This is a genomic window from Streptomyces sp. NPDC043908, from assembly GCF_056435525.1.
This window is the reverse complement of sequence record NZ_JBWKEI010000002.1, coordinates 229748-691120: the sequence shown is the minus strand read 5'-3', so window position 1 is coordinate 691120 and position 461373 is coordinate 229748. Positions and strand designations below refer to the sequence as shown.

Below are 461373 nucleotides of genomic sequence, written 5' to 3'. Positions count from 1 at the left end.
GCGACGACCTCGCCCGCCGCGACCCTGCGGGTGAGCAGCGAGCCGAGCTCCGCGGTCTTGCGCGCGAGCAGTTGCTGCACGCGCGCGGCGGCCGTGATCCAGTTGGTGACCGCGGTGCGGTGCAGCATGGTGTCGCCCACCGCGATGGCCACGCCGAGCACGGCGATGATGCCGCCCGCGAGCGCGAGCCGCGCCCCCGAGCGGTCGATCACGGCCTGGACGGCGACGCCGACGCCGATCGGCAGCCCGGCGATGCCGCACTGGTGCAGCAGCCCCCAGGCCAGCGACTTGAGCTGCCCGGAGAGCTGGCCGAGGCCCAGCCACAGCAGGAAGCGGGGACCCGAGCGGACGTCCGGTTCGCCTGGATCCGTATACGGAAGATCGCGAATCTGCATGACGTCCCAAGGGTCGGAAAGAGTGGTTCAAACCGTGCAAGGTTCGCCTTCCGCGGGGCCCCGGGGCAATCGGTTTTCGCGCCCGGGCGACCGGAACGCGCCAAGGGCCGCGGCCCGCCCCTGGCGCCGCGGGCCCGCGCGCGCTTCACTCCTGACGCATGAGACGACTCAGGATCATGTCCATGATCGGCGGCACGGTGCTCGCCGCGGGCGCGCTGCTCGGAGCCGGCCCGGTCGCGGCGGCGGCCCCCGCGGCCGAGCCCCCGGCCGAGTTCGGCACCGACTGGCACGACCCGGTCACCGCCGCGCCGCCGGTCGCCGTCCCGCACACCCGCAGCTGCCGCGTCACCCTGGCGCAGGCGCAGTTCCGCGACTTCACGCCCTACAAGGGGAGTTACACGCCCCCCAAGGGATGCGGCGAGAAGTGGAGCAAGGTGGTGCTGCGGCTCGACGGGAAGGTGAAGGGCAGGCAGTACGACCGGCTCGGCTACCTCCACGTCGGCGGCGTCGAGGTGCTGCGGACGTCCACGCCCGAGCCCTCACCGGACGGCATCGCCTGGAACGTGGAGAAGGACGTCACCCGGTACAGCGACACCTTCCGCTCCCCGCGGCCCGTCGAGATGCTCATCGGCAACGTTGTCGACGAGACCTACACCGGCGTCATCGACGTCGACGTCACGCTGACGTTCTACGCCGCCGAGGGCGGAGTGAGGCCCGCCGCCGCGCCGGACCGGGTGCTGCCGCTGGACGGCACCTCCCTGACCACCCCGCGCAACTCGGAGCGGATCGTCGCCGAGGTGTACGCGACGGGCTCGGGAGGCGGCTGCGAGGAGTTCTGGTACCTGGCGGTGCCGGACCCCGCGCCCTACTCCTGCAAGGCGCCCGCCGGCCCCAACCGCGAGGTGCGGATCACGGTCGACGGCCAACTCGCCGGAATGACCTCGCCGTTCCCGAACGTGTGGACCGGCGGCTGGTCCAACCCCTTCCTCTGGTACGTCGTCCCGGCGCCCCACGCCTTCGACGTCCGGCCGCTGGAGTACGACCTGACGCCGTACGCGGCCCTGCTCAACGACGGCCGCGCGCACCGGGTGGAGGTGTCCGTCGCCGGAGTCCCCGAGGGGCAGTCCGGCTGGTCGACGCCGGTCAACGTGCTGGTGTGGCAGGACCGCGGCAGCCAGGTCGTCACCGGCGCCCTCACCCGCCACGAGGAGAGCGCCCCCACGGCCTCCACCGCCTACACGCCCGGCACCGAGGCGCGCCTCGACGCCCGGGCGGGCCACCGGCTGACCACGGCCGGCTACCTCGACACCTCGCACGGCCGGGTCACCACCACGGTCGAGCGCGGCGTCACCGCCGACAGCGTCCACCGCTGGACCGAGGGCGAGAACACCGACGCCCTCAAGGGGAGGTGGACCGACGACAGCGCGGTCACCACGGACGGGCGCGGCCCGGCCGTCACCGCGCGCGTGCACCGTACGTACACGATGGACGGCACCACCACCATCGGCGCGGACAACCGGCTGCGGACCGTGATCACCCTCGGGGACCTGGCGGACACCGCCACCCGGCGGGCCGGCCGGACGGCCTCCTGGTCGCACCTGGACGACACCTACCGGGGTGACGCCTCCTGGACCCTGAACGTCCCGCGCGAGCAGCGGCACGCGACGGGCACCTCGGCCGAGCGCTACCGCCTGGTCGGCTCCGAGGGCTGCTACGACCGCGGCATCAAGACCGCCCAGGGCGCCCTCGTCGAGGATCTGCGGCGCTGCTGACGAGGTCGCGGGGCCCGTGTCCGCCGCCGGGCACGGGCCCCGCAGGGGCTCTCAGGCCTCCGCGGGCTTCTCGGAGTCCATACCGGGGCGGGGCCGGTGCCACTCGCCCCGGGTGAAGTCGGGGATCCGCTGGGGCGCGCCGCCCGCCTTGAGGGAGAGGTGGCTCAGCGGCACCGGCGCCGACCAGGTGGCCGCGTCGTACACGTCGAAGTCCGGTACCAGGCCCAGGCGCATGCACTGCATCAGCCGGAACACCAGCATGTAGTCCATGCCGCCGTGCCCGCCGGGCGGGTTGGCGTGCTCCTTCCAGAGCCAGTGGTCCCACTCCGCGTACCGGGAGAAGTCGCCCCAGTTGTCGTCGTGCTGGTCCGGCTCCAGGTAGATCCGCTCCGGGTAGTCCTCGAAGAGGCCCTTGGTGCCGCCGAGGCTGTTGATCCGGCTGTAGGGGTGCGGCGTCGACACGTCGTGCTCCAGGCGGATCACCCGGCCCCTGGCCGTCTGCACCAGGGAGATCGTCCGGTCGCTCTCGACGTACGACTCCTTGAAGCTCGGGTCGCCCGGGGGCATATGGGCCTCGCGGTACTCCGCGAGGCCGAGCGCGGGCGTGCCCATGCTGACGATGGACACCACGCGGTCCCCGCGGTTGACGTCCATGTAGTTGGCGACCGGGCCGAAGCCGTGCGTGGGGTAGAGGTCGCCGCGCAGCCGGGTGTGCCACAGCCGCCGCCAGGGGCCCTCGTAGTACTTCGGGTCGAACATCAGGCCGCGCAGGTCGTGGATGTAGGCGCCCGCCCCGTGCAGCAGCTCGCCGAACTTGCCCGCGTGCGCCATCCGCAGCACCCGCATCTCGTTCCTGCCGTAGCAGCAGTTCTCCAGCTGCATGCAGTGGCGCCGGGTGCGCTCCGAGAGGTCGACCAGCTCCCACAGCTGGTCCAGGTGCATCGAGGCCGGGCACTCCACGCCCGCGTGCACACCGTTCAGCAGGGCCGCCCTGGTGATCTCGAAGTGGGAGTCCCAGGGCGTGGCGATGTGCACGAAGTCGATGTCGCCCCGCTTCAGGAGCTCTTCGTAGTCGTGGTCGCCGTTGACGTAGACGGCCGGCGCCGGCTGTCCCGCCGCGGTCACCTTGGCGGCGGCGCGCCGGGCCTTGGCCTTAACCGGGTCGCAGAGCGCCACGACCCGCACCCCGGGAACGGCGAGATAGAGGTCGATCATGCTGCCGCCGCGGTTGCCGAGGCCGATCAGCCCCACCCGGACCGTGGAGCGCCGCTGGAACGGCACCCCGATCATGCTCCGGCCCTGGCGCCGGGGCGCGGGCGCCTCCTGAGCGGCGGCCCGCACGGGCTGTCCGGTCCGCGCGGCCTCCTCGGCCGCGGCGCTGCCCGTGCCCAGGGCGCCCATGCCGACCCCCGCGCCCGCGGCCCCCGCCGTCCACAGGACGGAGCGTCTGCTGATGTCGTGGTTCTGCGGAGCTGCGTCGTTCATCGAGTCTCCTGGGAAGAGAGGGAGCTGATTCCTGCGCGGCGTTACACGAACCTCGGTAAGGAACATGGTTGTTGGGCCGCTGCCGCGCAAGGGGGCCTGCCGACGCCCGGGGCCGCCCCGGGGAGGCGCACCGGTGCACGACGTCACGGTACGTCCGGACACGTCCGGTTCGTGGGAGGCGCGGGAGGCGGCGGACCCTCAGCACGCGCGAGGCGGCGGGACCCCCTCGGCGCGCGGGAGGCGGCGGGCCCTCAGCAGCGGCGCTCGGGCACTCCGTCGACCAGGGCGGACAGCAGACCGCCGAGCACCTCGCGCTGGTCCGCGCTCAACGGCGCCAGGATCTCCTCCGCCGCGCCGCGTCGGGCACCGCGCAGCGAACGCAGCGTCGCCCGGCCCGTGTCGGTGAGCTCGATGCGCACCACGCGGCGGTTGGTCGGGTCGGGGACCCGGCGCACGTTCCCGCTCTCCTCCAGGGCGTCGACCAGGGTGGTCACGGCGCGCGGGACCACCTCCAGGTGGGCGGCGAGGTCGGCCATGCGGGGCGGGCTGTCGTAGTGCGCGACCGTCCGCAGCAGCCGGGACTGGGCAGGGGTGATGCCGACCGGCTCCAGGTGCTGCTTGTGGATGCGGTGGAGTCTGCGCGTGAGCCGGAGCAACTGCTCGGCCAGCACGCCGTCGGCGTCGGTGGTGCTCATGCGGGAACAATATCAGGACCATGTGCATTGTGAGTATAGGTAACAGTGAGCTATGCTCCACAAGTCTTGGCGGTGGCGTCGCCCCGAGGGTCCCGACGGATCCGCGACGGCGCCCCGCCGTCCCCGTGCCGTCCCACCCTGCGAAGGAGCCCATGCACCCCGAGGAATCCTCCTGGACGCCCCCGCCCCGTGGCCGCGAGGAGCCGCCCGCGCAGACGCGGCGCATCCTGCGGCTCTTCCGTCCCTACCGCGGCCGGCTGGCGGTCGTCGGCCTGCTGGTCGCCGCGTCCTCACTCGTCTCGGTCGCCTCGCCGTTCCTGCTGCGCGAGATCCTGGACGTCGCCATCCCGCAGGGCCGCACCGGGCTGCTCAGCCTGCTCGCCCTCGGCATGCTCGCGACCGCCGTCGTCACCGGCGTCTTCGGCGTCCTCCAGACGCTGATCTCCACCACCGTCGGCCAGCGCGTGATGCACGACCTGCGCACCGGGGTCTACGCACAGCTCCAGCGGATGCCGCTCGCCTTCTTCACCCGCACCCGGACCGGCGAGGTCCAGTCCCGCATCGCCAACGACATCGGCGGCATGCAGGCGACCGTCACCTCCACCGCCACCTCGCTCGTCTCCAACCTCACCGCCGTGGTCGCCACCGTGGTCGCCATGCTGGCCCTCGACTGGCGGCTGACCGCCGTCTCCCTGCTCCTGCTGCCGGTCTTCGTCTGGATCAGCCGCAAGGTCGGGCGCGAGCGCAAGAAGATCACCACCCAGCGCCAGAAGCAGATGGCCGCGATGGCCGCCGAGGTCACCGAGTCGCTGTCGGTCAGCGGCATCCTGCTCGGCCGCACCATGGGCCGCGCCGACTCGCTCACCCGGTCCTTCGCCGCCGAGTCCGAGCGCCTGGTCGACCTCGAAGTGCGCTCCAGCATGGCCGGACGGTGGCGGATGTCGACCATCGGCATCGTCATGGCCGCGATGCCCGCCGTCATCTACTGGGCCGCGGGCCTCACCCTCCAGGCGGGTGGCCCCTCGATCTCCCTCGGCACCCTCGTCGCCTTCGTCTCGCTCCAGCAGGGCCTGTTCCGGCCCGCCGTGAGCCTGCTCTCCACCGGCGTGCAGATGCAGACCTCGCTCGCCCTCTTCCAGCGCATCTTCGAATACCTCGACCTCCCGGTCGACATCACCGAGTCCGAGAACCCGGTCCGCCTGGACAAGGTCCGCGGCGAGATCCGCTTCGAGTCGGTCGACTTCGCCTACGACGAGAAGAGCGGCCCCACGCTCAGCGGCGTCGACGTGACCGTCCCGGCCGGCACCAGCCTCGCCGTCGTCGGTCCCACCGGCGCGGGCAAGTCCACGCTCAGCTACCTGGTGCCGCGGCTGTACGACGTGACGGGCGGCCGGGTCACCCTCGACGGCGTCGACGTGCGCGACCTGGACTTCGACACCCTCGCGCGCGCGGTCGGCGTGGTCTCCCAGGAGACGTACCTCTTCCACGCCTCCGTCGCCGACAACCTCCGCTTCGCCAAGCCCGACGCCACCGACGAGGAGCTGGAGGCCGCAGCCCGCACCGCCCAGATCCACGACCACATCGCCTCCCTGCCCGACGGGTACGACACGGTGGTCGGCGAGCGCGGCTACCGCTTCTCCGGCGGCGAGAAGCAGCGCCTCGCCATCGCCCGGACGATCCTGCGCGACCCGCCCGTCCTCATCCTCGACGAGGCCACGAGCGCGCTGGACACCCGCACGGAACACGCCGTCCAGCAGGCCATCGACGCGCTCTCGGCGGGCCGCACCACGCTCACCATCGCGCACCGCCTCTCCACCGTCCGGGACGCCAACCAGATCGTCGTCCTGGACGGCGGCCGGATCGCCGAGCGCGGGACCCATGAGCAACTGCTCGACCAGGGCGGCAAGTACGCCGCACTGGTGCGCCGCGACGCACGGCTGGCGCCGGTCGCCTCCTGACGGGGTTCGCAGGGCTCACGGGGTTAACGTGCCGGTATGACGGATTCCTCACGCGGGTCCGGACGCCGGACCGGGCTCACCCGGCGCGGCTGGATCCTTCTCGGCGCCCTCGCACTGGTGCTCCTGGCGGGAGCGGCGTTGCTCGTCCTGGTGCTGCGGGAGACCGGCGGGAAGGCGAAGCCCCTGCTGGTCCCGGAGGGCCGACGCGCGGAACAGGTGTACGCGGCCGTGGACAAGCGCCTCGGAGTCGCGCCGGGCACCACCCGCCGGGCGGCCTCCCGGACGCCGCTCGCCCTCCCGGCCGAGGCCCGGGGCAACCCCGAGGGCTACCTCTTCCCAGCCACCTATCCGGTGACCGGCAAGACTACTCCCGGCGGGCTGCTCGCCTATATGGTCGACACCGCCAACCGGCGCCTCGACCAGGACCGCATCGGGGAAGGCGCGCGGCGCATGCGGATGACGGCCTATCAGGCCGTGATCGTCGCCAGCATCGTGCAGGCCGAGGCCGACACCGCGGCCGACATGGGCAAGGTCTCCCGGGTCGTCCACAACCGGTTGGCCAAGGGCATGCCGCTACAGATGGACTCGACGCTCAACTACGCCCTCGACCGCTCGACGCTGACGACCACGCACGCCGACACCCGCACCGACAGCCCGTACAACACGTACGCGCGCGGTGGTCTGCCGCCGACCCCGATCGGCAACCCCGGCGGGCAGGCCCTGAAGGCGGCGATCGCGCCCCCGCCGGGGGACTGGCTCTACTTCGTCACGGTGGCCCCGGGGGACACCCGCTTCACGGCGGACTACGCGGAACAGCAGCGGAACGTGGAGGAGTTCAACAAGACCCGGGCCAGGACGCCCGGGTAGCCCGGCCTCGGCCGCCCCCATGCGGACGCGGGAACCCGCGCCCCCGGCCCCGCGCAAGCCCCCGCACGCGTCACGCCACCTTCACCGGGGCGTCCAGCAGCTTCCTGATCTCCCGGACGGCCGCGCGTCCGGCGCGGTTCGCCCCGATGGTGGAGGCGGACGGCCCGTACCCCACCAGATGCACCCGCTCGTCCCGGACGGCGCGTGTGCCCTCGACCTGTATGCCGCCCCCGGGCGTCCGCAGCCTCAGCGGCGCCAAGTGGTCGATCACGGGCCGGAACCCGGTGGCCCAGAGGATGACATCCGCGTCCACCACGCGCCCGTCGTCCCACGCCACCCCGTCCGCGGTGATCCGGTCGAACATCGGCAGCCGCTCCAGCACCCCGCTCGCGCGGGCCGCGCGGATCGCGTCGTTGAGCGGCAGCCCCGTCACCGACACCACGCTCCGGGGCGCCAGCCCCTGCCGGACGCGCTCCTCGACCATCGCGACCGCCGCCCGGCCCCACTCCTCGGTGAACGGGCCCTCCCGGAAGACGGGCGGGCGCCGGGTCACCCAGGTCGTGGCGGCCGCGTACTGCGCGATCTCCATCAGATGCTGGGTACCGGAGGCGCCACCGCCCACCACGACCACCCGCCGGCCTGCGAACTCCTCGGGTCCCGGGTAGTTCGCGGTGTGCAGCTGGCGGCCCCGGAACGTCTCCTGGCCCGGGTAGCGCGGCCAGAACGGCCGGTCCCAGGTGCCGGTGGCGTTGATCAGGGCGCGGGTGGCGTACCCGCCCTCGGACGTCTCGACGCGCAGCCGGCCGCCCTCGCCCTCCCGTACGGCGCTGACCTCCACCGGCCGGTGCACCCGCAGCCCGAAGGCGGCCTCGTAGTCGGCGAAGTACCGCGCGATCACCTCCGAGGAGGGCCGGTCCGGGTCCGCTCCGGTCAGCTCCATCCCGGGCAGCGCGTGCATCCCGTGCACCTTGCCGTACGTCAGCGAGGGCCAGCGGAACTGCCAGGCGCCGCCCGGCCGGGGCGCGTGGTCGAGGACCACGAAGTCGCGGTCCGGCTCAAGACCGGCCCGGCGCAGGTGGTAGGCGCCGGACAGGCCCGCCTGCCCGGCGCCGATGACCACCACGTCCACGTCCTGTGCCTCGAAGTCGTTCACGGCTCTGCCAACCAAGGGAGGCGCGGGGATCTTCCCGGGGCCACGCCGTGTCCGGCCGGAGGGGGCGTTCTCGCCGCGGGAGCGCGAGGATGGGGCCATGTCCGTCTTCACCACGCGCGTTCTGCGCCTCACCACCGGCACCGCCGAGACCGTCACCGACCTGACCCGGGAGTGCGAGCACTTCCTCCGCGAGGCCGCCGGCGGCGGCGACGGCCTCCTGAACGTCTTCGTGCCGCACGCCACGGCCGGGATCGCCGTCCTCGAGACCGGCGCGGGCAGCGACGACGACCTGCTGGCCGCGCTGCACACCCTGCTTCCGGCGGACGACCGCTGGCAGCACCGCCACGGCAGCCCCGGCCACGGCCGCGACCACGTGCTGCCCGCGCTGGTGCCCCCGCACGCCACGCTGCCGGTCGTCGCCGGGCGGCTGGAGCTGGGGACCTGGCAGTCGGTGTGCCTGGTCGACACGAACAAGGACAACCCCGACCGGCAGGTCCGGCTCAGCTTCCTCGGTTAGCGGCGTCGGCCGGGACCCGGTGCCCCCGCCCGCAGTCCGTCCATCACGAGGTCGAGGAGGCGGCGGGAGCGGGCCTGCCAGTCGCCGTGCGGGTCGAGTTGCCAGAGGCCGGCGATGGCGAGCAGGAAGTCGTCGGGGGTCACCCCCGGGCGGATGGTGCCCGCCTCCACGTTCGCGTCGAGGAGCAGCGTGACGGCCGCGGTGATCGGCCCGTGGCCGAGCCCGGCCGCGGTGCCGCTCGCGGTGGCCTTGCGCATCGCGTCGGCCAGGCCCGCCTTGGCCATCGCGTACTGGGCGAGGCGGTCCATCCACTCGCGCAGGGCCCGGTCCGGCGCGCGGGTCGCGAGGAGCTGCGCCGCGGTGTCGGCGACCTGCCGCACCTCGTACCGGTAGACCTCCAGGACGAGGGCCTCGCGGTGGGGGAAGTGGCGGTAGAACGTGCCCTGCCCGACCCCGGCCTTCTTGGCGATCGCGCTCAGCGGGACGTCGGCCGAGCGGGTCAGCTCGGCCAGCGCCACCTCCAGGATGCGCTCGCGGTTGCGTTGCGCGTCCGAGCGCAACGGCGTCTCCCGGACCACCGGAGTCTCCTTCTTCTGTCGCACCCGTCCTCCTTCCGCGTGCGCGTACGTGGGCGCCGGGTGGAGCGGCGGCCCGGCGGATGGTGCCCTTGTTGAACGGAGAGGTGTCCGTTAGGTTCGGAGGCTAGCGGACACCTGTCCGTTTAGGTCCACCTTGGCGGCGGACACGGCCGGAGTGGACGGCCGGCGCACGCCCGACCGGCCTCTCGCCGCCGCGCCCCGCAGGTTCCCGATGGACGGCGCTTCGCATCACTTACGCGAGAGAAGGCTGCTCATGACCCCATCGACGTCCAGCGTCATCACCTTGAGCGTCAACGGCGAGAAGTACCCGCTGCCCGTCGACCACCGCACCACGCTGCTCGACGCCCTGCGCGAGCGCCTCGACCTGACCGGCACCAAGAAGGGGTGCGACCAGGGGCAGTGCGGGGCGTGCACCGTCCTGGTCGACGGCCGCCGCGTCCTGTCCTGCCTCCAGCTCGCGGTCGCCGCCGAGGGGCGCGACATCACCACGATCGAGGGCGTGGCGGACGGCGACCGGCTCCACCCGGTCCAGCAGGCCTTCCTCGACCTCGACGGCTACCAGTGCGGCTACTGCACCCCCGGGCAGATCTGTTCGGCCCTCGCCGTGATCGAGGAGCACGCGGCGGGCTGGCCGAGCGCGGTGACCGCCGACGTGCGGCCCGAGGCCGGGATCCCGGAGCTGACCGCCGAGGAGATCCGCGAGCGCATGAGCGGCAACCTGTGCCGCTGCGGCGCCTATGTGCCGATCGTCGAAGCGGTGGCACGGGCCGCCGGGGCCGTCCGGGGCGGCCCGGCCGGGCCGGGGGAGGGGGCGTGAGGGAGTTCGCCTACCGGCGCGCGGCCGACGTTCCCGGCGCGGTGGCGCTGCTCGGCGCCGACCCCGAGGCGCGTTTCCTGGGCGGCGGCACCAACCTCGTCGACCTGATGAAGTCCGGCGTGGAGCGGCCCGCCCTCCTCGTCGACGTCACCGAACTGCCCCTCGACCGGATCGAGACCACACCGGACGGCGGGCTGCGCATCGGCGCGACCGTCACCAACAGCGACCTCGCCGCCCACCCCGAGGTGCGCCGCCGCTACCCGGCGCTGGCGCAGGCGGCCCTCGCCGGCGCCTCGGGCCAGCTGCGCAACATGGCCACCGTCGGCGGCAACCTCCTCCAGCGCACCCGCTGCGGCTACTTCACCGACCTCGCCGCCCCCTGCAACAAACGCGCCCCCGGCAGCGGCTGCTCCGCCGTCGAGGGCGAGCACCACAACCACGCGATCCTCGGCGCCTCCGCGCACTGCGTGGCCGTCCACCCCTCGGACCTGGGGGTGGCGCTCGCCGCCTTCGACGCGGTCGTCTCCTACGAGACGGCGGACGGGCCCGGCACGTTGCCGCTGGAGGCGTTCTACCTGCCGGTCGGCGACACCCCGCACCGGGAGACCGCGCTGCCGCCGGGCGCGCTGATCACGGCGGTGACGCTGCCCCCGGCGCCCGTCGCCGCCCTCTCGCGCTACCGCAAGGTGCGCGAACGCGCCTCGTACGCCTTCGCGATCGGCTCCGTCGCCGCCGCCCTCGACGTACGCGACGGCGCGGTCCACGACGTGCGGCTCGCGCTGGGGGCCGTGGCGTCCCGGCCGTGGCGGGCCCGTACCGCCGAGCGGGCGCTGACCGGTGGGCCGGCGGACGCCGACGCCTTCGCCTCGGCCGCCGACGCGGAGCTCGCGGCGGCGCGGGCGCTGCCCCACAACGGATACAAGGTGACGCTGACGCGCAATCTGATCGTGGCCGCGCTCACCGAACTCGCCGAGGAGACCGCCCGATGACCACGACCACCGGAACCGGCCGGGTCACCGGCGCGGTCGGCACCCCCCACACCCGTCTGGAGGGCCGCGCCAAGGTCACCGGCGCCGCCCGTTACGCGGGCGAGATCCCCTTCCCCGGCCTCGCCCACGGCTGGCTGGTGGTGTCCACCGTCGCGCGCGGCCGCGTCCGTTCCGTGGAGAGCGGCCCGGTCCTCGCCCTGCCGGGCGTCCTGGCCGTGCTGCACCACGGCAACGCGCCGCGCGTCGACGCCGACTACGTGGGCCTGCTGGGACGGCCCGACCCGGTCGTCGGCCTCTTCCGGAGCGACCGGGTGCCCTGCGCCGGCTGGCCGGTGGCGCTGGTCGTCGCCGAGACCTCCGAACAGGCCAGGGAGGCCGCCGAGGCGCTGGTCGTCCGGTACGAGACGGAGCCGCACGACGTCGCCTTCGTCCCCGACGGGCCCGGCGCCTACACCCCCGAGCCGCGCGGGACCAACGAGACGGACAAGGGGGACCTGGAGCGTGAACTCGCCGCGTCCGCCGTCGTCGTGGACGCGCGCTACACCACGCCGGAGGAGCACCACCACCCGATGGAGCCGCACGCGGCCACCGCTCGCTGGGACGGCGGCCGGCTGGAGGTGTACGACTCCAACCAGGGCAGCACCTGGGTGGCCGGCGAGCTGGCCAAGCTGTTCTCGCTCGACCCCGCCTCCGTACGGGTGCTGTCCGAGCACGTCGGCGGCGGCTTCGGCTCCAAGGGCGTGCGCCCGCACCAGGTGGCCGCCGCGATGGCGGCGACCGTGCTCCGGCGCCCGGTCCGCGTCGTCCTGACCCGCCGCCAGATGTTCTCGCTGATCGGCTACCGCAGCCCCACCGCCCACCGCGTCCGGCTCGGCGCCGACGCCGACGGACGGCTGCGCGCCTTCGGGCACGAGGCGCAGAACGCCACCTCGACCGTCCACGAGTTCGTCGAGTCGAGCGCCTCGTTCGGCCGGGTGATGTACGACGCCGACGCGCACCGCACCGCCAACCGGCTCGTCCGGCTCGATGTGCCGACCCCGACCTGGATGCGCGCGCCCGGCGAGGCGCCCGGCTCGTTCGCGGTGGAGTCCGCGCTCGACGAACTCGCCGAGCGGTGCGGCATCGACCCGATCGCGCTGCGGGCCCGCAACGAACCCGCTGTCGGGCCGGTCTCCGGTCTGCCGTTCGCCGGCCGCGGTCTGCTCGCCTGCTTCGAGGAGGGCGCGCGCCGGTTCGGCTGGGCGCGGCGCGACCCGCGCCCGGGAGTGCGGCGCGAGGGGCGCTGGCTCCTCGGCACCGGCACCGCGGCGGCCACCTTCCCGGCGGGCGCCCGCCCCTCCACCGCGGCCGTGACGGCCGAGGCGGACGGCACCTTCACCGTACGGATCAGCGCGGCCGACATCGGCACGGGCGCGCGCACCGCGCTGGCGCTGATCGCTGCGGACGCCCTGGAGGTCGAGCCCGGCCGCGTCCGGGTCAGGATCGGCGACAGCGACTTCGGGCCCGCGATGGTGGCCGGCGGCTCGGCGGGCACCCGCTCCTGGGCCTGGGCGATCATGGCCGCCGCGGCCGGACTCCGCGAGCGGCTGGCGCTCGGCGGCGACCTCCCGCCCGAGGGCGTCACGGTCCGCTCGGACACCTCCGCCGCGATCGCCGCGCTGCCCGAGAAGGAACGGCACTCCTACGGGGCGCAGTTCGCCGAGGTCGCCGTGGACCCCGCCACCGGCGAGGTCCGGGTCCGGCGGATGCTCGGGATCTTCGCGGCGGGCCGGATCGTCAACCCGCTCACCGCCCGCGGGCAGTTGACCGGGGGGATGGTGTGGGGCATCTCCATGGCGCTGCACGAGGAGGCGGTCCGCGACCGCGCCTCGGGCGCCCATGTCGGGCCGGACCTGGCGGGCTACCACTTCGCGGCGCACGCCGACGTCCCCAGGATCGAGGCCGACTGGGTGGACGATCCGGACGCGGACGACCCGGTGGGGATCAAGGGCATCGGGGAGATCGGGATCGTGGGGGCCGCGGCGGCGGTCGCCAACGCGGTCTGGCACGCGACCGGCGTCCGCCATCGCGCGCTGCCCATCCGCCCGGCCCGGATCCTCGCGGCCGGGACCGGCCCGGACGGGAACAGGGGGGCTTGACGCGGGACCGGGCGGGGCGGCGGGCGGGACCGGAGTCCTCTTGCGGGATCGCCCGCGCCCTTTCACCATGACCCGGACGAAAGGGGCACCGGCACATTTCCGCCCCACCCGTCCGAAGTGAACTCACGGCAATCTTATCCGTGTTGGGCGTATGGCATCATGGCCGCATTGTCCGCGGGGATCAGGGGCCCTGAATCACGGGCTCATGGAATCAGTGAGGGTCAATTCCGTGCTTCCTGACTCAGCGTTACCGTCAGCGGAGGGCCGTCGGCGCAGGCGCCGTCTCAAAGAGGTCCGTCATACCTGTGAGGCGCTGCTCGCGCAGTGGGGCATGGAGCACGGGTGTGGCATCGAGGAACTGCACCGCTATCTCAGTGCGCAGAACCGGCGGCCGATCCATCTCATTCCGATGCCGTTCCCCGAGCGTCATCTCTTCGGCCTTTGGCTGAAAATGGATGACTTCGATGTCATCGCTTACGAGAAGGCCGCATCGCAGTCACACAAAGAACACATCATCGCCCATGAGCTGGCGCATATCGCCTTCCAGCACCGGGGCTCGGTGAATTTCGACCGGAGCGACGCGGGGCGGCTGTTCGGGGACGTGGAGCCGGGAGTGGTCCAGAGCATGCTGATGCGCTCGCGCTACAGCGACGACGAGGAGCAGGAGGCCGAGACGATGGCCTCGCTGATCCTCGCCCGGGCCACCAAGCGATGGCTCGAACCCGCCTGGGGCGTCCCGGACGAGGCCGCCGAGGTCGTCGCCCGGATCGAGAGCGGCGTGGGAAAGCCGGACAACGGATGACGGGCGACCTGTGACTGGCAACGGATGACTGACAACGGATGAACACTGTCTACGGATTGCTGGCGTGGACCTGCGCCATCGGCGGCCTCGCGGCGTTCGCCTACCGGCTGCCGGATCTGCTGCGCAGAAGGCACGACACGGCCCTGTGGGCGCTGTGCACCTACTTCCTCTGTTCCGGGATCAGCTTCCTGGTCGACCTGGACGCCCTGCGGGTGCACATCTCGGCCCTCTTCGGACGCCCCAACGTCACCTCGCTCATCGTGCAGGTGGCGGTCGTCGTGCTCACCGCGGCGCAGCAGGTCGTCCTCGTGTACTGGTCGTGCCCCCCCGAGGAGGCCCGGCTCAGGGCCCGGCGCCGGGTGCTCTTCTTCGGCGTCGCGCTCGGGGTGCTGGTGGCCGCGTCCATCGCGGTCGGCCCCGTGACGAAGTCCACGACGGCCACCTCGACGATCCTGCTCAGCATCCAGCACGGCGAATACGCGCTGTACATGTCGTTCTACCTGGTGCTGTGCGCCATCGGGCAGTTCGAGACCGTCCGGCTCTCCGTGCGGTTCACCACCATGGCCAACCGCCAGTGGCTCAAGGTCGGCATGCGCACGGTGACGGTCGGCGCGAGCCTGATCCTGGTCTACTGCGTCACCCGGGGCATCCAGATCGCCGGCACCCGGTTCCACTTCGACGGCTCCGCCCTCGACCCCGTGCAGTGGTCGTGCGGCAGCGTCGGCGCCCTCCTCCAGATCACCGGCTGGACCATCCCGTCCTGGGGCATCCACATCACCCGTGCGCTCGGCTGGCTGCGCAGCTACCGCTCGTATCTGCGGCTGCGGCCGCTGTGGTGGGCGCTGTACCAGGCCTCGCCGGACATCGCGCTCGACCCGCCGCGCTGCTGGCCGCGCGACCTCATCCCGCCCCGCGACCTCCACTACAGCCTCTACCGGCGCGTCATCGAGATCCGCGACGGCCAGCTGACCCTGCGCACCTCGCTCTCCCTCGCCGAGTTCGCCCGCGAGGCGCGCTCGCTCGACCTGCCCGAGGACCCCACCTCCCCGCTGGGCGAGGCGCTCCAGGTACGGGCCGTGCTGAGCCGTCCGCCCGAGGAGCGGGCCGAGCAGGCCGACGCGTCCGACATCCCCGCCCGGCCGCCGTACGAGGACTTCCGCGACGAGGTGGAGTGGCTGACGGAGGTCGCCTCCTCCTTCACCGCCCTCGCCCAGCGCCGCCCCCGGCGCTCCGAGGACCGGGTCACCTCATGAGCGGGCGTACGGTCCGGGCCTCCTCGGCCCGTGCGCGGGCGTGCGCGGGGGACGCGGAAGTCCGCCGCCCCGAAGAGACCCAGGACGACCCGGCCGCCCTGGTCCCCGTGGCCCTCGGCGCGATCGCGGAGCTGGTCGCCCTCGACGCCTCACGCGGCGCCACGGCCGCCGTGCCCGCCGTGCGCCAGGTGCTGCGCCGCATCCCGCACCTGTCGGCCGACCCCGCCAGGACCGGCGTCCGCGACCGGGACCTGCTCGCCGCGCTCGCCGAGCTGAGCGAGGTGATCGGCTGGATCCTCTTCGACGCGGGCCGCTACCGCCGGGCCCGCCGGATGAACGCGCGCGCCCTCGCCCTCGCGGAGCTCTGCGGCGACCGGGGCACGGCCCGGCTGACGCTCCTCAACCACAGCATGCTCCAGACCCACACCGGCCGTCCGAGGGCCGCGCTGGAGACGGCCTCCCGGGTCGCCGGGCCCCGCCCGCTGCCCGCCCTGGTGGACAGCCTCGTCCTGGTCCGCCGGGCGCACGCGACCGCCCTGCTGGGCGGCGACCGGGAGGCCGTGGCCCTCGTCTCCCGCGCCCGCGACCGGTTCCTCGACGGCGCTTCCCCGAGCGACCCGCCCTGGGCGTGGTGGATCGACCGGACCGAACTCCTCGGCCACGAGGGCTGGGTGCACGCCCGGCTGGGCGCCTGGCGCCGGGCCGTCCCCCTGCTGTACGAGGCGACGACCGCGCCAGGACCCTCCTACCGCCACCTCTTCACCGCGGAGCTCCTGGCGGCGCTGGCCGGGGCGCGGGCCTGGCGCGAGGCGGAGGCGCTGATCGCGGAGCTCGCCCCCCGGGCCGCCGGGATCGGTTCCGTACGCACCACCGAGACCCTCGCGGCCACGGCCGACCGGCTGCTGGCGAGCCCGGGCGCCCCGCCGAACCTGCGGGACGCGGCGGCCTTCCTGCGGGAGTCGCTGCCCGGCCGGGCTTGCGGCCCGGACGCCCTGACCCCCCGGAACCACCCCGTCTGAGGACGGCCCCGTTCCGAGCACCGCCCTGTTCCGCGAACCACACGTTCCGAGCACGGCCCCACCATCCGTCGACAGACAGGACCCGCATGCTGCACCTTCGGATCTCCACGCCCGCGGCCGCCGCCCTGGTGGCGATCGCCCTCCTCTTCGCCACCGGGGGACCGGTGTCCGAGGTCGCCTACGGGACGGCCCCGTCCGCCACCGCGGCCGCCCCGGGCACAGGGCAGGGCAGCCCCCACATCGCCACGCACCTCTACTTCGGCACCGGCCGCCACCAGGGCAAACCGCCCATCACGGAGGCGGAGTTCATGAAGTTCGTCGCGGACGTCATCACCCCGCGCTTCCCGGCCGGTCTCACCCTCCAGGAGGGCCGCGGCCAGTGGCGGGACAAGGACGGCGACATCAACCGCGAGCGCAGTTACGAGCTGACGGTGCTGTATCCCGTCGCGCAGGCCCGCGCCCGTGACCGCGACATCGAGTACATCCGCCGGCTGTACTGCGCGACGTACGAGCTGGAGTCCGTCGGCCGTGCCGACGTCCGCGCCCAGGTGAGCTTCTGAGGGGTCCTCGGCCCGGGACTAGCGCAACTGCCGTCGCACCAGCTCGTGGAGCCGCCCGCCCGTGTCCGCCAGGAGCTCGGCGGGCGGCCCCTCCTGGACGACGCGCCCCTCGGACATCACGATCACGCGGTCCGCGTCCAGGACCGTGGAGAGCCGGTGGGCGATCACCACACGGGTGGCGTCCAGGGCGCGGGTGCTCTCGATGACCACCCGCTGGGTCTCGTTGTCGAGGGCGCTGGTCGCCTCGTCGAAGAAGAGGATGCGGGGCCGCCGCACCAGCGCCTGGGCGATCATCAGGCGTTGGCGCTGTCCGCCGGAGACCGCGCCGCCGTCGGCGATCATCGTGTGCAGGCCCATCGGCATCCGCTCGATGTCCTCGGCGAGCCCCGCCATGGCGACGGCCTCCGCCACCTCCTCCAGGGTGAACGCCTCCGCGCCGCACACGCACTCCAGGATCGACCCGCTGAGCGGCTGGGCGTTCTGCAGGACCACCCCGCACTGGCGCCGCACGGCCGCCCGGTCGAGCGCGGCGAGGTCCTGTCCGTCGTACAGGACGCTGCCCGCCACCGGCCGGTCGAAGCCGATCAGCAGCCGCAGCAGGGTGGACTTGCCGCAGCCGCTGGGACCGACGATCGCCACGAACTCGCCGGGCCGCACCTTCAAGGACACGTCGTCCAGGACCAGCGGGCCGTCGTCGGTGTAGCGGAACGACAGGCCTCGGGCCTCGATCTCCCCCGACAGCGCTCCGGGCTGCGTGCCGGCGCCGCGGGCCTCGGGGGCCTCGTCGAGCACCGGCTTGATCTGCTCGAACATCGGCAGGACGGCGGCGGCCGACAGGAACGCCCCGGTGAGCTGGGTGACCGAGGTCAGCACCATGGTCACGGAGGTGGTGAACGCCAGGAAGGCGCCCGCCGACAGCGACCCCCGCGCCGGGCCCGCGAGCAGGACGAACATCACCAGCGAACAGAGCGGCAGATAGACGGCGTTGAGCACCGTCGTCAGGTTCTTGACGCGGTCGGCGCGCTGCTGGAGCTCCCGGCTGCGGGCGAACTCCCGCGCCCACGCCCCGTACGCGAAGCTCTCGGCCGCCGCGACCCGCAGCTTGGGCAGTCCGCGCAGGGTCTGGAACGCCTGGTTGTTGAGCTTGTTGCCCAGCTCGACCAGCCGGCGCTGCCAGCGCAGCTCCCGCATGCCGAGGGCGAGGAAGACCGCCGCGATCACGGCGAGCATCCCGAGCGCGGTCAGGGCGAGCGGAACGCTGAAGCAGAGCAGCAGCGCCAGGTTCACCGCCCCGACCGTGCCCGCCTGGACCACCACCGGGGTCAGCCCCGACAGCACCCGGCGGATGGCGCTCACCCCCATCGCCGCGCTCGCCAGCTCACCGGTGGAGCGCTCGGTGAAGAAGCGCGTGGGCAGCCTCAGCAGCCGGTCCCACACGGCGGGTTGCAGGGTGCTCTCGATCCGCCCCTCCATGCGCAGCAGGGTCAGGTTCTGCATCAGGGAGAAGGCCGCCGCGACCACCCCGCCGACGATGATCGCCAGTGAGACCTGGGCGATCAGCGAGGTCCGCGCCTGCGGTACGTACACGCCGAGCACCTGGCCGGTGGCCAGCGGCACCAGGGCGCCGAGGCCCACCGTGACCAGTCCGGCCAGGACCAGGTTGCGCAGGTCCGCGCGGGCGCCGCGCAGCCCGAACCGCAGCAGCCCCCACAGGCTCAGCGGTGTCTCGGGCAGCGGCCGGTAGAACATGACGGCCCGCGCCTCGAACTCCCCGGCGTTGGCCGCGCCGACCCGGGTGCGCCGGCCCGTCGCCGGGTTCACCGCCTCGTATCCGCCGCGCCGCCACAGCAGGGCGACCGGCGTTCCGCTCGCCGCCCTGCGGCCCACCAGGGGGCCCGCGTCCTGGCGCCACCAGCTTCCGTCCAGGCGGACGGGGCGGCTGCGGACCCGGGAGGCGACCGCCACCTGCTCGACGGGGTCGATCCGCTCGCTCACCGCGCCGGCCAGGGACGGCTCGGTGAGGGTGATCCCGGCCGCGCGGGCGACGAGGGCGCACACCGCGTACGTGGCGTCGTCCCCCGCCCCGGCCGTGCGCGACGGCGCCCTGCCGGGGCGGCCGATCGAGGTGAGCAGGGCCCGGTCGGCCTCCTCGCGGACGGCCTCGCCCGCCTTGATGCCCGCCGCCGTGCGGTCCTCGTGGGCGCGCTCCACGCGCTCGATCCAGCGGTCGAGGGCGGACAGCAGCCGGTACTGCCGGTTGACCATGCCCTGCCACAACGCCCCGTCGACCAGCAGGTCCCCGGCCGCCTCGGCGCTGAACGCGGCGCCGTACTGGACGCTGCCGGGGGAGACCGGCAGCCACAGGACGTCGTCGTCGGCGGCCGGCTCCTCCGGAGTCGTCCGGCCGTCCAGCGGGGCCTCGAACAGCACGCGCTGACCGCGCCCGACGCCGAGCGAGAAGGCGTGCTCCAGGAGGCTGAGGGCGGTGTCCCCGGTGTCGTAGCTGCTGCCGTACCCGCCCTCGTACGCCATCGCGTCCGCCGACGCGCTCCGGTACAGCTCCCGCAGCGGGATCCGGCGCAGCACGCACGCGCGCAGCGGCCTGCCCACCAGGGTGTGCTGGGGGCCCTCGACCGGGCCCAGCAGCAGCGTGCCGGGCTCCAGACGGCCGAGGAAGTGCCAGTGGCCCTGCGCCGCCGCGTCCACCGCGAACAGGTCGAGGGCGCCGTCCACGACCAGCCACAGCACCTGCGGACCCTCCAGGGAGAAGCCGCGCAGCCCGGTGCAGTCGATGTCCCGGCCGAGGCCGCCGAGCGCCGCGAGGACGGGGTCGTGCGGGGGGCCGGCGAGGTCGTTCACGGAGGTCACCTCAGTGCTCCTTGACCAGCTCGGCGTACGGGCCGCCCGCCGCGAGCAGCTCCTCGTGGCGTCCGCGCTCCACGACCGACCCGTGGTCGAGGACCACGATCTCGTCGCTGTCGCGGACCGTGCTCAGCCGGTGGGCGATCACCACGCAGGCGCAGCCGCGGCGGCGCAGGTTGTCGATGATGATCTGCTCGGTCTCGGCGTCCAGGGCGCTGGTCACCTCGTCCAGCACCAGGACGCTGGGGCTGCGCACCAGGGCGCGGGCGATCTCCAGACGCTGGCGCTGCCCGCCGGAGAAGTTGCGGCCGTCCTGCTCGACCCGGGCGTGGATGCCGCCGGGCCGGCGGGCGACGACCTCGTGGAGCGCCGCGTCCCGCAGGGCGGCGACGACCGCCTCGTCCGGGATCGAGGGGTCCCACAGCGCCACGTTGTCCCGCACGGTGCCCTCGAAGAGGAAGACGTCCTGGTCGACGAAGGACACCGAGGCGGCGAGCGCGCCGCGGGGGATGTCCTCCAGGCGCTGCCCATCGATCCGGATCGTGCCCTCCCAGGGGGTGTACAGCCCCGAGACGAGCCTGGACACCGTGGACTTGCCGCTGCCGGAGCCGCCGACGAGCGCGACCTGCTGCCCCGGCCCCACCGACAGCGAGAAGCCGGAGAGCAGCGGCGCGTCCAGCGGGCTGTAGCCGAACGTGATGCCGTCGAGCGTCACATGGCCCCGGAGCCTGCGGGTGCGGTCCGGCCGCTCCTCGCGCGTGTACAGCGCGTCCACGGGGAAGTTCTCCACGTCCTTGAGCCGGGCGACGTCGGCCGCGAAGTCCTGGACGCGGCCCGCGACCGAGTTCAGCCGGGTGACCGGCGCGGTGAAGCGCGTCACCAGCGCCTGGAACGCCACCAGCAGCCCCACCGACAGCTGGCCCTCGACCGCCCGCAGCCCGCCGATCCACAGGATGAGCGCGCTGTTGAGCGTGGCGAGCAGCGGGGCGACGACCCCCAGCCAGGCACTGGGCACCCCGAGGCGCTGCTGCTCCTCCAGGGTGGTCGCGTGCTGCCCCGCCCAGCGCCGGAAGTAGCCGTCCTCGCCGCCGGTCGCCTTCATCGTCTCGATCAGCTGAAGGCCGGTGTACGAGGTGTTGGTCAGCCGGGCGCTGTCGGCCCGCAGCTTCTGCGTACGGGTGGCCCGCAGGCGTACCACCACGCGCATCGCGACCACGTTGAGCAGGGCGATGCCCACGCCGATGACGGTGAGCTGCGGGTCGTAGGTCCACAGCAGGACGGCGTAGAGCAGCACCACCACACCGTCGACGGCGGCCGCGGTGAGGTCGCGGGCCAGGGTCTCGGCGACCGCGTCGTTGGACTGGAGCCGCTGGACGAGGTCGGCGGGGCTGCGCTGGGCGAAGAAGGTGACCGGCAGCCGCAGCAGGTGCCGGAAGAAGCGGGCGCCGCCGAGGGTGGCGGAGATCATCTGCCCGCGCAGCAGGTTGGCCTGCTGGAGCCAGGTCAGCGCGGCGGTGAGCGCCACCGCCGCGCCCATGGCGGCGAACAGCGTGCCGAGCAGCGAGGTCTGCTCACCGATCAGGAAGGTGTCGATGTACGTACGGCTCAGCGCGGGCAGGGTCGCGCCGACCGCCACCAGCAGCAGACTGGCGAGCAGGGCGACCGGCATCGTGCCGGTGGTCCCGCGCAGCCGCGTCGGCAGCGCGCGCAGCACCCCGGGCCTGCGGCCGCCGCGGCGGAACCCGTCGCCGGGTTCGAGGACGAGGACCACGCCGGTGAAGCTGGTGTCGAAGTCCTCCGCGGGCACGAACCGGCGGCCCTTGTCGGGGTCGTTGATGTACACACCGCGCCGCCCGAGACGGCGGCCCATGCCGTCGTAGACGACGTAGTGGTTGAACTCCCAGAACAGGATGGCCGGGGCCGGCACCTCCGCCAGCGCGGCGGGCTCCATCTGCATGCCCTTGGCCGTGAGCCCGTAACTCCGGGCGGCCTTCAGGACGTTGCTGGCCCGCGAGCCGTCGCGCGAGACACCGCAGGCGATGCGCAGCTCCTCCAGCGGCACATGGCGGCCGTGGTGGGCGAGCACCATCGCCAGGGAGGCGGCGCCGCACTCCAGGGCCTCCATCTGCAGGACGGTGGGGGTGCGCACGGTCCTCGTCCGCCTCGCCCTCGGCGCCGGGCGGGCCCGGCGCCTGCCCGCCGGGGCGCTCTCGGGGCGGTGGCGGCCGCGGCCGGGGGGCGGGAGCCGCGGGGGCGCGGGGGAGGAGGGTGGTGCGGTCACGGGAGGAGCCAATCGAGGGGACGCCGGTCGGCGAGGTGGACGGAGCCGGTGGCCAGGGTCATGGAGTCGACCGGGTACGGCGGGCCCTGGGTCGAGGACCAGCGGTAGCCCGACTTCGTGGCCGCCGACCGGTCGAGGGCGACCAGGACCGCGACCGGCCTGCCCTGCCGCGAGAACTGCTCGCCGAGCTGGGCGTCGCCGAGGAAGGCGGCGATCCGCTCGGGGGTCTGGGCGCCGCGGCCGACGGCCGCCACCCTGCCCCGCAGCACACCGAACCGGCCGCTGGGAACGGACTCGACGGTGAGGTCGACCGCCGCGCCGACCCGGACCGAGGCGCCCGAGGCGCCCGGCACGTACAGCATCGCCATCAGCGGATCACCGGGGCCACCGGTCCGCTCGACGCTCGCCAGGTCCGCGCCGGTGGTGACGACCGCGCCGACGGCGGTCCGGAGCGTGGTGAGCCGGCCCGCCTCGACGGCGCGGACGGTCCGGTCGCCGTGCTCGGTGCGGACCCTGAGCAGCGGCGCCCCGGCGGCGAGTTGCCGGCCCTCCTCGGCGAGTACACCGGTGACCTGTCCGGCCACGGGGCTCTGGAGGACGTAACCGCCCCGGGCGTGGGTGAGGATGCCGGGCGCGCTCAGGGTGGAGGAGACGGTCCCGGTCACCGCCCAGAAGCAGGCGGCGGCCATGACGGCCACGGTGACGGCGAGGACGAGCCGCCCCTGCGGGCGCGCGAAACGCACCGGCAGGTCGAGTTCCTCCGGTGACTGGAGCTTGCTGAGGGCCTGTTGACGGAATTGCACGGAACGCTGCCCCTGCCTGCGGGACGGATGCGGGGAGCCCCGGAACCGAGCGGGTTCCGGGGCTCCCCGTGCCGTCTCAGAGACCGGCGACGAGGCCGGAGGCCAGGCCGGTGACCGGAGCGGTGTTCACACCGGTGGTCGCGTGGACGAGACCCGTGACCGAGCCCACGATGCCCGAGACCGGGAGGAGCGAGTCGGCGGTGCCGGTCACGTTGCCGAGCACGGTGCCGACGAGGCCGCCGGACACGTTGTCGAGGTCGGCGTCGGAGATCTCGCGGGTCTCGACCTGCGGGGTGTTGTTCATGGAGTAACTGCCCTTCGTACGGGGGGGAATGGTGTGGGGGGAATCCCTGCGGCGAGGGCCCTCGGGGGCCGCTCCGCATGGGCCTGGATCAAAGCACGTTGACGCGCCCCCCAGCCAATCCCACCGGGCCTGACCAGGCCTTGTCCCGTCGTGAACGGCCTTCTCGTGCACATCCGTCGAGGAATCGGTGGCAGCTTCTTCACGAGCTTCACTTCATGAATGCCGTTCGGCCGGGCTCCCTTTCTCGCAAGTGGGACACTCCGGCCTTTTCGGCCGCCCGGCCGTCGGGGGCGGATCCGCCCCCGACGGCCGGGCGTGACCGGTTCGGGCATGCGGTGTGCAGGTTTTCGGAAGGTGAGGTTCCGGAGTGGAGTAACACAATCAGCGCCCTTGCAGCGCCTTCACGTTGTTGCCGAAGGTCCAGTTCTTGGAGCCGTCCCAGTTGACCGACCAGGTCATCAGGCCCTTGAGCGCGCCGCCGTAGCGGTTCCACGCCTGGGCCACCAGGCTCGGCGCCAGGTAGCCGCCCCCGGCGCCCGGCTGCGCGGGCAGGCCCGGGACCTGTTTGTCGTAGGGGACCTTGATGGTGGTGCCCTGGACCGTGAGGCCCTTGGCGAGGCAGTCGGTCTGGGCGGTGAAGCCCTGGACGGTGCCGGCCGCGTACGAGTCGCCGGAGCAGCCGTACATGTTGCCGTTGTAGTACTGCATGTTCAGCCACCACAGCCGGCCGTTGTCCGCGTACTTCTTCACGATCGGCAGATACGCGCCCCAGATCGACCCGTACGTGACACTGCCGCCCGTCACATAGGCCGTCTCCGGCGCCATCGTCAGTCCGAAGTTCGACGGCATCCGCGCGAGGACCCCGTCGATGATGCGGATGAGATTCGCCTGGGAGGCCGACAGTTGGCCGATGTTCCCGCTGCCCACCAGACCGGTCTCGATGTCGATGTCGATGCCGTCGAAGTTGTACGTCTTGAGGATGGGCACGATCGTCGCGACGAACCGGTCGGCGACCGCGCCGGAGCTGAGGTCGATCCCGGCCGCCGCCCCGCCGATGGACAGCAGGACGGTCTGCCCGGCCGCCTTGGCCGCGCACATCTCCGCCGGCGTCGCGACCTTCACGGTCGCGTCCATCCCGTCCTCCCACAGCGCCGTGCCGTCGGAGCGGATGACGGGGAAGGCGGCGTTGAGCACGTTGTAACCGTGCGCGGCGATACGGGAGTCGGTGACCGGGGTCCAGCCGAACGGCGGATGGACGCCGTTGGAGGAGCCGTCCCAGTTCTCCCAGTAGCCCTGGAGCACCTTGCCCGCGGGCTTCGACTTGACCGCGCAGGTGTCGCCGAGGGGTGCGGCGGGCGCGGCGGCGGCGGGCAGTTGCGCGGCGAGCGCCAGCGCCAGGCCCGCTCCCGCGAGACGTAACATCCGACCGAGCATGGGGGTACCTCCTGGGCTGTGGGGAACCTGGAGACGTACGGGTCCGGTTGCGGCACGGGGTCCGGCTGCGCCACACCGTAAAGTGGTCCAGACCTTCCGTCAATAGGTCTGGACCAAGCAGGAACGGGTGCTTCTGCCGGTCCCGTCGGCGCATCCGGGTGGCGGACGGGGCGGCTGCCGCGTACCGATGGCACGGTGACCCGTCCTCCCGGCCCGTGGTGGGCCGAACTCCCCCCGGCGGCCGGCGCCGCCGTCATGGCGACCGGCATCGTCTCCATCGGTCTGCACCTCGTCGGCCACGAGACGCTCTCGCTCGCCGCGCTCGCGCTGGCCGGAGCGGTGTGGCTGGTACTCGCCGTCGATTTCTCGATCTGCTTCCTGCGCGACCGCCCGCGCTGGCGCGCCGAGGCCGACACCCCGGCCGCCCTGACGGCCGTCGCCGCCACGGCCGTGCTCGGCACCCGGCTCTCGGTGCTGGGCCGGCAGGACCTCGCCCTCACCCTGCTCGCCCTGGCCGCCGTGCTCTGGCCCTTCCTGCTCGCCTCCGTCCTGCGTCACCGCAGGCGCCGGATGCCCGGCGGCGCGTTCCTCGTCTGCGTCGCGACCCAGGGCCTGGCGGTCCTGGCGGCGACGCTCGCGGCGGCGGGCGAGGGCGACTGGCCGGCCCGGGCCGCCCTCGCCCTCTTCTGTCTCGGGGTGCTGCTCTACGGGGAGGCGCTCGTCCGGTTCGACTTCCGCCAGGTGTGGACCGGGGCGGGCGACCAGTGGATCGCGGGCGGCGCCCTGGCGATCTCGGCGCTGGCCTGCGCGAAACTGACCGCGTCCCCGCTGTGGACCGGCGGCGCCCACCACGCCCTGCGCGACACCACCCTGGTCCTGCTCGGCCTCGCTCTCGCCTGGTACGCCATCCTGCTGACCGCCGAGCTGGTCCGGCCCCGGCCGCACTACGACCTACGGCGCTGGGCGACCGTCTTCCCGCTCGGCATGACGGCCGTGGCCACCCTCTCCACCGGCACCTCCGCGCACGTCCGGGGGCTGCGCACGCTCGGCGAGGTGCTGCTGTGGGTCGCGGTGGCGGCGTGGGCGCTGACGCCGGCCGCCTTCCTGGTGACCCAGGCGACGGGGCGCGCGCGAACCGGTCCGGCGCCGCGGCCGGCCCCGGACCGCGTCACCCGCGAGAGGCCTACTCCACGGCGGTGACGGCCGTCAGCAGCACCACCGAGTCCTCCAGGGCGAGCAGGCCGTGGCGCTCCTTGGGCAGCTCGCAGAACTGGCCCGTGCGGAGCTCCTTGTTGCCGCTGTTGGAGGTGACCCGCACATGGCCGTGCAGCACCTGGAGGCTGGCCGCGAGCGGCGCGTTGTGCTCGTCGAGCTCGGAGTCCGATGCCAGCGCGATCACACTCTGCCGCAGCGGGCCGTCGTGCACGACGAGCTGGGCGCTGCGGCCGTGCGAGGCGACACGTGCCAGATCCAGATGCTCCTCGGTGAGCGCTACGAGATCCTGCATGGGCCGGTCCCCTTCCTCGGCCGGATGGCCGTGCTCCGATCGGGTACGGGCGTCGCCCTCCAGCCTTCCGCCTCCCCGGCGGTACGCAACTCGGGAGGCGGACGGGACGCCGGGACCGGCCGGCCGGGACGGCGGGGGGCGCGCCCCCCGTCTACGGGGCTCCGGCGGCCCGCCCCACCGACTCCACCAGCGGCAGCAGCCGGTGCGGCACCCGCTCGCGCAGCGCCACCTCGGTGCGGGTGCGCACCACCCCCGGGAGCTGGATCAGGCGTTGGATGACGTCTTCGAGATGACCGGCGTCGCGGGCCACGACCCGGGTCAGCAGGTCGCCGCCGCCGGTGATGGAGAACGCCTCGACGATCTCGGGCACGGCCGCGAGCGCGTCCCCCACCTCGTCGAGATGGCCCTGGGTGACCTCGACGTGGACGAAGGCGAGCACGGGGTGGCCGAGTGCCGCGGGGGAGAGGGAAGGTCCCGTTCCGGTGATCACGCCGTCCCGCTCCAGCCGGTCGAGCCGCGCCTGGAGCGTGCCGCGCGCGATGCCGAGGATCCGGGCGTACTCGCGGACGCTGGTGCGCGGCCGCTCGATGAGGAGCCGCAGGATCCGGGTGTCGAGCGCGTCCACCGCCATGGTCCGTCGGTCCCTTCCTGGTGCTGCCGTACGCGTTTCAACCGTACCAATGGCCCAGTGGGATGCGGACGGCGCGCCGCTGGGCATGGCGGGCGCCCCCGCGGGTACGACGCTGTAGGACTGTGACGGAAGTGACCTGAGAGCGAGGGGTGTCGGACGTGATTCGAAAGCTGCAGGCGGTCGCGCTGGACTGTGCCGACCCGGTACGGCTGGCGGAGTTCTACGCGGAGCTGCTCGGCGGCCGGGTGGTCGCGGACCCGGACGACTCCGACTGGATCGAGGTGCACGGCTTCGAGGGCACCAAGCTGGCCTTCCAGCGGGTGGACGGCTACCAAGCGCCCCAGTGGCCCGGCCAGGAGCACCCGCAGCAGATCCATCTGGACTTCGACGTGGACGACCTGGAAGGGGAGGAGAAGCGGGCGCTGGCCCTGGGCGCGACCGTGCTGGAGCGCACGGACCAGGTCCAGGAGGCCAACTGGCGTGTCTACGCGGACCCGGCGGGCCATCCGTTCTGCCTCTGCGAACACTGAGGAAGGCTGGACCGATGGACCTGCCTGGACGCGGAAGAGGATGACGAGGCGTACCAATGGCTCAGTCGGGTGAGGACCACTTGAGCCATTGGGCCCGGGAGTGATCTCATGGACGGGTCGATGGCGCTGCGGGTCTCCGCAGCGCCTTTCTCATGTCGTCCCGGGAGAGGAGCAGCAGGTCCGTGTTGAAGAGGGTGTTCGTGGCTCCGGACCCGGGGCGGATGCGGCTGCGCAGCGCGACCCGGGCCGTCGTGGGCATCGGTCTGGCGGTCGCGGTGTGCGGTCTGACCGGCCACTCGCTCGTCGCGGCCATCACCGGTGGTCTCGCGGCCCTGCTGGCTCTCTTCACGGTCACCGACCCGACGGTGCGCGGCCAGGCGGTCACCACCGCCCTGCTGCCGGCGGTCGGTCTGCCGGTCTTCGCCCTGGCCGCCGAGCTGCACGCCCACCCCCTGGCCCGGGACCTGGCCTTCCTCGCGATCGTCGGCGCCGGGGTCTACGCCCGGCGCTGGGGTCCACGCGGCCACTCCCTGGGCGTGTTCGCCTTCATGGCGTTCTTCATCACGCAGTTCCTGCACACGGTCCCGGGCCAGCTGCCCGAGCTGTACGCGGCCGTGCTCCTCTCCGTCCTGACGGCGGCGGCCGTACGGTTCGGCGCGTGGTGCTACGAGCGGCGCCTGCCGCCGCCGCCCCTGGTCTCGGCGCCCGCCCCGGGCAGGGGCCTGCGCCGGGCGACCACGCGGCAGGCGGTACAGGCCATGACCGGCGCCGCGTTCGCGCTGGCGATCGGGCAGCTGCTGTCGCAGGAGCGCTGGTACTGGGCGGTGGGCGCGACCTGGTGGATCTTCGTGAACACGACGTCCCGCGGCGAGACGCTGGTGCGCGGCTTCCGGCGGGTCCTGGGCACCGTCATCGGCATCGTCTGCGGGGTGGCGGTCGCGATCCCGCTGCACGGCGCCCCGGTGCCGTCGGCGGTGCTGATCGCGCTGTGCGTGTTCGGGATCTTCTACACGGCCGCCGTGTCGTACACCTGGATGATGCTCGCCGTCACCGTCATGGCCAGCCTGCTCTACGGGCTGCTGGGCGTCCTGAACACCGACCTGCTCGCCCTGCGGCTCTTCGAGACGGGCGTGGGCCTGGCCGGGTCCGCCCTGGCCGTCCTGCTCGTCCTGCCGGTCACCACGCACACCACGACGGACTCCTGGGTGCGGCACGCCCTGCACAGCGTGCGTGCCTCCGCCGCGGCCGCCGCCGCCCGCCTCGCCGGTGAGGACGCCGACCCGACGCCGCACATCACCGAGCTGGAGCACACCCTCGCCCGGGTCCGGCTGTCGCTGGCGCCGCTGGTCCACCCGCTCAACCCCCGGCGCGCCCGGAAGGCCAGGGCCCGGCAGATCCTGGGCTACCTCGACGACTGCGCCCGCGAGGCCCGCAACCTGGCCCTCGTGGCGGCCGACGCCGAGGCATCCCACGACCAGCGGCTCGCCGCCGCCTGCGAGCGCGTGGAGGCCGCCGTGGCGGCGCTGGTCGCCACCCCGGCCACCGAGGCGGCCGCGGCCCGTCCGCCGGCCGTCGAGCACAAGGCCGCAGCCGCGGAGCACCCGGCCCTGGCCCACCTGCACGAACTGGAGCGCGTCCTGGTGAGCCTCGGCAGGCCCCTGGAGGCCGCCCCCGGGTCACCGCTGGTCGACGCCTGATCCACGGCCCGCACCGGCTGCCGGGGCACCGGGGCGTCGCCCGCCGGTTGGTCTAGACCGCCTGCTACGGTCGCCGCAGTCGGCGCCGGGCCCAGCCCCGGCGCGCAGTCGCGAGAGGGGTGGCACGGTGGCCGAGAGCAGCGCCGGGCGGGCATTCATCGGGTCGTTCACCACGGCGGGCGGACAGGGCGTGACCGTCGCCGCCGTGGACCCGCTGACGGGCGCGCTCACCCCCGTGGGCACCACGGACGCCGTCCCCGACCCCTCGTTCCTGGCCCTGTCGGCCGACGCCACCGTCCTGTACACGGTGGGCGAGAGCGAGCACGGCACGGCCGCCGCCTTCGACGTACGGGGCGACCGCCCGGTCCTGCTCGGCGAGCCGGTACCGGTGGGGGGCGCCGCCCCGACCCACCTCGCCCTCACCGCCGGGCACCTGGTCACCGCCAACTACACCTCGGGCAGCGTCACCACCCTCCCGGTCCGCCCCGACGGCCGCCCGGGGCCCGCCGCGTACGTCCTGGAGCACCACGGCTCCGGACCCCACCCCGAGCGCCAGACCGGCCCGCACGCCCACCAGGTGCTGCCCGACCCCAGCGGGCGCTGGCTGCTGAGCGTCGACCTCGGCACCGACTCCGTCGAGGTCTGCGCCCTCGACCGGTCCAGCGGCGTCCTGCGCCCCCACGGCTCGACCGCGCTGCGCCCCGGCACCGGCCCGCGCCATCTGGCCTTCCACCCCGACGGACGCCACGCCTACGTCCTGAACGAGCTGGAACCCACCCTCGTCGTCTGCCGCTGGGACGCCGCCGAGGGCGCCCTGGAGCCGCTGGGGGAGACCCGGGTGATCCACGACGGCGTGACCACGCGGACGTACCCCTCCGAGGTCGTCGTGGCCCGCGACGGGCGGTTCCTCTGGGTCGCCAACCGGGGCCACGACTCGATCGCGACCCTCGCCCTCGATCCGGACGGCGAGCACGCCGTCCTGGTGGCCACCGTGGACTGCGGCGGGCGCTGGCCGCGCCATCTCGCCCTCGACCCCTCGGGCCGGCGCCTGTACGCGGCGAACGAGCGCTCCGGGGACGTCAGCTGGTTCGACCTCTACGAGGAGAGCGGCATCCCGCGCCTGGCGGGCTCGGTGCCCGCCCCCGCGGCCTCGTGCGTCGTCTTCGGCTGAACCCGACCGCCGTACGCCGAAGGGCCCGCGCCCGGCCGGGCGCGGGCCCTTCGGGCATCCGTACGTCAGTGCACCGGGGAGCCCTGCGGCTGCGGCGTGATGCCCAGCGCGGCGGCGTACTGCGACAGCACGAGCTTGCCGATCGCCGGGTAGGCGCCCAGCGGCTCGGCGGCCAGGCAGTCGGCCTCCTTGGCGGCGGCGTCCAGCAGCCCGTCCGCGACCTCGGGGCCGATCAGGTAGGGGGCGACCGCGAGCTGCACCGAGCCGGAGCCGCGCAGCTGCTCGGCCATGGCGGCGATCGAGCCCTCCTGGTCGAGCGCGGCGGCCATCACGGGCACGGCCAGACGGGCGGCCAGCAGCATGCCGGTGATCCCGGCGGCCTGCACGGCCTCCTCGCCGCCGACCGTCGCCAGGATGATGCCGTCGGCGGCGGTGGCCACCGTGAACAGCCGGGCGCGGTCGGCGCGGGCCAGACCGGCCTCGGAGAGGCGTACGTGCAGGGCCTCGGCGAGCAGCGGGTGCGGGCCGAGGACGTCGGTCAGCTCGGCGGCGGCACGGCTGTCCATCACGGCCTGGCGCACCCGGCGGATCAGGGCGCTGTCGGGGCCCGCGAGCAGCGGCACGACGACGGCGACGGGGCCGTCGGGCGCGGCGACGTCCTGACCGGCGGCACGGGCCCGCTCATAGCGGGCGGTGCGCTCGGCGGCGGTGTGCGCGAGCACGGCGTCCAGCGGGGGGAACTCCATGGCGGCGTCCTCGGCCGCGTCCAGGTAGCCGATCCGGGCGTCCAGGCCGGGCAGCTCCGAGCGCGCGATGCTGACGACTTCCTCCGCCAGGGCGCGCACGGCGGGGGAAGGGGTACCGGGAACGGCGAGGACGAGCGCGGGCGCGCCCTCGGGAGCGACCACCGGCTCCGGGCGGCGGTGCCGCCCTGGCTGGCGGGGTCGCGGCATTCGTACAGGCAGGCCGGATGCGGGCCCAGTGGGGGAGCTCATGGCGCCGCATGCTACTGGCTTTGCGGGCGCGGCTGTTCGGGTAGGGGTCAGGTGAGCGGTATCTGTCCGTATTTATCCCGCGAGTGACATTGCCCTCAAGTGTCCCGCTCTGTCGTCACCCGCAACATGCGCGGGTGGTGCGGCAGTCGCAGCTCGTCGCGGGCCAGCGCCGAGGCGATCAGCAGGGCTCCGGCGAGCGGATCTCCCGCCGCGGGCACCGTGCGTACGGACGGCAGCAGGGCGTCGAGTTCCTCCCGTACGGGGACGAGCAGCGGGTCGCCCATGCGGAACAGGCCGCCGGTGAGCGCCACTTCGCATTCGCTCACGCTTCCGGCCGCCCCGTCACCGGCCGTTCCGCGCGCGACCGTCGCACCGGCCGGACCGGACGCGGACCCTGCGGCACGGCCCCGGCCACCGCCGGACACCACGTCCGGGCAGACCGCCGCCGCCGACTCGGCGATGGCGCGGGCCGCCTCGCGCAGGACCGCCGCGGCGACCGGGTCGGACGCGGCGCAGCGCGCCACCTCCGGCGCGAACGACGCCAGCACGGCGGGCCGGTCGGTGCGCGGATACAGCAGCCCGGGCAGCTCCGCCACGGGCCCGAACAGGGCCTCGGCGCGCTCAAGGAGAGCCGCCGAGCCGCCGCGCCGGCCGTCGTGGGCGCGCAGCGCCGCCTCCAGGCCCGCGCGGCCGATCCAGGCGCCGCCGCCGCAGTCACCGAGCAGATGCCCCCAGCCGTCGGCCCGCCGCCACCGCGTCAGATCCGTGCCGACCGCGATCATCCCGGTGCCCGCGGCGACCACCGCGCCGGGCCGCTGGCCGAGCGCTCCCGCGTACGCGGTCACCGCGTCGGCGGCCAGTGCCAGGCGCCGCACCCCGAGCGCGCGGGCCAGCGCCGCGGGCACCCGGGCGCGCAGGTCGTCGCCGAGCGAGGCCATCCCGGCGGCGCCCACGGCCACCGCCGCCACCCGGTCCGCTCCGGTCCGGTCCAGCAACTCACCGGCGGCGGGTACCAGTTGGGCGAGCAGGTGCTCCGCGTCGATCCCGGCGCGGCCCGTGCGCACCGGCTCACCGGAGACCGACACCTCCGCCGGGCCCCCGCCTTCGGCGCGGCCGAGCGCGAACCGCACGCCGGACCCGCCGGAGTCGACCCCCAGCACCCAGGCGTCGCCGCTCCCGCCGCCGAGGGTCACGGCAGGCGCCAGTCGACCGGCTGCGCGCCCTGGCGGACCAGGAGCTCGTTGACCCGGCTGAACGGCCGCGACCCGAAGAAGCCCCGGTCCGCCGACATGGGCGAGGGGTGCGCGGACTCGATCGCCGGCAGCTCGCCGAGCAGCGGGCGCAGATTGCGCGCGTCGCGTCCCCACAGCACCGAGACCAGCGGGGTCCCGCGCGCGACCAGCGCGCGGATGGCCTGCTCGGTCACCTCCTCCCAGCCCTTGCCGCGGTGCGCGGCGGGCTTGCGGGGCGCTGTGGTCAGCGCCCTGTTCAGGAGCAGGACGCCCTGCTGGGTCCAGGGCGTCAGATCGCCGTTGGAGGGCCGGGGCAGCCCCAGGTCGGTGTGCATCTCGCGGAAGATGTTCTCCAGGCTGCCCGGCAGCGGGCGCACCTCGGGGGCGACCGAGAAGGAGAGCCCCACGGCGTGCCCCGGTGTCGGATACGGGTCCTGGCCCACGATCAGGACCCGTACGTCCTGGAACGGCTGCTGGAAGGCCCGCAGCACATGCTGTCCGGCCGGGAGGTAGGTGCGCCCCTGGGAGATCTCCTGACGGAGGAAGTCGCCCATGGAGGCGACCCTTCCGGCCACGGGCTCCAGAGCGTCCGCCCAGCCGGGCTCGACGATCTCTTTCAACGGTCGTGCTGCCACGGCCGTCACTCTACTGGCGGATCACCGCCGCCCGTACGCACAGCACATCGGGCAGATGCGAGGCGAGCAGGCTCCAGGTGTCCCCGTCGTCCGCGCTCGCGTACACCTCGCCGTTGCGGTTGCCGAAGTACACGCCGGCCGGGTCGGCGTCGTCGGTGCACAGGGCGTCGCGCAGCACCGTCCCGTAGTGCGCCTGTGAGGGCAGTCCGGCCGACAGCGGCTCCCAGGTGCGGCCGCCGTCCGAGGTGCGGAAGACCCGGCACCTGTTCCCGGCCGGGACCCGGTCGGAGTCGGCCGTGATCGGGAACACGTAGGCGGTGTGCGGGCGGTGGGGGTGGGTGGCGGCGGCGAACCCGAAGGTGGACGGCAGGCCCTCACCGATGTCCTGCCAGCGCTCGCCGCCGTCGTCGCTGCGGTAGACCCCCCAGTGGTTCTGGAGGAAGAGCCGGTCCGGGTCGGCCGCGTCCTGCGCGATCTTGTGGACGCACTGGCCGAACTCGGGGTGCTGGTCGGGCAGGAAGACCGCCGAGACGCCGTGGTTGGCGGGGGCCCAGCTCTCGCCGCCGTCCCGGGTGCGGAAGACCCCGGCCGTGGACACCGCGACGGTCACCGCACGGGCGTCGCGGGGATCGGTGAGGATGGTGTGCAGCCCCTCACCGCCGCCGCCCGGCACCCACTGCGAGCGCGTCGGGTGCTCCCACAGCGGGCGCACCAGCGTGAAGCTCTCGCCGCCGTCCTCGGAGCGGAAGAGCGCGGCCGGCTCCGTGCCCGCGTAGACCACGTCGGGCGCCTCGGGGCCCGCGGGGTGCAGCTGCCATACTCGCTCCAGCGATCTCCCGGTGAACTCGGGGAACTTCACGGCTGGTTGAGGTGGCTCCACCCAGGTCGCGCCCAGGTCGTCCGAGCGGAAGACGGAGGGTCCCCAGTGCGCGCTGTCGCCGCCGACGAGCAGCCGGGGAACCGGGCGCCGGGTGTCGATGCCGATCGAATAGACCGCCTGGGCGTTGAAGTGCGGTCCGTCGAACCGCCACGCGCCTCCCTGTCTGCGGCCGATGAACAGTCCCTTGCGCGTGCCCACAGTGAGCAGTACGTCGGTCATCGCTACCCCTCCAAAACGCCGTTGTCCCGGATATCCGCCAGTCTGCACCCGACCACTGACAGTGGCCCCCGCAGCGGGAGTCCGCGCAGGTCATCGGGCGTGGGAGGGCGATGTGGGGCGGCACGGGGGAGCGGCCGCGATTCACCCGGACGAGAACGGAGCGACCATGACCGAGCGCACCCCCGGACTCCCGAACGGGCCCGGCGGCGGGTTCCTCGCCGGCCGGGGCATCGCGGACATCACCGGGGAGGCCGCCGAGTGCGGCATGCTCGGTTACGGCAAGGCCGACCAGCTCAGCGCGGGCATCCACACCCGCCAGCGCGCCCGTGCCTTCGCCTTCTCCGACCGGGCGGGGCACGGCCGGGCGCTCCTGGTGGTGTGCGAGCTGCCGCTGATGGCCGACAGCGTCGTGCGGGAGGTGCTGCGGCGCCTGCCCCCGGGGTACGACGCGAGCAACGTCATGCTCACCGCCACCCACACCCACTGCGGCCCCGGCGGCTACTTCCACCACGCGCTCTACAACAGCAACACCGGCGGGTTCCGGGAGCGGACCTTCCGGGCGATCACCGACGGCATCACCGAGGCGGCCCTGGCAGCCGTCGCGGACCTGGCACCGACCGTGCTGCGCCTCGCGCACGGCGAGCTGACCGACGCCAGCGTCAACCGCTCCCGGCGGGCCTTCGACCGCAACCCGGCCGCCGACCGGGCGCACTTCCCCGGGGCCGTCGACCCGCAGACCACCCTCCTCACCCTGGAGCGGGACGGCGGCCTGGTGGGCGCGGTCAACTGGTTCGCCACCCACAACACCAGCATGACCAACCGCAACCGGCTGATCAGCGCCGACAACAAGGGCTACGCCGCCCACCACTGGGAGCGCCTCGCGGGCGTCGACCACCTGTCTCCCGCCCCTCCCGCGCTGGTGGCCGCGTTCGCCCAGACCAACGCCGGTGACATGTCGCCCAACCTGGGCCTGGCACCAGGCACGGGCCCGACCGGCGACCAGTTCGAGAACACCCGGATCATCGGCACCCGCCAGTACGAGGCCGCGGCGGCGCTAGAGGGTGAGGAAATCTCCGGCTCCATCGACTCCCGTACTACGTATGTGCACCTGTCCGCCGTGGAGGTGGGCCCGGAACACACCGGGGACGGCCGTACTCACCGGACCTCGCCCCCCGTGGGCGGCGCGGCGGCCTTCGCCGGCGCTTGGGCCGACGGCCCCGGCTTCAAGGGCTTCCGGCCGGGCGCCAACCCGCTGTGGGACGCGCTCTCCCGGCGGCTGGTCTACCCCTTCGCGCCCGCCCTGCGCGACGCCCAGTACCCGAAGGCGCTCGCCCTGCCCGCCGGGCCCGTCAACCGCGTCCTGCCGATGGTCCAGGAGCGCGCCCCCGTCCAACTGCTGCGGATAGGGCCGCTGTACCTGATCGGGATACCCGGCGAGGTGACGATCGTCGCCGGGCTGCGGCTGCGCCGCACGGCCGCCGCGATCCTGGGCGTACCGCTGGAGGACGTGCTGGTCGCCGGGTACAGCAACGGTTACCTCCACTACGTGACGACGCCCGAGGAGTACGACGCCCAGGAGTACGAGGGCGGCAGCACGCTCTTCGGGCGCTGGGAGCTGCCCGCGCTCTGCCAGACCGTGGCGCGCCTGGCCACCGCCCTGCGCGACGGCGCGCCCGTCCCCCGGGGCGTCCCGGAGCCTCCCGTGCCCGTACGCCGGCGGCACCGCCGCCGGGGCACCGACGTGCCCCACCCGGGGCACGCGTTCGGCGCGGTGCTGTCCTTCGCGCTCGTCGGGCGCCGGGCCGTGGCGTCCTTCGTGGGCGCGCATCCGGGCAACGACCTGCGCCGGGGCGGGAGTTATCTGTCGGTCGAGCGGTGGACGGGCGGGGCGTGGACGCGGGTCGCGGACGACGGCGACTGGTCGACGCTCTTCCGCTGGGCCCGCTCGGGCGGCCCGACCTCGGTGGCCACCGTCCTGTGGAACGTACCGCCCGGCACCCCGGCGGGCCGCTACCGGCTCGCGTACCACGGGGACACGGCGAAGGGCCCGTTCACCGGGGTGACCGAGCCCTTCGAGATCGCCTGAGTGCCTGCGGGGCCCGGGTCAGATCGCCCAGCCGTACTGGTCCGGCACCCGTACCTCACCGCCCAGCTCGCGGGCCGCCTGAAGGGCCCAGGACGGGTTGCGCAGCAGCTCCCGGCCGAGCAGGACCGCGTCCGCCTCGCCGTTGGCGAGGATCTTCTCGGCCTGGGCGGGCTCGGTGATCAGGCCGACGGCGGCGACGGGCAGCGCGCTCTCGCGGCGCACCCGGGCCGCGAACGGCACCTGGTAGCCGGGCCCCACGGGGATGCGCACCCCGGCGGCGTTCCCGCCGGTCGACACGTCGAGGAGGTCCACACCGCGCTCCTTGAGCAGCGCGGCCAGGCGGACGGTCTCGTCGGCGGTCCAGCCGCCCTCCTCCAGCCAGTCGGTGGCCGAGACCCGGAAGAACAGCGGCAGCTCCTCGGGCCACACCGCCCGCACGGCCTCGGTGACCTCCAGCGCGAGGCGCGTGCGGTTCTCGAACGAGCCGCCGTACGCGTCGGTGCGCCGGTTGGAGTGCGGGGAGAGGAACTCGCCGATCAGATAGCCGTGGGCGCCGTGGATCTCGACGACCTCGAACCCGGCGTCCCGCGCGCGCCGGGCCGCGTCCGCGAACTGCCCGACGATCTCCGTGATCCGATCGGTGGTCAGCTCGGTGGGGACGGTGTGGTCGGGGCCGAAGGGCACCGGGCTCGGTCCGACCGGCTGCCAGCCCTCCTCGGCGCCCGGAGCGATCGGCACACCGCCGCGCCAGGGGCGTTCGGTGGAGGCCTTCCGTCCGGCGTGCGCTATCTGGATGCCGGGCACCGTGCCCCGCGCCTTGAGGAAGCGCACGATCCGGCGCAGCCCCTCGACCTGGGTGTCGTTCCAGATGCCGAGGTCTCCGGGGGAGATCCGGCCGTCGGCGCCGACGGCGGTGGCCTCCACGAGGATCAGTCCGGTGCCGCCGGCCGCGCGGGCCGCGTAGTGGGCGAAGTGCCAGTCGTTCGCGACACCCGCGTCCGGACCGAACGCCTCGGCGCTGTACTGGCACATCGGCGCCATCCAGATCCGGTTGGGGATCGTCAGCGACCGCAGGGTGCGGGGCTCGAACAGGGCACTCGCAGCAGGCACGGCAGACTCCATTCAGGACGGCCGCGGCGCCACGGGGTCGGCGCCGGATCCGCTTCGTACGATACGCATCGTAGTACGGCAGATGTCAAACTACGATGGCTCTCGTACAATGCGTCTGTGTCCCCTGCAACGAGCAAGCGCGAACTCGACCACCCGGCGCGCCACGAGATCCGCCTGGAGGCGGTGCTGCACGCGCTCTCCGACCCCGTCCGGCTGCGGGTGGTCGGCGAGCTCGCGGCCGCCGACGGCGAGCTGTCCTGCTCGTACTTCGACCTGCCCGTCACCAAGTCCACGACCACGCACCACTTCCGGGTGCTGCGCGAGAGCGGCGTCATCCAGCAGACCTACCGGGGCACCGCCAAGATGAACGGGCTGCGCCGCGCCGACCTGGACGAGCTCTTCCCCGGCCTGTTCGACCGGATCCTGCAAGCGGCGGCGCTCCAGGGGGCGCGGCTCGGCCACTGAGCGCCCCGCGCCCGAAGGGCCGGCCCGATGCCGGGCCGTTCAGTCCTCGCGCGCGCCCAGCGCGGCCGCCAGCAGCCCCTCCCAGTCGGCGATCTTCACCGAGCCCCGGCCCAGCGAGCGGCCGAGTGCCGCCTCCGCCAGTTCGATGTCCTGCCAGCCCCGCCACTGCACCGGCCGCAGCCCCGACTCCCGCATGGCGTCCACGGGTTCGCCCTCCACGGGCCGCTGCGCCAGGGCCTCCGCGTCCTCCAGGAGCGAGGTCACCGTCTCCTTCGCGCACGGGCGGTTGGTGCCGATGACGCCGGTCGGGCCGCGCTTGATCCACCCCGCCACGTACTCCCCGGGCGAGGGGACGCCGTCGCGCAGCACGCGTCCGGCCGCGTGCGGGACCGTCCCCGTCGCCGGGTCGAACGGCAGTCCCGCCAGGGGCACGCCCAGATAGCCGACCGCCCGCAGCACCAGTTGCGCCTCGATCTCCTCGTACGTGCCGGTGCCGCGCACACCCCCGGCACCGTCCGGGACGGTGTGCTCGAAGCGGACGCCGCCCACCCGTCCGTCCCGCTCCAGGATCTCCACCGGGCGCAGGAAGAACCGCAGCCGCAGCGCGCGCTCCGCGCCGCGCGGCGCGCGGTCCGGGGCCGCCCAGCCGCGCAGCACCTCGATGTTGCGGCGGATGGCGGCGGGTAGCGCCGAAGGGTCCGAGCAGGCCGGGTCCAGGGCCAGTTCGGCGGCGTCCACGACGGCCTCGGCCCCCGGCAGCGCGCCGAGCTCACGCAGCTCCTTGGTGGTGAACTTCGCCTGCGAGGGGCCGCGCCGGGCGACCATGTGCACCTCGCGCACCCGGCTCGCCGCCAGCGCGTCCAGCGCCGTGTGCGGCACGTCGGTGGGGCGCAGTTCGTCGGCGCCGCGCGAGAGGATGCGGGCCACGTCCACCGCCACGTTGCCCGCGCCGATGACGACCGCCGAGCGGGCGCTGAGCCATTCGAGGCGGAAGCCGTTCGCCGAGGCGTCCGGGTGGGCGCTGTACCAGGCGACGAAGTCGGTGGCCGAGCAGCTTCCCGGCAGGTCCTCGCCGGGAATGCCGAGCCGGCGGTCGGCGGAGGCGCCCACGCAGTACACCACCGCGTGGTAGAGCCGCAGCAGCCGCTCCGGGGAGAGGCCCCCGGGCCCGATCTCGACGTGGCCGAGGAAGTTGATCCGCTCGTCCTCCAGGACCGTGCGGAGATTGGTCTGGAGGGACTTGATCTTCTCGTGGTCGGGCGCCACTCCGTACCGCACCAGACCGTACGGACAGGGCAGCCGGTCCAGGACGTCGACCCGCAGCCCCGGGACCGTGCTCTGGGTGACCAGGGACTGAGCGGTGTAGACCCCGCTCGGCCCGGAACCGATGACGGCTATGCGCAGCACGAAGGGTCTCCCTTCCCGCAGGCGGATCCCACCAGGGACTCCAGCATCGCACCGGGGGGCGCGCGGCGTCAGGGGACGGCGAGCGGTTTCCCCTGCGGCGGCGGGTTGCCGAGCTCCCAGTCGAGCCCGAAGCGCTGGAACAGCTCGGCCCGCAGCCGGGGCACCTCCATCGGGGCGCCGGGCAGCAGCGCCGCGAAGACGGCGCCCATCAGGAGCGCCCGCAGGATCGGGTACTCGCCGTCCACGTCCACCGAGCCGTACCGCTCCATCGTGTCCTTGAGCAGCCACGACAGGCGCTGCTGCTCGGGGCACTGCACGAACCCCTCGGCCTGGAGGATCCCGGCCATGTGGGCGCGCATCAGCACCGGGTGGACCGTGGTGAGGCCCAGGATCGCGTCGATGGCGCGGGCCAGCCGCTCCCGTCCGTCCTCGGTCCGCGGCTCCTGCTCCAGGCCCGCCTCCAGGGCCAGGTGCATGACCCGGTGGACGGCCGACTGGAGGAGCTGGCGCTTGCCCGGGAAGTAGTACGAGACCAGGCCGCGGGCCGAGCCGGCCCGGTCGGCGATGTCGCCGAGGGTGGTCGCCTCGTAGCCGCGCTCCGCCACCAGCTCGACTGTCGCCTGGAGCAGCCGCTCACGGGAACGCCGGCGCAACTCTTCATTGACCGATGCGCTGCGCGGGGACATGCTGTAACTCCTGCGTTGACTGGCTCTGAGCCAATATACTCAGGTGACCGTGTGCGGGAACCCCTGCCGGGGGTTCTGGCCTGCGGATCGGCTGTCCTTTCTGGGTGACGCGGGGGATCACCCAGGAGGGGCGGCCCTCTTCCGCCCCGCTCTGTCCGACCCGACGAGGTCCAGGGCGGGCCCCCTGCGGGGCGTTCCCTGACGGGTACATCCTCCTCAGCGCCTCGCCGTTCGCCGGAGCGCGGTGTGCAACCGCGGATCCGCCGATGTCACCCTCTTCCGCGAGCCCCCGGCCCACCGCCCGGAGCCCGGTACGGCACGGCGGTACGGCACGGCGACGCGGAGAAGCCGGTCGGCACACCCTTGATCGCCACGGCGGCGATCCTCGTGGGCGGCACCTGGCCGGTTCAAGCCCCGTCGGCCCCGCGCGGCCGGTTCGCGCCCCACCGCCCGTACGCCGCCACCGACAGGCACACCAGCGCCGCCCCGATCAGCCAGCCGCCGACCACGTCCGAGAGCCAGTGGACGCCGAGGTAGACGCGGGTGAAGCCCACCCCGAGCACCGAGACGGCGCCGGCCGCCGCCACCGCCCGCCGCACGGCCGGGCGCGCGCCCCGGGCCGCGGCCAGCCACAGCAGGAGGCCGAATGTCACCGTCACGGTGAGCGCGTGGCCGGACGGGAAGGCCGCGTACGAGGCGGAATCGACGGGATCGGGCCATCTGGGGCGCTCCCGCCCGAGCGCCGCCTTCATGCTCTGCTGGACCAACGTGCCCAGCGCGCTCGTCGCCGCCGCCCACAGTGCCGGGCGCCGGCCGCCGCGCACGAAGACGGCGACGACCACAGCGGCCAGCAGCGCGCGCATCGTCCAGGTGTCCCAGACCCAGTCGGTGAGCACCCGGTTGGCGTGGGTGAATCCCCGCTCGGTCACGGCCACCCTGTGGAGCCTGTCGGCGACCGTACGGTCCAGGGACACCAGCGGCCCCCACGAGGCCGCCACAAGGGCCAGCAGGAGGCCGGAGAGGGCCGCCAGGGCCGCGCAGGCACGGGCCGGGCCGAATACGGGGGCGGGGGCGCGGGCCGGCGGGGGTGCGACGGGCATGACTCGATCCTCGCTGAGACGCGCGCGGGCCGTGCGCGCGGGGGTGCGGGGCGGGCGTCTGGGGCGGGTGGCCATCGGGCGGCGGGACGGTGGTGACGGACCCTAGCCGAGGGCGCGCAGCCCCGGGACGAAGGCCACCAGCAGCGGGACGACCGGGACCAGGGCCGCCGACGCCGTCAGCCGGAGCCGGTGGCCCGCGGTGAGCCGGGGCGAGGCGGCCAGCAGGCGGTTGACGCGCTGCGGGACCTCGCCGTGCGGGGTGGGGCAGGGTCCGAACAGGCCCCGGTCCTCGTTGAGTTCGACCAGCGCGAGCGCGATCGTCAGCCGGCCGTAGCGCCGGGAGGCGACGTCGTCCGCGGCCAGCTCGACCAGCCGGTGCATCTCGTCCCGGAAGGCGGCGAACACCGGAATCCGGGGGAACCCGTTCGCCAGCGCGGCCGAGCAGTTCAGGAGCCAGTGGTGGCGGGCGCGCGCGTGGCCCTGCTCATGGGCGAGCACGGCGTCGAGCTGGCGGCCCTTCAGGCGGCGAAGCGCCGCGGTGGTGATGACCAGTTGGGGGCTGGGGCCGGGCAGCCACCAGGCGTCCGGACGCGGCCCCTCCAGGACCACCAGCGGCGCCCCGCCGGGCTCCTCGCCCGGCAGCAGCGGGGCGCGTACCAGCAGCTCCGAACGGCTCGCCCGGCGCCGGGCCCGGGCGTCGCGGATCTCCCGGGTGAGCATCGCGGCCGTCCAGGCGCCGCCGCAGAAGAGCAGGACCGCGAGCGCTGCCGACCACGGGCCGTACGGCCCCAGCCCGTACGCGTCGATCACCGCGCGCGGGGCGGTCGCGAACACCTGGCCCCGTACCGTCTGCCAGGCCGCCGCCGCGCTGAAGACCATCGCCAGCGTGAAGCACAGCAGCACCGCGCCCACCACGCACTGCCACACCCACAGCGCCACCACCGGCTCGCGCTCGGCCCAGTGGGCGCGCGCGAACAGACGCGGGGCCACCACGGCGGACACGACGCCGAGCGCGAGCAGCGCGAGGGAGACCATCATGGCCTCAGCCTATGAGCGGGGCCGTCCCCATAGGTATGACCTCGCGCGCCAAGTGACGCACGCCACGTTTTGATCACGCCCCCGAGGGCCTTCGCGGCAGGGCCGCCGCCCGGCGCGGGTCAGAGGGCCAGCAGCATCGCCAGCATGCCGATCCCCATCGACAACCGGCAGGCCAGCGTCAGTTCGGGCCGCGCGCCCCAGCCGGGCGCGGCGCCGTCGCCGGGCGGGCCGGCCGCGGGCAGCAGCCGCATCCCCGTCGTGAGGACGTAGCCGACGTAGTAGACGAGCAGGACGCCGGTGAGGAGGGGGACGCCGCCCGCGGGCCCGGTGTGGCCCTCGTGGGCCGTGTGGCCGCCCGGGGCGCTCATCGCCAGCGCCATGTAGACCATGGCGAGCGAGCCGACCGCGTGGTGCAGATGGTGGCCGCCGCCCGCCCCGCGCGCGTGGACGAGCCAGCCCGCCCGCAGCGCCGCGGCCCCGAAGACCGCCGCGTACCCGGCGAAGATCCAGGGCGGCGGGGTGGCGAACGCCGCCGGGACCGCCATCGCGGCCATGCCGAAGCCCATCAGCGCCTCGCCGCCGGCCGAGCTGCGCGCGCGGGGGCAGTCGCTGCGCAGTCGCAGGACGCAGTACGCGCCGGTGGCCGCGCACACCGCCACCAGCAGCCAGCCGGACAGCGCGGTTCCGTGCACGGCCCACCTCCCCGCTCGACCCGTCGCCCCCGCCCAGGGGTCGATGCCCGCGCAATCGGTCGCGCACGCGGGCGCAAGGACACACAAGGGGGCGCGCGAGGGGCTCGCGGGGCGCGGGACGGCTCTCCCGCCGGATCCCGTGCGGCCGGGCCGCCGGGGTCAGGGACGGAAGCGCAGCGGGTGGTCGGCGGGCACCTCGACGATCACGATGCGCACCCCGTCCGGGTCCTGGAGCCACATCTCCACCAGGCCCCACGGCTCGCGCACCGGGGGCCGCGTGATCTCCACCCCGCGCCCGGTCAGCTCCTCGTACGCCTCGGCCGCGTCCGCCACCTGGAGCCACAGCCGCAGACCGGGGGAGAGGGGCGTCTCGGCGCGCCCGGAGACCTCCAGGAAGCCGCCGCCGAGGAAGTAGACCGTGCCGCGCTCCGGCCCCGTACCGAACTCGCGGTGGACCGGGAGGCCCAACTGCCCTCCGTAGAAGGCGCGGGAGCGGTCCGGGTCGGTGGGGCGCAGAAGGGTCCTGCTGCTCAGCACATGCACCATGGGAGCAGGTTAAGACGCCCGCCGGGGCGGGGTTAGGCTCGGGGTGCGCCCGCCACGTCATGCTGTAGTTGGGAGAACGTTCGCCATGGACACCACCCGCGCCGGAGAGCTGAGCTACCGGGACGCCACCGAGGCCGATGTCGAGGAGCTGGTCCCGCTCATCGAGTCGGCGTACCGCGGGGACGCCAGCCGGGCGGGCTGGACCACCGAGGCGGACATCCTCCAGGGACAGCGCACCGACCCCGAGGGCGTGCGCCAGGTCATCACGACGCCCGGCAGTCGACTGCTCACGGTGGAGCGGGACGGCCGGATCGTCGCCTGCTGCCAGCTCGAACACCGCGGCCACGCCGCCTACTTCGGCATGTTCGCGGTCCGCCCCGAACTCCAGGGCGGCGGCCTCGGCAAGGAGATCATCGCCGCGGCGGAGCGCACCGCGCGCGAGACGTGGGGCGTCACCGAGATGCACATGACGGTGATCTCGGTACGGGACGAGCTGATCGCCTGGTACGAGCGGCGCGGCTACCGCCGTACGGGAAGGATGACGCCCTTCCCGTACGGCGACGAGCGCTTCGGCATACCCCAGCGCGCGGATCTGGCCTTCGAGCTGCTGGTGAAGGAGCTGGTGCGGTAACCGCCGGGGCGCTGCTCAGGCGGTGAAGCGGCCGGTGCGGCGGATCTCCGGGTAGTCGGTCGTCGCGCCGTCCAGGCCCAGCGCGCGCACCAGCCGCAGATGGTCCTGGGTGTTCACCACCCAGCCGATGACCTGCACGGACGCGGCGTGCGCCCGTTCGACGTCCGCCAGGGTCAGACGGCGGATGTCGAGCGAGAGGGCGTGCGCGCCCACCGCCGCGGCCCGGTCCACGATGTCGGCGTCCCAGCGGCTCGCGACCAGGACCGTCCGTACCCCCGGCACCAGCGAGGCCGTCCGCTCCAGCGCCTCCTCGTGGAACGAGGAGACCGTCACCCGGCCCACGACATCGCGCGCGTGGATGACGCGCGCGAGCTCGTCGGCGGCCCTGACGTCCTTGATCTCGGCCTGGAGCGGTGACCCGACCGCGTCCAGGACCTCCTCGAACAGCGGGATCCGCTCGCCCTGGCCGGCGTCCAGCTCCCTCAGCTCGGCGACCGTCTTGTCGGCCACCGGACCCTTCCCGTCCGTGGTGCGGTCCACGTCCGCGTCGTGCAGCACGACGAGCGCGCCGTCCTTGCTGAGGTGCAGATCCAGCTCGATGACGTCCATGCCCGAGCGTTCGGCGCGGACGAAGGAACGCAGGGTGTTCTCCGGCTCGACACCCATGACCCCGCGATGACCGATGGTGAGGAACGTCAAGACAGGCCTCGCTTCCGTCGACGGCGGTTTCCGCGCCGGCCATCCCGTGCCCGCGCGGCAGTGCCGCAGCCTAACGGCCTCGGCGCGCGATGGACCCCGGCTCGCGCGGGGCATTGGAGGTGCCCGCCCGGTCGCCACGGGGCATGCGCGGGCCTGCGGGATCACTCGCGGGTGGGCGAGTTGCCGCTCCCTTGACACGAGCGGGCACTACGTCTGCGCCGTGGCAGAACCGTGCGCGCCGGTGGAGCTTCGCAGGAAGAACAGCGGCGTGTGTGACGACGCACAGGATAATTTCCGGAGATCCCCCTTGAGCGGGGTAACCGAACACGGATACGGTGTCTTGACGCGAGGTTCTCCTGTGGAGGAAGTGACATGACGGAAATTCTTGTGCAGGACGTGGCTGTCGGGGGCGTTGCCACCGCCCGGCCCGTGGTCGAGCACCCTGCCTGGACCGTGCTCAAGAGTTCCGTCGAGGAGATCCGGCCCTGGCAGTCCAAGGACGGCTCCATCGACTTCGACGCCGAGGGCGCCCCGGCCCGCGCCACCGCCGAGGCCGCGGTCGAGCGCGTCGTGGGCGCGGTGGAGGAGCTCTCCCCGCTGCTGCCGCACGACGCCGCCTACCACCGCGCCCTCGTCGCCGACCTGCGCAAATGGGCCGACAGCGCCTTCGACGTGCCGGACTTCCTGGACTCGCTGCTCGCCTTCCACCCGGCCGCGGACCGCGCCGACGGGCTCCAGCGCCTGGTCGTCTTCCCCATGTACACGCAGAACGGCAACCCGGACCGCAACCTGGAGGCGGTCGTCCTGCGCATGGTGTGGCCCGACTGGCTGGCCGAGCTGGAGGCCACCCGCTACGACAACCCGCTCTTCTGCGGCATCGCCTTCGAGGACTTCACCGCCGGATACGACACCCACTCGGCCGTCCTCTTCCCGGAGACCATCGCCGTGCGCGAGGCGCCCGAGCGGTTCACCTGGGGCGGCATCTTCTGCGACCGCGAGGCCGCCCGCTTCCGCCGCGTCACCGAGGCGGCCGTCGACATCCTCGGCGTCGAACTGCCCGCGGACATCCGCGAGATGGTGGGCGACCAGGAGCGCTGCGAGAAGGCCTTCGTGCTCTGGGACATGGTCCACGACCGCACCCACAGCCACGGCGACCTGCCGTTCGACCCGTTCATGATCAAGCAGCGCCAGCCGTTCTGGATGTACGGCCTGGAGGAGCTGCGCTGCGACCTCACCGCCTTCAAGGAGGCCGTGAAGCTGGAGGCCGAGGGCAACCCGCACGGCCGCGACGTGCAGTACGCGGTGCTCTTCGACCGGATGTTCCGCTTCCCGGTCTCCGGTGACCGCAACCGCAACTACGACGGCCTCGGCGGCCAGCTGCTCTTCGCGTACCTGCACAAGCACGACGTGGTGCGCTGGACCGACAACAAGCTGCACATCGACTGGGAGCAGGCCCCCCGGGTCACCAACGAGCTCTGCGCCGAGATCGAGAAGCTCTACCGGGACGGCATCGACCGCCCCAAGCTGGTGCACTGGTTCGCCGCGTACGACCTGGTCTCCACCTACCTCGCGCCGCACCCGGGATCGCGCTGGGCCAAGGGTCCCGACGCCCTGGACCTCTCGCTGCCGCCGCGCAAGCTCGTCGACGACGTGCTGGCGGACGAGTTTCCCCTGAGCATGTTCTATGAGGCGCTCGCCAAGAAGCTCAAGGACGTGATTGCCTCCACCAAGGGGATCACCGCGGCGAGCCCCCAGGGAGCTGCCGCGTGAGCACGGGTGCGGAGGAGACGAACATGAACGTCAACAGCAATGGCAGCGGGCCGCTGAGCGGCGCCGTGGTCGCGGTGGCCGGTGCGGCGGGCCCGGCGGGCCGCGCCGCCCTGCTCAGGCTCGCCGAGGCGGGTGCCACCGTGGTGGCGTCCGACGCGGACCCGGCACGCCTCGCGGAGGCCGTGGACGCGGCGCGCTACGCCCATGGCGGCGCGACCGTCGTCGGCGACACCGTCGACCTGCTCGACCTGGACGCCACCCGCGAGTGGGCGGCCAGGACCGAGAAGGAGTTCGGCCGGATCGACGGCCTGGTCCACCTCGTGGGCGGCTGGCGCGGCAGCGCCTCCTTCCCGGAGACCGACCTCGCCGACTGGGAGCTCCTGGAGAAGCTGCTGGTCAAGACCGTGCAGCACACCTCGCTCGCCTTCCACGACGGGCTGCTGCGCAGCGACCGGGGACGCTTCGTGCTGGTCAGCCAGTCCGGGGCGCACAAGCCCACCGCGAACAACGCCGCGTACAACGCGGGCAAGGCCGCGGCCGAGGCCTGGACCCTGGCGCTCGCCGACGCCTTCCGCAAGGCGGGGGGCGAGGACGGGCCGAACGCCGCCGCGGCCATCCTGGTGATCAAGGCACTGGTGCACGACGCCATGCGCGCCGAGCGCCCGAACGCCAAGTTCGCGGGCTTCACCGACGTCAAGGAGCTGGCCGAAGCCATCACCGGAGTCTGGGACCGGCCCGCCGAGGAAGTGAACGGACAGCGCCTGTGGCTGACCCCCAAGCCGTGAGGACGGACGCGCGCCGGCACCACGACCCCGAGGTGCGCGGCTTCGCCAGCGACAACTACGCGGGCGCGCACCCCGAGATCCTCGCCGCCATCGCCCTCGCCAACGGCGGACACCAGGTCGCGTACGGCGAGGACGACTACACCGACCACCTCCAGCGCGTCATCCACAGCCACTTCGGCGCGAGCGCCGAGGCGTTCCCGGTCTTCAACGGGACGGGCGCCAACGTCGTCGCCCTCCAGGCGCTGACCGACCGCTGGGGTGCGGTGATCTGCGCCGAGTCCGCGCACATCAACGTGGACGAGGGCGGCGCGCCGGAGCGCATGGCGGGCCTGAAGCTGCTCACCGTGCCGACGCCGGACGGCAAGCTCACCCCCGAGCTCATCGACCGGCAGGCCTGGGGCTGGGAGGACGAGCACCGCGCGATGCCGCAGGTCGTCTCGATCACCCAGAACACCGAGCTCGGCACGGTCTACACGCCCGACGAGATCCGCGCGATCTGCGACCACGCGCACCAGCACGGGATGAAGGTGCACCTCGACGGTGCCCGCATAGCCAACGCGGCCGCGTCCCTGAACGTGCCCATGCGCGCGTTCACCAACGCCGCCGGCGTCGACGTGATCTCGTACGGCGGCACCAAGAACGGCATGCTCTTCGGTGAGGCCGTCGTGGTGCTCAACCCGGACGCGGTGCGCCGGATGAAGCACATCCGCAAGATGTCGATGCAGCTCGCCTCCAAGATGCGCTTCGTCTCCGTGCAGTTGGAGGCGCTCCTCGCCAAGGACCTGTGGCTGCGCAACGCGCGCCACGCCAACGCGATGGCGCACCGGCTCGCCGAGGGCGTCCGCTCGGTCGACGGGGTCGAGATCCTCTACCCGGTCCAGGCCAACGCGGTCTTCGCCCGGCTGCCCCACGACGTGAGTGAGCGGCTCCAGAAGCGCTACCGGTTCTACTTCTGGGACGAGGCGGCCGGTGACGTGCGCTGGATGTGCTCGTACGACACCACCGAGGAGGACGTGGACGGCTTCCTGGCGGCGCTGAAGGAAGAGCTGGCCCGCTGACGGCGTCCCCGCCCACCCCGGTGACCCGCCACCCCGGTGAACCGTCTCACTGTCTGAATACATATGCGGCCGACCGTAAAGTCATTGACTCGCGGTCGGCCGCTTCCGTACGCTCGCGTGCCATGCGACTCCATCAGCGCAACCCCGACCTCTCCGCCTATCTCGCGGCCGACGAGGTCATCGACCACAGTCATCCGGTAGTGCGCGAACTGGCGACGAAGCTGGCGTCTCGCGCGCCCGACGCATATACATACGCCGAGCTTGCCTACGAGCATGTCCGCGACACTGTCGCGCACTCCGAGGACGCGGGCGACGAGCGCGTCACCTGGCGCGCCTCCGACGTCCTGGAGCAGCGCACCGGCATCTGCTACGCCAAGTCCCACGCCTACGCCGCCCTGCTGCGCGCCGAGGGGATACCGGCCGCCCTCTGCTATCAGCGCCTCGCGGACGACGACGGCACGAACCCGGTGATCCACGGACTGGTCGCCCTGAAGCTGCCCGGAGAGAGCGCGTGGGCGCGCCAGGACGTACGCGGCAACAAGCCCGGCGTCGACGCGCGCTTCTCCCTCGGGCCGGAGCGGCTGGCCTGGACGGTACGCCAGGAGTTCAGCGAAATGGACTATCCGGTACTCTATGATGTACCGCATCCGGCGGTGCTGGCCACGCTGCGGGCCGCTCCCGACCGTTCGCACCTCTGGCGGACGCTCCCGACCGAACTGTGAGGCACGACCCACCATGACGCTCCCCGTGACCGTGTCCGACGAGGTGCGCGCGCTCGCGCCCGCTTTCACCCATCTCGCCGTCGAGGCCCGCGGGCTCGTCAACGGCCCCAGCGACGAGGTGACTTCGGCGCTGCTCGACGAGGCCGCCGAGCGGCTGCGGGCGCGGCTCGGCTCCCTCGCCCCGCACGAGGACCCGCACATGGCCGCCTGGCGGGAGACGTACACCGCGTTCGGCGCCAAGCCCTCGCGCACCCGCAACTCGGCCGAGGCGCTCGCCAGGCGCGCGCTCGCCGACGGCGGTCTGCCCCGGATCAACCGGCTCGTCGACGTCTACAACGCGGTCAGCGTGGCCCGTCTGGTCCCGGTCGGCGGCGAGGACACCGACCGCATCGCGGGATCCCTGCGGCTGGTCCGGGCCACCGGCCGGGAGCCGTTCGCCACCGTCGCGGGCGGCGAGCCGGCCACCGAGCACCCGGAGGCGGGCGAGGTGGTCTGGTGCGACGACGAGGGCGTGACCTGCCGGCGCTGGAACTGGCGGCAGGGTGTCCGCACCCGGCTCACCGAGGAGAGCGTCAACGCGCTCTTCCTGCTGGAGGGGATGGCTCCGCACGGCCGCCCGGAAGAGGCCGCTGCGGAGCTCGCCGAGCTCCTGGAGAAGGTGAGCCCAGGGGCGCGGGTCACCGTGCACGCCCCGGTCGCCGCCGGGACGTGACGTTTCGGCGGTGGCGCGGCCTCAGTGGCTGGCCTCGCGCTCACGCACCTCTTCGGGCGTGGGCGCGGTGCCGCCCAGGTGTGCCGGGATCCACCAGGTGTCCGCGGCGTCCTTGGGGCGTACGGGATAGGCGCGCTGGGCGGCTTCCAGGAGCTCCTGGCAGCGCTCGCGCAGCCGCCGGGTGATGGCGCCCGCGAACTGGTCGGCGGGCGCCTCGACGGGCTCGCCGACACGGATGGTGACGGGGATGTGGCTGCGCTTGAAGTTGCGCGGCCGGCCCTTGGTCCACACCCGCTGGGTGCCCCACAGCGCCATCGGGATCAGCGGGACCCCGGCCTCCTGGGCGAGCCGGGCGGCGCCCGACTTGAAGCTCTTCAGCGTGAACGACTGCGAGATGGTCGCCTCGGGGAAGACCCCGACGATCTCTCCCGAGCGCAGCGACTCCAGCGCGTGCGCGTACGCGTTCTCCCCCTGCTTGCGGTCGACCGGGATGTGCTTCATCCCGCGCATCAGCGGTCCCGAGATCCGGTGCCGGAAGACCGACTCCTTGGCCATGAAGCGCACCAGGCGCTTCTGCGGCAGGGCGGCGAGTCCGGTGAAGATGAAGTCCAGATAGCTGATGTGGTTGCTGACCAGCACCGCGCCGCCGGAGCGCGGGATGTTCTCCGAACCCTGGGTGTCGATCTTCAGGTCGAGCGCCTTGAACATCGTGAGAGCGGCGCCGACGACCGGCCGATAGACGAGTTCTGCCATCTGAGGGGAGACCCTTCTGTTTTCCCGGGGGAGGGTGCTTCCGGAGGAAGTTACGCAGCCGTAGGTTTTCGGCGTTGGGCAGATCGTGCCCGATACGCGCCGTGGTGGCCAGTCCTGCGGCCTTCGGACGGGGAGATTCTCGTCACGTACGCGCAGGTCGGGGGCGGGTGGGAATCTTTCGGGCGGCCCGCGGCGCTGAAGAGGCACGACGGCGGGACCGAGGAGAGGGAGCACGGTGCGCGAGGACGGGCCGGGGCTGGCCGCAGCCCAGTTGGGCACGGAGCTGGGCGAGCGGGCGACGCTGGTGCAGTTCTCCAGCGCGTTCTGCCAGCCCTGCCGGGCAACACGGCGCACCCTGGCGGAGGTTGCCGCCATGGTCGACGGGGTCGCGCACGTGGAGATCGACGCCGAGGAGCACCTGGCGCTGGTGCGGGCGCTGGAGATCCGCGTCACGCCCACCGTCCTGGTCCTGGACCGCGCCGGCCGGATCGTGCGGCGCGCGACGGGGCAGCCCCGCCGGGCCGACGTGATCGCGGCGCTGGGGCAGGCGGTGTGAGCGGGGCGGAGGGGGCCGTGATGGATCTCCCACATCGTAGAAGGCACTTGACTGCGTGTACCCGCAATCGTCAATCTGACGACGTGCCGAACAGACTCCTTCTCTCCGGGCTCTCCGGGCTCCCGGGACTCTCCGGGCGCGTCCCCGCGGACGCCGCCCGCACCGCACGTGCGCGCTGTCCGGGCTGCTGAGCAGTCCCCAGCTCCCCCGCACCGACCGCAGAAGGACAACTCCATGACGGCTTCGCCCGAACTCGGCACCGCACGCGCCGCCTCCTCCCAGCTGTTCCGCGCGGTCTTCCGTCAGCACGCCGCCGGTGTGGCGGTGGTCACCGCACAGCGTGACGGCCGGCCCGTCGGCTTCACCGCCACCTCCCTCAGCTCCGTGGCCGCCGAGCCCCCGCTGCTCTCCTTCGGCATCGGCACCGGCTCCTCCAGCTGGCCGGTGATCTCCGAGGCCGAGCACATAGGCGTCCACATACTCGGCGAGCACCAGGAAGACCTCGCCGCGACCTTCGCCCGCAGCGGCGCCGACCGCTTCGGCGGCGCCACCCGCTGGCAGCCGGGACCCGAGGGCGTGCCCGTCCTCGACGGCGTCCTGGCCTGGCTGGTGGGCCGGGTCGTCGCGCGCGTCCCGGCCGGCGACCACCGCATCGTGGTGGCCGAGGCGGTCTTCGGCGAGCCCGCGGGCCCGGGCCGTCCGCTCCTCTACCACCAGGGCCGCTTCAACGCGTTGCGCGACTGAATCGTCTCCGTACTCGCCGGTTACTCAGCGTTGGCAACGTCACAGTGCAAAGCGCTTGCTTACGGGGAACACAGTGGGTGTACTGACGAGTAATATTTCGATCGGAGCGTCGGTCGCCCCGACCGGAAACCGCCCCATCAGGCGCCTATGCTGCGTGCAACAAGGCAGCCCAGAAATGACGATGCAGTAGGAGAGCCGGCGTGAGCTTGAGGATCGTTGTCTGTGTGAAGTACGTGCCCGACGCCACCGGCGACCGGCACTTCGCCGATGACCTGACCGTCGACCGCGACGACGTCGACGGCCTCCTTTCGGAGCTCGACGAGTACGCGGTCGAGCAGGCACTGCAGATCGCCGACGAGGCGGACGACGCGGAGATCACCGTGCTGACCGTCGGCCCCGAGGACGCCAAGGACGCGCTGCGCAAGGCGCTCTCCATGGGCGCCGACAAGGCCGTCCACGTCGAGGACGACGACCTGCACGGCACCGACGTCGTCGGCACCTCGCTGGTGCTCGCCAAGGCGATCGAGAAGACCGGTTACGACCTGGTCGTCTGCGGCATGGCCTCGACCGACGGCACCATGGGCGTGCTGCCGGCGCTGCTCGCCGAGCGCCTGAACGTTCCGCAGGTCACGCTGCTCTCCGAGGTCTCGGTCGAGGACGGCGTGGTCAAGGGCCGCCGTGACGGCGACACCGCCTCGGAGCAGCTGGAGGCGTCCCTGCCGGCCGTCGTGTCCGTGACGGACCAGTCGGGCGAGGCCCGCTACCCGTCCTTCAAGGGCATCATGGCCGCCAAGAAGAAGCCGGTGGAGTCGCTGGACCTGGGCGACCTCGACCTCGACGCCGACGAGGTCGGCCTCGCGGGCGCCTGGACCGCGGTCGACTCCGCCGCCGAGCGTCCGGCCCGTACCGCCGGCACGATCGTCAAGGACGAGGGCGAGGGCGGCAAGCAGCTGGCCGAGTTCCTCGCGAGCCAGAAGTTCATCTAAGGCTCGCAGAGCCCCAACTGCCCCCAGATTCTTCGCACTCGCAGGAGATTGAGTCCCATGGCTGAAGTTCTCGTCTACGTCGACCACGTCGACGGCGCCGTCCGCAAGCCCACTCTGGAGCTGCTGACGCTGGCCCGCCGCATCGGCGAGCCGGTCGCGGTCGCCCTCGGCGCCGGCGCCGAGGCCACCGCGTCCGCGCTGGCCGAGCACGGTGCCACCCGTGTCCTGACCGCCGACGCCCCCGAGTTCGCCGACTACCTCGTCGTACCGAAGGTGGACGCCCTCCAGGCCGCGTACGAGGCCGTGTCCCCGGCCGCTGTGCTCGTCCCGTCCTCCGCCGAGGGCAAGGAGATCGCGGCCCGCCTCGCGGTCCGCATCGGCTCCGGCATCATCACCGACGCCGTCGACCTGGAGGCCGGCGACAACGGCCCGGTGGCCACCCAGTCGGCCTTCGCCGCCTCGTACACCACCAAGTCCCGTGTCTCCAAGGGCACCCCGGTCATCACGGTCAAGCCGAACTCGGCCGCCGTGGAGGCCGCCCCGGCCGCGGGCGCCGTCGAGGCCCTGTCGGTCACCTTCTCCGCGCAGGCCACCGGCACCAAGGTCGTCTCCCGCACCCCGCGCGAGTCGACCGGCCGCCCCGAGCTGACCGAGGCCGCGATCGTGGTCTCCGGCGGCCGCGGCGTCAACGGCGCCGAGAACTTCGCGATCATCGAGGCGCTGGCCGACTCGCTCGGTGCCGCCGTCGGCGCCTCCCGCGCCGCCGTCGACGCCGGCTGGTACCCGCACTCCAACCAGGTCGGCCAGACCGGCAAGTCGGTCTCGCCGCAGCTCTACATCGCCTCCGGCATCTCCGGCGCCATCCAGCACCGCGCCGGCATGCAGACCTCGAAGACGATCGTCGCGATCAACAAGGACGCCGAGGCGCCGATCTTCGACCTGGTCGACTACGGCGTGGTGGGCGACCTGTTCGACGTCGTTCCGCAGCTGACCGAGGCGGTTCGGGCGCGCAAGGGCTGAGCCGTTCGTCCGTAGCGCCCCGGGGGCCGCGTGGTGATCTTCACCGCGCGGCCCCCGGTCGTTTCGGGCAACCATTGACGCGACGGGTACCCCTCATTAAATTCTGCTATGCGGATCGACGATTCCGTTCAGTGGAAAACCGAAGGTGCGGAGGGTGCAGGATGGGTCAGCAGGAGAAGGTGGCGACGAGCCTCGCGGGCACGGTCAGCGAGGAGATCAGCGCCTCGCTCGTCGCCGTGGACGAGGAGCTCGCCCGCCGCTACCCGGGCGACCCCGGCACCCGCCAGCCCGTGCACACGGTCTACGTCCCCGGCGACCTCTTCGCGGCGGACACCCTGCGCTCCTGGGGTGACCGGGCGCTGGCCGCCCTCGACGAGCACGCCCCCGACGCCGCCTCCTTCGCGCGCGTCCTCGGCATCGCCGACGCTCTCGCCGGGCCCGTGTACGAGCGGGTGCGCGCCAAGCTGGAGCGGGAGCCGGTGGAGGACCTGCGCGTCGACTTCGAGGACGGCTACGGCCCGCGCCCGGACGCCGAGGAGGACGCCGCCGCCGCGCGCGCGGCCCGGCTGGTCGCCGAGGCGTACGCGAACGGCACGGCCGCCCCGTACATGGGCATCCGTATGAAGTGCATGGAGGCGGCGGTCCGCGACCGCGGCATCCGCACCACCGACGTCTTCCTCACCGGCCTGATGGAGCACGGCGGCCTGCCGGACGGGCTCGTCCTGACGCTGCCGAAGGTCACCTACCCCGAGCAGGTCTCCGCCTTCGTACGGCTCCTGGAGGCCTTCGAGGAGGCCCACGGCCTGGCCGCCGGGCGGCTCGGCTTCGAGATCCAGATCGAGACCAGCCAGTCGATCCTGGCCGCCGACGGCACCGCCGCCGTGGCCCGGATGATCGACGCCGCCGGGGGCCGCGCTACCGGCCTGCACTACGGCACCTTCGACTACAGCGCCTGCGTGGGCGTCTCCGCCGCCTACCAGGCCAGCGACCACCCGGCCGCCGACCACGCCAAGGCCGTGATGCAGGTCGCCGCCGCCGGCACCGGTGTACGGGTCTCCGACGGCTCCACCAACGTCCTGCCGGTCGGCCCGACGGCCCACGTCCACGAGGCGTGGCGGCTCCACTACGGCCTCACCCGCCGCGCCCTGGCCCGCGCCTACTACCAGGGCTGGGACATGCACCCCGGCCACCTGCCGACCCGGTACGCGGCGGTGTACGCCTTCTACCGCGAGGGCCTGGAGGCCGCCGCGGCACGGCTGGCGGCCTATGTCGCCAAGGCCGGCGGCGACGTCATGGACGAGCCCGCCACCGCCAAGGCGCTCAGCGGCTTCCTGCTGCGCGGCCTGGACTGCGGCGCCCTCGACACCGAGGAGGTCACCCGGCTGACCGGCCTGACCCGCGCCGACCTCGACGGCTTCTCCTCGCCGCGCCGGGCCGCCCTCACCGTCACCGCTCCGTAGTCACGGAACTGTCACCCGGGCCCCTTACCCTGGACGCGACCACATCCACCACAGGGAACGGGGCAGCGGTGTCTTCGGGGGAGAACGACCGGCTTGCGGGCCGCTACCGGCTGGTCGAGCAGCTGGGCCGGGGCGGCATGGGCGTCGTCTGGCGCGCCGTCGACGAGGTCCTCGGCCGCGAGGTCGCGGTCAAGGAACTGCGGACGTACACGGACATGTCCGGGCCCGAACTGGGCGATCTGCGGCTGCGCATGCAGCGCGAGGCGCGCGCCGCCGCGCGCGTGCGCCACCCCGGGGTGGTCGCCGTCCACGACGTCACCGAGCACGACGGCCGCCCGGTCATCGTGATGGAGCTCGTCGAGGGGCCCTCGCTCGACGGGGTGCTGACCGAGCGCGGCGCGCTGGACCCGCGCGAGGCGGCCGCGATCGGCGCCCGGGTCCTTGAGGCGCTCGCCGCCGCCCACCGCGCGGGCGTGCTGCACCGCGACGTCAAGCCCGGCAACATCCTGCTGGAGCGCGGCGGCCGGGTGGTGCTCACCGACTTCGGCATCGCCGCCATGGAGGACCCGGGCGACGGCGCGGCCACGCATCTGACCCGCAGCGGCGAGCTGGTCGGCTCCCTGGACTACCTGGCGCCCGAGCGCGCCCAGGGCCAGGACCCCGGCCCCGCCTCCGACGTCTGGGCGCTCGGCGCCACGCTGTACGCGGCGGTGGAGGGCGCCTCGCCGTTCCGCCGCACCTCCACCTGGTCCACGCTCTCCGCGATCGTGTCGGAGCCGCTGCCCGAGCCCGGCAGGGCGGGGCCGCTCGCGGCCGTCCTGCGCGAACTGATGCACAAGGACCCGGCCCGCCGCCCGGACGCGGACACGGCGGCCCGGATGCTGGCGGCGGTGGCCGAGGGCCGCGACGCGGCCTCCACGCACGCGATGGACGCCCCGCCGGTCCAGGCGCCCGCACCGGCCCCGCAGCCGGTGGCGCCGCCGCGCGAGGCGACCGTACGGGACGTGCTGCCGCACCGGCCGCGGGGGTTCGGGCCGCTGGTCACCCAGCAGCCCGCGCCCGAGCCCTCCCCGCGACGCGGGCGGGCACGCGGTCTGGTGGCGGCGGGTGTCGCGGCCGTCGTCCTCGCGGGCGCCGGTGTCACGTACGCCCTGGTCGGCACCGGGGACGACGACGGCACCCGGCAGCAGGCCGTCGGCTCGGCGTCCGGCGCGAGCCCGTCGGCGTCCGGCGCCCAGGACGGCACGGGCGGCGTGTGGGACGGCGGCGGGCCCGGTGCAGCGAGCCCCGGCCCGACCGGCGCCCACGGCCGCGCCTCCGCCTCACCCGGCACCCGCCCCGCCAAGGACGGCAAGGACGGCAAGGACGGGAAGCGACCCGGCGAGAAGGGCGGCAGCACCCCGGGCAGGACGCCCACCGGCGGCCACGCGAGCGCCACCCCGGGCGGCGCCGGGGGGACGTCCGGCGGCGGCACCGGCTCCACGCCCGCCCCGTCCTGCCACCCCGCGGGCGCGGGCAAGTTCGACTGCCAGGTGTGGCGCACCGCGAAGAGCTACCGCCAGGACGGCGGCGAGGCGGGCGTGCTCAACGCGGGCAACAACTACTTCTACTGCCAGGCCGACCTGGGCCGCCGTGAGACGTACGGGAAGTGGACCAACACCTACTGGGCGCGCACCGACGACGACAGCGGCAACACCAACGTCTACGTCAGCGTGGTCTACCTCAAGGGCGGCGCCAACAACGCCCCGGTCCCGGGGCTGCCGGTGTGCTGACCCGCGGCTAGTCGGCGGCGGGCGGGCGGATCTCGCCCGAACCCCGCGCGATGAGCGTGGTGGGCAGCACCACGCGCGCGGGGGCCTCGTCGACGCCGTCGAGGCGGCGGAAGAGGCGTTCGGCCGCCGTGCGGCCGAGGGTCGCGGAGTCCTGCGAGACGACGGTGATGCCGAGCAGGTCGGCCAGCTCGATGTCGTCGAAGCCGACCAGGGCGACCGGGTGCTCCCGGCCCGCCAGGACACGGACCACCGTCACGGTCACCCGGTTGTTGCCCGTGAAGACGGCGGTGACCGGCTCGGGGCCGCTCAGCATCGCCTCGGCGGCCCGGCGCACCCGCTCCGGTTCGGTGGAGCCGAGCGCGACCCATCCGTCCGCCACCGCGAGCCCCGCCTCCTCCATAGCCGCGCGGTAGCCGCGCAGGCGCTCGGTGGCGGTGTGGATGCGCGGCTGGTCGCCGATGAAGCCGATCCTGCGGTGGCCGTGCGCCACCAGGTGGGCGACGCCCTCGCGGGCGCCGCCGAAGCTGTCGGAGAGCACCGCGTCGGCGTCGATCCGCCCGGCCGGGCGGTCCACGAACACGGTCGCCACCCCGGCCTTTATCTCAGGCTCCAGATAGCGGTGGTCGCCCCCGGCCGGGATCACGATCAGCCCGTCGACGCGGCGGGCGCAGAAGGCCAGCACCAGCTCCTGCTCGCGATCGGCGTCCTCGGCGCTTGAGCCGTTGATGAGCAGCGCCCCGTGCGCCCGGGCCACCTCCTCGATCGCGCGGCTGAGCGGCCCGTAGAACGGGTCGGCCAGATCCTCCAGGACCAGCCCGATGGAGGCGGTCCGCCCCTTGCGCAGCACGCGCGCGCTGTCGTTGCGGCGGAACCCCAGCGCGTCGATCGCCTCCGTCACCCGGCGCTCGGTGTCCGGGGTGACCCCGGCCTCGCCGTTGACCACCCGGGAGACCGTCTTCAGCCCGACACCGGCGCGGGCGGCGACATCCTTCATGGTGGGCCGGATGCCGTAGCGGGGCTCATGGTGGCGTGCGGTCTCGGCCACGTGCGGTGTCCTGTCGTCGTCGGGGGCTCAGCGGGCCCGGGGCGCGGGGGCGGGTGTCCGGGGCGGATCCGGGCGGATCGGGGTGTGGCGTCGAGCATAGGCCCTGGACAACGTTGTCAGGTGAATGGAGACTGTTCATCCGACCGGCTCGACACCCTCGCCCACCAGGAGATCCGACACCGATGCAGACCGACCTCGTCGCCGCGCTCGACATCGGCGGCACCAAGATCGCCGGAGCGCTGGTGGACGCCGAAGGCCGACTGCTCGTACGGACCCGGCGGGCGACCCCCGCGCGGGAGGACGGCGAGACGGTGGCGCGGGCCGTGGACGAGGTCCTCGCGGAGCTGGCCGGATCCGCACTGTGGGGACAGGTGGGGGCGCTGGGGGTCGGCAGCGCGGGCCCGGTCGACGCGTCCGCGGGGACGGTCAGCCCGGTCAACATCCCCGGCTGGCGGGGGTTCCCGCTGGTGGAGCGGGTGCGGGCGGCGACCGGCGGGCTGCCCGTCGAGCTCGTCGGCGACGGGGTGGCGATGACCGCCGCCGAACACTGGCTGGGCGCGGCCCGCGGCTACGACAACGCCCTGTGCATGGTCGTCTCCACCGGGGTGGGCGGCGGTCTGGTCCTCGGCGGCCGGCTCCACGCGGGCCGCACCGGTAACGCCGGTCACATCGGTCACATCAGTGTCGAGCTCGACGGCGACCCCTGCCCGTGCGGGGCGCGCGGCTGTGTGGAGCGCATCGCCAGCGGCCCCAACATCGCGCGCCGGGCCCGGGAGAACGGCTGGACGCCGGGACCGGACGGCGACGCCTCGGCCGCCGCCGTGGCCGCCGCGGCGCGCGCCGGGCACCCGGTCGCGCTCGCCTCGTTCGAGCGGGCCGCCCAGGCGCTCGCGGCGGGCATCGCGGCGACCGCCACCCTGACGGAGATCGAGATCGCCGTGATCGGCGGGGGAGTCGCCGGGGCGGGCGACGTCCTCTTCGACCCGCTGCGCCGCGCCCTGCACGACTACGCCACGCTCTCCTTCGTCCAGGGCCTGAAGGTCGCCCCCGCCCTGATGGGCACGGACGCGGGTCTGGTCGGCGCGGCGGCTGCGGCTGCGGCTGCCGGGGCTTCGATGACCAGCGCTCCGACGACTGCTCGCCGGGCGGTGCGGGCGGGAAGGTGACTCCTCATCACCTTCCTCCGCTTCCAGGACGGATGACCCGATTCGCCGCCCCGTTCTTCGCTTCTGCTGACGCGCGCATTTGCGGTAGAGCTTGTTGGAGTCTGTTGGAACAGAACGCGTAACGGTTGTTCGAAATCCCGTCAGAACCCTTGACGTCCCCTTCGGTTGGGGGTGTGATCCAAGCCACGCGTTCGGTTGTGTTGGGTTACACCCCGGAGGAGGGGGACATGGCACAGTCATCGTTCAGAGGTCCTGCGGTGCCCGGGAGCGTGGCGGGACATCGGATGTCCCGGCGGAGTCTTCTCCGGAGCGCCGCGTTCGGCGCCGGGGCGGTCACCTTCCCCTCGCTGCTGTCCGCCTGCGACAGCGGGCCCGGGGGCGACGCCAAGACGATCCGGCTGGGCTCCAACTCCTCGGACGCGGTGCCGAAGAAGGCCTTCGGGGAGGCCTTCGCGGCGTATGCGAAGCAGTCCGGGGAAGGCCGCAAGGTCAAGGTCAACACCGTCGACCACAACAGCTTCCAGGAGAACATCAACCGCTATCTCCAGGGCAAGCCCGACGACGTGTTCATGTGGTTCGCGGGCAACCGCATGCAGTTCTTCGCCAAGAAGGGGCTGCTCCACGACATCAGCGACCTGTGGCAGGGCTTCCAGGGCTTCTCGCCCGCGCTGAAGGCGCAGTCGACGGGCGAGGACGGCAAGCAGTACCTCACTCCGTACTACTACTACCCGTGGGCCGTCTTCCACCGTAAGAGCGTGTTCCAGCAGCACGGCTACCAGGCGCCCCGGACCCTCGACGAGTACGTCGCGCTCGCCCGGCAGATGCGGAAGGACAAGCTCGTACCGATCGCGTTCTGCGACAAGGACGGCTGGCCCGTGATGGGCACCTTCGACTACCTCAACATGCGCACCAACGGGTACGACTTCCACCGCGATCTGATGGCCGGCAAGGAGGCGTGGACGGACAAGCGCGTCAAGGAGGTCTTCGACACCTGGCGCCGGATCCTGCCGTACTGCCAGAAGGGCGCCAACGGCCGCACCTGGCAGGAGGCCGCGCAGAGCCTCCAGAAGAAGGAGGCGGGGATGGCCGTGTTCGGACTGCCCCACGCGGGACAGCAGTTCCCGGTCTCCGAACAGGGCGACCTCGACTTCTTCCCCTTCCCGGTCATCAACCCCGAGCACGGTCTGGACGCGGTCGAGGCGCCCATCGACGGGTTCCTGCTCGCCAAGAACGCCAAGAGCCTCAAGAACGCCAAGAACATGGAGAGTGCCAAGGACCTCCTGAAGTGGCTGGCGACCCCCGCGGCGGAGAACGTCTACCTCGCCGGTGACCCCAACAACATCGCGGTCAACAGCGCGGCCGACACCTCCCAGTACAGCGCGCTCCAGAAGAAGTCGGTCGAGCTCATCTCCGGCGCCAAGCAGATCTCGCAGTTCATGGACCGCGACACCCGGCCGGACTTCTCCTCCACCGTGATGATTCCGGCGCTTCAGAGGTTCATCGGCAACCCCGGTGACGTGGACGGGCTGGTCAACGACATCGAGCGGCAGCGGAAGTCGATCTTCGCCGCGGACTGACGCCGGGCCCCCGGCCGTCCGGCCCGCTCGCCCGGCCGTCCGGCCCGTCCGGCCCGTCCGCCCGGCTCTCCCGCCTGCCAATCGGCCCGCCCCGCACCGACTTGGAGTACTCAGCCGTGTCGCTCACCTCCGCACGGCGCGCCGGACGACGAGGACCGCGGCGGTTCACCGCCCGCGACCTCGCCGTCCTCGGCGTGCTGCTGGGCATACCCGTCCTGCTCGACCTCGCCATCGTGTGGGGCCCGACCCTCGCCTCCGTCGTCCTCTCCTTCACCAGCTGGGACGGGATCGGCGACGTCAGATGGGTCGGTACGGACAACTACACCGACGTCTTCACCAACTACCCGCCGTTCTGGCCCGCCGTCCGCCACAACCTGATGTGGCTGGCCTTCCTCGGCTTCGTCGCCGTGCCGTTCGGGCTGCTGCTCGCGGTGCTGATCGACCGGGGCGTCCGCTTCAGCCGCTTCTACCAGTCGACGCTCTACATGCCGGTGGTGCTCTCGCTCGCCGTCGTCGGCTTCATCGCCCAACTGGTCTTCTCCCGCGACCAGGGCGCGCTCAACGCGCTCGTCGGCGACCGGCGGAACCCGACCGACTGGCTGGGCGACCCGGACCTCAACATCTGGATGATCCTGCTGGCGGCGGCCTGGCGGCACACCGGTTACGTCATGATCCTCTACCTGGCGGGCCTCAAGGCCGTCGACCCCACGCTCAAGGAGGCCGCGGCGATCGACGGGGCCGGCGAGGCCCAGACGTTCTTCCGGGTCGTGCTGCCGACCCTGCGCCCGGTCAACGTGATCGTCGGCGTGATCACCGTCATCGAGTCGCTGCGCGCCTTCGACATCGTGTACGCGGTCAACCACGGCCGCAACGGACTCGAAGTGCTCTCCGTGCTCGTCACCGACAACATCATCGGCGAGGCCGCCCGCATCGGCTTCGGCTCCGCCATCGCCGTCGTGCTGCTGACCGTCTCCCTCGGGTTCGTCGTGACGTACCTGGTGCAGGAGATCCGAGGGGAGAAGACCCGATGATTGTGGACACCGCGCCCCTCGCCCCCGCCACCGCCCCGCCCGCGCCGCCCCCGCCCCGGCGCCGTCGCGTCCGGCCCGGCCGCCTGGGCGTGCACGCCTTCCTGATGACCGTCTCGCTGGCCTTCCTCGCCCCGCTGCTGCTCGCGGTCTACGCCTCCCTGCGCCCCTACGACGAGACCTCGAAGTACGGCTACTTCTCCCTCCCCAAGCACCTCTCCTTCGCCTACTACACCCAGGCCTTCAGCGACTCCGGCATGACGAAGTACTTCGTCAACACACTGATCATCGCGGTGCCCGGGGTGCTGGTGACGCTGTTCCTGGCGTCGTTCGTGGCCTTCGCCGTCTCCCGCCTCAAGCTGCGCGGCGGCATCCTGCTCCTGATGCTGTTCACGGCGGGCAACCTGCTGCCCCAGCAGGTGATCGTCACCCCGCTGTACGTCCTGTTCAACCGCGTCCCGCTGCCGTACTGGATGTCCGACTCGATGACGATGTTCGACTCGTACTGGGCCGTCATCCTCGTCCACATCGGCTTCCAGATCGGCTTCTGCGTCTTCGTCCTGGCCAACTTCATGCGCACGCTCCCGCAGGAGATCCTGGAGGCGGCGATCGTCGACGGCGCGGGCGTGTGGACCCAGTACTGGCGCATCACCCTGCCCCTGTGCCGCCCGGCCCTGGCGGCCTTGGCCACGCTCCAGTTCACCTGGATGTACAACGACTTCCTCTGGGCCCTGGTGTTCATGTCCGACGGCGACAAACTCCCGGTCACCTCGGCCCTCAACAACCTGCGCGGCCAGTTCTTCACCGACTACAACCTGCTGGCGGCGGGCTCGGTCATCGTGGCCCTGCCGACCCTGCTGGTGTTCCTGCTGCTCCAGAGGCACTTCATCGCGGGCCTGACACTGGGATCCAGCAAGGGGTAGCCGACGGGTCCCCACAGAAGCGAACAAGTGTCGGCCAAGCGGCCGAAACCATGCGGTAACGAATACGCAACTACCCTCACCCGCGACTCTCCGTAGCGATGAGATGGCCTTCTCACCGCCCAGGGGGGCCACATGAAGCACGCACGTACCTCCACCCTCGCGGCCGCATGGGTCGCGGCCGCCGCGCTCGCGCTGACCGGCTGCGGAGGGAGTGACTCCGGGGACGGCAAGGCCGGTCGGACGGTCGTTCCCAGCCAGTCGTCGCAGTCCCCGACCCCCAGCGCCACCACCGAGAGCCCGACGCCCACCCCTACTCCGACGCCCACCCCCTCCGAGCCGGCCCCGCCGCTGTCGCTCGATGTGACACCGGGCAGTGACGGAACGGAGGGAGGGAGCGTGTCCGGCGGCTCCGGCGCCGGGATCGGCTCCGATCCGTCCGGCGGGTCCGGCACCTCCGGCAGCTCCGGCGGGTCGGACGACTCCGACGATTCCGGCGGTGACGGGGACAGCGGCGGGGGCGGTGACGACCACGGCGGTGCCACCGCTCTCTGCAACGACGGTACGTACTCGTTCGCGGCCCACCACCGGGGAGCCTGCTCCCACCACCGGGGCGTCGCGGTCTTCTACCGGTAGCCGCCCGGGCGGGCGGAGGTCAGTGGGCGGGCTCCGGGGTGTACTGGCGGACGACCACCAGGAACGTGTCCGTCTCCAGGTCCATCACGACCTCCGCCGGCACGCCCTCGTCGCGGCGGTCGCGCGCGAACTCCTCGGCGGGCCAGCTGCCGCGCGGGCCGCCCGCGGGAAAGCGCTCCAGCACAGTACGACGCATGTCCGCCGCACCCCCTCACTCTCTTCCGGCACTCGCACAACGAGGTTCTCGTCGGATGCGTTACGGCCCCCCGTGGCCGGTGCCCGGGGACAAGGACGCGGCGGGCGGCCGGAAAGGCTCGGGTGGATCTGCAACAAGGGCGCCACAGTTGTGTACAAGATCAGGACGCCCGGTTCCGCCCCGGCGATTCCGTGGCACTCTGTTGCGGGCAATCCACTGGGTGCTATGGAAGAGGGGGAAACCGTGATCGTCTGGATCAACGGTGCGTTCGGCGCGGGCAAGACCAGCACCGCGCGCGAACTGGTCGACCTGATCCCGAACAGCACGTTGTACGACCCCGAGGTGATCGGCGCCGTCCTGAAGCACCTTCTCCCGCAGAAGCGCCTCGCGGAGGTCGGTGACTACCAGGACCTGCCCAGCTGGCGGCGGCTGGTGGTGGACGGCGCGGCCGCGCTGCTCGCCGAGGTCGGCGGGGTGCTCGTGGTGCCCATGACGCTGCTGCGGCAGGAGTACCGCGACGAGATCTTCGGTGGCCTCGCCTCCCGTCGCATACCGGTGCGGCATGTGCTCCTGACACCCGAGGAAACGATCCTGCGCGGCCGGATCGCCGCCCGGGTCGACGTCCCCGACGACCCCGAGGCGAGCGAGCGCTGCCGCCAGTGGGCGTACGAACACATCGAGCCCTACCGGACGGCCCTCGGCTGGCTCGCCCGGGACGCCCACGCCGTCGACAACGGCGCCCTCACCCCGCGCGAGACCGCCGAGCGCGTCGCCGACGCCGTCCGCACGGACGCCGCGCCCGTCAACGAGATCGTCCAGACCCCGGAGCCGACCGCCGAGACGCTCGCCGCCGGGGTGCTGCTCTTCGACGAGAGCGACCGGGTGCTCCTGGTGGACCCGACGTACAAGCCGGGCTGGGAGTTCCCCGGCGGCGTCGTGGAACGCGGCGAGGCACCCGCGCGGGCGGGCATGCGCGAGGTCGAGGAGGAGATAGGGATACGGCTCGACCGGGTGCCCCGCCTCCTGGTCGTCGACTGGGAGCCGCCCGCCCCGCCGGGCTACGGAGGGCTGCGGCTGCTCTTCGACGGCGGCCGGCTCGACAGCGCCGGGGCCGGACAGGTCCTGCTGCCGGGCTCCGAACTGCGGGACTGGCGCTTCGTCGGCGAGGAGGAGGCGTCCCGGCTGCTGCCGCCCGCCCGCTACGAACGGCTGCGCTGGGCGCTGCGGGCCCGGGAGAAGTCCACCGTGCTCAACCTGGAGGCGGGGGTGCCGGTGGGCTGAGCGCCCGGGCCCTGGGCGCGGGCCGTCAGTCCTGGTCCGCCGTCTCGCGCAGCACCCTCGCCGCGTCCCGCGTCAGCGGGTCCCCGTGCCCGAAGCACGCCACCGACGGGGCGAGCGAGGCGAGACGGCGGAAGGAGTCCCGGGCGCGGGCCCGGTCCACGTTGAAGACGCCGAGCATCACCTGGCCGACCCCGGCCACGCAGTCACCCGTGAACAGCACGCCGTGGCGCGGCAGATGGACGCCGATCGAACCGTCGGTGTGGCCGGGGGAGTGGACCACCACGGCGCCGCCGCCGAAGTCGAGCACCTCACCGTCCTCGACCTCGCGGTCGACCCGCGTCGGCGGCGCCTCGGGAACCGTCAGCCCGTGCTCGTACAGGGGGAGTTCCCAGTCGAGCAGATCGGGCTCGGGCACCGGGACCTCCCCCCGGATCACCGGCGCGTCCAGCCGGTGCGCGATCACCTCGGCCCCGTACCGGACGGCCAGCTCCTCGGCCGCGCCGTAGTGGTCCCGGTGGCCGTGGGTGACCACGATCCGGCGGAGCGCCGCCGGATCGAGGCCGAGGCCGCGTATCGCCTTCTCCATGGGGGCCGCGGCGTTGATGTCGCCCGCGTCCACCAGCGTCAACTCGTCCCCGTCGGACCACAGGTAGGCCTGGCCGATGGGGAAGCGGAACATGTGCAGTTCGGGAGTGACCCGTACGAGATCCATGCCGCGACCGTACGGCGGCGCGGGCGTCCACCGGGCGGATGTACGCTCTGCGCGATTCCGCCCAGAGCGTCACGCCCCCGGCCGGGGGCGTGACGCCACGGATCGTCAGGACTGCTGGGAGCGGGCGTAGTTGAGCAGGAAGTGCGCCTCGGCGACCGAGAGCCGCTCCAGCTCCTGCGGGGAGACGCTCTCGTTCACCGCGTGGATCTGCGCCTCCGGCTCGCTCAGCCCGATCAGCAGGATCTCCGCCTTGGGGTAGAGCGCGGCCAGGGTGTTGCAGAGCGGGATCGAGCCGCCCATGCCCGAGGACTGCATCTCCTCGCCCGGGTACGCGATCCGCATCGCCTCGGCCATCGAGGTGTACGCCGGGCTGGTGACGTCCGCGCGGAACGGCTGGCCCTGGCCGACCTGCTCGAAGGAGACACGCGCGTTCCACGGCGTGTGCTTCTCGATGTGGGCGAACAGCAGCTGGGTCGCCTCCGCGGCGTCCACGCCCGGCGGCACCCGCAGGCTGATCTGCGCCCTCGCGCTCGCCGGGATCGACGGGGTCGCGCCCGCCACCGGGTGGCAGTCGATCCCGATCACCGTGACGGCCGGACGCGCCCAGACGCGGTCGGCCACCGTACCCGTACCGGGCAGCCCCACCCCGTCCAGGACCTTGGCGTCCTTGCGGAACTCCTCCTCCGGGTACTGGAGCCCCTCCCACGCGGCGTCGGACGGCAGCCCCTCGACGACCGTCTGCCCGTTCTCGTCCCGCAGCGAGTCCAGTACGCGGATGAGCGCGGCCAGCGCGTCGGGGGCCGCGCCGCCGAACTGGCCCGAGTGCAGGTTGCCTTCGAGCGTGTCGATCCGCACCCGGATCATCGTCATCCCGCGCAGCGTCGCGGTGACCGTCGGCAGGCCGACCCGGAAGTTGCCCGTGTCGCCGATGACGATCGCGTCGGCCGCCAGCAGCGCGGGGTGCGCCTCGGCGTACCGCTCCAGACCGCCGGTGCCCTGCTCCTCGGAGCCCTCGACGATCACCTTCACGGAGACCGGGACGCCGCCGTTCGCCTTCAGGGCGCGCAGCGCCAGCAGATGCATGATGAAGCCGCCCTTGCAGTCGGCGGCCCCGCGCCCGTACCAGCGGCCGTCGCGCTCGGTCAGCTCGAACGGCGGGCTCAGCCAGGCGGACTCGTCCAGCATCGGCTGGACGTCGTAGTGCGCGTACAGAAGGACGGTGGGCGCGCCCGCGGGACCGGGCAGGAAGCCGTAGACCGACTGGGAGCCGTCCGGGGTGTCGAGCAGGGCCACGTCCTGGAAGCCCTCGTCGCGCAGCGCCCCGGCCACCCACGCCGCGGCCGCGTCGCACTCGCTCCTGGGCGCCACCGCCTCGTCCGCCACCGACTGGAACGCCACCAGTTCCGTGAGCTCCGCCTGCGCGCGGGGCATCAGTGAGGCGACGGTCTCGGCGATCGGATTCGCGGTCATGGGCACGCTCCTCATGGGTGCGACGTTGAAATACGTGTACGCAAGTGCACGTGAATGTATGACGAAGGTAGAGCCGATCCTCCCACAGGGTGGACAGGCCCTACCGCGCCGTAGGATGCCGTCGTCAGCTTGACCACGGGTCGGATCAGGAGCAGAAGCCCATCGTGAGCAGCGAGAACGCAGATGCCGGGACACAGCCGGAGGAGCCGCAGGAGTCGTCCGTGTGGGATGTCGTCGTGGTCGGCGCCGGACCGGCGGGTGCCTCGGCGGCCTACGCGGCGGCGGTCGCGGGACGGCGGGTGCTCCTCCTGGAGAAGGCCGAGCTGCCCCGCTACAAGACATGCGGCGGCGGCATCATCGGACCGTCGCGGGACGCCCTGCCGCCCGGTTTCGAACTGCCCCTGAAGGAGCGGGTGCACGCGGTCACCTTCTCCCTGGGCGGCAGACTGACGCGCACCCGCCGCTCCCGGCAGATGCTCTTCGGCCTGATCAACCGGCCGGAGTTCGACGCCGCGCTGGTCGAGTCCGCCCAGAAGGCGGGCGCCGAGCTGCGGACGGGGGTGACCGTCCAGCGCGTCGAGCAGCACGGCCCGGCCGTGCCCGACCGGCGCACCGTGGCGGTCGTCCTGGCCGGCGGCGAGACCGTCCTGGCGCACGCGGTCGTCGGGGCCGACGGCAGCGCGAGCCGCATAGGAGCCCACGTCGGCGTCAAGCTCGACCAGGTCGACCTCGGCCTGGAGGCGGAGATCCCGGTGCCCGCGACGGTCGCCGAGGACTGGGCGGGGCGGGTGCTCATCGACTGGGGCCCGATGCCCGGGAGTTACGGCTGGGTGTTCCCCAAGGGCGACACCCTCACGGTCGGCGTGATCTCGGCCCGCGGCGAGGGCGCCGGGACCAAGCGGTATCTGGAGGACTTCATCGGCCGTCTCGGCCTGGCCGGCTTCGAGCCCGCGATCTCCTCGGGGCACCTGACGCGCTGCCGCAGCGACGACTCGCCGCTGTCGCGCGGGCGGGTGCTGGTGTGCGGGGACGCGGCGGGACTGCTGGAGCCGTGGACCCGCGAGGGCATCTCGTTCGCGCTGCGCTCGGGACGGCTCGCGGGGGAGTGGGCGGTCCGGATCGCGGAGGCGCAGGACGCGGTGGACGCCCGCCGCCAGGCGCTGAACTACGCCTTCGCCATCAAGGCGGGCCTCGGGGTCGAGATGGGCGTGGGCCGGCGGATGCTGGCGCTCTTCGAGAAGCGCCCGACGGCGTTCCACGCCGCGATCACCGGCTTCCGCCCGGCCTGGCGCGCGTTCGCGGACATCACCCGGGGCACGACGACCCTGGCGGGCCTGGTGCGTACGCACCCGATGGCCCGGCGCCTCCTGGACGCGGTGGACCGCCGCTCCCAGGGGCGAGCGGGAGCGGCGTCCCGGGAGCCCGTCGCCGAGGCGGAGGAGAAGGCCGTCACGTCCGAGGACAGGGTCTAGCGCGAGCCCGCCTCGTGAGGGGCGGGAGTCCGGGACGCGCCCGGCCGGTGGCCGGGTCCGGTCCGCGAGGGCCGGACTCGGGGCGCCCGTCCGGTTCCGGGGGACCGGGGCGGCCCGTTCAGGCCTCGACGGTGATACGGAAGACCGGGTGGTCGGGCGCGGCGGCGAGCAGCTCGTCGTCGCTCGACTTCGCGGTCACGCCCTGGAAGTACTGGTTCACCTCCCACCCCCAGCGCTCCAGATAGGTGCGCAGGACGGCGGTCTTCTCGCCGTCCTGGATCTCCACGGCGGTGAAGGCGCGGACCTCGCGGCCCACCCGCAGCTCACCGCCACCGGCCGCCCGCATGTTGCGCACCCACTGCGAGTGCCCGCGCGCCGAGATGAGGTACCGCTCGCCCTCGTACATGTGCGGGTTGACCGGTACGCGCTGCATCTGCCCGCTCTTGCGGCCGCGCACCGACAGCTCGGCTGTTCCGGCGAGGCTCATCCCGTGACGGGCCAGCCAGCCGATGGCGCTGTTCAGCCGCGTGGCGAAGCGACCGGCCTTCAGGTAGTACGGCTGCGGGCTGGACATCGACGACATCGGGACTCCTTGGGGTGGTGGACCTCGGGGGTGCGGTGGGGCGGCGACTGCGACTGCGGGTGGGGGTGCGGGTATGGGGTGGGTGCCGATTCGAGAGCACTGCTCTCGCTTGAGAGCAGTGTGCACGCAAGCGCCGCTCCAAAGCAAGAGCACTGCTCTCGAATGTGTGCGCCGCACCCCGGCCAGATCACCGCTCTCATTCCGGGGCGCCGCTCTCACACATGGCAGAATGACCCCCATGAGCACCGTCCAGGGCGCCCGAGCGCGCGCGCGTACCGAGATCACCGCCGCCATCAAGGACGAGGCCAGGAAGCAGCTCGCCGCCGAGGGCGCCGCCAAGCTGTCGCTGCGTGCCGTCGCCCGCGAGCTGGGCATGGCCTCCTCCGCCCTCTACCGCTACTTCCCGAGCCGCGACGACCTGCTCACCGCGTTGATCGTCGACGCCTACGACGCCGTGGGCGAGGCCGCCGAGCGGGCGTTCGCCCAGGCCGCGCCCACCGACGCCCCCGCCGAGCGCTGGGTCGCCGTCTGCCGTGCCGTACGGGCGTGGGCGTTGGCGCACCCGCACGAGTACGCGCTCATCTACGGCTCGCCCGTGCCCGGCTACACCGCGCCCCAGGCCACCGTCGGACCCGCCTCGCGCGTGGCGCTCGTGCTCATCGGGATCGTGCGCGACGCCCACCGGGGGCGGGGCATCGCCGTCCCCCGGCCCGCGCCCGGACTGCGGGCCGAGGGCGAGCGGATGGCGGCCGACTTCGCGCCCGGGCTGCCCCCGGCGGTCGGCCCCGCGCTGGTCGCCGCGTGGGCGCAGCTCTTCGGGCTGATCTCGTTCGAGGTGTTCGGCCAGTTCCACCGCGTCGTCGAGGAGCGGGACGCGTTCTTCGCGCACGCGGCCGCCGGGCTCGCCTCCTCGGTGGGGCTGGTACTCCCCGGGGAGTAGCCGCGACCACCCCGCCGGGCTGACGCCCGGGCTGCGTGCCCGGGGCTAGCGTGGCCGGTATGGAAGAGCAGCAGCCGCCCCGCCCGGCCGGGCCGGACGACCGCCCCTGGGCGGGGCACGGGCCGCCGCTCCCGCCCTGGGCGCGGAAGTGGGTCCTGGCGCAGGGCGGCGGAGTGGGCCCCCGGGGGCGTTCACGGCTGCCCTGGCCGTCCACCCTGCTCCTTACCGTTGTCGTGCTGGGCGGGTCCACCGTCGCCGCGCGCAACCAGAGCGGGCACGCCTCCCTCGACGTCTTCGCCCGGCTGCTGCTCGTGGCGACCTGCGCGGCGCTGCTCCCGCGCCGCCGCCACCCCGTGCCCGCCGTGTTCGGCGCGGCGGGCGGGGCCCTGGTCTACCTCGGCGCCGGCTACCCGTACGGGCCGGTCTTCCTCGCGGTGGCCGTCGGCTGCTTCGCGGCGATCGTGGCCGGACACCGCCGGGCCGCCTGGTCGGCGGTCGCGCTGCTCTGGCTCGGCCACGTCCTGGTCGCGCACTGGCTCTACCGATGGCTTCCCCCGAGCGGGGACCGCCCCGCGCCCTGGGAGCAGGAACTGGCCGTCGCCGCCTGGGTCCTGGCCGTCGTGGCGATCGCCGAGCTCACCCGCGTACGCCGGGAGCAGTGGGCCAGGGCGGGAGCCGAGCGGGCCGCTGCCGACCGGCGGCGCGCGGATGAGGAGCGGCTGCGGATCGCGCGCGAGCTGCACGACGTGCTGGCGCACAGCATCTCCGTCATCAACGTCCAGGCGGGCGTCGGCCTGGCGCTGCTCGACTCCGACCCGGAGCAGGCCCGCACCGCGCTGACCACCATCAAGTCCGCCAGCAAGGAGGCGCTGGGCGAGGTGCGCCAGGTCCTCGACACCCTGCGCGCCCCGGGCGAGGCCCCCCGCTCGCCCGCGCCGGGCCTCGACCGGCTGCCCGAGCTCGTCGAACAGGCGGCGGCGGCCGGGCTCGCCGTCGCGACCGCCACCAGCGGCGCGCCCCGGACCCTGCCGCCGGGGGCCGATCTCGCCGCTTTCCGTATCGTCCAGGAGGCGCTCACCAACGTGGTGCGCCACTCCGGCTCCCGCACCGCGCGCGTGGTGCTCGGATACGCGCCGGACGTGCTCGAACTACGGGTGGACGACGACGGACCGGCCGGTTCCGGCGACGCGGGCGGCAGCGGGAACGGGCTGATCGGCATGCGGGAGCGGGCCGCCGCGCTCGGTGGCACCATCGAGGCGGGCCCGCGCCCCGACGGTGGCTTCCGGGTGGTCGCCCGCCTCCCGCTGACCCCCACCGCACCTGCCCCACCCACCTCACCCGCCGCACCGAGGGAGACCCCGTGATCCGCGTACTGCTCGCCGACGACCAGTCTCTGGTCCGGGCCGGGTTCCGGGCGCTGCTCGCCGCCCAGCCGGACATCGAGGTCGCGGGCGAGGCCGCCGACGGCGAGGAGGCGGTGCGCCTGGTGCGCGAGGTGCGGCCGGACGTCGTCCTGATGGACATCCGCATGCCCTTGCTCGACGGGCTCGCCGCCACCCGCCGGATCACCGGCGACGCGGGGCTGGAGGGGGTGAGGGTGGTGATGCTGACGACGTTCGAGCTCGACGAGTACGTCTTCGAGGCGATCCGCGCCGGAGCCTCGGGCTTCCTGGTCAAGGACACCGAGCCGGAGGAACTGCTGCGGGCGGTGCGGGCGGTGGTGGACGGGGACGCGCTGCTCTCACCGGGCGTGACGCGGCGGCTCATCGCCGAGTTCGCCGCGCGCTCCAGGGAACCGGCCACGGCCGCGCGCCTGGGCGACCTGACCGAGCGGGAGCGGGAGGTGATGGCCCTGGTCGGGATCGGGCTCTCCAACGAGGAGATCGCGCGCCGCCTGGTCGTGAGCCCGCTCACCGCCAAGACCCACGTCAGCCGCACCATGGTCAAACTGGGCGCCCGCGACCGGGCGCAACTGGTGGTGCTGGCCTATGAGTCGGGCCTGGTCCGGCCGGGCTGGCTCGGCTGACGGCGGGCGCTGTCGCCCGCGTACGAGAAGCGCCACAGGACGTGCGCGGTCCTGGCGACGAAGCCGAGCACGGCGGCGGCCGCCCCGCCCAGCAGCAGCAATCCGCGTGCCGGATGGCCCAGGTCGAGGAGGAAGACGGGTCCGGCGACCACGCCGAACGCGAGCAGCGCGACCACGGAGGCGGTCACCACGGCATACATGATCTCGACAGTGATGGCGTCGCGTTCGCCCTGGCTGCGGTTGTTCATGGGAGCAGTCTTCGCACAGATGCGGCCGACGGGCAAGAAGCACCCGTCGGCCGCACCTCCCCCGTGGCGGCGTCAGTCGCCTACGGCGACCTTCGCGGGCTCCTGTGCGGCGGCCGGCTCCTGGGCCGATCCCGCCACGACCAGCGTCTGCCGGTCGGGCTTGGCGCGCAGTCCGGTCAGGGTGATGAGGAGGCCGGCGAGCGCGATGCCCGTCACCACCATCAGACCCGGCCGGAAACTGTCGAGCAGGTCCTGCGGCGAGTCGCCCCGGTCGCCCGCGGTGATCACGGCCGTCACCACGGCCAGGAAGATCGCGCCGCCCACCTGGATGGAGGTGTTGAGCAGACCCGAGACCATGCCCTGCTCGCTGTCGTCCACGCCGGTGGTGGCCTGGATGTTGAGCGAGGGGAAGACGAGCGCGCAGGCCGCGCCGAGCAGCAGCATCGACGGCAGGATGATCACCGCGTACTGCGGGTGGAGGCTGATGCGCAGGAACAGGGCGTACGCCAGGACCAGCGCCGCGAAGCCGATGGCGATGATGCGCGGGGTGCCGAAGCGGTCGACGATCGACCCGATCTTCGTCGAGGAGAGGGCGACCAGCACACCGGCGGGCAGGAACGCCAGCGCGGTCTGGAGCGCGGTCCACTGGAGCACCGACTGCATGTACTGGGTCACCATGAACTGGAAGCCGACGTAGGAGCCGAAGAAGGCGGCGGCGCCCAGCTGGGTGCGGACCTGGGTGCCGGAGCGCAGGACGCCGAGCCGGATCAGCGGGCTCGCGGTGCGCTGCTCGATCCGTACGAACGCGGTGAGCAGCACGGCGACGGCGAGGAAGGACAGCAGCGTACGGGCGGAGGCCCAGCCGGCCTCGGGCGCCTGGACGACGGTGTAGACGAGCAGCAGCATCGAGCCGGTGCCGGTGATGGCGCCGGGGATGTCGTAGTGGCGCTTGCCCTGGCCGCCGGGGCTGCGGGGGATGAGCTTGAGGCCCGCGATCAGAGCGATCACGGCGACCGGCGCCGGGAGCAGCATGGTCCAGCGCCAGCTCAGCTGGGTGAGCAGACCGGACAGGACCAGGCCCATCGAGAAGCCGGTGGCGGCGCAGGTGGTGTAGATGGAGAGCGCGCGGTTGCGCTGCGGACCCTCCTTGAACGTCGTGGTGATGATCGACAGGCCGGCCGGTGCGGTGAAGGCCGCGCTGAGGCCCTTGATGAAGCGGCTGGCGATGAGCAGCGGTCCCGAGTCGACGAGCCCGCCGAGCAGGGAGGCCAGTGCGAAGACGCCGAGCGCGATGAGGAACACCTGGCGGCGGCCGAGGAGGTCGGCCGCCCGGCCGCCGAGGAGCAGCAGGCCGCCGTAGCCGAGGATGTAGCCGCTGACGATCCACTGGAGCGTCGAGGTGGTGAGATCCAGGTCGGACGCGATCGAGGGCAGGGCGACGCCGACCATGGAGACATCGAGCGCGTCCAGGAACATCGCGGCGCAGAGCACCAGCAGGGTGCCCCACAGCCGCGGGCTCCAACGCTCTTGAGTGGACTGGACGTTGAGCGGAGAGGTCATGCGGAGCAGACTACATGCGCATGCATCGAATGCAAGTGCATTTAATTCCGGTGCAACAAAGAGCGTCGTTTCTGCTAACGTGCGGTCATGGCCGCCAAGAAGTCCGACCGCAGGCTCGTGGACGAGTGGCGCGGCATCCTCGCGGTGCACGCGCGTACGACGTGCGAGCTCGATCGCGAGCTGCATCCGTACGGGATCGGAGCGAGCGACTTCGAGGTGCTCGACGTGCTCGTGGAGGGGTGTACGGAGGACGGCGGTACGGCGTTCCGCGTCCAGGACCTCGCCTCGCGCGTCCATCTGAGCCAGAGCGCCCTGTCCCGCCTGATCGGCAGGCTGGAGAAGGAGGGCCTGGTCGCGCGCGGGATGTGCAGCGAGGACCGGCGGGGCGTCCGGGTCATGATCACGGACAAGGGCCGGGCGCGGCACACCGACGTACGGCCGCTCCAGCGCGCGGTGCTCGCCAAGATGCTGGCGGACCGGCTCACATAACACCCCGGGGGTGCGGCGACGGGGCCACGGCCGACGTCGCCGTGACCCCGTACCCGAAAGCTAGCCCCAGGTGACGGCGGACTTCTCCCGCCACAGTCCGGCGAGCGACGCGTCGCCCGCGACGGTGACGGCGGAGAGCGGCAGCCGGTTCCACAGGGTCAGATACAGGTCGTAGGCGGAGCCGCTGAGTTCGCAGTCGGCGGGGCCTTCGGCGCCCCGGACCGTACGCGGCACCCCGTCCGACAGGTGCACCGTCCACACGGCGTCCGCGTCCGTCGCCCGTATGCGCAGGGTGCGGGGCGTCGAGGTGCGCACCTGGCTCTTCTCCCGGCCGTGGAAGGCGAGCAGGAGCTCGTCGATGCCGTCCACGGCGAACTCCGGCTCGGGCGTGGTGAGGTCACCGGCCCGGGCCGACTCCGCGTCCGCCCGGTGGACGGCCGTCTCGTGCGCCTGGCGGCGGGCCCAGAACGCCAGCGGGGACGGGGCGGGCATGAACTGCCAGCACTCCAGGTCCTTCGGCGCCGCGCTCAGCGCGTCGACGAGCGCGCGGTGGCCCTCGGTGAACCAGTCGAGCAGTTCCCGGCCGTCGAGATCGGGCTCCGCGCCGCTGGGGTGGAAGTCGGTGTGGCCCTCGGTGATGTACGCGGTCGCCCAGCGGTGCACCGTCCCGGTGTGCCGCAGCAGATCCCGCACCTGCCAGTCGGGGCAGGTCGGCACGGGCGCGCCGGTGCCCGCCGCCTCGGCGGCCCGGGCCAGCAGCCGGCCCTCGCGGTCGAGGGTGTCGATGAAGTCAGGGGTGTCCATGGCGGAATTCTGCCAGGGAAGCGGTCTGATGAGCTGATCATTTCTTTGGGACCGGGGTGCCGGTGAGGGGGAGTTGACCGCCGGGCGCCGCAGCCTCGGGGCGGGGCCCTGCCGCCCTCCGCCCCGCTACTGCCGTCGGCCGCCCATGGCGAAGCCCCGCGCCGCCGGCCCTCACCCTCACGCGGTCGCGTGGCGTGAGCCGTATGCGATCAGGGCCGCCGCCGCCGACAGCGCGGCCACCGTCGTCAGGGCCACGGGCAGCGAGGACCACTGGGCCAGGAAGCCGATCGCGGGCGGCCCTAGCAGCATGCCGCCGTAGCCGAGGGTGGACGCGGCGGCGACCCCGCCGGGTCCGGCCAGCGCGCCCGCGCGCGCCACCGCGACCGGGAAGATGTTGGCCAGGCCCAGGCCCATCACCGCGAACCCGGCGAGCGCGAGCCACACCGTCGGCGCGAGCGCGCCGAGCAGCATCCCGGCCGTGGCCGTGAGGCCGCCCGCGACCAGCGCGCGGGTCTGGCCGAGACGTTCGAGCAGGAAGGTGCCGCTGAGCCGGCCCGCCGTCATGGCCAGGGCGAACAGGGAGTAGCCGAGGGCGGCGACGCCGGGGGCCGCGTCGAGGTCCTGCTCCAGGTGGAGCGCGCCCCAGTCGGCCATCGCCCCCTCCCCGTACGCCGTGCACAGCGCGATCACGCCGAACAGGAGCACCAGTCGGCGGGCCCGGCCGTCGGGCCGGCGGCCCCGCGCGTGCGGGGTCGCGGCGTGCGCGGGGGCCGGGTGGCGGAGCAGGACCGGTCCCGCGAGGGCGGTGACCAGGAGGCCGAAGCCGGTCAGGGCGAGCAGGTGCGCGGTGGGGGAGAGGCCGCCCGCGACGAGCGCGCCGATGCCCGCGCCCAGCATCCCGCCGAGGCTGAACGCGGCGTGGAAGCTGGGCATCACCGGGCGCCGCAGGGCGGCGACCAGGTCGACGGCCGCACTGTTCATGGCGACGTTGATCCCGCCGTACGCGGCGCCGAAGACCAGCAGGACCGCGCCCAGCGAGAGCGCGGAGTGCGTCTGTGCCGGAAGGGCGATGGCGAGCGCCATCAGCGCGGCGCAGGCCACGGTCACGGGGTGACTGCCGAAGCGGCGGCAGAGCCGGCCGGTGAGCACCATCGTCACCACGGCGCCCGCCGAGACGCCGAGCAGGGCGAGGCCGAGGTCACCGGCCGAGGCGCCGGTCTGCTGCTTGATGGCCGGGATACGGACCACCCAGCCGGCGAAGAGGAATCCGTCGAGGGCGAAAAACACGGTCAGGGCGGTGCGGAGGCGGGGCAGGGAGGGCGCGGGGGTGTGCGCGCCGGTTCCTGCCGGGAGGGCCGTCCGCACTTTGTTTAGTAGCGGCACAAACTCAGGATAGGGGGCGACGGTCCCTGCGGACAACCCGTTTCCCCCGCCGTCCCCGCCCCCGGGGCGGCCGGCGGGTGAGCGGGGGGTGAACGGGAGCCGGTGCCGGAGGGAAGGACTCCGTGCTGGATCATGGGAGACTCGCCCCCATGAACGGCAAGGCGACGCACACCAGGACGAGGCTGGACCGGGGCCGCGGGGCACTCGGACCCGCGCTCGAACTGGTCCATACCGGCCGCGCGCCCACCCGCGCCGTCCTCACCGCCGAGCTGGGCGTCACCCGGGCCACCGCCGGGGCGGTCGCCGCCGAACTCGAAGCGCTCGGCCTCATCCAGGTCGACTCCCGCCCCGGCGCCGCCGCCGGTTCCCAGGGCCGCCCCTCGCACCGGCTCACCGTCAACGACGCGGGCCCGGTGGCCCTCGCCGCCCAGGTGCACGCCGACGGATTCCGCGCCGCGCTCGTCGGCCTCGGCGGGCGGACGGTCGCCACCGCCCCCGGCTGCGTCACCGTCTCCGCCGACCCGGCGCAGGTGCTGGGCGAGGTCGTCGAGGCGGGCGCGGCACTCCTGCGCGGCAGCGGGCTGCGCTGCGTCGGGGCGGGCCTGGCCGTGCCCTCGGCCGTCGCCGAGCCCGACGGCACCGCGCTCAACCCGCTGCACCTGGCCTGGCCGGCCGGGTCGCCGGTGCGCGAGATCTTCGCCGAGCAGGTACGGGCGGCGGGCATCGAGGGGCCCGCGTTCACCGGCAACGACGTCAATCTCGCGGCCCTCGCCGAACACCGCCACGGCGCCGGGCGCGGCGCCCAGCACCTGCTGTGCGTGGCCACCGGGCACCGCGGCGTCGGCGGCGCGCTCGTCCTCGACGGCCGTCTGCACACCGGGAGTTCGGGCCTCGCCCTGGAGGTCGGCCACCTCACCGTCAACCCCGAGGGCCGCCCCTGCTACTGCGGCGGGCGCGGCTGCCTCGACGTGGAGACCGACCCGCTCGCGTTCCTGACGGCGGCCGGCCGCGACCCCGGCCCCGAGGTCTCGCTCCTGGCCCAGTCCCGCGAGCTGCTGCGCACGGAGTACGAGGACGTGTCCGTACGCGGGGCCGCCGAGGAGCTCGTCGACCGCCTGGGCCTTGGCCTCGCCGGGCTCGTCAACATCCTCAACCCCGACCGGATCATCCTCGGCGGGCTGCACAAGGCCCTGCTGGAGGCGGACCCGGACCGGCTGCGGGCGGTCGTGGCCGACCGCAGCCTGTGGGGCCGCAGCGGCGGTGTGCCGATCCTGGCGTGCTCGCTGGACCACAACAGCCTGGTGGGCGCGGCGGAGTTGGCATGGCAGCCGGTGCTGGACGATCCGCTGCGGGCGCTGGGCTGACACCGCCCCACCGCCGGCCGTGGTCGCGCCCCTACGGGGTCCGCAGCGCGAACGCCCTCGCCGGATTCCCCACCAGCACCCGCTCCACCAGCTCCCCGCCCAGGGCGAGTTCGAGCCGGGGACGCACCCGGCGCAGCAGATACGGCATGCCCGGCGTGTCCGGGGTCACCGTGTCCCCGCCGAGCAGCAGCCGGTCCGCGAACCCCGCGTCGGCGAGCGCCTCCAGCGCCTCGGGCATCCGCCAGTCCGTGGCGTGGTTGGCCCGCGACGGTCCGTCGAAGCCCCGATAGGCGCCCGCCGCGGCGGCCTGCCGGTGGACGGCGAAGTCGGGAGAGCGGTTGAGGTGACCGAGGACCACCCGGTCCGGCGCGACCCCGAACTCCCCGCAGAGCAGGTCGAGTACGTCCAGGGCGCCCGTGCCGAGCTCCAGGTGCACGGCGACGGCCGCGCCCGTGCGGTGCTGGGCCTCGGCGGCGGCGCGCAGGGTCAGCCGGGCGTGCGCGTCCAGTCCGTGGAACCCGCCCGCCACCTTGATCAGCCCGGCCCGCACGCCGTGCGCGCCCGCCACCCCCTCGGTGATCTCGCGCACGAACAGCTCGGCGAGCGAGTCGCGTACGGAGTCGAGCAGCTCGGGTGGGTAATGGACCGCCTGGTGCAGCCCGGTGGCGGCCACGACGTGGACCCCCGACCGTCGGGAGAGCTCCGCGAGCCGGTCCGCCCGGCGGCCCATTCCGTACGGCGTCCACTGCACCACCGTGCCGCCGCCGAGGTCGCGGAAGGCGGCGAGGCGGGCCGCCGCGTCCTCGGGGTCGTCGAGCTCCTGGCCGGGCAGCAGCGGACTGCGGATGAACAGGTGGTCGTGCGCGTCCACCACACCGAGCCGACCGGCCGGCACGTCGCCGAGCACGGTACGGACGACGCCGCTCACCAGTGCCGTCCCCGGGTCAGCCCGGCGCGCTCCGGCGCCGACAGGTGCAGCACCTCGAACCGGTCGCCCGGTGCCCGCGGGGCCTCCTGCTCCCAGAGGGTGAGGCGCAGCAGCTCCCAGCGGCGCGGGTCGACCGCCACCGCGCTCGCCACCGTCCCCTCCCCGGCCGTCCGTTCCAGGTGCCCGGCCACGAAGTCGGCGGGGCGTACGCCCTCCGGTATCGCGAGGCGCTCGCGCGTCGCGGAGCGGGGCACGGCCCCCGCCGCCGTCCCCTCCTCGTACGACAGGCCCATCCAGTGCTGGACCTCCGGGCGGCCGAAGTCGTCGACGACGCCCTGGAAGCCGGGGCCCCACAGGAAGGAGTTCATGCCCTCGGGGGTGTTCCAGAGGTAGAAGGGCGCGTAGGCGTTCACCGGGGAGTCGGCGCCGCGTTCGCGGATCAGATACGCCTTCAGGCCCAGGCCGGGGAAGGCGTCGAGGAGATGGCCCCGGGTGGCGATCCGGGTGCGGATGATGTCCATGTCGTAGTCGGCGGGCAGGGTGATCTCGTACTGGAGCGCGTGCACGGCGTCCTCCTCAGGACTCAGGACTCAGGAAGGGGTCGACGGGTAGGCGTCGGCGGCGACATGGCGGTCCCAGTCCACGGTGGTGCCGTCCGGCGCCGCCTCGACGACCGCGAGATGGGTCATGAACGTGTGCGGCGCGGCACCGTGCCAGTGCCACTCGTCCGGCTCGATCCAGACGGTGTCGCCCGCCCGGACCGGTTCGACGGGGCCGCCCCGGCGCCGCACCAGGCCCTCGCCCTCGGTGATGTGGAGGACCTGGCCGTGCGGATGGCGGTGCCAGGCGGTGTGGGCGCCCGGGGCGAAGTGGACGCTGAACATCCGCAGCCGTGACGGGGACGGCGGCGCCGCGATCTCGTCCAGCCAGACGGTGCCGGTGAAGTGCTCGGCCGGACCGCGCACACTGGCGGGACGCTGACGGGTGACCTGCATGGGGGCTCCTCGGCGGGGTACGGGCGGTCGGGCGTCAGGCGGTGCGGGGCGCGAGCAGGGCGAGCAGTCCGCGCACGCCCGCGTCGAAGGCGGCGGGCGAACCGGACGCGCGGGCCAGGACGTAGCCGCCCTGGACGGTGGCGACCACCGTCGCCGCGATCTCCTCGGGCACCAGGGGAGCGGCGAACTCGCCCGCGTCCAGGCCCTCCTGGACGATCGCGGCGAGCCGCCCGCGCAGCCAGTCGATCGTCTCGGTGACGGGCGCGCGCAGCTCCTCGCTCGCCAGGACGTCCGGGTCCATGGTCAGCCGCCCCACCGGGCAGCCGCGCAGGACGTCCCGCTCGCGCAGCAGATAGCCGCGGACGCGCTCGTACGCGGTGCCCTCGCCCCCGAAGGAGGCCTCGGCGCTCGCGCGCAGCTCCTCGGCGGTGCGCCGGATGGCGGCGAGCGCGAGGTCGGGCTTGCCCGTGAAGTGGTGGTACATGCTGCCCTGGCCCGCGCCCGCCTGCTGCTGGATCGCCTTGGGGCTGGTGCCGACGTAGCCCCGCTCCCACAGCAGCTCCCGGGTGGCCTCGATCAGACGCTCTGGGGTGCTCATGAGCGTACTGTACATACTAGTAGGTACAGAATCCAGTGACGGGTCCTGGGCCGGACGGGTGGAGCGGCGGCCGGTCCGGTGGAGCAGCGGTCGGTGCCCCGTCTACTCCCCGGGGGGTACGCCAGGTGCCGCCGGCCGTACGACGCGCGGGACGGCCCTCGGCGGGAGGCTCGGAAGCAGCACGGGACCCATCCCTACCGAGGAGCCGATCACGATGAACACACTGGCCTTTGACGGACCCGGACCCTGGATCCTCTTCTTCCCGGTGGTCTGGGCGGCGGTGGCCCTCACGGTCGTGACCCTGCTGCGGCGCACGGTCCGGCGCGGCGGGCACGGCCCCTGGCGTCCGCCCTTCGGCGGCCCCCGCGCCTACGACGAGCGGACTCCGCTCGACGAGCGTTCACCGCTCGCCGTGCTCGGCCGCCGCTTCGCCGCCGGTGAGATCGACGAGGAGGAGTACTGGCGCCGGCTCTCCGTCCTGGACGAGGAGTTCGGCCGCCGCAAGAGCGGTGCGGCCTGACGCCGCGCCGCAACGCGCCGCCCGGCCGGGGCGGTCGCGGACCAGCGACGGGCCGGCCGCCTCCGCGCGGTCCGGCCCGCCCGTCCGGTCAGCCCGCCGCGGGCAGCCGGGCGGGAGTGCGCGGATGGCCGCCGCGGCCTTCGGCGCGCACCAGGGCGGGCCGCTTGTGCAGGCACGGCCCGGCCGTCTTCGTCCCGTACGCCGGGCGGGGCGGCAGCGCCACCGGGGCCGGCGGCGCGGGAAGCGTGAACCACACGGTCTTGCCGGCGGCGCCCAGCGGGCGCACGCCCCAGCTCTCACTGACCGCCGCGATCATCGCGAGTCCGCGGCCGTGGGTGGCGAAGGGGTCGGTGCTGCGGACGGTGGGCATCCGCGGGTCGTGGTCGTGGACGGACACCGTGAGCCGGTCGCGCAACAGCTCGATCTCCACGGTGCAGAGCTTGTCCGGCTGGGCGTGCCGGTGCACGTTGGTCAGCAACTCGGTGACGCCCAGCGCCGCCTCGTCTATCAGAGGATCGAGATGCCAGTAACGCAACTGTGCTGAAACGATTCTGCGGACCTGTCCGATCCGCGACGGCAGGGCTTGGAGCTCCACCGTGCAATGCCTGCTCGACTGGCTGATCACGGCTGCGACTCCCCGATTGAGGTCCGGAAGAAGCTTGTCTGTCCGGCGGGCTGGATCACAGCGTGACCGCCGGTGAACCCTCTGTGATGTGAGACCAGGGTGGCTCAGGGGTGGACCCTCCGCAACTCGCGCCCCGCCGGCCCGCTCAGCCGTGCGACCCGCTCGCCGGGCGCACCGCCTGCAGAAAACGCTGCGCGAGCTCCGCGCCGCGCGGCCTCCCGCTCTGCTGGCCCATGGTCAGCCGGTAGCGGTGGCCGTTGAGCTTGGCCACGGTGCGATCGGCCTTGGCGGCCCACGGCAGCAGGGGCTTGCCCGCGCTGACCGCGCGCAGCGGCGCGCTGTCGATCTCCCGCCCGTTGCTGGTGAGCAGGGCGAGCCGCCCGTCCTTGATCAGGACCTGCCCGGCCCTCGTCAGTGAACGCGTCCACCGTTCGATCCGCACACCCCTGGCGCTGAACTCCGGCTCGGTCATGGCCGCTGTGCCCCCTTCGTACCGTTCCTGCTGGGCAGTCTGCACAACGATGGCCCCGCGCACCAGGGCGCACGGAGGATCGGCCGTAGCCCGCCGCCCGTACGCCCCCTCCCGGGCGCCCCACAAGCCACTCCTATGGATCCTCAAAGGGAATGTTTGTGCAGGTGAGGGCGGTATTGTCAAGTGACGGAGCCGCGCCTTTCCAGCCGACTTCCGCGACCCGCTTCACGATATTTCCAGCCCGGGCGCGCCCCCGCCCCCCGGGGCGCCGACACATGGAGGAGTGGCATGGAGACCATCGACGTGGACCGCAGCGACGCGGCCTACCGGGCGTGGCTGAAGGACGCCGTGCGCAAGGTCCAGGCCGACGCCAACCGCTCCGCCGACACCCATCTGCTGCGCTTCCCGCTGCCCGAGCGGTGGGGGATCGACCTGTACCTCAAGGACGAGTCCACCCACCCCACCGGCAGCCTCAAGCACCGCCTCGCCCGCTCGCTCTTCCTCTACGGGCTCTGCAACGGCTGGATCCGGCCCGGAAAGCCCGTCATCGAGGCCTCCAGCGGCTCGACCGCCGTCTCCGAGGCGTACTTCGCGGGGCTCGTCGGCGTGCCGTTCATCGCCGTCATGCCGCGCACCACCAGCGCCGAGAAGTGCCGGCTGATCGAGTTCCACGGCGGCCAGTGCCACTTCGTGGACGACTCGCGCAAGATGTACGAGGAGGCCGCGGCCCTCGCCCTGGAGACCGGCGGCCACTACATGGACCAGTTCACGTACGCGGAGCGGGCCACCGACTGGCGCGGCAACAACAACATCGCCGAGTCGATCTACCAGCAGCTGAAGCTGGAGCGCTATCCGGAGCCCGCCTGGATCGTCGCCACCGCCGGGACGGGCGGCACCTCGGCCACCATCGCGCGCTATGTGCACTACATGCAGTTCGACACCCGTATCTGCGTACCGGACCCGGAGAACTCCTGTTTCTTCGACGGCTGGACCCGCGGCGACGCGTACGCGACCAGCGACTGCGGCTCGCGCATCGAGGGCATCGGGCGCCCCCGGATGGAGCCGAGCTTCCTGCCCGGCGCCATCGACCGGATGATGAAGGTCCCGGACGCGGCGAGCATCGCGGCCGTACGCGCCCTCGAAGCGGCCATCGGCCGCAAGGCGGGCGGTTCCACCGGCACCGGCCTCTGGTCAGCCCTGAAGATCGTCTCCGAGATGGTGGCGGCCGGGCGCACCGGCAGCGTCGTCACCCTGCTCTGCGACCCGGGCGACCGCTACCTCGACAAGTACTACTCGGACGCCTGGCTGGCCGAACAGGGCCTGGACATCGCGCCGTACGCGGCGGCGATCGACACGTTCCTGGCGACCGGGGCGTGGCCGCGGTAGGACGGCCGGGCGAAGGCCCGGCCGGTGCGAGCAGGCCGGAACCGGCCCATCGCGCCCGCTGAGTCCTGGGGCGTGTTGCGAAAGTCCCGCCTGCCCCGCGCCACTTTCGCGACACGCCCTAGGAGGCCGCTGCCGCCGGGCCGCAGCCGGACGTCGCGAGGCGGCGGTCGAGGGCCCGTACGGCGTCGCGGAACGCCCGGTCGAAGCCCGGCCGGCCCAGACGCAGCGCGAACCTCAGCGGCGCCCCGCCGTCGGCAGCGAAGGTCCACCGCACCCGCGTGCCGCCGGCGGTCGGGGTGAGGCGCCACTCCTCCAGCAGGGCGTGCGGCCCCGGCGCGTTGGTGACGTCGACCCGGTAGGCGTAGCGGGCGCCGGGCTCGGCGGCCATCACCGTCTCCCGGAACCGGGTGCCGCCGCGCAGCCGGACCTCCCGGCCGCCCTCGGTGGCCCGCGCGTGGGTCACGGCCGCGAACCACTGGGGCCAGGCCGTCGTCTCCTCGGCGAGCGCGCGGTACAGGGCGTCCGCCGGGGCGGCCGCGTCGGCGGTGAAGACCAGGCGCAGCGGAGCGGTCTCGACGAAGTCGAGCTCCACGGGACGGAGTCGGCGAGCCATCGGGCCGCACCTCCAGCGGTCGGTGGGGACGGGCACGGGCGAACGGGCCCGCACACCTTAACTGGCGGTCCGTCAGATGTCTTCGGCGGGGGCCGCCTCAGCCTCCGCCCCGTCGTCCTCGCCCGCCACGAGCAGCCCCGGCAGATGCTCGGCCATCTCCTCGCGCGCCGCGTCCGTGAGCCCCGCGTCCGTCACCAGCGTGTGCACCTCGTCCAGCGAGGCGAACGAACTCAGGCCCACCGTGCCCCACTTGGTGTGGTCGGCGACCACCACGACCCGCCGCGCGGACCGCACGAACCGGCGGTTGGTCTCCGCCTCCGCCAGGTTCGGGGTGGACAGCCCCGCCTCCACCGAGATGCCGTGCACCCCGAGGAAGAGCACGTCGAAGTGGAGCGAGCGGATCGCCTGGTCCGCCACCGGCCCCACCAGCGAGTCCGACGGGGTGCGCACCCCGCCGGTGAGCACCACGGTCGCCGCCCCCGGCCGGCTGCCCGAGGAGCCCGCGGCCCGCTGGGCCGCGTGGAAGACGTCCGCGACCCGCACCGAGTTGGTCACCACCGTCAGATCCGGGACGTCCAGGAGCCGGTGGGCCAGCGCGTACGTCGTCGTACCGCCCGAGAGCGCGATGGCGCTGCCCGGCACGGCCATCGCCGCCGCCGCGCGCGCGATGTCCTCCTTGGCGTTCAGCTCCAGGCCCGACTTGGCCTCGAATCCGGGCTCGTGCGTGGAGGCCTCGACCACCGGCACCGCCCCGCCGTGCACCTTCTCGATCACGCCTTGGCGGGCCAGCGCGTCCAGGTCCCGGCGCACCGTCATGTCCGAGACGCTGAGCTTCCGGGTGAGCTCGTTGACCCGCACCCCGCCGCGCCGTCTGACCTCGTCGAGGATCAGGGCGCGACGCTGCTCCGCGAGCAGGTTCTGGTTGTCGCTCACTGCCGGGTCGGTCCTTCCGCGTGGCCGTACATCTGGTCGCCGTACCTGTCGAATCCTGTCACGGGGAGATTCCGTGAGGACACCGCACCGCGTCCCCGGATCCGAGATCCTGAGAACCCGCACGCCACGGCCGCGCGCCGAGGTATGACGGCCCCCGCACGACGCCCGACCCGCACGATCCGCGATCCGCACGATGCCCCCGCCGCGTCCCGCCGCCGATCCTCCCACCCCGAGAGCGAGTCACAGAAGTGTCCCGTGCCACACCGGCCGCCGACGACGGCGGGCCCGCGCTCGAACTCCTCGTCCACGGCGTCGGCGGCGCCACCCCGCAGTCCATGCTCGACGACCCCCGTACGGTCCGGGTCACCGGGGACGAGACCGCGGCCGTGTACCGCCGCACCGAGGACGCCGACGCCGAGGACCACCCCGAGCGCCACCGCGAGGGGCCGGTCGCCGAGGCGTACTGCTGGGCCAACCTCACCTCCGGCAACGGCGCCCGCGCCCTGTGGCTGCTGCTCCTGCCGTTCATGGTGGTCAACCTCGCCCACTGGATGCGCCCGCCCGCCCGCGACTCGGCCCGCGCGGTGCGGCTCTACGGGGTGCTGGTGCGGCTCGTCGCGCTCAGCCTGACCGTGCTGCTCACCGCCACCGCCTGCGAGGTCGCGCTGGACCTGGCCGCCTGGCAGTGCGCGGGCACGGCCGGCTGCGCCGAGGGGAAGTCCTGGCTGGGGTTCCTGGCGCCCGGGCGGCACGGCTGGTGGAGCGCGCCCGGCCGCCGCCTGGCACTGGCCGCGCCGGTCCCCGCCGCGCTGACCGGGCTGCTCTGGTACCTCTCCAACCGCACCTGGAGCGCCTACGAGTCCCAGCAGCCGCTCGGCGCCGCCGGGGACGAGGACGAGCCGGACGCGCCCGCGCTCAGCCGGCCCGGCTTCTGGTACGGGCGGCGGCTGGTCGCCCGGCTGCGCGCCGCGCACACCGCCGCCGGGTTCCTCACCGTCGCCGCCGCCGTCACCACGGCCGCCGCCCGCCACGACCGGGCCGCCTCCAACTCCGCGCTGGACACACTGGGCCGGCTCCTGGCGGCGGCTCTGCTGGTGGGCGCGGCCGTCGTGGTGGGCGTGGTGTGCGGCCGCGGCCGCAGCGAGTCACGCCTGGACGAACACCTGGACCGGGCCGTCGTCACCTTCCTGCCCACCGCCGCCCTCGGCCTGCTCGTCCTGTCGATGGTGTATGCCTCGTGGGAGCGCCCCGGCTGGGTCTCGCACGACGCGCTCCCCGGCGACCGCACCTTCGGGATCATCGCGCTGGGCCAGGGCGTCCTGGTCGTCCTGCTCGCCGCGGTCGCGCTCCTGCTGCGCCGCCGCGCCCACGACTCCCGCACCGCCCTGTCCGGCCTCGGCGGCCCCGCCGTGGCGCTCCTGGCGTGCGCGCTCGGCGGGGTGATGACGGGCGGTGTCGCCCAGCGGGTGGCCGACTGGCTGGACGGCGGGGGCACGCCCGGCGCGCCCCGGGGCGGCTTCGCGGGCCCGCCGCCGCTGCTCACCTGGCAGGCCTCGGTGATCCCCGCCCTGCTCGTGCTCCTCGTTCCGGCCGTCGTGTACTTCGCGTTACGCGTCTGGCGCGCCGCGCGCGCCGAGGAGCCGGGGCTGCTCGCGGACTACCCGGGGGAGATCTGGGACGCGGCCCGCTCCCGGCGGATCGCCACCGTCCGCGCACGGGCCGGGCTCACCGACCGCGCGCCCGTCTTCGTCGGGATCGTCGCCGCCGCCACCCTGCTGCTCGGCGCGGGCGCGCTCGCCGGCTCCTGGGCCACCGGGCAGGTCCCCGGGCGGGCGGCGGACGACGCGCCCGGCGTCATCTCCTCGGCCGCCGACACCGTCCAGGCGCTCGGCTCCTGGTTCACCGGCCTCGGCTTCCTGCTCTTCGTCACCTGGGGGCGGCGCGCCTACAAGGACGCGGCGGCCCGGCGCACCATCGGCATCCTCTGGGACGTGGGCACCTTCTGGCCGCGCGCCGCCCACCCGTTCGCCCCGCCCTGCTACGCCGAGCGGGCCGTACCCGACCTCGCCTGGCGGATGAACACCTGGACCGGGCGCACCGGCGGCCGTCTGGTCATCTCCGGCCACTCCCAGGGCAGCGTGCTGGCCGCCGCAGCCGTGTGGCAGCTCCCCGCCCGCGCCCGCCGCAGCGTCGCGCTGCTCACCTACGGCTCGCCCCTGGAGCGGCTGTACGGACGCTGGTTCCCCGCCTACTTCGGCCGCCCGGAGCTGTCCGCCCTCCACCGGGAGCTGCACTGCTGGCGCAACCTGTGGCGGGCCACCGACCCCATCGGCGGCCCGGTGCTGCCCGGCACGACCGTCGACCGGGGCCCGCTCCTGGACCCGCTCGCCTTCGGGCGTACGCGACGGCAGCCACTGCCCGCCCCGATCCTGGCCCACTCCGACTACCAGGCCGACCCGGTCTTCGCCGAGGAGCGCACCGGCCTCCTGGACGCACTCTCACCGACGCTCCCGCACCAGCGCTGACGAGCGCCAACAACCTTGGTCGTCAGGGGAGTTCGGGCAGGTCGTCCGGATAGAGGAGGCTCAGATCGTCGGGGCTGGCGTCCGCGAACTGGGCGACCCGGCCCGCGTGCCGCTCCACCATCGACTCGAACGTCTGGCGCGCGGTGCGGCCGTTGCCGAACGCCGGGCCCTTGGGCAGCACCGTGAAATACTTGAGCAGTGCCTCGGCCGTGCCGCTCCCCAGCCGGTACTCGTGCTCCTCGGCCTGCTGCTCCACGATCCGCAGCAGCTCGTCCGGGTCGTAGTCGCTGAAGGTGATGGTCCGTGAGAACCGGGACGCCACCCCGGGGTTGACGCTGAGGAAGCGTTCCATCGCCGCCGTGTACCCCGCCACGATCACCACCACGGCCTCGCGGTGGTCCTCCATCAGCTTCACCAGGGTGTCGATGGCCTCACGCCCGAAGTCACGGCCGGAGTCCTCGGGCGACAGCGCGTACGCCTCGTCGATGAACAGCACCCCGCCCCGCGCCCGGTCGAACGCCTCCTGGGTGCGGATCGCCGTCGACCCGATGTGCTCACCCACCAGGTCGACGCGGGACACCTCGACCAGATGGCCGCGCTCCAGCACCCCGAGCGAGGCCAGGATCTCGCCGTAGAGCCGGGCGACCGTGGTCTTGCCGGTGCCGGGGGAGCCGGTGAAGACGAGATGGCGCCGGACGGACGCGGCCTTGAGGCCGGCCCGCTGCCGCTTGCGGCCCACCTCGATCATGTCGGTGAGCGCCCGCACCTCGCGCTTGACGCTCTCCAGACCCACCAGCGCGTCGAGTTCCCCCAGCACGTCCTGCGAGGAGCGCGCCGGTGCGGCGGCGGGCTCCTCGGCCGCCGCGGTCCCGGTGGGGCGCTGCCCGGGGACCGCGGTGAGCAGGCCCACGGTCTGGGTCGCGGTCTGCGCGGCGGGCGGCCGCGCCGACCCGGTGAGCACACCGCTCTCGTCGCTGGTGCAGTCCTGCGACACCGGCCCGTCCTCGCCGAACTCGTACCCCCCGCGCGCGCAGCGCTCCGTACGGCAGCGGGTCAGCGTCGTACGGCAGCCGTCCACGACATGGAAGCCGTAGCCCCCGCTGCCGGTCACCCGGCAGCCGTGGAAGGTGCCCCGGCCCTCGGCCGAGACGTAGAAACCCGCCTCGGCGGGCGAGGTGACCGTGCAGCGCTCGATCCGGGGATCGGCGCCCTTGGTGACGATCACGCCGGTCTGCGCCGCGTCGATGGTGCAGTTGGCGAGGGTGCCGCCGCTGCCGTGGTCGCGGAACCAGGCGCCCGTGGCGACCTCCCGGATCCGGCAGTCGTCGAGCTGCGCGGTGGCGCCGTCGCTCACCGACACCGCCGTGTTGCGCACCTGCGAGATGTCGCTGTCGACGACGTCGGCGCGCGAGCCGCGGTCCAGCACGAACAGCGCGTCCGGCACGTCGTGGACCCGGCAGGACTCCAGCACCGCGGTGGCGCCGTCGCTGACCCACACCGCCGGGTAGTCGCCCGTACTGTCGTGGATCTCGCACTGGTTGGCGTCCACCCTGGTCCCCGGGTCCCAGACCGACAGGCCGTTGCGGCCGAAGCCGCGCACCGCCGTGCGGGTGAGGGTGAGGACCGACCGGGAGCGCAGGTCCACCGCGTTCTCGGGGATGTCGTGGATGTCGCAGTCCGCGAGCGTGAGCACCGCGTCCGTGTCGAGGGTGACCCCGTCCGCCGAGGTGCGGTGCACCGTGCAGTCGGTGAGGTGCGCGGTGGCGCGCGCGGCGATCTGCACCCCGGCGCCCTTGATCTCGTACACCTCGCAGCCCAGCGCCTCCAGGCCGGTGCCGTCGCCGGTGACTGACAGGCCCGCGCCCGAGGCGTGGTGCACCCGGCAGCGTTCGAGGCGGGGGTGGGCGCCCGCGCGGACCGAGATGCCCGACTGGCCGGCCGCGACGACCTCGCACTCCTCGAACAGGCCGCCCGCGCCGTCCAGTACGCCGATGCCGACGCCGCCCGGATTGTCCACCGTGCACCGGCGCACGGTGGGGCGGGCCGCGCCGCGCACCTCGATGCCCACCGCCGAGCGGGTCACCACCCGCAGGTCGCACAGCTCGGGCGCGCCGTCCTCGATCAGCAGCGCGGGCGCCGCCGCGTCCTGCCCCTCCAGCTGGAGGTCCTGGACCGTGGCGGAGGCGCGCACGGTCAGCGGCACGCCGTCGACCGGGGCGATCCGCACCGAACCGGCCGCCCCCTCGGGGCCGCGCAGGGTCACGGCCCGCTTGAGGACCAGGTTCTCGCGGTAGGTGCCGGGCGCGATGGTGAGGACGTCGCCGTCCGCGGCGGCCTCCAGGGCAGCGGCGAGCGAGGCGTATTCGCCGGTACGGCGCCGCCACCTCGAAGTGCCGGTGTGGGTTACCTGGACCGTGCCCTGAGCCATGGCGCTGCTGTGCCCCCACCTCGTGCGTGCGAACGCTGTACGTGCGACTGATGGTCCACCGTAGCGCGCGCGGGGCCGCGGGGTTGACCGCTCAGCTGCCTGCTCCCGCGCGGCCCCAGTCCGGACCGTATCCGGCCCAGGCGCGCTCCAGACGGGCGTACCGCCGTCGCATCAGCCGCCATACGACCAGCCGCCGCACGGCCTCCACGAGACCGGCCGCCGCCGCTGCCGCGCCGAGACCGGCGAACACCGCGTGCGCGTGCGCGGTCGTGGAGTCCAGGGGGCGGCCCGTCCGTATGCCGCGGTCGTCCGTCCACATGCGGAAGGTGGAGCCCACGGGGGCGGCCCGCCTGGGGGCGGCGACCGTGCCGGTGTGCGCGGTGCCGTCGTGTGCCGTCCAGGTGGCCACGACCCGGACGCGGCCCTCCCGGCCGCCCACGCCCTCCGCGTCGGCGCGCGCGCCGCGATCGTGGGCCGCGCCGACCACCACGGCCGTCGTCGGGTGGCGCTGGCGCTGCTCCCTGGCCGCCGTGCGCTGGAGGGCGTGGTCGCTGACCGCCCCGCACAGGCCGCCCAGCACCGGCGCGGCCACCAGCATCAGCACCAGGGCGACCAGCGCCACCCATGCCTCGACCAGATCCGTACGGCGGCACAAGGGGTTCTGCCGCCACCGCCACACCCCGACTGCGGATCGCACGGGATCGCACCCCCTTCCGCTTGCGTCCTGGCCCCGCGCGGCTCGCCGTACGCACGGGCGGGCCCGGAAGAGAGCAACATCACCCGGGGCCCCGCACGCACAACGCGTCCGCTGTTCCCACGAGTTCCCGAGCAGGGGCGGCTTAAGCGAGAACGCGCAGGGGATCACCGGTGCGAATGACGCCGGGGCCCTCGGGGACCAGGTTCTGGCCGAATACCAGCTTGGTGCCGAAGCGGCGGTGGCGGCCCAGGGTGCGCAGCGGCTCGCGGCCGCGCTCGGCGCTCACCTGGTCCGTGGTGGTGACGACACAGCGGCCGCAGGGCTTGGCGACCCGGAAGACCACGTCGCCGAGCGCGATCCGCGTCCAGTGGTCCTCGGCCCAGGCCTCGGTGCCGTCGATCACCACATTGGGCCGGAACCGGTTCATCGGCAGCGGGCCCTCGTGCGGGTGAGTGCCCTGGGCGATGAGGGAGTTCAGCGCGTCCAGCGAGGCCGTGGTGGCGATCAGGAGCGGGAAGCCGTCGGCGAAGCTCACCGTCTCGCCCGGCAGCGCGAAGTCCGGGTCGATCGGGCGCCGGGTCGCGGGGTCGTCGAGGTGGACCAGCCGGACCTCCGCCTCCAGGTGGTCGCTGAACCAGGCGTGCGCGGCCTCGTCCGCCGCTATCGCCTCGACCTTCTTGCCGAAGAGCGTCACCGTGACCGGCCCGATCGGCTCGGGCACGGCCACGGTCAGATCCTCCCTGCCGGGCGCGGACACCCGGACGGAGCCGTCCGGCAGGGCCCGGGCGGCAGCCAACGCGAGCCGCGCCCGCTCGCGTTGGGTCACGGCCTTCCCGGAGGCGTCGACGACCATCCAGCGGCGGTCGCCGACCGGCCCCCAGGGCTCGACCGGCACCTCGTCGAGTCGGTACCCCCCGACCGACTTGACGGGGTAGACGTTGATGTGGCGCACGACGGGCCGAATCGGACTCTCCATGAGCCAATCCTGCCAGCCGCCTCGGACATCCGGTCGACCGCCGGCGGAGCGGGGCCCGCCCCGCGCGGGCGCCTCCCGCTCAGTACCCCGTGTTCTGGTACGGCTGCTGGTAGCCGTCGTAGTAGGGCGCCGGGGCGGGCGCGGGCCGCGGGGCCGCGGGGCGCATCGCCTCGTACCCGGTCGGGGCCATCGGGCGCTGCTGCTGGACCTGCGGGCCCGGATAGGCGCGCGGGGCACCGGTCTGCTGCGGGATGTAGGGCGCGGGCGCGCTCTGCAACGGCATGGGCTGCGGTGCCTGCTGGTAGCCGTACGACGAGGCGTAGGCAGGCTGCTGGGAGGGGCCGGCGGGTAGGGCGGGAAGCGCGGCCGGGAGGGCCGGCAGATAGCTGCTGCCGGTGTCGTACAGGGCGGGCACGCGGATCGGGGCGATCTGGGGCGTGCCGCGTTCTGCGACGAGGGAGTCGTAGATGGGGGTGTCCGGGAAGGACGGCGCGGAGTAGTAACCGCCGCCATAGGTGGAGCGGGGGGAGGTCATGGCACATAAGTTAAGCCCACGATGTGGTCGTTGGGGAGCCCGATAAGGGGGTTGTTTTACGGGTTCGGAGTGACCGCACGGCCCCAATGCGAGCGAACGTGGGAAAATCGGTCGCCCGGGAGGCCATTAATCCTGTAAAGGCCAAGCTCGGAAGGGGTTACCGGCGGGTGCCGGAACGTCCGCCGGGGTTTAGGTTGACGGTGCGGAGAATCTTCGGCACCCCGACTCGCGATGGGGGCGAGCATGTCCATGCTTAAAGGGTCCAACGTTCCGGTTCCGGCGCCGGTCGTACGCGTCGAGCTGGCCTGGCGCTCCGGCCCCGGGGTGCCGGACGCCGACGCCTCGGCCCTGCTGATCGCGGCGGGCACCGGGAAGGTCCGCTCCGACGCCGACTTCGTCTTCTACAACCAGCCCGCGCACGCCTCGGGCGCGGTGCGGCACGAGGGCAAGCGGAGTTCGGCCGAGGGGGTCACGGACACGCTCCTCGTCGACCTCGCGCGCGTGGAGGACGAGGTGGAGCGCGTGGTACTGGCCGCGTCCGCCGACGGAGGAACGTTTGGCCGCGTCCCGGGGCTGTGCGTCCGCGTCCTGGACGCCGCGAGCGGCGCGGAGCTCGCCCGCTTCGACAGCGCCGACGCGTCCGTGGAGACGGCGTTCATCCTGGGCGAGCTCTACCGGCGCCAGGGCGCGTGGAAGTTCCGGGCGGTGGGCCAGGGGTACGACTCCGGACTCGAAGGGCTGGCAACGGACTTCGGGATCACGGTCGACCGCCCCCGGGCGGCCGCCCAGACCCCCGCCCCTCCCGCCCCCGCACCGGCCGCTCCCGCCCCGCCCAGCCCCACACCGGCCGCTCCCGCCCCCGCCTTCCCCGCCGCGACCCCGCCGCCTCCGCCCGCGCCCCCCGCCGCAGCCCCCGTACGCCTGTCCAAGGTGACCCTGACCAAGGCGGCCCCCACCGTCTCGCTCGCCAAGCAGGGCGGCAGTTCGGGGGCGCTGCGGGTCAACCTCAACTGGCAGACGCGCAAGCAGTTCACCGGCTGGGGTGCCAAGCTCGGCAGAGCCGTCGCCAACCACGCCGACCTCGACCTGGACCTGTGCGCGCTCTACGAGCTCACGGACGGCCGAAAGGGCGTCGTCCAGGCGCTCGGCAACGCCTTCGGCTCGCTCGGCCGGCCGCCGTACATCCACCTCGACGGCGACGACCGCACCGGCGCGCGCACCTCCGGCGAGAACCTCACGGTCAACCTCGACCACAAGGACCGGCTCCGCCGCGTCCTGATCTTCGTGACGATCTACGCGGGCGCGCGCAGCTTCGCCGACCTGCACGCCACCGTCACCCTCCAGCCGCAGCACGGCGCCGCGATCGACTTCTCGCTCGACGAGTGCACCGTGCCCTCCACGGTCTGCGCCCTCGCGCTGCTCACCAACGAGGGCGGCGACCTCGTCGTCCAGCGCGAGGCCCGCTATCTGGTGCCCGCGCGCGGTGTCAGCCCGCAGCGCACCGTCGACCAGGCGTACGGGTGGGGCATGAACTGGACGCCCGGCCGCAAGTGACGCGCGCGAGGCCGCGGCGCCGGGTCCCCGCGCGCGTGGCGTACGCACCGGCGTGGGGCGGGCGCCCTGCCGCACCGGCTCACTGGTCCGGTGCGGCCTCCGGACGCGCATACGTGCGCCCCTTCCAGGCGGCCCCACGCCCCCGGTAGTGCTGGACGGCGGAGTCCACCGTCATCAGCAGGTACAGGAGCGCGGTGAACGGCAGCAGTGGCGCCAGGGCGAGCGGCTGGCGGTAGTAGCGCAGCATCGGTACGTACGTCCCGGCCATCACCAGCCACGCCAGGCCGCCCGCCCACGCCGCCACGGCGTCGCCCAGGATCAGCCCGGCGAGGAGCGCGACCGGGGGCACGAGGTAGACCAGCGCGAGCCCCGCGACGGTCCCGAGCAGCAGCGGCGGACTGTGCCGCAGCTGGGTGTAGGCGCTGCGCGAGATCATCCGCCACAGGTCGGAGAGGCGCGGATAGGCGCGCACGCTGTCGACGCGCTCCGCGAGCCCCAGCCAGATCCGGCCGCCCGAGCGGCTCACCGCGCGCGCCACCGACACGTCGTCGATGACCGCCTGGCGTACCGAGTCCGGGATGCCGGCCCGCTCGGCCGCGTCCGTACGCAGAAGGACACAGCCCCCGGCCGCCGCCGCCGTGCGCGCCCCGGGGCTGTTGACCCAGCGGAAGGGGTAGAGCTGCGCGAAGAAGTAGACGAAGGCCGGCACCACCAGCCGCTCCCAGCCGCTCGCCACCCGCAGCCGCGCCATCTGCGACACCAGGTCGAAGCCGCCCGAGCGGGCCGCGGCCACCAACTCCCGCAGGCTGTCCGGCTCATGGGCGATGTCGGCGTCGGTGAGCAGCAGGTACTCCGGCTCGCGCGCGCGGGCCAGCGCGATGCCCTGACGCAGCGCCCACAGCTTCCCCGTCCAGCCGGGGCCCGGCTCGCCCGGCTCGACCACGGTCAGCGGCAGCGCGCACTCCTCCCGCCCGGCGAGCGCCCGCGCCAGCTCACCCGTGCCGTCCGAACTCCCGTCGTCGACCAGGAAGACCTCCGCCTCGCCCGGATAGTCCTGCGTGAGCAGCGTGGGCAGGCTGTGCGGCAGCACCCCGGCCTCGTCCCTGGCCGGGACGACGACGGCGACGTACGGCCAGTCCGGCGGGGCGGACCGGGCGGGCAGCCGCTGGTCGGTGCGCCAGAAGAACCCCTGGCCGAGCAGCAGCCAGAGCCAGCAGACCAGGGACACCGCGGCGATCCATACGAGGGCGCTCATCCGCCGCAGTCTGCACCACCCGGGCCGGTGCGCGGGGGCGGTCGACTATGGTGACCGGGTGAAGATCGCGCTCATGGACTCCGGAATCGGCCTGCTGGCGGCGGCCGCCGCCGTGCGCCGGCTGCGGCCGGACGCCGACCTCGTCCTCTCCTCCGCCCCCGACAGCATGCCGTGGGGCCCGCGTACGCCCGAGGACGTCACCGCCCGCGCGCTCGGCGTGGCACGCGCCGCCGCCGAGCTGCGGCCGGACGTCCTGATCGTGGCCTGCAACACCGCCTCGGTGCACGCCCTTCCGGCCCTGCGCGCCGCGCTCGAACCGCGCATCCCGGTGATCGGGACCGTACCGGCGATCAAGCCGGCCGCGGCCCACGGCGGACCCGTCGCCATCTGGGCCACCCCGGCCACCACCGGCAGCCCCTACCAGCGCGGACTCATCCGCGAGTTCGCCGACGGCGTCGACGTCACCGAGGTCCCCTGCCCCGGACTCGCGGACGCGATCGAGCACGGCGACGAGGCCGCCATCGAGCTGGCCATCGCCGCCGCGGCCGAACGGACCCCCGAGGACGTAAGGGACGTCGTCCTGGGCTGCACCCATTACGAGCTGGTCGCCGAGCGGGTCCGCGAGGCCGTCCGCCGCCCCGGCCTCGCCGCCCCCGGCCTGTACGCCAGTGCCCCGGCCGTCGCCGCCCAGGCGCTGCGCAGGGCCGGAATCGAGGCCCTGCCGGGCGCCGCGCCCACCGGAGAGCTGACCGTGCTGCTCAACGGCCGCCCCGGCGCCCTCTCGGACACCGCCCTCGGCTACCCGGAGGGCCGCCTCCTTCAGAAGGTCACCGTCTCCGGCTGACCGTGACCCCGCTCACTGAGAGTGGCGTCACTGCCGGTTCCGGGGAATCTGAGTACTCTGCTAGGCATGAGGGACCTCCCCCCCGAGCCTCCGGCGCACGACCGCGGCGCGCCGGCGCTCTCCTCGCAACCGGCGATCTGGACCGGTCGGGCGACCAACCGGGTCCAGTGGCTGCTCGCCGCCGCCGGCGCCGCCTGTGTGGCGCTCGGCGTGGAGCTGGCCGTCGACTCCACCTGGACGTCCGGCATCGCCCCGCTCCTCATGTCCGTGATCGGCTGTGTCGCCGCCGGGCTCCTGGTCATCTACGGAACGCTCGCCTTCGTCCATGTGGCCGTGAAGGTGGACGACGACTGCCTGGAAGTGCGCTGCGGCCACATCGGCCTCCCGCGTCGCCGCATCTCGCTCGCCGAGGTGGTGGACGCGGACTTCGCGCCCCGCGTCACCCCGCGCCAGTGGGGCGGCTGGGGCTACCGGTGGCGCCCGGAGAAGGGCACCGCCGTCGTCGTACGCCGGGGCGAGGGCCTGGTGCTGCGCCTCGGGGACGGCCGCGTCTTCACGGTGACGGTGGACGACGCCGAGGCCGCGGTCCGCGTCATCCGCGCCCGTCTGCGCCTGCTCGCCACCACGAAGCACGCCGGGGCCTGACGCCCCGCCGGGCCGCGCGTTCTGGGACGTCTCTGTCCGTACGTACGGCGCCGATCCCCCCGTACGGACTACGCACCCGCATCCCTACGCATCACGCGCGCGCTCCTATCCGTACGGATACCGCTGACGCGCCCGTATCCGTACGCACGACGTACCCGAGACCGCCCCTACGCGCGCGTGCGCGACCAGGCCCGACTCGTTCGTTCGCGACAGCGCCCCACACCACCCGTCCCGCGTACGCCCTTCACCCGCCCGCGTGCACGACCTCGGCATCCCGCTCCGCCTCCTGCTGGCCGTCCCCGGGCGGCCGTGCGGTGGCCAGGCCCGCCAGCAGACCCGCGCCCATCGTCACCGGGGAGAAGCTCAGCGCGTTGCCGACGCAGGCGAAGGCGGCCAGGGCGGTGAGCGCCGCGCCCGCCGTGAGGACGACCGGGGTGGTGCGGGGCGAGCGCCACAGCGCGTAGAGGAGCCAGCCGTAGGTGGCCGCGAGCAGGCCGGTGCCCACCACGCCCTGCTCGGACGTCTGCTGGAGCAGGGCGGAGTGCGGCTTGCCGGCGGCGACGGGCGACTGCCGTGCCACCGGGCTCAGTCCGCCGAACCGGTCGGGGCCCGTGCCCCGCAGAGGGTGTTCCTCGGCCAGGTCCATCGCGTCCCGCCACAGCAGCACGCGCTCCGGGGTGAGCTGGCCCTCCAGGGAGACGGTGAGTCCGGCGGGCAGCACGTCCTCCGCCACCGCGACCGATCCCCCCGCCACCAGGGCGGCGACCGCCGCGAGCCCCGCGAGTCCCACCGCGCGGTGCCGCATCCGCGCCGCCGCCAGCGAGCACAGCAGGATGCCGAGGGCGGCCACGCAGCCCGCCGCCGAGCCGAGCGCCAGGGCCGTGCCCGCGCATCCGGCGGCGAGCAGCCGCAGGGCGAGGCGGGCCGCCGCCGTACGGGCCGCCCAGGCGCCGCAGCAGGCCGCGCCCGCGGCCAGGGCAGGGAGCGCCGCGGAGACGCCGATGTGGCCGGGGAGCGGATCGACCGTGGCGCCGGGAACGCCGTCCCGGGAGGCGTAGGCGAGGAGCAGGCCCGTGGTCGCGGCGCAGGCCGCCGTCGCCACCGGCACCAGGCTGCCGCTGATCCGGCCCAGCGCGTACCCGGCGGCGACCGCGAGCACCGCGAGCAGCACGCCCTCCGGCCGGGCCTCCCGCCCCGCCGCCGTGACCAGCGACCAGCCGGCGCAGGCACCGAGCACCAGGACGCCGACGAGATCCGGCGCGGCCCGGCGTCCGGGTGCGGCGGACCCGCCTGTTCGTGCGCTCATCCCCGCCCCCCGGCCGTCTACGGACTGCGCACACCGTAGTGGTGCCGGGCACGGTCCGGGTACAGATCGTGCGGAAACGTTCCGGTCCGGGGCGCGGTCCGAAGCCCCTACGCGCGCGTACGTACCGGTCGCCCGCACGTCGCCGGTCATCGTGCGCATAGGGACGGTTACTGTACGAACCGGTCCGACACAGGCACAGCCCGCGGCCGTAGACTCCGCCGGGTGAGCACGACCACCACCCCCACAGCCGAGCCAGAGCAGCTCGAACCGCAGCCCGCCCCCGCCTCGCGCGGCCGTCGGCTGCTGCACCGGCTCGTCCGGCCCGCCACGGCCGCGCTGTCCGGTGTGCTCCTGTACCTGAGCTTCCCGCCCCGGCCCCTGTGGTGGCTGGCGGTGCCCGCCTTCGCCCTCCTCGCCGCCTGTCTGCACGGGCGCGCCTGGAAGGCCGGATTCGGTCTGGGCTACCTCTTCGGTCTCGGTTTCCTGCTGCCGCTGCTCGTCTGGACGGGCGTGGAGGTCGGCCCCGGCCCCTGGCTGGCGCTCGCGGCCATCGAGGCGCTCGGGGTCGCCGCCGCGGGTGCCGGCATGGCGGTCGTCTCGCGGCTGCCCGCGGCGCCGGTGTGGGCCGCCGCCGTATGGATCGCCTCCGAGGCGGCACGCGCGCGCGTGCCGTTCGGCGGCTTCCCCTGGGGAAAACTCGCCTTCGGCCAGGCGGACGGGGTGTTCCTGCCGCTCGCCGCCCTGGGCGGCACGCCCGTCCTCGGCTTCGCCGTCGTCCTCTGCGGCTTCGGGCTGTACGCGTGCGTGCGCCAGGGGCTGCGCCTGCGCGCCACCGGCACCCTGCGCAGGGGAGCCGCGGCCGCCGCCCTGGCCGCCCTGCTCGCCCCGGTCGCCGCCGCGCTCGCCGCGACCGGGCTGGTCAGCGACGCGGCCGAGAACGGCACCGCCACGGTCGCCGTGATCCAGGGCAATGTGCCGCGCCTGGGCCTGGACTTCAACGAACAGCGCCGCGCGGTCCTCGACTACCACATCCGCGAGACCCTGCGCCTCGCGGACCGGGTGAAGGCGGGCAAGGCCGCCAAGCCCGACTTCGTGCTCTGGCCGGAGAACTCCTCGGACGTCGACCCGTACACCGACGCCCAGGCGTACACCGACATCGACCGGGCCGCCCGGGCGATCGGGGCGCCCATCTCGGTGGGCGCGGTCGTGGAGCGCCCCGACGGACGGCTCTTCAACGAGCAGGTGCTGTGGGACCCTAAGACCGGCCCCGGAGCCACCTACGACAAGCGGCAGATCCAGCCCTTCGGCGAGTACATCCCGCTGCGCGGCCTCATCAAGCAGTTCAGTCCGGGCTATGTCTCCATGGTCCGCCAGGACTTCAGCCGCGGCACCAGGGCCGGGGTGTTCGACATGGCGGGCACCGAGGTCGGCATCGCCACCTGCTACGAGGCGGCGTTCGACTGGGCCGTGCGCGACACCGTCACGCACGGCGCGCGGATCATCTCCGTACCGAGCAACAACGCCACCTTCGACCGCAGCGAGATGACCTACCAGCAGCTCGCCATGTCGCGGGTGCGGGCGGTCGAGCACAGCCGCACCGTCACCGTCCCGGTCACCAGCGGGGTCAGCGCGGTGATCATGCCGGACGGCGAAGTCGCCCAGAAGACGAAGATGTTCACCCCGGACTCGCTGGTGGCCACGGTGCCGCTGCGGTCGTCGCAGACCCCGGCGACCCGGCTCGGCACCGCCCCCGAGTGGACCCTGGTGGCGCTCGCCGCGGCAGGTCTCGGCTGGGCGGTCAGCCGGACCGTCCGCGCGCGCCGCGCCGCGGGGACCGATGTCGGTGGGGCTCGTTAGGGTCGAAGGCATGGCGACACCAGACTTCATCCGCGAGATCCGGGCCTCGGCCGGCCACCAACTGCTGTTCCTGCCCGGGGTCAGCGTGGTCGTCTTCGACGACGAGGGCCGGGTGCTGCTCGGCCGGCGCGTCGACACCGGCGGGTGGTCCATCATCGGCGGCATACCGGAACCGGGCGAACAGCCCGCCGAGACGGCCGTGCGCGAGGTGTACGAAGAGGCCGCCGTGCGGTGCGTGGTGGAGAAGGTCGTCCTGGTGGACGCGCTGCCCCCGGTCACCTACCCCAACGGCGACCGCTGCCAGTTCATGGACACCTGCTTCAGGGGCCGGGCGATCGGCGGCGAGGCGCGGGTCAACGACGACGAGTCCCTGGAGGTCGGCTGGTTCCCGGTCGACGCGCTGCCGGAGCTGGAGGAGTTCTCGCTCTTCCGGATCAAGCAGGCGATGACCGATGACCCCACATGGTTCGCGCCTACGACTGAGCGCTGAAGTATGGGTCGGGCCCACATGGGTGCTCGCAGTGACCCTGCCTAGGGTCGACAGCATGACCACGCCCACCACACCTGGTCCCGTCCCCGCGTCCATCGAGCTCGACCTGGGCGGCCGCACCGCCCTGGTCACCGGGGCCGCCGGCGGCATCGGCCGGGCCTGCGCGCTGCGCCTGGCGGCCGCCGGCGCCAAGGTGCGCGCCGTCGACCGGGACGCCGGCGGTCTCGACGCCCTGGCCGCGCAGGGCGCGGGCCTCGCCGGCTCGCTGGAGCCGCTGGCCCTGGACCTGACCGACCTCGAAGCCGCCGAGCAGGCCGCCACCGGCACCGACATCCTGGTGAACAACGCGGGACTGCAACTGGTGCGCCCCATCGAGCAGTTCCCGCCCGAGGTGTTCCACACCGTGCTCACGGTGATGCTGGAAGCGCCGTTCCGGCTGATCAGAGGGTCGCTGCCGCACATGTACGGGCAGGGCTGGGGACGGATCGTCAACATCTCCTCGGTGCACGGGCTGCGGGCCTCCGCCTACAAGTCGGCCTACGTCGCGGCCAAGCACGGCCTCGAAGGCCTCTCCAAGACCGCCGCCCTGGAGGGCGCCGCGCACGGCGTCACCTCCAACTGCGTCAGCCCCGGCTATGTCCGCACCCCGCTCGTCGAGCGGCAGATCAGCGACCAGGCGGCCGCGCACGGCATTCCCGAGGAGCGCGTCCTGGCCGAGGTACTGCTCAAGGACTCGGCGCTCAAACGGCTGGTCGAGCCATCCGAGGTCGCCGAGGCCGTCGCCTACCTCTGCACCCCGCAGGCCTCCTTCATCACCGGCACCTCGCTCGCCCTGGACGGCGGCTGGACCGCGCACTGAGGCCTCCCCGGCGCCCTCCGGCACCGTCCGCCGCCGCGCCACCACCGCACCTCCCCTCCTTGTCCGGCGCCTGCCAACAGTTGTCCACAGGGCTGGCGCGGCCGCCCGTACGGCAGGTATCCCTGTGAACATGTCCCACGATCACCCGCAGTCCACCGAGCACGCGGAAGCTCCCTACCTGGAGCTTCTGGCGCGCGGCGCGGCGGCCGAGGCGTATGACCGGCCCGCGCTGCTGGCCCGAGCCGACGGCGCGGGCCCCCAGGCGCTGGCCGCCCTGGAGTCCGCCCGGCAGCTCGCCCTGCGGGTCCGCGCCGACCTGGAGGGCAGACGGCGCAGGGAGGCCGAGCTCTCCGCGCTCTTCGAGACCGCCCACGACCTCGCGGGCCTGCGCGATCTGGACGCGGTGCTGCGCGCGATCGTGCAGCGCGCGCGGTCCCTGCTGGGCACGGAGGTCGCCTACCTGAGCCTCAACGACCCGGTGGCCGGCGACACGTACATGCGCGTCACCGAGGGGTCGGTGGCCGCCCGCTTCCAGCAGCTGCGGCTCGGCATGGGCGAAGGCCTCGGCGGCCTCGTCGCCCAGACGGCCCGGCCATACGTGACGTCGAGCTACTTCGACGACGAGCGCTTCCGGCACACCCGGACCATCGACACCGGCGTCCGCGACGAGGGCCTGGTCGCGATCCTCGGCGTGCCGCTGACGCTGGGCAGCAGCGTGATCGGCGTGCTCTTCGCCGCCGACCGGCACAGCCGCGTCTTCGCGCGCGAGGAGATCGCTCTGCTCGGCTCCTTCGCCGCGCACGCCGCCGTCGCCATCGACACCGCCAACCTGCTCGCCGAGACCCGCTCGGCGCTCGCCGAACTGGAGCGCGCCAACGAGATCATCCGCGACCACAGCGCGGTCCTGGAGCGCGCCTCGGAGGTCCACGACCGGCTCACCGAACTGGTGCTGCGCGGCGGCGGGGTGCACGACGTGGCGAGCGCGGTCTCCGAAGTCCTCGACGGCACGGTCGAGTTCGCCGACGCCGACTCGTCCGCCTTCGCCGCCCTGGAACTGACCGGCACGGACGGCCACGCGGTACGGAACGGAAGGGACTGGGTGGCCACGGTCGCTGCGGGCGGCGAGGTGCTGGGCGCGCTGGTGCTGCGCGGCCATCCAGGGCTCGACCCGGTGGACCGGCGCACTCTGGAGCGGGCGGCGATGGTCACCTCACTGCTGCTGCTCGCCCGGCGGTCGGCGGGCGAGGCCGAACAGCGGGTGCGCGGCGAGCTCCTGGACGACCTCCTGGACGCGCCCGGCCGCGACCCCCGGCTGCTGCGCGACCGGGCCGCCCGGCTGCGCGCCGACCTGGACGCGCCGCATGTCGTCCTCGCCGCCCGGATCGAGAGCCCCGAGGACGGCACGGCCGAGCGCCGCACCGCCGACCGCCAGCGCATGGGGTCGGCCGCCGCGCATCTGGCCGCGACCCGGCACGGCCTGGCCGCGACCCGCGACGGCGGGACCGTGCTGCTGCTCCCGCTCGGCCCGGCCGCCACCCCGGCCGAGGTCGCCCGGCAGGTGGCCAGGCAACTCGGCGGCGCGCTTCACGAGCGGGTCACCGTCGGCGCGTCGGCTCCCGTCGAGGCCCCGGCGGCCCGCCCCGGTGAGACAGCCGAGGCGTACGCGGAGGCGCGCCGCTGTCTGGAGGCGCTGCGGCTGCTCGGCCGCCCGGGCGAGGGCGCGGCAGCGCAGGACCTCGGCTTCCTCGGCCTGCTCCTCGCGGACACCCGGGACATCGAGGGCTTCGTCGACCGGACGCTCGGCACGGTCGTGGCGTACGACGCGCGGCGCGGCACCGACCTGGTGCGCACCCTCGACGCGTACTTCGCGAGCGGGATGAGCCCGGCGCGCACCAAGGACGACCTGCACGTCCATGTGAACACGGTGGCCCAGCGGCTGGAGCGGATAGGCAGGCTGCTCGGGCCGGACTGGCAGTGTCCGGCCCGAGCGCTGGAGATCCAGCTGGCGCTGCGGCTCCATCTGATGGCGTCGGCCGTCAGACGCTGACGGAGTCCCCGGCGGGCGTCTTGGCGTCCTCGTCCGCCAGGTCGCGGTGGCGCGTCTCCTGCGCGCAGATCAGCGCGATCACCGTGAGGAGGGCCGCCGCGATCACATAGAGCGCGATGGGGGTGGAGCTGTCGTAGTCCTTCAGGAGGGCGGTGGCGATCAGCGGGGCGGGCGCACCGGCCGCGACCGAGGCGAACTGGGCGCCGATGGAGGCCCCCGAGTAGCGCATCCGGGTCGCGAACATCTCGGTGAAGAACGCGGCCTGGGGTGCGTACATGGCCCCGTGGAAGAAGAGCCCGACGGTGACGGCGAGGACGAGGTTGCCGAAGTCGCCCGTGTCGATCAGCGAGAAGAAGGGGAACATCCAGGCACCGACACCCACCGCGCCGATCAGATAGACGGGTCGGCGCCCGACCCGGTCGGAGAGCGCGCCCCAGGCGGGGATCACCGCGAAGTGGACGGCGGAGGCGATCAGTACGGCGTTCAGCGCGGTCTGTTTGGCCATCCCCGCCGAGGTCGTCGCGTACACGAGGATGAACGCGGTGATCACGTAGTAGCTGATGTTCTCCGCCATACGCGCGCCCATCGCGACCAGCACGTCGCGCCAGTGGTCGCGCAGCACGGCGACGAGCGGCAGCTTCTCCGCCACACCGTCCGGCTCGGCGGCCCGCCGTGCCTCGGCGCGCTCCAACGCGGCCTTGAACAGCGGGGATTCATCGACCGAGAGCCGTATCCACAAACCGACGAGCACCAGCACCCCGGACAGCAGGAACGGCACCCGCCACCCCCAGGAGAGGAAGGCGTCGTCGGAGAGGAGCGCGGTGAGCGCGGAGAGCACCCCGGTGGCGAGCAACTGCCCGGCGGGCGCCCCGGTCTGCGGCCAGGAGGCCCAGAACCCGCGCCGCCGCGCGTCCCCGTGCTCCGACACCAGCAGGACGGCCCCGCCCCACTCCCCGCCGAGTGCGAACCCCTGCACCAGCCGCAGGGCGGTCAGCAGCACGGGAGCGGCGGAGCCGACGGTGGCGTGCGTCGGCAGCAGACCGATCGCGAAGGTCGCGCCGCCCATCATGAGCAGACTCAGCACGAGCAGCTTCTTCCGCCCGACCCGGTCCCCGAAGTGCCCGAAGACCAGGGCCCCCAGCGGCCGGGCGGCGAACCCGACGGCGTACGTCAGGAACGAGAGCAGTGTGCCGACGAGCGGGTCGGAACCGGGAAAGAACAGCTTGTTGAAGACGAGCGCGGCAGCCGACCCGTAGAGGAAGAAGTCGTACCACTCGATGGTCGTGCCGATGAGGCTGGCGGCGACGATGCGGGGGAGGTGGGAGGGGGCTGGGGGAGAGGTCGCGGGGGAGGACATCAGCACCACTTCCTGACGGTCTGCGGGGACGGTTGCGTGTCGCCATACCGTAGGAATGCGCAGGTCAGGGGCGTATGTGGTGGGGCACCATAGTTTTCGGGTCGGGTATGCGCGGCGCCGCTACGAGGGACCGGGTGCACGGCTGGGGGCAGCACGAACACGGGAGTGCGCGTCTGGCTAGGAGATGAGTCGGTGTCGGAATCCACTCAGGGGGTCCGCCGGGCACGCCACTACGGGCCGTCAGGCACCGTCGGTGGTCTGCCGCGCGTGATCCGGACGGCTGTGTCACCTCACACGTGATCCTCTTTCCCTGCTGGGGTTCGACGCTCGATGATGATGCCGGCCGTATAGCCGCCGCTGTACGGCCGTGGTTTGGCGAGCTCCAGCCGCAGTCGCCGTACAGGGAATTCGTCGAGGATCAGCTGAGCGGTCCGCTCGGCCAGCGTCTCGACCAGCTGGAAAGTGCTTGCGCCGATGAATTCCCTGAGGCGTTGTGAGACGGCGCTGTAGTCGAGCGCGTCGTGCAAGGCGTCGCTGGCGGCGCCCGGGGTGATGTCGGTATCCAGCTCAAGGTTGATCACCACTGTCTGCTTGACCTGCCGCTCCCACTCGGCGACGCCGATGAGGGTCGCGATCTCCAGGCCGCGGATGAAAACGGTGTCCATCGGAGGTTGCCTTTCTGCGCGTCGTACTTGTCGGGGCCGGTACTTGAGTCCAGATCCTGGTAGGTGTTCATTGCGAGGTGGAGCCGGAGAGCAACGCGTGCGCGGTGCGGTAGGCGTCGAGGAAGTGGTCGCGGCTGACCCAGGGCTTGGCGAGGGCGTAGCGACGCCAGTCCTGGTTGGAGTCGAGCAGTTGTTCTGCGCGGATGTGGAAGTAACGTTGCCGACACCACAACCCGTCGGCGCTGATGGCCCATTGCTCGTTCGGTAGCTCGATGAGCCGGCCTAGATCTTGCTGCTCCTGTCCCGTCCGGGCGGCGATGGCCGTACGGAGCGTCGTGACCAGCAAGCGCAGCAGCCCGTCGATGTTGCGCAGGGCAGCTACCACGGTGCCGCCGGAGGCCATGCCGGGCGTTGTTCCCCTCGGCCGCGCCGTGAGTCGGCGGGCGGCGGCGGACGCCTCCTCGTCCTGTGCCCAGACAGTCCTTGACACCGGTGTGCCGCCCCGTTCCTCCAGCGTCAGGTACAGGGCCTCGTCAGTGCCCCGGCCGGGTTGCGGCGAGTTCGGTGCGGTGGTCGGGCCCAAGTCCAGACGGAGCCACAGGTCGGAACCCGGCAGCCTGGTGCGCACCCCGCCGCCGTCCACGGCCTGCAGGCCGGCGGCTTCACGGAGCACGGCCGCCAAGCGTGCCATGGTGGGGGCCCGCTCGGCGTCACGGAGTAACATTTCCCGTCGCCTGTGGCGGTCGAGGAGGCCGTCCCTGCTGGTTTCACCAAGGGTGTCGAGCTGGGCCCGCGTAGCGCGCATCTGGACCTGGATGCCTGCTAAGTCGCTGGAGAGGGCGTCCTGGGTGCTCTGCAGTCGGCGTTCGAGCACCCGACCGAGGACGAGGAGGGGCGAGATGAGCACCAGCGAGCTGCCGAATTGCAGCAGCAGACCCGGTGTGTACTCGGCGCCCTGCATCAACCAGCCCCACACCACCAGCGCGAGGCCCCCCAGTGTGGCGAAGGAGAGCACGATGATGTCCTTCGGCGGCCGCAGGGTGCTCGTCCAGGGCCGCCCGGGCAGCCTTCCGCGATTGGTCACCATCCGCCTCCCCGTACGAAAAGGTGCTCCGTTGCGGATACCAACTGATAATCCCGCTACGATAGTTCAGAGTAACGGCTCGGGAGCGGAGCGTAGTCCGCTCCGGTCGAAATCAGGGGATCACCCCGTTCTCCCAGGCGTTGAACCTGGGCGGCCCGTGATGTCTTGAGGGGGAGCAGTGCACGGACTTACCGCGGATCCCGGATGCCGGGTCATCGGCATGCCGGTCGCCTACGGTCTGGAGACATTCAAGGACCGCTCGCAGGAACGGGCCGAGGTGACGTCCCGTCTCACCGACCCGCGGACGCGTCTAGTGACCATCATCGGACGACGGGGGATCGGTAAAAGCGCGCTGGCGGCCAAGGTAGCCGAGCAATTGGCCAGGGACCGGGGAGGACACGGGCGGGCATGGGCGGGCATCGTCAACGTCAGCAGCCGGACGTCCGGCATTTCCCTGGAGCGGATCTTTCATGACTGCGCCAGGCTGTCGGCACCGGAGGCGCAGGAGGTCCTGCTGGAGGTGTGGACCAGCCAGCGGAGCACACCCGACAAGTTGACACAACTGTTTGCCGCTCTCTCCCGTGGGCCCTATCTGATCCTGCTGGACAACTTCGAGGACCGGCTCGACGACCGGGGACAGCTGTGCGGCCAGGAGCTCACCGAGTTCTTCGACGCCTTCTTCAGAACGCAGCACGGCGCCAGGATCCTTATGACCACCCAGGTGCCCCTGGCGCTTCCCCCGGAGCTGCGCCGCTACCAGGCCCGTCTCTACCTCGACCAGGGGCTGCCGGTACCGGAAGCCGTCGAGCTGCTGCGCGAACTCGACGCGGATGGGGAGACGGACATCGTCCGCGCCTCTCGGCAGGATCTGGAAAGCGCTGTGCGCCGCGTCCACGGGGTTCCGCGGGCCCTGGAGCTGATCGCCGGCGCGCTGAGCGAGGACTACCTCACGCTGCCCACGCTCGACGAGGTACTTGACACATTCGTCGAGCGCGGCGATGTCATCGCCTATCTCGCCCAAGACCGGTTCCAGCGGCTGGACGCGGAGAGCCGGCTGGTCCTGGAGGCGCTCGCGGCGTTCGGTCGCCCGGCCTCGCGGGACGCCGTCTCATGGGTGCTTGCGCCCTTGGCGCCGGACGTCGATGTCCCGGCGGCGCTGGCTCGCCTCGCTTCGCACGGCCGTATGGTCACGGTCGACCGCGCCCGTCGCATGTTCGCGCTGCATCCGATGGACGCCGACTTCATCTACGGAGAGCTGCCATCCGACGGCTTGCTCGGCTGCCGTTCGCTCAACCGCCGTGTGGCCGACTGGTACGCCAGGCAGAAGCCACCCCGCGACCAGTGGCGATCTGTGGATGACGTGCAGCTGCACCGCTACGAGTTCGCTCATCGGATACGCGCCGAGGACTATGAACCGGCTGCCGCGGTCCTCGACGAGGTGGACTACTTCCTCACCTGGCGCGGCTCCGTGGGCGCGGCCAGAGACATGCACCAGCAGCTTTCCGGGCACCTCCACGACGATGAGACCAGGCTGGCCCACTTGGTCGGCTTCGGTCTGGTTCTGTTGTTCGGCGGCCCGCACCACCAGGCTGCCCAGGTCTTGAGAGAAGCCGCCGACCTCGCCGAACGTGTCGGCGACCAGCACCGCCTGGGGCAGGCGCTGTTCGCGTTGGGCGACACATATCGCCAGCTGAACCAGCTCGACGAGGCCATCGGCCGACTACGGCGCGCCGTCGAACTCGCCGACCGGCTCGGTGAGTCCGAGCAACTCCTGCGTGCGCTGATGAGCCTCAGCCTGTCCCATAGCTACCGGGGCGAGGTGCAAGAGGCGCTGGAGGTGGCCGACACCATGCGCGCCAGGGCGACGGAGCTCAGCGACGACCTGGGCTGCGCCCAGGCGAGCGACGCCTCAGCATGCGCGCACCTGGTATCCGGTGACTGGAACCAGGCCCTGACCATGGCCGGCGCGGCTATCGCACTCTATGAGGAAGCGGGAGTGACGGAGGCACTCGGGTACGTCCACAACGTCCGGGGTGTCGCGCTCATGGCGATGGGGGATGTGGAGCGCGCCGAGGCCGAGTTCCTCCAGGCGAACACCGATGGCGCCGCCGTGGGGTCGCCTCGCACCGAGGGCATCTGCCTGTACAACCTGTCCTGGGCCTACTGGACGGTCGGTCGCTACGCCGATGCCCTCGCGGCCACCCAGCGCTCGAAGGCGGCCTTCGAGCGCGCGGCGGTGACGGGCGGCGAGGTCGCCGACCAGTTGGTCCGCGCTGCGCGGGCCATGCTTGCCGGTGAATTGGGCGAGGTCGCGCGGTACCTTCGTGCCGCCGCCGACAAGTCCAAGGGGAACGCGGACTTCGTCCCTCCCGCTTGGTTGCTGGCGGAAGCGGAACGACTGGCAGCCACGGCCACTGACTGAGCCGGGCCGGGGCGCTACTGTCTCCTGGGGGAGCCAGGGGAAACGTTCCTCCCTGGCAGGCGTTCCCTCTACGGGCCTAAAGGACCGTGCGCCTGGCCGCTGGACCTAGCCGACACCGCATACCGTACGTCGCTTCGACTCGACTCGGAAGGTGCGCATGACGTCTACCGACTCCGGCCGGCCGCCCACCCCCGTCGGCCACCGTGACTTGCAGGACTGCGAAAGGGCCTTGGTGGAGGCCGCGTCACGCTACGGACAGGAGCCGGGCGAAGAGGTCGTACGCGCTTGCATCCGCATCCTCGAAGCCCTCGACTCAACGGCTCACGCCGACGCCGACGGCCTGCGTGTACGTGCCCTTCATGTCCTGCTGGCCGCGTCCGAATTGTGGTGGCGCCACGGCGATGGCGGCACCACCGTCAACGTCGAGCCATGGCCGACCGTACCAGTGCGCGTTCTCATCGCACACGCCCAGTCGGCGGCTTCACGTACAGCCGATCCGGCACTGCAGGCGATCGCCCGCCACATGGCGGGCCAGCACCTGGTCGTCACCCACAGCCTCGATGCCGCGCTCACCGCGTTCACCGAGGCAGTCGAATTCGCCCGTGCGGCGGGAGACACGTTCACCGAGATGGAAGCACTGACCGACCTCGGGCACTGCACCGTCGGCCGTGACATGAAGCTCGGCGTGGGCATGCTCGAACGGGCCGAGACCCTGGCCGCCCGATTGCCCCGCGCCTGCCTCCACCCCGAGCAGGCGCAACTCCTTCCCATGACGCTCGCCCGGCTCACTGGCCACATCGGTGTCGCCGCATTCGACCGCGGTGCCTTCGATACCGCCGAAATCCGACTCCGCGACTCCCTGGGACGGCTGTCGCCCGAGAACACCCCCAGTCCGTTCGCGACGATGACCAACTTTTTCGGCCAGCTGCTGATTTCGACGGGACGGTTCGAGGAAGCCGAATCGCTCCTGTCCGAGGCGGTCGACCGACTCGCGCCCCGGATGACCGCCAGCACCCACCAGGGGTACAACCTCGGACTGCTCGGCAAGCTGTACCTCGAATGGGACCGCCCCAGCCAAGCGGCATCCCCCCTCCTGATGGGCTGGGACCACCTCCGTGCCGCACCCCACGTCTCGCTCCTGCCATTGCTGAGGAACTACCTGGGCGAGCTTCTGATGCATCCCTCCTACTCCCTCCGGGACGTCGCCCGCGCCTGCGAGCTGTTCACCGAAACCGTCGAGGAGTGCCGCCGTACCGGTTTCCAGCGCAGCGAGATCGCTGCACTGATGCTGGGGGCGCGTGGCGCAATGCAACTCGGCGATCGGCAGTCGGCGCTCGGACTGAGCGGCCAAGCGGTGGAACGGCTCGCTGAGACGGGTGAGATGCCGGCGCTGCGCTCCGAGGAGGTGTATTTCACCCGCTACGAGATCCTCGTTTCAGCGGGCCGAAGGGAGCACGCCGACCCCTGGCTGGAACGGGCGCGGGCCATCTTGCTGGCCAAGGGGCGCACGATCACCGATCCGGACGCACGCGAAAACTTCTACTCCCGTGTCCCGATCAACCGGGCCATCCTGGCCGCGAATGGACAGCGGGGGCACACCCCCTGATGGCAAAGCGCCACATTGTCGCGAACCTGGTGCTCCTGATCAAGGAGGGAGCGGGGCAGACGGCGGGTGAGTTGCACTTGGTGGGATCGGGCGTACGCACGGGGGTCCGCGGTACGCAAGGGCCGGCTGTCTCGGTGTGACCGAGGCCGGACGTGATTCGCGGCAGACGGGCCACCGTCGAGGGAGATGGCCAGCGTGATCGTTGAGTAGCGTCACCAGCGGCACTCGTAGGCCTGGCGCGCTACCGCCCGTACGGCGCAGACCATATTGCGCTGGAGACGGCCGCTTCGGTCGCTCCCCGCGCTGCTGGCATGCACCGGCGGTGGTGGACGAGGTGCTGCTGGGGCTGGGCGGCGATGTCTCGGCGGTACAGCGCCAGCAGTACCGCGACTACCAGCGGCAGCGGAACTTCGCCTGCCCGCCCTGCGGCAGGCCAAGCTTCTGGTGTACCTCAAGGCTGACCCGGGCAACGATGAGCTCGTACCCGGCGACACGCGGGACGTGATGGGGCTGGGCCATCACGGCACCGGCGACCTGGAGTTCTCGCTGCTTACGGAGCGGGATGTGGAGCGGGCACAGGACCTGTTCCGCCTACCGTCGGCATGGGGTGCTCTGCTGCAGCGCGGTCGTGAGATCGACGGCAGGTTCGGGCCGAGCGGTTCGGCCGAACCGTGGGCGTCAGCCGCCTCCGCCTCCGCCGCTGGTGTTGTCCGGACCGAGGTCATACTCCCGGCTCTGGTTCGCGCCGGATCCCCAATGCTCGTAGCAGATGAGCCCCGCCCCGATGAGCAAGACGATCCCCGTAGCTATCAGCGATATCCATGCGCCGGCGTCCATGCTTGCGGATGTACCCACCGCAGTCAGTGCGAAGCCTCACCCCGGCCTCCATCGATCCGGAGCGGTTCGGGCGCTGTCAACTTGGCTGACGGAGAGGGCGCTTCGCAGCGCTCCTCCAGGGGATACGGTCGCCGTGCGTCTTCCCTTCGACACGGAGCCTTGTGGGGTCACCTGCTGGTGGACCGATGTCCCTTCCCTGCTGATGCCAACTCAGGGTGCCAGTTCCGCATGCCCTTGGCGTGTTGCCGTTCAGATGCCACCACGCCGGCAGAGTTGTCGACCGTCACGAGGCCATTGACGGAGGCATCCAGCGGTTTGGCTGCGAGGGCGGTCGCGCGTTCCCGCAGGACTTACTCGGTGACGGCGAGCGCTGAGTGCGGACGGTTGTAGCGGGCTTCGAGATCGGCGGAATCGGTAGCCCCTTACCGTCCTCCATCCGATTGTTTTCGGAAAGGCTGGCCGGTTCGGGCAAGTTGCCGGCCTGGCAATAGCCTCATCCGGAATATCTCGTTCAGATCTCCCCATGCCTGTTGCCGTGATGTACGCTACCCGTCACATCCAACGTCGGGCTGGGGGGAGGGATGTGTCTTGGTGCGGCGAGCGTCCGTTCATGGCTCATTCTCCTCTCCGTCCATGGTGAATCCGGACCGGCTCGCGTAACCGGTTATCCGGGCGGCATCCGCAATCCACCGAGGGCGGCCAGTCGGACAACCCGCAGGCGGACCCTTGTTCTGGTGCCCACCCGTTCCCCGCCGGTTCCCGGTCCCGGATTCCCTCCGAACGCTTCGTTCCCGAAGAACCGCGCCATGGCGAGGGCCCGGACATCCGGTTCTACAGCCGGTTCTGGCCCTATTCAATCTTGTGGTCGCTTCTGATTCCCGGCCCTCCACAGAGGTCCGCGGACGGCCATACGGGGGGAAGGCGGGACGCCGTACATGGATCGGATACGACTGCTGATCGCCGACGACCAGGTGGTGACCCGATCCGGTCTGACGGCGATGACCAAGGAGGCCCCCGGACTCGATGTGGCCGGCGTGGTGCAGGACGTGGCGGGGGTCCTGACCGTCGTGTACCGCAGCGACCCCGACATCGTCCTGCTGAACCTCCGCCATCTCACGGGCGACAGCTTCCGCCGGCTCGTCCAGCTCATCGGCTCGCACGTCTCGATCATCGTCCTGTGGTGCCACGACTCGCTCGTCACCATCCAGGACGCCCTGCGGGCCAAGGTCGCCGGATTCATGGACCTGCACATCCTCCAGGAGGACTTCGCCAGTGTGATGGCCCTCGTCAGCCGGGGCTGCGCCGTGTACCTCCTGCCGCGCGACCGGCTCTCCGACATCACCACCGAACGCCCGGCGCCCTCGATCGCGGTGGCGATCTCCAGTCTCACCTCACGCGAGCACGACGTGCTGCTGCTCCTCGCCGACGGGATGACGAACAAGCAGATCGGCACCACCCTGCACATCGCCGAGAACACGGTGAAGAAGCACGTCCACCACGCGATGATCAAGCTGTCGGCCGCCAACCGGGTCGAAGCGGCGCTGCTCGTCAGCCAGTTCGGAGCGAAGCCGTGAAGGGGGCCGCCCCCGGGGGCCGCGCGCTCACAGGACGGACGTCAGGAGCCGCTCATAGGTGCGCCCCGCCGTGACGGCCGTGGCGGCACCCCTCACCGCGACCTCGTGCCCGAGGCTGGTCAGCGCTCCGAGCAGGGCGAGCGCGAGCTGACGGGACGCCTCGGCGCCGGTGTCGCCACCCGTGGCCGGGCAGGTGCCGGCCGCGGCGGCTTCCCGTACCGTACGAGCGCGCTCCACCAGCCGGATCGTCGGCGCCAGCCACCACCGCTCGTCGATCCGCCGCCACCGCTCGTACCCGAGTGCCGCGGGCGCGTCGAGCAGGAGCAGCCGGGCGGTCGCCGGGTCGGCGCACAGGTCGAGGAACGCCCGGCCGGCGTGCAGGAGCAGGGCGGCGGGGTCGTCCTCCGTGTCGAAGGAACGTATGCGCAGGGCCAGTTCGCGGTGGATGTCGTGCACGACGTCCACCAGCAGCGCCTCCTTGCCCGGCCAGTGGTGGTACAGCGCGCCGACCGTCAGGCCGCAGCTCCGCGCGATCTCGGCGACGGTGGTTGACGCGTAGCCCCGCTCGGTGAACAACTGGCGTGCGCTGCGGGCCAGTTGGGCGCGCGTGGCGGTCGTTCGCTCCGCGTTGGTTCGCTGCCGGGACATACCGAACGATGTTATGTTGCCTCGGTGATGGACGTCGAAGCAGCGCAGGCCGTGCTCGATAACAGCCCCTTCGGCCCCTGGTGGGGCTTCACCGTAAAGTCCGTGGGGAAGGGGCAGGCCAGGGTCTCGCTGCCGCAGCGCCCGGAGCTCTTCCGGCCTGGCGGCGTCCTCCAGGGCGGGTGCGCGATGACGCTCGCCGACGTGACCTGCTGGATCGCGATCATGTCGCTGTTCGGCGAGGACGACCCGTCCGTCACCCAGCAGATGACCACGAGCTTCCTCGGCCCCGCGCGCACCGACCTGGTCTGCGAGTCGACGGTCCTGCGGCCCGGCCGGCTCATCGTGTACGGCACGGCCACCACCACCGACACCGCCGGCAAGCTCGTCTCCCACCACACCCTGACCTACATCCGGCCGCCCGCGCGCGACGCGGTCTGACACCGCCCGGCCGTACAGTCCCCGGCGGGGACGCGGGGACGCGGGGCCCGAAGGTCCGTGACGTACTGCCACGACGTACTTCCCCGGCGTACTCCCAAAGGGTTATGCCCATACCCCCATCGTTCCGGTCTGCACGGCACCAACGTGGGATACCGGCGCCGTGAACCCTCTGTCTAGGCTTCGATTCATCGGCTACTCGGAGGAGAACGCGCATGGCGACCGTCTTTTCGGAGACTGTGGACCTGGAGAGCGTCGGTGACCTCCCGGAGGAATACCGGGAGGTACTGACCCATCAGATGCTTGCGAACGGAGAAGGCGAACTCAGCGCGGGCGACACGTACGTGAACGCCTTCTATCCGCTGGCGCCCAATGCCGACGAGCGCTATATGTGCCTCAAATTCGGCATGGAAGAGGTGGACCACTTCCGGCGTTTCGCCAAACTGCTCACCCCGCTCGGCATCGACACCTCGCACATGGTGAACCAGGCCGTGGCGGAACGGCGTTACTTCCCCGCGGAGAGCATGACCACGCAATTCACCGCCTGGGAGGAGCGTGCCGCCTTCAGCTTCCTCTGCGAGCTCGAAGGGCATTTCCAGATCAAGGAGATGACCACCAGCACCTACGCGCCGCTGCGCGTCGAGGCCGACGCGATCCTCAAGGAGGAGGCCCGGCACTTCGGCTACGGCAAGCGGCTGATGCAGCAGTCCTACGACGCGGGCGGCAAGTCCCGGGACCGGGCGCAGAAGGCACTGGACAGGTTCTACCCGATGGCGCTCGACATGTTCGGGCGGCCCGACTCCCGCCGCGGCCGCCTCGCCGTCCGGTGGGGCCTGCGCAAGAACGACAACGGCGAGCTGCGCGCGCTCTACAGGACCGCGATCGCCGAGCACATCGAGAAGATCGGCTTCACCGTCCCCAAGATCGACCCCTCCCAGCTCCAGTTCGCCTGACTCCCAGCTCCAGTTCGCCTGAGCGGGACAGGCACCCCCGCCCCACCCGCCCCCGCCCCACCCGCGACGATCCGCCTCCCCGGCCCCACCCACCTCACCGGAGTAGGAATCGATGACGACGACCGACGTGACGACGACCGACATGCTGATCGACCGGATCAAAACGCACCGCGTGTACGACCACCCGCTGTACGCCCACTGGGCCGCGGCACCCCCGTCCCCCGAGGTCTCCGGCGCGCTCTTCCACCAGGTGCAGTCCTTCTGCGCCTCGACCCGCCCGGCCGGTGAGTTCCCCGCCGCCCTGCGCGGCCTCGGCTGGGACGAGCAGGCGATGCTCATCGAGGAGATCGTCGACAGCGAGGCCGGGCACGGGCCCGAACTGGCCACCATGGCGGGCCACATCGTCAACCGCAGCGGCGCCCAGGTCTTCGAGGACGTGTACGACACCGCGGCGGTCGAGGCATGGCTCAAGAGCCAGTCGGACCGGCTGCTGTCCGGCCTGCCCGGATACGACCGCGAGACCGGTCTGACACGGCAGGCGGCGGCGGCCATCGAGGTCTTCCGGCGCCGGTTCTCCTCCGACGCGGAGACCACCGTACGCAACCTCGGCACCGCCCTGGCGCTGGAGATCATCTCCAACCAGTCGCTGATCCCGGGCGAGAAGCGCGCCCTCGTCGACGCCGGGCACTACAAGACCGACCTCGACGAGCCGGAGATGCACTACATGGCGGAGCACTGGGGCGAGACCGGTGCCGAGCAGCAGCACGAGGCGAACGTGATCAGGGCCGTCTCGTCCGTCATGGACGAGACGAACGGCGAGCGGATCGCCCAGGGGGTGGACGACTTCCTCACGTCGCTGTGCGCGCTGTGGGACGTCCTGGACGCGGCGCTGCTGACGTCCGGGCTGCGGCCGACCGCGTAGTCATCCGTCGGACGGGCCGGCGGTCCACGCCGGGAGGCGGGGCCGCCGGTCCGGCTGCCACTGGACGCGACGGAGGGGTGGGTCATGAGTGTGTTCAAGGAAATGGACGGTCACGAGCAGGTTCTGTTCAGCTCCGGCCCGGACGGGCTGCGCTGTGTCATCGCGCTCCACTCGACGCTGCTGGGCCCCGCGCTCGGCGGTGTCCGCTTTCTTCCCTACCGCGACGACGACCAGGCCGTCGGCGACGCGCTGCGCCTCTCCCGCGCCATGACGTACAAGGCCGCCTGCGCGGGGCTGGACATCGGGGGCGGGAAGGCGGTCATCCTCGGCGGACCGGGGGTCGAGAAGACGGAGGCGCTGCTGCGCGCGTTCGGGCAGGTGGTGGAGAGCCTCTCCGGGCGGTTCATCGCCGCCTGCGACATGGGCATCGGTACGGCCGATCTCCGGATCATGCGCAAGGAGTCCCGGTGGATCCGCGGACTGGACGCCGAGGAGGGCGGCTCCGGCGACTCCGGCGCCATGACCGCGTACGGGGTGAGCCTCGGCATCCGGGCCTGTCTGCGGTACCTCGACGGCGACGACACGCTCGCGGGCCGTCACATCGCTATCGACGGGGTCGGCAAGGTGGGCTCGCGCCTCGCGGCGCATCTGGCGGAGGGCGGGGCCCGGCTCACGGTGGCCGACATCGACCAGGCGAAGGCCGAGAGGGTGGCCCAGGAGTGCGGGGCCGAGGTGGTGAGCCGGGAGAAGCTCTACCTCCTCCCGGCGGACGTCCTCAGCCCGAACGCGGTCGGCAACGTCATCGACGCCGCCCTGGTGGACCACCTCCGCTGCCGGATCGTGGCGGGCGGGGCCAACAACCAGCTCGCCGCACCGGCGGTCGCCGACCGGCTCGCGGCGCGCGGCATCCTCTACGCGCCGGACTTCGTGATCAACGCGCTCGGACTGATCCAGGTCGTCGACGAACTGCACCCCTCGGGGCATGACATGGACCGGGTCAGGACGCGCGCGGAGCTGATCCCGGAACGGCTCGTCGAGATCTTCACCCGGGCGAAGAACCTGAACATCAGCACGGCGGGCGCCGCGATCAGCATGGCGCGCGACCGGCTCGCGGCGGTCCGCGCGGTGCGGTCGTTCTGGCTGCCGCCGCGGTGTCCGTGAGCGGATGAGGGAGGGAAGCCGGCGCCCAGCGGCCCAGCGGCCCAGCGGCCCGGCGGCCCGGCGGCCCGGCGGCCCGGCGCCCGGCTGCCCGCTGCCCGGCGGGGCCCGCCGGTCGCGCCCACCAGTCGGCCGGACCGGCGGCCCACCGGTCGCGCCCGCGCCCGCGAGTCGGCCGGGGCCCGCGAGTCGGCCCGGGCCCCGCTGGGGCGTACGGTCATGCGGAGCCGGGTGAGGGCCGCGACGCCACACCCCCCCCGCGACGCCACACCCCCCGCGACGCCGCACCCCCCGCAGGGCCACCACCCCCCCCCGCGACGCCACACCCCCCGCAGGGCCACACCTCCCGCAGGGCCACACCTCCCGCAGGGCCCGCCGGTCCTGCGGGGCGGGCCCCGCCCGGTTTCCTAGCGGTCCTGCGACAGCGCGTGCAGCTCGCTGAACAGGCCGCCCGCGTGCAGGAGGTCCTCGTACGTGCCCTGTTCGGTGATGCGGCCCCGTTCCATCACCACGATCCGGTCCGCCATGCGGGTGTTCTCGATGCGGTGCGTGACGACGATCGTGATGCGGTCGCGGGCCATGCCCTTGAGGGCGGTGAACATCCGGTGCTCGCCGCGCGCGTCCATCTCGGACGTCGGCTCGTCCAGGATCAGCACCGGCGGCCGGCGGTAGAGGGCGCGGGAGCAGGCCAGGCGCTGCCACTGCCCGCCGGAGAGCTCGCTGCCGCCCCACAGCTCCCGGGCCAGCAACGTGTCCAGGCCGTGCGGCAGCTCCTCCACCGCCGTGCGCATCCCCACCGCGTCCACCGCGTCCCACACCGGGGCGTCGTGGTGCGTGCGCGGCTGGCCCAGGGTGACGTTCTCCCGTACGGCAAGCGGCCACTGGCCGAAGAACTGCGGGACCAGGCCGGTACGCCGCCACACCGTCTCCGGGTCGGCCGCCGCCACGTCGACGCCGTCCCACCGCACCCGGCCCTTGTCGGGCAGGTAGAGGCCGGTGAGCAGCCGGGTGAGGGTGGACTTTCCCGAGCCGTTCTCGCCGACCACCGCGACGACCTCGCCCCGGCGCAGGGTGAGCGAGACCCGGTCCACGGCCGGGGCCTCCTTGTTGGGGTACTGGTAGACGACCTCGTCGAGGCGGATCTCCTCCGGCCGCTCCGGGGCGGTCAACGCGCCCCGCTTCGGGGCGCGTTCGGCGGCGAAGTCGAGGAACGCGCGCATGTCGGCCAGGTACAGACTGGTGTGGAACATCGCCGCCCCGTTGGCGACGACCTGCGACAGGGCGCCCAGCGAGCTGCGCACCGCGACCACCGCCGTCGCCGCCACGCCCAGCTCGACCCGGCCGGTGACGGCGAGCCACGCAAGGGCGGCCCAGGTGGCGAGGAGGAAGACGCCCCCGAGCGCCGAGGTGACCAGGGCGATCCGCAGCAGCCGGGGCGCCGTCGCCAGTGTGCGCCGGTCGATGCGCTCGGACAGGGAGCGGTACCAGAACATCAGGTACGCGGTCATGCCGTTGGCCCGCACCTCGTCCGCGAGCTTCGGCGTGGTCACCCACCAGCGCATCATCCCGCGCACATTGCGGTCGCCCACATTGGCGTAGTGCGTCTCGTAGTCGACGCGCGCCGCCATCACGGCGCCCGTCCCGGCGGGCAGCACCGCGAGCACGAGCAGGGCGAGCATCAGCGGGTGCAGCACCGCGAGGACGCCCGCGGCCGCGACCATACGGATCACCGCCGCCATGAACTGCTCGGCGTCGCGCACCATCAAGTGCGTGCGCATCACGCCCATTTCGGCGGCCTCCTGGCGGTCCGCGAACCCCTCCTCGCCGTACGCGGCGGCCTCCACCCGGCACACCGCCTCGACCAGGTCGGCGTCGGCCGCCGTCGTCAGCGGCGGGGTGATCCTGCCCTCCGCGTACGACGCGAGCGCGGCCGTCACGCGCGCGACGCAGGCCGCGACGGCGATCACCACCAGCGCCGGCAACGCCGCGTCGATCCGGTCGGCCGCCCGGCCCTCGCCCAGGATCGGCGCCATGGCGCGGGCCGTGGCGCCCAGCAGCACCGCCGCCGCGACCCCGGTCACCAACTGGCAGCCGAGCAGCAGCAGGACGGAGGTGCGGTCGATCCGCCACGCCATCCGGCAGGTCTGCCCCAGCACGGACGGCAGCCGCCCGCACATCCGCCGGAACGAGGCCCCGCCCAGCGGGTTCTTCCCGTAGGGCCCCGCGAAGGTGATCTCGGCCGGCGGGGGCGGCGGGACCGGGGGCGCCGAGGGCGCGGCGTCGCCGCTCATGCCCGCCTCCCCGTCCGCGTCTGATCGAACACCGGATGAACGTCTACGGCATGACCACGGGCATCCACGGCGACTCCTCGGACGGTGCCTACGGACCTGACGTAAGCACAACGCCGCTGATCAGCGCGGCGTAACGGCCGAGTCGTCGAGAAATCGTTCGACTGTCGAGAAGGAACGTTTGGGCGCCGTCGCGCGCCGCCCGTGCGCCGTCGTTCGAATCCGTGCTCAGTAACCGCCCGGCGCCGAGGGCGCGGTGCTCGTCACCGGGGCGTACGGGGTCGAGCTGCCCGGCGCGGGTGCCGAGGTCGTCGGGAGGCGCGAGGCCGGGGCCTGCTGCCGCGCGGACTCGGACGCACTGGAGGCCGCGGGGGCGCAGGACGCCGGAGTGGGTGCACCGGCGTACGGGGAGGGGCAGTTCGGGGGCGCGGAGCCGTACGGCGTCGAGGTGGTGGGCGGCGCGGTCTTCCTGTCGCCCTCGCCGGTGTCGCCCTGGGGGCGCGAGAACCACTCGCCGTGATCGGGGTCGTACATGACGAACGTGTGGACCGGGTGGGTGGCGGGGGCGACGACGGCCACGTTCGACGGCCGGTAGGCGGGCCAGGCGTCGCCCGTCGGCTTGGGCGTGCCGCGCTGGGCGACCGGCGGCATCAGCGGGTTCCCGCAGGCGCAGCGCACCCTCGGCACGCCGCGGTCGTCCACCAGCACGGCCGTACCGGCCTGGAGGACGGCCTGGTAGGCGGTGGCGGCGCCGTTCTCGTAGCCGTGGTTGGTCACCCGGGTGTCGACACGGAGCTGTACGGGGGTGAGGGCGCGCAGATACGAGGGCACGGCGTCGGGCGCGATCCCCAGGACGGACGCGAACGCCTTGTTCTTCGCCGGTTCCGCGGCCAGCGCGCCGATCTGCTTCTCCACGTCGCAGCTCGCCCTGTTCCGTGTGCCGCCGTAGAGGCCGGGGGCCGAACCGTCCACGCCCCGCGTCACGTTGGCGGACGCCGGCGCCGACGCGCTGGGCAGGGACGGCGGGGACGGGGGAGGGGAGCTGTCGCGCGCGCTCGACGGGGTGAAGGGGCGCGGGCCGTCCTTGCCCGCCGCCTGGAGGAACACCTCACCGCCGGCGTCCTTCTTGCCGGACGAGCCGTCGGGGCGGGTGAGGACGAGGATCAGCGCCACGGCGGCCACGATCGCGCCGGTCGTGAGCGCGACCCGGGGGGCCGAGCGCCACCAGGGGCGGCCTGGACCGCCCTTGCCGGCGGGGGTGGCGCCGTCGCCGGGACCGTCGCCGGGGCCGCCCGGTCCGGAGGGGCCGCCTCCATCGGCCGGGCCGTCGCCTCCACCCGGGCCGCCTCCGCCGCCGGGTCGCCCGGGGCCCGACGGTCCACCGCCCGCGCCCGTGCCGACCGCGATCGTCTCGTCGTGGCCGCCGCTCCGGCCGCCGCCCTCGCTGCCGCCGCCCGTACCCTCCCGGTCGCCGCCGCTCGGCGGGCCCGTCGGCGGGCCGGGGCGGGAGGGGCCCGAAAGGGGGCCGGACGGGGGGCCGGTGGGGCGGCCGGACGGGGGAGGTTCGACGCTCACGAGCTCTTCTTCCCGGCGTTGGGGTCCCGCGCGGGTGCGGGACGTTCGGTGCGGGGCTTCGGCCGGGCCACCCTCCGCGGGACCGGCTGCCGTCGCTCCACGCAAGGGGGCGGCGGCACCCGGCCGAGCGGTCCGGCTCGGCCCCGCGCTGTCCGCGCGGCGAGTCCGGTATGTCCCGACCCGCCCATTGTGTGCCCGGGTCCCGGCGGACCCGCAAGCTGACGCGGTCGGCCCCCCACGACGGGCGGACCGCCCCGGCGCTGCTTAGCGTGACAGGCGTGAGTCAGGACAAACCGCCCGATGTGTCATCGGGGAAGAGGCGTGCGCGCCACGGCTGGGCCGAGGCCCTCGTGGCGGTGCTGACCGGTCTGGTCGCCATGGCCGCCGTAGCCGCCCTCGGGCTGCTCGCGGCCGGGGCCTCGGACCTGCCCGACCACGCCTTCCCGCAGGTCGTCGCCGCCGTGGTCGTCCTGGCGGTCGGCGGCTCCGTCGGCATCGAGGGCGACGCGGGAGTGATCGGCGACACCGACGCCGCGCTGACCGTGCTGCCGCTCTCCGTCACGCTCGTCGGCGCGCTGCTCGTCGCCGCCGGATTCCTGCGCCCCCTGCGGCACCGGGCCGTGGCGAGCACCCGCGAACTGGCCCTGTGGGCCGCCCGGGTGGCCGTGCTGTGGCTCCTGGCGCTCCTCGGCCTCTCCCTCCTCGCCCGCAAGCGGTTCACCATCGGTCTGGGGAACGGTGACCTCGGCGAGATCGGGGACCTGCTGGGCGCCACGCCCAGGGTCGGTTTCACGACCGATGTGCCGCTGACCCTGCTCTTCGGGCTGCTCTGGCTCGCCGGGCTGCTCTTCCTCGCCCTGGTGGTCTCCCGCAGGGCCCCGCTGCCCGCCCGGCTGCTGCGTTTCCAGGAGTCGGTGCGCCCGGCCGCGTTCGCGATGGTCGCGCTGCTGCTCGCGTACGTGGCGCTGGGCATCGTGGCGGGCCTGGTGATCGCGGTGGTGCGCGGGCATACGGCCGCGACCTTCGCGGTCATCCTGCTGGGCCTGCCCAACCTCGTCTGGCTCGCCTTCACCCTCGGGCTCGGCACCTCCTGGGAGGGCCGGGTGGACGGGCCGTTCGGGCTGCCCGTGCCGCACGTACTGGACCAGGTGCTGCGTACGCCCGACCTGTCCACCCTGAACCTGCGCACCCTCGCGGGCTACGACGGGCGGGCCTGGTGGCTGCTCGTCGTCGCCGCCGTACTGGTCCTGGCCGCCGGGTTCCTGATGGCGGCGCGTTCGCCCGCCCGGATCCGGGCGTGGCGGCACGCGCTGCACATGGCCCTGGCGCTCGCCCTCACCGTGCTCGCCGTCTGCCTGCTCTCCCGGATCTCCGCGCGCTACGGTCTGTCGCTGCTCGGCATCGGCGACCTCGGCGGCGGTCTGTCGGGCCAGGTGTCGCTGAAGCCCCGGCTGTGGACGGGGCTGGGCTTCGCCGTGCTGTGGGGGCTGCTCGCGGGCTTCCTGGGCAGTCTGCTCGCCCGGCGGGTCCGGCGGCGCGGGGAGGTGGAGCCGCAGGGGCGGCCCCCGGCCGGCCGTCCCCAGGAGCCCTCCGGCTGACGCCTACCCCGCTCCGGGGAACACCGGCCGAGCCCACTCGGGCGGCCGGGGCGGGGGCCCCGGCGCGTCCGGCGCGCCGACCACCCGCAGATCCACCCGGGTCGGCGGATGCCCTCCGGGCCCCACGCCCCTGGCCGCCGCGCGCAGCGCCGCCACGAACGCCAGGCACGAGTCGTACCGGTCTTCCGGGATCTTCGCGAGGGCCTTCGCCATCACGCCGTCGACCCCGGCGGCGATGTCGGGGCGCCGCTCGGTCAGCGCGGGCGGCTGGTCGTACTGGTGCGCCCACAGCAGCGCCATGTCGTCGTCGCGCTGGAACGGCGGGGTGCCCGCCATCGTCTCGTAGACCACGCACGCGAGGCTGTAGACGTCGCAGCGGCCGTCCACCGGGCGGCCGGAGATCTGCTCGGGCGCCACGTAGTCCAGGGTGCCGACGAACTGGCCGACCGTGGTGAACCCGGTCAGCGACAGGGACTTCTTCGTCAGGCCGAAGTCGGTGAGGTAGACGTGCTCGGGATGGTCGCTGTCGGTGCCGGGCGCCACCAGGATGTTGCCCGGCTTCACATCGCGGTGGACGAGGTCGTGCTCATGGGCGGCGTCCAGCGCGGACGCCACCTGGGCGGCGATCCTGGCCGCCGTCGCGACCGGCAGCGGGCCCTCCTGGTCGAGCAGCGCCCGCAGATCGCGCCCGGCGACGTACCGCATCGCGATGTACAGGACGCCGTCGGTCTCGCCGGCCTCGAAGACGGGCACGATGTGCGGGTGGTCGATCGCGGCGGCCACCCGCGACTCATGGGTGAAGCGCCGGCGGAACGTGTCGTTGCGGGCGAGTTCGGGGGCGAGCAGCTTCAGGGCGACCGTCCGCTCCAGGCGCAGGTCGCGGGCCCGGTACACCACCGCCATGCCGCCGCGCCCGACCTCCCGCTCGATGCGGTACCCGGCGATCTGCCGTCCGACGAGGTCGGAGGGGCGCCCGGCGTCGAGCTCCCGCTCGGGTGCCATCAGGTGTCACCGGGCCGGGCGCGGGCGCCGTCCACGGCGTCGGGGTACCCGCCGCCGGGGTACGGCCCGTCGCCGTTCGGGCCGACCACCCGGGTCGCGTCGGCGGGTCCCGGTGCGGCGGCGGGGGAGTCGGCGCTCGGGCGCGCACCGGACGGCGGCGCGGACGCCGCGAAGGTGCTCAGCCGCGTCCCGTCGCAGTACACCCACCTCTCGTGCTCCGCGTCGTACAGCCACACCGCCTCGCCGTCGACGACGATCCCGGCCCGCAGCCCGTGGGTGCGCCGGCGGAACGTCTCGCCGTCCAGGCGCCCGGCGGCCAGGTCCTCCGCCGCGCCCCGGTAGCGGTTCAGCATGTCCTGGACGCGGGCGAGCAGGGGGCGCGGGTCGGCCGTACGGGCCAGGGGCGCGCCCGCCACCGGCGGCCCCTGCGGGACGGTGACGAGGAGGCGGCCGTCGACCCAGGCCGACCAGGAGTTGGCGCACAGGATGCGGGCCCAGTCACCCCGCCGGTCGATGAGCTGGACCGGCAGCAGCGCGTCCAGCGGCACCGTGGGGCGCGCGGTGTCCGGGCTCTCCCAGGCGGCGAGTCCACCGGGAGGCACGACATGGGTGGGACGGAAGTCCACGGGTGTGCTCATCGCGGCCGCCTACTTCCGCATCACGGCGGGCTCGTGCCGCCGCAGCAGCCGGGCGACCGCGAAGCCGAAGAGCACCGACAGGGCCACCAGCATGCCCATGTCGAGCAGCCACACGGCGGTGTCGTGCTTGAAGAGCGGATCGCCGGTCAGTTCGCCGGGCACGATCCTGGACAGCCCGATCGTGCCCGCCATCCCGCCGAGCGCCCACCGGGAGGGCACCAGCCAGGCCAGCTGCTCGATGCCCGGGACGCCGTGCAGCTTCAGCAGGGCTCCGCAGAAGACCACTTGGACGATGGCGAGCAGCACCAGCAGCGGCATCGTCACCTCCTCCTTGCGCACCAGCGCCGAGACGAGCAGGCCGAGCATCATCGCGGTGAAGGCGAGCAGGGCCACCGCCACCGTGATCTCCACCAGGGGCGGCAGGATGACGCCCTTGCCGCCCGGGGCGTTCAGCTCGACGCCGAAGAGCGCCACCAGGGTGAGGACGACGGCCTGGAGGACCGTGAGGGTCCCCAGGACCACCACCTTGGACATCAGATACGCGGATCTGGAGAGCCCCACGGCCCGTTCGCGCTGGTAGATCACGCGCTCCTTGACCAGCTCCCGTACGGCGTTGGCCGCGCCCGTGAGCACACCGCCGACACACAGGATGAGCAGCGCGTTCATCGCCGTCTCCTGGGTCAGCCTGCTGCCCGCGAGGGCCCGCGCCATGGCGCCCATGACGAAGGGCAGCGCGATCATGATGGCCAGGAAGGTCCGGTCGGCGCCGAGCGCGGCCGCGTACCGGCGCACCAGGGTGCTCAGCTGGGCGCCCCAGCTCTGCGCCTTGGGCGGCTTGCCCACCACCCGGGCGGCGGCGGCTTGGCCGAGGTGCGGCTGGGCGCTGGAGGCGACCACGTACCGCTGGTGGAAGCGCGAGCGGGCGTAGTCGCCCGCCCAGTCCCGTTCACGGTCCCGCTCGAACGCCTCGAACGCCTCCGGCCACTCCTCGAAGCCGAAGAAGTCCAGGGTCTCGCGGGGCGGCCCGTAGTACGCGATGTGCCCGCCGGGGGCCAGGACGAGGACGCGGTCGCAGACGTCGAGGCTGAGGACGCTGTGGGTGACCACGATGACGGTGCGGCCGTCGTCCGCGAGGCCGCGCAGCATGTGCATCACCGAGCGGTCCATGCCCGGGTCCAGGCCGGAGGTGGGCTCGTCGAGGAAGAGCAGCGACGGCTTGGTGAGCAGCTCGAGGGCGACGCTCACCCGCTTGCGCTGGCCGCCGGAGAGGCTGTGGATGGGCTGGTCGGCGCGCTGTTCGAGGCCGAGTTCGCCGATCACCTCGTCGACCCGGGCGCGGCGCTCGGACTTGGCGGTGTCCTGCGGGAAGCGCAGCTCGGCGGCGTAGCCGAGGGCCCGGCGCACGGTGAGCTGGGCGTGCAGGATGTCGTCCTGGGGGACGAGTCCGATGCGCTGGCGCAGCTCGGCGTAGTCGCGGTAGAGGTCGCGGCCGTCGTAGAGGACCGTGCCCCGGTCGGCGGGGCGCAGCCCGGTCAGGGCGTTGAGCAGGGTGGACTTTCCGGCGCCGCTCGGCCCGACCACGGCGAGCAGGCACTTCTCACCCACTGGGAAGGAGACCTGGTCGAGGAGGGTCTTGCGGCCCCGGTCGACGGCGACCGTCAGGTCCTGGACGTCGAGCGAGACCTCGCCGGTGTCGACGAACTCCTGGAGTTCGTCCCCGACCAGGCAGAACGCCGAGTGGCCGACGCCGACGATGTCCCCGGTGGAGACCGGGGCGCGGGTGACGGGCTGGCCGTTGAGGAAGGTGCCGTTGTGGCTGCCGAGGTCGACGATCTCGTAGCCGCCGTCGGGGCGGGTCCGCAGTTCGGCGTGCCGGCGCGAGACCACCAGATCGTCGACGACCAGGTCGTTGTCGGGGGCGCGGCCGATCCGTACCGTCCTGGCGGGCAGCGGCCGTACCGAGGTGGGCTGCCGGAACGAGCCGGTCGCCGAGGGCATGGACACGGCGGACAGCCGCTCGGGCGCGCGCACCGGCGGCGGGGCGCGCCCCACCAGCACGGCGCGGGGGCCGTCGGCGGGGCTGCCGAAGCGGATGACGCTGCCGGGGCCCACACCCCACTCGTGCACGCGCCGTCCGTCGGCGTACGTTCCGTTGGTGCTGCCCTCGTCCTCGACCGTCCAGTGGTCGCCCGCCGCCCGCAGCACCGCGTGGTGCCAGGAGACGCGGGCGTCGTCGATGACGATCTCGCTGAGGGGGTCGCGCCCGACGTGGTAGTCCCGGCTCGGACTCATCACCGTGGAGCCGGTGTCGGTCTCCAGGACGAGTTCGGGCGCTGTCGGCGCGGCAGACCGCTCTCCCATGGGTGGAATTCTACCTATTGGTCCGTTGGTGTGCCTGGTGATGGGTGACGGCTTACCGGCGGTATACCGCCAGGGTTTACCGTCGGCTCGATCTACGCCCCAGGGATGACGGCCCCCGTCATACGCCTGCGGGACGCGGATCCGGGCGTCCGGCCCCTAAATTCCGGCGCGGAACGCCCAGCACCTCCATCCGAAGAAGCGCTTCCGCACCTCTGCACCTCCGCACCGCCGCACCACCGCACCGGCGAGCCGCCCGGCTCGACCCATCGCACGACGGACCGGCAGAGAGGACCTGTACCGCTATGTTCCACAGCAAACGGGGGAGACGCGGCGGCATACGCGCCAAGGCCGTGTCCCTCGCGGCCGTGCTCGCCACGGCCGCCGGCGCCCTCGCGCTCAGCCCCCAGACGGCCTCCGCCGCGCCCAACTACTCCGGCGACCCCGTGCAGTACTGGAACACCGTGCTGCTCGGCGCGATCAGAACGGCCGGGGGCCCGCCCGGGCCGCTCTCGCGGGCCGCCGCCGAGATGAACGCGGCGATCTACGACGCCGAGAGCTCCTACCAGCTCCGCTGGCACACCATGACCTCCGACCCGTACCTCCAGGCGGTCAACTACGCCGGCTGGTCGGAGGGTCCGGGCGAGGAGGAGCGGGTGATCGGGCGCACCGCCTACAACATCCTGCTCAAGCTCTTCCCCGAGCAGACCACGTACCTCGACAACAAGTTCACCGAGCGGTTCGGCACCAAGCCCACCGACTTCGACCTCCTCGACGTGACCGTCGTCAACACGATGGTCACCAACATGGTGAACTTCCGCACCGCGGACGGCTCCGCCGACCAGAGCGTCTACACCCCGGACGGCAGGCCCGGCGCCTGGCGGCCCACCAGCTACCCGGACCTGCCCGACCCGAGCTGCGCGCAGGGCGGCCAGGCGGCCAACCCCGAGTGGGGGAAGGTCAAGCCGTGGGCGCTGACCTCCGGCTCCCAGTTCCGGCCCTCGACACCGGGCCGCTACGCCTCCTACGAGAGCCTGCTCGCCAGTCCCGACTACGCCGCGCAGGTCCAGAAGGTGCGCACGCTGGGGGCCGCGAACTCCACCGCCCGCACGACCGACCAGACCGCGGCGGCCTGGTTCTGGGCCAACGACGCCAACGGCACCTACAAGCCGCCCGGGCAGCTGCTCGACATCACCGCGCGGGTGGCGCGGGACCGCGGACTGACGCCGTATCAGAACGCCCGGCTCTTCGCGCTGGTCTCGGTGGCGATGGCGGACGCCGCCATCGCCGAGTGGGACGTGAAGTACCAGACGCCGATCGACCTCTGGCGGCCCGTCTCCGCGATCCGCGAGGGGCTCAAGGACAGCACCTGGAAGCCGCTGTCGGGGAACACCCCGTGCTTCCCGGCGTGGGCCTCCGGCCACTCCGCGTTCGCCGCGGCGTGGGCGGGCATCATGCGGCAGTACTTCAAGAGCGACGACGTCACCTTCACCGCCTCGACCGACGACCCCAAGGCGCCGGTGAAGAACCGCACGTTCACCAGCTTCAGCCAGGCCGCGCGCGAGGACGCGGACAGCAGGGTCTGGCTGGGCGTCCACTACCCGTGGGACGCGAGCGACGGGCTCACCCTCGGCGACTCCATCGCCACCTGGGTCTTCACCCACAAGATGAAGGCGGCGGGCTCGTGACGCACTGAGGACGCGAATGGCCGCCCCCGGGGACGCCGGGGGCGGCCACCGCCTCAGCCGGGCCCGTCCCCGGGCGGCGGGTGCGAGCCCGGGGGAGCCTCGGCCGCCGGGTCGAGGATGCGGTTCAGGAAGTTCCTGGTCCGCTCCTCGCGCGGGGCGCCCACGACCTGCGCGGCCGGGCCCTGTTCGACGATGACGCCGTCGTCCATGAACACCACCCGGTCCGCGACCTCCCGGGCGAAGCTCATCTCGTGGGTGACCACCATCATCGTCATGCCCTCGCCCGCGAGCATCCGCATCACCGCCAGGACGTCCCCCACCAGCTCCGGGTCGAGCGCCGAGGTCGGCTCGTCGAAGAGCATCACGTCGGGGCCCATGGCCAGCGCCCGGGCGATCGCGACGCGCTGCTGCTGGCCGCCGGAGAGCTGCGCCGGATAGGCACCGGCCTTCTCGGCGAGCCCCACCCGCTCCAGGTTCGCGCGGGCCACGGCGGCGGCCTTGTCCCTGTCCCGGCGCAGCACCCGACGCTGCGGCAGGACCAGGTTCTCCGTCACCGTGATGTGCGGGAAGAGGTTGAACTGCTGGAAGACCATGCCGATGCGGCGGCGCACCGCGTCGATGTCGACGTCCAGGTCGGTGACCTCGGTGCCGCCGACGAACACCTGGCCCGCGCTCGGCTCCTCCAGCAGGTTCACACAGCGCAGCAGGGTGGACTTGCCCGACCCCGAGGGGCCGATGACGCACACCACCTCGCCGCGGGCGACCTCCAGGTCGATCCCGCGCAGCACCTCGTTGTCCCCGAACGACTTCCGCAGCCCGCGGATCTCGATCTCGTTCCGTGACATCTCGCTCCCTGACACCTCGTTCCGTGGCATCGCTTCCTCACCTCGCCCGGTCGGCACGCGCCTCCAGGCGGCGCACCACGAAGCTCAGGGGCACGGTCACCATCAGGTAGCAGAGCCCGGCGACCAGGATCGGGGTGGAGTTGGCGCTCTGGCTGGCCAGGTCCCTGCCGTACTTGGTCAGCTCCCGCTCCTCCAGGGTCACCCCGAGGAAGAGCACGAGCGAGGAGTCCTTGAAGAGCAGCACCAGTTCGTTGGTCAGCGGCGGAATGACGATCCGGAACGCCTGCGGGATGATCACCGACACCATGGCCCGGGCGTGCGAGAACCCCAGCGACCGGGCCGCCTCCATCTGACCCTTGGGCACCGCCTGGATGCCCGCCCTGATCGTCTCGGCCATGTAGGCCGCGGCGACCAGGCCGAGCCCGAGGGCGACCTTGCCGTACGTACCGCCGGGGATCTCCGTACCGGGGAAGGCCAGCGGGACCGCCACACCCACGAAGATGAAGATCAGCAGGGCGGGCAGCCCGCGGAACAGTTCGATGTAGATGCCCGCCACCCAGCGGTAGGGCGCCACCGACGAGAGCCGCATCAGCGCCACGACCAGACCGAGCACCAGGCCGAAGGCGAAGCCGGAGAGCGTGTACACCACCGTGTTGCGCAGGGCGATGGTGATGATCTCCGGGAAGAGCTTGCTGACGAGGTCCTTCTGAGCGAACTGGTTCTGCAGGCGGTCCCAGTCGGCCAGGACGCCGATGGTGACCAGCACCGCCACGAAGACCGCGTACTGGATGCCCTGCGAGACGCGCCTTCGTTGACGCCTCGTCAGGCGGGAGGTCACGGCTGGACCTTGGGCAGCGGGCCGATCCACTCCTCGTAGATCTTCTTGTACGTGCCGTTCGCCTTGGCGTCCGTGATCGCCTTGTCGATGGCGGCGAGCAGCTTGCCGTTGCCCTTCTTGACCGAGAAACCGTACCGCTCGCCGGTCGCGATGTTCTCCACCAGGGCGAAGCGGTCGGCGTTGGCCTTGTCCTTGAGCCAGCCCTGGACCACCGGGTAGTCGATCACCACGGCGTCGACCTGGCCGGTGCGCAGACCGTTGAGCACCGCGTCGGAGCTCTCGAAGGCGACCGGGTTGAAGCCCTTGCCCGTGGCGTAGCTCTCGCCGGTGGTCTCCGCCTGCGCGCCGAGCTTCCTGCCCTTGGCCTTGAGGTCGGCGAGCGAGGTGATCCCGCTCTTCTTGGTGGCGAGGAGCGCCTGGGTGGCGTCGAAGTAGGGGACGGAGAAGTCCACGTTCTTCTTGCGCTCGTCGGTGATCGTCATACCGGCGGCGGCGAGGTCGCACTCGCCGGAGTTGAGGAAGGCACCGGTCTTGAAGTTCTCGAACGGAGTGTCGAGGATCTTCTGTTCGACCTTGAGGTTCTTGGCGACGAGGTCGATCAGGGACACGTCGAAGCCCACGACCTTGCCGTTCCGCTCCGACTGGAACGGCGGATAGGGCAGATGGGTGCAGGTGGTCAGCTTGCCCTTGTTGACCACCGGCACCCCGCCGGCGGCCTCCCCGGCGCCGTCCCCGCCCGAGGAGCAGCCGGTGGCGGCGAGCAGCAGTCCTGCCGCGGTGGCTGCGGCGGTGGACAGATTGCGGATACGGTGAGCCGTCCTGGTCACGGTTGACCTCCATCGGTACGGGGGTGGCTGAGGAGCGGAACCGTTCAGCCATGATCGTATGAGACTGGGGGTGACTTCGCCCCCGAACGCGGCAGGCGCGCCGATGACGTCGTCCGGGGACACCCGCCTGCCGGGGCACCGGCCGACGGGGTTCCGGGACGCGGGTCAACTTGGCCATCTAGGCTGATCATTGACTGTTCCACCAGGCCCCAGGAGACGACGCCCGTGACCGAGAACCCCGCCCCCCTCGACGCTCCCGAGCACGTTCGGAGCAGAATCAACACCTCCCAGCCGCACACGGCGCGGATCTGGAACTACTGGCTCGGCGGCAAGGACAACTACGAGGTCGACCGCGCGGTCGGCGACCAGATCCGCGAGCTCCACCCCGGCATCGGCGACTACGCCCGCGCCGACCGGCTCTTCCTCGGCCGCGCCGTGCGCCACCTGGTGGCCGACCGGGGCATCCGGCAGTTCCTCGACATCGGCACCGGCCTGCCCACCGCCGACAACACCCACGAGGTGGCGCAGAGCATCGCCCCCGAGTCCCGGATCGTCTACGTCGACAACGACCCGCTGGTGCTCGCCCACGCCCGGGCCCTGCTGACCAGCACGCCCGAGGGCCGGACCGACTACCTCGACGCGGATCTGCGCGATGTGGACAGCATCCTGGAACACGCCTCGAAGACGCTGGACTTGAGCCGGCCCATCGCGCTGATGCTGCTGGGCGTGGTCATCTTCATCGGGGACGACGACCAGGCGTACGGCCTGGTGCGCGACCTCATGGACCGGCTGGCCCCCGGCAGCTTCCTCGTCCTGTCGCACACGGTGACCCACCCCGAGATGCCGGACGTCGACCAGGCGGTGGCGTTCTGGAACGAGCACGGCACCCCCAAGCTCACCCAGCGCACCCCCGAGCAGACCGCCCGCTTCTTCGACGGCCTGGAGCTCCTGGAGCCCGGTGTGGTCTCGTGCTCGCGCTGGCGGCCCGAGCACGCCGGGGACGGGGAGCCGGCCGAGGTGGCCATGTTCGGCGGCGTGGGCCGCAAGGCCTGACCCGCCCCGGAGCCGTCTCCTGGGACGACCATGGCTCCGCCTTTGCCATTGCGGGGACCTCCCGCCGGGATGTCCCCGCAATGCGCCCTTCGTCACCGGGGCGGCTTCACCGCACCTTGAGGCAAGGTTGACCAACGCAACGGCGGATGCGGAAGGTTGCGGACGTAGGTTCGGCCGCATGGCCCCCACCCCTTCCGCCCTCCCGGTCCTGCCCTACCGCACACCCACGCCCGGCCGGGACTACTGGGTCCTCGACGACGTCCTGCCCAACGCCGACGAGGTCCGCGCGCGCTGCCTCGCCACGGACGACTGGGTCGAGGGACACCCCCGCAAGCCCGAGACCTGGCCGGGGCTGCGCACCATGCCGGGCCTGGAGCCCGCCGAACTCGCCCGGGTGGAGCGGCTGGTCAGGAAGGCGACCGGGGCCCGCGAGCTGTGGCTGGGGAAGGCCCCCGGCGGCGCCACGCTCAACCACAACTGCGTCCAGGTCGTCGGCAGGGACGAGGGCGAGCCGCGCCCGCACACCGACTCGCGCGCGCTGTGCCGGTACGCGGCCGTGCTCTACCTCAACCCGGGCGTGCCCGAGGACTGCGGCACCAGCTTCTACCGCCAGAGCCTGCCCGGCGGTGTCCTCGGCGGCAATCTGGTCGCGGCCCCGCACACCAACCTCGTCGAGGCGCTCGGCACCCGGTTCGTGCCGCCCGGCTCCTTCACCGAGGACGTCCGCGTCGCCCACCGCTACAACCGGCTGCTCCTCTACAACGCCAACATGATCCACACGGCCACCGGCTACTGGGGCAGCACCCTGGAGGACAGCCGGATGACGGCCGTCTTCTTCTGGATGGCCTGAGCCGGACGGCCCGAGCGCCAGGGCGCGGGCGGCGGTACCGGCCGGGTGGCGACGACGACGGTGGCGTACCGCTCCTCGCAGGTCGCCACCTCCGGCACGAGACCGGCCCCGGTGACCGCCGCGAGCGCCGCCGGGACCTGGCGCTCACTGGTCTCGAAGAGCAGCCGCCCGCCGGGGGCCAGCCACAGTGCCGCCTCGGACGTCACCCGACGCAGCACGTCCAGGCCGTCGGCGCCGCCGTCGAGCGCCACCCGCGCCTCATGGACGCGCGCCTCCGAGGGGAGCAGCTCGATCTCCTCGCTCGGTACGTACGGCACATTGGCGAGCAGGACGTCCACCCGGCCGCGCAGCCCGGCCGGGAGCGCGGCGAACAGATCGCCCTGGTGCACCCGGCCCCCGGCGGCGGTGACATTGCGCCGGGCGCACTCCACGGCCGCCGGGTCGATGTCGGCGGCGTGCAGCTCGGCACCGGTGAGCCCCGCGACGAGCGCCACGCCCAACGCCCCCGAGCCGCAGCACAGGTCCACCACGACCGCGCCCGCCGGCGCGAGCGCCGCGGCCCGCTCCACCAGGAACTCCGTACGGCGCCGCGGTACGAAGACGCCCGGGTCCACCGCGACCCGTACCCCGGCGAACTCCGCCCAGCCCAGGACGTGTTCGAGGGGGAGGCCCTCGGCGCGCCGCGCCACCATGGCGCCGAGCTCGGCGGGGGTGCGGGCGGTGGAGAGCAGCAACTCCGCCTCGTCCTCGGCGAAGACACAGCCGGCGGCGCGGAGCCGGGTCACGACGGTGGAGCGGGACAGCACGGTAATGGGTCTCACCTGGGGGGTCTGGGCCGGAACCGGTCCGGGCCGGGAGGCCTGCGGGGCGCGGTCACCCTATCCCGGGCGTGTCGCGGGCTGCCCCGGATTTCTCGCGGGGCCGACGTGACGTATCCACGCATACCGTGCATAGAATGACCGAATGATCTTCATTGTCGTCAAGTTCCCCGTGAAGCCCGAGTACGCCGAGGAGTGGCCCCAGCACGTCGCGGACTTCACCGGCGCCACCCGGGCCGAGCCGGGCAACCTCTGGTTCGAGTGGTCCCGCGACCTGGAGGACCCGAACACCTATGTGCTGGTCGAGGCCTTCGAGGACGGCGCGGGCGGGGCGCACGTCGACTCCGACCACTTCCGGGCCGCCATGGAGACGATGCGCCCGCTCCTGCGCCGCACTCCCGAGATCGTCAGCACGACGATCGAGGGCGCGACGGGCTGGAGCGCCATGGGCGAGCTGAAGGTCGACTAGTCGGCAAGTCGGCAAGTCGGCAAGTCGGCAAGTCGGCACTTGGCAGTTGGCGGTCGACGGACCGTCGGCCGGCGCGTGTGCCCCTATGCTGAGGGCGATGTTCGCTCCCCAGGGCCCCACCGTCCGTGAACTGGCCGCCCAGGCGCTGTCGTCGGTCGAGCGCGGCTACGACCTGCTCGCCCCGAAGTTCGACCTCACGCCGTACCGCACTCCGGATGCGGTCCTCCACGCCGTCGCAGGCGTCCTCACCGCCCTCGGTCCCTTCGGCCGCGGCCTCGACCTGTGCTGCGGCACCGGCGCGGGACTGGACGTGCTGCGCGCGGTGTGCCGGGAGCGGGTCGCCGGGGTCGACTTCAGCGCCGGGATGCTCGCGGTGGGCCGGGCGCGCGGCGCCGGGGACGCCGACTGGATCCGGGCCGACGCCCGCGCCCTGCCGTTCCGGGACGCCTTCGACCTGGTGGTGAGCTTCGGGGCGTTCGGGCACTTCCTGCCCGCCGAGCGGCCCGGCCTCTTCGCCCAGGTCCGCTCGGTGCTCGCGCCCGGCGGCCGGTTCGCGTTCCCGGTCGCGGCCCCCGCCCGCCCCGGCACCGCGGGGTACTGGGCCCTGCTCGGCTTCGACGGGGCGATGCGGCTGCGCAACGCGCTGTGGCGGCCCCCGTTCGTCATGTACTACCGGGACTTCCGGCTCGCCGACCTCCGCGCGGAACTCGCCGGGGCCGGCTTCCATGTGGACCTCTACGCGCTGGACGAGCTGGGGCGGCGCCCGGACGGGAGCCCCCGCTGCCGCCTGGTGGTCGCGACCGCCCGCTGAACCCCTGCCCCGCTCACCTGTGGTAATAACACCCTGTGATGCTCGTGTGGCGTGGGGTGAGCGGGAGTCGTACCGTGGCGGAGGTGGTTTCCACCGGAACGCCGCCCCCGGGCGGCCGGACGGTATCCGACACTCTCGGGGTCACGAGGTGAGGACCTTGCCCTCCGTGCACTTTCCTCTGATGCTCGCGCTCGCCGCGGCTTCGTTCTTCCTCTGGCGCAAGGGCGGCACCAAGCTGTCCCACGCGCTGACCTGCGCCGGCTTCGGCTTCTACTTCGCCGACACCGCGGCGGCCCCCTCGCTGCACAGCGCGGTCAACTCGGTGATGGGCATGCTCGGCCAGCTCGCCGGCTGAGCACGCCCCCCCGCCGGCTCAGGCGTCCGCGACCCAACTGCCGTGGAACCCTAGCGGAACCCGTCCGGGCAGATGGACGCGGGCCAGCGGACGCCCGGTGAAGTCCTGCGCCGCCAGGATCAGCAGATCGGCGGCGCCCCGCCGCGGGTCGTGGACGTACGCCAGCACGTAGCCGTCGTCCTCCGCCGCCCCCGGGGCCGGGTCCGGTCCGTGCGCGGGCACGAACACCGCCTCGCCCACCGCCGCGCCCCGGGGCAGCCGGTGCGACTGGGAGGTTCCGCGCAGGAAGTCGTGCTTGATCAGGGCGTTGCCGAAGGAGCCGTCCGGCGGCACGCCGTCGGCGGTCAGATACGCGGTGGACATCTCGGCGCAGGCGGCGGTGTACCCGTACCGGTGGCGCCGGGAGACCAGTGACTCGTTGACCCGGGGGAACTCCTGTGGCCGGTCGTCGAGCCGCCGGGTGCGCACCCGGCCGTGCGCCAGGTCGATGGTCCAGCGGTCGAGCGAGGCCGTCCCCAGGGCGGTGGGGCCGTCGCTGCCGCGCCCCGCGACCTGGAAGGGCGCCGGGAAGGTGGTGAGTTCGACGACCACCGAGGCCCCTTCGTCGTAGGCGTTGAGCGTGTGCGAGACGAAGACGGGGTCGATCTCGAACCAGCGCACGCTCCCTCCGGCGCGCGGTATCACGCCCACCCGCGCCGGGTGCCGGTCGTTCCATCCGTACGGAACGGGCACGCCCGCCCCGGCCGCCGCCGCGTCGAAGGTGACGGGGATGTCGAAGAGGACCACATGCCGCTCGGTGAGCGCGAAGTCGTGCATCATCGGGCTGTCCGCCACGGGGATCCGGGTCGTGCGGGCCACCCGCCCGGTCCGGTCGACGACCAGGTGGCGGACGTGGTCCCAGGTCGGGTAGTAGGCGATGGCGTGCAGCTCGTCGGCCTGGACGTCGTACTTGGTGTGCGCGGTGAACGCGCCGCTCAGCGAGGAGCGGAAGTCGTAGGTGCGCAGGGTGTTGAGTTCGCCGTCCAGTTCGTACGGCAGCGGCCCGCTCTCCTGGAGGGCGAGGATGCGGCCCTTGTAGGGGATGACGTGCGTGTTGCAGGCGAAGTCGTCCTCGGGGACGGGTCCGGGGTACGGCTCGCCGAGCTTGCGGCTGACGGCGGCCGAGCGCACCCAGCGGTTGCGGTACCACTCCGCCCGCCCGTCGCGCAGCCGCACCCCGTGGACCATGCCGTCCCCGAGCATCCAGTGGTGGGCGCGCGGGTCCTCCAGGCCGAGGACGTTGGGACCGGTGCGCAGATAACGCCCGTTCAGCGAACGGGGGATGCGGCCGGTGACGGGCAGGTCGAAGGCGGTGAGCTCCTCGGTGACGGGCGCGAAGGCCCCGTGCAGGAACGGCTGGCCCGCGGCCGCGTCCGGGGGCGCCGCCGCCCGCCGCATGCCCCGCGTTCCCCGCGGGGCGGCGGACGCGGCCGTCCCGCCGTGTGCCGCGAGCACTCCTCCGGCCGCCATGCCCGCCGCGCCGCGCAGTACGTTCCGCCGTGTCCGGTCGTTCATCTCCGAGCCCCCGCTGTCCTGTCCGTACGATCCGTGGACCCCGATCGTCCACCGGGCAGGGGGCGGCGGTCAGGAGGGCTGGGCCCCGCACGGGGGTGGTGCCAGGCCCCCGTTCCGCGAGGCCTTTCGGGGTTTTCGCACGAAATCCCAGGCAAGGTGTTGAATGTGCGACTAATGAGATGATGTGATGCGGGTCACAGATCGGGAGTGGCAGCAAGGAGCGAGTCGATGTCCACCACCGTCGAACAGTCCGTCCTGGCCCGCCTCGTCACCGACGCACCCCACGGCGTCCCCGTCCCCGTCACCCTCACCTACGACGGCGCCGACCCGCTGGCCGTCCGGATGCTGTTCCCCGCCCAGGTCTCCCTGGACGACACCGGCGTGACCTGGGTCTTCGCCCGCAACCTCATCGACCGGGGACTGCGCGCCCCGGCCGGCGCCGGCGATGTGCGCGTACGGCCGCTCGATCCGGCCCGGACGCTGGTGGAGCTGCGCTCCCCGGACGGTCTGGCGCTCCTCGAATTCGGCACGGCGGCGCTGCGCCGCTTCCTCCTCCTCACCTACGCGGAGGTCTCCGCCGAGGCCGAGAACCAGGACCTCGACATGGACGGCGCCCTCGCCGCGCTGCTGCGCGAGAGCCGGTGAGCGCCCGGCCCCGCTGAGGCCGACCGTCAGCCGAGCACCGGCGCCGCCCGGTCGAGGACGGCGCCGACGCGCTCCCAGGTGGCCGTGTCACGGGCGACCGGCTCCAGCGCGGCCCCCTCGCCGGTACCCCAGGAGGCCGCGGTCGCCACCGGGTCCGCGCCGGTGACCGCCGCCGCGGCGAGGGCCGCGGCGCCCAGCGCGACCAGTTCCGTCGCCCGGGGCACCAGGAGCGGCCGGCCCGACAGCCTTCGTACGGTCTCGACCCAGGTACGGCCCCGGGCGCCCCCGCCGATCAGCCGCAGCGGCCGGCCGGCGGTGCCCGGGTCCGCCGGGTCGAGTCCGCACGCGCGCAGCAGGTCGTCCAGGGCGCGCAGGGCGGTGAAGACCGCGCCTTCGTAGGCCGCGCCCAGCAGTTGGGGGCCCGTCGTGGTGTGGCGCAGCCCCGTGAGCAGCCCCGCCGCGGTCGGCAGGTCGGGGGTGCGCTCGCCGTCGAGATAGGGCAGGAGGACCGCCTCGCCGCCGGGTTCCGCGTCGTCGCGGCCGAGGCCGAGCAGGGTGGCGATCCGGTCCACGGCGAGCGTGCAGTTGAGGGTGCAGGCGAGCGGCAGGAAGGTGCCGTCGGTCGCGGCGAACCCGGACAGCTCGCGGGAGGCGGGCCGGGTGCGGGTGGCGGCGAAGACCGTGCCCGAGGTCCCCAGGCTGAGGACGGGGTGGTCGAGCAGGCCCGCGCCGCCCAGCCCCAGCCCCACGGCTGCGGCCATGTTGTCCCCGGTCCCGGCGGCGACCGCTGTCCCCGCGGGCAGCCCGAGCGCCTCGGCGGCCCGCGCGGTCAGGGATCCCACCCGGGTGGCGCCGGTGGCGGCGACCTCGGGCAGCAGGGAGGCGTCCAGGCCGAGGAGGTCGAGCAGCACGGGGTCGTAGGCGCCGGTCGCCGTCGCGTACCAGCCGGTGCCGGAGGCGTCCCCGGGGTCGGTCGCGGCGGTTCCGGCGAGGCGCTCGGTGAGGAAGTCGTGGGGGAGGCGGACCCGGGCGGCGGCCGAGGCGTGCGCGGGCTCGTTCTCGTACAGCCAGCGCCACTTGGCGGCGGTCACGGCGGCGACGGGCACCGAGCCGGTGCGCGCGGTCCACGCGTCCGGGCCGCCGAGCGCCTCGGTGAGGGCGGCGGCCTGCGGGGCGGAGCGGGTGTCGTTCCAGAGCAGTGCCGGGCGCAGCGGCCGCCCGGCGCGGTCCAGGACGACCAGTCCGTGCTGCTGCCCGGCGACCGCGATGCCGGTGACGGCGGAGGCGGGCACCCCCGCCCCGTTCAGCCCGGCCGCGACCGCCTCGCCCAGCGCCCGCCACCACTGCTCGGGGTCGCTCTCGCGCGCCCCGCCGGAGCCGTCGACGCGGTGCGGGGCGCGGCCCACGGCGAGCGTCCGCCCCGTCTCGGCGTCGGCGAGCAGGGCCTTGGTGGACTGGGTGGAACTGTCCACTCCGATGACGACCGGGGCCTGCGGCATACGGCACACCTCTCCTGCGGAACTCGCGCGTACGGACGCGCCGGATTGATTTGCGCGTGTGCGAAACAAATTAGGTGACGGGCCGGGGTTACGGAAGACGCGGCGATCATGTCATATTCGTCAGGTCAGTAAACAAATAGCATGGGGGCCCTCCGGGCGCCCCGCACCGAGGTGGACACGACGATGACGGAACGCTTCACACCCACCCCCGAGGACAAGTTCACCTTCGGTCTGTGGACCGTGGGCTGGCAGGGGCGCGACCCGTTCGGCGACGCGACCCGGCCCGCCCTCGACCCGGTCGCGACCGTCCACCGGCTCGCCGAGCTCGGGGCGTACGGGGTGACCTTCCACGACGACGACCTGATCCCGTTCGGCGCGTCCGACGCCGACCGCGACGCCCACGTCAAGCGCTTCCGCGCGGCCCTGGACGCCACCGGCCTCGCGGTCCCCATGGCCACCACCAACCTCTTCACCCACCCCGTCTTCAAGGACGGCGCCTTCACCGCCAACGACCGGGACATCCGCCGGTACGCCCTGCGCAAGACGATCCGCAACATCGACCTCGCCGTGGAGCTCGGCGCCCGGGTGTACGTGGCGTGGGGCGGGCGCGAGGGCGCGGAGTCGGGCGCCGCCAAGGACGTCCGGGTGGCGCTCGACCGGCTGAAGGAGGCCTTCGACCTGCTGGGCGAGTACGTCGTGAGCCAGGGCTACGACCTGCGGTTCGCCGTCGAGCCCAAGCCGAACGAGCCGCGCGGGGACATCCTGCTGCCCACCGTCGGGCACGCGCTGGCCTTCATCGAGCGGCTGGAGCGCCCGGAGCTGGTCGGCGTCAACCCGGAGACGGGGCACGAGCAGATGGCGGGGCTCAACTTCACCCACGGCGTCGCCCAGGCGCTGTGGGCCGGGAAGCTCTTCCACATCGACCTCAACGGCCAGTCCGGCATCAAGTACGACCAGGACCTGCGGTTCGGGTCGGGGAACCTGCGGGACGCGTTCTGGCTGGTCGACCTGTTGGAGTCGGCGGGCTACGAGGGCCCGCGCCACTTCGACTTCAAGCCGCCGCGCACGGAGGACGCCGACGGGGTGTGGGCCTCGGCCGCCGGGAACATGCGCACCTATCTGATCCTGCGCGAGCGCGCGGCGGCGTTCCGCGCCGACCCGGCGGTACGCGAGGCGCTGCGGGCGTCCCGCCTCGACGACCTCGCCCGGCCGACCGCGGACGACGGCCTGACCGGACTGCTCGGGGACCGCGCGGCCTTCGAGGACTTCGACGCGGAGGCGGCGGGCGCGAGGGGGATGGCGTTCGAGCAGCTGGACCAGCTGGCGCTGGAGCATCTGATGGGGGTGCGCTGAGGAGCGGACCCACGGCCCGGCCGGGGGCGGGGCGCCCCGGGGTCCTGCTCGGCCCGGGCCCTACGGCCGGGGCCCTGTTCGGCTCGGAGGTCTGTTCGGCCCGCCGCCCTGCCTGGCCGGGCTCTGCTCAGCCCGGCGCGCCTTTCGGCCTGCCCGTCCGCTCAGTCCGGGGTTCTGCTCGGCCCGGCTCTGCTAAGCCCCGCTCGGCCCGCCGCCCGCTCGGCCCGGTGCGCCGTTTGGCGTGCCCGTTCAGCCCGTCGCCCAACCCGCCGGGTCGTCCAGCACCGCTTCCACCACCAGCGCCGCCGCGCCCCGGGCCGCGTCGCCCGCCAGGGACGAGGCCCGTAGGCGGCCGCTGTCGCGGGGCCACAGGCCCGAGACCACCCGGGCGGCCAGTTCGGCTCCGGCCGGGGGAGCGAGCCACGGGGACAGCGTGCGGTAGACGCCGCCGAGGACCACGCTCTGCGGGTCCAGCAGGTTCACCGCGCCCGCCAGCACCCGGCCCAGCATCCGCCCGGCCGTGTCCAGCGCCGCCAGCGCCCGCTCCTCGCCCGCCCGGGCCCGGTGCTCCAGCTCGGCCACGCCCGCCGCCCCGGCGCCCTCCTCGATGCCCGCGCCGCGCAGCAGCGCCGCCTGGCCCGCGTACTGCTCCAGGCAGCCCCGGGCCCCGCAGCGGCACTCGGGGCCGGACGGGTCCACCGGGACGTGGCCGATCTCCCCGGCGAAACCGTGCGCGCCGCGCAGGAGTTCACCGTCGAGGACGAGGGCGCCGCCCACGCCGATCTCACCGGAGAGGTAGAGGAACGTGCGGGCCTCGTCCGGTCCGCCGAACCACAGCTCGGCCAGCGCCGCGAGGTTGGCCTCGTTCTCCGAACTCACCGCGAGGGCCGGGGAGCCGGGGCACTGGGCGAGGGCCCGCGCGAACAGGTCGTCGGCCGGTACGCCGTTCCAGCCCAGGTTCGGCGCCTGGCGGACGGTGCCGCCGGCGACCAGGCCCGGCAGGGCGAGCGTCACCCCGGCGGGCCGCAGCTCCTGCCGCCGGGCGGAGTCCAGTGCCTGCGCGGTGAGCCGCGCCGCCCGGGCCAGCACCTCGGCGGGCGGCGCGCCCCGGTTGTCCAGGTGCTCGGTGAGCCGGACCCGGTCGGTTCCGGCCAGGTCCACCACGCACACGGACGCGTAGTCGACGTTGATCTCGACACCGACCCCGGCGGCACCGGTCCTGGCCGGCTTGAGGACGGTGCCGGGCCGCCCCGCCTGCCCGCTGAAGGTCTTGCCGGACTCGGTGAGGAACCCGCCCTCCAGCAACTGCTCCACCAGCGAGGACACGGCAGCCCTGGTCAGTCCCACGCGCGCAGCGACGGCCGCCCGGGTGGTCTCGCCCTCGTCGTGGACCGCCCGCAGCACCAGGCTGAGGTTGTGCCGGCGCACGGTGTCCTTGTCGGCCTTGGGTGCCAGCGGGGCGAGGTTGCTCTTCATGTCGTGGCCGAGCCTATGCGATGGCCGGGGCGCCGCGGTTGCCCGGTCGACGTCGCTCGAATGGGACTCGCGGCGCGGCGACACGGACGCGGAGGTTCGGCGCTCAGGGGTGAGTTCACGCCACACCCGGGCCGTGGTGTGGTTGAACGTAACACCGCTGCAATCCCTTGCGAAAGGCCTTGCGGAGGAAATGCGGGGAGGAGACGCGGAGATTTCCGCCGTGTGGCGCGGGTGTGTCCAAAGGGTTGACCGGCTGGTCCAGGCCGCCTACGGTCTCGACCGCAATAGCTTTCCGGTTGTTTCAGCAAGAACATTCAGAGCCCTTCGGAGCGGCAGGCCGCGCCGCTCCGCGAGGCCGCTGCGTCCCCTCTTTCCCGCCACGGAGGTCCCCCCATGGACACCAGCACCCCCCGCACCCGCCGTACGCGCAGAACCCTGGCCGCCGCCCTCGCGCTCGTCGCCGGGGCCGCGAGCAGCGCCGTCCTCGGCGCCCCGCAGGCGGGGGCCGCCGCGCCGGGGCCCAAGGACGTGACCGCCGTGATGTTCGAGTGGGACTTCGCGTCGGTGGCCAGGGCCTGTACCGGCGAACTCGGCCCCGACGGCTACGGCTACGTGCAGGTCTCCCCGCCCCAGGAACGCGTACAGGGCGATGCCTGGTGGACCGCCTACCAGCCCGTCAGCTACCGGATCGGCAGCCGGCTCGGCGACCGCGCCGCCTTCCGCTCCATGGTGGACACCTGCCATGCGGCGGGCGTCAAGGTCGTCGCCGACGCGGTGGTCAACCACATGACCAGCGGCTCCGGCACCGGTTCGGCGGGCTCCGCCTACGGCAAGTACGACTACCCCGGCACCTACTCCGCCGCCGACCTGGACGACTGCAAGGCCGAGATCGGCAGCTACCAGGACCGCTGGAACGTCCAGCACTGCGAGCTCGTCGGCCTGGCCGACCTCGACACCGGCGAGGAGTACGTCCGCCGGACCATCGCCGGATACCTCAACGACCTGCTCTCGCTCGGCGTCGACGGCTTCCGCGTCGACGCCGCCAAGCACATCCCCGAGGACGACCTCGCCGCCATCAAGTCCCGGCTGAGCAACCCCGGCGTCTACTGGAAGCAGGAGACGATCTACGGCGCGGGCGAGGCCGTACAGCCCACCGAGTACCTCAACACCGGCGACGTCCAGGAGTTCCGCTACGCCTGGGACCTCAAGCGGGTGTTCACCAACGAGAAGCTCGCGTACCTGAAGAACTTCGGCGAGGGCTGGGGCTATCTGAGCGGCGGCAAGGCCTCGGTCTTCGTCGACAACCACGACACCGAGCGCGGCGGGCAGACGCTCACCTACAACGACGGAGCCCGCTACACCCTGGCCCATGTCTTCATGCTGGCCTGGCCCTACGGCTCCCCGGACGTCCACTCCGGCTACGTGTTCAGCGACAAGGACGCGGGGCCGCCCAACGGCGGCCGGGTGAACGCCTGTTACAGCGATGGATGGAAGTGCCAGCACGCCTGGCCGGAGATCCGCTCGATGGTGAAGTTCCGCGCCACGGCCGGCACGGCGCCGGTCACCGACTGGTGGGACAACGGCGGCAACGCCATCGCCTTCGGACGCGGCACCAAGGCGTTCGTGGCCGTCAACCACGAGGGCTCGCCGCTCACCCGCACCTTCCAGACGTCGCTGCCGGCGGGCGGCTACTGCGACGTGCAGAGCGGCAGGGCGGTCACGGTCGACGGCGCGGGGCGGTTCACCGCGACCCTGGGCGCCGACACCGCCCTCGCGCTTCACGCCGGAGCCCGTACGTGCGGCGGCAACTGACCTGAACGCCCCCTGGCGCGACCGGCCCGCCGGTCCGACGCTCCCTCCGTGCCCCACGCCCGTACCCGTAGTCCCCCGAAGCCCGTAGTTCCCGAAGAAGGAGTAGGTCCGTGATCGGCTCTCCGCGCCGAACCGCCGTCACCGCCGCCGTGGCCCTCGCGCTGCTGGCGTCGGCCGCGCCCGCGGCGCATCCGGCGCCCACCGCACCCCCGGCGCCACCGTCCGACGCCCGGCTCGCCGCCGAGCCCGCCCGGCACGAACTTACCCGGGAGCAGCCCTACTTCGTGCTGCCGGACCGGTTCGCGGACGGCGACAGCGGCAACAACCGGGGCGGTCTGACCGGCGGCCGCTCGGTGACCGGCTACGACCCGGCCGACAAGGGCTTCTACCAGGGCGGCGACCTCAAGGGCCTGACGGGGAAGCTGGACTACATCAAGGGGCTCGGCAGCACCGCGATCTGGCTGGCGCCGATCTTCAAGAACAAGCCGGTCCAGGGCACGGGCGCCGACCAGAGCGCCGGGTACCACGGTTACTGGATCACCGACTTCACCCAGGTCGACCCGCACTTCGGCACCAACGCCGACCTGGCCCGGCTGATCGACAAGGCCCACGCCAAGGGCATGAAGGTCTTCTTCGACGTCATCACCAACCACACCGCGGACGTCATAAGCCACCGCGAGCAGAGCTCGGCGTACCTGTCCAAGGGCGCGTTCCCGTATCTGACGAAGGACGGCGTGCCGTTCGACGACAGCGCCTACGCGGCCGGGGGCAAGGGCTTCCCCGCGGTCGGGCCCGGCTCCTTCCCGTACACCCCGGTCGTGCCCGCCGCCGAGAAGGCCGCCAAGGTCCCGGCCTGGCTCAACGACCCCTCGCTCTACCACAACCGGGGCGACTCCACCTTCGCCGGGGAGAGCGCGGAGTACGGCGACTTCTCCGGCCTCGACGACCTGTGGACCGAGCGGCCCGAGGTCGTGCGGGGCATGGAGAAGATCTACGAGAAGTGGGTGGAGGACTTCGACGTGGACGGCTTCCGCGTCGACACGGTCAAACACGTCGACCTGGACTTCTGGACCCAGTGGGCGACCGCGCTCGACGCCTACGCGGCCAGGCGCGGGCGCCCCGACTTCTTCATCTACGGCGAGGTGTACTCGGCCGACCCGTCGGTGACCTCCCCGTACGTGCGACGGGGCCGGCTGGACGCGACCCTGGACTTCCCCTACCAGCAGGCGATGCGCGGCTACGTCTCGCAGGGCGGCTCGGCGGCGGACCTGGGCGCGGCCCTCGGCCAGGACTACCGCTACACCACCGACAAGGCCAACGCCTACGAGCAGGTGACCTTCCTCGGCAACCACGACATGGGGCGGATCGGGAGCTTCCTGGTCCAGGACAACCCGAAGGCCGACGCCGCCGAACTGCTGCGGCGCGACCGGCTCGCCCATGAGCTGATGTTCCTCAGCCGGGGCAACCCCGTCGTCTACTACGGCGACGAGCAGGGCTTCACGGGCGCGGGCGGCGACAAGGACGCCCGGCAGACGATGTTCCCGTCGAAGGTCGCCGACTATCTCGACGACCCCCAGATCGGTACCACCCGTACGCACGCGAGCAGTGCTTTCGATCCGGAGCACCCGCTCTACAAGGCGATCGCCGCTCTCTCCAAGCTGCGCAAGCAGCACCCGGCGCTCGCCGACGGTGTGCAGACCGAGCGGTACGCGGCGCGGGGCAAGGGCGTCTACGCCTTCTCCCGCACCGACGCCAGGACCGGTACCGAGTACGTCGTCGCGGTCAACAACGCGGCCGAGGAGCGGACCGCCGAGTTCGCGACCGGCTCCGCGAACACCGCGTTCACCGGGATCTACGGGGCGACCGGCACGCTCACCAGCGGCGCCGACCGCCGCGTCACGGTCCGGGTACCCGCCCTCTCCGCTCTCGTATACAAGGCGGCCGAGCCGCTGGGCGCGCCTGCCGCCCGGCCCTCGCTCACCCTGACGGCCCCGGCCGCGGGCGCCACCGGAGACGTCGAGATCACGGCCGACGTCGACGGCGGTCAGCTGAACCGGGTGGTGTTCGCCGCCCAGACCGGCACCGGCCCCTGGCAGGTCCTCGGCTCCGCCGACCACGCCCCGTACAAGGTCGTCCAGCACCTGCCCGCCACCCTCGCGACCGGAACGCCCCTGCGGTACAAGGCCGTCGTCGTCGACTCGGCCGGGCACACCGCGAGCGCGACCGCCCGGACCACGAGCGGCACCCCCGCCGCCGAACCGGCGCCCACCGCCTCCCGGCGCGACTACGCCGTGGTCCACTACAAGCGCCCCGCCGGTGACTACACCGACTGGCGGCTCTACGCCTGGGGCGACCTCGCCGACGGCGAGTCCACCACCTGGCCCGCGGGCCACGCCTTCACCGGCCGCGACGCGTACGGCGCCTTCGCGTACGTCAAGCTGAAGGCGGGCGCCTCCAGCGTCGGGTTCCTCGTCATCGACAAGGACGGCACCAAGGACGTCACCGCGGACCGCACCATCGACGTGGGCCGCACCGGGGAGGTCTGGGTCGAGCAGGGCAAGGACGCGCTCCTCACCTCGCCGCCCCCCGGCACCTATCCGCCCCAGGACACCACCAGGGCCGTCATCCACTACCAGCGCGCCGACGGCGACTACAGCGGCTGGGGCATCCACACCTGGACGGGCGCCGCGACGCCGACCGACTGGTCCACGCCGCTTCCGCCGGTGCGCACCGACGCCTTCGGCGCGGTCTTCGAGGTGCCGCTGAAGGAGGGCGCGTCCAGTCTGAGCTACATCCTCCACAAGGGAGATGCCAAGGAGTTCGGCTCCGACCGCTCGCTGGACCTCACCGCGTACGGCCACGAGGTGTGGCTCCTGGGCGGGGTCGAGAAGTACCTGCTGCCCATGGGGTCGGGCTCCGCCGCCGACCTCGACCTGACGAAGTCGCGGGCGCAGTGGATCGACCGGTACACCGTCGCCTGGGAGACGGGCGGTACGGCCGCGAGCCGGCAGTTGGTGTACGCGCCGGAAGGCGGCCTCGCCGTCAAGGACGGCGTCCTCACCGGCGAGGGCCACTGGCTGCGGCTCACTCCCGTGCCCGGCGGTCTCACCGACGCGCAGAAGGCCCGCTTCCCGCACCTCGCGCGGTACGGGGCGTTCACCGTCGATCCGCGCGACCGCGACCGGATCGGCCGGGCCCTCACCGGACAGGTCGTCGCCACCCAGCGGCTCGCCAACGGCGCCCTGCTCGCCGCCACCGGCGTCCAGACCCAGGGCGTCCTCGACGACCTGTACGGCGCCCGCGCCGGCCGGGCGGCGCTCGGCCCGGTCTTCTCCGGCGGTCGCCCCACTCTGTCGCTCTGGGCGCCCACCGCCCGGCGGGTCGCCCTCGAACTCGACGGCCGCACCGTCGCCATGCGCCGCGACGACGCCACCGGCGTCTGGTCGGTGACGGGCCCCCGCGGCTGGTCGGGCAAGCCGTACCGGTACGCCGTGACGGTGTGGGCGCCCAGCGTCCAGAAGGTCGTCACCAACCTGGTCACCGACCCGTACTCCACCGCCCTGACCACCGACTCGGCCCGCAGCCTCGTCGTCGACCTCGCCGACCCGAAGCTCGCGCCCAGGGGCTGGTCGTCGCTGCGCAAGCCCGCCGCCGTACCGCTGCGCGCCGCACAGATCCAGGAGCTGCACGTCCGCGACTTCTCGGTCGCCGACCCCACCTCCCACCACCCCGGCCAGTACCTGGCGTTCACGGACACCGGCTCGGACGGCATGCGGCACCTGAGGGAACTCGCCCGCTCCGGGACCTCCTACGTCCACCTCCTCCCCGCCTTCGACATCGGCACCATCCCCGAGAGGAAGTCCGACCGGGCCGTCCCCGGCTGCGACCTCAAGGTGTACGCGCCCGACTCGTCCGAGCAGCAGGCGTGCGTGGCGAAGACCGCCGCCAAGGACGCCTACAACTGGGGGTACGACCCGCTGCACTACACCGTGCCCGAGGGCTCCTACGCCAGTGACCCGGAGGGGACCCGGCGCACGGTCGAGTTCCGGCAGATGGTCCAGGGCCTCAACGGCGCGGGGCTGCGCACGGTGATGGACGTGGTCTACAACCACACCGTGGCGAGCGGCCAGGCCGGCACGTCGGTCCTCGACCGCATCGTGCCCGGCTACTACCAGCGCCTCCTCGACGACGGCACGGTGGCCACCTCCACCTGCTGCGCCAACACCGCGCCCGAGAACGCCATGATGGGCAAGCTCGTGGTGGACTCGGTGGTCACCTGGGCCCGGCAGTACAAGGTCGACGGCTTCCGCTTCGACCTCATGGGCCACCACCCCAAGGCCAACATCCTCGCGGTCCGCAAGGCGCTCGACGCGCTGACGCCCGCCAGGGACGGCGTCGACGGGAAGAAGATCGTCCTGTACGGGGAGGGCTGGAACTTCGGCGAGGTCGCCGACGACGCCCGGTTCGTCCAGGCGACCCAGAAGAACATGGCGGGCACCGGCGTCGCGACCTTCTCGGACCGGGCGCGCGACGCGGTGCGCGGCGGCGGGCCCTTCGACGAGGACCCGGGCGTCCAGGGCTTCGCCTCGGGCCTGTACACCGACCCCAACTCCTCGGCCGCCAACGGCACCCCGGCCCAGCAGCGGGCCCGGCTGCTGCACTACCAGGACCTGATCAAGGTCGGCCTCTCCGGCAACCTCGCCGCGTACACCTTCACCGACACCTCCGGCCGTACGGTCACGGGTGCCGACGTCGACTACAACGGCGCCCCGGCCGGGTACGCGCGGGCTCCCGGTGACGCGCTCGCGTACACCGACGCGCACGACAACGAGTCGCTCTACGACGCGCTCGCCTTCAAGCTGCCGCGCTCCACGCCGGCCGCCGATCGGGCGAGGATGCAGGTGCTCGCGCTGGCGACGGCCACGCTGTCGCAGGGCCCGGCGCTCTCCCAGGCCGGTACGGACCTGCTGCGCTCCAAGTCGCTGGACCGCAACTCCTTCGACAGCGGCGACTGGTTCAACGCGATCCACTGGGACTGCCGGGACGGCAACGGTTTCGGGCGCGGGCTGCCGCCTGCGGCCGACAACCAGTCCAAGTGGCCGTACGCCAAGCCCCTGTTGGCAGCCGGCCCGCTCGCCCCGGGCTGTGCGGAGATCACCGGCGCCTCGGCGGCCTACCGTGACCTCCTGAAGATCCGTTCGACCGACCCGGCCTTCCGGCTGAGCACCGCGGCCCAGGTGCAGTCGGCGCTCTCCTTCCCGCTCTCCGGGAAGGACGAGACGCCGGGTGTGATCACCATGCGGCTCGGCTCCCTGGTCGTCGTGTTCAACGCGACGCCGGACCGGCAGACGCAGCGCGTCGCGGACCTCGCGGGCCACGCATACGCGCTGCACCCGGCGCAGGCGCGGGGCGGCGACGCCACGGTCAAGTCGGCCTCCTACGAGGCGGGGTCGGGCACGTTCGGCGTCCCCGGCCGGACGGTCGCCGTGTTCACCGGCCGCTAGCGGGCCGCGGGTCCGCCGCGGCCGGCGCGAAGCCGCCAAGGTCACGGCCCGGCGCCCGTCGGGCGCGGCGGCCCGGAGTGTTGACTGTGCTCCGGGCCGCCGCGATGGTGATGGGCATGCCAAAGTCGTGGGCGCGTCCGTTCGGGGTCCTCGTCCTGCTCGCCGCGCTCCTCGGGGCCGGGGGCTCCCCGGCCTCCGGGGCGGAGGGGCTCCCCGACGCCCAGTGGTTCGACGGCGCCACCGCCTCCGCGCTCACCGTCGAGGACGGGCGGCTGGTCGACGGGCTCGGCCGCGAGGTGGTGCTGCGCGGCTACAACGTCTCCGGTGAGACCAAGCTGGCCGAACACGGGGGACTGTCGTTCGCCTCGGTCGCCGACGCCCGCGCCGCGGCGACCGCCGTACGCGCCCTGGGCGGCGCCAACACCGTACGCTTCCTGCTCTCCTGGGCGTCCGCCGAGCCCGTACGCGGCCAGGTGGACCAGGGGTATCTCGCGGCCGTCACCGAGCAGATGCGGGCCTTCCTGGACGCCGGGGTCCGGGTGCTGCCCGACTTCCACCAGGACCTGTTCTCCCGCCACCTCTTCGACGCGGGCAGCTGGTACACCGGCGACGGGGCTCCCGCCTGGGCCGTAGCGGACGGTGGCTATCCGCGCGAGTCCTGCGGGATCTGCCTGTTCTGGGGCCAGAACATCACCCAGAACGAGGCCGTCAAGCGTGCCACCCACGACTTCTGGCACAACGCGCGCGGCATCCAGGACGCCTTCCTCACCACCGCCCGGACCACCCTGGGCTATCTGGCCCAGCACCTCACCGCCGAGGAGTTCGCGGCCGTCGCCGGGTTCGACCCGTACAACGAACCGCACGCGGGCAGCTACGACAGCGGGCAGACCAGCCGCGCCTGGGAGCGTGAGGTGCTCTGGCCCTTCTACACCCGCTTCCGGACCGCGATGGACGCGGCGGGCTGGCAGGCCAAACCCGCCTATGTGGAGCCCAACCTCTTCTGGAACGCCAACATCGACTTCCAGCGCCAGGAGGGCGGTCTGCTCGACGCGGGCGCCCTCGGGCCGCGCTATGTGTTCAACACCCACTTCTACGACCAGAAGGCGATCTCCGGCGTCTTCATGTGGGGCAAGGCGGGCGACGGCCAGTACGCGCGCGACCTCGGCGCCGTGCGCGACCGGGCCGCCGCCGCGAGCACGGCCGCGGTCGTCGGCGAGTTCGGCCATCCGCTCTCCGGGACCGTCGCCGACAAGGCCCCCAGTGTCCTCAAGGCGATGTACCAGGGGCTGGACTCCCGCCTCGACGGAGCCGCCTGGTGGTCGGACCCGTCGGCGTCCGGTCCCGTCCTGTCGGGCACCCAGTGGCAGTGGGACCTGTACAGCGGACGCCACCACGAGCTGATGAACGGCAACCCCGGCAAGGTCCTCACGGCCGGTGACGCCTGGAACGACGAGGACCTCTCGGCCGTCCGCCGCGACGACGCGGGCGCCCCCGTCCTGCGCCAGGACGCCCGCCTCCTGGACCGGCTCTACCCCTCGGCCACGGCCGGCCGCGTGCTCGCCTTCACCTACGAGGACCGCTCCCGCGACGGCTCCACCACCCAGACGTGGAACCCCGTCCCGGCATCGCTGCCGCAGGTGGCCCGGCTCGTCGGCACCGGCCGCTACGGTCTGCTCCTGTGGCGCCCGGGCGGCCCGGCCGCGCCCACCGAGCTGCATCTGCCGGCCTCCTTCGCCGCGACCACGGTCGTCTCCGACCTCGGCGCGGTCCACCGGCCGCCCCGCTACACGCCGCAGACCCCCGTCGCCGTGGCGCCCGAGCCCGGCGGCACCGGCAGCCGCCGGCTACTGCTCACCGCACCGGACCGGGGCGGTGTCCACTTCGCGCTGGTCACCGACGGCGCCAGCGACCCGTCCGCCGACCTGCTGAACGCGGCCCGCGCCGAGCTCACGGCCTGGGCGGCCGCGCACACGTGACACCGCGCCGGGGCACTCAGCCCTCGGTGACCCGGACCAGAACGCCGTGCTCGTCGCGCGCGTAGGCGCGGCGGCGGTTCTTCTCCAGTTTGCGGGCGACCTCCTCGTCCAGGTCCACGCCGTTCATCTCGGCCAGCGCCACCAGATAGAGGAAGACGTCGGCCAGCTCCTCGCCGAAATCCGGAAGCCGCTTGCGCCAGGCCGTGAACGCCTCGCCCACCTCGGCGGTGAGCAGACCGAACTCCAGCGGCACGTCGGTGACGTTGAACCCCTTCTCGACCTTGTTCGCCCAGGCCTGCTCCTGTGCGGTCCGGATGTCCACGACTCCTCCGAGCGGTGCGTGCGGCGGTGTCCGCCCAGCCTAACGAGGGCCGAACGGGCCCCGCCCGCCGATCCGGTTCAACACCGGGGCGCCGGTGGCCGATAGGAGGGGGACGGACGGACGGCGAGGAGTACGGAACATGCTCAACGAGTGGCACACGGCCGCCAACATCGGGGCGGGCCTGGGCTATGGCGGGATCATCGGCCTGGAGCGCCAGTGGCGGGCCCGGATGGCGGGGCTGCGGACCAACGCGCTGGTGGCGGCCGGCTCCGCGCTGTTCGTGCTGCTCTCGACGTACGGCTTCGTCGACGCCACCAGCACCAGCGGTTACGACGGCTCCCGGGTGGCCGCGCAGATCGTCTCGGGCATCGGCTTCCTGGGCGCCGGTGTCATCATGCGGGACGGTCTGAGCGTACGGGGTCTGAACACGGCCGCCACCCTGTGGTGTTCGGCCGCGGTCGGGGCGCTCGCCGGGGCCGGGCTCTACGCGGTGGCCGCGCTCGGCACCGCCGGGGTGGTCGGCGCCAATCTGCTGCTGCGGCCGCTGGGGCGGCGCCTGGACCGCGAGCCGCACGGCGGTGTCGAGGTCGGTACCGACTACCTGTTCGAGGTGGTGTGCACCGAGCCGGAGGAGGCGCATGTGCGCATCCTCTCCGTCCAGGCCCTGACCGGACCGGGGTTCCGGCTGCGCTCGGTGCACAGCCAGGACGCCGACGCCCCCGGCAGGGTGACGGTGACCGCCGAGCTCACCACCGAGCGCCGCGACGACAGCCTCCTCGAAGAGGCGGTGAGCAGGCTGTCGTTGGAGCCGGCCGTCTCGGCGGTGAGCTGGACGGTGCTGCACCACCCGGACGACGACGAGGACGACGACGAGTACGGCGGGCGCGGGCGGCGCCGCCGCTACCGGGTCCGCGATTTCTTCAACAACCCGTGAGGACGCGCCCCTGCCGGCACCCCGACGTTTCGTCAAGATTCGGACTCCCGCGTTCAGGTTCGAAAGCATCTTCGTGTAAAACAGTGCGGGACCGGTCAATGACAGTGTGTACTGGCCACGTTCGCCTTCCGGGGCGGTCGTCCACATGCCCTTCTCCCGATCTCCCCCGAAGGCCCATCAGATGATTGAGATACCGGACCTGGCCGCCGGAGGCCTGGCGGCCGGGACCCTGTCCGCGTTCGTGCTGGGGGGCGGGCTGCTGCGCTCCCGGCGCCGGACGGCCCGGCAGCGGGAGGAGATCGCCGAGCTGCGCTCCCAGGGGGAGGGCGCCCGCGCCGAAGCGGCCCGCCTCTCCCGGGCGTACGCCGCGGAGGTCGCCCATCTCGCCCAGCGCCGCGTCCCGGCCGAGGCGACCCGGGCCGCGCATCCGCACGTGCAGGTGCCCGGCCCGCTCCACCCGGACCTCGCCGGCACCGAGCTCGGCGCGGGCCTGGACGGCGTCCTCGAAGGCGTCGCGACCGCCGTGGCGCAGGAGCGCAAGCGGGTCGACGCCGCCGCCCGCGCGGGCATGCGCGGCGCCACCCGGGAGATCCAGGCCGGGCTCTACCGCCTCCAGGACCACCTGCGCGGACTCCAGCAGCGCTACGACGACCCGGAGCTCGCCCAGACGCTCTTCGCCCTCGACCACGAGAACGAGCAGTCGCTGCGGCGCGCCCAGGTCACCGCCGTGGTCTGCGGCGCCTGGGTCGGCCTGGCCCGCGAGGAGTCGCACCTGGTGGACGCGGTGACGGGCGGTCAGTCCCGGCTGGTGGGCTACCACCGGGTGCGCATCCACAACCATCTGGAGCCGGGCACCGCGCTCGTCTCGCACGCCGTCGAGCCCGTCGCGATCATCGTGGCCGAGCTGCTCGACAACGCGCTGCGCCACTCCGCCCCGGACACCGAGGTCGTGGTCAACCTCGAACGCGCCCACCACGGCGTCTCGGTCACCATCGACGACGCCGGGGTCGGCATGAGCCGCGACGAACGCGCCTACGCGCAGCGGATGGTGGCCGGCACCGAGGCGATCCTGCTCTCCGAACTCGGCGACCCGCCCCGGATGGGCCTGGCCGCGATCGGCCAGCTGACCCGGCAGTTCGACCTCTCGGTGGACCTGTCCTCGCCGTCGCCCTACGGCGGCGTCCGCGCGGTGCTCCTGGTCAAGAACCACCTGCTGAGCCGGATCGACCCGGCGAGCCGGCCGCCCGCCGCGGCGGCCCCCCGCTCCACCCGCACCCCCGAGGTGCGGACGGCACCGGAACACGCCCTGGAGCCCGCCGTGCCCGCCGTGCCCCCTGTGCCCCGGCCCGCCGCCGTGTACGCCCCCGGCGCGCCCGCCCCCGAACCCGCGCCCGACGGCGACGCGCTGCCCCAGCGGCGCCGCCGCACCCGGGCCGCGCTGCCCGCCGAGACGGCCGCGGCGCCCGCCCGTACCCCCGAGGAGTCGGCCGCCGCGCTCGGCGCACTGCAGTCCGGCACCGCCGCGGCCCGCTCCGCCGCCCCCACCGAAGGGAACGAACCGCGATGACCAGCGGCACCACCGGCGAGACGGCGTGGGTACTGGACGCGATCCTGGAGATCCCGCACGTCCAGGCCGCCGTCCTGCTCACCCGGGACGGTCTCGTCTCCGGCTACACCCAGGCCCTGTCCCAGGCGTCCGCCGAGCGCACGGCCGCCATCATGAGCACCGTGCAGGGCGCCTGCCGCACCGCGGCGGCGGCCTTCGCGGACCAGGAGGACGCCCGGATCCGCCAGGTGGTCATCGAGTCCGACCACGGCTACATCCTGGTCGCGCCGACCGCCCACGGCACCTGTGTGGCCGCCTTCGGCGACCCGGAGGTCCGGCTCGACCTGCTCGCCCACCGCGTCCACTCCCAGGTGGCCCGGCTCGGCGAGAAGACCATGGCGGCGGCGCCGCGCACGGCCGACGGCGCCACCCACGTATGACGGGCCGCCGCGGCGGCCGCCCGCTGGTCCCCGCCTATCTGTCCACCGGCGGGGTCGCCCGGCCCAGCCGCAACAGCCTGGAGCGGCTGTCGGTGCTGACCGGCGGGGGCGGTCCGGAGCCCGCCGGACTGCCCGCCGCCCAGCACGCCCTGCTGGACGTGCTGGACGGCGGCTCGCTCACCGTCGTCGAGACGGCCGCGCTGCTCGAACTGCCGGTCTCGGCCGTGCGGGTGCTCGCCGCCGCCCTCGTCGACCAGGGGCTGGTGAGCGCCCGCCCGCCGATTCCCGTCGCCGCCCTGCCCGCACCCGATCTGTTGAAGAGAGTGGCCGATGGCCTCCGCGCCCTCAAGCAGTAGCCCCGGCTCCACCGGCGCCGCCGGGGCCCGGGGGATCCATCTGCCCGACACCGCGCGCGAGCTGGTGAAGATCCTGGTCGCGGGGCCGTTCGGGGTGGGCAAGACCACCCTGATCGACTCGGTCTCGGAGATCCGCCCGCTGCACACCGAGGAGCACCTGAGCGAGGCGTCCGCCACGGTGGACGACCTCGCCGGGGTCCGGGACAAGACCACCACCACGGTCGCCATCGACTTCGGGCGGATCAGCCTGGGCGGGGGAGTGGTGCTCTACCTCTTCGGCACCCCCGGGCAGGAACGTTTCCGCTCGCTGTGGGCCGACATCGCCTACGGGGCGCTCGGCGCGCTCGTCCTGGTGGACACCCGCCGCATCGACGACTCCTTCGACGTGCTCGGCCTGGTGGAGGAGACCGGACTGCCGTACGCGGTCGCGCTCAACACCTTCCCCGACTCCCGCCCGTACACCGAGGAGCAGCTGCGCCGCGCCCTCGACCTGGAGGCCGGCACCCCGATGGTGACGTGCGACGCCCGCGACACCAACTCCTCCATCGACGCCCTCCTCGCGCTCGTCCAGCACCTGATCGCCCGCAACCGCCCGGAGACCCGGTGAACGCCCACCCCGCCTATCCCGCCCCCGCAGCCGCCTTCTCGCTCTCCGCGCCGGTGCGGCTGTGGGAGGACGGCTTCGCCGCCGACCCGCACGCCTACTACGCGGCGCTGCGCGCCCAGGGCCCCGTCGGCTGGGCCGAACTCGCCCCGGGCGTCCCCGCGTACGTCGTCACCGACCGGCGGGCCGCGCTGGACCTGCTGCACGACGGCGACACCTGGTCCCACGACCCCCGGCCCTGGGAGGCCACGGTCGCCGCGGACTCGCCGATCCTCGGCATGATGCGGTGGCGGCCCAACGCCCTCTTCGCCGACGGCGACGCCCACATCCGCTACCGCCGCACCCTCCTCGACGCCTTCGACCTGGTCGAGCCGCACGACCTGCGCGAGCGGGTGCACCGGGCGGTGGACATCCTGGTGGGCCGCTTCGGGCCGGCCGGGCGGGCCGACCTCGTCGCCGAGTTCGCCCGGCCCCTGATGGCACTGGTCTTCAACAACCTCTTCGGCCTGCCCGACAGCGAGAGCGGCCGCCTCAACGACGCGCTCGGCCAGATGATGGAGGGCGGCGAGCAGGCAGCGCGGGGCGAGGCCGAGTACGGCCGCTACGTCCTGGAACTCATCGCCGCCAAGAGCGAGCGGCGCGGCGACGACCTCACCAGCCGCCTCCTGGACCACCCGGCGGGACTCACCCCCGAGGAGGTCACCTGGCAGGTGTTCCTCACCCTCGGCGCGGGCCACGAGCCCACCGCCAACCTCGTCTCCAACGCGCTGTCGCGCATCCTCGGCAACCCCGCCTACTACTCCACCCTGACCAGCGGCTCGCGCCCGGTCGCGGACGCGGTGGCCGAGGTGCTGCGGTACGAGACACCGCTGTCCAACTACGGCATCCACTTCGCCCGCCGGTCGCTGAGCTTCCACGGCGTGTGGATCCAGGCCGCCGTGCCGGTCGTCGTCTCCTACGGCGCCATCGGCCACTTCGCGGAGCACGACCACGCCGGGTCGCACCACCCGCACGACGCCTCCCACCTGTCCTGGTCGGCGGGCGACCACGGCTGCCCCGTCAAGCAGCACACCCTGCTCATCGCCACCGAGGCCATCGAGCGGCTCACCCAGTGGCTGCCCGACCTCACCCCCACCACCGAGCGCGGGCGCCTGACCTGGCGCCCCGGCCCGTTCCACCGTTCGCTCACGTCGCTGCCCGTCCGCTTCACCCCGCGCATCCCCGACCAGCCAGGAGAACGAGCATGACCTCGTCCACGCGAGTGCCCCTCGACCCGTTCGGCGCCGACATCCCCGCCGAGAGCGCCAGGCTGCGCGCGCTCGGCGCGGTGGTGCCCGTCGAGCTGCCGGGGGGGATCCCCGCCTGGGCGCCCACCCGTTACGACACCCTCAAGTCCCTCATCCTGGACCCCCGGGTCAGCAAGGACCCGCGACAGCACTGGAGGCTGTGGCCGGAGCTGGGGGAGCACCCCGACTGGGGCTGGATCCTGGGCTGGGTCGGCGTGATCAACATGCTCTCCACCTACGGGGCCGACCACACCCGGCTGCGCAGGCTGGTCGCGCCCAGCTTCACCGCCCGGCGCACCGAGGCGATGCGCGCCCGGGTGGAGCAGATCACCGCCGAGCTGCTCGACTCGCTCGCCGAGGCGGGCGCCTCCGGTGAGACGGCCGATCTGAAGGCCGCCTACGCGCACCCCCTGCCGATGCGGCTGATCTGCGAACTCTTCGGCGTCCCCGACTACTTGGTCAAGGACATGGCCCGGCTGATCGCGGCCATCATGGACACCTCGGACCCGAGCCCCGAGCACGCCGAGTCCGTCCAGAAGCAGATCGCCTATGTGCTGCCCGCGCTCATCGCGTTCAAGAGCGAGGTGCCCGGCGACGACATGACCACCGAGCTGATCAAGGTCCGTGACGAGGACGGCGACCGGCTCAGCAACGAGGAGCTCGTCTACACGCTGCTGCTCGTCATAGGCGCCGGCTTCGAGACGACCGTCAACCTCATCGGCAACGCCGTCGTCGACCTGCTCCACCACCCCGACCAGCTCGCCGCGGTCCGCTCCGGCGAGATCGGCTGGGACAACGTGATCGACGAGGTGCTGCGCGTCCACCCGTCCATCGCCACCCTGCCGCTGCGGTTCGCCGTCAGCGACATCACCGTCGACGGGGTGACCATCCCGGCGGGCGACGCCATCGTCACCACCTACGCCGCGGCCGGCCACGACCCGGCCCACTACGGCGAGGACGCCGGCTCCTTCGACGCCACCCGCGCCGCCGACGACCACCTGGCCTTCGGCATCGGCGTCCACCGCTGCATCGGCGCGCCCCTGGCCCGGATGGAGGCGCTCACCGCACTGCCCGCCCTCTTCGACCGCTTCCCCGCCCTGAGCCTCGCCGCGAAGCCGGACGAGCTGAGCCAGGTGCCGTCCTTCATCGCCTTCGGCTACCAGGAGATCCCGGTCCGCCTGGGCTGAACCGGTGGGACGCCCGGATCCGGTCCGGCTGGGCCGAACCCGGTCGGGCGGCCGGCCCCGGTCCGGCTGGGCCGAACCCGGTCGGGCGGCTGGCCCCGGTCGGGCTGGGCCGAACCCGGTCAGGTGGCTGGCCCCGGTCCGGCTCGGCTGGAGCCGGTGCGCCTCGGCTGAACTCGGCTGGCTGAACCCCCGGTTCGGCTGGGCCGAACCCGGCCGAGCCGGCGGCCTCTTCGGGGCCCGACCGGCGGCACCGTACCGCTGCGTTTCGGACGATCCGAGCGGGCGCGCCGCCGGGTGCCCGCCCCCCCCGCACACCGGTGTCCGGGGCCGGGGAACTCAGCTCCGGGCGCGGGGGGAGTGCTGCCCGGCCGCCCAGGACGGGGCCGCCGGGCCACCTCGGCGGCCCGGAACGACGCAGCACCGTCCCTCGGCGGCCCCGAACGAAGCAGCACCCGGCCCCGGCGGCCCCCGACGAAGCGGCACCGTGCCCCGGCGGCCCCCGACGAAGCTGCACCGTGCCCCGGCGGCCCAGCCGACTACTGCACGCGGACCTCGGATCCCTCCGAGCCCCCCTCGTCCGGCAGATGGACGTCGTCGACGGAGATGTTGACCTCCACCACCTCCAGGCCCGTCATCCGCTCCACAGCCGCGATGACGTTCTCGCGCACCTCGGCCGCGACCGCCGTGATGCTCACGCCGTACTCCACCACCACGTCCAGGTCGATCGCGGTCTGCCGCTCACCGACCTCGACCTTCACACCGCGGCTGACGGACGCGCCGCGCGCCCGCGGCACCCGGTCGCGCATCGCGCCGATGGTACGGGCGAACCCGCCGCCCAGCGCGTGGATGCCCGGCACCTCGCGCGCGGCGAGACCGGCGATCTTCTCCACCACGCCCCCGGCGATCGTCGTGCGGCCCCGGGTCGCGGGTGGCTGACCCGCGCCGCTGCGCGCGGTCTGCAGGGTGGTGCCCGAAGTGCCGCTGCGGTATTCGTCGATGTCGGGGCTCTCGGGCTTCTCCACGGCCGGGCTGATCGGCTCCGTCATCCGAAGCCACCTCCTGGGGGTCGGTAGTCGGGTGCGCGGGGTTCGCGCGTCCTCGTTCTGCGAGTACCGTGCGCGCGGCGCGTCATGCGGGCAAGGGGGCGTTTCCCGCCCCTCGTTATTTGTCCAGCGCGCGTCAACACGGGCGCCGTCCGCTGCTCCGGCCGGGTTCTCCTGCTGTACAAGAACGCGCGAGACGGTGGTCGGGAGTGATCCCATGACTGCCGTGGCAACTGATGCCCCGTCAAGACAAGGCGTCACCGGCGCCTTTTCGGCTGGAGGAAGATCATGAGACGTATCCGGTTGACCCGCTGTCTCCTCGCTCTCACGGGCGCGCTCTCTCTGGCGACCCTGCCCGCGAGCCCCTCGGCCGCCGACCACCGGGGCACCCCGGTCCTGCGGGTGATGCCGCTGGGCGACTCGATCACCTGGGGCGGTGGCAGCCCCACCCTCTCCTCCTACCGCCGCCCGCTGTGGCAGCTCATGCGGCTGGAAAGGCGGTACACCGTACGGTTCGTGGGCTCGAAGGCCTCCGGCAGCTTCGCCGACTTCTCCAACGAGGGCCACAGCGGCTACGTCATCGACCAGCTCACCGCCGGTATCGACGGCTGGATGGCCGGGGCCCGCCCCGACGTCGTGCTGCTGCACATCGGGATCAACGACATCGCCCGGGGCATCGACCTGCCGCACGCCCCCGACCGCCTCGCCGCCCTCGTCGACCGCGTCTACGCGGACAAGCCGGACGTCACGGTCCTCGTGATGGGCCTCATCCCCACGACGAGCGGTCTGGAGAAGCCCGCCGAGGAGTTCAACGTACGGGCCAGGGAGCTGGAGGACACCGAGCGCGCGGCGGGACGGAAGTTCCGCTACGTGGAGCCGCCCGCGCTGACCTCGGGCGAGTTCCTGGACCAGCTCCACCCCAACGACGCCGGGTTCCGGCGGATGGCCTGGTCCTTCTTCCAGCCCCTGGAGGAGGTGTGGCGCCGGGGCTGGGAGTCCGGCGGCCCCGCGCTGGGCGCCGGCACCGAGGCGGGCGGCGCGAACCCGGTGCGCTGGGCGGACCTCGACGGCGACCGCCGCATGGACCACTTCACGCTCGACGGGTACGGCGGCGTCCTCGTCCGGCTCAACCGGGGCGGCGACGGGCGCGGCGGCTGGCGGCCGCTCGGCAGGGTCCTCGACGGTCTGCCCGACGACCCGGCCCGGGTGCGCTTCGCGGACTTCGACGGCGACGGCCGCGCCGACTGCCTCACCCTGGAAGCCGACGGCGCCGTCTCCGTACGGCTGCACCGGGGCGGCGAGGGCCACGGCGGCTGGCTGCCGCCGCAGCGCGTCACCGACGGCACCACGGCGGACGCGGGCCAGGTGCTGTTCGCGGACTTCGACGGCGACGGCCGCACCGACTACGTCACCCTCGGCTCCACCGGTGAAGTACGGGTCCGGCTCAACCGGGGCGGCGACGGGAACGGCGGCTGGAGCGACCGGGGCCGGGTCGCCACCGGCGTGACCGCCGACGCGAGCCGGGTGCGGTTCGCCGACCTCGACGACGACGGCCGCCCCGACTACAGCGTGCTGGGGCAGGACGGCGCGGTCCGCAGCTTCCTCAACCGGGGCGGCGACGCCCGGGGCGGCTGGGTCGACCTGGGCACCACCACGACCGGCTCCACCCCCGACACGGACCGCGTCTCGCTGGCCGACTTCAGCGGCGACGGCAACGCGGACTACATCCTGGCCGGCCCCTCGGCCACGGAGGCGTCCGTGCGCGTGTGGGCGGGCGGGGACGGCCACGGCGGCTGGACCGACCGGGGACCGGTGGTCTCGGCGGCGCCGAAGCCGTAACCGCGCCGGTCCGCACACTCCGGCGGGGCCACACCAAATGAACGGTGTGACCCCGCCAACTCCCGTTCTTCATCCAGGAATTCGACGCGCGACGCATTGACACCTCTGGTCCGGACCACGATTCTGAGAGCGCTCTCACGAGGAGGAAGGACAGATTCCTCCTCGCGGCGCCCCCCACGTGAACCGCCGAATCCGATGAGGAGTTGGAGCGTTGTCCGTCCAAGGAAAGTTGTCCGTCCAAGGAAAGCTGCTGGCGCCCCTGGTCGCCGCGTTGCTGCTGGCAACCGGGCTCACCGCCACCGGCGCGGCCACCCCCGCCACCGCCGCCGTGCCCTCGACCCTTCCGTTCACCGTGACCAACAACTCCGGCCGCGGTGAACCCCTCTACCTGTACAACCTCGGAACGCTGCTCTCGACCGGCCAGCAGGGCTGGGCCGACGCCGACGGCACCTTCCACCCCTGGCCGGCCGGAGGCAACCCGCCCACCCCGGCACCCGACGCCTCGATCCCGGGTCCGGCGAACGGGCAGTCGAAGACCATCCGGATACCCAAGTTCTCCGGGCGCGTCTACTTCTCGTACGGTCAGAAGCTCGTCTTCAAGCTCACCACCGGCGGTCTGGTGCAGCCCGCGGTGCAGAACCCGAGCGACCCCAACCGGAACATCCTCTTCAACTGGTCCGAGTACACGCTCAACGACTCCGGGCTGTGGCTCAACAGCACCCAGGTGGACATGGTCTCGGCCCCGTACGCGGTCGGCGTCAAGGCCGCCGACGGCACCGTCCGATCGACCGGGCACCTGAAGCCGGGCGGCTACAACGGCTTCTTCGGCGCGCTGAGGGGCAAGCCGGGCGGCTGGGCGGGCCTCGTCCAGACCCGCCCCGACGGATCGATTCTGCGGGCGCTCGCCCCCGGCCACGGCATCGAGACCGGGGCGCTGCCCAGGACCGTGCTCGACGACTACATCAACCGGGTGTGGCAGAAGTACAGCACCTCCACGCTGACCGTCACCCCGTTCGCGGACCAGCCCGCCACCAGGTACTACGGCCGGGTCTCCGGCTCCACCATGGACTTCACCAACAGCGCGGGCGCGGTCGTCACCCGCTTCCAGAAGCCCGACGCGGACAGCGTGTTCGGCTGCTACAAGCTGCTCGACGCCCCGAACGACCTGGTGCGCGGCCCGATCTCGCGCACGCTGTGCGCCGGGTACAACCGCTCCACGCTGCTGGTCAACCCCAACCAGCCGGACACCGGCTCCGCCGCCTTCTACCAGGACGCGGTGACCAACCAGTACGCGCGTGAGCTGCACGCCCGGATGGCCGACGGGCGGGCGTACGCCTTCGCCTTCGACGACGTCGGCCACCACGAGTCACTGGTGAACGACGGCGACCCCCGCCAGGCGTACCTGACGCTGGACCCGTTGAGCTAGGCCCGTCCGACGAGGCCCCGGCCCGCCCCCGACGGGGGACGGACGTTCGACCGGGCGGCTCATCCCGTGGGAGATCTCCCGCTCCGGGGGAAGGCTCGCAGGCAGTACGCCAGTCACGCGAGTCCAGCCGGAAGGAGACCGGGATGAGCCGCTCCGAGCAGAGCGACACGGCGGGAATGGAGGGCAGCGGGGGCAACGCGGGGTACGGGAGCAAGCCCTTCAAGCGCTCGCGCAGCCACTTCGTGGACCGCGTCACCCGCGACGGGCGCGACGGCTGGCCCGTCGAGTACGGCCGCTACCGGCTGGTCGTCAGCCGGGCCTGTCCCTGGGCGAGCCGCGCCCTGGTCTCCCGGCGCCTCCTCGGCCTCGACGACGCGCTCTCGCTCGCGGTGGCCGACCCGATCCAGGACGACCGCAGCTGGCGCTTCACCCTCCAGCCCGACGGCCGCGACCCCGTGCTCGGCATCCGCTACCTCGGTGAGGCCTACGAGGCGCGCGAGCACGGTTACTCGGGCGGCGTCAGCGTCCCGGCGATCGTGGACGTACCCAGCGGGAAGCTGGTCACCAACGACTTCCAGCAGATCACCCTCGACCTCGCCACCGAGTGGCGCGAGCTGCACCGGCCGGGGGCGCCCGACCTCTACCCCGAGCAGTCGCGCGACGAGATCGACGAGGTCATGGACGGGGTCTACCGCGACCTCAACAACGGGGTCTACCGGGCCGGCTTCGCCACCGACCAGGGGGAGTACGAGGCCGCCCACCGCGATGTGTTCCGCCGGCTCGACCTGCTCTCCGGACGCCTCGCCGACCGCCGCTACCTGGTCGGGGACACCATCACCGAGGCGGACATCCGGCTGTTCACCACGCTGGTGCGCTTCGACGCCGTCTACCACGGACACTTCAAGTGCAACCGGAACAAGCTGACCGAGGACCCGGTGCTCTGGGCCTACGCCCGGGACCTCTTCCAGACCCCGGGCTTCGGCGACACGGTCGACTTCGACCACATCAAACGCCACTACAACCTCGTGCACTCGGGCATCAACCCGACCGGCATCGTGCCCGCAGGCCCCGATCTGTCCGGCTGGCTGACCCCGCACCACCGGGAGGAGCTGGGCGGCCGGCCGTTCGGGGACGGCACCCCGCCCGGGCCGGTGCGGCGCGGGGAGGCGATCCCCGAGGCGGGCCGCCCCTGACCTTTCCCACGCGCCGCGCGGGGCGCCGGAACCGGCTCGCGTGGCCGCGGAGCCGAGGCACGGGCAAGATGTTCCCAGATCGCTTTATCGACTTCACGGGGCCGCCCGGAGGCCCTGAAGTCGTTCACCTGTGCGAACTGGGAAGCGGCGATGAGCGAAGAGTCGGTCATGGGCGGCCAGTGCCGGCTCCTGACCACCGGAGAGCTGATGCCGGGCGACGTCGTCGCGACCGGCGTGGACAGCTGGCACGTCGTCCTGCGCACCGCCCCCGCCAGCGAGGCCCGGACCCGGCTCGTGCTGCGCCCCCTGGGCGGCGGCCCCGACCACGAGCGCCTGCTCGACCGGCGCGAGCGCCAGGTGGTGCGGGCGGGCCGCGTCGACCCCGCCGGCGCCGGGCGCCCCGAGGGCACGGGGACGGGCCGGCGGCGGGTCGTGGTCACCGGGCTCGGCGCGCTCACCCCGCTCGGACCCGATGTGCCGGGACTCTGGCAGGGACTGCTCTCGGGGCGCTCGGCGGTCGGCCTGCTCGACGGCGAGGAGTTCGCCGCGCTCCCGGTACGGCTCGCCGCGCGGGCCGCGGTGGACCCGGCCGGGCTGCTGCCCAGGCCCCAGGCGCGGCGGATGAACCGCTCCGCGCAACTGGCCGTGCTCGCCGCCCGTGAGGCCTGGCGGGACGCGGGCCTGGACCCGGAGGGCGCCCGTCCCAGCGGGCTGCTGCCCACCCGTGCCGGGGTGTCGATGGGCTCGATCCTCGGCGGCGCGCCGGTGCTCGTCGACGCCCAGCGGCGGCTGGAGGAGCGCGGCCCGCGCGCGGTCTCGCCGCACACCGCGCCGATGCTGGTGCCGTCCTCGGCCGCCGCCCAGATCTCCATCGACCTCGGGATCCTGGGCGAGGCGAGCACCCTGGTGTCGGCCTGCGCCTCCGGCACCGAGGCCATCGGGCGTGCCGTGGACCGCATCCGCGACGGCCATGTCGACCTGGTGGTGGCGGGCGGCACCGAAGCCGTGATCATCCCGGCCGTCCTGGCCGCCTTCGCCGCGATGCGGGCCGTTTCCACCCGCAACGACGAACCGGCCTCCGCCTGCCGCCCGTTCGACGCGAAGCGGGACGGGTTCGTTCTCGGCGAGGGCGCGGGCGTCCTCGTCCTGGAGGCCGAGGAGCACGCCCGGGCCCGCGGCGCGCGCGTCTACTGCGAGGCCGCCGGCTGGGGGCTTTCCGCCGACGGCTTCCACATGGCGGCCCGAACCGGGCGGGCGCGGTATCGAGGCCGCGCTGCGGGCGGCCCTCGCGGACGCCGGCGCCACCGCGGCGGACGTGGTGCACGTCAACGCCCACGCCACCGCCACCCTGGAGGGCGACCGGGCCGAGGCGCGGGCCCTCGGCCGGGTCCTGGGCGCCCACACCCCGGACGTCCCCGTCACCGCCAACAAGGGCGCGCTCGGCCACCTCCAGGGCGGCGCCGGAGGCGTCGAGGCCGTCGTCGCCGTCCTGACGCTGCGGGACGGGCTGATCCCGCCGACCGCCGGGTGCGACGACGTCGAGGACGGGATCGACCTCGACGTCGTACGCGGCAGCCCGCGCTCCCTGCCGCTGGACGGGGACATCGCGCTCAGCGACTCGTTCGGCTTCGGCGGGCACAACGCGGTGCTCGCCTTCCGGAGCACCGGCTAGTCCGCCCGCCCCCCGGGGGAAGCACGGCTCAGCCGAGTCCGCCGGCCAGCGCGCTCATCAGCGTGCCGCCCGGCGTGTCGCCGGACATCTCCCAGATCATCGCGCCGAGCAGCCCCTTCGTCTTGAGGTAGGCCGTCTTCCTGCCGATCGACCAGGCGTCGTCGAAGCTCCACCACTGCCCGTCGGCGCCCGTGTAGCCGTACGTGGAGACCGACTGCTCGTCGTGGAGGACGGTCAGCCCCGGCACCCCGGCGATCATGTTGCCGTAGCCGCGCACCCCCGCCTCCTCCGGGAACTGGCCGGGCGCCGCCCCCTTGGCCGCCTGCCACTCGCCGTGCGCACCGCCGTCCGTGACGCTCTGCCAGCCCCGCCCGTAGAACGGGAAGCCGACGGTGAGCTTGCGCGGGTTCACCCCGGCGCCCAGATAGGCCTGGACGGCCGCCTCGACGCTGAAGTGGGTGGCGTAGGGATCCTGGGCGTCGGTGTACAGGTTCGCCTGGTGGCCGGTGCGGTCGGGCTCCCAGGAGTTGTCGCTGCCCGCGCCGTGGAAGTCGTACCCCTGCACATTGGCGAAGTCGAGGGAGGAGAAGATCCTGCTCAGGTCCCAGCCCTGCTGGATCTTGGCCGGGTCGGCGGGCGTGAACGCGGTGAGCAGCCGGTGCGGACCGCCCAGCGCGTCGAGCTGCTTGCGGAACTCGGCCAGCAGCAGCGTCAGGTTGGCCTTGTCGGCCGCGGAGTGGTGGTTGCCCGCGTGGCCGTCGGGCGAGCCGGGCCACTCCCAGTCCAGGTCGATGCCGTCGAAGACCCCGGCGCCGGTGCCCGGACCGCCCGCGCCGTTGTAGGCGGGGAGATTGCCCTTGATCCACACGTCGACGCAGGAGGAGACGAACTTCTTGCGCGAGGCGTCGGTGGCGGCGGCGTCCGTGAAGAACTTCGAGTACGTCCAGCCGCCGAGCGAGACGACGGCCTTCAGGTGGGGGTACTTGGCCTTGAGCTTCTTGATCTGGTTGAAGTTGCCGCGGAGCTTGGCGTAGCCGTCGTCGGCGACGCCGTCGACCGACTGGGCCGCGGCGAACGGCCGGGCGTAGTCGGCGTCCGCGTCACCCGCGCCGGTGCCCTGGTCGGGGTCCTGGGGGTTGCCGCCCACGCCTTTGGTGACACCGGCCAAACACGTCAGGTTGACGGGGTCGATGTTCTCGAAGGCGTAGTTGACGACGTCAAGGCGGGCCGCCGAGCCGGAGGTGTCGAGGTTCTTGACGAAGTACTGGCGGCCGTAGATGCCCCACTGGGCGAAGTAGCCGACCTTCAGGTACTTGCCGGTCCCCGCCTGGTCGTCGGTGGTGACGGCCAGCGCGGCGGAGGCGGGCGAGGCGTTGTCGGCCGCGTCGCGCGCCCTGACCGTGAACGTGTACGTGGTGGCCGGGGTCAGCCCGGCGACGGTCGCGGTGAGCGCGGTGGCGGGGAGCGTCTGGGAGAGCTCCCCGTCGCGGTACACGTCGTACGCGGCCACACCGACGTTGTCGCTCGACGCGTTCCAGGCCAGGCTCACGGCCGTCGACGTCCGGCCGGTGGAGCGCAGCGCGGTGGGCGCGGTGGGCGGGTCCGGGTCGGAGGCCGGGTCGGTGGTCGTCGCCGTGACCGCCGCGCTCTGCGGACCGGCGTTGCCCCGGGTGTCCCGGGCGCGGACCGCGAAGCTGTAGGCGGTGGCCGGGGTGAGACCGGTGACCGTGGCGGAGGGGGTGGTCGCGGTGGCCACGACCGTGCCGCCGCTCAGCACGTCGTACGAGGCCACCGGGTGATCGCCCCCGTTCGCCGCCGCCCAGGCGAGCGAGACGCTGTGCGCGGTCACCGAGGTGACCGAGGGGGCGCCGGGCGCGGAGGGCGGGACGTCCGGGGTGCCGTCGCACTTGTCGCCGTTGACCGTGCAGGATCCGGGCGCACCGACCGGCCCGCTCGCCACGAACCAGTAGCTGTACGGCTCGGTGGTGGAGCCGGCCTTGACGGTCGCGTTGTAGTACGCGTTCCGCACCGTCACATGGCGCCCGCTGACGGTGGCCTCGCCGTTGTAGTGGCCGCTGAGCGAGACGCCGGCCGGGAGGTCGAACTCCAGGGTCCAGCCGGTGACCGCGGAGGAGGTGGTGTTGCGGATGACGTACGTCCCCTTCCACCATGAGCCGTTGTCCTGGCTGGAGAAGGAGGCGGTCAGACCGCTCGCCGCGTGCGCGGGGGCGGCGGCGAGGCCGGTGAGGAGGGCGACGGGGAGCAGCAGCGCGCCGAGCAGGGCGAGCAGTCTCCGGTGCGGTGAGGGGCCCGCTGAGGGCGTGGACGGCGAGGACGGCATCGTTCCTCCCTGTGGTGCCGTGGGGGATGGGACAGGGCGGATCGCTGGGCAACGTAGAAGGTCTGGACCAATCGGTCAACCGTCTGGTCCAGACCTTTTTCGCCCGCCGTCGTCCGGGCGACGTGACCGCCCCCTCGCGGACCGTTCCGGGCGATGCCATCGCACCTCGGCGGCGCCCCGTCCCCGCGGTTCGACCGCACCTCGGCGGCTCACCGCACCCCCGGCCGCCTCGCTACACCGTCTCCCCGACCATGGCCGCCACCAGCGTCCGCCGCAGCACCGCCGCGAACCGCACCGGATGGGTGCTCAGACCCACGTGGCCGCCCGGGAACTCGACGAGCCCGGTGCCGAACCGCTCGGCCAGCACCTCCGCCGGACGCGCGAGCAGCAGCCCCCGCGAGGCGCGCCCGCACGCCGGGACCAGCCGTCCGCAGTGCGCCCCCAGCGCGTCCAGGTCCGGCACATGGCCGCTGAACTGCCGCAGTTCGCGCTCCAGGAACTGCGGCATGTTCTCCCGCATCCGCCGCAAGCGCTCGGTGTGGTCCGGGGCGGCGGCCGGTCCGGCGGTCAACTGCCGCTCGTCGTCCGGCTCGTCGGTGCCCTCCTGGCCCGCCGCCGCGCCCAGCGCGGCCATCGCCGCCTCCAGGCCGCCGCGTCCGTACGCCTCGACGACGCCCGCGAAGGCCGCCCGCCACCGGTCCGCGTCGGGCAGCAGGCCGAGCGTCGGCGGCTCGTGGGCCACCACCAGGCGCAGCCGTTCCGGATGGCGGGCGAGCAGGTCGAGCGCGATGATCGCGCCCGAACTGCTGCCGAAGACGAACGCGGGCGCGTCCGGCGAGACCTCGTCGAGCAGGTGCCGCATGTCGTCGCTGTGCGTCCGCACCCGCTGGTCGCGGCCGCGCTCACGGGCCGCGCTGCGGGACTTGCCGCGCGGGTCGACGGCGACGACGGTGAACTGGTCGGCCAGGTCCGCCCCCACCAGGTCGAAGGAGGCGGCGTCCCCGCCACCGCCCGGGATCATCAGCAGCACCGGACCGGTGCCGTACTTCTCGTAGTACAGGCTCGCGCCGGGTACGGGCAGTTCAGGCATGGGTCGCTTCCTCCGGGGACGGGGCCGGCCAGTGGGTGAGGGCGACGTGCAGGGCCGCCACGGCCCGCCGCCACGAGGTGTCCACGTCGCGTGCGTGGTTGAAGCCGCCCTGGGCTTCGAGGCTGAGATAGCCGTGGAAGGTGCTGCGCAGCAGCCGTACCGCGTCGGTCAGGTCCGGCTCGGCGAGCCCGTAGCCGCGCAGCATCCCGTAGGTGATCTCCACGGTCCGCCGCATCGCGGGCGCGTCGGCGACGAGCGCCGGGTCGACCTGGATCTGGGTGGCGGCGTACCGGCCCGGGTGCGCCCGAGCGTACGCCCGGTAGGCGTCGGCGTACGCCATCAGGGCCTCCCGCCCCGAGCGGCCCGCCACCGCCACGGCGATCTCGTCGATCAGCTCGCCGCCGGCCAGCAGCGCGACCCGGGTGCGCAGCTCCCGCACGTTCTTGACGTGCGAGTACAGGCTCGCGTCCTTGACGCCGAAGTGCCGGGCCAGCGCCGAGAGGGTGACGTGGTCGAAGCCCACCTCGTCCGCCAGCTCGGCGGCGGCGGCCGTGATCCGGTCCGCTGTCAGTCCCGCACGCGCCATGCGCCCCGTACCTCCGTCATCGGTGCCCGGCACTCCGGACCGGCTCGAACCTAGGCTCCCTAGGCTGAAACCTAGGATACATAGGTAGAGCCCCGGCGCTCATCGGGGCGGTGTGCGGGGCCGCGCCAGACCGGCGGGACCGCTCCCCGGCGACGCGGCCCTGCTCCCGCCGCGCCACCGGGACTAGTCTCTGGCGACACACAGCCTTGGGGAGGCAGCCGTGCCGCAGGATCCGACGGAACGCCGTGTCGTCGTCACCGGGGTGCCCCGGCGCACCCGCGGGCCCGCCGGATACCGGCCCCGGACCGAGATCGACGAGCAGACCACGCTCGGCCACACCTATGTGCGCTCCCTCATGCGCAGCCAACTGCTCGCCGGACTGACCGTGTTCGCCGTGCTCGTGCTGCTGGTCGGGCCGCTGCCGCTGGTGTTCGCGGTGCGACCGCAGAACCCCGGGCTCGTCTGGGGCGTGCTCGGCTTCGGCGTCTACCCGCCGCTCGTGCTGCTCGCCCGCTGGTACGTGAAGCGGGCCGAGCGCAACGAACAGGACTTCGCCCGCCTCGTCGAGGACCGCTGAGCGCCCGCCCGGCGCCGCCCAGGAACGTGGACACGTGAACCAGAACTACGCCGTACCGGCCGTGGCCCTCGTGGTCCTCGCCACGGTCCTCGTCGGCGCGCTCGGCCTGCGCATATCCCGGACCACCTCCGACTTCTACGTGGCCTCGCGCACCGTGGGCCCCCGGCTCAACGCCGCCGCGATCAGCGGCGAGTACCTCTCCGCCGCCTCCTTCCTCGGCATCGCGGGCCTCGTCCTCGTCCAGGGCCCCGACATGCTCTGGTACCCGGTGGGCTACACCGCGGGCTACCTGGTCCTGCTGGTGTTCGTCGCGGCCCCGCTGCGCCGCTCCGGCGCCTACACCCTGCCCGACTTCGCCGAGGCCCGCCTCGAATCGCGCTCCGTGCGCCGGTTCGCCGCCGCCCTGGTCGTCGGCGTGGGCTGGCTCTACCTGCTGCCGCAGCTCCAGGGCGCCGGGCTCACCCTGAACGTGCTGACCGGGGCGCCGCGCTGGTTCGGGGGTGTGCTGGTCGCGGTGGTCGTCGTCGCCACCGTCGCCGCGGGCGGCATGCGCAGCATCACCTTCGTCCAGGCCTTCCAGTACTGGCTGAAACTCACCGCCCTCCTGGTGCCCGCCCTCTTCCTGGTCCTCGCCTGGCACGGCGACGGCGCCCCGCGCGTCGCCTTCGACGAGCCCGCGGCCTTCCGCGAGCAGCGGTCGGTACGCGTCGACGACACCCTCGACCTCACCCTCGCCGCCCCGCTCACCGTCACCGCGACCGGCACCGTCGACGGCACCCGCCACCAGGACGAACGCCTGCTCCTGACCGGCGGCACCCACCGCGTCGAACGCGGCACCCGGCTCGTCTTCGCCCCCGGCGACCGGGTGCCCGGCAGCGACGCGGGCAGCGCGGGCATGTCCACCCCGCTCGCCCACGCCCGCAAGGAGCGCCCGCTGTACGCCACGTACGGGCTGATCGTCGCCACCTTCCTCGGCACCATGGGCCTGCCGCACGTCGTGGTGCGCTTCTACACCAGCCCGCACGGCGTCGCCGCCCGCCGCACCACGGTCGTCGTCCTCGGCCTGATCGGCGCCTTCTATCTGCTGCCGCCCGTCTACGGAGCGCTGGGCAGGCTGTACGCGCCCGAACTCGCCCTCACCGGACAGGCCGACGCGGCCGTGCTCGTCCTGCCGCACCTGGTCATCGGCGGCGTCGGCGGGAACCTGCTGGGGGCGCTGCTCGCCGGCGGCGCGTTCGCCGCGTTCCTGTCCACGGCGTCGGGGCTGACCCTGGCGGTCGCGGGCGTCCTCACCCAGGACGTGCTGCCCACCCGGGGCGTGCGGCACTTCCGCCTCGCCACCCTGCTCGCGGTCGCGGTGCCGCTGGCGGCCAGCGCCCTGGTGGGCGGGCTGCCGGTGGCCGACGCGGTGGGCCTGGCCTTCGCGGTCTCCGCCTCCTCCTTCTGCCCGCTGCTGGTGCTCGGCATCTGGTGGCGCGGGCTCACCCCGCCGGGCGCGGTCGCCGGGATGGTGGCGGGCGGCGGCTCGGCGCTGCTCGCGGTCACCGCCACCATGGCGGGGCTGCCCGGCGGCGGCCCGCTGCACGCGCTGCTCGCCTGGCCCGCCCTGTGGTCGGTGCCGCTCGGCTTCCTGACGATGATCCTGGTGTCCCTGGCGACCCCCGCCCGCGTCCCCGCGGGCACGGCCGCCACCCTGGCCCGCTTCCATCTCCCGGAGGCGCTGTACACCGGTCGGCGCGGCGGACCGGATCACCCCGCGGCCCGTCAGGAGCGGGCGTGAACGGGTTCCTCGCCGGGATGTTCGCGGCCGCCCTGCCCCTGGTCGCGGCCGGCTTCTGGGCCGGGCGGCGCACCGCGCGCCCGCAGGGCCTGGGCGATCTGGGCACGCCCGTCGAGCACGCCACCTTCCAGACCCTGCACACCGCCTCCCTCGCCGCGCCCCCGCTGCGCGCCGGGCTCACCCCCGACACCGCGCGCCGCGCCGCCCGGGGCCTGCGCACCCTGCTCGGCACCGACGCCCTCTGCCTGACCGACGGGTCCTCGGTGCTGACCTGGGACGGGGCGGGCGAGCACCACGCCGCGGAGATCCTGGAACGGCTCGGCCGCATCCGCGAGACCGGCCGGGGCGAGGCGTTCCGCATCCGGTGCGACGACGACGGCTGCGCCCTGCGCTGGGCGGTCGTGGCCCCGCTCACCGTCGACGACCGGGTGCACGGCGCCCTGGTCACCTGCGCGCCGCGCGAGTCGGCGGTGCTGGTGCGGGCGGCGGGCGAGGTCGCCCGCTGGGTCTCGGTGCAGCTGGAGCTCGCCGACCTCGACCGCTCCCGTACCCGGCTCATCGAGGCCGAGATCAAGGCGCTGCGGGCGCAGATCTCCCCGCACTTCGTCTTCAACTCCCTCGCCGTCATCGCCTCGTTCGTCCGCACCGACCCCGACCGGGCCCGCGAACTGCTCCTGGAGTTCGCGGACTTCACCCGCTACTCCTTCCGCCGGCACGGCGACTTCACCACCCTCGCCGACGAACTGCACGCCATCGACCAGTACCTGGCCCTGGTCCGCGCCCGCTTCGGCGAACGCCTCTCGGTGACCCTCCAGATAGCCCCGGAGGTGCTGCCGGTGGCCCTGCCGTTCCTGTGCCTGCAACCGCTCGTGGAGAACGCGGTCAAACACGGCCTTGAGGGCAAGACCGACAAGAGCCACATCAGCATCACCGCGCGCGACGCCGGGTCGGAGGCGCTGGTGGTCATCGAGGACAACGGCGTCGGCATGGAGCCCGACCGGCTGCGCCGCATCCTGGCGGGCGAGGCCGGCCCGTCCACCGGCATCGGCCTGTCCAACGTGGACGACCGGCTGCGCCAGGTGTACGGGGACGGGCACGGCCTGGTCATCGAGACGGCGGCCGGCGCCGGAATGAAGATCACGGTCCGGCTGCCCAAGTACCAGCCGGGCGTCCACACGACGCCGGAGCGGCCCTAGGGCGTGTGGCGAAAGTCCCGCCTGCCCCGCGGGGCCCGCCCTCCGGGCGGACGGCGCCCCTTTCGCCACACGCCCTAGCCGGCGTACTCCGTGAGGTCGATGGAGTGGACCGCGAGCCGGTTGCCGTTGCGGGGGTCGGTCGTGACCTTCTCGGGGACCATGCCCAGCTTGCGGATGATGTTCTCGGACGCGCTGTCGCCCACGCGCGCGATGGCGAGGACCCGGTCCAGGCCGCGGTCCTGGAGGGCGAACTCCAGCGACGCCTGCGCGGCCTCCGAGGCGTACCCCTGGCCCCAGAACTGCCGTCCCAGACGCCACTCGACCGCCACCGCGGGCAGCACCTCGGGCAGGTACTCGGGCACGGTCAGACCGGTGAACCCGGCCAGCTCGCCGGACCCGAGGAGCTCGACGGCGAAGAGCCCGAAGCCCTCCTCGTCCCACTCCTCCTCCCAGCGCTCGATGTCGTCGGCCGTCCGTTCCAGATCGAGGACCGAGCCGTCCCCGGTCCAGCGCATGACGTCCGGATCGGCGTTGATGTCGGCCAGGGCGGGCAGGTCGTCCTCGTCCCAGCGGCGCAGGAGCAGACGGGGGGTGTGGATCTCGGTCATGCGCCCATCCTGTCGAATACGGGGCCGAACCGGTAATCAGCGCCCGCGCGCGGACGCCGCCCGGGACCGCCGGGCGGTCATCGGTGGTGTCCGACGCCTGTTCTCCCGCGGTCCGCTGTGCTTCCATGCCACAGCGACGACCGGGTGGGGCCCGTGAGGGCCGCCGAGCGGCAGGGGAGCGTGGGTATGGACCGGCGGGGATTTCTCAGAGGCGCGGCCGTGCTTCCGGCCGCCGGGCTCCTGGCGTACACGGGCGCGGCGTCCGCCGCGGCCCGCACCCTGGGCACCGCCGACTGGATGGCGGGCCTGGGCGCCTCGACCGATCTGCGGCAGCTGACGATCCCCGGTACGCACAACACCGGCGCCCGTTTCGGCGGGCTGTGGGTCGCGTGCCAGAACGCCGTCGTCGCCGCGCAGCTGAACGCAGGCGTCCGCTTCCTGGACGTACGCTGCCGGGCCACCGGCGACGCCTTCGCCATCCACCACGCCGCCTTCTACCAGAACCTGATGTTCGGCGACGTGCTGATCGCCTGCCGGGACTTCCTCGCCGCCCACCCGGGCGAGACGGTGCTGATGCGGGTGAAGCAGGAGTACTCGGCGGTGAGCGACGCCGAGTTCCGCCGGATCTTCGACCTCTACCTCGACCAGAAGGGCTGGCGCCCGCTGTTCCGCCTCGACGCCACGCTGCCCGCGCTGGGCGAGGCCCGGGGCAGGGTGGTCCTGCTCGCCGACAACGGCGGTCTGCCCGGCGTCCGCTACGGCGACCCGGCGCTCTTCGACATCCAGGACGACTACAACGCCGAGCCCTTCGGCAAGTACCCCAAGATCGAGGCCCAGTTCCGCAAGGCCGCCGACCAGCCGGGCAGGCTCTACATCAACTATGTGAGCACGGCGGCCGGGCTGCCGCCCGAGTGGAACGCCGCCCGGCTCAACCCGCAGGTGCGCTCGTTCCTGAACGGCTCCGCCCTGGCGGGCCGGGCCGGGCTCGGGATCGTCCCCCTGGACTTCCCCGAAGCGACCTCGGGACTCATCGACGCGGTGCTGCGGCACAATCCCGCCCCCGCCGCCATCCCCGCGCGGCCGAACGGGTGACCGAGGGGCCGTTGTGCCACGAGGGGCCCAGCGGGCGCGGTCTGCTGATGCGGAGGAAAAACCCCCGAAGTTAAGCTGACGCAGTGGCTGGACGCGACCGACGGCGGATCGGGCCGGGCGAGAGGCTGGCCCTCAACCGCATGGGCAGCTTCGACTGGGACCTGGAGAACAACACCCTCGCGTTCGATGACGCCGGTCTCGCCGTCTTCGACCTGAGACCCGGCGAGTACGACGGGAACCCCGACTCGCTGGCCTCCCGGGTGCCGCCCGAGGAGGGCGCCCGGGTCGACGGCGTCGTCGCCGAGGCCATGCAGACCGGCCGCTCCTCCTACGGCGCCTACTTCCAGGTGAGGCGGCGCAACGGGCACCGGCAGTGGACCCATGTGCGCGGGCGTATCCTGCGCGACGACCGGGGCAACGCCTACCGCGTCCTCGGCATCGTCCGCAACGCCTCCACCGAGCTCACCGAGTTCACCGTGATCAGCCCGCTGGAGGCGGGCCGGCGGCGGATCACCGGCATGGTGCAGGGCACCACCGAGGCCCTCTCCAAGGCGGTGACCGTCGACGACGTCGCCGAGGTCCTCACCGGCAGCGGCGGCCGCGAGCGGTTCGGCGCCGACGGGCTGCTGCTCGGCCTTGTCGAGGGCGGCGCGCTCAAGGTCATCGCGATGTCCGGGGACTCGATGGAGGCGCTCGACGAGCTGAAGCTGCACCGCCTGGACGACTCGCTGCCGCTGGCCGAGGCCGTCCTCACCGGCCGGCCCCGGTTCGTCACCTCGCTGGGCGAACTGGGCCACACCTTCCCCCGGCTCGCCCCGTACATCCAGCGCCTGGAACTGGACGCGGCGGCCTTCCTGCCGCTGATCGCCCAGGCCCGGCCGGTCGGCGGCCTCGCGCTGTTCTTCCGGGGCCGCAGTGACTTCTCCGCCGAGGACCGCAACCTCTGCCTGGGCCTCGCGGGAATCGTCGCCCAGTCGCTCCAGCGGGCCATCCTCTTCGACCAGGAGCGCGAGTTCGCCACCGGTCTCCAGGCGTCGATGCTGCCCCGGCACGTGCCGGAGGTCACCGGCGCCGAGATCGCCGTGCGCTACCACGCCGCCTGGGGCGGCCGGGAGGTCGGCGGCGACTGGTACGACGTGATCCCGCTGCCGCGCGGCCGGGTCGGCGTCGTGGTCGGTGACGTCCAGGGCCACGACACCCACGCCGCCGCGATCATGGGCCAGCTCAGGATCGCGATCCGGGCCTACGCGGGCGAGGGCCACGCGCCCGCCACGGTCCTCGCCCGCGCCTCCCGCTTCCTGGCCGAGCTCGACACCGAGCGCTTCGCCACCTGTACGTACGCCCAGGTGGACCTGGTCTCCGGCGGCGTCCGGGCCGTGCGCGCGGGCCATCTGGGGCCGTTCATCCGGCACACCGACGGCCGGGTGGGCCGCCCCAACCTGCGCGGCGGCCTGCCGCTCGGGCTCGCCAGCGAGTTCGACGACGAGGACTTCCCCGAGACCCGCCTCGACCTGGTGCCCGGCGAGACGATGGTGATGTGCACCGACGGCCTGGTGGAGGAGCCGGGCCTGGACATCACCGCCGGGATGGACTCCCTCGCGGCGGCCGTACGGACCGGCCCCGAGGGGGCGGACGCGCTCGCCGACCACCTCTCCGCCAGCCTCTGGGAGCGCTGGGGCACCGGTGACGACGTGGCCCTGCTGGTGCTGCGCCGCGCCCCCGACCCGGGCACCCCGCAGGCCCCGCGCATCCACCAGTACATCCACCAGGCCGATCCCGAGGGCCTGGCGGAGTCCCGGGTGGCCCTGCGCCGGGCCCTGGAGGACTGGGGCTTCGCGGAGCTCGTCGACGACGTGGAGCTGGCCGCGGGCGAGCTCCTCGGCAACGTCCTGCTGCACACCGAGGGCGGCGCCGTCCTCACCCTGGAGGTGCTGCCCGAGCCGGTGCGGCGCGTCCGGCTGTGGGTCAAGGACCGCTCCAGCGTCCGCCCGCGCCGCAGGACGCCCGGGGAGGCGGCCACCTCCGGGCGCGGGCTGCTGCTCATCGAGGCGGTGTCGGCCCGCTGGGGCGTGGAGCCCCGGGGTGACGGCAAGGCGGTGTGGTGCGAGTTCGTGCCGGAGGGCGCCGGGGGCGCGGCCGCGGATCTGCCGGCCGGGCGCCCGGTGGTGCCGCCGGAGGAGCCCCCGGAGGACTGACCGGCCCGCGCCGGAGCACGGACCGGTCACCCGCGCCGGTACACGACGGACGGGCTCAGCGCCTGTTTGAACCCCCGTCTGCGCCCCGACGCCCGGCACGCACGCTCACCGCACGGCGTCCCAGGACAGGTGGCTCCGCCACACGACCTGGGACGCCGCACGCCGATCGCACGCACCGACCGCCGCTGCGCCCGCCCTCCGGGCGGACGGCGGGGGTTCAAAGACAGGCTCTCAGGGCTTGATGACCCAGGCGTCGCCGAGCGAGCGCTCGCCCGAGGAGTCCGACGGGTGGTTGATGACGCCGTCGGCCGCCGTGGCCATCACGCTGGAGCCGCCGCCGTCGAGGTTGAGCGCCTCACGGGCGCCGAGCCGGCGCATCAGCTCCGCGGTCCACGCGATGCTCAGCCCCTCGCTGTAACCCGCCTGGCGGCCGTCGACGACGGCCAGCATCAGCCGGCCGTCGCCGTCCACGCCCATCATCGAGCGGGGGTTGGCGCGGTTGGTCCAGTCGTACGTGAAGGACTGGTCGGAGCCGGAGCGGATGATGCCGTCCCCCAGCGCGTTCACCGACACCTGGCCGTGGCGCACCAGGGTCGGGCCGACCTGCATGATCGTGGTGTCCCGGGTGAGCGGGACCGGGCGGCCGTAGCCGTCGGTGACGCGGGTGCGGATGCCGAGCCGGTCGCCCTCGCGCACATGGCCGAGCAGCCACTGGGCGCTGTCGCCGATGGCCTGGAGGGTGGAGCCCCCGGCCGGGACGGCGGCCCCGCGCGAGGAGTTCACCTCGACCACCCGGTCGTCGGCGTCCAGGACCGCCTCGGCGCCCGCGCCGGACGGCGGGGTGCCCCACTCGGGGGTGAACCGCACCAGTTCACTGGGGTCGGTGCACTCGAAGTCGTGCTGCGGCTTCTCGGTGGGGGTGTCGCCGCCGACCCCGCCGCAGTTCCAGACGTCGCCGGGGAAGCGGTTGACCCCGTCGATCTCCTGGGTGGCGCCGTCCGGCGTGCGCAGCGAGATGTGCGCCCTGATGGTGTCGACGCGGACCTTGCTGCCGCCCTTGGTGATCAGGATCGCGCCGCGGCCCTGGGTCGCCGAGGCGAGCACCTTGCCGTCCTTGACGTAGAACCCGCCGGGCGCGTCGTTGTAGAACCACTGGCCGTTGATGCCCGCGACCGCGTGCGCCCGGGCGACCAGGTCGGTGGCCGGTTCGGTGCCGTGCAGGGTGGGCCCGAACTCGGTGTCGACCTTGCCCCGGAACTCGCGGAAGTCGACCCGGATGACGTTGACCTTCTGCGGCGCCCCGGGGTCGGTGCCGTCCTGCGCGGTGTAGCGGGTGTCGCCGCTGAACCCGGCGGCCTTCACCCGGGCCAGCTCCGCGCTCGCCCCGGAGCGCTCGGCGAAGGCGCCCACCCGGACGGTCCAGCCCAGCGTGCCGGCCGGGAGGTCGGCGTACGCGGGCGAGCGGACCTCTTCGACCCGCGGCGTGAAGCCCTGCTCGCGCAGGGCCTCGGCGACCCGGTCCGCCGTGTCCTTCGGGCCGAGCTCGGTGGTGGCCCGGCTGAGCCGGCCGCCGGGGGTGGCCGGCAGGAACACGTGTGCGGTCCAGAAGTCGTCCGCGTTCTTCTTGCCGAAGGTGTACGTCGTGAGGGTGACGCCGGGGCTCAGGACCCGGGTCACCGTCGGCGCGGTGGTCGGCAGGGGCGGCCGGAACGGTCTGGCGGACGAGGCGAGGGAGGGCCGGAGGGCACCGTGGGGGGCGGCCTCGGCGGTCGGGACGACGACCGCGGCGGTCAGGGCGACGGCGGCTGACAGCGCGGTGGCGAGGGTGGTTCGGCGCATGAGGCTTCCTTCGTGGGTGGGAAGGTGCGTCGAAAATTAGATGGTGTGGACATGACTTGCGCTGATACGTGACACGCTGCCCACATGAAGTGACTCTCACTGATGAGTGAACGAGGCAGGCGGCCAGAAGTAGTTGGCCCGGCCGAACTTCAACCGCCGTTCGCACCACGGCTGCCGCGCCCCCCACCGGGGCATGTGTCCCACTCGGCGCCCTCTCTCCAGTTGATGATCCGTCAGTTATTTCGTCCGATTTATAACGGAGGCGGACGGATCTTCCACGCGAATCGCCGACGCCCGCGCGCACTGTCCCCCGGTCGGCTCCCGCCGCGTCCGCCCGTCGCCCGGGCGCCCTCGTCGTGCGGGAACGGCCGCGGGCGGGCAGCCTGGATCTTCCAGAGGTGTCCCCGCGCGGCCTGGGAGGAGGTGGTCCGCCGTGCCCGACCGGGATGCGCCCGGCCCTCCGCCCGACCGGACGCCCCCGCACCGGGCGGTGCTGTCCCGGGTACTGACCGGGCTGCTGGACGACGTCCAGGCGCACTCCGGTGCCGTCTACGTGCTCGACCCCGAGGAGAACGTCCTGGTCATGGCGGCCATCGCCGGGCTGCCCCGGGTCTTCGCCGCGCCCTGGGAGCGGGTCGGGCTCGCCGCCCCCATTCCGGTCGCCGACGCGGCCCGCGAGCGGCGCCTGGTCTGGGTGGGCGGCGAGGAGGAGATGGCGGCCCGTTACCCCCGGATCGCGGTCGTGCTGCCCTACCCCTTCGCCCTGGCCGCGCTCCCCGTCGCGACCGCCGACGCCGTCTACGGGGCCGTCTACACGACCTGGCCCGGCTCGCACCCGGCGGACCTCTCCCGCACCGAGCGCCGGCTCCTCACCGCCGCCTGCGACCGGCTCGCCGAGTACATGGAGTGGGCCGCCGGGCGGGGCAGACCGGTGCTGCCCGAGTCGGGGGTGCGCCCGGTGGAGCAGCCGTCGGGGGAGACCGGCGCGGCCGAGGCCGCCCGGATGGCCGCCCGTCTGCCGTACGGGCTGTGCGCGCTCGACCTCGACGGCCGGGTCGAGTACGCCAACCAGGCGGCGGCCGACCTGCTCGGCGTCCCCGTGGAGCGCCTGCTCGGCACCCCGCCGTGGGTGACCCTGCCGTGGCTGAACGACCCGATGTACGAGGACCGCTACCGGGCGGCGCTGCTCAGCCAGCAGATCACCTCGTTCGTGGCGCTGCGCCCGCCCGGCGACTGGCTCTCCTTCCGGCTCTACCCGAGCACCACCGGCCTCAGCGTGCGCATCACACGGGCCCGGGCCACGCCCCGGGGAGGCCGTCCGCAGCGCGACGACGGCGAGGGGCCGGGGCGGCTGGTGACCATCTCGCACGTACTGAGCCTGGCCAGCGCCCTGACCGAGGCCGTGGGCGTACGGGACGTGGTCGACCTGGTGGCCGACGAGATCATGCCGGCGGTGGGCAGCCGGACGCTGGTCATGCTGGGCGCCTCCGGCGGGCGGCTCAACGTCCTGGGCCAGCGCGGGTACGAGGACCCCTCGCTGGTGGACCGCTTCGACGGGATGCCGCTCACCGCGCACACGCCGGGCGTGCGCGCCCTGCTCACCGGCGTACCGGGGTTCTACGAGTCGCGCGCGCAACTGGAGCGGCTCTACCCGCTGCGGAACGCGACCCCCGACGGCATGGCCGCCTGGGCCTATCTGCCCCTGATCGCCTCCGGCCGGGCCGTGGGCACCTGTGTGCTCGGCTACGCCGAGGAGCGCCCGTTCACGGCCGAGGAGCGCGCGGTGCTGACCAGCGTGGGCGGGCTGATCGCGCAGGCCCTGGAGCGGGCGAGCCTCTACGACGCCAAGCACCGCCTCGCCCACGGCCTCCAGGAGGCACTGCTGCCGCGCACCCTGCCGGACCTGCCAGGACTGGAGGTGGCCGCCCGCTATCTGCCGGCCACCCAGGGCATGGACATCGGCGGCGACTTCTACGACCTGCTGCCGGTCGGGACCGCGGCCGCCGCCGTCATCGGGGACGTCCAGGGCCACAACGTCACCGCGGCGGGCCTGATGGGCCAGGTCCGCACGGCCGTACGCGCCTACACCGCCGTCGGGCAGACCCCCGGCCGGGTCATGGAGTCCACCAACCGGCTCCTGGTCGACCTCGCCGCCGAACGCTTCGCCAGCTGCATCTACCTGCACCTGGACACCGCGCGCGGCCGTGCGCTGCTGGCCCGCGCGGGACACCCCCAGCCGCTGCTGAGGGACCCCGGCGGCCGGGTGCGCACGCTGGACCTGGCGGGCGGTCCGCTCCTCGGCATCGAGGCCGAGGCGGTCTACCCGACCACGGAGGTGCCGCTGCCGCCCGGGTCGGTCCTCGCCCTGTACACCGACGGCCTGGTCGAGGTCTCGGGCGTGGACCTCGACGAGTCGGTGGGGGCCGTCGCCGACCGGCTCGCCGAGGTGGGCGGGCGCCCCCTGGAGGAGGTCGCCGACGCCCTCGTACGCCATGTGCAGGAGACCCAGGGGCGCAGCGACGACGTGGCGCTCCTGCTGCTCAGGCCCCGGTGAGCGGCGGGGGAGCGGTGCTCTCGCGCTCGATCAGCCGGGGCAGCGGCATCGGGACCGAGCGGGCGGCGGCGCCGTCAAGGAGCGCCGTCAGCTCGCGCGCGGCGAGCCGCCCGAACGCGAGGGTGTCCCGGGAGAGCGCGGTGAGCCACGGGTGGACCATCCGGCACAGCACCGAGTCCTCCCACGACACGATCGAGACGTCCCCCGGTACCGAGAGGCCGAGCCCGGCCACCACGGCCGCGCCGGCCGCGGCCATCACGTCGTTGTCGTAGACCAGCGCGGTCGGCGGCGCCTCGCCGCCGAGCACCCGGCGGGTCACCGCCGCGCCCTCGGTGTCGGAGTAGTCCGTGGTCACCGAGCGCACCCCGGTCAGTCCCCGCCGCCCGGCCTCGGCGCGCAGCGAGCGGATACGGCGGTCGGTGTGCGCGAGCGCGCCGAGGCCCGCGATGTGCACGATGCCGCGGTGGCCCAGCTCGTGGAGCCTGCCGACGACCGCGGCCATCGCCGCGGCGTCGTCGGCCCGCACCTGCGACAGGTTGGGGTGCGTGCCCGCCAGCCCGCCGATGACGACGCCCGGCAGCCCCAGCTCGTCGAGCAGCTCCGGGCGGGGGTCGTCGGTGCGCGGGTCCACCACCAGGACGCCGTCCACCCGGTGCTCGGCCCACCACCGCCGGTAGACCGCGCACTCGGCGTCCACGTCCTCCACCACCTGGAAGAGCAGCCCGAGCTGACGCTCCGCCAGGACCTCCTGGATGCCGGAGATCAGCTGGAGGAAGAACGAGTCCACGCCCAGGGTCGCCGCCGGCCGCGCCACCACCAGGCCGACGGTGGCCGCGCCCTCGCCGGAGAGCGCCCGGGCCGCCGTGCTCGGCCGCCAGCCCAGCTGCTCGGCGACCCGGCGGACCCGGTCCCGGGTGACCTCGGAGACTCCGGGGCGGTCGTTGAGCGCGAATGACACCGCGCTCTCCGACACCCCGGCCCGCTGGGCGATGTCCTTCATCGTCGGGCGGCGCGCCGGTGTGCGCCGGGCCGGCCGCGTGTCCCTGCCGGACGGCGGGCTGTCCGTCACCCCTGCCCCTTTCCCGCTGGTTCCGGCCGGTCGCGGCCGGTGAATGCCGCAGCGTACTAATGCGCTTGAGCTATCTGACTCTAAAGCGCATTAGTAGATCACCGCAACTGCCGTGCGTACACCGGTGACCTGCGCCTACGTCATCCAACTGGAGCCGCCTATTGACTTTTTGAAGAATCGCACCGCACAGTCTGCCGATGTGAGCGCCCGGCACCGCGTCCTTGCCGGGGCGGCCTCCGGGCCCCCCGAGCGGCCGGGTTCCGCCGTCCGCACGTCTGGTCCGAGCAAAGGAGCCGTACACCGTGCGCATCTCCCGCAGGGCACTCGCCGCTGCCGCCGTCCTCGCCACCGTCCTGCCGCTGAGCGCCTGCTCCGGCGACTCCGACTCGGGCTCGGGCTCCTCCGACGCCTCCGGCAAGGTCGAAGGGAAGATCACCTTCCAGACCTGGAACCTCCAGGCCAACTTCAAGGACTACTTCAACGGTGTGATCGCGGACTTCCGGAAGAAGTACCCCGGCACCGAGGTGAAGTGGGTCGACCGCCCCGCCGAGGGCTACGCCGACAAGATCAGCGCCGACGCGGCCGGCGGCACCCTCCCCGACGTCGTCAACGTCTCGCCGGACCTGGTCGCCCCGCTCGCCAAGGCGGGCCTCGCGCTGGACCTCGACAAGGCGGCCGCCGACTACCGCGCGGAGTACCTGCCCGGCGCCTGGGAGAGCCACCGGATACCGGGCACGCCGGGCACGTACGCCTTCCCCTGGTACCTCAACACCGGCCCGCTGTTCTACAACAAGCGGCTGTTCACCGACGCCGGCCTCGACCCGCTCAAGCCCCCGAAGACGTACGACGAGCTCTTCGCGGCCGGGCTGCGGATGGCGAAGCAGAGCAACGGGAAGATCGCCACCTTCGGGAACATCCCCACCATCGAGGACTTCGGCCGCTACGGCGTCGAGCAGATGAACAAGAACGGCGACGGCTTCGCCTTCAACGACGCCAAGGGGGTCGAACTGCTCACTAAGTACAAGGAGTTGTACGACGCCAAGGCGCTCGACCCGCAGGCGCTGACCGCCACCCCCGAGTCCACCGGCCACAAGTTCCTCACCGAGTCGGTGGCCATGAACCCGGGCAGCGCCCTCGACCTCGCCACCTTCAAGAAGCAGGCCCCGACGCTCTACCGGAACATCGGGATCACCGACCAGATCAGCAGCACCGGCAAGGCGAACATGTACGTCATGGGCGTCATGGTCAACTCCAGGAGCAAGCAGAAGCCCGCGGCCGTCGCCTTCGCGCACTTCGTCACCGACGCCACCCGCCAGATGGAGTTCGCCAAGAAGGTCGCCATCTTCCCCAGCACCGCGGGCTCCCTCGACGACCCGTACTTCACCAAGGAGGACGGCACCGACGAGACCCGGGTGCGGGTCGCCGCCGCCAAGTCCCTGAAGACGGCCGTCAACTACACGCCGGTGCTCTTCAGCGAGCAGATGAAGGTCGCGCTGCGCAACGAGGTGGCCAAGGCGCTCCAGGGCAAGGAGAGTCCCAAGGAAGCGCTTGACAACGCTGTCAAGGCCTGCGACCAGCTGCTGAAGCAGAGCTGAGCCGTCCGATGGACGCCCCCGCCACCTCCCCGGCACACCCGCCCGGCACCCTCGCCGCCCCGGCGGCCCCGAGCCGCCGCTGCGGGCCGCCGCGGGCCGGCCGCCGCATCCGGCGCCAGCTGCCCACCAGCCCCTGGCTGTTCGCCGCGCCCGGACTGCTCGTCGTCGGCGTGTTCAGCCTCTACCCGTTCCTCAGCACCGTCCTGAACTCCTTCACCGACCGCCGCACCCTGGTGCCCGGCCACTACGTCGGCCTCGCCAACTTCCGTGAACTGTGGCACGACGACATGTTCTGGACCGGGCTGCGCAACAGCACCCTGTACGTCCTCGGCGTCGTCCCCGCCCTCGTCGTCCTGCCGCTGCTCCTGGCGATGCTCGTCCAGCGGCACATCCCCGGCATCGCCTTCTTCCGGGCGGCGTTCTACACCCCGGTGGTCGCCTCCATCGTCGTGGTCGGCCTCATCTGGGTGTGGATGCTCGACGACCGGGGGCTGGTCAACTCGGTGCTGGAGGCGGTGGGCGCGGGCAAGGTCGGCTTCCTCAGCGACCAGTGGCTGCTGCTGGGCAGCGCGATGGCCGTCACGGTCTGGAAGGGCCTCGGCTACTACATGATCATTTACTTGGCGGCGCTGGCCGACGTGCCGCGCGAACTCCACGAGGCCGCGGCGGTCGACGGGGCCGGCGCGGTGCGCCGCTTCCTCACCGTCACCGTGCCCGCCCTGCGCTCCACCATGGTCCTGGTCGCCGCGCTCTCCTCGGTCTCCGCCTTCAAGGTCTTCTCCGAGGTCTACCTCATGGCGGGCCCGGGCGGCGGCCCCGCGGGCGAGGACACCACGCTGGTCATGCTCGTCCAGCGCGTCGGCACCGGCCTGACCGGACGCGTCGGCTACGCCTCGGCCATCTCCGTCGTGGTCTTCGCCGTCACCGTCGCCCTGATGCTGCTCGTCCTGCGGGCGGACCGGAAGGAGGACGCGTGAGCACCGAGACCCCGGCCGAGCCCCGGACACGGACGGCGCCCGCCGCGCGCCGCGCGCGCGGGATCACCGACGCGGAGGGGCGGCGCGTCCCCCTCTGGCAGCTCCTGCTGCGCTACACCCTGCTCCTGGCGGTGCTGGCGCTCACCATCGGCCCGTTCCTGTGGCAGCTCTCCACCTCGCTCAAGGGCCCGCACGAGGACATCTTCAGCTCCCCGCCCACGTTCCTGCCCGCGGAGCCGACCCTCGGCAACTACACGCGCGTGGCCGACACCATCCCCGTCTGGGACTACGCCCTGAACTCGCTGAAGGTCGCCGCCGCCAACGTCGTCACCAACTGCGTCGGCGCCTCGCTCGCCGGGTACGCGCTGGCCCGGATGCGCTTCCGGGGCCGCCGCGCCGCCACCCTCGCGTTCATCCTCGCCATGCTGGTCCCCGTCGAGGGCATCATCATCGCCCAGTTCACCACCATGCGGGACCTCGGCCTCAACAACACCCTCGTCGCGGTCCTGCTGCCCGGCTCCATCGGCGCGATGAACGTCCTGCTGATGCGCAACGCCTTCCTCAACCTCCCGTACGAGATCGAGGAGGCGGCGTACGTCGACGGGGCCAGCGCCTGGCAGCGCTATCTGCGGATCGCCCTGCCGGCCGTCAAGGGCACCCTCGCCGTGGTCGCCGTCTTCGCCTTCATGGGCGCCTGGGACGACTTCCTGTGGCCGCTGATCGTCCTCAGCGACCCGGACCGCTTCACCCTCACCATCGGTCTGAACTATCTGCACGGCACCTTCGCCAACGACGAACGGCTCGTCGCGGCGGGCACGGTCATCGCCGTCGCCCCGCTCATCGTGCTCTTCGCCTGTCTGCAGCGCTACTTCTTCCGCGGCGTCGGCGAAGGAGCCGTCAAGGGCTGAGCCCCGGCCCCCGGTCCCTCCACCCGCGGTACGCCCACAGAACGGACCCGCATGCCCTCAGCACAGGCCCGTACGCCCGCCGCCGTGCGCTTCGGCGCCAACTACACGCCCGGCCAGGGGTGGTTCCACCACTGGCTCGACTTCGACCTCGACGCCGTCCGCGCCGACCTCGACGCGATCGCGGCGCTCGGCCTCGACCACATCCGGGTCTTCCCGGTGTGGCCCTACTTCCAGCCCAACCGCACCCTGATACGGCCGCGCGCGGTCGAGCAGCTGGTCCAGCTCGCCGACGCGGCGGGCGAACGCGGCCTCGACGTCAACGTCGACGGCCTCCAGGGCCATCTGTCGAGCTTCGACTTCCTGCCCGCCTGGACGCGGACCTGGCACCGGCGCAACCTCTTCACCGACCCCGACGTGCTCGACGGGCAGGCGGCGCTGCTGCGGACCCTCGCCGGGGCGCTCGCGGACCGGCCCAACTTCATCGGGATGACGGTCGGCAACGAGATCAACCAGTTCGCGGCCCGGCCGCACCCCGACCCCGACCGCGTCACCCCCGCGCAGGCCGGGGCGTGGCTGGGGCGGATGCTCGCCGCGTGCGAGGAGGGCGCCCCCGGCAGGCCCCATGTGCACGCCGAGTACGACGCGTCCTGGTACCAGGACGACCAGCCCTTCACGCCCGCGCACGCCGCCCGGCTCGGCGCCATGACCACCGTGCACTCCTGGGTGTTCAACGGCACGGCCCAGGCGCACGGGCGCACCGGCACCGCCACCGAGCACCACGCCGCGTACCTGATCGAGCTGTCGAAGGCCTGGGCCGACGACCCGCGCCGGCCGGTGTGGCTCCAGGAGGTCGGGGCGCCCGCCCCGCTGATCCCCGCCGCGCACGCGGCCGCGTTCACCGAGGCGACCGTGGAGAACGCGCTGGACTGCGCGGACCTGTGGGGGATCACCTGGTGGTGCTCCCACGACGTGGACCGGTCGCTGGCGGACTTCCCCGAACTGGAGTACAGCCTGGGCCTGTTGACCAGTGACGGGCGCGTCAAACCGGCGGGCTCCATGGTGGCCCTGCTCGCCCAGGAGCGGCGGGGCCGGGTACACGCGCCCGCGCCCCGGACCACGGCACTCGTCGTGGACGTGGGGGACGAGCTCCTGGCACCGCGCCGTTCCGTGTGCGCGCCCCGGGGGCCGGTCTTCGAGGCGTACGCCCGGCTCGTCGCGGACGGGGTGCGGCCGGCCGCCGTGCTGGCCGGGCGCGCGGAGGACGAGGAGCACCTGGCGCTGCGGGGGATCAAGGAGGTGGTGCGGCCTGCCGCGGTGCGCTAGGGCGGTGTGCGCGGTCGTCCGGCAGCGGGCCGGTTGGGGGGATGGTCGCGGAATTCCCTGCGCCCCCTCGACCGGCCTGGCCCCTCCCCTTTTCCCTCGACCTGGAATGGAGATCACCCATGCGTCAGCTTCCCACCCGTCGCTCCGTCGTCCTCACCGGCGCCGGAACCGCCGCCGCCCTCGCCCTCCCGTCCGTCGCCGCCCGCGCCGCGCAGGGCGCGGGCCGCGACCTCCAGCCCCACGCCTCCTACTGGTACCCCGACTCCCTGCCCTCCGGTACGCCCGGGCCCGGGATCACCTGGCGGAGCCTGAAGGACTGGCGGGCCGAGGACGACGAGGACCTCGCCTTCAACACCGCCTCCGTGCCGCTCGCCGCGCGGTTCACCCCGGTGCCGGTGAACCGGACCGCCCGCGGCGGGCAGGCCCGTATCCAGGCGCTCGTCTCCTTCGACCACACCGCGGGCAACCCCTCCCAGGGCGCGCCCACCGCCGACTACTACACGCCGACCCACTGGGCCTACCTCGACGAGCTGGTCTTCTGGGGCGGCTCGGCGGGGGAGGGGCTGATCCTGGCGCCCAACGCGCCGATCGTGGACGCGGCCCACCGCAACGGCGTGCCCGTGCTCGGCACCGTCTTCCTGCCGCCGACCGCCTGGGGCGGCGATCTGAGGTGGACCCGCGATCTGGTGCGCCGCGACGCGCTGGGCCGCTTCCCGCTGGCCGCGAAGCTGGTGGAGGTCGCCACCGCGTACGGCTTCGACGGCTGGTTCGTCAACGCCGAGACCGACGGCGGCGACCCGGCACTCGGTGCCGCGATGCTCGCCTTCGTCGGCGACCTGAAGCGGCGTAGCGAGGCCGCGGGGCTGCGGATCACCTGGTACGACGCGATGACCGTCGACGGCTCGGTGGGCTGGCAGGGCGCGCTCGACGGCCGCAACCAGGGCTTCTTCCGCAACGCCGACGCGATGTTCGTGGACTTCCGCTGGTCACCGCGGAGCCTCGCGGACTCGGCCGAGCTGGCGCGGCGCCTCGGCCGCGACCGCTACGAACTGTGGGCGGGCGTCGACGTCGAGGCCCGCGGCTGGAACACCCCGGTGGACTGGGACGCCATCGTCCCCCGGGACCGGGCCCATGTCACCTCCTACGGCCTCTACCGGCCCGAGTGGACCCGCCACCACCTGCCCCCGGACCGCACGCCCGGGCAGTTCCACGCGGCCGACGACCGCTTCTGGACCGGCCGTTCGCTCGACCCCTCCCAGCCCGACACGGACGGCTGGCGCGCCCCGGCGACGGTCGTAGCGGACCGCTCGACGGTCGACCGGCTGCCGTTCGCGACCTCCTTCAACACCGGGCACGGGCTGCGCTGGTACGAGGACGGCGAGGTGGTCTCGGCCGCCGAGTGGAACCACCTGGGCCTCCAGGACCGGCTGCCGGGCCGCCGCTGGGTGGTCCGCTCGGCCGGACGCCGGCCGGCCGTCGCGCTCGACTTCGACGACGCCTGGCGGGGCGGCTCCAGCCTGCTGGTCGACGGCGACTTCGACGCCCCCGCCACCGTCGGACTCCACGCGACCCGGCTGCCGCTCTCCCGCTCCACGGTCGTCGAGCTCACCCACCGGGCCGACGCCGGCACGGTGACCGTCGAGCTCGCGGTCGCCCTGCGCGAGCCCGCCGGACCGGGCGAGCCGGTCCCGTACACCTACATCCCGGCGGGGCGGCTGACGGCGGGCGGGGCCGGCTGGACCACCACGACCCTGCGCCTGGGCACCCCGCACCTGAACCCCCGGCACCCGCACGCCCCGGGACCGAACGGCCGCCCCGGCACCCTCCGTTCCCTCGGCGTCCGGCTCACCGCGCACGGCCGCGCCACCTGGCGCCTGGGCGCGCTGGCGGTACGCGACCGGGCCGCCCCGCCCGTGCCCGCCCCGGCCCGGCCGCGCGTCACCGGCTCGGCTACCGGCGCCGAAGGCACCTCGCTGCGCTTCATGTGGCGCCGCGCGCCGGGCGCGGTACGCCACTACGAGGTGCACCGGGTGCTCCCGGGGGGAAGCCGCCGCTTCCTCGGGGGAACGTGCGGGAATGCCTTCTTCGTTCCCGCACTGAAGCCGGAAGGAGGCGAGCGGTCGGCACGGTTCGAGATCCGCGCCGTCGACGAGCTCTACACCGCCTCCGCCCCGGCCACCACCGTCCACTCCTGGTGACGCCCGCACCACCCGCCTCGCCCGCGTCCCGCTCGACCCCGACCCACGGAGCAGACCCTCATGCATGACGACCGCAGCCTGATCGAGGCCCGCCTCAGGCGCGTCCTCGACGAGCGCATCCGCCCCGCCGTGTACCCCGAATCCGTCCCGCTGGAAGTGGCGGTGTGGCATGCGCCGGGAGAGCCCGTCCCGGTCGCCGAGGGGCTTGCCCGGGACCCCGAGCCAATCGCGGTCGGGGACGCCTGGGGCGCTCCCTGGGGCACCAGCTGGTTCCGGGTGACCGGGACCGTACCGGCCGCGTGGGCCGGGAAGACCGTCGAGGCGCTCCTCGACCTCGGCTTCGACGAGAACATGCCGGGCTTCCAGTGCGAGGGCCTGGTCTACCGCCCCGACGGCACCCCGGTGAAGGGCCTCAACCCCCGCAACCAGTGGGTGCGGATCGGCGCGCCCGTCGCGGGCGGCGAGGAGGTGCGGCTGCACGTCGAGGCCGCGTCCAACCCGGTCATCCTCGACTACCACCCCTTCGTACCGACCACCCTCGGCGCCAAGGAGACGGCGGGCACCGCACCGCAGTACCGGCTGGCCCGGATGGACCTCGCCGTCTTCGACGAGACCGTGTGGGAGCTGGTCCTCGACCTGGAGGTGCTGGGCGAGCTGATGCACGAGCTGCCCGTGGAGGGCGCCCGGCGCTGGGACATCCTGCGGGCCGTGGGGCGCGCGCTGGACGTCGTGGACCTCCAGGACGTGGGCGGCAGCGCCGCCGCCGCCCGCGCCGAGCTGGCGGACGTCCTCGCCGTGCCCGCCGGGCCGACCGCGCACCGCATCAGCGCCGTGGGGCACGCGCACATCGACTCGGCGTGGCTGTGGCCGCTGCGCGAGACGGTGCGCAAGGTGGCCAGGACGACGTCCAACATGACGGCGCTCCTGGAGGACGAGCCGGACTTCGTCTTCACCATGTCCCAGGCCCAGCAGTTCGCCTGGATCAAGGAGCACCGGCCGGAGGTCTACGCGCGCGTGAAGAAGGCCGTGTCCGACGGCCGGTTCGTGCCCGCGGGCGGCATGTGGGTGGAGTCGGACACCAACATGCCGGGATCGGAGGCGATGGCCCGTCAGTTCGTGCACGGCAAGCGGTTCTTCCTGGAGGAGTTCGGCGTCGAGAACGACGAGGCGTGGCTGCCGGACACCTTCGGCTTCGCCGCCGGGCTGCCGCAGATCATCAAGGCGGCGGGCGCCAAGTGGCTGCTCACCCAGAAGATCTCCTGGAGCCAAACGAATACGTTCCCCCACCACACCTTCCAGTGGGAGGGGATCGACGGCACCCGGATCTTCACCCACTTCCCGCCCGTCGACACCTACAACTGCTCGATGAAGGGCAGCGAGATCGCCCACGCCGCCCGGAACTTCAAGGACAAGGGCGCGGCCAGGCACTCGCTGGCCCCCACCGGCTGGGGCGACGGCGGCGGCGGCACCACCCGGGAGATGGTCGCCAAGGCAGCCCGGCTGCGGAGCCTGGAGGGCTCGGCGACCGTCGAGTGGGAGAGCCCGGCGGAGTTCTTCACCAAGGCGCAGGCGGAGTACCCGAACGCGCCGGTGTGGGTGGGCGAGCTCTATCTGGAGCTGCACCGCGCCACCCTGACCAGCCAGGCGAAGACCAAGCAGGGCAACCGGCGCAGCGAGCACCTGCTGCGCGAGGCCGAGCTGTGGGCCGCGACGGCGGCCGTGCGGTGCGGGTTCCCGTACCCGTACGAGCAGGTGGACCGCGTCTGGAAGACCGTCCTGCTGCACCAGTTCCACGACATCCTGCCCGGCTCCTCCATCGCCTGGGTGCACCGGGAGGCGGAGAAGACCTACGCGGCGGTCGCGGAGGAGCTGAACGGGATCATCGAGGGCGCGCAGCGGGCACTCGCCGGTGACGGCGCCCCGGGCACCGCCCTGGTCTTCAACTCCGCGCCGCACGCGCGTAACGGTGTCGCCGCGGGCGCCGCCGCGCCCGTCGCGCGCACCGGCGCCGCCCGCGTCGCCGCGCGCGAGGGCGGCGGCTTCGTCCTGGACAACGGGCTGCTGTCGGTGGAGATCGACGCCCGCGGGCTGGTGGTGTCCGCGTACGACATCGGCGCCGGGCGCGAGACGATCGCCCCCGGCAGTGCGGCCAACCTCCTCCAGATCCACCCCGACTTCCCGAACATGTGGGACGCGTGGGACGTGGACGCGTTCTACCGCAACACGGTGACGGATCTGACGGACCTCGACGAGCTGGCGGCGGTCGAGGACGCCGACGCGGCCACCGTCAAGGTCGTCCGCTCCTTCGGCGCCTCCCGGGTCACCCAGCTCCTCAGCCTCGCCCCCGGCGCCAAGCGCCTGGACATCGCCACCGAGGTCGACTGGCACGAGACCGAGAAGTTCCTCAAGGCCGCCTTCCCCCTGGACATCCACGCCGAGCGGTACGCCTCGGAGACCCAGTTCGGCCACGTCCACCGCCCGACCCACACCAACACCAGCTGGGAGGCGGCGAAGTTCGAGGCGTGCAACCACCGTTTCGTCCACCTGGAGGAGCCCGGCTGGGGCGTCGCCCTCGTCAACGACTCCACGTACGGGCACGACGTGACCCGGACCGTGCGCGACGCCGCCGAGGGCCCGGGCACGACCACCACGGTCCGGGTCTCGCTCCTGCGCGCCCCGCGCTTCCCCGACCCCGAGACCGACCAGGGCCCGCACCGCTTCCGGCACGCGCTGGTGCCGGGGGCCGGTATCGGCGACGCGGTGCGCGAGGGCTACCGCGTCAATCTGCCGGAGCGGCGGGTCGCGGGCGGCGCGGAGGTGGCGCCGCTGGTGTCGGTCGACGAGGACGCGGTGGTGGTGAGCGCCGTGAAGCTGGCGGACGACGGGAGCGGCGACGTGGTCGTACGGCTCTACGAGTCGTGGGGCGGCCGGGCGAGGGCCCGGCTCACCCCGGGCTTCGCGGCGGACGCGGTGGTGGCGACGGACCTGCTGGAGCGCCCGTGGGCCGAGGGGCCCCGGCCTGAACTGGCCGACGGGGCGGTGCGGCTGGAGCTGCGCCCGTTCGAGCTGGTCACTCTTCGGCTGAGCCGGAGCCGTCCGGAAGCCTGACGGATTCCAGGGCCTGCTCCAGCGTGGGAGCGGGCCCCAGGACGGGGGCGAGGGCGGTGATCCGCAGGATCCGCAGGGTCAGCGGATGGTCGCAGACCAGCGCCCAGGAGCCGCCCCGCTCGGTCACCCGGCGGTGGGCGCGGACCAGCAGGGCGAGGCCGGAGCAGTCCAGGAACCCGATGGGGCGCAGATCCACGGCCAGCGCGCCCACCCCGTCCCCGGTGAGGGTGTCCAGGCGCGGCCGCAGCGCCTGGACGGCGTGGATGTCGATCTCGCCGTGCAGTTCGGCGACGGTCACTCCGGCCTCGGTACGGACCCGGAGCAGCGGTCGCTCGTGGTGGTGGCGGGCGGCCGGCACCAGTTCTCGCGGGCTCTCGTCGACGTCTTCGGTGTGGCGCACTGTCCCTCCCCCCAAGGCAGCGGTGGGCGTGACGACCGGGGGCTGGGGCCGCCGGGGGGAACGTTAGACGCTAGCCGGAGCGCCGGAAGTGCAGAAACAATTCACACGACCGTTTCATCACTCGATCGAGTGAAGTGGGGTGGTCGCGCTTGCCAGTTGGCCGTTCGGGACCCGGGCCGACATGAACCGGGTGGTGCGGCGCAGCCGGAAGCCCAGGGCCTCGTAGAGGCGGATGGCGCCGGTGTTGCGCGCGCCGGTGTGCAGGAAGGGCCGCTCGCCCCGCTCCCTGACGGCCGCCGCGACCGCCAGGATCAGCCGGGTGCCCAGGCCCTGGCCGCGGAAGGCGTCATCGGTGCAGACCGCGCTGATCTCCGTCCAGCCGGGCGGACGCAGCCGCTCGCCCGCCATCGCCACCAGGGCGCCGTTCCTGCGCACGCCCAGATAGGTGCCCAGTTCGATGGTGCGCGGCAGGAACGGGCCCGGCCGGGTCCGCTCCACCAGGTCCATCATCTCGGGCACGTCTGCGGCGGTCAGCGTGACCGCTTCGGGGAACGGCCTCCCGGCCACCCCGTCGCCCACGAGCTGCACACCGTCGGCCTCGAACGTCAGCTCCCAGCCCCGGGGCGGCAGATGGCTCGTCCCGAGCAGCGGCACCTCGCCGTCCGGGCCGGCCAGCGCGGCGACATCGGCCCAGTCCTCGGGCCCGGGATCGTCCGGGAGCGCCAGCCACGGCGTCACCTCGGGCGGATACCGCAGCACCCGGCCCCGCCGCTCGGCGAAGTGGGCGTGCGGCCCGGTGAGGGAGGAACGGGCGGGGTTGTCGAGGGGATGCGGTGCGCTCACGCCGTCCCCCCGGCCACGGCCGCCTCGCGGGACGCGGTGCGGCGCGGTGCGCTGCCCGGCCCGCGGCCCACCGCGTACACGCCGGTCGCCCGGGCCCCGGCCAGTACCCGGCCGGGGCCCGGGCGCCGCCCGTCCCGCTCGATGAACGCCTCCGCCCCGAGGCCGCCGGGGCGGGTGGACGCGTACGCCTTGGACATCTGCTGACTCCTCGATCTCTCAGCAGCTCCAAGGCCGCTCCCGGTGTCGCTATTCCCGGGAGCCGCGCGCGGTTCCGCACCGTGCCGCGGGGGCGCCGGCACCGCTAGCAGGACGGCACGTCACCGCCGGCCCGCACGTAGGCCGCGCTGGCCCAGCCGTGGGCGTGGCTCAGCCAGTACCAGGTGGAGGTCCCCTCGACGGTCGAGCCGTGGGTCCTGCACTCGATGCGGTCCTTGCTGCCCGGACTGAGGGCGACGACGACCCCGGCCTTCAGGCTCGGGTTGTCGCGGACGTTGAGCTCGATGCGCGAGGTGACCGTGCCCCAGACGCGGCCGCCGTCGTGGTGGTCGCCGTGGTGGTCGTCACCGTGGTCGTCCCAGCGCCATCCGCCGCCGCGGTCCTCACGGATCCAGCCGCTGATGCGGGTGTCCCACGACCAGCCGTTGCCCCGGCCGCGGTCGTGGCCGTCGCCCGGGTCATGGGCCGGGGCCGCCGCCGCGGCGGCGGCGAAGCCGCCCATGGCGAGACCGCACGACAGCAGGGTCGCGGCGGCCGCTCGACGTATCCGTCCGGTGTGCATACCGCCTCCTTTCGTCGCTCCCGCCCCTCGTGACCAACCCTTCCATGACACACCCCGGTCGCCAGGGACGCGATAGGGGCAGGTGGGAGCTCTGAAAAGGCCGCCGCGACCCGCATTTTCCGGTCAACGTTCAACCTTTGCGGGTACGTACGAGACCGTACGGGCCCGTTGTCCGGCGCACCGTTCTCAAAGGCCCGACAGGCGCGCCGCCTCGCGGAACACGTCGACCAGCATGGGGAGGGTGAGCCGTCCGGTGGAGGTGTTGCGTTGGCTCGGGTGGTAGCAGCCGAGCAGCCGCAGCGGCGGCCGCCCCTCCTCGGCGGCCTCCAGCACCACCTGGACGCCGTGGCCGAACCGGGGCCGGGGGCGGGGCACTTGCCAGCCCGCCGCGTCCAGCACCGGCAGCAGCGCCTGCCAGCCGAACGCGCCGAGCACCACGACCGTACGCAGCCCCGGTCCCAGCAACTCCAGTTCGGCCGCCAGCCAGGGGCGGCAGTTGTCGCGCTCCTGGGGCGTCGGCTTGTTGTCCGGCGGCGCGCAGTGCACGGGCGCGGCCAGCCGTACACCGCGCAGTTCGAGGCCGTCCCCGGCGTGGGTGGCCTCGGCCCGGGAGGCCAGGCCCACCTCGTGCAGCGCGGCGAAGAGGTAGTCGCCGGAGGCGTCGCCCGTGAACATCCGGCCGGTCCGGTTGCCGCCGTGCGCGGCCGGGGCGAGCCCCACGACGGCGATCGCCGCGTCGGGCGGGCCGAAGCCGGGCACCGGCCGCCCCCAGTACTCCCACTCCCGGAACGCCGCCCGCCGGGTCGCGGCGACCTCCTCGCGCCAGGCGACCAGCCGGGGACAGGCCCGGCAGCGGATCACCTGGGCGTCCAGCGCGTCGAGACTGCGGCTGCGCGGTGCCCGGTACGCGGGGAACGCCGGATCGTCCGGTCCCACCGCCGCCGCCCTCGCCCCACCCGGCCCCGTCGTCCCGCGCGTCGTGTCCATGGCTCCACGCTAGGGGACCCGGCCACCGGCCGCCGATCCGCCGGGGCGGCGACGCGCGTCCGCCGGACGAAGGAGCCACAACCGGTCGACTTTTTCGCCCGCGGTGAACTCCCGTACGCGCGGGGGCACGGGCGTGGATTCCGTTTGCGCTGGCGGACGCCCGTAGACGTCCGCGGCCCCCGTCCCGGGGCCCCCGGGCCCGGGCGCAGATGCCGTTGGCAGGTACCGGGGGCCTCCTGCGCCCGGCCCCGGCGCGCACTACTGTGAAGGTCCGGCTGCAGGGGAGTGTGGTTGGGACGTGGACAGTTCGTGGAAGATCCTCGTGGTGGACGACCGTGAGGACAACCTCTTCGCCATGGAGAGTGTGCTGCGTCCCGTGGGTCGCCCGATAGTGTGCGCCCGCAGCGGGGACGAGGCACTGAAGACCGTGCTGCGCGGCGGCATAGCGGTGATCCTGCTCGATGTGCTGATGCCGCGGATGGACGGCCTCGAAGTCGTCGAGTACCTCAAACGCCTGGACCACACCCGGAGCCTGCCGGTCATCCTGGTCACCGGTATCGGCCGGGACGACGACCTCGCGGCCCGCGCCTACCACCTCGGGGTCGCGGACTTCCTGGTGAAGCCGGTGGAGCCGTGGGCGGTGCGCTCCAAGGTCCGTGTCCTGGCCGACCTGTACGTGGAGAACCAGCTGCTGCGGCGCCGCCTCGACACGCTGGGCGCACCGGCGCCACCGCTGCCGACCGTGCCGCCGCAGCACCGGCCGCCGTGGCGGGCGGTGCGGGTGCGGGGCGACGGCATCAAAGGCGTGACGGACGACAGGCGTTGACGTCGGCCGCCTGTCGCCTGCCGTCCGTCGCTCGTCGCTCGTCGCCCGTCGCCCGCCGTCGCGCGTCGGCCGGTAGGGCCGGGCAGCAGGCCGCCGCCCGACCGGGTCCCGTCTCCGAAAGGCGTCAGCCGGACGCCTGTTGGAGCCGGTGCAGCGACGCCACCAGCTGGTCCACCTCCTCCGGCGTGTTGTAGAGCGCCAGCGAGGCACGGGCCGCCGACTCCAGCCCGTAGTGGGCGAGCGCCGGCTGGGCACAGTGGTGGCCCGCGCGGATCGCGATGCCGTCACGGTCCAGCCACTCGGCGACGTCCGCCGGATCGTGGCCCGCCAGCGTGAACGTCAGCACCGCGATCCGCTCGGGCGCGGCGCCCACCAGTTCCAGACCGGGCACGGTGGCCATGGCCTGCCGGGCGTGGGCCATCAGCCCCTCCTCGTACGCCGTGACGGCGTCGCGGTCGAAGGAGCCGAGCCAGTCCAGCGCGGCCAGCAGCCCCGTCACCCCGCCGATGTTCCCGGTGCCCGCCTCCATGCGGTGCGGGACGGGGGCGAAGGTGGTGAGGCCGAAGTCCACCGAGTCGATCATGTTGCCGCCGCCCTGCCAGGGCCGCATGTCCGCCAGTACCTCCGGTTTGGCGTAGAGGGCGCCGATGCCGGTCGGGGCGAACAGCTTGTGACCGGAGAAGGCGTAGAAGTCCGCGTCCAGCTCCGTCACGTCGACCGGGAAGTGGGCCACCGCCTGGGCCCCGTCCACCAGCACTTTCGCGTCGTACCGATGGGCGAGCGCGGTCATCTCGCGCACCGGCGGGACGGTCCCCAGGACGTTGGAGGCGTGGCTGAGCGCGACCAGCCGGGTCCGCGAGGAGAGCAGGTCCTCGTACGCGAACCGGTCGATCTCCCCCTCGGGCGTCAGCGGGACCGGCACCACCCGGGCCCGTGTCTCCTTCGCGACCATCTGCCAGGGGACGATGTTGGAGTGGTGTTCCAGGACCGGTACGAGGATGTCGTCGCCGGGCCCGAGGTTGTCGCGGCCCCAGCTCTGCGCGACCAGGTTGACCGCCTCCGTGGTGCCGCGCACGAACACGATGCTCTCGGGGTCCGGCGCCCCCAGGAACCGGGCGACCGCCGCCCGCCCCGCCTCGTACGCCTCGGTGGCCTCGCGGGCCATGGTGTGGGCGCCGCGGTGGATGTTGGAGTTGGCGGCGCCGTAGTAGGCGGCGAGCGCCTCGATGACCTGGCGGGGCTTCTGCGTCGTCGCCCCGTTGTCCAGCCAGACCAGGGGGTGGCCGTTGACCGTGCGGTGCAGGATGGGGAAGTCCTGGCGGGCGGTCTCGGCGGCGTAGGCACCGCGCGGCCGGGGCGGGGTGGGCGGCTGCCGGGGCAGCGCGGACAGGCCCGGGTCCGGCGCGTCCGGCAGGTGCCGGGTGAGGTCAGGAATAGTCATGGTAGTTGGACACCTCGACGTTTCGGAGCACGGCTATGGCGTCCTCCACCAGCACGGCCGTGTTGAAGTAGGCGGTCATCAGATACGAGGTGATGCCCTTCTGGTCGGTGCCCATGTTCCGCATGCCCAGCCCCGGTTCGATCTCGTCCTGGACGTGGGAGGGGCGCAGCCCGACCACGCCCTGCTCCGCCTCGCCCATCCGCATCAGCAGGATCTCGGTCGTCCCGGAACCGGTCCCGCCGTGGAAGCGCACCTTGTCGGAGGGGAGCAGGGGCACCCCGCGCCAGGTGAGCAGCGGGCTGCCGAACCGGGTGTCGGTGACCGGCGGCACGCCCCGCCGGGTGCACTCACGGCCGAACGCGGCGATCGCCCGCGGGTGCGCCAGGAAGTACCCCGGCTGCTTCCACACTTTGGCGAGCAGCTCGTCGAGGTCGTCCGGAGTGGGCGAGCCGGTGCGGGACTGGACGCGCTGGCCCGCCGGGACGTTGTGGAAGAGCCCGAACTCCGGGTGGTTGAGCAGCGCCGCCTCCTGCCGCTCGCGCAGCGCCTGGACGGTGAGGTTGGACTGCGCCCGGGTCTGGTCGATGGGCCCGTTGTAGAGGTCCGCGACGCGGGTGTGGACGCGCAGCACGGTCTGCGCGAGCGTCATGTGGTACTCGCGCGGCGCGTCCTCGTAGTCGACGTACGTGCCCGGCAGATCGGGCTCGCCCACATGGCCCGAGGACAGGTCCACCGGCACCTCGGCCCCCGGCACGAGATGGTTCCCGGCGCGGTAGTCGTCCAGCGCGGACCGGACCCCCGCGTCCCGGTCGGTCAGGGCCGCGAGCGCGCCGCGCTCCGCGACCAGCGCCACGCCGGGGGTGAGTGCCTGCACGCGGTACGGCATCGGCTCCGACCGGGTCCAGCTGCCGAGGTCGAAGAACTGGCCGTCGCCGATGACCTCCAGCAGCGCCTCCTCCCCGTACCGGCCCGTCATCCGCTTCTCGGCGCGGCCGCGCACGATCACCCACAGCCGGTCGGCCGGGTCGCCGCTCCGCACCAGGACCTGACCGGCCTCGAAGGAGACCTCGGTGAACGCGCCGGCCAGTTCGGTCAGCAGTGCCTCGTCGGCGTCGCGTAAGTACGTCACCTCGCGCAGATCGCCGGGGACGACCCGGTGGGCGCCGTCGTCGTCCGCGCAGGTGGTGATCCGGTCGTCGCCCAGGACGAAGGCGCGGCGGCGGTTGACGCGGTAGACCCCGGACTCGACGTCCACCCAGGGCAGCGCGCGCAGCAGATAGCGCGGGGTGATGCCGCGCATCTGCGGCACGGTCTTGGTGGCGGTCGCGAGTTGCCGTGCCGCGTCGGTGCTGAGGGCCAAGGCGTCACGCGAGGGCGCGGGAAGCGCCCCGGCCGGAAACGGTTCACCTGGTCAACGGATGACGGAAAGGGAAGAACGGCTTCCCCCGGGGGGTTTCCTGGTGGCCTCGGCCGGGGTGGAAACGGAGGGTCTTTTCCGGATTCGTTGAAATATAGTCAACTCCCTCGGAAAAGGCGGGATATGACCCGATGGAGACGCTTTGAGCTTCTGAAAGCCCCCCTTATCCCGGCCGAATGCGACAGCGGCTCCGTCGGGAACCGGACAGGTGAGAGGAGTGATGAGGGGGACCGGTGCTCGGCCGTGGGACGGGAGCGGTACTGTGCGCGCACCGCCAATCGGGCGGTACGGAACAGTGGAGGATTCTGTGACCGTAAACAGAGGAACGGGGCGTCGTCGTGGAGCGCTGATAGGGGCAGCCGCCGCGGGGCTCCTCGGCGTCGGCCTGAGCGCGCTGCCCGCACAGGCGCACACTCCCGTCTGGAAGGTGACCTGCTCGGCCGTGACGGTCGATCTGACCAGCTACTCCCGCTCGGCCACCAACACGGTGACCATCAAGACCTCGGACGGCAAGGACCTGCTCCCGACCGAGGAGTTCAAGGGCGCGTTCCACAAGAACCTGAAGCTCCCCGCCCACGACAAGGAGCTCACCCTCCGGCTCATCGTGAAGGCGGGCGACGGCGACCAGTACTCGCGCGACGAGACCAAGACGTCTCCCGTCTGCGACACGGTGCCCCCGACCAAACCCACCCCGTCGGGCAAGCCGTCCAAGCCGTCGAAGCCGCTCCCGACCCCGTCGGCCGAGCCCAGCAAGCCGGGCAAGCCCGCACCGGCGCCGAGCACGTCCGCGCCGGCGGCTCCCGCGCCGCAGCCGAGCCCCAACCTCGCCGAGACCGGCTCGTCGAGCTCCACCCCGCTCGTCGCCGGCATGGGCGGCGCCGTGCTCGTCGCGGGCGGCGGGATCGTCTGGGCCGCGCGCCGCCGGCGCCCGGCCCGGCACTGACCCGCTCACCCCGTGCCGACTGCGCCGGTGACCCCCCGGGGCCACCGGCGCAGTCGCGCGTCACACCTCATACCCGTGCGGCATCAGCGGCATCAGGGATACGAGACCACCGTCGACGGCGTCGTCGAGGTGCCCGAGGTCGGCGCCCCGGTGCTGTTGACGACGTGCGCGTACTGCCCCTGCCCGCCGAGGGAGACCACCAGCAGGTCGTGCAGCCGCACGCCCGGCCGGTCCGGCACCTCGAAGCCGTGGTCCTGGACGATCGTCGGATCCACGTTGTAGTAGCAGTAGCTGCCCAGTCCCCAGCCCTCGTGGCTGGTGACGGAATCGGCCACCTTGTACGCGGCGAATCCGCGCACGCCGCCGTTCTGCACGGCGGCCTGGTTGGGCGCGTCGTACGACTTCTCGTTCTGGAAGAAGACCGTCCGGCCGCGCTCGCCGTTCCACCGCACGTCGTACTTGTTGAAGTGCTCGACGAAGAGGCCGGTGGCCAGCACGTCGTTGCCGTTGACCGTCAGGCCGTAGTCGGCCCGGTTGGTGTCCCAGCCGACGCCGGTGCCGTGGTCGGCGCGCCACAGCCAGGTGTGGTCCACGATGGTGTGGTTGCTGTTGATCTCCATGCTGGAGGTCGCCCGGCCCGCGCCGGCCCCGCCGATCCGCACGAACACGTCCTGCACGGTCGTCGGGTCGGCCGCGTGGTTCGCGCTCGCCCCGGGCGGCCCGACCTGGAGCAGGACCGGGGAGTTGACCGGACCCGCGTCGATGAGGAACCCGGCCAGCCGCACGCCGTCGACGTCGGCGACCCGCAGCGCGGTGACACCGTTGTCCGGCACGATCGTGGCGAGCCCCAGACCGAGGACCACCGTGTCGGGCCGGGTGACCTCGATGGGCCGGTCGACGTGGTAGATCCCGGGCGTGAAGAGCAGGTTGAGGCCCTGGGCGAGCGCCTGGTTGATCGTCGCCGCGCTCGCGCCGGGCTTCACCACGTAGAACCGGTCGAGCGGGAGCGAACTGCCCGGTGTGCTGCCCGACGCCCAGGAGACGTCCCGCGCGTCGGTGCGCTTCGCCGGGACGAACACCTTGTAGTCGTTGCCGTCGAGGTAGAGGAACGGCTTCTCGCGGGAGACCGGAGTGGTGTCGAGCGTGGTGTACGGCGGGTTGGGGAAGCTCTGCGCGGGCGCGCCCCGGACCCCGGAGAAGGTCATGTTCCACACCCCGTTGGTCCAGCCGCCCACCGAGCTGTCCCGGGTGTACCACTGCTGCTGGGAGTACGGCCCGACCGTGCCGTCGATCCTGCTGTCCGCGATGTAGCCGCCGCTGGCCCAGCCGTAGCCGTTGGGTGCCAGGTTGAGGCCGCCCTTGACGTGCATCCGCCGGAAGGGTGCCGCCTGGGCGACCGCCCAGCGGTCGGTGCCGCTGACGGGGTTGAGCGCCAGGTTCTCGGCGGAGCGCCAGAAGTTCTGGGTGGCGTTTCCGTTGAACCAGCCGGCGTCGACGGTCACGTCCCCGTTGATGGTCGTGTCGTCGGGGTTGCGCCCGAGACCCGCGATCGAGGTGTAGAAGCCGAGGTTGGCGTTGAGGCCGTTGTACGTTCCGGGCTTGAACAGAAGGGCGTAGCGGCCGGTGCCGAACTGCGCCGACTCCTGCTGACGGAACACCTGGTCGAGCTTCCCCTGGATGTCGGGCGTGGAGGGATCGAAGACCAGCACGTTGGGCCCGAGGTCCCCGCCGCCGGGCAGGGTGCCCCCGCCGGTGCCGAACACCTGGAACTCCCAGAGGGAGTACCCGTATCCGGTGGCGCGGGCCGTCCCGTACACCCGTACGTAGCGGGCGGTGCCGGAGACCGGCAGGGTCTCGGTGCCGCCGGTGCCGTTGGCCGTGGAGTACGCCGTGGTCCAGGTGGTGCCGTCGGTGGAGAGCTCGACGCGGTACGCCTTGGCGTACGCCGCCTCCCACTTCAGGACCACCGTGCCGAGCGTGGCCGGGGCGCCGAGGTCGACCTGGATCCACTGCGGATCGGAGAACGCGCTCGACCAGCGTGTTCCCGCGTCCCCGTCGACGGCCGCGGCGGCCGGCGTGGAGCCGTTCTCCTGGCTGGAGGCGGTAACCGGCCGGCCCTGGGAGAGCGGCGGCGGGTCGGCGTGGGCGGGGGGCGCGGGGACGAACAGGAGCAGCGCCGCCACCAGGGCGGCGGCCACGGCGGCGGCGAGCCGGCGGGGCGGCGCGAAGGGTCCGGGGGACACCGGCGAACCGGCGGGGGGAGCGTGCATCGAGCCTCGATCCAGGTCGTGGGGGTGAACAAGGGGATACGGGAGAGCGCTCTCCGGTTGCCCCCAGATGGTTCTCCGGCGACGCGGACACGTCAAGAGTTGTACGCAGAACGGTTGTTGGGAGCTTTCACGGGGTTGCCCGCGGGGTTGCCTGAGCGTTCAGGCACGGGGGTCGTCCGAGCGTTCACCCACGGGGTTGCCCCAAGTTCGCCTACGGGCCCTTCCGCGGGGTCACCCACGGGGGTCCGTCCGGGGGCCACCCATCGGTCCGCCACGGGCCGTCCACGGGATCGCCCATCGGTTCGTCCCGGGGTCGCCCCTCGGGTCGCCCCTCGGGTCGTCCCCAGGTCCGTTCGCCGTATCGTCCGTCGGGTTCTCCGCCCGTGCCCGTGGAGCGCTCTCCCCGTACAGTTCCGTCATGAGCGGAGATCTGCGGGAGTACACCGGGGCGCCCACCCTGGAGGACGTGGCGCGGGTCGCCGGGGTGTCGCGGGCGACGGTGTCCCGTGTCGTCAACGGCGTCCGCAACGTCGACCCCGGCATCCAGGAGGCCGTGCGCAGGGCGGTCGCCGCCACCGGGTACGCGCCCAACCGCGCCGCCCGCTCGCTCGTCACCCGGCGGGCCGGGACGATCGCCCTGGTGGTGTCGGGTGTGGACGGCGGGGCCGACGCGCACGACGGGCCGGACGCGTTCGCCGCCCGGGTCTTCGCCGACCCGTTCTTCGGCCGGGTGGTCGCCGGGGTCGTCGGCTTCCTGCGGCCGCGCTCCACGCACCCGGTGCTGATGTTCGCCGAGACGCCCGCCGACCGGGAGCAGATCGTGGGGTATCTGCGCCAGGGCAGCGCCGACGGCGCCCTGGTCGTGTCGGCGCACGGCGAGGACCCGCTGCCCGCGCTGATCGCCGCCGCGGGGCTGCCCGCCGTGCTCTTCGCCCGCCCGGCCCGGCCGGTGCCGCTCACCTACGTCGACCTCGACCACGTGGACGGGGGCCGGCTGGCCGCCGAGCATCTGCTGGCCCGGGGCTGCCGGCGGGTCGCCACGATCACGGGGCCGCTGGACGTGCCGGCGGGCCAGGACCGGCTGACCGGGTTCCGGGACGCGATGGCGCTGCGGGGCCAGCCGTACGTACCGATCGTCGAGGGGCTGTTCACCCAGCGCAGCGGCGAGGAGGCGATGGCGCGGCTGCTGGCCGAACACCCGGACCTGGACGGGGTGTTCGTGGGCAACGACGTGATGGCGCGGGGCGCCTGCCAGGTGCTGGGGGAGCACGGCAGGAGGATCCCGCACGACGTGGCCGTGGTCGGCTTCGACGACAGCGCGGCGGCGACCTCCGGGCGGCTCGGCCTCACCACCGTGCGCCAGCCGGTGGAGGACATGGCGGCGGAGATGGCCAGGCTGCTCCAGGAGCACATCGAGACCCCCGGGGGCCCGGTGACCTCCGTCGTCTTCGCACCGGAGCTGGTGGTGCGGGAGTCCGCCTGAGCGGCTGTGCGAAGCCGGTCTCCGAGGGCCCCCGACCGATGCGGCGGTCAGCGTACGGCACGCTCCTCGACGGAGGCCCGCCAGCCGGGCTGCGGGGAGAGGGCCGGCGCCTCCTCGCCCGGCGCGCGGTGGCCGCCGCGCGCGAAGAAGTCGGCCAGGGGCAGGGTGGCGGCCCCCACGGTGACCGCGTCCGGGCCGAGCCGCCCCAGCTCGATGGTGACGCGCTCGGCGGGGTGGCGCAGGGCGTACGCGGTGGCGTGCGCGCGCACCGACTCCAGAATGTACGGGCCGAGCTGGAGGCCCGCCCAGCCGCCCACGAGGATGCGCTCGGGGTTGTAGAGGTTGATGAGGTCGGAGAGCCCGGCGCCGAGGTACTCGGCGGTCTCGTCCAGGACCGCCCGCGCCACGGGGTCGGGGGAGCGGCGGGCGCCGTCCGCCGGGTTCCCGCCGGGGCCCGCGTCCGTCCCGGCGCCTTCCGGGTAGGCCGCCGCCACCAGCGCCGACACCGCGGCCTCCTCCTCGATGCCGTCCGGCAGGGCGGCGCCCGCCTCGCGCCAGCGGGCGACCAGCGCCTCCGCGCCCGCGTACGCCTCCAGGCACCCCGGAGCCCCGCACCGGCAGCGCCTTCCCCGGACGTGGACGGTGGTGTGGCCCCACTCGGCGGCGCTGCTGTGCGCGCCCCCGTAGATCTGCCCGTCGGAGACGATGCACGCGCCCACGCCCGAGCCGAAGAGCACGATCACCGCGTCCCTCGCGCCGCGTCCGCCGCCGAACCACATCTCGGCCTGGCCGAGCGTCTTGGCGCCGTTCTCCACGAAGAGCCGGAAACCGGCCGGGAGTTCGTCCGCGAGCGCGGTACGCAGCAACGCCTCCAGCGGGACCGCGTCCCAGCCGACGGTCTGCCCGTGCACCACCGCTCCTTCGGCGCCGCTGCGGTCGACGATGCCCGGGACCCCGACGCCGATGCCGAGCAGCCGCTCGGGCGCGAGGGCCGCTTCCCGCAGCACGGCGGCCACCCCGTCGCGGATGAGCCCGACGATGTGGTCCACGTCGTACCCGCCCGGCGCCAAGGTCAGCTCCGCGCGCGCCAGTTCGCTCATCACCAGGTCGAAGAGCTCGACCCGGACCCGGGTCTCGCCGACGTCGACGCCGATGAGGTGGCCGCTGTCGGGGGTGACGCGGAGCAGGGTGCGCGGGCGGCCGCCGTCGGAGTCGACGACGCCCGCGTCCTCCAGGAGACCCTCGGCGGCGAGCTCGGTGACCACGTTGCTGATGGAGCCTGAACTCAACCCGGTGGCGGGGCCGAGTGCTTGACGGCTCGTGGGGCCGTCGAAATACAACCGTTGCAATACCGCGGTCCGGTTGTCGCGCCGCAGGTCACGAACGGTTCGTCTGTTCGGCATGGCCATATGGCTCCCTCCCTGCGTGCAACATACCGTCGCGCGGGGCCTTGACGCGACCTTCTCTCGGGTCTTAACTCACGTCCTAAATTAAGGCGTGAGTCCGTTCAGGACCTGAACCCGGACACCTCTGGAACCCCGGAAAGGGGCGATCCCGTCATGCGCAGACTCCGAGCCGCGGCTGCCTTCGCGACCGTCACCGCTCTCGCCGCCACCGCGAGTGGCTGCGGTGGCGGTTCCGCCACGGGAGGGGGCGGCAACGACTCCCCGAAGTCCCTGACGTACTGGGCGTCCAACCAGGGCCCGAACATCGAGGCCGACAAGAAGCTCCTGACCGCCGAGCTGAAGAAGTTCGAGCAGCAGAGCGGGATCGAGGTCAAGCTGGAGGTCGTCCCCTGGTCCGACCTGCTCAACCGCATCCTCGCCGCCACCACCTCCGGCCAGGGCCCCGATGTGCTCAACATCGGCAACACCTGGTCCGCCTCCCTCCAGGCCACCGGCGCCCTCCTGCCGTGGGACCGGGCCGCGTTCGACGCGATCGGAGGCCGGGCCCGGTTCGCGGACTCCGCGGTCGCCGCGGCCGGGGCCCCCGGCAAGGACCCGGCGGCCGTCCCGCTGTACTCGCTGTCGTACGCGCTCTACTACAACAAGAAGATGTTCGCCGACGCAGGGATAGCCAAGCCGCCCGCGACCTGGGACGAACTCGTCGCGGACGGCAAGCGGCTCTCCAAGGACGGCACCTGGGGCCTGGGCGCCGAGGGCGCCAACCTCGCCAACAACATCCACCAGGTGTTCGTCCTGGGCAAGCAGCACGGCGCCGACTTCTTCGACGCGGCCGGCAGGCCCACCTTCACCTCGGACGGCGCGGTCGCCGCGGTCAAGCAGTACGTCGACTTCATGGCCAAGGACAGGATCGTCGCGCCGGGCAACGCGGAGTACGCCCAGAACCAGTCGCTGCGCGACTTCTCCACCGGCAGGACCGCCATGGTGCTGTGGCAGGCCGCCGCCTCCACCTTCGCCGCCCAGGGCATGAAGCCCGAGGACTGGGGCGTGGCGCCGGTGCCGGTCCCGGCCGGGACGCCGGACAGCGCCAGGAACATCAACTCGATGGTCGCGGGCATCAACATCTCGGTCTTCAAGAACACCCGCAACCGCGACGGCGCCCTGAAGTTCGTGAAGTTCATGACCAGCGACGAGGAACAGAGGATCCTCAACAAGACGTACGGCTCGATCCCGCCGGTCAAGGCTGCCCAGCAGGACCCCGCCTTCGGCGCCCCCGACACCTCGGTCCTCAAGGACACCCTGCTCAAGAGCGCCGCCCCGCTGCCGCAGGTCCCCGAGGAGTCCCAGTTCGAGACGGCCGTGGGCACCGCCGTCAAGGGCCTGTGGGCCGACGCGGCGGCCGGCCGCGCCGTCACCACCGAGTCCGTGAAGGCGGCCCTGGCCAAGGCCCAGCAGCAGATGCCGAAGTGAGCGCCCCCGTGACCCCGCCCAGCCCCACCCCCGCGCCTCTCGCCGTCGACGCGCGGGCGCGGCCGGAGCGCGGCGAACGGCCGGCGCCCTCCCGGGGCCGCCGCGGCTCCCGCGCCCCCGGCCGCGTCCGCCGGGCGAGCCTGCCGTATCTGCTGCTGCTCCCGGCCCTCGCCCTCGAACTCCTCGTCCATCTGGTGCCGATGGTCATCGGCGCGGTGATGAGCTTCAAGACGCTCACCCAGTTCTACATCCGCGACTGGTCCACGGCGCCCTGGACCGGATTCGACAACTACCGGATCTCCGTCGACTTCTCCGCGCCCGTCGGCCGCGACCTGCTCGACTCCTTCGTCACCACCTGCCTGTTCACGGTGGCCTCGGTGGCGCTGTGCTGGCTGCTAGGCACGGCCGCCGCCGTCTTCACGCAGGACGGCTTCCGCGGCCGGGGCCTGCTGCGCGCGCTCTTCCTCGTCCCGTACGCGCTGCCGGTCTACGCGGCCGTCATCACCTGGGCGTTCATGTTCCAGCGCGACAACGGGCTGGTCAACCACGTCCTGTACGACCAGCTCGGGCTCGGCGGCGAGCGCTCCTTCTGGCTGATCGGCGACAACAGCTTCGTCGCCCTGCTGACCGTCTCGGTCTGGAAGGGCTGGCCGTTCGCCTTCCTCATCGTCACCGCCGGACTCCAGAACATCCCGCGGGAGCTGTACGAGGCCGCCGCCATCGACGGCGCCGGGACGTGGCAGCGGATCCGCCGGATCACCCTGCCGTCGCTGCGCCCGGTCAACCAGGTCCTCGTCCTGGTGCTGTTCCTGTGGACGTTCAACGACTTCAACACGCCGTACGTGCTGTTCGGCCGCTCGGCGCCGAAGGCGGCCGACCTCATCTCCATCCACATCTACCAGTCCTCGTTCGTCACCTGGAACTTCGGCACCGGCGCCGCCATGTCGGTCCTGCTGCTGCTCTTCCTGCTCGTGGTGACGGGCCTCTACCTGCTGCTGACCTCCCGGGGAAGGAAGACCGCCGATGGCCAGCCATAGCCCCACCGCCCCGCCCCGCTCCTTCGTCCTGGCCCGCCGGGTCTTCCTCACCCTGCTCACCGGCTTCGTGCTGCTCCCCGTCTACGTGATGGCCAGCAGCTCCCTCAAGCCGCTGAAGGACGTGTCGGGACGCTTCCGCTGGCTGCCCAGCGGGCTCACCGTCCGCCCCTACCTCGACATCTGGAAGACCGTCCCGCTGGCGAAGTACTTCGTGAACTCGCTGATCGTGGCGGGCGCGGCGACCGTCCTGTCCGTCGCCGTCGCGATCCTCGCGGCGTACGCGGTGAGCCGCTACCGCTTCCGCGGCAAGCGGGTGTTCACCGTGACCGTGCTGTCCACCCAGATGTTCCCCGGCATCCTCTTCCTGCTGCCGCTGTTCCTGATCTTCGTCAACGTCGGCAACACCACCGGCGTCGCCCTCTACGGCTCACGCGGCGGACTGATCCTCACCTACCTCACCTTCTCGCTGCCGTTCTCCATCTGGATGCTCATCGGCTACCTCGACTCGGTCCCGCGCGACCTCGACGAGGCGGCGATGGTCGACGGCTGCGGGCCGCTGGGCGCGCTGCTGCGGGTGGTGGTCCCGGCGGCGGTCCCCGGCATCGTGGCGGTCGCGGTGTACGCGTTCATGACGGCGTGGGGCGAGGTCCTGTTCGCCTCCGTGATGACGAACGACACCACCCGGACCCTCGCCGTGGGCCTCCAGGGCTACGCCACCCAGAACGACGTGTACTGGAACCAGGTCATGGCCGCCTCGCTGGTCGTCAGCGTGCCGGTGGTCGCCGGGTTCCTGCTGCTCCAGCGCTATCTCGTGGCCGGGCTCACCGCCGGGGCCGTGAAGTGACGAACCGCCGACCCCACCTCCCCGAAAGGCCTTTCGTGACCGAGCCCATCGACCTCGCCGCCCTCCCGGAGGACTTCGCCTGGGGCGTGGCCACCTCCGCGTACCAGATCGAGGGGGCGGTCGCCGAGGACGGCCGGGGCCCCTCGATCTGGGACACCTTCTCCCACACCCCCGGGAAGACCGACGGCGGCGACCACGGCGACACCGCCTGCGACCACTACCACCGGTGGCGGGAGGACATCGCGCTGATGAAGGAGCTCGGCGTCACCTCGTACCGCTTCTCGCTCGCCTGGCCGCGCATCCTCCCCGGCGGCGACGGACCGGTCAACCGGGCGGGGCTGGACTTCTACTCCCGCCTGGTCGACGCCCTCCTGGAGGCCGGGATCACCCCCAACGCCACGCTCTACCACTGGGACCTGCCCCAGGCCCTCCAGGACCGGGGCGGCTGGCCCGCCCGGGAGACCGCCGAGCACTTCGCCGCGTACGCGTCCGTCGCGGCCCGTGAGCTCGGCGACCGCGTCCCGCTGTGGTCCACCCTCAACGAGCCGCTGTGCTCGGCCTGGATCGGCCACCTCGAAGGGCGCATGGCGCCGGGCCTGACCGACATCAAGGCCGCCGTCCACGCCTCCTACCACCTGCTGCTCGGCCACGGCCTGGCCACCCGGGCGCTGCGCGCCGCCGCCCCCGGCGCCCGGGTCGGCATCGTCAACAACCTCTCGACCGTCGAACCCGACTCCGCCTCCGAGGCCGACCTCGCCGCGGCCCGCCGCATGGACGGCCACGTCAACCGCTGGTGGCTGGACCCGGTGCACGGCCGGGGCTTCCCCGCCGACATGAGGGAGGTGTACGGCGTCGACCTGCCCGAGCGCCCCGGCGACCTCGACGCCATCGCCGAGCCGCTCGACTGGCTGGGCCTGAACTACTACTTCGGGGTGCGCGTCGCCGACGACCCGCACGGCCCCTACCCCTTCGCCCGCCAGGTCCCGCGCCCGCGGCTGCCGCGCACCGGCATGGGCTGGGAGATCGACGCGAGCGGCATCGAGGCCCTGCTGATGCGGCTGACCGACGACTACGGGGCCCGCCGCCTCCACGTCACCGAGAACGGCTCGGCCTTCCCCGACGCCGTCCTGCCCGACGGCACCGTCCACGACCCCGAGCGCGTGCGGTACCTGCGCGAGCACCTGGCCGCGTGCGCCCGCGCCGCCCGCAGGGGCGCCCCGCTCGCCGGGTACTACGCCTGGTCGCTCCTGGACAACTTCGAGTGGGCGTACGGCTACGACAAGCGGTTCGGCCTGGTGCACGTCGACTACGCGACGCAGCAGCGCACCGTCAAGGGCAGCGGACGCCACTACGCGCAGATCATCGCGGACCACCGGGGCCGCGCTCCGCGCGCCGCCTGACCCCGTCAGGTCCGCCCGGCCCCGTCCAGGTGCGCGGCCAGCCGGTCGAGGAAGACCCGCTGTCCCGCCACCAGCCGGGCGGACGCCTCCTCGGGCGCGAGCCAGGCGAACCGGTCCATCTCGGGGAACTCCCGCTGGACGCCCGAGCCCCGGGGCCACTCCATGGTGAAGGTCCCGGGCACGGCGCCCGCCACGTCCAGGTCGCCCTCGACCGCCCACACCGTCACCACCTTGCCGCCTCCCTGCCGCGCCTCCCCGAGCGGCACCGGAGTGCCCTCGGGGGCGGGCAGGCCCAGCTCCTCCGCGAACTCGCGCCGGGCCGCCGCCTGCGGCAGCTCCTCGGGGTCGTACTCGCCCTTGGGAATCGACCAGGCGGCCTCGTCCCGGCCGGCCCAGAACGGGCCGCCCATGTGCCCGATCAGCACTTCGACGCCGCCCGGTCCGGTCCGGTACAGAAGGAGCCCCGCGCTGCGTTTCACGGCCATGGCCACCAGTGTGCTCGGCGGCCGGGCCCCCGGCGAGAGGGCGCGCCCTACGGCCGGCGGACGTACGGGGTGGTGGTGCTCAGCCGGGCGAAGCCCAGCCGGCGCAGGATCGGCTCGCTCCGGTCGGAGGCGTCGACCTGGAGGAAGCGGTAGCCGCGCTCGACGGCGACGCGGGCGCGGTGGGCGACCAGCGCCCGGTAGATGCCCCTGCCGCGCCACGCCTCGGCGGTGCCGCCACCCCACAGCCCCGCGAACTCCGTCCCCGGGACCAGCTCCATCCGGGCCGCGCACACCGGCACCCCGTCCGCCACCGCCACCACCGCGACCAGCGTTTCGGGGGCCTCGGCGAGCTGGAGTTCCAGGCGCCGGGCGAGCCTGGAGGCGTCCCCTCCGAACGCCTGCTCGTGCACCGCGCTCATCATCGCGACCCCGGCCGCGTCGGTCACCGGCACCAGCTCCACCCCCTCGGGCAGGGCCACGTCGTGCAGCTGGTCCGCGGCCTCGGCCACCATCAGGGCCTCGGCGGGCTCGGCCGTGAACCCGGCGGCGAGGAGGCGTTCACCGAGGTCGCCCGGGGTGTCATGGGCGTACAGCTTCCACTCGAACTCGCGGCCCAGCGAGGCGAAGTGCTCCACCTGCGCGGCGATCTCGCGCTCCGCGCACTCCTCGTCGAGACCGGACCAGAGGATCCCGTTCCAGGCGGGATCCGGCCCCACGTGACGCACCACCCGGCCCACGCGTTCCACCTCGGCTCCCGGGCCGTCGGCCGGGGGGTTCTCCCGCATCTGCCGGTCGAACAGGGCCAGTACCGCTTCGTTGTCCATGCGCTCACTCCAACATCACCGGAGTCCGGTGGCAAACGACTTGTGGACCCCCGCGGAGGGAGCGGGTCCGTGTACAACTCCCGCGGTAGTGGGCTGCACCGCGAACGGTTGACGCCACGCTTCTGACCTGCGCCTAGGCTGCGGTCATGCGGATCCGCCCCGGTGCCGCCGACGTGCTCGTCGCGCTGGCACAGACCTGTGTCGCCGTGCTGTTGGGACGCGAGGCCTCCAGCCAGGGGCAGCCCCCGCTCGACCTGGCCGGATACGGGCTCGCCATCGTCATCAACATGGCGTGCGCCTTCCGCTCCAAGGCACCCGTGGGGGTCTGCCTCTTCGTCCTCGCCACCTGGACGCTCTACATCGCCCTGGGGAACTGGCCCGTCGTGGGCAGCTACGGCGGCATGATCGCCTGTTACACGGTGGCCGCCACCCGTCCCGCCCGGATCTCCGCGGGCTGCGCCGCGCTCCTCGGCGCCGTCTGGCTGTTCGCCGGGTTCCGCGTCGGCGGCGGCTCCCTTCCCTCCGTCGCCGTCCAGGCGATCGCCGTACCGGCCGTGATCCGGCGGTTCGGCCGGGTCGCGCGCCGCTCATCCCGGCTCGCCGAACAGCTCGCCCGGGAGCAGGAGGCCCGGGCCAGACGCGAGGTCGCGGAGGAACGGGGCCGCATAGCGCGGGAGTTGCACGACATCATCGCCCACCACATGTCGGTGATCTCGGTCCAATCGGGCCTGGCGCGGTTCGTCTTCACCTCCGACCCGGCCACCGCCCGGGGCGCGCTGGGCACCATCTCGGCCACCAGCCAGGAGGCGCTGGAGGAGCTGCGGCGCATGCTGCACGTGCTGCGCGCCGAGGACCTCGACGACGAGCCGTCGGCCCCGATGCCCGGTCTCGCGCGGCTGCCGGACATGGTGGAGCGGCTGCGGGCCGGTGGTCTGCCCGTCGAGCTGCGGGTGCGGGGGCCGGAGCGGACGCTCGCGCCCGGCGTCGACCTGTGCGCGTACCGGGTGGCGCAGGAAGCGCTGACGAACGTCCTGAAACACGCGCCGGGCGCCGCCACGACCGTGGAAGTCTCCTACGAGCGGAACCATGTCGCCCTCGCCGTCGTGAACGACGGTACGGAAGCGGGTCCGGCCGGAAACCGGTCGGGCGCGGGACACGGGTTGATCGGAATGCGGGAACGGGCCAAGCTCTACGGCGGCACGATCACCACCGGCCCGGGGCGCGAGGGGGGCTTCGAGGTCCGGCTGCTGCTGCCGACCTCGGCCCGGCCGACCGCCTGACCGGGGCCGTACGACACAGGGGGAAGACGCGACTCCATGACCAGGGCACTCGTGGTCGACGACCAGTTCCTCGTACGGGCCGGCCTGGTCGCGCTGCTGCGGGCGGCGGGCATCGACGTCGTCGGCGAGGCGTGCGACGGCGAGGAGGCGGTCGCCCAGGCGGCGCGGACGCGCCCGGACGTGATCCTGATGGACATCCGGATGCCGGGGACGAACGGCATCACCGCCACGGAGCGGATCCTCGCGGACGCCGAGGACCCCGCGCCGCGCATCCTGATCCTCACCACCTTCGACCTGGACGAGTACGTGTACTCCGCGCTGCGGGCCGGCGCCTCGGGGTTCCTGCTCAAGGACGCGGGACCGGAGCGGCTGCTCAACGCGGTCGCGGTGGTCGGCGGCGGCGACATGCTCTTCGCGCCGACCGTCACCCGGCGCCTGGTGGAGGCCTTCGCGCGGCCCGCCGAGCGGGCCCCGCGGCCCTCGGCGGACCTGGCGGCGCTCACCGCCCGGGAGACCGAGGTCCTCACACTCACCGCGCGCGGGCTGTCGAACCAGGAGATCTCCGGCCACCTCTTCATCAGCGAGGCGACGGTGAAGACCCATCTGAACCGGGCCATGAGCAAACTGGACCTGGCCAGCCGGGCGCAGGCGGTGGTGCTGGCGTACGAGTCGGGGCTCGTCACCCCGGGCGGCGGCGCCCGTTAGCCCGGGGGCGTCAACTGCCGTCCGGCGCCGTGCTGTTGTAGCGCAGGAGGTAGGCGGCGAACCGGTCGAGGTCGGTCTCGTCCCAGTCCGCGAGGCGTTCGTGGAAGGCGTGCCGGCGCAGCACCGCCGCCTCGGCGAGCTTCTCGGTGCCCGCGGCGGTCAGGTGCAGCAGCTGGATGCGGTGGTCGGCGGGGTCGCTGCGGCGCTCGATGAACCCCAGCTTCTCCAGGGCCGCGATCTGCCGGCTGATCGTCGACTTGTCGAGCATGTAGTACGCGGCGAGGTCGGTCGCGCGGCACCCCTGCTGGTCCTCCAGATGGGACAGCAGCGTGAAGGAGACCAGCGACAGCTCCGGGTGCATCCGCGCGGCGGCGGCCCGCGCACGGCGGGCGAACGCGGTCAGCTCCCGCTGGATGGTGGTGACCGACTGGTCTCGGCTGGGCACGGCTGGTCCTCTCACTGGCTAGTTGCATAATACAACGCCAGTGGGTGATGTCCCGCGTCACGCGGCCGCGTGTTCCCCGCGCCGGGGCGGTACCACGGCCGCGGAGGCGAGCCGGATGAGCCGTCCTCCCCGCGCCCGCGCGCGTGAGGAGACCATGGCCGGGCAGCTAGGCCGCCTTCGCTCCGTCCTCCCCGCGCCCGCGCGCCCGCGTGAGGAGAACGCCCTCACTCCTCCTCGTCCACCGTCTCCAGCGCCTGCGTCAGCCAGCGGATCCAGAACGTCTCCAGCTCGATGCCGCCGCGCAGCACGAGGTGGCGCAGCCGGTCCTGCTCGCTGTCGCGCTCCGGCGGGAAGTCCCGCCGCTCGATCGACTCGTACAGCTCCAACTGCCGCTCGTGCAGGGCCAGATGGCGGCGCAGCTCGGCGGGGAGGCCCGCCGTGCCGACCACCGCCGCCGCCCGCACCCGCAGCAGCAGCGGGTCCCGCATGGCGCGCGGGTCCTGCCCGGCGGCGGCCCACGCGGCGAGCTCCGCGCGGCCCGCCGGCAGCACCTCGTACTCCTTCTTCTGGCCGCGCGCCGGGGTCTCGGACGGCAGCGCGCGGATGAACCCGGACTGCTCCAGCTTGCCCAGCTCGCGGTAGATCTGCTGATGCGTCGCGGACCAGAAGAAGCCGAACGACTTGTCGAACCGGCGGGTCAGCTCGAGCCCCGACGAGGTCTTTTCGAGCAGGGCGGTCAGGATCGCGTGCGGGAGGGACATGAGCGCATCGTAGGTTCCCCGGGACCGGCCGCGCCGACCGCGGTCCTCACAGGGCCGCCGCCAGCCTGGTGCCCTGGTCGATGGCGCGCTTGGCGTCCAGTTCGGCGGCCACGTCCGCGCCGCCGATCAGGTGCGCGGTGGCGCCCGCCGCCGTCAGCTCCTCGTACAGATCGCGGCGCGGCTCCTGCCCCGCGCACAGCACCACGGTGTCCACCGGCAGCACGGTGGAGGCGCCGTCGACGGTGATGTGCAGCCCGGCGTCGTCGATCCGGTCGTAGCCGACGCCCGGCACCATCGTCACGCCCCGGTGCTTGAGCTCGGTGCGGTGGATCCACCCCGTGGTCTTGCCGAGCCCCGCGCCGACCTTGGAGGTCTTGCGCTGGAGCAGGTGCACCGCGCGCGGGGGCTTGGGACGCTCGGGCGCGCGCAGTCCGCCGCGCTCGCCGTACGAGGTGTCGACGCCCCACTGCCGGAAGTACGTCTCGGGGTCCAGGCTCGCCGCGTCCCCGCCGTCGGTGAGGTACTCGGCGACGTCGAAGCCGATGCCGCCCGCGCCGACGATCGCCACCCGCTCGCCGACCGGCGCGCCGTCGCGCAGCACGTCGAGGTAGGTGAGCACGCTGGGGTGGTCGGAGCCCGGGATCTCCGGGGTGCGGGGCGTCACGCCGGTGGCGACGACGACCTCGTCGTAGCCGCCCGCGGTGAGCTCCTCCACGGTCGCGGTGGTGTTCAACCGGACGTCCACACCGCGCAGTTCGAGCTGCGTGCGGTAGTAGCGCAGCGTCTCGTGGAACTCCTCCTTGCCGGGGACGCGCTTGGCGATGTTCAGCTGGCCGCCGATCTCCGCCGCGGAGTCGAAGAGCGTGACCGCGTGGCCGCGCTCGGCCGCCGAGACCGCGCAGGCCAGCCCCGCCGGGCCCGCGCCGACCACGGCGATGCTCTTGCGGCGCCGGGTGGGGGAGAGGACCAGCTCGGTCTCGTGGCAGGCGCGCGGGTTGACCAGACAGGAGGTGATCTTCCCGCTGAAGGTGTGGTCCAGGCAGGCCTGGTTGCAGCCGATGCAGGTGTTGATGGTCTCCGGGGCCCCCGCGGCCGCCTTGGCGACGAACTCGGGGTCGGCGAGGAACGGCCGCGCCATCGACACCATGTCCGCCCGGCCCTCGGCGAGCAGCCGCTCGGCCACCTCCGGGGTGTTGATGCGGTTGCTGGTGATCAGCGGGATGGAGACGGATCCCATCAGCTTCTTGGTCACCCAGGTGTACGCGCCGCGCGGCACCGAGGTGGCGATGGTCGGGATGCGGGCCTCGTGCCAGCCGATGCCGGTGTTGATCAGGGTCGCCCCGGCCGCCTCGATGGCCCGCGCCAGCGTGACGACCTCCTCCAGGGTGGAGCCGCCCGGCACCAGGTCCAGCATGGAGAGCCGGTAGACGATGATGAAGTCCGTGCCGACGCGCTCGCGGGTGCGGCGGACGATCTCGACGGGGAAGCGCATCCGGTTCTCGTACGAGCCGCCCCAGCGGTCGGTGCGCCGGTTCACGGCGCCCGCGACGAACTCGTTGATGAGATAGCCCTCGGAGCCCATGATCTCGACGCCGTCGTACCCGGCGGACTTCGCCAGCTCGGCCGCGCGCACGAAGTCCTCGACGGTCCGCTCGACCTCCTCGTCGGTGAGGGCGTGCGGCACGAACGGGCTGATGGGGGCCTGGAGCGCGCTCGGCGCCACCAGGTCCTGGTGGTAGGCGTACCGGCCGAAGTGCAGGATCTGCATCGCGATCCGCCCGCCCGCCGCGTGCACGGCGTCGGTGACCGTGCGGTGCTGGGCGGCCTCCGCCTCGGTGGTGAGCTTGGCGCCGCCCTCGTAGGGGCGGCCCGCGTCGTTGGGGGAGATGCCGCCGGTGACCATGAGGCCGACCCCGCCGCGCGCCCGCTCGGCGTAGAACGCCGCCATCCGCTCGAAGCCGTTCTCGGCCTCTTCGAGCCCGATGTGCATGGACCCCATCAGCACCCGGTTGGGGAGGGTGGTGAAGCCCAGGTCGAGGGGGCTCAGCAGGTGGGGGTAGTCGCTCATCGGGGCGCCTCCAGATACGGCGGTGTCGTCGCCTCCAGTTGTAGAGCACGGGGAGCGTGTTGTGCAACAAGTTGCATAAAGGTTCTGTGCGGCCGCCGGCCGGACCGGTGCGCCCGACGGGCGAGGGTCCGGCGGGAGACTCCCGCCGGACCCTCACCCACGTGGCGCGGCTCACACCTTCCGGTAGCCGTACGCCTCCGAGGCCGCCGCCTCCACCGCGTCCAGCGGCGCCCCCGCCGAGGCGCTCACGACGGCCGCCACCGCGCCCTCGACGAAGGGCGCGTCGATCAGCCGCGTCCCGGGCGGCAGCTCGTCCTCGGCCAGCAGTGCCTTCACCGTGAGCACCGCGCTGCCCAGGTCCACCAGGACCGCCACGCCCGCACCCCCGTCGACGGCCGCGGCCGCCTCGGCGATCAGCTCCGAGCTGGTGCCGAGGCCCCCGTCGGGGGTGCCGCCCGCCGCCGCGACGGGAGCGGTCGTACCGCCGCCCGCGAGCCCGGTCGCCAGTGCCGCGACGGCCGCGGCGACCTCCGCGCTGTGCGAGACGAGCACCACCCCGACGAGCCCCGCGGCCCCGCCGTCCCGCTCGTCCTCCCGGCCGTCCCGGCCGTCCCGGCCGTCCCGGCCGTCCCGGCCGTCCTCCCCGCCCGCCCCGCCCGCGCTCACGCGGCGGCCTCCTCAAGCGCCTCGACCAACAGCGCGGCCGAGGTCGCGCCGGGGTCCTGATGCCCGATGGACCGCTCGCCCAGATAGCTGGCCCTGCCCTTGCGGGCCCGGAGCGGTACGGTCGCCAGCGCCCCGTCCCGCGCCGCCGTCCCCGCCGCCGCGAAGGACTCCCCGAGCGCCTCGACGGCCGGGAGCAGCGCGTCCAGCATCGTCTTGTCCCCGGCCGCGGCCCCGCCCAGCGCGGCGACGGCCGCGACCCCCTCGCCCAGCGCCGCCGCGAACTCCTCCCGGCTCACCTCCGCCCGGTCGCCGAGCGCCTTGCCGGTGCGGCGCAGCAGCGTCCCGTACAGCGGTCCGGAGGCGCCGCCCACGGTCGAGATCAACTGCCGCCCGGCGAGGGCGAGTACGGCCCCGGGGGTGTCCGGGGCCTCCTTGTCCAGGGCGGCGGCCACGGCGGTGAACCCGCGCTGGAGGTTGGCGCCGTGGTCGGCGTCGCCGATGGCCGAGTCCAGTTCGGTCAGCCGGGGCGCCTCCCGGCCCACGGCCGAGGCCGTCACGGTCATCCAGCGGCGGAAGAAAGCGGCGTCGAGCACGAGCGACTCCTTGAAGGTGCGGACGGGGTGCGGCGAGCGGTGTGTTCAGCAGCCCCACCGCAGCGCGGGCGTGTTCACGGGCGCGTCCCACAGCCGCAGCAGCTCCTCGTCGGCCTGGCACAGCGTCACCGAGGCGCCCGCCATGTCGAGCGAGGTGACGTAATCGCCCACGAGCGTGCGCGCCACCGGGACGCGCCGCTCGGCCAGTACCCGGTGCACCTCGGCGGTGAACCCGTACAGCTCCAGGAGCGGTGTCGCCCCCATGCCGTTGACGAGCAGCAGGACGGGACTCGACGGTTTCAGGTCCTCAAGGACCGCGTCCACGGCGAAGTCCGCGATCTCCCCGGAGGTCATCATGGGCCGCCGCTCACGCCCCGGCTCGCCGTGGATGCCGACGCCGAGCTCCAGCTCGCCGGGCGGCAGGTCGAACGTCGGGCCGCCCTTGGCGGGCGTGGTGCAGGCGCTGAGCGCGACGCCGAAGCTGCGCGAACTCGCGTTCACCCGGCGGGCGATCGCCTCGACCCGCTCCAGCGGAGCGCCCTCCTCGGCGGCGGCGCCCGCGATCTTCTCCACGAAGAGGGTGGCGCCGGTGCCGCGCCGCCCGGCGGTGTAGAGGCTGTCGGTCACGGCGACGTCGTCGTCGACGAGCACCCTGGCGATCGTGACGCCCTCGTCCTCGGCGAGCTCCACGGCCATGTCGAAGTTGAGCACGTCACCGGTGTAGTTCTTGACGACGAACAGCACCCCGGCCCCGCTGTCCACGGCGGCCGCGGCCCGCACCATCTGGTCCGGCACCGGTGAGGTGAACACCTCTCCGGGACACGCGGCGGAGAGCATCCCGCGCCCCACGAACCCGCCGTGCAGCGGCTCGTGCCCCGACCCGCCCCCGGACACCAGCCCCACCTTCCCGGCGAACGGCGCGTCGCGCCGCACGATCACGCGGTTCTGCACGTCGACGGTCAGCTCGGGATGCGCGGCGGCCATCCCGCGCAGCGCGTCCGCCACGACCGTCTCGGCCACGTTGATCAGCATCTTCATGGGTGCCTCCGGGTGGGCGTGGATGGTGTCGGGGAGGGTGCGACCGGGGCCGTCCGGAACCGGACGGGGCCGCGCGTACGGGCGTACTCCCTCCGGGCGTTCGGCGGGGCCGCGGCTGCGGATCACGGTAGTCACTGCCGGGGCCCCCGGCCCCGGACGACCCCCGCGTGTCGGCCACTCGGGGGGCCGGTCGCGCGCGGGTCGGACGGTTGCGGTGCCGTGCCCGTGAGTATGGGGGGCGGAGCCAGGAGAGGGACAGGGCATGACGAAGAGTCGCGGTCCGCGGCGGCGGTGGAGGGTGGCGGCCTGGACGGCCGCACTGGGCCTGGCCGTATGCCCGCTCGGGTCGCCCCCGTCGGCCGTCGCCAGTGTGGTCGGGATGCCCCGGGGGGCCGCCGCCGGCCGCGTGGAGGCCGGCCGTCCTGCCGGGGCGTTCCCCGGCGGGGACGGGCAGCGTGCGGCCAGAGGGTTCCCTGGCGAGGACGTACAGCGTTCGGCTGGGGGGTTCCCTGGCAGGGACGGGCTGCGTGCGGCCGGGCAGTTCCCCGGCGGGGACGTACAGCGTTCGCCCAGGGATTTCCACGGCAAGGACGTACCTCACGCGGCCGATGAGACCCCTGGCGGGGACGGAGAGCGCGCCGCCGAGGGCACCCCGGGCGTGGCCGAACAGCGTGCTGCCGAGGGGATCCCGGACGCGGGCGAACAGCGCGATACCGAGGGGATCCTGGGCTTGGGCGAACAGCGTGCTGCCGCAGGCAGGCCGGGCGTACGCGAACAGCGCGCCGCCGAGGACCGGTTGGCGCGTGTCGCCCGCAGCCCCAGCGACCTCGACCTCCTCCTCCGCGAGCTGCCCAAGGGCGGCGACCTCCATCACCACCTCGGTGGAGCCGTCCCCCCGGAGTCGCTTCTCGTCTACGCCGCCCGGGACCGCAAATGCGTCGACACCACCACCTACGTCGTGGTCCCCAGGCGCGAGCCGTGCGTCCCGGGGCAGCGGCCCGCCCGGGACGCCGCCCGGCCCGGGCCGTTTCGCGGCGAGGTCGTCCGGGCCTGGTCGATGCGCGGATTCGTCCTGCCGCCCGACGGCGACCCGCGGCCCGGCCACGACCACTTCTTCGCCACCTTCGGCAAGTTCGCCGAGGCCGAGGCGGGCCACGACGCGGACATGCTGGCGGAGGTGGCCCGGGCCGCCGCACGCGAGCGGACCACGTACGTGGAGACGCTGGTGACAGTGGCAGCCGAGCCGCTGCGCCGCCTGGTGGACCGGGTGCACCCGGCGGACCCCGGCCCGTCCGGGCTCGCCGGGTTCCACCGCGTCCTCACCCGCGACCCCCGCTTCGAGGAGATCGTCCGGCAGGCCGGGGCCGCGTACGACCAAACCTTCACCCTCTACCGCCGCCTCCTCGGCTGCGCCCGGACGCCCGCGCCGCCCGCCTGCTCCGTCGTCGTCCGCTTCGACTACCAGGTCGGCCGCGCCCAGCCCGCCCGCCAGGTGTTCGCCCAGGAGATCCTCGGCTTCGCCCTCGCCCACCGCCGGCTCGGCCGGGTGGTCGGCGTCAACCTGGTCCAGCCCGAGGACGACCCCGTCGCCCTGCGGGACTACACCCTGCACATGAGGATGACCGGCTTCCTGAAGTCCCGCTCCCCGTCCGTCCACGTCAGCCTGCACGCGGGCGAGCTGGTCGCGGGCCTGGGCGGCGTGCGCGACCGCGACCTCGCCTTCCACATCGCCCAGGCCGTCGGCCTGGCGGGCGCCGAACGGGTCGGGCACGGCGTCGACCTCCTCCACGAGCGCGGCCACCGGGCCCTGGCCGCCCGGATGCGCGAGCGGCACGTCCTCGTCGAGGCCCCGCTCATCAGCCACGCCCAGATCCTGCGGGTCACCGGCGACCGCCACCCCCTGCACACCTATCTCGACGCCGGTGTGCCCCTCGCCCTGGCCACCGACGACCCGGGTGTCAGTGGCAGCGGCCTCACCGACGTCTACCGGCTCGGCGTCACCGACCAGGGCCTGGACATGGGGGAGTTGCGCACCTCCGCGCGCGCCTCGCTGGACCACGCCTTCGTCGAGGGGGCGAACCTGTGGAGGGAGCAGGACCGGTACGACGCCTTCGCCGCGCCCTGCCGCCACGACACCCCCGACCCGGGCCACCCGCCCGGCGCCGGCTGCCGCGCGTTCCTGGCCGCCAGCCCCAAGGCCGCGCTCCAATGGCGGCTGGAGACGGACTGGCGGGCGTTCGAGCGCCGCGGCGCCCGCCGTTGAGCCTCGCCGGAATACCGGGATGATTCGGGCAGAATGCCGCCCATGACTCTCTTCGATCGGCGACCGCCGCGGCGAACCGCGTGCCGGCCGGTGCTGCGGCTGGGGCTCGCCGCCGCCGCTTCGGGGGCGCTCCTGCTGACCGGCGGGGCGCCCGCCGACGCGGCGAACGCGCCCGGCACGGACCGTACGGGGGAGGAGGCGGTCCTCGACGCCGAGCGGTGGTCGGACGCCGACGCCCTCGGCTTCTGGACCCCGGGGCGCATCGCCTCCGCCACCGACCCCGGGCGCCCCCGCCCGGGCGGCGGCCCCGCCGGGACGCCCGGACCCCCGGCCGCCGTGCCCGGAACGCCGAGCGCCGAGCACTTCCCCGGGATCGCCTCCGTCGGCGTCCTGTTCACCTCCGCGGGCCCCGGCCCGACGACCGGCGAGCTGCGCGCGCACAGGTGCTCGGCGAGTGTGGTGGAGGGCTCGGGGCGCAGTCTCATCCTGACGGCGGGTCACTGCGCCGGGCGGCGGGCCGTGTTCGTCCCGGGGTACCGGCCGCGCACCGGCCTCGCCGACCAGCCGTACGGCTTCTACCGGGTCACCGACTGGTACGTGGACGACCGTTACGTCCGCAACAGCAAGGAGGCCGTCTCCGACCTGGACTACTCCTTCGGCAGCCTCGCCCCCTCGCCCACGGGCAAGGACGCCGAGGACGTGGTGGGCGCCAACCGGGTGGTCCGGACGACCGGCTACCGCCATGACGTGACGATGCTCGGCTATCCCCGGGTGGGCCGCAATCCGGCGGACACCCCGGTGCGCTGCTCGGCGCGGTCGGGACGGCTGGCCGGCTTCCGGCAGATGCGGGTCGAGTGCGCCGGGATGTGGGGCGGGGTCTCGGGCGGACCGTGGTTCTCCGACGTCGACTGGGACGACGGGACCGGCGAGATCATCGGGAACGTCGGCGGCTACAACGGCGGCGGCATGGACGTGCCGGAGTCCGACCCGCGCTACCACCGGATCACCTACAGCCCGGTCTACGGCGACCGCTTCTTCCGGCTCTACGCCGACGCCCGCGGCGGGCGCCACCCGCACTACGGCTCGTACCGCTCGTACCGCTGACCCGCCGGGCGAACGGGCTTCGGGCGAGCGGAAGTCTGGCACTGCGAGCGTCGGGCGTTGCGGGAGTTGGGCGGACGGCGGGTGGAACCGGTACACCGGGTCCACCCGCCGCCCTGACCGCACCGCGGCCCGCTGCCATGGGTACCCTCCGGGCTGCCTGGCGGGGGCGCAGGAGCCAGCAGGGGGCGGGGTCACGACACGGCCGTACCGGGGGTGGGCGCAGGCGCCGCGGGAGGATTCCCTGAGCGCCCCCGCCGCTGCGGCACGGGCCTCAGACGACTTCCATCGTCGCCATCATGCCCATCGACGCGTGGTCGAACATGTGGCAGTGGTAGACGTACTTGCCTCGGTAGCCGGTGAAGGTGGCCTGCACCTTCACCTTCTCGCCGGGCATCAGCCGGACCGTGTCCTTGAGCCCGGCCTCGGGCCCGGACGTCACCGGTACGCCGTTGCGCTCCAGCACCCGGAACTGCACCAGGTGGATGTGGAAGTTGTGCGGCACGCGCTGGTTGACGTTGGAGACGGTCCACACCTCGGTGTCGCCGTACTTGATGGTGGTGTCGACGCGGGTGTGGTCGTACACCTTGTCGTCGATGTACCCCATGCCGTCCGCGATGTTCTCGTCCACGCGCAGCACGATGTCGCGGTTGACGGTCGGCACCGCCAGCGCGGGCAGGGTCCGCAGCTTGGCCGGGACCCGGCTGTAGTCCGCGGCCTTGCGGGTCACCCGGAACTGCAGGACCGGCGTCGGCGGGACACCCACCGGCACGTTCTCCGTGTTGACGATCTGGAGGGTGGTGCCCACCGGGTACTTGGAGAAGTCGATGACGACGTCGGCGCGCTCGCCGGACGTCAGCGAGATGGTGTCGGTGGTCACCGGCGCCTCCAGCAGACCGCCGTCGGTGCCGATGTGCTGGACGGTCGAGCCGTCCGACAGCTTCAGCGTGAAGAACCGCATGTTGGCCGTGTTGTACAGCCGGAAGCGGTATTTGCGCGCCGCCACCTCGAAGTACGGCCACGCCTTGCCGTTGGCGAGGATGACGTTGCGGCCCCGGAAGTCGTTCATCTGGTAGATGAACTGGCCGTTCTCGTCGAAGCGGGCGTCCCGGATGGAGATCGGAATGTCGTAGGCGCCCGACGGAAGGCCCAGGGCCTTCTCCGGCAGGTCCATCAGCGTGTAGATGCCGGTCAGACCCCGGAAGACGTTCTCCGACTCGATGTGGTGCGCGTGGTCGTGGAACCACAGGTTCGCGTTGGGCTGGCTGTTGGGGTACGTGTAGGTCTTCTCGCCGCCCGGCTGGATGAGGTCCATCGGGGTGCCGTCGCTGGACTCCGGGACGTGGCCGCCGTGCAGATGGATCGAGGTCGGCGTGGGCAGGTTGTTCTTCTGTGTGACCACCACGCGGTGGCCCGAGCAGGCCTTGATCCACGGTCCCGGCCAGTGGCCGTCGAAGGTGCGGACGGTCGTCTGCTTGCCCGGGATGATCTCCGTCTGCACCTCCTGCATCTCGAAGCTGTAGTACGAGGTGGTGCCCGATATCCGGTCCGGACGCAGGACCTGCGGAACCGTCATCTCCTGGGCGAACTTGGGGATGGTGGTGGGGTCGATGTCCGTCGTCGTCCGTGCCTGCGCCTCGCCGCCCAGGGCCGGAAGCAGCAGTCCCGCGCCCCCCACGGCGCCGGTCAGCGCGACACCGGCCTTCATCGCATTCCTGCGTGTGATCATCAAGAACTCTCCCAGCGAGACATGCTGAGGACGCCCCCGCGGCGTCCTGGCAGTGATCGTTCGGGCGGCGTACGGGCACTCCCGCAGACGCCGCCGGCCCGTCACGCGGTCCGGCGAGCGCATCGGCTCGCCGCCGCCCGACCGGCAGTCCCGGGGAACAGCCCCACCTGGTTCATGAAGCTCGGCCTCGGGGTGTCACATGGTGCTCCGGCGCCCTTCCGGGGTGGGGCCCGGCGTGACGCGGCAGATCTTGTCCCCACAGTCTCGTGGGGGTGCTCTGGCCGAACAAGACACTCTGGTTTCAGGGTTGTGTCAGATTTCGCAGATTACTTGCCAGTTGTGTAGGGGCTCTGGCACCCGAACGTCAGACTCCGTCAGGCACCCGAGGATGGGCCGCGCGGAGGCGGGGAGCTATCGTCGGAAGTCCGGATCGGTCGCGCGTCCGGAAAGTGCGGGCGGCCCCGTCCGTGAAGGGCCGGTTCCGCGTCGACGAGGGGGCGGTCGGGCGATGGAGCAGGACGAGGCCGTGATCGGCTGTACCGGCGAGGTGCTGATCGGCACCCGTGGCCCCGGCGGACCCGGTGAGGTCCTGGTACGGGTCCGCGGTGGCTCGGAGACCTTCCTCGCCTGGTCCGACGAGCCCCTGCCGCGCGGGGCGCGGGTCCTCGTCGTGGAGTCGCGCGGCACCCGTCAGGTCGACGTCATCGAGTGGTCCGACCCGCTGGACGAGCTGGGCCTCGGCACCGGCTGACACCGCCCGGTCCTCGGGTCCGCTCAGCAGCACACCAAGCAGCAGTCAAAGGGAGACCCCGATGTTCGGTTACCGCGTGCCCGCCCCCGACGAGGCGATGCTCATCTCGGGCGGCAGACGAGGTTTGGGAGGGGCGCCGTTCCGGGTGGTGACCGGGCACGGCAAGTTCGTGCTCCCCATCTTCCGCAAGACCCGCTTCCTCACCCTCGCCATGTGCGAGTCCGAGGTCACCGAGACCTGTGTGACCAAGCAGGGCATCGCCCTCAGCGTACGGGCGGTCATCGCCTTCAAGGTCGGCAACGACACCGAGTCCATCGTCAACGCCGGCCAGCGCTTCCTCTCCGACCAGGACCAGATGTCGGTGCTCACCGGCCGGATCTTCGCCGGCCATCTGCGGGCCATCATCGGCTCGATGACCGTCGAGGAGATCGTCACCGAGCGCCAGAAACTGGCCGCCGAGGTCCTGGACACCTCCAAGTCGGAGATGGCCAAGATCGGCCTGATCGTCGACTCGCTCCAGATCCAGTCGATCGACGACGGCGACACCGGCTACATCGAGGCGATGTCGGCGCCCCACAAGGCGGCCATCCAGCGCCAGGCCCAGATCGCCCAGGCGCAGGCCACCCAGGCGTCGGTGGAGGCCGAGCAGGTGGCCGCGCGCAACCAGGCCGAGTACGCCCGCCAGACCGCCGTCGTCAAGGCCGAGTACTCGGCCGAGGTCGACCGCGCCCAGGCCCAGGCCGCCCAGGCCGGGCCGCTCGCCCAGGCCCACGCCCAGCAGGAGGTCCTGGCGGCCCAGACCGAACTGGCGCTGCGCCAGGCCGAGCTGCGCCAGCAGCAGCTCGTCGCCGAGATCGTCAAGCCCGCCGAGGCCGAGGCCGAGCGCATCCGGGTGCTGGCCGTGGCCGATGCCGAGCGGATGAAGATCCAGGCCGAGGCGGCGGCCTCGTACGACCGGGTCGCCCTCGACCGGATGCTGATCGACCAGCTGCCGCAGATCGTCAAGGAGGCGGCGGGCGGCCTCGCGGGCGCCAACGTCAACGTGCTCAACGGGGCGGACGGACTGGGCGAGATCGCCGCGGGTCTGGTCGGCCAGGGCCTGACGATCCTCGACTCGGTACGCCAGAACCTGAGCGGATCCGGCCAGGGCCAGGACCGGCGCGAGGGTTCCGCGAAGAGCGCGCTGCCCGAGCTGCCGAGCTACCCCGGCGGCTCCGGAAAGCCGGCCGAGGACGCGTCGGCCGGGGAGCGTGCCCCGCGGCCCAGGAGCGGTGAAGGCCCCGTCACCCTGGACTGATCCGGCTCCCGGACCCCTCAGGCACGGATCTCCCGCGGGGCTCGCGATCAGCGTGACAGAGGGGTGTCCTCCGGGTGAATGGTGCGCGAGGATGGGGCCATGACCGCGGCCCATCGCGCCATGGCTCAGTTGGAGACATGGCCGAATCTGGTAAGTGGCGCGCCCCGGTGCGCCGTTGGGCAAGCCTTCAGCACGACGGAGTACGAGGTGGTGCACTTCCACTCCGACCACGCCGCCGATCTGCACCTCACCCACCCCGCGATCGAGCGGCTGCTGCCGGAGCTGCGGCGCAGCAGCGCGATCCGGGTGATGCCCGGATCCGCCTGGCTGACCGTGCTCCTGGACTGCGACGCGGACGTCGAGCTGCTGCTCAGCCTGATCAGTGTGGCGCTGAAGGCGCACGGCGACGTCCGCCAGCGCCACCCGGGCGCGCCCTGCGAGTGGTACGGGCCGCCCGTGGTCTCGCCGCGCGCCGCGGTCGAGGCGGTGGCGGTCGCCGCTCCCGCTCCGCAGGGTCTGATGCCCGCCGCCCGGCGGGCGATGGGCCGTTTCATCCCGCACGCCCACCGGCCGGGCTGACGCCCCGGCGCCCCAGTAGTCGGAGCGAAGGGGCGCCTGGTTCCGGCGTTTCGGCGTGGCCTGGATCACGCCCGCCCCAGGGGTGGAATCGGTAGATCATTGTGCGAACCCGCCGGTGGGACGACCGGGCCGGATGCGAGGATGAGCCCGCCATGACTGCCACCGACGCCTGCCGCGCCGTGCGGGCCGCGATGTTCGCGGCCCTCTGCGTGCTGCTCACCGCGCTCGGACACGCCCTCATGTCGCGAACGCCGGTGCCCTGGTGGGCCCTGGGGTGCGGCTTCGCCGCCAGCGGCGCCACGGCGTGGGCCCTGGCCGGACGCGAGCGCGGCTTCGCCTCCGTGGTGGCGGTCGCCGTAGGCGCGCAGGTGGTGCTGCACGAGCTGTTCTCGTGGGCCCAGACCACCGCGCGCCCCGCCGCACCGCCCATGGACGCCCGGATGACCGGAATGCGGATGTCCGGGATGCCCATGGACTCCATGGATCACATGGGGCACATGGATCACATGGGACACATGGCACCCATGGACGGCATGGGCCGGATGGGTCCCATGGGGCATATGGATTCCCTGGGGCACGGCATGACGGGCATGCCCCTGGGGATGTCCTCCACCGGCATGCTCGCCGCCCACCTCCTGGCCGCGCTGTTCTGCGGGCTGTGGCTCGCGCACGGCGAGCGCGCGGCCTTCCGGATCCTGCGGTCCTTCACCGGCTGGTTGTTCGCCCCGCTGCGGCTGGTCCTCACGGCCGCGCCGCCGCGGCCCGCGCGCCCGCGTGCGCGCCCGGAGCGTACGACCCGCCGGCTCCGGCGGCTCCTCCTCGTCCACGCGATCACCTCACGGGGTCCGCCCGCGGGGACCGCTGTCGTCTGACGACAGCCGGTTCCCCGCGGCGTCCCCGGAGCCTCTCCGGCGCCCCGGGCATCGACGGCACCCTCGGTGCCGCCGTACCCCTTCACCGGACCCGCCGCCTTCTTCGGCCGGTCCGGATCCCGGATTCCCGAGAAGGACACCAGGTGATCACTCCTGCCCTGCCCCGCTCGCGCGAGGCATCGACGGACCAGGCGATAACGGCGTGGGCGCTCGCCGCCCGCTCCGGCGACCCCGAAGCCGTCGAGCACTTCGTCCGCGCACTCCACCTCGACGTACGCCGTTACGTCAGCTACCTCGGCGCCGATCCGCAGGCCGCCGACGATCTCGCCCAGGAGACCTTCCTGCGCGCCCTCGGCAGCCTGCACCGTTTCGAGGGCCGCTCCTCGGCCCGCACCTGGCTGCTGTCGATCGCCCGCCGCACGGTCGTCGACCATCTGCGGTACGCCGCCGCGCGCCCGCGCGTGTCCGACACCCACGACTGGCAGTCGGCCGCCGAGCGGGCCCAGCCCCGGGGGCTGCCGGGCTTCGACGACGGGGTGGCCCTCGCCGATCTGCTGGCGGCGCTCCCGGACGAGCGCCGCGAGGCCTTCGTCCTCACCCAGCTCCTCGGGCTGCCCTACGCGGACGCGGCCCACGTCAGCAACTGCCCGGTGGGAACCGTGCGCTCCCGGGTGGCCCGGGCCCGCGCCGCGCTCGTCGAGCGGCTGCGCGCGGCCGAGCGCGCGGAGCCCGCGGGCGTCCCGGCCTGAGCACGGACGAGGCCCGGACCGTCGCCGGTCCGGGCCTCGCCTCCGTACACACCGCGCCGCGCGGCGGGCTCACTCCCCGGCCGTCGCTTCCGGCCCGCCCTGGAACGCGCTCAGGATCCGCTCGGCCGCCAGCGTCGCCGTCAGCTCGCCGTCCCGGACGCGCTGTTCCAGCGCCGGAGCGAGCGCGCGCACCCGCGGATGCGCGCGCAGCCGGCCCAGCAGCTCGTCCTGGACCATCGTCCAGGTCCAGTCGACCTGCTGGTCGCGGCGCTTGGCCGCCAGCCGTCCGGTGGAGTCGAGCAGCGAACGGTGCTGGTCCAGACGCTCCCAGACGGTGTCGAGGCCGCTGGACTCGCGGGCGCTGCAACACAGCACCGGCGGGGTCCAGGCCGCGTCCGCCGGGTGCATCAGGCGCAGGGCGCCCGCCAGTTCGCGCGCCGCCGACTTCGCGTCGCGCTCGTGCGGGCCGTCCGCCTTGTTCACGGCGATCACGTCCGCCAGCTCCAGGACGCCCTTCTTGATGCCCTGGAGCTGGTCGCCGGTGCGCGCGAGGGTGAGCAGCAGGAACGAGTCGACCATGTCGGCGACCGTCGTCTCGGACTGGCCGACGCCGACGGTCTCCACCAGCACGACGTCGTACCCGGCCGCCTCCATGACCACCATCGACTCACGGGTCGCCTTGGCGACGCCGCCCAGCGTGCCCGCGCTCGGCGAGGGCCGCACGAACGCCGCCGGGTCCACCGCGAGCCGTTCCATCCGCGTCTTGTCGCCGAGGATCGAGCCGCCGGTACGGGTGGAGGACGGGTCGACGGCCAGCACCGCGACCCGGTGGCCGAGCCCCGTCAGCATCGTGCCGAAGGCGTCGATGAAGGTGGACTTGCCCACCCCGGGCACCCCGCTGATACCGATCCGCCGGGCCTTCCCGGCGTGCGGCAGCAGCTCGGTGAGGAGCTGCTGCGCCAGCGTGCGGTGGTCGGGCCGGGTGGACTCGACGAGCGTGATCGCCCGGGCCACGAAGGACCGCTTCCCGTCGAGCACACCCTTGACGTAACTGTCGAGATCGATGCGCACGGGCGGCTACAGCTCGTCGTGGCCCAGCGCCGCGCCGAGCCGCGTCACCAGGTCGTACGCCGCGTCCGGGATGACCGTCCCCGGCGGGAAGACCGCCGTGGCGCCCATCTCCAGCAGGGTCGGGACGTCCTGCGGCGGGATGACCCCGCCGACGACGACCATGATGTCCTCCCGGCCCTCGGCCGCCAGCTCCTCGCGGAGCGCCGGCACGAGGGTGAGGTGGCCGGCGGCGAGCGAGGACACACCGACGATGTGCACGTCCGCCTCGACCGCCTGCCGGGCCACCTCGCCCGGCGTCTGGAAGAGCGGGCCGACGTCGACGTCGAAGCCGAGGTCGGCGAAGGCCGTGGCGATCACCTTCTGGCCGCGGTCGTGGCCGTCCTGGCCCATCTTGGCGACCAGGATGCGCGGACGGCGGCCCTCCGCCTCCTCGAAGCGGTCGACCAGCGCGCGGGTGCGCTCCACCGAGGGCGACTGCCCTGCCTCGTTGCGGTACACGCCGGAGATCGTACGGGTCTGCGCCGCGTGGCGTCCGTACACCTTCTCCAGGGCGTCCGAGATCTCCCCGACCGTCGACATGGCGCGGGCCGCGTTCACGGCCAGCTCCAGGAGGTTGCCGGTGCCGGAGGCGGCGGCGTTCGTCAGCGCGCGCAGCGCGTCCTGGCACACCGCCTCGTCGCGCTCCTCGCGCAGCCGCCGCAGCTTGGCGATCTGCTGGGCGCGCACCGAGGAGTTGTCGACCTTGAGGACGTCGATCTGCTCGTCGGTCTCCACGCGGTACTTGTTGACGCCGATCACCGGCTGGCGCCCGGAGTCGATCCGCGCCTGGGTACGGGCGGCGGCCTCCTCGACGCGCAGCTTCGGGATGCCCGCGTCGATGGCCTGCGCCATACCGCCGGCCGCCTCGACCTCCTGGATGTGCTGCCAGGCCCGGCGCGCCAGGTCGTAGGTGAGCTTCTCCACGTACGCGCTGCCGCCCCAGGGGTCGATGACCCGGGTGGTGCCCGACTCCTGCTGGATGAGGAGCTGGGTGTTGCGGGCGATGCGCGCCGAGAAGTCGGTCGGCAGGGCGAGCGCCTCGTCGAGCGCGTTGGTGTGCAGCGACTGGGTGTGCCCCTGGGTGGCGGCCATCGCCTCCACACAGGTGCGCGTAACGTTGTTGAAGACGTCCTGCGCGGTCAGCGACCAGCCCGAGGTCTGCGAATGGGTGCGCAGCGACAGGGACTTGGTGTTCTTCGGGTCGAACTGCTTGACCAGCCGCGCCCACAGCAGCCGCGCCGCCCGCATCTTCGCGATCTCCATGAAGAAGTTCATGCCGATCGCCCAGAAGAAGGAGAGCCGGGGCGCGAACGCGTCGACGTCCAGGCCTACGTCGATCCCCGCCCGCAGGTACTCCACACCGTCCGCGAGGGTGTAGGCCAGCTCCAGGTCGGCCGTCGCACCCGCTTCCTGGATGTGGTAGCCCGAGATGGAGATCGAGTTGTAGCGCGGCATCTTCTGCGAGGTGTACGCGAAGATGTCGGAGATGATCCGCATCGAGGGCTTGGGCGGGTAGATGTAGGTGTTGCGGACCATGAACTCCTTGAGGATGTCGTTCTGGATGGTCCCGGCCAGCTTCTCGGGCGGTACGCCCTGCTCCTCGGCGGCCACGATGTAGAGCGCGAGGACGGGCAGCACCGCGCCGTTCATCGTCATCGACACCGTCATCCTGTCCAGCGGGATGCCGTCGAACAGCTGGCGCATGTCGTAGATGGAGTCGATGGCCACGCCCGCCATGCCGACGTCACCGGTCACCCGCGGGTGGTCGCTGTCGTAGCCGCGGTGGGTCGGCAGGTCGAAGGCGACCGACAGGCCCTTCTGCCCGGCGGCGAGGTTGCGCCGGTAGAAGGCGTTGGACTCCTCGGCCGTGGAGAACCCGGCGTACTGCCGGATCGTCCAGGGCTGGTTGACGTACATCGTCGGGTAGGGGCCGCGCAGATACGGGGCCACGCCCGGGTACGTCCGGAGGAAGTCCAGGCCCTCCAGGTCGCGCGCGGTGTAGAGCGGCTTGACCGCGATGCCCTCGGGGGTCTCCCACAGCAGATCGCCGTCGGCCTTCCCGGTGGACTCCTTCACGGCGGTGCGCCACTGGTCTTCGGAGCCGCCGGCGCCGGCGCCCGGAGCCAGCGGCAGCTCCGAGAAGTCGGGGATCGTCATGACGCCACTCCCATGCGGTCGAGGGCGGAGGAGAGCACGGCCACCGCGTCGCAGCCGGCGAAGACGTACTCGTCCACCCCGCTGAACTCGCCGCGGCCGGCGAGGTAGACATGGCGCGCGCCGGCCGAGCGCAAGGCGGCCGCGACCGCCTCGGCCTGCTCGGCGTAGAGCGCGTCGCTGGAGCACAGGCACGCGACGGTGGCGCCGCTGGCGGCGAACGCCTCGGCGGCCGTCTCCGCGTCGACCGACACCGGGTCGTGCACGGGCTCGATGCCGCCCGCCTGGAACAGGTTGGAGGCGAAGGTCGCCCGTGCCGTGTGCGCGGCGGCCGGGCCGAGCGCGGCGAGGAAGACGCGCGGGCGGGTGCCGGTCGCGGCCAGCTGGGCGTCCGAGCGGGCGCGCAGCTCCTCGAACGCCTCGTCGCGGCGGACCTTCGGCAGTCCGCCCGAGGGCTCGGCGGGGGCCGCCTCGCGCTCGACGGGACGCTCGGCGAGCGAGGGGAACTCGCTGACGCCGGTGACCGGTTCGCGCCGCCGCGCGAGGCGGGCGCTGCGCGCCGCCCAGGTGGCGGCGAGCCGCTCGCGGACCAGACCGGAGCGCAGCGCGGCCGCCTGGCCGCCCGCGCGCTCGATGGTCTGGAAGAACTCCCACGCGCTGTGGGCGAGTTCGTCGGTGAGCCGCTCCACGTACCAGGAGCCGCCCGCCGGGTCGATCACCCGGGCCAGATGCGACTCCTCCAGCAGGATGGAGGAGGTGTTGCGCGCGATCCGGCGGGCGAAGGCGTCCGGCAGACCGAGGGAGTGGTCGAAGGGGAGCACCGTGACGGCGTCCGCGCCGCCGACGCCCGCGCCCAGGCAGGCCACCGTGGTGCGCAGCATGTTCACCCACGGGTCGCGGCGCGTCATCATCACCGGCGAGGTCACCGCGTGCTGGCGCTGCGCCCCGGCGGCGGGGGCCCCGCTCGCCTCGGCGACCCGCGCCCACAGCCGCCGCGCGGCGCGCAGCTTGGCGATGGTGAGGAACTGGTCGGCGGTGGCCGCGTAGCGGAACTCCAACTGGCCGCAGGCGGCCTCGACGGACAGGCCCGCCCCGGTCAGCGCGCGCAGATAGGCGACCGCAGTCGCCAGCGAGGCGCCGAGCTCCTCGGCGGCCGAGCCGCCGGCCTCGTGGTAGGGCAGGGCGTCCACGGTGAGCGCGCGCAGGTGCGTGAACCGCTCGTCGCAGAGCCGGGCGAGGCCGGCCGCGGCCGCCGGGTCCAGCGCCTCGCCGGTACGGGCCTCGTGACCGAGCGGGTCGGCGCCGAGGTTGCCGCGCGCGGAGCCGTCGGGGACACCGCGCTCCTCGTACAGGCTCAGCAACGCCCGGGCGGCCGCCTCGGTCTCGGCGCCCGCGTCGAGGACGACGGGGGCGAGGTCGAGGTAGACGCCGTCCAGGGCGCGGGCGAGCGAGGAGACCGGGATGCCGCCCCGGCCCACGGTCAGCCAGAGGGAGGTGACGCCGTTCTCCAGATCGGCGAGCACCGCCTCGTTGACCCGGGCGGGGTCGGTTCCGGCGTGGCGCTGTCGCACGCCCCAGCCGTCGGCCACGTTGCCCTCGGCCCGGCTTCCCCGGACAAAGGGGGCGAAGCCCGGATATCCGGCATCGGGCGCGGAGTCTCGCGCGGTGTACAGGGGCCGGGTGGTGAGCCCGTCCTCGACCGGGGTGGACAGTGCCTCCTCGGCAGCCGTGCCCGAGACATCTTTACCCGATTTGCGCAGCACGCCTTCCACGAGGCGCTGCCACTGCTCATGGGTTGCATCAGGGAACTCGGCGGCCAGCGAAAGCCCGTCGTCAGGCAGGACCGTCATGCTCAGATGCTAGGGCAGCCGCCCAAAGGCGCAGCAGAGGAAAAGGCTGTGACCTTGCCCTCTTCGGAACGCTCTTGATCCGTTACGGACGGTGGCGTATCCGGCGCGGGCGTGCGTTCGGGGTCGCAACGGGTCTCTACCGGCCACTTGGGGCGTATCACCTCGCGCGCGCCGACCCCTTGACCGCACCGGAGCGGCACTGGTTCAGTGGCTCAGCCACTGATCCACTGCGGAACCGCCGCATCACGACCCCTGGGGAGGGACTTCGTGGAGACGCTGCCCCGCGAGACCATCGTCGACGTCCTGGAGAACCGGCTGCGCGAGGACATCCTCACCGGCCGCCATCCGGCGGGCAGCTATCTGCCCCCCGAACGCAGCCTCGCCGACGGCTACGGCGTCACCCGGACCACCCTCAAGCACGCCTTCGGCCGGCTGGTGCAGGCCGGGCTCCTGGAGACCCGCCACGGCGTCGGCACCCGCGTCCGCGACTACGCGCGCCTGGGCGGCGCCGACCTGCTGCCGATGCTGGTGCGCCACAGCCCCGACTGGATCGCCGAGATCTTCGAGGTGCGGCGCGGTGTCGGCGCGCTGATCGCCGAGCGCGCGGCGGCCCGCCACGACAGCAGCGCCGCCGCCGAGCTGCGCCGGCTCCTCGACGCCGTACGGGAGGCGGAGGGCGGCGACGCGGTGCAGCTGGCCGACGCGGAGGTGCACCGGGCGCTCGCCCGCGCCACCGGCAACCGCGTCTACGTCCTGCTCACCAACACCCTCTTCAACGCCTACCTTCCCGTACGGGCCGCCCTGGCGGGGCCGTTCACCGACCCGGAGGCGGCGTACGCGCGGCTCGCCCCGGTCGTCGCGGCGGTGGAGGCGGGCGACCGTACGGCGGCCCACGCGGCGGCGGACGCCTATCTGACCGCCACCGAGCGGATCATGCTGGAGGACCTGGCGTGAGCGGGCGGGGCACCGAGTTCCGGGAGACGCTGCTCGGCACGTTCCGGTTCGACGGCGAGGGCCGCACCCGCGCGGCCCGCCTCGACCTGCGGGCCACCGCGGACACCGTCCCGCGCCCGGCAGGCACGACGCACGCCCGCGTCACCGGGCGCGTCCGCGTCGAGGGCCGCGCCGACGACCCGCACGCGACGGGGGAGCTGGAGATCTCCCCGCTGGCACGCCGCCGCATCCGCTACCGCATCGCCTTCACCGCCGACGGGCGCCGGCTCACCCTGGACGGCTGGAAGTCCGTCACCCCGCTGCGCCCGGTCCGCTCGATGACCGTCCTCCCCTGCACCCTGTACGAGGAGGGCGAGCGGGTCGGCGTGGGCACCCTGCGCTTCCCCCTGGGCACGGGCCTGCTCCCGTTCCTGGCGAGCTTCCGCTTCCCGCGCCGCGAGGACGTAGACGCCCTGGCCGCCCCGCGCTGGAGGGGGGAGCCCGGCCGGACCGAGGTCTGGTACACCACCGCGACCGACCCGGTCACCGGAGACGGCCTCTGGCTCCACCACGAACTGGTCGCGCCCACGGACGGCTCGGCCGCCCGCGCCCACGGCTGGATCGCGGTGTTCCCCCAGGACGGGCCGGTCGAGCACGCCCGCTTCGGGCCGGGCCCCTGGCAGGGCGGCGCGGACGGCTTCGGCACCGAAGGCGTCGCGGCCCGGCCGGGACGGCTCACCGGCCGGGCGGGCGCGTTCACCTGGGACCTGGCCGAACGCGCCGAGGACGCCCCGCTGTTCACCTTCCCGCGCTGGTCCTGGCACCACCCGCTGCTGCCCGCCGCCCAGATCCTCCCGGCCGCCCGCGCCACGTACGACGGCACGGTCACCCGCGACGGGCGGACCCTGACGCTGAAGGGCGCTCCCGGCGCGTCCGCCCGTATATACGGACACGGCAACGCCCACCGCTGGTCCTGGCTGCACGCGGACCTCGGCGGCGGGGACGTCCTGGAGGTCGTGGCGGCCGTCCCGGCACGGCCCGTGCTGCGCGCGCTGCCGCCGCTGGTCTTCCTGCGGCTGCGCCGGGGCGGCCGCACCTGGCCCCGGCGGCCCGGGCGGACGGCCCTGGGCCGGGCGGGCGCGGGCCGCTTCCGTGCCGAACTCGGGCTGCGGGTGTGGACGGTGACCGGCCGCTCCGGTCTGCGCCGCATCCGCGTCGAGGTGACCCAGCCGGAGGAGCGCACCCTGACCCTCGACTACACCGACCCCGACGGCGGCGCCGCCGTCTGCCGCAACAGCGAGGCGGCGGACGCGGTCGTCCGCGTGGAGCGCTGGTGGGGCCGGTGGCGCCCGGAGGCCCGCTGGACGCTGGAGGGCACCGCCCACGCGGAGGTGGGCGGCCGATGAGCGACCACGCCAGCCGGGCCGCGACCGGCCTCGTGGGCGCGCTGCTCGCCGACGACGGCACCCGCCCCTGGACGGCGGCGGCGGCACGCAGGCTCGACACCGTCCTCGCCTCGATGCCCGCCCCCGCCCGGGCGGGACTGCGGGGCGCGGCGGCGGCCGTCGACGCCTACGCGTTCGTCCGGACGGGGCGACGGCTGGCGGCGCTGGGACCCGGGGAGCGCGAACACCTCATGACGGCGCTCGGCGCCCGCCCCGCCCTCGCCCCGGTCCTCGACCTGCTGAAGGTGCCGGTGCTGCTCGCCGCCGGGACCGAGCGGATGCTGTACGAGGGGGCGCGCGGTCCCGTGCCCGCGCCGCCGGAGGATCCGCCGCTCGACTGCGTCCCGGCCGAGGAGTGGCCCGCGCGCAGCACGGCCGACGCCGTGGTGATCGGCTCCGGCGCCGGGGGAGCGATGGCCGCGCGGACCCTCGCGCGGGCCGGACTGCGCACGGTCGTCCTGGAGGAGGGCCACCACCACACCACCGCCTCCTTCGGCCGCCGCGCCCCGCTCGACCGGTTCGCCGAGCTCTACCGCGACGGCGGGGCGACCGTCGCGGCGGGCCGCCCGCCTCTGCTGCTGCCGACCGGCCGGGCCGTCGGCGGCACCACCCTGGTCAACTCCGGTACCTGCTACCGCACCCCGGACCACGTCCTCGACCGCTGGCGCACCACGTTCGGCTTCGGCCTCGCGGAGGGCATGCCGCAGCGCCTCGACGAGGTCGAGCGGACCCTGCGCGTCGCCACCCAGCCGCTCGACGTCCTGGGCAACAACGGCCTGCTGGCGCTCACCGGCGCGCGGCGGCTCGGCTGGCGGGCCGCGCCCCTGCGCCGCAACGCCCCCGGCTGCAAGGGCTCCTGCCAGTGCGTGGTGGGCTGCCCGTCCGGCGCCAAGCAGAGCGTGCAGCTCTCGGTGCTGCCCGACGCGTGCGCGGCGGGGGCCAGGATCGTGACGGGCGCCCGGGTGCGGCGCGTCCTGGTCGACGCCGACCGGCCCGGCGGGCCGAGGGCCGCCGGGGTGCGGGTGCGGCGCGCGGACGGCAGCGAGCTGGAGATCCTCAGCCCGCTGGTGGTGGTCGCGGCCGGCGCCCTCCAGTCCCCGCCGCTGCTGCGCCGCTCGGGCCTCGGCTCCCACCCGGGCATCGGCCGCAACCTCAGCGTGCACCCGGCGACGAGCGTGGCGGGCCGCTTCCCCGAGCCCGTCACCGCCTGGGAGGGAGTGCTCCAGAGCGTCGGGGTGGAGGAACTGCACGGCCGAGGCGTCCTCATCGAGGCGACGGCGACCCCGCCGGGCATGGGCAGCTTCGTCCTGCCGGGCGTGGGCCGCGAGCTGCGCCGCGAACTGGACGGCGCCGGCCACCTGGCCACCCTCGGCGCGATGATCGCCGACCGCCCCTCGGGCAGCGTCCAGGGCCGCGACCGCACCCTGATCCGCTACGACCTCGCCCCCCGCGACGCAACGAGGCTGCGGACGGCGGTGCGGGCGATGGGCCGGCTCCTGTTCGCGGCGGGCGCCGAGGAGGTGCTGACCGGCATCCCGAGGGCGCCGAGGGCGCGGGACCCGCGGGAACTCGACGCGGTGCTGGCCGGAGTGACGGCACGTCAGCTCCACCTATCCGCCTTCCACCCCACCGGTACGGTCGCCGGGGGCGGCGACCCGGCCCGCTTCCCGGCGGACGGGCGGGGCCGCCTGCGCGGCGTCGAGGGCGTCCTCGTCGCCGACGCGTCGCTGCTGCCGGGCTGCCCCGAGGTGAACCCCCAGCTCAGCGTGATGGCGGCGGCGCTGGGGGTGGCAGGAGGCTGAAGGGGTGGCGGAAGGCCCGGTCCGGGCATCGCGCACCACCCGTGGGGACGGGCGGCGTCGCCGGAGCGGGCCGATGTCAGCCGCCGCGCCCCGTCAGAGCAGGGCCCGCAGCGCGGAGCGGTCCACCAGCCCCACCGCGTGCCCGTCCCGCACCGCGACGGCCACCTCCTCGCCGCGCTCCTCCAGCTCGGCGAGCACGGACCGCGCCCCCTCGCCCACCCCGAAGTGGGGGAGGGGTGCGGCGAGATGGTCGCGTACCGGGTCGTGCGGCTTGAGGGCGCCCTCCTCCATGGCGGCGGCCAGCGCGTCCAGACGCAGGGAGCCCGCCAGCTCCGGGACGGTCGGCGCGCGGTCCGGGCCCACCGGGCACGGCCCGGCAGGGGCGAGCGCGGGCAGGCCCCGCTCGCGCAGGGTCCGCAGCACCGCCAGCGCCTCGGCGGCCGTGCTGAGCCGGTTCACATACGGCAGCGGCTCGGCCCGTACCGCGTCCCCGGCCCTCGCCGTGCCCTCCTCGCCGTCGAGGAAGCCCAGCCGCAGCAGCCACGCGTCGTTGAAGTACTTCGAGAGGTACTGGCGCCCCGAGTCCGGCAGGATCACCACGACCAGCGCGTCGGGGCCGAGGCCGGCCGCCACGCGCTGGGCGGCCGCGACCGCGAGACCGGCCGAGCCGCCGACCATCAGCCCCTGCTCCCGGGCCAGTTGACGGACCGTCAGCAGTGCTTCGCGGTCGCCCACCGGGATCAGCTCGTCCACCACGTCCTGCTGGTAGGAGGCGGGCCAGACGTCCTCCACCGTCTCGGGGTGGCGCACATGCCCGGTCGCCTCGACGAAGTACGGACGGCCGTCGCCGCCCGAGTAGACCGACGCCGCCGGATCGGCCCCGGTCACCCGCACGGCACCCCCGCTGACCTCCTTGAGGTAGCGGCCGGTGCCGCTGATCGTGCCGCCGGTGCCGACGCAGGCCACCAGATGCGTGACCCGGCCGTCCGTCTGGCGCCAGATCTCCGGGCCCGTGGTGGCGTAGTGCGCCGCTGGGTTGGCCGGGTTGTCGTACTGCGCGGCGAGCCAGCTGCCCGGCCGCTCCCCGGCGATCCGCACCGCCGTGTTGAAGACGTTCTCCGGGTCCTCGGCGGGCAGCCCGCTGCGCCGCACGACCACCTCCGCGCCGTACCCGCGCAGCGTGGCGATCTTCTCGGCGCTCGTCTTGTCGGGGACCACCAGGATGGCGTGGTACCCCTTCGCCGCCGCCACCATCGCGAGCCCGGCCCCCGTGTTGCCGGAGGTCGCCTCGACGACCGTGCCGCCGGGGCGCAGCAGCCCCTCCCGCTCGGCCTGCTCGATCATGTGCAGACCGATGCGGTCCTTCACGCTGCCGCCCGCGCTGAGGTATTCGAGCTTGGCGTAGAGCGCGGCGGTCGCCTCGCCGCCGGGCGTGCGCAGCCGTACCAGCGGGGTGCCGCCGACGAGTTCGAGCACTGATTCGTGAACGTCCATGCCGGCGAGCTTACGAGGCGCCAGGGGCAGGGGGACCGGCGTGCCCGGCCGCGTACGGTGCGCGGCCGGGCACACGGGTCACCGGCCGCGCGCCTACACGTCGAACGTGTAGAACTTCTTGTGGTCCAGCATGTCCGCCGGCGTCACGTTGTTCCACGGGCGCATGGTGTCGCGCAGGTCGACCACGTTCGCCGTCCCGGCGGCCGGGAGGTAGGGCGAGGAGGGGTGGCGCTCCTGCCACTGCGCCCAGAGCTTGTCGATGAACGCGTGGTGCAGCCAGAACACCGGGTCGTTGGGGGAGACGCCGGTGGCCATCTGGCCGCCGACCCAGACGTGCACCCGGTTGTGCAGGTTGACCCCGCGCCACCCCTCCAGGTGGTTGCGGAACCCGTCCGAGGCGCTGTTCCAGGGCGCCATGTCGTACGTGGTCATGGCGAGGACGCTGTCGACCTCGGCCTTGGTGGGCAGCTGCGGCACGCTCGCGCCGAGCGCGCGGCGCAGGTAGTTGCGGCCGTCGACCCGGACGTTGATGGTCCACCTGCCGCCGCTGGAGGCGAACGGGCCGTCCATCACCTGGCCGTCACGGCTGCGGCCGGTGCCGCCGAGGAAGTCGGCGGCCCAGAGCGAGGAGGCCGTGGTGCGGTCGGCCGTCCAGTCCCAGTAGGGCAGGGCGACGGTGGAGTCCACCGCCTGGAGGGCCTGTTCGAACTCCAGGAGGAATCTGCGGTGCCACGGCAGGAACGACGGCGAGCGGTGGCCGACGCGGTCGGTGTCGTCGTTGTCGCTCATGATGAAGGCGTTGTGCGTGGTGACGAACGTGTCGTACGTCCCGTTGCGCTTCAGCGTCAGGATCGCGTTGACGAAGCGCCGCTTCTCGTCCGCGGTGAGGGTCGCCTGGTTCTTGCGTACGGTCATGGAAGTGCTCCAGATGGTGGTGCTGCGGGTGCGGTGACGGGACGGGATCAGGCGAGCGGGACGAGGGTCGCGCCCTGGAGCTCCACCACGGCCGCACGGGCCACGGCGCGCGGGTTCGCGAACGTCTCGTAGTGGTTGACCACGCTGATCCAGGTGCCGTCGGCGTTCCGCATCACGTGCAGCTCCTGGCCGTCTATTCGTACCGCGTAGCCCCCGTGGTGACCGGCGTGGCCGCCGCCGTGCACGGGCTCGCCCTGTATGCGGCGGCCCTGGTAGACCTCGTCGAACGGGGCGGGAACGTCGTGCCCCGTGTGGTCCGTGGTGGCCGTGTGGCCGGTGTGGCCGTCGCCCGCGGCGGGGACGACGCCGTTCGCGGGCTCGCTGGCGGTCGCGGCGTACGCGGTGCCGGCCAGGCCGAGGCCGGCCACCGCGCTCGCGGTGAGGCCCAGCGCGCTGCGGCGGGTGAGTCGGGACATGGGTAACCCCCTGTGGTCGGGCAGTGCTCGGTAGTGGTCCAGCGGCGTCGGGGGCGCGGAAAGGTGAAATCGCCGCCCGGCCGACGCGCTTGACGGGTCGTTGACGGACTGTTGTCCGGCTGGTCAGGGCCGGACGTCCGGCAAACCGTCCTGGCCAATGCCTACAGCCCGGCAACGGAATGGCAAAGCGTCACTCGAAGGGTTGGGCTCAATGCGGACATGTCCAGATACGAAGTGCAAGGTTGAACGGAAATGATCTTGCTGTCCGGGGCCACCCGGCCTGCCGAAAGTGGAGATCCTTCAGTGGATCTGTCGATCCCGTGAAGATTTTGTTGTCGGGGTGGGGGAGATGTGGCGGCCCTCACGTGGGAAACCTGGCCGGTTTCGCGCCCCGCGTACGGGAGGTGACGGGGCGTGAGATGAGCCGGGCATGACAAACCACCTCATGGTTCGAGCGCGGTGGCCCGTGCGCGGCACCCGTCAGGCGAGGCCGAAGAGTTGCGTCCAGTACGTGCCCGCGCGCCCGCCGCCCGCGAAGCCGACACCGAGGTGGGTGAAGTCGGGCTTGAGGATGTTGGCGCGGTGGCCCGGGCTGTTCATCCAGCCCTCCACCACCTCGGCCGCCGTGCGCTGCCCGCACGCGATGTTCTCGCCGATGCCCCGGTGTCCGGCCCCGGCCGCCCTGGCCCGGTCCCACGGCTCCAGGCCCTCCGGCGAGGTGTGCGAGTAGAAACCGCGGGCCGCCATGTCCGCGCAGTACGCCCGGGCCGCCGACGCGAGGCGGGTGTCGTCCGCCAGCGGACGCAGCCCGGCCGTGACACGGCGGCCGTTGGTGAGCGCGACCACCTCCGAAACCGTCCGGTGCAGCCCGTCCTCGCTGAACGGCCTCGCCCACAGCGCCGTCCAGTACACCTCGCCCGTGCGCCCGTCCGTGGCGCTGCCGATACCCGCCTCGGTGAAGGACGCGTCCCGCAGCGGGCCGCGGGTGTGGGCGTCCTCCTGGCAGTACGCCAGGAACTCGGCCGGGGTGCGCGGACCCGAGACCAGGTGCTCGGCGATGGCCAGATACGCGTACCCCCGCGTGGTCACCCGCTGGAAGACCGACACCCCGTCCGGACTCTCCACGCTGAGGCGGCCCTGGGCGGCCATGGTCCCGGCATGCGCCTCGGCGGCCGAGGCCAGCCGTCCGTCGATGGCCACCGCGGGGACCCCGGCCCGGGCCCGCTCGGCGTTGACCAACGCGCCGAAGCCGTCGGCCCGTTGCGACCCGCTCGGCCGGGGTCCGGACCGCCGCGCGCCCGGGACCGCCGCGGGCAACTGCACGGTGGGGGCGTGCGGCGGGTCGTCGTCGGCCACGTCCACCCCGAAGTCCCGGGCCACCCCGGCGAGACCGTCCGCGTACCCCTGCCCCAGCGCGCGGACCTTCCAGCCGGTGCCCCGGCGGTAGATCTCGGCCAGCAGCAGCACCGTCTCCCGCTCCGGCCTCGGCGGGGTGAACCGGGCCAGGACCTCGCCGCCCGGGCCGGTGAGGCGCAGGCTCGGCACCGGAAGGCGGCCGAGCGGAACGGCCGGGTCCGCGGGGCTGACGACCACGGTCAGCCGGCTCGCCCCGGCCCGCAGCCGGCCGGGGTCGACCGTGATCACCTCGTCGCCGAGCCGGGTGCCGGGGGCGGACGGCTGGTTGTAGAAGACGAAATCGGTGTCGCCGCCCACCTTCCCCGTGTCGTCGGTGATCAGTACCGACAGGTCGAAGGGTCCCGGGATGCCGATCGTCAGCACGCCGTCCGGAAGGGACTGGTTGCCCCCGGGAACCAGCTCGCTCATCGCCACCACCTGTCCCCGGGGCCCGCCGCCGTCCGCCGCCGCGCCGCGCTGTGCCGTCGTGGGGAGAACGCGGTGGGCGCGGTGGCCGGTTCCCGTCCCCGGCGTGTCGTGGCGACGAACTTCGCCGGGCGGGCCCAGGGCCCGGCAGGCGCCCCGGGACCACCGGAACGGGTGACGATCGCGGGGCGGATGCGGTCTGCGGGGCCGGGTACCAGAATGGAGCCACGCCGGACTAATGAGGAGGCGGTATGAACGCTCAGTCCGAGCCCGCGCCGAAGCGGGAGGGGATCACCCCGGACGCACTGCTGCACACCGGGGCGGGCGGTGACATCACCGCGGAGGACCTGGTACTGGCTTCGGGGCGCGACATCACGCCCAAGAGCCTGGAGTGGGCGGAGCGCCGTCTGGAGCAGGACGGCACCCGGGCGATCGACAAACTGCTGCCCTGACCCGACCGCGGGGGCCCGGCTCCTCCCGGCTCAGCCCCTCGCGTAGACGCTGCTCGCGAAGGAGGCGAACTGGTCCGCGGGGAGGTGCCGGGCCAGGTCCGCCTCGGTGATCACGCCGACCGGCTCACCGTCGTCCACGACGACGAGGCGGCGGATGCGCGCGTCGCTCATCACCCGTACCGCCTCCGCCGCGTCCGCGTCGGCGGGGATCGTGCGCGGCCCGCCGTCGGCGAGATCGCCGGCGGTCACCTCGGCCGCCTCCTTTCCGGCCGCGAGCACCTTCACCACGATGTCGCGGTCCGTGACGATGCCGGTCAGCGTGCCGTCGTCGCCCCGCACCGGCAGCGCGCCGATCCCGTGGTCCCGCATCAGCTGGGCGGCGCGGTCGAGGGTCTCGTCCGCCGGGATGCAGCGGACGTCGACGGTCATCAGATCGCGGGCGGTGGGCATGGGGGCCTCCGGGACGGTGGGGTACGCCCTCGTCATGCTGGCCGCGCCCCGGGCGCCCGGCGACCGTACGGGGACGAACGGGTGACCGGGCACGCCCGGGCGCCCGCGAGCCCGCGCCGCCCCTTCCGGGAGCCTCGCCCTTCCAGATTGCTGGAACACGTTCTACTGTGTGGCCGCCCGCACCACGTGACGGCAGCGCGCGGTCACGTGCGGCGACGGACAGCGACACACCGTGACGCGCCCCGCCACGGACCGTGACCCGCCTGGGAGGGCCCCGTGCACCTCGAATACACGCCCGAGCAGCAGCGGCTCCGCGCCGAGCTGCGCGCCTACTTCGCCGGGCTGATGCCCGCTCCCGGCAGCGCCCGCCCCCAGGGCTCCGGCGGCGGGGGAGGCGCCCGGGGCGGGGGCGGCCCCGCCGTCACCGGCGCCGCCGAGCGCAAGCGCTTCTACCGCGACACCGTGCGCCGCCTCGGCAGGGACGGATGGCTGGGGGTGGGCTGGCCCGAGGAGTACGGCGGGCGCGGGCTGAGCCCGATGGAGCAGTTCATCTTCTTCGACGAGGCCGCCCAGGCCGGGGTCCCGCTGCCGCTGATGGCGCTCAACACCGTCGGCCCGACCCTGATGCGGTTCGGCACGGACGAGCAGAAGGCGTACTTCCTGCCGAAGATCCTCTCCGGTGAGATCGACTTCGCGATCGGCTACAGCGAGCCCGACGCGGGCACCGACCTCGCCGCCCTGAAGACGAGGGCGGTGCGCGAGGGGGACACGTACGTCGTCAACGGGCAGAAGATCTGGACCACCAACGGCGACACCGCGGACTGGGTCTGGCTGGCGGTGCGCACCGACCCCGCCGCGCCCCCGCACAAGGGCATCTCCATGCTCCTGGTGCCGACCTCCGACCCCGGGTACTCCTGCACCGTCATCAACACCCTCGCCTCGCACGACACCACCGCGAGCTACTACGAGAACATCCGCGTCCCCGTCTCCCGCCGCGTCGGCGAGGAGAACCACGGCTGGCGGCTGATCACCAACCAGCTCAACCACGAGCGCGTCACGCTCGCCGCGCACGGCACCATGGCGATCCGCGCCCTGCACGATGTCCAGCGCTGGGCCGCCGACACCAAGCTCGCCGACGGCCGCCGCGTCATCGACCTCGGCTGGGTGCGCGGCCGCCTCGCCCGCGCCCACACCCGGCTCGACGCGATGAAGCTCCTCAACTGGCAGATGGTCAACGCCGTCCAGGAGGGCACCCTCACCCCGCAGGACGCCTCCGCCGTCAAGGTGTACGGCTCGGAGGCGCGCAGGGACGCGTACGCCTGGCTCATGGAGGTCGCCGGCGCGGCCGGCCCCCTGAAGGAGGGCTCGGCCGGGGCGGTGCTCCACGGCGAACTGGAGCGCGGCTACCGCTCGGCGGTGATCTTCACCTTCGGCGGCGGCAACAACGAGATCCAGCGCGAAATCATCTCCTGGATCGGTCTGGGGATGCCGCGCGTCCGCCGTTAGCCTGGCCGGTACAGGAGGTGGCGGCAGATGGGTGAGGGCAGGAGCGGATACGGCGGGGCCGACCCCGGGTACTTCGGGCCCGGCTCGGTGACCTGGCAGATGCACGCCGACCCCGTCATGTGGATCGCCGGGGTGCGGGCGCTGTACCTCCAGGCCCTGCACCCGCGCGCGGTGCGCGGGGTCCTGCAGAACGGCGACATCCGCGAGGACCCCTGGGGGCGGCTGCTGCGCACCGCCCGCTTCGTGGGCACGCTCACGTACGGGACGAAGGAGGACGCCGAGCGCGCGGGCGCGCGCGTGCGGCGCATCCACGGCCTCCTGAAGGCCGACGACCCGGTCACCGGCGAGCGGTTCGGGATCGACGACCCGGCCCTGCTGCTGTGGGTGCACTGCGCCGAGGTCGACAGCTATCTGCACGTGGCACGGCGCTCCGGCTTCCCGCTCAGCGACGCGCAGGCCGACCGGTACGTGGACGAACAGCGCGAGGCGGCGCGGCTCATCGGCCTCGACCCCGCCCGCGTCCCGGCGTCCACCGCGCGGCTCGCCGCCTACTTCGCGGACGTCCGGCCCGAGCTGACGGCCGGCGCCGACGCGCGCGAGGTGGACGCCTTCCTGCGGCGCCCGCCCGTCCACCCGCTGCTGGCCCCGGCGCGCGCGCTGGTGTGGCGGCCGGTGGCCCGGCTCGCCTACGACGCGCTGCCCCCGTACGCCCACGAGCTGTACGGGCGGCCCGCGCCCGCGCCGCACGAGGTCACCCGCCGGCTCTCGGCCACCGCGCGGCTGCTGCGGGGCATCCCCGACACCCTGCGCTGGCAGCTCCCGCCGAAGCACATCCTGCGGGCGGTGGCCCGGCTCGGTCCCGGAACGCGGCCCGCCCCGTACAAACTCCGCGGACAGGCGTCCATACTGGACGGGGCCGGGGAGGGCGCAGCAGCAGCACAGTGACGGGGGCGACATCGCGCGATGGCGGACACCAGGCTGATCCACGGCCGGTACCGGTTGCTGGAGCTGATCGGGCGCGGCGGCATGGGCGAGGTGTGGGCGGCCCGCGACGAGTCGCTGGGGCGGCGGGTGGCCGTCAAGTGCCTCAAGCCGCTGGGAGCGCAGCCCGAGCAGTCGTTCGCGCGGGTGCTGCGCGAGCGCTTCCGGCGCGAGGCGCGGGTGGCGGCGGCGCTCCAGCACCGGGGCGTCACGGTCGTCCACGACTTCGGGGAGTTCGAGGGCGGGCTGTACCTCGTCATGGAACTGCTCGACGGCCGCAACCTGAGCCAGCTCCTCCAGGACGGCAAGGGGCACCCGCTGCCGGTGCCGGACGTCGTGGACATCGCCGAGCAGGTGTCCTCCGCCCTCGCCTACACCCACCAGCAGGGCATCGTGCACCGGGACCTGAAGCCCGCCAACATCATGCGGCTGTCGGACGGCACCGTGAAGATCCTCGACTTCGGCATCGCCCGCCTCGGCGCCGACATCGGCTTCACCTCCCGGCTCACCGGCACCGGCATCGCCATGGGCACCCCGCACTACATGTCGCCCGAGCAGATCGGCGGCGCCGTCGTCGACCACCGCAGCGACCTGTACTCGCTGGGCTGTGTGCTGTACGAACTGGCCACCGGGGCGCCGCCGTTCGACCTCGACGACGCCTGGGCGATCCTCGTCGGCCACCGCGACACCGAGCCCGAGCCGCCGCGCGCCCGGCGCGCCGAACTGCCGGTGTTCTTCGAGGAGGCCGTGCTCGACCTGCTCGCCAAGGAGCCCGCCTCACGGCCTGCGGACGCCCGTGAGCTGGTGCGGCGGCTGGCCGCCGGGCGCGGGCTCCCGTCCGCCCCGGCCGCCTCCTCCGCCGCGGCGCCGCCGTCCCCGCGCACGCGCGGACTGCCGTCCTGGGCGCGCGGGATGACCACCGGCCACAAGGCGACCGGCGCCACCCGGCCGGACCTCGCCCCGCCCGACCCCGACGGCAGCCTCACCGGCGCCTGGACGAGCGCCCTGCCGCCCGCTCCGCCCGTCCCCGGCCCACCGCCGCCGCCCCCGGCCGAACTGCTCGCCACCCTGGAGGACCGCCACCGCGAGGGCCTGGCCCTGGGGCGCGCCGGCCGCTGGGCGGAGGCGGGCGAGGTGCACCGCGCGGTCGCGGCCGAACGCGCCCAGGCGCTGGGTCCCGACCACCCCGACACCCTGGTCAGCCAGTACGAAGTGGCCTTCGCCCTGAGCCGGACCGGGCGCGAGGCCGACGCCCTGCGCGAGTTCGGCCTGGTCGCCCAGGCCCGCGCCCGCACCCTCGGCCCCGACGACCCGGGCACCCTCGACGCCCGCCAGGAGACCGCGTACGTCCTGGGCCGTCTCGGACGCCACTTCGAGGCCCACCAGACGTACGCCTCGGTGCTCGCCGCCCGCGAGCGCGTCCTGGGCGCCGACCATCCGGCCACCCTGCGCTGCCGCCACAACCTCGCCTTCAACCTGAGCCGCCTCGGCCGGCTGGAGGACGCCCACCGCATGGCGCGGGAGGCCGCCGCCGACCGTGCGCGGGTGCTGGGCGCCGACCATCCCGACACCCTGGTGTCCCGCTACGAAGTCGCCTATGTGCTCGGCCAGTCGGGACGCTGGGTCGAGGCGCTCCAGGTCTACCGCGAGGTCGCCTCGGCGCGCGCGACCGTGCTCGGGGCCGACCATCCCGACACGCTCGCCACCCGGTACGAGGTCGGTATCGCCCTCGGCCGTCTGGGCCGCAGCGCCGAGGCGCTCCAGCTGTACCGCGTACTCGTCGACGACCGCACCCGCGTCGGCGGGCCCGAGGACCCCGAGACCCTGCGCGCCCGCCACGGCCTCGGCGTCAACCTCGGCCGCCTGGGCCGCTGGGAGGAGGCTCTGGCCGAGGCCCGCGAGGTGGGCGCGCTGCGCGAGCGCGTCCTGGGGCCCGACCATCCCGACACCCTGGTCAGCCGGCGCGAGACGGCCGTCGGGCTCGGCTGGCTCGGGCGCTGGTCGGCGGCCCTGACGGTCTACCGGCAGGTCGCCGACGCCCGCGAGCGCGCCCTGGGCGCCGGCCACCCCGACACCCTGGCCGCCCGGACCGAGGAGGCGCACTGCCTGGAGCGGCTGGGGCGCGGCGTCGAGGCGGCGGACCTCGGACAGCGCGTCGCGGGCCTGCGGCAGGAGAGCGGGCGGGACGGGCAGTAGGACGCGCGGGGCGGGCAGGAGGGCGCGCGGGTGGCGGGCCGCTCACCGGCGCCACCCTGGCCGCCGGTGAGTGCCGCGTGCTAGGAAGGGCCATGCCCGCACACCAGGTCTACGACACCGTGATCGTCGGCGGGGGCCACAACGGCCTGGTCGCCGCCGCCTACCTCGCCCGCGCCGGGAAGTCGGTCCTGGTCCTGGAGCGCCTCGGCCGCACCGGCGGCGCGGCCGTCTCGACCCGTCCCTTCGCGGGCGTCGACGCCCGCCTCTCCCGCTACTCCTACCTCGTCTCGCTGCTGCCGCGGAAGATCGTCGACGATCTGGGGCTGCGCTTCGCCGTCCGCAAGCGGACCGTCTCCTCCTACACGCCTGCCGTACGCGAGGGCCGTCCCACCGGGCTGCTCGTCGGCGGCGGCCAGGAGCGCACCCGCGCCTCCTTCCACCGGCTGACCGGCTCCGACGCCGAGTTCAGGGCGTGGGAGGAGTTCTACGGGATGACCCGGCGGGCCGCCGGGCGGATCTTCCCGACGCTGACCGAGCCGCTGCCCACCCGCGCCGCCCTGCGCGAGCGGCTGGGGGACGACACGGCGTGGCGGGTGCTCTTCGAGGAGCCGATCGGTGTCGCCGTGGAGGAGCGGTTCCGCGACGACCTGGTACGCGGCGTGGTCCTCACCGACGCCCTGATCGGCACCTTCGCCGACGCCCACGACCTCTCCCTCGCCCAGAACCGCTGCTTCCTCTACCACGTCATCGGCGGCGGCACCGGCGACTGGGACGTACCGGTGGGCGGGATGGGCGCGTTCACCGACGCGCTCGCGGGTGCCGCGCGGGCGGCCGGCGCGGAGATCGTCACCGGGCACGAGGCGACCGCGCTGCGCACCGACGGCCGCGACGCCGAGGTCGACTTCCGTACGGAAGCCGGCGAGGGCACGGTCGCGGCCCGGCACGTCCTGGTCAACGCCTCTCCCGCGGCCCTGGCCGCGCTGACCGGCGGGCCGGCCCCGGAGCCCGCCGAGGGCGCCCAGCTCAAGGTGAACATGCTGCTCACCCGGCTGCCCCGGCTCAAGGACACGGCGGTCGACCCGCGCGAGGCGTTCGCCGGCACCTTCCACATCGGCGAGGGGTACGGGGCCCTGGCCGCCGCGTACGCCCAGGCGGCGGCCGGTGAGCTACCCGCCGCGCCGCCCAGCGAGATCTACTGCCACTCGCTCACCGACCCCTCCATCCTCGGCCCCGACCTCGCGGAGCGCGGCCACCACACGCTGACGCTGTTCGGACTGCACACCCCGGCGCGGCTGTTCGCGCGGGAGAACGACAAGGCGCGCGAGGCGCTGCTGGAGGCGACGCTCGCCCAGGTGGACGCGCACCTGGCCGAGCCGCTCGCCGACTGCCTGGCCACCGACGCCGAGGGGCGGCCCTGCATCGAGGCGAAGACCCCGCTGGACCTGGAGCGCGAGCTGCGGCTGCCCGGCGGCCACATCTTCCACCGCCCGCTCGCCTTTCCGTACGCGGAGGAGTCCGCCGGGCCCTGGGGCGTGGAGAGCGCGCACCCCAACGTCCTGCTGTGCGGGGCGGGCGCGGTCAGGGGCGGCGGGGTCAGCGGCATCCCGGGCCACAACGCGGCGATGGCGGTCCTCGGACGGTAGCCGCGTCAGGACGCGATCGCCCGGGCCGGGGGCGCCGGGCGGAGCCCGTGCGACCGCGCCGGGCAAAGAAACTGACGCAGCATCAGAAAATCTCTTCCCTCTCCGTCCGGGCTGCGGCATCCTGCGCCCCATGCAGACGGAGCTGAGCAGAAGACTGGGAGTGGAGCACGCCATCTTCGGCTTCACCCCGTTCCCGGCGGTGGCCGCCGCCATCACCCGGGCGGGCGGGTTCGGCGTGCTCGGCGCGGTCCGCTACACCGCCCCCGACGACCTCGCGCGCGACCTCGACTGGATGCAGGAGCACACCGGAGGACTGCCCTACGGCCTCGACGTCGTGATGCCCGCGCGGAAGGTGGAAGGGGTCACCGAGGCCGACGTCGAGGCCATGATCCCCGAAGGCCACCGGCAGTTCGTGCGCGAGACGCTCGCCAAGCACGGCGTCCCCGAACTCGCCGAGGGCGAGGCGTCCGGCTGGCGCATCACCGGATGGATGGAGCAGGTCGCCCGCGACCAGCTCGACGTCGCCTTCGACTACCCGATCAAGCTGCTCGCCAACGCGCTCGGCTCCCCGCCCGCCGACGTGGTGGAGCGGGCCCACGCGGGCGGCGTCCCGGTGGCCGCGCTCGCCGGCAGCGCCAAGCACGCCCGCCACCACGCCGAGGCGGGCATCGACATCGTCGTCGCCCAGGGCTACGAAGCGGGCGGCCACACCGGCGAGATCGCCTCCATGGTGCTCGTGCCCGAAGTCGTCGAGGCGGTCGGCCCGCTGCCCGTTCTCGCCGCCGGAGGCATCGGCAGCGGCGCCCAGGTGGCCGCCGGGCTGGCGCTGGGCGCCCAGGGCGTCTGGCTGGGCTCCCTCTGGCTCACCACCACCGAGGCCGATCTGCACTCGCGCGCCCTCACCCGCAAGCTCCTCGCGGCCGGCTCCGGCGACACCGTCCGCTCGCGCGCCCTCACCGGCAAGCCCGCCCGCCAGCTGCGCACCGAGTGGACCGACGCCTGGGACGACCCGAGCGGCCCCGGCACCCTGCCCATGCCCCTCCAGGGGCTGCTGGTCGCCGAGGCGCTGTCGCGGATCCAGAAGTACGAGGCCGTCCCCCTGCTCGGCACCCCGGTCGGCCAGATCGTCGGCCGGATGACCTCCGAACGCAGCGTCCAGGAGGTCTTCGACGACCTCACCCGCGGCTTCGAGCAGGCCGTGGACCGCATCAGCCGCATCGCGGGAAGGAGCGGGTCATGACCGACTCCCGGCAGCCGCCCAACGGGTTCTGGGCGCAGGCCGCGGCCGACCCCGGCCGGGTGGTGCTCACGGCTCCCGACGGCGAGCGCTGGACGGCGGGGCGGCTGCACGCCGCCGCCAACCAACTGGTGCACGGGCTGCGCGCGGCCGGACTCGAACAGGGCGACGCGTTCGCCGTGGTGCTGCCCAACGGGGTCGAGTTCTTCACCGCGTATCTGGCCGCCTCCCAGGCCGGGTTCTACCTCGTCCCCGTCAACCACCACCTGGTCGGCCCCGAGATCGCCTGGATCGTCGCGGACTCCGGCGCCAAGGTGCTCATCGCCCACGAGCGGTTCGCGGACGCGGCGACCGCCGCCGCCGACGAGGCGAAGCTGCCCGCCGGCCACCGGTACGCGGTCGGGGATGTGGCCGGATTCCGCCCGTACGCCGACCTCCTCGACGGGCAGGGCGCGTCCGCGCCCGAGGGCCGCACCCTGGGCTGGGTCATGAACTACACCTCGGGCACCACCGGCCGCCCGCGCGGCATCCGGCGCCCGCTCTCCGGCAAGCTCCCCGAGGAGTCCCATCTGGGCGGCTTCCTCGGCATCTTCGGCATCAAACCGTTCGACGGCAACGTCCACCTGGTCTGCTCACCGCTCTACCACACGGCCGTGCTCCAGTTCGCGGGCGCGTCCCTGCACATCGGGCACCCCCTGGTCCTGATGGACAAGTGGACGCCCGAGGAGATGCTGCGCCTGATCGACACGTACCGCTGCACGCACACCCACATGGTGCCGACCCAGTTCCACCGGCTGCTCGCGCTGCCCGGGGAGGTCAGGGCGCGGTACGACGTGAGTTCGCTGCGGCACGCCATCCACGGCGCGGCCCCCTGCCCCGACCATGTGAAGCGGGCGATGATCGAGTGGTGGGGGAGCTGCGTGGAGGAGTACTACGCGGCGAGCGAGGGCGGAGGGGCGTTCGCCACCGCCGAGGACTGGCTGAAGAAGCCCGGCACGGTCGGCAGGGCGTGGCCCATCAGCGAACTCGCGGTCTTCGGCGACGACGGCGAGCGGCTGCCCCCGGGCCAGCTGGGCACCGTCTACATGAAGATGTCGACGGGCGGCTTCAGCTACCACAAGGACGAGACGAAGACGCGCAGGAACCGCATCGGGGACTTCTTCACCGTGGGCGACCTCGGCTACCTCGACGAGGACGGCTACCTGTTCCTGCGCGACCGCAAGATCGACATGATCATCTCGGGCGGGGTCAACATCTACCCGGCCGAGATCGAGGCCGCGCTCCTCACCCACCCGGCCGTCGCCGACGCCGCCGTGTTCGGCATCCCGCACGCGGACTGGGGCGAGGAGGTCAAGGCCGTCGTGGAGGCCGCCCCGGGCCACGAGCCGGGGGACGGCCTCGCCGCCGGCATCCTCGCCCACTGCGAGGAGCGGCTGGCAAGCTACAAGCGCCCGAAGTCCGTCGACTTCATCGCGGCCATGCCGCGCGACCCCAACGGCAAGCTCTACAAACGGCGGTTGCGCGAACCGTACTGGGAGGGGCGCGAACGGGCGATGTGAGCCCCGCGGCGCCCGGGGCGCGGGGCCGGCGCGTACGTCCGCGGCAGGACCGGCGCCGGCGGGACCCGGAGGACCCGGAGGACACGCCCCAAGGCCGCGTATGGCCCATGTCACACCCGGCGACTGTCACGCGCGCCAGGGCTCGCCCGTCCTGATGCCGAAACTCCCGTGGGGCCGAGGACCGGTGCCACGGGACCGACATCGGGAGGAACCCCCATGCGTGTACTGGTCGCCGGCGCCACCGGAGTCATCGGCCGGGCCCTGATCCCGCTGCTCACCTCGGTGGGCCACGACGTGACCGCCCTGTCCCGTTCGGCCGGGCGGTCCGCCGTCCTGGAGGGGACGGGCGCGCGGACCGTCCTGGCCGACGCCCTCGACGCGCCGGCCCTGGACCGGGCCGTGCGCGAGGCGGCCCCGGACGCGGTCGTGCACCTGCTCACCGCCATTCCGCCCCGGCTCGACCCCCGCCGTATGGCGCGCCAGTTCGCCCTCACCGACCGGCTGCGCACCGAGGGCACCCGCAACCTGATCGGGGCGGCCCAGCGCGCGGGCGCGCGCCGGATCATCAGCCAGGGCGTCGCCTTCGCCTACGACCCGGACGGCGACGGCCTCGCCGGGGAGGACACCCCGCTGTGGCGCAACCCGCCCAAGCCGTTCCGCCGCTCCCTCGACGCCCTGCGGGAGCTGGAGCGGCGGACCGGCGAGGCGCGCGGACTCGTGCTGCGCTTCGGCCATCTGTACGGCCCCGGCACGGCGTTCGACACCGACGGGCAGTTCGTCCGCGACATCAGGGACCGTCGGCTGCCGCTGGTGGGCGGCGGCTCCGCCACCTTCTCCTTCACCCACGTCCACGACGCGGCCACCGCCGTGGTCGCGGCCCTGGACAAGAACGCCACCGGCCTCCTGAACATCGTCGACAACGACCCGGCCCCGATGAGCGAGTGGGTGCCGGAGGTCGCGCGGATCCTGGGCGCCCCGGCGCCGAGGCGGCTGCCCGCCTTCGTGGCCCGTCTCGCCGTCGGCGGCTGGGGCGTGGCGTACCTGACCCGGCTGCGGGGCGCCGACAACACGCGCGCCCGCCTCGCCCTGGACTGGCGACCGCGCCACACCTCGTGGCGCACCGGCATGGCGGTCGAGTTGAATGGCGCCCCGGCCGCGGTGAAGTGACGGACACGGCCGTGAACAGCGCGAACGGGGAAGAGGGCGACGGTATGGCAGTGCCGGGGGAACACCGGGAACACCGGGAACACCAGGACGCGGCGGCGGTGGAAGGGAGCGGCGCGGCCGAGTTCGAACGGCACCGGCCGATGCTGCTCGGGCTCGCCTACCGCTTCCTCGGCTCCATGTGGGACGCCGAGGACGTCGTCCAGGACGCCTGTGTGCGCTGGCTGGGCACCGACCGCGACGGGATCAGGGTGCCGCGCGCCTTCCTGGTCAAGATGGTCTCGCGGCTCGCCCTCGACCAGCTGCGCTCGGCGCGGGTGACCCGCGAGTCCTACACCGGGCCCTGGCTGCCCGAACCGGTCGCCACCGACGCGCTCGGGCCGTTGGACTCCGCCGAGCTGCGCGACACGGTCGCCTTCGCCACCGTCCACCTGATGGAGCGGCTGTCCCCGCCCGAGCGGGCCGTGTTCGTGCTGCGCGAGGCGTTCGAGCTGCCGTACGAGGAGATCGCCGACATCCTCGGGCTGAGCGCCGCCTACTGCCGTCAGCTCTTCCGCCGGGGCGGACAGCACCTGGCGGACGGGCGAGAGCGCTTCCGGCCGGCCGAGGAGGACCATGTGCGGCTCTTCACGCGGTTCTTGGAGGCGGCCCGGCAGGGCGACCTCGAAGGGCTGGCCGACCTGCTCAGCGAGGACGTCGTGGCCTGGAACGACGGCGGCGGCAGGGTGCGCGCCGCCCTGCGCCCCGTCATCGGCCGCGCCAAGGTGCTGGCCTTCGTGTCCGGTCTGCTGAAGCGCTACACGGTCGGTGCCACCCGCCTGGTCGACGTCAACGGCGCCCCCGCCCTGTTCACCTCGCTCGGCGACCGCTCCCAGCTCACCTCGCTCGACCTCCGCGACGGCCGGGTCCACGGGATCTACGTCGTGCTCAACCCCGACAAGCTCGGCCACGTCCCCGCCTGACCTCCGGCGGGGGGGGGGGGGGGGGGGGGGGGGGGGGGGGGGGGGGGGGGTGTGGGGGGGGGGGGGGGGGGGGGGGGGGGGGGGGGGGGGGGGGGGGGGGGGGGGGAGGGGGGGGGGTGGGGGGGGGGGGGTGGGGGGGGGGGGGGGGTTGGGGGGGGGGGGGGGGGGGGGGGGGGGGGCGGGCCCCCCCCCCCCCCCCCCCCCCGCCCTCCCTCTCCCTACCGCTGCTGCTTCCTCGCGGCCTCGATGAAGGCCTCGAAGAGGGGGAGGGTGTCGCTGCCGAGTTCACCGTGGGCCTGGAGCCCGGCGAGGAACGGGGCGGAGGGGTCCTCGGCCTCGGCGCCCTCGATGACCCCGTCGTCCGACCAGGCGGTGGCGACCAGACCGGCGCCGAGCTTGTCGATGCCCTGGTGGTGGTGGCAGTAGACGGTGGCGGTCGGCCCGAGGGCGCTGCCGAGCAGGGAGTCCGGCTTCACCTGTATCTCGCGCGGCTCGTACGTCCCGGGCACGGCGGGCGAATGCTCGGGCAGGTGCTGGTCGAGCGTGCCGCCGCGGATGATGGAGATCAGCTGCAGGCCGCGGCAGACGCCGAGCACCGGAATCCCGCGCCGCTCGGCGACGGCGAGGGCCGCGAGTTCGGCGGTGTCCCGGGCCCGGTGCGGCGGGAACGTGAACTTCTCGCGCTCGGCACCGTAAAGAGCGGGATCGATGTCGGCCCCGCCGCTCATGAGCAGGGCGTCGGCCCGCGCCATCACCTCGTCGACCGCGTCCGGAATCGGCGGCACCAGGACCGGCGCTCCGCCGGCCTCGTGCACCTTCTCCATGTACTCCCACGGGAGAAGGGCCACCCGTACCTCTCCCCAAATGTTCCAATTCACCGTTGTCAGGTCGGCGGTCACCGCCACGACGGGCCGAGTCATCGAATGTCGTCCTTCCCAATTCCAGCAAAATGGAGTTTCACTAGAGCGTCGCTCGTGCGTCTCTCGAATGCGCCGGACTTTCCCCCGGCTTGGATCAAGAATTGCACAGAGCCCGGCTCTGTGGAAGAAATGGAAAAATAGGTACGGTGGAAACACGGTCGTCTTTCGGAAGAAAGCGACGGTGACCGCGTGCGTTCAACTGCGGGGTGATCGCAGTCGAACACCCCTATGGGGCGCGCGGAGCTTTTGCGTACCCTCGCGGCAGTGTTCGGTCCATGAGCGTCAAATAACTGGGGGATACTCGACATGACCGCCGCGACAGACAACCCGGGCGCCCGTATGTATCAGGAGTTCCTCGCCGTGCACGCGATCCTGCGGCGGGGAACGGAACTGGTGGCGAACGCGTTCGAGCGCCTGGGCGAGGGCGACCAGGTCAGCGTCAAGGAACTGATCGACACGACGCAGTGGCTCATCGACTTCACCCACCACCACCACGAGTCGGAGGACGAGCTGTTCTGGCCCGTCCTGCACGGGTTGTACCCGGACTCGGTGGCGGCGTTCGACACCCTCAACGAGGAGCACGCGGAGCTGGACCGGGAGCTGGGCGGTCTGAGCCGGGCGGTGGAGCTGCTGTCGGCCGCCAACGAGGCGGGCGACGAGCAGGACTCGCCCGCGGTGAAGCGGGCCGCGCAGGCCGGCACGACGGCGGCGCGCAAGGTCCGCGACATCCTGGCCGGGCACCTGGACACCGAGGAGCCGGTCGTCCGCGACCTCTTCCCCGGCGTCCCCGCCGACGAGGTCGACCGCCTCCGTACGGCGATCACCGAGGGCAGCCCCAAGTCCGGCGGGCACCTGGTCTTCGGCCTCCTGGAGGACCCGCGGGAGGCGGAGGGCTACGACGAGATCCTCGCGAGCTTCCCCCTCGCGTTCCGCTCCCACCGGCCGCAGCTGGTGCAGATGTACGTGGAGAGCAAGAAGGCGCTGGGGCTGCTGTAGGCGGGGGAGGGGCGGGGGGCGCGCGCCCGGGGTCCGGTATTGCCCGCCATGATCGGGATCCGACAGCCCCCGCGCGGCGTTATGTGGGTACGGGACCACATACCGGAGGTGACCGCTCGTGTTCGGATCGGCCATGAACGAGCTCTTCGCGCCTGGCAAGCGGCACGAGGAGGAGGAGCGGCGGCGACTGGAGATCACGCTCGACGAGGTCGGGGACGCCGACCCCGGGCGGGGGCCCATAGACCTGGCCAGCGGGGCCGTCACCATACGGGTGCCGCCCAGGCCCGGCGCGGACGAGGACGAGAACGGGGACGCGGACGGGGACGCGGGCGAACACAGCGCCGAACACAGGGCCGGACACCGCGCCGAACACAGGGACGGACCCCGGGACGACCCCGGGGGCGGCGCCTAGCGGGCCCGCGTACGCGGAGGGCCCGGCACCCGCATACGCCGGAGGGCCCCGCGCCCGCGTACGCCGGAGGGCCCGGCACCCCGATTCCTCGGGATGCCGGGCCCTCCGTACCGCTACAGCCTCAGCCTCGGCGCACAGCCGCCCGTCCTCGGCGGCCGCGGCCGGCGGCTACGCGTCGAAGACCTCCGCGCACAGCTGCTCCTGCTCCTGCTCGTGCCGCTTCTTCGAGCCCACCGCGGGCGACGAGGAGTGCGGGCGCGAGATGCGGCGCAGGCGCTCGCCGTGCGGGACGTCCGCGCCGACCGCCAGGTCCAGGTGGTCGATCAGGTTGAGCGCGATGAACGGCCAGGCACCCTGGTTCGCCGGCTCCTCCTGGGCCCACAGGTACTTCTCGGCGTTCGGGTACTTGGCGATCTCGGCCTGGAGCTCCGCACCCGGCAGCGGGTACAGGCGCTCCAGACGGATCAGCGCCGTGTCCGTCGCGCCGCGCTTCTCGCGCTCGGCCTTCAGGTCGTAGTAGACCTTGCCGGCGCAGAAGACGACCTTGCGGACCGCGTTGGCGTCGACGAACTCGTCACCGATCACCGGACGGAAGCCGCCCGTGGTGAACTCCTCCACCTTGGAGGCCGCCGCCTTCAGACGCAGCATCGACTTCGGGGTGAAGACGATGAGCGGCTTGTGGTGCGGGTTGTGCACCTGCCAGCGCAGGAGGTGGAAGTAGTTCGACGGGAGCGTCGGCATCGCGACCGTCATGTTGTTCTGCGCGCACATCTGCAGGAAGCGCTCGGGGCGGGCGGACGAGTGGTCCGGGCCCTGGCCCTCGTAGCCGTGCGGAAGCAGCAGCGTCACGCCGGACGTCTGGTTCCACTTCTGCTCGGCCGAGGAGATGAACTCGTCGACGACCGTCTGCGCGCCGTTGACGAAGTCGCCGAACTGCGCCTCCCACATCACCAGGGACTCGGGACGGGCCAGCGAGTAGCCGTACTCGAAGCCCATCGCCGCGTACTCGGAGAGCAGCGAGTCGTAGACGTTGTACCGCGCCTGCTCCTCGGTGAGGTACATCAGCGGGGTGTAGTCCTCGCCGGTCTCCTGGTCGACCAGGACCGCGTGGCGCTGGCCGAAGGTGCCGCGGCGGGTGTCCTGGCCGGAGAGGCGCACCGGGGTGCCCTCCATCAGCAGCGAGCCGATGGCCAGGGTCTCGCCCATGCCCCAGTCGATCGTGCCGTCCTCGACCGAGGCGGCGCGGCGCTGGAGCTGCGGCATCAGCCGCGGGTGGACCTTGATCCGGTCGGGGATGTTCACCTGCGACTCGGCGATGCGCTTGACGACCTCCTGGGAGACCGCGGTGCTCACCGCCGCCGGGAACTCGGCCTGCGGCTCCGGGGACTGGATCTCGCCCGCCTGCGAGGTGGCCTCGCGGACCTCGGCGAAGACCTTCTCCAGCTGGCCCTGGAAGTCCTGGAGCGCCTGCTCCGCCTCTTCCAGGGTGATGTCGCCGCGACCGATCAGCGACTCGGTGTACAGCTTGCGCACCGAGCGCTTCTTGTCGATCAGGTTGTACATCTGCGGGTTGGTGAACTGCGGGTTGTCGCCCTCGTTGTGACCGCGGCGACGGTAGCAGATGAGGTCGATCACGACGTCCTTGTTGAACGTCTGGCGGAACTCGAAGGCCAGCCGCGCGACGCGGACCACGGCCTCCGGGTCGTCGCCGTTCACGTGGATGATCGGCGCCTCGATCATGCGGGCCACGTCCGTGGCGTACATGGAGGAGCGCGACGACTCCGGGGCGGCGGTGAAGCCGACCTGGTTGTTGATGACGATGTGGACCGTGCCGCCGGTGCGGTAGCCGCGCAGCTGCGACATGTTCAGGGTCTCGGCCACCACGCCCTGGCCCGCGAAGGCGGCGTCGCCGTGCAGGGCGACGGGCAGGACCGTGAAGTCCGTGCCGCCCTTGTTGATGACGTCCTGCTTGGCGCGGACGACGCCCTCCAGGACCGGGTCCACCGCCTCCAGGTGCGAGGGGTTGGCGACCAGCGAGACCTTGATCTGCTCGCCGTCCAGGCCCGTGAAGGTGCCCTCGGCGCCCAGGTGGTACTTGACGTCACCGGAGCCGTGCATCGACTTCGGGTCGAGGTTGCCCTCGAACTCGCGGAAGATCTGCGCGTACGACTTGCCGACGATGTTGGCCAGGACGTTCAGCCGGCCGCGGTGGGCCATGCCGATGACGACCTCGTCCAGACGCGACTCGGCCGCGCTGTCGATGACCGCGTCGAGCAGCGGGATGACCGACTCGCCGCCTTCGAGGCTGAAGCGCTTCTGGCCGACGTACTTGGTCTGGAGGAACGTCTCGAACGCCTCCGCCGCGTTCAGACGCCGCAGGATGCGCAGCTGCTCCTCGCGCTCCGGCTTGGAGTGCGAGCGCTCCACCCGGTCCTGGATCCACTTGCGCTGCTTGGGGTCCTGGATGTGCATGAACTCGATGCCGGTGGTGCGGCAGTACGAGTCGCGCAGCACGCCGAGGACGTCGCGCAGCTTCATCAGGGACTTGCCCGCGAAACCGCCGACCGCGAACTCGCGCTCCAGGTCCCACAGGGTGAGCCCGTGCTCGGTGATGTCCAGGTCGGGGTGCTTGCGCTGGCGGTACTCCAGCGGGTCGGTGTCGGCCATGACGTGGCCGCGGACCCGGTAGGAGTGGATCAGCTCGAAGACGCGCGCGGCCTTGGTGACGTCGTCGTCGTGGCTGGCGTCGATGTCCTTGAGCCAGCGGACCGGCTCGTAGGGGATGCGCAGCGACTCGAAGATGCCGTCGTAGAAGCCGTCCTCGCCGAGGAGGAGGTTGGCGACGATCCGCAGGAACTCGCCGGAGGCGGCGCCCTGGATGACGCGGTGGTCGTACGTCGAGGTGAGGGTCATCACCTTGGAGATGCCCAGCTTGTTCAGGGTGTCCTGGGAGGTGCCCTGGAACTCGGCCGGGTAGTCCATCGAGCCGACGCCCATGATGACCGACTGCCCGGGCATCAGACGCGGCACGGAGTGGACGGTGCCGAGGCCGCCCGGGTTGGTGAGGGAGACCGTCACGCCCGAGAAGTCGTCCATCGTGAGCTTGCCCTGGCGGGCCCGCTTGACGATGTCCTCGTACGCCTGCCAGAACTCGAAGAAGTTGAGCGTCTCGGCCTTCTTGATGCCCGCGACGACCAGCTGGCGGTCGCCGTTGGGCTTCACCAGGTCGATGGCGAGACCGAAGTTGATGTGCTCCGGCTTGACCAGGGTGGGCTTGCCGTCCTTCTCCGTGAAGGAGTAGTTCATCGACGGCATGGCCTTGATGGCCTGCACCATCGCGTACCCGATGAGGTGGGTGAAGGAGATCTTCCCGCCCCGGGCGCGCTTCAGGTGGTTGTTGATGACGATCCGGTTGTCGAACAGCAGCTTCACCGGCACCGCGCGCACCGAGGTGGCCGTCGGGACGTCGATGGAGGCGTGCATGTTCTTCGCCACGGCGGCGGCGGGGCCGCGCAGGGTGACGTACTCCGGACCGGCCGGGGCCTCGGTCGCCGGGGCGGCCTTGGGGGCAGCGGCGGCGGGCTTCGCGGCGGGCGCCGGAGCGGCCTTCGCGGGAGCCGGAGCCGGGGTCTGCGCCGGGGCCGGGGCCGGGGCCTGGGCAGGGGCGGCGGCCGCGGGCTGCGCGGGCGCGGCCGGAGCCTGGGCGGCGGGGGCCGGGGCCGGGGCGGCCGGGGCTGCGGCGGGGGCGCTTACCGCAGCCCCCGCGGCTGCGGCGGGGGCACCCTCGACAGGCTTGTCCGCCGTGCCGGAGGCACCCGGCTTGTAGTCGGCGAAGAAGTCCCACCAGGCACGGTCGACCGAATTGGGGTCCTGGAGGTACTGCTGGTAGATCTCGTCGACGAGCCACTCATTGGCACCGAAGCCGGCTGCAGGGTTCTTGCCCTGCCCGTCTTGGTCGGTCGAGACGCTCGAATTACTGGGGGACTGAGACGACACGGCGGCAACCGCCCTCTTCCGCTTCACAAGGTGATGGACAGCGGGAATCAAGGCTACGCCTCCCTGGCCTGGAGGTGCAGACCGGGCGTGCCACAGTCGCGTAAGTCACACCGGAAAGCGAGTTTCAGGGCAGGATTTGGCGGGAAACAGATCAGGTTCTGCTTCCTCTGGGTACGCCTCGCATCGGCCACGGCCCCGAGGACCGTGTGCCCCACGGTCCGAAGACCATGTGCTCGTACCTACCCACACGCAGAACGTGTGCTTCCGGTTCGAACCCTACGTCAATTCGTCGCCCGGGGTGCTCCCGGAAGGGTGACCTGGATGCGGCATCCGCGTGAGGATTCGGCCACGCCGATCTGACCGCCGTGCAGATCCACCGCCCAGCGGGCGATCGCCAGGCCGAGTCCCGTGCCGCCGTCGCTGCCCGGCCCGTGCGGCGCCGAGGCGTCGCCCCGGTTGAACCGCTCGAAGACCCGGTGCCACTCCGACTTCGGGATGCCCGGGCCCTCGTCCAGGACCTCCAGGTCCAGCGACTCGGGCTGCGGGCCGCGCCGGGCCCGTACGGTGACCCGGCCGTGCGGCGGCGAGTGCTTGACCGCGTTGTCGATGAGGTTGGCGACCACCTGGTGCAGCCGCTCCCGGTCCGCGTACGCGGTCAGCTCCGGCGGCGAGACGTCCAGGTGCAGATGGACGTCGGTACGGGTGTGGTTGCCGGAGCCGGAGGAGAGCCCGCGCCGGGACGCGGCCAGGTTGGCCTCCTTGAGCACGCCCGACAGATACGGCCAGACCTCGAAGCGGTGCGCCCGCAGCGGTACGACGCCGTTGTCCAGGCGGGAGAGGTCCAGCAGGGTCTCCACCAGGCGCCCGAGGCGCTCGGTCTGCTTCAGGGCCGTGCGCATCGTCTCGGGGTCGGCGGCCGAGACGCCGTCCACCACGTTCTCCAGGACCGCCCGCAGCGCCGCGATCGGGGTGCGCAGCTCGTGTGAGACGTTCGCCACGAGCTCCTTGCGGTGGCGGTCCACGGCCTCCAGGTCGTCCGCCATGCGGTTGATCGTGGAGGCGAGGTCGCCGAGCTCGTCGCGGCGGTCGGCGCCGCGCACCCGCCGGGTGTAGTCGCCGTGCGAGATGGCCCGGGCGACGGTGTTCATCTCGTCCAGCGGCGCGGTCAGGCCGTGCGCCACGAACTGGGTGATCAGCAGGGTGGCGATCACCGAGAAGACGGTGATGAACCGCAGCTCGGTACGGGTCTGCACGGCCACCATCAGCAGCCCGGTGGTGATGAAGACCGAGACCACGACGAGCGAGCCGAGCTTGGTCTTGATGGAGATGGAGACCTCGCGCAGCCCGCCCTTCAGCCGCTCGCGCAGCCGGTCGCGGGCCCGGCCGCGGGGCCCGTCCCGCCGGGTCCGTCCGTGCACCGCCCCGGCCGCCGCCCGGCTCATGGCGCCGGGGTCTCCAGCGCGTATCCCACGCCGTGGACCGTGCGGATGCGCTCGGCCCCGATCTTCCGGCGCAGCGCCTTGATGTGGCTGTCCACGGTCCGGGTGCCCGAGGCGTCCGCCCAGTCCCAGACCTCGGCGAGCAGCTGCTCGCGCGAGAGCACCGCGCGCGGGGTGTTCGCCAGGCAGCTCAGCAGGTCGAACTCGGTCGGAGTGAGGTGGACGTCCTCGCCGCGCACCCGGACCCGGCGCTGCGCGTGGTCGATCTCCAGCTCGCCCAGGCGCAGGATGCCGGTGCGCGGGGTGGCGGCGGCCAGCGTGGCGCGCTCGACCCGGCGCAGCAGCACGTGGACCCGGGCCGCCAGCTCCCGCATCGAGAACGGCTTGGTCATGTAGTCGTCCGCGCCGACGCCGAGCCCGACCAGCATGTCCGTCTCGTCGTCGCGGGCCGTCAGCATCAGCACCGGGACCGGCCGGCGGGCCTGCACGCGGCGGCACACCTCGAGCCCGTCGAAGCCCGGCAGCATGATGTCCAGGACCATCAGGTCCGGCTGCCACGCCTCGGCGGTGTCGACGGCCGCCGGGCCGTCGAGGGCGGTCTGGACCTGGAAGCCCTCGGCCCTCAGCCGCGCCGCGATGGCGTCGACGATCGTCGTGTCGTCCTCGACGACCAGCACCCGGCGCTGGGCGCCGGGGGTGGCCGCTACGCCGTTGTGGGTGGTGTGTGCCTGCTCCATCGCCCCGCCCTGATATTGCTTCCGGGGATCCGTGGGGTGATCCCTCGTGTCGGTCAGAGACTAGAGGCACCGGCCGCGTCCCGGCTACGCAGGGCGAACGGCGAGATGGACCACGTCAGGGACGCCCCGGGCAACTGTGATCTCTTCGGTCCTAACCCCGTGGAATCCGGCATTACGGAGAGCTTCCTCGAAGGCGGGCGACGGCCGCGCGGACCAGACGGCGAGCACTCCGCCGGGGGTGAGCCGGTCCCGGCAGGCCGCGAGGCCGGCGGGGGAGTAGAGGCTGTCGTTGCTCCGGGTCACGGTCCAGTCGGGGCCGTTGTCGATGTCCAGGCAGAGCGCGTCGAAGGTGTCCGGAGCGCTCCTCACATAGGCGACCAGATCGGTGTGCAGGACCTCGGTGCGGGGGTCGGCCAGGGCGGCTTCGGAGAGGGGTGCGAGGGGGCCCGAGCGGTGCCAGTCGATGACGGCCAACTCGCGTTCCACCACGGCGATCCGGCCCCACCGCCCGCTCGCGGCGGCGTGCGCGAGGGAGAAGCCGACGCCGAGCCCGCCGATGAGCACCGAGGGCCGCTCGCGGCGGTCCGCCAGCGCCTCGTACGCGGCGTCCACCAGCAGCCGCTCGGAGCGCCCGTCGGAGGTGTCCATCAGGAAGGTGCCGTTGGCGATGATCTCGAAGTGCGGACCGCGCCGGCGCAGGACCACCTCCCCGTACGGGCCCTCGCGCCGGTCGAGGACGACCGGTGCGGCGATCGGGTCGGCGATGGACATCGAAGGACCTCCTCGTGATGCGGAGCGAACGGCTCGAAGGCCGACGCGCGGCCTGCGTCAAAGGTTGTCCGATGTGGCACAAGTCATAGACGCGGACGGGAGCGTTCGCAGAGGGTGAGCGTTGTACAAGCGTAAGCAGCAAGGCCGGACGATCACCGGCGTGGCTTGTGGTTCCGGGTGCGAGCGGGGCGCCCGGTGGAAGGGGCCTCACCGGTGCACCCTGAGAGAACGCGCGAACGGGCGGATCTGCTCGACGGCATCCCGCGGCAGCGGCCGACGGCCGCGGAGGCGACGGCCGACGGGGCAGCGGAGGACGGGGACGTCGCGGTGGCCCCTCCGACGGGGCTCGACGACGAGGCCGTCCTCGGCGAGGGCGCCGCGCGCGACCGCGAGGTCGCCGGCCCCGCCGTGCGCGTGAGCGGCGGCGCGGACGGGGCCCGGAGCCCCGGGGCACCCGCCGGACCGGGCGCGCGTGACGTGTGGCGCGGCGCCGCCCGCCTCGTACCGACCCCGGCCGGCACGCCCTTCACCTTCGGGTACACCCTGCTGCTGCTCCTGACCTCGCTCTACATGGAGTTCGGCGACCCGGACACGGTCCGTACCCTCCTCGAGGGCTCCAGCACCGATGTGCAGCACCTCACGCGTACGCCCGTGCTGGTGCTGGTGGCCAGCGCGCTGTGGATCGCGGGCGGCATCTCCTCGCCGTGGGCCGTCGGCTTCGTCTTCATCCTCACCGCCCTGGAGCGCCGCGTCGGCGGGCTGCGCACGGCCGGGGTGTTCCTGCTCGGCCATGTGGTGGCGACGCTGGTCACCGAGGTGCCGGTGGGCGTCTCCGTCGCGGCGGGGCAGCTGCCGGACTCCTCGCTGCACCGCCTGGACTACGGGATCAGCTTCGGGCTGATGGCGAGCGTCGGCGCGCTCGCCGGGCTGCTGCCCCCGCTGCTGCGGTGGCCGGTGCTCGGGGTGATGGCCGTGCTCCTGACCCAGGACCTGCTGGACATGGCGGACCCGCTGGCCAGTTGGGGCCATCCGACCGCCCTGCTCGTCGGCGTCGTCTGCTGGCCGGTGCTGCGCCGGGCCGCCCGGTCCGGCGGCGGGCCGTCAGCGGTAGCCGACGGGCAGCCGGGCCCGCACGGCCCGTAGCCCCGGGGTCTGGTGCACGTCGTCGGCGAGGACGACGTGTCCCTCGTACGTGAACTGGTACATCAGCGCGTCGGCGATCGGGCGCCCGGTCGGGCGCGGCGGCAGATGCGCGAAGTCCGCGTCCACCAGCGCCTCGCGCAGCTTCGCCAGCTCCTCCCGCGTCAGCGTGCCGGTGGTCTTCTGCCCGTCCCGGCGGGTGGAGGTGTACGAGCCGTCGTCCTTGACCACCAGCTCGTTGTGCACCCCCGCGAACCCGCCGCTCACCACGAGCCGGAGCAACTGCCCCTGCCGGGCGGGCGGCGTGGCCGTGCCCGCCGGGGAGGTGCCCGGAGTCGGGGAGGTCGCCGGCGGCTGGGCGCTCAGGGTCGTGCTCGGCGCCGGGGTGGGCGACTTGGAGGCGCCGTCCGCCGTCGAGTCGCCGGAGTCGCAGGCCGTCGCCGCGAGCAGGGTGGCGAGCAGCAGTGCTCCGGTGGTGGTGGTCCTGCCCATGAGGCTCATGGAGCCGAGGATGCCGGATCGGTGGGAGCGAAGTACAGGCTTGCCATGGGAGAGCGCGTCGTCCAGCCGAGCGATCCGTACAGGTCCCGGCCCTCGGGGGTGCCGACCAGGACGCCCGTGGTGGCCCCCGCGGCGTGGGCGCCGCTCTGGAGCGTGCGCATGACGACGCTGCCCAGGCCCCGGCGGCGGTGCCCGGGCGCCGTCTCGATCTGGTCGGCGACGGCGGTCGCGCCGGTGGGGGCGATCTGGCCGCGGGCGGCGAAGTGGCCGTCCCCGGTGCGCACCAGGACGCGCAGGACGCCGCCGGTGGTCCAGCGGGTGAGGGTGTAGCCGGCCGGGACCGGCACATCGGCCGGGGCCAGCGGCACCGTCATCAGGAAGCCGGGCTGCTCGTACTCCCAGCCGGGGCCGAGCCACGGGCGGACCGTGTCGTCGTCCGCGAAGAGCTTCAGCCAGGTGCCCGGCACGGCCGCCGCGTGGGCCAGCTTGCGCACCGAGGCCTCGTCGGGCTCGGGCATGACGTGCCGGCACACCTGCTTGACCTGGCCGACGTCGATGCTCCACCCCCACGGCTCGGCGACCGGCGCCGCCGCGCCGCGCGAGACCACCCACCCCTTGGTCCAGGCCTCGACGAGCTCCGGTACCGACTCCATGACCGCCCCCTTGCGAACGTACGAGGTGGTAATAGTCCTTTCTGTGATGTGACTCTTACAAGAGGTGATCGCTCAGAGCGAACAGGCCCGGGGGAACATTCCCGGGCTCACATGCATTGAGTCGGCATAGCTCAACTTGACTGCCGAAGGGGAGATCATGGCTCACTCGTCCGCACCGCTCACCCTGCCTGTGCTGCCGCTCGACGACGAGGTCGTGCTGCCCGGGATGGTCGTGCCGCTGGACCTGTCCGACACCGAGGTGCGCGCCGCCGTCGAAGCCGCCCAGGCCGCGGTCCGGGCCGACGGCCCCTCGGCGGGCAAGCCCCGGGTGCTGCTCGTCCCGCGCGTCGACGGGGCCTACGCCGCGACCGGCGTGCTCGGCACCGTGGAGCAGGTCGGCCGGCTCTCCGACGGCGACCCCGGCGCGCTCATCCGCGGCGTGGCCCGGGTGCGCATCGGCGCCGGGACCACCGGCCCCGGCGCCGCCCTGTGGGTCGAGGGCGCCCAGGTCGAGGAGACCGTCCCCGAACCGCTGCCCGGCCAGGTCACCGAACTGGTCAAGGAGTACAAGGCGCTCGCCACCGAGTGGCTCAAGAAGCGCGGCGCCTGGCAGGTCGTCGACCGGGTCCAGCAGATCGAGGGCGTCTCGGCCCTCGCCGACAACTCCGGCTACTCACCCTTCCTCACCACCGCCCAGAAGGTCGAGCTCCTGGAGACCGCCGACCCGGTCGCCCGGCTCAGGCTCGCCACCGAGCAGCTGCGCGAGCACCTCGCCGAGCAGGACGTGGCCGAGGCGATCGCCAAGGACGTCCAGGAGGGCGTGGACAAGCAGCAGCGCGAGTTCCTGCTGCGCCGCCAGCTCGACGCCGTCCGCAAGGAGCTGCGCGAGCTCAACGGCGAGTCCGAGGGCGACGAGTCCGACGACTACCGGGCCCGGGTGGAGGCCGCCGACCTGCCCGAGAAGGTCCGCGAGGCCGCCCTCAAGGAGGTCGAGAAGCTGGAGCGCTCCAGCGACCAGTCCCCCGAGGGCTCCTGGATCCGCACCTGGCTGGACACCGTCCTGGAACTGCCCTGGCAGGAGCGGACGGAGGACGTCTACGACATCGCGGGCGCCCGCGCGGTCCTGGACACCGAGCACGCGGGCCTGGAGGACGTGAAGGAGCGCATCACCGAGTACCTGGCGGTCCGCAAGCGCCGCGCCGACCGGGGCCTGGGCGTGGTCGGCGGCCGGCGCGGGGGCGCGGTGCTCGCCCTCGTCGGCCCGCCCGGTGTCGGAAAGACGAGCGTCGCGGAGAGCGTGGCCCACGCGATGGGCCGCGAGTTCGTCCGCGTCGCCCTCGGCGGCGTCCGGGACGAGGCCGAGATCCGCGGCCACCGGCGTACGTACGTGGGCGCCCTGCCCGGCCGGATCGTACGGGCGGTCAAGGAGGCCGGGTCGATGAACCCGGTGGTGCTGCTCGACGAGATCGACAAGCTCGGCTCCGACTTCCGCGGCGACCCGGCCGCGGCCCTGCTCGAAGTCCTCGACCCGGCGCAGAACCACACCTTCCGCGACCACTACCTGGAGGTCGAGCTCGATCTGAGCGACGTCGTCTTCCTGGCCACGGCGAACGTCCTGGAGGCCATCCCGGAGGCGCTGCTCGACCGGATGGAGCTCGTCCGCCTCGACGGTTACACCGAGGACGAGAAGGTCGTCATCGCCCGCGACCACCTGCTCCCGCGCCAGTTGGAGCGGGCCGGGCTCGACGGCGGCGAGGTCGTCCTGGAGGAGGAGGCCCTGCGCAAGCTGGCGGGGGAGTACACCCGCGAGGCGGGCGTGCGGAACCTGGAGCGCTCGCTCGCCCGGCTGCTGCGCAAGGTCGCGGCCCAGCACGAGACCGGCGAGCGCGAGCTGCCCTTCACGGTCACGCCCGACGACCTGCGCGCGCTGATCGGCCGCCCGCACCACGTCCCCGAGTCCGCCCAGGACCCGGCGGAGCGGCGCACCTCGGTGCCCGGGGTGGCCACCGGCCTCGCCGTGACCGGGGCGGGCGGCGACGTCCTGTTCGTCGAGGCGTCCCTGGCCGACCCGGAGACGGGGGCCGCGGGCCTGACCCTCACCGGCCAGCTGGGCGACGTGATGAAGGAGTCGGCGCAGATCGCCCTGAGCTTCCTGCGCTCGCACGGCGCCGAACTGGAGCTGCCGGTGGCCGACCTCAAGGACCGGGGCGTGCACGTCCACTTCCCCGCGGGCGCGGTCCCCAAGGACGGCCCGAGCGCCGGCATCACGCTGGTCACCGCGCTGTCCTCGCTGCTCAGCGGCCGGCTGGTGCGCACCGACGTGGCGATGACCGGGGAGGTCTCGCTCACCGGCCGGGTGCTGCCGATCGGCGGCCTGAAGCAGAAGCTGCTCGCCGCGCACCGCGCGGGCATCACCACGGTGGTGATCCCCAAGCGCAACGAGCCGGATCTGGACGACGTCCCGGCGGAGGTCCTGGAGAAGCTGGAGGTCCACCCGGTCAGCGACGTCCGCCAGGTCCTTCAGATCGCACTGTCCCCGGCGGAGGTGCCGGTGCCGGTGGCGGCGTAGCGGCCCGGTGGTTGTCCGCGGACCGTGGTGGGTTGCTCGCGCAGTTCCCCGCGCCCCTGGGTAGTCAGGGGCGCGGGGCTGTGACATGTGCGGCTCCGCCGCGTGGGCGCGACCAGCCACCCACGGTCCGCAGACGAAAACACCCCTAAGAGCGCGCAGCCCGCTCGTACAGCGCCCGCGCATGCGCGTCGAAAAGGACCGCCGTCGACGCCACATCCGTGTCGCCGCCGCTCAGCACCCCGATGAGACGGCCGGGGCGGTAGGGCCCGCGGTGATCGGCCAGCCAGGGGCTGCCGCTGGTGCCGGTCCAGAACCCGGCGCAGTCGATCCGTACGTCGCTCGCCAGATCGGGGTCCGGGCGGGTGTCGGTGGTGCAGGCGATGGGCCGGTTCTCCGGGTTGTGGTCCTCGTCCGGATAGCCGACGACGGTGACCCGGCGACGCGGCCCCGACCCCCAGTCGGGCTGGGCGGCCCCCACCACGCTCTGCACGCTGCGGCCCCGGGCGTCCGGCTCCAGGGTCAAGAACGCGTAGTCGAAGGCGTCGTCGCCGTCGTCGGACCAGCGCGCGTCGGTCTGCACGGCTCTGACCTTCCAGGTCCCGTACGGGAAGGAGCCCTTGCCCGCGCCGGAGAAACCGGGGGCGAACTCCATCGAGCCCGCCGACCCGGCGTCGGCGCAGTGCGCGGCGGTGGCGACGACATTGCCCCGGGGGCCGGCGACGACGGCGGCGGTGCACCAGTGCTTGTCGCCGTCGACCAGGACGCCCACGAACGGCAGTCCGGCGGTGGCGGTGGCGGAGGACTGCGGGGCGGGCGCGGGCGGCGCCTCGTCGGGCCGGTCCTGCTGGGGAGCCGACACGGCCGACCCGCCGCACCCCGTGACCAGGGCGAGCATCCCCGCGGCGGTCACCCGCCCCACCGTTCGCAGCACGCGCATGGTGACCATCCTGTCGTATGACGGCGCGCGGCACGGGCAGGCCCCCGGCGCGCGTCGGGCGCGCCGGGAGCCCGTCGGACCGGTGTTCCCTAGCCGTTGGCGAGGGCTTGGAGCCGGTCGTACGCCCCGTTGAACCGGGAGTGGTCGCCGACCGTCGGTCCCGAGGAGGTGTACTGCCACATCGTGTAGTAGCCCCAGCCGGCCGGCAGGGCGCCCGGGTCGGTGTTGTACCGGGCGATCCACAGGGGGTCGGTGGAGCCGAAGGCGCCGGAGTTGCCGGTGCACTGGGTCCACCAGCTGGTGGCGGTGTAGATGACCGCGTCACGTCCGGTGCGGGCCCGGTACTGGTTCACGAAGTCGCGGATCCAGCTCACCATCCCGGCGGCGGACTTGCCGTAGCAGGCGGCGCCGTAGGGGTTCCACTCGATGTCGAGCGCGCCCGGCAGCGTACGGCCGTCGCGCGACCAGCCGCCGCCGTGGTCCACGAAGTAGTCGGCCTGGGCGGCGCCGCTCGCGGTGTCGGGCGTGGCGAAGTGGTACGCGCCGCGGATCATGCCGACGTTGTACGAGCCGTTGTACTGCTGGGCGAAGTACGGGTTGGTGTAGTACGTGCCCTCGGTGGCCTTGACGTAGGCCCACCTCACCCCGCTGTTCCACAGGGTGCTCCAGGCCACGTTGCCGTTGTGGCTGCTGGTGTCGACGCCCTCCAACTGCACGGTCTGTACGGTCCGGGTGTCGCGCGGGAGGGGACCGGTGCCGTCGTGGGCGGCGACGCCCATGCCGAGGGTGGCGGAGCCGCGGGCTGGGGTCCCGGCCGCGTTCGAGGTGCCGGGCGCGGTCAGCAGGAGGGCGAGGGAGAGGAGGAGGATTCCGGCCGCGGCGAGGGGACCGCGACGGGCCGTTCCGGGTCTGTGCACGGGCATTGCGTGCCTCCGAAAGGCGAAGGGTGGGGGGACGTGCCTGGGGATCGACATGTCGTTGTGGACATGTCATACGGAAAAAGCTACGCACGTAGACCGTGACGCGAAAGGGCTTGCCGGACTGCCATTGGCCCATGCCTGTGGCGGGCTGGCCGCGGCGGGCGCGAGCTGGGCCGACCGCCGCGGGCCGCAAGTAACTTTCAGCCGTGGGCGGTTGGCCGCCGGGCGCCGCGCCCCGGCCGTGCCGCCCGGCTCCCGGCCGATGTCCCGGGTCGCGTTCGCGCCAAAGCTCCCCTGTCAACACAGAGGCCCCATTGAGGAGTTCACGCCTCCCGGGCTTGCATGGCCATGACCAGTCGGCGCCCACCGGCGCCACCGGCCTCCCGCGCGGCCGACGCCGTCCGCGGGGGGCACCTCGCATCGGCCCGTGGAGGAACGACCTTGCACAAGCCCAGAGCAGGCAGAGCCGGAACAGGCGGCACCCGGGGGAGCAGGACGGCCGGTTCACCGGTCCGGGGCGCGGGCGCCGCCGCCCTCCTCGGCGCCGCCGCCCTCCTCGCCACCGCCGTACCGGCGGCCCAGGCCGCGCCCTCGCCGCGGGTGCCGGCCGCCGACGTGGTGCCCGGCACCGGCACCGAGACGCCCGCCCTCGTGGACGGCCTCCACGAGAGCGCCGACGCGAAGGCCGCGCCCGCCGACGCGGCCCGCGGCCACCTCGCCGCCAGGGAGAGCCGCTACCGGATAGCCGACCCCGGCCGCGACCTCACCCCCGTCCAGACCCTGCGCCAGGGCGCGGACGAGACCGTACGGCTCCAGCAGAGGCACCACGGCGTCGAGGTGCTCGGCGGCCAGTACGTGGTGCGGATGGAGAAGAAGGACGGCAGGCGCGTCGTCACCGGCACCTCCGGCAAGTACTTCACCGGTCTGACCGCTCCCACGGCGGCGACGGTCACCGAGGACCTCGCCGTGCGCCGGGCCGTCTCCTCCGTCGCCGCCCGGCTCGGCGGCGCCACCCTCGGCAAGAAGGACGTCCGGCCCTCCGCGGGCGCGAAGAGCGGTGCGGCGGCCGCGCTCAGCGGGCGGGCCGGCGGCCTGGTCGTCGTCCCCAAGGGCGCCGGCGTCCTCACCTACCGCGTCACCGTGCGCGGCACCGACCCCGCCACCGGCCAACCGGTCCTCCAGGACGTGTACGTCGACGCCCGCGCGGGCTTCCCGGTGCTCCAGTACAGCCTGATCAGGACGCTCACCGCGGACCGGCCGGCCGCACCGCGCCCGGCGGCGGCGACGGGGACGGGGGCGGGAGCGGACGCCGTGCGGCAGGCACCCGCCGCCGCGCCCGGCCCCGGCACCAGCGGCACCGGCGTCCGCTCCAACGGCGACCAGGTCCCGCTGGAGGTCGCGTTCGACGAGGCGAACCGGCGGTACAGCCTCGTCGACCACGCGCGCATGGCGGCCACCAGCAAGAACACCCTGCACACCTGGGACGCCCGCGCGGTCGACGTCGACGACGCCTCGGGGCGCTGGCCGGACGGGCTCAAGGACTTCACCAGCCCGTCCCCCCACTACAGCGGCGACGCCACCGAGTCGGGCGCGGTCGACGCCCACTGGGCGGCCGGACAGGTCTACGACTACTACAAGAAGGTGCACGGCCGCGACAGCCTCGACGGACGCGGCATGGCCGTCAACTCGCTGGTGGGCGTCACCTACGCGGGCGGCCCGTTCGTCAACGCCTTCTGGGACGGCCAGAAGATGGTGTACGGCGCGGGCGACGAGCAGTACCGGACGCTCTCCGCCGACCTCGACGTCGTCGGCCACGAGATGACCCACGGGGTGGTGGAGAACACCGCGAACCTCGTCTACGCGGGCCAGTCCGGCGCCCTCAACGAGGCGCTCGCGGACTACTTCGGCAACGCCATCGACACCACCGCGAGCGGCGCGAGGATGGACGACCCGGACTCCGGGCTCATCGGCGAGGACCTGTGCCGCACCGCCAAGCCCCGGGACTGCGCCTTCCGCGACCTCAACGACGGCCGCACCACGTCCAAGGACTACCTCGGCGTCACCTTCTCCACCGACAACGGCGGCGTCCACCTCAACTCGACGGTCTTCTCGGGCGCCCTGTGGGACATCCGCCAGGACCTCGACCCCAAGGACCCCTTCCTCGCGGACCGGCTCGTCTACAAGGCGCTCTCCACGTACATGACGCCGCTGGACGGCTACACCGAGGCCCGCGACGCGGTCGTCGCGGCCGCCAAGGACATGGGGCTCTCCGCCAGGCAGCGGAACGTGGTCAAGCGGTCGTTCAGCGCCCACGGCATCGTGCCCGGCTGGGAGAACGCCCTCGGCGTCGACTCCGACCGCCTCTTCGGCAAGGTCAACACCACCGGCACGGGCACGGCCGCGGGCGGCGGCTGGTGGGCCACCTCCCAGTCCAACGACGACGGCACCGAGGCCTACTCGGTCTACGCCGGACGCGTCGACGGCCGGGGCACGCCCAGGCTGATCAGCCCCAACGACGGGCGCTACCACGTGTATCCGGCCACCGACGGCACCACGGTGGTGTGGGCCGCGTTCGGCGCCACCAGCGTCGACATCCTCTCCCGGCCGCTCGCCGGCGGCCCCGTCAGGACGCTCTACACCTCGTCCACCACCGTCCAGAACCTGCGGGTCGAGCACGGCACGGTGGTCTTCGAGGTCTTCGACACCTTCGGCGGGCGGCACGTCGGCTTCCTCAGGCCCGGCGACCGCGAGCCCACCCTCGTGGACGGCGGCGGGTACGACGTCGGCAGCGCGCTCCCCTCGCTGCGCGACGGCAGGATCGCGTACGCCAAGCTCTACCGCAGCGGCGACGACTACAAGCTGGGCGTGGAGACGTACGACCTCGCCACCGGCCGCGCCCGGCTCGTCCAGCAGCTCGGCGAGCCGCAGGCGATCGGCCAGACCGGCATCACCGGCAGGAACGTGTTCTGGCTGGTCGACGAGAACATCGCCGACCAGGGGCAGCTGGCGGTGCGCCGCTCGAACGCGGACGGCACCGGCGCGGTGGACCTCAGCCCCGAGGCCGGGCCCGGCGCGCTGATCCCGTTCGACCTGACGGCCTCGGACGAGGCGGTCACGGTGAACACCACGCTGCCGGACACCCAGTACCGCAACGAGACCCTGCCCAAGCTGTGGCAGCTCAGCGCCGACGGCACCCGCAAGGAGCGCCTGTCCTGCAACCGCGGTGAGCAGCTCTACCCGTCCGCCGCGGGCGGCCGCCGGGTCGTGTGGCTGGACGGCACCACCGGCTGGACGGACCTGGTCACCCGGGAGCGGCCGGCCGGCACCTGCTGAACGCTCCCCCGAGTTCTCGACTCCGCTCGAACAGGGGGGGACCCCCACCCGCGCGACGCGTGATTGAGCCAAAGGGCCCCCGGTGGACGACGCCGGGGGCCCCGGCCCCGGGGGACTGGGAAATACTGTCCCGTCCAGGCAGCGTGGAATGGGAGCTGATGTGCACGGTCCGGACCAGGAGTTCCTCGCACTCGAACGCGAGCTGGCGGTCTTCCTGAGGCGTGCCAGGGCATCCTCCGGCGAGATGGCCCGCGCGGTCCATCCCGAGCTGGAGGCCGCGGCCTACGGGCTCTTCGTACGTCTGGAGGAGGGCGGTCCGCAGCGGGCCACCGAACTCGCCGCGTACTTCGGCGTGGGCAAGGCGACCATGAGCCGCCAGCTGCGCGCCCTGGAGGACCTGGGCCTGGTGGCGCGCGAGCCGGACCCGGCCGACGGGCGCGCCTCGCTGGTGCGCCTCACCGGGGAGGGCCTGGACCGCTTCCGCCGGGTCCGCGACGCCCGCCGCGCCCAGTACGTCACCAAGCTGGCCGACTGGGACCGCGGCGAGATCGCGGAACTGGCGCGGCTGCTGCACCAGCTGAACGCCAGGGCGGACATGCAGGAGCCGGGCGCCGCGCGCCCCTAGAGGCGGCGGCACCACGCGCCGGGAGGGCACCCCGGCCCGGCCGCGCCTCAGAGCTCGACGTACACGGCGGTGGCGTCGTCGTGCGTCTTGCTCCGCCGCAGACACGTACGGCCGGCGCCGGCGTCCGCGTGCTCCAGCTCCCGCACCCGGTCGATCAGCCGCTGCGGTCCCGCCTTGGCCACCAGCGCCAGGCACCCCGCCCAGTCGCCCTCGCGGAAGGTCTCCACCCACCGGGTCGCGCCGTCGGTCAGCGCGGCGAGCGCGCGTACGTCCCGTACCGGGGTACGCCCCGTGACCGCGCGTCCGGCCACCGAGGGGTCCGCGGCGGCGGTGAAGAAACCGCCCTCCTTGTTGCGGGCGCGGGCGTCGGCCACCTCGTCCGAGACGAGCAGGTCGCCCGGCAGCCGCTCCAGCCGGTCGTCCAGGACCGCCCGGACCGCGCCGTCCGGTGACTCCAGGAGCAGCGCGGAGTCGGAGAGGACCAGATGCTCCACCGCCTCCTCGTCCCAACGCGCCAGGACCACGGTCGCCTGAGGTGTGCGCGGGTGAGAAAGGTCACAGGTGTCCCGGTGGGCGTCGGCGGTGCGCCTGATGGACTCCGCGAGGATCGCGGTCAGCGGTATGTCGCGCCGCGAACCGGACAGTTCGGTCAGCGCGCCGCCGAGCCGGGCGGTGTACCAGGGCACGTCGTGCACACAGTCGCCGTTGCCCGGGGGCGGAGTCACCCCGTCCAGCACCACCAGCACGCCGCCCCGCCCGGCGGCGGGCAGCGCGGCGGCGGCCCAGTCCTCGTTGGGGCGTGCGGGGTCTCCGGGGGCCGTGGCGAGCTCGATGCGCATGGAGCCAGTCTGCACGACCCCTCCACCCCGCCCCCTTGACCCCCAATTGGCCTGGACCAGTTGGGGGGACCGGGCGCCGCGGCCCGTGCGGGAGGCCCCCCGGGAAGCTGTGGGCGGGCATCCTGCCAAAGGCCGCGCGGAAGTTCCAACCGGCCTCCCACACGAGCGGGGGCGGGCATTCCGCGGGAGTTGAACGCCAACTCCCGAGTGTTGTTCACTCGTTCGGGTGGCGGAGTGGATGTTGCATGCCTCCTTCCCAAAACCACTGGAATGGTCGGAAGCCGTGCAGGGGTGGGAACGCGTCGCATACGACGCAAGAGACGCATGACCGGTCGTCACCTCGGCTTCATGGTGGACGAGTCAAGATTGAGAGCACCGGTGCAGAACAAGCGGCCTCGGGGCAAGGACGGCGCCCCCGCAGAGGGCGCCAAGGGCGCCACGGGCGCCGCGCGCCCCGTGCGCGTACGGACCCGGCTGGTCACCTCGGTCGCCCTGGTCTCCCTCACCGTCCTGGGCGCGGGCGCCCCCGCGCTGCTCACCGCCTCCTCGGACCTCAACGAGTCCCAGCGCCTGGTCACCCTGGCCGAACTCGACCAGCAGGCCGTCATCCTCGCCCACGCCCTCGCCGACGAACGCGACGACCTCACCGCGTACATCGCGGGCGGCCGCGACCCGCGCGAGGACGCCGCCCTCAAGGACCGCGCCACCCGCGTCGACCGGCGCATCGACGAGATCCGCGCCACCGCGCCCGCCGCCCTCGGCCGCGACCTGGCCACCGTGCCCTCGCTGCGCCGCACCGCGCTCACCGGCAAGGGCACGGCCCTGGAGGCCCACCGCACGTACTCGGACGTGATCGGCAAGCTGCTCGGCCTCGCCGACGAGCTGGCCGCCCGGACGCCCCCGCGCGCCGCCGGGGCCTCCCGCGCCCCGGCCGACCTCGGCCGCGCCGTCGAACAGGCCTCCGCCACCCGGGGCCTGCTGGTCGCCGCGCTCTCGGTCCCGCAGAAGGCCACCACCCCGGTCTACGACCCGATCACCGGGCGGTACGTCCAGAAGGACGCGGGCGACGGCGAGGAGGGGCGCACCCGGGACGCGTTGAGCGCCGCCGGGCAGCAGGCGCGGGTGCGCGAGCAGGCCGCGCTCGCCGACTTCGACCAGGCCGCCCCCGCCACCGCCCGCGAGAAGCTCTCCACCACGGTCACCGGCCCGGACGTGGACGCGGCCGAGCGCTACCTCGCCCGCCTCACCGACCAGCCGCAACTCAGCTCCGCCGACCGCAGGCTGGGCGCCGACAAGGTCGCCGCCGCGCTCACCGCGCGCATCGACCGGATGCGCGGCACCGAGTCGGCGCTCGCCGCCGCCCAGGTGAAACGGTTCGAGTCGCTGCGCGACGACGACGTGACCGGCCTGGAGCTGCGGGTCGCGCTGGTCGGCGCGCTGCTGCTGCTCGCGGTCGGCATCTCCTCCGCGACCGCCCGCAGCCTGACCCGGCCGCTCGCGGTGCTCCGGCGCGGCGCGGCCCGGCTCGCGAGCGCCCCCGAGACGGAGGAGCCGGTCCGCTTCACCGGCCGCAACGACGAGTTCGCCCAGGTCGTCCGCTCCCTCAACACGCTCCACGACCGGCTGCGCGAGCACGCGGGCCGCGCCGACACCCTCGCCGCGCAGCGGGACGAGGCACGCGAGGACCGCACGAACCTCGCCGCCGAACGCGCCGAACTGGCCGCCTCCGTACGGGAGCTGACCGCCCAGGTCGAGCGGGCGCGCGGGACCGTGCAGCACACCTTCGTCAACCTGGGCCTGCGCAGCCTCGGCCTGGTCGAGCGCCAGCTGGGCATCATCGAGGGCCTGGAGGAGCGCGAGCAGGACCCCGACCAGCTCGCCACGCTCTTCAAGCTCGACCACATGGCCACGGTCATCCGCCGCCACGGCGAGAACCTGCTGGTCCTCGCGGGCGCCGAGCACCACCACAACCACCCCGGCCCGGTCCCGCTCGTCGACGTGCTGCGGGCCGCCGTCAGCGAGATCGAGCGGTACGAGCGGGTCGTCATCCAGGCCCTGCCCTCGCACGCCCAGGTCGCCGGGTTCGCCGCCGACGACCTCAGCCACCTGGTCGCCGAGCTCCTGGAGAACGCCACCTCCTTCTCCCCGCCGGACGCCCAGGTCCAGCTCTCGGGCTGGCAGCTGGAGAGCGGCGAGGTCATGCTCTCCGTCCAGGACGAGGGCATCGGCGTGAGCCCCGCCCGCCGCACCGAGCTCAACATGCGGCTCGCGGACCCCTCCTCGTACGAGCCGGCGGAGCCCGGGACCGAGTCCGGCGGGCTCGGACTGCACGTCGCCGCGCTGCTCGCCCGGCGCCACGGGGTGCGGATCGAGCTGCGCGAGCAGAAGCAGGGCGGGCTCGCGGCGGTGGTCGTGCTGCCCGAGGCGCTCCTGCCGAAGACGCCCCCGGCCGCGCCGCCGCACGCGGTGCCGGCGCAGAGCGACGCCCCGCGCTTCACGCTGCCGGGCGCGCTGGCGGAGGCCAACTCCAACGTGCTGCCCGAGCGGGCGGAGCGCACCGCGCAGATCCCGCTCCCGAAGCAGACGCCCGCCCCGGCGCAGGCCCCGGTCCCGGCCGACGCGGAGGCGGAAGCCGCGGCGGCGACAGAGGCTGAGGCGGAGGCGCACGGGCGGGTCGACGAGCCCACGTTCGAGATGCGGCTCCCGGCACCGTCGGCAGAGGAGACGGAACCGGAGACGGAAGCGGCACCGGCACCGGAGTCGGAAGTGGCACCGGTACCGGAAACGAAGAGGCGACCGGACACCGCGCCGGAGCCCGAGCCCTCCCCGGCCGTCCCCGCCCAGCGCGTCACCGACAAGGGGCTGCCCAAGCGCACCCCGAAGGTGGTCAAGTCCGGCCCCGCCGCCCCCGCCCCGCGCAAGGGCGGCGCGGAGATGGCCGACGCCCTGCGGCGGCGGCTCGGCGGATTCCAGCAGGGCGCCCTGGAGGGCCGCCGGCACGCCGAGACCGAGATCCAGGAAGTCCCGCGTACACCGAGCGAAGAAGAGCAGAAGAACCAGAGGCCACAGACGGGGGAGACAGTCGAGGAGGCACGCAGTTGACCGCGACCGGCACCGGCACGTTCGGACTGAGCAGCGAGGCCCGCAATCTGCACTGGCTGCTGCGGAACCTGGTCGAGGAGGTGCCGGGCCTGCTGTCGGTGGCGGTCGTCTCCTCCGACGGCCTGCTGCTGCTCTCGTCCGACCCGGACCAGCGGCAGACCCGCACCGAGCCCCGCCCCGAGGGCCCGCGCGGCTCCAGCGCCGACCTCGCCACCATCGTCTCCGGCATCGGCAGCCTCACCCACGGGGCCGCGCGGCTCATGGACGGCGGCGGCGTCAAGCAGACGGTGGTCGCCATGGAGGAGGGCAGCGTCTTCGTCATGTCGATCAGCGACGGCTCGCTGCTGGGGGTGCACGCCACCCCGGACTGCGACGTGAGCGTCGTGGCGTACCACATGGCCCTCTTCGTCGGCCGCGCCGGACACGTGCTCACCCCCGAACTCCGCAGCGAGCTGCGCCAGTCGATGGAGGCCGTCCAGTGACCTCGTCCGCCCCCAAACTGCCGATACGAGGCGCCGGCCGCAAACCGGCCCGGGTCCGCCCGTACAGCCTCACCGGCGGCCGTACCCGCTTCGGCCACGTCCTGCTCGTGGAGACGTTCGTGGCGGCCATCGAGGCGCCCGAGGAGCGCAGGGCACTGGGCGCGTCACCGATGCGGCTGATGCCGGAGATGCGGGCGATCGTGGAGATCTGCCGCGCGATGCGCACGGTCGCGGAGATCTCGGCGCTGCTGCGCATGCCGCTGGGGGTCGTCCGGGTGCTGCTGAGCGACCTGGCCGACCAGGGAAGAATCCGTGTGTACGGGACCGGGCACGGCTCCGGGCGGCCCGACCGCGCGCTGCTCGAAAGGGTCATGAGTGGACTCCGCCGCCTCTGAACTCCTGGTGCCGGACGCGCCCCCGGCGCCCGCGCTGTCCGCCGACGAGGAGCTGCGGCCCTGGCAGCAGGACCGCACCCGGGCGCCCATCGCCACCAAGGTGGTCGTGGCGGGCGGCTTCGGCGTGGGCAAGACGACGTTCGTGTCGTCCGTCTCGGAGATCACCCCGCTCCAGACGGAAGCGGTGATGACCCAGGCGAGCGAGGGCACGGACGACCTGTCGTCGACCCCGGAGAAGACCACCACGACCGTGGCCATGGACTTCGGCCGGGTCACGCTCGACGACGACCTCGTCCTGTACGTGTTCGGCACGCCCGGCCAGCAGCGCTTCTGGTTCATGTGGGACGACATCGTGCGCGGGGCGATCGGCGCGGTGGTGCTCGCCGACACCCGCCGGCTCTCCGACTGCTTCCCGGCGCTCGACTACTTCGAGAGCTGCGGCCTGCCGTACATCGTGGCGGTCAACCACTTCGAGGGAACGGAGTCCTTCGAGCCGGAGGACGTCCGGGAGGCGCTGACGGTGCCGCCGCACATCCCCGTCGTGATCATGGACGCGCGCGACCGGATCACGGTGATCGAGTCGCTGCTGGGACTGGTGGCCCACGCGCTGGACGAGCTGCCGGAGTAGCGGGACGCGGCCCCTCGGGGGCGCGGTCCTCCGGGGCGCGGGCACCTTCCTCTTTCTCATATCTGCTGACGTATCGGAGCACATTCGCATGCGGAGAATCCTGATAGTCGGGGCCGGCCAGTCCGGGCTCCAGCTGGCCCTCGGACTCCAGTCGAAGGGGTACGAGGTCACCCTGATGTCCAACCGCACGGCCGACGAGATCCGCTCCGGGCGGGTCATGTCGACGCAGTGCATGTTCCACACGGCGCTCCAGCACGAGCGGGACCTCGGCCTGAACTTCTGGGAGTCCCAGGCCCCGCGCATCGAGGGCCTGGGCGTCTCGGTGGCCGCCCCCGACGCCTCCCGGCCCATCGACTGGGTCGGCCGCCTCGACGGCTACGCGCAGTCCGTCGACCAGCGGGTCAAGATGGCGGGCTGGATGGAGACGTTCGCGCAGCGCGGCGGCCAGCTGGTGATCCATGGCGCGGCCGTCTCCGACCTCGACTTCTTCGCCCGCACCTACGACCTGGTGCTGGTGTCGGCGGGCAAGGGCGAGCTGGTGTCCATGTTCGGCCGCGACGCCTCGCGCTCGCCGTTCACCGAGCCGCAGCGGGCCCTCGCGGTCAGTTACGTGCACGGCCTCGGCCCGCGGCCCGAGCACCCCGACTTCGACGCGGTCCGCTGCAACCTGGTGCCCGGGGTGGGCGAGCTGTTCGTGATGCCCACGCTGACCACGTCCGGCCGGGCCGACATCCTCTTCTGGGAGGGCATCCCCGGCGGGCCGCTGGACGTCTTCCAGGGGGTCACGGACCCGGGCGAGCACCTCTCGCTGACGCTGGAGCTGATGGAACGCTTCACCCCGTGGGAGTACGCGCGGGCGACCAAGGTCGAACTCACGGACGCCGGGGGCACGCTGGCCGGCCGGTACGCCCCGACCGTCCGCAACCCCGTCGGCCGGCTGCCCGGCGGCGGCCTGGTCCTGGGCGTGGCCGACGTGGTCGTCGCCAACGACCCCATCACCGGCCAGGGCTCCAACTCGGCGTCCAAGTGCGCGGCGTCCTACCTCGCGTCCATTCTGGAGCGGGGCGAGGAGGCGTTCGACGAGGCGTGGATGCGGGGGACGTTCGAGCGGTACTGGGCGACCGCGCAGCCCGTGGTGAAGTGGACGAACGCGATGCTGGGGGCGCCGCCGGAGCACGTCCTCCAGCTGATCGGCGCGGCATCCGAACTCCAGCCGGTGGCGGACCGCTTCGCGAACGGCTTCGACGACCCGTCGGACTTCGAGAACTTCTTCTTCGAGGAGGAGAAGGCGAAGGCGTACCTGGCAGAGGTCTCCGGGGCGTAACCCCGGACCCGTTGTCGTGCTGCGGGTGGTGGTGGGTTGCTCGCGCAGTTCCCCGCGCCCCTGGCGGGGGGCGGCCAGGGTGGACGCGATGGCGGAGCCGAGGCCTTTAAGGGGCGCGGGGAACTGCGCGACCAGCCCCCCACCGGCCCGCGCGTGAACACCAAGCGGGGTCCGGGGGCGCAGCCCCCGGGGGACCGGGCCTCCACCCACCCCCACCCCCGGAGGGTTAAGGGAACGGGCGGGGTGGGGGCTAATCCTCCGGTGGCGCATCCGCCGCGTACCCCTCGTCCGCACCTCCACCCCCCACCACCCCCGAAGGCACCCGCACCGGCCGATACCCCCGCACACCCCCCACCCCCGGATCCGGCCGCACCGCCCCCAGCAGAGGGTTCGACGCGATCGGCGAGACCTTCACCCGCGTCCCGGGCCGCGGCGCCTGCACCACCATCCCGTCCCCCACGTACAGCGCCACATGCGTCGCCCCGGGGTAGTACACCACCAGGTCCCCGGGCCGCAGCGCCCGCAGCGGCACCCGCGGCAGCGACGCCCACTGCTCCTGCGAGGTGCGCGGGATCGCCCGTCCCGCGTGCGCCCACGCCTGCGAGGTCAGGCCGGAGCAGTCGTACGAGCCCGGCCCCTCCGCGCCCCACACATACGGCTTGCCCACCTGCCCCACCGCGTACCGCACCGCCTCCTCCCCCTCCGGCGACGGCGCCCGCACCCCGCTCAGCGCCCCCGTCGCCAGCAGGTCCCGCTGGGCCTTCGCCGTGCCCTGCCGCTCCAGCGCGGCGAGTTCGGCCAGCTGCTCCTCGCTGAGCGACGCCAGCAGGCCCTCCACGTCCTTCAGCCGCGCCCGCACCTCGTCCCGCGCGCGCCGCTGCCGCGCGGCCAGCGCCACCTGCTCGTCCAGGGCCTTGCGCGCCTCCCGGGCGAGCGCGTCCGCCTGCTTCTCCGTGCGCGCCAGCCGCGCCAGCGCGACGCGGCGCCCGTCCGTGGCGCGCCGCATGAGATGGTCCTGGTCGAGGGCCCCCTGCGGATCGCGCGCCAGCAGCAGCCGCATGTACGTGGAGAGGTCGCTGCGGCCCTGGTACTGCTCCCGGGCCAGACGCCCGGCCGCCTCGCGGCTGCGGGCCAGCGCGGTCCGCGCCCTCGTCAGCCCGGCCGCCACCTTCTTCTCGTCCGCCGCGCGCGCCTTCAGCTGCTCCTCGGCGGCGTTGTACGCCTCGGACGCCTCCTCGGCCTGCCGGTACAGCGTCCGCAGCTGCGTCAGCAAGCCGGTCACCGGGCTCTGCGGCGGCGTGGGCGCGGCCTGCGCCGTGGGGACCGCCGACACGAGCGCCGCCGCGACGGCCGCCGCCGTGCACACCGTACGCAGGGATCTTTCTGACACGTGATCACCTCCGGTCGGATGGTGGCACGGTGATCCGGTGCGGTGCGCGCCGAGCCGGGTGAATGGTGCGAATACTCCCCCCGTCCGGCCGTACCCCGGTGCGGGCGCTTGCCGAGGGGGCCGGGGTCGGCTACCGCACCGGCAGCGCGTACAGCGTCGCCCCGTGCCACACCACCGCCGTGTCCGGGCCCGCCGCCACCGCCCGGTAGCCGCCCCGGTCCGCCGACTGCTCCTTGGTGCCCGCGTCCTGGAACTTCCACAGCCGCTCGCCGCTCGCCGCGTCCAGCGCGGTCACCTGGAACGGGTCGAGCGCCAGGACCGTACGGCCGGAGGGGCTCGCCACCGCGCGGGTCTCCACCGCGCCCACGGGCGCCAGGTCGGTGGAGGCGACCCACGCCTCCCGCCCGTCGGCCGCCGTGACCGCGGCGATCCTCGTCCCGTTGTCGGGGGCGTACACGACTGCCTTGTCCAGCAGGGGCGTTCCGTAGAGCGTCGTGCCCCTGGCGCGCTGCCAGCGCTGCTTCGTGGTCTCCAGGTCGAACGCCTGGAGGCCGCCGCCGGCCGTGGTGAGCAGCACGCCGTCGGGCGAGAGCTCCGCGGTGTCGGTGGGCAGCACCGCGCCGTACGACCGCGACCACAGGTCCTTGCCCGTCTTCGGGTCGACCGCGAAGAACTCCGCGAGGACCTGCTTGGCGCCCTTGGGCGGGCTCGCCGCCGGGCGCCGCGCGATGAGCCGGCCGCCGACGACGGCCGTCCACGCGAAGGTCTCGCCCCGGCCCAGCGGGCGCCGCCACAGGATGGTGCGGGTGGCGATGTCGTACGCGTAGAGCGAGGTGTCCTTGCCGACCGCGGCCGTGAACCACACCGTCGTGCCGTCGTGCGCGCGCACCTCGGGGGTGCCCATGCCAGGCGCGAGCCGGGCGTACGCCACCTTCTGGCGGACCGCGCCGTCCGCCACCGCGAACCAGGTGAACTCGGTGGGGCCGACGCCGAACGCCACCGCCGGGTCGGCGCCCGCCTGCTGGAGCTGGGCGACCCCGGCCAGCTCGGGGCGGTGCCACAACTGGCGGCCGGTGCGCAGGTCGACGCCGGTGAGTGCGGCGCCGGGAACGACCAGGACCGCGCCCTGGACGAGCGGGGTGCCCAGGAGCTTGCCGCCGGGCACCGCGTACCCCCAGCGGGGGGCCGGGGGAGCCCCGGGCACCGGCTTCGGGAGGGCGGCGGCCTTGCTGTCGGCGGCGGGGGCCGCCTCGGCGTCCGTGCCGTCCCCGTCGAAGGCCAGCACCCCGGCCGCGCCGACCGCGAGCCCGGCCGCGGCCGCGAGCCCGGCCGTCAGCAGCGAACGCCGGTCGCCGGTGAACCGGGCGAGGCCGCCCCCGGCGGGCCCGGCCGCCGGGGCACGCTCCGGCGGTACGGGCAGGGGCAGCGGAGCCCGGGCGGGCTGCGGGGGAGCGGCCGGGTGGCCGTTCGTCCCGGGCGCGGGCGGCGGTACGGCGGCGGCCGGTGGCACCCGGTCCGCCACCACGGCGCCCGGCAACTCCCGTGCCTGCGCGGCCCGTTCGGCGATCGCGGCCGTCAGGCGCGGGGGCAGCCAGCCGGCGCCGGGCTGCGGGGCGGCCCCGCCCGGGGACAGCTCGGCGGCCACCTCGGCGGGCGCCGGGCGCGCCCCGGGCGCCTTGGCCAGACAGCGTCCGAGCAGCGGACGCAGGGCGGCCGGGACCGGGGTGAGGTCGGGGACGGCGTGCGCGATGCGGTGGGCGGCCGCGTCGGCGGGGCCGGAGTCGAACGGCCCCGCGCCCCCGGCCGCGTACGCGAGGAGCATGCCCAGCATGAAGACGTCGGCGGCCGGGCCGGGCTGCTCCCCGGCGACCTGTTCCGGCGTCAGATAGCCGACCGTGACCCCGAGCCGCCCGCCCTCGCCGGCGCTGGCCGCGCTGGCGCCGCCGAGCACGCCGAAGGCGGTGACGAGCGGCCCCTCGGCGGTGAGCAGTACGACATCGGGGCCCAGGCCCTGGAAGGCCTCGCCGGTCACCGCGTGCGCCCGCTCCAGGGTGGCGGCGAGCGCCGCGCCCAGGGTGCGCACGGCCGGTTCGGGCAGCGGTCCGGCGAGCGCCACCGCCTCCGCGAGGGTGAGCGCGGCCGTGAACGGGGTGGCCAGCCACGGCAGCCACTCCTCGGGGCCGGTGGCCAGGACCGGCGGCACCCAGGGTCCGGCGAGCCGTTCGGCGGCCTGTGCCTCGGCGCGGAAGCGGGTGCGGAAGGCGGGCAGCGCCGCGAGGTCGGGGCGGGCGGCGGTGACGCAGACCCCGCGCCCGTCCGCCCCGTGGGCGAGGTAGACCCGGGCGGTGCCGGTCTCGCGCAGTCGGGCCCGCATCCGGTACGGACCGAGCTCGCGCGGTTCCTCGGCGGTCAGCGCCTCCATGGTTCAACTCCCCCTGCGGCACGGCGTGGACCAGCGAGCCTATCGCGCCCCGCGGACACCGCGGGCACGCCCTAGGTCCGGGGCCTCGGCCTGCTCCAGGGCCAGCGGCGCGGCTCGCGCCCCTCGGGGACGTAGGTGTACTTCCAGCCGCGCGGCAGCCCGAGCCGCTTGCTGTGCCCGGCGGGTTCGAGCCGGTACGCGTGGACGGCCGGCGGGCCGCCGCCGGCGTCCGGGACCGGGACCTCGTACCACTGGGGCGGCTTGCCCGCGGGGCCGAGCAGGACGGGCAGGACGCGCCCGTCGAGGGGGCCGCCCACAAAGAGGGTGTTCTCGCTCTGCACGCCCCCAGTGTCACACCATCACGGCCCGCGCCGCTCGCGTCAGAGCAGGTGGGCGGCGTCGGAGAGGACCGGGATCACCCGGCGGCCAAGGAGTCCAGCCGGGCCGTCGCCCGACTCCAGGGCCAGGGCCGCCCGGACGACGGCGGCGGCCTGCGGGTCGGTGGCGGCGGTCGCGATGAGCAGGGCGACCAGATGGTCCACCAGCCAGTCGCGCAGCTCCGGCAGCGGTGGCTGCTTCTCCTCGTCGAGCCAGATGAGGGAGGCGGCCTCGACGGCGGCGATCCAGGTGCGCACCATCATCCGCAGCCGTGCACCCGGGCTCTCCACCCCCAGGTGGAGGAGGATCTGCTCGGCGGCGGCCCGGCGCACCTCGTCGACTATCGCGGTGGTCCGGGAGGTCTCGGCGACGCTGCCGCCCTGGAGCAGCGCGGAGAACCCCGTGTCGTGCTCGTCGACGAAGGCCAGATAGCGGTCGAGGGCGTGGGACAGACGGCGGGTGAGCGGGCCGCTCTGGGACTGGGCGAAGCAGAGTTCGAGCTCGTCGGCGGCCGAGCGCAGCGCCGCCTCGTACAGCTGCTGCTTGCCGCCGGGGAAGTACCGGTAGACCAGCGGGCGCGAGACCCCGGCGGCCTCGGCGACGTCGTCGAGCGAGACGTCCTCCGGGGCCCGGTGCGCGAAGAGCGTCAGCGCGGCGCCGAGGAGCTGGGTGCGGCGCTCCTCGACGCTGAGCCTGCGGTACGCGGGGGTGGCGGCCGGTGAGGTCATACGGGCAGCGTAATCCCCGTGTCCCGGCTTGACGCCGGTGCTCGCGTGCGGTTGGCCGGGAGTGAAGGGCATCCGGGGCGCTCAGGCCAGCAGACCCGAGCTCTGCCACAGCCGGCGGCCGACCCCGCGCAGCACACCGATGTCGTCGAGGAAGTCGGTCAGCCGCTTGGCGCCGTTCTGCATGACCTCGCGCCGGTGCCCGCTCGCCTTCACCTGGGCGACGGCCTCCCGCCGGTCCAGGCCGACGTTCTCGTACACCTGGGGGTTGACGAAGCAGGTGGAGAAGACGCGGGCGGCCTCGCCGCAGCTGACCCGGGTCAGCTCCCGCTCCCAGGCGGGCGCGGTGACCATCTGGCGCCGCAACTCCTCGCGGGCGTACCGGACGTGGCGGGCCTCCTCCACCACGTGGATGCGGGTCACCCCGCGCATCAGGCTCTGCACCCGCTCGTCCGGGAAGGTCAGCCGCTGCATCCAGTCCAGGATCTCCTCGCCCAGGAGGGTGGCCGCGAAGGAACCGGGGGTGGTGGAGACGGTCTTCAGGACGCGCGCGAGGTTGTGGTAGAGCCGGGGGACCGGGTAGGCGGGCGAGCCGCTCTTCTGGATCACGCGGGCGAACATCATCGAGTGCCGGCACTCGTCGGCTATCTCGGTGAGCGCGTAGCGGACGTGGTTGCTGGTCACCGGCTTGTCGTAGATGTGGCGCACCAGGAGCTGCATCAGGATGATCTCGAACCAGATGCCGAGCGAGCCGAGGGACGCGGCCTCGTGGCGGGAGAGCTCCTGGCGCTGCTCCTCGGACATCTTCCGCCATATCGGGGTGTCGTAGAGGGAGAGCAGCTCCGGCGGCCAGAACCACTTGCCGTCCTCGAAGGGAGCGCTCCAGTCGAGTTCCTTGTCGGGGTCGAAGGAGTGCTTGGCGGACGACGCGAGGAGCCGCTCGGCGACCTCCTCGCGGTCCCGGAGCAGTCCGAGCGCGTCGCGGAGCACTTCGCTTGTCGTCACGGTCGTCATGGCTGGGGCACCTCGGTGAGTCGGCCTCGAAGGGGGTTACCGGCGGTCAACTCTTATGAGACTGCCTGTCAGCAAGCGCGTCAATCCCTTGGGGCCGACTTGTTGACCCGGCGTCTACCACCGTGTGAGCCTGCCCATGAACCCGCGTGTAACGGTCGGTCAGGGAATTCCGCGACGCGAAGGAGCCGCACGTGTCGACGCACGACCTGTATGTGAACGGCCCGCAGGACCCGCTCTGGGAGGTCCCCGCCTCGGGGGCGGCCCGCTTCAGCTGGGACTACGACAACGGCCGCGAGCGCCTCCTCGCCCTGTACCAGAAGGGCAAGGACAAGCAGTGGGACGGCGCCAAACGCATCGACTGGGACATCGAGGTCGATCCGTACGACCCGCTGGGCACCCCCGACGAGGCGATGACCCTCTACGGCACCCGCTACTGGTCCAAGCTGACCGGCAAGGACAAGGGCGAGCTGCGCCGGCACTACACCTCCTGGCAGTTCAGCCAGTTCCTCCACGGCGAGCAGGGCGCGATGGTGTGCGCCGCCCGGATCGTGGAGTCGGCGCCGGACCTGGACGCCAAGTTCTACTCCGCCACCCAGACCATGGACGAGGCCCGGCACGCCGAGATCTACGGCCGGTTCCTGCACGAGAAGATCGGGATGCTCTACCCGGTCAACGACAACCTCCAGGGCCTGCTCGGCGACACCCTGCGCGACTCCCGCTGGGACATGCCCTACCTCGGGATGCAGGTCCTGATCGAGGGGCTCGCGCTCGCCGCGTTCGGCATGCTCCGCGACACCACCGACAAGCCGCTGCCCCAGCAGATCCTGGCGTACGTGATGCAGGACGAGGCCCGGCACGTGGCGTTCGGGCGGATGGCCCTGCGCGACTACTACAAGCAGCTCACCGACGCGGAGCTGCGCGAGCGCGAGGAGTTCGTCATCGAGGGCTGCTATCTGATGCGCGACCGGCTGCGCGGGGTGGAGGTCCTGGAGAACTTCGGCATCCCCAAGGCGGAGGCCGAGCAGTTCTCCGAGCAGAACGAGTTCCTGCACCTGTTCCGCAAGCTGCTCTTCAGCCGCATCGTCCCCTGCGTGAAGGACATCGGCCTGTGGGGCAAGCGCCTCCAGCAGGCGTACGTGGACATGGGCGTCCTGGACCTGGGCGACTCCAACCTCGACCTGCTGATGGCCGAGGACGAGGAGATCGCCGAACGCCTGGACGCCGAGCGGTTCGGCCGGGAGGAGACGGCGCGGGTCGCCGAGGTCGAGGAGGCGATCGCCCAGGGCGCCACGGGCTGACCCGCGTCCCCGGACGCGGCCGACGCCTCGGGGAGGCGGCGCTCACCCGGCCAGCGCCGCCTCCATCACCGCTTTCGCGATCGGGGCCGCGTCCCCGCCGCCGCTGATGTCCGCGCGGTCGGCCTCCGCGTCCTCGACGACCACCGCCACCGCCACCGCGGGCTGCGCCGCGTCGTGGCCCCGCGCCCAGGAGATGAACCAGGCGTACGGGTGGCCCCGGTTGCCCACGCCGTTCTGCGCGGTGCCCGTCTTGCCGCCCACCTTCGCGCCGGGGATCGCGGCGTTGGTGCCGGTGCCCTTCTCCACCACGTCCACCATCAGCTGCTGGAGCCGCAGCGCGGTGGCCGGGGTCATCGCCTGGCGGTGGACGCGGGGGCCGTTCAGGGTGACCGTGGCGCCGCCCGCGGTCGTCGTCCGCTCCACCAGGTAGGGGCGTCTGAGCTCCCCGCCGTTGGCCACGGCCGCCGCGACCATCGCCATCTGGAGCGGGGTCGCGGTGGTGTCGAACTGGCCGATGGAGGAGAGCGCCAGCTGGTCCGGGCCCATCTTCCGGTCGAAGCGGGAGGTGGCCACCGGCGACGGGATGCGCAGCCCCGCGTCGTTGAAGCCGAACCGCCCCACCGCCTCCAGCATCCCCGCCAGCCCCACCTTCACCCCCAGATGCGCCATCACCGTGTTGCAGGAGACCAGGACGGCGTACGCGAGCGAGGCCCTGCCGCACCCCTCGGCCTCGTTGGGCAGCGTGGTGCTGGTGCCGGGCAGGACGTACGGGTCGGGCGTGGTGGTCGGGGCGTCCACGTCGGTGACGGCGCCCGCGTCGAGCGCCGCCGCGGCCGTCACGATCTTGAAGGCGGAGCCGGGCGGATAGGTCTGCCGGATCGCCCGGTTGAGCATCGGCCGGGCGGGGTCCGCGTTCAGCGCGGTCCAGGCGCTCTCGACCGCCCGTCCGGTCCCCGAGAGCCGCCCCGGGTCGTAACTGGGGCTGCTGACCAGTGCGAGGATCCGGCCGGTGGCCGGCTCCACGGCCGCGACCGCGCCCCGCCGGCCCGCGAGCCCCCGGAAGGCGGCCCGCTGCACGGCGGCCCTGATGGTGGTGACCGCGTGCCCGCCCGCGGGCCGTGTGCGGGTGAGGCCGTCCCACAGGGGCCGGAGCAGCGGGGAGGAGCCGGAGAGCACCGGGTCCTCGGCGGCCTCGACGAGCGTCGTGCCGTACACCTGGGAGGAGTACCCGGTGACCGGCGCGTACAGCGGCCCGTCGGTGTACGTCCGTTCGTAGCGCAGCGGCTGGCGGGTGTCCTTGGAGCCGGTGACGGCCCTGCCGTCCACCAGTACGTCACCGCGCGGCTGGCCGTAACGGGCCAGCGGGATACGGCGGTTGGCGGGGTTGGCGTCGAGCGCGTCGGCCTGGAAGACCTGGATGCGGGCCGCGTTCAGCAGCAGCGCCACGAGCAGCACCAGAGAGCAGGCGGCGGCCCGCCGGATGTAGCGGATCATCGGCTTCCCGTCCGGACGGGGGCGGGCGCGCCGGCGGCCGCGGCCGGGCGCGGGGTGCGCGCGCGGTCGCTGATCCGGATGAGGAGCGCCACGATCACCCAGTTGGTGACGGTCGAGGAGCCGCCCTGGGCCAGGAACGGCATCGCCATGCCGGTGAGCGGGATCAGCCCCGTCACCCCGCCCGCGATCACGAACACCTGGAGGGCGAGGATCGAGGCGAGCCCGACCGCGAGCAGCCGCCCGAACGGGTCGCTGAGGGTCAGCGCCGCGCGGTAGCCGCGGGCGACGAGCAGTCCGTACAGCAGGAACACGGCGGACAGTCCGGCCAGGCCCAGCTCCTCGCCCGCCGTCGCCAGGATGAAGTCGGACTTCGCGGCGAACCCGATCAGGACCGAGTGCCCGGCGCCCAGGCCCGTGCCGAGGAACCCGCCCGCCGCGAAGGCGAAGAGCGACTGGGCGAGCTGGCCCGGGCCCCGGCCGGCCTCGATGGAGGCGAAGGGGTGGAGCCAGTCCTCCACCCGGCTGTGGACGTGCGGTTCCAGGGAGCCGACGGCCGCCGCGCCGACGGCCGCGAGCAGCAGCCCGACCGCGATCCAGCCGGTGCGGCCGGTCGCCACGTACAGCATGATCACGAAGAGGCCGAAGAAGAGGAGCGAGGTGCCCAGGTCCCGCTCCAGGACCAGGACGCCCACGCTGAGCAGCCAGATCGTCAAAATCGGGCCCAGCACCCGGCCGGTGGGGAGCTGGAGCCGCCGGACGCGGCGGCCGGTGTACGCCAGCGCGTGGCGGTTGGCGGCCAGGTACCCGGCGAAGAAGACCGCGAAGAGGATCTTGGCGAACTCGCCCGGCTGGAAGGAGAGGCCGCCCAGACGCACCCAGATCTTGGCGCCGTTGACGGCCGGGAAGGGGATCGGCACCGCCATCAGCACCAGCGCGGAGGCCGCCGAGAGGTAGGCGTAGCGCGTCAGGACGCGGTGGTCGCGCAGCAGGAGGACGACCACGGTGAAGAGCCCGACGCCGACCGTCGACCAGACGAGCTGGGAGGGCGCGGCCGCGCTGTGCGGGGTCTCCAGGTCGAGGCGGTAGATCAGGACCAGCCCGAGGCCGTTGAGCAGCACCGCGATGGGCAGCAGCAGCGGGTCGGCGTACGGGGCCCGCCAGCGGACCGCGAGATGGGCGAGCAGGGCCAGCAGCCCGAGCCCCGCGCCGTAGCGGACCGCGTCGGGCGGTACGGCGCCGCTCCTGGCGAGGCCGACACCGGCGTATCCGTAGACCGGGGTGAGGACGGCGCAGACCAGCAGCGAGAGCTCGACGCCCCGGCGTCCGGCGGGGTGCGGGGCGGGCGGGGGTTCGTCCGCCGCCGTCGGTGCGGTCATGTCGGGCAACGTAGCAAGCCGGGGCCGCTGTGTCCCCTTATGTCATAGTGTGCCGAGGGGTGGGACTTTTGACGGTCCGTCACGGAGGAGCACGCCATGGGGCCCGTGGAGTTCATCGTCCTCGCCTTCCCCGAGGAGCGGCTGCGGGTCCAAGCCGTCGACTCGCTCGTGGGCGTGCGCAGATCCCGCGCCGTACGGATGGTCGACGCGCTGGTCGTCACCAGGACCGCCGCGGGCGAGGTGTCCGCCGCCGAGCTCGACGAGTTCGAGGAGCTGGCCGGGGTGCTGGCCGGGCAGGGGGCGGAACGGCTGATCGGGCCGGAGGACGTCGAGGAGGCCGCGGGCCTGCTCGCCCCCGGCAGTTGCGCGCTGGTCGTCCTGATCGAGCACCTGTGGGCCGAGGAGGCCGCCCGGGGGGTGCGCGCCGCGGGCGGGTACGTCGCCGGGTCGGTGCGCATCCCGCCGGAGCGCCTGGAGGAGGTCAGGGCGGCCCTGGCCGCGCGGGCGGGGACCGTACGAGAGGAAGGCTGAGCCATGTTCATCCGCCCCGCCCGAGCGGCGGCAACCCCCGTGGAGCGCCCGGCGGGCACCCCGCTGCTGCGCGGGCTCCTGGTGGGCGGCCCCCGCCCCGCCCGGCCCGCCCCCGACTCCGCGGCGCCCGCTCCCGACTCCGCGGCGCACGTTCCCGACTCCGCCCTGGTGGGCCTGCTGAGCCAACTGGGAGAGCTGGCTCAGCAGGGCGTGCTCACCTCCGAGGAGTTCACGGCCGCGAAGGCGCGCCTGCTCGGACGGTGAGCGGGGCTCAGCACCAGCGGGGCGCCGAGCCGATGTTGGCGATGTAGTGCGCCGAGCCCCAGGCCCAGGTGCCGTCCTGGAGCAGGTACCAGACGCCGTTGCCGTGGACGCTGCTGCCGCGGGTCTTGCAGAAGATGTGGACGATCGCGCCGTACGGCGCGAACGCCACCACCCTGCTGCTGCGGGTCGGCTTGTCCCGCAGGTACAGCCCGGACGAGGCCGTCACCCGGCCCTTGTGGACGGCGCTGGGCGCGGATTCCCCGGCGGCGGCGGGAGCGGCGGAGGCGAGGACGGCGACCGCCCCGGTGGCCAGGGTCAGACCGAGCAGGGCAAGCGGGTTACGTGGGGACACAGTGCCTCCTGGGGAGGGGAGGGCCGCGCACCGCGGCTCCTTGGCTCGCCCCGCTCACGTTAGGTTCGCTCGTTGTCGCCCGCAAAGCGCTCAGGGGGGCGAGGACCGCCGGACGGGGTACGCGCCCCTCCCGCGCCCCCGGTCCCGGCCTGCTCGTCCGGGTGCCCGGGGCCCGGCGGGCCGCCGTCCGGGTCCGCGTACTCCGGCAGGGTCAGCCGCGCCAGCGCGCCGCCGTCCGGGGCGTTGCCGAAGCGCAGCTGGGCCCCGAGGACCGCGGCCTGGCCGACCGCGATGGTCAGGCCCAGTCCGTGCCCCTTGTTGCCGCCCTCGGTCCTGAAGCGCTGGGGGCCGTGGTCGAGGAGGTAGGCGGGATAGCCGGGGCCGTGGTCCCGCACCGTCACCACCGGCCCGTCCACCGTCAGCTCGACCGGCGGCGCGCCGTGCTTGTGGGCGTTGCCCAGGAGGTTGGCCAGGACCCGCTCCAGGCGGCGCTTGTCGGTCTCCACGAAGGTGTCGCGCACGACGGTGAGTTCCGTCGCCGTCCCCGAGGTCCGCACCACGCGCTCCACCAGCGGCCCCAGTTGCTCCAGATCGGGCTCGACCCGCTCGCTGCCCGCCTCCAGACGGGAGATCTCCAGCAGGTCCTCGGTGAGCGAGCGCATCGCGCGCACCCGGTCCCGCACCAGCTCGGCGGGCCGTCCCTCGGGCAGCAGTTCGGCCGCCGCGTGCAGCCCGGTCAGCGGGGTGCGCAGCTCGTGGGCCACGTCCGCGGTGAACCGCTGCTCGCTCAGCAGCTTGTTCTGGAGCGTCCCGGCCATGGTGTCGAGCGCCCCGGCGACCGTGGCCACCTCGTCCTGGGGCCGGGAGGGGTTCTTCGTACGGGGATCGTCGACCCGGGCGTCGAGGTCGCCCGCGCCGATCCGGCGGGCCACCGTCGCCGTCTGGTGCAGCCGGCGGGTGACCCGGGTGACACCGAAGACGCCCACCAGCAGGGTGGCGCCGATGGCGAGGATCGAGGAGCCGAGGATCGCCTGGTCGAGGCCGGTGATGGTGCGGGCGCTCTGGCTGTAGTCGATCGAGGCGGCGATCGCCCGGCCGTCGGCCGGACCCGCCGCCCACATGGTGGGCCGGCCGCGGTCGTCGGCCACGACCGTGCCGCGCCTGCCGGAGAGGGCGAGCGTGCGCAGGGAGGCCGGCAGGTCCTGCGGGTCGAGACCCGAACCCGGCGGCAGCGGCTCGCCCGCCTCGTACGCGCGCGAGACCTCCTCCAGCTTGTCCAGCGCCTTGTCGCGGGCCTGCCCGACCGTCTGCCGGGTCACCGAGACGTGGACCAGCACACCGAGCAGCGCCGCGAGCGCGCAGCACATCACGGTGATGAAGACCGCGGCCTTCCAGGTGAGCGTCGCCGTCCAGGCCGGCAGCCGGGGCGCCCTCACCGGGCGCTCGCGGTGGCGCGCGGCGAGCGGGCGGCGGACGGGCCCGGGCTCTTGGGGCGGGCGCCGAGGGAGTGCTGCGGCTCGACCCGGATGATCTCGTCACGGGTGGGGAGCATCGCGCGCTGGTGGTCGTCCCACGACCAGGCGGTGCGGTACTCGTACCCCGGGATGCCCGCCGAGACCGAGTGCAGGATGACGTCCCGCCCGGCCAGCTCCACGCCGATCAGCTGGTCCGAGGTGGACATGATCCGGGTCAGGGCGCCGCGGTCGGGCATGTAGCAGCGCACGGCGAGCTGCTGCTCGGGCATCTTGATGCCGAGGATCAGCTCGTCCCTGCCGTCGCCGGTCAGATCGCGGTAGTACGCGCGCAGCACCGGGCAGGCCTTCGGCTTCTGGCGGCAGCGGTTGAGCTGGCGAACCGTTTCCTCGTAGAGGCCGTCGGCGCCCGTGTACTGGTCGGGGTGGGCGCGCACCTCGGCCTGGACGACCGCGACCGGATCCAGGGCGCGGACGTCGCCGCCCGGGACCTTGATGCCGGGCACCCGCTCCGTCTGGCCCTCGCCGTAGTCCTGCGGCGTCGTCGTGGGCTTGGGCAGATCGGGCCAGAGGTGGACCGGGCCGACCGCCGTGGGGGTCGCGCCCGCGCCCTCCAGGCTGCCCGCGTTGCCGCAGCCGGAGAGCAGCAGGGCTGCGACGCCGGCGGCGAGCAGCGGGAGCGCTGCGCTCAGGGGGCGGCGGTGGCGGGTCAAGGTGCTCCTGTCGTGCGGAGGGCGGCGTGCTCGCGAGCGGCACCGCCGCCGGGCTACTCCACCTTCACCAGGTCGGCGTAGAAGATGATGTTGGCCGAGCGGTGGCCGTTCTTGATCGGGCCGCCGCAGGTGATGAGGCGGAGTTCCGGACGGTCGGTCTTCCCGTAGACCTTATTCGTAGGGAAGTCTGTTTTGTCCACTTGCTGGGTCTCGCGGATCGCGAAGACGGCCGTGGAGTGGTCCGCCCTGCCGATCCTGATCACGTCTCCCACGTGCATCTTCTTCACGTCACGCAGGAGGGCCGGCCCCTCGGCCGTGTCGTAGTGCGCGACGATCACGGACGCGCCCGTCTCGCCGGGGGTGACGCTGCCGGTGTACCAGCCCGCCAGCTCGGCCTTGTCGACCGGCGGCACCTCCAGCTCCTGCTTCCCGTCCAGCCCCAGCCGCAGCACCGGGCCCGCGTCGACCCCGGCGGACGGAATGACCACCCGCGTCGGCTCGGCCGCCTTCAGCGGACCCACCTGCTGGCGGGCCCGGGTGGTGGCGGTGTTCCGCACGGTGACGTCGGGGGCCTTGGCCTCGGTCCCGGAGGAACCCGAGCCGCAGGCCGCGAGCCCGCCGCCGGCGGTGAGGGCGAGCGCGGCGGCGGCCACGAGCCGGGCCGTGCGGCGCGGACGGGGGCGCAGGCGGGAGGGAGGGGGTGTGGTGGACCTGGTCATGATCACCACCGTAGGAGGGCCGTGTCGCGGAGCCTTCCCGTCCGTGTCACAACTCCCCATGACGGGGAAGAAGCCGCGAACGAGACGGCGAAGGTAGCCGCGAAGGACTTCCCGGCTACTGCTGGTACGGGTTCTGCCCCGTGGCCGCCCCCGGAGCCTGGCCCTGCATCTGGCCCTGCGGCTGCGGCTGCTGCTGCGGCTGCTGGCCCGGCTGCGGCCCGGCGGCCATCGCCAGGAGCTGCTCGGCCTGCTCCTTGGCGATCTGCTGCTCCATCCCGCAGAAGGTGCACTGCGTGCGGTACTTGGTGGAGACGGGGAAGAGCGGGATGAAGAAGAACGTGAACTTGGTGACGTACTTCCGCAGGCCGTGGGCGGCCGGGTTGCCGCAGTTCCCGCAGACGAGCGTCATCATGGCGAGCTGGTACAGATATCCCTTGGTGCCCCAAATGAGCATTGGACGTCCCCTCCCGAGGTGAAGCGGCGCGCGTTGCGCGCGGTGGCGCTCGCACTATACGAGCCGCGATGTTGCCCTGCGCCGCCGGTGCTGTTCCCATGGGCGTGGGGGTGATGAGGGATGTCGGCACTGCGGGTGGTTCCGGTGCACCGGCACGGACGGGCACGGCTGTACGTCAGCCTCCCGGACGGCAGAAGCGCCGCCTGGTACGACAGGGACAGCGGACGCGTCAGCCTCCTCATGGAGGAGTTCCGCGAGGCGGTCCTCCAGGCCCTTGCGCCCTTCGTGACGGGCGAGGTGACGGTGGGTCCGCCGCCCGTCCCCACCTCGGCCGACCTGGCCCGGCTGACCCTGCACCCCGACGACGACCTGGCGCCCAACCGCCCCGGCGAGGCGCTCCTGGGCGAACTCGACGGCCACGGCCCGCCGCGCCGCTTCCGCCAGGACCCCCGCAGGGCGCTGCTCGCGGCGCAGGAGCGGGTGGGGGCGGGGCTGGACGCGCTGGAGGGGGCGGGGTGGCGGGTGCTGCACTCGGTGCCGCTGCCCGGGGGCGGGGTCCTGGACCACCTCGCGATCGGCCCCGCCGGGGTCATGACGTTCCGTACGGTCGCGGCGGACCGGCGCCGGGTGCGGATCGCCGACCCCCTGGTGGGGGTGGGGCGCTCGGCCCCGTCCCCGGTGCTGCGGTGGGTGCGGCGGGACGCGGAGCGGGTGGCGCTGGGGCTGGTGGTCGGGGTGCGGGGGGTGCTGGTCGTGTCGGACGCGTCCCGGGTCGACGTCGCGGTGCCGCCGCCCCGGGACGTCCGGGTGCTGCGGGACTCGGAGGTGGGTGGGCTGGGGCGGGCGGGGGGTGTGCTGAAGCCGGCGGATGTGGAGGGGTTGTACTGGAGGGCGAGGGACCGGCGCACGTGGCTGCGCACGTAACCGCCCGAGCCGGGCGCCCCCGGGACCCCGACGGCCAGGCCTGCGGCCCTTGCGGCTTGTTGCTTCGTGTGAGCCAGCGGGCCGGTGGGGGCTGGTCGCGCAGTTCCCCGCGCCCCTGAGGGCCCGGGGCTCCGCCCCGAACCCCGCTCCTCAAACGCCGGAGGGGCTGAATCGCCGGATATACAGCGCCCGGAGGTGCCGGAAGGGGCGCGGGGAACGGCGCGAGCAACCCACCACGACCGGCAGACGACGTCGGGTTAAGGGGCGCGAGGAACTGCGCGAGCAACCCACCACGACCCGAAGACGACCACGGGGTTAAGGGGCGCGGGGAACTGCGCGACAAGCCCCCACCGGCCGGCAGACGGCCACGCACGTTTTCAGGGGCGCGAGGAACTGCGCGAGCAACCCACCACCCACCCGCAGGCGCAAGCCCCCGCCCCCCCGGTTCACACCCCCGGCACCCCCCGCAGACGCAGCACCGTGGTCACCCCGAGCCGCGCCGACCCCCGCTCCACCTCCGCCACCAACCCCCCCGCCTCCACCTCCGTATACCCCACCTCCCCCCACCCGGGAGCCACCGCCGTCCGCGTCGGCGGGCCCGGGGGCAGGGCGGCCCGTCCCGCCTCCGCCCGCAGACCGGCGGACAGCGGCGTCGACACCGTCACCGCGTCGTCCCCGGGCAGCACCAGCACCAGCGCGCTGGGCCGCCGCGCCGGACCCACGTACCCGACCACCACCCCCTCCCACGTCTCGGTGTGCCGCACCTTCCGCCACGCCCGCGTCCCGCCCCGGTACGCGGAGTCGTCCCGTTTGGCCACCAGGCCCTCGATGCCGCTCGCGGGGAGCGTCTCGTACCAGGTCAGGGCCGTGTCGACGTCGGGGGTCGCCGGGACCGGCTGGAGCGGGGGGCCGAGCGGGGCCAGCAGGGACACGAGGCGGGCGCGGCGCTCCCCGTACGGCAGCCGGCGTACGTCCTCGCCGCCGTCGGCCAGGACGTCGAAGGCCGCGTACGACACCGGCAGCCGCGCCGCCAGCAGCGCGGCGCGCGCGGGCGTCGCCGCCGCCCGGCGCTGCACCGCCGCGAAGTCCGTGCGGCCCCCCGTCCACACCACGACCTCCCCGTCGAGCACGCACCCCGCCGGCATCTCCAGCGCCGCCGCCACCAGGTCGGGGAACGCGGCCGTGACGATCCGGCCCGACCGGGCCTGGAGCACCACCCCGGACGCCTCCCGGAACACCACCATCCGGTGGCCGTCGAACTTGGGCTCGTACCACCACCCCGGCCCGCGCGGCAGCTCCCGTACCGACCGCGCCAGCGCCACCCGTACCGGCGGCCGCAGGCTCACGGCAGCCGCCCCGCCCGGTTGAGGTTGATCAAGGGGCCGAGCAGGTCCCCGTCCGCCGCCAGCCTCGGCTCGATGTCCCCGAGCAGGAAGACCAGGTCCTGGGGGGTGCGGCAGGACTCCACCTCCTCCCACGTCACCGGCGCCGACACCGTCGGCCGCTCGCGGGCCCGGAGCGTGTACGGCGCCGCCGTCGTCTTCGCCGCCGCGTTCTGGCTGTGGTCGACGAACACCTTCCCCGGCCGCAGCGCCTTCGCCATCCGGTGGGTCACCAGGTCGGGAAGGGCCGCCTCCGCCTCCTGGGCCAGGCCCTTGGCGTACCGCGAGACGTGCGCGGAGGCGGTCGGCTCCAGCGGGACGAGCAGGTGCAGGCCCTTGGAGCCGGAGGTCTTGGCGTAGGCGTGCAGGGCGTCGGCCGCCAGGCGCTCCCGCAGCCAGCGCGCCACCGCGCAGCACTCCACCACCGTCGCCGGGGCCCCGGGGTCCAGGTCGAAGACCATCCGGTCGGCCCGCGCGGGCGCGTCCGCCTGCCACTGGGGGGTGTGGAACTCCACCACCAGGTTGGCCGCCCACATCAGGGTCGACAGGTCCGGGACCGTCACCTGGCGCGCTCCGCTGTCCTCGGAGCGCGGGACCGCGGCGGTCTTCACCCAGGAGGGCGTGCCGGGCGGGGGATTCTTGGTGAAGAAGAGCTGGCCGTCGGGGCCGTCCGGGTAGCGCAGGAACGACACCGGCCGGTTGTGCAGATGGGCCAGGAGCGCGCCCGCGACGGACGCGTAGTAGTGGAGCACCTCGCCCTTGGTGGTGCCGGTCGCCGGGTACAGCACCTTCTCCAGGCGGGAGAGGGCGACCCGTCGCCCCTCCACCCATGTGATCGGCGTCATACGATGAGAATCCCACTAATCCCGGCAAAGAGGACGAATAGTGCGATCCATATGGAACGGTGCGATCTCCTTCGGGCTGGTCAGCATTCCGATCAAGCTCTACAACGCGACCGAGAGCCATTCGATCTCCTTCCGGCAGATCCACACGGAGGACGGCGGACGGGTCCGCTACCGCAAGGTGTGCGAGCTGGACGGCGAGGAGCTGGACGCCTCGGAGATCGGCAAGGCGTACGAGGACGCCGACGGGTCGCTGGTCCCCATCAGCGACGACGACCTGGCCGCGCTGCCGCTGCCCACCGCCAGGACCATCGAGATCGTCGCGTTCGTGCCGTCCGACTCCATCGACCCGCTCCAGATCGACACGGCGTACTACCTGAGCGCCAGCGGGGTCCCGGCGGCCAAGCCGTACACCCTGCTCAGGGAGGCGCTCAAGCGCAGCCGCAAGGTGGCCGTCGCCAAGTTCGCGCTGCGCGGGCGCGAGCGGCTGGGGATGCTGCGGGTCGTGGACGACGTCATCGCCATGCACGGGCTGCTGTGGCCGGACGAGATCCGCGCCCCCGAGGGCGTCGCCCCGGACAGTGACGTCAAGGTCCGCGACGCGGAGCTCGATCTGGCCGACGCCCTGATGGACACCCTCGGCGAGGTCGACGTGGAAACCCTGCACGACGACTACCGGGAGGCCGTGGAGGCCCTGATCGCGTCCAAGGCGGGCGGCGCGCTGCCCCCGGCCGAGGCGCCCGAGTCCCCGCGCGGCGGCAAGGTCATCGACCTGATGGCGGCGCTGGAGAACAGTGTGCGCGCGGCGAAGGAGGCGCGCGGCGAGGAGGCGGGGGAGCCGGCCGCGGAGCGGCAGGCCGAGGTCACCGAGCTGAAGCCGCGCAAGACCGCCGCCCGCAAGACGGCCCCGGCGAAGAAGACCGCCGGGAGCACGGGCCGGGCCCCCGCGAAGAGCACGGCGAAGACCACCGGCAAGGCCGCCGCGAAGACGACCGCCGCGAAGTCGGACACCACCAAGTCGACCGCCACCAAGTCGACCTCGAAGACCACCAGGAAGACGGCCCAGTCGCCCAAGTCCTCCTCGGCGGGGGCCAAGAAGTCCACCTCCACGGCCGCCAAGAAGACGGCCGCCAAGAAGACGACTCCCCGCAAGCGCGCGTCGGCCTGAGCGGCCGGCGTACGCCTGGGGGAGTCGGGAGCCGGAGTGTGTCAGCGCCGGGGCGTCACGCCCCGCGGGCCACCGGCTCGCCCAGCGCCTCCAGCTCCGCGTCCAGGTCACGCGCCTGCACCTGCCGGGGCAGCGCGAACATGCCGAGCGCCACCAGCACCAGGATGCCGACCCCGTACCAGAGGCTGAGGTCGAAGCTCTTGACGAAGTTGTGGCTGACGGCCTCCTGGCCACGCTCGGTCAGGATCGGCTGGACCTTTTCGGCGCCGGGCACCGAAGACGGCTTGCAGCTCGCCGGGACCTTCGTCGGGTCCGACTCGGCCGACCGGTCGTGCACACATTTCCGGAAGCCGTTGACGATGTCGTCGACGCCGCCCGCCGGGACGCCCGCGGCCACCAGTTCCTGGCGCAGGGCCGGGGTCACCTTGTCGACGCCGTGGTCGGAGTCGCTGGAGAGGTGGCCGAAGAAGAGCACGCCGACCAGCGCGACACCGAGCGCCATGCCGACCTGCTGGGTGGTGCCGAGCAGCCCGGAGGCGGAACCCGCGTCCTTGGCGGGCACCTTGGTGAGGATCGCGTCGATCATCGGGGCCACCACCAGACCGAAGCCGAAGCCGGTGACGACCAGCGGCGCGATCATCTGCCAGGACGGGATGTCCGGGCCGTAGTGGTGGGCGACGAGGATGTACGCGGCGAAGCCCAGCGCGTTCAGGAGCGCGCCGCCGATCAGGGTGAGGCGGCCGATGCGCGGGGTGAACACCTCGACCGCGAGACCGGAGCCCGCCGCCGCGCCGACCGCGAAGGCCGCGCCTGTCAGACCGGCGCGCATGGGCGACCAGCCGAGCCCCAGCTGCATGTACAGCGTCCACACCAGGAAGAAGCCGCCGAGCGCGATCCAGAACAGCGTCCACACCAGCATGCCCGCGGTGAACGCGCGCTCCCTGAAGAGGCTGAGCACCACCAGCGGCGAGCCCACGGTCCGGGTGCGGTGGCGCTCGAAGACGACCAGGATGCCGAAGACCACGACGGAGCCCGCCATCAGCAGGTACGTCCACAGCGGCCAGCCGAGCGTACGGCCCTCGGCGAGCGGATAGACCAGCATCAGGATGCCGGTCACGGCGATGACCACACCGATCGGGTCCAGCTTGGGCGCGGCCGGCGACTTGGAGTCGCGTACGAAGAACCAGGCGGCGATCAGGGCGCCGATGCCCACCGGGATGTTGACCAGGAAGATCGGCCGCCACTCCAGGTCCGCGATGTTCGCGTCGACCAGCACACCGCCGACGATCAGACCGGCCACCGACGCGGAGCCGAGCACACCGCCCCAGATGCCGAGCACCTTGCCGCGCTCCTCGGACGGGAACGTGACATGGATGATCGCCAGGATCTGCGGGACCATCAGACCGGCCATGGCGCCCTGGAAGAAGCGCGCGCCGATGAGCATGCCGGGACCACTGGCCACACCGCACAGGGCCGAGGCGACGGTGAAGCCCGCCACACCGATCAGGAACATCTTCTTGCGGCCGTAGATGTCGCCGAGCCGGCCACCGGTGATCAGCAGGGCCGCGAAGCCCAGGACATAGCCGGCCACGACCCACTCGATCTGGGTGTAGTCGGCGTGCAGGTCCTTCTGGATGCTCGGGATGACGACGTTGACGATCGTCACGTCGAGCATGTCCATGAACCCGGCCACCAGGACGATGATCAGGGCGAGCCAGCGGCGCGGGTCCAGCGCCGGCGCTTCACCGGAGGCTTCTCCCGCGCGGCTGCCGCCGGGCAGGTCGGCTCCGGCGTGGGTGTCGTGAGTCATGGCGTTTCTACCTCTGGGCCGATCGTGGTGACCGGGCCGTCCGAGCCCGGTCGTGACGGATGGGGCGTGATGAGACGAGTGCCATTTGCGGGTCTCCTTGCCGCGAGGGGCAGGAAAAAGTGCGTCACCAAGATGACGACACAGGATCGGGCGGTGTGACTTTTCGCAGGTCACACCGCCCGACCCCGCTATGGAATGTCGGGTTCATGACAGCCCGGCACCGTCACGGAAGAAGGCTCACCCGCGCGGTGGGGCGACCCCGTTCAGACGACCGGCTGCGCCGCGCCGTGTTCGGCCAGCAGGCGCCGGGCCTCCTCGTCGGCCTCGCCCGCCGGGACGAGGACGCCCTCCGGCGTGAGGCGCATCGGCTCGCTGCCCGCCATCCGCCAGTCGAACTTCGCCGCCAGCTCGAAGAGGTCGGACTGGATCAGCGGCCCGCCCTTCTCGTGCTCGGCCGCGAGCGCGGTCGGGTGGTAGAGCTCGTAACCGCCCGGCAGGTGCAGCGTCAGGAAGTGGCAGCCGCCCTCGACCGTGGTCGACCAGGTGTGCTCGGTGCCCTTGGAGATGTGCGCCATGCCGCCGGGGCCGAGCGTGGTCACCTCGCCGTCGATGTACATGACCAGGGAGCCCTCCAGGACGAAGTACGTCTCGTCGGACTCGGCGTGCGTGTGGAGCGGCGGTCCGGGAGTGGCGGCGGCTATCTCGCCTTCCACGAGGGCGGCGGCGCCATCCGTGGCGCCGCTCGGCAGGACGATTTCAAACCCGCGGCGGCCGGCAGGGCGGTCCTCGGGGTAGATGATGGTCGTCATGAATCCCTCTCTGGCTTGATTTCCCTCAAGTGCGTACGGGTTTAGCACGGGGCCGCGGGTGCGGGTCAAGCAGCGCTCAACTTGCCCGTCGGGCGCGGCTCCAGTGGCACTCGGGCCCCCGGTGACCAGCTCTAGCACGGCTCTGTGCGACCGCGGGATTTCCGCAGTTGAACACGTGTGGATAACGCCGACCGGTTTTGTTCGTTGTTCTGTCAACGACATTCCCGGAGTTCACGACTTGGGCAGGGAGAATTCCCCGGAATGCCGACGGGCGGGTACCGGCGCTCTCCGCGCCGGCACCCGCCCGTACGGCGGCAGACGTCTCAGACCCGCTCGGGGATCCGGACGTGCTCGGGCCGCGGCCCGTACCCGATCATCCGCGCGATCAGCTGCCGCATCGGCCGTACGTGCTCCGCGACCGCCAGGAACCGCGGCGGCCTGGACTCGCGGGTGCCGTGCAGCGTCGGCGCGATCAGCTGGTTCTGGAGCAGGATCTGCATACGCTGGATCGCGGCCGCCGCGGGCAGCCGCCGCCGCTGCACCGCCGCCAGGTCCTCGGTGCTCACCGCGCCCCGGTGCAGCGGCTCGGCCAGCAGGTTGGCGGTGGCCACCGCGTCCTGCACGGCCACGTTGATGCCGAAGCCGCCGACCGGGGACATCGCGTGCGCCGCGTCCCCGATGAACAGCAGCCCCGGCCGGTACCAGCGCTTGAGCCGCTCGACCCGGACCTCCAGCATCCGCGCGTCCGAGAACTCGATCTTGTCCGGCCGGTCGCCCATCCACGGCAGCAGCGCCCGCACGCTCGCCCGCAGCGACTCGATCCCCTCGGCCTGGAGCTCGGCGTACCGGCCCTTGGGGATGACGTACGCGAACTGCCAGTACGTGTCCCGGCAGATGCCGATGAGCAGGCCCTGCTGCCCCATGCGGATGAAGGTGTCCGGCGGGTCGCTCTCCTCGCGGGGGATACGGAACCACAGGTCGTCCATGGGCGCCCCGAAGCCCTGCGGGACGAGTCCGGCCGGGCGGCGCAGCACCGAGTCGCGGCCGTCGGCGGCCACGGTCAGGACCGCGCGCAGCTCGTGCTCGCCCTCGGCGTCCCGGAAGCGCACGCCCCGGGCCCGGTCGCCCTCGCGGATCAGACCGTGCACCTCCGCCCCCATCCGCAGGTGGAAGTTGGGGTACGTGGCGGCCTCGGCGGCGAGCAGGTTGAGGAAGTCCCACTGCGGGACGAACGCGATGTAGGGATACGTGCCGGACAGCAGGCGCTGGTCGGCGACGAGCACATCGCGGGTGTCGGTGACCATGTTGATCCCCGGCGTGGTGCGGTGCGGCAGCTCCAGGAAGCGCTCGGCGAGGCCCAGCTCGGCGAGCACGTCCAGGGTGGAGGGGTGGATCGTGTCGCCGCGGAAGTCCCGCAGGAAGTCCCGGTGCTTCTCCAGGACGGTGACCTCGATGCCGGCCCGGGCGAGCAGCAGCCCCAGCATCGCGCCGGCCGGGCCGCCTCCGACTATGCAGCAGGTGGTTGTCTCGGTTGCCATGGGTGCCACCTCGGCGTCGTGCGTGGATGTCGTACGAGTCGATCTCGGCGAGCATGCCCCACGCGGTCGCGGGTGCCAAGGTCGAACAGAGCGAACGGAGCGTCAGATTCCCCTGAAGGGTGGCCCGTTGGGGATCACCAGGTCTGGCCGCCCTGCTGGCGGGTGGCCGCGTTGAGGCGGTTGTAGAAGTTGCTGACGGCTATCCACAGCACCAGGGCCGCGAGCGGCTTCTCCTCGTAGTGCCGGGCGGCCTCGGCCCACACCGCGTCGGGGACCGGCTCCTCGCGGTCGTTCAGCCGGGTCACGGCCTCGGTGAGGGCCAGCGCGGCCCGCTCGGCGTCCGTGAAGTACGGCGTCTCCCGCCAGGCGGCCACCGCGAACAGGCGCTCCGCGCTCTCGCCGCCCTTCATCGCGTACCGGGTGCCGGAGTCCACGCAGGCGCTGCATCCGTTGATCTGGCTGGCGCGCAGATGGACGAGGTGCATCGTGGTGGCGGGCACTCCGGCGCCGTGGGTCGCCTTCTGGAGTCCCCGTACGGCCTCCATCGCCCCCGGGACGAGCGTCGCCGGGCTCGGCATCCGTGCTTCCATGACTGTTCTCCTGGCTGCCACCCACTGGGTGGCCTGGGCTCCGACTGTCATGGAATTGACGAAGCAGGGCCCCGAAGTGTGACGAAGCGCCCCACCCGGCACGCCCGCGGACCTGGCCGGGTCCCGCCGGAGCCGCGTACCGCGCCCGTACCCCCGCCGCGCGGGCAGGTCCGCGTATGAAGGGCGTCAAGGAGACGCCGCCGGCCGTCAGGGGACCGTCAACGAAAGCGGCGCGGGCGTCGCGGGCGGGTTTGCTCAGGGAGTCCGCACCCGTCCCGCTCGTCCACGAGCCTCTTCGAGTCCTGGAGTTCACGATGGCCGACCTGGCCTTCGTCGCCGCCACGATCGCGGTGTTCGCCCTGGTGGCGCTCATAGCCAAGGGGGTGGCGAAGCTGTGACCACCGAGAACGTCGTCGGTCTTGTCGTGGCCGCCGCCCTGCTGGGCTATCTCGTCCTCGCCCTTGTGTACCCGGAGAGGTTCTGAGCCCCGCGATGTCTTCCGTCCTTTCCGGCGTGCTCCAGTTCGCCGCGCTCGCCGCGGCCCTGGCGCTCTCGTACCGGCCGCTGGGCGACCACCTGGCCCGGGTCTACTGCGGCGACCGGCATCTGCGGGTCGAGAAGTGGATCTACCGGGCCATCGGCGCGGATCCGTCCGCCCGGATGCGCTGGCCCGCCTATCTGCGGGGCGTGCTCGCCTTCTCCGCCGCGGGCGTCCTCTTCCTCTATCTGCTCCAGCGCCTCCAGGGGCACCTGCCCGGCTCGCTCGGCTTCGCGTCGATCCCGGCCGACCAGGCGTTCAACACGGCGGCGTCGTTCGTGTCGAACACCAACTGGCAGTCGTACGCGGGCGAGCAGGCCATGGGCCACGTCGTGCAGACCGGCGGCCTTGCCGTGCAGAACTTCGTCTCGGCCTCGGTGGGCATGGCCGTCGCGGTCGCTCTCGTCCGCGGCTTCGCCTCCTCGCGCACCGGTGAGCTCGGCAACTTCTGGACCGACCTGGTCCGCGGCACCGTACGCGTCCTGCTGCCGGTCTCGGTGGCCGGCGCGCTCGTCCTGGTCGCCTGCGGCGCCCTCCAGAACTTCGCCGGGATCCACGAGGTCGGCCAGTTCACGGGCGGCCCGCAGCAGTGGAACGGTGGCGCGGTCGCCTCCCAGGAGGCGATCAAGGAGCTGGGCACGAACGGCGGCGGCTACTTCAACGCCAACTCCGCCCACCCCTTCGAGAACCCCGGCGGCTTCTCCAACCTGTTCGAGGTCTACCTCATCCTGCTGATCCCGTTCGCGCTCACCCGGACCTTCGGCCGGATGGTCGGAAGCGTCCGGCAGGGCTACGCGATCCTGGCGGCCATGGTCACCGTCTGGGCGGGCTTCACCGCCCTGATGCTGTGGACCGAATCCGCCCACCACGGACCGGCGTTCGACCTGGCGGGCGGAGCGATGGAGGGCAAGGAGACCCGCTTCGGCGTCGGCGGCACCTCCGTCTTCGCGGTCGCCACCACCCTCACCTCCACCGGCGCCGTGGACGGCTTCCACTCCTCGCTCACCGGCTTCGGCGGCGGCATCACCCTGCTGGGCATGCAGCTCGGCGAGATCGCGCCCGGCGGCACCGGCTCCGGTCTCTACGGAATGCTGGTCATGGCGGTCATCGCGGTGTTCCTCGCGGGCCTGATGGTGGGGCGCACCCCGGAGTACCTGGGCAAGAAGATCGGCACCCGCGAGATCAAGTACGCCGCCTGCTACCTCCTCATCACCCCGGCGCTGGTCCTGGTGTCCACCGCGGTCGCGATGTCCCTGCCCTCGACCCGCGACGCGATGACCAACCACGGGGCGCACGGCTTCTCCGAGGTGCTCTACGCGTACACCTCCGGCGCCAACAACAACGGCTCGGCCTTCGCGGGCCTGAGCGCCGACACCCCCTGGTTCAACACCTCCCTCGGCCTGGTGATGCTGCTCGGCCGGTTCCTGCCGATGGTGTTCGTCCTGGCACTCGCCGGCTCGCTCGCCGGGCAGCGGCCCGTCCCGGAGACCGCGGGCACCCTGCGCACCGGCAAACCCCTGTTCACCGGTCTGCTGGTCGGCACGATCCTGATCGTCACCGGTCTGACCTACTTCCCCGCCCTCGCGCTGGGGCCGCTGGCCGAGGGGCTGGCGGCATGACCACGCATCTGAAGCCCGAGGAGCCCGGCTCCATGCCCACCGCCCCTGCCCCCGCCACGGATCCCGCGAGCCCCGCCCGCACCCCGCACGACGCCCACCCCGCCGGCCACCCGGACCGGGCCGGGGCCGGAGGCGGCCTGTTCGACCCCAGGCAGCTGGTCGCCGCGTTCCCCGAGGCGCTCAGGAAGCTCGACCCCCGGGTGATGGCCGCGTCCCCGGTGATGTTCGTCGTCGAGATCGGTTCCGTACTGACGACGGTCCTCGCGCTCAGGGACCCCGGCGACTGGTTCGGCTGGGCGATCACCGGCTGGCTCTGGCTGACCGCGGTCTTCGCCAACCTGGCGGAGGCGGTCGCCGAGGGCCGGGGCAAGGCGCAGGCCGACACCCTGCGCCGCGCCAGGACGGACACCGTCGCCCGCCGTCTGACCGGCACCGCGGAGGAGCGGGTGCCCGGCACCGGACTGCGCGTCGGCGACCTGGTCGTCTGCGAGGCGGGCGATGTCGTCCCGGGCGACGGCGACGTGGTCGAGGGCGTCGCCTCGGTGGACGAGTCCGCGATCACCGGCGAGTCCGCGCCGGTGATCCGCGAGTCCGGCGGCGACCGCTCGGCTGTCACCGGCGGTACGAAGGTGCTCTCCGACCGGATCGTCATCAAGATCACCACCAAGCCGGGCGAGACCTTCATCGACCGGATGATCGGCCTGGTCGAGGGCGCGGCCCGGCAGAAGACGCCCAACGAGATCGCCCTGAACATCCTGCTCGCCTCGCTGACCATCGTGTTCCTGCTGGCGGTGGTCACCCTCCAGCCGTTCGCCACGTACGCGGGCGCCGAGCAGCCGATGGTCGTGCTTGCGGCCCTGCTGGTCTGCCTCATCCCGACGACGATCGGCGCCCTGCTCTCCGCCATCGGCATCGCCGGCATGGACCGCCTGGTCCAGCGCAACGTCCTGGCCATGTCCGGCCGGGCCGTCGAGGCGGCCGGGGACGTGTCGACGCTGCTCCTGGACAAGACCGGCACCATCACCCTGGGCAACCGCCGGGCGTCCGAGTTCGTCCCGGTCGAGGGCACGACCGAGGCCGAGGTCGCCGAGGCCGCGCAGCTCTCCTCGCTGGCCGACGAAACGCCCGAGGGCCGCTCGATCGTGGTCCTGGCCAAGGACCGGTACGGGCTGCGCGAGCGCCACCGGGGCGAGCTGACGGACGCGGAGTGGATCGCCTTCACCGCCCAGACCCGGATGTCGGGCGTGGACGTGGAAGGGCGCAAGGTCCGCAAGGGAGCGGCCGGTTCGGTCGCCGCGTGGGTGAGGGAGCGGGGCGGACGTGTGGCCGAGGACGCCCAGCAGCTCACCGACGAAATTTCCCAGGCCGGCGGCACGCCGCTGCTGGTGGCCGTGGAAGACGCGGAAGGCGCCCGCGTCCTGGGTGTCATCCACCTCAAGGACGTGGTCAAGGAGGGCATGCGGGAGCGGTTCGACGAACTGCGCCGGATGGGCATCAGGACCGTCATGATCACCGGTGACAACCCGCTGACCGCCCGGGCCATCGCCGAGGAGGCGGGCGTCGACGACTTCCTCGCCGAGGCCACCCCCGAGGACAAGATGGCGCTGATCAAGCGCGAGCAGGCCGGCGGCAAGCTGGTCGCGATGACGGGCGACGGCACCAACGACGCCCCCGCGCTCGCCCAGGCGGACGTGGGCGTCGCGATGAACACCGGCACGTCGGCCGCCAAGGAGGCCGGCAACATGGTCGACCTCGACTCCGACCCGACCAAGCTGATCGAGATCGTCGGGATCGGCAAACAGCTCCTGATCACCCGGGGCGCGCTCACCACGTTCTCCGTCGCCAACGACGTGGCGAAGTACTTCGCGATCATCCCGGCGATGTTCGCGGCCGTCCACCCGGGCCTGGACGAACTCAACATCATGGGCCTGCACAGCCCCCAGTCCGCGATCCTCTCCGCGGTCGTCTTCAACGCCCTGGTCATCGTCGCGCTGGTCCCGCTCGCGCTGAGGGGCGTGCGGTACCGGCCCGCCGGGGCCGACCGGCTGCTCCGCCGCAACCTGGGGATCTACGGCCTGGGCGGCCTGGTCGCCCCCTTCGTCGGCATCAAGCTCATCGACCTCCTCGTCTCCCTCATCCCCGGAATCGGCTGATCGTCATGAACAACTCGGTATCCGCCGCGGCCCGGCAGGCCGGCGCCGCCCTGCGGGCCCTGCTCGTGCTGACCCTGGTGTGCGGGGTGGTCTACCCGCTCGCCGTGACCGGCGTCGCCCAACTGGCCTTCCCCGGCCGGGCGAACGGCTCGGAGGTCACGTCGCGCGGGAAGGTGGTCGGTTCGGAGCTGATCGGCCAGCGGTACGACCTCCCCGCGAAGGACCCGTCCGACTCCGGGGAGGCGCCCCGCCCGGACCCGCGCTGGTTCCAGCCGCGCCCCTCCGGAGGCCTGGGCACCAACACCCTCAACACCCGCTACCGGCTGCTGGTGTCCGGCGCGAGCAACCTCTCCGGCGACAACGAGGAGCTGGTCCGGCGGGTCGAGGCAGCCAAGGCCGCGGTGGTCGGGGACAACTCCACGGACACGTACCAGGTGGACCCCGCGGACGTCCCCGCCGACGCGGTCACCTCCTCCGGCTCGGGCCTGGACCCCGACATCTCCCCGGCGTACGCGCGGCTCCAGGTCCACCGGGTGGCGCAGCGCAACGGGCTGCCGGTGGCGAAGGTGGAGCACCTGGTCGCCGACCACACGGAGGGCCGCCTCCTGGGCTTCATCGGCGAGCCCCGGGTCAACGTGCTGAAGCTGAACATCGCGCTGCGGGAGCTCGCGGGGAGGTGACGCAGACGCGGGGCGCGGGGCGCGGGGCGCGGGGCGCGGGGCGCGGGGCGCGGGAGGAGCCTCCGGGAACGGGGACCTCCGGGAACGGGGACCTCCGGGCGAGGACCGCCCCCGGGACCGCCCCCGGGACCGTCGGCCGGGACCGCCGGCCGGTGCCGCCGCCCGGGCCGAGGACGGCCGCGATGCGGGCGGAGGGGGCGGCTCATAGACTGACGTGGACAATATGCCCCTTTTCGTACCGGCAAGGGAGATGCGGTCCATGTCCAAGCGAGGCAACAAGCGGCGCGCGCGGAAGAAGAAGGGCGCCAACCACGGAAAGCGCCCCAACACCTGAGCCCCCGGGCGCCCCCGGCCCCGGCCCCCGCCGCCCGTCGTGGCACCGGGCTGGGGCCGACGCCGTGTCCCACACTGGCCCCATGGACCTGGAAGCGGCACGCGCCCTGCTCCCCGCCGCCCTCGAAGAGGCACGCGCCGGACGGGCCGAGGGCGGCATCCCCATCGGCGCGGCGCTCTACGACGCGTCCGGCACCCTCATCGGGCGCGGCCGCAACCGCCGCGTCCAGGACGACGACCCGTCCACGCACGCCGAGACGGCCGCCTTCCGGGCGGCCGGGCGCCGGACCACGTACGCCGGTACGACCATGGTGACCACCCTCGCCCCCTGCTGGTACTGCAGTGGCCTGATCCGCCAGTTCGGCATCCCCCGTGTGGTGATCGGCGAGACGCGGACCTTCGGCGGCGGACAGGAGTGGCTCGCCGGGCACGGGGTGGAGGTCATGGTGCTGGACGACGCCGAATGCTGGGCGCTGCTGGGGGAGTTCATCGCGGCGGAGCCCGGGTTGTGGTCGGAGGACATCGGAGGCCCGCCGTCGGACGGCTAGCGCGGCACCGGCCCGTGCGGACTGAGTACCCGTACTCATTGCTGGCCTGAAATGGCCCAGTACCCTGCCGGAAAGAAGATCAGCAAGCGGGAGGGGCGAAGGGCATGTCCACACCGATCGGTGGTCCCACACGGGGCTTCTGGATCACGCCGGGCGAAGTCCAGAAGGCCGGTGACTCGGCCCGCAAGGTGGCCAAGGACATCCCGGACGAAGTCAAGACCCTGTACAAGCCGACCGACACGGCGGTGGCGGGCCTGGCCGGTTTCGAGACCGCGAAGGCCATCGACGAGTGCCTGGAGGCGTGGGCCAAGACGCTGCGCGCGCTGGCGGGCATGGTGGAGGGCGCGGCCGACGCGGTCGGCTCGTCCAGTACGAGCTTCGTCCGCGAGGACCACGCGCGCGGGCAGTCGTTCCTCGGCTTCGGCCCCCAGACCCCGTATGCGCCGGGCGTCTCGGCCCCGGGAGTGCACCCCCCGTACGCACCGAACGCCCCGTATGCACCGAACGCCCCGTACGCGCCGAACGCCCCCCACATCCCCTACACCCCCCAAGCCCCGGGAGTGACCCTTCCGCCGGCGTCCGACGGAGGACACTGACCGATGCGGGTCTCGCAACTGCGCGATGCCAAGCCGCTCCTGCTGACCGACGCGGGCGACGCCTGGGACAAACTGGCGGAGACGTTCGGCACGCACACCACCGACTGCGGCAAGTACCTGCACCGGCCCCTCCAGCAGGGCAACTGGGGCGGGATCGCCGCCGAGTCCGCCGCCGACCGGCTCGCCCGGATGCAGCGCGACCTCCTGGTCGCCAAGCAGGAACTGGACGCCGTGGGAACGGTGTTGCGGGCCTGCGGCGAGGTGCTCGCCGCCCAGCAGGGCAAGCTGGCGCACGCCCTGGAGGACGCGACCGGCGCCGGATACCACGTCGCGGACGACGGCAAGGTCACCGCTCCGAGCGTCGACACCAGCGGGATGACGCCCGGCGACGTGGCGATGATGCAGCGCGACCGGACCACCCGCGCCCAGGGCTTCGCCGACCGGATCGGCGACGCGCTCGCGGCGGCGGCGAAGGCCGACACGGAGTACGCGAAGGCGATCAGGCTCTTCACCGAGGCGGCCAACCGCTGCGGCAGGGGCGACTGGAGCACCAACATCGCGGAGATGGCGACGGCGGGGGGCATCAACAGCGAGCTGCTGCACGAGCTGGGCATGCCCGACAAGAACGGCTCCCCGGCCGCCGTACAGGCCTGGTGGGCCCAGCTCTCCCCGAGCCTCCAGGCCGAGCTGATCCAGGACTACCCGCAGCAGATCGGCAACCGCGACGGCATACCGGCCACCGACCGCGACCGCGCCAACCGGACGTATCTGCCGATGCTGCTCGACAGCCTCCAGTCGGAGTACGAGGGAGCCGACGGCGACAAGGCGAAGGCCCTCAAGGACAAGATCGAGGGGCTCAAGGGCATCCAGAAGCAGCTGGCGGCGGAGGGCGAGCCGCGCCCGTACCTGCTGGGCATCGGCGCGGAGGGCAAGGGCCGCGCCATCGTCTCCTTCGGCAACCCGGACACGTCGAAGAACGTCTCCGCGTACGTGCCCGGCCTCAACACCAAGCTCAGCGGCCACTTCGCGTCCTCGGACGTGGACCGGGCCCGGAACGTGGCGACCATGGCGAACAAGATGTACCCCGACACCACGACCGCCTCGGTGGTCTGGCTCGGCTACGACTGCCCGCAGCTGGACGGCTTCAAGTGGTCGGCGACGGACGTGATGAGCGAGGACGACGCGAAGGCCGGGGCGCCGGCGTACGACAAGTTCCTGAGCGGCATCAGGGCCACCCACGAGTCCGGCTCCCCGCACGTCACGGCCATAGGCCACTCGTACGGCTCGCTCACCGTGGGCCAGGCGACCCAGCAGCCCGGCGGCATCCCCGCGGACGACGTGGTCCTGGTCGGCAGCCCCGGCGTGGGCGTGAACAAGGCGTCCGACCTGGGGGTGGGGGCGGACCACGTCTACATAGGCGCCGCGGAGAACGACCAGGTCACGTACCTGCCGTCGCCCAACCTCCTGGAGTACGTGGCACCCGGCAGCGAGTACGGCCCGAAGAAGAACTGGTTCGGCACGGACCCGGCGGACGACCACTTCGGCGGCCACCACTTCGCCGTGGCCCCGGGCAAGGACACGGGCCTGCCCGGCCTGGCGACGGGCAACCTCCCCGCACACTCGATCTACTTCGACCCCGACGCGGGCGGCGACTCCCTCCCCAACATCGCCAGCGTGGTCACCGGCCACGGCGACCGGATCACGGGGACGAGGCCGCGATGAGGGTCCGGGGACGCCGGGTGGCGTGCGCGCTGCTGCTCGCGGCGGCACTGACCGGTTGTGGAACGGGCAGCAGTGGCCGGAGCGACCAGCAGGTACGACAGACCCAGAAGGCACCGAAGATGAACATGCAACAGGCGGGCGAGGGCTCGGAGAAGATCCTGGACGCCACACTGGCGGCGATCCGGCCGCCGGTGAAGTGGACGTACGGAACCCCCATGCAGGAGGCGTGCAGCACGGACCTCAACGAGCCGACGGGCAGGACGACGGTCACCCGCAGCCGCAACATCCTGACGATCGTCTCCCCCCACCGCCGAGGCAGCCTCCTGGGCGTGGTCCAGCGCCACTGGGAGTCGGCGGGCTTCAAGGTGACGAGCGTCCGCAACGACGAGTCGATGCCATGGGTACGGGCGACCCGGGCGGACGGCTTCAGCGTGTCGCTCCAGGTCGGGAGCGTGGGGAACGTGTTCCTGAGCGCGAGTTTCGCGTGCGCGGAGGACTCGGAGATGACGTACCCGGCGGGAACACCGGGGAAGCCGGGGGGCCCGAAGGGGGAGCAGGTCCGGCCGAACGAGCGGTCGGAGTTCTGGTCGGGGGAGGGGTGAGGGGGGTGCTGCCGGGAGGGGGCGTTGCCGCGAAGGGGCTTTGCCGCGTCGCGCGGCTGGGGGCACCGCGGTCGCGGCTGGGCGGCCGGTACGCCGACGGCGGCGGGCTCCGCTAGGCAGCGGGGCGGCTCAGTACGCCGTGAGGTAGACGCGTACGCGGTCACCCGACTGCCCGGCCACGTGGATCTCGATGGCCTGGACGGTGCTGCGCCGCGTATCGCCGACGCACGGGGGACAGGCGCTGGTGGTCCGTACGCCCTCGACTTCCTGGGGTGGTTCGAGCCCCAGGTGGTGGAATCCGTCGCCGCTGAGTGACGAGTTGGTGTGGACAGCCCGCAGGGGGTGGTCGGGGCGCAGATCGTCGACGAGCGATTGCGCGGCCGTGGCGTCTGTGACGAAGGAGAGCAGATACACACGCTCCCGAGGCTGAACGCGCACGGCACCGCGCACCTCACCCGCCCCCACAGGAACACGCACCTTCATGAAGGCAGCGGCCTCGGGGGCACCGGCACCTTTCTCCCACCCGGGGTCACCTGCATTGCGGCGGCCGGCCTGCGGGGATGAGCAGGCGGCGAGCAGGAGGGTGGCGGCGATGAGGAGTACGGGGGCGGCGGGGAGGCGCTTCGCGGAGCGAGGGGGGACGCCACGGGTTCTCCTCGTCGCCCCGGGATCATGTGGCATCTCGGCCATGCTTCCTCTACCGCTGGTTACTGGTTTCACCTACCGCGTCGCCCCCTCTTTCCCCGGCGCGCACCGGCCCCAGGCGTCCCGGCCGGTTCGCGCTCTACGCACCGGTCGCCGAAGTGCCGACCCTCACCCTATGGGGGCTTTGGAGAAGACACCGCGTCGGCTGGGCGGCGAACAACCACGCTGCCCCTACTGCGGCTTACCGCAAGACCAGGTGGCCACGCTGGAGTACGACTGGGTGCTGTTGGAGCCGGACATGACTCCACTGGCCCACACGGTGCCGGCGGGGCATCGGTGGATCGAGCTGTCCGATGGACGGGTGGCCGTCTACGGGGTTTGCCCACCGGATCCGTTCCAGCGGTGCCGCATAGAACACCGTCTGGCCTGCCCGGCGAGACCCCTACCGGATCTGTGGCCGTGGCTGACAGCCCTGCGAGGGGAGAACGCCAGGCAGGCGGACCGGGACGATCCAGAGCAGCAGCCTCAGCCTGGGCCCCGGCCCCGGGCCCGGCCTCCAGAGGAATGGCCAGAGGTGGGTTGAGGGTCGGTTAGCGGGTGCCGAACTCGTGCTGCCCCGGTGCACGATCTTCTGCAACCGTTGCCGCTCTGATTAGCCAGTCAGCAAGCATGGAACGGCTTGACCACCGCCCGTCCTTACCTTTCGCGTACGGCTTCGACCTCGGCGGCCAGCGCGGCCACGTCGCGGGCACGCGTGTAGTACTTGCTCGCGTACTCGTCGTTGATTGCCGGAAGTACCTTCCCGAACACCTCCACCAACCTGATCAAGCCGCCTCGGGACGCTTCAGGGAGGGGGCCGTTGAGGACGCGGGACGCGTAGCCGGCGGTGTCCGCGTCGAGCATGACCATGTCCTGGCCCTCAACGTCCAGGCCACGGAACCCGTTCGGGAACGGCATGGCTCTGTACTCATCCATCATCTGCGAGAGGGCGTCGAGCTTCTTCTGCATCACGTGGGGATACTGCCAGGAGCGCATCCTCATGTCCCTATAACGGAGGCCCGATGTGCGTTGGTCCGTACGCCCGTATCGTCGAGTGCATGATCTCGGGCGACGGCAGCACTGAGGGCGGCGCGGCGGAGTTCACGGCGGAGGCGGCGGATGCCGCTCTTCAAGAGGCGTGTCAGCGAGTCGACTTGGAGCCAACGGGTGCTGAGTTGGTGCGGCTGGGGTCGAACGCGGTGTACCGACTGGCGGCTGTGCCTGTGGTCGTGCGAATAGCCAGGGATTCGGATGCACTGGGGGAGACGGAGCGGGTCGTAGGGCTGGCTCGGTGGCTGGAGGCGGAACGCTTCCCGGCGAACCGGGTATGGGGCGGCGTCGAGCAGCCGCTCGTTGTCGCCGGCCGTGTGGTGACGTTCTGGGAGAGCGCGCAGGATCGCGTGGAGTACGGGACGGTCGGCGAGCTGGCCGACCTGCTGCGGCGGCTGCACTGGCTGGAGGAACCGGAGACGCTGAGGCTGCCATACTTCGATCCGTTTGCGAAGCTGTCGGGCTCGCTGCGGCGGCTGGGTGTGGTTAGTGGCGTATCCGGTGAGGACCGGGAGTTCTTGGCAGAGCGGGCCGGGCGCTTGCAGAAGGAGTACGACCGGATCGACTTCGTGCTCCCCTTCGGGATGATTCACGGGGACGCGAACGTCGGCAACGTGCTGCGGCACCGGGACGGCTCGGCCGTCCTCATCGACCTGGACGGCTTCGCTCTGGCACCGCGTGAGTGGGATCTCGTGCTCACCGCTATGTACTACGAGCGGTACGGCTGGCACACGCGCGAGGAGTACCGGGAGTTCGTCTACCGCTACGGCTTCGACTTGATGAACTGGCCTGGGTACTCCGTGCTCGCGGACGTGCGCGAGCTGATGATGGTCGCCTGGATGGGGCAGCAGGTGGCGACGAGTGCCCGGTCCGCCGGGGAGTTTGCCCGCCGGGTGCAGTCGCTGAGGACCGGGGAGGGGCGGAAGGAGTGGAAGCCCTTCTGACGGGTGACGGCTGACGTCAACCAGTGGTCGGGCTCGCGATTGCGATCCACAGGCGGTGCTCGGCGGCCTGGTCCTCGAAGTCCCGGACGATGGCGGTGGAGTTCCCCGTACGGGAAAGATGGCCGCGGAACTCCGCCAGGTAGCTCACGCAGCGAGCGGACTTCAGTTGTTCTCCGAGATCCAGCGCGTCCAGGGCCACCCGGCAGGCTTCCTCCGGTTCTCCAACCCGTAGATGCGCGTCGGCCAGGACCATGGTCGCGAAGAAGTCGCTCCGTACGTGGTTTCCGCTCATCGCGTTCTCGGCGTTGGCGACGGCCTGCCGGGCGCTGTTCACGTCACGGAAGCAGTGCGCGGCCTCGGCCGCGAGCTCGGTCGTGTCGAAGTACGAGATCCACTCGGGCTCGTCGTCGCTGTTCTTGCTGTCGAGCGCGTTCGTGGCGGCCACCAGGGCGCGCTCGGTGGCCTTGCAGTCGCCCGTACGAGCGAGGGCGCGGGCCTCCATAGCGTGGAACTGGGCCCGGAGCGTCGGCGTTGCCACGGCGGAGATGCCCATGAGCGCGGCGCGTGCGAGTGTGGCGGCCTGCGTGTACCGGCCGAGGAATGTCGCCTGATGGCTCATGGCAGACAGGATGCTTCCAGATAGGCGTCGGTCGTTGGCGTCCTGGGCGAGTCGGAGGGCCTGGAGGAAGTACCGCTGCGCGAGTCCGTGGTGGCAGGCGTCATAGGACATCCAGCCGGCGAGGAGTGTGGCCTCGGCGACGGCGGAGAAGAGAGCGCGCCCGACCGCCTCTGTGTACTGCCCGGTGAGGAGTGGAGCCACGTCCCGACTCAGGTACTGGACCACGGCGTGCCGCGCGTGATCACCGCCAAAGCGGTCGTCGAGCTGGGCGAACATGTCGCTGGTCGCCTTGATCGTAGCCACGTCGGCCAGTCCGACGCGGACGCGTCTTTCGTCTTGGTCGCTGGGGAAGGCTGGTTCCGGCGCCACGAGCCACCGGAGGGAAGCCTCGTTCCAAGCAGGCTCCGAGGGTTCGGCGGCGAGGAGCGGTTCGTACCCATTGAGGTCCGCACGCCACAACCGATCGACGTTGTCGAAGGCGGCTTCGGGGCTTGCCGGGTACGAGGCATCGAGCAGACCGGAGTCCTGGCTCCCGACGTGGTGGAGACCGAGCTCGGCCGCGCTGACCCCGAGTGCCGCGCAGATCAACGGGCCGTAGAACTCATCGGGGACGCTGTGGCCGTTCTCCCAACTGGCAATCCGTCTCTTCACGCTGGCATCTGCCGGGAGTTGATGTCCACGATGCGCGGCGAGCGTACGCAGCTCACGGACCAGCCGCGGTTGGCTCCAACCACGATTCGTCCGGGCTGCGCGTAAGTGGCTGCCGACTGACTGTGTCGGGTCCGTGGTCGTCGCCCCCTCCATAGCGCCGCGAAGGTGCCTGAGCTTCCCGCGAGTCTGAATGTACGGACTCGAAAGCGCCCATGTGAGGGGCAGACCGTAGTTCGGTGAATCGGGCGAGCGGGGTGACGGGGGATGACGGATCCGTCAGCCGGGCGTCATCCCCCATCACTACTCGTCATCTGCCCAGCTCAGGGGCATCGGCGAGAGCCTGGCTCCAGGCCGGTTGACTGGCGCCGGGTGAGAGCGACTTGGGGTGAGATGACGTGCAGAGGATGACCAAGAGGGGCGTCGAGTGGCTATCGGCTGCGGCGGAGGAGCCGACCGTATGCCGGGCGGTGTGGCGGGAGGACCCGCGGCTCCCCTACCTGCTGCCCACCGGGCGTCTCTTCGACGTCGTGGCGGTTCCCCAGCGGGTCGGTCTTGAGGTCTTCGATCAACTGGTACGTCGGCAGATGCCGGTCGGGCCAGTCATGACCGACCGGAGGGCTCAGCAGGTGGGCTTCTTCCTCAACTCCGACTGGCGGAAGTCGTTCGAGGACTTCGTGTGGCGGGAGACGGACAGTCCGCCCGAGTACAAGCCCATGGGTGGCGGGAGGTCAGCAAGCGGGACCTGATGGTCAAGCTCTCCCGCTCCGAGTTCCGCACGGCGAACGACTTGGACCCCGTGTTGGCCCTGTTGGAAGACCACGGATACGTGCGCGCCCAAGCCGTCCAGCGCACCGGAGGACGCGGCCGGCCGCCCTCGCCCCGCTACCTGGTCCACCCCCGCCTGCCCGACCCGACTGCCTGACCCCCGCCACAGAAACCACAGAATCACAGAAATACTCCCGCCGAGCCCCTGACCAGCAAAGACAGCCCTGTCAGGGGCTCGCGGTGCGCTGCCACAGAAACGAACCGAGAAGCCACAGAAATAAGCGAGCACCGGCCGCACCGGTCCGGCCGCCTATTTCTGTGGAGCTTTCCGCGATTTCTGTGGCAGCCCCCACAGCGCGGCATCGCCGCAGGTCAGCCCACCAATCCAGGGTTTCCGTGTATTTCGTGGTTTCTGTGGCGGCTCTCGGCTGGTCCCACCACCTTCCCTTGCCCTCTCGCCTAAGGAGGAGTCGTGGCCAAGCCCCGCGACGAGATGCTGACCATCCCCGAAGTAATCGAAGAGATAGGCGTACCGCGAGCGACGTTCTACCGCTGGCGGCAATACAAGAAGGGCCCGAAGTCCATCAAACTCCCGAACGGCGCGGTGCGAATCCGGCGGTCCGAACTGAGTCGGTGGCTCCAGACGCTGGAGGAGAGCGCGTGACGAAAGACACCGCCAACGGGGCCGAGCAGAACAACCGCTCGGCCCCGGACGGGTTTTCTCTCGACATTCGTCTGTGGAAGGTGTCCAAGGCGCAGAGCAAGACCCGTCCATACCAACTCCGTTGGAAAGTCGGAGGAAAGGTCAGTAGCGCAACCTTCGCCACGGTGGCGCTGGCAGAGAGCCGCAGATCTGAACTATGGCAGGCAATGCGCCGTGGCGAGGCATTCCGCATCACGGACGGTCTGCCTGAATCCGAGGTACGGGCCGAGGCCAGTGCGGAGCAAGCCCGCGAGGAACTGCCCTGGTTCGCATTCTGCCGCGAGTACATGGCGATGCGCTGGCCGACCGCCGCGGCCAAGACCCGTGAGGGCATCGCCGATGGGCTCGCCGCCGTGACGCTGGCTCTGGTAGAGCAGGAACAGAAAATGCCGTCACCGGAAGAGCTACGTCTCGCCTTCCGATGGGCGGTCATTCCCAAGAACGCCGAACTTGACCCGCCGGAGGAACTTGAAGACGCCTACTGGTGGATCTCCAAGAAATCGCTTCTCGTCTCCTCACTGGAAGACCCGAAGATTCTTCGCGATGTTCAGTATCGGATCTCCTTCAAACTGGATGGAACCCCCGCGGCGGGGGAGACCTCCCGTCGCCGTCGGCGCGCGCTCAACACCGCAGTTGAATACGCCATCGAGCGCAAGCTTCTGACGGAGAATCCACTCACGGCTATCAAGAGGGTGAAGAGTGCTTCATCGGACCGTGTGGACCCCCGCGTTCTCGTGAACAAGACGCAGGCTGCTCAACTCCTCGCCTCGGTCTCGTACGTCGGGACATGGGACCGCAAGAAGGGTCGGCGCCTGGTGGGCTTCTATGCGGTCATATACTTCGCGGGGCTCCGCCCGAGTGAGGCAGTGGGCCTCAGCAAGACTGATTGCTTCCTCCCGGAGAAGGGGTGGGGCGTTCTGACACTTCACGACACGCACCCCGTGTCGGGCAAGCAGTGGACAGACAGCGGAGAGCGCCACGACAAGCGCGGCCTGAAGTCGAGGGAGGCCAAGGAAGACCGGCCGGTCCCGATCCCCCCGCCGCTCGTGGCCATGCTCCGCGCCCACGTGAAGGAATTCGGCACGGCCAAGGATGGGCGGCTCTTCACGAACGAGCGGGGCGGTCTCGTGGGTAGCAGTACCTATTGGCGCGTGTGGCGGGACGCTCGGGAGTACGCGCTCTCGCCGGACCTGCAGGCGTCCATCCTCGGGGGGCGACCGTACGACCTGCGGCACACCTGCATCACGACGTGGCTGAACGCCGGCGTGCCCGTGGCCGAGGTCGCCCGTCGGGTCGGCAACTCGCCCGAGGTGATCCACCGCGTCTACGAGGGGTGCATCTACGGCCAGGAGGAGGCCATAAACAAGAAGATCGAAAAGGAACTCGACTGGCCGTGATCTAGCTGCTTGTTTTGGCTCGGGGGTAGGGCTGCGCACCCCCGAGTCATGACAGAGCGCTTAGGAGCATGCGGATTCCCTGAAACAGCTCGTCGTACGTTAGAACGCGAACGTCCTTGAGGGAGGACCGGAATATCTCGAAGGAATGTCGTCCGCTTTCGGACATCCCCTCGCTTTCCAAATCGCCGATGAGTACTGTGCAAGGAGGGCTGATGGCGCGAAGGTCAGGTGCGGAGAAGGCGAATGTCATGAGTTCGCGTGTAAGGCTCTCCCTGTAGGTCAGAACCTGCACGCATGAACCTGACAGCTCGCGCGACGGTGCAAATACATTCGTACGGTACGGGGAAGGCATCAGGAGATTGGCCGATGGCGTCTTGATCTCCAGGAGAGCGCAGTTCCCTGTGTTCTGGGCCAAGAAGTCGAGAATGTTTCCTCCAGAGTTGGTCACATTCTTTCCGCCGACGTAGCATTTGCTCAGGAGGCTGTACGCCTTCCCTTCCAAGGGGATTGCCAGTACTTCCGGCCGCTCAGCAAAGAAGCGATGCCAGAACTCCTCGCTGGAGTTACTGCGTTCGCTCTCCCACACCGCCAAGGCTTCAGCCAGCCGATTAACGGCTGCTCCTGATTCTTCGAATCCATTGGCGACGCGCTCGAAGTGGGCTTCACGCATGCGCAAGAGCACGTCAACGGGGTATGAATCAGGATTCCTGTCCACGAGGACGTGATGTGTAGGGCACAGGACAATGATGTTGTCGCCCAACTTTTCGGCGCTGGGGTGGCCCCCATCCACGTACCTGGGGGCGCCTGGCGCGTACGACGAGATCTGAGCGATCTCCAGTAGGGGAAGCCCGTTGTCCAGCGTCCTGGGGGAGGGGCATCCAGGGAAGGCGCACCGCCCCCCTGCGAGACGCATGGCTCTCCGCATCGCCGCTTGCGAGATTCGCCGTCGTGTCACGGTGGTGATGTGGCGTACTTCCCCGTCCTCAGTAGTCATCTGCCCGATGCTGCCTGAAGAGTCGAACGCGCGTGGGGCGAACCGTGATCTATCGCAGGTCTATCGCGATCAGCGCGCAGCAACGACAAAGAGCGGGACCCAGTGAGACTGGTTCCCGCTCTTCATGCTTGGCATCTGCGCTGGTCAACCGCATCATCGTGCTGGTTGAAGCGAAGTGCCCCCGGCAGGATTCGAACCTGCGCACACGGCTCCGGAGGCCGTTGCTCTATCCCCTGAGCTACGGGGGCGTCCGCCGCGCTTGGCGGCGACGGGTAGAACCCTACCAGCTCCCGTGGGGTGGCTGTGAACAGGTATTTCCCGTGGTGGGCGGGGGCTGGGTCCCCCGCAGGGGGCGGAAGTGGGGAAAACCCGGACGCGGCGGTGGTCGCGGACCTAACCTCGAAGGGTGCCAGGCGCGTCCGGCCGGGTGCTTGTTGTCGACGACAACAAGGTCATCCGGCAGCTGATCAGGGTCAACCTCGAGCTGGAGGGCTTCGAGGTCGTGACCGCGGCTGATGGTGCCGAGTGTCTGGAAGTGGTCCATCGGGTCTGTCCTGATGTGATCACCCTGGACGTCGTGATGCCCCGGCTCGACGGGCTGCGTACCGCCACCCGGCTGCGGGCGGATCCCCGTACGCGCCATCTGCCGCTCGCCATCATCAGCGCCTGCACGCAGTACGAGGTCGAGACCGGGCTCGCGTCCGGTGTGGACGCGTTCCTGGCCAAGCCCTTCGAGCCCGCCGAGCTGGTCAAGGTCGTACGGCAGCTGATGCACCGGGAGGCCCCGCCGTCCGCCGACGGCAACAGGCAACCCGGACGCGCCGGCCGGGCCGCCGGCACCTCCCGCGGATGAGAGCGTCGTCCTGCATCTCCTGTGGATGACCCCGCAGATCGGGAGCTCTGACGGTCCGAGTGCCCCGGCCCCCGTCGCTTTCCGACCCCGGAGGCCCCGGCCGGCCTCCTCCCGATCAGCCCCTGGCCCCGCGCCGCCCCCTCCGCCCCGGGCCTCCCGAGCGCTCCTGGCCCCGAGCACCCCGCCCCCCCCCGCACGCCCCCGGCACCCCCCGCCCCCGCACACCCGGCCCCCGGCCGGCCACCCCCCCCCGCCCACATCCCGAAACCGATTACCCGCCCCACCCCCCCTCTCCCATACGCTGGTCCCGTGACCCCCGCAGAGCTCTCCCGTACCGTCGTGCGCGCCGTGCGCAGCGTCGTCGATGAGGGTGTGCTCGCTGTGGAGGTGCCCCGGGATGTCAAGGTCGAGCGGCCCCGGCCCGGGGGTGGCGGGGACTACGCCAGTGCCGTCGCCCTCAAGCTCGCCGCCGCCTCCGGGCTCGCCCCCCGTACCGTCGCCGAGGCCCTGCGCGGGCGGCTCGCCGGGGCGCCCGGGCTCGCGCGCGTCGACATCACCGGGCCCGGGTTCCTCAACTTCACCCTGGAGACGTCAACAGATCGAGCCGAGCTGGTCCGCCAGGTCCTCGTCCTCGGGCCGCGCTACGGGTACGGCGACGCCCTCGCCGGGCAGCACCTCTCCTTCGCGCCCGTCGACGAGCCCCGCGCCCTCGCCGTCACCTCCGCCGTCGTCGCGCTGCTGCGCTCGCAGGGAGCCGCCGCCGAGATCGGGCCGTACGGGAACGAGCGGGTGCCTGTGCTGCCCGATCCCCGTACCGCCGCCCCCCTGGCCGAGCTGGTCGGGCCGGACGCCGCCCGTTGGGCCCATCTGCGCGCCGCCGCCCACGACCGGCCCGCCCCCGCCGCCGAGCTCCTCGCCCAGCGCGAGAGCAATCCGTACTTCCGCGTGCGGTACGCCCACACCCGCGCCCGCGCCCTCACCCGCAACGCCCACGCCCTCGGCTTCACCAGCGCCCCGGGCGACCTGGGCCTCCCGCGCGACACCGCCGGACGCCCTCCCGCGAGCACCCCCGGCGCCCTCCGCCCGCACCAGAACGACACCACCCCCACCCCCCTCCTCCCCCTCCTCGCCGACCACCCCGCCGCCCTCCTGCGTGCCGCCGAGCTCCGGGCGCCCGACCGGGTCGCCCGGCAGCTCGAAGCGGTCGCCGACGCCCTGCTCGACTTCCAGCACCTCGTGCTGCCGCTCGGGGACGAGAAACCCTCGGCCGCCCACCGTGCCCGGCTCGCGCTCGCCGAAGCCGCCGGGGTGGTGCTCGCCGGTGGCCTGTCCCTGTTCGGTATCGACGCCCCTGAATTCCTGTGAACTCGTGCGAGTCCCGAGAGCCGTACGAGTCGTGAGAGTTGTGAGAGTGACCGCATGAGCCGTTCCGCACATCCCGCCGGGCCCCGGCACGCCGACGTCCTGCCCGAGGGGCATTACTCCGCGCCGCCCGCCGACCTCAACTCCCTCGACCCCAAGGTCTGGTCGCGGACCGTCGGGCGCGACGACGACGGGGTCGTCCACGTCGGCGGGCTCGATGTCGCCGCGCTCGCCGAGGAGTTCGGCACGCCCGCGTACTTCCTCGACGAGAGCGACTTCCGCGCCCGCTGCCGCGCCTGGGCCGACGCCTTCGGCAAGGACGCCGACGTGTTCTACGCGGGGAAGGCCTTCCTCTCGCGCGCCGTCGTGCGCTGGCTGCACGAGGAGGGGCTCAACCTCGACGTCTGCTCCGGCATCGAGCTCGCCACCGCCCTGTCGGCCGGCATGCCCGCCGAGCGCATCGCCTTCCACGGCAACAACAAGTCGGAGGAGGAGATCCGGCGGGCCGTCGACGTCGGGGTCGGGCGCATCGTGCTCGACTCCTTCCAGGAGATCGTCCGCGTCGCCCACATCGCCCAGAGCCTCGGCAGGCGCCAGCGCGTCCAGATCCGGGTGACCGTCGGCGTCGAGGCGCACACCCACGAGTTCATCGCCACCGCCCACGAGGACCAGAAGTTCGGCATCGCCCTCGCCGGGGGGCAGGCCGCCGAGGCCGTCCGGCGGGCGCTGAAGCTCGACGGGCTCGAACTCATCGGGATCCACTCGCACATCGGGTCGCAGATCTTCGACATGGCCGGGTTCGAGGTCTCCGCCCGGCGGGTCGTCCAGCTCCTCGCCGAGGTGCGGGACGAGCACGGTGTCGAGCTGCCCGAGATCGACCTCGGCGGCGGCCTCGGCATCGCGTACACCTCCGACGACGACCCCAGCGAGCCCCACGAGATCGCCAAGGCCCTCCACGACATCGTCACCCGCGAGTGCGAGGCCGCCGGGCTGCGTACACCGCGCATCTCCGTGGAGCCGGGGCGCGCGATCGTCGGTCCCAGCGCGTTCACGCTGTACGAGGTCGGGACGATCAAGCCGCTGGAGGGGCTGCGGACGTACGTGAGCGTCGACGGGGGGATGTCCGACAACATCCGGACCGCCCTGTACGACGCGGAGTACTCCGTCGCGCTCGTCTCGCGCACCTCGGACGCGGAGCCGATGCTGGTACGGGTCGTGGGCAAGCACTGCGAGAGCGGCGACATCGTCGTCCGGGACGCCTTCCTGCCCGCCGACCTGGCGCCCGGCGACCTCATCGCGGTGCCGGCCACCGGGGCGTACTGCCGCTCCATGGCCAGCAACTACAACCACGCCCTGCGCCCGCCGGTGGTGGCGGTCCGCGACGGCGAGGCGCGCGTCATCGTCCGGCGCGAGACCGAGGAAGATCTCCTGCGGCTCGACGTCGGATGACGAACAAATGAAGAGAACGATGAATACATAGTGGAATATGTGTCTCAGGATCCGGACGGACGGCGGAAACCCCCGTCCGGTGAGTGAGACTGGTCGGCATTCACGCGGGTAGAGGGAAACGAGGTCGGATGATGCGTACGCGTCCGCTGAAGGTGGCGCTGCTGGGCTGTGGAGTGGTCGGCTCAGAGGTGGCGCGCATCATGACGACGCACGCCGACGACCTCACGGCGCGCATCGGCGCGCCCGTGGAGCTCGCCGGTGTCGCCGTACGCCGGCCGTCGAAGGTGCGCGAGGGCATCGACCCCGCCCTCGTCACCACCGACGCCACCGCCCTCGTCAAACGCGGCGACATCGACGTGGTGGTCGAGGTGATCGGCGGCATCGAGCCCGCCCGCACCCTCATCACCACCGCCTTCGCGCACGGCGCCTCCGTCGTCTCCGCCAACAAGGCGCTGCTCGCGCAGGACGGGGCCGCGCTGCACGCCGCCGCCGTCGAGCACGGGCGGGACCTGTACTACGAGGCGGCCGTCGCCGGGGCCATCCCGCTCATCCGGCCGCTGCGCGAGTCCCTTGCCGGGGACAAGGTCAACCGGGTGCTCGGCATCGTCAACGGCACGACCAACTTCATCCTCGACAAGATGGACTCCACGGGCGCCGGATACCAGGAGGCCCTCGACGAGGCCACCGCCCTCGGGTACGCCGAGGCCGACCCCACCGCCGACGTGGAGGGCTTCGACGCCGCCGCCAAGGCCGCCATCCTCGCCGGGATCGCCTTCCACACCCGCGTCCGCCTCGACGACGTCTACCGCGAGGGCATGACCGAGGTGACCGCCGCCGACTTCGCCTCCGCGAAGGAGATGGGCTGCACCATCAAGCTGCTCGCCATCTGCGAGCGCGCCGCCGACGGCGGCTCCGTCACCGCGCGCGTCCACCCGGCGATGATCCCGCTCGACCACCCCCTGGCCTCCGTGCGCGGCGCGTACAACGCCGTCTTCGTCGAGGCCGAGGCCGCCGGCCAGCTGATGTTCTACGGGCCCGGCGCGGGCGGCGCGCCCACCGCGTCGGCCGTCCTGGGCGACCTGGTCGCGGTCTGCCGCAACAAGCTCGCGGAGTCCACCGGGCCCGGTGAGTCGGCGTACACCCAGCTGCCCGTGAGCCCCATGGGCGACGTGGTGACGCGCTATCACATCAGCCTCGACGTGGCCGACAAGCCCGGTGTGCTCGCCCAGGTGGCCACCGTCTTCGCCGAGCACGGGGTCAGCATCGACACCGTGCGCCAGCAGAGCCGGCAGGACGGGGTCGGCGAGGCCTCCCTGGTCGTCGTCACCCACCGCGCGGCCGACGCGGCCCTCACCGGGACCGTGGACGTCCTGCGGGAGCTGGACACCGTGCGCGGTGTCGCCAGCATCATGCGTGTGGAAGGGGAGTAACGAGCAATGACCCACCAGTGGCGCGGAATCATCGAGGAGTACCGGGACCGGCTCCCGGTCTCCGCTACGACCCCGGTCGTCACCCTCCGCGAGGGCGGCACCCCGCTCGTGCCCGCGCAGGTGCTCTCCGAGCGCACCGGCTGCGAGGTCCACCTCAAGGTCGAGGGCGCCAACCCCACCGGGTCCTTCAAGGACCGCGGGATGACGATGGCGATCACCCGGGCGAAGGAGGAGGGCGCGCGGGCCGTCATCTGCGCCTCCACCGGCAACACCTCGGCCTCGGCCGCCGCCTACGCGGTACGGGCCGGGATGGTCTGCGCCGTCCTGGTGCCGCGGGGCAAGATCGCGCTCGGCAAGATGGGCCAGGCGCTGGTCCACGGGGCGAAGATCCTCCAGGTGGACGGAAACTTCGACGACTGCCTCACGCTGGCGCGCGGCCTCTCCGACAACTACCCGGTGGCGCTGGTCAATTCGGTCAACCCGGTCCGTATCGAGGGCCAGAAGACGGCCGCGTTCGAGATCGTGGACATGCTCGGCGACGCGCCCGACATCCACGTCCTGCCGGTCGGCAACGCCGGCAACATCACGGCGTACTGGCGCGGGTACCGGGAGTACGCGGCGGACGGGCCCGCCGGCCGCACCCCGCGCATGTGGGGTTTCCAGGCCTCCGGTTCGGCGCCGATCGTGCGCGGTGAGGTGGTCAAGGACCCGTCGACGATCGCCACCGCGATCCGCATCGGCAACCCCGCGTCCTGGCAGTTCGCGGAGGCCGCGCGCGACGAATCGGGCGGTCTCATCGACGAGGTGACGGACCGTGAGATCCTGCGGGCCTACCGGCTGCTCGCCGCCCAGGAGGGCGTCTTCGTGGAGCCCGCGTCGGCCGCCTCGGTCGCGGGGCTGCTGAAGGCCGCCGAGCAGGGGCTGGTGGACCCGGGCCAGAGGATCGTCTGCACGGTCACCGGCAACGGGCTCAAGGACCCGGACTGGGCCGTCGCGGGCGCTCCGCAGCCGGTCACGGTGCCGGTGGACGCGGCGGTCGCGGCCGAGCGCCTCGGTCTGGCGTAGTCGAAACCGTACAACTCCGGGTAACTCGGCACGTAGGGGCGCAGGGGGCTCGCGACACGCATCGTGCGCCTCCTGTGCGCCCTATGTCGCCACTGAACCTTCCTTCGATAGGCTGTACCCAACCCACCCCGCCGCATATGCCGCGGTGCAGTTGCCCCTGTGGCCGTCGGGTTCCTGGGTACCTCTTCGAAAATCCCGCAGCAGTCTCACAAGGAGAGTCATCAGAGCGATGGCCGGTCCCGCATTCCGCGCCGCCGCCGTACGGGTGCGCGTCCCCGCCACCAGTGCCAACCTCGGCCCGGGCTTCGACTCCCTGGGCCTGTCACTGGGGCTCTACGACGACGTGGTGGTCCGCGTCGCCGACTCCGGCCTGCACATCGACATCGCGGGCGAGGGCGCGGACACGCTGCCCCGCGACGAGAGCCACCTCCTCGTACGGTCGCTGCGCACCGCCTTCGACCTCCTCGGCGGACAGCCGCGCGGCCTGGAGGTCGTCTGCGCCAACCGCATCCCGCACGGCCGGGGCCTGGGCTCCTCGTCGGCCGCCATCTGCGCCGGGATCGTCGCCGCGCGCGCGGTGACCATAGGCGGCGACGCCCGGCTCGACGACGCCGCGCTGCTGGAGCTGGCCACCGAGATCGAGGGCCACCCCGACAACGTCGCGGCCTGTCTGCTCGGCGGGTTCACGCTCTCCTGGATGGAGGGGGGAGCGGCGCGCGCCATCAGGATGGACCCCGCGGACTCCGTCGTCCCGGTGGTCTTCGTGCCCGGCAGGCCGGTGCTGACAGAGACCGCGCGGGGGCTGCTGCCGCGCACCGTCCCGCACGGGGACGCGGCGGCCAACGCCGGACGGGCGGCCCTGCTCGTGGAGGCGCTGACCAGGCGCCCCGAGCTGCTGCTCCCGGCCACCGAGGACCGGCTCCACCAGGAGTACCGGGCACCGGCCATGCCCGAGAGCGTGGCGCTGGTCAACCGGCTGCGCGCGGACGGAGTCCCCGCGGTCATCTCCGGCGCGGGACCCACGGTCCTGGCGCTGGTCGAGGACGGTGCGGCCGACAAGGTCGCACGGCTGGCGGGCGACGGGTGGGCCGCGAACCGGCTCCGCCTCGACGCCTCGGGCGCGAGTGTTCTGCCGCTGGGGTCCTAGGCCATCGGGTCCGGGACCGTCCGGCGGGGACGCGCGGCTTGCCGGTGAACGAGAGGGGGAATGTTTGTTGGATCCGGTAGTGTTAACCTCAAGTCTGCATCGGTCGTCATTGTGGCGCGGTGCTTCGTGTCCCCTTCAGGGACCGCCTTTCTTCCGGGAGCCTCCCAAACCGCCTGCGCAGCCTGCATGAGCAGTTTCCGAGCACGCTCCGGAACCGGCACGACACCCCCCGCTTTTCCTCAGGGGGCCGAGTAGGGGAACTCGGGCCGGAACCCACGCACGTTTACCTCTCCGCCGGTACCCGGCGGACCACCGCCCCGGCACGGTCAGTGACCCCAGGTCACGGGCCATGTCCGGACAGCACAACCGGTCGCCGAGCCAGACAGGCCGACGTCCGCTCCAGGGAAGGACCCTTCGTGAGCGACACCACCGATCTGATGGGCGTGACAGCCGACACTTCTGTCGACGACGCCGCGCCCGCCGCAGGTGCTGCCTCTGGCACCACCGCACGGCGCCGCCGCTCCGGCACCGGCCTCGACGGCATGGTCCTGGCCGAGCTGCAGCAGGTCGCGTCCGGCCTCGGCATCAGGGGCACCGCGCGGATGCGCAAGAGCCAGCTGATCGAGGTCATCAAGGAGGCGCAGGCCGGTTCCGGCTCCGCCGCCCCGGCCAAGGGCGCCGACGCGGCCGAGAGCAAGCCCAAGCGCCGCGCCACCTCCAAGGCCCGTACGGGTGACGAGGCCGACGGCAAGCCCGCCGCCCAGCAGCAGATCGAGATCCCCGGCCAGCCCGCCGGGGACGCCCCCCAGGCCGAGCGGGGCCGCGAGACCGCGGGAGACGACCAGCCCGCGGGCGAGCGCCGCCGCCGGCGTGCCACCGCGGCCGCCGGTTCCCCGGAGTCCGCCGCCGAGCCGCAGACCGCCAAGGCCGAGGCCAAGGCGGACACCCGCGCCGAGCAGAAGACGGACGCCCAGCCCGACGCCAAGGCCACCGAGGCCGTGGACGGCGCCGAGGGCCGGCGCGAGCGCCGCGACCGCGGCGAGCGCGGCGACCGCCAGGGCCGCCAGCGCGACCGTGAGCGGGGCGAGCGCGGCGACCGTGGCGAGCGGGGTGACCGTGGCGAGCGGGGCGACCGCGGTGACCGCGGTGGTGACCGCCGCGGCAAGGGCGACGACCAGCAGGGCCAGGGCGGCCAGCGCCAGCAGCGCCAGGGCAACCAGGGCCAGCAGAACAACGGCCCCCAGGACGACTTCGACGACGAGGGCCGCCGCGGCCGCCGGGGCCGCTACCGCGACCGCCGGGGCCGTCGTGGCGGGCGCGAGGAGTTCGGCGCCGAGCCGCAGGTCAACGACGACGATGTGCTGATCCCCGTCGCGGGCATCCTGGACATCCTCGACAACTACGCCTTCATCCGGACCTCCGGCTACCTGCCGGGCCCGAACGACGTGTACGTCTCGCTCGCCCAGGTCCGCAAGAACGGCCTGCGCAAGGGTGACCACGTCACCGGCGCCGTGCGTCAGCCCAAGGACGGCGAGCGGCGCGAGAAGTTCAACGCGCTGGTCCGCCTGGACTCCGCCAACGGCATGGCGGCCGACTCCGGCCGCGGCCGTCCCGAGTTCAACAAGCTCACCCCGCTCTACCCGCAGGACCGGCTCCGTCTGGAGACCGACCCGGGCATCCTGACCACGCGGATCATCGACCTCGTGTCGCCGATCGGCAAGGGCCAGCGCGGTCTGATCGTGGCCCCGCCGAAGACCGGCAAGACCATGATCATGCAGGCGGTCGCCAACGCGATCACCCACAACAACCCCGAGTGCCACCTGATGGTCGTCCTGGTCGACGAGCGTCCGGAAGAGGTCACCGACATGCAGCGGTCGGTCAAGGGCGAGGTCATCTCCTCGACCTTCGACCGTCCGGCCGAGGACCACACCACGGTCGCGGAGCTCGCCATCGAGCGCGCCAAGCGCCTCGTGGAGCTCGGCCACGACGTGGTCGTGCTGCTCGACTCGATCACCCGTCTGGGCCGTGCGTACAACCTGGCGGCCCCGGCCTCCGGCCGCATCCTGTCCGGTGGTGTCGACTCGACGGCGCTCTACCCGCCCAAGCGCTTCTTCGGCGCCGCGCGCAACATCGAGGACGGCGGCTCGCTGACCATCCTCGCCACCGCGCTCGTGGAGACCGGCTCGCGCATGGACGAGGTGATCTTCGAGGAGTTCAAGGGCACCGGCAACATGGAGCTCAAGCTCGACCGCAAGCTCGCCGACAAGCGCATCTTCCCGGCGGTGGACGTGGACGCGTCCGGCACCCGCAAGGAGGAGATCCTGCTCGGCAGCGACGAGCTCGCGGTCGTCTGGAAGCTGCGCCGGGTGCTGCACGCGCTCGACCAGCAGCAGGCGATCGAGCTGCTCCTGGACAAGATGAAGCAGACGAAGTCGAACGCCGAGTTCCTGCTCCAGATCCAGAAGACCACCCCGGGCAACGGCAACGACTGACGTCCCCGCCGCGACCTGCGGATACGCCCTCGGCACCTCGGTGCCGGGGGCGTTTTCGCGTATCCGGGGCGCCGAGAGCTTCGCCACAGGAGCCGGGCGTTCTCAAGAGGTTCTTAGAACCCTGTGCAACCCTTCGTGGTGCTTCTCCGTCTGACAAGTGTCGACAAACCGTGCCTGGCAGACACGGCGGGGGGTATCCGGAGCAGCGACGAGGACTGAGGAGACCATGGCCGACCAGAGTGAGAGCGGCAGCGCCCGAATATCCGGCGGTGGCCGCGGCCGGCGCCGTAAGCGCCCGGCCCCGCGCCGCCGTGCGCTGACGATCGCGGCCTGGTCCGCGGCGGGTGTGATCATGGTCGGCGGGGCCGGCCTCGGCTACGTCTACTTCAAGCTCAACGGCAACATCAAGGGCGTCGACATCAACGCCCAGCTCGGCACCGACCGCCCCCAGGACGTCGACAACGGATCCATGGACATCCTCGTCCTCGGCTCCGACTCCCGGGCCGGTGCCAACAAGCAGTACGGCCGGGACGAGGGCGGCGCCCGCTCCGACACCGCGATGGTCGTCCACGTCTACGAGGGCCACAAGACGGCCAGCGTCGTCTCCATCCCCCGCGACACCCTCATCACGCGGCCCTCCTGCGCCACCACGGACGGCAAGGACGACCCCGGCGGCAAGCGCCAGATGTTCAACACGGCGTACGAGGTCGGCGGGCCGGCCTGCGCGGTCAAGACCGTCGAGCAGATGTCCGGCATCCGCATGGACCACTACATCGAGGTCGACTTCACCGGCTTCAAGAAGCTCATCGACGAGCTCGGCGGGGTGCCCGTCACCACCGCGAAGCCCATCAAGGACAGCAAGAGCCATCTCGACCTCCCGCCCGGCCGGCACACCCTCGACGGCGAGCAGGCGCTCGGCCTGGTGCGCACCCGGCACGGCGTGGGCGACGGCTCCGACCTCGGCCGCATCCAGCTCCAGCAGGCCTTCATCAAGGCCCTGATCGAGCGCGTCAAGGGCGTCGGCGTCTTCACCAGCCCCACCAAGCTCTACGGGCTCGCGGACGCCGCCACCAAGGCCATCACCACCGACTCCGACCTGAACTCGATCAACAAGCTGATCGGCTTCGGCAGCGGGCTCAAGGGCCTGGGCTCCGACGACGTCCACATGATCACGCTGCCGGTGATGTACGACCCGGCCGACCCCAACCGCGTACTGCCGCAGGAGGCCCACGCCAAGGAGGTCTGGGACGCGCTGCTGCGGGACCAGCCCGTCCCGGCCTCCGCGACCCGGGACTCCGCGGGTGACAAGGGTGATGTCGGCGGCGTGGTCAAAACCGGCTGACCTGCACTTTCGTCCGGCCGGGCGGGGCGTGGAATAGATCGGGCCGCACCCCGGTTTTGGGAGATGTGCCCAGTCCTGGCAGACTGGTACGTCGGCCCCGGTTCACGTGCGCGCATTCCCGCGCGGACGACCCGGTGCCCTCCATGAACATAGGAGACACCCTTGAAGCGCGACATTCACCCCGAGTACGTCGAGACGCAGGTCAGCTGCACCTGTGGCGCGTCGTTCACCACCCGTAGCACCCTGGCCGAGGGCACCATCCGTGCCGAGGTCTGCTCCGAGTGCCACCCGTTCTACACGGGCAAGCAGAAGATCCTCGACACCGGTGGCCGCGTGGCCCGCTTCGAGGCCCGCTTCGGCAAGGCTGCTGCCGCCAAGAAGTAGCGAGCCACTGCGCCGGTCTTCGGCCGCCCCCGACGGGGCGGCTGGGACCGGCGTTTTGCCGTTGCCCGCAGCCCCTTTTCACGTACACCCAGGAGCCCCCGATGTTCGAGGCGGTCGAGGAACTGATCGGCGAGCACGCCGATCTGGAGAAGAAGCTCGCCGACCCTTCGGTCCACGCCGACCAGGCGAACGCGCGCAAGCTCAACAAGCGCTACGCCGAACTGACGCCGATCGTCGGGACCTACCGCTCCTGGAAGCAGGCGGGCGAGGACATCGAGACGGCCAAGGAGTTCGCGGTCGACGACCCCGACTTCGCGGCCGAGGTCAAGGAGCTGGAGAAGCAGCGCGAGGAGCTGACGGAGAGGCTGCGCCTGCTCCTCGTCCCGCGCGACCCCAGCGACGACAAGGACGTCCTGCTGGAGATCAAGGCGGGCGCGGGCGGCGACGAGTCGGCCCTGTTCGCCGGCGACCTGCTGCGGATGTACCTGCGCTACGCCGAGCGCGTCGGGTGGAAGACCGAGATCATCGACGCCACCGAGTCCGAGCTGGGCGGCTACAAGGACGTCCAGGTCGCGGTGAAGACCAAGGGCGGCAACGGCGCCACCGAGCCCGGCCAGGGCGTCTGGGCGCGGCTGAAGTACGAGGGCGGGGTGCACCGCGTGCAGCGCGTGCCCGCCACCGAGTCGCAGGGCCGCATCCACACCTCCGCCGCCGGCGTGCTCGTCACGCCCGAGGCCGAGGAGGTCGACGTCGAGATCAACATGAACGACCTGCGCATCGACGTGTACCGCTCGTCCGGCCCCGGCGGCCAGTCCGTCAACACCACCGACTCGGCCGTGCGCATCACGCACCTGCCGACCGGTGTCGTCGCCTCCTGCCAGAACGAGAAGAGCCAGCTCCAGAACAAGGAGCAGGCCATGCGCATCCTGCGCTCGCGGCTCCTCGCCGCGGCCCAGGAGAAGGCCGAGGCCGAGGCCGCCGACGCCCGGCGCAGCCAGGTGCGTACCGTGGACCGCTCCGAGAAGATCCGCACCTACAACTACCCGGAGAACCGCATCTCGGACCACCGGGTCGGCTTCAAGGCGTACAACTTGGACCAGGTACTCGACGGCGACCTGGACGCGATGATCCAGGCTTGCGTCGACGCCGACTCCGCCGCCAAGCTCGCCGCGGCGAGCTGACACCCGTAAGACACCCGGTACTTCCCCCGCCGCCACCACCGGGCGGGGGAGGCCCATTGCAGCCCGGAGGACCAGCGTGCCGCAACATTCTGGGGGGCGAACCCCAGGCCCCCGCAGTGTGCTGCTCGCGGAGGTGGCCCAGGCCACCCAGCGGCTGGCCGACGCCGGCGTGCCCTCGCCGCGCTTCGACGCGGAGGAGCTCGCCGCGCACATCCACGGCGTGAAGCGGGGCGAGCTGCACCTGGTCAAGGACGCCGACTTCGACGCCCGCTACTGGGAGGCCATCGCCCGCCGCGAGGCGCGCGAGCCGCTCCAGCACATCACCGGGCGGGCGTTCTTCCGCTATCTGGAGCTCCAGGTCGGCCCCGGCGTCTTCGTGCCGCGCCCCGAGACCGAGTCGGTCGTCGGCTGGGCCATAGACGCCGTGCGGGCCATGGACGTGGTCGAGCCGCTCATCGTCGACCTGTGCACCGGCTCCGGCGCGATCGCGCTGGCCATGGCCCAGGAGGTGCCCCGCTCGCGGGTGCACGCCGTGGAGCTCTCCGAGGACGCCCTCACCTGGACCCGCAAGAACGTCGAGGGCTCGCGCGTCGTGCTGCACCAGGGCGACGCCCTGACCGCGCTGCCCGAGCTCGACGGCCAGGTCGACCTGGTCATCTCCAACCCGCCGTACATCCCGCTCACCGAGTGGGAGTACGTCGCCCCCGAGGCCCGGGACCACGACCCCGAGCTCGCCCTCTTCTCCGGCGAGGACGGCCTCGACACGATCCGGGGCATCGAGCGCACCGCCCACCGGCTGCTGCGGCCCGGCGGCCTCGTCGTCGTCGAGCACGCCGACACCCAGGGCGGCCAGGTGCCGTGGATCTTCAACGAGGAGGCCGGCTGGGCGGACGCGGCCGACCACCCCGACCTGAACAACCGCCCGCGCTTCGCCACGGCCCGCAAGGCGATGCCGTGACCGCCTTCATCCCCTACCGCTTCATGACCGCGTACGCGTACGAGGAGGCCCGTTAGATGGCTCGGCGATACGACTGCAACGACGCGACCGACCGCACGACCGGTCTGCGCGAGGCCGCCTCCGCGGTGCGCCGCGGCGAACTCGTCGTCCTGCCGACGGACACCGTCTACGGCATCGGCGCCGACGCGTTCAGCGCCGAGGCCGTCGCCTCCCTGCTGGACGCCAAGGGCCGCGGGCGCAACATGCCCACCCCCGTCCTGATCGGCTCCCCGAACACGCTGCACGGGCTGGTGACGGACTTCTCCGAGCAGGCCTGGGAGCTCGTCGACGCGTTCTGGCCGGGTGCCCTGACGATCGTCGCCAAGCACCAGCCCTCCCTCCAGTGGGACCTCGGCGACACCCGGGGCACGGTCGCCATCCGGATGCCGCTGCACCCCGTCGCCATCGAGCTGCTCACCGAGGTCGGCCCGATGGCCGTCTCCTCCGCCAACCTCACCGGGCACCCCTCGCCCGAGGACTGCGACGCCGCGCAGGAGATGCTGGGCGACTCCGTCTCGGTGTACCTGGACGGCGGCCCCACCCCGGGCATCGTCCCGTCGTCGATCGTCGACGTCACGGGGAAGGTGCCGGTGCTGCTGCGCGCGGGCGCGCTCGACGCCGACGAGCTGCGCAAGGTGGTACCCGACCTCGAGGTGGCGAATTGACAGCCCCGGAGACGGGGCGTGGCATAGGCACCGGGCTCACCGGCACCACTTTCCGCATCCTCCACGTCAGCACCGGCAACGTGTGCCGCTCGCCCATCACCGAGCGGCTGACCCGGCATGCCCTGTACGACCGCCTCGGCGACCCGTACACCGGCGGCCTGATCGTGGAGAGCGCGGGCACCTGGGGCCACGAGGGCGCCCCGATGGAGGCCAACGCGGCGGCCGTCCTCGCGGACTTCGGCGCGGACGCCTCCGGCTTCACGGGGCGCGAGCTCCTGGACGAGCACGTCATCACCGCGGATCTGGTCCTCACGGCCACCCGCGACCACCGCGCCCAGGTCATCTCCATGGGCCATTCGGCGGGGCTGCGCACCTTCACGCTGAAGGAGTTCACCCGGCTGGTGCGCGCCATCGACCCCACGACCCTGCCGGACCCCGACGAGGCCGGCATGGTCGAGCGCGCCCGCGCCCTGGTCCGCGCGGCCGCGGCCCTGCGCGGCTGGCTGCTGGCGCCGAGCGCGGAGGCGGACGAGGTCAACGACCCCTACGGCGCCCCCATCACGTTCTTCCGCTCGATCGGGGACGAGATCAACACGGCCCTGGAGCCGGTGGTGACGGCGCTGACGGGCGTGGCCGCGCCGCACTGAGCACCCCGGCGCGCCGAGCGCGCCGGCCGCGCCACCGGCACTGACGGGAATCCGCCGGGCGCCGCGGGGCGCGTCGGCCTACATTGGATCTGACGCCTCACAACCACCCCCTGTCAGGCCCGGAGACCCCGATGACGGTCACCACCGCAGCCGTGTCCGCCGCCCGCGCAGCCGCCCCCGAGGGGGCGCTCGACGCCCTGCGGCGGCAGGACCCCGAGATCGCCGACGTGCTGCTCGGCGAGACACGGCGGCAGGCCACCTCGCTCCAGCTCATCGCCGCCGAGAACTTCACCTCGCCCGCGGTCCTCGCCGCCCTCGGCTCCCCGCTCGGCAACAAGTACGCCGAGGGCTACCCCGGCGCCCGCCACCACGGCGGCTGCGAGCTCGTGGACGTGGCCGAGCGGATCGCCGTGGACCGGGCCAGAGCGCTCTTCGGGGCCGAGCACGCCAACGTACAGGCGCACTCCGGCTCCTCCGCGGTCCTGGCGGCCTACGCGGCGCTCCTGCGCCCGGGTGACACCGTCCTCGCCATGGGCCTCCCGTACGGGGGACACCTCACCCACGGCTCGCCCGCCAACTTCTCCGGCCGGTGGTTCGACTTCGCGGGCTACGGCGTCGACGCGGAGACCGGCCTCATCGACTACGAGGAGGTCGCCGCCCTCGCCGAGCGCCGCCGTCCCAAGGCGATCGTCTGCGGCTCGATCTGCTATCCCCGCCACCCCGACTACGCGGCGTTCCGCGAGATCGCCGACTCGGTGGGCGCCTATCTCATCGCGGACGCGGCGCACCCCATGGGCCTGGTGGCCGGGGGAGCGGCGCCCAGCCCCGTCCCGTACGCGGACGTGGTGTGCGCGACCACCCACAAGGTGCTGCGCGGGCCGCGCGGCGGGATGCTGCTGTGCGGCGCGGAGCTGGCGTCCCGGATCGACCGGGCGGTCTTCCCCTTCACCCAGGGCGGCGCCCAGATGCACACCATCGCCGCCAAGGCGGTCGCGTTCGGGGAGGCGGCGGCCCCAGCGTTCACGGGGTACGCCCATCAGGTGGTCGCCAACGCCCGCGTCCTCGCGGCCGGGCTCGCCGCCGAGGGGTTCTCCGTGGTCACCGGCGGCACCGACACCCACATCATCCTGGCCGACCCGGGACCCCTGGGGCTGGACGGACGGGCCGCCAGGGGCCGTCTGGCGGGCGCGGGGATCGTCCTGGACGCCTGCGCCCTGCCGTACGACGGGGCGCGCGGCATCCGGCTCGGCACGGCCGCGGTGACCACCCAGGGGATGGGCGAGGCGGAGATGGCCAGGCTCGCGGTGCTCTTCTCCGCGGCGCTGCGCGAGGACAGCGGCGCGGACGGCGACGGCCTCGCGCAGGTGCGGGCCGAAGTGCGGGAGCTGGCGGGGAGATTTCCCCCCTATCCGCACTAGAGGGGGTCGTCTGCAACCATCTCGTGTACCCGCGTGTCCTCAACCACGTAAGCGCGAAGCTAGTGTGTGGGGCTGAGATGGCCAGCGATACCTCTGGGGCAGCCCGTGCGTGAATACCTGCTGACGCTCTGCGTCACGGCCGCGGTGACCTACCTGCTGACCGGGCCGGTGCGGAAGTTCGCCATCGCGGCCGGCGCGATGCCCGCGATCCGCGCCCGGGACGTGCACCGCGAACCGACGCCACGGCTTGGCGGCATCGCCATGTTCGGCGGACTCTGCGCGGGCCTGCTCGTCGCCGACCACCTCGACAGCCTCAACGGCGTCTTCGAGCGCTCCAACGAACCGCGCGCGCTGCTCTCCGGCGCCGCGCTGATCTGGATCATCGGCGTCCTGGACGACAAGTTCGAGATCGACGCCCTGATCAAGCTCGGTGGCCAGATGATCGCCGCCGGTGTGATGGTCGTCCAGGGTCTGACGATCCTGTGGCTGCCCATCCCGGGCGTCGGCGCGGTCTCGCTCACCTCCTGGCAGGGCACGCTGCTCACGGTCGCCCTGGTGGTGATCACCATCAACGCGGTGAACTTCGTGGACGGCCTGGACGGCCTGGCCGCCGGCATGGTGTGCATCGCGGCCGCGGCGTTCTTCATGTACGCGTACCGGATCTGGTTCGGGTACGGCATCGAGGCCGCGGCCCCGGCCACCCTCTTCGCCGCCATCCTGATGGGGATGTGCCTGGGCTTCCTGCCGCACAACATGCACCCGGCGCGGATCTTCATGGGCGACTCGGGCTCGATGCTCATCGGGCTCGTCCTGGCCGCCGGCGCGATCTCCATCACCGGGCAGGTCGACCCGGACGCGCTGCGGATGAACCTCAGCCTCAGCGGCAGTGAGCGCGAGGCCACCCACGCGATGCTCCCGGTCTTCATCCCGCTGCTGATGCCGCTGACCATCATCGCCATCCCGATGGCCGACCTGGTGCTCGCGATCGTGCGGCGCACCTGGAAGGGGCAGTCGCCGTTCGCCGCCGACCGCGGCCATCTGCACCACCGGCTCCTGGAGATCGGCCACAGCCACAGCCGCGCGGTGCTGATCATGTACTTCTGGGCGGCGCTGATCGCCTTCGGGACGCTGGCGTACTCGGTGCACTCGGCGTCCATGTGGATCGTCTTCGTGATCGTGGCGCTGAGCGCGGTCGGTCTGGTCCTGCTGCTGCTCCCGCGCTTCACCCCGCGCGCCCCGCGCTGGGCCGAGGCGTTCGTCCCGCCGCGCTACCGCCGCCGCAAGCGGCCCGCCGGGGCCGAGTCGGCCGAGGAGGCCGACGGGGCCGACGAGGCGGGTGGGGCGGATGGGGCCGACGGGGGAGCGGACGGCGAGGGCGAGGAGCGCGCGCCGGTCGTCGCGGGCGTCTCCGGCGTCAACGGGGCGACCGCCATCGGCCCCCGTTCGCGCTTCCCCGACCGGCGGAAGACCGGCGCCTCGCGCTGACGAATTGCCGCACCGGATCCCAATACCAGACAAGTTGCCGCCGTCCTTGCACATGCGCGCGCGTTCACTCTCATGTGTGACAGGCAGCACACCACCTTGGTAAAGACCTCATCAAATAGTTTGTGATACCGTTCACGAGACCCGGCAACAGAGCCGAAGGACCGTAGTGCGACGGCCCATTGGCCCGAGGGACCACCTCGGCCGGGGCCTACGCTCGTCCATGACGACACCCTGCCCCCACCAGTAAGCGGAGCTGCCGCCATGCCGTCCAACGACGCCCGCACCCTCCTTCGGACCGCCCTGCCCACCGCTGCCGCCGGCGCGATCGCCGTCGCCGTCAGCGCCGGGGTAGCGGGCGGCAAGGGGGCCGTCGGCGCCGCCATCGCGACGGTCGTGGTCATCGGCTTCATGGGCGTCGGGCTGCTCGTCCTGGAACGCACGGCGAAAAACCTGCCCCACCTGTTCCAGGCCATGGGGCTGATGCTGTACACGGCCCAACTGCTGTTGCTCTTCATCTTCGTCGCGGTCTTCAAGGACACGACGCTGTTCAACCCCAAGGCATTCGCCGCCACACTCGTCGCGCTGACCCTCGTCTGGATCGGCATGCAGGCACGTGCGCACATGAAGGCCAAGATCCTTTACGTCGAGCCGGATTCGGAGGCTCAGAAGCCCCAGAAATCCGGGTCTTCGTCGTGAAAGGTAGGGGCGGAATAAAAGCGAGTTCGAGACCCTGCTATCGTCCGGTGCCAACTGCGGCACTGCGGGCGCGGGCATCTGAGCTGACGCCTGCTCGAACGCGAGGCTTGATGCCCGACCGCCGCCCCATCATCCGTAACACCAGTCCAGTGCCGAACCGCGGCTGCGCGCCGCGCCGACACAACGAGGTTGCCGTACCTATGCGCCACGCTGAAGGAGCCCGCGGTGAGTGCTGACCAGACCCAGCTCGCCTTCGACTGGAACTGCCGCATCCTGTCCGACAACGGCTGTGGCTTTCCGGCTCCGGGCCTGCACTCCTTCCTCTTCAAGCCGCTCTTCACCGTAAACGGCTATGAGTTCAACAAGGTGATGATGCTCGCGCTCGTCACCACGGTGCTCATCAGCAGCTTCTTCTGGGCGGCCTTCGGCAAGGCCAAGGTGGTCCCGGGCAAGCTCCAGATGGTCGGCGAGGCCGGCTACGACTTCGTACGCAAGAACATCGTGTACGAGACGCTCGGCAAGCGGGAGGGCGAGAAGTACGTCCCCCTGATGGTCTCGCTGTTCTTCTTCATCTGGATCATGAACATCTGGTCCGTGATCCCGCTGGCGCAGTTCCCGGTGTCCTCGGTCATCGCCTTCCCGATGGTGCTCGCCGCCCTCGTGTGGGTGCTCTGGGTGAGCGTGACGTTCAAGCGCCACGGCTTCGTCGGCGGCCTGAAGAACATCACCGGCTACGACAAGTCGCTCGGCGGCGTGCTGCCGCTCGTCATGGTCATCGAGTTCCTCTCGAACCTGTTCGTCCGGCCTTTCACCCACGCGGTGCGACTGTTCGCCAACATGTTCGCCGGTCACCTCATGCTGGTCATGTTCACGGTCGCCTCCTGGTACCTGATGAACAGCTACATGATCCCGGCCGCCGGCGTCTCGTTCGTCATGACCATCGTCATGATCCTCTTCGAGCTTTTCGTGCAGGCCGTCCAGGCGTACGTCTTCGTGCTGCTGGCCTGCTCGTACCTCCAGGGCGCTCTGGCCGAGCACCACTGAGTCCTGGCCCGCCCCGCAAACCCCCAGTCGTCCGGTGGCCAACCCCCACCGGTCCATGAAAGAGAAGGAAGAACTGGCATGTCCCAGATCCTCGCTGCCTCCGAAGTCACCGGCTCGCTCGGCTCGATCGGCTACGGCCTCGCGGCCATCGGTCCCGGCGTCGGCGTCGGCATCATCTTCGGTAACGGCACCCAGGCCATGGCCCGTCAGCCCGAGGCCGCCGGTCTGATCCGCGCCAACCAGATCCTGGGCTTCGCCTTCTGTGAGGCGCTCGCCCTCATCGGCATCGTTATGCCGTTCGTGTTCGGTAAGTAAGCACCGATTACTGACACGCATCGACGAAAGGCACTGATGTGATCGCCAACCTGGCTGCACTCGCGGCCGAGGAAGAGCAGAACCCGCTCGTACCCGCGGGCCCCGAGCTGCTCGTCGGCGCCATCGCCTTCGCCATCGTCTTCTTCGTCTTCGCCACGAAGCTGCTTCCGCGTATCAACAAGACGCTGGAAGAGCGCCGCGAAGCCATCGAGGGCGGTATCGAGAAGGCCGAGGCCGCGCAGACCGAGGCTCAGAGCGTGCTGGAGCAGTACAAGGCCCAGCTCGCCGAGGCCCGCCACGAGGCCGCCCGCCTGCGCCAGGAGGCGACCGAGCAGGGCACCGCGCTCATCCAGGAGATGAGGGCGGAAGGCCAGCGGCAGCGTGAGGAGATCATCGCTGCCGGACACGCTCAGATCGAGGCCGACCGCAAGGCCGCCGCGCACGCGCTCCGCCAGGACGTCGGCAAGCTCGCCACCGACCTGGCCGGCAAGCTCGTCGGCGAGTCCCTGGAGGACCACGCCCGGCAGAGCCGCACCATCGACCGCTTCCTCGAGGGTCTTGAGGACAGCGCTTCGAAGGCCGAGGCCACGCGATGAACGGAGCGAGCCGCGAGGCACTGGCTGCCGCGCGCGAGCGGCTCGACGCGCTGATGGACCACACGTCCGTCGACGCGGCGAAGCTCGCCGGGGAGCTGGCGGCCGTCACCGCGCTGCTCGACCGCGAGGTGTCGCTGCGTCGGGTCCTCACCGACCCGTCGCAGCCCGCCGAGGCCAAGGCCGAGCTGGCCGGGCGCCTCCTCGCCGGCCAGGTCGGCGGCGAGAGCACCGACCTGGTGAGCGGCATGGTCCGCGCCCGCTGGTCGCGCTCGCGCGACCTGGTGGACGCGCTGGAGGACCTGGCGAACACCGCCGACCTCACCGCGGCCCAGCAGAAGGGCGCGCTGGACGACGTGGAGGACGAGCTGTTCCGGTTCGGCCGGATCGTCACCTCCAACGCCGACCTGCGCTCCGCGCTGACCCACCGCGCCGCCACCGAGTCCGCCAAGGGCGAGCTGCTGCGCAGCCTGCTCGGCGGCAGGGCGAACGTGGCCACCGAGCGGCTCGTCACGCGTCTGGTGACCAAGCCGCGGGGACGTAGCCTGGAAGCGGGACTCGAGTCCCTCTCCAAGCTCGCCGCGGAGCGCCGGCAGCGGATGGTCGCCGTGGTCACCTCGGCGGTGCCGCTGACCGACGTACAGAAGCAGCGCCTCGGCGCCGCTCTGGCGAAGGTGTACGGCCGCCCGATGCACCTGAACCTCGACGTGGACCCGACGGTCCTCGGCGGGATCTCGGTGCGGGTCGGCGACGAGGTCATCGACGGCACCATCGCGCAGCGTCTCGACGAGGCGAGCCGGCGACTGGCCGGCTGACCTGCCTCGGCAGCGTCACCAACAACACAGGCAACACAGCGGCCCGGTTGGGCCGTGCAGAACTTGCAGAAGATTCCTGGGGGCCGCCCCCAGACCCCCTAAGAAGCTTCAGGCCCAACAAGGAGAGCAGGGAACCCAGATGGCGGAGCTCACGATCCGGCCGGAGGAGATCCGGGACGCACTGGAGAACTTCGTCCAGTCGTACCAGCCGGACGCGGCCTCGCGCGAGGAGGTCGGAACGGTCAGCGTTGCCGGCGACGGCATCGCGAAGGTGGAGGGTCTGCCCTCCGCCATGGCGAACGAGCTGCTGAAGTTCGAGGACGGCACCCTCGGTCTCGCCCTCAACCTCGAGGAGCGCGAGATCGGTGCGATCGTCCTCGGCGAATTCAACGGCATCGAGGAGGGTCAGCCGGTGCAGCGCACCGGTGAGGTCCTCTCCGTCGGCGTCGGCGAGGGCTACCTCGGCCGCGTCGTCGACCCGCTCGGCAACCCGATCGACGGTCTCGGCGAGATCGCGACCGAAGGCCGCCGCGCCCTCGAGCTGCAGGCCCCGGGCGTCATGGTCCGCAAGTCGGTGCACGAGCCGATGCAGACCGGCTACAAGGCCGTCGACGCCATGGTGCCGATCGGCCGTGGCCAGCGTCAGCTGATCATCGGCGACCGCCAGACCGGCAAGACCGCGCTGGCCGTCGACACGATCATCAACCAGCGCGACAACTGGCGCTCGGGCGACGTGAACAAGCAGGTCCGCTGCATCTACGTCGCCATCGGCCAGAAGGGCTCGACCATCGCGTCCGTTCGCGGCGCCCTGGAAGAGGCCGGCGCGCTCGAGTACACGACGATCGTCGCCGCCCCGGCGTCCGACCCGGCCGGCTTCAAGTACCTGGCGCCGTACACCGGTTCCGCCATCGGCCAGCACTGGATGTACGCCGGCAAGCACGTCCTGATCATCTTCGACGACCTGTCGAAGCAGGCCGACGCCTACCGCGCCGTGTCGCTGCTGCTGCGCCGCCCGCCGGGCCGCGAGGCCTACCCGGGCGACGTCTTCTACCTGCACTCGCGTCTGCTGGAGCGCTGCGCCAAGCTCTCCGACGACATGGGCGCCGGTTCGATGACCGGTCTGCCGATCGTCGAGACCAAGGCGAACGACGTGTCGGCGTTCATCCCGACCAACGTCATCTCCATCACCGACGGCCAGTGCTTCCTGGAGTCCGACCTGTTCAACGCCGGCCAGCGCCCGGCCCTGAACGTCGGTATCTCGGTCTCCCGCGTCGGTGGCTCGGCCCAGCACAAGGCCATGAAGCAGGTCTCCGGCCGGCTTCGCGTGGACCTCGCCCAGTACCGCGAGCTGGAGGCGTTCGCCGCCTTCGGTTCCGACCTGGACGCGGCCTCGAAGGCCTCGCTGGAGCGCGGCAAGCGCATGGTCGAGCTGCTGAAGCAGGGCCAGTACCAGCCGATGCCGGTCGAGGAGCAGGTCGTCTCCGTCTGGGCCGGTACCACCGGCAAGATGGACGACGTCCCGGTCAACGACATCCGCCGCTTCGAGTCGGAGCTGCTGGAGCACCTGCGCCGCGAGCGCAAGGAGCTCCTCACCTCCATCGCCGAGGGCGGCAAGATGTCGGACGACACCCTCCAGTCGATCGCCGACGCCATCACGGCCTTCAAGCGGCAGTTCGAGACCTCGGACGGCAAGCTCCTGGGCGACGACGCGCCGGCCGTCAACGTCTCCAAGTGACGACGGAAGGGACCTGACTCATGGGAGCGCAGCTCCGGGTCTACAAGCGTCGCATCCGTGCCGTCACGGCGACCAAGAAGATCACCAAGGCGATGGAGATGATCGCCGCCTCGCGCATCGTCAAGGCGCAGCGCAAGGTGGCGGCGTCGATGCCGTACGCGACCGAGCTCACCCGCGCGGTGACGGCGGTGGCGACCGGCTCGAACACCAGCCACGCCCTGACCACCGAGGTCGAGACGCCGACCCGGGCCGCGGTCCTGCTCATCACGAGCGACCGCGGTCTGGCCGGCGGGTACTCCTCGAACGCCATCAAGCAGGCGGAGCGGCTCACCGAGCGGCTGCGCGGCGAGGGCAAGGAGGTCGACGCGTACATCGTCGGCCGCAAGGGTGTGGCGTACTACGGCTTCCGTGAGCGCAAGATCACGGACTCGTGGACCGGTTTCACCGACAGCCCGGCCTACGCGGACGCCAAGCGCGTCGCGGCGCCGCTGATCGAGGCCATCCAGACGGACACGGCCGAGGGTGGCGTCGACGAGCTGCACATCGTCTACACGGAGTTCGTGTCGATGATGACGCAGAACGCGGTCGACGGCCGGATGCTGCCGCTCAGCCTCGACAAGCCCGAGGAGGAGACCGGCGCGAAGGGCGAGATCCTTCCGCTGTTCGACTTCGAGCCGTCGGCGGAGGACGTCCTCGACGCCCTGCTGCCGCGCTACGTCGAGAGCCGTATCTACAACGCACTGCTGCAGTCGGCCGCTTCCGAGCACGCCGCCCGCCGCCGCGCGATGAAGTCGGCGACCGACAACGCCGGGGATCTCATCAAGAGCCTCTCCCGGCTTGCCAACGCGGCCCGCCAGGCCGAAATCACCCAGGAAATCAGCGAGATCGTCGGTGGCGCGAGCGCCATGGCCGACGCGACCGCGGGGAGTGACAAGTAATGACGACCACTGTTGAGACGGCCGCCGCCACGGGCCGCGTCGCCCGGGTCATCGGCCCGGTCGTCGACGTGGAGTTCCCCGTCGACGCGATGCCGGAGATCTACAACGCCCTCAAGGTCCAGGTCGCCGACCCGGCCGAGGACGGCAAGCTCAAGACGCTGACCCTGGAAGTCGCCCAGCACCTGGGTGACGGCCTGGTCCGCACCATCTCGATGCAGCCCACCGACGGTCTGGTCCGCCAGGCCCCGGTGACCGACACGGGCGAGGGCATCACCGTCCCCGTCGGTGACTTCACCAAGGGCAAGGTGTTCAACACCCTGGGCGAGGTGCTGAACTACCCGGAGACCAACGCCGAGGTCACCGAGCGCTGGCCGATCCACCGCAAGGCGCCGTCCTTCGACGAGCTCGAGTCGAAGACCGAGATGTTCGAGACCGGCGTCAAGGTCATCGACCTCCTCACCCCGTACGTCAAGGGTGGAAAGATCGGTCTGTTCGGTGGTGCCGGTGTCGGCAAGACCGTGCTGATCCAGGAAATGATCTACCGCGTCGCCAACAACCACGACGGTGTGTCGGTGTTCGCGGGCGTCGGTGAGCGTACCCGTGAGGGCAACGACCTCATCGAGGAGATGGGCGACTCGGGCGTCATCGACAAGACCGCCCTGGTCTTCGGCCAGATGGACGAGCCCCCGGGCACCCGTCTGCGGGTCGCGCTGGCCGGTCTGACGATGGCGGAGTACTTCCGTGACGTCCAGAAGCAGGACGTCCTCTTCTTCATCGACAACATCTTCCGGTACACCCAGGCGGGTTCCGAGGTGTCGACCCTGCTCGGCCGTATGCCCTCCGCGGTGGGCTACCAGCCGAACCTGGCCGACGAGATGGGTCTCCTCCAGGAGCGCATCACCTCGACCCGTGGTCACTCGATCACCTCGATGCAGGCGATCTACGTCCCCGCGGACGACCTGACCGACCCGGCGCCGGCGACCACCTTCGCCCACCTCGACGCGACGACGGTTCTCTCCCGTCCGATCTCCGAGAAGGGCATCTACCCGGCCGTGGACCCGCTGGACTCGACGTCCCGCATCCTCGACCCGCGGTACATCGCGGCGGACCACTACGCGGCCGCCATGCGTGTCAAGGGGATCCTCCAGAAGTACAAGGACCTCCAGGACATCATCGCGATCCTCGGTATCGACGAGCTGGGCGAGGAGGACAAGCTCGTTGTCCACCGTGCCCGCCGCGTCGAGCGCTTCCTGTCGCAGAACACCCACGTCGCCAAGCAGTTCACCGGCGTGGACGGTTCGGACGTGCCGCTCGACGAGTCGATCACCGCGTTCAACGCGATCTGCGACGGTGAGTACGACCACTTCCCCGAGCAGGCGTTCTTCATGTGCGGTGGCATCGAGGACCTGAAGGCCAACGCCAAGGAGCTCGGCGTCTCCTGACCCGAGCCGGTTTCCGTGACGACGAGGGGGCGGGTGCGTCCCGCCCCCTCGCTCACGCCCACTAGACTTTGACCCAACACCCGGCAGCAACCGCCGGGTGGTGACCCGAGGAGCCCACCTTGGCTGCTGAGCTGCACGTCGAGCTCGTCGCCGCGGACCGCAGTGTCTGGTCCGGCGAGGCCACCCTGGTCGTCGCGCGTACCGCGTCCGGCGACATCGGCGTCATGCCCGGTCACCAGCCGCTCCTCGGAGTGCTGGAGTCCGGCCCGGTGACCATCCGTACGAGCGAGGGCGGCACCGTCGTCGCCGCTGTGCACGGCGGGTTCATCTCGTTCGCGGACAACAAGCTCTCCCTGCTGGCGGAGATCGCGGAGCTCGCGGACGAGATCGATGTCCAGCGCGCCGAGCGTGCGCTGGAGAGCGCCAAGTCGGCCGAGGACGGCGCCGCCGAGCGCCGCGCCGAGGTCCGGCTGCGTACGGTGTCGGTGCGCTAGCACCCCGCCGAGGAGTTTTGCCCTCAGCCGCGGTCACGGGTCTGGAGTCTTCCGGACCCGGCCGCGGCTGAGGTCGATGCAGGCACAAGTGACCGGGGCGATCCCCCGGCCCCGAATGGAGCGAGGAGGTCGGTGTAGATGACCCTCGTTCTGCTTGTGGGCGGCCTGGTCGTCGCGCTGGTACTGGTGGGACTCTTCGTCTTCGGTCTGCGCCGGCGGCTGATCCAGCGTTCCGGCGGGACCTTCGACTGCAGTCTGCGCTGGGACGTGCCCGAGGGCGGCGATCCCGGCGGCAAGGGCTGGGTGTACGGAGTCGCGCGGTACAGCGGTGACCGGATCGAGTGGTTCCGGGTCTTCTCCTACGCGCCTCGGCCGCGGCGGCTCCTGGAGCGCTCGGCGATCGAGGTCGTGACCCGGCGCAAGCCGGCGGGGGAGGAGGAGCTGGCGCTCCTGTCCGACGCGATCGTGCTCGGCTGTACGCACCGGGGGGTGCGCCTGGAGCTGGCGATGAGCGAGGACGCGCTGACGGGCTTCCTGGCGTGGCTGGAGGCGGCCCCGCCGGGGCAGCGGGTCAACGTGGCTTAGCCGGGGCTTCGCCCGGGACCCCTGTTTCGTTTCGTCCGCGCGCCGTGGTCGGCCGGTCGCGCAGTTCCCCGCGCCCCTCGGGCACCCCCGCTGTGGGCAGTCGTTCCGCCGGGGCGGAACGGGTGGGCACGGCGGACCACCGGCCCGCGGACGAAGGGGCGGCACCGGGGGAGGGGGACGAGCCCTCGCCCCGATGCCGGTCCGGGCGGGTTACCGCAATCCGGAGTCGATCGCCGTCATCAGCTCGCCCCCGGACGTGTCCCCGCTGAACTCCCAGAAGAACGCCCCCTTGAGGCCCTGGGACTTCACGTACGCCATCTTGCCCGCGATCGTCGACGGCGTGTCGTAGCTCCACCAGTTGGAGCCGCAGTGGGCGTACGCCGTGCCCGCGATCGTGCCCGTCACCGGGCAGGTGTTCTTGAGGATCTTGTAGTCCTCGATGCCCTGCTCGTACGTGCCGGGCGCCGGGCCCGTCGCCGTGCCGCCCGGGGCGTCCTGGGTGACGCCGGTCCAGCCGCGGCCGTAGAACCCGATCCCCAGGTTGAGCTTGCTCGCGGGGACACCCTTGCCCCGGTACTTCTGGATCGCCGAGTCCGTGTCGAAGCCGGCGATCGGGATGCCGTTGTACGAGGTGAGCGGGGAGTGCGGGGCCGTGGGGCCCTTCGCGTCCCAGGCACCGAAGAAGTCGTACGTCATCACGTTGTACCAGTCGACGTAGCTCGCCGCTCCGGCGTAGTCGGCCTGGTCCATCTTGCCGCCCGCGGAGCCGTCGGCCGTGACCGCCGCCGTCACCAGGTTCGAGGGGCCGAACTTGGCGCGCACCGCGGCCAGCAGGTTCTTCAGCGCGGCCGGGCCGCTGGTGTCGCAGGAGAGCCCGCAGGCGTTGGGGTACTCCCAGTCGATGTCGATGCCGTCGAAGACGTCGGCCCAGCGCGGGTCCTCGACCAGGTTGTAGCAGGAGTTGGCGAAGGCGGTGGGGTTGGCCGCCGCCGCGCCGAAGCCGCCCGACCAGGTCCAGCCGCCGAACGACCACAGCACCTTGATGTTCGGGTACTTCTTCTTCAGCTCGCGCAACTGGTTGATGTTGCCCGCGACGGGCTGGTCCCAGGTGTCCGCGGTGCCGTCGACGCTGGAGGAGGCGTCGTACGTCTTCTGGTAGTCGGCGTAGGCGTCACCGATGGCGCACTGGCCGCCGGTGACGTTGCCGAAGGCGTAGTTGATGTGGGTCAGCTTGGCCGCAGAGCCCGAGGTGACGATGTTCTTCACGTGGTAGTTGCGCTGGTAGACGCCCCAGTCGGTGAAGTAGCCGAGCTTGACCGCTGAGCCGGGGCCGGGCCCGGGGCCGGGCCCGGGGCCGGGGCCGCCGCCCGTGGTGGTGACGGTGACCGAGCCGGAGGCCGGGCCGGTCTGGTCGGCGGTGTCGCGCGCGGTGACGCTGTACGTGTAGGTCGTCCCGGCGGTCAGGCCCGTGTCGGCGTACGTGGTCCCGGTCACCGTGGCGATCTTCGACGAGCCCCGGTAGACGTCGTAGTTCCTGACGCCCTTGTCGTCGGTGGCGGCGGTCCACGCCAGGCTCACCGAGGTGTTGGTGACGCCGCTCGCCCTCGGGGTGCCGGGCGCGGACGGCGGGCTGTCGCCCGGCGGGGTCGTACCGCCGTCGCAGGAGCCGCCGTTGAGCTTGCAGCCCGAGGGGGAGCCGGAGCCCGCGCCGTTGAAGCCGAACGTGACGCTGGCGCCGGGCGCGAGCGTGCCGTTGTACGCCTTGTTCTTGGCGGTCCAGTGGTTGGTGTCATGGGTGACGTCCGCGTCCCAGGACGAGGTCACGGACGTACCCGAGGGGTAGTCCCACTCCACGGTCCAGGAGTTGAGCGCGGTGGTGCCGGTGTTCTTCACCGTCCACTGGGCGCCGAAGCCGGAGCCCCAGTCCTGGGTCTTGGTGTAGGTGGCGGTCGCGGAGGCGGCGGCCGCGGCGGGGGAGGCGCCGGCCAGGCCGACGAGTGCGGCCAGGGGAAGGGCCAGCGCGGTGAGGGTGGCGGCGGCGCGGGTTCTGAGGCGGGTGCGGGTGCGGATGCGCGTGGGAGTGCTCAAGGAAGCTCCTCGAGTGAGGTCCGACGGGTGTGGGGGTGGGACCTTGCTCCGCCCGGTGAGCGCACGGCCACGGTGTGGGCACGCTCACACAGCAGTGCCGTGAGCGTAGAAAGGTCTGGACCAAGCGTCAAGAGGTCCAGACCAACGGCCGGAAGCCGTCCTCAGAGGCCCAACTCCTGCGCCAGCACCGCCGCCTGGACCCTGCTGCGCAGCTCCAGCTTGCCCAGCAACCGGCTGACGTGCGTCTTCACGGTGGCCTCCGCCATCGTCAGCCGCGCGGCGATCTCCGCGTTCGACAGCCCCTCGCCCAGACACGACAGCACCTCGCTCTCGCGCCGGGTGAGCGTGTCCAGCGCCGCCGGGCGCTCGGCCGGGGTCCGTGCCGACGCGGGGGCGGCGAACTCCGCGATCAGCCGCCGGGTCACCGCCGGGGCGATCATGCCCTCGCCGCGCGCCACCGTCCGCACCGCCTCGATCAGGTCCCGGGCGTCGGTGTTCTTCAGCAGGAACCCCGCGGCCCCCGCCCGCAGCGCCCCGAACACGTACTCGTCGAGGTCGAACGTCGTCAGCACGAGCACGTCCGCCAGCCGCTCGGAGACCACCTGGCGGGTCGCCGACACCCCGTCGAGCCGCGGCATCTGCACGTCCATCAGGACCAGATCGGGCCGCAGCTCCCGGGCCAGGCGCACCGCCTCCTCGCCGTCCGCGGCCTCCCCGGCCACCTCGATGTCCGGGGCGCTGCCCAGGATCAGGACCAGCCCGGCCCGTACCGCCGACTGGTCCTCCGCGACCAGCACCCGGATCGTCATGCTCGCGACTCGCCTTCCCTGAGGGGCAGTTCGGCCCGTACCCGCCAGATCTCGCGGCCGTCCGCCGCCGGCTCGGGCCCCGAGGCGAAGCTGCCGCCGAGCAGCACCGCCCGCTCCCGCATCCCCACCAGACCCGCCCCCGACCCGGGCGCCCGCGGCCCCGGACGCCGTCCCCCACCGTACGGGCTGCTCACCTCGACGGTCAGCGCCCGCCCGGTGTGCGCGAGCGAGGCGGTGACCGTGCCGGGGGAGGCGTGCTTGAGGGCGTTGGTCAGCGACTCCTGGACGATCCGGTACGCGGCGAGCTCCACCGGCGCGGGCAGCGCCGCCCCGGCCGGGCGGTCGTCCCGGAGCGTGAAGCCGAGTCCGCTGGAGGCGCCGTTGGTACGCGCCTGGGCGACCAGCGCGTCCAGCCCGGCCAGCGTCGGCGCGGCGGCGGGCTCGTCGTCGGCGCCGCTGTCGCGCAGCAGCCCGATGAGGCGGCGCATCTCGGCGAGCCCGTCCACGCTGTTCTCCCGGATCACCGTGAGCGCCCGGCGGGTGGTGGCGGGCTCGTCGAGCGAGAGCGCCGCCGTGGAGTGGATGGCGATCGCCGAGAGGTGGCCCGCGACCAGGTCGTGCAGCTCACGGGCCATCCGGGCGCGCTCGGCCACCACCGCCTGCGCGCGGTCCAGCTCGGCGAGCAGCGCGGTCTGCTCGGCCCGCAGGGTGGCCGCCTCCGCCGTGTCGCGGTGGTTGCGCACCAGGGCGCCGGTGGTGGCGGGCGCGAAGCTGACGAGACCGGTGAGGATGCCCAGGAGCAGGGCCTGCGGGGTGCGGAACCAGGCGAGGTAGCCGAGGGTCGTGGCCACGGTGACCAGGCCGGTGGTGACCGGGATGCGGCGGGCGGCGGCCGGGGTGCCGTAGAGGACGGCGGCGTAGACGAGGTCGGTGAACATCAGGACCGTCGCCAGGCTGCCCGAGGTGAACTGGTCGCCGACGATCGCGGCCGTACCGCAGAGGAGGGCGGTCTGCGGGCGGGTGCGGCGCATCAGCTCCAGCGCGGCCGTCACCGCCAGCGGCAGCAGCGTCCAGCCCCGGCCGAGCAGTCCGCTGCCCCCGGAGAACAGCCCGAGCGCCCACAGCACGAGGCCGCCCGCCAGCCCGACGGCGGCGATCAGGACGTCGTGGCGGTGCGGGCGGGGGAGGCGGTTCACATACCCATGAAACACGGCGTCACCGCCCCGGACCTCCCCGCACCGGCGGAACCCCCGCCCCCTTCGGTACACCGAAGGATGCAGTGCCGTTTCCTCACTGCCGACGACGAGCGGGCGCGACCGGGCGCCGACGCTGGAGGAGTACGGACCAGGAGCCGAGCGAGGAGAACGCCGTGATCGTCACCCTGATCGTCATCTGCGAGGTGGGCTTCTGGGTGCTGCTCACCGGCGGTTTGGCGCTGCGCTACTTCGCGAAGATGCCCAGGACCTCGGTGGCGGTGCTGCTCTGCGAACCGCTGCTCGAGGCACTGCTCCTCGCGGTCACCGTGATCGACCTCAGGAACGGCGCCGAGCCCGACTTCAAGCACGGCCTCGCCGCCGTGTACCTGGGCTTCTCGGTGGCGATGGGGCACGGGCTGGTGAAGCGGTGCGACGCCTGGTTCGCCCACCGTTTCGCGGGCGGCCCGCGCCCCGCGAAGGCGCCGGCGGGCGGCACGGCCCGCACGGTCCACGAGTGGCGGACGGCCGCCCGCTGGACGCTCGCCGCCGTCCTCGCCATCGCCCTGCTCCAGGGCGCGATCTGGTACGTCGGAGGCGAGGGGGACGTGGAGTCCCTGCGGATGTGGCAGCAGCGGATGCTCTGGGTGATCGGCGTCAACCTGGTCATCGCGCTCAGCTACACGCTGTTCCCGAAGAAGGCGGAGCCGGCCCGCTCCCGCCACTGACCGGCGGCCCTCACCCGGAACACCGCCCTCCCAACCGAGCGCTACCGCTCGCCGCCCGGCACCCACAGCACGTCCCCGGTCTCCACGTTCGCCGTCCTGGCCAGGATGAACAGCAGGTCGGAGAGGCGGTTGAGGTAGGTGGCGGTCAGCGGGTTCATCGTCTCGCCGTGCACCTCCAGGGCCGCCCAGGTGGAGCGCTCGGCGCGGCGCACCACCGTGCAGGCCTGGTGCAGCAGCGCGGCGCCCGGGGTGCCGCCCGGCAGGATGAAGCTGCGGAGCTTCTCCAGCCGCTCGTTGAACCGGTCGCAGTCCGCCTCCAGCCGGTCGACGTAGAACTGCTCCACCCGCAGCGGCGGGTACTTCGGCTCCTCGACCACGGGCGTGGACAGGTCCGCACCCACGTCGAACAGGTCGTTCTGCACGCGGGTGAGGACCTGGACGACCTCCTCGGCGAGACCGCCGAGCGCGATCGCCGTGCCGAGCACCGCGTTCGCCTCGTTGGCGTCCGCGTACGCCGAGATCCGCAGATCCGTCTTGGGGGTCCGGCTCATGTCGCCCAGGGCCGTGGTGCCCCGGTCGCCGGTGCGGGTGTAGATGCGCGTCAGATTGACCATGGGGTCAGCCTAGTTACGCGGGGGCCCGCCGCCACGCCCGTGTGCCGACCGTCACGGCCCGGTCCGAACGGGACGGACATTCCCCGCCCAAGTACGCGGTAGGGGACGAGCGGTGGGCTCCGGGGGGCCTTCGGTGAGACGCCGCTCACCCGTCTTGGTGTGATGTCCGTCATCTGAGACGTGACGCGCATCTCTTACGGCTCCCAAGACGCCTCACGGCCGATAGCCTCCGCCGGAGAGCCGTATCAGTAAGCCGTCAAAGGGGTGTGAAGTGGCCAGGAAGCTCGCCGTCATCGGGGCCGGACTCATGGGTTCGGGCATCGCGCAGGTCTCGGCGCAGGCGGGCTGGGACGTCGTGCTGCGTGACGTCACCGACGAGGCGCTGACCCGGGGCACCGACGGCATCAAGGCCTCGTACGACAAGTTCGTGGGCAAGGGCAGGCTGGCCGCCGAGGACGCGGAGGCCGCGCTCGGCCGCATCACCACCACCACCGACCTGGACGCCGCCGCCGACGCCGACATCGTCGTCGAGGCCGTCTTCGAGAAGCTGGAGGTCAAGCACGACATCTTCCGTACGCTCGACAAGATCGTGCGCGCGGACACCGTGCTCGCCTCCAACACCTCCGCCATCCCGATCACCAAGATCGCGGCGGCCACCGAGAACCCCGAGCGGGTCGTCGGTGTGCACTTCTTCTCGCCGGTCCCGATGATGCAGCTCTGCGAGCTGGTACGCGGCTACAAGACGAGCGACGAAACCCTGGCCACCGCCCGGGAGTTCGCCGAGTCCGTCGGCAAGACCTGCATCGTCGTCAACCGCGACGTCGCCGGTTTCGTCACCACCCGGCTGATCTCGGCGCTCGTCGTCGAGGCGGCCAAGCTGTACGAGTCGGGCGTGGCCACCGCCGAGGACATCGACCTCGCGTGCAAGCTCGGCTTCGGCCACGCGATGGGCCCGCTGGCCACCGCCGACCTCACCGGCGTGGACATCCTGCTCCACGCCACCAGCAACATCTACACCGAGTCGCAGGACGAGAAGTTCGCGCCGCCGGAGCTGATGCGCCGGATGGTTGACGCCGGTGACATCGGTCGCAAGAGCGGGCAGGGCTTCTACAAGCACTGATTGACGCGCCCTCACCTCCCCTTGCCCCGGAATCACTCCATGGGGTGAATTAGGTATCGGTTCGCTTACAGACGGCAACTTCCCTGCGGTCTGTGCAGTCAGTTGGTGCAGTAAGAGACGACAGGCAGACAGGCATACGGAGCACTCCGGGGAGTTCATATGCACATCAGGGGCGACCACGTCGAGCTGGTCGTCGGGGGCCGCCTCGACGTCCGCAGCGCGGCGGACGCCCGTACGGTCCTGCACTCGGCCGTCGACGACGGAGCCGGCGACCTGGTGCTCGACCTGACCGAGCTGGACTCCTGGGACGCCACCGGCCTCGGGGTGATCATGGGCGCCCACCGGCGGGCCGGCCGCTGCGGCCGGCGGCTGGTGCTGCGGGGCGTCCCGCCCCAGATGCAGCGCCTGCTGGTGGCGACCCGGCTGCACCGCATCCTCGCCATCGAGGGCGGCATCGCCGCGGAGGCGCTGCCGCGCGTGTGAGCGCGCGCGGCGCCCCCGCCGTACGCCGGTACGCCGCCCTCCCGCCGCTCTGTCGCGCACGTCTGTTGCGCACGGCCTGTGCGGCACTGGTGCAGATCATGTGGAAGCCGGTCCTCCGCACGCAATCCTCACCGGACTGTGACGCTCTGGGCGGGTTGGCACCCCGCCCGTTCGGCGATACTGGGCGAAGGTTTAGGGTGCGGTCTCCCGCCGGTCGACATCCCTGCGGCGGGGACCGGACCAGAGCGACAGCGCAGTGCGTAGCGGCCGGGTGGGGCAAGGTTACGCAGGCGCATCTGGGGGGCTTTCACCATGAACCCGATGGACACCCGGGGACCGGACGAGTTCGACGACGAGCAGGACGGACACGGACCGGGCCAGGGCGCCGCGGCCCCGCGCAAGGAGCGCGAACGCGCCGCCGTCACCCCCGAACTCGGCACCCGCGCCGCCTCACTCGCGCGCACGGTCCGGCTCGTCTCGGGCGACTTCCTGCTCACCGTCAACCCCGTCGACGGCAGCGAGATAGCCGCCTGCCCGCCGGGCGAGATACCCGGCCGGCCCGAACGCCGCTCCGCCACCGAACGCACCGAGCGGGAACGGGCGCTCAGGCCCCCCGTACCCGCCGGTCCCGCGGCGCCCGCGCCGGTCCTGCTGGAGCGCGACGAGGAGCGCGAGCGGCTCGTGCGCCTGCTGGGCCGGGGCCGTTCCGTCCGGCTCACCGGCCCCGCCGGCTCCGGGCGCACCGCCCTGCTCGACGCGGTGGCCGCCGACTGCGCCGGCCTCGCCCCCGACGGCGTCGTCCGCCTCAGCGGCCACCGCCGCACCCCGCAGGAACTCCTGCACGAGCTGTACGCGACGGTGTACCGCTCTCCGTTGCACCGGCCCGACCGGGCCGGGCTCCACGACCAGGTCCGCGAGATCGGGGCGATCGTCGTCGTCGACGACCTGGAGTTCGGCGGCGCCGCCCTGGAGGAACTGCTCTCCGCCACCCCCGAATGCGCCTTCCTCCTCGCCGCGACACCCGACGTCGCCGCGCCCCTCGCCGAGTCCGCGCTCGAAGAGCTCCCGCTGACCGGGCTCGGGCGCGCCGCCTCCCTGGAACTCCTGGAGCAGGCCGTGGACCGGCCGCTCACCGACGACGAGGCCAACTGGGCGGGCGACCTCTGGTTCGAGTCCGAGGGCCTGCCCCTGCGGTTCGTCCAGGCGGGCGCGCTGCTGCGGCAGCGGGACGGGCTGCGCGGCGAGGGCGCCCCGCTCGACGAGTTCGGGCTGCCGGTCGAGGGGCCCGAGGACCTGTCGGTCTTCTCCGCCGAGGGCCGCGAGATGCCGCTGCCGTCGCTGGGCGAGGGCGCCGCACCCGCCGCGCCGCTCGCGGCCCGGCTCGGCCAGGCCGCCCGGGAGACCCTGCGGTTCGCCGTCGCGCTCGGCGGCGAGGTGCCGCACCAGGCGCACCTGCCGGCGCTCGTCGGCGACACCCACGCGGACGCCGCCCTGGGCGAACTGCTCGGCTGCGGGCTGCTCTCCCCGGTCGGTACGCGCTACCGGCTCGCGGCGGGCGTGCTCACGCAGTTGGAGGCCGCCGGGTACGGGGAGTCCGAGGAGGGCACCGCGGAGCGGGCGCACACCGCCGCCCGCCACTACGCCTGGTGGACCGGCCACCCCTCGGTGACGCCCGAGCGGGCCGCGGCCGAGGCGGACGCGGTGCTCGCCGCCCTGGCCGCGCTGGTGCCCGGCGACGGCGCCGAGCACCCCGCCACGGCCGTGCGGCTCGCCCGCAGCGCGGCGCCCGCGTTCGCGGCGGGGCTGCACTGGGGAGCGTGGGAGCGGGCGCTGCGGATCGGCTCGGCCGCGGCCCGGCTCACCGGCGAGGTGGCCGACGAGGCGTACTTCCACCACGAACTCGGCGTCCTCGCGCTCTGCGCCGGCAACGTCGACCGCGCCCGGGCCGAACTGGAGGCGTCCATCGGGCTCAAGGGCGCGCTCTCCGACAAGCGGGGCACGGTCGCGGGCCGCCGCGCGCTGGCCCTGGTCGAGGACCGCTCCGGCCACCCGGCGGTGGTGGTCTCGGGCGGCCGCACCCCGTCCGGCGACGAGGTCCCGGCGGCGCGCCACGAGGAGTCCCAGTCGCCGCCCGCGGGCGTTCCGGCCCCGGTGCCGTTCCCGGCCCTCGCCCTGGCCCCGGCACCGCCCCCCGAGGGCGTGCCGACCGTACTGATACCCGGCGCGACGCCCGGGTCGGCCAAGCGGACGCTGTTCACCGGCACGCGCCGCAACCTGGTGGCGGCGGGCGCGGGAGCCGTGCTGGCGGCGGTCCTGGGCACGGTGGTGACGCTGGGCGCGACCTCCGGTTCGGACGCGCCCGACGACAAGGTCGAGCAGCAGCGGCAGTCGGTGGACGAGGGGGACGGCGGGGAGGTGGGTCTTCCGGCGGACAGCCCGACGCCGCCGGCGACGAGGCGTCCCCGGTCCGGGGGCGGTTCCGCGACGCCGCCGTCCTCGTCCCCGGTCCACCACGGCGTGCCCGGGACGTCTCCGTCCTCGGTCCCCTCGTCGCCGTCGACGTCCTCGGGGAAGCCGTCCACGCCCTCGGGGTCGCCGTCGAAGCCGACGGGGAAGCCCTCGACGTCCGGGGGAGGGTCGTCCACGACGGGCGGATCGTCCACGACGGGAGGGACCACGAGCACGGGCGGTACGTCCACGGGCGGGACCACGGGGTCCACGACCGGGTCGCCCACCGGGGGTACGTCCTCGACCGGCGGGACGACGTCCAGCGGCGGCACGTCGGATGGCGGCACCACCGGCTCGACCTCGGGCGGCTCGACCACGACCGGCGGGTCGACCACCGGCGGGGAGACCACGACGGGCGGGTCGGGTACGGGCGGGACGTCCACGGGCGGGACGGACGGGACTTCGGGGGCGACCACGGGGTCGTCCGCGTCCGGCGGGACGACCCCGAGCGGCAGCGCGTCCGCCCCGGCGGCGTCGCCTTCGGCGTAGGCCCCCCACCCCGCCCCTTCCCGAAAGCCTCCGGCGGTTGCCGGTCGTCCGCGGGTGGGTGGGGGTCGGCCGCGCAGTTCCCCGCGCCCCTGAGGCAACTCCGCCGACCGCACCGGCTGACCTCGGGGCGCAGCCCGCCCCGTAGCGGCGCGGGGAACTGCGCGACGAGCCCCCACCGGGCCGCAGATGACCACGGGGTTTGGGGCGAAGCCCCGTTCTTCAGGGGCGCGGGGAACTGCGCGACCAGCGACCACCGGGCCGCAGATCACCCAAGGAACCGGGGCCGGGGCCCGAGGTCAGAACAGGCGGAGTTTGTCGTCCTCGATGCCGCGCAGCGCGTCGTAGTCCAGCACCACGCACCCGATCTCCCGGTCCGTCGCCAGCACCCGCGCCTGCGGCTTGATCTCCTGCGCCGCGAACACCCCCCGTACCGGGGCCAGGTGCGGGTCGCGGTTGAGCAGCTCCAGGTAGCGCGTGAGCTGCTCGACCCCGTCGATCTCGCCGCGCCGCTTGATCTCCACCGCCACCGTCCCGCCGGACGCGTCCCGGCAGAGGATGTCGACGGGCCCGATCGCCGTCGGGTACTCGCGGCGGATCAGGGTGTACCCCTCGCCCAGCGTCTCGATGCGGTCCGCGAGCAGCTCCTGGAGGTGCGCTTCCACGCCGTCCTTGATGAGGCCCGGGTCCACGCCCAGCTCGTGGGAGGAGTCGTGGAGGATCTCCTCCATCGTGATGATGAGCTTCTCGCCCGCCTTGTTCACCACGGTCCAGACGTCGACACCGTCCGCCGTCCCCTCCTTGAGGGTGCAGGGCGGAGACATCCAGTTGAGGGGCTTGTACGCCCGGTCGTCCGCGTGGATGGAGACGCTGTTGTCCGCCTTCACCAGGATCAGCCTGGTGGCGGAGGGCAGATGGGCGGTGAGGCGGCCCGCGTAGTCGACGGAGCAGCGGGCGATGACGAGACGCATGGTCGGCAACGCTACTCGAATCCCCCCGCCGAACGCGATTCGTCCGGCAAAGCACTGTTCGTTATTGGCCGGTTACGTGCCAAGTACCTGTCGCAGCCACCATGCCGCCCCTACCGTGTAAGCGGGAGGTCGTCGGTCAGGCACACAGCGTGGCCGACTTCGTTCCTTTCCCTGGCCGTAAGACCCCCTCCCCGGGGTCGCGAGAGGAGAAACCATGTCGCTCGACGTCTCACCGGCCCTACTCGAACAGGCCGAGCGAGGCGAGGTCGACGAAGCCGATTTCGTCGACTGCGTCCGGACCTCCCTGCCGTACGCGTGGGAGATGATCAGTTCTCTGGTGGCCCAGCTGAAGGTGGACGGTGGCGAGTTCGCCGACAACCAGACGCCTCCGCCGGACGAGCAGGCGCGCGGCCAGCTTCTTCGTGCGCTCGCGAGTGACGCCATCCGCGGTGCGCTCCAGCGGCACTTCGGTGTCCGCCTGGCGTTCCAGAACTGCCATCGCGTGGCGGTGTTCCCGCTGGACCCGTCGGTCGACGAGCGGCTCGCCCGCTTCACCTCGATCCGGGGTCAACTGCTCAACCAGTCCCCGGAGTTGAGGGACTGCTGAGGTCTTCGCCGCCGCTCCGCATCGCGGGAGGTGCGACTGATGCGGAGCGGGGGCTCTCCGCGGCGGCCCCCGGCCTCGCGCCCCCTCGGGGCGCCGTCCCCCTCGGGCCCCTCATCCCAGCAGCGGCAGCACGTCCGCGCCGAGCCTGCGGACGTTCTCCTCCGTCGCGGCCAGGTCCCCCGATCCCTCCACCAGGAAGGCGAAGCGCGTGATGCCCGTCTTCTCCGCCGTCGCCGCGATACGGTCCGCCGCGAGCCGCGGTGTGCCGACCGGGTGGAGGTCGCAGAGCAGTTCCGTGTACTCCACGGGGTCGCGCATGGCCCGGTGGCGGCCGTCGACCGTCACATGCGCGTCCAGCCCCTGCTTCAGCCAGCCGGGCATCGCCTTCAGCAGGGTCTCGGCGGCCTGGGCGCTGTGGTCCTCGATCTGCGCCACCCCCGCCGACACGTGCGGCGCCGCGGCCACCGCCTCCGGTGCGACCCCGGACGCCAGCGCGTGCGACCGCCACAGCGCGACCATCTCCGCCTTCTCCTCGTCGCCGCAGTGCATCCCGAGCAGCATCGGCAGACCGCGCTCGGCCGCCAGCCGCACGCTCTTCGGCGAGGTGCACGCCACGATGACCTCGGGGCCCGCCGGGCCGTCCGCCGGCCACTCGTCGGGCCTCGGCACCACCGGGACCTCCCGGAAGGCGAAACGTTCGCCCTCGGACGAGACCCGGGGTTCGGACAGCCAGCGCAGCAGCAGGTCCAGCGACTCCGAAAAGCCCTCCTCGTACGCCCGCAGGCCCGCGCCGAAGACCTCCAGGTCGACCCAGGGACCACCCCGGCCGACCCCCAGCGAGAACCGGCCGCCGGACGTCAGGTGCAGCAGCGCCGCCTGCTCGCCCAGCGCCACCGGGTGCGCGTTCGGCAGGACGCTGACCGCCGTGCCCACCCGGATCCGGCGGGTGCGCCCCAGCAGCAGCGCCGCCAGCGTCACCGCCGACGGGCAGACCCCGTACGGCACGAAGTGGTGCTCGGCGAGCCACACCGAGTCCAGGCCCGCCTCCTCGGCCACCTCGGCGGACCGCACCGCCCGGTGCAGCGCCTCCCCCTGGCCCTGGCCCGGGAACTGGGCGGCCAGTACAAATGTTCCGACACGCATCGCCTTCATGCCTCCTCGCGGCCGACGCGGCTCCCCCTCTTACCGGCAACAACGTCTGACAAGTGCCAAGGGCACGGCCGGGCGCGAACTTGTTGCGATAGTCCGGTAAGTGTCCCCCGTACGAGTTACCGTGCCACCCCTGTGCGGCTCGGGTACCCGGGGCAAGTACCTCTACGCTGGAGGCAGTCCGTCCGCCCGGCCCCGTGAGGTGTTTCCGTGTCCCCGCGCCGCAACCGCCCCAAGGGCGGCGACCAGCCGACCGCACCGACCGGCGGGCCGGGGGACCGCTTCGGCCTCGGGCGCACCGAGACGTACCAGGGCGAGGAGTGGTCCGTGCGGCACGTCAGCGGAGCGAGCGCCCAGGGCAAGCGCTACCGCTGCCCCGGCTGCGACCAGGAGATCCCCTCCGGCGTCCCGCACGTGGTGGCCTGGCCCGAGTACGGCGGCGTCGACGACCGCCGCCACTGGCACAAGGCCTGCTGGAACGCCAAGGACCGCCGCACCAGCAGGGTGCAGCGGTCCAGGAACGCGCCCAGGTACTAGGGCGTGTACGGGCGGAGCCTCACACGTCCCGGCTGTTCAGCGCCGCGAAGGCGCCGCCGAGCGCCGCGGCCGCGACCGCGCCCAGGATCAGCAGCGGGGTCCAGCCGGTGGGGCCCGAGTCGCTCACCGTGGAGCCGTAGAAGACGGCCAGCTGGCTGGGGATGGAGTACTCGAACAGGGCGTCGCGCACCGACTCCAGCGACGGCGAGAACATGAACAGGCCGAGCACCAGCGGCAGCAGCACCAGGCCGATCATGATCGTGATCGCGCCGGCCGAGTGCCGGATCACCGCTCCGACCGCGAGCGAGAGCAGGCCGAGCGTGGAGACGTAGAGGCCGACGCCGACCGTCGCCTTGAACAGCTCGGAGCCGGTCGGCTGCGCGGCGCTGTCCACCATCCCGGTCTGCATCATCGCCACCAGCCCTGTGGTGAGCGTGACGATGACGAAGGACAGCAGGAAGAAGACGATCGACTTGGCGGCGAGGATCCGGGCCCGGCTGGGGCAGGCCGTCAGCGTGGTGCGGATCATGCCCGTGCCGTACTCGGAGGCGATGGTCAGCACGCCGAGCGTGATCACGCAGATCGAGCCGAGCAGGACGCCGTAGAACCCCAGGGCGAGGAGCGGGGTGTCGCCCATGTCCGAACTGGAGGAGTTGACCGCGACCGCGGCGAGCAGTCCGATGCCGATCACGAGCGCGATCAGCACGCCGAGGGTCCACAGGGTGGAGCGCACCGAGCGGATCTTCGTCCACTCCGAGGCGATGGCGTCGCCGAGGGAGGCGGGCCGCACCGGGATCGGCGAGGTGTACGTCCCGAGGGGCGCACCCGGTGCCTGCTGCTGGTAGGGGGTGGTCATCGGGCGTCCTCGGGCTTGGTCAGGGAGGGGGCGGTCGCGGGGGCGGCCGGAGCAGGCTGCCGGGGGGCCGCGGCGGGCGCCTGCGGCACGGGAGCCTGCGCCGGGGCGGCCGGGGCACCCGGGGGCGCCGCCGGGGCCTGCGCGGGGGCGTGCGGGGCCGCGTAGGGGTTCTGCCCGGGCGGCGGCGGGGCGTACCAGCCCTGGGTCGGCACCTCGGGGATCACCGGCGGCGGCTGGTGGCCGGGCGGCAGCGGCTGCATCAGACCGGCCTTCTGGTCGGCCGTGGAGCGGTAGTCCACCGCGCCCTGCGTCATCCGCATGTACGCCTCCTCCAGCGAGGCCTGGTGCGGGGAGAGCTCCCACAGGCGTACGTCCGCCTCGTGGGCGAGGTCGCTGATGCGCGGCAGTGCGAGGCCGGTCACCCGCAGGGCGCCGTCCGGCTCCGGCATGACCTGGCCGCCGGCCTCGGTCAGGGTGGCCGTCAGCTTCTCCCGGCCGGTGGGCTCGGGGGTGCGCACGCGCGCGAAGTCGGCGGAGTTGTGGGAGATGAAGTCCGTGACGCTCATGTCGGCGAGCAGTTGGCCGCGGCCGATCACGATGAGGTGGTCGGCGGTCAGCGCCATCTCGCTCATCAGGTGCGAGGAGACGAAGACGGTACGGCCCTCGGCGGCGAGCCGCTTCATGAGGTTGCGCACCCACAGGATGCCCTCGGGGTCGAGGCCGTTGACCGGCTCGTCGAAGAGCAGCACCTGGGGGTCGCCGAGCAGGGCCGCGGCGATGCCCAGCCGCTGGCCCATCCCGAGCGAGAACCCCTTGGAGCGCTTGCCCGCCACCTCCTGGAGCCCGACGACCCCGAGCACCTCGTCGACCCGGCGGGCCGGGATGCCCGACAGCTGGGCGAGCGAGAGCAGGTGGTTGCGGGCGCTGCGGCCGCCGTGGACGGCCTTGGCGTCGAGCAGCGCGCCGACCTGGCGGGGCGCGTTGGGGAGCGAGCGGTAGGGGTGGCCGCCGATGGTGACATGACCGGACGTGGGCTGGTCCAGGCCGAGGATCATGCGCATGGTCGTCGACTTGCCGGAGCCGTTGGGCCCCAGGAAGCCGGTGACGGCGCCCGGCCTCACCTGGAAGGAAAGGTTGTACACGGCTGTCTTGGCGCCGTAGCGCTTCGTCAGGCCGACTGCCTCGATCATTCTCCAGCCCCATCGACGGTGTGGGTCGTCGGGGCGGTGGCCGATCGCCAGGGTGCCCCCGTATGAGTGAGGAGCTTATCCAGGACTTTACGGTTCCGGCCAAGCGATGACAGTTGGGTTACGTCGGCGTTCGTCCCTTATGTCCGCCGACTTTCCGCAGGTCAGGGGCCCGCCGCGGGTTCAGGCGTCGCGCTTCTTGAGGACGAGGTAGCCGCCCGCGAGCGCCGCCGCCACCCACAGCGCCATGATCCCGAGCCCGGCCCACGGTCCGTACGGCGGCGGCTCGCTGTTCATCGCGTTCGGCACCACCTGCATGATCTTGGAGCCCGCCTGGTCGGGGAAGTAGCGGGCCACCTTCTTGGCGCCCGGGACCGCCGACAGGATCTGCGAGATCAGGAAGAAGAACGGCATCAGGATGCCGAGCGAGAGCATCGAGCTGCGCAGCATCGTGGCCACGCCCATCGAGAAGAGCGCGATCAGCGCCATGTAGAGCCCCGCCCCGACGACCGCCCGCAGCACGTTCGGCTCGCCGATGGCGGTGCGGTGCGGGCCGAGCAGCGCCTGGCCGAGGAAGAAGGAGAGGAAGCTGGTCGCCATGCCCACGACCAGGGCGAGCGCGGTGGCCACCAGGAGCTTGGCGAAGAGGAAGGTGGCGCGCTGCGGCACGGCGGCCAGCGAGGTGCGGATCATGCCCGAGCTGTACTCGGTGCCGACCACCAGGACGCCGAAGACCACCATCGCCAGCTGGCCGAGCACCATTCCGGAGAAGCTGACGTAGGTCGCGTCGAACGTCATGCGCTCGGCCGGCTTGAGATCGTCGAACTGCGACTTCATCAGCGCGCACAGGGCCGCGCTCACCGCGACGGTGACGACGAACGCGCAGATCAGCGTCCAGGACGTGGAGGAGACCGAACGGATCTTGGTCCACTCCGAGCGGAGGACCGCGGGTACCGAGGCCATCGGTCACACCCCCCGGTCCGGGCCGTCCGGGCCGTCCGGGGTGTTCCCGGCCGGGCCGCCCCGGGTGCGGGTCCGGTAGCCCTCGCCCCAGGCCGGCGCGGGCGCCGCCGGGGCCGGGCCGTGCGCGCTGTCGGAGTGCGCGTGGTACTCCACCGATCCCGCCGTCATCCGCATGAACGCCTCCTCCAGCGAGGCCTGCTGGCCCGACAGCTCGTGCAGGACGATCCGGTGCTGCGCGGCCAGCTCGCCGAGCCGTTCGATCCTGCCGTTGTCGACCTCCAGGGCGCCGTCCCCGGTCTGGGTGACGGGGATCCCGGCCTGCGCCAGGACATCGAGCAGGTGTTCCCATTGGGGCGAGCGCAGCCGGACGAAACTCCGTGAATTCTGCCGAATGAAATCCGCCATCGATGTATCGGCGAGCAGTCGGCCCTGGCCGATGACGATCAAATGATCCGCCGTCAGCGCCATTTCACTCATCAGATGAGACGAGACGAAGATCGTTCTGCCCTCCGCCGCGAGGGCTTTCATCAGATTGCGGATCCAGTGAATTCCCTCGGGGTCCAGACCATTGACGGGTTCGTCGAACATCAGGATCTCGGGGTCGCCGAGCAGCGCGGAGGCGATTCCCAGCCGCTGGCCCATGCCGAGCGAGAACCCCTTGGACTTCTTCTTCGCCACCGCCGTCAGCCCGACGGTGTCGAGGACCTCCGCGACCCGGCGCTCGGGAATCCGGTTCGACTGCGCCAGGCACAGCAGGTTGTTGTACGCGCTGCGGCCGCCGTGCATCGACTTGGCGTCGAGGAGCGCGCCGATGTACTTCAACGGCTCGTCCAGCTCGCGGTAGTGCCGCCCGTCGATGCGCACGGTGCCGCTGGTCGGGTTGTCGAGGTCGAGCATCATCCGCATGGTGGTGGACTTGCCGGCGCCGTTGGGGCCCAGGAAGCCGGTCACCACACCCGGTCGCACCTGGAACGACAGGTCGTCGACCGCGGTCTTGTCGCCGAAGCGCTTGGTGAGACCGGCCAGCTCGATCATGCGGCCACGATAGGGGCGGACAGAGCCCCCCGCCACCGGAGTGGCGAGGGGCTCATCGCGTCACCGACGCAGCCCACGGGGGAGGAGCTGCGGCACGGACGGGACTAGCGGGACTGCTGCGCCGGGACGCCGCGCGAGACGGGCTCGTCGTCGACCGGGGAGCCGGCCGCCGCGACCGCCGCGCCCGTGAGGGTCGCCAGCATCTCGCGGACGTTGGTCAGCTGCGCGTTGATCGAGTCGCGGCGGTTGGTGAGCGCCGCCAGCTCGCGCTCGGATTCCGAACGGATGCGGTCGGCCTTGGCGTTGGCGTCCGCCACGATGTCCTCGGCCTGGCGCTGGGCCGTCTCGACCGTCTGACGGGCCCGGCGCTCCGCGTCCGTACGCAGCTTCTCGGCCTCCAGGCGGAGCTGCTCGGCGCGGTGCTCGATCTCGGCGAGACGCTTCTCCGCCTTCGCCTGACGCGAGGCCAGGTCGCGCTCGGACTGCTCGCGGCGCTTGGCGAGGTTCGTCTCGAAGTCGGCCGCCGCCTGCGCGGCCTTGGCGCGGGTCTCCTCGAAGAGGGCGTCCGCCTCCTCGCGCTTGGACTGCGCGTCCTTCTGCGCCTCGGAGCGCAGCGTGGAGGCGTCACCCTTCGCCTTCTCGACGATCCGGACGCCCTCGTCCTCCGCCTTCGCCTTGCGCTCGGCGGCGAACGACTCGGCGTCGTTGCGCACCTGCTGGGCGGCCGACTCGGCCAGCTCGCGGTGCTGTTCGGCGGCGCGGCGCGCCTCCTCGCGCAGGTCCTTCGCCTCTTCCTCGGCGAGACGCAGGATCTTCTCGACCCGCGCGCCCAGGCCCGCGTACGACGGCTCCGCGTCGTTCACCTGGGCCTGGGCGTTCTGCGTTTCGAGGTGCAGTTCCTCGATGCGCTTTTCCAGAGAAGTGATCCGTGCCAGAGCGCTGTCACGGTCGGCGACGAGCTTGGTAATGCGGTCGTCCACCTGACCGCGGTCGTAACCACGCCGCACGAGCTCGAAGCCGAAGGGGGAGGAAGTGTCGCTCATGGGGTTCCTGTCGAATGAGACCGGTGAGGTGATAGGGGGAATCCTAGGGGCCCAGGCGGCGTGGCATCGAGCGTATGCCCGTTTGATCTGGAGAATGTCCAGCCTTTTGAGTGGCTACCCCTCCGAAGACTTGCCACTCGAACGGGTTGCTCCGGCCGAGGCTCCCGCCTTGGCGGCCTCCTTGCCGCCGGAGGCCGGGGCCTCGAAAGACTCCAACGCCTCCAGGACGTCCTGGACACGCGAGATCTCCGCGTTGATGTCCGCCCGGCGCCGGACCAGCACGTCCAGCTCGCGCTTGCCCTCGTCGACCGTGCGCCGGGCCTCCGCCGCCGCCTCGTCGCGCAGCCTGGTCGCCTCGCGGATCAGCTCGGCCTTCTTGGTCTCCGCCTCCTTGAGCAGCGCCTCGGCCTTCTTCACCGCCGCGATCCGCACCTTGCTCGCCTCGGAGTTGGCGTCCGAGAGCAGCTCCTTGGCCTTCGCCTCGGCCTGCTCCGTCTGCTCGGTGGCGGCCTTCACCAGCTTGTCGACGCGCTCGCCCGCCGTCTTCATCTGCTCCGCGCTCTCGCGCCGGGCCCGCTCGTGCAGCTCCTCGATCTCCGCCTCGGTCCGGGCCCGCACCTCCTCGGTGCGCTCCCTTATGGCCGTCGCGTCCGCGCGCGCCCCGGCGAGCAGCTCGTCCGCGTCCGTACGGGCCTTCTCCACCAGCGTGTTGCCCTCCACGGTCGCCTCCGCGACGAGCCGCTCGGCCTCCTTGCGGGCGGCGCCCACCATCGTGTCGGCCTGCTCCTCCGCCAGGGTCGCCGCGAGCAGCGCCTCCTCCTGGGCCTTCGCCACGAGCTGGTCCGCCTGCTCGGCCGCGTCCGCACGGCGCTTGGCCGCGGCGGTACGCGCCTCGTCCAGCAGCCGGTCGGCCTCCTCGCGGGCCTCGGCACGGGTCTTCTCGGCCGCCTCCTCGATCCGGGCGCGGCTCTTCTCGGCCTCCGCGCGGATCCGCTCCGCGGCCTGCTGGGCCGAGCCGACGGTCTCGGCGGCCTCGGCGCGCAGCCGCTCCGCCTCCCCGTTCGCCTCGGCGAGCATCCGCTCGGCCTCGCCGGTCGCCTCCGCGACGAGCTGGTCCGCCTGCGCCGCCGCGTCCGCGCGCCGCTTGTCGGCGGCCTGGCGTGCCTCGTCCAGCAGCCGCTCCGCCTCCGAACGCGCCTCGCTCAGGAGCAGTTCTCCCTGCTCGCGGGCGTCGGTGACCGTCTGCTCGGCCTCGGCCGCCGCGGCGGCCAGGACCGCGCCGGCGTCCGCGCGCGCCTCGGTGGTGACGAGCTCGACATAGGTGTCGGCCTCGGACGTGGTGCGCTCGGCGTGGGCGGTGGCCTCCGCGAGCAGCCGGTCGTGCTCCGACTGGCCCTCGTCGCGCAGCTGCTGAGCCTCCGCCACCAGCCGCTCGGCGGTCGCCGTCGACTCGGCGGCCAGCCGCTCGGCCTCCGAAGCCGCCTCGGTGACCAGCCGGTCGGCCTGGCTCGCGGCGTCGCCGCGGATGCGGTTGGCGTCCTCGCGGGCGTCCGCCCGGGTGCGGGCGGCGTCCTGCTCGGAGGAGGCCAGCGCGTCCGAGGCCTCGGTACGCATCCGCTGCGCGTACTCCGAGGCGTCCGAACGGGCCTTCTCCGCCTCCGCGATGGCGTCCGCCACGGTCCGCTCGGCGAGCTCCCTGGCGGCCTCGGCCTCCTCCTGCGCCCGGGCGCGCAGCCGCTGGGCGTCCTCGGCGGCGCGCTCGCGCTCGGCGTGCGCGTCGGCGCGGACCCGGTCCGCCTCCTGCTGCGCCTCCGTCTTCGTACGCTCCGCCACGTGCTCGGCCGTGGAGCGCAGCCCGGCGATCTCCTGCTCGGCCTCCTCGCGCAGCCCCGCGACGGAGTCCCGGACCTGCTGGGCGGTCTGCTCGGCGGCGGCCACCAGCTCGGTGGCGCGCCGGTCGGCCTCCTCGCCGAGCCGCACCGCCTCGGCCTGCGCCTCCTCCACCCGCTTGCGGGCGGAGGCCAGCAGCTCCTCGCTCTGCTCGCGGGCCTGCGCCCGCTCCGAACCGGCCTCACTGCGCGCCGAGTCCAGCGTCTCCTCCGCCTCGCGGCGCCGGCGCGCGGCCTCCTCCTGGGCGGCGGCGAGCGCCTCGGCGGCCTCCGCGCCCACCCGCTCGGCGGCGGCCGCGGCCTCCGCGCGCATCCGGTCGGCGGTCTCCTGCGCCTCGGACTTCAGCCGCTCGGCCTCCGCGGCCGCCTCGGACCGCAGCCGTACGGCGGCGCCCTCGGCCTCGGCACGGGCGGTCGAGGCGTCGGCGGCGGCCTCGGTACGCAGCCGCTCGGCCTCCTGCTCGGCCTGCGCCTGGAGCGTACGGACGCGCTCGGCGGCCTCCGCGCGCAGCCGCTCGGTCTCCTCGGCGGCCTCGCGCCGGATCCGCTCGCTCTCGCCGCGCGCCTCGGCGAGCGCCTGCTCGGCGGAGGCGTGCCGCTGCTCGGCCTCGGTGTGCAGCCGCGTCAACTCGGCGGCGGCCTCGGCCTGGCGGGCCGCGACGGCCCGCTCGGTCTCCTCGCGCAGCGTGGCCGCGGCCTGCTCGGCGGCCGCCCGGACGGCCTCGGCCTGCTCCTCGGCCTCCGCGCGCATCCGCTCGGCCTCGGCGCGGGTGCGCTCCAGGGTCTCCTCGGCCTGCTTGCGCAGGGTCGTGGCGCGCTCCATGGCCTCGCCGCGGACCCGCTCCGACTCGGCGCCCGCCGAGGTGCGCAGCTCCTCCGCGTCGGCCTTCGCCTTGGTCAGCAGCTCCTCGGCGGTCCTGGCCGCCTCCTCGATCTGCTGGACGCCCTCGCGGCGCGCCTCGCCCCGGATGCGCTCGCCCTCGGCGACCGCCTCGGCCCGCAGCTGCTCGGCCTCGCCGCGCAGCCGCCGCGCCTCCTCCTGGAGCTCGACCGTCCTGGCGCGGTACTCCTTGGTGTCGTCCTTGGCCGCGCCCTTGAGCTCGTCGGCCCGCTCCTCGGCCTCCAGGCGCAGCCGCTCCGCCTCGGCGTCGGCCTCGCGGCGGATCCGCTCGGCCTCCTCGGACGCCTTGCGGGTGGTCTCCTGGGCGTCCGCGGAGGCCTTGGAGAGCACCTCCTCGGCGGCCCTTGCGGCCTTGGCGAGCTGGGCGGCGGTGTCCTCGGCGGCGCTGGTGCGGGCCTTCTCGGCGGCCTCCGCGAGAAGCCGCTCGGCCTCGGCGCGGGCGTCGGCGAGCGCCTGCTCGGCCTCCGTCTTGAGCGCCTCGGACTCCTTGGTGGCCTCCGCCACCAGCCGGGCGATCTCGGTCTTGGCGGTACGGGTGCGCTGCTCGTTGGCGGACTCGGCGCCCGCGAGCTGCCTGGCCGCCGACTCCTTCGCCTCGGCCAGCACCTTCTCGGCCTCGGCGCGCGCCTCGCGCAGCGCCGACTCGGCCTCCTGCATCCGCTGCTCGGCGGCCCGGCTCAGCTCGGCCGCCTGCTGGCGCGCCTGGTCGGACTCGGCGGTGGTCGACGAGCGCAACTGCTCGGCGTGGGAGGTGGCCTCCTGGGCCTGCGCGGAGGCGGCGGTCAGCAGCCGCTCGGCGTCCTTGCGGGCCCGCAGCAGGATCGCTTCGGCTTCGGTACGGGCCGACTCGGCCTCGGCGCCGAGGCGTTGACGGGTCTCCTCGGCCAGCCGCGCGGCCTCCGCGCGGGCGGCGGCCAGCGCCGCCTCGCTCTCGGCGCGCGACTCCTCCAGCAGCCGCCTGGCCTGCGACTCGGTCCGCGCCCGCAACTGCTCGGCCCACGCCACGTTCTCGTTGACGTGGGACTCCACGGTCGCGCGCCGCTCGGCCAGCTCCTGGTCGAGCCGCTGGCGGCGGTTGACCGCCTCCGCGTGCAGCTCGGCCTGGAGCCGGGCCTGGTGCTCGGCGTGCTCCTGGAGGATGCGCTGGGTCTGGGCACGGGCCTCGCGCAGCTCGCGCTCGGCGTCGTTGCGAAGTTGCTCGGCCTGCATCTGCGCGTTGCGCAGCAGCTGTTCGGCCTGGTAGCCGATGTCCGCGGCGTCATAGGCAGGACGCGTCGCGAGGTTGCGGCGCGCCTCGTGCAGCTTGGCGCGCAGCACCTCGACCTGGTAGCCGAGGTCCTCGGCGTGCTGGACGGCCTTCTCCCGCTCGGTCTTCAGCCGGTCCATCTCGGCCTCGAACCGCGAGAGGTGGTCGTCAGGCCGGTGGCTGTCCTGGCGTTCGTAGCCCCGCACTGCGCGGTCCCATCCGTCCCCTGGTCGCGAACACTGCCCGTACGAGCACCGTCCGACGACGGACGGGCCCCCGGTGAATGGTGTCAGATCGACAAGGGGGCGTGGGTCCCAGGCCCCGACCCGACCCCGGCCCGGAAGGGCCCACTGTACCGGCCCCGGAATCCCGGGGTCAGTGCTCGTCCGCCGAGGTGACCAGTTCGGTCAGTACGCCGTGGCAGTCCTTGGGGTGCAGGAACGTGATGCGGGACCCCATCGAACCGATGCGCGGCTGGTCGTAGAGGACCCGGACGCCCTTGCCGCGGACGGCCTCGGCGTCCCCGTCGACATCGGCCGTGCCGAAGGCGATGTGGTGCACGCCCTCGCCGTTCTTGGCCAGCCACTTGCCCACCGCGGAGTCCTCCCGGGTGGGCTCCAGAAGCTGGAGGTAGGAGGCGCCGCCGTCGGACGTATCGTTGATCTTGAGCATGGCCTCCCGCACGCCCTGCTCCTCGTTGATCTCGGAGTGATACACCTCGAATCCGTACGTAGCACGATAGAACTCGACGGTCTTGTCGAGGTCGAAACAGGCGATCCCGATGTGGTCGATGCGCGTCAGCATGCGACCAGTGCACCGCCCCGGGAGGTGGTTACGCAACGTGCGCGCGATCACACCGGCTGCCCGGTGACGCCCCGCGTACCGCTCAGTACATTCATGTAAACCCTCGTTCACTCCTCATCCCCAAGGGGCCGTGCCTCATGTCTGGAACGACCGGTACCACCTCAGTGATCGTCGCGGGCGCCCGCACGCCCATGGGCCGACTGCTCGGCTCCCTCAAGTCCTTCTCCGGCGCGGACCTCGGCGGCGTGGCCATCAAGGCCGCGCTCGACCGGGCCGGCATCGGCGGCGACCAGGTGCAGTACGTGATCATGGGCCAGGTGCTCCAGGCCGGCGCGGGCCAGATCCCCGCCCGCCAGGCCGCCGTCAAGGCCGGCATCCCGATGAACGTGCCCGCGCTCACGATCAACAAGGTCTGCCTCTCCGGCCTCGACGCGATCGCGCTGGCGGACCAGCTGATCCGCGCCGGCGAGTTCGACGTGGTGGTCGCGGGCGGCCAGGAGTCGATGACCAACGCGCCGCACCTGCTGCCGAAGTCCCGCGAGGGCTACAAGTACGGCGCCATCGAGATGCTCGACGCGATGGCGTACGACGGTCTCACCGACGCGTTCGAGAACATCGCGATGGGCGAGTCCACGGAGAAGCACAACACCCGCCTCGGCATCGAGCGCGCCCCGCAGGACGCCTTCGCCGCCACCTCCCACCAGCGCGCCGCCGCCGCCCAGAAGAACGGGCTCTTCGAGGCCGAGATCACCCCGGTGGAGATCCCGCAGCGCAAGGGCGAGCCGGTCGTCTTCGCCAAGGACGAGGGCATCCGCGCGGAGACGACCGCCGAGTCCCTCGGCAAGCTGCGCCCGGCCTTCGCCAAGGACGGCACCATCACGGCGGGCACCTCCTCGCAGATCTCGGACGGCGCGGCCGCGGTCGTGGTCATGTCCAAGGCCAAGGCCGAGGAGCTGGGCCTGGAGTGGATCGCCGAGATCGGCGCGCACGGCAATGTGGCGGGCCCCGACAACTCGCTCCAGTCGCAGCCGTCCAACGCGATCCGGCACGCCCTGTCGAAGGAGGGCCTCGGCGTCGAGGACCTCGACCTCATCGAGATCAACGAGGCGTTCGCGGCGGTCGCCGTCCAGTCAATGAAGGACCTCGGCGTCTCCCCGGAAAAGGTGAACGTCAACGGCGGCGCGATCGCCCTGGGCCACCCCATCGGCATGTCGGGCGCGCGCGTGGTGCTCCACCTGGCGCTGGAGCTCAAGCGGCGCGGCGGCGGTACGGGCGCGGCGGCGCTGTGCGGCGGCGGCGGCCAGGGCGACGCCCTGATCATCAAGGTCCCCGGCAAGTAGGGGCCACTCCCGCTGTACGTACGCAACGACCCCTGAACCGAACGGAGCGGCAATGGTGGACGTCCCCGAACTGGTGGCACAGGCGAGAGAGGGCCGGCCTCGGGCCGTGGCCCGGCTGATCTCGCTGGTCGAGGGGGCGTCCCCGCAACTGCGCGAGGTGATGGCGCGGTTGGCGCCGCTGACGGGCGGGGCGTACGTGGTGGGGCTCACCGGCTCGCCGGGTGTCGGCAAGTCGACCTCGACGTCGGCGCTGGTGACGGCGTACCGGCGGGCGGGGAAGCGGGTGGGCGTCCTTGCCGTCGACCCGTCCTCGCCGTTCTCCGGGGGCGCGCTGCTCGGCGACCGCGTCCGCATGTCGGACCACGCCTCCGACCCCGGCGTCTACATCCGCTCCATGGCGACCCGCGGCCACCTGGGCGGTCTCGCCTGGTCGGCCCCGCAGGCGATCCGCGTCCTGGACGCGGCGGGCTGCGAGGTGATCCTGGTGGAGACGGTCGGCGTCGGCCAGTCCGAGGTCGAGATCGCCTCCCAGGCGGACACGTCGGTGGTGCTGCTGGCGCCCGGCATGGGCGACGGCATCCAGGCGGCCAAGGCCGGGATCCTGGAGATCGGTGACGTGTACGTGGTGAACAAGGCGGACCGGGACGGCGCGGACGCGACGGCCCGCGAGCTGAACCACATGCTGGGTCTGGGGGAGTCCCGGGGCCCCGGCGACTGGCGGCCGCCCATCGTCAAGACGGTGGCGGCCCGCTCCGAGGGGATCGAGGAGCTGGTGGAGGCGCTGGAGAAGCACCGCGCGTGGATGGAGGAGCGGGGCGTGCTGGCCGAGCGGCGCCTGGCCCGCGCGTCCCGCGAGGTCGAGACGATCGCGGTGACGGCCCTGCGGGAACGGATCGGCGACCTGCGCGGCGACCGCCGCCTGGACGCGTTGGCGTCGCGGATCGTCGGGGGCGAGCTGGATCCGTACGCGGCGGCGGACGAACTGGTAGCGGGCCTGACGTCGGCCCCACCCCGCCCCTCCACCTAAACCCTGCCGGGGGCCGGGGGGTGAGGGTTTCCGGGGCTCCGCCCCAGCCCCCGGTCGCGGGGCCTGCGGCCCCCGCCCCCACCCGGGGCTCCGCCCCGCACCCCGCTCCTCAAACGCCGGAGGGGCTAACCCCAGAGGGGCTAACGCCAGAGGGGCTAACGCCGAAGGGCTAACGCCAGAGGGCCTTTTGTCTGCGGACCGTGCTGGGCTGGTCGCGCAGTTCCCCGCGCCCCTCAAGCCGCCTCCGGCGCCCGAGGGCCAGGGCCTGACCCCGCCTTTAAGGGGCGCGGGGAACTGCGCGCTCAGCCACCGCCGGCCCGCGGGTGAACGTGAAAGCGGGGTCCGGGGGCCGTAGGCCCCGACACCGGGGGTCCGGGGGCGTAGCCCCCGGGGAAAGCCTCCCCCACCCCCGGAGGGTTTAGGGAAGGGGCGGGGTGGGGGCGATCAGAGTTTGCCGCGGTGGCCCCGCAGATGCTCCGCCACCGGCGTCAACGAAGCCCGAAGATCCGCCAGCGCCTCACTCGACAGCAGATCGATGAAGTGCTTGCGCACCGACGCCACATGGTGCGGCGCCACCTTCTCCATCGTCTCCACCCCCGCCTCCGTCAACACCGCGAACAACCCCCGCCGGTCGGACTCGCAGTTCTCCCTCCGCACCAGCCCCGCGTTCTCCATCCGGGTGATCTGGTGCGAGAGGCGGCTCTTGGACTGAAGGGTCGCGGCGGCGAGGTCGCTCATGCGCAGCCGCTGCCCCTCGGCCTCCGAGAGGTTGACCAGGATCTCGTAGTCGTTGTTGGTCAGGCCGAACGGCTGCAGGTCCTTTTCCATCTGGTGCGTCAGCATCCTGTTGACGTCCAGATAGGTACGCCAGGCGCACTGCTCGCTTTCGGTCAGCCAGTTGGTGGCCGTCTCGGTCTCCATATGTGGATTCTACCTAAGAAGTTGAATTCTGAACGAAGCCTCGGAATGTGACGCCCCGCACGCACCGGCCCAAGGGTCGTGGTCAGCGCCCGGCAAGGGTGCACGCGTTCGACGTCACACTCCGCAGACTACCGCTCACAGGCCGAAGCGACGCTGGAGGTCCCCGAGCTGGCCGGGAAGACGCGGTGCCGAACCCGCCGGACCGTGCGCCCCGCCCGCCGCCCCGCCGCCCGGAACGCCCGGCTCCGCGGGCACCTGCCCGGTCGTCTGCTCGGCCATCAGCACCTCGGTGGACTGGAGCAGCACCGTGCCCGCGCCCACGAACTCGAACTGGTGCTCCTCGCCGGACGTCCCGCCGAGCCCGGTCAGTGACCGGATTCCGCCCAGTACGCCCGTCATGTAGCCGTGATCGTAGTGGTGGCAGGGCGAGGGGCAGTCGGCCCAGCCGACCAGCGCCTGCGGGTCCACCCGGATCGGCGGCTCCATGAACACCACCGGTCCGTTGGACGCCGCCACGAACTTCCCGGTTCCGATCAGGGTGAGGAATCCCGGCACGATCGACTGCTTCAGGGCGAGCGTCGGCTGGTAGGCCAGCAGGTTCCCGGCCCGGATCGTCAGGTTGCCCTCGTCGAGGTCGTAGGAGTTGACGTCGAACGCCCGGTCCGCGAGCAGCATCTTGCCGGAGCCCTCCGCCACCACCCAGTCGCTCGCGTGCAGCGGCGAGTGGAAGCTGGTGCGCAGCAGCCGGTCGAGCCGGCCGTGGCCGATGCCGTTGAAGTCGATCCGCCCGTAGTAGGCGATCATCTTGCCCTTCTGGAGGAACCACTGGCTCGACTTGAGCTCCACGCAGAAGGTGTACTTGTTGACGTTGTCGTCGGCGGGCAGCGAGTGCGGGTCGAAGACCGTCGGCCCGCCGGGCTGGGGGGTGCTCACAGCTTCTCCTCCGAGGCCTGGACGTACACCGCGCCGCTGCCGGACAGTTCGAGCTGGAAGGCCTCTCCCGAGCCCCGGCCCACCATGTCCCGCCAGCCCAGCGCCGTGGACAGCTTGTTGCGTACGTCACCGTGGTGGGCCACGTACGCCTGCGGGTCGACGTGGACCGGGCGCTGCGGGGTGATCGGCAGCTCGACGACCCCGCCGTGCGCCATCACCGCGACCGCGCCGTGGCCCTTGAGCGTGGTGGTGAACAGGCCCTGCCCGGTCACCTGGCCCCGGACCATGCCCATGACCCCGCCCTGCGAGCCCAGGAACATGGTGCCCTGCTGGAGGGTGCCGTCGAAGGCGAGCAGCCGGTCGGCCTCCACGTAGAGCGTGTCCCCGGCGAGGTTGATGACCTGGATGTGGTGGCCGCCGTGGCCGAACATCACGGTGCCGCTGCCCTCGACCGTCATCAGCGGGGTCGCCTCGTTGGCCACCCGCCGGCCGATCATCGACATCAGCCCGCCCTGGCCGCCCTGCATGTTGGGGGTGAACGACACCTCGCCCTTGTACGCGAGCATCGCGCCGCGCTGGCTGAACATCTTCTGGCCGGGCGCCACCACGGCCTCGACCATCTTGGAGTTGATCTCGCGGAAGGGCATCAGACGTCCCCTCCGACCGTGTTGCGCTCGCTGGGCTGCACGTACACCAGTCCCTCGCCCTCGAAGCGGATCTGGAACGCCTCGCCCGAGCCCTCGCCGAGCAGGGTGCGGAAGGTCACCCCGGACTGGAAGTGCTGCTGGAGGTCGCCCTGGTGGGCGATGTAGGCGCCGGGGTCGACCATGAGCGGGTACTGCGCGGAGACCCGCAGCACCACCGCGGGCCCGTCCGACATGATCGCCGCCTGGCCGTGGCCCTCGACGGTGGTCGTGAACAGGCCGTTGCCCTGGGTCGCCCCGCGCAGCCCGGTGAAGGTGGTGCCGGTGCGCAGGCCCGCGTCGGTGGCGAGCAGGTTGCTCGCCTCCACCCAGAGCCGGTCGCCCCGGAGCGAGACCAGGTTGATCTCGGAGGCGCGGTCGGCGAAGTAGCAGGTGCCGTTTCCCTTCACCTCCATCACGGTCATGGATTCGCCGGTCAGCCGGCGGGTCACCATGCCGCGGATGCCCTCACCGCCGCCGGACATCTTCTTGAAGGCCATCTGGCCGTCGTAGGCGACCATCGAGCCGTTCTTCGCCTTGACGGCGTCGCCGGTCATGTCGACGGCAAGCACTTTGCTGCCCTGGAGTCGGAACGTTGCCACGGGCTGACGTTAGCCGCCCGGCCGCGGCCGGGGCCAGGCTTCGGGGCCCGGGGCCCCCGATCGCGGTCCTCCGCGGGGACCCCCGCCACGGTCCGGGCACCACCGGTGTCACAATGGGGAACGTTTGTGCTTGCGTTCACAAGCAACACCCTCCGACCCTCCCACCGAAGGTGCCCCCGTGGACATCAAGACCGCATCCGCCCTCCACCGTCTCCGGCTGGTCTCCGCCCCGGAGGCCGTCTCCTTCCTGCTGCTGCTCGTGTGCTCGGTGCTGAAGCGGACCACCGACGTCAACGCCGTGCCGGTGATGGGCGCGATCCACGGCATCCTCTTCATCCTGTACGTGATCTTCTGGGCCGACGCCTGGAACAAGGCGAAGTGGCCGGTGGGGACCGCCGCCCTGTACTTCGTCCTGTCCGTGCTGCCCTTCGGCGGCTTCGTGGCCGAGCGCAGGCTCAAGCGCCAGGCCGAGGACGCCCTGATCGCCGCGCGCGCCCGCAAGGAAGGCGTGGTCGGAGCGTGATCGTCGCCTTCTCGGTCACCCCGCTGGGCGTCGGCGAGGACGTGGGGGAGTACGTCGCCGACGCCGTGCGCGTCGTCCGCGAGTCCGGGCTGCCGAACCGGACCGACGCCATGTTCACCTCGGTCGAGGGCGAGTGGGAGGAGGTCATGGACGTGGTCCGGCGCGCCGTCGCCGCCGTCGAGGCCCGCGCCCCGCGCGTCTCGCTCGTCCTGAAGGCCGACATCCGGCCGGGTGTCACCGACGGGCTCACCTCCAAGGTGGAGACGGTCGAGCGCCACCTCTCCGCCTGACCGGGCCCCTCCCGGCCGCCTCGACACCCTCCCAGGCCCCCGGCCCGCCCCCGCGCGGTCACCGGGGGCTCTGCCGTGCCAGGACCCGCAGGACGGCCGTATGCCGTCCCAAACAAGAACCGCTCACTCGGAGTACTCCAGTCGACACGCCGAGGAATCTCCACTTTTGTGGGGATATCTACCTGTCTCGATCAGCTGGAGGGCACAGTGCGGTCGGAGAGTCCGTCGGAGCGTTACGACTACGAGGCCCACAGCCGGCTCGCCGGACCGCTCACGGAACCGGACAGGACGGGCTACCGGGTGCGGTACCGGAGCCTCCTCTCCGCCGAACCCCGCCGAATACGCGCCGTCCTGCTGATGACCCTGGCGCCCGTGCTCACCGCGGTCCTCCTCGTCTACCTGGTCTGGCCCACCCACTGGGTGGAGCGCGAGGGCGGCGACGAGTGGCTGGTCGGCCTGGACATCGCGATGCTCGTCGCGATCGGCCTGATCGAGTTCTTCATGGTCGTCAACGTCGTCTCGATCGCGCACGCCACGATGGTCGCCCAGGACCCCGTCCCGGTCTACCCCGAGCCCGGCACCCGGGTCGCCTTCCTCACCACCTGGGTGCCCGGCAAGGAGCCGATAGCCATGGTCCGGGCCACCCTCCAGGGCGCGGTCCGCCTGCACCACGCGGGCCCCCTCGACATCTGGCTCCTGGACGAGGGCGACGACGACCGGGCCAAGGCGCTCTGCGAGGAACTGGGCGTGCGCCACTTCACCCGCAGCGGCGTCCCCGAGTGGAACCGCGAGAAGGGCCCGCACAAGGCGCGTACCAAACACGGCAACTACAACGCCTGGCTCGCCATGCACGGCGCCGACTACGACTTCTTCGCCTCCGTCGACACCGACCACGTACCGCTGCCGAACTTCCTGGAGCGGATGATGGGCTACTTCCGCGACCCGGACGTGGCGTTCGTGGTCGGCCCCCAGGTCTACGGCAACTACGACTCGCCCGTCACCAAGGCCGCCGAGTCCCAGCAGTTCCTCTTCCACGCGCTGATCCAGCGGGCCGGCAACCGCTACCGCGCCCCGATGTTCGTCGGCACCAACAACATCGTCAGGATCAGCGCGCTGCGCCAGGTCGGCGGGCTCTACGACTCGATCACCGAGGACATGGCCACCGGCTTCGAGCTGCACCGCCGCCGCAACCCCGGGACCGGCCGCTTCTGGAGGTCCGTCTACACCCCGGACGTGCTCGCGGTCGGCGAGGGCCCCGAGTCCTGGACCGACTTCTTCACCCAGCAGACCCGCTGGTCGCGCGGCACGTACGAGACCCTGTTCAAGCAGTACTGGAAGGCGCTGTTCCGGGTCCCGCCCGGGCGGCTCCTCTCGTACTCCCTGATGCTCGTCTACTACCCGATGACCGCCGTCAACTGGCTGCTCGGCATCGTCAGCTGCGTCCTGTTCCTGTGGTTCGGGGCCTCCGGCACCCAGGTCTCCGCGTCCGTCTGGCTGATGCTCTACAGCGACGCCGCCGCCCTCCAGATCGGGCTCTACCTCTGGAACCGCCGCCACAACGTCTCGCCCCACGAACCCCAGGGCTCCGGCGGCCTGGCCGGCATGGGCATGTCCGCGCTCTGCGCGCCCGTCTACCTCAAGTCGCTCCTGTCGGCGGTGCTGCGCACCCGCGGCGGGTTCGTCGTCACCCCCAAGGGCGGCGCGGCCAGCCCCGACCGGCTGTGGACCTTCCGCATCCACCTCTTCTGGGCCGCGGTGCTCATCGTCTCCCTCGGCGCCTCGGTCCACTACGGCCACACCCACGCGGCGATGCGGACCTGGGCGGTGCTCGCCCTCGCCATCGCGCTCGCCCCCGTCGCCGTCTGGTCCCTCAGCGTCCGGCGCGAGCGCGCGGCCGCCCGGCGCCGGGCCCTGGCCCGCCCGGCCGAGCCCGCCGAGACGGAGGCCGCGCTCGCCGCCACCACACCGGCTGCCTCGACGACCGGAGGGAACTGACCCATGGACTTCCGGCCCTCCCCGCGCACCAAGAAGACGCTCCTGGGCGGCGGCGCCGTCCTGCTGCTCGCCGGGCTCAACGCCCCGGCCGCGCTCTCCTTCGCCGAGGAGCAGTACCACGCGTACCAAATCAGCCGGCCCGAGTACAAGCGCAAGTACGGCGCCTGGGACACCGTCGACATCCCCAGGGAGTACCGCACCAACGCGATCCACGCGGCCCTGCTGCACACCGGCAAGGTCCTGATCATCGCCGGGTCCGGCAACAAGCAGGAGAAGTTCGACGCGGGCTCCTTCGACACCGTGCTGTGGAACCCCAAGGACAACACCTTCAAGAAGGTCCCCACCCCGGAGGACTTCTTCTGCTCCGGCCACGCCCAGCTCCCCGACGGCCGTCTGCTGGTGGCCGGCGGCACCGCCCGCTACGAGGTGCTGGACGACCAGGTCAAGCGGGCCGGCGGCGGGATGCGGGTGAAGAACGAGAACCCGGACAGGGCCGTCACCATCAAGAAGGGCACCCGCTTCCGCTCCCCGTCGGGCGTCGCGTACGTGTCGCGGTTCGACGTGACCGTGCCCCCGGCCAAGCGCGAGTTCGAGATCGGCTACTACGCCACCGGCCAGATGAGGCCGTGGAAGACCAAGGTCACCGCGGCCGAGGCCCGGGTCTTCGTCGAGGCGGCCGCCGAGGGGCCCCGGTCGGTCGCCACCGAGCAGGCGCAGTACGCGATCGAGGGGCTCAGCGGCGAGGACGCCGCGAACACCTACGGCCTCGCCGAGAAGATCACCCTGGACAAGCAGGACTTCCAGGGGATCCGCTCGGCGTACGAGTTCGACCCCAAGGCGGAGAAGTACGTCCCCGTCGCCCCCATGCGGGAGGCGCGCTGGTACCCGACGCTCACCACCCTCAAGGACGGCCGGGTGCTCGCCGTCTCCGGACTGGACGACGTGGGCACGATCCTCACGGGCGAGAACGAGATCTACGACCCGAGGACCAAGAAGTGGTCCAAGGGGCCGTTCCGGTACTTCCCGACCTACCCCTCGCTCTTCCTCACCAAGAGCGGCAAGCTCTTCTACACCGGCGCCAACGCGGGCTACGGGCCCGCCGACAAGGGCCGCGAGCCGGGCCTGTGGGACCTGCGGACCAACACCTTCCAGAAGATCGGCGGCCTGGGCGACGGCGACCAGCTGGAGACGGCCAGCTCGCTGCTGCTCCCGCCCGCCCAGGCCCAGCGGTTCATGCTGCTGGGCGGCGGCGGGGTCGGCGAGTCCAAGAAGTCCACGCCCCGCACCGCCCTGGTCGACCTCGCGCAGGACAGCCCCGCCTTCACGGCCGGACCCGCGCTCCCGCAGGGCACCCGCTACCTCAACAGCGTGATCCTGCCCGACGACTCCGTCTTCACCAGCGGCGGCTCCAAGGACTACCGGGGCCGTGGCGCCAGCAACATCCTCAAGGCCCAGTTCTACGACCCCGCCTCCAACGCCTTCCGCGCGGCCGCCGACCCCACGGTCGGGCGCAACTACCACTCGGAGGCGCTGCTGCTGCCCGACGGCCGGGTCGCCACCTTCGGCTCCGACTCGCTCTTCGGCGACAAGGACAACACCAAGCTCGGCAAGTTCGAGCAGCGCATGGAGATCTACACCCCGCCCTACCTCTACCGCGACAAGGACAGGCGCCCGGAGCTCGGCGACGGCCCGCAGGCGGTCGGCCAGGACCGCCGCGCCACCTTCCCCACCGCCCACCCCGAGCGGATCGCCCGGGCCCGGCTGATGCGGCCGAGCGCCGTCACCCACACCACCGACGTCGAGCAGCGCTCGATCGACGTACGCCTGACCAAGGACGCCAACTCGGTCACCGTGGAGGTGCCGACCGACAAGGCGCTCGTCCCGCCCGGCTGGTACATGCTCTTCGTCACGGACGCCGAGGGCACGCCGTCCGAGGCGAAGTGGCTGATGATCGACTGACCGCCGGCCGGCCGGACGGCGGGGCCGGGCGGTGGCTCAGGCCTTGGAGCGGCGGGCCAGGTCCAGGGCGTACTCGGGCCACCAGGCGCCTGCCGCGGGCCCGCCCCGGCAGGTCCCGTCCGAGTCGCCGGGCCGCTTGATCCACAGGTACGCGTCGAGCAGCGGGTCCTCGGTGCTGGTGGTCGGCGGGGTGCCGAGCGCCCGGCCGGGCGGGTTGCACCAGGCCTGCTCGGGGTCCTCCAGGAGCGGCCCGGCCCCGTTGCGGCTGGTGTCGACCACGAAGTGCTTGCCGCCGAGGCCCTGGGAGACCTTCGCGCCGTACGCGCGTACGGACTCGTCCGTCTGGAAGTTGGAGACGTTCAGCGCGAACCCGTCCGCGCGGGCGACCCCGGCCCGGGTCAGCGGTTCGACCAGCCGGGCCGGGTCGGGCACCCACGCCGGGTTGCCCGCGTCCAGGTAGACCTTGGTGTTCGGCAGCCGCTTGAAGTGCTCGATCGCCTCGTTGAGCAGCTGGTACCGCTCGTCCCGGTGCTCGGAGGTGGTGCAGCCGTCGACGACGTGGGCCACCGCGTCCGGCTCCAGGACCACGATCGCCTTCGCGTCCCCGATCGCCTCGGCGAACCGGCCGTACCAGGCGCGGTACGCGGCCGCGTCCGGGGCGCCGCCCGCCGAGTGCCCGCCGCAGTCGCGGTGCGGGATGTTGTACGCGACGAGCAGGACCGTGCGCCGGTCCTCGGCGGCGCCCGCCACGGCCCGGCGGATCCCCGGGCCCGGGTCGTCCCCGGAGGGCCAGTCGGCGACGGGCCGGTCCGCGATGCGCCGCAGCGCCTCGGCGTCGGCGGTGCGCCCCTGCGCCTTCCAGGCCTTGATCTGCCGGGCGGCGTTGCTCTCCGGGTCGACCCAGAAGGGTCCGCCGGGCACCGGCTCGGCGCCCCCGCCGGTGGAGTGGCGCTGGGCGGAGGTGGTGGCGGGCGTGGGGGAGCCGGAGCAGCCGACGGCCAGGGTGAGCAGGGCGGCGGCGAGCAGGATGCGGTGCCGGGCGTGGGCGGGCCGGGCCTTTCCGTGCCGGGACATGCGGCTCCCTGGGGGTCACGCGCGTACACAGGACGCGGGCAATCGTGACATAGCGGTCACCCTTCCCCCGGGAGCGCCACGGGCCGGGTGCGAGCGGATGCGTCGGCCGAAGTGTGAGACGGAGCTGACCGCCATGTGACCAGTCGGTAAGGTCGACGCGTGCCGAAGCCCCTCAGCCTCCCGTTCGACCCCATCGCCCGCGCCGACGAACTCTGGCAGCAGCGCTGGGGGCCGGTCCCCTCCATGGGGGCGATCACCTCGATCATGCGCGCGCACCAGATCCTGCTCGCCGAGGTCGACGCGGTGGTCAAGCCGTACGGGCTGACCTTCGCGCGGTACGAGGCGCTGGTGCTGCTCACCTTCTCCAAGGCCGGTGAGCTGCCGATGTCCAAGATCGGCGAGCGGCTGATGGTCCACCCCACCTCGGTGACCAACACGGTGGACCGGCTGGTGCGGTCCGGGCTGGTCGACAAGCGGCCCAACCCCAACGACGGCCGCGGCACCCTGGCCTCCATCACGGACAAGGGGCGCGAGGTCGTGGAGAACGCGACCCGGGACCTGATGGAGATGGACTTCGGGCTCGGCGTCTACGACGCGGAGGAGTGCGGGGAGATCTTCGCGCTGCTGCGGCCGCTGCGGGTGGCCGCGCGCGACTTCGAGGACGAGTAGGGGGCGGCCGGCCGCGGGCCGTCGCCGCGCCTCTCGGCGGAGCGGACCCGGCCAAGATCGCGGGTCCGCGGCCGTTACGCTCGTAGGCATGAAAAAGAGCGTGCTGACCCGGTACCGGGTGATGGCCTACATCACGGGCGTCCTCCTCGTCCTGCTGACCCTCGGCGTCATCGCCAAGTACCTGCTGGACATGGACGGCGCGGCCGACTTCACCAAGATCGTGGGCATCGCGCACGGATGGCTGTACGTCCTGTACCTCGTCTGCGCCTTCGACCTCGGCTCCAAGGCGAAGTGGCCGGTCGGCAAGCAGCTGTGGGTGCTCCTCGCCGGAACCATTCCCACCGCCGCGTTCTTCGTCGAGCGCAAGGTCTCCCGCGAGGTGGAACCCCTGGTCACGGACTCGGCGCCGGTCGGAGCCCAGGCGTAGGAGCCGGTCCGGCCCCCCGCCCGCGAAGAACCGCGGGCGGTCGGCCATCGACATTTACTAGGACGTCCTAGTAAATTCGGGGGTATGGACGCTGACGCCATCGAGGAGGGCCGCCGACGCTGGCAGGCCCGTTACGACAAGGCCCGCAAGCGGGACGCGGACTTCACCACGCTCTCCGGGGACCCGGTCGAGCCGGTCTACGGGCCCCGGCCCGGCGACACCTACGAGGGCTTCGAGCGGATCGGCTGGCCCGGCGAGTACCCGTACACGCGCGGACTCCACGCGACCGGCTACCGGGGCCGGACCTGGACCATCCGCCAGTTCGCCGGGTTCGGCAACGCCGAGCAGACCAACGAGCGCTACAAGATGATCCTCAAGGCGGGCGGCGGCGGCCTCTCCGTCGCCTTCGACATGCCGACCCTGATGGGCCGCGACTCCGACGACCCGCGCGCGCTGGGCGAGGTCGGCCACTGCGGTGTCGCCATCGACTCGGCCGCCGACATGGAGGTCCTCTTCAAGGACATCCCGCTCGGCGACGTCACCACGTCGATGACGATCAGCGGCCCCGCCGTGCCGGTCTTCTGCATGTACCTGGTCGCCGCCGAGCGCCAGGGCGTGGACCCCGGCGTCCTCAACGGCACGCTCCAGACCGACATCTTCAAGGAGTACATCGCCCAGAAGGAGTGGCTCTTCCAGCCCGAGCCGCACCTGCGCCTCATCGGCGACCTGATGGAGCACTGCGCCCGGGGCATCCCCGCCTACAAGCCGCTCTCCGTCTCCGGCTACCACATCCGCGAGGCCGGGGCGACGGCCGCGCAGGAGCTGGCGTACACGCTGGCGGACGGGTTCGGCTACGTCGAGCTCGGCCTCTCGCGCGGCCTCGACGTGGACGTCTTCGCCCCCGGTCTGTCCTTCTTCTTCGACGCGCACCTGGACTTCTTCGAGGAGATCGCCAAGTTCCGCGCCGCGCGCCGGATCTGGGCCCGCTGGATGAAGGAGGTGTACGGGGCGAAGTCCGACAAGGCGCAGTGGCTGCGCTTCCACACCCAGACGGCCGGGGTCTCGCTCACCGCCCAGCAGCCGTACAACAACGTCGTACGGACGGCCGTGGAGGCCCTCTCCGCGATCCTCGGCGGCACCAACTCGCTGCACACCAACGCCCTGGACGAGACGCTCGCCCTGCCGAGCGAGCAGGCCGCCGAGATCGCCCTGCGGACCCAGCAGGTGATCATGGAGGAGACGGGCGTGGCCAACGTGGCCGACCCGCTCGGCGGCGCCTGGTACGTGGAGCAGCTCACCGACCGCATCGAGGCGGACGCGGAGAAGATCTTCGACCAGATCAAGGAGCGCGGGCGGCGGGCGCACCCCGACGGGCAGCACCCGATCGGGCCCATGACCTCGGGCATCCTGCGCGGTATCGAGGACGGGTGGTTCACCGGCGAGATCGCCGAGTCCGCGTTCCAGTACCAGCAGTCCCTGGAGAAGGGCGAGAAGCGGGTCGTGGGCGTCAACGTGCACCACGGGTCGGTCACCGGGGACCTGGAGATCCTGCGGGTCAGCCACGAGGTCGAGCGGGAGCAGGTCCGCGTCCTGGCGGACCGCAAGGCCGCGCGGGACGAGGCGCGGGTGCGCGCCTGCCTGGACGCGATGCTCGCCGCCGCGCGCGACGGCTCCAACATGATCGCGCCGATGCTGGACGCGGTGCGGGCGGAGGCGACTCTGGGGGAGATCTGCGGGGTGCTGCGGGACGAGTGGGGGGTGTACACGGAACCGGCGGGGTTCTAGGCCCCCCGGCCCTGGGTGGGTCCGTCTGCGGGGGGCCCGGTGGCGGCTTGCCTGAAGGCCGTGGTTCGTCGGCGGGCGGTGGGTGGCTGGTCGCGCAGTTCCCCGCGCCCCTTAAGGCCCTCGTTCGGCTGCGGGCCGGTGGTGGGTTGCTCGCGCAGTTCCCCGCGCCCCTGGAAACCCTTGTTCGTCTGCGGGCGGTGGTGGGTTGCTCGCGCAGTTCCCCGCGCCCCTTGAACCCTCGTTCGGCTGCGGGCCGTGGTCGCTTCTCGCGCAGTTCCCCGCGCCCCTGGGCGGTCCGCCGGTACCCGGACGTTCCAGCTGGGCCACAGCCCCCTCAGGGGCGCGGGGAACTGCGCGACCAGCCACCCACCACCCGCACACGAAACCCGGTCGAACAGGGGCGCGGGGAACTGCGCGCTCAGGGCCCGCCGGTCCGCAGTCGTACGGATCCGGCCGCCCGGCCAGGGCTTTCGGGAAGGGGCGGGGTGGGGGGCAGCCCGCGCAGCGGGGTCACGACGCCCACGTCACCCGGAACTCCGCACCCCCGCCGGGAGCATTCCGCACCGAGAGCTCCGCCCCGTGCGCCCGGGCGATCTGGCGGGCCATCGCAAGCCCCAGGCCCGATCCGGGCAGCGCGCGGGCGCGGTCCGCCCGGTAGAAGCGGTCGAAGACGTACGGCAGGTCCTCCTCGGCGATGCCCGGCCCGTGATCCCGTACCGTCAGCGCCCCGCCCGACAGCGCCACCTCCACCTCCGCGCCCGGCGGACTGAACTTCGCCGCGTTGTCCAGCAGGTTGGACAGCAGGCGGGCGAGGCGGGCCGGGACGCCGGGCAGCGTGGCGGACGCGTCCGCCAGGTCGAGGCGGAAGGGTGTGGCCGGCCAGTGCGCGCGGGCCGTGTCCACGGTGTGGGCGACCAGGGGCGCCAGACGCACCTCCTCCAGGAGCGGGACGGGCTCCTCGTCCCTGGCCAGGTCGATCAGGTCGTTCACCATCACCGTCACCTCCCGGATCTGCCGGCCGAGCGCCGACGACGCCCGGGTGCGCTGGGCCTCGGTCAGGCGGTCGGCTCGGGCCAGGAGTTCGGCGTTGGTGCGCAGCGCCGTCAGCGGGGTGCGCAGCTCGTGCGAGGCGTCCGCGACCAGCCGGCGCTGTGCGGTCACCGACTGCTCCAGCTCGCCCAGCATGGTGTTGAACGACACCGCGAGCCGGGTCACCTCGTCCTCCTTGTAGGCCGGGCCCGGCGGCAGCTCGATGCGGTGACCCGGGTCCCGGGTGGCGGCGATGTGCTCGGCGGTCGCGGTGAGCCGGGCGACCGGGGCAAGGCCGGTCCGGGAGACCCCGTAGCCGAGCCCGGCGGCGAGCAGCACCCCCGCCGCGCCGACGCCGCCGAGCCACCAGGCCGCCTGCCGGACGCCCTGCTCGACCGTGTCCGCCCGCAGCGCGACCTGGAGCGCCCGGCCGTGCGGCAGCGTCGTGGTGAGCATCCGGGCCGGGTGGCCGGAGAGCCGGAGATTGGTGAAGTACGGGCGGCGCTCCCCGGCCGCGACCTCGCGGGCCTGCGGCGGGACGGGCAGCAGATACGGCTTGGCCGGATCGTCCGCCCGGCTCCGGGGGACGATCTGGGCGCAGGCCGGGGCGGCGAGGAAGCGGCACTCGCCGCTCAGCACCCCGGGGGCCTCGCCCCGGTTCTGCTGGGCGGCCAGCGTCGCGGACTGGGTCAGGTTCAGGTCGAGCTGGTGGAACAGCTCGTAGCGGATCACGAAGAACGCCGCCGTGCAGACGCCCAGCGCGACCAGCGCCACCGCCGCCGACGCGGCCAGCGCCAGCCGGGTGCGCAGCGGCCGGTGGCGCCGCCAGCGGGCACCGAGGCGGTGGCGGGCGCTCACGCGGTGTCCAGCCGGTAGCCGACGCCGTGGACGGTGTGCACGAGCCGGGGCTCGCCGTCCGCCTCCAGCTTGCGGCGCAGATAACCGACGTACACCGCCAGCGAGTTGGAGTCCGGGCCGAAGTCGCGGCCCCAGACGAGCTCCAGGATCATCTCGCGCGGCAGGACCTGCCCGGGGTGGCGCATCAGCAGTTCCAGGAGGGCGGACTCGGTGCGGCTGAACTCCAGGGGGCGCCCCGAGCGGTGGCCGGACCGGGTGGCCGGGTCCAGGACCAGGTCCGCGAAGACCAGCCGCTCCGGGTCCGGCTCCTCGGGCGCGGCCCGGCGCAGCAGGGCCCGTACGCGCGCGACGAGTTCGTCCAGCGCGAAGGGCTTGACCAGATAGTCGTCGGCGCCCGCCTCCAGGCCGTCGACGCGCTCGCTCACCGAGTCGAGCGCGGTCAGGACGAGGATCGGGGTGCGGTCTCCCAGCGCCCGCAGCCTGCGGCAGACGGCGAGCCCGTCCAGGACCGGCATCATCACGTCCAGGACCACCGCGTCCGGCTGCCAGGCGGCGATCGCGGTGAGCGCCGCCAGTCCGTCGGCGGCGCCCCGCACCTCGTACCCCTCGACGGACAGACCGTCCTCCACGGCGGCCCGCACCTCCGGCTCGTCGTCGACGACGAGGATGCGGGCCGGGGGCCGGGCGTGTGCGCTGCTGCTCATGGGCCCAGCGTGCCAAACACCGCTCTTAGAACCCTCTTAAGCCACCCCGCGACCGTTCGGGACATGCGCACACCACTGTCTGTCGTGATCGGTGCGGGCGGCACCGGCGGCCACATCTACCCCGGGCTCGCACTCGCCGAGGCGCTGCGCCGGGCCGTCCCGGACGCGGTGATCTCGTTCGTCGGTACGGAACGGGGCCTGGAGGGCGAGCTGATCCCGGCCGCCGGCTACCGGCTGCACACCGTCGACATGATCCCCTTCGACCCGGCGCTCGGCGCCCGCCGCTATCTGCTGCCCGCCGCCCTGCTGAGGTCCGGCGCCCAGTGCCGGGCGATCCTGCGGGCCCAGGGCGCGCGGGTCGCCGTCGGGATGGGCGGCTATCCGAGCGCCCCCGTCATCGTCGGGGCCAGACTCGCCGGACTGCCCAGCCTCATCCACGAGTCCAACGCGGTACCGGGCCGGGCCAACCGGTTCGCGGCCCGGCTCACCCGGAACGTCGCGGTCGCCTTCGACCGCAGCCGGGCCCATCTCGCGGGCGGCGCCGACGCCGTCACCACCGGGATGCCGATCGCCTCCGCGCTGGCCCGGCTCGACCGGCCGACGCTGCGGGCCGAGGCGCGGCGGGCCCTGGACGTGCCGCCCGGGGCGCGGCTCGTGCTCGTCAACGGCGGCAGCCTCGGCGCGGCCCGGCTCACCGAGGCGGCGGTCGGCCTCGCCCGGCGCTGGCAGGGGCGCGACGACGTCCATCTGCTGATCAAGACCGGCCCCGCCGCCCTGGAGGAGACCCGGCGGCGGCTGACCGGGCTGTGGGGCGCGCGGGCCGTGCCGTACCTGGACCGGATGGACCTCGCGTACGCCGCCGCCGACCTCGCGGTGTGCCGGGCCGGCTCGGCGACCGTCGCGGAGCTCGCCAGCACGGGCCTGCCGGCGGTCCTCGTCCCGTATCCGCACGCGCCCGGCGACCACCAGACGCACAACGCGCGGGTGCTCGTCGACGCCGGGGCGGGGCTGCTGCTGCCGGACGCCGAGGCCACCCCCGCGCGGCTGGCCGAACTGGTCGAGCCGCTCCTGTCCGATCCCGCGCGGCTCGCCGCGATGACGGGCGCGGCCGACCCCGGACCGCACGCCGTCGCGGCGGACCTGCTGGCGGCGCGAGTCCTGGAACTGGCCGCCCACCCCACCCACCCCACCCTTTCGTACGCGTACACCGAGGAGCACACCGCATGAGCAGCTGGCAGAACCGGACCGTCCTGGTCACCGGGGCCGAGGGATTCATCGGCTCGACCCTGGTGGACCTGCTGGTCGAGCGGGGCGCGCGGGTGCGGGCCCTGGTGCACTACAAGCCGTACGCGGAGAAGGGCCACCTCGCGCATCTGCTCGACCACCCGGCCGTCGAGACGATCGCGGGCGACGTGCGCGACGCCGGGCGGGTGTCGGACGCGGTCGCCGGCTGCGACACCGTCTTCCACCTCGCCGCCCTGATCGGCATCCCGTACAGCTACGACTCCCCGGGCGCGTACGTGGCGACGAACGTCGTCGGCACCGAGAACGTCGCGGAGGCCTGCCGGCGGCACTCGGTGCGGCGGCTGGTGCACACCTCCACCAGTGAGGTGTACGGGACGGCGCGGACGGTACCGATCTCGGAGGCCCATCCGCTCCAGCCGCAGTCGCCCTACTCCGCCTCGAAGATCGGCGCGGACATGCTGGCGCTGTCGCACTGGCACGCCTTCGAGCTGCCGGTGACGGTGGTGCGGCCGTTCAACACGTACGGGCCGCGGCAGTCGGCGCGGGCCGTGATCCCGGCGATCCTGTCCCAACTCCACGCGGGCGTACGGGAGATACGGCTCGGCTCGCTCACTCCGACGCGTGACTTCACGTATGTGACGGACACCGCGCGGGGGTTCCTGGCGGTGGCGGAGTGCGAGCGGGCGGTGGGGGAGGTGGTGAACCTCGGCTCGGGCCGCGAGATCGCGATCGGCGACCTGGCGGCCGCGCTGATCGCGGCCTCGGGCCGCGAGGCCCGGATCGTGACCGACCCCGCACGCCTGCGGCCGTCCGGGAGCGAGGTGGAGCGGCTGCTGTCGGACAACTCGCGGGCGCGGGAGTGGGCGGGGTGGGAGCCGGAGGTGGGGCTGGGGGAGGGGTTGAGGCGGACGTCGGAGTGGGTGCGGGGGCGGGGTGGGGCGCTGCTCGGTACGGGGTACGCGGTGTAGCCCCCAACCCGCCCCTTCCCTGAACCCTCCGGGGGTGGGCGGAGGTGGTTTGCCGGGGGCTACGCCCCCGAACCCCTGTCGCGGGACCCGCGGCCCCTGCACCCCGCTCACGGGGCTACGCCCCCGGACCCCACTCACGGGGCTGCGCCCCTGCACCCCTCTTTCGTCTGCGGACCGTGCTGGGTTGCTCGCGCAGTTCCCCGCGCCCCTGAGGGGGATGCCCGCAGCCGGAGCACTCGGCTCAGCCACACGCTTTCAGGGGCGCGGGGAACTGCGCGACCAGCCCAACTCAACGGTCAGCGGAAGTCCGGTCCCTGAAGGGGCGCGGGGAACGGCGCGAGCAACCCAACTCAACTGTCAGCCGAAGGCCATGCCCTTCAGGGGCGCGGGGAACTGCGCGAGCAACCACAGCGCACCGGCAGCCGAAAGCCGGGCCCTGAAGGGGCGCGGGGAACTGCGCGACCAGCCGCCGCCGGGCCGCGGGTGAACACGGGCGCAAACAGGGGTTCGGGGGCTTGGCCACCGAGGGTGTCAGGTGGGGGATTGCAGGCCCGTGCAGATCAGGACCGCGAACTCCCGCGCCCACTCCCGATCCACCGGCTCCGCACTCACCAGAGCCCGATGCACCACCGCCCCCGCCACCACATCGAAGATGAGATCGGCGTGCCGCGCGGAGGCGACGGGGTCGTCCTCGTACGGCAGTTCCCCCCGCACCTGCGCCCGCTCCCGGCCGATCAGTACGAGCCGTTTCTGGCGGTCCACGATCGCCGAGCGGATCCGTCCGCGCAGCGCGTCGTCGCGCGTGGACTCCGCGACCACCGCCATCAGCGCCGTCTTCGTCTCGGGCCGCTCCAGGATGGACGCGAACTGGAGCACCACGCCCTCCACGTCCGCCGCGAGGCTCCCGAGGTCGGGGAGTTCGAGCTCGTCGAAGAGGACCGCGACCGCGTCCACGACCAGCTCGTTCTTGCCCGCCCAGCGCCGGTACAGCGTCGTCTTGGCGACCCCCGCGCGCGTCGCCACGTCCCCCATCGTCAACTTCGACCAGCCCAGTTCCACCAGCGCCTGCCGGGTCGCCAGCAGGATCGCCGCGTCCGCCTCGGCGCTGCGAGGTCGGCCGCGGACGGCTCTGGCGGGGCTGGGTTCGGCACACATGACGTACGACCATACCGGCCGGTAAGGAAAGCTCCGGGGAACGCGCTGTGGGGGAGATCACGGCCCCCCGAGGGCGCTCCCGTACCGTCTCCAGTTACGCTACGACTCGTAGCGAAAGGCTCCAGCGGCCCTCAGCGACAACCACAGAACAGACCACAGCACGACCAAGCAGTTGACGACGCGGTACAGCGGCGCGACGCGGTACCGCAGGGATCAGGCGCCGGGTGGGGACCCAGGTGCGCCGGGATCCTGCCACGGGTTGACCACACACGCGCGCGGAAGGGGGAGGATGTACGCATGCAGCCTAGGAACATGTCCATGAGCGGCGTCGTCGACCTCGCCGCGGTGAAGGCGGCCGGTGAGGCCAAGGCCAAGGCGGAGCAGGCCCGAGTCGAGGCCGCCCGCCAGGGCGGGGGCGCGGCGGTGGCGCCGTCGGCCCTCGTGATCGATGTCGACGAGGCCGGGTTCGAGCGCGACGTCCTCCAGCGTTCGGCCGAGGTGCCCGTCGTCATCGACTTCTGGGCCGAGTGGTGCGAGCCGTGCAAGCAGCTCGGCCCGCTCCTGGAGCGGCTGGCCGTCGAGTACAGCGGCCGCTTCCTCCTCGCCAAGATCGACGTCGACGCCAACCAGATGCTGATGCAGCAGTTCGGGATCCAGGGCATCCCCGCGGTGTTCGCGGTGGTCGCCGGGCAGGCGCTGCCCCTGTTCCAGGGCGCGGCCCCCGAGGCCCAGATCCGCGAGACCCTCGACCAGCTGATCCAGGTGGCCGAGGAGCGCTTCGGCCTCACCGGCATCGCCGTCGACGCGGCCGCGGCCTCCTCGCAGGCCCCCGCCCCGATGGCCGGCCCGTACGACGCCCTGCTCGAAGCGGCCGTGTCGGCCCTGGACTCCGGCGACCTCGCCGGCGCGGTCCAGGCGTACAAGAACGTCCTCGCCGACGACCCCGGCCACCCCGAGGCCAAGCTCGGTCTCGCCCAGGCCGAACTGCTGCGCCGCGTCCAGGAGATGGACCCGCAGCAGGTCCGCAAGGACGCCGCCGAGAAGCCGGCCGACGTCACCGCCCAGATCGCGGCGGCGGACCTGGACCTGGTCGGCGGCCATGTCGAGGACGCCTTCGGCCGCCTCGTCGAGGCCGCCCGTGTCACCGCGGGCGACGACCGCGACGCGGCGCGCGTGCGCCTGCTCGAACTCTTCGACGTGGTCGGTCCCGACGACCCGCGGGTGACCAAGGCCCGGGGCGCGCTGGCGCGCGTTCTTTACTGAACCGAGGCCCGGAGTCCGGGCCGCCTCCGGGCCCCTCAGGGGCGCTGAGCTGTCATCGCGTGCCTGTGCGGCGCTGACGATTTGGCGACACGGAGACAAGCGGCGGCCGCGCTTTACCAAAACTTGGTAAACGCGGCCGCTGTTACTGGCAGTAAATTGAACTGCTTCTTACGTCCGACTTGACACGTCTATTTCCCCTTCTGTCCGGTGACTCGGGGGTACGAAGTGTGGCGGCCCGATGCCGGGCTGTCGCGCCACGGTTATCCCTCCGTTACTGGCAAGTAACGAACCCCCTTGCGCCCCTCCCCCGAATGGACCACGATCGGCCACGCTCGGTCCAATAACGCACCAGCCCGACAGCCCTGTGGGGCGGGGCGTTTCCTGGGTCCCCACCGAGCCGGCCGGCGGCAGTGGTGCCGGACGTGGACAGGGGGGTCTCCGCTCTACCGGCGGGGCCTGTCCAGCAGGTTGTGCGTGATGCGTCAGGCGCGACCAGTGGTTGTCGCTCGGGGGTGATCGCCGGTGATTCGGACGCGGTACGCGCCTGAGGCTCGGGCGCTCCTTCCCGAGGACGTAGCACTTCTCCCATCCCTGGACAGCCTGCGAGGGTCCGTCCCGGAGATGTACGTCCGAGAAGGAGGAAAGTCATGGAGTCCCAAGTTCGTGGCGGGACCAGATGGAAGCGGTTCGCGCTGGTCATGGTGCCCAGCGTGGCTGCCACGGCGGCGATAGGCATCGGGCTCGCCCAGGGTGCGCTGGCGGCGTCGTTCAGTGTTTCCGGTGTCGACTTCAAGGTCACGGCGGACCGGTTGGAAGGTGACGACCTCCTCCAGTACGGGTCGATCGCCACCGGTACGGACCTCGAAGGCAACAAGGCCGCGCACCCCGTTGTCGTCTCGGGCTTCAGCCACGCCGAGATCTACAACATGTGCCAGTCCGTGGTCACGCCGAAGGTTCCGATCTTCGGCAACATCACGATGACGATCAACGCGGGCGGCGGCAGCGAGCCGGTCAAGGCGGACAACATCTACCTCGATGTGTCCCAGCTCGACACCGACGCCGAGTTCACCAACATCGACATCGGCGTCGCGGCGGGCCAGGGCTCGGCCAACGGCAAGACGAAGATGCAGGAGAACGCGTCGCCGAAGTCGAACGCGTACGGGTTCGCTCAGCGCGCCGACCACGCGACCCTGAAGAAGGTCGAGCAGCGCGCGTGGGCGACCACGGCGGGCAGCTTCAAGCTGAACGGCCTCAAGCTGCGGCTGTCCACGGGCGCCAACGAGTGCCAGCTCAAGCACTAGGCACCTTCCCCGGTGGCCGCTGAGAAAGCACGGCCTCACGGCCACCGGGACCTCTTCACTTTCACAGCAACAGCGGTACCAGGGAGCTGTTTTCCATGAGCGCCGAGACCACGGGTTCCCGCGACTTCTCCTACTGGCGGCTTCGTTTCCGGGCCTGGCGGGGCAGCCGTCCGTTCTGGGCGGGCCTGTTCACCATGGCCGGTGGCGTGCCCATCGCGTACTTCCCGTACGCCAATCTCCACCTCGGGAACATCACGCTGGCCATGTCCACGACGGCCGGCGCCGGTTCGTTGATCATCGGCGTACTGCTGATCACGCTCGGCCTGACCATCTGGTACCACCAGCAGGTCCGGGTATTCGCGGGCGTCGCGGCCATCCTGCTCGCGCTGATCTCCCTGCCCGTGGCGAACATCGGCGGCTTCCTGATGGGCTTCCTGCTCGCCCTCTTCGGCGGTGCGCTCGCGCTGTCGTGGGTGCCGACGAAGCCGCGCCGGCGTGACCTGCGTGCTCAGGCCGGCAACCCCTCGGGCGACGAGCCGGACGGCAGCACCGTCCCCGGCCCGCACGAGGGAGAGCCCGGAACCGCCGTCACCGAAACGACAGTCGACGCCAATGGCGGGAGGAACAGTGCGGGGTGACGAGACGCAGCTGGACTCGACCGGAGGCGGCGACAAATCCCGTGAGAGAGGCGGGCCGCGTCACGCGGCTCCGAGGAAGTCGCTGCTGACGAAGCTGCACATGCCCGCCGGCAAGGCGATGGCGCTGGCCGCCATGCCGACGGCCATGTTCGTCGGGATGAGCCTCACGCCCAAGCTCGCGATGGCGGACGACAACCCGGACATCCCGTTCGCGCCGGGCCCCTGTGTGACGCGCTCCGACGAGCCGGGCGAGTCGCCGAGCCCGTCGTCGAGCAAGTCGACGAAGCCGGCCCCCGACCCGTCGTCCTCCGCCTCGTCCTCGTCCCCGGACAAGGCGGACGCCAAGGACACGGAGAAGGACAAGGCCAAGGAACCGGCCCCGACGGCCACCCCGTCGGCGGAGAAGGTCCAGCAGAAGACGTCCGCCCCGACGAAGGCACCGGCCACCGAGCCGACCACGACGCCCGCGCCCACCAAGTCCACCAACCCGCTGGACCCGCTGGGTCTGGGGGACGTCCTGGGCGGCATCCTGGGCGTACACCCGAGCAAGTCGTCCGCGCCGGTGACCCCGAAGCCGTCGACGACCGCGACCTCCACGCCGACGGCGAAGCCGACGACCAAGGCTCCGGCGCCGACGACGACGCCGAGCAAGCCGGCGACGAAGCCCGCCACCAAGCCGGCGACGAAGCCCGCGAACAAGACGGACAGGACGGCCGACGCGATCCGCGAGGCGGCCAAGCAGGCCGGCCAGAAGGTCGAGGACCTGGCGGACGGCGCCAAGGGCCTGGACGCCAAGAAGGACACCAACGTCCCCGACGGCGCCAAGCAGCCCTTCCCGTGCCCGACGGCGGACCCGGAAGCCCTGGCCAACGCCAAGCTGGACGCGGACGTCCCGCTGCTGCCGGACAAGCCGTGGATCCTCAAGACCACCAAGCTGACCCTGACCGGCCTGAACTACGAGGGCATCGTCGAGGTCAAGACGGGCAGCGGCAACATCAAGAAGGTCCTGAAGTTCACGGCGACGTACGTCGGCATCGACAACCTGCACCAGCTGGTGTACGGCCCGGAGCTGAACGGCAAGCCGACCACCGCCCACGTCAAGGCGCGCGCGGGCTCCACGTCGGAGATCCGCAACGGCAAGGTGACGATGTACACGGAGGAGCTGAAGGGCAACCTCTTCGGCCTCATCCCGGTCACCTTCAGCCCCGAGACGCCGCCGCCCCTGAACGTCCCGCTCGCCATCTTCACCAACGCGACGGTCCGCCAGGCGGGCCAGTTCGGCGGCACGCTGACGGTCCCGGGACTGCAGAACTACATCACGGACGGCAGCCCCGAGTAACACGCAGCCGCCCAAGACCCATCCGGGAGCCGCATGTGACTGTGGCCCGCACCGATTCCGGTGCGGGCCACAGTCGTTTCCCGGCCCGCTCCCTACACCCGACGCCGCTTCTCCGGCCGCCGCTTCAGCACCACGTACGCCACCCCGGCCGCCACCGCCGCGCCCGCTCCCAGTCCCGTCCAGCCCAGGACGCCCAGGCCCGAGGAGTCCGTGGTCGTCGTGGCCGCCGTCTTCAGGTCGGCGGCGGGCGCGGGCTTCGCCGGGTCCAGGGTGCCGATCGGGGCCGCCCTGCCCACCGCCGTGAAGCCCCAGTCCAGCAGGGCGCGCGTCTCCGTGTAGACCTTGTCGCGCTTGTTCTCCTGGGGGTTCATCACCGTCACCAGGATCGTGTGGCCGTCGCGGGTCGCGGCCTCGGCGAGGGTGTTGCCGGCGTGGGACGTGTAGCCGTTCTTGCCGCCGATCAGGCCCGGGTACTTCGGTACGCCGCCGGTGCCGGAGAGCATGCGGTTGGTGTTGGAGATCCCGAACGGCTTGCCCTTGGTGTTCGGGCCGCCCGGGAACTTCGCGTCCGCCGTCGAGCAGTACTCCTTGAAGTCCTTGTTGCGCAGGCCCGAGCGGAGGAACAGCGTCAGGTCGTACGCCGAGGACACCTGGCCCTCCGCGTCGTAGCCGTCGGGGCTGCGGACGTGGGTGTCCTTGGCGCCCAGGGAGTCCGCCTTCGCCTGCATGTCCGACACCGTCTTGGGGACGCCGCCGTTCATCGACGCCAGGACGTGCACGGCGTCGTTGCCCGAGCGCAGGAACACCCCGCGCCACAGGTCGGCGCCCTGGTACGTCTGGCCCGGGACGATGCCGACCGCGCTGCTGCCGCCGCCCATCCCGTTCAGCTCGGCCGGCTCGACCTTGTGGCTCACCGTGCCCGGGACCGCGGGCAGCACCGTGTCCGCGAAGAGCATCTTCAGCGTGGAGGCGGGCGGCAGCGGCCAGTGGGCGTTGCTGGCGGCCAGTACCTGGCCGGTGTCCGCGTCCGAGACCATCCAGGACAGGGCCGAGAGGCCGGCGGGCAGCGCGGGGGCGCCCTCGCCCGTCTGGGGGCCCGGGAGGCCCAACTGCGCGCCGCCGACCGTGGACATGGCCGCGGGAGGCTGCTTGGGGGCTCCCGCGCGCGGCGCTCCGGGGCTCGGCTTCACGGGCGGGGTCGTGCCCGGCTTCACCGGGTGGGCCGCCGCGGGGGCGGCGCCGCAGACCACCGCCGCCGCGGTGAGGGCCGCGATGGCCAGCGGGCGGCTGAACTGCACAGTTATCGGGGCACGCATGAACGCGAACGTACCCCACGGAATATGTAGATCCTGTTGCGGGCACTCCGCGACTGGGCAACGGAGCGCGAAGACGCCGCAGTCGGTGTATGCGCGCCGCGGTCGGTGTGTGCGCGAAGGGCGGCGACCCGGACAACTCCGGGGCGCCGCCCTTCGCCACGTACCGGAACCTCGGCAAAGCGCCGCCGGAACCTCGCCGTGCCGTGGCCGGAAATCAGCCCTGGCGGCCGTCGCCCAAGTGGTGGACGCGGACCATGTTGGTGGTTCCGGGGACCCCGGGGGGCGAGCCCGCCGTGATGACCATGGTGTCGCCCTCGTTGTGCCGCTTCAGCTTCAGCAGCTCCGCGTCGACGAGGTCCACCATCGCGTCCGTGTTGTCCACGTGCGGGACGACGAACGACTCGACGCCCCAGCTCAGCGCGAGCTGGTTGCGGGTGCCGGCGTCCGTGGTGAAGGCCAGGATCGGCTGGGCCGCGCGGTAGCGCGAGAGGCGACGGGCCGTGTCACCCGACTTGGTGAAGGCCACCAGCGCCTTGCCGTCGAGGAAGTCCGCGATCTCGCAGGCCGCGCGGGCGACCGAACCGCCCTGGGTGCGCGGCTTCTTGCCCGGGACCAGGGGCTGGAGGCCCTTGGAGAGCAGCTCCTCCTCGGCGGCCTCGACGATGCGGGACATCGTCTTGACCGTCTCGATCGGGTAGGCGCCGACCGAGGACTCGGCGGAGAGCATGACCGCGTCCGCGCCGTCCAGGATGGCGTTGGCCACGTCGGAGGCCTCGGCGCGGGTCGGGCGCGAGTTGGTGATCATGGATTCCATCATCTGGGTCGCCACGATCACCGGCTTGGCGTTGCGGCGGCACAGCTCGATGAGGCGCTTCTGCACCATCGGGACCCGCTCCAGCGGGTACTCGACGGCGAGGTCGCCGCGGGCCACCATCACACCGTCGAACGCCATGACGACGCCCTCCATGTGCTCGACGGCCTGCGGCTTCTCCACCTTGGCGATGACCGGCACGCGGCGGCCGACCTCGTCCATGACCTTGTGGACGTCCTTGACGTCGTCGGCGTCCCGGACGAAGGAGAGGGCGACCAGGTCGCAGCCCATCCTCAGGGCGAAGCGCAGGTCCTCGATGTCCTTCTCGGACAGGGCCGGGACGTTCACCGCCGCGCCGGGCAGGTTGATGCCCTTGTGGTCGGAGATGACACCGCCCTCGATGACGATGGTCTTGACCCGGGGGCCCTCGACCTCGGTCACCTTGAGCTCGACGTTGCCGTCGTTGATCAGGATCGGGTCGCCCTTGGAGACGTCGCCCGGCAGGCCCTTGTAGGTGGTCCCGCAGATCGACTTGTCGCCCGGGACGTCCTCGGTGGTGATGACGAACTCGTCACCGCGCACCAGCTCGACGGGGCCCTCGGCGAAGGTCTCCAGGCGGATCTTCGGGCCCTGGAGGTCGGCGAGCACGCCCACCGCGCGGCCGGTGTCCTCGGCGGCCCTGCGGACACGGTCGTACCGTTCCTGGTGCTCTGCCTGGGACCCGTGGCTGAAGTTGAAGCGGGCCACGTTCATACCGGCCTCGATCAGAGCAGTGAGCTGCTCGTAGGAGTCGACGGCGGGGCCCAGTGTGCAGACGATTTTGGAACGGCGCATGAGGCGATCCTATCGGTTTGTTTCGCTCCGGAATATTCCGTCTGGTGGAATGTACAAATGGGCGGAGGCGCGCTCAGGCGTGGCCTGAAACGGTCCCCGCTCAGACGCCCCTACCCTCGGCGCCGTCGCCGGACCGGACCAGCGCGTACGTCTGCGTCGCGATCTCCAGCTCCTCGTCCGTGGGTACCACTGCCACGGCCACGCGCGCGTATTCCGGTGAGATGAGCCTCGGCGCGTCGGACCGTACGGCGTTGAGCTCGCCGTCGACCGCGAGCCCCAGCTCCTCCAGGCCCAGCACGGCGGCCTCGCGCACCGGCGCCGCGTTCTCGCCCACCCCGGCGGTGAAGGCGACCGCGTCGACCTTGCCGAGTACCGCGTAGTAGGCGCCGATGTACTTCTTCAGCCGGTGGATGTAGATGTCGAAGGCGAGCGCGGCGCGCTGGTCGCCCGCCTCGATCCGGCGGCGGATCTCGCGCATGTCGTTGTCGCCGCAGAGGCCGACCAGACCGCTCTTCTTGTTGAGCAGGACGTCGATCTCGTCCGTCGACATCCCGGCGACCCGCTCCAGGTGGAAGGTCACCGCCGGGTCGATGTCGCCCGAGCGGGTGCCCATGACCAGGCCCTCCAGCGGGGTGAGCCCCATCGAGGTGTCCACGCACACCCCGCCGCGCACCGCCGAGGCGGAGGCCCCGTTGCCCAGGTGCAGCACGATCACGTTGACCTCGGAGGGGTCCTTGCCGAGCAGCTTCGCGGTCTCGCGCGAGACGTACGCGTGCGAGGTGCCGTGGAAGCCGTAGCGGCGGATGCGGTGCGCGTCGGCGGTCTCCACGTCGATGGCGTACCGGGCCGCGTGCTCGGGCATCGTGGTGTGGAAGGCGGTGTCGAAGACGGCCACCTGCGGCAGGTCCGGGCGCAGGTCCTGGGCGGTGCGGATGCCGGTGATGTTCGCCGGGTTGTGCAGCGGCGCGACCGGGACCAGGCGCTCGATCTCCGCCATGACCTCTTCGGTGATCACGGTCGGGGCGCTGAACTTCAGCCCGCCGTGCACCACCCGGTGGCCGATCGCGGCGAGTTCGGGCGAGTCGAGGCCGAGGCCGTCCTTGGCGAGCTCCTCGGAGACCGCCTTCAGGGCGGCCCCGTGGTCGGCGATCGGGCCGTTGACCTCGCGCCGGTCGCCGCCGGTCAGCGGGGTGTGCACCAGGCGGGAGGTCTCCTCGCCGATCCGCTCGACCAGGCCCGCCGCGAGTCGCGTGGAGCCGGCCATGTCGAGCAGCTGGTACTTCACCGACGACGAGCCGGAGTTGAGTACGAGGACGCGCGACGGGGTCGGGTCGGTGCTGGTCATGCGGAGGTCTCCTGCCCCTGTGCCTGCGCCTGGGCCTGGATGGCCGTGATGGCGACGGTGTTGACGATGTCCTGGACGAGGGCGCCGCGCGAGAGGTCGTTGACCGGCTTGCGCAGCCCCTGGAGCACCGGGCCGACGGCCACGGCGCCGGCCGAGCGCTGGACGGCCTTGTAGGTGTTGTTGCCGGTGTTGAGGTCCGGGAAGATCAGGACGGTGGCCTGCCCGGCCACCTCCGAGCCCGGCAGCTTGGTCGCGGCCACCGAGGGCTCCACGGCCGCGTCGTACTGGATCGGGCCCTCGATCCGCAGGTCCGGACGGGCCTCGCGGACGAGCTTGGTGGCCTCGCGGACCTTGTCGACGTCGGCGCCCGAGCCGGAGGTGCCGGTCGAGTACGAGAGCATCGCGATCCGCGGGTCCACGCCGAAGCGGGCCGCGGTGGCGGCCGCCTGGACCGCGATGTCGGCCAGCTGCTCGGCGTCCGGGTCCGGGTTGACCGCGCAGTCGCCGTACACCAGCACCTTGTCGGCGAGGCACATGAAGAAGACGGACGACACGATGGACGCCTCCGGCTTCGTCTTGATGATCTCGAAGGCGGGGCGGATGGTGGCGGCGGTGGAGTGCACCGAGCCGGAGACCATGCCGTCGGCCAGGCCCTCCTGGACCATCAGGGTGCCGAAGTAGTTGACGTCCGCGACCACGTCGTACGCGAGCTCCACCGTCACGCCCTTGTGCGCGCGCAGCTCGGCGTACCGCTCGGCGAAGCGCTGGCGCAGCTCGGAGGTGTGCGGGTCGACGATCTCGCACCGGGAGACGTCGATGCCGAGGTCGGCGGCCTTCTTGCGGATGGCCTCCACGTCGCCGAGCAGGGTGAGGTCGCAGACGTCGCGGCGCAGCAGGACGTCGGCGGCGCGCAGCACGCGCTCCTCGGCGCCCTCGGGGAGCACCACCCGGCGGCGGTCCGCGCGGGCCTGTTCCAGCAGCTCGTGCTCGAACATCATCGGGGTGACGCGGCCGCTGCGGGCCACCGACATCCGGGCCAACAGGTCGGCGGTGTCGGTGTGCCGCTCGAAGAGGCCGAGCGCGGTCTCCGCCTTGCGCGGGGTGGAGGCGTTCAACTTGCCTTCGAGGGCGAAGAGTTCACCGGCCGTCGGGAAGGACCCGCCGGTGACGGCGACCACCGGGGTGCCGGGCGCGAGGCGGTCGGCGAGCTTGAGGATGGCCTCGCCCGGCCGCTCGTCCAGGGTCAGCAGGACGCCGGCTATCGGCGGCGTCCCGGCGCTGTGCGCGGCCAGTGAGCCCACCACCAGGTCGGCCCGGTCGCCCGGGGTCACGACCAGGCAGCCCGGGGTGAGGGCGTTGAGGAAGTTCGGCAGCATCGCCCCGCCGAAGACGAAGTCCAGCGCGTCCCGGGCGAGCCCGGCGTCGTCGCCGAGCAGGACCGTACCGCCGAGCGCCGCGGTGATCTGGGCGACGGTCGGCGCGGCCAGCGCGGGCTCGTCGGGCAGGACGTAGCACGGCACCGGCAGCTGGGCCTTCAGCCCGTCCGCGATGCCCTCGCGGTCCTGCGGGGTCACCCGGTTGACGACCATCGCCAGGACGTCGCAGCCCAGCGCCTCGTACGCGCGGTGGGCGTTGCGCGCCTCGGCCCGCACCGACTCGGCCGGCTGGCCCTTGCCGCCGACCACCGGGATCACGGAGGCGCCGAACTCGTTGGCCAGGCGCGCGTTCAGCGACAGCTCGTCCGGGAGCTGGGTGGCGGCGAAGTCGGTGCCGAGGACGAGGACCACCTCGTAGGCGCGGGCGACCTTGTGGAAGCGCTCGACGAGCTGGGAGACCAGCTCGTCGGTGCCGCGCTCGGCCTGGAGCGCGGACGCCTCGTGGTAGTCCATCCCGTACACCGTCGACTCGTCCTGGGACAGCCGGTAGCGGGCGCGGAGCAGGTCGAAGAGCCGGTCGGGGCCGTCGTGCACGAGGGGACGGAAGACGCCCACCCGGTCCACTTGGCGCGTCAGGAGCTCCATGACTCCCAGCTCGACGACCTGGCGGCCGTCTCCCCGGTCGATCCCGGTCACGTACACGCTGCGCGTCACGCGTGCTCTCCCGTTCTGTCTGCGTCGTCGTACTGGTGGGGCGTCGTACTGGTGGGGCGGTGGGCAGTGGGCGCTGGGCGGTGCGGTGGGGCCGGGGCTCGTGCCCGGGGGCGTCCCCCGGGCCTTACTGCCCGTGCCCGGCCCTTCCCTGATCCTTCCTGCTTCCTTCCCCCCGTTCCCGGGGCGAAAAAAATCGGGGCGGTCAGCCTCGCCCTCTTGACAATACCTCTGCGCGTGGTTACAGCGCCCGCCGGGCGAAGGCGGGGACGAAGGTCCCGGGCGGGCGGGGGAGGAAGGTCCCCGGCCCGGGGGGACGGAAGGCCCGCGGGGGCGGGCGTACGGCCGCGCCGGGCGGGCGGGGCCCGTGAGGTGCGTGTGACAATCGGTTCGTCGGCCCGGTTCCTCGCGGCCGGCGGGCACGGCACCACAGAGCAGGAGACTGAGTCACGATGCGCATCGGAGTCCTCACCGCGGGCGGCGACTGCCCCGGCCTGAACGCAGTGATCCGGTCGGTCGTGCACCGGGCCCTGACCGGCCACGGCGACGAGGTCATCGGCTTCGAGGACGGGTTCAAGGGCCTCCTCGACGGCCACTTCCGCCCCCTCGACCTGGACTCCGTCAGCGGCATCCTCGCGCGCGGCGGCACCATCCTCGGGTCGGCCCGCCTGGAGCGCGCCCGGCTGCGCGAGGCCGCCGAGAACTGCGCGGAGCTGGCCCGCCGTTACGGCATCGACGCGCTCATCCCGATCGGTGGCGAGGGCACGCTGACGGCGGCCCGGATGCTCTCCGACGCCGGGATGCCGGTCGTCGGCGTGCCGAAGACCATCGACAACGACATCTCCTCGACCGACCGCACCTTCGGCTTCGACACGGCCGTCATGGTCGCGACCGAGGCGATCGACCGGCTGAAGACCACGGCCGAGTCGCACCAGCGCGTGATGGTCGTCGAGGTCATGGGGCGCCACGCGGGGTGGATCGCGCTGGAGTCCGGTATGGCGGGCGGCGCCCACGGCATCTGTCTGCCGGAGCGGCCCTTCGAGGTCGACGACCTGGTCAAGATGGTCGAGGAGCGGTTCGCGCGCGGCAAGAAGTTCGCGGTGATCTGCGTCGCGGAGGGGGCGCATCCCGCGGAGGGGGCCATGCCGTACGAGAAGGGCGCGATCGACCAGTACGGGCACGAGCGGTTCGCCGGGATCGGGAACCGGCTGGCCATCGAGCTGGAGCGGCGTCTGGGGAAGGAGGCGCGGCCGGTGATCCTCGGGCACGTCCAGCGGGGCGGGGTGCCGACCGCGTACGACCGGGTGCTCGCGACGCGGTTCGGGTGGCATGCGGTGGAGGCGGTGCACCGGGGGGACTTCGGGAACATGACGGCGTTGCGGGGGACGGATGTGGTGATGGCGCCGTTGGCTTCTGCGGTGACGGAGTTGAAGACGGTGCCGGTGGATCGGGTGTTCGAGGCGGAGTCGGTGTTCTGAGTTCGCCCCACCCCGCCCCGTTCCCTTAACCCTCCGGGGGTGGGCGGGGGTGCGCTTCCGGGTCAACCCCCCGGCCCCAGCGTGCGGGGCTGCGCCCCGGCCCCCCCCACGCGCGGGGCCGCGCCCCGGACCCTCGCGTGCGGGGCCGCGCCCCGCCCCCCCGGCGGGGCCTGCGGCCCCTGCACCCCGCTCACGGGGCTGCGCCCCGAACCCCTCTTTCGTCTGCGGACCGTGCTGGGTTGCTCGCGCAGTTCCCCGCGCCCCTAAGGGGGATGCCCGCAGCCGAAATGCTCACCTCGGCCACACGCTGCGAGAGCCACGAGGAACGGCGCGCCCACCCCAAGCAACCCGCGCCCGAAGCCCGACCCGGAAGGGGCGCGGGGAACGGCGCGACCAACCCCCACTCACCCGCAGACGAACCCCGGGCCTTGAAGGGGCGCGGGGAACTGCGCGACCAGCCACGACGCACCCGCAGCCAAAGTCCGGCCCCGGAAGGGGCGCGGGGAACTGCGCGAGCAACCTCCACTCACCCGCAGTCGAAGTCCGGCCCCTTCAGGGGCGCGGGGAACTGCGCGAGCAAGTCCCACTCACCCGCAGCCGAACGCCGGGCCGAAAAGGGGCGCGGGGAACTGCGCGAGTAAGGCCCACTCACCCGCAGACGAACCCCGGGCTCCAGACCCCCCCTACCCCTGGGCCAGCACCCAGAAGTGGTCCACGATCCGGTCCAGGAACTCCCGCCCCGCATCCCCCGCCGTCGACTCCGTCCCCGCCCCGCTCGTTCCCCAGCTCATCGTGGACATCATGCGGCCCTGGTAGTCGGTGTGCAGTTGTTCCAGGACGTCCTGGAGGTGGTGGCGGGGGAGGGGGAGGAGTTTGGAGGCGGGGCGGACGTACGCCTGCCAGCGGGTGGTGACCGCGCTGCGCAGGAGCTCCGCGAGGTCCTCGTGCTGGCCCGTCGCCGTGACGTACTCCCGCAGCGACAGGTTCAGCGCCTGCGTCAGCGCCTCCGACTGGCGCTCGTTGCCCCGCCAGCGGCCCGACTCCTCCATCCGGAGGTACGCCCCGACGTCGAGTCCCACCCGCCTCGCCAGGTCCTCGGGGCTGAGCCCGCGGGCCATGCGGTGTTCGCGGAGGGTGGCCGCCGCGGCCATCAGATCGCCCGGGGAGCACCACAGCACCCCCGCCAGCGCGGTCAGCTCACGCGAGTCGGGGGTGGCGAAGCCGCGCTCCCAGGAGGAGACGGTCTCGGGGGAGACCCGCAGCCCGTACTGGGCGTACAGGCCGTAGGAGACATGGCCGGGCGCCATGCCCAGCGCCTCGCGCAGACGGCGCATGGCGGGGGCGTTGAACGGCGGGGTGGGGTGCACGCGCACACCGTAGGTGCACAGGGTGACGGCTGACCACGGTGTGTTCACCCAAATCTGTCAGTCCGTAGGAAGGTACGGCTCCACTTATCGGATGCGTCACGACCCGCCCCTCACCCCTTGACCCCCTCACCCCTTGACCCCCTCACCCCCTGCCCCGCCCTCACCCCTTCACCGCCCCGCCCAGCGCGAAACCGCCGCCCAGGCGCTGTGCGATCACCACGTAGAGGAGGAGCACCGGGGTCGAGTAGAGGATCGAGAAGGCGGCCAGCTCGCCGTAGACCACCGAGCCGTAGTTGCCGAAGAAGGTGAAGATCGAGACGGAGGCGGGCAGGCGGTCGGGGGAGAGCAGGAGCATGAAGGGGACGAAGAAGTTGCCCCACAGCATGATGAAGGTGTAGATCGTCACCACCGTCACGCCCGGCCCCATCAGCGGCAGCACCACCCGCCACAGCGTCTGCGGCATCGACGCCCCGTCCGTCCAGGCCGCCTCCTCCAGGACCCGGGGCACGCCGTCCATGAAGTTCTTCATCAGCCAGATGGCGAACGGGAGCTGCGCGGTGGCCAGGAACAGGGCCGTGCCGTACACCGTGTCGATCAGGTCGACCTGCACGAACAGCCCGTACACCGGGACCATCACCGCCGTGATCGGTAGACAGGTGGTGAACAGGACCGTCAGGAGGTACGGGCGGGTCAGGCGCGAGCGGTAGCGCGAGAGCGGATAGGCGGCCAGTACGGCGCACACCACCGTCAGGACGGTCGCGCCGCCGCACAGCACCAGGCTGTTGAGCATCGGTGTGAAGGTGACCTCGTCCGTCCACACGGCGGAGAAGTTCTCCAGGGTGGGGGAGCCCGGCACCCGCACCCGCAGGTCCGCGTCCGCGTCCAGTGAGGAGAGCAGCAGCCACAGCAGCGGCAGCGCGAACGCCGCCGCGACCGCCAGCAGCGCCGCGTCGGCGGCCAGCCGCTCCCGGGTCCGGCGGCGCGGGACGCGTCGGGGCGCGGGCCGGCTCGCGCGTCGGGGCACGCTCACACCTCCACCCTCATCAGCCGCAGGTACACCACCGAGAACAGGGCCCCCACCAGGAGCAGCAGCAGCGCCACGGCCGTCCCGTAGCCGATCAGGCTCTTCACGAAGGCCTGGTCGTACATGAACACCGGGAGGGTCTGGCTGCGCCGGCCAGGACCGCCCCGGGTCATCGCCCAGATCAGCCCGAAGACGGAGAGGGTCTGGAGGGTGTTGAGCATCAGGTTGGTGCCGATCGAGCGGCGGATCATCGGCAGGGTGATGTGCCAGAGCCGGCGCAGCCCGCTCGCGCCGTCCACCTCGGCCGCCTCGGTGATCTCCTGCGGGATCTCGGAGAGCGCGGCCGAGTAGATCAGCATGGAGAAGGCGGTGCCGCGCCAGACGTTGGCGAAGGAGACGGCGAGGATGGGCAGGCCGTACAGCCAGTTCTGGGTGGGCAGGTGGAGCTGGCCGAGGAGGGCGTTGAGGGTGCCCTCGCGGCGGAAGAAGGCGTACAGCAGGAACGCGGCGACGATCTCCGGCAGCACCCAGGCCGCGATCACCAGCGTCCCCGTCAGGGTGCGCACCGGCCGCGAGGCGCGCCGCATCAGGGCGGCGAGCGCGAGGCCGAGGGTGTTCTGCCCGGCGATCGAGGAGACCACGGTGAACACCAGCGTCAGCCAGACGGCGTTGCGGAAGCCCGGGTCGGCGAACGCCCGCCGGAAGTTGGCGAACCCGACGAAGCCGGTGCCCGAGGCGCCGGTCAGCTGCATGTCGGTGAAGGCGATGTAGACGCAGTAGCCGATGGGTCCGGCGAGGAAGAGCAGCAGGAGGAGGGTGGCGGGGGCCAGGGGAAGCCAGCGCAGCGCCGCCGCACGTCCCGTGCCCTTTCCCCGGCCCCGGCCGCCCGCCCCGGCGCCCCGCGCCCGACCCCCGCCGTCCGCCCCGGCGCCCCGGGCACGGTCCGTGCCGCGGGCCCCGGAGCCCCGTGTCCGGCCTCCGCCGCCCGCGCCGGCCGTACGCGCTCGCCCCCCACCGCCCGCCCCGGCACCCCGCACCCGCCCCCCGCCCGTACGCGCAGCGTCCCTCACCGCTTCGTCACCGCGCCGCCGGTGATCGTGGCCAGTTGTTCGTCGTACGTCCTGGCCGCCTCCGCGGGCGTCGCGTCGCCGGTGGTCACCGCCTCCATCGCCTCGCCGATCGCCGTCGACACCTGGGGGTAGACGGGGAGCGCCGGGCGGTAGTGGGTGTACTTGACCAGGCCGGTGAAGAAGGAGACGCCGGGGGTCGAGCGCAGGTACGCCGGGTCGGCCGCCACGTCGTCGCGCACCGCGATCTGCGCGTCCGCCACGGCCCACTTCACGGCGTTCGCGGGGGTCTGCATCAACCGCACGAACTCCCAGGCGAGCGAGGGGTTCTTGGCCTTCTTCGGGATCGCCCAGGTCCAGCCGCCGGACAGGGAGACCCGGCCGGGCGCCTGCCCGTCCTTGGTGGGCATCGCCGCCTGCCCCAGCACGCTCGACCACCGCGGCCAGTCCCGGGTGCCCCTGCCGCTCCAGAACTGGCCCAGCCACGAGCCGTCGAGCGCGATCGCGAGCTTGCCCTCGGGCAGCCACTCGGTGGCGACGCGGGTGTTCACATTGGGGTCGAGCGCGTCGGAGACGTCGGGGCCGAGCTTCTCCCCGTACACCGTCCGGACGAAGCCCAGCGCGTCCTGGAAGCCCTGCGAGCCGGTGACCCACTTCTTGGCGGCGGGGTCGTACAGGGGGTTGTCGCCGGTCCCGTACAGCAGCATCTCGAAGCCCTGCATCACCGCCGCCTCGCCGGCCGCCTTGCCGGTGAGGACGTTGAGCGGGATGACGCCGGGGACCTTCTTCTTGATGGTGCGGGCGGCGTCGAGGATGTCCGCCCAGTTCCTCGGCTGCCAGTCCTCGGGCAGCCCCGCCTTCGCGAACAGCCGCTTGTTGAACCACAGGCCCCGGGTGTCGGTGCCGTCCGGGACGCCGTAGGTCCTGCCGTCCTCCGCCCTGGCCGCCGTCTTCGCCGTGGGTACGAAGCGGTTCCAGTCGTCCCAGGAGGCCAGCCGGTCGTCGAGCGGGCTCAGATAGCCGGCCTTGATGTCGGAGTTGATGCGGAAGGTGTCCTCGTAGACCAGGTCCGGCGCGGTCTTGCCCGAGCGCATCATCTGCTGGGCCTTCGTGGCGTAGTCGTTGTCCGGGGCCTGGATGGGGACGAGCTTGACCTTCTTGCCGGGGTGGTCCCGCTCGAACTGCCGCTTCACCGACGCCAGGAAGTCGTCCTTGAAGCGGACGGTGTGGTCGGTGGAGCGGTTGTAGGCGACCTCGACGGTGTCCGAACCGCCGCCGGAGCCGCCACAGGCGGTGAGCGAGCCGGCGGCGAGCGCGGTGGCGAGGACCAGCGGGACTACGGCGGTGGGACGCACGGCACGACCTCCTCGGGACACGAGTGGCTGCCCGGTGAACGTAAAGCCGCCCCGGTCCATGGTCAATGGGGCCCGTCGGCCGCCGCCCACTGCTGACGAATCGTCAAGTGGCGTGTCAGCGGCGGGAGTCGACCCAGCGGTACTGGAGCTCCGGGCGTCCGATCTGCCCGTACTGCGGGGTCCGCTCGGCGCGGCCCGAGGTGACCAGGTGCTCCAGATAGCGCCGCGCGGTGATGCGCGAGATGCCGACCGCCTCGGCGGCCTCCGAGGCGGTGACACCGCTCGCCGAGGAACGCAGGGTGCGGGTCACCGCCTGGAGCGTGGGCGCGCTCAGTCCCTTGGGCAGGGCCGTGGGCTGCGGGACGCGCAGGGTGGACAGGGCGCGGTCGACCTCCTCCTGCCCGGACGCCTCCCCGGCGGTCGCGCGGAACTCGGCGTACCGTACGAGGCGGTCGCGCAGGGTGGCGAAGGTGAAGGGCTTCAGGACGTACTGCACCACCCCCAGCGAGACTCCCTCGCGCACCATCGTCAGATCGCGCGCCGAGGTCACCGCGATGACGTCCGCGCCGTGCCCGGCCGCCCGCAGCGAACGCACCAGCTGGAGGCCGTGCCCGTCCGGCAGATAGAGGTCGAGCAGCAGCAGGTCGACCTCGACGCGGTCGAGCACCCGCAGCGCCTCGGCCCGCGAGTGCGCGGCCCCGGCCACCGTGAAGCCGGGCACCCGGCCGACGTAGAGCCGGTGCGCGTCGGCGGCGACCGGGTCGTCCTCGACGACCAGCACTCTGATGGGCTCGCCGGTGGGCCCCTGGGTGGCCGTCACGCCGGCACCGCCTCCCCGCGCAGCGGCAGCCGTACGGTGAACTCGGCGCCCCCGTAAGGTCCCTCGGCCAGCGCCACGCTTCCGCCGTGCCGGGCCACCGTCATCCGCACCAGCGCCAGACCGATGCCGCGCCCCGGGCTCTTGGTGGACCAGCCGCGCTCGAAGACCGCGTCCGCGGCGGCCGGATCGACGCCCCGGCCGCTGTCCGCGACCCGGACCACCAGCTCCTCGTCCTCGGTGGCGAGGGTGACCGCGACCCGGGCCCCCGCGCTGCCCTGGGCCGCGTCGACCGCGTTGTCCACCAGGTTGCCCAGGACCGTGACCAGGTCGCGCGGGGGCAGGGTGGACGGCAGCAGCCCGTCCTCGATGGCGCTGCCCTCGGTGAGCGCCAGCGCCACCCCGTGCTCATGGGCCTGGGCCGCCTTGCCGAGCAGCAGCGCGGCGAGCACCGGCTCGCCCACCGCCGTGACCACCTGGTCGGTGAGGGCCTGGGCGAGCTCCAGCTCGGCCGTGGCGAACTCCACCGCCTCCTGGACGCGGCCCAGCTCGATCAGGGAGACCACCGCGTGCAGCCGGTTCGCGGCCTCGTGTGCCTGCGCCCGCAGCGCCTGGGTGAACCCGCGCTCGGAGTCCAGCTCGCCGGAGAGCGCCTGGAGTTCGGTGTGGTCGCGCAACGTCACCACGGTGCCCCGCCGGCCGCCGCTGGAGACCGGCCGGGTGTTGACCACGACGATCCGGTCGGCCGTCATGTGGACCTCGTCCGCCCTCGGCTCGCTCGCCAGCAGCGCCCCGGCGAGCGGCGCGGGCAGCCCGAGGTCGGCCACCGACCGGCCCACCGCGTCCTCGCCGAGTCCGAGCAGCTCCCGGCCGCCGTCGTTGATGAGCGCGATCCTGCGCTGCCCGTCCAGCATCAGCAGCCCCTCGCGCACCGCGTGCAGCGCGGCCTGGTGGTAGTCGTGCATCCGGCTCAGCTCGGCCGCGTTCATGCCGTGGGTGTGCCGCCGCAGCCGCGCGTTGATCACATAGGTGCCGAGCCCGCCGAAGGCCAGCACCCCGGAGGCGACCGCGAGCAGCGCCGCCATCTGCTCGCGCACCTGCGCGCTGATCGTGTCGATGGTGATGCCCGCGCTGACCAGGGCGGTGATCCGGCCGCGGTCGCGCACCGGCGCGACCACCCGCACGGACGGCCCGAGCACGCCCATGTGCGTCTCGCTGAACGTCTCGCCGCGCAGCGCGGGCCGGATGTCGCCGAGGTACTTGCGGCCGATCTCCCCCGGCACCGGATGCGTCCAGCGGGTCCCGTCCGGGGCGAGGACCACCACGAAGTCGACGCCGGCGGTGTGCCGCAGGGTCTCGGCGTACGGCTGGAGGGCCGCCGTCGGGTCCTTGGAACGGACCGCCTCGGCCACCGCGGGCGAGGTGGCCACGGCGGTCGCGATCGCGGTGGTCTGGCGCCGGGCGGTCTCCTCGGCCTGGGTCCGGTCGTGGACGTACGAGTAGAGCGCGCAGCCCGCCACGATCGCCGCGACCAGCACCACCTGCATGGCGAAGAGCTGGCCCGCGAGGCTGCGGGGTCGGGGTATGCGCATGCCGGACAGTGTGCACCCGCGCACATCACGGTGAGTACAAGCCGTGTGAACGAAATGCACGCAAGGGTGACCGGCGTCACAGCCTGGGCGATAGTCGCGGAGATCCATCGAGCCACCGGGACACAGACGCCCGTACGCGGGACGCGTACGGAAGCAGGAGGAGGCACCCCCGTGACCCCAGCAGCCGCCCGCCGGGACCGCCCCCAAGGCCGTAAGGGCCGGGGAGGCACCCGTACGCACTATCTGTATCCCGCGGTGATCGCCGCGGTGCTCATCGGCATCACCGTCGGCTTCGCCGCCCCCGGGGTGGCCGTCGAGCTCAAGCCGATCGGTACCGGCTTCGTGAACCTGATCAAGATGATGATCTCGCCGATCATCTTCTGCTCGATCGTGCTCGGCGTCGGATCCGTGCGCAAGGCCGCCAAGGTCGGCGTGGTCGGCGGGCTCGCGCTCGGCTACTTCCTGGTGATGTCGACCGTGGCGCTCGCCATCGGCCTGGTCGTCGGCAACGTCCTGGAGCCCGGCTCCGGCCTGCACATCACCGAGGCGACCAAGCACGCGGGCGCCAAGCAGGCGGCCGGCGCCGGCGAGTCGACCGCCGACTTCCTGCTCGGGATCATCCCCCGGACGATGGTCTCCGCCTTCACCGAGGGCCAGGTCCTCCAGACCCTGCTGATCGCCCTGCTCGTGGGCTTCGCGCTCCAGGCGATGGGCTCGGCGGGCGAGCCGGTGCTGCGCGGCATCGGCCACATCCAGAGGCTGGTCTTCCGCGTCCTGTCGATGGTGATGTGGGTGGCGCCGCTCGGCGCGTTCGGCGCCATCGCGGCGGTGGTCGGCGAGACCGGCACGGACGCGCTGAAGTCACTGGCCGTCATCATGGTCGGCTTCTACCTCACGTGCGCGCTGTTCGTCCTCGTCGTCCTCGGTACGCTGCTGCGCCTGCTGGCCGGGGTGAACATCTTCCGGCTGCTGAAGTACCTGGGCCGCGAGTTCCTGCTGATCCTGTCGACCTCCTCCTCCGAGACGGCGCTGCCCCGGCTGATCGCCAAGATGGAGCACCTGGGCGTGAGCCGGGCCGTGGCGGGCATCACCGTGCCCACCGGCTACTCGTTCAACCTGGACGGAACCGCGATCTACCTCACGATGTCCTCGCTCTTCATCGCCAACGCGATGGGCGAGCCGCTGAGCGCCGGACAGCAGATCTCGCTGCTCCTGTTCATGATCGTCGCCTCCAAGGGCGCCGCCGGGGTCACCGGCGCCGGCCTCGCGACCCTGGCAGGCGGCCTCCAGTCGCACCGCCCCGAACTGGTCGACGGCGTCGGCCTGATCGTCGGCATCGACCGCTTCATGAGCGAGGCGCGGGCGCTGACCAACTTCGCGGGCAACGCGGTCGCCACGGTCCTGGTGGGCACCTGGACCAAGGAGATCGACACCGCACGGGTCGAGGAGGTCCTCGCCGGGCGCGCCCCGTTCGACGAGACGACCTTCGAGGCGGGCGACGCCCACGGTCCGGCGGAGCCGCCGAGGGAGCGGGAGGTGGCGGAGGTGGTCCTCACCAAGGAAACCCCTGCTCAGACTCGGTCCGAGCGGAAGGAACCCGCCACCCCCTGAACGCGTCCGGACAGGTGTCCACTACCGTGCGGGGCGTCCGTCCGGAAGCGGTGACGGGGAGAGCGAGCGGAATGAAGATCGACTGGGACCGGCGCACCTGCGCGCGCAAGGGCCATGTGACGTACGAGCCGAGCGAGGCCGAGCTGCGCGAGCGGCTGCGCGCCGAGACCCGGCTGGGCGAGGCCTGGCGCTGTCTGCGCTGCGGCGACTTCGCCCTCGGCGTCCCGCACGGCGCGGGGCCCGCCGACGACGCGCCGCTGGTGCCGCGCGGGAAGGTGCTGCGGGACCTGTTCATCCTGCGGTTCCTCGCGGTGGAGCGGCTGGTGCGCGGGGTCTTCATCGTCCTGGTGGCGGCCGCGGTGTGGAAGTTCAGCAACAGCCAGGACGCGGTGCGCAGGCTCTTCGACGAGAACCTGGACGTCTTCCGCCCGGTCTTCCAGCACTTCCACTACGACCTCGACCACTCGCCCGTCGTCGGCACCATCCAGAAGTCCTTCGGCTACAAGCACTCCACGCTGGTGGCGGTCGCCGTGGCGCTGCTGGTCTACGCGCTGATCGAGATCGTCGAGGCCGTCGGGCTCTGGCGGGCCGAGCGCTGGGCGGAGTACCTCACCGTGGTCGCCACGGCGATGTTCCTGCCACTGGAGGTCTACGAGCTGACCGAGGAGATCAGCTACCTCAAGATGGCCACATTGGGGCTCAATGTCCTCGCCGTGCTCTACATCCTGCTCTCGAAGCGCCTGTTCGGGCTGCGGGGAGGGCGGGCAGCCTTTGAGGCGGAGAGGCACAGCGCGTCGCTGATGGAGGTCGAGGCGACGGCGGGCCTCGCCGTGGGGACGACGTGAAGGGAACCCGAATGATCAAGAAGTTCACAACAGTACTGGCCCTGCTCCTGGGCACCGCCCTGGTGGCCCCGGCGGCGGCCGAGGCCGCGCCGAGCGCGGTGGTGCGGACGGTGTCGGCGCAGTCGGCGCAGTCGGCGCACTCTGCGTTCGACGCGCTCGCGCCCGCCGCCGCGCCGGCGGCATCGACGGCCCACCAGGCGGTGAGCGACGCCTCGCATGTGACGCTCGCCAAGCCGAAGAAGAAGAAAAAGAAGAAGGGCTTCTTCAAGAAGCTGGGCATCTTCCTCCTGGTGATCTTCCTGATCTTCGTGGCGCTGATCGTCCTGGTGATCTGGCTGATCGTCCGCAAGATCCGCAACCGGCGCACGCGGCACTGACGCGGCGACGGACCCGCGACGGAAGAGGGGAGGCGGAAGCGGCTCAGGGCAGCAGCGCCCGCTCCTCCTCGCCGAGGACCAGATCGGCGGCAGCCGCCGAGTCCCGTACGGACTCGGGCCGGCTGCCGCCCGGTATCGGCAGGACGTGCGGCCCCAGCGACAGCAGCCAGGCGAGCGCGACCCGCTGCGGGCTGACCCCGCGCTCGCGGGCCACCCGGTGGAAGCCGCCGAACGCGGGGTCCGCGGACACGGCCGACGTCCCGTCGAGCGAGCTGCGCGAGATGCCGCCGAGCGGACTCCACGGTAGGAACGCCAGCCCCAGCTCGGCGGTGAGCCGCAGCTCGGGCTCGGCGTCGCGGACGGCGGGGGAGTAGCGGTTCTGCACGGACACCAGCCGGTCACCGAGGATGTGGCGGGCCTCCCGGATCTGGTGGACGTCGGCGTTGGAGATCCCGACGAGCCGGACCGTACCGTCGTCGGCCAGCTCGCGCAGCGCGCCGAGCGAGTCCGCGTACGGGACGGCCGGATCGGGCTTGTGCAGCTGGTAGAGGCCGATCGCCCCGGTGCCGAGCCGCCGCAGCGACTCCTTCGCGGCGCGCTTGAGGTGCTCGGGCCGCCCGTCGACGCCCCAGCCCCCGCCGTCGGTGCGCCCGCGCCCGCCCTTGGTGGCGACGAGGACGTGGTCGGTGGTGCCGCCGTACGAGGCGAGGGCGCGGGCGAGGAGCAGCTCGTTGTGGCCGGGCTCGCCGCCGGGGGCGTAGTAGGAGTCGGCGGTGTCGAGCAGGGTGATGCCCGCGTCGAGCGCGGCGTGCACGGTGGCGAGGGCGCGCGCCTCGTCCGGCCGTCCCTCGATGGACAGGGGCATGGCACCGTACCCGATGGCGCCGACCCTCAGAGGGCCGAGTGTGCGGTGGCGCATGTCAGTTGTCCCCCTCGGCGCCCGTGAGCGTCTGGGCGATGGCGTCCGTGAGCCATTCCCCGGTGTGCGAGAAGGTGAAGCCGAGCTGCTGGGCGCGGGTGGTGTCCATGCCGTACGAGCGCCGGAAGGCGAAGGGCGAGACCTCCCCGACGTCGACGGTCCGGTAGCGGGCGGGCCCGCCGCCGATCGCGGCCACGATGTCGTCGGTGGTGAGCGGCCCGTGCGAGGCGGCGTTGACGGGACCGGTGAAGTGCTGCCCGGCGGTCCAGAGGAGGAAGTCGGCGATCTCGTCGACGTTGATGTACGTGGCCGGGTGGTTGGGCGCGGGCACGGCGATGGGCTCCCCGACGCGGAGCCGGTCGGCGTAGTGGGTGACGCGTCCGGTGAAGTCGTCGGCGCCGCCGAGGACGTGGGCGACGCGGACGCCGACGTACGGGAAGCCCGGCGCGGCGAGGACGGCCTCGGCCTGGCGCTTGCCCTCGCCGTAGTGGGAGCCGATGAACTCCGGGTCGCCCCAGGGGAGTTCGAGGTCGACGGCGACGAGCCGGGGATCGACGGCGCCCTCCGCGACCGGCGCGGCCGAGTCCTCGTACTCGTACACCTCCACGGTCGAGGTCATCACGTACCGGCGGGTGCGGTGGGTGAAGACACGGCGGGCGATGGTGGCCTGGCGCGGGGTGTAGCAGACCTGGTCGAAGACGACGTCGAACGTCCGGTCCCCCAGGGCGGCTTCGAGGGCGGCCTCGTCGTCGCGGTCGGCGAGGAGGTGCTCGACGCCGGGCGGCGGTGGGGCGGACCCCCGGTTCAGTACGGTGACGTGGTCACCGGCGGTGACGAGGCGGTCGATGAGGCGCTTGCCGAAGTAGCGGTTGCCGCCGATGACCAGCACGTTTCGGGTCCCGCGAGGCATGTCGAATGTCATGCACACAGTGTTACGTTGACGGCCGGCGTCCTGAAGGGGGAAACATGGGAGAACTGGCGGCCGTACCGAAGGAACCACGGAGTTCGAGGGCGTCGACCCACGATTCCTCACCTGCCTTCGACCAGGTGGACCGTCAGCTCCTGGCACTGGTCCAGGAGGAGGGGCGGATCAAGCTGAGCGAACTGGGCCGGAGGGTACGGCTGAGCCCCGCGGCGGTCACGGAGCGCCTGCGCCGGCTGGAGGCGGGCGGGGTGATCACGGGGTACGGGGCGCGGGTCGATCCGGCCCGGCTGGGCTACGGCATCCAGGCGTTCATCCGGGTCAACCCGCACGGCGGCTACACCCTGAAGCACCCCAGGACGCTGGAGCTGATGGAGCGCGAGGAGATCCGCGAGGTGCACCACGTGGTGGGCGAGGACTGCTGGATCATCAAGGTCGCGGTCGCGGACACGGGGCACCTGGAGGAGGTGCTGGGGGAGGTGTCGGCCCTGGGCCGGACGACGACGTCGATCGTGCTGTCGTCGCCGGTGGGGGGGAAGGGGTTGTTGCCTCGGGGGTGAGGGGGCGGGGTGCCCGGTCTTTGCCTGCGGGCCGGTGGTGGGTTGCTCGCGCAGTTCCCCGCGCCCCTGACTGCCCAGGGGCGCGGGGAACTGCGCGACCAGCCCACCACGGCTCGCAGACGAAAGATGGGGCTCGGGGCGCAGCCCCGGGGCGGGGGCGGGGGCGTCGGCCCCAGGAAGGGCACCCGCCCCGGGAGGCAGACCCCCCGGAGGGTTGGGGGAAGGGGCGGGGTGGGGCTTTGTTTGCCTTGACCTTGGCGTCAAGGATTACCGTCACCCCATGCGAATCGGCGAACTGGCCGCACGCGCCGGCACCACCACCCGCGCGCTGCGCTACTACGAGTCGCGCGGTCTCCTCACCGCGCGCCGGTCGGAGAACGGGTACCGGTCGTACGACGAGGAGGACCTGCGGCTGCTGCGGCAGATCAGGACCTTGCAGGACTTCGGGTTCGAGCTGGAGGAGACCCGGCCGTTCGTGGAGTGCCTGCGGGCGGGCCACGAGGCCGGCGACACCTGTCCCGCCTCGCTCGCCGTGTACCGGCGCAAGCTGGCCGAGCTCGACGGGCTCATCGGGCAGCTCCAGTCCGTACGCGACCAGGTCGGCGCCCAGCTGGTACGGGCCGAGACGGCCCGCGCCGAGCTGGAGGCCGGTTCGCTGGCGCCCGGGGTGCCCGGGTGCGAACTGACGGGTGTGACGGAGGGGTTGGAATGACGGTTCAGGCAGCGGGCGTGGACGTGGTGACGGACGCGACCTTCGAACGCGAGGTGCTGGAGGCGGATCTTCCGGTGCTCGTGGAGTTCACCGCCGAGTGGTGCGGCCCGTGCCGCCAGCTCGCGCCGGTGCTGAGCCAGATCGCCTTCGAGGAGGGCGACCGGCTCAAGGTGGTACAGCTGGACGTGGACAAGGACCCGGAGACGACGGTGCGGTACGGCGTGCTGTCGATGCCGACGCTCATGGTCTTCCGCGCGGGCGAGCCGGTGAAGTCGATGGTGGGAGCCCGCCCCAAGCGCCGTCTGATGCAGGAGCTCGAAGACGTCCTGTAGGGGCCCGGCCCCCGGGCCAGAGAAAGTGCACCGAGAAACAAAAAGCCCCGGTCCGATATTGCGGCCGGGGTTTTTCTCTGCGTATAGTGGGTTCTTCGTGTGTCTCTCCAGGGAAATGCACGTAAAGCCCTCACTAAAAGCACTGTATCGCGTCAGGAGCGGAATTGTCAACCGAGGAAATTCGGAAAGAACAGCAATTCGTCGACGGCCTCTACACCCGCCTCGAAGCCCTGCGCGCCCGGGCCGAGGACTCGGTGCGGCGCGCCCTGGCGCAGGTCGGGACCGGTCTCCAGGCGCGGCTGGAGCGCGATGTGCTGGTCGCCGAGCAGTCCGGGCTGCTCAGCGCGCTCGACGGCGGTGAGAACGGACTCTGTTTCGGGCGGCTCGACTTCTCCGACGGCCGCTCCCACCACATCGGCCGCATCGGAATCCGCCGCGACGACACCGAACGCACGCCCCTGGTGATCGACTGGCGGGCCGATGTGGCGCGCCCGTTCTACCTCGCGACCGGATACACCCCGATGGGGCTGCGCCGGCGCCGGCATCTGACCACCCAGGGGCGTACGGTCACCGCGCTCCACGACGAGATCCTCGACCTCACCGACGCGGCCCGCACCGGGCACGAGGGCGCGGACGCCGACGCCGTGCTGCTCGCGGCGCTGGACGCGGCCCGCACCGGCCGGATGCACGACATCGTGCAGACCATCCAGGCCGAGCAGGACCGGATCATCCGGGCCCCGCAGCACGGCGTGCTCGTCGTCGAGGGCGGCCCCGGCACCGGCAAGACGGCGGTCGCCCTGCACCGGGCGGCGTATCTGCTGTACGCCCACCGCGAGCAGCTGGCCCGGCGCGCCGTGCTGATCGTCGGGCCCAACCCCGCCTTCCTCGGCTACATCGGCGAGGTGCTGCCCGCGCTCGGCGAGACCGGAGTGCTGCTGGCGACGATGGGCGAACTCTTCCCCGGCGTGCGGGCCGAGGGGACCGACACCCCGGCCGCCGCCGAGGTCAAGGGCCGCGCCACGATGGCCGAGGTCCTCGCCCGGGCCGTGCGCGACCGCCAGACCGTGCCGCACACCGCCGCCGAGATCGACCACGAGGGCTACGGGACGCTCAGCCTGGACCGGGCGATGGCCGAGGACGCCCGCTGGAAGGCCCGCGAGTCCGGGCTGCCGCACAACCTGGCCCGCCCGTACTTCGCCTTCCACGTCATCGACGCGCTCACCGCGCAGCTGGCCGAGCGGATCGGCGCCGACCCCTTCGGCGGCGAGAACCTCCTCGGCCCCGACGACCTCGCCCAGCTCGGCAAGGAGATCGCCACCAGCCGCGAGGTCCACGCCGCCATCGACATGTTCTGGCCCGCGCTCACCCCCGAGGGGTTCGTCGCGGACTTCCTGGCCGACCCCGTCCACCTGGACGAGGGCGACGCCGAGCTGATCCGCCGCGAGGGCGGCCCCTGGACGGCGGCCGACGTGCCGCTGCTCGACGAGGCCGCCGAACTCCTCGGCGAGGACGACTCCGCGGCCCGCGCCGCCGCCGAGGCCGAGCGCCAGGACCGGATCGCGTACGCGCAGGGCGTCCTCGACCTCTCCGCGGGCTCGGAGAGCTTCGAGTTCGAGGACGAGGAGTCCGAGGTGCTCGCCGCGCACGACATCATCGACGCCGAGCGGTTCGCCGAGCGCCACGAGGAGGCCGACCACCGCAGCGCCGCCGAACGCGCCGCCGCCGACCGCACCTGGGCCTTCGGGCACATCATCGTGGACGAGGCGCAGGAGCTGTCCGCGATGGCCTGGCGGCTGCTGATGCGCCGCTGCCCGACCCGCTCCCTCACCCTGGTCGGGGATCCCGCCCAGACCGCCGAGGCGGCGGGCGTCGGCTCCTGGCGGCGGATCCTGGAGCCGTACGTGGAGGACCGCTGGGAGCATGTGCGCCTGGGGGTCAACTACCGGACGCCCGCCGAGATCATGGAGGTGGCGGCGCGGGTCTGCCGCGCGGTGGACCCCTCCTTCGAGCCGCCGAGCTCGGTGCGGGCCACGGGCGTGCGGCCCTGGGCGCGCGCGGCGGCGCCGGACGCGCTCGCGCACGCCGTCGCCGACGCGGTGAAGGCGGAGACGCCCGAGGCCGGGCGCCTCGCGGTGATCGCGCCGCGCGCGCTGCACGCCGCGCTGCACGCCGTGCTCCCGGACGTCCCCCCGGGCGAGCCCGACCTGACCCGCCCGGTGGTCCTGCTCGACCCGCGTCAGGCCAAGGGCCTGGAGTTCGACACGGTCCTGGTGGTGGAGCCCGCCCGGTACGGGGTCAGCGACCTGTACGTGGCGCTGACCCGGGCCACCCAGCGGCTCGGCGTGCTGCACTCCGAGCCGCTGCCCCCGGCACTCGCGGACGCGCTCAGGCCGGCCGCAGCCACACCGTCGCCAGCGGCGGCAGGGTGAGCTGGATGCTGACCGGCCGGCCGTGGCTGGGCACGGAGTCCGGCTTGAGGGGGTCCTCGTTGCGCAGGTCGCCGCCGCCGTAGCGTCCGGCGTCCGTGTTGAGGACCTCCGTCCAGGCCGAGACGGTGTCGGGCACGCCCAGGCGGTAGTCGTGGCGGACCACCGGCGAGAAGTGCGAGACGGCCAGCAGCGGGGCGCCGGAGGCGTCGTGGCGCAGGAAGGCGAAGACGTTGTCCTCGGCGGCGTCGCCCGCGACCCAAGCGAAGCCGGCCGGGTCGGTGTCGCACTGCCACAGCGGGGGCGTGTCGCGGTAGACCGTGTTCAGGTCGCGGACCAGGTCCCGTACGCCCCGGTGGTCGGGTTCGGCCGAGTACGAGGGGTCGAGCAGCCACCAGTCGGGTCCCGTGGTCTCCGACCACTCCGCGCCCTGGGCGAACTCCTGCCCCATGAACAGCAGTTGCTTGCCCGGGTGCGCCCACATGAAGCCCAGATAGGCGCGGTGGGTGGCGCGCCGCTGCCACCAGTCGCCGGGCATCTTGGAGACCAGGGAGCGCTTGCCGTGGACGACCTCGTCGTGGGAGATCGGCAGGACGTAGTTCTCGCTGTACGCGTAGACCATCGAGAAGGTCATCTCGTGGTGGTGGTACTTGCGGTGGACCGGCTCGTGGGCCGCGTAGTCCAGTGAGTCGTGCATCCAGCCCATGTTCCACTTCAGCCCGAAGCCGAGCCCGCCGAAACCGCCGGGTCCGACGTGGTGGGTGGCGCGGGTGACGCCGTCCCACGCCGTGGACTCCTCGGCGATGGTGATCACGCCCGGGCAGCGGCGGTAGACGGTGGCGTTCATCTCCTGGAGGAAGGCCACCGCGTCCAGGTTCTCCCGGCCGCCGTGCTCGTTGGGCGACCACTCGCCCGCCTCGCGCGAGTAGTCCAGATAGAGCATCGAGGCGACCGCGTCCACCCGCAGCCCGTCGATGTGGAACTCCTCGCACCAGTACGTGGCGTTCGCCACCAGGAAGTTACGGACCTCCTTGCGGCCGTAGTCGAACTCCAGGGTGCCCCAGTCGGGGTGCTCGGAGCGGGAGGGGTCCTCGTGCTCGTAGAGCGTGCGCCCGTCGAAGCGGGCCAGCGCCCAGTCGTCCTTCGGGAAGTGCGCGGGCACCCAGTCGACGATCACCCCGATCCCGGCCCGGTGCAGCGCGTCCACCAGATGGCGGAAGTCGTCCGGGGAGCCCATCCGGGCGGTGGGGGCGTAGAAGCCGGTCACCTGGTAGCCCCAGGAGCCGCCGAAGGGATGCTCGGCCACGGGCAGGAACTCCACGTGCGTGAAGCCCAGGTCGCGTACGTACGCCGGGAGCTGCTCGGCGAGCTGGCGGTAGGTCAGCCGGGGGCGCCAGGACGGCAGGTGCACCTCGTAGACGGAGAACGGCGACTCGTGGACCGGCCGGTCGCCCCGGGCCGCCATCCACAGGTCGTCCTGCCACACGTGGTGCGACTCGGTGACGATCGAGGCGGTCGCGGGCGGCACCTCGGTGCGCCGGGCCATCGGGTCGGCCCGCAGGGTGTGCGAACCGTCGGGGCGGGTGATGTCGAACTTGTAGAGCGTGCCGTCGCCGACGCCCGGCAGGAACAGCTCCCACACACCGGTGGAGCCGAGCGAGCGCATCGGGTACGCGGTGCCGTCCCAGTAGCAGAAGTCGCCGGTGACCCGGACCCCGAGGGCGTTGGGGGCCCAGATGGTGAACCGGGTGCCGGCGACGCCCTGGTGGACCATCGGACGGGCGCCGAGCGCCGTCCACAGCTCCTCGTGGCGGCCCTCGCCGATCAGGTGCAGATCGAGTTCGCCGAGCGCGGGCAGGAAGCGGTACGGGTCCTCGGCCTCCAGCTCGTTGTCGTCGTAGGCGACGAGCAGCGAGTACGCGGGGACCTCCCGCAGCGGCACCACCCCGGCGAAGAGGCCGTCGCCCTCGTCGCGCAGCTCGGCGCGGACCCCCTCGGCCAGGACGGTCACGGCCCGCGCGTACGGGCGCAGCACCCGGAACGCGACCCCGCCGCGCACCCGGTGGGCGCCGAGCAGCGCGTGCGGGTCGTGGTGCGCCCCGGCGAGCAGCCGGGCGCGGTCCTCGGCGGCGAGCGGCCGTGCGGCCCGGACGCCTCGGCCCCCGCCGCGCTTCGGCTTCGGCGGCGCGTCCGGCGTCGCGGCCTCCGCGGCCTCCGGCGTCTTCGTGGCCTCCGGGACCTCCGGTGACGTGGAGGTCTTCGGTGACTTGGAGGTCTTGGAGGCCTTCGGTGCCTTCGGCGGCTTCGCCGCCGTCGACGCGGGCGGGCGGCCGGACCGGGCGGGGTCGGTCTTCTTCGGGCGGGCGGTCACGGGTACGGCCTCCTCGGGATGGGGCGCGGTCGGGGTCAGTCCTGGGCCAGTCGTCGGACCGCCGCCATCGGGACGGCGAGCCAGTCGGGGCGGTGGCGGGCCTCGTACAGCACCTCGTACACCGCCTTGTCGGTCTCGTACGCGCGCAGCAGCTCGGGCTCGTCGCGCGGGTCGGTGCCGGCCGCCGCCGCGTAGCCCGAGCAGTAGGCGTCCCGGCAGGCCTCGGCCCACTCGGGGCGCCAGGGCTGCTGGGTGCGGGCGGCGTAGTCGAAGGAGCGCAGCATCCCGGCGACGTCCCGGACCGGCGGCTGCGGGCGGCGGCGCTCGGCCAGCGGCCGGGCCGGCTCGCCCTCGAAGTCGATCACCGCCCACTCCCCGTCACCGGTCCGCAGGGTCTGGCCCAGGTGCAGATCGCCGTGGACGCGCTGGGCCGGGCGGGGCCCGCGGACCCGTGTCACCGCGTCGAACGCGGCGCGCAGCCCGGGCACGTGCGGCAGCAGCATCGGCACCGCCTGCGCCGCCGCCTCCAGCCGGTCGTGCATCGCGGCGGCGAGCAGCTCGGTCTGGGCGCGGCCGAGGGTGACCACCGGCAGCGCGTCGGCGAGCGCGGTGTGGACCTCGGCGGTGGCCCGGCCGAGCGCGTGGGCCTCCCGGGTGAAGTCGCGCCCGTCGGCGAGCGCGCGCAGCGCCAGCTGCCAGCCGTCCCGCGAGTCGCGCAGATAGGGCTGGAGCACGGCGAGGGTGGCGTTCTCGGGCCGGTCGGTCTGGATCCAGGCGGCCGGCGCGGGCACCCGGGCGCACCCGTGCCGGGCCAGGACCAGCGGAAGCTCCAGGTCGGGGTTGACCCCGAAGTGGATACGCCGGAATACCTTGAGGATGAACGTATCTCCGTACACCAGCGAGGAGTTGGACTGCTCGGCGGCGAGGAGGCGGGGGGTGAGACCGGCCGGGACGGGGAGGTCCGCGTCGCAGCCGAAGCGCAGCGGGCCGAGCCGGCCCGGGGTGCGCAGCCGTTCCAGGAGCAGTGCGGCGACCTGCGGGTCCTGGAGGGCGTCGTAGACGGTCTGGCCGGTCAGCGGTCCGTCGGTGGCGTGGCCGACGAGCGCGGGGGCGAGCGGCGGCGGCAGCACCTTCCGTACGCCCAGCAGCAGCTGGTAGACGTCCGGCGGCTCGGGGGCGGTGCCGGGCTGCTCGGCCCGGACGAGCAGATGCAGACAGCCGGGCAGCAGCTCGGTCACCGAGACCAGCTGGAAGCCGGTGACCGGGCGGCCCTTGCCGGCGAACCAGCGCTGTCTGGGGAGCCATTCGTGCAGCAGGGGCGCCAGTGAGGGCAGTAGCGCGACGGGAGTCAGGGTGGGTGCGGCCTTGGGCATGGCAGCGCGTCCTTTCCCCGGGCTCACAGCAGGATGTGCGCAGAGTGTCCCGGATTGCGGCATTGGCTGTCCGGCGGCGCGCGGAGCCTCCGGTGTGCCACTGAAAGCGGTCCGGAGCGTTGCTGAGGAGAGTGCCCCGGGCGGGCCGGAGGAAACCGGCCCGTCCGGGCCCGCCCGAAAGCACTCCTCAGCCGGGCGGGTTCAGCCGATCACGACGCTGTCCTTGCGCAGCCGGAACCAGTAGAAGCCGTGCCCCGCGAGGGTGAGCAGATAGGGCCACTGGCCGATGGCCGGGAAGCGCACCCCGCCGATCAGCTCCACCGGATGGCAGCCGGCGAAGACCCGCAGATCCAGCTCGGTGGGCTGGGCGAACCGCGAGAAGTTGTTCACGCACAGCACCAGGTCGTCGTTGTGCTCCCGCAGGAACGCCAGGACCGCCGGGTTGGAGGAGGGGAGTTCGGTGTACGAACCGAGGCCGAAAGCGGGGTTCTGCTTGCGGATCTCGATCATCCGGCGGGTCCAGTGCAGCAGCGAGGAAGGCGAGGCCATCGCCGCCTCGACGTTGGTGACCTGGTAGCCGTAGACGGGGTCCATGATCGTCGGGAGGAAGAGGCGGCCCGGGTCGCAGGAGGAGAAGCCCGCGTTGCGGTCGGGCGTCCACTGCATCGGGGTGCGCACCGCGTCCCGGTCGCCGAGCCAGATGTTGTCGCCCATGCCGATCTCGTCCCCGTAGTAGAGGATCGGCGAGCCGGGCAGCGAGAGCAGCAGGGCCGTGAACAGCTCGATCTGGTTGCGGTCGTTGTCCAGCAGGGACGCGAGCCGGCGCCGGATGCCGATGTTGGCGCGCATCCGGGGGTCCTTGGCGTACTCCGCGTACATGTAGTCGCGCTCTTCGTCCGTCACCATTTCGAGGGTCAGCTCGTCGTGGTTGCGCAGGAAGATGCCCCACTGGCAGGTCTTGGGGATGGCCGGGGTCTTGGCGAGCACCTCGGAGACCGGGTAGCGGCTCTCGCGGCGCACGGCCATGAAGATGCGCGGCATCACGGGGAAGTGGAACGCCATGTGGCACTCGTCGCCGCCCGCCGCGTAGTCACCGAAGTAGTCGACGACGTCCTCGGGCCACTGGTTGGCCTCGGCCAGCAGCACGGTGTCCGGGTAGCTCGCGTCGATCTCCGCGCGCACCCGCTTGAGGAACTGGTGGGTGGCGGGCAGGTTCTCGCAGTTGGTGCCCTCCTCCTGGTAGAGGTACGGGACGGCGTCGAGGCGGAAGCCGTCGATGCCCAGGTCCAGCCAGAACCGCAGCGCCGCCAGGATCTCGTCCTGGACGGCCGGGTTCTCGTAGTTGAGGTCCGGCTGGTGGGAGAAGAAGCGGTGCCAGTAGTACTGCTTGCGGACGGGGTCGAAGGTCCAGTTGGAGGTCTCGGTGTCGACGAAGATGATCCGGGCGTCCTGGTACTGCTTGTCGTTGTCGGCCCAGACGTAGTAGTCGCCGTACGGGCCCGCGGGGTCTTTCCGCGACTCCTGGAACCACGGGTGCTGGTCGCTGGTGTGGTTCATCACGAAGTCGATGATCACGCGCATGCCGCGCTGGTGGGCGGCGTCCACGAACTCCACGAAGTCGGCGAGGTCGCCGAACTCCGGGAGCACCGCGGTGTAGTCCGAGACGTCGTAACCGCCGTCGCGCAGCGGGGACTTGAAGAAGGGCGGCAGCCAGAGGCAGTCGACCCCCAGCCACTGGAGGTAGTCGAGTTTGGCGGTGATGCCCTTCAGATCCCCTACGCCGTCGCCGTTGCTGTCCTGGAAGGACCGCACGAGCACCTCGTAGAAGACGGCCCGCTTGAACCATTCGGGATCGCGGTCCTTGGCGGGAGTGTCCTCGAAGGTGTCGTGGACGGGCTCGTTGACGATCATGGTGTGGGTGACCCTCCGATCGGCGGGGACGGTCGCAGGACCAGGATGTGCGCGGGCGCACGGCCCGGCTCCAGACGCACGTAGTTGGCCCTGCCCCAGTGGTAGGTCTCACCGGTGAGCTCGTCGCGCACCGGGACGGGCTCGTGCCACGCGAGGCCGAGCTCCGGCATGTCCAACGAGACCGTGGCCTCCTGGGTGTGGTGGGGGTCGAGGTTGGCGACCACCAGAACGGTGTTCGACCCCGAGCGCTTGCTGTACGCGAGCACCGCGTCGTTGTCGGTGTGGTGGAAGCGCAGCGAGCGCAGCTGCCGCAGCGCGGGATGGCGCCTGCGGATCCGGTTGAGCGTGGTCAGCAGCGGGGCAAGCGAGCGGCCCTCGCGTTCGGCCGCCTCCCAGTCGCGCGGCCTCAGCTCGTACTTCTCCGAGTTCAGGTACTCCTCGCTGCCGGCGTGCAGCGCGGTGTTCTCGCACAGCTCGTACCCCGCGTACACCCCCCAGCTGGGCGAGAGCGTCGCCGCGAGCACCGCGCGCACCTCGAAGGCGGGGCGCCCGCCGTGCTGGAGGTAGGCGTGCAGGATGTCGGGGGTGTTCACGAAGAAGTTGGGCCGCATGTACGCGGCGGCCTCACCGGTCAGCTCGGTCAGGTACTCGGTCAGCTCCTGCTTGGTGTTGCGCCAGGTGAAGTACGTGTAGGACTGCTGGAAGCCGATCCGGGCCAGGGTGTGCATCATCGCGGGGCGGGTGAACGCCTCGGCGAGGAAGACCACGTCCGGGTCGCTGCCGTTGACCTCGGCGAGCACCTGTTCCCAGAAGACCACCGGCTTGGTGTGCGGGTTGTCCACGCGGAAGATCCGCACCCCGTGGTCCATCCAGAACCGCAGGATCCGCACGGTCTCGGCGACCAGGCCCGGCATGTCCCGGTCGAAGGCGAGGGGATAGATGTCCTGGTACTTCTTGGGCGGGTTCTCGGCGTACGCGATGGTGCCGTCGGCCCGGTGGTGGAACCACTCGGGATGCTTGTCCACCCAGGGGTGGTCCGGCGAGCACTGGAGCGCGAAGTCGAGGGCGACCTCCATCCGCAGGTCGCGCGCGGTGCGCACGAAGTGGTCGAAGTCGTCGAGGGTGCCGAGGTCGGGGTGGATCGCGTCGTGCCCGCCGTCCGGCGAGCCGATCGCCCAGGGCACGCCCACATCGCCGGGCGCGGCCGCGAGGCTGTTGTTGGGGCCCTTGCGGAAGGTGGTGCCGATGGGGTGCACGGGCGGGAGGTAGACCACGTCGAAGCCCATCGCGGCGACCGCGGGCAGCCGCTCGGCGGCGGTCCGGAAGGTACCGCTCACCGGGGGCTTCCCGGCCTCGACGACCGCCCCCTCGGAGCGCGGGAACAGCTCGTACCACGACCCGTACAGCGCCCGCTCGCGCTCCACCAGGAGCGGCAACGGCGCGCCGGCGCTCACCAGTTCGCGCAGCGGGTAGCGGGCCAGGGCGGCGTCCGCCTCGGGGGTCAGGGCCGCCGCCAGCCGGGCCGGGGCCGGAAGATCGGCGTCGCGCAGCGCGTCCAGGGCGGCCAGCACCGCCTCGCGCCCCTTGGTCTTCGGCACCCCGCGCGCCGCCCGCTCGTACAGCGCCGCGCCCTCGGCCAGGACCAGCTCGGTGTCCAGCTCCGCCGGGATCTTGATCGAGGCGTGCCGGCGCCAGGTGGCGATCGGGTCGCTCCACGCCTCGACCGTATACGACCAGTGCCCTTCGGCCGTCGGAGTGACCTCGGCCCCCCAGCGGTCGGTGCCGGGTTCCAGTTCGCGCATCGGCGTCCAGGGGCCGGGGCGCCCGCGGGGGTCGCGCAGGACCACGTTGGCGGCGACCGCGTCATGGCCTTCTCGGAAGACGGTGGCGGTGACCATGAAGGTCTCGCCCGCCACCGCCTTCGCCGGCCTTCTGCCGCAGTCGACGGCGGGGCGGACGTCCAGGACGGGGATACGGCCGATGGGCAGATTCACGGGCTCACCTGGTGGCTGGTGGGTACGGGGCGTGGCGGGGTCTGCTCTTTGTAACTGCTCCGTCGGCGTTTGACGGGCTGCGGGCATGGCCGCTCCTGTCCGCGTTCACTCGGGTGGCGGTCAGCGGTTGCACGGACGGCGTCCTACCGGTGGAGCCTTCCACGCGGGACGAGTGCGCATTCCGGTGGTTCGTAACTACCTGGGCGTAACGGTCCGGGCAAGGAAACGGCCCCGTCTTTCGGCGGGACCGGGCCAGAATTTGCCTACCCACAAGTTCAGTTGGCGCCCTCGTCGCCGTCCGCCCGCCGCGGACGGCCGGGCGGGCCCGGCCCGGCGCGGGGGAATCCCGCGGTGGCGGCCCGTGCGGGGCGGCCATCGACGTGCCCGAACCGGTCCGGTACGCCATGGGTTCCGTGTTCCACGCCGAGGGGGAGTCCACACCCGGCGCGCGGGGACCGGCCCGCGTGCCCCCTGGGACGGCCGCCCCTTGGAGAGCCCCCGGAGCCCCCTGGGAGCGCGCGCGGGGGGCGGTCGCCTCCGTGCGCCGTGGTAGTGCGGGGCGCCCTCCCACTACCGTCGGGGGTGAAGGAGAGTCGAACAGAGCTGTACGTCCCTCCTGTTACGTACATCCCCTGCGAAGGTGGAACACGTGAAGGCAATCCGTCGGTTCACCGTCCGCCCCGTCCTCCCCGAGCCCCTGCGGCCCCTGAGCGAGCTGGCCCGCAATCTGCGCTGGTCCTGGCATGCCGAGACCAGAGAACTGTTCCGGTCCGTCGACCCCGAGGGATGGCGGGCGGCCGGAGAGGACCCCGTCCGCCTGCTGGGGTCGGTCTCCGCCGCCCGGCTCGCCGCGCTGGCCGAGGACCGCCGCTTCGTCCGTTCCCTGACCGCCTGCGCCGACGACCTCGCCGATTACCTCGGCGGGCGGCGGTGGTACCAGGAGCAGCCCGAGGGGCTGCCGCACGCGGTCGCCTACTTCTCGCCGGAGTTCGGGATCACCGCCGCCCTGCCGCAGTACTCGGGCGGGCTCGGCATCCTGGCCGGCGACCATCTGAAGAGCGCCAGCGACCTCGGCGTACCGCTGATCGGGGTCGGCCTCCTCTACCGGCACGGCTACTTCCGCCAGTCCCTCTCGCGCGACGGCTGGCAGCAGGAGCACTATCCCGTCCTCGACCCCAACGAACTGCCGCTGGCGCTGCTGCGCGAACCCGGCGGCGAGCCCGCGAAGATCGTGCTGCGGCTGCCCGGCGGCCGCGCCCTGCACGCGGTGGTCTGGATCGCCCAGGTCGGCCGCGTCCCGCTGCTGATGCTCGACTCCGACGTGGAGGAGAACGGCCCCGGCGAACGCGACGTCACCGACCGGCTCTACGGCGGCGGCAGCGAGCACCGGCTGCTCCAGGAGATGCTGCTCGGCATCGGCGGGGTGCGGGCGGTGCGCGCGTACTGCCGGATCACCGGGCACCCCGCCCCCGAGGTCTTCCACACCAACGAGGGCCACGCGGGCTTCCTCGGCCTGGAGCGGATCCGCGAACTCGCCGGTGAGGGGCTTCAGTTCGACGCGGCCCTGGAGTCGGTGCGCGCCGGGACCGTCTTCACCACCCACACCCCGGTCCCGGCCGGCATCGACCGCTTCGACCGCGAACTGGTCGCCCACCACCTCGGCGACGACGGCGAACTGCCGGGCGTCGACGTCTCCAGGATCCTCCAGCTCGGCCTGGAGACCTACCCGGGCGGCGAGCCCAACCTCTTCAACATGGCCGTGATGGGGCTGCGCCTGGCCCAGCGCGCCAACGGCGTCTCCACCCTGCACGGGGAGGTCAGCCGGGAGATGTTCGCGGGCCTGTGGCCCGGCTTCGACCCCTCGGAGGTGCCGATCACCTCCGTCACCAACGGGGTGCACGCCCCGACCTGGGTGGCGCCGGAGGTGTTCCGGCTCGGCGCCCGGCAGATCGGCGCCGGGCGCGCCGAGGACGCGCTGACCGTGGGCGGCTCCCCGCGCTGGGACGCGGTCGCCGACATCCCGGCGGCGGAGATCTGGGAGCTCCGGCGCGAGCTGCGCGAGCAGCTGGTCGTGGAGGTCCGCGAGCGGCTGTACGCGTCCTGGCGCACCCGCGGGGCCGGGACGGCGGAGCTCGGCTGGGTGGACGGGGTCCTCGACCCCGACGTCCTGACCATCGGCTTCGCCCGCCGCGTCCCCTCCTACAAGCGGCTCACTTTGATGCTGCGCGACCGGGACCGGCTGATGGAGCTGCTGCTCCACCCGACCCGCCCGGTGCAGATCGTGGTGGCGGGCAAGGCGCACCCGGCCGACGACAGCGGCAAGCGGCTGGTCCAGGAGCTGGTGCGGTTCGCCGACGACCCCCGGGTGCGCCACCGCATCGTCTTCCTGCCCGACTACGGGATGGCGATGGCCAAGAAGCTCTACCCGGGCTGCGACGTGTGGCTCAACAACCCGCTGCGGCCCTTGGAGGCGTGCGGCACCAGCGGGATGAAGGCGGCGCTCAACGGGTGCCTGAACCTCTCGGTCCTGGACGGCTGGTGGGACGAGTGGTTCGCGCCGGACTTCGGCTGGGCCATCCCCACCGCCGACGGCTCGGCCATGGACGAGGACCGCAGGGACGAGCTGGAGGCGACCGCGCTGTACGACCTGATCGAGGACCGGGTGGCGCCGCGCTTCTACGACCGGGGCGCGGACGGGCTGCCCGGCCGCTGGATCGAGATGGTCCGCGAGACCCTCTCCTCGCTCGGGCCCAAGGTGCTGGCGGGCCGGATGGTGCGCGAGTACGTGGACCGGCTGTACGCGCCCGCCGCCCGCGCCCACCGCGAGCTGGAGCCGGGCACCGCCCGGGAGCTGGCCGACTGGAAGGCCCGGGTCCGGGCGGCCTGGCCGCAGGTGGCCGTCGACCATGTGGAGGCGGTGTCCGCGACGGCCGTGAACGGCCACGCCGAGCTCGGCTCCACGCTCGCCCTGCGGGTGCGCGTCGGCCTCGGCGGGCTCCAGCCGGACGACGTGGAGGTGCAGGCGGTCGCGGGACGGGTGGACGCCGCGGACACGCTCGCGGAGGCCCGCACGGTCGCCCTGAAGCCCGCGGGCGGCCCGGACCTGGAGGGCCGCTGGGTGTACGAGGGCCCGCTCGCCCTGGACCGCACCGGCCCGTACGGCTACACGGTCCGCGTCCTGCCGGCCCACCGCCTCCTCGCCGACGGCGCGGATCTCGGACTGGTCGCGCTGCCGACCGAGGCGACGGGGGAGGGGGCGGGGGTGCTGATGCGCTGAGGGCGGCGGGGTTGTACCGTACGTCGGCCGCTGCCCTGCGCCCCGTACGGAACTGCGAGGTCCGATTGTGAACCCTGCCGAGAACGCCGCCCCGCGCCCCCTGCGCCCGTATGGGACCTGGGCGGCGCGCGCGGGCCTCGCGCTGCTCCCCTTCGCCACACTGGGGCTGCTCTGCCCGGTGCCGTCGCTGGTGATCGCCCTGCGGCGGCGCCGGAGCGCGGACTGGGCGGCCTTCGCGGTCTTCGGCGCGGTGTGGGTGTCCTGGGTGATCCAGCTGGCGACCACCCCGGACACCACGCACGGCACGCGGTTCGCGGCCGACGTGCTGCTCATCGGGCTGTCCACGGCCGGGGCGGCCGCGCACGCCTGGCGGGCGTGGCCGGCGGCCCGGAAGTCCCCGAACGAGAACGGCGAGAGCGCGTGAAGCACGTCAAGCAGGTACGTCAGGCGCAGGCGGCGAAGGCCGCCCGCCAGGAGCAGGACAAGCAGAGCAGATACGCGCGCTACCGGCTGCGGTTCGCGCGTCTGACCGCCCTGGCCCGGGCGCACCGGCGCCGGGTGTGGATCGCCGCGGGGGCGGCGGCGGCCGTGGTGCTCGGCACGGTCCTGTTCTCGGTGCTGGACAAGGACGACAAGCCGGGGCCGCCGGATCCGCGGGCGCGGCAGTACAGAAACGTCGACGCCTGTCTGCTGACCGGGGAGAAGGGCGTCACCGAGGGCACCGAGGGCGCGCCGGTCTGGGCCGGGATGCAGGACGCGTCGAAGAGCACGCACGCCCGGGTCAACTTCGTCCCGGTGACGGGCGAGCAGACGCAGGCCAACGCCACCCCGTTCGTCAACAGCCTCGTCCAGCGCTCCTGCGACGTGATCGTGGCGGTCGGCAGGGCTCCGGTGGCGGCGGCCGAGGCCGCGGCGAAGACGCAGCCCAAGGTGCGGTTCGTGGTGGTCGGCGGGCAGGCCGCGGCGGCCAACGTGACGGCGGTGAAGCCGGGTGACTCGGTGCGGGCCGATGTGGAACGCGCCGTCCGGCAGGGCGTCAATGCACCCCGATAGCCCGGATTTCCCCTATCCGACCCGCATGGACATGGCAAAGAAATGCTAAAGGATCAAGGGGTGGAAGCAACCCTTCCAAAAACGTGAGGCACGATCACGAGGCTTTGTCTTCTGTAAGCCGCGTGTAAGTAAAGGCTGCCTCGATGCGTGCTCGATGGGCTCGAACGTCCCGTCTGTTGTTCCCACCCGGTAGTACCGGGCGCCGCAGGACCAGAAGGATCGCCCTTCTGGTCCTGCTGGCTTTCTCCTTCATGCTCACCACGGAGACGGCGGAGGCGACCGGGGCCACCCTGCCCCGGCTTTCGATGCCGAAGTGGTCCCTGTCGGGTCTGTGGGAGTGGGCGAACAAGTCCCCGCTCGACACCCCGGACCAGCAGAGCGGTACGGCCAGGGGCAAGAGCCACAGCGCCACCGCCCGGCAGACCCGCGCCAAGGGCGGCAGCGGCCACAAGCCCGGCAAGGGCAAGGGCGAGCTCGCCGAGTACCGGCGGCCCGAGGACAAGCCCGAGCTGACGAAGACCGGCAAGGCGGCCGGAGGTGCCAAGAGCTTCGACGCGCGCACCAGCAAGCGCGACGCCAGGAAGTCGACGGCGACCTCGGACTTCTTCACCAACGCCGACGGCTCCACGACGGTCCGCCACTACACCGGGCGCTCCAACTTCAAGGGCGCCGACGGCGGCTGGAAGCCGATCGACACCACGCTGCGCGAGGAGAGGAACGGGCGGCTGGCCGAGAACGCCAACTCGCTCGCGGTCACCTTCGCGCCCGACGCCGCCACCCCCGACCTCGCCTCGGTCGACTTCGGCTCCGGGCGCGCGCTGGCGTACGGACTGCACGGCGCTGCCAGGAGCGAGCCGGTGGTCGACGGCGAGTCCACCGCCACGTACAAGGACGTCCTCAAGGACACCGACCTGAAGCTGTCGCCGCTGACCGAGGGCTTCAAGGAGCGGATCGTCCTGCGCTCCAAGGCGGCGCCCAACACCTGGCTCTTCCCGCTCAAGGCCAAGGGGCTCACCCCCAGGGTCGCCGAGAACGGCGACGTGGTGTTCACCGACGCCGACGGCAAGGTGACGGCGACCGTGCCGCACGCCTTCATGGAGGACTCCAAGATCGACCCGCGCTCGGGCGACGCCGCCCAGTCGCGCGCGGTCAGCTACGAGCTCACCACCCTGGACGGCGCCCCCGCGCTGCGGATGACCGCCGACCGTGCCTGGCTCGACGACCCCCGGCGGGTCTTCCCGGTCACCGTCGACCCGACGGTGGCGGCCAGCAACTCGACCTACACCCAGAACACGATCTCCGGGGACCACTCCACCGAGAACATGATCAAGGTGGGGTCCTACGACTCGGGCACCAACAAGGCGAACTCGTTCCTCCAGTTCTCCTCGCTCGGCACCACGCTGGCGGGCCAGAAGGTCACCGCGGCGACCCTGAACGTGTACGCGATCTGGTCGGCGACCTGCACCGCCGAACCGTTCAACGTCCACCCGGTCACCAAGGCCTGGACGCCCTCCACGGTCACCAGCTACCCCGGCCCGACCTATGGCGCGGCCATCGGCTCGGCGACGCCGGCGCCCGGCGCGTCCTGCTCCAACTCCTCCGGCTCCACGAGCGTCGGCGTGAAGATGCCCGTCCCGCTCAACACGAGCTGGTTCAACACGGTCGCGGGCGGCGGCGCCAACTACGGCCTCGCGATGACCGCGATCACCAGTGACGGGCTGCACTGGAAGAAGTTCCACTCCGACAACTCCACCACCGCCGGCTTCCGTCCGGCCCTGGACCTGACCTACACCGCCAACGTGGCCCCGCAGGTCAACTCCCAGTACCCGCCGGCCAACTACCAGGCCAACACGCTCCGCCCGGAGCTCACGGTCTACGCGACCGACGCCGACAAGGGCCCGAACCCGCTGTCGTACTCCTTCGACGTCTTCGACGCCGACTCCACCAGCCAGACCGCCGTGGCCAGCTCCGGCGCCCTGACCAAGGGCGCCTGGGCGATCCCGGCGGGCAAGCTGAAGTGGAGCAAGAACTACCTCTGGTTCGCCACGGTCAGCGACGGCACCAACACGGTCACCTACGACAGCCGGTTCACCACCGCGGTGCCGCAGCCGCCGGTGACCTCGGGGCTCACCCAGAACACCGACGGCCACGAGTTCGACCCGAGCGACGGCAACTACACCACCGACGACACCGACGCGGACGTCGAGGTCACCGGGCCCTCCCTCTCCATCGAGCGCTCGTACAACAGCCTCGACCCGCGCCAGGACAGCGCGTTCGGCGCGGGCTGGTCGACCATCGCGGACATGAAGGCCGCCGAGGTCAAGGACGGCTCCGGCACGGTCACCAGCGTGGTCATTACCTACCCGGGCGGCGAGCAGGTCGCCTTCGGCCGCAACAGCGACGGCACCTTCGTCCCGCCGCTGGGCCGCTACGCCCGCTTCCAGGCGGTCACCGGCGGCTACACGCTGGTCGACAAGGACTTCACCACCTACAGCTTCACCCAGACCACCGCCCGGGCGGGGGTGTACGCGATCAAGTCCATCACGGACTTCGCCAACCGTGGTGAAACGTTTTTCTACACCGGCAACCAGCTGACCAAGATCACCAACACCACGTCCAACCGCTCCCTGGGCCTCACCTGGCAGACCCCGGCCGGGGCGAGTGCGGCGCACGTCGCGACGGTCGCCACCGACCCCTCGACGCCGAGTGACGCCAGCACCGCGCAGACGTGGAAGTACGGCTACACCGGCGACCAGCTCACCTCGGTGTGCCCGCCCGCCGACTGGTCCAAGTGCATCACGTACTCGTACGCCACCGGCAACCACTACCGCACCACGGTCCTGGACGAGGACCCGTTCGCGTACTGGCGGCTCGGCGAGGCGGCCGGTGACCCGGTCGCCAAGGACGCCGTCGACCTCAACCAGGGCAAGTACAACGGCATCTACCACAACGTGACCACCGGCGGCACGGCCGTGCTCGCCGGGTCCACCCAGCCCACGGCGTCGTTCAACGGCACCAGCAGCTACGTGGAGATACCCAGCGCCCCGGGCGCGACCCCCTCGTACGCGAGCGTCTCGCTCTGGTTCAAGACCTCCCAGGCGGGCGGTGTCCTCTTCTACTACGGCGACAAGCCGCTGAGCGACCCCGACCCGGTGGGCTCCACGACCCACAACACCCCGGCGGTCTACGTCGGCACCGACGGCAAGCTGCACGGCTGCTTCGCCTCGTCGCCCGGCTGCAACACCACGATCGTCTCGGCCGCCGCCGTCAACGACAACAAGTGGCACCAGGCCGTCCTCACCGGCGCCGCCACCACCATGTCGCTCTACCTCGACGGCGTCGCCCAGGGCACCAAGTCCGGCACCATCAACGACTGGGCCCAGCCCTACCTCACCCTCGGCGCCGGTGTGAACACCGACGGCTGGCCGAACATGAACGCGGCCGACCCGCTCGGCCACTTCAGCGGCCAGCTCGCCGAGGCGGCGATCTACTCCGAGCCGCTGAGCCAGGACGTCATCACCGCGCAGTACCAGGCGGCGACCCGTCCGGCCGGACTCCTCAACAAGATCACCACGCCGAACGGCAAGGTCCAGAGCGCCGTCACCTACTCCACCGCCGACGACACGGTCACCCAGGCCGTCGACGGCGACGGCGGCACCTGGAAGCTCAACCCCGCCACCGTCACCGGCTCCTCGCAGGTCTACCGCTCCTCGGTGATGGGCGCCGCCCCGTCCGGGTACTGGCGCCTCGGCGACGTCCAGGGCGCGGCCCAGGCCGCCAACGAGGTCCACACCGGCCTCGGCACGTACAACACGGTCACCCAGGGCGCGGAGGGTCCCTTCGGTCCCGACGACGCCACCGCGGTGGACTTCGACGGCTCCACCTCCTTCGCCGAGCTGCCGTACGCTCCGCTGCACCGCTCCGGCAACCGGGCCATCGAGCTGTGGTTCCGCACCGCCAAGCCCGGCGTGATCGCGGCCGACCAGGCCCGGGTCCCCAACGACCCGGCGGGCGTGAGCGGTTCCTACTCGCCGCTGATGTACGTGGGCGCGGACGGCAAGCTGCGCGGCCACTGGTGGAGCGCCTCCGGCAGCGGCACGACCGACTTCGGCTCCAAGGCGACGGTCACCGACAACGCCTGGCACCACGCGGTCCTCTCCGCCTCCGGCACCACCCAGACGCTGTACCTGGACGGCGTGAAGCAGGCCGACTACACCGGCGCCGCCGCCGACCAGACGACGACCCGCACCTTCATCGGCGCGGGCTTCACCAAGGGCTGGATCAGCTCGGCCTCGGACGTGGGCTACTTCGACGGCTCGATCGCCGAGGTCGCCTTCTACGACGCCGCGCTGAGCGAGGACGAGGCGGCCCGCCACTACGCGGCGGCCAAGTCCTCCTCGGGCACCGCCCCGGTCCGCACGGTCAAGCTGACCGACCCGACCGACAAGACGCTGACCTACGTGTACGACGCGGAGCTCGGCAACCGCCTGCTCGCGGCCGTCGACACCAACGGCAACCGGACCACCTACGGCTACGACACCTCGGGCTTCCTGCACACGGTGACGGACGCCAACGGCAACCGCTCGGTGACCGGCCACGACGTGCGCGGCAACACGGTCTCCACGACCACCTGCCAGAACACGGCCGCCAACCAGTGCGCCACCGAGTACTACACGTACTACCCGGACGCGACCACGCTCTTCCCGGCGATGGATCCGCGCAACGACCTGATGCTCACCGAGCGCGACGGCCGTTCCTCCGGGCCCACCGACAACACCTACCTCACCAGCTACACCTATGACACGGCCGGAAACGTCACCGCGGTGACCACCCCGCCGGTGCCGGGCTCGCCCGCGGGCCGCACGGCGTCCACGGTGTACACCACCGCGACCACGGTCGCGGCCGAGGGCGGCACCAATTACGCCCCGGCGGGCCTGGTCGCGTCGGTGCGCACCCCCGGTGGCCGTACCACCTCGTACACGTACTTCAAGAACGGTGACCTGGCGCAGGTCACCGACGCCAACGGCGCCTCGGTGAAGTACACGTACGACAACCTGGGCCGTCAGATCACCAAGACCGAGGTCTCCGACTCCTACCCGGCGGGTCTGACGACCACGCTGGCGTACGACAAGGACGACCAGGTCGTCTCGGAGATCAGCCCCAAGGTCACCAACCGGGTCACCGGCGCGGTGCACCAGGCGAAGTCGACGACCGTGTACGACCCGGACGGCAACGTCCAGTCGCAGACGGTCGCGGACGCGAGCGGCGGTGACACCGCGCGCACCACCTCGCTGACGTACGACGCCTACAACCGGGTCGCGACCCGGACGGACCCGGGCGGCGACACCACGGCGTTCGAGTACGACGTCTACGGCAACAAGGTCAAGGAGACGGACCCGGCCGGGAACGTCAACGAGTACACCTTCGACGCCGAGGGCCGTCCCCTCACCACCAGCCTGCTCAACTACACCGGCGACCCCAACAGCCCGTCGTCCCCGACGAAGCTGGTGCAGGAGTCGCGGGCGTACGACCCGGCGGGCCGGCTCGCGTCGATCACCGACGCGATGGGCTGGGTGACCGAGTACACCTACACCGACGACGGCCTGTCCGCGACGGTGGTGCGCAAGGACCCGCAGAACAACAAGGCGTTCACCGAGCAGGCGAACACCTATGACGCGGCCGGGAACCTGGTCAAGCAGGTGACCAACGACGGCACCACGACCACCTCCTTCACGGTGGACGCCGCCGACCGCACCACGTCGACCACGATGGACCCGGGCGGGCTCGCCCGCACGACCAAGGTCAGCTACGACCCGGACGACAACGTCGTGTCCGAGACGGACTACGACCCGACCGGCGACACCAGCACCACCGACACGCGCTACGACGCGCTCGGCAACGTCACCGGCAACACCGTCCACGACGGCACCACCGCGCCGGTCGGCCGCTGGAAGCTCAACGAGACCAGTGGCACCAACGCGGCGGACTCCTCCGGCGGCAACAACAAGGTCACCCTCGGCAGCGGGGTCACCCGCTCCACCGAGCAGGGCGGCAGCGCGGTCTTCGACGGCACGGCGAACGCCTACGGCCAGGCCACCGGACCGGCCGTCAACACCAACGGCGGCTTCACCGTCTCCACCTGGGTGAAGCTGGCCGACACCACCGCCAACCACACCTTCGTCTCCCAGGACGGCACCGCGGACCACGGCTTCCAGCTGTACTACTCCACGGCGTACGGCTGGTCGTTCAACCGCACCTCCGGTGACGTGGCGGCCCCGACCCTGGCCCGTGCCACCTCCGGCACGGCGGCGGTGACGGCCAACACCTGGACGCATCTGACGGGTGTCTACGACGCGGCGGCGGGCGAGATCCGCCTCTACGTCAACGGCGCGCTGAAGGCGACGACCCCGTACAGCGGGTCGTGGGAGGCCACGGGACCGCTCCAGATCGGCCGCCGCATGTCGGCCGGTACACAGGGCGAGTACCACAAGGGCTCCCTCGCGGACGTCCAGGTCTACGGCGAGGCGCTGACCGCGACGCAGGTCTCCGCCGTCTACGGCAAGACGCTCCCGGCGGCCGGCAGCTCGGTGCGCACCACGAGCTGGAAGCTGGACCAACGCGGTATGCCGGTGTCGATGACGGACGCCAACGGCGCGGTCACCGACTACGGCTACGACGAGTCGGGCCAGCAGACCAGCGTCACCGAGCCGGCCGTGAACGCCGAGCAGAACGGCGGCACCCCGTCGTCGGTCCGCCCGGTCTCGCTCACCGGCTACAACACGTTCGGCGAGCAGACCGAGTCCTCGGACCCGCTCGGCAACGTCACGGTCACGGCCTACGACGGCGAGGGCCAGGAGTCCTCGACGACACTGCCCGACTACACCCCGCCGGGTGCCACGGCCCCGATCAAGTCGGTGTCCTGGAACGAGTACAACCACCTCGGCCAGGTCTCCGCGGAGGTCGACCCGCTGGGCAACCGCACCGAGTACACCTACACCCAGCTCGGCGACCTCGCCTCGGTGAAGGAGCCGGGCGGCGACACCACGAAGTACACGTACGACACGAACGGCGACCAGCTCTCGGCGACGCGCCCGAACGGGGCGCGCCAGGAGTCGACGTATGACTACCTGGGCCGCGAGGTCACCAGCACGGACATCGTGCGCCAGCCGACGCAGCGGGCGTTCACGGCGATCAACTACTACGACGCGCCGGGGCAGCAGCTGTCGAGGGTGCTCAGCCCGGCCGGGGTGAGCCAGTCCTACGGGTACAACGCGTTGGGAGAGATCACTTCCAGCACGGACGGGGCCGGTAACACCACGCGGTACACGTACGACATGGACGGGCAGATGCTCACGTCCACGGACCCGGACGGGACGAGCACCAAGAACACGTACGACGGGTTCGGCCAGCTGGTCTCGATGAGTGACCTGGACGCGACTGGAAAGGTGCTGCGGACCACCAGTTCCACCTATGACCGGATGGGCGCCCCCTCGACGCTCACCGACTTCCGGGGCCACACCACCTCACTCACCGTGGACGCCACCGGCATGGTGACCAAGGCGGTGCAGCCGGTCTCCGCCACGGAGTCGATCACCACGACGTTCGGCTATGACGCGGCGGGCAACCAGACCCGGTTCACGGACGGGCGAGGGAATCCGTTCATCACCACATACAACGCCTGGGGCATGGCGGAGTCGGCGATCGAGCCGGCCACGCCGACCGCTCCGAACCTGGCCGACCGCACCTTCACCACCGTCTACAACGCCAATGGCGACGTGGTCGAGGAGCGTTCGCCCGGCGGTGTGAAGATCGTCGACCAGTACGACGCGAAGGGCCGGCTCACCCGCCAGACGGGTACCGGTGCCGAGGCGGCCACCGCCGACCACACCTACTCCTATGACGCGGACGACCGTGTCACTTCGGTGACCGGCACTGACGCGGACACAGGGAAGGACACGTTCGGGTACGACGACCGCGGCTTGCTGCTGTCGGCCAACGGCCCGTCCGGCGCAAGCTCCTTCGCCTACAACGGTGACGGAGCCGTCACCTCCCGGACGGATGCCTCCGGTACCTCCACCTACGGCTACGACGCCGCCGGACGCCTCTCCACGGTCAACGACGGCTCCACCGGCTCGGCGCTGACCTACGGCTACGACGTCAACAACAGGGTCAAGTCGATCGACTACGGCAGCGGCAAGGCCAAGCGGGCCTTCGGCTACGACGCCCTGGAGCAGCTCAAGTCGGACACTCTCACCTCCCCGACCGGCAAGACGCTGGCGTCGGTGAGCTACGGGTACGACGAGAACGGCAACGAGACGTCCAAGACGACGACCGGAGTCGCGGGCGCCTCGGCCAACACGTACACCTACGACTGGGCCAACCGCCTGTCGTCCTGGAACAACGGGACGACGACCGAGAGCTACGGCTACGACGCCTCCGGCAACCGGACGCGCGTGGGCGGTGACACCTACACCTACGACGCCCGCAACCAGCTCAGCTCGGACGGGCACAGCAGCTACACCTACACCCCCCGCGGCACGCTGAGTTCGATGACGGACGACGCGGGCAAGCAGACCGTGATGAAGTCGGACGCCTTCAACCGCGTCATCAACGAGGGAGACCACACCTACAGCTACGACGGCTTGGACCGGGTGCTCACCGCGTCCACTCCGGGATCCGGTCCCCTGTTCACCTTCCAGTACAGCGGAGCGGGCAACGACGTCGCCTCCGACGGCACCGCGACCTACAGTCGCAACGCCGATGGTTCGCTGCTCGGCATCAAGGCGGGCACCCAGTCGGTGCTCGCGATGACGGATCTGCACGACGACGTCATCGGGCAGTTCACCGCCGATGGAGAGGCGCTGGCGGGCTCGACCTCGTACTCGCCCTTCGGCAAGGTCGCACAGAGCGCTGGCATGGTCGGCCACCTCGGCTACCAGTCCGGCTGGACCGACCCGGAGACGGCCAAGGTCAACATGGCGGCTCGCTGGTACTCGCCGCAGACCGGCCAGTTCAACAGCCGGGACACGGCGGACGTGGACGGCCTGCCGGCCTCGATCGGCGCCAACAAGTTCGCCTATGCCAACGCCAACCCGCTGACCATGACCGACCCCACCGGCCACTGGAGCATCGGCGGCGCCTGGAAGAAGTTCAAGAAGAAGGTCAAGCACACCGCCAAGTCCGCCTGGCACAAGACCAAGAAGGCCGTCAAGCACGTCGCCAAGGTGGTCAAGAAGGCCGCGAAGAAGATCAAGCACGCGGTCAAGAAGGCGGTCAAGCGGGTCAAGCACGCGGTCCGCAAGGCCGTGCACTACGTCCATGACGCCGTCAAGAAGGTCAAGAGATACGTCAAGCGGACGTACAAGCGGGTCAAGCACTACGTCCACAAGGTCGCCCGTACCGTCAAGCATGCGGTGAAGCGGGTCGCCAAGGCGGTCAAGCACGTCGCCCACAAGGTGGTCAAGGCGGCCAAGAAGGTCGGCAGAGCGGTCAAGAAGGCCGCGAAGGCGACGGCCAACTATGTGAAGCAGCATGCCTCGACCATCGTGCCCATCGTTGCCGGGATCGCGGCCGCGGTGGCATGCACAGCCCTGACGGCGGGCGTGGGCGCGGTCGCCTGTGCGGTCGGCGCCGGAGCGCTGATCAACTCGCTCGGCTACGCCATGAGTGACGGTCCGCACACGCTGAACGGCTTCCTCGGAGCCGCCGCGGTGGGCGCGGCCACCGGTCTCATAGGCGCGGGTGCGGGAGCGCTCGCCGGTCGGGCGCTCGGGACCGCGGTCGGTGCCGTGACCCGTGGCGCGGTCACCGGAGCCGCCTCCGGAGCGGCCGAGGGTGCGGCCTACTACGGCGTCTCCTGCTCCAGCAGCGAAGACGGTTGCAGCGTCAGCGGAGCGGCCAAGGCCACCGCGACCGGTGCGGCGTTCGGCGGCATCTTCGGAGCCGCCGCCGGCAAGTACGGCCCCAAGCCGAAGGCGCAGCCCGAGACGGACGGTGTGCCGTCGCGGGGACGGGGTGGCAGCTGCCCGACCAGGCACAGCTTTGTCGGGTCGACTCCCGTGCTGGTGGGACCCAACGTCTCCAAGATGATCTCCGAGATCAAGGTGGGGGACTACGTCCTCACGGCGGAGCCCGGCAAGAAGGGGACGGAGAAGCACCGCGTCAAGGAAGTGATCGTCACCCGGACCGACCGCGACTACGTCGATGTCACCGTTGCGACGAAGTCGGGCGCGAAGACGATCCAGACCACGCAGCACCACCAGTTCTACGAGGCCACCCGGAACTCCTGGACCCAGGCGGGCGACCTCAAGAGCGGTCAGCGGCTCCAGCTGGATACGGGTGAGACGGCGAGGATCGTCGGCGTCAAGCCGTACACGGCAACCCGGGTCACCTACGACCTCAGCATCGAGGGCCTGCACACCTACCATGTGATGGCAGGGGGCGAGGGCTTCCTCGTCCACAACCAGGACGGCCCGGCGTCCATCCCGCAGGTTGACAACGCGCGACTGCAGAAGACGGTGGACGCGCTCTACCACGGCATCGGCAATGAGAACCTCGTTGGTGACGGCTCGGCGATGGCGGCGGCCAACCACGAGTTCCTGGGCGGAGAAGGGGTCGAGGGCAAGAACCACCTGGGCAGTACCGCTCAGTACCGGAGCGCGCTCAACAACTTCCTCACCAAGGACGTCATCAAGCCGAAGGGCGGAAAGAAGGAGACCGTGGTGCGGACCGCGAGGGACATCCAAGTCGCGAAGAGCCTCATCAGTGCCATTGATGACGCCCATCAGGGGCAGTACGAAGGCGCGCACAACTACCCGGGACTGAGTTGCTGATGACGAGGGACGTACAACTGGTGAAGGACCTGGTCGCCCGGGTCCCCGCCTTCGAGGATCTCTACGAGAGCCACGTGTTCAACGAGGACGGCGTGCTGCCGCACGTCTTCTTCTGGGACGTGACCCTGGCGACCGTGGACTCCTACCTCGGGAACGAGGACGAGCCGGACTGGCGCAGCACGCTGCGGTTCCTGGAGGAACAGAGCGCGCTGGGCGTACCGGAGATCGATGAGGTCATCGTGACGTCGTTCCTCAACTCCCTGCCGTTCCCCGGTAAGCCGGGGCACGAGCTGGTGGAGCACCTCGGCCCCGTCCTCGCGGCGAAGTTCGCTCGGGTACGCCCAGCGGGCTGAGTAGAACACCACGGGAGGCCCCCTGAGGGGCCTCCCGGTGGGTGCGCCACGAACGAAAGGTGCCCGGACCCCCTGCGGGGTCCGGGCACCTTTGCCTTCACGTCCCGGTCAGCCGCCTGACCGTGAGGACAGCCCGAAGGCTCAGAACGTGAGCTTGAAGTTGTCGATGTAGCCGGTGTCGTACGCCGCCTTGTCCTGGACCCGCAGCTTCCAGGTGCCGTTGGCGACCTCCGAGGAGGCGTTGACCGTGTACGTGGTGTCGATGTTGTCCGTCGAGCCGCCCGTGCCCGTGGCCTTCAGCGCGTACACCGAACCGTCGGGCGCCACCAGGTCGATCTGGAGGTCGCCGATGTAGGTGTGGACGATCTTGACGCCGACCTTGAGGGTGCTGGGCGCGTTGCCCGTGACGCCCGAGACGGTGACCGACGAGGTGACCGCCGCTCCGGGGGAGTCCGGGATGTTGACGTTGGTGCCGTTCTCGAAGACCTTGCCGCCCGGGTCGGTGCCGCCGTGCCGGGCGCCGACCGCGATGGCCGCCCAGGCGTCGGTGATGTTGTTGACCTCGGCGCTGCCCGCCCCGTACAGCTCGGTCGCCGCCGCGATGGTGCCCGTGCGGGCGCCCGCGTAGTTGGTGGTGGAGCTGAACTTCGTGGTGAGCGCCTTGTACCAGATCAGCTGGGCCTTGTCGCGGCCGATGCCGGTGACGGGCAGGCCGTCGGAGGTCGGCGAGTTGTAGGTCACGCCGTTGATGACCTTGGTGCCGCTGCCCTCGGAGGCCAAATAGAACCAGTGGTTCGCCGGGCCCGAGGAGTAGTGGACGTCCAGGTTGCCGATGCCGGAGTACCAGCTGTCCTTGGAGCCGCCGTCCTTGCTCGGCTTGTCCATGTAGCGCAGCGGGGTGCCGTCGCCGTTGATGTTGATCTTCTCGCCGATGAGGTAGTCGCCGACGTCGGAGGAGTTGTTGGAGTAGAACTCCACCGCGGTGCCGAAGATGTCCGAGGTCGCCTCGTTGAGGCCGCCGGACTCACCGCTGTAGTTCAGACCCGCCGTGTTGGAGGTGACGCCGTGCGTCATCTCGTGGCCGGCCACGTCCAGCGAGGTCAGCGGGTCGTTGTTGCCCGAGCCGTCGCCGTACGTCATGCAGAAGCAGCTGTCGTCCCAGAACGCGTTGACGTACGCGTTGCCGTAGTGGACGCGGGAGTACGCGCCGACGCCGTCGCCGCGGATGCCGCTGCGGCCGAAGACGTTCTTGTAGAAGTCCCAGGTCTGGCCCGCGCCGTAGGCGGCGTCGGCGCCCGCGGTGGCGGGGTTGGAGTTGGTGCCGTCGCCCCAGGTGTCGCTGGACTGCGAGAACAGCGTGCCGGTGCCGGAGGAGCCGTGGTTCAGGTTGTACGTCTTGTGGCCGCCGCGCCCGGCGTCGGTCAGCGTGTACGTCGAACCCGACTGCGTGGTGCCGAGGGTGACCTGGCCGCTGTAGTGGGTGTTGCCGACACCGGTCTCGATGCCCTGCCACTGGTACAGCTTGGCGCCGGTCGACGCGTCGGTGATGACGTGCAGCTGGTTCGGCGTGCCGTCCTCCTGCAGACCGCCGACGACCGTCTCGTAGGCGAGGGTCGGCGTGCCCTTGGCCATCCAGACGACCTTGCGCGGGGCGCGGTCGGCGGTGGCCTTCTTGGCGCCCTTGTCGGCGGCGGCCGCGAGGGCCTGCTTCTGCGCGCCGGCCGGGCCCTGCTTGGCGGTGGTGGCGACGTTCTTCAGCTCGGCGCCGGAGGCCTTGGTGACACCCCGCGTCAGGCCGCTCGCGGTCGTGTCGACGACGAGGTCGCCGCCGAGGACCGGCAGTCCGGCGTAGGTGCGCTCGTACCGCGTGTGCGTCGTGCCGTCCTGGTCCTTGGTCACGTCGCGGACGACGAGCTTCTCCTGGGTGCCGAGGCCCAGCTTCTTGGCGGTGTCCGCCGTGCTGTCGCCGGCCTGGCGTATGAGCTCGGCCCGTTGTGAGGGCGAGAGCTTGGCGGGCAGAGCGCCCGGGTTGCGTACGGCCTGCGCCTTGAGGGCGCTTGCGGACGCGGAGTCGTCGGGGCGTGCGCTGGCACTGGTGGCCTGGACTCCGACGGTGAGCATGGCGGCTGCGGAGAGCAGGGCGGCGGTGGCGGTGGCACGACGACGGTGCGTGGATCTCACGCGAACTCCTTCTGCGAGGGGGGTACCGGCGGCTGGGTAGGGCCGGCCGGGCGGAGCATGCGGAGCGGTGAATCGTGGATCGGGGAGAGAGTGCCAGGAGTGGCCTGTCGCTGTCAGGAGCGCGTCAAGAAGATGGCCGGAAATCGTTCGTTGTACGAAAGATGGCGTTCGTTAAGCGGACGTTTCCTTTGTCAACACCGTGTGTCCAGAGTGGAGTCGGGTGCGCCGCGATCGACGGGAGTGTCCGGATACGCGCCCCGCCCCACCAGCGCGAAGGGTGCCCGAAACGGTCGTCCGGGCCCCTTCGCACAATGGCCGCAATGCGCCTTCGCGGTGGCCCGCGCCGGCCCCGCCCGGTGTCCGTCAGGCGGACGGTGCGCCGCACACGGCGATGAGGTGTGACGGGCGCGGCGGCCAACCGGTTCCCCCGCCGCGCCCCTTTCGGCTACGCCAGGCTCTCGCGCCAGGCCGCGTGCAGATGGGCGAACCGGCCGGTTCCCGCGATGAGTTCGGCGGGCGAGCCGTCCTCGACGATCCGGCCGCGGTCCATCACCAGCACCCGGTCCGCGATCTCCACGGTCGACAGCCGGTGGGCGATGACGACGGCGGTACGGCCGTGCAGCACGGTGTGCATCGCGCGCTGCACCGCCCGCTCGCCCGGGATGTCCAGGGACGAGGTCGCCTCGTCCAGGATCAGCACCGCCGGGTCCGCGAGCAGCGCCCGGGCGAAGGCCACCAGCTGGCGCTGGCCCGCCGAGATGCGCCCGCCGCGCTTGCGCACGTCCGTGTCGTAGCCGTCGGGCAGCCGGACGATGAAGTCGTGCGCGCCGATCGCCTTCGCGGCCCGCTCGATCTCCTCGCGGGTCGCCTCGGGGCGGCCGATGGCGATGTTGTCGGCGACCGTCCCGGAGAAGAGGAACGCCTCCTGGGTGACCATCACGACCCCGCGCCGCAGCTCGGGCGTGGCGAGCTCGCGCAGGTCGACGCCGTCGAGGAGCACCCGGCCGGGTCGGGGCGTCCCCTGCGCGGAGCTGGTCGCAGAGCTGGGGGAAGGGTCGTAGAAGCGGGCCAGCAGCTTGGCGAGGGTGGACTTGCCGGCGCCGGTCGAGCCGACCACGGCCACGGTCTGCCCGGCGGGGATCGTCAGGTCGAAGCGGGGCAGCACCTCGCCGCCCGTCCGGTACGAGAAGCTCACGTCCTCGAACACGACCTCGCGGCCCGGCAGTTCACCGCCGCGCTCCGGCAGCGGCACCGGCCGCTCGGGCTCGGGCACCGTCGGCCGCTGGGCGAGGAGCCCGGCGATCTTCCCCAGCGAGGAGACGGCGGCCTCGTAGGAGTTGAGGAACATCCCCAGCCGGTCGATCGGGTCGTACAGCCGCCGCAGATACAGCACGGCGGCCGCCAGCACCCCGAGCGCCATGGTGCCGTCGGCGACCCGGTAGGCGCCCCACAGCACCATCGCGGCGACGGCGGTGTTGGCCACCAGGCGCGAGCCCACCACGTACTGGGCCATCTCCAGGATCGCGTCGCCGTTGGTGCGCTCGTGGTGGTGGTTGAGCCGCTGGAACTCCTCGTCGTTGGCGCGCTCCCGGCGGAACGCCTGGACCGGGCGGATGCCGTTGAGGGTCTCCGCGAACTTGACGATCACGGCCGCGATGGCGGTGGAGCGGGCGTCGAAGGCCACCGACGCGCGGCGCCGGTAGCGGCGGATCAGCAGGTGCAGCGGCGCGTACGAGGCCACCGCGAGGGCGCCCGTGCCCCAGTCGAGCCAGAGCAGCATCACGCAGATGTACACCGCGGACAGCACCACGCCGATGAGCTCCTGGAGCCCCTCGTTGAAGAGCTCGCGCAGCGACTCCACGTCCGAGGTGGAGCGGGAGATGAGCCGTCCCGAGGTGTAGCGCTCGTGGAAGTCCACGCTCAGCGCCTGCGCGTGCCGGAAGATCCGTCCGCGCAGGTCGAGCAGGATGTCCTGGCCGACACGGGTGGAGGCGCCGATGAACGCGTACTGGAGCAGTCCGGCGCCCAGGGCGCAGACGAGGTAGCCGGAGCCGACGGCGATCAGCGGTCCGTAGTCGTGCGCCCGGAAGGCGGGCACGCCGCGGTCGATGGCGTACGCGACCAGCAGCGGACCGGCCTGCACGGCCGCCTGCTGCAACAGGATGAGCAGCGCGGTGACGACGACGCGCCGGCGCATCGGCCGCAGCAGGTCGAGCAGGAGGGCGCGGGTGGCGCCGGGCGGGGAGGGGAGGGCGTCGCGGTCGAAGGGATCCGCCGCGGGCCGCCCCTGGTCCGGCTCCGCCGGCTCCTCCGGTTCGGCCTGCCACTGCGCCCCGATGGTGGTGGTCATCGCTTCTCCCCCTCGTCCCCCGTACCGGACATCAGCCAGGCGTACTCCGCGTTGGACCGCAGCAGCTCCTGATGGGTGCCGACCGCGGCGACGCGCCCGTCGGACAGCAGCGCGACCCGGTCGGCGAGCATCACCGTCGACGGCCGGTGGGCGACCACCAGCGCGGTGGTCTCGCGCAGCACGTCGCGCAGGGCCGCCTCGACGCGGGCCTCGGTGTGCACGTCGAGCGCGGAGAGCGGGTCGTCCAGGACCAGGAACCTGGGCCGCCCGACGACCGCCCGCGCCAACGCCAGCCGCTGGCGCTGCCCGCCGGAGAGGCTGAGCCCCTGCTCGCCGACCTGGGTGTCGACGCCGTGCGGCAGCTCCCGTACGAAGCCGGCCTGCGCGACGTCCAGCGCGCGGTCGAGGTCCTCGGGTCCGCCGCCGCCCATCAGGACGTTCTCGCCCACGGAGGCGGAGAAGAGGGTCGGCTCCTCGAAGGCCACGGCGACGAGCGCGCGCAGTTCCTCGCGCGGCATGCCGGCGATGTCGACCCCGTCGAGGGTGATCCGCCCTCCCGTGGCCTCGTACAGCCGCGGCACGAGGGCGGTGAGGGTGGTCTTCCCGGACCCGGTCCCTCCGACGACGGCCATGGTCTCGCCGCTGCGGATGTGCAGGTCGACGCGGGTGAGCAGGGGCGGGCTGTCCGGGGGCGCGTCGGGGTAGCGGAAGGAGACCTGGTGGAAGCGGATGCCGAGGTCGTCCTGGTCGGGGCTCTGTCCGCGGGTGCTCGGTGGCTGGTCGCGCGGTTCCCCGCGCCCCTGTCCGGCCGGGAGTTCGTCCGCGGACCGTGCTGGGTTGCTCGCGCAGTTCCCCGCGCCCCTGGGTACTCCGGCCGCTTTGTCGTACAGGGAGCGGCCATCAGGCGGGACAGGGGCCGCAGGCCCCGTCGGTTCAGGGGCGCGGGGAACTGCGCGGGCGGCCCCCACCGGCCCGCGGGCAGAAGACGACGCCGGGAGGGGGGCGTTACCCACCGAGGGGACCGGCTCGTCCAGGACCTCGAAGAACCGCTCCGTCGCCGTCCCCGCCTCCTGGCTCATCGCCAGCAGGAACCCGATCGAGTCCACCGGCCACCGCAGCGCCAGCGCCGTGGACAGGAACGCCACCAGCGTCCCCGCCGACAGGCCGCCGTCGGCCACCCGCACCGTCCCCAGCACCAGCGCCGCCCCGATCGCCAGCTCCGGGACCGCCGTGATCACGCCCCACAGCGCCGCGAGCAGCCGCGCCTTGTGCAGCTCGGTGCCGCGCAGCCCCCGTGCCAGCTCCCCGAACGCCCGCGCCTGGGCGCGATGGCGGCCGAACCCCTTGATGATCCGGATGCCGAGCACGCTCTCCTCGACCACCGTCGTCAGATCACCCACCTGGTCCTGCGCCCGCCGCGCCGCCAGCGAGTACCGCGTCTCGAAGAGCGAGCACAGCGCCACCAGCGGCACCACCGGGATGATCAGCACCAGCCCCAGTGTCCACTCCTGCGACAGCAGGATCACGAACCCCACCACGATGGTCACCCCGTTGACCAGCAGGAAGGTCAGCGGGAACGCCAGGAACATCCGTACCAGGCTCAGGTCCGTGGTGCCCCGCGACAGCAACTGGCCCGAGGGCCACCGGTCGTGGAAGGACACCGGCAGCCGCTGCACATGCCGGTACAGGTCCGCCCGCATCGCCGCCTCCACCCCGGCCAGCGGCCGCGCCACCAGCCATCGGCGCAGACCGAAGAGGAGCGCCTCGGCCACGCCGAGCAGCAGCAGGACGAGCGCGCCGAGCCAGACCCCGCCGGGGTCGCCGTCGCTCACCGGGCCGTCGACGATCCACTTCAGGACGAGCGGGATCACCAGACCGAGGCAGGACGCGACGACCGCGACGGCCGCGGCGGTGAAGAGCCGGACCCGCACGGGACGTACGTACGGCCAGAGCCGCAGCAGCGTACGGACCGTCGACCGGTTCCCGGTGGGGGCATCGTGGAGTTCATATGTGTCGGGCATCAACCATCGAGCCTAAACTTCGCCACCGACAACGCCCACCGGCTTTTTGGCTGGAGAGCGGTGGCGCGGGCGCTGCGGGAAGGTCAGCTCGCCACGCGCAGCACCTGCACCGACCGCGCCCCCACCTCCACCTCCACCCCGCCCCGGTGCGCCCGACCGGGCGCCCGCGACTGGTCCTCCGACGCCGTGTCCACCAGGACCTCGTAGGCCTCGCCCCAGGGCGGGCCCGGCACCACGAACCGCGTCGGGCGGCTCCCCGCGTGCAGGACGATCAGGAAGCTGTCGTCCACCACCGGAGCGCCCCGGGCGTCGCGGCCGGGGATGTCGCGGCCCGAGAGGTACAGCCCGAGCGTGGCCGTCGGCGCGTACCAGTCCCGCTCCGTCATCTCCTCCCCGCGCGCGGTGAACCACGCCAGGTCCCGCAGCCCGTCCGCCCCCTGCGCCCGGCCGGAGAAGAACGCGCGCCGGCGCAGCACGGGATGGCGGTGGCGCAGCGCCAGCAGGCGGCGGGCCAGTTCGAGCAGGCCGCGCGGCCCGGGTTCCTCCAGCAGCGACCAGTCGACCCACCCCACCTCCCCGTCCTGGCAGTACGCGTTGTTGTTGCCCCCCTGCGTCCGCCCCATCTCGTCCCCGGCCACCAGCATCGGCACCCCGGTGGAGACCAGGAGGGTCGTGAGCAGGTTGCGGAGCTGGCGGCGGCGCAGGGCGTTGACCGCCGGGTCGTCCGTCTCGCCCTCCACCCCGCAGTTCCAGGACCGGTTGTCGTCGGTGCCGTCCCGGTTGCCCTCCCCGTTCGCCTCGTTGTGCTTGCGCTCGTACGACACCAGGTCGCGCAGGGTGAAGCCGTCGTGCGCGGTGATGAAGTTGATCGAGGCGTACGGGCGGCGCCCGCCCCAGGCGTACAGGTCGCTCGACCCCGACAGGCGGTAGCCCAGGTCGCGTACGTCCGGCAGCGCGCCCCGCCAGAAGTCCCGCACCGCGTCCCGGTAGCGGTCGTTCCACTCGGTCCACAGCGGCGGGAAGGCCCCGACCTGGTATCCGCCGCGCCCCACGTCCCAGGGTTCCGCGATCAGCTTCACCCGGCGCAGCACCGGGTCCTGGGCGATGACGGCCAGGAACGGGGAGAGCATGTCGACGTCGTGCATCGAGCGGGCGAGCGCGGCCGCGAGGTCGAAGCGGAAGCCGTCCACCCCCATCTCCGTCACCCAGTACCGCAGCGAGTCCGTGATCAGCCGCAGCACCTGGGGCTGCACCACGTGCAGGGTGTTGCCGCAGCCCGTGTAGTCCGCGTACCGGCGGGCGTCCGGCTGGAGCCGGTAGTAGCCCTTGTTGTCGATCCCGCGCAGCGACAGCGTCGGTCCGCGCTCGCCCGCCTCGGCCGTGTGGTTGTAGACGACGTCGAGGATGACCTCGATGCCCGCCGCGTGCAGCGCCCGCACCATCCGCTTGAACTCGCCGACCTGCTGCCCGGCCGTGCCGGACGCCGAGTAGGCCGCGTGCGGCGCGAAGTAGCCGACCGAGTTGTAGCCCCAGTAGTTGCGCAGGCCCCGGCGCAGCAGATGGTCCTCGTGGGCGAACTGGTGCACCGGCAGCAGCTCGACCGCCGTCACCCCGAGGCCGGTGAGGTGGTCGAGCGCCGCCGGGTGCGCCAGACCGGCGTACGTACCGCGCAGCTCCTCGGGAATCCCCGGGTGCCGCTTGGTGAAGCCGCGCACGTGCAGTTCGTAGATGACCGAGTCCGCCCACGGCGTCTTGGGGCGGCGGTCGTCGGCCCAGTCGTCGTCGTCGTGGACGACGACTCCCTTCGGGACGTACGGCGCCGAGTCCCGGCCGTCGCGGACCGTGTCGGCCACGTGCTGCTGCGGCCAGTCCCGGACGTGCCCGTACACCTGCGGCGGCAGCGTGAAGTCACCGTCGACCGCCCGCGCGTACGGGTCGAGGAGCAGCTTCGACGGGTTCCAGCGGGCCCCGGTCCACGGGTCCCAGCGGCCGTGCACCCGGTAGCCGTACCGCCGCCCCGGCCGTACGCCGGGGACGAAGCCGTGCCAGATCTCATGGGTGAGCTCGACCAGCGGGAGCCGGGTCTCGGTGCCCGCCGCGTCGAACAGGCACAGCTCCACCGCCTCCGCCCCGCCCGCCCAGAGCGCGAAGTTGGTACCCGCCACCCCGTCAGGCCCCACCCGGAACCGGGCCCCCAGCGGGGTCGGCGTGCCCGGCCAGACCGGTGGCGGCGGCCCGGTGGAGCCGAGCCGCCGGTCGCGGTGCCCGTTCAGTTCCCGGTGCCCTTCCTCGTGCGGAGCCGGTCGCCCCACCCCCCGCTCTGCCTCCTGCTCGGCTGCGCTCGACACCCCTCGGCCTCCCGCGGCTCGGCGCCTGGACGAGCGCGGCGTCCCGGCCGCGGCTCTCCACGCGTGTCCTCGCAGGGGTTCTTCCCGTTACCCGGCTCGTACTCACGTTTCCCCGGGCCGGGCGGAGTCGTTGACCGGTCGTGAGATTCGTACTGAAGCGGGCAGGGGCGAGCACCGCGGCCGCCCTGGCATGGGTCGGACTGACGGCGGCGCTGGTCGCCGGGGCGGCCGGGTGCAGCGGCGGCCACGGCGGCCTCGGTGCCGTCGGCGGCGTCGGCGGGGTCAGGGACGTGGTGGCGGGCAAGGCCCCCTCGCCCCGGGACGTGATCCGGGTGACCCCGGACGACGGGGCCAAGGGCGTCAAGGCGGACGGGAGGATCGTGGTGCGGGTGCCCGACGGGCGCCTGGAACGGGTCAAGGTGATGAAGGCCGAGGACGCCCAGCCCGAGGAGGTGCCGGGCCGGATCAGCGAGGACGGCCTCTCCTGGGAACCGGCCGGCCAGGCGGCGGGACGGCTGGAACTGGCCGCCAAGTACACGGTGGACGCGGTGGCGCTGGACGGCCACGGCCACCGCCAGGCGCGGCACACCAGCTTCACCACGCTGGTGCCCGAGCACCGGTTCATCGGCTACTTCACACCGGAGAACCGCTCCACGGTCGGCGTCGGCATGATCGTCTCGTTCACCTTCAACCAGCCGATCGCGAACAGGGCGGCCGTGGAGCGCGCCATCAAGGTCACGGCGAGCCCGCCGGTGCCGGTGGTGGGCCACTGGTTCGGCAAGGAGCGGCTCGACTTCCGGCCCCGGGAGTACTGGAGGCCGGGCACCAGGGTCACCGTCGACATGCGGCTGCGCGACGTCCCCGGCGCCCCGGGGGTCTACGGCATCCAGGAGAAGCGGGTCGGCTTCACCATCGGGCGCGCCCAGGAGTCCCTGGTGGACGCCGAGGCGCACACCATGGAGGTGCGCCGCGGCGGCGAGCTGGTCAGTACGGTCCCGATCTCGGCGGGGTCGCCCAAGAACACCACGTACAACGGCAAGATGGTGGTCACCGAGATGTTCGACGTGACGCGGATGAACAGCCGTACGGTCGGCTTCGGCGGGGAGTACGACATCCCGGACGTGCCGCACGCCATCCGGCTGACCGCCTCCGGCACCTTCCTGCACGGCAACTACTGGGCCCCCCCGACCACCTTCGGCTCCAGCAACACCAGCCACGGCTGTGTGGGCCTGCGCGACGTGAAGGGCGGCAGCCCCGACACCCCGGCGGGCTGGTTCTTCGACCGCACGCTCGTCGGGGACGTGGTGGAGGTGGTCAACTCCCGGGACAAGACGGTCGCGCCCGACAACGGCCTCGGTGGCTGGAACCTGTCCTGGGCGAAGTGGAGGGCGGGCTCGGCGCTCTGACGCCTCCCTCGACGTGCGGCCCCGCCCGCCGGCCCTCTCCCGCCGGCCGGGTCCGGCCCGTACACACCCCCGGTGACGTCGCGAGGGAGCCCCGGCGAGCGCACGGGACCATTGGGACTGAACGGTGACATTCGTGTGGCGTCGTGTGCGCTTCCGGTGTGATTACCTAAGCAATCGTGTGCGCGCGAGGACGCGCACGGGGGTGTTTTTCAGTGCGGGCCGTGGCGTGTTCCCGGCCGTGCGAGGGGAGAGAACTGTCGTGAACGGGCAGCACATATCGGGGGCTCCGACCAGAGCGGCGGGACGGCGGCGCGGTACGCCCGGTCTGCTGGCTCTGCTGCTGGGGGCGCTGCTCCTGCTGGTCTCGGCGTGCGGTGGCGACGACTCCGGGGGCGGGGACGGCAAGGGCAAGGCGGGCGCCGGGAAGGCGGCCGAGGACACCAAGGCCTCCGCCGCGGTCGTCACCGTGGCGCCCAAGGACGGCTCCGCCGACGTGGCGACCAGCGGCGCGCTGAAGATCTCCGCCTCCCAGGGCAAGCTCACCGCCGTCGCGGTCGCCGACACCAAGGGCAACGCGGTGGCCGGGAAGATCTCCGCCGACGGCAGCACCTGGGCCCCGGACCAGCACCTCGCCTCCGCCACCAAGTACAAGGTGCACGCGGTGGCCAAGGACGAGGACGGCCGCGAGTCCGCCAAGGACACCACCTTCACCACGCTCGTCCCGAAGAACACCTTCATCGGCACCTACGCCCCCGAGGACGGCGACACCGTCGGCGTCGGCATGCCGGTGTCCATCAACTTCAGCCGCGGCATCACCAACCCGCAGGCCGTCGAGAAGGCCATCAAGGTGACGGCCGAGCCGTCGGTGCCGGTCGAGGGCCACTGGTTCGGCAACGACCGCCTGGACTTCCGCCCCGAGAAGTACTGGGCCGCCGGCACCAAGGTGACCGTCAAGTTCAACCTCGACGGCGTCGAGGGCCGCCCCGGCGTCTACGGCAAGCAGACCCGTACGGTGAAGTTCACCGTCGGCCGCTCGCAGGTCTCCACCGTGGACGCCGCCGCCCACACCATGACCGTCGTGCGCGACGGCAAGGTCCTGCGCACCATCCCGATCAGCGCGGGCTCCCCGGCGAACACCACGTACAACGGCCAGATGGTGATCAGCGAGAAGTACCAGGTGACCCGGATGAACGGCGCCACCGTGGGCTTCGGCGGCGAGTACGACATCAAGGACGTGCCGCACGCGATGCGCCTGTCGAGCTCGGGCACCTTCATCCACGGCAACTACTGGGGCGACCCGTCGGTGTTCGGCAACACCAACACCAGCCACGGCTGCGTGGGTCTGCGCGACGCGCGCGGCGCGGGCGACTCCTCCACCCCGGCGGCCTGGTTCTACGACCGCTCGCTCATCGGTGACGTGGTCGTCGTGAAGAACTCCAAGGACAAGCAGATCCAGCCGGACAACGGCCTCAACGGCTGGAACATGTCCTGGGCGGAGTGGACGAAGTAACTCCCCCCCCCCGCTCCTGCGCGACGGACCCGGTGCTGTGACCAACGGCACCGGGTCCGTCGCCGTTAACGGCCACTAACCTGCTGGCATGACTGTGACCCTCGAAGTCTCCGAAGGCGTCGGCACCCTCCGCCTGGACCGCCCCCCGATGAACGCCCTGGACATCGCGATCCAGGACCGGCTGCGCGAGCTCGCCGAGGAGGCGGGCCGCCGTGACGACGTACGCGCCGTGGTGATCTACGGCGGTGAGAAGGTGTTCGCGGCGGGCGCGGACATCAAGGAGATGCAGGCGATGGACCACGCCGCCATGGTGGTGCGCTCCCGCGCGCTCCAGGAGTCGTTCACCGCCGTCGCGCGCATCCCCAAGCCCGTCGTCGCCGCCGTCACCGGGTACGCGCTCGGCGGCGGCTGCGAGCTGGCGCTCTGCGCCGATTTCCGCATCGCCGCCGACAACGCCAAGCTGGGCCAGCCCGAGATCCTGCTCGGCCTGATCCCGGGCGCGGGCGGCACCCAGCGGCTGTCCCGGCTGATCGGCCCGTCCCGGGCCAAGGACCTCATCTTCACCGGCCGGATGGTCAAGGCCGACGAGGCCCTGGCGCTGGGCCTGGTGGACCGGGTGGTCGCCGCGGACCAGGTGTACGCCGAGGCGCACGCCTGGGCGGCGAAGCTCGCCCAGGGACCGGCGCTCGCGCTGCGCGCCGCCAAGGAGTGCGTCGACGCGGGTCTGGAGACGGACATCGAGACCGGCCTCGCCGTGGAACGCAACTGGTTCGCCGGGCTGTTCGCGACCGAGGACCGCGAGCGCGGGATGCGCAGCTTCGTCGAGGAGGGCCCGGGCAAGGCCAAGTTCCTCTGACCGTCTCCCGGCCGGCAAGAGCGCCGTACACCCTGCGGGTGGATTAGCCTGGCCTTAAGACAGCCTTAAGTACGGCCGCCCCCGAACGCATGGTGATCAGCTGATCGCGGCCCGTCATCGCAGTTCGCGGCCGGTACGGGCATGATCGACCGCCCTCGGCACATGCTGAACGAGCTCCCCGGAACCTCTGGTTCCGGGGGCCGTTTTCCCCAGGAACGCCCCCGGAGACGGCTCCGGGCGGCCATGATGGGGGCATGGCGGGGCTGGAGGGTGTGGAACAACCGCGGCAGCGCGGCGGCGCGACCGCGGCTCGGTGGTCGCCTGCCGTCGAGGACGAACGGGCGCTCAAGGCACTGGAGTTGTTCGGCAACCCGACGGACGAGGAAGTACGGCTGCCGTCCCGGCCCGAGTCCGCGGCGACCGCGCGCCGGCTCACCCAGTGCGTGATACTGCGCCAGTGGGCGCTCTCCCCGGCCCTCGCCGAACAGGCGATCCTGCTCGTCTCCGAACTGGTCGGCAACGCGGTCCGCCACACCGGTGCCCGCGCCTTCGGGCTGCGGATGCTGCGGCGGCGCGGCTGGATCAGGATCGAGGTGCGCGACCCCTCGCGCGGGCTGCCCTGTCTGATGCCGGTCCACGAGATGGACACCAGCGGGCGCGGCCTCTTCCTCGTCGACAAGCTCTCCGACCGCTGGGGCGTGGATCTGCTGCCGCGCGGCAAGACCACCTGGTTCGAGATGCGGGTCGCCGACCGCTGACACCCGCTCGTCCCTGGCCCCGAACGCGCCGAAGCCCCCGTGCCTGCCGGGTACGGCCTGCCTGCGGGGGCTTCTGCGGAGCGCCGCCGTGGACCGGAGGGGGTGTGATCCACGGCGACTGAGGACGACCGAACTCGGGTCAATGAGGGGTCGTGTCTCCGACTATGGCAGACGGGGGGCCTTCACGCCAAAAGTCCTTACTCGGACAAACTTCCCCATACCCCTACAGTTTAGCTCTGAATCGTAGGTGAGCTAGAGCACGCGCCTTCCAAATGCTGAATAAATATGGGCACCGCTGAGTGATTCAACGAACCAGCTCCCCGATGGAGTGGCGTGTCCGACGACCCGCAAAGGTCCTGAAATGGGTCAATCATTACCTTCCGCCCTTCGGCGCACTTAAATGTCCATGTGCTCAATCCATCTCCCCGTGACGTCGACCGCCGCAGCGCCCTGCGAGCCGGGGCGGGGGCCGCCGCCGCGGGCGCCTTCGCGGCCGGCTGCACGCACGACGAGGGCGGCGCCGGGCCGCCCGCTGCCGCGACGCCCACCGCGTCCCCCGCCTCCGCACGCCCCGGCACCGTCCGCGCCGCCCCCGCCCCCCGCGCCTTCCCGGGCCGGCCCCCCGAGGTCACCCACGGCCCCCGCGACCGGCCGAAGGTGGCGCTCACCTTCCACGGCCAGGGCGACCCCCGGGAGGCCACCGCCGTGCTCGCCGAGGCCGAACGGGCCGGCGCCAGGGTCACCGTCCTGGCCGTCGGCAGCTGGCTCGACGAGCACCCCGCGATGGCCCGCCGCGTCCTCGACGGCGGCCACGACCTCGGCAACCACACCCAGCGCCACATCGACATCTCCACGCTCCCGGAGCAGGAGGCGTACGCCGAGATCACCGGCTGCGCGGACCGGCTGCGCCGGCTCACCGGCTCCATCGGGACCTGGTTCCGGCCCTCCCGTACCCAGTACGCGACCCCGCTCGTCCAGCGACTGGCCCGGCGCGCCGGATACCCGCACGTGCTCAGTTACGACGTCGACTCGCTCGACTTCACCTCGCCCGGCGCCCCGGCCGTGACGCGCAACGTCACCGGGCGGATCCGCAACGGATCCGTGGTGAGCCTGCACTTCGGCTACGCGGACACGGTCGCCGCGCTGCCGGCCCTCCTCGCCGACCTCGACCGCCGCGGACTGCGCGCGGTGACCACCACGGAGTTGCTGACCTGATGCCGACCCCCACCAAGAGGACCGCCGCGCTGCTGTGCGGCCTGCTGCTCGCCGCGCTCGCCGGCTGCTCCTCGTCCGCGGACAAGGGCGGGAACGAGGCCCTGGGCACCAAGGGCGCCGCCCAGCCCGTGCCGAAGCAGGCCGTCCCCCGCGGCCTGCCCGGGATGCCGCCGGTCCTGGACCCCAAGGACGCCTACGCCGCGGACCGCCCGAACGCCCTCCAGCCGGCCGTGAAGAACTTCCTCGAACGCGTCTACGTGCCCAACACCAACTCCAACACGGTCTCGGTGATCGACCCCAAGACGTACAAGGTGATCGAGACCATCCCGGTCGGGAACCAGCCCCAGCACGTGGTGCCCTCCTGGGACATGAAGACCCTGTGGGTCAACAACGACCTGGGCGACAGCCTCACCGCCATCGACCCGGCGACCGGCAAGGCGGGCCGCACGGTCCAGGTCTCCGACCCGTACAACCTCTACTTCACGCCCAACGGCAAGTACGCCGTCGTGATGGCGTCGATGGACCGCGAGCTGGTCTTCCGCGAGCCGGTCAACATGAACCGGGTCAAGACCGTCCCGGTCCACTGCGCGGGCGTCAACCACGCCGACTTCTCCATGGACGGGCGCTACTTCATCGTCTCCTGCGAGTTCTCCGGCGAACTGCTCAAGGTCGACACGGAGAAGATGCAGGTCATCGCGCACCAGAAGCTGCCGTTCGAGGGGGCGATGCCGCAGGACGTGAAGATGTCCCCCGACGGGAAGACCTTCTACGTCGCCGACATGATGGCGCACGGCATGTGGGTCATGGACGGCGACCGGTTCAGCACGCCGACGCTGCTGCCCACCGGCAAGGGCTGCCACGGCCTCTACGTCAGCCGCGACTCCAAGGAGATGTACATCTCCAACCGCGGCGAGGGCACGATCTCCATCTTCGACTTCGCCCGGAACAAGCTGACGAAGAAGTGGCGCCTGCCCCAGGGCGGCAGCCCCGACATGGGCGGGGTGTCGGCGGACGGCAAGGTCCTGTGGCTGTCGGGCCGTTACGACGCCGAGGTGTACGCCATCGACACCACCACCGGGCAGGAGATCGCCCGCATCCCGGTCGGCTCGGGCCCGCACGGCCTCGCGGTCTACCCCCAGCCGGGCCGGTACTCACTGGGCCACACCGGCATCTTCCGCTGAGCCGCCGGCCGCGTACGGACCGAAGGCCGCCCCCGGGAGGTGATCCCGGGGGCGGCCGCGTCTCACCAGAGGACCGGGAGCCGTTCGGGCAGGCGCTTGATGAAGCCCGTACGCCACACCAGCTGCTCCGGCGGGACCGCGAGGCGCAGCCCCGGCAGCCGCTCCACCAGCACCCCGAGCGCGATCTCGGCGTGCGCCCGGCCCAGGCCCGTGGCCGGGCAGAAGTGGCGGCCCGCGCCGAAGGAGAGGTGCGGGTTGACCTCGCGGTCCAGGTCGAGCCGTTCGGGGTCGGTGAAGACCGCCGGGTCGAAGTTGGCCCCCTCGACCAGGACGAGCACCAGCTCGCCCTTCCTGACCAGGACGTCACCGACCTGGACGTCCTCGGTGGCCAGCCTCGGCAGCCCGTCGCCGATGGACAGGTTCCAGCGCAGCAGCTCCTCCACCGCGCGGCCCATCCGCTCCGGGTGCGCCCGCAGATACGCGATCAGCTCCGGGTGCTGGAGCAGCGCGAGCACCGCCAGGACCAGGAACGCCGAGGTGGAGACGGCTCCCGCGCCGAAGAGCGAGACCGCGACCGTCGCCAGCATCTCGTCGGTGAGGTGCGCCGACTCCTCCTCCGTCCGCAGCTCCGCGAGCCGGCCCAGCAGGCCGGCGCGCTGCTCCTCGGGCGCGTTGAGCCGGTCGACCATGTAGCCGAGGTCCTTGTACCAGTTGAGGCGGGAGCCCTCGAAGGGGTGCGCGCTGGTCATGAACGCGATGTCCAGACCGCTCATGAGCCGCCGCCGGTCGGCGAACGGCACCCCGATCACCTTGCAGTGCAGGGCCGCCGAGAAGGGGTCGGCGAACCCCGCCCGGAAGTCCGCCGGCGGCCCCTCGGCGAGCAGGTCGTCGACGAACTCGTCCGCCCGCTCGCGCAGCCACTGGCGCAGACCGTCGGTGCGCGGGTTGAGCGCCCTCATCACGGCGCCGCGCAGCCCCGCGCTGTTGATGTTCCCCATGTTGTTGACGACCTCCGGGGGGATCGTCAGCGCGTACTGGCGGGGGGCGCCGGGGGACGCGGTGTCCTTCAGGCTGAACCGGTCGTCCTCCAGGACCTGCCTGGCCAGCGCGTAGCTGCTCACCAGCCAGGCGGTGTCGCCGGTCAGGGTGCGCACCCGGGCCACCGGCGCCTCGGCGCGCAGCACCGCGCACTCCTCGGGCAGCACGTCGCCGCGCCGGCCGAACGGGAAGGCGGGCAGCGTGCGGGTGGTGGTGTCCGTGCCGGTGGCGCTCACGCGGCGACTCCTTCCGGGCCGGACAGCCGCGGGCGCACGACGGCGTACGCCTGGTTGCGGGAGGCGCGCAGCCCGCCGCCCCTGGCGTAGAGGAGCTCGGTGAGCGGGATCAGCGCGTGGTAGCAGGACACCGAGGACGGGACCTGGAGGATGCCCGGGGTGTCGAGGAAGAACGGAAGCTCGGCGGCGATGTAGTCGAGGCAGGCGGCGGTCTGCGCCTGGCTCACCCGCCCGCCGGCCTTTCCGGCCAGGAACGCGGCGGCCATCTCCTCGCAGCCGGTGCGGAACTCGCGGTCGGTCGCGAGGAAGTGCCGCACCCGGCGGTGCAGCAGGTCGTACACCGCATTCCCCTCGAACTCCGAGAGGGCGTGGACGCCGACCGGGAGCCCGGCGCCGGCCTCCTCCACGCCCCGGACGATCCTTCTGCGGACCGCCTTCAGCTCCTTGGCGGCCCGTCGCCGCGCGTGCTCGTCGTCGTACCCGAGCGTGGTGAACATCCGGTCCACATGGCGGTCGGCGTAGACGAGGTCGACCCGGTCGAAGCGGGCGCGGGCCCAGCGGACGAGACCGGCGATGCGGTCGGCGCTGAAGTAGCTGTTTCCCGGACTCACCCCGATGAGGACGTGGTCGCCCTCGTCCCAGATGAGCCGGCAGCTCCGGGTGAACGGCTGGAAGGTAAAGGTGGTGGTTGCTTCAGTGGTGGCAGTCACTCCTGAATCGCCCCAGCGCCGCGAGTCCCTGGGAGCCCTGTGCTCCCGGTGTGGCGGCGACAGCAAGAAGTTATCGCCCGGTGGCGGAGCGTAGGGAAGAGGGTCCCGGACTTTTGGCCGGAACTCGCTCCCTCGACATGCCGGGAGCGATGTTTGGCGCTGTTCCCCGGCCGGAGGCGTTGCCCGTGGTCAGTGCGCCACGAGCAGCGCCTCCGAGCCCACGGGGCGGTACCCCGCCGCCTGGAACGTCCGTACGCTGCGGGCGTTGCCCGGGGACTGCTGCGCCCAGACGACCGGCTCGGGTGCCAGATGCCGCGCCGCCAGCGCGAGCCCCACGCCCAGCCCGCGCCCCCGGGCGCGCTCGTCCACCTCGACCGCCGCCTCCCAGCGCCCGGCCACACCCCGCCCGAGCACCAGCACCCCGCCGTCCGCCGCCCACACCCGCACCTCGTCGCGGAACTTGTGGGCCCGCGCCACCCGGGGGTGGTCCGGGTCGTGCAGCTCGGTCAGCGCGAGCGGCGGCTCGCCGGGCAGCGCGGACGCGCAGGTGAGGAGGTCGACGCAGTTCATCCGGCGGCCGGTCCTGGCCATCAGGGCGCTCAGGAACCCGGGGTTCATCGAGGCGCCGAGCGGATCGGCGTCGGTGGCGGCGAGCGTGTCCCGCACCCAGGCGGGGTCCTCGTCCAGGAAGACCACCGAGTGCGCGGTGAACGCCAGTACCCCCGCGTCGCGCGGGTTCGGCTGGGGAACGACGGTCGTCGTCCCGTCGGCGGGCGGGAAGTGCCCGCGCGCGGCGGCGGCCAGGATGCCGCCCAGTTCCTGTTCCATGTCCCTGCCTTCTCTCCTGCCCCATCATCCGCCCCGCCGCCGCCCGCTGCCGGGGCCCCTCGCCGTACAGCGGGGGGCGGTGGGGCGGTTAGTCTGACCCCCGTCAAAAACGCACCAAGATAGGGGTGGACCCAGTGGCGGACATAGAAGAGGCCCGCAAGGCGTTCGCGCGGCTCGACGTCGACGGCAACGGCGAGGTCACGGCGACCGAGTACAAGCAGGTCATGGCCCAGCTGGGCGACTTCCACGTCACCGAGACCGTGGCCCAGGCCATCATCCGGGCCAAGGACGCCAACGGCGACGGCAAGCTCTCCTTCGAGGAGTTCTGGGCGTCCCTCGACAAGTGACCCCGGCCTCTCCGGCCGGCCCGCCCCGAAGCGAGCCGGCCGGCGACGTCACCGACCGGGCCGAGCGGCCCTTCCGCCCCTGATCCCCGCCCCTCCTCGCGCCCGCCGACGTGCCGTCTCCCGTCGCGGTGAACCGCCGGGCGGACCAGGTGATTCCGCGATTTCATCATGATCGATCGCGTGATCGGACCAACAAGAGTCCCGCACGCGACATTATAGGAAACGACTCAAAAATGAACGGGACAGAACTGTCCCAACATGAGTCGCTTCCCTCGATTTCACCGGCTCGTGATCGCCTCACCGGCTAGCGTTTCACTGAGGACTTCGCTACCGTTCTGACACGTTACTCACCGGTCGGCTTTCGCGCTCGCACGGTGGGATGAAGTGAAAAAGACGCAAAGGAGTCGGCGGTGCCTTTCTCATTATCAAGGGGACCGGCAGCGGGATGGGGTCGTTTCGTGCCTCATATTTTCTGCTGGGCCGGGCAGAACGGCAGTAAGGGCCGGCGGTCGACCGATCGCGGGAATGCGGAAGCGGGCGCGTGCATCTTCTGCCGACGTGATCAGCCCGAACTCAACCGCATCATGCGGGAGAACAAGACGTTCTTCGTCCGGTACGACAACTTCCCGGCCGCCGAGGGGCATGTCGAAATCGTACCCAAGCGG

Annotated in this window: 390 protein-coding genes, 1 tRNA gene and 5 pseudogenes (2 of these 396 only partly in view); 221 read left to right on the top strand and 175 right to left on the bottom strand. The window is 72.7% G+C overall.

The window, feature by feature from the left end; genetic code table 11:
- Positions 1 to 395 carry the 5' end (the start) of an ABC transporter transmembrane domain-containing protein gene (locus AC069K_RS07340; RefSeq protein WP_478613028.1) on the bottom strand. The gene continues 1420 nt to the left of window position 1, outside the view, so 395 of the gene's 1815 nt are visible here — the first part of the coding sequence; its start codon is at positions 393 to 395; its stop codon lies beyond the left edge, outside the window.
- 158 nt (positions 396 to 553) lie between these two features.
- Between AC069K_RS07340 and AC069K_RS07335 the strand changes: the two genes are divergently transcribed.
- Complete coding sequence (locus tag AC069K_RS07335; protein ID WP_478613025.1) at positions 554 to 2167, top strand: peptide-N4-asparagine amidase; 1614 nt, start codon at positions 554 to 556, stop codon at positions 2165 to 2167.
- 51 nt (positions 2168 to 2218) lie between these two features.
- Here AC069K_RS07335 and AC069K_RS07330 read toward each other — a convergent pair whose 3' ends face one another.
- On the bottom strand, positions 2219 to 3652 hold the full coding sequence (locus tag AC069K_RS07330; protein WP_365108887.1) for a Gfo/Idh/MocA family protein: 1434 nt from the start codon (positions 3650 to 3652) through the stop codon (positions 2219 to 2221).
- Between the two features lie 251 nt (positions 3653 to 3903).
- On the bottom strand, positions 3904 to 4347 hold the full coding sequence (locus AC069K_RS07325; RefSeq protein WP_478613022.1) for a MarR family winged helix-turn-helix transcriptional regulator: 444 nt from the start codon (positions 4345 to 4347) through the stop codon (positions 3904 to 3906).
- Between the two features lie 152 nt (positions 4348 to 4499).
- Between AC069K_RS07325 and AC069K_RS07320 the strand changes: the two genes are divergently transcribed.
- Positions 4500 to 6305 carry an ABC transporter ATP-binding protein gene (locus tag AC069K_RS07320; protein ID WP_478613019.1) on the top strand — a complete coding sequence of 602 codons (1806 nt, stop codon included), beginning with the start codon at positions 4500 to 4502 and terminating at the stop codon, positions 6303 to 6305.
- 36 nt (positions 6306 to 6341) lie between these two features.
- Positions 6342 to 7172, top strand: coding sequence for an endolytic transglycosylase MltG (gene mltG / locus AC069K_RS07315; protein ID WP_478613016.1), 831 nt, complete (start codon positions 6342 to 6344; stop codon positions 7170 to 7172).
- A 70-nt stretch (positions 7173 to 7242) separates the two neighbouring features.
- Here mltG and AC069K_RS07310 read toward each other — a convergent pair whose 3' ends face one another.
- Positions 7243 to 8325, bottom strand: coding sequence for an NAD(P)-binding domain-containing protein (locus AC069K_RS07310; protein WP_478613013.1), 1083 nt, complete (start codon positions 8323 to 8325; stop codon positions 7243 to 7245).
- A gap of 97 nt (positions 8326 to 8422) precedes the next feature.
- Between AC069K_RS07310 and AC069K_RS07305 the strand changes: the two genes are divergently transcribed.
- Positions 8423 to 8842 carry a YjbQ family protein gene (locus AC069K_RS07305; protein WP_358835274.1) on the top strand — a complete coding sequence of 140 codons (420 nt, stop codon included), beginning with the start codon at positions 8423 to 8425 and terminating at the stop codon, positions 8840 to 8842.
- Here the strand turns inward: AC069K_RS07305 and AC069K_RS07300 are convergent.
- Positions 8839 to 9444: a TetR/AcrR family transcriptional regulator gene (locus tag AC069K_RS07300; protein WP_478613009.1), complete on the bottom strand. Its 606-nt coding sequence runs from the start codon at positions 9442 to 9444 to the stop codon at positions 8839 to 8841. The genes AC069K_RS07305 and AC069K_RS07300 overlap by 4 nt on opposite strands.
- A 250-nt stretch (positions 9445 to 9694) precedes the next feature.
- Here AC069K_RS07300 and AC069K_RS07295 point away from each other — a divergent pair, with 250 nt between their 5' ends.
- The 7 genes from AC069K_RS07295 (at position 9695) to AC069K_RS07265 (ending at position 17019) form a co-directional block, all read left to right on the top strand.
- Complete coding sequence (locus tag AC069K_RS07295; protein WP_478613006.1) at positions 9695 to 10258, top strand: 2Fe-2S iron-sulfur cluster-binding protein; 564 nt, start codon at positions 9695 to 9697, stop codon at positions 10256 to 10258.
- The gene (locus tag AC069K_RS07290) at positions 10255 to 11247 is read left to right on the top strand and encodes an FAD binding domain-containing protein (RefSeq protein ID WP_478613003.1); all 993 of its coding nucleotides are present in this window, start codon (positions 10255 to 10257) and stop codon (positions 11245 to 11247) included. The genes AC069K_RS07295 and AC069K_RS07290 overlap by 4 nt, the downstream gene beginning before the upstream one ends.
- Positions 11244 to 13385 (top strand): xanthine dehydrogenase family protein molybdopterin-binding subunit, encoded by a 2142-nt coding sequence (locus tag AC069K_RS07285; RefSeq protein WP_478613000.1) that lies wholly within the window; start codon positions 11244 to 11246, stop codon positions 13383 to 13385. The genes AC069K_RS07290 and AC069K_RS07285 overlap by 4 nt, the downstream gene beginning before the upstream one ends.
- A gap of 229 nt (positions 13386 to 13614) precedes the next feature.
- Positions 13615 to 14187: a M48 family metalloprotease gene (locus AC069K_RS07280; RefSeq protein WP_365108916.1), complete on the top strand. Its 573-nt coding sequence runs from the start codon at positions 13615 to 13617 to the stop codon at positions 14185 to 14187.
- A 38-nt stretch (positions 14188 to 14225) separates the two neighbouring features.
- Entirely contained in the window at positions 14226 to 15440 is a 1215-nt protein-coding gene (locus tag AC069K_RS07275; RefSeq protein WP_478612997.1) for an MAB_1171c family putative transporter, read from the top strand.
- Positions 15437 to 16459, top strand: coding sequence for a DNA-binding protein (locus AC069K_RS07270; RefSeq protein ID WP_478612994.1), 1023 nt, complete (start codon positions 15437 to 15439; stop codon positions 16457 to 16459). The genes AC069K_RS07275 and AC069K_RS07270 overlap by 4 nt, the downstream gene beginning before the upstream one ends.
- A gap of 86 nt (positions 16460 to 16545) precedes the next feature.
- Positions 16546 to 17019: a DUF3574 domain-containing protein gene (locus AC069K_RS07265; protein ID WP_365108925.1), complete on the top strand. Its 474-nt coding sequence runs from the start codon at positions 16546 to 16548 to the stop codon at positions 17017 to 17019.
- A gap of 18 nt (positions 17020 to 17037) precedes the next feature.
- Here the strand turns inward: AC069K_RS07265 and AC069K_RS07260 are convergent, their stop codons facing one another.
- From AC069K_RS07260 to AC069K_RS07240, 5 genes are all read right to left on the bottom strand, one after another.
- Positions 17038 to 19887 (bottom strand): NHLP bacteriocin export ABC transporter permease/ATPase subunit, encoded by a 2850-nt coding sequence (locus tag AC069K_RS07260; RefSeq protein WP_478612992.1) that lies wholly within the window; start codon positions 19885 to 19887, stop codon positions 17038 to 17040.
- A gap of 1 nt (position 19888) precedes the next feature.
- On the bottom strand, positions 19889 to 22162 hold the full coding sequence (locus tag AC069K_RS07255) for an NHLP family bacteriocin export ABC transporter peptidase/permease/ATPase subunit (protein ID WP_478612989.1): 2274 nt from the start codon (positions 22160 to 22162) through the stop codon (positions 19889 to 19891).
- Complete coding sequence (locus tag AC069K_RS07250) at positions 22159 to 22965, bottom strand: hypothetical protein (RefSeq protein WP_478612986.1); 807 nt, start codon at positions 22963 to 22965, stop codon at positions 22159 to 22161. Before AC069K_RS07250 ends, AC069K_RS07255 begins: the two co-directional genes overlap by 4 nt.
- A 76-nt stretch (positions 22966 to 23041) precedes the next feature.
- Positions 23042 to 23269, bottom strand: coding sequence for a type A2 lantipeptide (locus AC069K_RS07245; protein WP_365108935.1), 228 nt, complete (start codon positions 23267 to 23269; stop codon positions 23042 to 23044).
- 381 nt (positions 23270 to 23650) lie between these two features.
- The gene (locus tag AC069K_RS07240; RefSeq protein ID WP_478612981.1) at positions 23651 to 24703 is read right to left on the bottom strand and encodes a chitinase; all 1053 of its coding nucleotides are present in this window, start codon (positions 24701 to 24703) and stop codon (positions 23651 to 23653) included.
- A 195-nt stretch (positions 24704 to 24898) separates the two neighbouring features.
- Here AC069K_RS07240 and AC069K_RS07235 point away from each other — a divergent pair, with 195 nt between their 5' ends.
- Complete coding sequence (locus AC069K_RS07235; RefSeq protein ID WP_478612978.1) at positions 24899 to 25903, top strand: tellurite resistance/C4-dicarboxylate transporter family protein; 1005 nt, start codon at positions 24899 to 24901, stop codon at positions 25901 to 25903.
- Here the strand turns inward: AC069K_RS07235 and AC069K_RS07230 are convergent.
- Both AC069K_RS07230 and AC069K_RS07225 read right to left on the bottom strand, forming a co-directional pair.
- The gene (locus AC069K_RS07230; RefSeq protein WP_365101545.1) at positions 25887 to 26210 is read right to left on the bottom strand and encodes a cupin domain-containing protein; all 324 of its coding nucleotides are present in this window, start codon (positions 26208 to 26210) and stop codon (positions 25887 to 25889) included. The genes AC069K_RS07235 and AC069K_RS07230 overlap by 17 nt on opposite strands.
- A gap of 151 nt (positions 26211 to 26361) precedes the next feature.
- Positions 26362 to 26841, bottom strand: coding sequence for an Lrp/AsnC family transcriptional regulator (locus AC069K_RS07225; RefSeq protein WP_358832579.1), 480 nt, complete (start codon positions 26839 to 26841; stop codon positions 26362 to 26364).
- A gap of 158 nt (positions 26842 to 26999) precedes the next feature.
- Between AC069K_RS07225 and AC069K_RS07220 the strand changes: the two genes are divergently transcribed.
- The 3 genes from AC069K_RS07220 to AC069K_RS07210 all read left to right on the top strand — a co-directional run bounded on the left by AC069K_RS07220 (position 27000) and on the right by AC069K_RS07210 (position 30239).
- The gene (locus tag AC069K_RS07220; RefSeq protein ID WP_365101543.1) at positions 27000 to 27371 is read left to right on the top strand and encodes a VOC family protein; all 372 of its coding nucleotides are present in this window, start codon (positions 27000 to 27002) and stop codon (positions 27369 to 27371) included.
- A 182-nt stretch (positions 27372 to 27553) separates the two neighbouring features.
- Positions 27554 to 29068: an FUSC family protein gene (locus AC069K_RS07215; RefSeq protein WP_478612972.1), complete on the top strand. Its 1515-nt coding sequence runs from the start codon at positions 27554 to 27556 to the stop codon at positions 29066 to 29068.
- Positions 29069 to 29195: 127 nt separating this feature from the next.
- The gene (locus tag AC069K_RS07210) at positions 29196 to 30239 is read left to right on the top strand and encodes a lactonase family protein (protein WP_478612969.1); all 1044 of its coding nucleotides are present in this window, start codon (positions 29196 to 29198) and stop codon (positions 30237 to 30239) included.
- Between the two features lie 65 nt (positions 30240 to 30304).
- Here AC069K_RS07210 and AC069K_RS07205 read toward each other — a convergent pair whose 3' ends face one another.
- From AC069K_RS07205 to AC069K_RS07190, 4 genes are all read right to left on the bottom strand, one after another.
- A complete protein-coding gene (locus AC069K_RS07205; protein ID WP_365101537.1) occupies positions 30305 to 31234 on the bottom strand; it encodes a sirohydrochlorin chelatase in 930 nt (309 codons plus the stop codon).
- Positions 31235 to 31329: 95 nt separating this feature from the next.
- A complete protein-coding gene (locus AC069K_RS07200) occupies positions 31330 to 32427 on the bottom strand; it encodes an N-acetylglucosamine kinase (protein WP_478612965.1) in 1098 nt (365 codons plus the stop codon).
- A complete protein-coding gene (locus AC069K_RS07195; RefSeq protein ID WP_365101533.1) occupies positions 32424 to 33101 on the bottom strand; it encodes a uracil-DNA glycosylase in 678 nt (225 codons plus the stop codon). Before AC069K_RS07195 ends, AC069K_RS07200 begins: the two co-directional genes overlap by 4 nt.
- Positions 33102 to 33111: 10 nt before the next feature.
- Complete coding sequence (locus tag AC069K_RS07190; RefSeq protein WP_478612961.1) at positions 33112 to 34200, bottom strand: WD40/YVTN/BNR-like repeat-containing protein; 1089 nt, start codon at positions 34198 to 34200, stop codon at positions 33112 to 33114.
- Between the two features lie 166 nt (positions 34201 to 34366).
- Between AC069K_RS07190 and AC069K_RS07185 the strand changes: the two genes are divergently transcribed.
- Positions 34367 to 36286 carry a neutral/alkaline non-lysosomal ceramidase N-terminal domain-containing protein gene (locus AC069K_RS07185; protein WP_478612958.1) on the top strand — a complete coding sequence of 640 codons (1920 nt, stop codon included), beginning with the start codon at positions 34367 to 34369 and terminating at the stop codon, positions 36284 to 36286.
- 18 nt (positions 36287 to 36304) lie between these two features.
- Here the strand turns inward: AC069K_RS07185 and AC069K_RS07180 are convergent, their stop codons facing one another.
- Entirely contained in the window at positions 36305 to 37408 is a 1104-nt protein-coding gene (locus AC069K_RS07180) for an NADH:flavin oxidoreductase/NADH oxidase (protein WP_478612955.1), read from the bottom strand.
- A gap of 105 nt (positions 37409 to 37513) precedes the next feature.
- On the opposite strand from AC069K_RS07180, the gene AC069K_RS07175 reads away from it, so the two are divergent.
- On the top strand, positions 37514 to 37861 hold the full coding sequence (locus AC069K_RS07175) for an ArsR/SmtB family transcription factor (protein WP_365101525.1): 348 nt from the start codon (positions 37514 to 37516) through the stop codon (positions 37859 to 37861).
- A gap of 39 nt (positions 37862 to 37900) precedes the next feature.
- Here AC069K_RS07175 and AC069K_RS07170 read toward each other — a convergent pair whose 3' ends face one another.
- From AC069K_RS07170 to AC069K_RS07145, 6 genes are all read right to left on the bottom strand, one after another.
- Positions 37901 to 39268, bottom strand: a complete 1368-nt coding sequence (locus tag AC069K_RS07170; RefSeq protein WP_478612951.1) for an FAD-dependent oxidoreductase — start codon at positions 39266 to 39268, stop codon at positions 37901 to 37903.
- A gap of 68 nt (positions 39269 to 39336) precedes the next feature.
- Positions 39337 to 39954: a TetR/AcrR family transcriptional regulator gene (locus AC069K_RS07165; protein WP_478612948.1), complete on the bottom strand. Its 618-nt coding sequence runs from the start codon at positions 39952 to 39954 to the stop codon at positions 39337 to 39339.
- 407 nt (positions 39955 to 40361) lie between these two features.
- Entirely contained in the window at positions 40362 to 41054 is a 693-nt protein-coding gene (locus AC069K_RS07160) for a phosphatase PAP2 family protein (RefSeq protein WP_478612945.1), read from the bottom strand.
- 102 nt (positions 41055 to 41156) lie between these two features.
- Positions 41157 to 42092: a M56 family metallopeptidase gene (locus tag AC069K_RS07155; protein WP_365101518.1), complete on the bottom strand. Its 936-nt coding sequence runs from the start codon at positions 42090 to 42092 to the stop codon at positions 41157 to 41159.
- A 119-nt stretch (positions 42093 to 42211) separates the two neighbouring features.
- Complete coding sequence (locus AC069K_RS07150; protein WP_365101516.1) at positions 42212 to 42784, bottom strand: DUF5134 domain-containing protein; 573 nt, start codon at positions 42782 to 42784, stop codon at positions 42212 to 42214.
- 159 nt (positions 42785 to 42943) lie between these two features.
- The gene (locus tag AC069K_RS07145; RefSeq protein WP_365101514.1) at positions 42944 to 43330 is read right to left on the bottom strand and encodes a VOC family protein; all 387 of its coding nucleotides are present in this window, start codon (positions 43328 to 43330) and stop codon (positions 42944 to 42946) included.
- An 85-nt stretch (positions 43331 to 43415) separates the two neighbouring features.
- Between AC069K_RS07145 and AC069K_RS07140 the strand changes: the two genes are divergently transcribed.
- Positions 43416 to 43961, top strand: a complete 546-nt coding sequence (locus AC069K_RS07140; RefSeq protein ID WP_478612939.1) for a GNAT family N-acetyltransferase — start codon at positions 43416 to 43418, stop codon at positions 43959 to 43961.
- A gap of 15 nt (positions 43962 to 43976) precedes the next feature.
- On the opposite strand, the gene AC069K_RS07135 is transcribed toward AC069K_RS07140, so the two are convergent.
- The gene (locus tag AC069K_RS07135) at positions 43977 to 44660 is read right to left on the bottom strand and encodes a glycerophosphodiester phosphodiesterase (protein WP_358832562.1); all 684 of its coding nucleotides are present in this window, start codon (positions 44658 to 44660) and stop codon (positions 43977 to 43979) included.
- A gap of 372 nt (positions 44661 to 45032) precedes the next feature.
- Here AC069K_RS07135 and AC069K_RS07130 point away from each other — a divergent pair, with 372 nt between their 5' ends.
- From AC069K_RS07130 to AC069K_RS07110, 5 genes are all read left to right on the top strand, one after another.
- Complete coding sequence (locus tag AC069K_RS07130) at positions 45033 to 46430, top strand: DUF6421 family protein (protein WP_478612935.1); 1398 nt, start codon at positions 45033 to 45035, stop codon at positions 46428 to 46430.
- Between the two features lie 23 nt (positions 46431 to 46453).
- Complete coding sequence (locus AC069K_RS07125; protein WP_365101571.1) at positions 46454 to 47215, top strand: SDR family oxidoreductase; 762 nt, start codon at positions 46454 to 46456, stop codon at positions 47213 to 47215.
- Positions 47212 to 48273, top strand: coding sequence for a threonine aldolase family protein (locus AC069K_RS07120; protein WP_365101570.1), 1062 nt, complete (start codon positions 47212 to 47214; stop codon positions 48271 to 48273). The genes AC069K_RS07125 and AC069K_RS07120 overlap by 4 nt, the downstream gene beginning before the upstream one ends.
- A 122-nt stretch (positions 48274 to 48395) precedes the next feature.
- Positions 48396 to 48995: a transglutaminase-like domain-containing protein gene (locus tag AC069K_RS07115; RefSeq protein ID WP_478612932.1), complete on the top strand. Its 600-nt coding sequence runs from the start codon at positions 48396 to 48398 to the stop codon at positions 48993 to 48995.
- 13 nt (positions 48996 to 49008) lie between these two features.
- Positions 49009 to 49707: a B3/B4 domain-containing protein gene (locus tag AC069K_RS07110; RefSeq protein WP_478612929.1), complete on the top strand. Its 699-nt coding sequence runs from the start codon at positions 49009 to 49011 to the stop codon at positions 49705 to 49707.
- 21 nt (positions 49708 to 49728) lie between these two features.
- On the opposite strand, the gene AC069K_RS07105 is transcribed toward AC069K_RS07110, so the two are convergent.
- Positions 49729 to 50460 (bottom strand): lysophospholipid acyltransferase family protein, encoded by a 732-nt coding sequence (locus AC069K_RS07105; RefSeq protein WP_358832558.1) that lies wholly within the window; start codon positions 50458 to 50460, stop codon positions 49729 to 49731.
- A 235-nt stretch (positions 50461 to 50695) separates the two neighbouring features.
- Here AC069K_RS07105 and AC069K_RS07100 point away from each other — a divergent pair, with 235 nt between their 5' ends.
- The 6 genes from AC069K_RS07100 (at position 50696) to AC069K_RS07075 (ending at position 56998) form a co-directional block, all read left to right on the top strand.
- The gene (locus tag AC069K_RS07100) at positions 50696 to 51016 is read left to right on the top strand and encodes a TlpA family protein disulfide reductase (protein ID WP_478612926.1); all 321 of its coding nucleotides are present in this window, start codon (positions 50696 to 50698) and stop codon (positions 51014 to 51016) included.
- A gap of 234 nt (positions 51017 to 51250) precedes the next feature.
- On the top strand, positions 51251 to 51760 hold the full coding sequence (locus AC069K_RS07095) for a flavin reductase family protein (protein ID WP_365101503.1): 510 nt from the start codon (positions 51251 to 51253) through the stop codon (positions 51758 to 51760).
- A gap of 200 nt (positions 51761 to 51960) precedes the next feature.
- A complete protein-coding gene (locus AC069K_RS07090; protein ID WP_365101502.1) occupies positions 51961 to 52746 on the top strand; it encodes an electron transfer flavoprotein subunit beta/FixA family protein in 786 nt (261 codons plus the stop codon).
- Between the two features lie 57 nt (positions 52747 to 52803).
- Positions 52804 to 53766, top strand: a complete 963-nt coding sequence (locus tag AC069K_RS07085; RefSeq protein ID WP_358832554.1) for an electron transfer flavoprotein subunit alpha/FixB family protein — start codon at positions 52804 to 52806, stop codon at positions 53764 to 53766.
- Positions 53767 to 53927: 161 nt separating this feature from the next.
- Positions 53928 to 55226 carry a DUF6986 family protein gene (locus tag AC069K_RS07080; RefSeq protein WP_478612919.1) on the top strand — a complete coding sequence of 433 codons (1299 nt, stop codon included), beginning with the start codon at positions 53928 to 53930 and terminating at the stop codon, positions 55224 to 55226.
- 68 nt (positions 55227 to 55294) lie between these two features.
- Entirely contained in the window at positions 55295 to 56998 is a 1704-nt protein-coding gene (locus tag AC069K_RS07075; RefSeq protein ID WP_478612917.1) for a serine/threonine-protein kinase, read from the top strand.
- Positions 56999 to 57005: 7 nt separating this feature from the next.
- On the opposite strand, the gene AC069K_RS07070 is transcribed toward AC069K_RS07075, so the two are convergent.
- Positions 57006 to 58043: a LacI family DNA-binding transcriptional regulator gene (locus AC069K_RS07070; protein WP_478612914.1), complete on the bottom strand. Its 1038-nt coding sequence runs from the start codon at positions 58041 to 58043 to the stop codon at positions 57006 to 57008.
- A gap of 182 nt (positions 58044 to 58225) precedes the next feature.
- On the opposite strand from AC069K_RS07070, the gene AC069K_RS07065 reads away from it, so the two are divergent.
- From AC069K_RS07065 to AC069K_RS07045, 5 genes are all read left to right on the top strand, one after another.
- A complete protein-coding gene (locus AC069K_RS07065) occupies positions 58226 to 59209 on the top strand; it encodes an ROK family protein (RefSeq protein WP_478612911.1) in 984 nt (327 codons plus the stop codon).
- Positions 59210 to 59493: 284 nt separating this feature from the next.
- The gene (locus tag AC069K_RS07060; protein ID WP_478612908.1) at positions 59494 to 60786 is read left to right on the top strand and encodes an ABC transporter substrate-binding protein; all 1293 of its coding nucleotides are present in this window, start codon (positions 59494 to 59496) and stop codon (positions 60784 to 60786) included.
- Between the two features lie 116 nt (positions 60787 to 60902).
- Positions 60903 to 61817 carry a carbohydrate ABC transporter permease gene (locus AC069K_RS07055; RefSeq protein WP_365101491.1) on the top strand — a complete coding sequence of 305 codons (915 nt, stop codon included), beginning with the start codon at positions 60903 to 60905 and terminating at the stop codon, positions 61815 to 61817.
- A complete protein-coding gene (locus AC069K_RS07050) occupies positions 61814 to 62737 on the top strand; it encodes a carbohydrate ABC transporter permease (protein WP_478612904.1) in 924 nt (307 codons plus the stop codon). Before AC069K_RS07055 ends, AC069K_RS07050 begins: the two co-directional genes overlap by 4 nt.
- Positions 62738 to 62869: 132 nt before the next feature.
- Complete coding sequence (locus tag AC069K_RS07045) at positions 62870 to 63370, top strand: DUF3761 domain-containing protein (RefSeq protein WP_478612901.1); 501 nt, start codon at positions 62870 to 62872, stop codon at positions 63368 to 63370.
- 19 nt (positions 63371 to 63389) lie between these two features.
- On the opposite strand, the gene AC069K_RS07040 is transcribed toward AC069K_RS07045, so the two are convergent.
- Complete coding sequence (locus AC069K_RS07040; protein WP_358834816.1) at positions 63390 to 63566, bottom strand: hypothetical protein; 177 nt, start codon at positions 63564 to 63566, stop codon at positions 63390 to 63392.
- A 243-nt stretch (positions 63567 to 63809) separates the two neighbouring features.
- Here AC069K_RS07040 and AC069K_RS07035 point away from each other — a divergent pair, with 243 nt between their 5' ends.
- A complete protein-coding gene (locus tag AC069K_RS07035) occupies positions 63810 to 64847 on the top strand; it encodes an NUDIX hydrolase (protein ID WP_478613321.1) in 1038 nt (345 codons plus the stop codon).
- Positions 64848 to 64872: 25 nt separating this feature from the next.
- Here AC069K_RS07035 and AC069K_RS07030 read toward each other — a convergent pair whose 3' ends face one another.
- On the bottom strand, positions 64873 to 65559 hold the full coding sequence (locus AC069K_RS07030) for an MBL fold metallo-hydrolase (RefSeq protein ID WP_478612898.1): 687 nt from the start codon (positions 65557 to 65559) through the stop codon (positions 64873 to 64875).
- 105 nt (positions 65560 to 65664) lie between these two features.
- Positions 65665 to 67029, bottom strand: coding sequence for a M20/M25/M40 family metallo-hydrolase (locus AC069K_RS07025; RefSeq protein WP_478612895.1), 1365 nt, complete (start codon positions 67027 to 67029; stop codon positions 65665 to 65667).
- Between the two features lie 164 nt (positions 67030 to 67193).
- On the opposite strand from AC069K_RS07025, the gene AC069K_RS07020 reads away from it, so the two are divergent.
- Positions 67194 to 68501, top strand: coding sequence for a geranylgeranyl reductase family protein (locus tag AC069K_RS07020; protein WP_365101481.1), 1308 nt, complete (start codon positions 67194 to 67196; stop codon positions 68499 to 68501).
- A 118-nt stretch (positions 68502 to 68619) separates the two neighbouring features.
- Here AC069K_RS07020 and AC069K_RS07015 read toward each other — a convergent pair whose 3' ends face one another.
- Positions 68620 to 69084, bottom strand: coding sequence for a nitroreductase family deazaflavin-dependent oxidoreductase (locus AC069K_RS07015; RefSeq protein ID WP_478612891.1), 465 nt, complete (start codon positions 69082 to 69084; stop codon positions 68620 to 68622).
- A gap of 238 nt (positions 69085 to 69322) precedes the next feature.
- Here AC069K_RS07015 and AC069K_RS07010 point away from each other — a divergent pair, with 238 nt between their 5' ends.
- From AC069K_RS07010 to AC069K_RS07000, 3 genes are read left to right on the top strand one after another with little or no spacing between them, the layout of a single operon-like run.
- The gene (locus AC069K_RS07010) at positions 69323 to 70024 is read left to right on the top strand and encodes a TetR/AcrR family transcriptional regulator (protein ID WP_478612888.1); all 702 of its coding nucleotides are present in this window, start codon (positions 69323 to 69325) and stop codon (positions 70022 to 70024) included.
- 59 nt (positions 70025 to 70083) lie between these two features.
- The gene (locus AC069K_RS07005) at positions 70084 to 71388 is read left to right on the top strand and encodes a sensor histidine kinase (RefSeq protein WP_478612885.1); all 1305 of its coding nucleotides are present in this window, start codon (positions 70084 to 70086) and stop codon (positions 71386 to 71388) included.
- On the top strand, positions 71385 to 72050 hold the full coding sequence (locus AC069K_RS07000) for a response regulator (protein ID WP_478612882.1): 666 nt from the start codon (positions 71385 to 71387) through the stop codon (positions 72048 to 72050). The genes AC069K_RS07005 and AC069K_RS07000 overlap by 4 nt, the downstream gene beginning before the upstream one ends.
- On the opposite strand, the gene AC069K_RS06995 is transcribed toward AC069K_RS07000, so the two are convergent.
- Both AC069K_RS06995 and AC069K_RS06990 read right to left on the bottom strand, forming a co-directional pair.
- Complete coding sequence (locus AC069K_RS06995) at positions 72011 to 72298, bottom strand: DUF6332 family protein (protein ID WP_365101474.1); 288 nt, start codon at positions 72296 to 72298, stop codon at positions 72011 to 72013. The two genes, AC069K_RS07000 and AC069K_RS06995, sit on opposite strands and share 40 nt — an antisense overlap.
- 72 nt (positions 72299 to 72370) lie before the next feature.
- Positions 72371 to 73858, bottom strand: coding sequence for an MFS transporter (locus AC069K_RS06990; protein ID WP_478612877.1), 1488 nt, complete (start codon positions 73856 to 73858; stop codon positions 72371 to 72373).
- A gap of 87 nt (positions 73859 to 73945) precedes the next feature.
- On the opposite strand from AC069K_RS06990, the gene AC069K_RS06985 reads away from it, so the two are divergent.
- Positions 73946 to 74347, top strand: coding sequence for a MarR family winged helix-turn-helix transcriptional regulator (locus tag AC069K_RS06985; RefSeq protein WP_478612874.1), 402 nt, complete (start codon positions 73946 to 73948; stop codon positions 74345 to 74347).
- A gap of 60 nt (positions 74348 to 74407) precedes the next feature.
- On the opposite strand, the gene AC069K_RS06980 is transcribed toward AC069K_RS06985, so the two are convergent.
- Both AC069K_RS06980 and AC069K_RS06975 read right to left on the bottom strand, forming a co-directional pair.
- On the bottom strand, positions 74408 to 75151 hold the full coding sequence (locus AC069K_RS06980) for a maleylpyruvate isomerase family mycothiol-dependent enzyme (protein WP_478612872.1): 744 nt from the start codon (positions 75149 to 75151) through the stop codon (positions 74408 to 74410).
- A 177-nt stretch (positions 75152 to 75328) separates the two neighbouring features.
- Complete coding sequence (locus AC069K_RS06975) at positions 75329 to 76534, bottom strand: MFS transporter (protein ID WP_478612869.1); 1206 nt, start codon at positions 76532 to 76534, stop codon at positions 75329 to 75331.
- 149 nt (positions 76535 to 76683) lie between these two features.
- Here AC069K_RS06975 and AC069K_RS06970 point away from each other — a divergent pair, with 149 nt between their 5' ends.
- Positions 76684 to 77898, top strand: coding sequence for an ROK family protein (locus AC069K_RS06970; RefSeq protein ID WP_478612867.1), 1215 nt, complete (start codon positions 76684 to 76686; stop codon positions 77896 to 77898).
- A gap of 31 nt (positions 77899 to 77929) precedes the next feature.
- Here the strand turns inward: AC069K_RS06970 and AC069K_RS06965 are convergent, their stop codons facing one another.
- Genes AC069K_RS06965 through AC069K_RS06950 form a run of 4 tightly spaced genes read right to left on the bottom strand, consistent with a single transcriptional unit; the run spans position 77930 to position 80434 of the window.
- On the bottom strand, positions 77930 to 78826 hold the full coding sequence (locus tag AC069K_RS06965; protein WP_478612866.1) for a phosphotriesterase family protein: 897 nt from the start codon (positions 78824 to 78826) through the stop codon (positions 77930 to 77932).
- Complete coding sequence (locus AC069K_RS06960) at positions 78823 to 79392, bottom strand: DUF4865 family protein (protein ID WP_478612864.1); 570 nt, start codon at positions 79390 to 79392, stop codon at positions 78823 to 78825. The genes AC069K_RS06965 and AC069K_RS06960 overlap by 4 nt, the downstream gene beginning before the upstream one ends.
- A gap of 24 nt (positions 79393 to 79416) precedes the next feature.
- The gene (locus tag AC069K_RS06955; RefSeq protein WP_365101461.1) at positions 79417 to 79821 is read right to left on the bottom strand and encodes a (R)-mandelonitrile lyase; all 405 of its coding nucleotides are present in this window, start codon (positions 79819 to 79821) and stop codon (positions 79417 to 79419) included.
- Positions 79822 to 79855: 34 nt separating this feature from the next.
- Positions 79856 to 80434, bottom strand: coding sequence for a TetR/AcrR family transcriptional regulator (locus tag AC069K_RS06950; protein ID WP_365101459.1), 579 nt, complete (start codon positions 80432 to 80434; stop codon positions 79856 to 79858).
- Between the two features lie 199 nt (positions 80435 to 80633).
- On the opposite strand from AC069K_RS06950, the gene AC069K_RS06945 reads away from it, so the two are divergent.
- Positions 80634 to 80939 (top strand): SHOCT domain-containing protein, encoded by a 306-nt coding sequence (locus AC069K_RS06945; RefSeq protein ID WP_365101458.1) that lies wholly within the window; start codon positions 80634 to 80636, stop codon positions 80937 to 80939.
- 88 nt (positions 80940 to 81027) lie between these two features.
- On the opposite strand, the gene AC069K_RS06940 is transcribed toward AC069K_RS06945, so the two are convergent.
- Together AC069K_RS06940 and AC069K_RS06935 are read right to left on the bottom strand one after the other, a co-directional pair.
- Positions 81028 to 81564 carry an ATP-binding protein gene (locus tag AC069K_RS06940; protein WP_358832431.1) on the bottom strand — a complete coding sequence of 179 codons (537 nt, stop codon included), beginning with the start codon at positions 81562 to 81564 and terminating at the stop codon, positions 81028 to 81030.
- Positions 81565 to 81709: 145 nt separating this feature from the next.
- Positions 81710 to 82036: a hypothetical protein gene (locus tag AC069K_RS06935; protein ID WP_365101456.1), complete on the bottom strand. Its 327-nt coding sequence runs from the start codon at positions 82034 to 82036 to the stop codon at positions 81710 to 81712.
- A 288-nt stretch (positions 82037 to 82324) separates the two neighbouring features.
- Between AC069K_RS06935 and AC069K_RS06930 the strand changes: the two genes are divergently transcribed.
- A complete protein-coding gene (locus AC069K_RS06930) occupies positions 82325 to 83422 on the top strand; it encodes a PLP-dependent cysteine synthase family protein (protein ID WP_358832433.1) in 1098 nt (365 codons plus the stop codon).
- A 118-nt stretch (positions 83423 to 83540) separates the two neighbouring features.
- On the opposite strand, the gene AC069K_RS06925 is transcribed toward AC069K_RS06930, so the two are convergent.
- Together AC069K_RS06925 and AC069K_RS06920 are read right to left on the bottom strand one after the other, a co-directional pair.
- Positions 83541 to 84035: an SRPBCC family protein gene (locus AC069K_RS06925; protein WP_478612856.1), complete on the bottom strand. Its 495-nt coding sequence runs from the start codon at positions 84033 to 84035 to the stop codon at positions 83541 to 83543.
- Between the two features lie 72 nt (positions 84036 to 84107).
- The gene (locus AC069K_RS06920; protein ID WP_365101452.1) at positions 84108 to 84968 is read right to left on the bottom strand and encodes a DeoR/GlpR family DNA-binding transcription regulator; all 861 of its coding nucleotides are present in this window, start codon (positions 84966 to 84968) and stop codon (positions 84108 to 84110) included.
- Between the two features lie 248 nt (positions 84969 to 85216).
- Here AC069K_RS06920 and AC069K_RS06915 point away from each other — a divergent pair.
- Positions 85217 to 87546, top strand: a pseudogene (locus tag AC069K_RS06915) (hypothetical protein).
- On the opposite strand, the gene AC069K_RS06910 reads toward AC069K_RS06915, so the two are convergent.
- From AC069K_RS06910 to AC069K_RS06895, 4 genes are all read right to left on the bottom strand, one after another.
- Positions 87516 to 89921 carry a right-handed parallel beta-helix repeat-containing protein gene (locus AC069K_RS06910; RefSeq protein WP_478612853.1) on the bottom strand — a complete coding sequence of 802 codons (2406 nt, stop codon included), beginning with the start codon at positions 89919 to 89921 and terminating at the stop codon, positions 87516 to 87518. The pseudogene AC069K_RS06915 and the gene AC069K_RS06910 overlap by 31 nt on opposite strands.
- Before the next feature lie 91 nt (positions 89922 to 90012).
- Positions 90013 to 90618, bottom strand: a complete 606-nt coding sequence (locus tag AC069K_RS06905; RefSeq protein WP_365101446.1) for an Rv1733c family protein — start codon at positions 90616 to 90618, stop codon at positions 90013 to 90015.
- Positions 90619 to 90760: 142 nt separating this feature from the next.
- The gene (locus AC069K_RS06900; RefSeq protein WP_478612850.1) at positions 90761 to 91594 is read right to left on the bottom strand and encodes an MOSC domain-containing protein; all 834 of its coding nucleotides are present in this window, start codon (positions 91592 to 91594) and stop codon (positions 90761 to 90763) included.
- A 79-nt stretch (positions 91595 to 91673) separates the two neighbouring features.
- Complete coding sequence (locus AC069K_RS06895) at positions 91674 to 92129, bottom strand: DUF6643 family protein (protein WP_365101442.1); 456 nt, start codon at positions 92127 to 92129, stop codon at positions 91674 to 91676.
- A 231-nt stretch (positions 92130 to 92360) separates the two neighbouring features.
- Here AC069K_RS06895 and AC069K_RS06890 point away from each other — a divergent pair, with 231 nt between their 5' ends.
- Entirely contained in the window at positions 92361 to 93683 is a 1323-nt protein-coding gene (locus AC069K_RS06890; RefSeq protein ID WP_478612846.1) for a TerD family protein, read from the top strand.
- A gap of 79 nt (positions 93684 to 93762) precedes the next feature.
- Here the strand turns inward: AC069K_RS06890 and AC069K_RS06885 are convergent, their stop codons facing one another.
- Positions 93763 to 94938, bottom strand: coding sequence for a glycosyltransferase (locus AC069K_RS06885; RefSeq protein ID WP_478612843.1), 1176 nt, complete (start codon positions 94936 to 94938; stop codon positions 93763 to 93765).
- Positions 94939 to 94996: 58 nt separating this feature from the next.
- On the opposite strand from AC069K_RS06885, the gene AC069K_RS06880 reads away from it, so the two are divergent.
- Together AC069K_RS06880 and AC069K_RS06875 are read left to right on the top strand one after the other, a co-directional pair.
- Entirely contained in the window at positions 94997 to 95782 is a 786-nt protein-coding gene (locus AC069K_RS06880) for a glutamate racemase (protein ID WP_365101436.1), read from the top strand.
- A 66-nt stretch (positions 95783 to 95848) separates the two neighbouring features.
- The gene (locus AC069K_RS06875) at positions 95849 to 96427 is read left to right on the top strand and encodes a hypothetical protein (protein ID WP_358832444.1); all 579 of its coding nucleotides are present in this window, start codon (positions 95849 to 95851) and stop codon (positions 96425 to 96427) included.
- A gap of 244 nt (positions 96428 to 96671) precedes the next feature.
- Here the strand turns inward: AC069K_RS06875 and AC069K_RS06870 are convergent, their stop codons facing one another.
- Positions 96672 to 97733 carry an O-antigen ligase family protein gene (locus AC069K_RS06870; RefSeq protein WP_478612838.1) on the bottom strand — a complete coding sequence of 354 codons (1062 nt, stop codon included), beginning with the start codon at positions 97731 to 97733 and terminating at the stop codon, positions 96672 to 96674.
- Positions 97734 to 97955: 222 nt separating this feature from the next.
- On the opposite strand from AC069K_RS06870, the gene lnt reads away from it, so the two are divergent.
- From lnt to AC069K_RS06850, 4 genes are all read left to right on the top strand, one after another.
- Entirely contained in the window at positions 97956 to 99590 is a 1635-nt protein-coding gene (gene lnt, locus AC069K_RS06865; RefSeq protein ID WP_478612835.1) for an apolipoprotein N-acyltransferase, read from the top strand.
- Between the two features lie 10 nt (positions 99591 to 99600).
- Positions 99601 to 100080, top strand: a complete 480-nt coding sequence (locus AC069K_RS06860; protein WP_478612832.1) for an NUDIX hydrolase — start codon at positions 99601 to 99603, stop codon at positions 100078 to 100080.
- 55 nt (positions 100081 to 100135) lie between these two features.
- A complete protein-coding gene (locus tag AC069K_RS06855) occupies positions 100136 to 100939 on the top strand; it encodes a 3-hydroxybutyrate dehydrogenase (protein ID WP_478612829.1) in 804 nt (267 codons plus the stop codon).
- A gap of 130 nt (positions 100940 to 101069) precedes the next feature.
- Positions 101070 to 102986, top strand: a complete 1917-nt coding sequence (locus AC069K_RS06850) for a helix-turn-helix domain-containing protein (RefSeq protein ID WP_478612827.1) — start codon at positions 101070 to 101072, stop codon at positions 102984 to 102986.
- Here AC069K_RS06850 and AC069K_RS06845 read toward each other — a convergent pair.
- From AC069K_RS06845 to AC069K_RS06835, 3 genes are all read right to left on the bottom strand, one after another.
- Entirely contained in the window at positions 102976 to 104343 is a 1368-nt protein-coding gene (locus AC069K_RS06845) for an MFS transporter (protein WP_478612825.1), read from the bottom strand. The two genes, AC069K_RS06850 and AC069K_RS06845, sit on opposite strands and share 11 nt — an antisense overlap.
- 290 nt (positions 104344 to 104633) lie before the next feature.
- Positions 104634 to 105008: a dihydroneopterin aldolase gene (gene folB / locus AC069K_RS06840; protein WP_478612822.1), complete on the bottom strand. Its 375-nt coding sequence runs from the start codon at positions 105006 to 105008 to the stop codon at positions 104634 to 104636.
- A 67-nt stretch (positions 105009 to 105075) separates the two neighbouring features.
- Complete coding sequence (locus tag AC069K_RS06835; protein WP_478612819.1) at positions 105076 to 106095, bottom strand: hypothetical protein; 1020 nt, start codon at positions 106093 to 106095, stop codon at positions 105076 to 105078.
- A gap of 217 nt (positions 106096 to 106312) precedes the next feature.
- Here AC069K_RS06835 and AC069K_RS06830 point away from each other — a divergent pair, with 217 nt between their 5' ends.
- The 4 genes and pseudogenes from AC069K_RS06830 (at position 106313) to AC069K_RS06815 (ending at position 112531) form a co-directional block, all read left to right on the top strand.
- Positions 106313 to 108514 (top strand): tetratricopeptide repeat protein, encoded by a 2202-nt coding sequence (locus tag AC069K_RS06830; RefSeq protein ID WP_478612816.1) that lies wholly within the window; start codon positions 106313 to 106315, stop codon positions 108512 to 108514.
- 157 nt (positions 108515 to 108671) lie between these two features.
- A complete protein-coding gene (locus tag AC069K_RS06825) occupies positions 108672 to 110120 on the top strand; it encodes a hypothetical protein (RefSeq protein ID WP_478612813.1) in 1449 nt (482 codons plus the stop codon).
- Positions 110121 to 110347: 227 nt separating this feature from the next.
- A pseudogene (locus tag AC069K_RS06820) lies at positions 110348 to 110723 on the top strand (transporter); the annotation flags it as partial.
- Positions 110724 to 111892: 1169 nt separating this feature from the next.
- Entirely contained in the window at positions 111893 to 112531 is a 639-nt protein-coding gene (locus tag AC069K_RS06815) for a LuxR C-terminal-related transcriptional regulator (protein ID WP_478612810.1), read from the top strand.
- Between the two features lie 27 nt (positions 112532 to 112558).
- Here the strand turns inward: AC069K_RS06815 and AC069K_RS06810 are convergent, their stop codons facing one another.
- Positions 112559 to 113179: a TetR/AcrR family transcriptional regulator gene (locus tag AC069K_RS06810; RefSeq protein ID WP_478612807.1), complete on the bottom strand. Its 621-nt coding sequence runs from the start codon at positions 113177 to 113179 to the stop codon at positions 112559 to 112561.
- A gap of 27 nt (positions 113180 to 113206) precedes the next feature.
- Between AC069K_RS06810 and AC069K_RS06805 the strand changes: the two genes are divergently transcribed.
- From AC069K_RS06805 to AC069K_RS06790, 4 genes are all read left to right on the top strand, one after another.
- Positions 113207 to 113617, top strand: a complete 411-nt coding sequence (locus AC069K_RS06805) for a PaaI family thioesterase (protein WP_478612804.1) — start codon at positions 113207 to 113209, stop codon at positions 113615 to 113617.
- 212 nt (positions 113618 to 113829) lie between these two features.
- A complete protein-coding gene (locus AC069K_RS06800; protein ID WP_478612802.1) occupies positions 113830 to 114567 on the top strand; it encodes a Phenylacetic acid catabolic protein in 738 nt (245 codons plus the stop codon).
- Positions 114568 to 114679: 112 nt separating this feature from the next.
- Entirely contained in the window at positions 114680 to 115489 is an 810-nt protein-coding gene (locus AC069K_RS06795; RefSeq protein WP_365101416.1) for a hypothetical protein, read from the top strand.
- 84 nt (positions 115490 to 115573) lie between these two features.
- Positions 115574 to 116650, top strand: a complete 1077-nt coding sequence (locus AC069K_RS06790) for a Leu/Phe/Val dehydrogenase (RefSeq protein ID WP_365101415.1) — start codon at positions 115574 to 115576, stop codon at positions 116648 to 116650.
- 404 nt (positions 116651 to 117054) lie between these two features.
- Here the strand turns inward: AC069K_RS06790 and AC069K_RS06785 are convergent, their stop codons facing one another.
- Together AC069K_RS06785 and AC069K_RS06780 are read right to left on the bottom strand one after the other, a co-directional pair.
- Positions 117055 to 118938 (bottom strand): ATP-binding cassette domain-containing protein, encoded by a 1884-nt coding sequence (locus AC069K_RS06785; protein WP_478612797.1) that lies wholly within the window; start codon positions 118936 to 118938, stop codon positions 117055 to 117057.
- 225 nt (positions 118939 to 119163) lie between these two features.
- Entirely contained in the window at positions 119164 to 120510 is a 1347-nt protein-coding gene (locus AC069K_RS06780; RefSeq protein ID WP_478612794.1) for a DUF6777 domain-containing protein, read from the bottom strand.
- Positions 120511 to 120887: 377 nt separating this feature from the next.
- Between AC069K_RS06780 and AC069K_RS06775 the strand changes: the two genes are divergently transcribed.
- On the top strand, positions 120888 to 122108 hold the full coding sequence (locus AC069K_RS06775; protein ID WP_478613318.1) for a streptophobe family protein: 1221 nt from the start codon (positions 120888 to 120890) through the stop codon (positions 122106 to 122108).
- A 3-nt stretch (positions 122109 to 122111) separates the two neighbouring features.
- Here the strand turns inward: AC069K_RS06775 and AC069K_RS06770 are convergent, their stop codons facing one another.
- Genes AC069K_RS06770 through AC069K_RS06760 form a run of 3 tightly spaced genes read right to left on the bottom strand, consistent with a single transcriptional unit; the run spans position 122112 to position 126109 of the window.
- A complete protein-coding gene (locus AC069K_RS06770) occupies positions 122112 to 123110 on the bottom strand; it encodes a serine/threonine-protein kinase (protein ID WP_365101409.1) in 999 nt (332 codons plus the stop codon).
- Positions 123110 to 123748, bottom strand: a complete 639-nt coding sequence (locus tag AC069K_RS06765) for a hypothetical protein (protein WP_478612790.1) — start codon at positions 123746 to 123748, stop codon at positions 123110 to 123112. Before AC069K_RS06765 ends, AC069K_RS06770 begins: the two co-directional genes overlap by 1 nt.
- Before the next feature lie 9 nt (positions 123749 to 123757).
- Positions 123758 to 126109 carry an ABC transporter ATP-binding protein/permease gene (locus tag AC069K_RS06760; RefSeq protein ID WP_478612787.1) on the bottom strand — a complete coding sequence of 784 codons (2352 nt, stop codon included), beginning with the start codon at positions 126107 to 126109 and terminating at the stop codon, positions 123758 to 123760.
- Between the two features lie 302 nt (positions 126110 to 126411).
- Between AC069K_RS06760 and AC069K_RS06755 the strand changes: the two genes are divergently transcribed.
- The gene (locus AC069K_RS06755; protein WP_478612784.1) at positions 126412 to 127794 is read left to right on the top strand and encodes a vanadium-dependent haloperoxidase; all 1383 of its coding nucleotides are present in this window, start codon (positions 126412 to 126414) and stop codon (positions 127792 to 127794) included.
- Positions 127795 to 127847: 53 nt separating this feature from the next.
- Here AC069K_RS06755 and AC069K_RS06750 read toward each other — a convergent pair whose 3' ends face one another.
- Genes AC069K_RS06750 through AC069K_RS06740 form a run of 3 tightly spaced genes read right to left on the bottom strand, consistent with a single transcriptional unit; the run spans position 127848 to position 130304 of the window.
- Entirely contained in the window at positions 127848 to 128639 is a 792-nt protein-coding gene (locus tag AC069K_RS06750; protein ID WP_478612781.1) for an amino acid ABC transporter ATP-binding protein, read from the bottom strand.
- 37 nt (positions 128640 to 128676) lie between these two features.
- Positions 128677 to 129477 carry an amino acid ABC transporter permease gene (locus AC069K_RS06745; RefSeq protein ID WP_358836738.1) on the bottom strand — a complete coding sequence of 267 codons (801 nt, stop codon included), beginning with the start codon at positions 129475 to 129477 and terminating at the stop codon, positions 128677 to 128679.
- Positions 129474 to 130304 carry a transporter substrate-binding domain-containing protein gene (locus AC069K_RS06740; protein ID WP_365101399.1) on the bottom strand — a complete coding sequence of 277 codons (831 nt, stop codon included), beginning with the start codon at positions 130302 to 130304 and terminating at the stop codon, positions 129474 to 129476. Before AC069K_RS06740 ends, AC069K_RS06745 begins: the two co-directional genes overlap by 4 nt.
- Positions 130305 to 130529: 225 nt before the next feature.
- On the opposite strand from AC069K_RS06740, the gene AC069K_RS06735 reads away from it, so the two are divergent.
- Both AC069K_RS06735 and AC069K_RS06730 read left to right on the top strand, forming a co-directional pair.
- The gene (locus tag AC069K_RS06735; protein WP_478612776.1) at positions 130530 to 131357 is read left to right on the top strand and encodes an SAM-dependent methyltransferase; all 828 of its coding nucleotides are present in this window, start codon (positions 130530 to 130532) and stop codon (positions 131355 to 131357) included.
- 178 nt (positions 131358 to 131535) lie between these two features.
- On the top strand, positions 131536 to 132207 hold the full coding sequence (locus tag AC069K_RS06730; RefSeq protein ID WP_478612773.1) for a DUF6445 family protein: 672 nt from the start codon (positions 131536 to 131538) through the stop codon (positions 132205 to 132207).
- Here AC069K_RS06730 and AC069K_RS06725 read toward each other — a convergent pair.
- Positions 132147 to 133028 (bottom strand): putative protein N(5)-glutamine methyltransferase, encoded by an 882-nt coding sequence (locus tag AC069K_RS06725; protein ID WP_478612770.1) that lies wholly within the window; start codon positions 133026 to 133028, stop codon positions 132147 to 132149. The two genes, AC069K_RS06730 and AC069K_RS06725, sit on opposite strands and share 61 nt — an antisense overlap.
- Positions 133029 to 133170: 142 nt before the next feature.
- Here AC069K_RS06725 and AC069K_RS06720 point away from each other — a divergent pair, with 142 nt between their 5' ends.
- From AC069K_RS06720 to AC069K_RS06710, 3 genes are all read left to right on the top strand, one after another.
- Positions 133171 to 133494, top strand: coding sequence for a putative quinol monooxygenase (locus AC069K_RS06720; protein WP_365101391.1), 324 nt, complete (start codon positions 133171 to 133173; stop codon positions 133492 to 133494).
- Positions 133495 to 133591: 97 nt separating this feature from the next.
- Positions 133592 to 134305 carry a class I SAM-dependent methyltransferase gene (locus AC069K_RS06715; protein WP_478612767.1) on the top strand — a complete coding sequence of 238 codons (714 nt, stop codon included), beginning with the start codon at positions 133592 to 133594 and terminating at the stop codon, positions 134303 to 134305.
- 166 nt (positions 134306 to 134471) lie between these two features.
- Positions 134472 to 134660, top strand: a complete 189-nt coding sequence (locus AC069K_RS06710; RefSeq protein ID WP_358836732.1) for a hypothetical protein — start codon at positions 134472 to 134474, stop codon at positions 134658 to 134660.
- 18 nt (positions 134661 to 134678) lie between these two features.
- Here the strand turns inward: AC069K_RS06710 and AC069K_RS06705 are convergent, their stop codons facing one another.
- A complete protein-coding gene (locus AC069K_RS06705) occupies positions 134679 to 136214 on the bottom strand; it encodes a carotenoid oxygenase family protein (protein ID WP_478612763.1) in 1536 nt (511 codons plus the stop codon).
- Between the two features lie 228 nt (positions 136215 to 136442).
- Between AC069K_RS06705 and AC069K_RS06700 the strand changes: the two genes are divergently transcribed.
- Positions 136443 to 136859 carry an SsgA family sporulation/cell division regulator gene (locus tag AC069K_RS06700; protein WP_478612760.1) on the top strand — a complete coding sequence of 139 codons (417 nt, stop codon included), beginning with the start codon at positions 136443 to 136445 and terminating at the stop codon, positions 136857 to 136859.
- 26 nt (positions 136860 to 136885) lie between these two features.
- Here AC069K_RS06700 and xylB read toward each other — a convergent pair whose 3' ends face one another.
- On the bottom strand, positions 136886 to 138358 hold the full coding sequence (gene xylB / locus AC069K_RS06695) for a xylulokinase (RefSeq protein ID WP_478612757.1): 1473 nt from the start codon (positions 138356 to 138358) through the stop codon (positions 136886 to 136888).
- A 183-nt stretch (positions 138359 to 138541) separates the two neighbouring features.
- Here xylB and xylA point away from each other — a divergent pair, with 183 nt between their 5' ends.
- Positions 138542 to 139711 (top strand): xylose isomerase, encoded by a 1170-nt coding sequence (gene xylA / locus AC069K_RS06690; RefSeq protein ID WP_365101563.1) that lies wholly within the window; start codon positions 138542 to 138544, stop codon positions 139709 to 139711.
- A gap of 249 nt (positions 139712 to 139960) precedes the next feature.
- On the opposite strand, the gene AC069K_RS06685 is transcribed toward xylA, so the two are convergent.
- Entirely contained in the window at positions 139961 to 141187 is a 1227-nt protein-coding gene (locus tag AC069K_RS06685; protein WP_478612754.1) for an ROK family protein, read from the bottom strand.
- Between the two features lie 393 nt (positions 141188 to 141580).
- Here AC069K_RS06685 and AC069K_RS06680 point away from each other — a divergent pair.
- From AC069K_RS06680 to AC069K_RS06670, 3 genes and pseudogenes are all read left to right on the top strand, one after another.
- Positions 141581 to 142993: pseudogene (locus AC069K_RS06680) on the top strand (alpha-amylase); the annotation flags it as partial.
- 119 nt (positions 142994 to 143112) lie between these two features.
- Positions 143113 to 148503, top strand: a complete 5391-nt coding sequence (pulA, locus tag AC069K_RS06675) for a pullulanase-type alpha-1,6-glucosidase (RefSeq protein ID WP_478613315.1) — start codon at positions 143113 to 143115, stop codon at positions 148501 to 148503.
- A 116-nt stretch (positions 148504 to 148619) separates the two neighbouring features.
- Positions 148620 to 150479: a cellulase family glycosylhydrolase gene (locus AC069K_RS06670; protein WP_478612751.1), complete on the top strand. Its 1860-nt coding sequence runs from the start codon at positions 148620 to 148622 to the stop codon at positions 150477 to 150479.
- Positions 150480 to 150495: 16 nt separating this feature from the next.
- Here the strand turns inward: AC069K_RS06670 and AC069K_RS06665 are convergent, their stop codons facing one another.
- Positions 150496 to 150801: a MazG-like family protein gene (locus AC069K_RS06665; protein WP_365101377.1), complete on the bottom strand. Its 306-nt coding sequence runs from the start codon at positions 150799 to 150801 to the stop codon at positions 150496 to 150498.
- A 139-nt stretch (positions 150802 to 150940) separates the two neighbouring features.
- Here AC069K_RS06665 and AC069K_RS06660 point away from each other — a divergent pair, with 139 nt between their 5' ends.
- From AC069K_RS06660 to AC069K_RS06630, 7 genes are all read left to right on the top strand, one after another.
- Positions 150941 to 151735, top strand: coding sequence for an MgtC/SapB family protein (locus AC069K_RS06660; RefSeq protein WP_365101375.1), 795 nt, complete (start codon positions 150941 to 150943; stop codon positions 151733 to 151735).
- 181 nt (positions 151736 to 151916) lie between these two features.
- Complete coding sequence (locus AC069K_RS06655) at positions 151917 to 153302, top strand: ATP-binding protein (protein WP_478612747.1); 1386 nt, start codon at positions 151917 to 151919, stop codon at positions 153300 to 153302.
- On the top strand, positions 153299 to 153721 hold the full coding sequence (locus AC069K_RS06650) for a roadblock/LC7 domain-containing protein (RefSeq protein WP_358990018.1): 423 nt from the start codon (positions 153299 to 153301) through the stop codon (positions 153719 to 153721). The genes AC069K_RS06655 and AC069K_RS06650 overlap by 4 nt, the downstream gene beginning before the upstream one ends.
- The gene (locus tag AC069K_RS06645; RefSeq protein WP_365101371.1) at positions 153718 to 154077 is read left to right on the top strand and encodes a DUF742 domain-containing protein; all 360 of its coding nucleotides are present in this window, start codon (positions 153718 to 153720) and stop codon (positions 154075 to 154077) included. The genes AC069K_RS06650 and AC069K_RS06645 overlap by 4 nt, the downstream gene beginning before the upstream one ends.
- Positions 154052 to 154684, top strand: coding sequence for a GTP-binding protein (locus tag AC069K_RS06640; RefSeq protein WP_358836828.1), 633 nt, complete (start codon positions 154052 to 154054; stop codon positions 154682 to 154684). Before AC069K_RS06645 ends, AC069K_RS06640 begins: the two co-directional genes overlap by 26 nt.
- On the top strand, positions 154681 to 155928 hold the full coding sequence (locus tag AC069K_RS06635) for a cytochrome P450 family protein (RefSeq protein WP_478612742.1): 1248 nt from the start codon (positions 154681 to 154683) through the stop codon (positions 155926 to 155928). Before AC069K_RS06640 ends, AC069K_RS06635 begins: the two co-directional genes overlap by 4 nt.
- Entirely contained in the window at positions 155925 to 157154 is a 1230-nt protein-coding gene (locus tag AC069K_RS06630) for a cytochrome P450 family protein (RefSeq protein ID WP_478612739.1), read from the top strand. Before AC069K_RS06635 ends, AC069K_RS06630 begins: the two co-directional genes overlap by 4 nt.
- Positions 157155 to 157690: 536 nt before the next feature.
- Here AC069K_RS06630 and AC069K_RS06625 read toward each other — a convergent pair.
- Complete coding sequence (locus AC069K_RS06625; RefSeq protein ID WP_358836831.1) at positions 157691 to 158200, bottom strand: Asp23/Gls24 family envelope stress response protein; 510 nt, start codon at positions 158198 to 158200, stop codon at positions 157691 to 157693.
- A 285-nt stretch (positions 158201 to 158485) separates the two neighbouring features.
- Between AC069K_RS06625 and AC069K_RS06620 the strand changes: the two genes are divergently transcribed.
- From AC069K_RS06620 to AC069K_RS06605, 4 genes and pseudogenes are all read left to right on the top strand, one after another.
- The gene (locus AC069K_RS06620; protein WP_478612736.1) at positions 158486 to 160036 is read left to right on the top strand and encodes an FG-GAP-like repeat-containing protein; all 1551 of its coding nucleotides are present in this window, start codon (positions 158486 to 158488) and stop codon (positions 160034 to 160036) included.
- A gap of 229 nt (positions 160037 to 160265) precedes the next feature.
- Complete coding sequence (locus tag AC069K_RS06615) at positions 160266 to 161462, top strand: glycoside hydrolase family 64 protein (protein WP_365101363.1); 1197 nt, start codon at positions 160266 to 160268, stop codon at positions 161460 to 161462.
- A 143-nt stretch (positions 161463 to 161605) separates the two neighbouring features.
- The gene (locus tag AC069K_RS06610; RefSeq protein WP_478612732.1) at positions 161606 to 162655 is read left to right on the top strand and encodes a glutathione S-transferase family protein; all 1050 of its coding nucleotides are present in this window, start codon (positions 161606 to 161608) and stop codon (positions 162653 to 162655) included.
- Positions 162656 to 162823: 168 nt separating this feature from the next.
- A pseudogene (locus tag AC069K_RS06605) lies at positions 162824 to 164327 on the top strand (beta-ketoacyl-[acyl-carrier-protein] synthase family protein).
- Positions 164328 to 164355: 28 nt separating this feature from the next.
- Here AC069K_RS06605 and AC069K_RS06600 read toward each other — a convergent pair.
- The 3 genes from AC069K_RS06600 to AC069K_RS06590 form a co-directional block, all read right to left on the bottom strand.
- A complete protein-coding gene (locus tag AC069K_RS06600) occupies positions 164356 to 166668 on the bottom strand; it encodes a glycosyl hydrolase family 18 protein (protein ID WP_478612729.1) in 2313 nt (770 codons plus the stop codon).
- 232 nt (positions 166669 to 166900) lie between these two features.
- Positions 166901 to 167758, bottom strand: a complete 858-nt coding sequence (locus AC069K_RS06595) for an alpha/beta fold hydrolase (protein ID WP_478612726.1) — start codon at positions 167756 to 167758, stop codon at positions 166901 to 166903.
- Entirely contained in the window at positions 167751 to 168344 is a 594-nt protein-coding gene (locus AC069K_RS06590) for a TetR/AcrR family transcriptional regulator (protein WP_478612723.1), read from the bottom strand. The genes AC069K_RS06595 and AC069K_RS06590 overlap by 8 nt, the downstream gene beginning before the upstream one ends.
- Positions 168345 to 168564: 220 nt before the next feature.
- Between AC069K_RS06590 and AC069K_RS06585 the strand changes: the two genes are divergently transcribed.
- Genes AC069K_RS06585 through AC069K_RS06575 form a run of 3 tightly spaced genes read left to right on the top strand, consistent with a single transcriptional unit; the run spans position 168565 to position 171897 of the window.
- On the top strand, positions 168565 to 168921 hold the full coding sequence (locus AC069K_RS06585; RefSeq protein ID WP_365101350.1) for a hypothetical protein: 357 nt from the start codon (positions 168565 to 168567) through the stop codon (positions 168919 to 168921).
- A gap of 34 nt (positions 168922 to 168955) precedes the next feature.
- A complete protein-coding gene (locus AC069K_RS06580; RefSeq protein WP_365101348.1) occupies positions 168956 to 170701 on the top strand; it encodes a sodium/solute symporter in 1746 nt (581 codons plus the stop codon).
- Positions 170698 to 171897: a sensor histidine kinase gene (locus AC069K_RS06575; RefSeq protein ID WP_358833588.1), complete on the top strand. Its 1200-nt coding sequence runs from the start codon at positions 170698 to 170700 to the stop codon at positions 171895 to 171897. The genes AC069K_RS06580 and AC069K_RS06575 overlap by 4 nt, the downstream gene beginning before the upstream one ends.
- A 74-nt stretch (positions 171898 to 171971) precedes the next feature.
- Here the strand turns inward: AC069K_RS06575 and AC069K_RS06570 are convergent, their stop codons facing one another.
- A complete protein-coding gene (locus tag AC069K_RS06570; protein ID WP_365101346.1) occupies positions 171972 to 172505 on the bottom strand; it encodes a GNAT family N-acetyltransferase in 534 nt (177 codons plus the stop codon).
- 186 nt (positions 172506 to 172691) lie between these two features.
- Here AC069K_RS06570 and AC069K_RS06565 point away from each other — a divergent pair, with 186 nt between their 5' ends.
- A complete protein-coding gene (locus AC069K_RS06565) occupies positions 172692 to 173597 on the top strand; it encodes a phosphatidylinositol-specific phospholipase C (protein WP_478612717.1) in 906 nt (301 codons plus the stop codon).
- A 140-nt stretch (positions 173598 to 173737) separates the two neighbouring features.
- Positions 173738 to 175792 carry a SpoIIE family protein phosphatase gene (locus AC069K_RS06560; protein WP_365101557.1) on the top strand — a complete coding sequence of 685 codons (2055 nt, stop codon included), beginning with the start codon at positions 173738 to 173740 and terminating at the stop codon, positions 175790 to 175792.
- A 231-nt stretch (positions 175793 to 176023) separates the two neighbouring features.
- Here the strand turns inward: AC069K_RS06560 and AC069K_RS06555 are convergent, their stop codons facing one another.
- Positions 176024 to 177631, bottom strand: coding sequence for a phosphodiester glycosidase family protein (locus AC069K_RS06555; protein ID WP_365101343.1), 1608 nt, complete (start codon positions 177629 to 177631; stop codon positions 176024 to 176026).
- 433 nt (positions 177632 to 178064) lie between these two features.
- Between AC069K_RS06555 and AC069K_RS06550 the strand changes: the two genes are divergently transcribed.
- The gene (locus AC069K_RS06550; protein WP_478612713.1) at positions 178065 to 180185 is read left to right on the top strand and encodes a SpoIIE family protein phosphatase; all 2121 of its coding nucleotides are present in this window, start codon (positions 178065 to 178067) and stop codon (positions 180183 to 180185) included.
- Here AC069K_RS06550 and AC069K_RS06545 read toward each other — a convergent pair.
- Entirely contained in the window at positions 180172 to 181185 is a 1014-nt protein-coding gene (locus tag AC069K_RS06545; protein ID WP_478613312.1) for a LacI family DNA-binding transcriptional regulator, read from the bottom strand. The genes AC069K_RS06550 and AC069K_RS06545 overlap by 14 nt on opposite strands.
- Positions 181186 to 181556: 371 nt before the next feature.
- On the opposite strand from AC069K_RS06545, the gene AC069K_RS06540 reads away from it, so the two are divergent.
- From AC069K_RS06540 to AC069K_RS06515, 6 genes are all read left to right on the top strand, one after another.
- Positions 181557 to 182849: an ABC transporter substrate-binding protein gene (locus tag AC069K_RS06540; protein WP_478612710.1), complete on the top strand. Its 1293-nt coding sequence runs from the start codon at positions 181557 to 181559 to the stop codon at positions 182847 to 182849.
- 8 nt (positions 182850 to 182857) lie between these two features.
- Complete coding sequence (locus AC069K_RS06535; protein WP_478612707.1) at positions 182858 to 183826, top strand: carbohydrate ABC transporter permease; 969 nt, start codon at positions 182858 to 182860, stop codon at positions 183824 to 183826.
- On the top strand, positions 183823 to 184734 hold the full coding sequence (locus AC069K_RS06530) for a carbohydrate ABC transporter permease (protein WP_478612704.1): 912 nt from the start codon (positions 183823 to 183825) through the stop codon (positions 184732 to 184734). The genes AC069K_RS06535 and AC069K_RS06530 overlap by 4 nt, the downstream gene beginning before the upstream one ends.
- A gap of 51 nt (positions 184735 to 184785) precedes the next feature.
- Positions 184786 to 186057: a glycoside hydrolase 5 family protein gene (locus tag AC069K_RS06525; RefSeq protein ID WP_478612701.1), complete on the top strand. Its 1272-nt coding sequence runs from the start codon at positions 184786 to 184788 to the stop codon at positions 186055 to 186057.
- Positions 186058 to 186176: 119 nt separating this feature from the next.
- The gene (locus AC069K_RS06520; RefSeq protein ID WP_478612698.1) at positions 186177 to 188255 is read left to right on the top strand and encodes an endo-beta-N-acetylglucosaminidase; all 2079 of its coding nucleotides are present in this window, start codon (positions 186177 to 186179) and stop codon (positions 188253 to 188255) included.
- Positions 188256 to 188315: 60 nt separating this feature from the next.
- On the top strand, positions 188316 to 191363 hold the full coding sequence (locus AC069K_RS06515) for an alpha-mannosidase (protein ID WP_478612695.1): 3048 nt from the start codon (positions 188316 to 188318) through the stop codon (positions 191361 to 191363).
- Here AC069K_RS06515 and AC069K_RS06510 read toward each other — a convergent pair.
- The 5 genes from AC069K_RS06510 to AC069K_RS06490 form a co-directional block, all read right to left on the bottom strand.
- Positions 191326 to 191763: an STAS domain-containing protein gene (locus tag AC069K_RS06510; RefSeq protein WP_478612692.1), complete on the bottom strand. Its 438-nt coding sequence runs from the start codon at positions 191761 to 191763 to the stop codon at positions 191326 to 191328. The genes AC069K_RS06515 and AC069K_RS06510 overlap by 38 nt on opposite strands.
- A gap of 117 nt (positions 191764 to 191880) precedes the next feature.
- Positions 191881 to 192606 carry a GNAT family N-acetyltransferase gene (locus tag AC069K_RS06505; protein ID WP_478612689.1) on the bottom strand — a complete coding sequence of 242 codons (726 nt, stop codon included), beginning with the start codon at positions 192604 to 192606 and terminating at the stop codon, positions 191881 to 191883.
- Complete coding sequence (locus AC069K_RS06500; protein WP_478612687.1) at positions 192603 to 192803, bottom strand: hypothetical protein; 201 nt, start codon at positions 192801 to 192803, stop codon at positions 192603 to 192605. Before AC069K_RS06500 ends, AC069K_RS06505 begins: the two co-directional genes overlap by 4 nt.
- A 104-nt stretch (positions 192804 to 192907) precedes the next feature.
- A complete protein-coding gene (locus AC069K_RS06495) occupies positions 192908 to 193384 on the bottom strand; it encodes a hypothetical protein (protein WP_478612684.1) in 477 nt (158 codons plus the stop codon).
- A gap of 186 nt (positions 193385 to 193570) precedes the next feature.
- On the bottom strand, positions 193571 to 194371 hold the full coding sequence (locus tag AC069K_RS06490; protein ID WP_365101324.1) for a uracil-DNA glycosylase: 801 nt from the start codon (positions 194369 to 194371) through the stop codon (positions 193571 to 193573).
- Between the two features lie 298 nt (positions 194372 to 194669).
- Here AC069K_RS06490 and AC069K_RS06485 point away from each other — a divergent pair, with 298 nt between their 5' ends.
- Positions 194670 to 195197 (top strand): response regulator, encoded by a 528-nt coding sequence (locus tag AC069K_RS06485; RefSeq protein WP_365101322.1) that lies wholly within the window; start codon positions 194670 to 194672, stop codon positions 195195 to 195197.
- A gap of 124 nt (positions 195198 to 195321) precedes the next feature.
- Here AC069K_RS06485 and AC069K_RS06480 read toward each other — a convergent pair whose 3' ends face one another.
- Positions 195322 to 196638 (bottom strand): SufS family cysteine desulfurase, encoded by a 1317-nt coding sequence (locus tag AC069K_RS06480; protein ID WP_478612679.1) that lies wholly within the window; start codon positions 196636 to 196638, stop codon positions 195322 to 195324.
- Entirely contained in the window at positions 196625 to 197938 is a 1314-nt protein-coding gene (locus AC069K_RS06475; RefSeq protein WP_478613309.1) for a family 2B encapsulin nanocompartment shell protein, read from the bottom strand. Before AC069K_RS06475 ends, AC069K_RS06480 begins: the two co-directional genes overlap by 14 nt.
- A gap of 424 nt (positions 197939 to 198362) precedes the next feature.
- On the opposite strand from AC069K_RS06475, the gene AC069K_RS06470 reads away from it, so the two are divergent.
- Entirely contained in the window at positions 198363 to 198998 is a 636-nt protein-coding gene (locus tag AC069K_RS06470; protein ID WP_365101318.1) for an LAETG motif-containing sortase-dependent surface protein, read from the top strand.
- Positions 198999 to 199090: 92 nt separating this feature from the next.
- On the opposite strand, the gene AC069K_RS06465 is transcribed toward AC069K_RS06470, so the two are convergent.
- The gene (locus AC069K_RS06465; RefSeq protein WP_478612675.1) at positions 199091 to 201268 is read right to left on the bottom strand and encodes a discoidin domain-containing protein; all 2178 of its coding nucleotides are present in this window, start codon (positions 201266 to 201268) and stop codon (positions 199091 to 199093) included.
- 418 nt (positions 201269 to 201686) lie between these two features.
- On the opposite strand from AC069K_RS06465, the gene AC069K_RS06460 reads away from it, so the two are divergent.
- Complete coding sequence (locus AC069K_RS06460; RefSeq protein WP_478612672.1) at positions 201687 to 202751, top strand: LacI family DNA-binding transcriptional regulator; 1065 nt, start codon at positions 201687 to 201689, stop codon at positions 202749 to 202751.
- Positions 202752 to 202798: 47 nt separating this feature from the next.
- Here AC069K_RS06460 and AC069K_RS06455 read toward each other — a convergent pair whose 3' ends face one another.
- Positions 202799 to 204160 carry an ROK family transcriptional regulator gene (locus tag AC069K_RS06455; RefSeq protein WP_478612669.1) on the bottom strand — a complete coding sequence of 454 codons (1362 nt, stop codon included), beginning with the start codon at positions 204158 to 204160 and terminating at the stop codon, positions 202799 to 202801.
- A 150-nt stretch (positions 204161 to 204310) separates the two neighbouring features.
- On the opposite strand from AC069K_RS06455, the gene AC069K_RS06450 reads away from it, so the two are divergent.
- From AC069K_RS06450 to AC069K_RS06435, 4 genes are read left to right on the top strand one after another with little or no spacing between them, the layout of a single operon-like run.
- On the top strand, positions 204311 to 205624 hold the full coding sequence (locus tag AC069K_RS06450) for an ABC transporter substrate-binding protein (protein ID WP_365101311.1): 1314 nt from the start codon (positions 204311 to 204313) through the stop codon (positions 205622 to 205624).
- Between the two features lie 8 nt (positions 205625 to 205632).
- Complete coding sequence (locus tag AC069K_RS06445; protein WP_478612666.1) at positions 205633 to 206661, top strand: carbohydrate ABC transporter permease; 1029 nt, start codon at positions 205633 to 205635, stop codon at positions 206659 to 206661.
- Entirely contained in the window at positions 206648 to 207505 is an 858-nt protein-coding gene (locus tag AC069K_RS06440) for a carbohydrate ABC transporter permease (RefSeq protein ID WP_478612663.1), read from the top strand. The genes AC069K_RS06445 and AC069K_RS06440 overlap by 14 nt, the downstream gene beginning before the upstream one ends.
- A gap of 35 nt (positions 207506 to 207540) precedes the next feature.
- Entirely contained in the window at positions 207541 to 208905 is a 1365-nt protein-coding gene (locus AC069K_RS06435) for a GH1 family beta-glucosidase (protein WP_365101306.1), read from the top strand.
- Positions 208906 to 208910: 5 nt separating this feature from the next.
- On the opposite strand, the gene AC069K_RS06430 is transcribed toward AC069K_RS06435, so the two are convergent.
- Positions 208911 to 209390, bottom strand: coding sequence for an NUDIX hydrolase (locus tag AC069K_RS06430; protein ID WP_478612659.1), 480 nt, complete (start codon positions 209388 to 209390; stop codon positions 208911 to 208913).
- 47 nt (positions 209391 to 209437) lie between these two features.
- The gene (locus AC069K_RS06425) at positions 209438 to 210214 is read right to left on the bottom strand and encodes a GNAT family N-acetyltransferase (RefSeq protein WP_365101303.1); all 777 of its coding nucleotides are present in this window, start codon (positions 210212 to 210214) and stop codon (positions 209438 to 209440) included.
- Between the two features lie 146 nt (positions 210215 to 210360).
- Between AC069K_RS06425 and AC069K_RS06420 the strand changes: the two genes are divergently transcribed.
- Both AC069K_RS06420 and AC069K_RS06415 read left to right on the top strand, forming a co-directional pair.
- Positions 210361 to 211494 (top strand): sensor histidine kinase, encoded by a 1134-nt coding sequence (locus AC069K_RS06420; protein ID WP_478612656.1) that lies wholly within the window; start codon positions 210361 to 210363, stop codon positions 211492 to 211494.
- A 36-nt stretch (positions 211495 to 211530) separates the two neighbouring features.
- Complete coding sequence (locus AC069K_RS06415; RefSeq protein ID WP_478612653.1) at positions 211531 to 212199, top strand: response regulator; 669 nt, start codon at positions 211531 to 211533, stop codon at positions 212197 to 212199.
- Positions 212200 to 212209: 10 nt separating this feature from the next.
- On the opposite strand, the gene AC069K_RS06410 is transcribed toward AC069K_RS06415, so the two are convergent.
- The 6 genes from AC069K_RS06410 to dhaK all read right to left on the bottom strand — a co-directional run bounded on the left by AC069K_RS06410 (position 212210) and on the right by dhaK (position 217770).
- Positions 212210 to 212644 (bottom strand): MarR family winged helix-turn-helix transcriptional regulator, encoded by a 435-nt coding sequence (locus AC069K_RS06410; RefSeq protein WP_478612650.1) that lies wholly within the window; start codon positions 212642 to 212644, stop codon positions 212210 to 212212.
- 224 nt (positions 212645 to 212868) lie between these two features.
- Positions 212869 to 213405 carry a PadR family transcriptional regulator gene (locus tag AC069K_RS06405; RefSeq protein ID WP_478612648.1) on the bottom strand — a complete coding sequence of 179 codons (537 nt, stop codon included), beginning with the start codon at positions 213403 to 213405 and terminating at the stop codon, positions 212869 to 212871.
- A 46-nt stretch (positions 213406 to 213451) separates the two neighbouring features.
- Positions 213452 to 215473 (bottom strand): NADPH-dependent 2,4-dienoyl-CoA reductase, encoded by a 2022-nt coding sequence (locus AC069K_RS06400; RefSeq protein ID WP_365101295.1) that lies wholly within the window; start codon positions 215471 to 215473, stop codon positions 213452 to 213454.
- Between the two features lie 171 nt (positions 215474 to 215644).
- Positions 215645 to 216028, bottom strand: coding sequence for a PTS-dependent dihydroxyacetone kinase phosphotransferase subunit DhaM (locus AC069K_RS06395; protein WP_365101550.1), 384 nt, complete (start codon positions 216026 to 216028; stop codon positions 215645 to 215647).
- Positions 216029 to 216135: 107 nt separating this feature from the next.
- Positions 216136 to 216732, bottom strand: a complete 597-nt coding sequence (dhaL, locus tag AC069K_RS06390) for a dihydroxyacetone kinase subunit DhaL (protein ID WP_478612643.1) — start codon at positions 216730 to 216732, stop codon at positions 216136 to 216138.
- 45 nt (positions 216733 to 216777) lie between these two features.
- Positions 216778 to 217770, bottom strand: a complete 993-nt coding sequence (gene dhaK / locus AC069K_RS06385; RefSeq protein ID WP_478612640.1) for a dihydroxyacetone kinase subunit DhaK — start codon at positions 217768 to 217770, stop codon at positions 216778 to 216780.
- A gap of 658 nt (positions 217771 to 218428) precedes the next feature.
- On the opposite strand from dhaK, the gene AC069K_RS06380 reads away from it, so the two are divergent.
- Together AC069K_RS06380 and AC069K_RS06375 are read left to right on the top strand one after the other, a co-directional pair.
- On the top strand, positions 218429 to 220033 hold the full coding sequence (locus AC069K_RS06380; protein WP_478612637.1) for an adenosine deaminase: 1605 nt from the start codon (positions 218429 to 218431) through the stop codon (positions 220031 to 220033).
- A 42-nt stretch (positions 220034 to 220075) separates the two neighbouring features.
- Complete coding sequence (locus AC069K_RS06375; protein WP_478612635.1) at positions 220076 to 221137, top strand: trypsin-like serine peptidase; 1062 nt, start codon at positions 220076 to 220078, stop codon at positions 221135 to 221137.
- Positions 221138 to 221408: 271 nt separating this feature from the next.
- On the opposite strand, the gene AC069K_RS06370 is transcribed toward AC069K_RS06375, so the two are convergent.
- Positions 221409 to 222863, bottom strand: a complete 1455-nt coding sequence (locus AC069K_RS06370) for a multicopper oxidase family protein (RefSeq protein WP_478612632.1) — start codon at positions 222861 to 222863, stop codon at positions 221409 to 221411.
- A 508-nt stretch (positions 222864 to 223371) separates the two neighbouring features.
- On the opposite strand from AC069K_RS06370, the gene AC069K_RS06365 reads away from it, so the two are divergent.
- From AC069K_RS06365 to AC069K_RS06345, 5 genes are all read left to right on the top strand, one after another.
- Positions 223372 to 223614 (top strand): hypothetical protein, encoded by a 243-nt coding sequence (locus tag AC069K_RS06365; protein WP_358835602.1) that lies wholly within the window; start codon positions 223372 to 223374, stop codon positions 223612 to 223614.
- A gap of 61 nt (positions 223615 to 223675) precedes the next feature.
- Positions 223676 to 224911, top strand: coding sequence for an SPFH domain-containing protein (locus tag AC069K_RS06360; RefSeq protein WP_478612627.1), 1236 nt, complete (start codon positions 223676 to 223678; stop codon positions 224909 to 224911).
- 207 nt (positions 224912 to 225118) lie between these two features.
- Entirely contained in the window at positions 225119 to 225490 is a 372-nt protein-coding gene (locus AC069K_RS06355; protein ID WP_478612624.1) for a luciferase domain-containing protein, read from the top strand.
- A gap of 152 nt (positions 225491 to 225642) precedes the next feature.
- Positions 225643 to 226362, top strand: coding sequence for a hypothetical protein (locus tag AC069K_RS06350; protein WP_478612621.1), 720 nt, complete (start codon positions 225643 to 225645; stop codon positions 226360 to 226362).
- Between the two features lie 143 nt (positions 226363 to 226505).
- Positions 226506 to 227111, top strand: a complete 606-nt coding sequence (locus AC069K_RS06345; RefSeq protein ID WP_478612618.1) for a sigma-70 family RNA polymerase sigma factor — start codon at positions 226506 to 226508, stop codon at positions 227109 to 227111.
- Between the two features lie 69 nt (positions 227112 to 227180).
- Here AC069K_RS06345 and meaB (AC069K_RS06340) read toward each other — a convergent pair whose 3' ends face one another.
- The 3 genes from meaB (AC069K_RS06340) to mutA are packed head-to-tail and all read right to left on the bottom strand — an operon-like array spanning position 227181 to position 232225.
- Positions 227181 to 228182 (bottom strand): methylmalonyl Co-A mutase-associated GTPase MeaB, encoded by a 1002-nt coding sequence (meaB, locus tag AC069K_RS06340; RefSeq protein WP_365103374.1) that lies wholly within the window; start codon positions 228180 to 228182, stop codon positions 227181 to 227183.
- Between the two features lie 6 nt (positions 228183 to 228188).
- Complete coding sequence (scpA, locus tag AC069K_RS06335; protein ID WP_478612615.1) at positions 228189 to 230378, bottom strand: methylmalonyl-CoA mutase; 2190 nt, start codon at positions 230376 to 230378, stop codon at positions 228189 to 228191.
- Positions 230375 to 232225, bottom strand: coding sequence for a methylmalonyl-CoA mutase small subunit (gene mutA / locus AC069K_RS06330; RefSeq protein WP_478612612.1), 1851 nt, complete (start codon positions 232223 to 232225; stop codon positions 230375 to 230377). Before mutA ends, scpA begins: the two co-directional genes overlap by 4 nt.
- A gap of 267 nt (positions 232226 to 232492) precedes the next feature.
- On the opposite strand from mutA, the gene AC069K_RS06325 reads away from it, so the two are divergent.
- From AC069K_RS06325 to AC069K_RS06315, 3 genes are read left to right on the top strand one after another with little or no spacing between them, the layout of a single operon-like run.
- On the top strand, positions 232493 to 233179 hold the full coding sequence (locus tag AC069K_RS06325; RefSeq protein WP_478612609.1) for a FadR/GntR family transcriptional regulator: 687 nt from the start codon (positions 232493 to 232495) through the stop codon (positions 233177 to 233179).
- Positions 233176 to 234564, top strand: coding sequence for a hypothetical protein (locus AC069K_RS06320; protein ID WP_478612606.1), 1389 nt, complete (start codon positions 233176 to 233178; stop codon positions 234562 to 234564). The genes AC069K_RS06325 and AC069K_RS06320 overlap by 4 nt, the downstream gene beginning before the upstream one ends.
- Positions 234561 to 236405 (top strand): GMC family oxidoreductase, encoded by a 1845-nt coding sequence (locus tag AC069K_RS06315; RefSeq protein WP_478612603.1) that lies wholly within the window; start codon positions 234561 to 234563, stop codon positions 236403 to 236405. The genes AC069K_RS06320 and AC069K_RS06315 overlap by 4 nt, the downstream gene beginning before the upstream one ends.
- A 93-nt stretch (positions 236406 to 236498) precedes the next feature.
- Here AC069K_RS06315 and AC069K_RS06310 read toward each other — a convergent pair whose 3' ends face one another.
- From AC069K_RS06310 to AC069K_RS06295, 4 genes are all read right to left on the bottom strand, one after another.
- Complete coding sequence (locus AC069K_RS06310; protein ID WP_478612599.1) at positions 236499 to 237899, bottom strand: pyridoxal-phosphate dependent enzyme; 1401 nt, start codon at positions 237897 to 237899, stop codon at positions 236499 to 236501.
- A gap of 93 nt (positions 237900 to 237992) precedes the next feature.
- On the bottom strand, positions 237993 to 238814 hold the full coding sequence (gene melC2, locus AC069K_RS06305; RefSeq protein ID WP_358836213.1) for a tyrosinase MelC2: 822 nt from the start codon (positions 238812 to 238814) through the stop codon (positions 237993 to 237995).
- A 47-nt stretch (positions 238815 to 238861) separates the two neighbouring features.
- Positions 238862 to 239290 carry an apotyrosinase chaperone MelC1 gene (melC1, locus tag AC069K_RS06300; protein WP_478612596.1) on the bottom strand — a complete coding sequence of 143 codons (429 nt, stop codon included), beginning with the start codon at positions 239288 to 239290 and terminating at the stop codon, positions 238862 to 238864.
- A gap of 480 nt (positions 239291 to 239770) precedes the next feature.
- On the bottom strand, positions 239771 to 241114 hold the full coding sequence (locus tag AC069K_RS06295) for a CAP domain-containing protein (protein WP_478612593.1): 1344 nt from the start codon (positions 241112 to 241114) through the stop codon (positions 239771 to 239773).
- Positions 241115 to 241362: 248 nt separating this feature from the next.
- Between AC069K_RS06295 and AC069K_RS06290 the strand changes: the two genes are divergently transcribed.
- The gene (locus tag AC069K_RS06290) at positions 241363 to 241563 is read left to right on the top strand and encodes a hypothetical protein (RefSeq protein ID WP_358836210.1); all 201 of its coding nucleotides are present in this window, start codon (positions 241363 to 241365) and stop codon (positions 241561 to 241563) included.
- 30 nt (positions 241564 to 241593) lie between these two features.
- On the opposite strand, the gene AC069K_RS06285 is transcribed toward AC069K_RS06290, so the two are convergent.
- On the bottom strand, positions 241594 to 242013 hold the full coding sequence (locus AC069K_RS06285) for a CBS domain-containing protein (protein WP_365103345.1): 420 nt from the start codon (positions 242011 to 242013) through the stop codon (positions 241594 to 241596).
- A 432-nt stretch (positions 242014 to 242445) separates the two neighbouring features.
- Here AC069K_RS06285 and AC069K_RS06280 point away from each other — a divergent pair.
- From AC069K_RS06280 to sigJ, 8 genes and pseudogenes are all read left to right on the top strand, one after another.
- Positions 242446 to 243519: pseudogene (locus AC069K_RS06280) on the top strand (acyl-CoA dehydrogenase family protein); the annotation flags it as partial.
- 27 nt (positions 243520 to 243546) lie between these two features.
- Positions 243547 to 244464, top strand: coding sequence for an oxygenase MpaB family protein (locus AC069K_RS06275; RefSeq protein WP_478612590.1), 918 nt, complete (start codon positions 243547 to 243549; stop codon positions 244462 to 244464).
- Between the two features lie 18 nt (positions 244465 to 244482).
- Complete coding sequence (locus AC069K_RS06270) at positions 244483 to 246696, top strand: serine/threonine-protein kinase (RefSeq protein WP_478612587.1); 2214 nt, start codon at positions 244483 to 244485, stop codon at positions 246694 to 246696.
- 92 nt (positions 246697 to 246788) lie between these two features.
- Positions 246789 to 248339 (top strand): phytoene desaturase family protein, encoded by a 1551-nt coding sequence (locus tag AC069K_RS06265; protein WP_478612584.1) that lies wholly within the window; start codon positions 246789 to 246791, stop codon positions 248337 to 248339.
- Positions 248340 to 248469: 130 nt separating this feature from the next.
- A complete protein-coding gene (locus AC069K_RS06260; RefSeq protein WP_365103330.1) occupies positions 248470 to 249579 on the top strand; it encodes an NAD(P)H-dependent flavin oxidoreductase in 1110 nt (369 codons plus the stop codon).
- Positions 249576 to 251135 carry an acyl-CoA synthetase gene (locus AC069K_RS06255; RefSeq protein ID WP_478612581.1) on the top strand — a complete coding sequence of 520 codons (1560 nt, stop codon included), beginning with the start codon at positions 249576 to 249578 and terminating at the stop codon, positions 251133 to 251135. The genes AC069K_RS06260 and AC069K_RS06255 overlap by 4 nt, the downstream gene beginning before the upstream one ends.
- Positions 251136 to 251351: 216 nt before the next feature.
- Positions 251352 to 252302, top strand: a complete 951-nt coding sequence (locus tag AC069K_RS06250) for an NAD-dependent epimerase/dehydratase family protein (protein ID WP_478612578.1) — start codon at positions 251352 to 251354, stop codon at positions 252300 to 252302.
- 44 nt (positions 252303 to 252346) lie between these two features.
- Positions 252347 to 253261, top strand: a complete 915-nt coding sequence (sigJ, locus tag AC069K_RS06245; protein WP_478612574.1) for an RNA polymerase sigma factor SigJ — start codon at positions 252347 to 252349, stop codon at positions 253259 to 253261.
- Positions 253262 to 253479: 218 nt separating this feature from the next.
- Here sigJ and AC069K_RS06240 read toward each other — a convergent pair whose 3' ends face one another.
- On the bottom strand, positions 253480 to 254181 hold the full coding sequence (locus AC069K_RS06240; protein WP_365102554.1) for a gamma-glutamyl-gamma-aminobutyrate hydrolase family protein: 702 nt from the start codon (positions 254179 to 254181) through the stop codon (positions 253480 to 253482).
- Between the two features lie 306 nt (positions 254182 to 254487).
- Between AC069K_RS06240 and AC069K_RS06235 the strand changes: the two genes are divergently transcribed.
- Complete coding sequence (locus AC069K_RS06235; RefSeq protein WP_478612571.1) at positions 254488 to 255177, top strand: hemerythrin domain-containing protein; 690 nt, start codon at positions 254488 to 254490, stop codon at positions 255175 to 255177.
- Positions 255178 to 255295: 118 nt separating this feature from the next.
- Positions 255296 to 255589: a DUF6191 domain-containing protein gene (locus AC069K_RS06230; protein WP_478612568.1), complete on the top strand. Its 294-nt coding sequence runs from the start codon at positions 255296 to 255298 to the stop codon at positions 255587 to 255589.
- Positions 255590 to 255757: 168 nt separating this feature from the next.
- On the opposite strand, the gene AC069K_RS06225 is transcribed toward AC069K_RS06230, so the two are convergent.
- From AC069K_RS06225 to AC069K_RS06210, 4 genes are all read right to left on the bottom strand, one after another.
- Positions 255758 to 259585, bottom strand: a complete 3828-nt coding sequence (locus AC069K_RS06225) for a multifunctional oxoglutarate decarboxylase/oxoglutarate dehydrogenase thiamine pyrophosphate-binding subunit/dihydrolipoyllysine-residue succinyltransferase subunit (RefSeq protein ID WP_478612565.1) — start codon at positions 259583 to 259585, stop codon at positions 255758 to 255760.
- A 281-nt stretch (positions 259586 to 259866) separates the two neighbouring features.
- Positions 259867 to 261027 carry a sensor histidine kinase gene (locus tag AC069K_RS06220; RefSeq protein ID WP_358836516.1) on the bottom strand — a complete coding sequence of 387 codons (1161 nt, stop codon included), beginning with the start codon at positions 261025 to 261027 and terminating at the stop codon, positions 259867 to 259869.
- On the bottom strand, positions 261024 to 261761 hold the full coding sequence (locus AC069K_RS06215; protein ID WP_067163879.1) for a response regulator transcription factor: 738 nt from the start codon (positions 261759 to 261761) through the stop codon (positions 261024 to 261026). Before AC069K_RS06215 ends, AC069K_RS06220 begins: the two co-directional genes overlap by 4 nt.
- 84 nt (positions 261762 to 261845) lie before the next feature.
- Positions 261846 to 262532 (bottom strand): spermidine synthase family protein, encoded by a 687-nt coding sequence (locus AC069K_RS06210; RefSeq protein WP_365102543.1) that lies wholly within the window; start codon positions 262530 to 262532, stop codon positions 261846 to 261848.
- A 213-nt stretch (positions 262533 to 262745) separates the two neighbouring features.
- On the opposite strand from AC069K_RS06210, the gene AC069K_RS06205 reads away from it, so the two are divergent.
- Positions 262746 to 263675: a rhomboid-like protein gene (locus AC069K_RS06205; protein ID WP_478612561.1), complete on the top strand. Its 930-nt coding sequence runs from the start codon at positions 262746 to 262748 to the stop codon at positions 263673 to 263675.
- On the opposite strand, the gene AC069K_RS06200 is transcribed toward AC069K_RS06205, so the two are convergent.
- Entirely contained in the window at positions 263634 to 264173 is a 540-nt protein-coding gene (locus AC069K_RS06200) for a hypothetical protein (RefSeq protein WP_478612558.1), read from the bottom strand. The genes AC069K_RS06205 and AC069K_RS06200 overlap by 42 nt on opposite strands.
- The gene (locus AC069K_RS06195; protein WP_478612555.1) at positions 264170 to 264826 is read right to left on the bottom strand and encodes a GNAT family N-acetyltransferase; all 657 of its coding nucleotides are present in this window, start codon (positions 264824 to 264826) and stop codon (positions 264170 to 264172) included. The genes AC069K_RS06200 and AC069K_RS06195 overlap by 4 nt, the downstream gene beginning before the upstream one ends.
- A gap of 157 nt (positions 264827 to 264983) precedes the next feature.
- Between AC069K_RS06195 and lon the strand changes: the two genes are divergently transcribed.
- On the top strand, positions 264984 to 267395 hold the full coding sequence (gene lon / locus AC069K_RS06190; RefSeq protein ID WP_478612552.1) for an endopeptidase La: 2412 nt from the start codon (positions 264984 to 264986) through the stop codon (positions 267393 to 267395).
- Positions 267396 to 267540: 145 nt separating this feature from the next.
- Here the strand turns inward: lon and AC069K_RS06185 are convergent, their stop codons facing one another.
- Positions 267541 to 268332, bottom strand: a complete 792-nt coding sequence (locus AC069K_RS06185; protein ID WP_478612549.1) for a trypsin-like serine peptidase — start codon at positions 268330 to 268332, stop codon at positions 267541 to 267543.
- An 89-nt stretch (positions 268333 to 268421) separates the two neighbouring features.
- A complete protein-coding gene (locus tag AC069K_RS06180) occupies positions 268422 to 269255 on the bottom strand; it encodes a lysozyme (protein WP_365102528.1) in 834 nt (277 codons plus the stop codon).
- 438 nt (positions 269256 to 269693) lie between these two features.
- On the opposite strand from AC069K_RS06180, the gene AC069K_RS06175 reads away from it, so the two are divergent.
- Together AC069K_RS06175 and AC069K_RS06170 are read left to right on the top strand one after the other, a co-directional pair.
- Positions 269694 to 272585 carry a M4 family metallopeptidase gene (locus AC069K_RS06175; protein WP_478612545.1) on the top strand — a complete coding sequence of 964 codons (2892 nt, stop codon included), beginning with the start codon at positions 269694 to 269696 and terminating at the stop codon, positions 272583 to 272585.
- 148 nt (positions 272586 to 272733) lie between these two features.
- Positions 272734 to 273210: a MarR family winged helix-turn-helix transcriptional regulator gene (locus AC069K_RS06170; RefSeq protein ID WP_365102523.1), complete on the top strand. Its 477-nt coding sequence runs from the start codon at positions 272734 to 272736 to the stop codon at positions 273208 to 273210.
- Between the two features lie 47 nt (positions 273211 to 273257).
- Here the strand turns inward: AC069K_RS06170 and AC069K_RS06165 are convergent, their stop codons facing one another.
- Complete coding sequence (locus AC069K_RS06165) at positions 273258 to 274049, bottom strand: hypothetical protein (RefSeq protein WP_478612542.1); 792 nt, start codon at positions 274047 to 274049, stop codon at positions 273258 to 273260.
- Between the two features lie 378 nt (positions 274050 to 274427).
- Between AC069K_RS06165 and AC069K_RS06160 the strand changes: the two genes are divergently transcribed.
- The 5 genes from AC069K_RS06160 (at position 274428) to AC069K_RS06140 (ending at position 279980) form a co-directional block, all read left to right on the top strand.
- Positions 274428 to 277151, top strand: a complete 2724-nt coding sequence (locus AC069K_RS06160) for a sensor histidine kinase (protein ID WP_478613306.1) — start codon at positions 274428 to 274430, stop codon at positions 277149 to 277151.
- Positions 277148 to 277633 (top strand): roadblock/LC7 domain-containing protein, encoded by a 486-nt coding sequence (locus tag AC069K_RS06155; protein WP_358835887.1) that lies wholly within the window; start codon positions 277148 to 277150, stop codon positions 277631 to 277633. The genes AC069K_RS06160 and AC069K_RS06155 overlap by 4 nt, the downstream gene beginning before the upstream one ends.
- Positions 277630 to 278028, top strand: coding sequence for a DUF742 domain-containing protein (locus AC069K_RS06150; protein ID WP_365102515.1), 399 nt, complete (start codon positions 277630 to 277632; stop codon positions 278026 to 278028). The genes AC069K_RS06155 and AC069K_RS06150 overlap by 4 nt, the downstream gene beginning before the upstream one ends.
- A complete protein-coding gene (locus AC069K_RS06145) occupies positions 278009 to 278656 on the top strand; it encodes a GTP-binding protein (RefSeq protein WP_478612537.1) in 648 nt (215 codons plus the stop codon). Before AC069K_RS06150 ends, AC069K_RS06145 begins: the two co-directional genes overlap by 20 nt.
- 88 nt (positions 278657 to 278744) lie before the next feature.
- Positions 278745 to 279980, top strand: coding sequence for a styrene monooxygenase/indole monooxygenase family protein (locus AC069K_RS06140; RefSeq protein WP_365102513.1), 1236 nt, complete (start codon positions 278745 to 278747; stop codon positions 279978 to 279980).
- Between the two features lie 250 nt (positions 279981 to 280230).
- Here the strand turns inward: AC069K_RS06140 and AC069K_RS06135 are convergent, their stop codons facing one another.
- The 5 genes from AC069K_RS06135 to AC069K_RS06115 all read right to left on the bottom strand — a co-directional run bounded on the left by AC069K_RS06135 (position 280231) and on the right by AC069K_RS06115 (position 285909).
- On the bottom strand, positions 280231 to 281370 hold the full coding sequence (locus AC069K_RS06135) for a C40 family peptidase (protein WP_478612533.1): 1140 nt from the start codon (positions 281368 to 281370) through the stop codon (positions 280231 to 280233).
- Between the two features lie 130 nt (positions 281371 to 281500).
- The gene (locus tag AC069K_RS06130) at positions 281501 to 283792 is read right to left on the bottom strand and encodes an outer membrane protein assembly factor BamB family protein (protein ID WP_478612530.1); all 2292 of its coding nucleotides are present in this window, start codon (positions 283790 to 283792) and stop codon (positions 281501 to 281503) included.
- Positions 283793 to 283863: 71 nt separating this feature from the next.
- A complete protein-coding gene (locus AC069K_RS06125; RefSeq protein ID WP_478612527.1) occupies positions 283864 to 284133 on the bottom strand; it encodes a hypothetical protein in 270 nt (89 codons plus the stop codon).
- 39 nt (positions 284134 to 284172) lie between these two features.
- A complete protein-coding gene (locus AC069K_RS06120; protein ID WP_478612524.1) occupies positions 284173 to 284898 on the bottom strand; it encodes a TetR/AcrR family transcriptional regulator in 726 nt (241 codons plus the stop codon).
- Between the two features lie 81 nt (positions 284899 to 284979).
- Positions 284980 to 285909 (bottom strand): AurF N-oxygenase family protein, encoded by a 930-nt coding sequence (locus tag AC069K_RS06115; protein WP_358834295.1) that lies wholly within the window; start codon positions 285907 to 285909, stop codon positions 284980 to 284982.
- A gap of 191 nt (positions 285910 to 286100) precedes the next feature.
- On the opposite strand from AC069K_RS06115, the gene AC069K_RS06110 reads away from it, so the two are divergent.
- The gene (locus AC069K_RS06110; RefSeq protein ID WP_478612520.1) at positions 286101 to 287207 is read left to right on the top strand and encodes a ferritin-like domain-containing protein; all 1107 of its coding nucleotides are present in this window, start codon (positions 286101 to 286103) and stop codon (positions 287205 to 287207) included.
- A gap of 42 nt (positions 287208 to 287249) precedes the next feature.
- Here AC069K_RS06110 and AC069K_RS06105 read toward each other — a convergent pair whose 3' ends face one another.
- Positions 287250 to 288701 (bottom strand): penicillin-binding transpeptidase domain-containing protein, encoded by a 1452-nt coding sequence (locus tag AC069K_RS06105; protein ID WP_365102497.1) that lies wholly within the window; start codon positions 288699 to 288701, stop codon positions 287250 to 287252.
- Entirely contained in the window at positions 288698 to 290077 is a 1380-nt protein-coding gene (locus AC069K_RS06100; protein WP_478612515.1) for an FtsW/RodA/SpoVE family cell cycle protein, read from the bottom strand. The genes AC069K_RS06105 and AC069K_RS06100 overlap by 4 nt, the downstream gene beginning before the upstream one ends.
- Before the next feature lie 96 nt (positions 290078 to 290173).
- Between AC069K_RS06100 and AC069K_RS06095 the strand changes: the two genes are divergently transcribed.
- Entirely contained in the window at positions 290174 to 290608 is a 435-nt protein-coding gene (locus AC069K_RS06095; RefSeq protein WP_365102491.1) for a DUF6325 family protein, read from the top strand.
- 3 nt (positions 290609 to 290611) lie between these two features.
- Positions 290612 to 290872, top strand: a complete 261-nt coding sequence (locus AC069K_RS06090; protein ID WP_478612512.1) for an SHOCT domain-containing protein — start codon at positions 290612 to 290614, stop codon at positions 290870 to 290872.
- A 7-nt stretch (positions 290873 to 290879) separates the two neighbouring features.
- Here the strand turns inward: AC069K_RS06090 and AC069K_RS06085 are convergent, their stop codons facing one another.
- From AC069K_RS06085 to AC069K_RS06065, 5 genes are all read right to left on the bottom strand, one after another.
- Positions 290880 to 291224: an SH3 domain-containing protein gene (locus AC069K_RS06085; RefSeq protein WP_358990215.1), complete on the bottom strand. Its 345-nt coding sequence runs from the start codon at positions 291222 to 291224 to the stop codon at positions 290880 to 290882.
- A gap of 59 nt (positions 291225 to 291283) precedes the next feature.
- Positions 291284 to 292660, bottom strand: coding sequence for an ATP-binding protein (locus tag AC069K_RS06080; protein ID WP_478612509.1), 1377 nt, complete (start codon positions 292658 to 292660; stop codon positions 291284 to 291286).
- Positions 292657 to 293409, bottom strand: a complete 753-nt coding sequence (locus AC069K_RS06075; RefSeq protein ID WP_365102481.1) for a hypothetical protein — start codon at positions 293407 to 293409, stop codon at positions 292657 to 292659. Before AC069K_RS06075 ends, AC069K_RS06080 begins: the two co-directional genes overlap by 4 nt.
- Positions 293410 to 293462: 53 nt before the next feature.
- Positions 293463 to 294128: a class F sortase gene (locus tag AC069K_RS06070; RefSeq protein WP_365102478.1), complete on the bottom strand. Its 666-nt coding sequence runs from the start codon at positions 294126 to 294128 to the stop codon at positions 293463 to 293465.
- A gap of 115 nt (positions 294129 to 294243) precedes the next feature.
- On the bottom strand, positions 294244 to 294582 hold the full coding sequence (locus AC069K_RS06065; RefSeq protein WP_478612505.1) for a zinc-ribbon domain-containing protein: 339 nt from the start codon (positions 294580 to 294582) through the stop codon (positions 294244 to 294246).
- 120 nt (positions 294583 to 294702) lie between these two features.
- Between AC069K_RS06065 and AC069K_RS06060 the strand changes: the two genes are divergently transcribed.
- Positions 294703 to 295506: an NERD domain-containing protein gene (locus AC069K_RS06060; protein ID WP_478612502.1), complete on the top strand. Its 804-nt coding sequence runs from the start codon at positions 294703 to 294705 to the stop codon at positions 295504 to 295506.
- Positions 295507 to 295952: 446 nt separating this feature from the next.
- Here AC069K_RS06060 and AC069K_RS06055 read toward each other — a convergent pair whose 3' ends face one another.
- Both AC069K_RS06055 and ligD read right to left on the bottom strand, forming a co-directional pair.
- The gene (locus AC069K_RS06055; protein ID WP_478612499.1) at positions 295953 to 296852 is read right to left on the bottom strand and encodes an ATP-dependent DNA ligase; all 900 of its coding nucleotides are present in this window, start codon (positions 296850 to 296852) and stop codon (positions 295953 to 295955) included.
- Positions 296849 to 297733 carry a non-homologous end-joining DNA ligase gene (gene ligD / locus AC069K_RS06050; protein WP_365102472.1) on the bottom strand — a complete coding sequence of 295 codons (885 nt, stop codon included), beginning with the start codon at positions 297731 to 297733 and terminating at the stop codon, positions 296849 to 296851. The genes AC069K_RS06055 and ligD overlap by 4 nt, the downstream gene beginning before the upstream one ends.
- Positions 297734 to 297773: 40 nt before the next feature.
- On the opposite strand from ligD, the gene ku reads away from it, so the two are divergent.
- Positions 297774 to 298898 (top strand): non-homologous end joining protein Ku, encoded by a 1125-nt coding sequence (gene ku, locus AC069K_RS06045; RefSeq protein ID WP_478612495.1) that lies wholly within the window; start codon positions 297774 to 297776, stop codon positions 298896 to 298898.
- 55 nt (positions 298899 to 298953) lie between these two features.
- On the opposite strand, the gene AC069K_RS06040 is transcribed toward ku, so the two are convergent.
- The 4 genes from AC069K_RS06040 to AC069K_RS06025 form a co-directional block, all read right to left on the bottom strand.
- On the bottom strand, positions 298954 to 300708 hold the full coding sequence (locus AC069K_RS06040; protein ID WP_478612492.1) for an MFS transporter: 1755 nt from the start codon (positions 300706 to 300708) through the stop codon (positions 298954 to 298956).
- A 263-nt stretch (positions 300709 to 300971) separates the two neighbouring features.
- The gene (locus AC069K_RS06035; protein WP_358833880.1) at positions 300972 to 301517 is read right to left on the bottom strand and encodes a cupin domain-containing protein; all 546 of its coding nucleotides are present in this window, start codon (positions 301515 to 301517) and stop codon (positions 300972 to 300974) included.
- A 323-nt stretch (positions 301518 to 301840) separates the two neighbouring features.
- Positions 301841 to 303055, bottom strand: coding sequence for an FAD-dependent oxidoreductase (locus AC069K_RS06030; RefSeq protein WP_478612488.1), 1215 nt, complete (start codon positions 303053 to 303055; stop codon positions 301841 to 301843).
- A 134-nt stretch (positions 303056 to 303189) separates the two neighbouring features.
- A complete protein-coding gene (locus AC069K_RS06025) occupies positions 303190 to 303645 on the bottom strand; it encodes a carboxymuconolactone decarboxylase family protein (RefSeq protein WP_365102462.1) in 456 nt (151 codons plus the stop codon).
- A gap of 251 nt (positions 303646 to 303896) precedes the next feature.
- On the opposite strand from AC069K_RS06025, the gene AC069K_RS06020 reads away from it, so the two are divergent.
- From AC069K_RS06020 to AC069K_RS05975, 10 genes are all read left to right on the top strand, one after another.
- Positions 303897 to 304043: a hypothetical protein gene (locus AC069K_RS06020; RefSeq protein WP_365102459.1), complete on the top strand. Its 147-nt coding sequence runs from the start codon at positions 303897 to 303899 to the stop codon at positions 304041 to 304043.
- Complete coding sequence (gene kdpF / locus AC069K_RS06015; protein WP_365102456.1) at positions 304040 to 304129, top strand: K(+)-transporting ATPase subunit F; 90 nt, start codon at positions 304040 to 304042, stop codon at positions 304127 to 304129. The genes AC069K_RS06020 and kdpF overlap by 4 nt, the downstream gene beginning before the upstream one ends.
- Positions 304130 to 304137: 8 nt before the next feature.
- Positions 304138 to 305802 (top strand): potassium-transporting ATPase subunit KdpA, encoded by a 1665-nt coding sequence (gene kdpA, locus AC069K_RS06010; protein WP_478612484.1) that lies wholly within the window; start codon positions 304138 to 304140, stop codon positions 305800 to 305802.
- Complete coding sequence (kdpB, locus tag AC069K_RS06005) at positions 305799 to 307955, top strand: potassium-transporting ATPase subunit KdpB (protein WP_478612481.1); 2157 nt, start codon at positions 305799 to 305801, stop codon at positions 307953 to 307955. Before kdpA ends, kdpB begins: the two co-directional genes overlap by 4 nt.
- Positions 307956 to 307960: 5 nt before the next feature.
- A complete protein-coding gene (locus AC069K_RS06000; RefSeq protein ID WP_478612478.1) occupies positions 307961 to 308635 on the top strand; it encodes a potassium-transporting ATPase subunit C in 675 nt (224 codons plus the stop codon).
- Positions 308636 to 308894: 259 nt separating this feature from the next.
- Positions 308895 to 308969 (top strand): 50S ribosomal protein bL37, encoded by a 75-nt coding sequence (locus AC069K_RS05995; RefSeq protein ID WP_372460710.1) that lies wholly within the window; start codon positions 308895 to 308897, stop codon positions 308967 to 308969.
- Between the two features lie 82 nt (positions 308970 to 309051).
- Complete coding sequence (locus AC069K_RS05990) at positions 309052 to 309516, top strand: nucleoside deaminase (RefSeq protein ID WP_478612475.1); 465 nt, start codon at positions 309052 to 309054, stop codon at positions 309514 to 309516.
- Positions 309517 to 309620: 104 nt separating this feature from the next.
- Complete coding sequence (locus AC069K_RS05985; RefSeq protein WP_478612472.1) at positions 309621 to 310112, top strand: hypothetical protein; 492 nt, start codon at positions 309621 to 309623, stop codon at positions 310110 to 310112.
- Positions 310113 to 310115: 3 nt separating this feature from the next.
- Positions 310116 to 311834 carry an alpha/beta hydrolase gene (locus tag AC069K_RS05980; RefSeq protein ID WP_478612469.1) on the top strand — a complete coding sequence of 573 codons (1719 nt, stop codon included), beginning with the start codon at positions 310116 to 310118 and terminating at the stop codon, positions 311832 to 311834.
- Positions 311831 to 312436 carry a hypothetical protein gene (locus AC069K_RS05975; RefSeq protein WP_478612466.1) on the top strand — a complete coding sequence of 202 codons (606 nt, stop codon included), beginning with the start codon at positions 311831 to 311833 and terminating at the stop codon, positions 312434 to 312436. Before AC069K_RS05980 ends, AC069K_RS05975 begins: the two co-directional genes overlap by 4 nt.
- Positions 312437 to 312565: 129 nt before the next feature.
- On the opposite strand, the gene AC069K_RS05970 is transcribed toward AC069K_RS05975, so the two are convergent.
- Positions 312566 to 312874 carry a hypothetical protein gene (locus AC069K_RS05970; protein ID WP_478612464.1) on the bottom strand — a complete coding sequence of 103 codons (309 nt, stop codon included), beginning with the start codon at positions 312872 to 312874 and terminating at the stop codon, positions 312566 to 312568.
- 43 nt (positions 312875 to 312917) lie between these two features.
- On the opposite strand from AC069K_RS05970, the gene AC069K_RS05965 reads away from it, so the two are divergent.
- Positions 312918 to 313664, top strand: a complete 747-nt coding sequence (locus tag AC069K_RS05965) for a DUF6083 domain-containing protein (RefSeq protein WP_478612461.1) — start codon at positions 312918 to 312920, stop codon at positions 313662 to 313664.
- Between the two features lie 113 nt (positions 313665 to 313777).
- Here AC069K_RS05965 and AC069K_RS05960 read toward each other — a convergent pair whose 3' ends face one another.
- Complete coding sequence (locus tag AC069K_RS05960; RefSeq protein WP_478612458.1) at positions 313778 to 314089, bottom strand: hypothetical protein; 312 nt, start codon at positions 314087 to 314089, stop codon at positions 313778 to 313780.
- An 89-nt stretch (positions 314090 to 314178) separates the two neighbouring features.
- On the opposite strand from AC069K_RS05960, the gene AC069K_RS05955 reads away from it, so the two are divergent.
- The gene (locus AC069K_RS05955; RefSeq protein ID WP_478612455.1) at positions 314179 to 315114 is read left to right on the top strand and encodes a phosphotransferase family protein; all 936 of its coding nucleotides are present in this window, start codon (positions 314179 to 314181) and stop codon (positions 315112 to 315114) included.
- Between the two features lie 16 nt (positions 315115 to 315130).
- On the opposite strand, the gene AC069K_RS05950 is transcribed toward AC069K_RS05955, so the two are convergent.
- Positions 315131 to 316384 (bottom strand): hypothetical protein, encoded by a 1254-nt coding sequence (locus AC069K_RS05950; RefSeq protein ID WP_478612452.1) that lies wholly within the window; start codon positions 316382 to 316384, stop codon positions 315131 to 315133.
- Between the two features lie 404 nt (positions 316385 to 316788).
- On the opposite strand from AC069K_RS05950, the gene AC069K_RS05945 reads away from it, so the two are divergent.
- From AC069K_RS05945 to AC069K_RS05930, 4 genes are all read left to right on the top strand, one after another.
- Positions 316789 to 317130, top strand: coding sequence for a bifunctional DNA primase/polymerase (locus tag AC069K_RS05945; protein ID WP_478613303.1), 342 nt, complete (start codon positions 316789 to 316791; stop codon positions 317128 to 317130).
- A complete protein-coding gene (locus AC069K_RS05940; protein ID WP_478612449.1) occupies positions 317130 to 317306 on the top strand; it encodes a hypothetical protein in 177 nt (58 codons plus the stop codon). The genes AC069K_RS05945 and AC069K_RS05940 overlap by 1 nt, the downstream gene beginning before the upstream one ends.
- A gap of 315 nt (positions 317307 to 317621) precedes the next feature.
- Entirely contained in the window at positions 317622 to 317813 is a 192-nt protein-coding gene (locus AC069K_RS05935) for a helix-turn-helix transcriptional regulator (RefSeq protein ID WP_101400676.1), read from the top strand.
- Positions 317810 to 319249 carry a tyrosine-type recombinase/integrase gene (locus tag AC069K_RS05930; protein ID WP_478612444.1) on the top strand — a complete coding sequence of 480 codons (1440 nt, stop codon included), beginning with the start codon at positions 317810 to 317812 and terminating at the stop codon, positions 319247 to 319249. Before AC069K_RS05935 ends, AC069K_RS05930 begins: the two co-directional genes overlap by 4 nt.
- A 46-nt stretch (positions 319250 to 319295) precedes the next feature.
- Here AC069K_RS05930 and AC069K_RS05925 read toward each other — a convergent pair whose 3' ends face one another.
- Together AC069K_RS05925 and AC069K_RS05920 are read right to left on the bottom strand one after the other, a co-directional pair.
- Positions 319296 to 320243 (bottom strand): Shedu anti-phage system protein SduA domain-containing protein, encoded by a 948-nt coding sequence (locus tag AC069K_RS05925; RefSeq protein WP_478612441.1) that lies wholly within the window; start codon positions 320241 to 320243, stop codon positions 319296 to 319298.
- Between the two features lie 176 nt (positions 320244 to 320419).
- Positions 320420 to 320491 (bottom strand) — tRNA-Arg (locus AC069K_RS05920).
- Positions 320492 to 320649: 158 nt separating this feature from the next.
- On the opposite strand from AC069K_RS05920, the gene AC069K_RS05915 reads away from it, so the two are divergent.
- The 25 genes from AC069K_RS05915 (at position 320650) to AC069K_RS05795 (ending at position 346817) form a co-directional block, all read left to right on the top strand.
- Complete coding sequence (locus AC069K_RS05915; protein WP_358833860.1) at positions 320650 to 321096, top strand: response regulator; 447 nt, start codon at positions 320650 to 320652, stop codon at positions 321094 to 321096.
- A 309-nt stretch (positions 321097 to 321405) separates the two neighbouring features.
- A complete protein-coding gene (gene nrtL / locus AC069K_RS05910; protein ID WP_478612438.1) occupies positions 321406 to 322461 on the top strand; it encodes an ArgS-related anticodon-binding protein NrtL in 1056 nt (351 codons plus the stop codon).
- Positions 322462 to 322515: 54 nt separating this feature from the next.
- Entirely contained in the window at positions 322516 to 323907 is a 1392-nt protein-coding gene (gene lysA / locus AC069K_RS05905; protein WP_478612435.1) for a diaminopimelate decarboxylase, read from the top strand.
- Positions 323908 to 324035: 128 nt separating this feature from the next.
- Entirely contained in the window at positions 324036 to 325337 is a 1302-nt protein-coding gene (locus AC069K_RS05900; RefSeq protein WP_358835851.1) for a homoserine dehydrogenase, read from the top strand.
- Positions 325338 to 325343: 6 nt separating this feature from the next.
- On the top strand, positions 325344 to 326402 hold the full coding sequence (thrC, locus tag AC069K_RS05895; RefSeq protein ID WP_365102400.1) for a threonine synthase: 1059 nt from the start codon (positions 325344 to 325346) through the stop codon (positions 326400 to 326402).
- Between the two features lie 229 nt (positions 326403 to 326631).
- On the top strand, positions 326632 to 327549 hold the full coding sequence (thrB, locus tag AC069K_RS05890) for a homoserine kinase (protein WP_365102397.1): 918 nt from the start codon (positions 326632 to 326634) through the stop codon (positions 327547 to 327549).
- Between the two features lie 416 nt (positions 327550 to 327965).
- A complete protein-coding gene (rho, locus tag AC069K_RS05885; RefSeq protein WP_478612429.1) occupies positions 327966 to 330041 on the top strand; it encodes a transcription termination factor Rho in 2076 nt (691 codons plus the stop codon).
- A gap of 226 nt (positions 330042 to 330267) precedes the next feature.
- Positions 330268 to 331383, top strand: a complete 1116-nt coding sequence (locus AC069K_RS05880) for an LCP family protein (RefSeq protein ID WP_478612427.1) — start codon at positions 330268 to 330270, stop codon at positions 331381 to 331383.
- A gap of 162 nt (positions 331384 to 331545) precedes the next feature.
- Complete coding sequence (rpmE, locus tag AC069K_RS05875; protein ID WP_101390144.1) at positions 331546 to 331767, top strand: 50S ribosomal protein L31; 222 nt, start codon at positions 331546 to 331548, stop codon at positions 331765 to 331767.
- A 101-nt stretch (positions 331768 to 331868) separates the two neighbouring features.
- A complete protein-coding gene (gene prfA, locus AC069K_RS05870; protein WP_358835846.1) occupies positions 331869 to 332948 on the top strand; it encodes a peptide chain release factor 1 in 1080 nt (359 codons plus the stop codon).
- 76 nt (positions 332949 to 333024) lie between these two features.
- Entirely contained in the window at positions 333025 to 333906 is an 882-nt protein-coding gene (prmC, locus tag AC069K_RS05865) for a peptide chain release factor N(5)-glutamine methyltransferase (RefSeq protein ID WP_358835845.1), read from the top strand.
- Between the two features lie 56 nt (positions 333907 to 333962).
- Positions 333963 to 334610: an L-threonylcarbamoyladenylate synthase gene (locus tag AC069K_RS05860; protein WP_365102388.1), complete on the top strand. Its 648-nt coding sequence runs from the start codon at positions 333963 to 333965 to the stop codon at positions 334608 to 334610.
- Positions 334607 to 335257: an arsenate reductase/protein-tyrosine-phosphatase family protein gene (locus tag AC069K_RS05855; RefSeq protein WP_358990226.1), complete on the top strand. Its 651-nt coding sequence runs from the start codon at positions 334607 to 334609 to the stop codon at positions 335255 to 335257. The genes AC069K_RS05860 and AC069K_RS05855 overlap by 4 nt, the downstream gene beginning before the upstream one ends.
- Positions 335258 to 335388: 131 nt before the next feature.
- On the top strand, positions 335389 to 336675 hold the full coding sequence (locus AC069K_RS05850) for a serine hydroxymethyltransferase (RefSeq protein ID WP_478612419.1): 1287 nt from the start codon (positions 335389 to 335391) through the stop codon (positions 336673 to 336675).
- A gap of 93 nt (positions 336676 to 336768) precedes the next feature.
- Complete coding sequence (locus AC069K_RS05845; RefSeq protein WP_478613300.1) at positions 336769 to 338160, top strand: MraY family glycosyltransferase; 1392 nt, start codon at positions 336769 to 336771, stop codon at positions 338158 to 338160.
- A 261-nt stretch (positions 338161 to 338421) separates the two neighbouring features.
- Positions 338422 to 338856: a Cg1360 family ATP-synthase-associated protein gene (locus AC069K_RS05840; RefSeq protein WP_365102382.1), complete on the top strand. Its 435-nt coding sequence runs from the start codon at positions 338422 to 338424 to the stop codon at positions 338854 to 338856.
- 273 nt (positions 338857 to 339129) lie between these two features.
- Positions 339130 to 339900, top strand: coding sequence for a F0F1 ATP synthase subunit A (gene atpB / locus AC069K_RS05835; RefSeq protein WP_365102563.1), 771 nt, complete (start codon positions 339130 to 339132; stop codon positions 339898 to 339900).
- 78 nt (positions 339901 to 339978) lie between these two features.
- A complete protein-coding gene (gene atpE / locus AC069K_RS05830) occupies positions 339979 to 340215 on the top strand; it encodes an ATP synthase F0 subunit C (RefSeq protein WP_067163944.1) in 237 nt (78 codons plus the stop codon).
- Positions 340216 to 340253: 38 nt separating this feature from the next.
- The gene (locus tag AC069K_RS05825; protein WP_358833303.1) at positions 340254 to 340811 is read left to right on the top strand and encodes a F0F1 ATP synthase subunit B; all 558 of its coding nucleotides are present in this window, start codon (positions 340254 to 340256) and stop codon (positions 340809 to 340811) included.
- On the top strand, positions 340808 to 341623 hold the full coding sequence (locus AC069K_RS05820) for a F0F1 ATP synthase subunit delta (protein WP_478612413.1): 816 nt from the start codon (positions 340808 to 340810) through the stop codon (positions 341621 to 341623). Before AC069K_RS05825 ends, AC069K_RS05820 begins: the two co-directional genes overlap by 4 nt.
- A gap of 139 nt (positions 341624 to 341762) precedes the next feature.
- Complete coding sequence (gene atpA / locus AC069K_RS05815; protein ID WP_467870960.1) at positions 341763 to 343358, top strand: F0F1 ATP synthase subunit alpha; 1596 nt, start codon at positions 341763 to 341765, stop codon at positions 343356 to 343358.
- Positions 343359 to 343378: 20 nt separating this feature from the next.
- Complete coding sequence (locus AC069K_RS05810) at positions 343379 to 344296, top strand: F0F1 ATP synthase subunit gamma (RefSeq protein WP_365102374.1); 918 nt, start codon at positions 343379 to 343381, stop codon at positions 344294 to 344296.
- Entirely contained in the window at positions 344296 to 345738 is a 1443-nt protein-coding gene (gene atpD, locus AC069K_RS05805) for a F0F1 ATP synthase subunit beta (protein ID WP_358833299.1), read from the top strand. Before AC069K_RS05810 ends, atpD begins: the two co-directional genes overlap by 1 nt.
- 119 nt (positions 345739 to 345857) lie before the next feature.
- Complete coding sequence (locus tag AC069K_RS05800) at positions 345858 to 346232, top strand: F0F1 ATP synthase subunit epsilon (RefSeq protein ID WP_358833298.1); 375 nt, start codon at positions 345858 to 345860, stop codon at positions 346230 to 346232.
- Positions 346233 to 346370: 138 nt separating this feature from the next.
- Positions 346371 to 346817, top strand: coding sequence for a DUF2550 domain-containing protein (locus AC069K_RS05795; RefSeq protein WP_358833297.1), 447 nt, complete (start codon positions 346371 to 346373; stop codon positions 346815 to 346817).
- Positions 346818 to 347027: 210 nt separating this feature from the next.
- Here AC069K_RS05795 and AC069K_RS05790 read toward each other — a convergent pair whose 3' ends face one another.
- The 3 genes from AC069K_RS05790 to AC069K_RS05780 form a co-directional block, all read right to left on the bottom strand.
- Positions 347028 to 348905, bottom strand: a complete 1878-nt coding sequence (locus tag AC069K_RS05790; RefSeq protein WP_478612406.1) for a glycosyl hydrolase family 18 protein — start codon at positions 348903 to 348905, stop codon at positions 347028 to 347030.
- A 161-nt stretch (positions 348906 to 349066) separates the two neighbouring features.
- The gene (locus AC069K_RS05785; protein WP_478612403.1) at positions 349067 to 349714 is read right to left on the bottom strand and encodes a response regulator; all 648 of its coding nucleotides are present in this window, start codon (positions 349712 to 349714) and stop codon (positions 349067 to 349069) included.
- Positions 349711 to 350910 carry a sensor histidine kinase gene (locus AC069K_RS05780; protein WP_478612400.1) on the bottom strand — a complete coding sequence of 400 codons (1200 nt, stop codon included), beginning with the start codon at positions 350908 to 350910 and terminating at the stop codon, positions 349711 to 349713. Before AC069K_RS05780 ends, AC069K_RS05785 begins: the two co-directional genes overlap by 4 nt.
- 173 nt (positions 350911 to 351083) lie before the next feature.
- On the opposite strand from AC069K_RS05780, the gene AC069K_RS05775 reads away from it, so the two are divergent.
- Positions 351084 to 351635, top strand: coding sequence for a hypothetical protein (locus AC069K_RS05775; RefSeq protein WP_478612397.1), 552 nt, complete (start codon positions 351084 to 351086; stop codon positions 351633 to 351635).
- A gap of 41 nt (positions 351636 to 351676) precedes the next feature.
- On the opposite strand, the gene AC069K_RS05770 is transcribed toward AC069K_RS05775, so the two are convergent.
- Positions 351677 to 352249 carry a cob(I)yrinic acid a,c-diamide adenosyltransferase gene (locus tag AC069K_RS05770; protein WP_365102360.1) on the bottom strand — a complete coding sequence of 191 codons (573 nt, stop codon included), beginning with the start codon at positions 352247 to 352249 and terminating at the stop codon, positions 351677 to 351679.
- 271 nt (positions 352250 to 352520) lie between these two features.
- On the opposite strand from AC069K_RS05770, the gene AC069K_RS05765 reads away from it, so the two are divergent.
- The 3 genes from AC069K_RS05765 (at position 352521) to AC069K_RS05755 (ending at position 356849) form a co-directional block, all read left to right on the top strand.
- Positions 352521 to 353369 (top strand): 3-hydroxyacyl-CoA dehydrogenase family protein, encoded by an 849-nt coding sequence (locus AC069K_RS05765; RefSeq protein WP_358833292.1) that lies wholly within the window; start codon positions 352521 to 352523, stop codon positions 353367 to 353369.
- Between the two features lie 159 nt (positions 353370 to 353528).
- On the top strand, positions 353529 to 353852 hold the full coding sequence (locus tag AC069K_RS05760; RefSeq protein ID WP_067163978.1) for an STAS domain-containing protein: 324 nt from the start codon (positions 353529 to 353531) through the stop codon (positions 353850 to 353852).
- A 312-nt stretch (positions 353853 to 354164) separates the two neighbouring features.
- Positions 354165 to 356849 carry an ATP-binding protein gene (locus AC069K_RS05755; RefSeq protein ID WP_478612392.1) on the top strand — a complete coding sequence of 895 codons (2685 nt, stop codon included), beginning with the start codon at positions 354165 to 354167 and terminating at the stop codon, positions 356847 to 356849.
- Between the two features lie 296 nt (positions 356850 to 357145).
- Here the strand turns inward: AC069K_RS05755 and nucS are convergent, their stop codons facing one another.
- The gene (gene nucS, locus AC069K_RS05750; protein WP_358833290.1) at positions 357146 to 357817 is read right to left on the bottom strand and encodes an endonuclease NucS; all 672 of its coding nucleotides are present in this window, start codon (positions 357815 to 357817) and stop codon (positions 357146 to 357148) included.
- Between the two features lie 214 nt (positions 357818 to 358031).
- Here nucS and AC069K_RS05745 point away from each other — a divergent pair, with 214 nt between their 5' ends.
- On the top strand, positions 358032 to 358424 hold the full coding sequence (locus AC069K_RS05745; RefSeq protein ID WP_351666312.1) for an SCO5389 family protein: 393 nt from the start codon (positions 358032 to 358034) through the stop codon (positions 358422 to 358424).
- Between the two features lie 111 nt (positions 358425 to 358535).
- On the opposite strand, the gene AC069K_RS05740 is transcribed toward AC069K_RS05745, so the two are convergent.
- Complete coding sequence (locus AC069K_RS05740) at positions 358536 to 359567, bottom strand: LLM class flavin-dependent oxidoreductase (protein WP_365102559.1); 1032 nt, start codon at positions 359565 to 359567, stop codon at positions 358536 to 358538.
- Between the two features lie 216 nt (positions 359568 to 359783).
- Between AC069K_RS05740 and AC069K_RS05735 the strand changes: the two genes are divergently transcribed.
- A complete protein-coding gene (locus AC069K_RS05735) occupies positions 359784 to 360110 on the top strand; it encodes an ATP/GTP-binding protein (protein WP_365102353.1) in 327 nt (108 codons plus the stop codon).
- A gap of 19 nt (positions 360111 to 360129) precedes the next feature.
- On the opposite strand, the gene AC069K_RS05730 is transcribed toward AC069K_RS05735, so the two are convergent.
- The 7 genes from AC069K_RS05730 to mce all read right to left on the bottom strand — a co-directional run bounded on the left by AC069K_RS05730 (position 360130) and on the right by mce (position 370034).
- The gene (locus AC069K_RS05730; protein WP_478612386.1) at positions 360130 to 360966 is read right to left on the bottom strand and encodes an ABC transporter permease; all 837 of its coding nucleotides are present in this window, start codon (positions 360964 to 360966) and stop codon (positions 360130 to 360132) included.
- Positions 360963 to 362156, bottom strand: coding sequence for an ABC transporter ATP-binding protein (locus tag AC069K_RS05725; protein WP_358833287.1), 1194 nt, complete (start codon positions 362154 to 362156; stop codon positions 360963 to 360965). The genes AC069K_RS05730 and AC069K_RS05725 overlap by 4 nt, the downstream gene beginning before the upstream one ends.
- A 180-nt stretch (positions 362157 to 362336) precedes the next feature.
- Positions 362337 to 363116: an ABC transporter permease gene (locus tag AC069K_RS05720; RefSeq protein ID WP_365102348.1), complete on the bottom strand. Its 780-nt coding sequence runs from the start codon at positions 363114 to 363116 to the stop codon at positions 362337 to 362339.
- Between the two features lie 3 nt (positions 363117 to 363119).
- A complete protein-coding gene (locus tag AC069K_RS05715; protein ID WP_478612380.1) occupies positions 363120 to 364151 on the bottom strand; it encodes an ABC transporter ATP-binding protein in 1032 nt (343 codons plus the stop codon).
- A gap of 104 nt (positions 364152 to 364255) precedes the next feature.
- The gene (locus tag AC069K_RS05710; protein ID WP_101390172.1) at positions 364256 to 365194 is read right to left on the bottom strand and encodes a coiled-coil domain-containing protein; all 939 of its coding nucleotides are present in this window, start codon (positions 365192 to 365194) and stop codon (positions 364256 to 364258) included.
- A 114-nt stretch (positions 365195 to 365308) separates the two neighbouring features.
- A complete protein-coding gene (scy, locus tag AC069K_RS05705; RefSeq protein ID WP_478612377.1) occupies positions 365309 to 369436 on the bottom strand; it encodes a polarized growth protein Scy in 4128 nt (1375 codons plus the stop codon).
- 169 nt (positions 369437 to 369605) lie between these two features.
- Positions 369606 to 370034 (bottom strand): methylmalonyl-CoA epimerase, encoded by a 429-nt coding sequence (mce, locus tag AC069K_RS05700; protein ID WP_358834620.1) that lies wholly within the window; start codon positions 370032 to 370034, stop codon positions 369606 to 369608.
- A 137-nt stretch (positions 370035 to 370171) separates the two neighbouring features.
- On the opposite strand from mce, the gene AC069K_RS05695 reads away from it, so the two are divergent.
- Both AC069K_RS05695 and meaB (AC069K_RS05690) read left to right on the top strand, forming a co-directional pair.
- Entirely contained in the window at positions 370172 to 371374 is a 1203-nt protein-coding gene (locus tag AC069K_RS05695; RefSeq protein ID WP_358834621.1) for an acetyl-CoA C-acetyltransferase, read from the top strand.
- A 52-nt stretch (positions 371375 to 371426) separates the two neighbouring features.
- Positions 371427 to 372401 (top strand): methylmalonyl Co-A mutase-associated GTPase MeaB, encoded by a 975-nt coding sequence (meaB, locus tag AC069K_RS05690; RefSeq protein ID WP_365102337.1) that lies wholly within the window; start codon positions 371427 to 371429, stop codon positions 372399 to 372401.
- 444 nt (positions 372402 to 372845) lie between these two features.
- Here the strand turns inward: meaB (AC069K_RS05690) and AC069K_RS05685 are convergent, their stop codons facing one another.
- The 4 genes from AC069K_RS05685 to AC069K_RS05670 form a co-directional block, all read right to left on the bottom strand.
- Positions 372846 to 373322, bottom strand: coding sequence for a MarR family winged helix-turn-helix transcriptional regulator (locus AC069K_RS05685; RefSeq protein WP_358834623.1), 477 nt, complete (start codon positions 373320 to 373322; stop codon positions 372846 to 372848).
- Positions 373323 to 373457: 135 nt separating this feature from the next.
- Positions 373458 to 374255: an AIM24 family protein gene (locus tag AC069K_RS05680; protein ID WP_478612373.1), complete on the bottom strand. Its 798-nt coding sequence runs from the start codon at positions 374253 to 374255 to the stop codon at positions 373458 to 373460.
- The gene (locus AC069K_RS05675) at positions 374252 to 374902 is read right to left on the bottom strand and encodes an AIM24 family protein (RefSeq protein WP_358834625.1); all 651 of its coding nucleotides are present in this window, start codon (positions 374900 to 374902) and stop codon (positions 374252 to 374254) included. The genes AC069K_RS05680 and AC069K_RS05675 overlap by 4 nt, the downstream gene beginning before the upstream one ends.
- Complete coding sequence (locus tag AC069K_RS05670; protein ID WP_358834626.1) at positions 374902 to 375540, bottom strand: AIM24 family protein; 639 nt, start codon at positions 375538 to 375540, stop codon at positions 374902 to 374904. Before AC069K_RS05670 ends, AC069K_RS05675 begins: the two co-directional genes overlap by 1 nt.
- 178 nt (positions 375541 to 375718) lie before the next feature.
- Between AC069K_RS05670 and AC069K_RS05665 the strand changes: the two genes are divergently transcribed.
- From AC069K_RS05665 to glxA, 4 genes are all read left to right on the top strand, one after another.
- On the top strand, positions 375719 to 376063 hold the full coding sequence (locus AC069K_RS05665; protein WP_358834627.1) for a DUF3817 domain-containing protein: 345 nt from the start codon (positions 375719 to 375721) through the stop codon (positions 376061 to 376063).
- Positions 376060 to 376353 (top strand): MTH1187 family thiamine-binding protein, encoded by a 294-nt coding sequence (locus AC069K_RS05660; RefSeq protein WP_358834628.1) that lies wholly within the window; start codon positions 376060 to 376062, stop codon positions 376351 to 376353. Before AC069K_RS05665 ends, AC069K_RS05660 begins: the two co-directional genes overlap by 4 nt.
- A gap of 168 nt (positions 376354 to 376521) precedes the next feature.
- Positions 376522 to 378348 (top strand): glycosyltransferase family 2 protein, encoded by a 1827-nt coding sequence (locus AC069K_RS05655; RefSeq protein WP_478612366.1) that lies wholly within the window; start codon positions 376522 to 376524, stop codon positions 378346 to 378348.
- Positions 378349 to 378351: 3 nt separating this feature from the next.
- Entirely contained in the window at positions 378352 to 380307 is a 1956-nt protein-coding gene (gene glxA, locus AC069K_RS05650; RefSeq protein ID WP_478612365.1) for a radical copper oxidase GlxA, read from the top strand.
- A 36-nt stretch (positions 380308 to 380343) separates the two neighbouring features.
- On the opposite strand, the gene AC069K_RS05645 is transcribed toward glxA, so the two are convergent.
- Positions 380344 to 381381, bottom strand: a complete 1038-nt coding sequence (locus tag AC069K_RS05645; RefSeq protein ID WP_478612362.1) for a glycoside hydrolase family 6 protein — start codon at positions 381379 to 381381, stop codon at positions 380344 to 380346.
- A gap of 159 nt (positions 381382 to 381540) precedes the next feature.
- On the opposite strand from AC069K_RS05645, the gene AC069K_RS05640 reads away from it, so the two are divergent.
- The 3 genes from AC069K_RS05640 (at position 381541) to AC069K_RS05630 (ending at position 384262) form a co-directional block, all read left to right on the top strand.
- Positions 381541 to 382050 (top strand): MarR family winged helix-turn-helix transcriptional regulator, encoded by a 510-nt coding sequence (locus AC069K_RS05640; protein WP_329401795.1) that lies wholly within the window; start codon positions 381541 to 381543, stop codon positions 382048 to 382050.
- Between the two features lie 88 nt (positions 382051 to 382138).
- Complete coding sequence (locus tag AC069K_RS05635; protein WP_365102320.1) at positions 382139 to 382477, top strand: DUF3817 domain-containing protein; 339 nt, start codon at positions 382139 to 382141, stop codon at positions 382475 to 382477.
- An 84-nt stretch (positions 382478 to 382561) separates the two neighbouring features.
- Positions 382562 to 384262: a coenzyme B12-dependent isobutyryl-CoA mutase large subunit gene (locus AC069K_RS05630; protein ID WP_365102317.1), complete on the top strand. Its 1701-nt coding sequence runs from the start codon at positions 382562 to 382564 to the stop codon at positions 384260 to 384262.
- 510 nt (positions 384263 to 384772) lie between these two features.
- Here the strand turns inward: AC069K_RS05630 and AC069K_RS05625 are convergent.
- Both AC069K_RS05625 and AC069K_RS05620 read right to left on the bottom strand, forming a co-directional pair.
- Entirely contained in the window at positions 384773 to 386149 is a 1377-nt protein-coding gene (locus AC069K_RS05625) for a sensor histidine kinase (protein WP_478612357.1), read from the bottom strand.
- The gene (locus AC069K_RS05620; protein WP_358834635.1) at positions 386146 to 386853 is read right to left on the bottom strand and encodes a response regulator transcription factor; all 708 of its coding nucleotides are present in this window, start codon (positions 386851 to 386853) and stop codon (positions 386146 to 386148) included. Before AC069K_RS05620 ends, AC069K_RS05625 begins: the two co-directional genes overlap by 4 nt.
- A 63-nt stretch (positions 386854 to 386916) precedes the next feature.
- Between AC069K_RS05620 and AC069K_RS05615 the strand changes: the two genes are divergently transcribed.
- Together AC069K_RS05615 and AC069K_RS05610 are read left to right on the top strand one after the other, a co-directional pair.
- Positions 386917 to 388080 carry a UDP-N-acetylglucosamine--N-acetylmuramyl-(pentapeptide) pyrophosphoryl-undecaprenol N-acetylglucosamine transferase gene (locus AC069K_RS05615; protein ID WP_478612353.1) on the top strand — a complete coding sequence of 388 codons (1164 nt, stop codon included), beginning with the start codon at positions 386917 to 386919 and terminating at the stop codon, positions 388078 to 388080.
- Positions 388077 to 389066, top strand: a complete 990-nt coding sequence (locus AC069K_RS05610; protein ID WP_478612350.1) for a GDP-mannose 4,6-dehydratase — start codon at positions 388077 to 388079, stop codon at positions 389064 to 389066. Before AC069K_RS05615 ends, AC069K_RS05610 begins: the two co-directional genes overlap by 4 nt.
- A gap of 531 nt (positions 389067 to 389597) precedes the next feature.
- Here the strand turns inward: AC069K_RS05610 and AC069K_RS05605 are convergent.
- Positions 389598 to 390221, bottom strand: coding sequence for a TetR/AcrR family transcriptional regulator (locus AC069K_RS05605; RefSeq protein WP_365102303.1), 624 nt, complete (start codon positions 390219 to 390221; stop codon positions 389598 to 389600).
- A gap of 297 nt (positions 390222 to 390518) precedes the next feature.
- On the opposite strand from AC069K_RS05605, the gene AC069K_RS05600 reads away from it, so the two are divergent.
- The 4 genes from AC069K_RS05600 (at position 390519) to AC069K_RS05585 (ending at position 394762) form a co-directional block, all read left to right on the top strand.
- Positions 390519 to 391484 carry a tetratricopeptide repeat protein gene (locus AC069K_RS05600; protein ID WP_478612346.1) on the top strand — a complete coding sequence of 322 codons (966 nt, stop codon included), beginning with the start codon at positions 390519 to 390521 and terminating at the stop codon, positions 391482 to 391484.
- Positions 391485 to 392131: 647 nt separating this feature from the next.
- Complete coding sequence (locus tag AC069K_RS05595) at positions 392132 to 392785, top strand: DUF6230 family protein (RefSeq protein ID WP_365102298.1); 654 nt, start codon at positions 392132 to 392134, stop codon at positions 392783 to 392785.
- A 95-nt stretch (positions 392786 to 392880) separates the two neighbouring features.
- Positions 392881 to 393423: a DUF6114 domain-containing protein gene (locus AC069K_RS05590; protein ID WP_365102295.1), complete on the top strand. Its 543-nt coding sequence runs from the start codon at positions 392881 to 392883 to the stop codon at positions 393421 to 393423.
- A complete protein-coding gene (locus tag AC069K_RS05585; RefSeq protein WP_478613295.1) occupies positions 393413 to 394762 on the top strand; it encodes a hypothetical protein in 1350 nt (449 codons plus the stop codon). Before AC069K_RS05590 ends, AC069K_RS05585 begins: the two co-directional genes overlap by 11 nt.
- Positions 394763 to 394854: 92 nt before the next feature.
- On the opposite strand, the gene AC069K_RS05580 is transcribed toward AC069K_RS05585, so the two are convergent.
- The 4 genes from AC069K_RS05580 to pta all read right to left on the bottom strand — a co-directional run bounded on the left by AC069K_RS05580 (position 394855) and on the right by pta (position 401158).
- Positions 394855 to 396078 (bottom strand): D-alanyl-D-alanine carboxypeptidase family protein, encoded by a 1224-nt coding sequence (locus AC069K_RS05580; RefSeq protein ID WP_478612341.1) that lies wholly within the window; start codon positions 396076 to 396078, stop codon positions 394855 to 394857.
- A 214-nt stretch (positions 396079 to 396292) separates the two neighbouring features.
- Positions 396293 to 397723, bottom strand: a complete 1431-nt coding sequence (gene pyk / locus AC069K_RS05575; protein WP_358835426.1) for a pyruvate kinase — start codon at positions 397721 to 397723, stop codon at positions 396293 to 396295.
- 100 nt (positions 397724 to 397823) lie between these two features.
- On the bottom strand, positions 397824 to 399068 hold the full coding sequence (locus AC069K_RS05570; protein WP_358835427.1) for an acetate kinase: 1245 nt from the start codon (positions 399066 to 399068) through the stop codon (positions 397824 to 397826).
- Positions 399065 to 401158 (bottom strand): phosphate acetyltransferase, encoded by a 2094-nt coding sequence (gene pta, locus AC069K_RS05565; RefSeq protein ID WP_365102290.1) that lies wholly within the window; start codon positions 401156 to 401158, stop codon positions 399065 to 399067. Before pta ends, AC069K_RS05570 begins: the two co-directional genes overlap by 4 nt.
- Positions 401159 to 401607: 449 nt before the next feature.
- Between pta and AC069K_RS05560 the strand changes: the two genes are divergently transcribed.
- The gene (locus AC069K_RS05560) at positions 401608 to 402633 is read left to right on the top strand and encodes an ATP-dependent 6-phosphofructokinase (protein ID WP_358835429.1); all 1026 of its coding nucleotides are present in this window, start codon (positions 401608 to 401610) and stop codon (positions 402631 to 402633) included.
- 683 nt (positions 402634 to 403316) lie between these two features.
- On the opposite strand, the gene AC069K_RS05555 is transcribed toward AC069K_RS05560, so the two are convergent.
- The 6 genes from AC069K_RS05555 to AC069K_RS05530 form a co-directional block, all read right to left on the bottom strand.
- Positions 403317 to 403967 (bottom strand): helix-turn-helix domain-containing protein, encoded by a 651-nt coding sequence (locus AC069K_RS05555; protein ID WP_358837640.1) that lies wholly within the window; start codon positions 403965 to 403967, stop codon positions 403317 to 403319.
- Positions 403968 to 404160: 193 nt separating this feature from the next.
- Positions 404161 to 405030, bottom strand: coding sequence for a carbohydrate ABC transporter permease (locus tag AC069K_RS05550; protein WP_478612334.1), 870 nt, complete (start codon positions 405028 to 405030; stop codon positions 404161 to 404163).
- On the bottom strand, positions 405027 to 405869 hold the full coding sequence (locus tag AC069K_RS05545) for a carbohydrate ABC transporter permease (RefSeq protein WP_478613292.1): 843 nt from the start codon (positions 405867 to 405869) through the stop codon (positions 405027 to 405029). Before AC069K_RS05545 ends, AC069K_RS05550 begins: the two co-directional genes overlap by 4 nt.
- Before the next feature lie 221 nt (positions 405870 to 406090).
- A complete protein-coding gene (locus AC069K_RS05540) occupies positions 406091 to 407446 on the bottom strand; it encodes an ABC transporter substrate-binding protein (protein WP_478612332.1) in 1356 nt (451 codons plus the stop codon).
- A 115-nt stretch (positions 407447 to 407561) separates the two neighbouring features.
- Positions 407562 to 408266: a response regulator gene (locus AC069K_RS05535; RefSeq protein ID WP_365105924.1), complete on the bottom strand. Its 705-nt coding sequence runs from the start codon at positions 408264 to 408266 to the stop codon at positions 407562 to 407564.
- Positions 408263 to 409855, bottom strand: coding sequence for a sensor histidine kinase (locus tag AC069K_RS05530; RefSeq protein WP_478612328.1), 1593 nt, complete (start codon positions 409853 to 409855; stop codon positions 408263 to 408265). Before AC069K_RS05530 ends, AC069K_RS05535 begins: the two co-directional genes overlap by 4 nt.
- 171 nt (positions 409856 to 410026) lie before the next feature.
- On the opposite strand from AC069K_RS05530, the gene AC069K_RS05525 reads away from it, so the two are divergent.
- From AC069K_RS05525 to AC069K_RS05515, 3 genes are all read left to right on the top strand, one after another.
- On the top strand, positions 410027 to 411466 hold the full coding sequence (locus AC069K_RS05525) for a cation:dicarboxylate symporter family transporter (RefSeq protein ID WP_478612325.1): 1440 nt from the start codon (positions 410027 to 410029) through the stop codon (positions 411464 to 411466).
- 71 nt (positions 411467 to 411537) lie between these two features.
- Positions 411538 to 412311: a DUF2127 domain-containing protein gene (locus AC069K_RS05520; RefSeq protein ID WP_478612322.1), complete on the top strand. Its 774-nt coding sequence runs from the start codon at positions 411538 to 411540 to the stop codon at positions 412309 to 412311.
- Positions 412312 to 412322: 11 nt separating this feature from the next.
- The gene (locus tag AC069K_RS05515) at positions 412323 to 412688 is read left to right on the top strand and encodes a hypothetical protein (RefSeq protein WP_478612320.1); all 366 of its coding nucleotides are present in this window, start codon (positions 412323 to 412325) and stop codon (positions 412686 to 412688) included.
- Positions 412689 to 412731: 43 nt separating this feature from the next.
- Here the strand turns inward: AC069K_RS05515 and AC069K_RS05510 are convergent, their stop codons facing one another.
- Positions 412732 to 413607 carry an aldo/keto reductase gene (locus tag AC069K_RS05510; protein ID WP_365105912.1) on the bottom strand — a complete coding sequence of 292 codons (876 nt, stop codon included), beginning with the start codon at positions 413605 to 413607 and terminating at the stop codon, positions 412732 to 412734.
- A gap of 1 nt (position 413608) precedes the next feature.
- Complete coding sequence (locus AC069K_RS05505) at positions 413609 to 414529, bottom strand: NAD-dependent epimerase/dehydratase family protein (RefSeq protein WP_478612316.1); 921 nt, start codon at positions 414527 to 414529, stop codon at positions 413609 to 413611.
- A 44-nt stretch (positions 414530 to 414573) separates the two neighbouring features.
- Here AC069K_RS05505 and AC069K_RS05500 point away from each other — a divergent pair, with 44 nt between their 5' ends.
- The 4 genes from AC069K_RS05500 (at position 414574) to AC069K_RS05485 (ending at position 418562) form a co-directional block, all read left to right on the top strand.
- Positions 414574 to 415089, top strand: coding sequence for an Lrp/AsnC family transcriptional regulator (locus tag AC069K_RS05500; protein WP_365105906.1), 516 nt, complete (start codon positions 414574 to 414576; stop codon positions 415087 to 415089).
- Positions 415090 to 415369: 280 nt separating this feature from the next.
- Positions 415370 to 415801: a MerR family transcriptional regulator gene (locus tag AC069K_RS05495; RefSeq protein ID WP_365100663.1), complete on the top strand. Its 432-nt coding sequence runs from the start codon at positions 415370 to 415372 to the stop codon at positions 415799 to 415801.
- Positions 415798 to 416133, top strand: a complete 336-nt coding sequence (gene trxA, locus AC069K_RS05490) for a thioredoxin (protein ID WP_365100665.1) — start codon at positions 415798 to 415800, stop codon at positions 416131 to 416133. The genes AC069K_RS05495 and trxA overlap by 4 nt, the downstream gene beginning before the upstream one ends.
- 164 nt (positions 416134 to 416297) lie before the next feature.
- Positions 416298 to 418562, top strand: a complete 2265-nt coding sequence (locus AC069K_RS05485) for a HelD family protein (protein ID WP_478612309.1) — start codon at positions 416298 to 416300, stop codon at positions 418560 to 418562.
- On the opposite strand, the gene glgB is transcribed toward AC069K_RS05485, so the two are convergent.
- The 4 genes from glgB to AC069K_RS05465 form a co-directional block, all read right to left on the bottom strand.
- On the bottom strand, positions 418519 to 420930 hold the full coding sequence (glgB, locus tag AC069K_RS05480) for a 1,4-alpha-glucan branching enzyme (protein ID WP_478612306.1): 2412 nt from the start codon (positions 420928 to 420930) through the stop codon (positions 418519 to 418521). The genes AC069K_RS05485 and glgB overlap by 44 nt on opposite strands.
- A gap of 35 nt (positions 420931 to 420965) precedes the next feature.
- On the bottom strand, positions 420966 to 422303 hold the full coding sequence (locus tag AC069K_RS05475; RefSeq protein WP_478612303.1) for a maltokinase N-terminal cap-like domain-containing protein: 1338 nt from the start codon (positions 422301 to 422303) through the stop codon (positions 420966 to 420968).
- A gap of 201 nt (positions 422304 to 422504) precedes the next feature.
- Entirely contained in the window at positions 422505 to 424214 is a 1710-nt protein-coding gene (gene treS, locus AC069K_RS05470) for a maltose alpha-D-glucosyltransferase (RefSeq protein ID WP_365100671.1), read from the bottom strand.
- Positions 424211 to 426208 carry an alpha-1,4-glucan--maltose-1-phosphate maltosyltransferase gene (locus tag AC069K_RS05465; protein WP_478612299.1) on the bottom strand — a complete coding sequence of 666 codons (1998 nt, stop codon included), beginning with the start codon at positions 426206 to 426208 and terminating at the stop codon, positions 424211 to 424213. The genes treS and AC069K_RS05465 overlap by 4 nt, the downstream gene beginning before the upstream one ends.
- Before the next feature lie 649 nt (positions 426209 to 426857).
- On the opposite strand from AC069K_RS05465, the gene glgP reads away from it, so the two are divergent.
- From glgP to AC069K_RS05440, 5 genes are all read left to right on the top strand, one after another.
- On the top strand, positions 426858 to 429485 hold the full coding sequence (gene glgP, locus AC069K_RS05460; RefSeq protein WP_478612296.1) for an alpha-glucan family phosphorylase: 2628 nt from the start codon (positions 426858 to 426860) through the stop codon (positions 429483 to 429485).
- Between the two features lie 67 nt (positions 429486 to 429552).
- Positions 429553 to 429909, top strand: a complete 357-nt coding sequence (locus tag AC069K_RS05455; RefSeq protein WP_365100677.1) for a hypothetical protein — start codon at positions 429553 to 429555, stop codon at positions 429907 to 429909.
- A complete protein-coding gene (locus AC069K_RS05450) occupies positions 429906 to 430538 on the top strand; it encodes a type 1 periplasmic-binding domain-containing protein (RefSeq protein WP_478612292.1) in 633 nt (210 codons plus the stop codon). The genes AC069K_RS05455 and AC069K_RS05450 overlap by 4 nt, the downstream gene beginning before the upstream one ends.
- Before the next feature lie 251 nt (positions 430539 to 430789).
- Positions 430790 to 441370: a LamG-like jellyroll fold domain-containing protein gene (locus AC069K_RS05445; protein WP_478612289.1), complete on the top strand. Its 10581-nt coding sequence runs from the start codon at positions 430790 to 430792 to the stop codon at positions 441368 to 441370.
- Positions 441370 to 441723, top strand: a complete 354-nt coding sequence (locus AC069K_RS05440; protein ID WP_478612286.1) for a hypothetical protein — start codon at positions 441370 to 441372, stop codon at positions 441721 to 441723. Before AC069K_RS05445 ends, AC069K_RS05440 begins: the two co-directional genes overlap by 1 nt.
- A gap of 141 nt (positions 441724 to 441864) precedes the next feature.
- On the opposite strand, the gene AC069K_RS05435 is transcribed toward AC069K_RS05440, so the two are convergent.
- The 4 genes from AC069K_RS05435 to glgX all read right to left on the bottom strand — a co-directional run bounded on the left by AC069K_RS05435 (position 441865) and on the right by glgX (position 450623).
- Positions 441865 to 443904, bottom strand: coding sequence for a M4 family metallopeptidase (locus AC069K_RS05435; RefSeq protein ID WP_358833788.1), 2040 nt, complete (start codon positions 443902 to 443904; stop codon positions 441865 to 441867).
- A 445-nt stretch (positions 443905 to 444349) separates the two neighbouring features.
- Positions 444350 to 446254 carry an ABC transporter ATP-binding protein gene (locus AC069K_RS05430; RefSeq protein WP_478612283.1) on the bottom strand — a complete coding sequence of 635 codons (1905 nt, stop codon included), beginning with the start codon at positions 446252 to 446254 and terminating at the stop codon, positions 444350 to 444352.
- Entirely contained in the window at positions 446251 to 448275 is a 2025-nt protein-coding gene (locus AC069K_RS05425; RefSeq protein ID WP_478612280.1) for an ABC transporter ATP-binding protein, read from the bottom strand. Before AC069K_RS05425 ends, AC069K_RS05430 begins: the two co-directional genes overlap by 4 nt.
- 83 nt (positions 448276 to 448358) lie before the next feature.
- Positions 448359 to 450623, bottom strand: coding sequence for a glycogen debranching protein GlgX (gene glgX, locus AC069K_RS05420; protein ID WP_478612277.1), 2265 nt, complete (start codon positions 450621 to 450623; stop codon positions 448359 to 448361).
- Positions 450624 to 450763: 140 nt separating this feature from the next.
- On the opposite strand from glgX, the gene AC069K_RS05415 reads away from it, so the two are divergent.
- The 6 genes from AC069K_RS05415 (at position 450764) to AC069K_RS05390 (ending at position 457549) form a co-directional block, all read left to right on the top strand.
- Positions 450764 to 452029: a L,D-transpeptidase gene (locus tag AC069K_RS05415; RefSeq protein WP_365100688.1), complete on the top strand. Its 1266-nt coding sequence runs from the start codon at positions 450764 to 450766 to the stop codon at positions 452027 to 452029.
- Between the two features lie 259 nt (positions 452030 to 452288).
- Positions 452289 to 453539 carry a L,D-transpeptidase gene (locus AC069K_RS05410; protein ID WP_478612273.1) on the top strand — a complete coding sequence of 417 codons (1251 nt, stop codon included), beginning with the start codon at positions 452289 to 452291 and terminating at the stop codon, positions 453537 to 453539.
- A gap of 88 nt (positions 453540 to 453627) precedes the next feature.
- Positions 453628 to 454395: an enoyl-CoA hydratase/isomerase family protein gene (locus tag AC069K_RS05405; RefSeq protein ID WP_478612270.1), complete on the top strand. Its 768-nt coding sequence runs from the start codon at positions 453628 to 453630 to the stop codon at positions 454393 to 454395.
- A 116-nt stretch (positions 454396 to 454511) separates the two neighbouring features.
- Positions 454512 to 455153 (top strand): ATP-binding protein, encoded by a 642-nt coding sequence (locus AC069K_RS05400; protein ID WP_478613289.1) that lies wholly within the window; start codon positions 454512 to 454514, stop codon positions 455151 to 455153.
- A 408-nt stretch (positions 455154 to 455561) separates the two neighbouring features.
- A complete protein-coding gene (locus tag AC069K_RS05395) occupies positions 455562 to 456368 on the top strand; it encodes a polysaccharide deacetylase family protein (RefSeq protein ID WP_365100694.1) in 807 nt (268 codons plus the stop codon).
- Positions 456368 to 457549 (top strand): YncE family protein, encoded by a 1182-nt coding sequence (locus AC069K_RS05390; RefSeq protein WP_358833252.1) that lies wholly within the window; start codon positions 456368 to 456370, stop codon positions 457547 to 457549. Before AC069K_RS05395 ends, AC069K_RS05390 begins: the two co-directional genes overlap by 1 nt.
- 62 nt (positions 457550 to 457611) lie before the next feature.
- Here AC069K_RS05390 and AC069K_RS05385 read toward each other — a convergent pair whose 3' ends face one another.
- From AC069K_RS05385 to AC069K_RS05375, 3 genes are all read right to left on the bottom strand, one after another.
- Positions 457612 to 458823 carry a cytochrome P450 gene (locus AC069K_RS05385; protein ID WP_478612265.1) on the bottom strand — a complete coding sequence of 404 codons (1212 nt, stop codon included), beginning with the start codon at positions 458821 to 458823 and terminating at the stop codon, positions 457612 to 457614.
- The gene (locus AC069K_RS05380; protein ID WP_478612263.1) at positions 458820 to 459533 is read right to left on the bottom strand and encodes a tRNA-dependent cyclodipeptide synthase; all 714 of its coding nucleotides are present in this window, start codon (positions 459531 to 459533) and stop codon (positions 458820 to 458822) included. The genes AC069K_RS05385 and AC069K_RS05380 overlap by 4 nt, the downstream gene beginning before the upstream one ends.
- 189 nt (positions 459534 to 459722) lie before the next feature.
- Positions 459723 to 460361: a GNAT family protein gene (locus AC069K_RS05375; protein ID WP_478612260.1), complete on the bottom strand. Its 639-nt coding sequence runs from the start codon at positions 460359 to 460361 to the stop codon at positions 459723 to 459725.
- 134 nt (positions 460362 to 460495) lie between these two features.
- Here AC069K_RS05375 and AC069K_RS05370 point away from each other — a divergent pair, with 134 nt between their 5' ends.
- Together AC069K_RS05370 and AC069K_RS05365 are read left to right on the top strand one after the other, a co-directional pair.
- Positions 460496 to 460708, top strand: coding sequence for an EF-hand domain-containing protein (locus tag AC069K_RS05370; protein ID WP_067164534.1), 213 nt, complete (start codon positions 460496 to 460498; stop codon positions 460706 to 460708).
- Between the two features lie 410 nt (positions 460709 to 461118).
- On the top strand, positions 461119 to 461373 hold the start of the coding sequence (locus AC069K_RS05365; protein WP_478612255.1) for an HIT family protein. The gene runs 321 nt beyond the window's last position; the window shows 255 of its 576 coding nt (coding positions 1–255); it begins with the start codon at positions 461119 to 461121; its stop codon lies beyond the right edge, outside the window.

Coding starts and splice junctions, on each gene's coding strand:
- AC069K_RS07335 (WP_478613025.1), top strand. CDS start 554: ATGAGACGACTCAGGATCATGTCCATGATCGGCGGCACGGTGCTCGCC.
- AC069K_RS07330 (WP_365108887.1), bottom strand. CDS start 3,652: ATGAACGACGCAGCTCCGCAGAACCACGACATCAGCAGACGCTCCGTC.
- AC069K_RS07325 (WP_478613022.1), bottom strand. CDS start 4,347: ATGAGCACCACCGACGCCGACGGCGTGCTGGCCGAGCAGTTGCTCCGG.
- AC069K_RS07320 (WP_478613019.1), top strand. CDS start 4,500: ATGCACCCCGAGGAATCCTCCTGGACGCCCCCGCCCCGTGGCCGCGAG.
- mltG (WP_478613016.1), top strand. CDS start 6,342: ATGACGGATTCCTCACGCGGGTCCGGACGCCGGACCGGGCTCACCCGG.
- AC069K_RS07305 (WP_358835274.1), top strand. CDS start 8,423: ATGTCCGTCTTCACCACGCGCGTTCTGCGCCTCACCACCGGCACCGCC.
- AC069K_RS07295 (WP_478613006.1), top strand. CDS start 9,695: ATGACCCCATCGACGTCCAGCGTCATCACCTTGAGCGTCAACGGCGAG.
- AC069K_RS07285 (WP_478613000.1), top strand. CDS start 11,244: ATGACCACGACCACCGGAACCGGCCGGGTCACCGGCGCGGTCGGCACC.
- AC069K_RS07275 (WP_478612997.1), top strand. CDS start 14,226: ATGAACACTGTCTACGGATTGCTGGCGTGGACCTGCGCCATCGGCGGC.
- AC069K_RS07270 (WP_478612994.1), top strand. CDS start 15,437: ATGAGCGGGCGTACGGTCCGGGCCTCCTCGGCCCGTGCGCGGGCGTGC.
- AC069K_RS07265 (WP_365108925.1), top strand. CDS start 16,546: ATGCTGCACCTTCGGATCTCCACGCCCGCGGCCGCCGCCCTGGTGGCG.
- AC069K_RS07245 (WP_365108935.1), bottom strand. CDS start 23,269: ATGAACAACACCCCGCAGGTCGAGACCCGCGAGATCTCCGACGCCGAC.
- AC069K_RS07240 (WP_478612981.1), bottom strand. CDS start 24,703: ATGCTCGGTCGGATGTTACGTCTCGCGGGAGCGGGCCTGGCGCTGGCG.
- AC069K_RS07230 (WP_365101545.1), bottom strand. CDS start 26,210: ATGCAGGATCTCGTAGCGCTCACCGAGGAGCATCTGGATCTGGCACGT.
- AC069K_RS07225 (WP_358832579.1), bottom strand. CDS start 26,841: ATGGCGGTGGACGCGCTCGACACCCGGATCCTGCGGCTCCTCATCGAG.
- AC069K_RS07205 (WP_365101537.1), bottom strand. CDS start 31,234: ATGAGCTCCCCCACTGGGCCCGCATCCGGCCTGCCTGTACGAATGCCG.
- AC069K_RS07190 (WP_478612961.1), bottom strand. CDS start 34,200: ATGACCGACGTACTGCTCACTGTGGGCACGCGCAAGGGACTGTTCATC.
- AC069K_RS07185 (WP_478612958.1), top strand. CDS start 34,367: ATGACCGAGCGCACCCCCGGACTCCCGAACGGGCCCGGCGGCGGGTTC.
- AC069K_RS07180 (WP_478612955.1), bottom strand. CDS start 37,408: ATGGAGTCTGCCGTGCCTGCTGCGAGTGCCCTGTTCGAGCCCCGCACC.
- AC069K_RS07165 (WP_478612948.1), bottom strand. CDS start 39,954: ATGTCCCCGCGCAGCGCATCGGTCAATGAAGAGTTGCGCCGGCGTTCC.
- AC069K_RS07160 (WP_478612945.1), bottom strand. CDS start 41,054: ATGCCCGTCGCACCCCCGCCGGCCCGCGCCCCCGCCCCCGTATTCGGC.
- AC069K_RS07155 (WP_365101518.1), bottom strand. CDS start 42,092: ATGATGGTCTCCCTCGCGCTGCTCGCGCTCGGCGTCGTGTCCGCCGTG.
- AC069K_RS07145 (WP_365101514.1), bottom strand. CDS start 43,330: ATGGTGCATGTGCTGAGCAGCAGGACCCTTCTGCGCCCCACCGACCCG.
- AC069K_RS07140 (WP_478612939.1), top strand. CDS start 43,416: ATGGACACCACCCGCGCCGGAGAGCTGAGCTACCGGGACGCCACCGAG.
- AC069K_RS07130 (WP_478612935.1), top strand. CDS start 45,033: ATGACGGAAATTCTTGTGCAGGACGTGGCTGTCGGGGGCGTTGCCACC.
- AC069K_RS07125 (WP_365101571.1), top strand. CDS start 46,454: ATGAACGTCAACAGCAATGGCAGCGGGCCGCTGAGCGGCGCCGTGGTC.
- AC069K_RS07115 (WP_478612932.1), top strand. CDS start 48,396: ATGCGACTCCATCAGCGCAACCCCGACCTCTCCGCCTATCTCGCGGCC.
- AC069K_RS07110 (WP_478612929.1), top strand. CDS start 49,009: ATGACGCTCCCCGTGACCGTGTCCGACGAGGTGCGCGCGCTCGCGCCC.
- AC069K_RS07105 (WP_358832558.1), bottom strand. CDS start 50,460: ATGGCAGAACTCGTCTATCGGCCGGTCGTCGGCGCCGCTCTCACGATG.
- AC069K_RS07095 (WP_365101503.1), top strand. CDS start 51,251: ATGACGGCTTCGCCCGAACTCGGCACCGCACGCGCCGCCTCCTCCCAG.
- AC069K_RS07085 (WP_358832554.1), top strand. CDS start 52,804: ATGGCTGAAGTTCTCGTCTACGTCGACCACGTCGACGGCGCCGTCCGC.
- AC069K_RS07080 (WP_478612919.1), top strand. CDS start 53,928: ATGGGTCAGCAGGAGAAGGTGGCGACGAGCCTCGCGGGCACGGTCAGC.
- AC069K_RS07065 (WP_478612911.1), top strand. CDS start 58,226: ATGCAGACCGACCTCGTCGCCGCGCTCGACATCGGCGGCACCAAGATC.
- AC069K_RS07060 (WP_478612908.1), top strand. CDS start 59,494: ATGTCCCGGCGGAGTCTTCTCCGGAGCGCCGCGTTCGGCGCCGGGGCG.
- AC069K_RS07050 (WP_478612904.1), top strand. CDS start 61,814: ATGATTGTGGACACCGCGCCCCTCGCCCCCGCCACCGCCCCGCCCGCG.
- AC069K_RS07045 (WP_478612901.1), top strand. CDS start 62,870: ATGAAGCACGCACGTACCTCCACCCTCGCGGCCGCATGGGTCGCGGCC.
- AC069K_RS07040 (WP_358834816.1), bottom strand. CDS start 63,566: ATGCGTCGTACTGTGCTGGAGCGCTTTCCCGCGGGCGGCCCGCGCGGC.
- AC069K_RS07030 (WP_478612898.1), bottom strand. CDS start 65,559: ATGGATCTCGTACGGGTCACTCCCGAACTGCACATGTTCCGCTTCCCC.
- AC069K_RS07025 (WP_478612895.1), bottom strand. CDS start 67,029: ATGACCGCGAATCCGATCGCCGAGACCGTCGCCTCACTGATGCCCCGC.
- AC069K_RS07015 (WP_478612891.1), bottom strand. CDS start 69,084: ATGTCGTCGATGTCCAGCCCGCAGCCGTACTACCTGAAGGCCGGTCGC.
- AC069K_RS07010 (WP_478612888.1), top strand. CDS start 69,323: ATGAGCACCGTCCAGGGCGCCCGAGCGCGCGCGCGTACCGAGATCACC.
- AC069K_RS07005 (WP_478612885.1), top strand. CDS start 70,084: ATGGAAGAGCAGCAGCCGCCCCGCCCGGCCGGGCCGGACGACCGCCCC.
- AC069K_RS06995 (WP_365101474.1), bottom strand. CDS start 72,298: ATGAACAACCGCAGCCAGGGCGAACGCGACGCCATCACTGTCGAGATC.
- AC069K_RS06990 (WP_478612877.1), bottom strand. CDS start 73,858: ATGACCTCTCCGCTCAACGTCCAGTCCACTCAAGAGCGTTGGAGCCCG.
- AC069K_RS06985 (WP_478612874.1), top strand. CDS start 73,946: ATGGCCGCCAAGAAGTCCGACCGCAGGCTCGTGGACGAGTGGCGCGGC.
- AC069K_RS06980 (WP_478612872.1), bottom strand. CDS start 75,151: ATGGACACCCCTGACTTCATCGACACCCTCGACCGCGAGGGCCGGCTG.
- AC069K_RS06970 (WP_478612867.1), top strand. CDS start 76,684: ATGAACGGCAAGGCGACGCACACCAGGACGAGGCTGGACCGGGGCCGC.
- AC069K_RS06955 (WP_365101461.1), bottom strand. CDS start 79,821: ATGCAGGTCACCCGTCAGCGTCCCGCCAGTGTGCGCGGTCCGGCCGAG.
- AC069K_RS06950 (WP_365101459.1), bottom strand. CDS start 80,434: ATGTACAGTACGCTCATGAGCACCCCAGAGCGTCTGATCGAGGCCACC.
- AC069K_RS06945 (WP_365101458.1), top strand. CDS start 80,634: ATGAACACACTGGCCTTTGACGGACCCGGACCCTGGATCCTCTTCTTC.
- AC069K_RS06935 (WP_365101456.1), bottom strand. CDS start 82,036: ATGACCGAGCCGGAGTTCAGCGCCAGGGGTGTGCGGATCGAACGGTGG.
- AC069K_RS06930 (WP_358832433.1), top strand. CDS start 82,325: ATGGAGACCATCGACGTGGACCGCAGCGACGCGGCCTACCGGGCGTGG.
- AC069K_RS06925 (WP_478612856.1), bottom strand. CDS start 84,035: ATGGCTCGCCGACTCCGTCCCGTGGAGCTCGACTTCGTCGAGACCGCT.
- AC069K_RS06910 (WP_478612853.1), bottom strand. CDS start 89,921: ATGGCTCAGGGCACGGTCCAGGTAACCCACACCGGCACTTCGAGGTGG.
- AC069K_RS06900 (WP_478612850.1), bottom strand. CDS start 91,594: ATGGAGAGTCCGATTCGGCCCGTCGTGCGCCACATCAACGTCTACCCC.
- AC069K_RS06895 (WP_365101442.1), bottom strand. CDS start 92,129: ATGACCTCCCCCCGCTCCACCTATGGCGGCGGTTACTACTCCGCGCCG.
- AC069K_RS06890 (WP_478612846.1), top strand. CDS start 92,361: ATGGGGGCGAGCATGTCCATGCTTAAAGGGTCCAACGTTCCGGTTCCG.
- AC069K_RS06885 (WP_478612843.1), bottom strand. CDS start 94,938: ATGAGCGCCCTCGTATGGATCGCCGCGGTGTCCCTGGTCTGCTGGCTC.
- AC069K_RS06875 (WP_358832444.1), top strand. CDS start 95,849: ATGAGGGACCTCCCCCCCGAGCCTCCGGCGCACGACCGCGGCGCGCCG.
- AC069K_RS06870 (WP_478612838.1), bottom strand. CDS start 97,733: ATGAGCGCACGAACAGGCGGGTCCGCCGCACCCGGACGCCGGGCCGCG.
- AC069K_RS06860 (WP_478612832.1), top strand. CDS start 99,601: ATGGCGACACCAGACTTCATCCGCGAGATCCGGGCCTCGGCCGGCCAC.
- AC069K_RS06855 (WP_478612829.1), top strand. CDS start 100,136: ATGACCACGCCCACCACACCTGGTCCCGTCCCCGCGTCCATCGAGCTC.
- AC069K_RS06850 (WP_478612827.1), top strand. CDS start 101,070: ATGTCCCACGATCACCCGCAGTCCACCGAGCACGCGGAAGCTCCCTAC.
- AC069K_RS06845 (WP_478612825.1), bottom strand. CDS start 104,343: ATGTCCTCCCCCGCGACCTCTCCCCCAGCCCCCTCCCACCTCCCCCGC.
- folB (WP_478612822.1), bottom strand. CDS start 105,008: ATGGACACCGTTTTCATCCGCGGCCTGGAGATCGCGACCCTCATCGGC.
- AC069K_RS06835 (WP_478612819.1), bottom strand. CDS start 106,095: ATGGTGACCAATCGCGGAAGGCTGCCCGGGCGGCCCTGGACGAGCACC.
- AC069K_RS06830 (WP_478612816.1), top strand. CDS start 106,313: ATGCCGGTCGCCTACGGTCTGGAGACATTCAAGGACCGCTCGCAGGAA.
- AC069K_RS06825 (WP_478612813.1), top strand. CDS start 108,672: ATGACGTCTACCGACTCCGGCCGGCCGCCCACCCCCGTCGGCCACCGT.
- AC069K_RS06815 (WP_478612810.1), top strand. CDS start 111,893: ATGGATCGGATACGACTGCTGATCGCCGACGACCAGGTGGTGACCCGA.
- AC069K_RS06810 (WP_478612807.1), bottom strand. CDS start 113,179: ATGTCCCGGCAGCGAACCAACGCGGAGCGAACGACCGCCACGCGCGCC.
- AC069K_RS06805 (WP_478612804.1), top strand. CDS start 113,207: ATGGACGTCGAAGCAGCGCAGGCCGTGCTCGATAACAGCCCCTTCGGC.
- AC069K_RS06800 (WP_478612802.1), top strand. CDS start 113,830: ATGGCGACCGTCTTTTCGGAGACTGTGGACCTGGAGAGCGTCGGTGAC.
- AC069K_RS06795 (WP_365101416.1), top strand. CDS start 114,680: ATGACGACGACCGACGTGACGACGACCGACATGCTGATCGACCGGATC.
- AC069K_RS06790 (WP_365101415.1), top strand. CDS start 115,574: ATGAGTGTGTTCAAGGAAATGGACGGTCACGAGCAGGTTCTGTTCAGC.
- AC069K_RS06785 (WP_478612797.1), bottom strand. CDS start 118,938: ATGAGCGGCGACGCCGCGCCCTCGGCGCCCCCGGTCCCGCCGCCCCCG.
- AC069K_RS06775 (WP_478613318.1), top strand. CDS start 120,888: ATGGCCGCCGTAGCCGCCCTCGGGCTGCTCGCGGCCGGGGCCTCGGAC.
- AC069K_RS06770 (WP_365101409.1), bottom strand. CDS start 123,110: ATGGCACCCGAGCGGGAGCTCGACGCCGGGCGCCCCTCCGACCTCGTC.
- AC069K_RS06765 (WP_478612790.1), bottom strand. CDS start 123,748: ATGAGCACACCCGTGGACTTCCGTCCCACCCATGTCGTGCCTCCCGGT.
- AC069K_RS06760 (WP_478612787.1), bottom strand. CDS start 126,109: ATGGGAGAGCGGTCTGCCGCGCCGACAGCGCCCGAACTCGTCCTGGAG.
- AC069K_RS06755 (WP_478612784.1), top strand. CDS start 126,412: ATGTTCCACAGCAAACGGGGGAGACGCGGCGGCATACGCGCCAAGGCC.
- AC069K_RS06750 (WP_478612781.1), bottom strand. CDS start 128,639: ATGTCACGGAACGAGATCGAGATCCGCGGGCTGCGGAAGTCGTTCGGG.
- AC069K_RS06730 (WP_478612773.1), top strand. CDS start 131,536: ATGGCCCCCACCCCTTCCGCCCTCCCGGTCCTGCCCTACCGCACACCC.
- AC069K_RS06720 (WP_365101391.1), top strand. CDS start 133,171: ATGATCTTCATTGTCGTCAAGTTCCCCGTGAAGCCCGAGTACGCCGAG.
- AC069K_RS06715 (WP_478612767.1), top strand. CDS start 133,592: ATGTTCGCTCCCCAGGGCCCCACCGTCCGTGAACTGGCCGCCCAGGCG.
- AC069K_RS06705 (WP_478612763.1), bottom strand. CDS start 136,214: ATGAACGACCGGACACGGCGGAACGTACTGCGCGGCGCGGCGGGCATG.
- AC069K_RS06700 (WP_478612760.1), top strand. CDS start 136,443: ATGTCCACCACCGTCGAACAGTCCGTCCTGGCCCGCCTCGTCACCGAC.
- xylB (WP_478612757.1), bottom strand. CDS start 138,358: ATGCCGCAGGCCCCGGTCGTCATCGGAGTGGACAGTTCCACCCAGTCC.
- xylA (WP_365101563.1), top strand. CDS start 138,542: ATGACGGAACGCTTCACACCCACCCCCGAGGACAAGTTCACCTTCGGT.
- AC069K_RS06685 (WP_478612754.1), bottom strand. CDS start 141,187: ATGAAGAGCAACCTCGCCCCGCTGGCACCCAAGGCCGACAAGGACACC.
- AC069K_RS06670 (WP_478612751.1), top strand. CDS start 148,620: ATGCCAAAGTCGTGGGCGCGTCCGTTCGGGGTCCTCGTCCTGCTCGCC.
- AC069K_RS06660 (WP_365101375.1), top strand. CDS start 150,941: ATGCTCAACGAGTGGCACACGGCCGCCAACATCGGGGCGGGCCTGGGC.
- AC069K_RS06655 (WP_478612747.1), top strand. CDS start 151,917: ATGATTGAGATACCGGACCTGGCCGCCGGAGGCCTGGCGGCCGGGACC.
- AC069K_RS06650 (WP_358990018.1), top strand. CDS start 153,299: ATGACCAGCGGCACCACCGGCGAGACGGCGTGGGTACTGGACGCGATC.
- AC069K_RS06645 (WP_365101371.1), top strand. CDS start 153,718: ATGACGGGCCGCCGCGGCGGCCGCCCGCTGGTCCCCGCCTATCTGTCC.
- AC069K_RS06640 (WP_358836828.1), top strand. CDS start 154,052: ATGGCCTCCGCGCCCTCAAGCAGTAGCCCCGGCTCCACCGGCGCCGCC.
- AC069K_RS06630 (WP_478612739.1), top strand. CDS start 155,925: ATGACCTCGTCCACGCGAGTGCCCCTCGACCCGTTCGGCGCCGACATC.
- AC069K_RS06625 (WP_358836831.1), bottom strand. CDS start 158,200: ATGACGGAGCCGATCAGCCCGGCCGTGGAGAAGCCCGAGAGCCCCGAC.
- AC069K_RS06620 (WP_478612736.1), top strand. CDS start 158,486: ATGAGACGTATCCGGTTGACCCGCTGTCTCCTCGCTCTCACGGGCGCG.
- AC069K_RS06610 (WP_478612732.1), top strand. CDS start 161,606: ATGAGCCGCTCCGAGCAGAGCGACACGGCGGGAATGGAGGGCAGCGGG.
- AC069K_RS06600 (WP_478612729.1), bottom strand. CDS start 166,668: ATGCCGTCCTCGCCGTCCACGCCCTCAGCGGGCCCCTCACCGCACCGG.
- AC069K_RS06595 (WP_478612726.1), bottom strand. CDS start 167,758: ATGCCTGAACTGCCCGTACCCGGCGCGAGCCTGTACTACGAGAAGTAC.
- AC069K_RS06590 (WP_478612723.1), bottom strand. CDS start 168,344: ATGGCGCGTGCGGGACTGACAGCGGACCGGATCACGGCCGCCGCCGCC.
- AC069K_RS06570 (WP_365101346.1), bottom strand. CDS start 172,505: ATGACCGAGATCCACACCCCCCGTCTGCTCCTGCGCCGCTGGGACGAG.
- AC069K_RS06565 (WP_478612717.1), top strand. CDS start 172,692: ATGGACCGGCGGGGATTTCTCAGAGGCGCGGCCGTGCTTCCGGCCGCC.
- AC069K_RS06560 (WP_365101557.1), top strand. CDS start 173,738: ATGGGCAGCTTCGACTGGGACCTGGAGAACAACACCCTCGCGTTCGAT.
- AC069K_RS06555 (WP_365101343.1), bottom strand. CDS start 177,631: ATGCGCCGAACCACCCTCGCCACCGCGCTGTCAGCCGCCGTCGCCCTG.
- AC069K_RS06545 (WP_478613312.1), bottom strand. CDS start 181,185: ATGAAGGACATCGCCCAGCGGGCCGGGGTGTCGGAGAGCGCGGTGTCA.
- AC069K_RS06535 (WP_478612707.1), top strand. CDS start 182,858: ATGGACGCCCCCGCCACCTCCCCGGCACACCCGCCCGGCACCCTCGCC.
- AC069K_RS06525 (WP_478612701.1), top strand. CDS start 184,786: ATGCCCTCAGCACAGGCCCGTACGCCCGCCGCCGTGCGCTTCGGCGCC.
- AC069K_RS06520 (WP_478612698.1), top strand. CDS start 186,177: ATGCGTCAGCTTCCCACCCGTCGCTCCGTCGTCCTCACCGGCGCCGGA.
- AC069K_RS06515 (WP_478612695.1), top strand. CDS start 188,316: ATGCATGACGACCGCAGCCTGATCGAGGCCCGCCTCAGGCGCGTCCTC.
- AC069K_RS06500 (WP_478612687.1), bottom strand. CDS start 192,803: ATGTCCAAGGCGTACGCGTCCACCCGCCCCGGCGGCCTCGGGGCGGAG.
- AC069K_RS06495 (WP_478612684.1), bottom strand. CDS start 193,384: ATGCACACCGGACGGATACGTCGAGCGGCCGCCGCGACCCTGCTGTCG.
- AC069K_RS06490 (WP_365101324.1), bottom strand. CDS start 194,371: ATGGACACGACGCGCGGGACGACGGGGCCGGGTGGGGCGAGGGCGGCG.
- AC069K_RS06480 (WP_478612679.1), bottom strand. CDS start 196,638: ATGACTATTCCTGACCTCACCCGGCACCTGCCGGACGCGCCGGACCCG.
- AC069K_RS06475 (WP_478613309.1), bottom strand. CDS start 197,938: ATGCGCGGCATCACCCCGCGCTATCTGCTGCGCGCGCTGCCCTGGGTG.
- AC069K_RS06465 (WP_478612675.1), bottom strand. CDS start 201,268: ATGCACGCTCCCCCCGCCGGTTCGCCGGTGTCCCCCGGACCCTTCGCG.
- AC069K_RS06460 (WP_478612672.1), top strand. CDS start 201,687: ATGAGCGGAGATCTGCGGGAGTACACCGGGGCGCCCACCCTGGAGGAC.
- AC069K_RS06455 (WP_478612669.1), bottom strand. CDS start 204,160: ATGGCCATGCCGAACAGACGAACCGTTCGTGACCTGCGGCGCGACAAC.
- AC069K_RS06450 (WP_365101311.1), top strand. CDS start 204,311: ATGCGCAGACTCCGAGCCGCGGCTGCCTTCGCGACCGTCACCGCTCTC.
- AC069K_RS06440 (WP_478612663.1), top strand. CDS start 206,648: ATGGCCAGCCATAGCCCCACCGCCCCGCCCCGCTCCTTCGTCCTGGCC.
- AC069K_RS06430 (WP_478612659.1), bottom strand. CDS start 209,390: ATGGCCGTGAAACGCAGCGCGGGGCTCCTTCTGTACCGGACCGGACCG.
- AC069K_RS06425 (WP_365101303.1), bottom strand. CDS start 210,214: ATGGACAACGAAGCGGTACTGGCCCTGTTCGACCGGCAGATGCGGGAG.
- AC069K_RS06420 (WP_478612656.1), top strand. CDS start 210,361: ATGCGGATCCGCCCCGGTGCCGCCGACGTGCTCGTCGCGCTGGCACAG.
- AC069K_RS06415 (WP_478612653.1), top strand. CDS start 211,531: ATGACCAGGGCACTCGTGGTCGACGACCAGTTCCTCGTACGGGCCGGC.
- AC069K_RS06405 (WP_478612648.1), bottom strand. CDS start 213,405: ATGTCCCTCCCGCACGCGATCCTGACCGCCCTGCTCGAAAAGACCTCG.
- AC069K_RS06400 (WP_365101295.1), bottom strand. CDS start 215,473: ATGAGCGACTACCCCCACCTGCTGAGCCCCCTCGACCTGGGCTTCACC.
- dhaK (WP_478612640.1), bottom strand. CDS start 217,770: ATGAAGATGCTGATCAACGTGGCCGAGACGGTCGTGGCGGACGCGCTG.
- AC069K_RS06375 (WP_478612635.1), top strand. CDS start 220,076: ATGACTCTCTTCGATCGGCGACCGCCGCGGCGAACCGCGTGCCGGCCG.
- AC069K_RS06370 (WP_478612632.1), bottom strand. CDS start 222,863: ATGATCACACGCAGGAATGCGATGAAGGCCGGTGTCGCGCTGACCGGC.
- AC069K_RS06365 (WP_358835602.1), top strand. CDS start 223,372: ATGGAGCAGGACGAGGCCGTGATCGGCTGTACCGGCGAGGTGCTGATC.
- AC069K_RS06360 (WP_478612627.1), top strand. CDS start 223,676: ATGTTCGGTTACCGCGTGCCCGCCCCCGACGAGGCGATGCTCATCTCG.
- AC069K_RS06350 (WP_478612621.1), top strand. CDS start 225,643: ATGACTGCCACCGACGCCTGCCGCGCCGTGCGGGCCGCGATGTTCGCG.
- scpA (WP_478612615.1), bottom strand. CDS start 230,378: ATGACGATCCCCGACTTCTCGGAGCTGCCGCTGGCTCCGGGCGCCGGC.
- mutA (WP_478612612.1), bottom strand. CDS start 232,225: ATGACGGTCCTGCCTGACGACGGGCTTTCGCTGGCCGCCGAGTTCCCT.
- AC069K_RS06315 (WP_478612603.1), top strand. CDS start 234,561: ATGAGCGACCACGCCAGCCGGGCCGCGACCGGCCTCGTGGGCGCGCTG.
- AC069K_RS06310 (WP_478612599.1), bottom strand. CDS start 237,899: ATGGACGTTCACGAATCAGTGCTCGAACTCGTCGGCGGCACCCCGCTG.
- melC2 (WP_358836213.1), bottom strand. CDS start 238,814: ATGACCGTACGCAAGAACCAGGCGACCCTCACCGCGGACGAGAAGCGG.
- melC1 (WP_478612596.1), bottom strand. CDS start 239,290: ATGTCCCGACTCACCCGCCGCAGCGCGCTGGGCCTCACCGCGAGCGCG.
- AC069K_RS06295 (WP_478612593.1), bottom strand. CDS start 241,114: ATGAGCGAGCTGGTTCCCGGGGGCAACCAGTCCCTTCCGGACGGCGTG.
- AC069K_RS06290 (WP_358836210.1), top strand. CDS start 241,363: ATGAACGCTCAGTCCGAGCCCGCGCCGAAGCGGGAGGGGATCACCCCG.
- AC069K_RS06285 (WP_365103345.1), bottom strand. CDS start 242,013: ATGCCCACCGCCCGCGATCTGATGACCGTCGACGTCCGCTGCATCCCG.
- AC069K_RS06275 (WP_478612590.1), top strand. CDS start 243,547: ATGGGTGAGGGCAGGAGCGGATACGGCGGGGCCGACCCCGGGTACTTC.
- AC069K_RS06270 (WP_478612587.1), top strand. CDS start 244,483: ATGGCGGACACCAGGCTGATCCACGGCCGGTACCGGTTGCTGGAGCTG.
- AC069K_RS06265 (WP_478612584.1), top strand. CDS start 246,789: ATGCCCGCACACCAGGTCTACGACACCGTGATCGTCGGCGGGGGCCAC.
- AC069K_RS06260 (WP_365103330.1), top strand. CDS start 248,470: ATGCAGACGGAGCTGAGCAGAAGACTGGGAGTGGAGCACGCCATCTTC.
- AC069K_RS06255 (WP_478612581.1), top strand. CDS start 249,576: ATGACCGACTCCCGGCAGCCGCCCAACGGGTTCTGGGCGCAGGCCGCG.
- AC069K_RS06250 (WP_478612578.1), top strand. CDS start 251,352: ATGCGTGTACTGGTCGCCGGCGCCACCGGAGTCATCGGCCGGGCCCTG.
- sigJ (WP_478612574.1), top strand. CDS start 252,347: ATGGCAGTGCCGGGGGAACACCGGGAACACCGGGAACACCAGGACGCG.
- AC069K_RS06240 (WP_365102554.1), bottom strand. CDS start 254,181: ATGACTCGGCCCGTCGTGGCGGTGACCGCCGACCTGACAACGGTGAAT.
- AC069K_RS06235 (WP_478612571.1), top strand. CDS start 254,488: ATGACCGCCGCGACAGACAACCCGGGCGCCCGTATGTATCAGGAGTTC.
- AC069K_RS06220 (WP_358836516.1), bottom strand. CDS start 261,027: ATGAGCCGGGCGGCGGCCGGGGCGGTGCACGGACGGACCCGGCGGGAC.
- AC069K_RS06215 (WP_067163879.1), bottom strand. CDS start 261,761: ATGGAGCAGGCACACACCACCCACAACGGCGTAGCGGCCACCCCCGGC.
- AC069K_RS06210 (WP_365102543.1), bottom strand. CDS start 262,532: ATGTCCATCGCCGACCCGATCGCCGCACCGGTCGTCCTCGACCGGCGC.
- AC069K_RS06200 (WP_478612558.1), bottom strand. CDS start 264,173: ATGAGCCTCATGGGCAGGACCACCACCACCGGAGCACTGCTGCTCGCC.
- AC069K_RS06195 (WP_478612555.1), bottom strand. CDS start 264,826: ATGGAGTCGGTACCGGAGCTCGTCGAGGCCTGGACCAAGGGGTGGGTG.
- lon (WP_478612552.1), top strand. CDS start 264,984: ATGGCTCACTCGTCCGCACCGCTCACCCTGCCTGTGCTGCCGCTCGAC.
- AC069K_RS06185 (WP_478612549.1), bottom strand. CDS start 268,332: ATGCGCGTGCTGCGAACGGTGGGGCGGGTGACCGCCGCGGGGATGCTC.
- AC069K_RS06180 (WP_365102528.1), bottom strand. CDS start 269,255: ATGCCCGTGCACAGACCCGGAACGGCCCGTCGCGGTCCCCTCGCCGCG.
- AC069K_RS06170 (WP_365102523.1), top strand. CDS start 272,734: ATGGGAGCTGATGTGCACGGTCCGGACCAGGAGTTCCTCGCACTCGAA.
- AC069K_RS06165 (WP_478612542.1), bottom strand. CDS start 274,049: ATGCGCATCGAGCTCGCCACGGCCCCCGGAGACCCCGCACGCCCCAAC.
- AC069K_RS06140 (WP_365102513.1), top strand. CDS start 278,745: ATGCGGAGAATCCTGATAGTCGGGGCCGGCCAGTCCGGGCTCCAGCTG.
- AC069K_RS06130 (WP_478612530.1), bottom strand. CDS start 283,792: ATGGAGGCGCTGACCGCCGAGGAACCGCGCGAGCTCGGTCCGTACCGG.
- AC069K_RS06120 (WP_478612524.1), bottom strand. CDS start 284,898: ATGACCTCACCGGCCGCCACCCCCGCGTACCGCAGGCTCAGCGTCGAG.
- AC069K_RS06115 (WP_358834295.1), bottom strand. CDS start 285,909: ATGACGACCGTGACGACAAGCGAAGTGCTCCGCGACGCGCTCGGACTG.
- AC069K_RS06105 (WP_365102497.1), bottom strand. CDS start 288,701: ATGATCCGCTACATCCGGCGGGCCGCCGCCTGCTCTCTGGTGCTGCTC.
- AC069K_RS06100 (WP_478612515.1), bottom strand. CDS start 290,077: ATGACCGCACCGACGGCGGCGGACGAACCCCCGCCCGCCCCGCACCCC.
- AC069K_RS06095 (WP_365102491.1), top strand. CDS start 290,174: ATGGGGCCCGTGGAGTTCATCGTCCTCGCCTTCCCCGAGGAGCGGCTG.
- AC069K_RS06090 (WP_478612512.1), top strand. CDS start 290,612: ATGTTCATCCGCCCCGCCCGAGCGGCGGCAACCCCCGTGGAGCGCCCG.
- AC069K_RS06070 (WP_365102478.1), bottom strand. CDS start 294,128: ATGACCAGGTCCACCACACCCCCTCCCTCCCGCCTGCGCCCCCGTCCG.
- AC069K_RS06065 (WP_478612505.1), bottom strand. CDS start 294,582: ATGCTCATTTGGGGCACCAAGGGATATCTGTACCAGCTCGCCATGATG.
- AC069K_RS06060 (WP_478612502.1), top strand. CDS start 294,703: ATGTCGGCACTGCGGGTGGTTCCGGTGCACCGGCACGGACGGGCACGG.
- ligD (WP_365102472.1), bottom strand. CDS start 297,733: ATGACGCCGATCACATGGGTGGAGGGGCGACGGGTCGCCCTCTCCCGC.
- AC069K_RS06040 (WP_478612492.1), bottom strand. CDS start 300,708: ATGACTCACGACACCCACGCCGGAGCCGACCTGCCCGGCGGCAGCCGC.
- AC069K_RS06035 (WP_358833880.1), bottom strand. CDS start 301,517: ATGACGACCATCATCTACCCCGAGGACCGCCCTGCCGGCCGCCGCGGG.
- AC069K_RS06030 (WP_478612488.1), bottom strand. CDS start 303,055: ATGGCAACCGAGACAACCACCTGCTGCATAGTCGGAGGCGGCCCGGCC.
- AC069K_RS06025 (WP_365102462.1), bottom strand. CDS start 303,645: ATGGAAGCACGGATGCCGAGCCCGGCGACGCTCGTCCCGGGGGCGATG.
- kdpA (WP_478612484.1), top strand. CDS start 304,138: ATGTCTTCCGTCCTTTCCGGCGTGCTCCAGTTCGCCGCGCTCGCCGCG.
- kdpB (WP_478612481.1), top strand. CDS start 305,799: ATGACCACGCATCTGAAGCCCGAGGAGCCCGGCTCCATGCCCACCGCC.
- AC069K_RS06000 (WP_478612478.1), top strand. CDS start 307,961: ATGAACAACTCGGTATCCGCCGCGGCCCGGCAGGCCGGCGCCGCCCTG.
- AC069K_RS05990 (WP_478612475.1), top strand. CDS start 309,052: ATGGACCTGGAAGCGGCACGCGCCCTGCTCCCCGCCGCCCTCGAAGAG.
- AC069K_RS05985 (WP_478612472.1), top strand. CDS start 309,621: ATGTCCACACCGATCGGTGGTCCCACACGGGGCTTCTGGATCACGCCG.
- AC069K_RS05980 (WP_478612469.1), top strand. CDS start 310,116: ATGCGGGTCTCGCAACTGCGCGATGCCAAGCCGCTCCTGCTGACCGAC.
- AC069K_RS05975 (WP_478612466.1), top strand. CDS start 311,831: ATGAGGGTCCGGGGACGCCGGGTGGCGTGCGCGCTGCTGCTCGCGGCG.
- AC069K_RS05965 (WP_478612461.1), top strand. CDS start 312,918: ATGAAGGCAGCGGCCTCGGGGGCACCGGCACCTTTCTCCCACCCGGGG.
- AC069K_RS05960 (WP_478612458.1), bottom strand. CDS start 314,089: ATGCAGAAGAAGCTCGACGCCCTCTCGCAGATGATGGATGAGTACAGA.
- AC069K_RS05955 (WP_478612455.1), top strand. CDS start 314,179: ATGATCTCGGGCGACGGCAGCACTGAGGGCGGCGCGGCGGAGTTCACG.
- AC069K_RS05945 (WP_478613303.1), top strand. CDS start 316,789: ATGACCAAGAGGGGCGTCGAGTGGCTATCGGCTGCGGCGGAGGAGCCG.
- AC069K_RS05940 (WP_478612449.1), top strand. CDS start 317,130: ATGGTCAAGCTCTCCCGCTCCGAGTTCCGCACGGCGAACGACTTGGAC.
- AC069K_RS05925 (WP_478612441.1), bottom strand. CDS start 320,243: ATGACTACTGAGGACGGGGAAGTACGCCACATCACCACCGTGACACGA.
- lysA (WP_478612435.1), top strand. CDS start 322,516: ATGAGCCGTTCCGCACATCCCGCCGGGCCCCGGCACGCCGACGTCCTG.
- AC069K_RS05900 (WP_358835851.1), top strand. CDS start 324,036: ATGATGCGTACGCGTCCGCTGAAGGTGGCGCTGCTGGGCTGTGGAGTG.
- thrC (WP_365102400.1), top strand. CDS start 325,344: ATGACCCACCAGTGGCGCGGAATCATCGAGGAGTACCGGGACCGGCTC.
- thrB (WP_365102397.1), top strand. CDS start 326,632: ATGGCCGGTCCCGCATTCCGCGCCGCCGCCGTACGGGTGCGCGTCCCC.
- AC069K_RS05880 (WP_478612427.1), top strand. CDS start 330,268: ATGGCCGACCAGAGTGAGAGCGGCAGCGCCCGAATATCCGGCGGTGGC.
- prfA (WP_358835846.1), top strand. CDS start 331,869: ATGTTCGAGGCGGTCGAGGAACTGATCGGCGAGCACGCCGATCTGGAG.
- AC069K_RS05860 (WP_365102388.1), top strand. CDS start 333,963: ATGGCTCGGCGATACGACTGCAACGACGCGACCGACCGCACGACCGGT.
- AC069K_RS05850 (WP_478612419.1), top strand. CDS start 335,389: ATGACGGTCACCACCGCAGCCGTGTCCGCCGCCCGCGCAGCCGCCCCC.
- AC069K_RS05840 (WP_365102382.1), top strand. CDS start 338,422: ATGCCGTCCAACGACGCCCGCACCCTCCTTCGGACCGCCCTGCCCACC.
- atpE (WP_067163944.1), top strand. CDS start 339,979: ATGTCCCAGATCCTCGCTGCCTCCGAAGTCACCGGCTCGCTCGGCTCG.
- AC069K_RS05820 (WP_478612413.1), top strand. CDS start 340,808: ATGAACGGAGCGAGCCGCGAGGCACTGGCTGCCGCGCGCGAGCGGCTC.
- atpA (WP_467870960.1), top strand. CDS start 341,763: ATGGCGGAGCTCACGATCCGGCCGGAGGAGATCCGGGACGCACTGGAG.
- AC069K_RS05810 (WP_365102374.1), top strand. CDS start 343,379: ATGGGAGCGCAGCTCCGGGTCTACAAGCGTCGCATCCGTGCCGTCACG.
- atpD (WP_358833299.1), top strand. CDS start 344,296: ATGACGACCACTGTTGAGACGGCCGCCGCCACGGGCCGCGTCGCCCGG.
- AC069K_RS05795 (WP_358833297.1), top strand. CDS start 346,371: ATGACCCTCGTTCTGCTTGTGGGCGGCCTGGTCGTCGCGCTGGTACTG.
- AC069K_RS05785 (WP_478612403.1), bottom strand. CDS start 349,714: ATGACGATCCGGGTGCTGGTCGCGGAGGACCAGTCGGCGGTACGGGCC.
- AC069K_RS05770 (WP_365102360.1), bottom strand. CDS start 352,249: ATGGTCAATCTGACGCGCATCTACACCCGCACCGGCGACCGGGGCACC.
- AC069K_RS05760 (WP_067163978.1), top strand. CDS start 353,529: ATGCACATCAGGGGCGACCACGTCGAGCTGGTCGTCGGGGGCCGCCTC.
- AC069K_RS05755 (WP_478612392.1), top strand. CDS start 354,165: ATGAACCCGATGGACACCCGGGGACCGGACGAGTTCGACGACGAGCAG.
- nucS (WP_358833290.1), bottom strand. CDS start 357,817: ATGCGTCTCGTCATCGCCCGCTGCTCCGTCGACTACGCGGGCCGCCTC.
- AC069K_RS05745 (WP_351666312.1), top strand. CDS start 358,032: ATGTCGCTCGACGTCTCACCGGCCCTACTCGAACAGGCCGAGCGAGGC.
- AC069K_RS05740 (WP_365102559.1), bottom strand. CDS start 359,567: ATGCGTGTCGGAACATTTGTACTGGCCGCCCAGTTCCCGGGCCAGGGC.
- AC069K_RS05730 (WP_478612386.1), bottom strand. CDS start 360,966: ATGACCACCCCCTACCAGCAGCAGGCACCGGGTGCGCCCCTCGGGACG.
- AC069K_RS05725 (WP_358833287.1), bottom strand. CDS start 362,156: ATGATCGAGGCAGTCGGCCTGACGAAGCGCTACGGCGCCAAGACAGCC.
- AC069K_RS05720 (WP_365102348.1), bottom strand. CDS start 363,116: ATGGCCTCGGTACCCGCGGTCCTCCGCTCGGAGTGGACCAAGATCCGT.
- AC069K_RS05715 (WP_478612380.1), bottom strand. CDS start 364,151: ATGATCGAGCTGGCCGGTCTCACCAAGCGCTTCGGCGACAAGACCGCG.
- AC069K_RS05710 (WP_101390172.1), bottom strand. CDS start 365,194: ATGAGCGACACTTCCTCCCCCTTCGGCTTCGAGCTCGTGCGGCGTGGT.
- mce (WP_358834620.1), bottom strand. CDS start 370,034: ATGCTGACGCGCATCGACCACATCGGGATCGCCTGTTTCGACCTCGAC.
- AC069K_RS05695 (WP_358834621.1), top strand. CDS start 370,172: ATGTCTGGAACGACCGGTACCACCTCAGTGATCGTCGCGGGCGCCCGC.
- meaB (WP_365102337.1), top strand. CDS start 371,427: ATGGTGGACGTCCCCGAACTGGTGGCACAGGCGAGAGAGGGCCGGCCT.
- AC069K_RS05685 (WP_358834623.1), bottom strand. CDS start 373,322: ATGGAGACCGAGACGGCCACCAACTGGCTGACCGAAAGCGAGCAGTGC.
- AC069K_RS05675 (WP_358834625.1), bottom strand. CDS start 374,902: ATGCCCTTCCGCGAGATCAACTCCAAGATGGTCGAGGCCGTGGTGGCG.
- glxA (WP_478612365.1), top strand. CDS start 378,352: ATGGACTTCCGGCCCTCCCCGCGCACCAAGAAGACGCTCCTGGGCGGC.
- AC069K_RS05645 (WP_478612362.1), bottom strand. CDS start 381,381: ATGTCCCGGCACGGAAAGGCCCGGCCCGCCCACGCCCGGCACCGCATC.
- AC069K_RS05635 (WP_365102320.1), top strand. CDS start 382,139: ATGAAAAAGAGCGTGCTGACCCGGTACCGGGTGATGGCCTACATCACG.
- AC069K_RS05630 (WP_365102317.1), top strand. CDS start 382,562: ATGGACGCTGACGCCATCGAGGAGGGCCGCCGACGCTGGCAGGCCCGT.
- AC069K_RS05620 (WP_358834635.1), bottom strand. CDS start 386,853: ATGAGCAGCAGCGCACACGCCCGGCCCCCGGCCCGCATCCTCGTCGTC.
- AC069K_RS05615 (WP_478612353.1), top strand. CDS start 386,917: ATGCGCACACCACTGTCTGTCGTGATCGGTGCGGGCGGCACCGGCGGC.
- AC069K_RS05610 (WP_478612350.1), top strand. CDS start 388,077: ATGAGCAGCTGGCAGAACCGGACCGTCCTGGTCACCGGGGCCGAGGGA.
- AC069K_RS05605 (WP_365102303.1), bottom strand. CDS start 390,221: ATGTGTGCCGAACCCAGCCCCGCCAGAGCCGTCCGCGGCCGACCTCGC.
- AC069K_RS05600 (WP_478612346.1), top strand. CDS start 390,519: ATGCAGCCTAGGAACATGTCCATGAGCGGCGTCGTCGACCTCGCCGCG.
- AC069K_RS05595 (WP_365102298.1), top strand. CDS start 392,132: ATGGAGTCCCAAGTTCGTGGCGGGACCAGATGGAAGCGGTTCGCGCTG.
- AC069K_RS05590 (WP_365102295.1), top strand. CDS start 392,881: ATGAGCGCCGAGACCACGGGTTCCCGCGACTTCTCCTACTGGCGGCTT.
- AC069K_RS05580 (WP_478612341.1), bottom strand. CDS start 396,078: ATGCGTGCCCCGATAACTGTGCAGTTCAGCCGCCCGCTGGCCATCGCG.
- pyk (WP_358835426.1), bottom strand. CDS start 397,723: ATGCGCCGTTCCAAAATCGTCTGCACACTGGGCCCCGCCGTCGACTCC.
- AC069K_RS05570 (WP_358835427.1), bottom strand. CDS start 399,068: ATGACCAGCACCGACCCGACCCCGTCGCGCGTCCTCGTACTCAACTCC.
- AC069K_RS05560 (WP_358835429.1), top strand. CDS start 401,608: ATGCGCATCGGAGTCCTCACCGCGGGCGGCGACTGCCCCGGCCTGAAC.
- AC069K_RS05555 (WP_358837640.1), bottom strand. CDS start 403,967: ATGCGCCGTCTGCGCGAGGCGCTGGGCATGGCGCCCGGCCATGTCTCC.
- AC069K_RS05530 (WP_478612328.1), bottom strand. CDS start 409,855: ATGCGCATACCCCGACCCCGCAGCCTCGCGGGCCAGCTCTTCGCCATG.
- AC069K_RS05520 (WP_478612322.1), top strand. CDS start 411,538: ATGAAGATCGACTGGGACCGGCGCACCTGCGCGCGCAAGGGCCATGTG.
- AC069K_RS05515 (WP_478612320.1), top strand. CDS start 412,323: ATGATCAAGAAGTTCACAACAGTACTGGCCCTGCTCCTGGGCACCGCC.
- AC069K_RS05510 (WP_365105912.1), bottom strand. CDS start 413,607: ATGCGCCACCGCACACTCGGCCCTCTGAGGGTCGGCGCCATCGGGTAC.
- AC069K_RS05505 (WP_478612316.1), bottom strand. CDS start 414,529: ATGACATTCGACATGCCTCGCGGGACCCGAAACGTGCTGGTCATCGGC.
- AC069K_RS05500 (WP_365105906.1), top strand. CDS start 414,574: ATGGGAGAACTGGCGGCCGTACCGAAGGAACCACGGAGTTCGAGGGCG.
- AC069K_RS05495 (WP_365100663.1), top strand. CDS start 415,370: ATGCGAATCGGCGAACTGGCCGCACGCGCCGGCACCACCACCCGCGCG.
- trxA (WP_365100665.1), top strand. CDS start 415,798: ATGACGGTTCAGGCAGCGGGCGTGGACGTGGTGACGGACGCGACCTTC.
- AC069K_RS05475 (WP_478612303.1), bottom strand. CDS start 422,303: ATGCCCAAGGCCGCACCCACCCTGACTCCCGTCGCGCTACTGCCCTCA.
- treS (WP_365100671.1), bottom strand. CDS start 424,214: ATGATCGTCAACGAGCCCGTCCACGACACCTTCGAGGACACTCCCGCC.
- AC069K_RS05445 (WP_478612289.1), top strand. CDS start 430,790: ATGCTCACCACGGAGACGGCGGAGGCGACCGGGGCCACCCTGCCCCGG.
- AC069K_RS05440 (WP_478612286.1), top strand. CDS start 441,370: ATGACGAGGGACGTACAACTGGTGAAGGACCTGGTCGCCCGGGTCCCC.
- AC069K_RS05430 (WP_478612283.1), bottom strand. CDS start 446,254: ATGACCACCACCATCGGGGCGCAGTGGCAGGCCGAACCGGAGGAGCCG.
- AC069K_RS05425 (WP_478612280.1), bottom strand. CDS start 448,275: ATGCCCGACACATATGAACTCCACGATGCCCCCACCGGGAACCGGTCG.
- AC069K_RS05405 (WP_478612270.1), top strand. CDS start 453,628: ATGACTGTGACCCTCGAAGTCTCCGAAGGCGTCGGCACCCTCCGCCTG.
- AC069K_RS05390 (WP_358833252.1), top strand. CDS start 456,368: ATGCCGACCCCCACCAAGAGGACCGCCGCGCTGCTGTGCGGCCTGCTG.
- AC069K_RS05375 (WP_478612260.1), bottom strand. CDS start 460,361: ATGGAACAGGAACTGGGCGGCATCCTGGCCGCCGCCGCGCGCGGGCAC.